Annotated in this window: 419 protein-coding genes, 3 tRNA genes, 32 pseudogenes and 1 riboswitch (2 of these 455 running past the window's edge); of the genes and pseudogenes, 198 read left to right on the top strand and 256 right to left on the bottom strand. The window is 66.8% G+C overall.

The annotated features are described in order from the left end of the window. From PQI07_RS29170 to PQI07_RS29090, 17 genes are all read right to left on the bottom strand, one after another. Nucleotides 1–239 carry the 5' portion of a HypC/HybG/HupF family hydrogenase formation chaperone gene (locus PQI07_RS29170; RefSeq protein ID WP_274928411.1) on the bottom strand. 76 nt of this gene lie to the left of the window's left edge, so only the first 239 of its 315 coding nucleotides appear in the window; it begins with the start codon at nucleotides 237–239; the stop codon falls past the left edge of the window. A gap of 12 nt (nucleotides 240–251) precedes the next feature. After that, nucleotides 252–1715, bottom strand: coding sequence for a sigma-54-dependent transcriptional regulator (locus PQI07_RS29165; protein ID WP_274928410.1), 1464 nt, complete (start codon nucleotides 1713–1715; stop codon nucleotides 252–254). Then, nucleotides 1712–2716: a hydrogenase nickel incorporation protein HypB gene (gene hypB / locus PQI07_RS29160; RefSeq protein ID WP_274928409.1), complete on the bottom strand. Its 1005-nt coding sequence runs from the start codon at nucleotides 2714–2716 to the stop codon at nucleotides 1712–1714. Before hypB ends, PQI07_RS29165 begins: the two co-directional genes overlap by 4 nt. After that, nucleotides 2716–3057, bottom strand: a complete 342-nt coding sequence (hypA, locus tag PQI07_RS29155; RefSeq protein ID WP_274928408.1) for a hydrogenase maturation nickel metallochaperone HypA — start codon at nucleotides 3055–3057, stop codon at nucleotides 2716–2718. Before hypA ends, hypB begins: the two co-directional genes overlap by 1 nt. Beyond that, on the bottom strand, nucleotides 3050–4024 hold the full coding sequence (locus PQI07_RS29150; RefSeq protein WP_274928407.1) for a nickel-dependent hydrogenase large subunit: 975 nt from the start codon (nucleotides 4022–4024) through the stop codon (nucleotides 3050–3052). The genes hypA and PQI07_RS29150 overlap by 8 nt, the downstream gene beginning before the upstream one ends. Then, a complete protein-coding gene (locus PQI07_RS29145) occupies nucleotides 4021–4908 on the bottom strand; it encodes a [NiFe]-hydrogenase assembly chaperone HybE (protein ID WP_274928406.1) in 888 nt (295 codons plus the stop codon). Before PQI07_RS29145 ends, PQI07_RS29150 begins: the two co-directional genes overlap by 4 nt. A 9-nt stretch (nucleotides 4909–4917) precedes the next feature. Continuing rightward, entirely contained in the window at nucleotides 4918–5787 is an 870-nt protein-coding gene (locus tag PQI07_RS29140) for a hydrogenase expression/formation protein (RefSeq protein WP_274928405.1), read from the bottom strand. Between the two features lie 8 nt (nucleotides 5788–5795). Beyond that, entirely contained in the window at nucleotides 5796–6191 is a 396-nt protein-coding gene (locus PQI07_RS29135) for a thioredoxin domain-containing protein (RefSeq protein ID WP_274928404.1), read from the bottom strand. Beyond that, complete coding sequence (locus tag PQI07_RS29130; protein ID WP_274928403.1) at nucleotides 6188–6514, bottom strand: HypC/HybG/HupF family hydrogenase formation chaperone; 327 nt, start codon at nucleotides 6512–6514, stop codon at nucleotides 6188–6190. Before PQI07_RS29130 ends, PQI07_RS29135 begins: the two co-directional genes overlap by 4 nt. Before the next feature lie 9 nt (nucleotides 6515–6523). Continuing rightward, entirely contained in the window at nucleotides 6524–7135 is a 612-nt protein-coding gene (locus PQI07_RS29125) for a HyaD/HybD family hydrogenase maturation endopeptidase (protein ID WP_274928402.1), read from the bottom strand. Between the two features lie 354 nt (nucleotides 7136–7489). After that, nucleotides 7490–8230: a Ni/Fe-hydrogenase, b-type cytochrome subunit gene (gene cybH / locus PQI07_RS29120; protein ID WP_274928401.1), complete on the bottom strand. Its 741-nt coding sequence runs from the start codon at nucleotides 8228–8230 to the stop codon at nucleotides 7490–7492. A gap of 12 nt (nucleotides 8231–8242) precedes the next feature. Further along, a complete protein-coding gene (locus PQI07_RS29115; protein ID WP_274928400.1) occupies nucleotides 8243–10054 on the bottom strand; it encodes a nickel-dependent hydrogenase large subunit in 1812 nt (603 codons plus the stop codon). Beyond that, nucleotides 10051–11166 (bottom strand): hydrogenase small subunit, encoded by a 1116-nt coding sequence (locus PQI07_RS29110; RefSeq protein ID WP_274928399.1) that lies wholly within the window; start codon nucleotides 11164–11166, stop codon nucleotides 10051–10053. Before PQI07_RS29110 ends, PQI07_RS29115 begins: the two co-directional genes overlap by 4 nt. Nucleotides 11167–11337: 171 nt before the next feature. Next, entirely contained in the window at nucleotides 11338–13725 is a 2388-nt protein-coding gene (gene hypF / locus PQI07_RS29105) for a carbamoyltransferase HypF (RefSeq protein WP_274928398.1), read from the bottom strand. Between the two features lie 7 nt (nucleotides 13726–13732). Then, nucleotides 13733–15205 (bottom strand): nickel-dependent hydrogenase large subunit, encoded by a 1473-nt coding sequence (locus PQI07_RS29100; protein WP_274928397.1) that lies wholly within the window; start codon nucleotides 15203–15205, stop codon nucleotides 13733–13735. Beyond that, entirely contained in the window at nucleotides 15202–16239 is a 1038-nt protein-coding gene (locus PQI07_RS29095) for an NADH-quinone oxidoreductase subunit B family protein (RefSeq protein WP_274928396.1), read from the bottom strand. Before PQI07_RS29095 ends, PQI07_RS29100 begins: the two co-directional genes overlap by 4 nt. Nucleotides 16240–16243: 4 nt before the next feature. Continuing rightward, nucleotides 16244–17542: a sensor histidine kinase gene (locus PQI07_RS29090; RefSeq protein WP_274928395.1), complete on the bottom strand. Its 1299-nt coding sequence runs from the start codon at nucleotides 17540–17542 to the stop codon at nucleotides 16244–16246. Between the two features lie 170 nt (nucleotides 17543–17712). Between PQI07_RS29090 and PQI07_RS29085 the strand changes: the two genes are divergently transcribed. Both PQI07_RS29085 and PQI07_RS29080 read left to right on the top strand, forming a co-directional pair. Next, a complete protein-coding gene (locus PQI07_RS29085) occupies nucleotides 17713–18063 on the top strand; it encodes a hypothetical protein (protein WP_274928394.1) in 351 nt (116 codons plus the stop codon). A 64-nt stretch (nucleotides 18064–18127) separates the two neighbouring features. Beyond that, nucleotides 18128–19106 (top strand): annotated as a pseudogene (locus tag PQI07_RS29080) (Tn3 family transposase); the annotation flags it as partial. Between the two features lie 47 nt (nucleotides 19107–19153). On the opposite strand, the gene istB (PQI07_RS29075) reads toward PQI07_RS29080, so the two are convergent. The 5 genes from istB (PQI07_RS29075) to PQI07_RS29055 all read right to left on the bottom strand — a co-directional run bounded on the left by istB (PQI07_RS29075) (nucleotide 19154) and on the right by PQI07_RS29055 (nucleotide 24452). Beyond that, nucleotides 19154–19948, bottom strand: coding sequence for an IS21-like element helper ATPase IstB (istB, locus tag PQI07_RS29075; RefSeq protein ID WP_274928184.1), 795 nt, complete (start codon nucleotides 19946–19948; stop codon nucleotides 19154–19156). Continuing rightward, entirely contained in the window at nucleotides 19938–21467 is a 1530-nt protein-coding gene (gene istA, locus PQI07_RS29070) for an IS21 family transposase (protein ID WP_274928183.1), read from the bottom strand. Before istA (PQI07_RS29070) ends, istB (PQI07_RS29075) begins: the two co-directional genes overlap by 11 nt. Before the next feature lie 97 nt (nucleotides 21468–21564). Beyond that, a complete protein-coding gene (locus PQI07_RS29065; protein WP_274928393.1) occupies nucleotides 21565–22674 on the bottom strand; it encodes an N-6 DNA methylase in 1110 nt (369 codons plus the stop codon). Next, on the bottom strand, nucleotides 22671–23357 hold the full coding sequence (locus PQI07_RS29060) for a DNA adenine methylase (protein WP_274928392.1): 687 nt from the start codon (nucleotides 23355–23357) through the stop codon (nucleotides 22671–22673). The genes PQI07_RS29065 and PQI07_RS29060 overlap by 4 nt, the downstream gene beginning before the upstream one ends. A gap of 150 nt (nucleotides 23358–23507) precedes the next feature. Next, nucleotides 23508–24452, bottom strand: a complete 945-nt coding sequence (locus PQI07_RS29055) for an IS630 family transposase (RefSeq protein WP_274928391.1) — start codon at nucleotides 24450–24452, stop codon at nucleotides 23508–23510. Between the two features lie 533 nt (nucleotides 24453–24985). Here PQI07_RS29055 and PQI07_RS29050 point away from each other — a divergent pair. The 3 genes and pseudogenes from PQI07_RS29050 to PQI07_RS29040 all read left to right on the top strand — a co-directional run bounded on the left by PQI07_RS29050 (nucleotide 24986) and on the right by PQI07_RS29040 (nucleotide 27755). After that, nucleotides 24986–25858: a hypothetical protein gene (locus tag PQI07_RS29050; protein WP_274928390.1), complete on the top strand. Its 873-nt coding sequence runs from the start codon at nucleotides 24986–24988 to the stop codon at nucleotides 25856–25858. Between the two features lie 152 nt (nucleotides 25859–26010). Next, a pseudogene (locus PQI07_RS29045) lies at nucleotides 26011–26640 on the top strand (transposase); the annotation flags it as partial. 185 nt (nucleotides 26641–26825) lie between these two features. Further along, entirely contained in the window at nucleotides 26826–27755 is a 930-nt protein-coding gene (locus PQI07_RS29040) for an IS110 family RNA-guided transposase (RefSeq protein ID WP_274928389.1), read from the top strand. 281 nt (nucleotides 27756–28036) lie between these two features. On the opposite strand, the gene adh is transcribed toward PQI07_RS29040, so the two are convergent. The 8 genes from adh to PQI07_RS29000 all read right to left on the bottom strand — a co-directional run bounded on the left by adh (nucleotide 28037) and on the right by PQI07_RS29000 (nucleotide 36491). Continuing rightward, the gene (gene adh, locus PQI07_RS29035; RefSeq protein WP_274928388.1) at nucleotides 28037–29560 is read right to left on the bottom strand and encodes an aldehyde dehydrogenase; all 1524 of its coding nucleotides are present in this window, start codon (nucleotides 29558–29560) and stop codon (nucleotides 28037–28039) included. Between the two features lie 642 nt (nucleotides 29561–30202). Continuing rightward, nucleotides 30203–30955 carry an SDR family NAD(P)-dependent oxidoreductase gene (locus PQI07_RS29030; protein ID WP_274928387.1) on the bottom strand — a complete coding sequence of 251 codons (753 nt, stop codon included), beginning with the start codon at nucleotides 30953–30955 and terminating at the stop codon, nucleotides 30203–30205. Between the two features lie 123 nt (nucleotides 30956–31078). Continuing rightward, entirely contained in the window at nucleotides 31079–31234 is a 156-nt protein-coding gene (locus PQI07_RS29025) for a hypothetical protein (protein ID WP_274928386.1), read from the bottom strand. Between the two features lie 48 nt (nucleotides 31235–31282). Beyond that, the gene (locus PQI07_RS29020) at nucleotides 31283–31873 is read right to left on the bottom strand and encodes a DUF4142 domain-containing protein (protein WP_274928385.1); all 591 of its coding nucleotides are present in this window, start codon (nucleotides 31871–31873) and stop codon (nucleotides 31283–31285) included. 20 nt (nucleotides 31874–31893) lie between these two features. Then, nucleotides 31894–33804 (bottom strand): nitric oxide reductase activation protein NorD, encoded by a 1911-nt coding sequence (locus PQI07_RS29015; protein WP_274928384.1) that lies wholly within the window; start codon nucleotides 33802–33804, stop codon nucleotides 31894–31896. 3 nt (nucleotides 33805–33807) lie between these two features. Continuing rightward, complete coding sequence (locus PQI07_RS29010; RefSeq protein ID WP_274928383.1) at nucleotides 33808–34620, bottom strand: CbbQ/NirQ/NorQ/GpvN family protein; 813 nt, start codon at nucleotides 34618–34620, stop codon at nucleotides 33808–33810. A gap of 45 nt (nucleotides 34621–34665) precedes the next feature. Beyond that, the gene (locus tag PQI07_RS29005) at nucleotides 34666–36027 is read right to left on the bottom strand and encodes a cbb3-type cytochrome c oxidase subunit I (RefSeq protein WP_274928382.1); all 1362 of its coding nucleotides are present in this window, start codon (nucleotides 36025–36027) and stop codon (nucleotides 34666–34668) included. 11 nt (nucleotides 36028–36038) lie between these two features. After that, nucleotides 36039–36491, bottom strand: coding sequence for a c-type cytochrome (locus PQI07_RS29000; protein WP_274928381.1), 453 nt, complete (start codon nucleotides 36489–36491; stop codon nucleotides 36039–36041). A gap of 254 nt (nucleotides 36492–36745) precedes the next feature. Here PQI07_RS29000 and PQI07_RS28995 point away from each other — a divergent pair, with 254 nt between their 5' ends. Both PQI07_RS28995 and PQI07_RS28990 read left to right on the top strand, forming a co-directional pair. After that, entirely contained in the window at nucleotides 36746–37249 is a 504-nt protein-coding gene (locus PQI07_RS28995) for a cytochrome c oxidase subunit 3 (protein WP_274928380.1), read from the top strand. Beyond that, nucleotides 37246–37518, top strand: coding sequence for a cytochrome C oxidase subunit IV family protein (locus tag PQI07_RS28990; protein ID WP_274928379.1), 273 nt, complete (start codon nucleotides 37246–37248; stop codon nucleotides 37516–37518). The genes PQI07_RS28995 and PQI07_RS28990 overlap by 4 nt, the downstream gene beginning before the upstream one ends. 297 nt (nucleotides 37519–37815) lie before the next feature. Here the strand turns inward: PQI07_RS28990 and PQI07_RS28985 are convergent, their stop codons facing one another. The 3 genes from PQI07_RS28985 to PQI07_RS28975 all read right to left on the bottom strand — a co-directional run bounded on the left by PQI07_RS28985 (nucleotide 37816) and on the right by PQI07_RS28975 (nucleotide 39138). Next, complete coding sequence (locus PQI07_RS28985; RefSeq protein ID WP_274928378.1) at nucleotides 37816–38034, bottom strand: hypothetical protein; 219 nt, start codon at nucleotides 38032–38034, stop codon at nucleotides 37816–37818. Continuing rightward, nucleotides 38004–38297 carry a hypothetical protein gene (locus PQI07_RS28980; protein ID WP_274928377.1) on the bottom strand — a complete coding sequence of 98 codons (294 nt, stop codon included), beginning with the start codon at nucleotides 38295–38297 and terminating at the stop codon, nucleotides 38004–38006. Before PQI07_RS28980 ends, PQI07_RS28985 begins: the two co-directional genes overlap by 31 nt. A gap of 643 nt (nucleotides 38298–38940) precedes the next feature. Further along, the gene (locus PQI07_RS28975; protein ID WP_274928376.1) at nucleotides 38941–39138 is read right to left on the bottom strand and encodes a DUF6522 family protein; all 198 of its coding nucleotides are present in this window, start codon (nucleotides 39136–39138) and stop codon (nucleotides 38941–38943) included. Between the two features lie 77 nt (nucleotides 39139–39215). Here PQI07_RS28975 and PQI07_RS37775 point away from each other — a divergent pair, with 77 nt between their 5' ends. Further along, on the top strand, nucleotides 39216–39560 hold the full coding sequence (locus tag PQI07_RS37775; RefSeq protein ID WP_342462662.1) for a cupin domain-containing protein: 345 nt from the start codon (nucleotides 39216–39218) through the stop codon (nucleotides 39558–39560). Between the two features lie 957 nt (nucleotides 39561–40517). Here the strand turns inward: PQI07_RS37775 and PQI07_RS28970 are convergent. The 7 genes from PQI07_RS28970 to PQI07_RS28940 are packed head-to-tail and all read right to left on the bottom strand — an operon-like array spanning nucleotide 40518 to nucleotide 49491. Then, a complete protein-coding gene (locus PQI07_RS28970) occupies nucleotides 40518–41510 on the bottom strand; it encodes an FAD:protein FMN transferase (protein WP_274928375.1) in 993 nt (330 codons plus the stop codon). Nucleotides 41511–41518: 8 nt separating this feature from the next. Further along, nucleotides 41519–42085 carry a nitrous oxide reductase accessory protein NosL gene (locus PQI07_RS28965; RefSeq protein ID WP_274928374.1) on the bottom strand — a complete coding sequence of 189 codons (567 nt, stop codon included), beginning with the start codon at nucleotides 42083–42085 and terminating at the stop codon, nucleotides 41519–41521. Further along, nucleotides 42082–42912 carry an ABC transporter permease gene (locus PQI07_RS28960; protein ID WP_274928373.1) on the bottom strand — a complete coding sequence of 277 codons (831 nt, stop codon included), beginning with the start codon at nucleotides 42910–42912 and terminating at the stop codon, nucleotides 42082–42084. Before PQI07_RS28960 ends, PQI07_RS28965 begins: the two co-directional genes overlap by 4 nt. Continuing rightward, the gene (locus PQI07_RS28955; protein ID WP_274928372.1) at nucleotides 42909–43817 is read right to left on the bottom strand and encodes an ABC transporter ATP-binding protein; all 909 of its coding nucleotides are present in this window, start codon (nucleotides 43815–43817) and stop codon (nucleotides 42909–42911) included. Before PQI07_RS28955 ends, PQI07_RS28960 begins: the two co-directional genes overlap by 4 nt. After that, complete coding sequence (locus tag PQI07_RS28950; protein WP_446720991.1) at nucleotides 43814–45199, bottom strand: nitrous oxide reductase family maturation protein NosD; 1386 nt, start codon at nucleotides 45197–45199, stop codon at nucleotides 43814–43816. The genes PQI07_RS28955 and PQI07_RS28950 overlap by 4 nt, the downstream gene beginning before the upstream one ends. Before the next feature lie 4 nt (nucleotides 45200–45203). Continuing rightward, nucleotides 45204–47150 carry a TAT-dependent nitrous-oxide reductase gene (gene nosZ / locus PQI07_RS28945; RefSeq protein ID WP_274928371.1) on the bottom strand — a complete coding sequence of 649 codons (1947 nt, stop codon included), beginning with the start codon at nucleotides 47148–47150 and terminating at the stop codon, nucleotides 45204–45206. A gap of 16 nt (nucleotides 47151–47166) precedes the next feature. Further along, nucleotides 47167–49491 (bottom strand): 4Fe-4S binding protein, encoded by a 2325-nt coding sequence (locus tag PQI07_RS28940; protein ID WP_446720990.1) that lies wholly within the window; start codon nucleotides 49489–49491, stop codon nucleotides 47167–47169. 238 nt (nucleotides 49492–49729) lie between these two features. Here PQI07_RS28940 and PQI07_RS28935 point away from each other — a divergent pair, with 238 nt between their 5' ends. Further along, a complete protein-coding gene (locus PQI07_RS28935; RefSeq protein WP_274928370.1) occupies nucleotides 49730–50572 on the top strand; it encodes a ferritin-like domain-containing protein in 843 nt (280 codons plus the stop codon). Between the two features lie 600 nt (nucleotides 50573–51172). Here the strand turns inward: PQI07_RS28935 and PQI07_RS28930 are convergent. Genes PQI07_RS28930 through PQI07_RS28905 form a run of 6 tightly spaced genes read right to left on the bottom strand, consistent with a single transcriptional unit; the run spans nucleotide 51173 to nucleotide 55811 of the window. Then, nucleotides 51173–51658, bottom strand: a complete 486-nt coding sequence (locus tag PQI07_RS28930) for a DUF4142 domain-containing protein (protein ID WP_274928369.1) — start codon at nucleotides 51656–51658, stop codon at nucleotides 51173–51175. A gap of 11 nt (nucleotides 51659–51669) precedes the next feature. Continuing rightward, entirely contained in the window at nucleotides 51670–52284 is a 615-nt protein-coding gene (locus PQI07_RS28925) for a NapC/NirT family cytochrome c (protein ID WP_274928368.1), read from the bottom strand. Nucleotide 52285: 1 nt separating this feature from the next. Continuing rightward, a complete protein-coding gene (locus PQI07_RS28920) occupies nucleotides 52286–52744 on the bottom strand; it encodes a nitrate reductase cytochrome c-type subunit (RefSeq protein WP_274928916.1) in 459 nt (152 codons plus the stop codon). Beyond that, the gene (gene napA / locus PQI07_RS28915) at nucleotides 52744–55260 is read right to left on the bottom strand and encodes a nitrate reductase catalytic subunit NapA (protein WP_274928367.1); all 2517 of its coding nucleotides are present in this window, start codon (nucleotides 55258–55260) and stop codon (nucleotides 52744–52746) included. The genes PQI07_RS28920 and napA overlap by 1 nt, the downstream gene beginning before the upstream one ends. Before the next feature lie 41 nt (nucleotides 55261–55301). After that, nucleotides 55302–55610: a chaperone NapD gene (locus PQI07_RS28910; protein WP_274928366.1), complete on the bottom strand. Its 309-nt coding sequence runs from the start codon at nucleotides 55608–55610 to the stop codon at nucleotides 55302–55304. 9 nt (nucleotides 55611–55619) lie between these two features. Then, nucleotides 55620–55811, bottom strand: coding sequence for a periplasmic nitrate reductase, NapE protein (locus PQI07_RS28905; protein ID WP_446720989.1), 192 nt, complete (start codon nucleotides 55809–55811; stop codon nucleotides 55620–55622). A 478-nt stretch (nucleotides 55812–56289) separates the two neighbouring features. On the opposite strand from PQI07_RS28905, the gene PQI07_RS28900 reads away from it, so the two are divergent. Beyond that, nucleotides 56290–56979 carry a Crp/Fnr family transcriptional regulator gene (locus PQI07_RS28900; protein ID WP_274928365.1) on the top strand — a complete coding sequence of 230 codons (690 nt, stop codon included), beginning with the start codon at nucleotides 56290–56292 and terminating at the stop codon, nucleotides 56977–56979. Nucleotides 56980–57008: 29 nt separating this feature from the next. Here the strand turns inward: PQI07_RS28900 and PQI07_RS28895 are convergent. The 6 genes and pseudogenes from PQI07_RS28895 to PQI07_RS28870 form a co-directional block, all read right to left on the bottom strand. Beyond that, nucleotides 57009–57146 (bottom strand): annotated as a pseudogene (locus PQI07_RS28895) (divalent metal cation transporter); the annotation flags it as partial. Between the two features lie 224 nt (nucleotides 57147–57370). After that, nucleotides 57371–57550, bottom strand: a pseudogene (locus PQI07_RS28890) (c-type cytochrome); the annotation flags it as partial. A gap of 375 nt (nucleotides 57551–57925) precedes the next feature. Continuing rightward, entirely contained in the window at nucleotides 57926–58951 is a 1026-nt protein-coding gene (locus tag PQI07_RS28885; RefSeq protein ID WP_274928364.1) for a histone deacetylase family protein, read from the bottom strand. A 163-nt stretch (nucleotides 58952–59114) separates the two neighbouring features. After that, complete coding sequence (locus tag PQI07_RS28880) at nucleotides 59115–59309, bottom strand: response regulator (RefSeq protein WP_274928363.1); 195 nt, start codon at nucleotides 59307–59309, stop codon at nucleotides 59115–59117. A gap of 632 nt (nucleotides 59310–59941) precedes the next feature. Then, nucleotides 59942–60193, bottom strand: coding sequence for a hypothetical protein (locus PQI07_RS28875; protein WP_274928362.1), 252 nt, complete (start codon nucleotides 60191–60193; stop codon nucleotides 59942–59944). A gap of 172 nt (nucleotides 60194–60365) precedes the next feature. Next, nucleotides 60366–60722 carry a hypothetical protein gene (locus tag PQI07_RS28870; protein ID WP_274928361.1) on the bottom strand — a complete coding sequence of 119 codons (357 nt, stop codon included), beginning with the start codon at nucleotides 60720–60722 and terminating at the stop codon, nucleotides 60366–60368. Nucleotides 60723–61372: 650 nt separating this feature from the next. Here PQI07_RS28870 and ccoS point away from each other — a divergent pair. The 6 genes from ccoS (at nucleotide 61373) to PQI07_RS28840 (ending at nucleotide 65795) form a co-directional block, all read left to right on the top strand. Further along, nucleotides 61373–61543, top strand: coding sequence for a cbb3-type cytochrome oxidase assembly protein CcoS (gene ccoS / locus PQI07_RS37945; protein ID WP_446720988.1), 171 nt, complete (start codon nucleotides 61373–61375; stop codon nucleotides 61541–61543). After that, nucleotides 61512–61736, top strand: coding sequence for a hypothetical protein (locus tag PQI07_RS28860; RefSeq protein ID WP_274928941.1), 225 nt, complete (start codon nucleotides 61512–61514; stop codon nucleotides 61734–61736). Before ccoS ends, PQI07_RS28860 begins: the two co-directional genes overlap by 32 nt. Beyond that, nucleotides 61733–62236 carry a cytochrome c maturation protein CcmE gene (gene ccmE, locus PQI07_RS28855; protein WP_274928360.1) on the top strand — a complete coding sequence of 168 codons (504 nt, stop codon included), beginning with the start codon at nucleotides 61733–61735 and terminating at the stop codon, nucleotides 62234–62236. The genes PQI07_RS28860 and ccmE overlap by 4 nt, the downstream gene beginning before the upstream one ends. 391 nt (nucleotides 62237–62627) lie before the next feature. After that, nucleotides 62628–63980 carry an oxygen-independent coproporphyrinogen III oxidase gene (hemN, locus tag PQI07_RS28850; RefSeq protein WP_274928359.1) on the top strand — a complete coding sequence of 451 codons (1353 nt, stop codon included), beginning with the start codon at nucleotides 62628–62630 and terminating at the stop codon, nucleotides 63978–63980. A 679-nt stretch (nucleotides 63981–64659) separates the two neighbouring features. Then, a complete protein-coding gene (locus tag PQI07_RS28845; RefSeq protein ID WP_274928358.1) occupies nucleotides 64660–65469 on the top strand; it encodes a universal stress protein in 810 nt (269 codons plus the stop codon). Then, on the top strand, nucleotides 65469–65795 hold the full coding sequence (locus PQI07_RS28840) for a c-type cytochrome (protein WP_274928357.1): 327 nt from the start codon (nucleotides 65469–65471) through the stop codon (nucleotides 65793–65795). The genes PQI07_RS28845 and PQI07_RS28840 overlap by 1 nt, the downstream gene beginning before the upstream one ends. A gap of 7 nt (nucleotides 65796–65802) precedes the next feature. Here PQI07_RS28840 and PQI07_RS28835 read toward each other — a convergent pair. The 3 genes and pseudogenes from PQI07_RS28835 to PQI07_RS28825 all read right to left on the bottom strand — a co-directional run bounded on the left by PQI07_RS28835 (nucleotide 65803) and on the right by PQI07_RS28825 (nucleotide 68279). Continuing rightward, nucleotides 65803–66544 (bottom strand): annotated as a pseudogene (locus PQI07_RS28835) (helix-turn-helix domain-containing protein). 371 nt (nucleotides 66545–66915) lie between these two features. Continuing rightward, the gene (gene ppk2, locus PQI07_RS28830) at nucleotides 66916–67962 is read right to left on the bottom strand and encodes a polyphosphate kinase 2 (RefSeq protein ID WP_274928356.1); all 1047 of its coding nucleotides are present in this window, start codon (nucleotides 67960–67962) and stop codon (nucleotides 66916–66918) included. Between the two features lie 71 nt (nucleotides 67963–68033). Further along, nucleotides 68034–68279, bottom strand: a complete 246-nt coding sequence (locus PQI07_RS28825) for an HP1242/YdcH family protein (RefSeq protein ID WP_274928355.1) — start codon at nucleotides 68277–68279, stop codon at nucleotides 68034–68036. A 550-nt stretch (nucleotides 68280–68829) separates the two neighbouring features. Between PQI07_RS28825 and PQI07_RS28820 the strand changes: the two genes are divergently transcribed. Further along, nucleotides 68830–69231, top strand: coding sequence for a heavy-metal resistance (locus PQI07_RS28820; protein WP_274928354.1), 402 nt, complete (start codon nucleotides 68830–68832; stop codon nucleotides 69229–69231). Nucleotides 69232–69439: 208 nt separating this feature from the next. Here PQI07_RS28820 and PQI07_RS28815 read toward each other — a convergent pair. Next, nucleotides 69440–69682 (bottom strand): annotated as a pseudogene (locus tag PQI07_RS28815) (integrase core domain-containing protein); the annotation flags it as partial. A gap of 260 nt (nucleotides 69683–69942) precedes the next feature. Here PQI07_RS28815 and PQI07_RS28810 point away from each other — a divergent pair. Next, nucleotides 69943–71172 (top strand): IS110 family RNA-guided transposase, encoded by a 1230-nt coding sequence (locus tag PQI07_RS28810; RefSeq protein WP_274928353.1) that lies wholly within the window; start codon nucleotides 69943–69945, stop codon nucleotides 71170–71172. A gap of 95 nt (nucleotides 71173–71267) precedes the next feature. Here the strand turns inward: PQI07_RS28810 and PQI07_RS28805 are convergent. The 3 genes and pseudogenes from PQI07_RS28805 to PQI07_RS28795 form a co-directional block, all read right to left on the bottom strand. Further along, nucleotides 71268–72047 (bottom strand): annotated as a pseudogene (locus PQI07_RS28805) (DDE-type integrase/transposase/recombinase); the annotation flags it as partial. A gap of 66 nt (nucleotides 72048–72113) precedes the next feature. Beyond that, nucleotides 72114–72647, bottom strand: a pseudogene (locus PQI07_RS28800) (IS630 family transposase); the annotation flags it as partial. Between the two features lie 168 nt (nucleotides 72648–72815). After that, entirely contained in the window at nucleotides 72816–73850 is a 1035-nt protein-coding gene (locus PQI07_RS28795; protein ID WP_274928306.1) for an IS481 family transposase, read from the bottom strand. Between the two features lie 672 nt (nucleotides 73851–74522). On the opposite strand from PQI07_RS28795, the gene PQI07_RS28790 reads away from it, so the two are divergent. The 3 genes from PQI07_RS28790 (at nucleotide 74523) to PQI07_RS28780 (ending at nucleotide 78481) form a co-directional block, all read left to right on the top strand. Continuing rightward, entirely contained in the window at nucleotides 74523–75899 is a 1377-nt protein-coding gene (locus PQI07_RS28790) for a PepSY-associated TM helix domain-containing protein (RefSeq protein ID WP_274928352.1), read from the top strand. 105 nt (nucleotides 75900–76004) lie between these two features. Continuing rightward, nucleotides 76005–78341, top strand: a complete 2337-nt coding sequence (locus PQI07_RS28785) for a TonB-dependent receptor family protein (protein WP_274928351.1) — start codon at nucleotides 76005–76007, stop codon at nucleotides 78339–78341. Then, nucleotides 78341–78481, top strand: coding sequence for a hypothetical protein (locus PQI07_RS28780; protein WP_274928350.1), 141 nt, complete (start codon nucleotides 78341–78343; stop codon nucleotides 78479–78481). Before PQI07_RS28785 ends, PQI07_RS28780 begins: the two co-directional genes overlap by 1 nt. A gap of 35 nt (nucleotides 78482–78516) precedes the next feature. On the opposite strand, the pseudogene PQI07_RS28775 reads toward PQI07_RS28780, so the two are convergent. Then, nucleotides 78517–79380: pseudogene (locus PQI07_RS28775) on the bottom strand (IS3 family transposase); the annotation flags it as partial. 75 nt (nucleotides 79381–79455) lie between these two features. Here PQI07_RS28775 and PQI07_RS28770 point away from each other — a divergent pair. After that, nucleotides 79456–80499 (top strand): IS110 family RNA-guided transposase, encoded by a 1044-nt coding sequence (locus tag PQI07_RS28770; protein WP_274926645.1) that lies wholly within the window; start codon nucleotides 79456–79458, stop codon nucleotides 80497–80499. A gap of 266 nt (nucleotides 80500–80765) precedes the next feature. Here PQI07_RS28770 and PQI07_RS28765 read toward each other — a convergent pair. After that, nucleotides 80766–81044 (bottom strand): annotated as a pseudogene (locus PQI07_RS28765) (transposase); the annotation flags it as partial. Between the two features lie 136 nt (nucleotides 81045–81180). Here PQI07_RS28765 and PQI07_RS28760 point away from each other — a divergent pair. The 7 genes from PQI07_RS28760 to PQI07_RS28730 all read left to right on the top strand — a co-directional run bounded on the left by PQI07_RS28760 (nucleotide 81181) and on the right by PQI07_RS28730 (nucleotide 86413). Then, nucleotides 81181–81855 (top strand): MarR family winged helix-turn-helix transcriptional regulator, encoded by a 675-nt coding sequence (locus tag PQI07_RS28760; protein ID WP_274928349.1) that lies wholly within the window; start codon nucleotides 81181–81183, stop codon nucleotides 81853–81855. Between the two features lie 15 nt (nucleotides 81856–81870). Then, the gene (locus PQI07_RS28755) at nucleotides 81871–82590 is read left to right on the top strand and encodes a hypothetical protein (RefSeq protein WP_274928348.1); all 720 of its coding nucleotides are present in this window, start codon (nucleotides 81871–81873) and stop codon (nucleotides 82588–82590) included. An 84-nt stretch (nucleotides 82591–82674) separates the two neighbouring features. Further along, on the top strand, nucleotides 82675–83757 hold the full coding sequence (locus PQI07_RS28750; protein WP_274928347.1) for a catalase family peroxidase: 1083 nt from the start codon (nucleotides 82675–82677) through the stop codon (nucleotides 83755–83757). Between the two features lie 77 nt (nucleotides 83758–83834). After that, nucleotides 83835–84380 (top strand): carboxymuconolactone decarboxylase family protein, encoded by a 546-nt coding sequence (locus PQI07_RS28745; RefSeq protein ID WP_274928346.1) that lies wholly within the window; start codon nucleotides 83835–83837, stop codon nucleotides 84378–84380. 60 nt (nucleotides 84381–84440) lie between these two features. Then, nucleotides 84441–85145: a glutamine amidotransferase gene (locus tag PQI07_RS28740; RefSeq protein WP_274928345.1), complete on the top strand. Its 705-nt coding sequence runs from the start codon at nucleotides 84441–84443 to the stop codon at nucleotides 85143–85145. A gap of 15 nt (nucleotides 85146–85160) precedes the next feature. After that, nucleotides 85161–85709 carry a redoxin domain-containing protein gene (locus PQI07_RS28735; protein WP_274928344.1) on the top strand — a complete coding sequence of 183 codons (549 nt, stop codon included), beginning with the start codon at nucleotides 85161–85163 and terminating at the stop codon, nucleotides 85707–85709. Further along, the gene (locus PQI07_RS28730; RefSeq protein WP_274928913.1) at nucleotides 85709–86413 is read left to right on the top strand and encodes an MOSC domain-containing protein; all 705 of its coding nucleotides are present in this window, start codon (nucleotides 85709–85711) and stop codon (nucleotides 86411–86413) included. The genes PQI07_RS28735 and PQI07_RS28730 overlap by 1 nt, the downstream gene beginning before the upstream one ends. Nucleotides 86414–87217: 804 nt before the next feature. On the opposite strand, the gene PQI07_RS28725 is transcribed toward PQI07_RS28730, so the two are convergent. The 4 genes from PQI07_RS28725 to PQI07_RS28710 are packed head-to-tail and all read right to left on the bottom strand — an operon-like array spanning nucleotide 87218 to nucleotide 91447. Continuing rightward, nucleotides 87218–88471, bottom strand: a complete 1254-nt coding sequence (locus PQI07_RS28725) for an IS701 family transposase (protein WP_274928343.1) — start codon at nucleotides 88469–88471, stop codon at nucleotides 87218–87220. 23 nt (nucleotides 88472–88494) lie between these two features. Then, a complete protein-coding gene (locus PQI07_RS37940; RefSeq protein WP_274928342.1) occupies nucleotides 88495–89787 on the bottom strand; it encodes an SLAC1 family transporter in 1293 nt (430 codons plus the stop codon). A gap of 42 nt (nucleotides 89788–89829) precedes the next feature. Continuing rightward, entirely contained in the window at nucleotides 89830–90045 is a 216-nt protein-coding gene (locus PQI07_RS37935) for a hypothetical protein (protein WP_274928341.1), read from the bottom strand. 10 nt (nucleotides 90046–90055) lie between these two features. Continuing rightward, nucleotides 90056–91447, bottom strand: coding sequence for an aminotransferase-like domain-containing protein (locus PQI07_RS28710; RefSeq protein WP_274928340.1), 1392 nt, complete (start codon nucleotides 91445–91447; stop codon nucleotides 90056–90058). A gap of 194 nt (nucleotides 91448–91641) precedes the next feature. On the opposite strand from PQI07_RS28710, the gene PQI07_RS28705 reads away from it, so the two are divergent. Then, entirely contained in the window at nucleotides 91642–92046 is a 405-nt protein-coding gene (locus tag PQI07_RS28705) for a DUF983 domain-containing protein (protein WP_274928339.1), read from the top strand. Between the two features lie 119 nt (nucleotides 92047–92165). Then, nucleotides 92166–92447, top strand: a pseudogene (locus tag PQI07_RS28700) (transposase); the annotation flags it as partial. Between the two features lie 260 nt (nucleotides 92448–92707). On the opposite strand, the gene PQI07_RS28695 reads toward PQI07_RS28700, so the two are convergent. Then, nucleotides 92708–93751: an IS110 family RNA-guided transposase gene (locus PQI07_RS28695; protein ID WP_274926645.1), complete on the bottom strand. Its 1044-nt coding sequence runs from the start codon at nucleotides 93749–93751 to the stop codon at nucleotides 92708–92710. A 54-nt stretch (nucleotides 93752–93805) separates the two neighbouring features. On the opposite strand from PQI07_RS28695, the pseudogene PQI07_RS28690 reads away from it, so the two are divergent. From PQI07_RS28690 to PQI07_RS28680, 3 genes and pseudogenes are all read left to right on the top strand, one after another. Further along, nucleotides 93806–94720, top strand: a pseudogene (locus PQI07_RS28690) (IS3 family transposase); the annotation flags it as partial. 279 nt (nucleotides 94721–94999) lie between these two features. After that, complete coding sequence (locus PQI07_RS28685) at nucleotides 95000–95419, top strand: site-specific integrase (protein ID WP_274928338.1); 420 nt, start codon at nucleotides 95000–95002, stop codon at nucleotides 95417–95419. Nucleotides 95420–95578: 159 nt separating this feature from the next. Further along, nucleotides 95579–96402 (top strand): annotated as a pseudogene (locus tag PQI07_RS28680) (transposase); the annotation flags it as partial. A 213-nt stretch (nucleotides 96403–96615) separates the two neighbouring features. On the opposite strand, the gene PQI07_RS28675 reads toward PQI07_RS28680, so the two are convergent. The 6 genes from PQI07_RS28675 to PQI07_RS28650 form a co-directional block, all read right to left on the bottom strand. Continuing rightward, nucleotides 96616–97506, bottom strand: a complete 891-nt coding sequence (locus tag PQI07_RS28675; protein ID WP_274928337.1) for a hypothetical protein — start codon at nucleotides 97504–97506, stop codon at nucleotides 96616–96618. Continuing rightward, entirely contained in the window at nucleotides 97499–97693 is a 195-nt protein-coding gene (locus PQI07_RS28670) for a hypothetical protein (RefSeq protein WP_274928336.1), read from the bottom strand. The genes PQI07_RS28675 and PQI07_RS28670 overlap by 8 nt, the downstream gene beginning before the upstream one ends. A 430-nt stretch (nucleotides 97694–98123) precedes the next feature. Further along, complete coding sequence (locus tag PQI07_RS28665) at nucleotides 98124–99056, bottom strand: ImmA/IrrE family metallo-endopeptidase (protein WP_274928335.1); 933 nt, start codon at nucleotides 99054–99056, stop codon at nucleotides 98124–98126. Continuing rightward, a complete protein-coding gene (locus tag PQI07_RS28660; RefSeq protein ID WP_274928334.1) occupies nucleotides 99053–99553 on the bottom strand; it encodes a helix-turn-helix domain-containing protein in 501 nt (166 codons plus the stop codon). Before PQI07_RS28660 ends, PQI07_RS28665 begins: the two co-directional genes overlap by 4 nt. Continuing rightward, entirely contained in the window at nucleotides 99550–100182 is a 633-nt protein-coding gene (locus tag PQI07_RS28655) for a GNAT family protein (RefSeq protein WP_274928333.1), read from the bottom strand. Before PQI07_RS28655 ends, PQI07_RS28660 begins: the two co-directional genes overlap by 4 nt. Continuing rightward, the gene (locus PQI07_RS28650; RefSeq protein ID WP_274928332.1) at nucleotides 100179–100391 is read right to left on the bottom strand and encodes a transcriptional regulator; all 213 of its coding nucleotides are present in this window, start codon (nucleotides 100389–100391) and stop codon (nucleotides 100179–100181) included. Before PQI07_RS28650 ends, PQI07_RS28655 begins: the two co-directional genes overlap by 4 nt. A gap of 159 nt (nucleotides 100392–100550) precedes the next feature. Between PQI07_RS28650 and PQI07_RS28645 the strand changes: the two genes are divergently transcribed. From PQI07_RS28645 to PQI07_RS28625, 5 genes are all read left to right on the top strand, one after another. Continuing rightward, nucleotides 100551–101519 carry a CBASS oligonucleotide cyclase gene (locus tag PQI07_RS28645; RefSeq protein ID WP_274928331.1) on the top strand — a complete coding sequence of 323 codons (969 nt, stop codon included), beginning with the start codon at nucleotides 100551–100553 and terminating at the stop codon, nucleotides 101517–101519. 10 nt (nucleotides 101520–101529) lie between these two features. After that, a complete protein-coding gene (locus tag PQI07_RS28640) occupies nucleotides 101530–102048 on the top strand; it encodes an HORMA-1 domain-containing protein (protein ID WP_274928330.1) in 519 nt (172 codons plus the stop codon). Beyond that, entirely contained in the window at nucleotides 102045–102989 is a 945-nt protein-coding gene (locus PQI07_RS28635; RefSeq protein WP_274928329.1) for an AAA family ATPase, read from the top strand. Before PQI07_RS28640 ends, PQI07_RS28635 begins: the two co-directional genes overlap by 4 nt. A 16-nt stretch (nucleotides 102990–103005) precedes the next feature. After that, the gene (locus PQI07_RS28630; protein ID WP_274928328.1) at nucleotides 103006–104535 is read left to right on the top strand and encodes an SAVED domain-containing protein; all 1530 of its coding nucleotides are present in this window, start codon (nucleotides 103006–103008) and stop codon (nucleotides 104533–104535) included. A gap of 212 nt (nucleotides 104536–104747) precedes the next feature. Next, entirely contained in the window at nucleotides 104748–105833 is a 1086-nt protein-coding gene (locus PQI07_RS28625; RefSeq protein WP_274928327.1) for a DUF4238 domain-containing protein, read from the top strand. Nucleotides 105834–105892: 59 nt separating this feature from the next. On the opposite strand, the gene PQI07_RS28620 is transcribed toward PQI07_RS28625, so the two are convergent. Continuing rightward, complete coding sequence (locus tag PQI07_RS28620; protein WP_274928326.1) at nucleotides 105893–107176, bottom strand: type II toxin-antitoxin system HipA family toxin; 1284 nt, start codon at nucleotides 107174–107176, stop codon at nucleotides 105893–105895. Further along, nucleotides 107166–107510 (bottom strand): helix-turn-helix transcriptional regulator, encoded by a 345-nt coding sequence (locus tag PQI07_RS28615; RefSeq protein WP_274928325.1) that lies wholly within the window; start codon nucleotides 107508–107510, stop codon nucleotides 107166–107168. Before PQI07_RS28615 ends, PQI07_RS28620 begins: the two co-directional genes overlap by 11 nt. Before the next feature lie 81 nt (nucleotides 107511–107591). Between PQI07_RS28615 and PQI07_RS28610 the strand changes: the two genes are divergently transcribed. The 3 genes and pseudogenes from PQI07_RS28610 to PQI07_RS28605 all read left to right on the top strand — a co-directional run bounded on the left by PQI07_RS28610 (nucleotide 107592) and on the right by PQI07_RS28605 (nucleotide 109651). Beyond that, complete coding sequence (locus PQI07_RS28610; protein WP_274928324.1) at nucleotides 107592–107714, top strand: hypothetical protein; 123 nt, start codon at nucleotides 107592–107594, stop codon at nucleotides 107712–107714. Between the two features lie 626 nt (nucleotides 107715–108340). After that, nucleotides 108341–108532: pseudogene (locus PQI07_RS37930) on the top strand (DUF6538 domain-containing protein); the annotation flags it as partial. 252 nt (nucleotides 108533–108784) lie between these two features. Next, entirely contained in the window at nucleotides 108785–109651 is an 867-nt protein-coding gene (locus PQI07_RS28605) for a site-specific integrase (protein WP_274928323.1), read from the top strand. Between the two features lie 436 nt (nucleotides 109652–110087). On the opposite strand, the pseudogene PQI07_RS28595 reads toward PQI07_RS28605, so the two are convergent. Both PQI07_RS28595 and PQI07_RS28590 read right to left on the bottom strand, forming a co-directional pair. After that, a pseudogene (locus PQI07_RS28595) lies at nucleotides 110088–110933 on the bottom strand (IS3 family transposase); the annotation flags it as partial. 559 nt (nucleotides 110934–111492) lie between these two features. Continuing rightward, entirely contained in the window at nucleotides 111493–111930 is a 438-nt protein-coding gene (locus PQI07_RS28590; protein ID WP_274928322.1) for a MarR family winged helix-turn-helix transcriptional regulator, read from the bottom strand. An 85-nt stretch (nucleotides 111931–112015) separates the two neighbouring features. Between PQI07_RS28590 and PQI07_RS28585 the strand changes: the two genes are divergently transcribed. The 3 genes and pseudogenes from PQI07_RS28585 to PQI07_RS28575 all read left to right on the top strand — a co-directional run. Continuing rightward, on the top strand, nucleotides 112016–113896 hold the full coding sequence (locus PQI07_RS28585) for a chloride channel protein (protein WP_274928321.1): 1881 nt from the start codon (nucleotides 112016–112018) through the stop codon (nucleotides 113894–113896). A gap of 94 nt (nucleotides 113897–113990) precedes the next feature. Further along, nucleotides 113991–114272 (top strand): hypothetical protein, encoded by a 282-nt coding sequence (locus PQI07_RS28580; RefSeq protein ID WP_274928320.1) that lies wholly within the window; start codon nucleotides 113991–113993, stop codon nucleotides 114270–114272. A gap of 143 nt (nucleotides 114273–114415) precedes the next feature. Then, nucleotides 114416–114760, top strand: a pseudogene (locus tag PQI07_RS28575) (transposase); the annotation flags it as partial. 353 nt (nucleotides 114761–115113) lie between these two features. On the opposite strand, the gene PQI07_RS28570 reads toward PQI07_RS28575, so the two are convergent. Beyond that, complete coding sequence (locus PQI07_RS28570; protein ID WP_274928319.1) at nucleotides 115114–116259, bottom strand: HPP family protein; 1146 nt, start codon at nucleotides 116257–116259, stop codon at nucleotides 115114–115116. Between the two features lie 181 nt (nucleotides 116260–116440). Here PQI07_RS28570 and PQI07_RS28565 point away from each other — a divergent pair, with 181 nt between their 5' ends. Then, nucleotides 116441–116761, top strand: a complete 321-nt coding sequence (locus PQI07_RS28565) for a hypothetical protein (protein WP_274928318.1) — start codon at nucleotides 116441–116443, stop codon at nucleotides 116759–116761. A 489-nt stretch (nucleotides 116762–117250) separates the two neighbouring features. Here PQI07_RS28565 and PQI07_RS28560 read toward each other — a convergent pair whose 3' ends face one another. The 4 genes from PQI07_RS28560 to hmpA are packed head-to-tail and all read right to left on the bottom strand — an operon-like array spanning nucleotide 117251 to nucleotide 120504. After that, the gene (locus PQI07_RS28560) at nucleotides 117251–117970 is read right to left on the bottom strand and encodes a GntR family transcriptional regulator (RefSeq protein ID WP_274928317.1); all 720 of its coding nucleotides are present in this window, start codon (nucleotides 117968–117970) and stop codon (nucleotides 117251–117253) included. 18 nt (nucleotides 117971–117988) lie between these two features. Continuing rightward, nucleotides 117989–118750 (bottom strand): 5-formyltetrahydrofolate cyclo-ligase, encoded by a 762-nt coding sequence (locus PQI07_RS28555; RefSeq protein ID WP_274928316.1) that lies wholly within the window; start codon nucleotides 118748–118750, stop codon nucleotides 117989–117991. A gap of 14 nt (nucleotides 118751–118764) precedes the next feature. Further along, complete coding sequence (locus PQI07_RS28550) at nucleotides 118765–119208, bottom strand: PAS domain-containing protein (protein ID WP_274928315.1); 444 nt, start codon at nucleotides 119206–119208, stop codon at nucleotides 118765–118767. 54 nt (nucleotides 119209–119262) lie between these two features. Beyond that, nucleotides 119263–120504 carry an NO-inducible flavohemoprotein gene (gene hmpA / locus PQI07_RS28545; RefSeq protein ID WP_274928314.1) on the bottom strand — a complete coding sequence of 414 codons (1242 nt, stop codon included), beginning with the start codon at nucleotides 120502–120504 and terminating at the stop codon, nucleotides 119263–119265. A 95-nt stretch (nucleotides 120505–120599) separates the two neighbouring features. On the opposite strand from hmpA, the gene PQI07_RS28540 reads away from it, so the two are divergent. The 4 genes and pseudogenes from PQI07_RS28540 (at nucleotide 120600) to PQI07_RS28525 (ending at nucleotide 123980) form a co-directional block, all read left to right on the top strand. After that, nucleotides 120600–121049, top strand: coding sequence for an Rrf2 family transcriptional regulator (locus PQI07_RS28540; RefSeq protein ID WP_274928313.1), 450 nt, complete (start codon nucleotides 120600–120602; stop codon nucleotides 121047–121049). 297 nt (nucleotides 121050–121346) lie between these two features. Then, nucleotides 121347–122945 (top strand): annotated as a pseudogene (locus PQI07_RS28535) (ISL3 family transposase). 40 nt (nucleotides 122946–122985) lie between these two features. Next, a pseudogene (locus PQI07_RS28530) lies at nucleotides 122986–123502 on the top strand (IS3 family transposase); the annotation flags it as partial. 64 nt (nucleotides 123503–123566) lie between these two features. Continuing rightward, nucleotides 123567–123980 (top strand): TlpA disulfide reductase family protein, encoded by a 414-nt coding sequence (locus tag PQI07_RS28525; protein WP_274928312.1) that lies wholly within the window; start codon nucleotides 123567–123569, stop codon nucleotides 123978–123980. 795 nt (nucleotides 123981–124775) lie between these two features. On the opposite strand, the pseudogene PQI07_RS28520 reads toward PQI07_RS28525, so the two are convergent. Together PQI07_RS28520 and PQI07_RS28515 are read right to left on the bottom strand one after the other, a co-directional pair. Further along, nucleotides 124776–125120: pseudogene (locus PQI07_RS28520) on the bottom strand (IS110 family transposase); the annotation flags it as partial. Nucleotides 125121–125729: 609 nt separating this feature from the next. Further along, the gene (locus tag PQI07_RS28515) at nucleotides 125730–126908 is read right to left on the bottom strand and encodes an NnrS family protein (protein WP_274928311.1); all 1179 of its coding nucleotides are present in this window, start codon (nucleotides 126906–126908) and stop codon (nucleotides 125730–125732) included. A gap of 237 nt (nucleotides 126909–127145) precedes the next feature. Here PQI07_RS28515 and PQI07_RS28510 point away from each other — a divergent pair, with 237 nt between their 5' ends. The 4 genes and pseudogenes from PQI07_RS28510 to PQI07_RS28495 form a co-directional block, all read left to right on the top strand. Beyond that, the gene (locus PQI07_RS28510) at nucleotides 127146–127454 is read left to right on the top strand and encodes a metal-sulfur cluster assembly factor (protein WP_274928310.1); all 309 of its coding nucleotides are present in this window, start codon (nucleotides 127146–127148) and stop codon (nucleotides 127452–127454) included. 44 nt (nucleotides 127455–127498) lie between these two features. Continuing rightward, nucleotides 127499–128590: a DUF8744 domain-containing protein gene (locus PQI07_RS28505; protein WP_274928309.1), complete on the top strand. Its 1092-nt coding sequence runs from the start codon at nucleotides 127499–127501 to the stop codon at nucleotides 128588–128590. Beyond that, complete coding sequence (locus PQI07_RS28500; RefSeq protein ID WP_274928308.1) at nucleotides 128587–128838, top strand: NnrU family protein; 252 nt, start codon at nucleotides 128587–128589, stop codon at nucleotides 128836–128838. The genes PQI07_RS28505 and PQI07_RS28500 overlap by 4 nt, the downstream gene beginning before the upstream one ends. Nucleotides 128839–128843: 5 nt before the next feature. Beyond that, a pseudogene (locus tag PQI07_RS28495) lies at nucleotides 128844–129751 on the top strand (DDE-type integrase/transposase/recombinase); the annotation flags it as partial. Nucleotides 129752–130092: 341 nt separating this feature from the next. Here PQI07_RS28495 and PQI07_RS28490 read toward each other — a convergent pair. Then, nucleotides 130093–130890, bottom strand: coding sequence for an IS3 family transposase (locus PQI07_RS28490; RefSeq protein WP_274928307.1), 798 nt, complete (start codon nucleotides 130888–130890; stop codon nucleotides 130093–130095). Nucleotides 130891–131014: 124 nt separating this feature from the next. Between PQI07_RS28490 and PQI07_RS28485 the strand changes: the two genes are divergently transcribed. After that, a complete protein-coding gene (locus PQI07_RS28485) occupies nucleotides 131015–132049 on the top strand; it encodes an IS481 family transposase (RefSeq protein WP_274928306.1) in 1035 nt (344 codons plus the stop codon). Between the two features lie 380 nt (nucleotides 132050–132429). Here PQI07_RS28485 and rnk (PQI07_RS28480) read toward each other — a convergent pair whose 3' ends face one another. From rnk (PQI07_RS28480) to PQI07_RS28470, 3 genes are read right to left on the bottom strand one after another with little or no spacing between them, the layout of a single operon-like run. Then, nucleotides 132430–132888 (bottom strand): nucleoside diphosphate kinase regulator, encoded by a 459-nt coding sequence (rnk, locus tag PQI07_RS28480; RefSeq protein WP_274928305.1) that lies wholly within the window; start codon nucleotides 132886–132888, stop codon nucleotides 132430–132432. Between the two features lie 52 nt (nucleotides 132889–132940). Then, nucleotides 132941–133363 (bottom strand): nucleoside diphosphate kinase regulator, encoded by a 423-nt coding sequence (gene rnk, locus PQI07_RS28475; protein WP_274928304.1) that lies wholly within the window; start codon nucleotides 133361–133363, stop codon nucleotides 132941–132943. Nucleotides 133364–133378: 15 nt separating this feature from the next. Continuing rightward, nucleotides 133379–133531 carry a hypothetical protein gene (locus tag PQI07_RS28470; RefSeq protein WP_274928303.1) on the bottom strand — a complete coding sequence of 51 codons (153 nt, stop codon included), beginning with the start codon at nucleotides 133529–133531 and terminating at the stop codon, nucleotides 133379–133381. 725 nt (nucleotides 133532–134256) lie between these two features. Here PQI07_RS28470 and PQI07_RS28465 point away from each other — a divergent pair. From PQI07_RS28465 to PQI07_RS28420, 10 genes are all read left to right on the top strand, one after another. Then, nucleotides 134257–134400: an XRE family transcriptional regulator gene (locus PQI07_RS28465; RefSeq protein ID WP_274928302.1), complete on the top strand. Its 144-nt coding sequence runs from the start codon at nucleotides 134257–134259 to the stop codon at nucleotides 134398–134400. A gap of 708 nt (nucleotides 134401–135108) precedes the next feature. Then, a complete protein-coding gene (locus PQI07_RS28460) occupies nucleotides 135109–135309 on the top strand; it encodes a hypothetical protein (RefSeq protein ID WP_274928301.1) in 201 nt (66 codons plus the stop codon). Nucleotides 135310–135348: 39 nt separating this feature from the next. Then, nucleotides 135349–136278, top strand: coding sequence for a universal stress protein (locus PQI07_RS28455; protein WP_274928300.1), 930 nt, complete (start codon nucleotides 135349–135351; stop codon nucleotides 136276–136278). 60 nt (nucleotides 136279–136338) lie between these two features. After that, nucleotides 136339–136938, top strand: a complete 600-nt coding sequence (locus tag PQI07_RS28450) for an HPF/RaiA family ribosome-associated protein (protein ID WP_274928299.1) — start codon at nucleotides 136339–136341, stop codon at nucleotides 136936–136938. A gap of 35 nt (nucleotides 136939–136973) precedes the next feature. After that, a complete protein-coding gene (locus PQI07_RS28445; RefSeq protein ID WP_274928298.1) occupies nucleotides 136974–137132 on the top strand; it encodes a hypothetical protein in 159 nt (52 codons plus the stop codon). A 125-nt stretch (nucleotides 137133–137257) separates the two neighbouring features. After that, nucleotides 137258–138382, top strand: coding sequence for a two-component system sensor histidine kinase NtrB (locus PQI07_RS28440; protein WP_274928297.1), 1125 nt, complete (start codon nucleotides 137258–137260; stop codon nucleotides 138380–138382). A gap of 411 nt (nucleotides 138383–138793) precedes the next feature. Next, the gene (gene ctaD, locus PQI07_RS28435) at nucleotides 138794–140431 is read left to right on the top strand and encodes a cytochrome c oxidase subunit I (protein WP_274928296.1); all 1638 of its coding nucleotides are present in this window, start codon (nucleotides 138794–138796) and stop codon (nucleotides 140429–140431) included. Between the two features lie 152 nt (nucleotides 140432–140583). Continuing rightward, a riboswitch (glycine riboswitch) is annotated at nucleotides 140584–140673 on the top strand. Nucleotides 140674–140997: 324 nt separating this feature from the next. Then, nucleotides 140998–141732, top strand: a complete 735-nt coding sequence (locus PQI07_RS28430; RefSeq protein ID WP_274928295.1) for a L,D-transpeptidase — start codon at nucleotides 140998–141000, stop codon at nucleotides 141730–141732. Between the two features lie 89 nt (nucleotides 141733–141821). Further along, on the top strand, nucleotides 141822–142460 hold the full coding sequence (locus PQI07_RS28425; protein ID WP_274928294.1) for a trimeric intracellular cation channel family protein: 639 nt from the start codon (nucleotides 141822–141824) through the stop codon (nucleotides 142458–142460). Nucleotides 142461–142548: 88 nt separating this feature from the next. Next, nucleotides 142549–143940, top strand: a complete 1392-nt coding sequence (locus tag PQI07_RS28420; RefSeq protein ID WP_274928293.1) for an amidohydrolase — start codon at nucleotides 142549–142551, stop codon at nucleotides 143938–143940. 44 nt (nucleotides 143941–143984) lie between these two features. Here the strand turns inward: PQI07_RS28420 and PQI07_RS28415 are convergent, their stop codons facing one another. Then, a complete protein-coding gene (locus tag PQI07_RS28415; RefSeq protein WP_274928292.1) occupies nucleotides 143985–144878 on the bottom strand; it encodes a VOC family protein in 894 nt (297 codons plus the stop codon). Nucleotides 144879–145277: 399 nt separating this feature from the next. Between PQI07_RS28415 and PQI07_RS28410 the strand changes: the two genes are divergently transcribed. Further along, the gene (locus PQI07_RS28410) at nucleotides 145278–146363 is read left to right on the top strand and encodes a calcium:cation antiporter (RefSeq protein WP_274928291.1); all 1086 of its coding nucleotides are present in this window, start codon (nucleotides 145278–145280) and stop codon (nucleotides 146361–146363) included. Between the two features lie 96 nt (nucleotides 146364–146459). Here PQI07_RS28410 and PQI07_RS28405 read toward each other — a convergent pair whose 3' ends face one another. The 4 genes from PQI07_RS28405 to PQI07_RS28390 form a co-directional block, all read right to left on the bottom strand. Further along, entirely contained in the window at nucleotides 146460–146618 is a 159-nt protein-coding gene (locus PQI07_RS28405; RefSeq protein ID WP_274928290.1) for a hypothetical protein, read from the bottom strand. A gap of 122 nt (nucleotides 146619–146740) precedes the next feature. Then, on the bottom strand, nucleotides 146741–147766 hold the full coding sequence (locus PQI07_RS28400) for a universal stress protein (protein WP_274928289.1): 1026 nt from the start codon (nucleotides 147764–147766) through the stop codon (nucleotides 146741–146743). 322 nt (nucleotides 147767–148088) lie between these two features. Next, the gene (gene hpnE, locus PQI07_RS28395) at nucleotides 148089–149369 is read right to left on the bottom strand and encodes a hydroxysqualene dehydroxylase HpnE (protein ID WP_274928288.1); all 1281 of its coding nucleotides are present in this window, start codon (nucleotides 149367–149369) and stop codon (nucleotides 148089–148091) included. 14 nt (nucleotides 149370–149383) lie between these two features. Continuing rightward, a complete protein-coding gene (locus PQI07_RS28390; protein WP_274928287.1) occupies nucleotides 149384–150820 on the bottom strand; it encodes a homospermidine synthase in 1437 nt (478 codons plus the stop codon). A gap of 1066 nt (nucleotides 150821–151886) precedes the next feature. Here PQI07_RS28390 and PQI07_RS28385 point away from each other — a divergent pair. Further along, nucleotides 151887–152120, top strand: a complete 234-nt coding sequence (locus PQI07_RS28385) for a hypothetical protein (protein WP_274928286.1) — start codon at nucleotides 151887–151889, stop codon at nucleotides 152118–152120. Nucleotides 152121–152605: 485 nt separating this feature from the next. Here the strand turns inward: PQI07_RS28385 and PQI07_RS28380 are convergent. After that, a pseudogene (locus tag PQI07_RS28380) lies at nucleotides 152606–153520 on the bottom strand (IS3 family transposase); the annotation flags it as partial. A 54-nt stretch (nucleotides 153521–153574) separates the two neighbouring features. On the opposite strand from PQI07_RS28380, the gene PQI07_RS28375 reads away from it, so the two are divergent. Then, nucleotides 153575–154618 (top strand): IS110 family RNA-guided transposase, encoded by a 1044-nt coding sequence (locus PQI07_RS28375; protein WP_274926645.1) that lies wholly within the window; start codon nucleotides 153575–153577, stop codon nucleotides 154616–154618. A 260-nt stretch (nucleotides 154619–154878) separates the two neighbouring features. On the opposite strand, the pseudogene PQI07_RS28370 reads toward PQI07_RS28375, so the two are convergent. Together PQI07_RS28370 and PQI07_RS28365 are read right to left on the bottom strand one after the other, a co-directional pair. Continuing rightward, nucleotides 154879–155160: pseudogene (locus tag PQI07_RS28370) on the bottom strand (transposase); the annotation flags it as partial. After that, on the bottom strand, nucleotides 155135–156361 hold the full coding sequence (locus PQI07_RS28365; RefSeq protein WP_274928285.1) for a hypothetical protein: 1227 nt from the start codon (nucleotides 156359–156361) through the stop codon (nucleotides 155135–155137). The gene PQI07_RS28365 and the pseudogene PQI07_RS28370, both read right to left, overlap by 26 nt. Nucleotides 156362–156536: 175 nt before the next feature. Here PQI07_RS28365 and PQI07_RS28360 point away from each other — a divergent pair, with 175 nt between their 5' ends. From PQI07_RS28360 to PQI07_RS28350, 3 genes are all read left to right on the top strand, one after another. Next, on the top strand, nucleotides 156537–156995 hold the full coding sequence (locus PQI07_RS28360) for a hypothetical protein (protein WP_274928284.1): 459 nt from the start codon (nucleotides 156537–156539) through the stop codon (nucleotides 156993–156995). A 30-nt stretch (nucleotides 156996–157025) separates the two neighbouring features. Continuing rightward, nucleotides 157026–157694, top strand: coding sequence for a hypothetical protein (locus PQI07_RS28355; protein WP_274928283.1), 669 nt, complete (start codon nucleotides 157026–157028; stop codon nucleotides 157692–157694). A gap of 93 nt (nucleotides 157695–157787) precedes the next feature. After that, nucleotides 157788–158132 (top strand): hypothetical protein, encoded by a 345-nt coding sequence (locus PQI07_RS28350; protein WP_274928282.1) that lies wholly within the window; start codon nucleotides 157788–157790, stop codon nucleotides 158130–158132. A gap of 121 nt (nucleotides 158133–158253) precedes the next feature. On the opposite strand, the gene PQI07_RS28345 is transcribed toward PQI07_RS28350, so the two are convergent. Beyond that, nucleotides 158254–158330 (bottom strand) — tRNA-Arg (locus PQI07_RS28345). A 292-nt stretch (nucleotides 158331–158622) separates the two neighbouring features. Between PQI07_RS28345 and PQI07_RS28340 the strand changes: the two genes are divergently transcribed. The 8 genes from PQI07_RS28340 to PQI07_RS28305 all read left to right on the top strand — a co-directional run bounded on the left by PQI07_RS28340 (nucleotide 158623) and on the right by PQI07_RS28305 (nucleotide 163716). Beyond that, a complete protein-coding gene (locus PQI07_RS28340) occupies nucleotides 158623–158859 on the top strand; it encodes a hypothetical protein (protein ID WP_274928281.1) in 237 nt (78 codons plus the stop codon). 825 nt (nucleotides 158860–159684) lie between these two features. After that, a tRNA-Pro gene (locus tag PQI07_RS28335) sits at nucleotides 159685–159760 on the top strand. Between the two features lie 107 nt (nucleotides 159761–159867). Further along, nucleotides 159868–159942 (top strand) — tRNA-Cys (locus PQI07_RS28330). Between the two features lie 124 nt (nucleotides 159943–160066). Continuing rightward, on the top strand, nucleotides 160067–160378 hold the full coding sequence (locus PQI07_RS28325) for a hypothetical protein (RefSeq protein ID WP_274928280.1): 312 nt from the start codon (nucleotides 160067–160069) through the stop codon (nucleotides 160376–160378). 10 nt (nucleotides 160379–160388) lie between these two features. Continuing rightward, complete coding sequence (locus PQI07_RS28320; protein ID WP_274928279.1) at nucleotides 160389–160772, top strand: hypothetical protein; 384 nt, start codon at nucleotides 160389–160391, stop codon at nucleotides 160770–160772. 119 nt (nucleotides 160773–160891) lie between these two features. Further along, a complete protein-coding gene (locus PQI07_RS28315; protein WP_274928278.1) occupies nucleotides 160892–161275 on the top strand; it encodes a hypothetical protein in 384 nt (127 codons plus the stop codon). A 343-nt stretch (nucleotides 161276–161618) separates the two neighbouring features. After that, nucleotides 161619–162065, top strand: a complete 447-nt coding sequence (locus PQI07_RS28310; protein ID WP_274928277.1) for a helix-turn-helix domain-containing protein — start codon at nucleotides 161619–161621, stop codon at nucleotides 162063–162065. A 250-nt stretch (nucleotides 162066–162315) separates the two neighbouring features. Continuing rightward, a complete protein-coding gene (locus PQI07_RS28305) occupies nucleotides 162316–163716 on the top strand; it encodes a hypothetical protein (protein ID WP_274928276.1) in 1401 nt (466 codons plus the stop codon). Here PQI07_RS28305 and PQI07_RS28300 read toward each other — a convergent pair. Both PQI07_RS28300 and PQI07_RS28295 read right to left on the bottom strand, forming a co-directional pair. Then, entirely contained in the window at nucleotides 163703–164335 is a 633-nt protein-coding gene (locus tag PQI07_RS28300; RefSeq protein ID WP_274928275.1) for a transglutaminase-like cysteine peptidase, read from the bottom strand. The two genes, PQI07_RS28305 and PQI07_RS28300, sit on opposite strands and share 14 nt — an antisense overlap. A gap of 189 nt (nucleotides 164336–164524) precedes the next feature. Then, nucleotides 164525–165631, bottom strand: coding sequence for an HD-GYP domain-containing protein (locus PQI07_RS28295; protein ID WP_274928274.1), 1107 nt, complete (start codon nucleotides 165629–165631; stop codon nucleotides 164525–164527). A gap of 190 nt (nucleotides 165632–165821) precedes the next feature. On the opposite strand from PQI07_RS28295, the gene PQI07_RS28290 reads away from it, so the two are divergent. The 6 genes from PQI07_RS28290 to PQI07_RS28265 all read left to right on the top strand — a co-directional run bounded on the left by PQI07_RS28290 (nucleotide 165822) and on the right by PQI07_RS28265 (nucleotide 173221). Further along, nucleotides 165822–166511 (top strand): hypothetical protein, encoded by a 690-nt coding sequence (locus PQI07_RS28290; RefSeq protein ID WP_274928273.1) that lies wholly within the window; start codon nucleotides 165822–165824, stop codon nucleotides 166509–166511. 448 nt (nucleotides 166512–166959) lie between these two features. Continuing rightward, a complete protein-coding gene (locus PQI07_RS28285; protein ID WP_274928272.1) occupies nucleotides 166960–167403 on the top strand; it encodes a hypothetical protein in 444 nt (147 codons plus the stop codon). 116 nt (nucleotides 167404–167519) lie between these two features. Continuing rightward, the gene (locus PQI07_RS28280) at nucleotides 167520–170747 is read left to right on the top strand and encodes a PAS domain S-box protein (RefSeq protein ID WP_274928271.1); all 3228 of its coding nucleotides are present in this window, start codon (nucleotides 167520–167522) and stop codon (nucleotides 170745–170747) included. A 39-nt stretch (nucleotides 170748–170786) separates the two neighbouring features. Continuing rightward, nucleotides 170787–171947 (top strand): dimethylmenaquinone methyltransferase, encoded by a 1161-nt coding sequence (locus PQI07_RS28275; protein ID WP_274928270.1) that lies wholly within the window; start codon nucleotides 170787–170789, stop codon nucleotides 171945–171947. A gap of 56 nt (nucleotides 171948–172003) precedes the next feature. Next, complete coding sequence (locus PQI07_RS28270; RefSeq protein ID WP_274928269.1) at nucleotides 172004–172312, top strand: hypothetical protein; 309 nt, start codon at nucleotides 172004–172006, stop codon at nucleotides 172310–172312. A gap of 96 nt (nucleotides 172313–172408) precedes the next feature. After that, nucleotides 172409–173221, top strand: a complete 813-nt coding sequence (locus PQI07_RS28265; RefSeq protein ID WP_274928268.1) for a glycine-rich domain-containing protein — start codon at nucleotides 172409–172411, stop codon at nucleotides 173219–173221. A gap of 18 nt (nucleotides 173222–173239) precedes the next feature. Here the strand turns inward: PQI07_RS28265 and PQI07_RS28260 are convergent, their stop codons facing one another. After that, nucleotides 173240–173491: a hypothetical protein gene (locus tag PQI07_RS28260; protein WP_274928267.1), complete on the bottom strand. Its 252-nt coding sequence runs from the start codon at nucleotides 173489–173491 to the stop codon at nucleotides 173240–173242. 239 nt (nucleotides 173492–173730) lie between these two features. On the opposite strand from PQI07_RS28260, the gene PQI07_RS28255 reads away from it, so the two are divergent. Both PQI07_RS28255 and PQI07_RS28250 read left to right on the top strand, forming a co-directional pair. Then, nucleotides 173731–173913, top strand: a complete 183-nt coding sequence (locus PQI07_RS28255) for a hypothetical protein (RefSeq protein WP_274928266.1) — start codon at nucleotides 173731–173733, stop codon at nucleotides 173911–173913. Nucleotides 173914–174048: 135 nt separating this feature from the next. Next, nucleotides 174049–174291 (top strand): hypothetical protein, encoded by a 243-nt coding sequence (locus PQI07_RS28250; protein WP_274928265.1) that lies wholly within the window; start codon nucleotides 174049–174051, stop codon nucleotides 174289–174291. A gap of 20 nt (nucleotides 174292–174311) precedes the next feature. Here PQI07_RS28250 and PQI07_RS28245 read toward each other — a convergent pair whose 3' ends face one another. After that, nucleotides 174312–175598 carry a Y-family DNA polymerase gene (locus PQI07_RS28245; RefSeq protein WP_274928264.1) on the bottom strand — a complete coding sequence of 429 codons (1287 nt, stop codon included), beginning with the start codon at nucleotides 175596–175598 and terminating at the stop codon, nucleotides 174312–174314. 51 nt (nucleotides 175599–175649) lie between these two features. Next, a complete protein-coding gene (locus tag PQI07_RS28240) occupies nucleotides 175650–176087 on the bottom strand; it encodes a LexA family protein (protein WP_274928263.1) in 438 nt (145 codons plus the stop codon). Nucleotides 176088–176528: 441 nt separating this feature from the next. Between PQI07_RS28240 and PQI07_RS28235 the strand changes: the two genes are divergently transcribed. From PQI07_RS28235 to PQI07_RS28225, 3 genes are all read left to right on the top strand, one after another. Beyond that, nucleotides 176529–177005: a Ros/MucR family transcriptional regulator gene (locus PQI07_RS28235; RefSeq protein WP_274928262.1), complete on the top strand. Its 477-nt coding sequence runs from the start codon at nucleotides 176529–176531 to the stop codon at nucleotides 177003–177005. Between the two features lie 442 nt (nucleotides 177006–177447). Continuing rightward, nucleotides 177448–178152, top strand: coding sequence for an EF-hand domain-containing protein (locus PQI07_RS28230; protein ID WP_274928261.1), 705 nt, complete (start codon nucleotides 177448–177450; stop codon nucleotides 178150–178152). A gap of 46 nt (nucleotides 178153–178198) precedes the next feature. Next, nucleotides 178199–179428 (top strand): type IV secretory system conjugative DNA transfer family protein, encoded by a 1230-nt coding sequence (locus PQI07_RS28225; protein ID WP_274928260.1) that lies wholly within the window; start codon nucleotides 178199–178201, stop codon nucleotides 179426–179428. 93 nt (nucleotides 179429–179521) lie between these two features. On the opposite strand, the gene PQI07_RS28220 is transcribed toward PQI07_RS28225, so the two are convergent. After that, nucleotides 179522–179884 carry a hypothetical protein gene (locus tag PQI07_RS28220; protein ID WP_274928259.1) on the bottom strand — a complete coding sequence of 121 codons (363 nt, stop codon included), beginning with the start codon at nucleotides 179882–179884 and terminating at the stop codon, nucleotides 179522–179524. Nucleotides 179885–180025: 141 nt separating this feature from the next. Beyond that, nucleotides 180026–180991: a restriction endonuclease gene (locus PQI07_RS28215; RefSeq protein ID WP_274928258.1), complete on the bottom strand. Its 966-nt coding sequence runs from the start codon at nucleotides 180989–180991 to the stop codon at nucleotides 180026–180028. A 196-nt stretch (nucleotides 180992–181187) separates the two neighbouring features. Between PQI07_RS28215 and PQI07_RS28210 the strand changes: the two genes are divergently transcribed. Both PQI07_RS28210 and PQI07_RS28205 read left to right on the top strand, forming a co-directional pair. Continuing rightward, nucleotides 181188–181850, top strand: coding sequence for an SOS response-associated peptidase (locus tag PQI07_RS28210; RefSeq protein ID WP_274928257.1), 663 nt, complete (start codon nucleotides 181188–181190; stop codon nucleotides 181848–181850). Between the two features lie 65 nt (nucleotides 181851–181915). Then, entirely contained in the window at nucleotides 181916–182059 is a 144-nt protein-coding gene (locus PQI07_RS28205) for a hypothetical protein (protein ID WP_274928256.1), read from the top strand. A 55-nt stretch (nucleotides 182060–182114) separates the two neighbouring features. On the opposite strand, the gene PQI07_RS28200 is transcribed toward PQI07_RS28205, so the two are convergent. After that, nucleotides 182115–182573: a hypothetical protein gene (locus tag PQI07_RS28200; protein ID WP_274928255.1), complete on the bottom strand. Its 459-nt coding sequence runs from the start codon at nucleotides 182571–182573 to the stop codon at nucleotides 182115–182117. Nucleotides 182574–182813: 240 nt separating this feature from the next. Here PQI07_RS28200 and PQI07_RS28195 point away from each other — a divergent pair, with 240 nt between their 5' ends. From PQI07_RS28195 to PQI07_RS28165, 7 genes are all read left to right on the top strand, one after another. Then, nucleotides 182814–184043 carry a hypothetical protein gene (locus PQI07_RS28195; RefSeq protein ID WP_274928254.1) on the top strand — a complete coding sequence of 410 codons (1230 nt, stop codon included), beginning with the start codon at nucleotides 182814–182816 and terminating at the stop codon, nucleotides 184041–184043. A 165-nt stretch (nucleotides 184044–184208) separates the two neighbouring features. Next, complete coding sequence (locus PQI07_RS28190; protein WP_274928253.1) at nucleotides 184209–185699, top strand: hypothetical protein; 1491 nt, start codon at nucleotides 184209–184211, stop codon at nucleotides 185697–185699. After that, nucleotides 185696–186559: a secretion/conjugation apparatus DotM-related subunit gene (locus PQI07_RS28185; RefSeq protein ID WP_274928252.1), complete on the top strand. Its 864-nt coding sequence runs from the start codon at nucleotides 185696–185698 to the stop codon at nucleotides 186557–186559. Before PQI07_RS28190 ends, PQI07_RS28185 begins: the two co-directional genes overlap by 4 nt. A gap of 83 nt (nucleotides 186560–186642) precedes the next feature. Then, nucleotides 186643–187656: a hypothetical protein gene (locus PQI07_RS28180; RefSeq protein WP_274928251.1), complete on the top strand. Its 1014-nt coding sequence runs from the start codon at nucleotides 186643–186645 to the stop codon at nucleotides 187654–187656. A gap of 192 nt (nucleotides 187657–187848) precedes the next feature. Beyond that, the gene (locus PQI07_RS28175; protein WP_274928250.1) at nucleotides 187849–189297 is read left to right on the top strand and encodes a type IV secretory system conjugative DNA transfer family protein; all 1449 of its coding nucleotides are present in this window, start codon (nucleotides 187849–187851) and stop codon (nucleotides 189295–189297) included. 13 nt (nucleotides 189298–189310) lie between these two features. Then, nucleotides 189311–190198, top strand: a complete 888-nt coding sequence (locus PQI07_RS28170) for a secretion/conjugation apparatus DotM-related subunit (RefSeq protein WP_274928249.1) — start codon at nucleotides 189311–189313, stop codon at nucleotides 190196–190198. Further along, a complete protein-coding gene (locus PQI07_RS28165) occupies nucleotides 190195–191298 on the top strand; it encodes a hypothetical protein (protein WP_274928248.1) in 1104 nt (367 codons plus the stop codon). Before PQI07_RS28170 ends, PQI07_RS28165 begins: the two co-directional genes overlap by 4 nt. A 47-nt stretch (nucleotides 191299–191345) precedes the next feature. On the opposite strand, the gene PQI07_RS28160 is transcribed toward PQI07_RS28165, so the two are convergent. Next, nucleotides 191346–191678 (bottom strand): hypothetical protein, encoded by a 333-nt coding sequence (locus tag PQI07_RS28160; RefSeq protein ID WP_274928247.1) that lies wholly within the window; start codon nucleotides 191676–191678, stop codon nucleotides 191346–191348. Nucleotides 191679–191955: 277 nt separating this feature from the next. On the opposite strand from PQI07_RS28160, the gene PQI07_RS28155 reads away from it, so the two are divergent. Beyond that, a complete protein-coding gene (locus tag PQI07_RS28155) occupies nucleotides 191956–192192 on the top strand; it encodes a hypothetical protein (RefSeq protein ID WP_274928246.1) in 237 nt (78 codons plus the stop codon). A 355-nt stretch (nucleotides 192193–192547) separates the two neighbouring features. Next, on the top strand, nucleotides 192548–192982 hold the full coding sequence (locus tag PQI07_RS28150; protein ID WP_274928245.1) for a Ros/MucR family transcriptional regulator: 435 nt from the start codon (nucleotides 192548–192550) through the stop codon (nucleotides 192980–192982). An 81-nt stretch (nucleotides 192983–193063) separates the two neighbouring features. On the opposite strand, the gene PQI07_RS28145 is transcribed toward PQI07_RS28150, so the two are convergent. From PQI07_RS28145 to PQI07_RS28135, 3 genes are read right to left on the bottom strand one after another with little or no spacing between them, the layout of a single operon-like run. After that, nucleotides 193064–193717 carry a hypothetical protein gene (locus PQI07_RS28145; protein ID WP_274928244.1) on the bottom strand — a complete coding sequence of 218 codons (654 nt, stop codon included), beginning with the start codon at nucleotides 193715–193717 and terminating at the stop codon, nucleotides 193064–193066. Further along, nucleotides 193714–194925, bottom strand: coding sequence for a type II toxin-antitoxin system HipA family toxin (locus tag PQI07_RS28140; protein WP_274928243.1), 1212 nt, complete (start codon nucleotides 194923–194925; stop codon nucleotides 193714–193716). Before PQI07_RS28140 ends, PQI07_RS28145 begins: the two co-directional genes overlap by 4 nt. A 22-nt stretch (nucleotides 194926–194947) precedes the next feature. Beyond that, entirely contained in the window at nucleotides 194948–195268 is a 321-nt protein-coding gene (locus tag PQI07_RS28135; RefSeq protein WP_274928242.1) for a helix-turn-helix transcriptional regulator, read from the bottom strand. A gap of 306 nt (nucleotides 195269–195574) precedes the next feature. Between PQI07_RS28135 and PQI07_RS28130 the strand changes: the two genes are divergently transcribed. Then, the gene (locus PQI07_RS28130) at nucleotides 195575–196828 is read left to right on the top strand and encodes a hypothetical protein (protein WP_274928241.1); all 1254 of its coding nucleotides are present in this window, start codon (nucleotides 195575–195577) and stop codon (nucleotides 196826–196828) included. A gap of 223 nt (nucleotides 196829–197051) precedes the next feature. Beyond that, the gene (locus PQI07_RS28125) at nucleotides 197052–197771 is read left to right on the top strand and encodes a hypothetical protein (RefSeq protein ID WP_274928240.1); all 720 of its coding nucleotides are present in this window, start codon (nucleotides 197052–197054) and stop codon (nucleotides 197769–197771) included. Between the two features lie 42 nt (nucleotides 197772–197813). On the opposite strand, the gene PQI07_RS28120 is transcribed toward PQI07_RS28125, so the two are convergent. Next, nucleotides 197814–198071 carry a hypothetical protein gene (locus tag PQI07_RS28120; RefSeq protein WP_274928239.1) on the bottom strand — a complete coding sequence of 86 codons (258 nt, stop codon included), beginning with the start codon at nucleotides 198069–198071 and terminating at the stop codon, nucleotides 197814–197816. A gap of 240 nt (nucleotides 198072–198311) precedes the next feature. On the opposite strand from PQI07_RS28120, the gene PQI07_RS28115 reads away from it, so the two are divergent. After that, nucleotides 198312–198617 carry a PadR family transcriptional regulator gene (locus PQI07_RS28115; RefSeq protein WP_274928238.1) on the top strand — a complete coding sequence of 102 codons (306 nt, stop codon included), beginning with the start codon at nucleotides 198312–198314 and terminating at the stop codon, nucleotides 198615–198617. Between the two features lie 44 nt (nucleotides 198618–198661). Here the strand turns inward: PQI07_RS28115 and PQI07_RS28110 are convergent, their stop codons facing one another. Then, a complete protein-coding gene (locus PQI07_RS28110) occupies nucleotides 198662–198979 on the bottom strand; it encodes a hypothetical protein (protein ID WP_274928237.1) in 318 nt (105 codons plus the stop codon). 266 nt (nucleotides 198980–199245) lie between these two features. Between PQI07_RS28110 and PQI07_RS28105 the strand changes: the two genes are divergently transcribed. From PQI07_RS28105 to PQI07_RS28095, 3 genes are read left to right on the top strand one after another with little or no spacing between them, the layout of a single operon-like run. Then, nucleotides 199246–199557, top strand: coding sequence for a hypothetical protein (locus PQI07_RS28105; protein WP_274928236.1), 312 nt, complete (start codon nucleotides 199246–199248; stop codon nucleotides 199555–199557). 23 nt (nucleotides 199558–199580) lie between these two features. Then, a complete protein-coding gene (locus PQI07_RS28100; protein ID WP_274928235.1) occupies nucleotides 199581–200399 on the top strand; it encodes a hypothetical protein in 819 nt (272 codons plus the stop codon). A gap of 35 nt (nucleotides 200400–200434) precedes the next feature. Continuing rightward, a complete protein-coding gene (locus PQI07_RS28095) occupies nucleotides 200435–200836 on the top strand; it encodes a hypothetical protein (protein WP_274928234.1) in 402 nt (133 codons plus the stop codon). Nucleotides 200837–200876: 40 nt separating this feature from the next. Here the strand turns inward: PQI07_RS28095 and PQI07_RS28090 are convergent, their stop codons facing one another. After that, nucleotides 200877–201077, bottom strand: coding sequence for a hypothetical protein (locus tag PQI07_RS28090; RefSeq protein ID WP_274928233.1), 201 nt, complete (start codon nucleotides 201075–201077; stop codon nucleotides 200877–200879). 307 nt (nucleotides 201078–201384) lie between these two features. Next, nucleotides 201385–201624 (bottom strand): hypothetical protein, encoded by a 240-nt coding sequence (locus tag PQI07_RS28085; protein WP_274928232.1) that lies wholly within the window; start codon nucleotides 201622–201624, stop codon nucleotides 201385–201387. A gap of 850 nt (nucleotides 201625–202474) precedes the next feature. Here PQI07_RS28085 and PQI07_RS28080 point away from each other — a divergent pair. Further along, nucleotides 202475–206041: a DotA/TraY family protein gene (locus PQI07_RS28080; RefSeq protein WP_274928231.1), complete on the top strand. Its 3567-nt coding sequence runs from the start codon at nucleotides 202475–202477 to the stop codon at nucleotides 206039–206041. A gap of 9 nt (nucleotides 206042–206050) precedes the next feature. On the opposite strand, the gene PQI07_RS28075 is transcribed toward PQI07_RS28080, so the two are convergent. The 3 genes from PQI07_RS28075 to PQI07_RS28065 all read right to left on the bottom strand — a co-directional run bounded on the left by PQI07_RS28075 (nucleotide 206051) and on the right by PQI07_RS28065 (nucleotide 207379). Further along, on the bottom strand, nucleotides 206051–206428 hold the full coding sequence (locus PQI07_RS28075) for a hypothetical protein (protein ID WP_274928230.1): 378 nt from the start codon (nucleotides 206426–206428) through the stop codon (nucleotides 206051–206053). 253 nt (nucleotides 206429–206681) lie between these two features. Then, nucleotides 206682–206978, bottom strand: coding sequence for a hypothetical protein (locus PQI07_RS28070; RefSeq protein WP_274928229.1), 297 nt, complete (start codon nucleotides 206976–206978; stop codon nucleotides 206682–206684). After that, nucleotides 206975–207379 carry a YkgJ family cysteine cluster protein gene (locus tag PQI07_RS28065; protein WP_274928228.1) on the bottom strand — a complete coding sequence of 135 codons (405 nt, stop codon included), beginning with the start codon at nucleotides 207377–207379 and terminating at the stop codon, nucleotides 206975–206977. Before PQI07_RS28065 ends, PQI07_RS28070 begins: the two co-directional genes overlap by 4 nt. A 210-nt stretch (nucleotides 207380–207589) precedes the next feature. Between PQI07_RS28065 and PQI07_RS28060 the strand changes: the two genes are divergently transcribed. Together PQI07_RS28060 and PQI07_RS28055 are read left to right on the top strand one after the other, a co-directional pair. Beyond that, the gene (locus PQI07_RS28060) at nucleotides 207590–209320 is read left to right on the top strand and encodes a hypothetical protein (protein ID WP_274928227.1); all 1731 of its coding nucleotides are present in this window, start codon (nucleotides 207590–207592) and stop codon (nucleotides 209318–209320) included. A 113-nt stretch (nucleotides 209321–209433) separates the two neighbouring features. After that, nucleotides 209434–209703, top strand: coding sequence for a hypothetical protein (locus PQI07_RS28055; protein ID WP_274928226.1), 270 nt, complete (start codon nucleotides 209434–209436; stop codon nucleotides 209701–209703). 103 nt (nucleotides 209704–209806) lie between these two features. Here the strand turns inward: PQI07_RS28055 and PQI07_RS28050 are convergent, their stop codons facing one another. The 4 genes from PQI07_RS28050 to PQI07_RS28035 all read right to left on the bottom strand — a co-directional run bounded on the left by PQI07_RS28050 (nucleotide 209807) and on the right by PQI07_RS28035 (nucleotide 217313). After that, the gene (locus PQI07_RS28050) at nucleotides 209807–210289 is read right to left on the bottom strand and encodes an SMI1/KNR4 family protein (protein WP_274928225.1); all 483 of its coding nucleotides are present in this window, start codon (nucleotides 210287–210289) and stop codon (nucleotides 209807–209809) included. Continuing rightward, nucleotides 210286–211314 carry an HNH endonuclease gene (locus tag PQI07_RS28045; RefSeq protein WP_274928224.1) on the bottom strand — a complete coding sequence of 343 codons (1029 nt, stop codon included), beginning with the start codon at nucleotides 211312–211314 and terminating at the stop codon, nucleotides 210286–210288. Before PQI07_RS28045 ends, PQI07_RS28050 begins: the two co-directional genes overlap by 4 nt. Nucleotides 211315–211514: 200 nt before the next feature. Then, nucleotides 211515–211781 (bottom strand): hypothetical protein, encoded by a 267-nt coding sequence (locus PQI07_RS28040; RefSeq protein WP_274928223.1) that lies wholly within the window; start codon nucleotides 211779–211781, stop codon nucleotides 211515–211517. A 192-nt stretch (nucleotides 211782–211973) separates the two neighbouring features. After that, complete coding sequence (locus PQI07_RS28035) at nucleotides 211974–217313, bottom strand: DEAD/DEAH box helicase family protein (protein WP_274928222.1); 5340 nt, start codon at nucleotides 217311–217313, stop codon at nucleotides 211974–211976. 391 nt (nucleotides 217314–217704) lie between these two features. Here PQI07_RS28035 and PQI07_RS28030 point away from each other — a divergent pair, with 391 nt between their 5' ends. Continuing rightward, on the top strand, nucleotides 217705–219135 hold the full coding sequence (locus PQI07_RS28030) for a nucleotidyltransferase domain-containing protein (protein ID WP_274928221.1): 1431 nt from the start codon (nucleotides 217705–217707) through the stop codon (nucleotides 219133–219135). Nucleotides 219136–219244: 109 nt separating this feature from the next. On the opposite strand, the gene PQI07_RS28025 is transcribed toward PQI07_RS28030, so the two are convergent. From PQI07_RS28025 to PQI07_RS28015, 3 genes are all read right to left on the bottom strand, one after another. Beyond that, nucleotides 219245–219787: a hypothetical protein gene (locus tag PQI07_RS28025; protein ID WP_274928220.1), complete on the bottom strand. Its 543-nt coding sequence runs from the start codon at nucleotides 219785–219787 to the stop codon at nucleotides 219245–219247. Between the two features lie 179 nt (nucleotides 219788–219966). After that, nucleotides 219967–220236 carry a hypothetical protein gene (locus tag PQI07_RS28020; RefSeq protein WP_446720987.1) on the bottom strand — a complete coding sequence of 90 codons (270 nt, stop codon included), beginning with the start codon at nucleotides 220234–220236 and terminating at the stop codon, nucleotides 219967–219969. A gap of 259 nt (nucleotides 220237–220495) precedes the next feature. Beyond that, nucleotides 220496–221677 (bottom strand): winged helix-turn-helix domain-containing protein, encoded by a 1182-nt coding sequence (locus PQI07_RS28015; protein WP_274928219.1) that lies wholly within the window; start codon nucleotides 221675–221677, stop codon nucleotides 220496–220498. A 512-nt stretch (nucleotides 221678–222189) separates the two neighbouring features. Between PQI07_RS28015 and PQI07_RS28010 the strand changes: the two genes are divergently transcribed. Continuing rightward, a complete protein-coding gene (locus PQI07_RS28010; protein WP_274928218.1) occupies nucleotides 222190–222705 on the top strand; it encodes an STM3941 family protein in 516 nt (171 codons plus the stop codon). 43 nt (nucleotides 222706–222748) lie between these two features. Here the strand turns inward: PQI07_RS28010 and ligD are convergent, their stop codons facing one another. Then, the gene (gene ligD / locus PQI07_RS28005; RefSeq protein ID WP_274928217.1) at nucleotides 222749–225253 is read right to left on the bottom strand and encodes a DNA ligase D; all 2505 of its coding nucleotides are present in this window, start codon (nucleotides 225251–225253) and stop codon (nucleotides 222749–222751) included. A 205-nt stretch (nucleotides 225254–225458) separates the two neighbouring features. On the opposite strand from ligD, the gene ku reads away from it, so the two are divergent. Together ku and PQI07_RS27995 are read left to right on the top strand one after the other, a co-directional pair. Then, nucleotides 225459–226352, top strand: a complete 894-nt coding sequence (ku, locus tag PQI07_RS28000) for a non-homologous end joining protein Ku (RefSeq protein ID WP_274928216.1) — start codon at nucleotides 225459–225461, stop codon at nucleotides 226350–226352. Beyond that, on the top strand, nucleotides 226349–226675 hold the full coding sequence (locus PQI07_RS27995; RefSeq protein ID WP_274928215.1) for a protein-tyrosine phosphatase family protein: 327 nt from the start codon (nucleotides 226349–226351) through the stop codon (nucleotides 226673–226675). Before ku ends, PQI07_RS27995 begins: the two co-directional genes overlap by 4 nt. On the opposite strand, the gene PQI07_RS27990 is transcribed toward PQI07_RS27995, so the two are convergent. Beyond that, the gene (locus PQI07_RS27990; protein ID WP_274928214.1) at nucleotides 226647–227039 is read right to left on the bottom strand and encodes a hypothetical protein; all 393 of its coding nucleotides are present in this window, start codon (nucleotides 227037–227039) and stop codon (nucleotides 226647–226649) included. The genes PQI07_RS27995 and PQI07_RS27990 overlap by 29 nt on opposite strands. A 114-nt stretch (nucleotides 227040–227153) precedes the next feature. Next, a complete protein-coding gene (locus tag PQI07_RS27985) occupies nucleotides 227154–227900 on the bottom strand; it encodes a hypothetical protein (RefSeq protein WP_274928213.1) in 747 nt (248 codons plus the stop codon). 286 nt (nucleotides 227901–228186) lie between these two features. Between PQI07_RS27985 and PQI07_RS27980 the strand changes: the two genes are divergently transcribed. The 3 genes from PQI07_RS27980 to PQI07_RS27970 all read left to right on the top strand — a co-directional run bounded on the left by PQI07_RS27980 (nucleotide 228187) and on the right by PQI07_RS27970 (nucleotide 232296). After that, the gene (locus tag PQI07_RS27980; RefSeq protein WP_274928212.1) at nucleotides 228187–229311 is read left to right on the top strand and encodes a hypothetical protein; all 1125 of its coding nucleotides are present in this window, start codon (nucleotides 228187–228189) and stop codon (nucleotides 229309–229311) included. A gap of 271 nt (nucleotides 229312–229582) precedes the next feature. Then, a complete protein-coding gene (locus PQI07_RS27975; RefSeq protein WP_274928211.1) occupies nucleotides 229583–231352 on the top strand; it encodes a hypothetical protein in 1770 nt (589 codons plus the stop codon). A gap of 314 nt (nucleotides 231353–231666) precedes the next feature. After that, nucleotides 231667–232296: a hypothetical protein gene (locus PQI07_RS27970; RefSeq protein ID WP_274928210.1), complete on the top strand. Its 630-nt coding sequence runs from the start codon at nucleotides 231667–231669 to the stop codon at nucleotides 232294–232296. A gap of 64 nt (nucleotides 232297–232360) precedes the next feature. On the opposite strand, the gene PQI07_RS27965 is transcribed toward PQI07_RS27970, so the two are convergent. Further along, nucleotides 232361–232921: an ImmA/IrrE family metallo-endopeptidase gene (locus PQI07_RS27965; RefSeq protein ID WP_274928209.1), complete on the bottom strand. Its 561-nt coding sequence runs from the start codon at nucleotides 232919–232921 to the stop codon at nucleotides 232361–232363. Between the two features lie 42 nt (nucleotides 232922–232963). Further along, complete coding sequence (locus PQI07_RS27960) at nucleotides 232964–233932, bottom strand: hypothetical protein (RefSeq protein ID WP_274928208.1); 969 nt, start codon at nucleotides 233930–233932, stop codon at nucleotides 232964–232966. Nucleotides 233933–234197: 265 nt separating this feature from the next. On the opposite strand from PQI07_RS27960, the gene PQI07_RS27955 reads away from it, so the two are divergent. The 3 genes from PQI07_RS27955 to PQI07_RS27945 all read left to right on the top strand — a co-directional run bounded on the left by PQI07_RS27955 (nucleotide 234198) and on the right by PQI07_RS27945 (nucleotide 237020). Further along, the gene (locus tag PQI07_RS27955) at nucleotides 234198–234767 is read left to right on the top strand and encodes a hypothetical protein (protein ID WP_274928207.1); all 570 of its coding nucleotides are present in this window, start codon (nucleotides 234198–234200) and stop codon (nucleotides 234765–234767) included. Between the two features lie 945 nt (nucleotides 234768–235712). After that, nucleotides 235713–236309, top strand: coding sequence for a hypothetical protein (locus PQI07_RS27950; protein ID WP_274928206.1), 597 nt, complete (start codon nucleotides 235713–235715; stop codon nucleotides 236307–236309). 240 nt (nucleotides 236310–236549) lie between these two features. Then, complete coding sequence (locus PQI07_RS27945) at nucleotides 236550–237020, top strand: hypothetical protein (RefSeq protein WP_274928205.1); 471 nt, start codon at nucleotides 236550–236552, stop codon at nucleotides 237018–237020. Between the two features lie 214 nt (nucleotides 237021–237234). Here the strand turns inward: PQI07_RS27945 and PQI07_RS27940 are convergent, their stop codons facing one another. Beyond that, on the bottom strand, nucleotides 237235–237552 hold the full coding sequence (locus tag PQI07_RS27940) for a hypothetical protein (RefSeq protein WP_274928204.1): 318 nt from the start codon (nucleotides 237550–237552) through the stop codon (nucleotides 237235–237237). A 247-nt stretch (nucleotides 237553–237799) separates the two neighbouring features. Here PQI07_RS27940 and PQI07_RS27935 point away from each other — a divergent pair, with 247 nt between their 5' ends. Further along, nucleotides 237800–238591: a hypothetical protein gene (locus tag PQI07_RS27935; protein ID WP_274928203.1), complete on the top strand. Its 792-nt coding sequence runs from the start codon at nucleotides 237800–237802 to the stop codon at nucleotides 238589–238591. 8 nt (nucleotides 238592–238599) lie between these two features. On the opposite strand, the gene PQI07_RS27930 is transcribed toward PQI07_RS27935, so the two are convergent. From PQI07_RS27930 to PQI07_RS27920, 3 genes are all read right to left on the bottom strand, one after another. After that, a complete protein-coding gene (locus PQI07_RS27930; RefSeq protein WP_342462674.1) occupies nucleotides 238600–238812 on the bottom strand; it encodes a helix-turn-helix domain-containing protein in 213 nt (70 codons plus the stop codon). A gap of 104 nt (nucleotides 238813–238916) precedes the next feature. Next, complete coding sequence (locus tag PQI07_RS27925; protein ID WP_274928201.1) at nucleotides 238917–240263, bottom strand: type II toxin-antitoxin system HipA family toxin; 1347 nt, start codon at nucleotides 240261–240263, stop codon at nucleotides 238917–238919. A gap of 73 nt (nucleotides 240264–240336) precedes the next feature. Beyond that, nucleotides 240337–242397, bottom strand: a complete 2061-nt coding sequence (locus tag PQI07_RS27920; protein ID WP_274928200.1) for a hypothetical protein — start codon at nucleotides 242395–242397, stop codon at nucleotides 240337–240339. Nucleotides 242398–242406: 9 nt separating this feature from the next. Between PQI07_RS27920 and PQI07_RS27915 the strand changes: the two genes are divergently transcribed. Further along, nucleotides 242407–242727 carry a hypothetical protein gene (locus tag PQI07_RS27915; RefSeq protein ID WP_274928199.1) on the top strand — a complete coding sequence of 107 codons (321 nt, stop codon included), beginning with the start codon at nucleotides 242407–242409 and terminating at the stop codon, nucleotides 242725–242727. A 103-nt stretch (nucleotides 242728–242830) separates the two neighbouring features. Continuing rightward, nucleotides 242831–243238: a response regulator gene (locus PQI07_RS27910; RefSeq protein WP_274928198.1), complete on the top strand. Its 408-nt coding sequence runs from the start codon at nucleotides 242831–242833 to the stop codon at nucleotides 243236–243238. A 22-nt stretch (nucleotides 243239–243260) separates the two neighbouring features. Here PQI07_RS27910 and PQI07_RS27905 read toward each other — a convergent pair whose 3' ends face one another. From PQI07_RS27905 to PQI07_RS27890, 4 genes are all read right to left on the bottom strand, one after another. Then, complete coding sequence (locus PQI07_RS27905) at nucleotides 243261–244028, bottom strand: short-chain dehydrogenase/reductase (protein WP_274928197.1); 768 nt, start codon at nucleotides 244026–244028, stop codon at nucleotides 243261–243263. Between the two features lie 87 nt (nucleotides 244029–244115). After that, complete coding sequence (locus tag PQI07_RS27900; RefSeq protein WP_274928196.1) at nucleotides 244116–245666, bottom strand: J domain-containing protein; 1551 nt, start codon at nucleotides 245664–245666, stop codon at nucleotides 244116–244118. Between the two features lie 287 nt (nucleotides 245667–245953). Continuing rightward, a complete protein-coding gene (locus PQI07_RS27895; protein WP_274928195.1) occupies nucleotides 245954–246229 on the bottom strand; it encodes a hypothetical protein in 276 nt (91 codons plus the stop codon). A gap of 98 nt (nucleotides 246230–246327) precedes the next feature. After that, nucleotides 246328–246624, bottom strand: a complete 297-nt coding sequence (locus PQI07_RS27890) for a hypothetical protein (protein WP_274928194.1) — start codon at nucleotides 246622–246624, stop codon at nucleotides 246328–246330. Nucleotides 246625–246905: 281 nt separating this feature from the next. On the opposite strand from PQI07_RS27890, the gene PQI07_RS27885 reads away from it, so the two are divergent. Beyond that, the gene (locus PQI07_RS27885) at nucleotides 246906–248153 is read left to right on the top strand and encodes a hypothetical protein (protein ID WP_274928193.1); all 1248 of its coding nucleotides are present in this window, start codon (nucleotides 246906–246908) and stop codon (nucleotides 248151–248153) included. 15 nt (nucleotides 248154–248168) lie between these two features. Here the strand turns inward: PQI07_RS27885 and PQI07_RS27880 are convergent, their stop codons facing one another. The 5 genes from PQI07_RS27880 to PQI07_RS27860 are packed head-to-tail and all read right to left on the bottom strand — an operon-like array spanning nucleotide 248169 to nucleotide 250638. After that, the gene (locus tag PQI07_RS27880; RefSeq protein WP_274928192.1) at nucleotides 248169–248612 is read right to left on the bottom strand and encodes a hypothetical protein; all 444 of its coding nucleotides are present in this window, start codon (nucleotides 248610–248612) and stop codon (nucleotides 248169–248171) included. Next, entirely contained in the window at nucleotides 248609–249040 is a 432-nt protein-coding gene (locus tag PQI07_RS27875; protein ID WP_274928191.1) for a hypothetical protein, read from the bottom strand. The genes PQI07_RS27880 and PQI07_RS27875 overlap by 4 nt, the downstream gene beginning before the upstream one ends. After that, nucleotides 249024–249524 (bottom strand): RNA 2'-phosphotransferase family protein, encoded by a 501-nt coding sequence (locus tag PQI07_RS27870; protein ID WP_274928190.1) that lies wholly within the window; start codon nucleotides 249522–249524, stop codon nucleotides 249024–249026. The genes PQI07_RS27875 and PQI07_RS27870 overlap by 17 nt, the downstream gene beginning before the upstream one ends. A 10-nt stretch (nucleotides 249525–249534) precedes the next feature. Beyond that, on the bottom strand, nucleotides 249535–249993 hold the full coding sequence (locus PQI07_RS27865) for a YfjT/YkfB family phage-associated protein (protein WP_274928189.1): 459 nt from the start codon (nucleotides 249991–249993) through the stop codon (nucleotides 249535–249537). Between the two features lie 51 nt (nucleotides 249994–250044). Then, on the bottom strand, nucleotides 250045–250638 hold the full coding sequence (locus tag PQI07_RS27860) for a Rieske 2Fe-2S domain-containing protein (protein ID WP_274928188.1): 594 nt from the start codon (nucleotides 250636–250638) through the stop codon (nucleotides 250045–250047). A 195-nt stretch (nucleotides 250639–250833) separates the two neighbouring features. Here PQI07_RS27860 and PQI07_RS27855 point away from each other — a divergent pair, with 195 nt between their 5' ends. Together PQI07_RS27855 and PQI07_RS27850 are read left to right on the top strand one after the other, a co-directional pair. Next, nucleotides 250834–251733, top strand: coding sequence for a hypothetical protein (locus tag PQI07_RS27855; RefSeq protein WP_274928187.1), 900 nt, complete (start codon nucleotides 250834–250836; stop codon nucleotides 251731–251733). 157 nt (nucleotides 251734–251890) lie between these two features. Beyond that, nucleotides 251891–252520 (top strand): annotated as a pseudogene (locus tag PQI07_RS27850) (helicase HerA domain-containing protein); the annotation flags it as partial. A 796-nt stretch (nucleotides 252521–253316) separates the two neighbouring features. Here the strand turns inward: PQI07_RS27850 and PQI07_RS27845 are convergent. Both PQI07_RS27845 and PQI07_RS27840 read right to left on the bottom strand, forming a co-directional pair. Further along, nucleotides 253317–253703, bottom strand: coding sequence for an SPW repeat domain-containing protein (locus PQI07_RS27845; protein ID WP_043378397.1), 387 nt, complete (start codon nucleotides 253701–253703; stop codon nucleotides 253317–253319). Nucleotides 253704–253810: 107 nt separating this feature from the next. Further along, a complete protein-coding gene (locus PQI07_RS27840) occupies nucleotides 253811–254356 on the bottom strand; it encodes a carboxymuconolactone decarboxylase family protein (protein WP_043378394.1) in 546 nt (181 codons plus the stop codon). 96 nt (nucleotides 254357–254452) lie between these two features. Here PQI07_RS27840 and PQI07_RS27835 point away from each other — a divergent pair, with 96 nt between their 5' ends. Beyond that, nucleotides 254453–255271, top strand: a complete 819-nt coding sequence (locus PQI07_RS27835; protein ID WP_043378391.1) for a helix-turn-helix transcriptional regulator — start codon at nucleotides 254453–254455, stop codon at nucleotides 255269–255271. Nucleotides 255272–255476: 205 nt separating this feature from the next. On the opposite strand, the gene PQI07_RS27830 is transcribed toward PQI07_RS27835, so the two are convergent. Both PQI07_RS27830 and PQI07_RS27825 read right to left on the bottom strand, forming a co-directional pair. Beyond that, nucleotides 255477–255962 (bottom strand): GNAT family N-acetyltransferase, encoded by a 486-nt coding sequence (locus PQI07_RS27830; RefSeq protein WP_342462660.1) that lies wholly within the window; start codon nucleotides 255960–255962, stop codon nucleotides 255477–255479. Nucleotides 255963–256630: 668 nt separating this feature from the next. Beyond that, a complete protein-coding gene (locus PQI07_RS27825) occupies nucleotides 256631–257302 on the bottom strand; it encodes a TetR/AcrR family transcriptional regulator (protein WP_081948533.1) in 672 nt (223 codons plus the stop codon). A gap of 135 nt (nucleotides 257303–257437) precedes the next feature. Between PQI07_RS27825 and PQI07_RS37925 the strand changes: the two are divergent. Then, a pseudogene (locus PQI07_RS37925) lies at nucleotides 257438–258268 on the top strand (FAD-dependent oxidoreductase); the annotation flags it as partial. 69 nt (nucleotides 258269–258337) lie between these two features. Here PQI07_RS37925 and PQI07_RS27815 read toward each other — a convergent pair. The 7 genes and pseudogenes from PQI07_RS27815 to PQI07_RS27785 form a co-directional block, all read right to left on the bottom strand. Continuing rightward, nucleotides 258338–259506, bottom strand: a protein-coding gene (locus PQI07_RS27815) for an IS3 family transposase (RefSeq protein ID WP_089231281.1) whose coding sequence is annotated in 2 segments (ribosomal slippage) — nucleotides 258338–259239 and nucleotides 259239–259506 — 1170 coding nt in all. Because the reading frame shifts where the segments join, the coding sequence is not laid out codon by codon here. Beyond that, the gene (locus PQI07_RS27810; protein ID WP_043378379.1) at nucleotides 259475–259828 is read right to left on the bottom strand and encodes an ABC transporter substrate-binding protein; all 354 of its coding nucleotides are present in this window, start codon (nucleotides 259826–259828) and stop codon (nucleotides 259475–259477) included. Before PQI07_RS27810 ends, PQI07_RS27815 begins: the two co-directional genes overlap by 32 nt. Nucleotides 259829–259881: 53 nt before the next feature. Further along, nucleotides 259882–260577: pseudogene (locus PQI07_RS27805) on the bottom strand (glutathione binding-like protein). Further along, on the bottom strand, nucleotides 260574–261296 hold the full coding sequence (locus tag PQI07_RS27800) for a glutathione S-transferase family protein (RefSeq protein WP_051975893.1): 723 nt from the start codon (nucleotides 261294–261296) through the stop codon (nucleotides 260574–260576). Before PQI07_RS27800 ends, PQI07_RS27805 begins: the two are co-directional and overlap by 4 nt. Nucleotides 261297–261318: 22 nt before the next feature. After that, the gene (locus PQI07_RS27795; RefSeq protein WP_043378376.1) at nucleotides 261319–261894 is read right to left on the bottom strand and encodes a carboxymuconolactone decarboxylase family protein; all 576 of its coding nucleotides are present in this window, start codon (nucleotides 261892–261894) and stop codon (nucleotides 261319–261321) included. Between the two features lie 18 nt (nucleotides 261895–261912). Then, a complete protein-coding gene (locus tag PQI07_RS27790) occupies nucleotides 261913–262845 on the bottom strand; it encodes a C-terminal binding protein (protein WP_043378923.1) in 933 nt (310 codons plus the stop codon). A gap of 2 nt (nucleotides 262846–262847) precedes the next feature. Beyond that, on the bottom strand, nucleotides 262848–263714 hold the full coding sequence (locus PQI07_RS27785; RefSeq protein ID WP_043378372.1) for an alpha/beta fold hydrolase: 867 nt from the start codon (nucleotides 263712–263714) through the stop codon (nucleotides 262848–262850). A gap of 306 nt (nucleotides 263715–264020) precedes the next feature. Between PQI07_RS27785 and PQI07_RS27780 the strand changes: the two genes are divergently transcribed. The 4 genes from PQI07_RS27780 (at nucleotide 264021) to PQI07_RS27765 (ending at nucleotide 267343) form a co-directional block, all read left to right on the top strand. Continuing rightward, nucleotides 264021–264932: a LysR family transcriptional regulator gene (locus tag PQI07_RS27780; protein WP_043378370.1), complete on the top strand. Its 912-nt coding sequence runs from the start codon at nucleotides 264021–264023 to the stop codon at nucleotides 264930–264932. 935 nt (nucleotides 264933–265867) lie between these two features. Next, nucleotides 265868–266440: a chlorite dismutase family protein gene (locus tag PQI07_RS27775; protein ID WP_043378364.1), complete on the top strand. Its 573-nt coding sequence runs from the start codon at nucleotides 265868–265870 to the stop codon at nucleotides 266438–266440. Continuing rightward, nucleotides 266427–267089 (top strand): sigma-70 family RNA polymerase sigma factor, encoded by a 663-nt coding sequence (locus PQI07_RS27770; RefSeq protein ID WP_230365905.1) that lies wholly within the window; start codon nucleotides 266427–266429, stop codon nucleotides 267087–267089. Before PQI07_RS27775 ends, PQI07_RS27770 begins: the two co-directional genes overlap by 14 nt. Before the next feature lie 26 nt (nucleotides 267090–267115). Further along, on the top strand, nucleotides 267116–267343 hold the full coding sequence (locus PQI07_RS27765; RefSeq protein WP_043378361.1) for a zf-HC2 domain-containing protein: 228 nt from the start codon (nucleotides 267116–267118) through the stop codon (nucleotides 267341–267343). A 7-nt stretch (nucleotides 267344–267350) separates the two neighbouring features. On the opposite strand, the gene PQI07_RS27760 is transcribed toward PQI07_RS27765, so the two are convergent. Then, nucleotides 267351–267614, bottom strand: coding sequence for a hypothetical protein (locus tag PQI07_RS27760; RefSeq protein ID WP_043378358.1), 264 nt, complete (start codon nucleotides 267612–267614; stop codon nucleotides 267351–267353). 232 nt (nucleotides 267615–267846) lie between these two features. Here PQI07_RS27760 and PQI07_RS27755 point away from each other — a divergent pair, with 232 nt between their 5' ends. Further along, nucleotides 267847–269784, top strand: coding sequence for an amylo-alpha-1,6-glucosidase (locus PQI07_RS27755; RefSeq protein ID WP_051975920.1), 1938 nt, complete (start codon nucleotides 267847–267849; stop codon nucleotides 269782–269784). Between the two features lie 11 nt (nucleotides 269785–269795). After that, nucleotides 269796–272507 carry an MGH1-like glycoside hydrolase domain-containing protein gene (locus PQI07_RS27750; protein ID WP_043378355.1) on the top strand — a complete coding sequence of 904 codons (2712 nt, stop codon included), beginning with the start codon at nucleotides 269796–269798 and terminating at the stop codon, nucleotides 272505–272507. 238 nt (nucleotides 272508–272745) lie between these two features. On the opposite strand, the gene PQI07_RS27745 is transcribed toward PQI07_RS27750, so the two are convergent. The 12 genes from PQI07_RS27745 to PQI07_RS27690 all read right to left on the bottom strand — a co-directional run bounded on the left by PQI07_RS27745 (nucleotide 272746) and on the right by PQI07_RS27690 (nucleotide 284568). After that, the gene (locus tag PQI07_RS27745; protein ID WP_043378352.1) at nucleotides 272746–273987 is read right to left on the bottom strand and encodes a cytochrome P450; all 1242 of its coding nucleotides are present in this window, start codon (nucleotides 273985–273987) and stop codon (nucleotides 272746–272748) included. Then, nucleotides 273980–275305: an NAD(P)/FAD-dependent oxidoreductase gene (locus tag PQI07_RS27740; RefSeq protein ID WP_043378349.1), complete on the bottom strand. Its 1326-nt coding sequence runs from the start codon at nucleotides 275303–275305 to the stop codon at nucleotides 273980–273982. The genes PQI07_RS27745 and PQI07_RS27740 overlap by 8 nt, the downstream gene beginning before the upstream one ends. Next, nucleotides 275302–275517: a ferredoxin gene (locus PQI07_RS27735; RefSeq protein ID WP_043378346.1), complete on the bottom strand. Its 216-nt coding sequence runs from the start codon at nucleotides 275515–275517 to the stop codon at nucleotides 275302–275304. Before PQI07_RS27735 ends, PQI07_RS27740 begins: the two co-directional genes overlap by 4 nt. Nucleotides 275518–275588: 71 nt before the next feature. Next, nucleotides 275589–277244 (bottom strand): patatin-like phospholipase family protein, encoded by a 1656-nt coding sequence (locus PQI07_RS27730; RefSeq protein ID WP_210274612.1) that lies wholly within the window; start codon nucleotides 277242–277244, stop codon nucleotides 275589–275591. A gap of 239 nt (nucleotides 277245–277483) precedes the next feature. Continuing rightward, the gene (locus PQI07_RS27725) at nucleotides 277484–278716 is read right to left on the bottom strand and encodes a pyridoxal phosphate-dependent aminotransferase (protein ID WP_230365906.1); all 1233 of its coding nucleotides are present in this window, start codon (nucleotides 278714–278716) and stop codon (nucleotides 277484–277486) included. Then, nucleotides 278713–279411, bottom strand: coding sequence for a glycosyltransferase family 2 protein (locus PQI07_RS27720; RefSeq protein WP_043378343.1), 699 nt, complete (start codon nucleotides 279409–279411; stop codon nucleotides 278713–278715). The genes PQI07_RS27725 and PQI07_RS27720 overlap by 4 nt, the downstream gene beginning before the upstream one ends. Nucleotides 279412–279414: 3 nt before the next feature. Beyond that, nucleotides 279415–280467, bottom strand: coding sequence for a radical SAM protein (locus PQI07_RS27715; RefSeq protein WP_043378338.1), 1053 nt, complete (start codon nucleotides 280465–280467; stop codon nucleotides 279415–279417). Next, nucleotides 280464–281822 carry an MptA/MptB family glycosyltransferase gene (locus PQI07_RS27710; RefSeq protein WP_043378335.1) on the bottom strand — a complete coding sequence of 453 codons (1359 nt, stop codon included), beginning with the start codon at nucleotides 281820–281822 and terminating at the stop codon, nucleotides 280464–280466. Before PQI07_RS27710 ends, PQI07_RS27715 begins: the two co-directional genes overlap by 4 nt. Then, nucleotides 281819–282562 (bottom strand): TIGR04282 family arsenosugar biosynthesis glycosyltransferase, encoded by a 744-nt coding sequence (locus PQI07_RS27705; protein ID WP_043378332.1) that lies wholly within the window; start codon nucleotides 282560–282562, stop codon nucleotides 281819–281821. The genes PQI07_RS27710 and PQI07_RS27705 overlap by 4 nt, the downstream gene beginning before the upstream one ends. A 19-nt stretch (nucleotides 282563–282581) precedes the next feature. Next, the gene (locus PQI07_RS27700) at nucleotides 282582–283112 is read right to left on the bottom strand and encodes a hypothetical protein (RefSeq protein ID WP_043378331.1); all 531 of its coding nucleotides are present in this window, start codon (nucleotides 283110–283112) and stop codon (nucleotides 282582–282584) included. Continuing rightward, nucleotides 283109–283882, bottom strand: coding sequence for a molybdopterin-dependent oxidoreductase (locus PQI07_RS27695; protein ID WP_043378328.1), 774 nt, complete (start codon nucleotides 283880–283882; stop codon nucleotides 283109–283111). Before PQI07_RS27695 ends, PQI07_RS27700 begins: the two co-directional genes overlap by 4 nt. Further along, entirely contained in the window at nucleotides 283879–284568 is a 690-nt protein-coding gene (locus tag PQI07_RS27690) for a cytochrome b/b6 domain-containing protein (RefSeq protein ID WP_051975891.1), read from the bottom strand. Before PQI07_RS27690 ends, PQI07_RS27695 begins: the two co-directional genes overlap by 4 nt. A gap of 162 nt (nucleotides 284569–284730) precedes the next feature. On the opposite strand from PQI07_RS27690, the gene PQI07_RS27685 reads away from it, so the two are divergent. Then, nucleotides 284731–285717 (top strand): AraC family transcriptional regulator, encoded by a 987-nt coding sequence (locus tag PQI07_RS27685; RefSeq protein WP_043378325.1) that lies wholly within the window; start codon nucleotides 284731–284733, stop codon nucleotides 285715–285717. Nucleotides 285718–286202: 485 nt separating this feature from the next. Then, a complete protein-coding gene (locus tag PQI07_RS27680; RefSeq protein ID WP_043378323.1) occupies nucleotides 286203–287474 on the top strand; it encodes a glycosyltransferase in 1272 nt (423 codons plus the stop codon). An 88-nt stretch (nucleotides 287475–287562) separates the two neighbouring features. Here the strand turns inward: PQI07_RS27680 and tnpA are convergent, their stop codons facing one another. Further along, entirely contained in the window at nucleotides 287563–287970 is a 408-nt protein-coding gene (tnpA, locus tag PQI07_RS27675; RefSeq protein WP_043378321.1) for an IS200/IS605 family transposase, read from the bottom strand. Here tnpA and PQI07_RS27670 point away from each other — a divergent pair. Beyond that, on the top strand, nucleotides 287923–289080 hold the full coding sequence (locus PQI07_RS27670; protein WP_308445284.1) for an RNA-guided endonuclease InsQ/TnpB family protein: 1158 nt from the start codon (nucleotides 287923–287925) through the stop codon (nucleotides 289078–289080). The genes tnpA and PQI07_RS27670 overlap by 48 nt on opposite strands. A 362-nt stretch (nucleotides 289081–289442) precedes the next feature. Further along, complete coding sequence (locus tag PQI07_RS27665) at nucleotides 289443–292454, top strand: sensor domain-containing protein (protein ID WP_143739264.1); 3012 nt, start codon at nucleotides 289443–289445, stop codon at nucleotides 292452–292454. Between the two features lie 66 nt (nucleotides 292455–292520). On the opposite strand, the gene PQI07_RS27660 is transcribed toward PQI07_RS27665, so the two are convergent. Next, a complete protein-coding gene (locus PQI07_RS27660) occupies nucleotides 292521–292853 on the bottom strand; it encodes a hypothetical protein (protein WP_043378319.1) in 333 nt (110 codons plus the stop codon). A gap of 226 nt (nucleotides 292854–293079) precedes the next feature. Here PQI07_RS27660 and PQI07_RS27655 point away from each other — a divergent pair, with 226 nt between their 5' ends. Then, complete coding sequence (locus PQI07_RS27655) at nucleotides 293080–293955, top strand: cytochrome P460 family protein (RefSeq protein WP_051975888.1); 876 nt, start codon at nucleotides 293080–293082, stop codon at nucleotides 293953–293955. Nucleotides 293956–293991: 36 nt separating this feature from the next. Further along, the gene (locus PQI07_RS27650; RefSeq protein ID WP_051975887.1) at nucleotides 293992–294588 is read left to right on the top strand and encodes a cytochrome P460 family protein; all 597 of its coding nucleotides are present in this window, start codon (nucleotides 293992–293994) and stop codon (nucleotides 294586–294588) included. 473 nt (nucleotides 294589–295061) lie between these two features. Here PQI07_RS27650 and PQI07_RS27645 read toward each other — a convergent pair whose 3' ends face one another. The 5 genes from PQI07_RS27645 to PQI07_RS27625 all read right to left on the bottom strand — a co-directional run bounded on the left by PQI07_RS27645 (nucleotide 295062) and on the right by PQI07_RS27625 (nucleotide 297966). Then, nucleotides 295062–295973 carry a helix-turn-helix domain-containing protein gene (locus PQI07_RS27645; RefSeq protein ID WP_139239449.1) on the bottom strand — a complete coding sequence of 304 codons (912 nt, stop codon included), beginning with the start codon at nucleotides 295971–295973 and terminating at the stop codon, nucleotides 295062–295064. After that, on the bottom strand, nucleotides 295970–296110 hold the full coding sequence (locus PQI07_RS27640; RefSeq protein ID WP_158713259.1) for a hypothetical protein: 141 nt from the start codon (nucleotides 296108–296110) through the stop codon (nucleotides 295970–295972). Before PQI07_RS27640 ends, PQI07_RS27645 begins: the two co-directional genes overlap by 4 nt. Nucleotides 296111–296453: 343 nt before the next feature. Beyond that, on the bottom strand, nucleotides 296454–297005 hold the full coding sequence (locus PQI07_RS27635; protein ID WP_043378316.1) for a carboxymuconolactone decarboxylase family protein: 552 nt from the start codon (nucleotides 297003–297005) through the stop codon (nucleotides 296454–296456). A 45-nt stretch (nucleotides 297006–297050) separates the two neighbouring features. Continuing rightward, on the bottom strand, nucleotides 297051–297578 hold the full coding sequence (locus tag PQI07_RS27630) for a YkgB family protein (protein ID WP_043378313.1): 528 nt from the start codon (nucleotides 297576–297578) through the stop codon (nucleotides 297051–297053). 79 nt (nucleotides 297579–297657) lie between these two features. Further along, a complete protein-coding gene (locus PQI07_RS27625; RefSeq protein WP_043378310.1) occupies nucleotides 297658–297966 on the bottom strand; it encodes a hypothetical protein in 309 nt (102 codons plus the stop codon). 168 nt (nucleotides 297967–298134) lie between these two features. On the opposite strand from PQI07_RS27625, the gene PQI07_RS27620 reads away from it, so the two are divergent. Continuing rightward, on the top strand, nucleotides 298135–298650 hold the full coding sequence (locus PQI07_RS27620; RefSeq protein WP_081948528.1) for a MarR family winged helix-turn-helix transcriptional regulator: 516 nt from the start codon (nucleotides 298135–298137) through the stop codon (nucleotides 298648–298650). Here PQI07_RS27620 and PQI07_RS37920 read toward each other — a convergent pair. From PQI07_RS37920 to PQI07_RS27565, 13 genes and pseudogenes are all read right to left on the bottom strand, one after another. Beyond that, a complete protein-coding gene (locus tag PQI07_RS37920; protein WP_179239981.1) occupies nucleotides 298641–299072 on the bottom strand; it encodes a LysR family transcriptional regulator in 432 nt (143 codons plus the stop codon). The two genes, PQI07_RS27620 and PQI07_RS37920, sit on opposite strands and share 10 nt — an antisense overlap. Nucleotides 299073–299100: 28 nt before the next feature. Further along, the gene (locus PQI07_RS27615) at nucleotides 299101–299460 is read right to left on the bottom strand and encodes a hypothetical protein (RefSeq protein ID WP_179696548.1); all 360 of its coding nucleotides are present in this window, start codon (nucleotides 299458–299460) and stop codon (nucleotides 299101–299103) included. Next, entirely contained in the window at nucleotides 299358–299642 is a 285-nt protein-coding gene (locus PQI07_RS37915) for a cyclase family protein (RefSeq protein WP_179239982.1), read from the bottom strand. Before PQI07_RS37915 ends, PQI07_RS27615 begins: the two co-directional genes overlap by 103 nt. 306 nt (nucleotides 299643–299948) lie before the next feature. Continuing rightward, complete coding sequence (locus PQI07_RS27610; RefSeq protein ID WP_059408428.1) at nucleotides 299949–300317, bottom strand: cupin domain-containing protein; 369 nt, start codon at nucleotides 300315–300317, stop codon at nucleotides 299949–299951. A 1070-nt stretch (nucleotides 300318–301387) separates the two neighbouring features. Continuing rightward, nucleotides 301388–302479, bottom strand: a complete 1092-nt coding sequence (locus PQI07_RS27605) for a hypothetical protein (protein WP_139239620.1) — start codon at nucleotides 302477–302479, stop codon at nucleotides 301388–301390. Continuing rightward, nucleotides 302472–303524 (bottom strand): AAA family ATPase, encoded by a 1053-nt coding sequence (locus PQI07_RS27600; protein ID WP_179696867.1) that lies wholly within the window; start codon nucleotides 303522–303524, stop codon nucleotides 302472–302474. Before PQI07_RS27600 ends, PQI07_RS27605 begins: the two co-directional genes overlap by 8 nt. A gap of 1 nt (nucleotide 303525) precedes the next feature. Then, nucleotides 303526–305760, bottom strand: coding sequence for a TnsB C-terminal domain-containing protein (locus PQI07_RS27595; protein ID WP_081948797.1), 2235 nt, complete (start codon nucleotides 305758–305760; stop codon nucleotides 303526–303528). Nucleotides 305761–306030: 270 nt separating this feature from the next. Further along, entirely contained in the window at nucleotides 306031–307230 is a 1200-nt protein-coding gene (locus PQI07_RS27590) for an IS256 family transposase (protein ID WP_274928186.1), read from the bottom strand. 135 nt (nucleotides 307231–307365) lie between these two features. Beyond that, the gene (locus PQI07_RS27585) at nucleotides 307366–308007 is read right to left on the bottom strand and encodes a hypothetical protein (RefSeq protein WP_274928185.1); all 642 of its coding nucleotides are present in this window, start codon (nucleotides 308005–308007) and stop codon (nucleotides 307366–307368) included. A 700-nt stretch (nucleotides 308008–308707) separates the two neighbouring features. After that, a complete protein-coding gene (locus PQI07_RS27580) occupies nucleotides 308708–309286 on the bottom strand; it encodes an ABC transporter C-terminal domain-containing protein (RefSeq protein ID WP_139239580.1) in 579 nt (192 codons plus the stop codon). 1862 nt (nucleotides 309287–311148) lie between these two features. After that, nucleotides 311149–311619, bottom strand: coding sequence for a hypothetical protein (locus PQI07_RS27575; protein ID WP_139239579.1), 471 nt, complete (start codon nucleotides 311617–311619; stop codon nucleotides 311149–311151). 236 nt (nucleotides 311620–311855) lie between these two features. Further along, nucleotides 311856–312955 (bottom strand): IS3-like element ISMex11 family transposase gene (locus PQI07_RS27570; protein WP_089231740.1). Its coding sequence is split into 2 segments (ribosomal slippage): nucleotides 311856–312703 and nucleotides 312703–312955, totalling 1101 coding nucleotides; the frame shifts between segments, so codons are not numbered across the junction. Between the two features lie 78 nt (nucleotides 312956–313033). Then, nucleotides 313034–314076, bottom strand: a pseudogene (locus PQI07_RS27565) (IS3 family transposase); the annotation flags it as partial. 156 nt (nucleotides 314077–314232) lie between these two features. Here PQI07_RS27565 and PQI07_RS27560 point away from each other — a divergent pair. The 4 genes and pseudogenes from PQI07_RS27560 (at nucleotide 314233) to PQI07_RS27545 (ending at nucleotide 318439) form a co-directional block, all read left to right on the top strand. Continuing rightward, nucleotides 314233–314433, top strand: coding sequence for a hypothetical protein (locus PQI07_RS27560; protein WP_059410323.1), 201 nt, complete (start codon nucleotides 314233–314235; stop codon nucleotides 314431–314433). Between the two features lie 318 nt (nucleotides 314434–314751). Beyond that, nucleotides 314752–316165 (top strand): annotated as a pseudogene (locus PQI07_RS27555) (TAXI family TRAP transporter solute-binding subunit). Nucleotides 316166–316335: 170 nt separating this feature from the next. Then, entirely contained in the window at nucleotides 316336–317241 is a 906-nt protein-coding gene (locus PQI07_RS27550) for a tyrosine-type recombinase/integrase (RefSeq protein ID WP_179696864.1), read from the top strand. 4 nt (nucleotides 317242–317245) lie between these two features. Next, complete coding sequence (locus PQI07_RS27545) at nucleotides 317246–318439, top strand: IS91 family transposase (RefSeq protein WP_043388075.1); 1194 nt, start codon at nucleotides 317246–317248, stop codon at nucleotides 318437–318439. A gap of 650 nt (nucleotides 318440–319089) precedes the next feature. Here the strand turns inward: PQI07_RS27545 and PQI07_RS27540 are convergent. Both PQI07_RS27540 and PQI07_RS27535 read right to left on the bottom strand, forming a co-directional pair. Continuing rightward, a complete protein-coding gene (locus tag PQI07_RS27540; RefSeq protein WP_059410299.1) occupies nucleotides 319090–320550 on the bottom strand; it encodes a M48 family metalloprotease in 1461 nt (486 codons plus the stop codon). An 18-nt stretch (nucleotides 320551–320568) separates the two neighbouring features. After that, complete coding sequence (locus PQI07_RS27535; protein ID WP_059410300.1) at nucleotides 320569–321138, bottom strand: LemA family protein; 570 nt, start codon at nucleotides 321136–321138, stop codon at nucleotides 320569–320571. 147 nt (nucleotides 321139–321285) lie between these two features. Between PQI07_RS27535 and PQI07_RS27530 the strand changes: the two genes are divergently transcribed. From PQI07_RS27530 to PQI07_RS27510, 5 genes are all read left to right on the top strand, one after another. After that, nucleotides 321286–321954 (top strand): PspA/IM30 family protein, encoded by a 669-nt coding sequence (locus tag PQI07_RS27530; protein WP_059410301.1) that lies wholly within the window; start codon nucleotides 321286–321288, stop codon nucleotides 321952–321954. Continuing rightward, nucleotides 321954–322223, top strand: coding sequence for a hypothetical protein (locus PQI07_RS27525; protein ID WP_143739342.1), 270 nt, complete (start codon nucleotides 321954–321956; stop codon nucleotides 322221–322223). The genes PQI07_RS27530 and PQI07_RS27525 overlap by 1 nt, the downstream gene beginning before the upstream one ends. Nucleotides 322224–322303: 80 nt before the next feature. Beyond that, nucleotides 322304–322828 carry a hypothetical protein gene (locus PQI07_RS27520; RefSeq protein ID WP_059410302.1) on the top strand — a complete coding sequence of 175 codons (525 nt, stop codon included), beginning with the start codon at nucleotides 322304–322306 and terminating at the stop codon, nucleotides 322826–322828. Between the two features lie 486 nt (nucleotides 322829–323314). Further along, nucleotides 323315–324480, top strand: a protein-coding gene (locus tag PQI07_RS27515) for an IS3 family transposase (protein WP_089231777.1) whose coding sequence is annotated in 2 segments (ribosomal slippage) — nucleotides 323315–323579 and nucleotides 323579–324480 — 1167 coding nt in all. Because the reading frame shifts where the segments join, the coding sequence is not laid out codon by codon here. Nucleotides 324481–324628: 148 nt separating this feature from the next. Beyond that, nucleotides 324629–325135, top strand: coding sequence for a YkgB family protein (locus PQI07_RS27510; protein WP_043388180.1), 507 nt, complete (start codon nucleotides 324629–324631; stop codon nucleotides 325133–325135). A gap of 109 nt (nucleotides 325136–325244) precedes the next feature. Here the strand turns inward: PQI07_RS27510 and PQI07_RS27505 are convergent, their stop codons facing one another. Beyond that, nucleotides 325245–326219: a helix-turn-helix domain-containing protein gene (locus tag PQI07_RS27505; protein ID WP_043388181.1), complete on the bottom strand. Its 975-nt coding sequence runs from the start codon at nucleotides 326217–326219 to the stop codon at nucleotides 325245–325247. A 367-nt stretch (nucleotides 326220–326586) separates the two neighbouring features. Here PQI07_RS27505 and PQI07_RS27500 point away from each other — a divergent pair, with 367 nt between their 5' ends. The 5 genes from PQI07_RS27500 (at nucleotide 326587) to tnpC (ending at nucleotide 332995) form a co-directional block, all read left to right on the top strand. Next, complete coding sequence (locus PQI07_RS27500; protein ID WP_081948857.1) at nucleotides 326587–327174, top strand: cytochrome P460 family protein; 588 nt, start codon at nucleotides 326587–326589, stop codon at nucleotides 327172–327174. A 29-nt stretch (nucleotides 327175–327203) separates the two neighbouring features. Further along, nucleotides 327204–327779: a cytochrome P460 family protein gene (locus tag PQI07_RS27495; protein ID WP_081948859.1), complete on the top strand. Its 576-nt coding sequence runs from the start codon at nucleotides 327204–327206 to the stop codon at nucleotides 327777–327779. A gap of 335 nt (nucleotides 327780–328114) precedes the next feature. After that, nucleotides 328115–328987, top strand: a complete 873-nt coding sequence (locus PQI07_RS27490) for an alpha/beta fold hydrolase (RefSeq protein ID WP_230367017.1) — start codon at nucleotides 328115–328117, stop codon at nucleotides 328985–328987. Between the two features lie 505 nt (nucleotides 328988–329492). After that, entirely contained in the window at nucleotides 329493–330809 is a 1317-nt protein-coding gene (locus PQI07_RS27485) for a glycosyltransferase (protein ID WP_043388184.1), read from the top strand. 905 nt (nucleotides 330810–331714) lie between these two features. Next, on the top strand, nucleotides 331715–332995 hold the full coding sequence (tnpC, locus tag PQI07_RS27480; RefSeq protein ID WP_043387809.1) for an IS66 family transposase: 1281 nt from the start codon (nucleotides 331715–331717) through the stop codon (nucleotides 332993–332995). A 25-nt stretch (nucleotides 332996–333020) separates the two neighbouring features. On the opposite strand, the gene PQI07_RS27475 is transcribed toward tnpC, so the two are convergent. Further along, nucleotides 333021–334280 (bottom strand): GGDEF domain-containing protein, encoded by a 1260-nt coding sequence (locus tag PQI07_RS27475; RefSeq protein ID WP_081948803.1) that lies wholly within the window; start codon nucleotides 334278–334280, stop codon nucleotides 333021–333023. 442 nt (nucleotides 334281–334722) lie between these two features. Here PQI07_RS27475 and PQI07_RS27470 point away from each other — a divergent pair, with 442 nt between their 5' ends. Beyond that, entirely contained in the window at nucleotides 334723–336450 is a 1728-nt protein-coding gene (locus tag PQI07_RS27470; RefSeq protein WP_230366879.1) for a methyl-accepting chemotaxis protein, read from the top strand. Nucleotides 336451–336517: 67 nt separating this feature from the next. Here PQI07_RS27470 and PQI07_RS27465 read toward each other — a convergent pair whose 3' ends face one another. Then, nucleotides 336518–336865, bottom strand: a complete 348-nt coding sequence (locus PQI07_RS27465; RefSeq protein ID WP_051976286.1) for a hypothetical protein — start codon at nucleotides 336863–336865, stop codon at nucleotides 336518–336520. Nucleotides 336866–337597: 732 nt separating this feature from the next. Here PQI07_RS27465 and PQI07_RS27460 point away from each other — a divergent pair. Next, on the top strand, nucleotides 337598–340363 hold the full coding sequence (locus PQI07_RS27460) for a sensor domain-containing protein (protein ID WP_179240068.1): 2766 nt from the start codon (nucleotides 337598–337600) through the stop codon (nucleotides 340361–340363). A gap of 363 nt (nucleotides 340364–340726) precedes the next feature. On the opposite strand, the gene PQI07_RS27455 is transcribed toward PQI07_RS27460, so the two are convergent. Both PQI07_RS27455 and PQI07_RS27450 read right to left on the bottom strand, forming a co-directional pair. Beyond that, nucleotides 340727–341044, bottom strand: coding sequence for a hypothetical protein (locus PQI07_RS27455; protein ID WP_139239583.1), 318 nt, complete (start codon nucleotides 341042–341044; stop codon nucleotides 340727–340729). Between the two features lie 208 nt (nucleotides 341045–341252). Beyond that, nucleotides 341253–341414, bottom strand: a complete 162-nt coding sequence (locus PQI07_RS27450) for a hypothetical protein (protein ID WP_158713310.1) — start codon at nucleotides 341412–341414, stop codon at nucleotides 341253–341255. A gap of 443 nt (nucleotides 341415–341857) precedes the next feature. On the opposite strand from PQI07_RS27450, the gene PQI07_RS27445 reads away from it, so the two are divergent. Both PQI07_RS27445 and PQI07_RS27440 read left to right on the top strand, forming a co-directional pair. Beyond that, complete coding sequence (locus tag PQI07_RS27445) at nucleotides 341858–342130, top strand: hypothetical protein (RefSeq protein WP_139239584.1); 273 nt, start codon at nucleotides 341858–341860, stop codon at nucleotides 342128–342130. A 1378-nt stretch (nucleotides 342131–343508) separates the two neighbouring features. Next, nucleotides 343509–343967 (top strand): Ros/MucR family transcriptional regulator, encoded by a 459-nt coding sequence (locus tag PQI07_RS27440; RefSeq protein ID WP_230366880.1) that lies wholly within the window; start codon nucleotides 343509–343511, stop codon nucleotides 343965–343967. Between the two features lie 444 nt (nucleotides 343968–344411). Here PQI07_RS27440 and PQI07_RS27435 read toward each other — a convergent pair. Further along, nucleotides 344412–344758 (bottom strand): annotated as a pseudogene (locus tag PQI07_RS27435) (IS3 family transposase); the annotation flags it as partial. 183 nt (nucleotides 344759–344941) lie between these two features. Between PQI07_RS27435 and PQI07_RS27430 the strand changes: the two are divergent. After that, on the top strand, nucleotides 344942–345235 hold the full coding sequence (locus PQI07_RS27430; protein WP_043387824.1) for a hypothetical protein: 294 nt from the start codon (nucleotides 344942–344944) through the stop codon (nucleotides 345233–345235). A 327-nt stretch (nucleotides 345236–345562) separates the two neighbouring features. Here PQI07_RS27430 and PQI07_RS27425 read toward each other — a convergent pair whose 3' ends face one another. Then, on the bottom strand, nucleotides 345563–346495 hold the full coding sequence (locus tag PQI07_RS27425; RefSeq protein WP_230366881.1) for a helix-turn-helix transcriptional regulator: 933 nt from the start codon (nucleotides 346493–346495) through the stop codon (nucleotides 345563–345565). 6 nt (nucleotides 346496–346501) lie between these two features. Between PQI07_RS27425 and PQI07_RS27420 the strand changes: the two genes are divergently transcribed. Both PQI07_RS27420 and PQI07_RS27410 read left to right on the top strand, forming a co-directional pair. Then, the gene (locus PQI07_RS27420) at nucleotides 346502–347047 is read left to right on the top strand and encodes a carboxymuconolactone decarboxylase family protein (protein ID WP_043387826.1); all 546 of its coding nucleotides are present in this window, start codon (nucleotides 346502–346504) and stop codon (nucleotides 347045–347047) included. Between the two features lie 465 nt (nucleotides 347048–347512). Then, entirely contained in the window at nucleotides 347513–347653 is a 141-nt protein-coding gene (locus PQI07_RS27410) for a cupin domain-containing protein (protein ID WP_158713311.1), read from the top strand. 759 nt (nucleotides 347654–348412) lie between these two features. Here the strand turns inward: PQI07_RS27410 and PQI07_RS27405 are convergent. Then, a complete protein-coding gene (locus tag PQI07_RS27405; protein ID WP_170867530.1) occupies nucleotides 348413–349483 on the bottom strand; it encodes an IS630 family transposase in 1071 nt (356 codons plus the stop codon). Between the two features lie 68 nt (nucleotides 349484–349551). Between PQI07_RS27405 and PQI07_RS27400 the strand changes: the two are divergent. Beyond that, nucleotides 349552–349871 (top strand): annotated as a pseudogene (locus PQI07_RS27400) (hypothetical protein); the annotation flags it as partial. An 87-nt stretch (nucleotides 349872–349958) separates the two neighbouring features. Here PQI07_RS27400 and PQI07_RS27395 read toward each other — a convergent pair. From PQI07_RS27395 to PQI07_RS27385, 3 genes are all read right to left on the bottom strand, one after another. Further along, nucleotides 349959–350285 (bottom strand): DUF6634 family protein, encoded by a 327-nt coding sequence (locus PQI07_RS27395; protein ID WP_043388257.1) that lies wholly within the window; start codon nucleotides 350283–350285, stop codon nucleotides 349959–349961. Between the two features lie 139 nt (nucleotides 350286–350424). Continuing rightward, a complete protein-coding gene (locus PQI07_RS27390; protein WP_043388259.1) occupies nucleotides 350425–350631 on the bottom strand; it encodes a hypothetical protein in 207 nt (68 codons plus the stop codon). Further along, nucleotides 350631–352781 (bottom strand): AAA family ATPase, encoded by a 2151-nt coding sequence (locus PQI07_RS27385; RefSeq protein ID WP_051976328.1) that lies wholly within the window; start codon nucleotides 352779–352781, stop codon nucleotides 350631–350633. Before PQI07_RS27385 ends, PQI07_RS27390 begins: the two co-directional genes overlap by 1 nt. An 859-nt stretch (nucleotides 352782–353640) precedes the next feature. Here PQI07_RS27385 and PQI07_RS27380 point away from each other — a divergent pair. Next, nucleotides 353641–353970, top strand: a complete 330-nt coding sequence (locus PQI07_RS27380; RefSeq protein ID WP_139239616.1) for a helix-turn-helix domain-containing protein — start codon at nucleotides 353641–353643, stop codon at nucleotides 353968–353970. Between the two features lie 911 nt (nucleotides 353971–354881). On the opposite strand, the gene PQI07_RS27375 is transcribed toward PQI07_RS27380, so the two are convergent. Next, entirely contained in the window at nucleotides 354882–355091 is a 210-nt protein-coding gene (locus PQI07_RS27375) for a hypothetical protein (protein ID WP_043388260.1), read from the bottom strand. Between the two features lie 501 nt (nucleotides 355092–355592). Here PQI07_RS27375 and PQI07_RS27370 point away from each other — a divergent pair. Next, nucleotides 355593–356368: pseudogene (locus PQI07_RS27370) on the top strand (helix-turn-helix domain-containing protein); the annotation flags it as partial. Between the two features lie 70 nt (nucleotides 356369–356438). Here PQI07_RS27370 and istB (PQI07_RS27365) read toward each other — a convergent pair. Continuing rightward, a complete protein-coding gene (gene istB, locus PQI07_RS27365) occupies nucleotides 356439–357233 on the bottom strand; it encodes an IS21-like element helper ATPase IstB (RefSeq protein ID WP_274928184.1) in 795 nt (264 codons plus the stop codon). Then, complete coding sequence (gene istA / locus PQI07_RS27360; protein ID WP_274928183.1) at nucleotides 357223–358752, bottom strand: IS21 family transposase; 1530 nt, start codon at nucleotides 358750–358752, stop codon at nucleotides 357223–357225. Before istA (PQI07_RS27360) ends, istB (PQI07_RS27365) begins: the two co-directional genes overlap by 11 nt. Nucleotides 358753–358919: 167 nt before the next feature. Between istA (PQI07_RS27360) and PQI07_RS27355 the strand changes: the two genes are divergently transcribed. From PQI07_RS27355 to PQI07_RS27330, 6 genes are all read left to right on the top strand, one after another. Then, the gene (locus PQI07_RS27355; protein ID WP_274928182.1) at nucleotides 358920–360065 is read left to right on the top strand and encodes a tyrosine-type recombinase/integrase; all 1146 of its coding nucleotides are present in this window, start codon (nucleotides 358920–358922) and stop codon (nucleotides 360063–360065) included. After that, nucleotides 360011–360817, top strand: a complete 807-nt coding sequence (locus PQI07_RS27350) for a tyrosine-type recombinase/integrase (protein ID WP_081948536.1) — start codon at nucleotides 360011–360013, stop codon at nucleotides 360815–360817. The genes PQI07_RS27355 and PQI07_RS27350 overlap by 55 nt, the downstream gene beginning before the upstream one ends. A gap of 328 nt (nucleotides 360818–361145) precedes the next feature. Continuing rightward, entirely contained in the window at nucleotides 361146–361466 is a 321-nt protein-coding gene (locus PQI07_RS27345; protein ID WP_081948535.1) for a DUF6634 family protein, read from the top strand. Nucleotides 361467–362048: 582 nt separating this feature from the next. Beyond that, nucleotides 362049–362993 (top strand): hypothetical protein, encoded by a 945-nt coding sequence (locus tag PQI07_RS27340; protein WP_274928181.1) that lies wholly within the window; start codon nucleotides 362049–362051, stop codon nucleotides 362991–362993. Nucleotides 362994–363004: 11 nt separating this feature from the next. Then, the gene (locus PQI07_RS27335; RefSeq protein ID WP_274928180.1) at nucleotides 363005–363169 is read left to right on the top strand and encodes a hypothetical protein; all 165 of its coding nucleotides are present in this window, start codon (nucleotides 363005–363007) and stop codon (nucleotides 363167–363169) included. 118 nt (nucleotides 363170–363287) lie between these two features. Then, on the top strand, nucleotides 363288–364493 hold the full coding sequence (locus PQI07_RS27330) for a hypothetical protein (protein WP_274928179.1): 1206 nt from the start codon (nucleotides 363288–363290) through the stop codon (nucleotides 364491–364493). A gap of 4 nt (nucleotides 364494–364497) precedes the next feature. Here PQI07_RS27330 and PQI07_RS27325 read toward each other — a convergent pair whose 3' ends face one another. After that, the gene (locus tag PQI07_RS27325; RefSeq protein WP_274928178.1) at nucleotides 364498–364740 is read right to left on the bottom strand and encodes a hypothetical protein; all 243 of its coding nucleotides are present in this window, start codon (nucleotides 364738–364740) and stop codon (nucleotides 364498–364500) included. Between the two features lie 171 nt (nucleotides 364741–364911). Here PQI07_RS27325 and PQI07_RS27320 point away from each other — a divergent pair, with 171 nt between their 5' ends. Next, nucleotides 364912–365490: a PilZ domain-containing protein gene (locus PQI07_RS27320; protein WP_274928177.1), complete on the top strand. Its 579-nt coding sequence runs from the start codon at nucleotides 364912–364914 to the stop codon at nucleotides 365488–365490. Between the two features lie 57 nt (nucleotides 365491–365547). Next, nucleotides 365548–365913, top strand: a complete 366-nt coding sequence (locus PQI07_RS27315) for an HU family DNA-binding protein (RefSeq protein WP_274928176.1) — start codon at nucleotides 365548–365550, stop codon at nucleotides 365911–365913. A 317-nt stretch (nucleotides 365914–366230) separates the two neighbouring features. On the opposite strand, the pseudogene PQI07_RS27310 reads toward PQI07_RS27315, so the two are convergent. From PQI07_RS27310 to PQI07_RS27290, 5 genes and pseudogenes are all read right to left on the bottom strand, one after another. After that, nucleotides 366231–366698 (bottom strand): annotated as a pseudogene (locus PQI07_RS27310) (RNA 2'-phosphotransferase); the annotation flags it as partial. A 47-nt stretch (nucleotides 366699–366745) separates the two neighbouring features. Continuing rightward, a complete protein-coding gene (locus tag PQI07_RS27305; RefSeq protein ID WP_274928175.1) occupies nucleotides 366746–367300 on the bottom strand; it encodes a hypothetical protein in 555 nt (184 codons plus the stop codon). 20 nt (nucleotides 367301–367320) lie between these two features. Then, complete coding sequence (locus PQI07_RS27300) at nucleotides 367321–367725, bottom strand: hypothetical protein (RefSeq protein WP_274928174.1); 405 nt, start codon at nucleotides 367723–367725, stop codon at nucleotides 367321–367323. A gap of 116 nt (nucleotides 367726–367841) precedes the next feature. Then, nucleotides 367842–368462, bottom strand: coding sequence for an acyl-homoserine-lactone synthase (locus PQI07_RS27295; protein WP_274928173.1), 621 nt, complete (start codon nucleotides 368460–368462; stop codon nucleotides 367842–367844). Between the two features lie 145 nt (nucleotides 368463–368607). Beyond that, nucleotides 368608–369345 carry a helix-turn-helix transcriptional regulator gene (locus PQI07_RS27290; RefSeq protein WP_274928172.1) on the bottom strand — a complete coding sequence of 246 codons (738 nt, stop codon included), beginning with the start codon at nucleotides 369343–369345 and terminating at the stop codon, nucleotides 368608–368610. Between the two features lie 520 nt (nucleotides 369346–369865). Here PQI07_RS27290 and PQI07_RS27285 point away from each other — a divergent pair. Then, nucleotides 369866–371476 (top strand): helix-turn-helix domain-containing protein, encoded by a 1611-nt coding sequence (locus PQI07_RS27285; RefSeq protein ID WP_274928171.1) that lies wholly within the window; start codon nucleotides 369866–369868, stop codon nucleotides 371474–371476. A 100-nt stretch (nucleotides 371477–371576) separates the two neighbouring features. Here the strand turns inward: PQI07_RS27285 and ctrA are convergent, their stop codons facing one another. From ctrA to PQI07_RS27255, 6 genes are all read right to left on the bottom strand, one after another. Further along, a complete protein-coding gene (ctrA, locus tag PQI07_RS27280) occupies nucleotides 371577–372272 on the bottom strand; it encodes a response regulator transcription factor CtrA (protein WP_274928170.1) in 696 nt (231 codons plus the stop codon). Nucleotides 372273–372367: 95 nt separating this feature from the next. Then, complete coding sequence (locus PQI07_RS27275) at nucleotides 372368–374026, bottom strand: hypothetical protein (RefSeq protein ID WP_274928169.1); 1659 nt, start codon at nucleotides 374024–374026, stop codon at nucleotides 372368–372370. A 194-nt stretch (nucleotides 374027–374220) separates the two neighbouring features. Continuing rightward, nucleotides 374221–375903: a hypothetical protein gene (locus PQI07_RS27270; protein ID WP_274928168.1), complete on the bottom strand. Its 1683-nt coding sequence runs from the start codon at nucleotides 375901–375903 to the stop codon at nucleotides 374221–374223. A gap of 99 nt (nucleotides 375904–376002) precedes the next feature. Beyond that, the gene (locus PQI07_RS27265) at nucleotides 376003–376206 is read right to left on the bottom strand and encodes a hypothetical protein (protein ID WP_274928167.1); all 204 of its coding nucleotides are present in this window, start codon (nucleotides 376204–376206) and stop codon (nucleotides 376003–376005) included. Nucleotides 376207–376355: 149 nt separating this feature from the next. Continuing rightward, the gene (locus PQI07_RS27260) at nucleotides 376356–376958 is read right to left on the bottom strand and encodes a hypothetical protein (RefSeq protein WP_274928166.1); all 603 of its coding nucleotides are present in this window, start codon (nucleotides 376956–376958) and stop codon (nucleotides 376356–376358) included. An 82-nt stretch (nucleotides 376959–377040) separates the two neighbouring features. Beyond that, on the bottom strand, nucleotides 377041–378843 hold the full coding sequence (locus PQI07_RS27255) for an acyl-CoA thioesterase (protein ID WP_274928165.1): 1803 nt from the start codon (nucleotides 378841–378843) through the stop codon (nucleotides 377041–377043). Nucleotides 378844–378971: 128 nt separating this feature from the next. Here PQI07_RS27255 and PQI07_RS27250 point away from each other — a divergent pair, with 128 nt between their 5' ends. Next, nucleotides 378972–379430 (top strand): hypothetical protein, encoded by a 459-nt coding sequence (locus tag PQI07_RS27250; protein ID WP_274928164.1) that lies wholly within the window; start codon nucleotides 378972–378974, stop codon nucleotides 379428–379430. A 2-nt stretch (nucleotides 379431–379432) separates the two neighbouring features. On the opposite strand, the gene PQI07_RS27245 is transcribed toward PQI07_RS27250, so the two are convergent. The 7 genes and pseudogenes from PQI07_RS27245 to PQI07_RS27220 all read right to left on the bottom strand — a co-directional run bounded on the left by PQI07_RS27245 (nucleotide 379433) and on the right by PQI07_RS27220 (nucleotide 383578). Next, a complete protein-coding gene (locus PQI07_RS27245) occupies nucleotides 379433–379873 on the bottom strand; it encodes a hypothetical protein (RefSeq protein ID WP_274928163.1) in 441 nt (146 codons plus the stop codon). A gap of 31 nt (nucleotides 379874–379904) precedes the next feature. Continuing rightward, entirely contained in the window at nucleotides 379905–380315 is a 411-nt protein-coding gene (locus tag PQI07_RS27240) for a hypothetical protein (RefSeq protein ID WP_274928162.1), read from the bottom strand. A 182-nt stretch (nucleotides 380316–380497) separates the two neighbouring features. Further along, nucleotides 380498–380869, bottom strand: a pseudogene (locus tag PQI07_RS37910) (dihydrofolate reductase); the annotation flags it as partial. 41 nt (nucleotides 380870–380910) lie between these two features. Then, on the bottom strand, nucleotides 380911–381333 hold the full coding sequence (locus PQI07_RS27235; protein WP_274928161.1) for a hypothetical protein: 423 nt from the start codon (nucleotides 381331–381333) through the stop codon (nucleotides 380911–380913). 83 nt (nucleotides 381334–381416) lie between these two features. Further along, nucleotides 381417–382040, bottom strand: coding sequence for a hypothetical protein (locus tag PQI07_RS27230; RefSeq protein ID WP_274928160.1), 624 nt, complete (start codon nucleotides 382038–382040; stop codon nucleotides 381417–381419). An 11-nt stretch (nucleotides 382041–382051) separates the two neighbouring features. Further along, nucleotides 382052–382327 carry a hypothetical protein gene (locus PQI07_RS27225; RefSeq protein ID WP_274928159.1) on the bottom strand — a complete coding sequence of 92 codons (276 nt, stop codon included), beginning with the start codon at nucleotides 382325–382327 and terminating at the stop codon, nucleotides 382052–382054. 42 nt (nucleotides 382328–382369) lie between these two features. Next, complete coding sequence (locus tag PQI07_RS27220; protein WP_274928158.1) at nucleotides 382370–383578, bottom strand: hypothetical protein; 1209 nt, start codon at nucleotides 383576–383578, stop codon at nucleotides 382370–382372. 136 nt (nucleotides 383579–383714) lie between these two features. On the opposite strand from PQI07_RS27220, the gene PQI07_RS27215 reads away from it, so the two are divergent. The 4 genes from PQI07_RS27215 to PQI07_RS27200 all read left to right on the top strand — a co-directional run bounded on the left by PQI07_RS27215 (nucleotide 383715) and on the right by PQI07_RS27200 (nucleotide 386037). Beyond that, nucleotides 383715–384560 carry a DUF7693 family protein gene (locus tag PQI07_RS27215; protein WP_274928157.1) on the top strand — a complete coding sequence of 282 codons (846 nt, stop codon included), beginning with the start codon at nucleotides 383715–383717 and terminating at the stop codon, nucleotides 384558–384560. After that, nucleotides 384557–385147 (top strand): hypothetical protein, encoded by a 591-nt coding sequence (locus tag PQI07_RS27210; protein ID WP_274928156.1) that lies wholly within the window; start codon nucleotides 384557–384559, stop codon nucleotides 385145–385147. The genes PQI07_RS27215 and PQI07_RS27210 overlap by 4 nt, the downstream gene beginning before the upstream one ends. Before the next feature lie 55 nt (nucleotides 385148–385202). Next, the gene (locus PQI07_RS27205) at nucleotides 385203–385577 is read left to right on the top strand and encodes a DUF4031 domain-containing protein (RefSeq protein ID WP_274928155.1); all 375 of its coding nucleotides are present in this window, start codon (nucleotides 385203–385205) and stop codon (nucleotides 385575–385577) included. Nucleotides 385578–385737: 160 nt separating this feature from the next. Beyond that, nucleotides 385738–386037 (top strand): SWIB/MDM2 domain-containing protein, encoded by a 300-nt coding sequence (locus tag PQI07_RS27200; RefSeq protein WP_274928154.1) that lies wholly within the window; start codon nucleotides 385738–385740, stop codon nucleotides 386035–386037. A gap of 563 nt (nucleotides 386038–386600) precedes the next feature. On the opposite strand, the gene PQI07_RS27195 is transcribed toward PQI07_RS27200, so the two are convergent. Beyond that, entirely contained in the window at nucleotides 386601–386936 is a 336-nt protein-coding gene (locus PQI07_RS27195) for a hypothetical protein (protein ID WP_274928153.1), read from the bottom strand. A gap of 290 nt (nucleotides 386937–387226) precedes the next feature. Between PQI07_RS27195 and PQI07_RS27190 the strand changes: the two genes are divergently transcribed. Genes PQI07_RS27190 through PQI07_RS27180 form a run of 3 tightly spaced genes read left to right on the top strand, consistent with a single transcriptional unit; the run spans nucleotide 387227 to nucleotide 390630 of the window. After that, nucleotides 387227–387646, top strand: coding sequence for a hypothetical protein (locus tag PQI07_RS27190; protein WP_274928152.1), 420 nt, complete (start codon nucleotides 387227–387229; stop codon nucleotides 387644–387646). 3 nt (nucleotides 387647–387649) lie between these two features. Then, nucleotides 387650–389566 (top strand): hypothetical protein, encoded by a 1917-nt coding sequence (locus PQI07_RS27185; protein ID WP_274928151.1) that lies wholly within the window; start codon nucleotides 387650–387652, stop codon nucleotides 389564–389566. Beyond that, nucleotides 389563–390630: a hypothetical protein gene (locus tag PQI07_RS27180; protein WP_274928150.1), complete on the top strand. Its 1068-nt coding sequence runs from the start codon at nucleotides 389563–389565 to the stop codon at nucleotides 390628–390630. The genes PQI07_RS27185 and PQI07_RS27180 overlap by 4 nt, the downstream gene beginning before the upstream one ends. A 10-nt stretch (nucleotides 390631–390640) precedes the next feature. Here the strand turns inward: PQI07_RS27180 and PQI07_RS27175 are convergent, their stop codons facing one another. After that, a complete protein-coding gene (locus PQI07_RS27175; RefSeq protein WP_274928149.1) occupies nucleotides 390641–391609 on the bottom strand; it encodes a hypothetical protein in 969 nt (322 codons plus the stop codon). A 410-nt stretch (nucleotides 391610–392019) separates the two neighbouring features. Between PQI07_RS27175 and PQI07_RS27170 the strand changes: the two genes are divergently transcribed. Together PQI07_RS27170 and PQI07_RS27165 are read left to right on the top strand one after the other, a co-directional pair. Then, nucleotides 392020–392277, top strand: coding sequence for a hypothetical protein (locus PQI07_RS27170; protein ID WP_274928148.1), 258 nt, complete (start codon nucleotides 392020–392022; stop codon nucleotides 392275–392277). A 188-nt stretch (nucleotides 392278–392465) separates the two neighbouring features. After that, nucleotides 392466–393740, top strand: a complete 1275-nt coding sequence (locus tag PQI07_RS27165) for an EF-hand domain-containing protein (protein WP_274928147.1) — start codon at nucleotides 392466–392468, stop codon at nucleotides 393738–393740. Here the strand turns inward: PQI07_RS27165 and PQI07_RS27160 are convergent. Beyond that, complete coding sequence (locus tag PQI07_RS27160) at nucleotides 393734–394699, bottom strand: HD-GYP domain-containing protein (RefSeq protein ID WP_274928146.1); 966 nt, start codon at nucleotides 394697–394699, stop codon at nucleotides 393734–393736. The genes PQI07_RS27165 and PQI07_RS27160 overlap by 7 nt on opposite strands. Nucleotides 394700–394875: 176 nt before the next feature. Between PQI07_RS27160 and PQI07_RS27155 the strand changes: the two genes are divergently transcribed. The 3 genes from PQI07_RS27155 to PQI07_RS27145 all read left to right on the top strand — a co-directional run bounded on the left by PQI07_RS27155 (nucleotide 394876) and on the right by PQI07_RS27145 (nucleotide 397019). Continuing rightward, entirely contained in the window at nucleotides 394876–395292 is a 417-nt protein-coding gene (locus PQI07_RS27155) for a hypothetical protein (protein ID WP_274928145.1), read from the top strand. Nucleotides 395293–395412: 120 nt separating this feature from the next. Then, on the top strand, nucleotides 395413–395895 hold the full coding sequence (locus PQI07_RS27150) for a hypothetical protein (protein WP_274928144.1): 483 nt from the start codon (nucleotides 395413–395415) through the stop codon (nucleotides 395893–395895). 518 nt (nucleotides 395896–396413) lie between these two features. Beyond that, nucleotides 396414–397019, top strand: a complete 606-nt coding sequence (locus PQI07_RS27145; protein ID WP_274928143.1) for a LysE family translocator — start codon at nucleotides 396414–396416, stop codon at nucleotides 397017–397019. 36 nt (nucleotides 397020–397055) lie between these two features. Here the strand turns inward: PQI07_RS27145 and PQI07_RS27140 are convergent, their stop codons facing one another. Then, nucleotides 397056–397271, bottom strand: a complete 216-nt coding sequence (locus PQI07_RS27140; protein ID WP_274928142.1) for a hypothetical protein — start codon at nucleotides 397269–397271, stop codon at nucleotides 397056–397058. An 11-nt stretch (nucleotides 397272–397282) separates the two neighbouring features. Then, entirely contained in the window at nucleotides 397283–397579 is a 297-nt protein-coding gene (locus PQI07_RS27135) for a hypothetical protein (protein ID WP_274928141.1), read from the bottom strand. A 123-nt stretch (nucleotides 397580–397702) separates the two neighbouring features. On the opposite strand from PQI07_RS27135, the gene PQI07_RS27130 reads away from it, so the two are divergent. Continuing rightward, a complete protein-coding gene (locus PQI07_RS27130) occupies nucleotides 397703–398428 on the top strand; it encodes a hypothetical protein (protein ID WP_274928140.1) in 726 nt (241 codons plus the stop codon). A gap of 3 nt (nucleotides 398429–398431) precedes the next feature. Here the strand turns inward: PQI07_RS27130 and PQI07_RS37760 are convergent, their stop codons facing one another. After that, the gene (locus PQI07_RS37760) at nucleotides 398432–398845 is read right to left on the bottom strand and encodes a MucR family transcriptional regulator (RefSeq protein ID WP_342462658.1); all 414 of its coding nucleotides are present in this window, start codon (nucleotides 398843–398845) and stop codon (nucleotides 398432–398434) included. 659 nt (nucleotides 398846–399504) lie between these two features. Next, nucleotides 399505–400269 carry a DNA polymerase III subunit epsilon gene (gene dnaQ / locus PQI07_RS27120; RefSeq protein ID WP_274928138.1) on the bottom strand — a complete coding sequence of 255 codons (765 nt, stop codon included), beginning with the start codon at nucleotides 400267–400269 and terminating at the stop codon, nucleotides 399505–399507. Nucleotides 400270–400338: 69 nt separating this feature from the next. Here dnaQ and PQI07_RS27115 point away from each other — a divergent pair, with 69 nt between their 5' ends. Genes PQI07_RS27115 through PQI07_RS27100 form a run of 4 tightly spaced genes read left to right on the top strand, consistent with a single transcriptional unit; the run spans nucleotide 400339 to nucleotide 402171 of the window. Continuing rightward, on the top strand, nucleotides 400339–400737 hold the full coding sequence (locus PQI07_RS27115) for a hypothetical protein (protein ID WP_274928137.1): 399 nt from the start codon (nucleotides 400339–400341) through the stop codon (nucleotides 400735–400737). Nucleotides 400738–400754: 17 nt separating this feature from the next. Continuing rightward, entirely contained in the window at nucleotides 400755–401456 is a 702-nt protein-coding gene (locus PQI07_RS27110; protein ID WP_274928136.1) for a RusA family crossover junction endodeoxyribonuclease, read from the top strand. Next, entirely contained in the window at nucleotides 401453–401953 is a 501-nt protein-coding gene (locus PQI07_RS27105) for a L,D-transpeptidase (RefSeq protein WP_274928135.1), read from the top strand. Before PQI07_RS27110 ends, PQI07_RS27105 begins: the two co-directional genes overlap by 4 nt. Nucleotides 401954–401979: 26 nt before the next feature. Beyond that, nucleotides 401980–402171, top strand: coding sequence for a hypothetical protein (locus PQI07_RS27100; RefSeq protein WP_274928134.1), 192 nt, complete (start codon nucleotides 401980–401982; stop codon nucleotides 402169–402171). 50 nt (nucleotides 402172–402221) lie between these two features. Here the strand turns inward: PQI07_RS27100 and PQI07_RS27095 are convergent, their stop codons facing one another. Both PQI07_RS27095 and PQI07_RS27090 read right to left on the bottom strand, forming a co-directional pair. Next, a complete protein-coding gene (locus PQI07_RS27095) occupies nucleotides 402222–402890 on the bottom strand; it encodes a hypothetical protein (protein ID WP_274928133.1) in 669 nt (222 codons plus the stop codon). Nucleotides 402891–402960: 70 nt separating this feature from the next. Beyond that, nucleotides 402961–405084: an ATP-dependent helicase gene (locus PQI07_RS27090; protein WP_274928132.1), complete on the bottom strand. Its 2124-nt coding sequence runs from the start codon at nucleotides 405082–405084 to the stop codon at nucleotides 402961–402963. Nucleotides 405085–405251: 167 nt separating this feature from the next. On the opposite strand from PQI07_RS27090, the gene dnaE reads away from it, so the two are divergent. Then, nucleotides 405252–409205, top strand: coding sequence for a DNA polymerase III subunit alpha (dnaE, locus tag PQI07_RS27085; RefSeq protein ID WP_274928131.1), 3954 nt, complete (start codon nucleotides 405252–405254; stop codon nucleotides 409203–409205). Nucleotides 409206–409208: 3 nt separating this feature from the next. Here dnaE and PQI07_RS27080 read toward each other — a convergent pair whose 3' ends face one another. From PQI07_RS27080 to PQI07_RS27055, 6 genes are read right to left on the bottom strand one after another with little or no spacing between them, the layout of a single operon-like run. Then, nucleotides 409209–410657 (bottom strand): hypothetical protein, encoded by a 1449-nt coding sequence (locus PQI07_RS27080; protein ID WP_274928130.1) that lies wholly within the window; start codon nucleotides 410655–410657, stop codon nucleotides 409209–409211. A gap of 9 nt (nucleotides 410658–410666) precedes the next feature. Then, a complete protein-coding gene (locus tag PQI07_RS27075; RefSeq protein WP_274928129.1) occupies nucleotides 410667–411428 on the bottom strand; it encodes an HNH endonuclease in 762 nt (253 codons plus the stop codon). Between the two features lie 15 nt (nucleotides 411429–411443). Beyond that, entirely contained in the window at nucleotides 411444–413306 is a 1863-nt protein-coding gene (locus PQI07_RS27070) for a hypothetical protein (RefSeq protein ID WP_274928128.1), read from the bottom strand. Nucleotides 413307–413322: 16 nt separating this feature from the next. Then, complete coding sequence (locus PQI07_RS27065) at nucleotides 413323–414501, bottom strand: DotG/IcmE/VirB10 family type IV secretion system protein (protein WP_274928127.1); 1179 nt, start codon at nucleotides 414499–414501, stop codon at nucleotides 413323–413325. Nucleotides 414502–414505: 4 nt separating this feature from the next. Continuing rightward, nucleotides 414506–415411: a DotH/IcmK family type IV secretion protein gene (locus tag PQI07_RS27060; RefSeq protein WP_274928126.1), complete on the bottom strand. Its 906-nt coding sequence runs from the start codon at nucleotides 415409–415411 to the stop codon at nucleotides 414506–414508. A 38-nt stretch (nucleotides 415412–415449) separates the two neighbouring features. Continuing rightward, nucleotides 415450–416214, bottom strand: a complete 765-nt coding sequence (locus PQI07_RS27055) for a DotI/IcmL/TraM family protein (RefSeq protein ID WP_274928125.1) — start codon at nucleotides 416212–416214, stop codon at nucleotides 415450–415452. A 129-nt stretch (nucleotides 416215–416343) separates the two neighbouring features. Here PQI07_RS27055 and PQI07_RS27050 point away from each other — a divergent pair, with 129 nt between their 5' ends. Next, on the top strand, nucleotides 416344–416895 hold the full coding sequence (locus PQI07_RS27050) for a hypothetical protein (RefSeq protein ID WP_274928124.1): 552 nt from the start codon (nucleotides 416344–416346) through the stop codon (nucleotides 416893–416895). A gap of 185 nt (nucleotides 416896–417080) precedes the next feature. Further along, the gene (locus tag PQI07_RS27045) at nucleotides 417081–417278 is read left to right on the top strand and encodes a hypothetical protein (protein ID WP_274928123.1); all 198 of its coding nucleotides are present in this window, start codon (nucleotides 417081–417083) and stop codon (nucleotides 417276–417278) included. Nucleotides 417279–417294: 16 nt separating this feature from the next. Here PQI07_RS27045 and PQI07_RS27040 read toward each other — a convergent pair whose 3' ends face one another. From PQI07_RS27040 to PQI07_RS27025, 4 genes are all read right to left on the bottom strand, one after another. After that, entirely contained in the window at nucleotides 417295–419004 is a 1710-nt protein-coding gene (locus PQI07_RS27040) for a hypothetical protein (protein ID WP_274928122.1), read from the bottom strand. Nucleotides 419005–419017: 13 nt separating this feature from the next. Further along, nucleotides 419018–420241, bottom strand: coding sequence for a hypothetical protein (locus PQI07_RS27035; RefSeq protein WP_274928121.1), 1224 nt, complete (start codon nucleotides 420239–420241; stop codon nucleotides 419018–419020). A 102-nt stretch (nucleotides 420242–420343) separates the two neighbouring features. Continuing rightward, nucleotides 420344–423013, bottom strand: coding sequence for a DNA topoisomerase 3 (locus tag PQI07_RS27030; RefSeq protein WP_274928120.1), 2670 nt, complete (start codon nucleotides 423011–423013; stop codon nucleotides 420344–420346). Between the two features lie 60 nt (nucleotides 423014–423073). Then, nucleotides 423074–423922 carry a ParB N-terminal domain-containing protein gene (locus PQI07_RS27025; RefSeq protein WP_274928119.1) on the bottom strand — a complete coding sequence of 283 codons (849 nt, stop codon included), beginning with the start codon at nucleotides 423920–423922 and terminating at the stop codon, nucleotides 423074–423076. A 162-nt stretch (nucleotides 423923–424084) separates the two neighbouring features. Between PQI07_RS27025 and PQI07_RS27020 the strand changes: the two genes are divergently transcribed. Then, on the top strand, nucleotides 424085–424459 hold the full coding sequence (locus tag PQI07_RS27020) for a hypothetical protein (protein ID WP_274928118.1): 375 nt from the start codon (nucleotides 424085–424087) through the stop codon (nucleotides 424457–424459). 221 nt (nucleotides 424460–424680) lie between these two features. Further along, nucleotides 424681–425538 (top strand): hypothetical protein, encoded by an 858-nt coding sequence (locus PQI07_RS27015; RefSeq protein WP_274928117.1) that lies wholly within the window; start codon nucleotides 424681–424683, stop codon nucleotides 425536–425538. On the opposite strand, the gene PQI07_RS27010 is transcribed toward PQI07_RS27015, so the two are convergent. The 16 genes from PQI07_RS27010 to PQI07_RS26935 form a co-directional block, all read right to left on the bottom strand. Then, nucleotides 425516–426559 (bottom strand): hypothetical protein, encoded by a 1044-nt coding sequence (locus PQI07_RS27010; protein ID WP_274928116.1) that lies wholly within the window; start codon nucleotides 426557–426559, stop codon nucleotides 425516–425518. The two genes, PQI07_RS27015 and PQI07_RS27010, sit on opposite strands and share 23 nt — an antisense overlap. A 38-nt stretch (nucleotides 426560–426597) precedes the next feature. Next, nucleotides 426598–430857, bottom strand: coding sequence for a strawberry notch C-terminal domain-containing protein (locus tag PQI07_RS27005; protein ID WP_274928115.1), 4260 nt, complete (start codon nucleotides 430855–430857; stop codon nucleotides 426598–426600). Between the two features lie 101 nt (nucleotides 430858–430958). Further along, nucleotides 430959–432143, bottom strand: a complete 1185-nt coding sequence (locus PQI07_RS27000) for a hypothetical protein (protein ID WP_274928114.1) — start codon at nucleotides 432141–432143, stop codon at nucleotides 430959–430961. 159 nt (nucleotides 432144–432302) lie between these two features. Next, nucleotides 432303–432683, bottom strand: a complete 381-nt coding sequence (locus tag PQI07_RS26995) for a response regulator (protein ID WP_274928113.1) — start codon at nucleotides 432681–432683, stop codon at nucleotides 432303–432305. 48 nt (nucleotides 432684–432731) lie between these two features. Beyond that, nucleotides 432732–434639, bottom strand: a complete 1908-nt coding sequence (gene pilV, locus PQI07_RS26990; protein WP_274928112.1) for a shufflon system plasmid conjugative transfer pilus tip adhesin PilV — start codon at nucleotides 434637–434639, stop codon at nucleotides 432732–432734. Nucleotides 434640–434728: 89 nt separating this feature from the next. Beyond that, nucleotides 434729–435268, bottom strand: coding sequence for a type IV pilus biogenesis protein PilM (gene pilM, locus PQI07_RS26985; RefSeq protein ID WP_274928111.1), 540 nt, complete (start codon nucleotides 435266–435268; stop codon nucleotides 434729–434731). A 13-nt stretch (nucleotides 435269–435281) separates the two neighbouring features. Beyond that, nucleotides 435282–436337 carry an ATPase, T2SS/T4P/T4SS family gene (locus PQI07_RS26980; protein ID WP_274928110.1) on the bottom strand — a complete coding sequence of 352 codons (1056 nt, stop codon included), beginning with the start codon at nucleotides 436335–436337 and terminating at the stop codon, nucleotides 435282–435284. After that, the gene (locus PQI07_RS26975) at nucleotides 436337–437407 is read right to left on the bottom strand and encodes a type II secretion system F family protein (protein ID WP_274928109.1); all 1071 of its coding nucleotides are present in this window, start codon (nucleotides 437405–437407) and stop codon (nucleotides 436337–436339) included. The genes PQI07_RS26980 and PQI07_RS26975 overlap by 1 nt, the downstream gene beginning before the upstream one ends. Continuing rightward, nucleotides 437404–439359 (bottom strand): GspE/PulE family protein, encoded by a 1956-nt coding sequence (locus tag PQI07_RS26970; RefSeq protein ID WP_274928108.1) that lies wholly within the window; start codon nucleotides 439357–439359, stop codon nucleotides 437404–437406. The genes PQI07_RS26975 and PQI07_RS26970 overlap by 4 nt, the downstream gene beginning before the upstream one ends. A gap of 37 nt (nucleotides 439360–439396) precedes the next feature. Further along, the gene (pilP, locus tag PQI07_RS26965; protein WP_274928107.1) at nucleotides 439397–440407 is read right to left on the bottom strand and encodes a type IV pilus biogenesis protein PilP; all 1011 of its coding nucleotides are present in this window, start codon (nucleotides 440405–440407) and stop codon (nucleotides 439397–439399) included. A gap of 3 nt (nucleotides 440408–440410) precedes the next feature. After that, a complete protein-coding gene (gene pilO2, locus PQI07_RS26960; protein WP_274928106.1) occupies nucleotides 440411–441793 on the bottom strand; it encodes a type 4b pilus protein PilO2 in 1383 nt (460 codons plus the stop codon). A 7-nt stretch (nucleotides 441794–441800) separates the two neighbouring features. Beyond that, the gene (locus tag PQI07_RS26955) at nucleotides 441801–443615 is read right to left on the bottom strand and encodes a secretin GspD/PilQ domain-containing protein (RefSeq protein ID WP_274928105.1); all 1815 of its coding nucleotides are present in this window, start codon (nucleotides 443613–443615) and stop codon (nucleotides 441801–441803) included. A gap of 18 nt (nucleotides 443616–443633) precedes the next feature. Continuing rightward, nucleotides 443634–444365: a TcpQ domain-containing protein gene (locus tag PQI07_RS26950; RefSeq protein ID WP_274928104.1), complete on the bottom strand. Its 732-nt coding sequence runs from the start codon at nucleotides 444363–444365 to the stop codon at nucleotides 443634–443636. Beyond that, on the bottom strand, nucleotides 444362–444862 hold the full coding sequence (locus PQI07_RS26945; RefSeq protein WP_274928103.1) for a helix-turn-helix domain-containing protein: 501 nt from the start codon (nucleotides 444860–444862) through the stop codon (nucleotides 444362–444364). The genes PQI07_RS26950 and PQI07_RS26945 overlap by 4 nt, the downstream gene beginning before the upstream one ends. Nucleotides 444863–445068: 206 nt before the next feature. Next, entirely contained in the window at nucleotides 445069–445257 is a 189-nt protein-coding gene (locus PQI07_RS26940) for a hypothetical protein (RefSeq protein WP_274928102.1), read from the bottom strand. 77 nt (nucleotides 445258–445334) lie between these two features. Next, nucleotides 445335–446117, bottom strand: a complete 783-nt coding sequence (locus PQI07_RS26935; protein WP_274928101.1) for a hypothetical protein — start codon at nucleotides 446115–446117, stop codon at nucleotides 445335–445337. Nucleotides 446118–446252: 135 nt separating this feature from the next. Here PQI07_RS26935 and PQI07_RS26930 point away from each other — a divergent pair, with 135 nt between their 5' ends. Further along, nucleotides 446253–446537, top strand: a complete 285-nt coding sequence (locus PQI07_RS26930; RefSeq protein ID WP_274928100.1) for an HU family DNA-binding protein — start codon at nucleotides 446253–446255, stop codon at nucleotides 446535–446537. On the opposite strand, the gene PQI07_RS26925 is transcribed toward PQI07_RS26930, so the two are convergent. Then, entirely contained in the window at nucleotides 446518–446925 is a 408-nt protein-coding gene (locus tag PQI07_RS26925) for a hypothetical protein (RefSeq protein WP_274928099.1), read from the bottom strand. The two genes, PQI07_RS26930 and PQI07_RS26925, sit on opposite strands and share 20 nt — an antisense overlap. Before the next feature lie 14 nt (nucleotides 446926–446939). Further along, a protein-coding gene (locus PQI07_RS26920; RefSeq protein WP_274928098.1) for a hypothetical protein crosses the window boundary here: on the bottom strand, nucleotides 446940–447000 show its 3' end. 389 nt of this gene lie beyond the right edge of the window; only the last 61 of its 450 coding nucleotides appear in the window; the start codon falls outside the window, past its right edge; it ends in the stop codon at nucleotides 446940–446942.

Raw genomic sequence — 447000 nt, 5'->3', positions numbered from 1 at the left:
GCCTCGCCGATCTCGGTGAGGACCTTCAGCGTCGCAGCGGCCTCTTCCTCGTCGATCAGGCTCATGGCGAAGCCGACATGGACCAGAACCCATGCGCCGACGAGCCCATCGAGCCTGCGACCCGGTTCGGCGACGCAGACGACATCGATGGTGCGGCGTACGCCGGAGACGTCGACGCTGGCGAGCATGGCCTCTTCATCGACGATGGCGACGATACGGCCGGGAATACCAAGGCACATGGCGATCTCTCCTCAGTGGCTACGCCCGAAGGCCCCGTCACGGGCGATGCCGTAACGGTCGAGTTTGGCTCGGAGCCCGACGCGGGACAGGCCCAGTTCCTCCGCCGCGCGGCTCTTGTTCCAGCGGCAGCGCACCAGCGTCTCCATCAGGATCAGCGCTTCCATGCGCTCGATGCGGTCCTTGAGCGGCCCGGATTCGCGGATGGCGAGGTCCGCCGGCTCGGTCCGGGCGGCGGAGGCGGCGGCGCCGCGCAGCACGTGCGGCGACAACAGGTCGGCGCCCAGCTGATCGCCGGTCGAAAGCACGAGCATGCGCGTCAGCTCGTTCTGCAATTCGCGCACATTGCCGGGCCAGTCATAGGCCTCGATGCAGGCCAGCGCCTCCTCGGTGAAGCCCTTGACGCGCTTGCCATGCGTGCCGGAGAGGCTGTCGAGAATGCGCGGTGCCAGCACCCGGAGATCGGCGCGGCGCTCGCGCAGCGGCGGCAGGGTCAGCACCATGGCGGCAAGGCGGTAGTAGAGGTCCTCACGGAACCGGCCGGCCTTGACTTCACCGGCGAGGTCGCGGTGGGTGGCGGCGATGACGCGCACGTCGACGCGCTTCGCCTCGTTCGATCCGATCGGCCGGATCTCGCCTTCCTGCAGGAATCGCAACAGCTTGACCTGGAAGGCGGGGGACACGTCGCCGATCTCGTCGAGCAGGATGGTGCCGCCGTCGGCCTGGTCGAGCAGGCCGATCCGGGTGACGTGCGCGCCGGTGAAGGCGCCCTTCTTGTGGCCGAAAAGCTCCGATTCCAGCAGTTCATCGGGGATCGCCCCGCAATTGACGGCAAAAAACGGCCGTTCCGAGCGCAAGCTGGAATAGTGGATCGCCCGGGCGAGCAGTTCCTTGCCGGTGCCGGTCTCGCCCAGCACCAGCACCGGGATCTGGAAGGCGGCAACCTGCGCGGCGCGTCGGCAGACCTCGTTCAACGGGCTGGCCGGGGTGCGCACCAGGGCGTCAAAATGGAAATTGCGCAGCACCCGCTCGTGCTGCTCGGCGAAGCGGGCCTCGGGGGCGGCGAGGCGGAGCTCCAGCGAGAGGCGGTCGTGCTCGCGCAGGAGGTGGTAGAGGCGGGCCGCCGACTGCGCCGCCAGCAGTAGCTGGTCGGGGTGCCAAGGCTTTGTGATGAATTGATAAATTCCCGCCTCGTTGATGGCGCCGATCATGTCCTCCGGGTCGGTGTAGCCGGTGACGATGATACGGACCACGTCGGGCCAGCGCTGGCGTACCTCGGCGAGCAGGTCGACGCCCGAGCGCTCGGGCATGCGCTGGTCGCAGAAAACCACCTGAATCCATTCATTTTCAAGCACTTGTAGGGCCTGCGCGGCGCCGAGCGCGGTGTGCACGTCGAAGTCCTCGCCGAGCACGCGGGCGATCACCTCGACCGAGCGGGGTTCGTCGTCGACCACCAGCAAAGCGGGGCGCGCGGTCATGGCCTGCCGGCTCCGGCTTCGAGGCGCAAGGCATTGGCGCGGCTATCGAATTCGGCGGCGAGACGCTCCAGCTGGCGGCGCCTCGCGTCGTCCAGAAAGGCGAGCCAGGCGGTGAGGCCGCCGGGTCCACGGGACGAGGCATGCAAGATCGGCGCGGCGGGATTGACGCGGGCGATGTTGCGTTCGATCAGGTCGATGTCGACGTCAAGATACGGAAGCAGGTCGACCTTGGTCAGCACGACGAGATCGGCAGACTGGAATATATCGGGGTATTTCAGAGGCTTGTCCTCGCCTTCCGTCACCGACAGCAGGGTCACCCGGATGCCCTCGCCGAGGTCGAACGCGGCCGGGCAGACGAGATTGCCGACATTCTCGATGAACAGGATACCTCCGGGCGGCAAGGGCAACTGGTCGAGGGCGTGGCCGACCATGTGGGCGTCGAGGTGGCAGCCCTTGCCGGTGTTGATCTGCACCGCCGGGGTGCCGGTGGCGCGGATGCGCTCGGCATCGTTCGCCGTCTGCTGGTCGCCCTCGATCACCGCCGCCGGGACGCTCTTCCCAAGTGCCTGCAATGTCTCGACTAACAGCGTCGTCTTGCCGGCACCGGGGCCGGCCAGCAGGTTGATCGCCAGCACGCCGTCGCGGCTGAAGCGGGCCCGGTTGGCGGCGGCATAGGCGTCATTCTTGGCGAGGATGGCCCGCTCGATCTCGACCAGACGCGGCGCACCGGCGACTGTCCTGTCAGTCCGATCAGATGGATGATCAGGATGGTGCGCGTGATCCGACAATACGGCGTTATCCGCGACATCCCGCGGATGAGCGTGGTGGTCATGATCGTGATGCCCGTGGTCATGGCCATGGTGCTCATGATCGCGATGTTCGTGCCCGTGCGCATGCCCGGCATGGGAATGGCCGTGGCCGGAATGCGCGCCGTGGGAATGCACGCCCTCGGCGCCCGATATGGTGACCTCGCCCGGTCCGCAGCCGCATGTCACGCACATCACACCACCTCCAGATCCCTGATTTGCATGCCGGTGCCGCCGTTCGGCTGAAGCCTGCCGCCGCCGCAATCCGGGCAGGGGTCGAGCCGATCGGCCAGCGCCACGGTGGCCGAGCAGTCGAAGCACCAGGCGCTGCCCGGCTCGTCGAGCACGACGAGGTCGGCGCCCTCGGCGAGCGAGCCGGCCATCACCACGTCGAAGCCGAAGCGCAGCGCCTCCACCTCCACCCCGGCGAAGCGGCCGATCGCCAGCCGCACCTTTGTCACCCGGGCAAAGCCATGCGCGCGGGCGGCCTCGCGCAGCGAATCGAGCAGGCTCTCGCACAGCGCCATCTCATGCATGAAGCCGGCCCTCCGGGGCGTCGAGCCGAAGCGTCACCGGCACGCACGGGTTGACGCAAGCGACCACGAGCCGCGCCAGCATCGACGTGTGCGGCCCGATCGGCAAGGCATCGAGCGCCCGTTGCAGCAGCCCGCCGGGGGCGAGGTTCCAGGCGCTCGGCGACAGCACGCGGTAATCGGTGACGATGCCGCCGGCGACGCTGGCGCGGTGGGCGAGCAAGCCCCGCGCGGCGCGGGCAAGACCGATGCCGGGAGCGGCGGGCAGCGTCTCGCCGGGCGCCTCGCGCGGATCAAGGCAGGCGAGAAGATCGATCAGGCGCGCCAGCAGGCGGGCGAACAGGCTGGCGCCCTCGGCCGCCATCAGCTCGCGCAGCAGCGGCACGCGGCGCCAGCCATCGGCCACCGTGGTCTCGCGCGGTTCGGGCGGCGCGCCCTGTTCCAGCGCGGCGGCGATGTCGGCGAGGCCGGGCGCGGGCAGCTCGGCGCGGCCCCAGGCGGGGTCAATGGTCTCGCGGCAATGGGCCAGCAGACGGGCGGTCGGGCTCGGGCCGGCCCGCAGCCAGTGCTCGAGGGTGCGGAGCGTGCCATTGGCAAGATCGATCTCGGTGCCGAGCAGCGCGGTGCGCAGCCCCTCGGCGCCGCCCTGCCCGCCCAGATGCCGCAGCGCGGCGCGGTCGGGCGTGCGGCCGAACAGCGCCGGCCAGTCGGCGAGGATGGCGAGCGCATGCTCGCGAACCCGCTCGCGCCGGGTCCGCGCGGGGTTGTCCATCAGGGGCAGGCCGAGCGCGGCGCGGGCGGCGGCCTCGTGCGCGCCGGCGCAGAGGTTGAACACGCGCGGCAGCAGCCTCGCCGCCTCCCCGGCCGTGCGGCCGACCAGCCATCCGGTGCCGGCGCCGGGCGTGGGCGCGAGGCGCCACGCCGGCCCATGCAGCCCGGTCACCAATGCGATGTCCAGCGCGCCGATCATGATTCGGCTCCGGTGCGGGGATCGTTCGAGGCGAGGCCGGCGCCGAAGATCAGCGCGCGGCGGGAGGGCGCATCGACAACGGGCGAGACCGGAACGGGGACGGCATCGCGTTCGGCGGAAGCGATGGCGGCCGCTTCCCGCGCCGCTTCGGCCTGCACGTCCGCCTCGCGGGCCCGGCGGATCTCGCCGGAGCGGTCGCCCTCCTCGCGGATGGCGGGATCAAACAGCGCGGCCAGCACGGCGCGGGCGGTCTCGCTCGCCTGAAGCATGGAGGTGAAGTCGAACATCGGCGAGAACAGCGAGCAGGCCTTGTAGGGGCCGGTCTCCGGCCGGTTGGCGGCGAGGAACTCGTAAGGGCCGGAGGGGAAGGCGATGATCTCTTTCGCGCCCGGCACCAGCGCCGACCAGTCCTCGTCCGGGCCCGGCACCAGCACCAGGTTCATGAACCACGGGGTGATCATCACGCCGATCACCCGCCCCTCATGAGCGCGGAAACCGATCGCCTTCACCTCCAGCGTCTCGTTGAGCAGCGGCACGCCGCGCATCTGCCCGACATGGATCTCGCGGAACAGCGCCTCGAAGCGCCCGGGCATCGCGGCGGCAAGGGCGGCCAGCCGCTCGTCGCGGACGGGCGGGGCGGGAGCCGGCGCAGGCGGCACCGCAACGTCGTCGATCACCATGAACTGCTCGCGCGGGCCGTCGCATTGCGGGCAGCGCCATTCCTCCGGCAGCGCAACGAAGGGCGTGCCGGGCGGCACCTGCCAGACGTCGCAGCCGCGCGCGGGATCGTAGACGTGCCAGCAGATCTTGCATTCCAGCACGGCCGCCAGCGACAGCCGGCCGGCATCGCCAAGGAAGGAGCCTTCGAAGCGCCGGGTCAGCATGGCGGCCTCCTAGCGCAGCGCTTCGAGGATATCGGCAAGGCGGGCGGCGGAATCGGCGATGTCCTCAGGCGCCGCGCAGGCGATCTCCGGCACCTGCGACACCTCGATCGTGTCGAGGATCAGCGTGTCGGCGGAATTGTAGTAGCGCACCCGCCAGACCGACGGGGTGGCGGTCGCCTCGATGCGGCAATTGCCGTAGCCGCGCGAGAGGATGGTGATGCCGCCGCGCCCCAGGCCCGCGTCGATCATCTCCAGATCCTCCGGCGAATGCGGCAGCAGGCTCATGTTGATGACGTGCGGCAGGCCGCCGGGCCGATGGGTGCGGCTCTTGTGGGCGATCTCGGTGAGGATGGCGGGGGCGTTGACGATGCCGGGTCGCGGACGGGCGGCGTAGTCGGCATCGACCGGCCATTCGCGCGGGAAGGCCCGCATCAGCGCGCCGCGCGGGAAGGCGGCGACCTCGACCCGCTCGCGCACCACCGGCGCCTGGCCGGGCTCGCTCCGCGTGCCGCGCACCCGCCACACGCCGGCGCAGGTCGCCTCCTGGATCTCGATGCGCTCGCCGGGCAGGTCGACCACGATCGACACCTCGCCCTCGCCCAGCGTCTCGTCGAGCAAAGCGCGGTTGGCGGCGTCGAGATGACTGACAGCGACGGTGGTGGCGCCGTTCGGGCGCCATTGCGCGAGGCCGTCGCGGATCGTCTCCAGTACGGCAAGCGCCGGGGCGACGCGGGCGGGGTCGTCGATCTCCGGCAGATGCGCCTCATAGGTGCGCATGCCCGAGGGCATGGGCAGGTAGGCGAGGCCCTCCTCGCCCTCGGCCGGCTGGCTGCCGGGGCCGTAGCCGATGGGCGGGACCGTGGCGTAGGGGATCGACATGGGAGGCCTCAATGCTTCACGGACGGGATCGCGGGGGCTGTGATGAGGGCGGACAGGCGCTCGATGAACTCGTCCCAGTCGCGCATGCGCGACAGCGAGCCGGCGGGCCGGCCGTCGCGCATCACCACGATGGCCGGCAGGGCGATGCCGCCGAGCTCAGTGCGCAGGTGCTTCTCGTAGTCGGGCCCGGCCACCGCGCCGCCGGCGGGCAGGCCGAGCGCGCGTACCAGTTCCGGCAGCACCACGGCGATGTCCGGCGTCTCGAGGTGCCCCTTGCCATGAGCGGGCAGGAACAGCAGGGCGTCGCCGGGCGGCAGGGCGCTCGCATCCGCCGCCTCGAGATAGGCGAAGCCGAGCTGGTCTATGAGCCGGGCGACCAGCGGGTGCAGCGTGTCGGGGGTCATGAAGCGGGCTCCGGGTTCGGCAGCAGGGCGGCGAGGTGGGGCGGCAATGTGGGCTCGCGATCGATCAGGTCGGCGAAGGCGCGGTCGATGTCGGCGGGCGCCCCGTTCATCAGGGCCGCGACGGCGGCCAGCGCCTCCGTGATCTGCGCGGCCGCATCGGCATCGAGCAGGCGGCGGCCGGTGCCGAGGAAGGTCAGCACATGGTCGCCAACGCGGGCGTCGGGCAGCAGCGACAGGTCGATGAGGTGGGTCTCCTCCCCCTGCCGGCACTGGCCGGCGAGGCCGTCGATGCGGGTGATCTCCATGGGGATGCCGAGGCACATGGCGGGCCCCTAGCGCCAATGGACGAGCACGCGCTCGTCACCGATGCGGCAGGCATCCTCGGCGCTGGGACGCCCGCCCTCGTAGGCGGAGCGGACCAGCGCCGGGGCGATGAGGCTCTCCGCGCCCGCCCGGCGGGTCGGGACCACGCCGAATTCACGGTCGAGGATCTCCAGCACCAGCGCGATGGCCGGCTCGATGCGGGCGGCGATGGCCGGGGTCAGTCCGCCGCCGTAATCGTCGAGCAGTTCCGGCTGCACGCCGACCAGGCGCAGCGTCGGCGGGGTTTTGCCGCGCAGCCGCAGCAGGGCGAGCACTTCCTGGAAGCCGGTCTGGTGCAGGCTCACCTTGCGGGCACTGAGGACGGCCGGCACCTCGTCGTCCCTCAGCACGCGCAGCGTCGCCGGCGGCAGGCCGTAGTCGATGGCATCGACGATGACGACGCCGGTCGCCTCCTCCAGATAGGGCAGGAGGTAGAGGCCCTGCGTGCCGCCATCCAGCGCCTGGACGTTGTCGGGCAGTTCGTAATGCTGGTGCAGCGCCTCGACGACGCGGACGCCGAAGCCCTCGTCCGCCCATAGGAGGTTGCCGATGCCGAGCACGAGAATGCGTTCGCCGCCCATCGCGACGTCCTCCACAGCGTTCGTCCCTAGACGTTCATTGACGAGCGGTCTGGTGCCGCTTCTTTCGAAATCTTCTTAATTCAAGCCGCGTGCCAGTTCGGTTTAGTTCCCGATCTATTTGAAAAACAATGATAAAATGACACCCCCCTGAGTCGACCGAAAAGCCGATTGGAAGGATGATGACCATTTCTTTGGCAAATTGAAAACTCACTATCCACTACGAAAAAGGGCGCGGCCGAAGCCGCGCCCTGCTGCCGGCCGCACGTATGTGCGACCATGTCCCCACATGGCAGGACCGCGCCTCGCGGCGACGACCCCTCCGGCAGAACGCGAAGGCGGCCCGGAAGCGCGCCGTCAGTCCGGGTCGTCGTCCTTGAAGGTGCGCACGCCCGAGATCATGGTCGAGACGATGGATTGCCGGGACATGATGTCCTCGCGCACCGCCGCGTAGACGTGCACCATGACGAACAGCAGGATCACCCACATGCCGAGATGGTGAAAGGTATGCACGTTCATGCTGCCGCCCATCAGCGGGATGACCCAGCCGAACAGGTGGTCCTGCCAGCTGCCCGGCCCGGCGCCTTCCGAATAGAGCGCGAAGCCGGTGACGATCATGAACAGGCTGCCGAGCCCGATGGCGAAGAACATGGCGAACTGCGCCAGCGGGTTGTGGCCGACATACTTCTTCGGCCGACGCTCGAGGAACAGGTACCACTTCGCCTCGCCCCACAGCCCGGCCCAGAAGGCGCGCCGCCAGAACGGCAGTATGAAGAGCTGCCTCGCATGGTGGTTGCCGACGAACGCCCAGTAGATGCGGAAGATGAAGCCGACGGCGAAGATGTAGCCGGCGGAGAAGTGCAGGAAGCGGATCGTACCCATCAGGTAATGCGCGCTGGCCTCGCCCGAGAGGGTCGGCAGCGGCGAGCCGATCAGGTAGCCGGTCACCGCGAGCACGGTGATCGACAGCGCGTTGATCCAGTGCCACAGCCGCACCGGCGCCTCATAGACATAGACGGCGGTGACGCGCGCGGCGCGCTCGCCCTCAATGGTGGGAGCGAGGGGCGTTTCGACGGCAGAGGGGTCGATGCTGGTCATGTTCCCCTCCCCTCAGCGCACGGTGACGCGGGCCATCTCCTCGCCGTCCGGCGCGAGGACATGCGTCGAGCAGGCGAGGCACGGATCGAACGAGTGCAGCGTGCGCAGGATCTCCACCGGCTCCTCCGGGCGCTCCATCGGCGTGTTCATGAGCGAGGCCTCGAACGCGCCGATATTGCCTTTCGGATCGCGCGGGCCACCGTTCCAGGTGGTCGGCACCACGCATTGGTAATTGTCGATGCGCCCGTCCTTGATGCGGATCCAGTGGGCGTTGGCGCCGCGCGGGGCTGCCACGGTGCCGACGCCCTTGGCCTCCTTCGGCCAGGTGGCGGGGTCCCATTTCTCGACATTGGCGGTGGAGCTGTCGCCGGCCTTGATGTTGGCGATCAGCCGCTCGAAATCCTCCAGCATCATCTTGGCGCAGTAATGCGCCTCCAGCGCCCGCGCCAAGGTACGGCCGATGGTCGAGGGCAGCGCCTGCTTGGGCGTCAGGTTGGTGCCGGCCAGCGCGTTGAAGCGGCCGACCGAGTCGGTGATCTGGTCCTTCACATAGGTGACGTTGTGGCCCCAGGCGAGGATGTAGCGGGCGAGCGGGCCGACCTCCACAGCATGGCCGCGCCAGCGCGGCGACTTGATCCAGGAATATTTCGCCGCCTCGTCGAGCTCGCGGATATCGGTGCGGGTGCCGACCGTCTTGGGGCCGAGCTCGTATTTCGGCTGGGTGACGCCGTCCCAGGGGTGCAGGCCCTTGGCCTCGTCGCCGTAGCTGTACCAGCTATGGGCGACGAATTCCTGCACCTGCTCGGGATCGCGCGGGTCAATCGGGAGCACCTCGTCCCAGTTGCCGTTCAGGATCACGCCGCCGGGCAGCTGGTCGGTCGATTTCTTGCCATGCACCAGCTCGTAGTCGCCATAGTCCATGACGTTGGTGGCCGAGAGGCCGCCGCCATAGAGCCATTCCTTGTAGAAGGAGGCGATGGCGATGACATCCGGGACATAGACGTTCTTGGAGAACTCGAACGCCTCGATCAGCCGCTGGTGGACGAAGTTCAGCCGCTCCATGTTGAGCGGCGCCCCAGCCGACATGTTGCCTTCCATGTTGATGGCGCAGGGCACGCCGCCGACCATGTAGTTCGGGTGCGGGTTCTTGCCGCCGAAGATGGTGTGGACCTTGACGATCTCCTTCTGGAAATCGAGCGCCTCGAGATAATGCGCCACCGCCATCAGGTCGGCTTCCGGCGAGAGCTTGTAGGCCGGGTTGTCCCAGTAGCCGTTCTTGAAGATGCCGAGCTGGCCGCTCTCGACGAATTTCTTCAGCCGGTTCTGGATGTCGCGGAAATAGCCGGGGCTGGAGACCGGGTGGTCCGGCCCGACCATCTGCTGGAGCTGCGAGGTGGCCTTGGGGTCGGCCTTCAGCGCGTTCACCGGGTTGACCCAGTCGAGCGCGTGCAGGTGGTAGAAGTGCACGACATGGTCGTGCCATTGCAGCACCTTGGCCATGATCTCGCGGATCAGGTGGGCGTTGGTGGGGATCTTGATCTCGAGCGCGTCCTCGACCGCGCGCACCGAGGCCAGCGCGTGGCAGCCGGTGCACACGCCGCAGATGCGCTCGACGAAGGCCCAGGCGTCGCGCGGGTCGCGACCCTTCAGGATCACCTCAAGCCCGCGCCACATGGTGCCGGTGGAGACCGCGTTGCGGATGATGTTGTTGGAATCGACGTTCACCTCGCAGCGCATGTGGCCTTCGATGCGGGTGACCGGATCGACCACGATGCGCTTGCCGGAGGTGTCGAGGGAGAAGCCGTTCGGCGTCTGGATGGTCATTTGGGCTCTCCCGCGTGGCTGGAGCCGTTCGGCCCGATGTCGCCCTTGTGCTGGGCGCGCTTGAGGGCGCTCACCGCCGCGTGTACGGCGACCGCGCCGCCCACCACGCCGGCAGCGCCGACGCCGATCCGGTCGGCATTGGATTCGACGCCGAAGCCGACTCCGTGCAGGTCGGACAGGCGGGCATACCAGGAGCCCTTGTCCCAGAACCCGTCCTCCGAGCAGCCGATGCAGCCATGGCCGGCCTGGATCGGGAAGGAGGTGCCCTCGTTCCAGCGGATGGTCGAGCAGGCGTTGTAGGTGGTCGGGCCCTTGCAGCCCATCTTGTAGAGGCAGTAGCCCTTGCGCGCGCCCTCGTCGTCGAACGCCTCGACGAACTGGCCGGCGTCGAAATGCGGGCGGCGGTAGCACTTGTCGTGGATGCGCTGCGAATAGAACATCTTCGGCCGACCCTGCCGGTCGAGCTCGGGGATGCGGTCGAAGGTCAGCATGTAGGTGATGACGCCGGTCATCACCTCGGCGATCGGCGGGCAACCGGGGACCTTGATGATCGGCTTGTCGGTGATGACCTCGTGCACCGGGGTGGCGCGGGTCGGGTTCGGGCGCGCCGCCTGCACGCAGCCATGCGAGGCGCAGGAGCCCCAGGAGATGATCGCCTTGGCGTCCTTGGCCACCATCCTGAGCTGGTCGACGAAGGGCTTGCCGCCGATGATGCAGAACATGCCGTCTTCGTTCAGCGGCGGGTTGCCCTCGACGGCGAGGATGTAGTTGCCTTTGTACTTCTCCATCACCTCGTGCAGGATGGCCTCGGCCTGGTGGCCGGCGGAGGCCATCAGCGTGTCGTCATAGTCGAGCGAGATCATCGACAGCACGACATCCTTGGCCAGCGGATGGGCCGAGCGGATGAAGCTCTCCGAGCAGCAGGTGCATTCCAGCCCGTGCAACCACAGCACCGGCGTGCGCGGCTTGGTCTCCATCGCGTGGGCGATCTCCGGCACGAATTCCGGCCCCAACCCGAGCGCGGCGGCGGTGAGCGAGCAGTATTTCAGGAACGAGCGGCGGGTGATGCCCTGCCGTCGCATCACCTCGTAGAACGTCTCAAGCCCTTGCATGCGGCATCCCTCCGATTGTGCGGCCGGCCGCGTCGAGGCGGCTGGCCTGGAGGAGGTTCAGCAACCGCCGTGCCAGTGCATAAATCGACGTGATTTCAATATATTGCAGGAATTTACGCGTAATGGCGCCGGAAGCCGGAAATGCGCTTTCCAGCGCAAGCGGAAAGCCGCTTACCCCCCGATCAGCCGCGCCGCCGCCACCACCGCCTGGCCGAAGGCGAGGCCGCCGTCGTTGGCCGGCACCTCGCCGGGGATCAGAAGTTCGAGGCCGTGGCCTTGCAGACGGTTCAGCGTCGCCTCCAGCAACAGCGCGTTCTGGAACACCCCGCCGGACAGGGCGACGGCGCTCGCACCGTGCCGTTCGGCCAGCGACAGGGCGGCGCGCGCGAAGGTCTCCGCCACGCCCTCATGGAAGCGGCGAGCGATCCCGGCGCGCGGGCGGCCGGCGGCAAGATCGGCCAGCGCGGTCCGCCACATCGGGGCGGGGTCGATCTCGATCAGGCCATCGACGGCCGATTGCGCGAAGGTATAGGGCGTCGATTGCGTGTCGGCGCTCATCGCCTCCCCGACCTGCGCGAGACCGGGACGCGATCCCGGCTCTGCGCTTCGCTGCGGCCGGGATGACGGCGAAAGGCCTTCCGCCAGCGCCTGCAGGGCCATCGCCGCCTCGCCCTCGAAATCGAGGCGCCCCGGGGCGAGGCCGAGCAGCGCGGCCATGGCGTCGAACAGCCGGCCGGCGGAGCTGGCCAGCGGGGCGTTGATGCCCTTCGCCATTATCGCCCGCAGCGTCGCCACCGGGCGCCCCTCGAACAGGTGTGCGGGCACCGCCTCCGGGCCGAGCGCCGCATCGAGATGGGCCAGCAGCACGCGCCATGGCTCGCGGCTGGCGGCGTCCCCGCCAGCGAGCGGGATCGGCCTGAGCCGCGCGAGACGGCGGCTGGTGCGGTAATCGCACAGCAGGATCTCGGCGCCCCAGAGGGTGCCGTCCTCGCCGAGGCCGAGGCCGTCCAGCGCGATGCCGACCACCGCGCCCGCCTCCAGCGGCCGGCCATGCTCGGCCATGACGGCGGCGATATGGGCGTGATGGTGCTGCATCGCGACCAGCGGCAGGCCACGTTCCACCCCCAGCGCCGCACCGAACCGGCTCGGCCGGTAATCGGGGTGGGCATCGACGGCGATGGCCGCCGGACGGTGATCGAACAGGGCGGCGTAGTCGGCGACGGCGCGCTCGAACGCATCCTGCGTCGCCGGCTCCTCCAGCTCGCCGAGATGGTGCGAGAGCAGCGCCTTGCGGCCGATGGTGAGGCAGATGGCGCTCTTGAGCTCGCCGCCCAGCGCCAGCACCGGCGGGGCGCCGGCGAAGCCCTCGGGCAGATCGCGCGGCACCGGGGCGAGACCGCGCCCGCGCCGCATCACCCGCACCCGCCCGGCGGCGAGCTGCGCCACGCTGTCGTCGAGCCGCCGGGCGATGGGGCGGTCGTGGAGCAGGAAGCCGTCGACGATGCCTTTGAGCTTTTCGCGGGCGGCCTCATTGTTGGTCACCTGCGGCTCGCCGGAGCGGTTGCCGCTGGTCATCACCAAAGGGCGATCCGCCGCCGCCATGAGGAGGTGGTGAAGCGGGGTGTAGGGCAGCATCGCGCCGAGACGGTTCTGGCGGGGGGCGAGCGAGGGCGCCAGCGAAGGGGCCGGCACGGCGTCGGCGCGCAGGCGCAGCAGGACGATCGGCGCGGCGGGACCTTCCAGCGCAGCGATTTCCGCCTCGCCCGCCACGCATAGCGCCGCGACCATCGCCCGGTCGCGCAGCATCACCGCCAATGGCTTGGCGGGGCGATGTTTTCGCGCCCGCAGTTCGGCGACGGCGGTCTCATCGGTGGCGTCGCAGGCGATGTGGAAGCCGCCCAATCCCTTGATGGCGAGGATGCGCCCGGCCCGCAGCAGCGCTGCGGCCTCGGCGATCGGGTCGCCGTCGACCTCCGCGCCGTCCACCTCCAGCGTCGGGCGCGGCCCGCAGGCGGGGCAGGCGATGGGCTGGGCGTGGAAGCGGCGATCGGCCGGGTTCCCGTATTCCGCGCGGCACGCCTCGCAGAGCGGGAAGCCGCGCATGGTGGTGGTGGCGCGGTCATAGGGCAGGCCCTCGACGATGGAAAAGCGCGGCCCGCAATCGGTGCAATTGGTGAAGGCGTAGCGGTGGCGGCGCGCGGTGGGGTCGGCCGTCTCAACGAGGCAGGTGGGACAGGCGGCGATATCGGCGACGACGCCGACCGAGACGGTGCCGGGCGCGCTGGCGGCGATGGTGAAGCCGTCCCCGGCGAAGGCGGAAATCGCCGCCCGTTCGATGCTGTCGACGCGGGCCAGCGGCGGCGCCTCGGCGCGCAGCGCATGGGTCAGCGCATCGAGCGCCGGCTGGGCGGCGCGCGCGCGGATGACGACGGCGTCGCCCTCATTGCCGACCTCGCCGACAAGCGCCAGCCGCTGCGCCAGCCGCCAGACGAAGGGGCGGAAGCCGACCCCCTGCACGAGGCCGCGCACGATGATCTGTTCGGCCCGTTCCGTTTCCATACCCGGCTCAGTGCACCGTGCAGACCATGCAGGGATCGAACGAGCGGACGATGTGCTGCACCGCCACCGGCGTGGTCTCGCCCTGCCGGATCGGCGCGCCGACGAGGGCCGCCTCCAACGGTCCCGGCACGCCCTGCGCGTCGCGCGGCGAGAAGTTCCAGGTGGTCGGCGCGATGATCTGATAGCCGGCTATGCGGCCGTTTTCCACCCGCAGCCAATGGCCGAGCGCGCCGCGCGCGGCCTCGGTCAGCCCGGCCGCGCGGCCATAGCCGGGCATCACCCCTTGCGCGCACCACGGCTCGCCCGGCCGCATCTGCCGCACCCACAGTTCCATGGCGATCAGCGTGCGCGCGGTCTCGACCAGTCGCGCGACGACGCGGGCGAGCACGCTGCCGCCGCCGCGCGCGACGATGTCTCGGACCAAGGGATGGCCGTCGACCATCTGCCGCGCCAGCGCGCCGGTCTCGAACGGCAGGCCGCCGAGGCGCGGCGCCTTGCACCAGGTGTAGCCGGTCTCGTCGTCGGCATCGGGCAGGGTCGAGCCGTCGAACGGGTGGTGCGGGCGGGTGCGGCCCTCCATCCGGGCGTTGGTGTGGTCCTCGGTGATGGCGGTGGTGTCGACCGCCGCCGACCCCTCGCCGGTGAAGATGCCGCGCGCGTAGAGCGGGGCGCCCGCCCCCGGATAGGCGCCGTAGCTGAGATAACGATCATAGGCGTGGCCGAGACGGTCGAGCTCCAGGTCGGCGGCGATCTCCAGGAACAGGCGGAAATCACCGTCCGGAGCGCTCGCTCGCCAGCGGTCCAGCTCCTCCAGCGAGGCGAGTTCGGCCACCGCCTCCAGCTTCGCGCCATAGAGCCCGTCCTCCAGCGCCCGGCGCACCGCGCTGAGCGTCGCCAGCAGCCGCATCTGGTCGCGCGCGTCGGCCCCGCGCGTCACCCCGCCGGGCTGCAGCGCCAGCGTGTGCGGCCAGCGGCCGGCGAGCAGGCCGAGGACGTGCAGCAGCGTGGTTCGGGTCTCCAGCGCCCGCCGCACCGAGGCGCCGTGCGAGGCCTTGAAGCGCGTCTCGGCGCGCGCGAACCACGGCCGTTCCGCATAGATGGCGCGGGCGAAGTCCGGCATGAAGAAGACGTGGAAATGGGTGAGATGGTCGGCGACGTTCTCGGTGGCGACGATGAGATTGGTGGCGACGCGGCCGTTCTCGGTCGGCCCGATGCCCTGCACGCCGGCCAGCGCGAGCGCGGCGGCGTGCGACTGCGACACCGAGCAGATGCCGCAGATGCGCGGGGCGATCACCAGCGCGTCACGCGGGTCGCGCCCCTCCAGGATGCGCTCGAAGCCGCGGAACAGCGGCGACGATACGAACGCCGCCTCGACCCGCCCGCCCGAGGCCTCCAGCCGCACTTCGAGATCGCCCTCGACCCGGTTGAACGGACCGACCACGAGGCGGGTGGTGCCGTCCGTGGGTGCGTCCTGGCTCATCGCCGCTTGATGTCGCGCACGGTCGGCGGCGTCACCACATGGTCGCTGGTGGCGTTGGCGCGCAGCCGCTCCGGGGTTGCCGCCTTGGCCAGCGAGGAGAGCGCGACGAACCACGCCTTGGGCATGTCGGTGGGCAGGCCGACCGGGATGCCGGCGATCTTCGGCGTCTCGACGAAAGCGTGGCCGGGCTCCTCGAATTCCGGCGCGGTGCAGTTGATGCAGGCATAGCCGCCGCGCGTGCAGGAGCCCTCGCCGTTCCACAGCCGCGTGTTGCAATCGGCGTGTGCCTGCGTGCCGAGGCAGCCGAGGTGCTCCATCATGCAGCCGAGATCGCTCATCTTCTCGGCGCTGGCCTTGTACTCGTAATATTCGTTGCGCGGGCAGCCATGGTGGACGAGGTGGTCGGCGTAGAAGCGCGGGCGGCGGTAGACGTCGAGATCGTCCGCCTTCAGCAGGCCGACCGCCAGCAGCATCAGCGTCTCGGTCACCCAGTTGGGATGGGTCGGGCATCCCGCGACGTTGATCACCGGCATGCCGGAGCGCGAGCGGAAGGCGGCGCCGAGCGCCCCGCCCTCGCGGCGCCCGTCATATTGCAGGCCGCAGGCGTCGGTGGGGTTGATGCCGGCCGCCGTCACCCCGCCATAGGCGGCGCAGGTGCCAACGGCGACAACGTTCTCGGCCACGGCCGCCAGCCGGCGCACCCATTCGATGGTCGGCACGCCGGTGCCGGCGAGGATGTGGAACCGCCCGGTGTTCTTCGGCCCGCGCAGCATGGCGCCCTCGACGCAGAGCGCGTCGAGCCGGATGTCGCCGGCGAGCACCCGCTCGAACAGGGCGAGCGCCTCGGCTCCGGTCTCCTCCGACAAGGTCGGGTGCCAGAGCATGCGGATATTGGCGCTCTCCAGCGTGGTGGCGAGGTCGGGTGCCTCGGCGCAGAGCATCGACATGGTGCAGCCGCCGCAGCCGCCGGACTGGATCCACAGCACATTGAAGCTCGCCGAGATGGCTCGTGCGGATATGGCTGGTGCGGACATGGCTTCAGTCCTTCTGCGCCGCCGGCAGAGTGAGCGTCATGACCGCCCCGCCTTGCGGATGATTGGCAGCGGACAGCGCGCCGCCGTGCTCCTGCACGATGCGGTAGCTGATCGACAGGCCGAGCCCCGTCCCCTTGCCGACCGGCTTGGTGGTGAAGAACGGGTCGAAGATACGCGAACTTATCTCCGGGGCAATGCCCGGTCCGGTGTCGCGGATGATGAGCATGACATCATCCTCGCCGCGCCGGCCCTCGATCTCCAGCCGGCGCGTCGGCTGACACTCGATCGCGTCGACCGCGTTCTGCACCAGGTTCATCAGCACCTGGTGGATATGGCCGGGATGGCCGACGGCATGGAGCCCTTCGGGGACATCGAACCGGGTCTCGATCTCCGGCATCTGCGCCTTCGTCACCCAGTCGAGCGCCGAGCGCACCAGCGCGGCGAGGTCGAAGGTCTCGCGCGCCTCGCGCCGGTCCGCGGAGAAGCGGCGCAGGTCCGCGACGATGTCGCGCACGCGCTCGGCACCCTCCAGCATGCCGTCGAGCGTGCCCTCTATGTTGGCGAGTGTGGTGTCGATCTTGAGTTCCGCTCGCAGCTTCGCCAGCCGGGTGTCGTCGGCGCCGCGATGGACGGCATCGAGATAGGCGGTGAGCCGGCCGCTATAGCGCTTCAGCGTGTGGGCATTGCCATAGACGAACGAGATAGGGTTGTTCAGCTCATGGGCGACGCCGGCGACGAGGCGGCCGAGCGAGGCCATCTTCTCCGAATGCACCAGCTGCTGCTGGGCCTGCTTCAGCCGCTCATGGGCGGCGGCGAGGTCGCTATAGGCCTGGCGCAGTTCGCCGATCGGCCGGCCGACCAGCACGATCCCGACCGAGCGCCCCCGAGAATCGAAGCGCACCGCGCCGTTCACCGAGACCGGCAGCTCGCCGTCGGCGGTCAGGAAGGTGAATTCGCGATCGGTGATGCGCTGGCGTCGCTCCACTGCGGCGAGCACGTCGGCGAAGCTGGTAGGCGAGCTGTCCGCCAGAAGGTCGGCAACCCGACACTCGGTGAGGCTGCGCTGGCGAGGCCCGAAGATGCGCTCGGCGGCGAGATTGACCTGCTCGATGCGCCCGTTGAGGTCGCAGGCGATCAGCACGTCGGTCATCGAGGCCATGACGCCGGCGATGAAGGCCTGCGCCTCTTCCAGCGCCGCGTTCTTCTCCTCGAGCGCGACCTGCTGGGTGACGAGCTCGGCGTAGGTCTCGTCCATCTTCTGGATCACGGCGATCCATGCGCCGTCGGCCTCGGCCGCGATCACGGGATCGCGCCCGGCGGACAAGGGCCGCGCGGCGTGTAGGTCGCCAGGTCTTTCGCCAGTGTGCTGTTCCGACACCTCGAACACCGATGCTTGTGTGAGCGGCACTCACATTACGATGAAGAGGTCAACGCAGGCAACGATGCCGACGATGTTCGCCTGGCGTTGAGCGCGTGACCTTCGTGACCATTTCACGTGAACCCGCCGCCGAGCGGCTGCTGCCGCAGATGAAGTCAGAGCCCGGCGAATTCGTCGCTGGCACCTATGAGCGCGGCTTCACGTTCGCGACCGCTGCGCTTCTGCAGCTCCCAACTCGACCATATATCGTCGCTGACCCGAATGCCGCAGGCCGAGGCGTTGCGGGCCATGGTGCTCGACGCGGCGCGCCCGGGGGTGGCGTCGAACATGGCGAGGCGGGTTTCGCCAACCCGCATCCCCCTTGGCCGCGCGGGGGCATCATCATGGGCGGCATGAACTTTATGCCGCGCAACACGAAATACGGGCACCTGATGGGCGATGTCTAGCCGATGCTTGGGAGGCGGGGTCACACGGGAAGGCTTTTTCTATGCCTGGGAAGCAGAGTGGCGCACGACGTCGTCATCTGATGGCCAATTCTTCCGAGCAAGCGACCGAGCCGTAAAGCGCGGAGATATTAATCTACATTACGGCAGTGAGCCTGGATCGAAGTTCTACTGCCATCTGTCAGATCAGTACGGCTACTTCAGCATCTTGCCCATTAGCCCGACCGAAAGCGAGGCTGCCTATGTGCTCGACGGACTATTCGATCAGGACACAATCCTCGAAATACAGGAGAACTTCACCGACACCGGCGGCGCGAGCGATCACGTCTTTGGGCTATTCGCTCTGATCGGCAAGCGGTTCGCACCACGACTGCGCAATCTCAAAGATCGGAAGTTCCACACGTTCGAGAGAGGCGATGCATACCCGGCACTGTCGAACCACATCGGGGTGCCGATCAACACCACCCTGATCCTCGATCACTGGGATGATCTGCTTCATCTGGCGGCATCGATCACCACCCGTGCCGTTGTGCCCTCTACGATCTTGAAGAAGCTCTCGGCATCACCGAAGTAAAGCCAACTGGCCAAGGCTCTTCGGGAACTCGGCCGCATCGAGCGGTCGCTCTTCATGATCGAATAGTACTCGAACTCGACATTGCGCCGGCGCTGCCAAGCCGCCTCAACAAGGGCGAAGCAGCGCACAAACTCAACGCGCAGTCTTCTTCCATGAGCGTGGCGAACATCGCGACCGGTCGTTCGAAAGTCAGGCATTCCGCGCATCGGGCCTCAATCTTGTCGTCAGCGCGATCGTCCACTGGAACACGGTCTATCTCGACCGCGCGGTCAAAGAGCTCAAACGAGCGGGAAGGAACATTCCAGATCCCCTGTTGAGGCATACCTCGCCGCTGAGTTGGGAGCATATCAACCTGACAGGCATCTACACCTGGGACAGCGAGCAACATCTCCCGGAAGGCTTCAGATCGCTTCGCCGGTTGGGCTATGGCGTGCCGCATAACGTTCCTGTGTTGATTTCCGTCGAGAAGTGACCCTGGATTTCCACTGAGAACTGACCCGGGCTGATGGTGGTGTTGGGTCAGGTGGCGGTCAAGTTTCGCGGCTTCTCCCTGGTCGGTTTAGGTGGCTTTGCCGAGCTGCTCTTGAAGCGGAAGCTGTCGTTGCCGGTCTCGAGGATATGGCAGTGGTGGGTGAGCCGGTCGAGCAGGGCCGTGGTCATCTTGGCATCGCCGAAGACGGTCGCCCATTCGGAGAAGCTGAGATTGGTGGTGATGATCACGCTGGTGCGCTCATAGAGCTTGCTCAGCAGGTGGAACAGCAAGGCGCCGCCCGAGGCGCTGAACGGCAGGTAGCCTAGCTCATCGAGGATGACGAGGTCGGCATGGACGAGGCGGCTGGCGATCTGACCAGCCTTTCCCTGTGCCTTTTCCTGTTCGAGGGCGTTGACGAGCTCGATGGTGGAGAAGAAGCGGACCCGCCTGTGATGATGCTCGACGGCGTGGACGCCGAGAGCCGTGGCGATGTGGGTCTTGCCGGTACCCGGCCCGCCGATCAGGACGACGTTGTGCGCGTCGTCGAGGAACTCGCAGCGATGGAGCTGGCGCACGAGCGCCTCGTTGACCTCGCTGCTGGCGAAGTCGAAGCCGGCGAGGTCGCGATACGCCGGGAAGCGCGCGGCCTTGAGCTGGTAGGCGGTTGAGCGCACCTCCCGCTCGGCAGTCTCGGCCTTCAGGAGCTGTGAGAGGATCGGCATGGCGGCCTCGAAGGCCGGAGATCCCTGTTCGGTGAGTTCGGCTACGGCTTGCGCCATGCCGTGCATCTTGAGGCTGCGCAACATGATGACGAGGGCTCCGCTGGCCGGATCATGACGCATGGCGCGCCTCCCTGGCCCGGCGCAGGGCGTCATAGCGTTCTACATTGGCCTGAGGCTCGGTAGTCAGCGTGAGGGCGGCAGGAGCCGGGATCGTTGGCGTGCTCAGCGGCGTGCCGTCGATCAGTCGGTGCAGCAGGTTGAGGATGTGGGTCTTGGTCGGCACGCTGGCCTGCAAGGCGAGTTCGACGGCCGTGAGCACGACCTGCTCGTCATGCTGGAGGACCAGGGACAGGATCTCCACCATCTCGCGGTCACCGCCCGGCCGCTTGAGCAGGTGCTGCTGCAACGATCGGAACGCCGGCGGCATCTCGGCGAAGGGCGCGCCGTTGCGCAGGGCGCCGGGCTTGCGCTGAACCACGGCCAGATAATGGCGCCAGTCATAGACGGTCCGGCTGTGACGATCATGGGAGCGTGCGAACACCCTTTGATGCTCGCAGATCACCTGTCCCTCGGCGACGACGACGATCCGGTCGGGATAGACCCGCAGGCTCACCGGGCGGTTGGCGAAGGAGGCCGGCACGCTGTAGCGATTGCGCTCGAGATGGACGAGGCAGGTCGGGGAAACACGCTTGGCGTGCTCGACGAAGCCGTCGAACGGCCGCGGCATCGGCATCAGGTGGCGGATCTCCTCAGCCCACACATCGGCGATCGAGCCGGGTTGCGCGCCGTGCTCGATCTGTGTCCATAGCTCCCCGCACCGGGTCTCCAGCCACGCGTTCAAGGCCTCCAGCGAGGGGACGTTCGGCATGGGTTGCCACAGCCGATGACGGGCATCCTGTACGTTCTTCTCGATCTGCCCCTTCTCCCAACCGGAAGCCGGATTGCAGAACTCCGCCTCGAACAGGAAGTGGCTGACCATGGCCGAGAAGCGGATGTTGACCTGGCGCTCCTTGCCCCGGCCGACCTTGTCGACGGCCGTCTTCATGTTGTCGTAGATGCCCCGCCGCGGCACGCCGCCCAGCACCCGGAAGGCGTGGTTGTGGGCGTCGAACAGCATCTCGTGGGTCTGCAGCAGGTAGGCTCGCAGCGTGAAGGCGCGGCTGTAGGACAGCTTCACATGAGCGACCTGCAGCTTGGTGCGCTCGCCGGCGATGATCGCCCAATCCTCCGACCAGTCGAACTGGAACGCCTCTCCGGGCACAAAGGCCAGGGGCACGAAGGTGCCGCGGCCGCTGGTCTGCTGCTCACGCAACCGGGCTGCCTTCCAGTCCCGGGCAAAGGCCGCCACCCGATTGTACGACCCCTCATAGCCCAGCGTCACCAGATCGGCGTGCAGCTGCTTGACGGTGCGCTTGTGCTTGCGCGACTTGCCGCCCTCGACCCGCAGCATCGCCGCGAGCTTATCGGCATAAGGATCGAGCTTGCTCGGCCGGTCCGGGACATGAAACCGGGGCTCGACGCTGTCCGCTCGCAGGTATTTGCGCACAGTGTTCCGTGAGAGGCCGGTGCGGCGGGATATCTCCCGGATCGAGCACCGATCCCGATGATGCCAGCGCCGGATGACGCTCAATAACTCCATGTCGATCACTCCGCTGTCCCCCGCGTGTGCCGCGTGAGACGTGGTGAAAACATGGGTCACTTCTCGATGGAAAAATCCCCGCCTGCCGGGTCAGATCTCAATGGAAATCAACACCCTGGACGAGAAACAGACCCGAGCCGCAGGTTGGGTCGAGGATGCGCGCGCGCCCGTCGAGGCCGTCGAATACCGGATCGAGGGCCATGTGCACGAGTTCGACCGGTGTATAGTGCAGGCTCTGTTGCCGCGACAGGGTTCCGGCCGCCCGCTGAGCAAATTCCTCGTAGACCGAGCTAATGAGTTCGATCGGTATGCTATCGAAGCGGAAATTAAAGAGCCGAAACTGGCCTTTCTGCTTCTTAAGTAGGCTGACATCCCCGACGAAATCCTGCAAGGGTCCGAGATGTTCCGCTCTGATATTCTTGCCAACATTTTCCGGGAATACGTCTCCGTTGAATTTCTCGTGCAGCCATTTGAATAGTTCTTTGGCGCGCGATAGATCTTGATAGATGTACGAGAGATCCGCGGGAAGGCGCTTCGGAAGCAGCGGCTGGGCGATGCCCCGGGCTAGAAGATAGCGCGCGAACAGCGTACAGAGCACGAGTTCTTGGCACAGGTCGCGTTCGTTCTTCTGTGCCGTGATATCTCCCTCGAGATCCGGGCCGGCAAGAACGAGTTGGCGCTCGAGTTCTGCGATCTCGCGCAGGAGCACTTTGTCGACCCGCTGACGCCGGTCGACGTGCTCGGCGAGCGAGGATCGCCAGAATGCGCCGGTATCGAGGGAGATGCGTCCGCATGCCTCATCGAGCTGTCGCATCTGCTCGTCGATCGCGTGGTCGAACGTTCTGACTGGTCCCTTCGCCGCCGTCGGACCGATACCGCGGAAGCTGTCGTAGACGCGCACGTCCGTCGGCGTCACGATCCAGAGCAGAGGGGCGATCCCGAGGTTCCACGCACGTTCGGCCCATTGGTCGAGCGTGTCCTGATCGGGCATCTCCGATCCTGCATCCTTGATCAGCAGCATCGGGCCGTCGACGGTCTCGTAGACGGCGTCGACGACCAGCCCGGCGCGATCGGAGAAGGCGGGTTCCAAGCGCAATGTGTCGGCATCGTAGCCCGTGGCAAGCCCCTTCACGGGCTCCCATGAGGTCTCCGTCTTTCGAAGATAACCGGTACGGGCCAGGACGTCGCGATAGGGGTTCGTGCTCATGGCTCGCGTCCCAGCGCGCGCCGGATGGCGTCGCCGTGCGCGATCGCAAGATGCTCGAAGACGGCTTGGCGCTCGTGGCCGTCCATTCCGTCGATCCGCTTCAAAAGGGTGCTGCGGCGACGGCGAACGGCTTCGCGCTCTCTGAAATCGCGCCCGAGGTAGGTATGATCATGCAAGGCAGCGGGCTCGGGAAAGTTGAGCCACAGGACTTCGGTCCGTGCGCCGACGTGGCTGTCTCCGACGAACTCCAGTCGTCGCCAGCCTTCCAGCATGTCGTCGTACAGCGCCGACGGATAGCCGCTGACCATGACGGCGCAAGGTAGCGTGACGAGAAGCCTGAGCAGCTCGACATGCTGGCCGTCGGTGTAGTCGTGTCGATACACGCGCGCACGCCGCCGCGTCGCGGCGAGGTAAGGTGGGTCGGCGTAGACGAGTTCCTCACCGGTGAAAGCGAACGCGCGCAGGAAGGTACAGGCATCGTCCTGCACCAGTTCGAGGTCCGTGTGCGCCTGCCACGCTGTGATGACGGCGGGATCGACGTCGATGCCGATCGTCCGTCTCGCGGGCCGCTTGGCTCGCAGCACCGCGCCGCCTCCCAGGTGCGTCTCGATGTAGGTCTGGTGAGCGGGCATCTGGGCGATGATCTGCCGATAGCAGCGGCCCTTACCGCCTGGATAGCGCATGACGATGCATCGCTGTTTCTTGCGATGCAGTCAACAGGCTATCTATCGTTTTGCGCTGGCTTGAGCGAGATCGCTGTGACAACTCCGCCTCCTGAAGCAGGCGGCTTCTCAGGACAGCTCCGCAACCCGCCCGCTTAGAGCGGCATCCGATCAGGTTGCGTCGTATCCTGCAGCGGCAAGGTAGGCTCGACATTCAGCTGGCGCGAAGCGGGTTAGGCTGCGCCGTAGGGCATCCCAGAGGTCTGGGATGGTTCGCGCCGCCGCACTGCGCAGCAGCGCCTTCAGCTTCGCAAAGGCCATCTCGATCGGGTTGAAGTCGGGCGAGTAGGCCGGGAGGTAGAGCAGCCGGGCTCCCACCGCCTCGATCCGCTCGCGGACGCCGCTGACCTTGTGAGCCGGTAGGTTGTCCATGACGACCGTGTCGCCGGGCTGGAGCGTCGGAGCGAGCACGTCGGCCACGTAGGTGCGGAAGGCCTGCCCGTTCATGGCACCGTCCAGCAGCCAGGGGGCGGTGATGCCGCTGGTGCGCAGACCCGCCGTGATAGTGGTGGTTTTCCAATGGCCCTGCGGCACGCTCATCCGGCAGCGTTCGCCCCGTGGAGCGCGCCCGTAGCGCCGGGCCATGGCGGTGTTGGCTGCGGTCTCGTCGATGAACACGAGGCCATCCGGGTCGAGGTCGAGTTGGCCCTCGAACCACGCCTCGCGCGCAGCTCTCACGTCCGCCCGGTCCTGCTCGACCGCGTGCCCCGTACTTTTTTCGTGAGATGCCGTGGCGCTTGAAGAAGCGCGAGAGGCTACTCTGGGCCAAGCAGATGCCGTGCTCGGCCAGAGCCGCACGGAGTTCGTGCAGGTAGATGCCGGGCTGCGCCTCGAGAGGGAGACGATCAGGTCGGCCTGCGCCTCGATCTGGTGCGAGCGCAGATCGCCGCCCATCGGCTTGGGCGCGACGTGGCCCTCACGGGCGAAGCGCTCACACCACCGACTGGCGCTCGCTAGGCTGACCCCAAAGCGTTCGGCAGCTTTGTGCCGGGAGGCGCCGGCCGCGACGGCATGGACCACGCGCTGACGCAGATCGACGGACAGAGCTGAGGACATCGGCGCTCTCCTTCGCCGACCAACCCGTCACCTCGCCAGCCGTTTCATCACGCTCGGATGGTGCTCTAGCTTATGATCGACGGCCACAGATCTCGATCGTCCGACAGGGATCCAACCACATGCGCCCGCCCAAGCCACGCGCTGAGATCAACTTGTTCTCGACCTGTAACCGTGATACAGGAACGTTACCGGGAGTAAATCGATGGCCGCACGTGATCGGATCGCAAAATATCGCTCCGTGGGGGGCGGCGCCGAACTGGCTCGGGTCGAGGTACTCGTTCCGGTCGACGCCAGGCAGCACATCCTTGAAGAGGCAGCTAGGCTCCGGGCCGCTCATAGGGGGAAGCGATCTTTGACGCGGGCCGAATTGGATCTGTTCGACGAAGCCCAACGACGGTTCGGCGCCCGGTGCCTTTGGAATTGCACGCCAACCCGTACAGTGGAGGGCATCCGGGCGGTGGCAGCACGCCTCAAGGCGCATGGCGACATGACGGCTTGGCGCTTGGCACTGCGGATTGAGGAGGCAACCGCAGATGCCGCTTGACGAGTTCCAGAAGAGCGTTCTTCAGGTCTTAATGCCCCTCAGGACCCCGCAGAGCGTATTCGCCGGAGGCAGTGTCCTCCAGAGGCATGGACACAGGCTATCCAACGACCAGGACGTGTTTCACGGCCAAGCGATCGATGTCGGTGAGACCGCGGACCGCGATTGTCAGGCGCTTCGCGAAGCTGGCATGAACGTAGATTTCGAAGCGCGCCACGAAGGCCTCGTGGAGGCGCTCGTAAGCCACGAGGAGTTCGGGTTCACGAAGATCCAGTGGGTCGCCTCGGGTGCATGGAATTTTTTCCAGCCCGTTCCGGACCCAATCTTCGGCTACCGTCTCCACATGGCGGATATCTGCATCAACAAGGCCCTCGCGGCTGGAGGTCGCCGTGTTGTGAGGGACTATGTCGACCTCGACCTGATCCACGCCCATGTGATGCCATTGTGGCTTGCGGTGTGGGCCGCGCCCGGAAAGGACGAGTCCTGGACCCCGGTGAAACTGCTGGAGAAGATCGCAGCCACAAATCAGTTCAGGCAGGCGGATCTGGACGAGGAGGTGACGTCCACCGTCGATCTCACGATGGGGGAGATCGGAGCGCGAATCAGGGATGCGATCGAGGAGGCGCGCGAGATCTTCAAGCACTTGCCCGGTCAAACCGCGGGATGCTTGTTCGTCGATACGAATGGCCGCCCCGTAAAGGATATAGCGCGGATCCTAGCCAAAGGTACGGACGTAACGACCATCGAGGTGGCGGCCGGAGGCATATGGCCATCCGGTCCCGATATCGACGCGACTTTAATCGAGAGCCTCATCGAGACGTATGGCTGGGATGGGCAGGCGGACCAGCCAACCCCTAGGGTCTGATGAGGGACCATGACGCGGCCATCGAGCGGGATGGCGCAGTCTCTCCGCTCGCCGCGCTCGGGGATGCATCTGTACGGTCGCGTGCAAGAGGTCGACTGAGGGTGCCGAGTCCCGCGGGACGGTTCCCACAGCAAGGTTCGGATGTCGGTAAGCCGGTCAACATCGTCGTCAAGGCCGCCGCCGAGTTCCGCGACAAGACCACCGCGCCCAACCAGCTCTGGCAGACGGACTTCACCTACCTGAAGGCCGTCGGATGGGGCTGGTACTACCTGTCGACGGTGCTGGATGACTTCTCGCGCTATATCGTGGCGTGGAAGCTTTGCGCAACGATGCAGGTCAGCGACTTCACCGCGACGCTCGACCTGGCGCTGGCGGCCGTCGGGCTCGACCACGTGCCGGTGGCGCACCGGCCACGGCTGCTCACCGACAACGGATCGAGCTATCTCGCCAGCGATTTACCGGACTGGCTTGGCTGCCGGGGCATGACCCATATCGGTGGCGCGCCCCGTCATCCGCAGACCCAGGGCAAGATCGAGCGCTGGCACCAGATGCTCAAGAACCGCATTCTGCTCGAACACGCCTACCTGCCCGGCGAACTGGAGGCGCGTGTGGCCGCCTTCGTCGAGCACTATAGCCATCTCCGGGCTCACGAGAGCCTGGGCAACCTCACTCCCGTTGACGTCTACTTCGGTCGAGGAGAGGCCATCTTGCGTGAACGGTCGCGGATCAAGCGCCAGACCCTTATGGACCGCCGCTTGCGCCATCACGCGCAGGCTGCCTAACCTCTTGTAACTTGATCCCACCCGCGTCGGGTATGCTCCTCGGCGCGGTGGCGGGTGAGAGACCGTTAGCCTCTGGGGCCACCAAGCTCGCAAGTGAGCCAGGGTCCTCGCCCGCCGTTCCATCGAACCCGAACAGTCGCTTGGGCCGCTCGACGCGAAGCCCGCTTGCGCAAGGATGGGATCAGATGGACGCTCCTGTTGTCGGGATCGATGTGGCTCGTGACCGCCTCGATATTCACGTTCATCCCGCGGGAGCAAACTTCGCCGTTGATCGTACGACCGAGGGCGTGGAGCAACTGTGCGAACGCCTCCGGCCCCTGAAGCCGAAGCTCGTCGTCCTAGAGGCGGCCGGCGGCTTGGAAGCCATGGTGGCAAGTTCTCTCACCACCTGGGGGCTGCCAGCCGTGATCGTGAACCCAGCACAGGTCCGTGCTTTCGCTCACGCGTTGGGCCAACGTGCCAAGACCGACCGCATCGACGCCACCGTGATCGCCCGGTTCGCAGCGGCCACCAATCCGCCCGTGCGCGCTCGGGCCGATGCCGAGACTCAGGCGTTGGCTGATCTCGTCACGAGACGCCGTCAGATCGTAGGACTGATCGCGTCTGAGCGGCAGCGAGCGAGCCAAGCTCCATCCTGCATTCGAGACAGCGTCCGGCGCGTCATAGAGGCGTTGGAGCAGGAGCAGGGTGTGGTCGACCGCGCGATTGATGCAGCGGTAGACGGGTCCCTTGCATGGCGCAGGAAGGAGACCCTTCTGACCTCCGTTCCTGGTGTTGGACCGACGATCGCACGAACCCTGATCGCAGATCTGCCCGAGCTTGGAAGCCTCAACGGAAAGCAAGTCGCCGCACTGGTCGGCCTGGCCCCTTGGACGCGGCAATCCGGTCGGTGGCGCGGGAGAAGCTTTATCGCGGGCGGTTGCGCGCCTGTCCGCACGGCGCTGTTCATGGGGGCCCTGGTGGCCAGCCGTCACAACGCCACGCTGAAAACCTTCCGTGACCGGCTCATCGCGGCCGGCAAGCCCAAGCTCGTCGCCCTGATTGCCACCGCTCGAAAGCTGATCACAATCCTCAACGCCATCTTGAGAGACGGAACGCCATGGCAAACCGCTTGACCGACAAGACAGTCGCTCAACCCAGGTGGACCAGAGCCTCCGTTCCTGAGCACCGCAAACCGTCTCAAATCATCTGACGACGGACAATCGGGCTCCGAGGCACTGTGACGACCCGCAGACGATCCAGATAAGGACGCCGGGGAGGCCAACGACGGCTGCGTGTCCGAAGGCGCGTGCCTGGGGTCGAGGTCACTCGCTGCGTGCGTTCGATAAACGCGTGAGAAAGCCCCGGCCGCTAGGCCGGGGCTGAAGTTGCCTCGGGGGTTAACCCGGAAAGAACCTCAGAAGAATCCGAGCTTCTTGGCCGAGTAGCTGACCAGCATGTTCTTGGTCTGCTGGTAGTGGTCGAGCATCATCTTGTGAGTCTCGCGGCCGATGCCGGACTGCTTGTAGCCGCCGAAGGCCGCATGGGCCGGATAGGCGTGGTAGCAGTTCGTCCAGACTCGGCCGGCCTGGATCGCCCGGCCGAAGCGGTAGGCGCGGGTCCCGTCGCGGGTCCACACGCCGGCCCCGAGGCCGTAGAGCGTGTCGTTGGCGATAGAGAGCGCCTCGGCATCGTCCTTGAAGGTCGTGACCGATAGGACCGGCCCGAAGATCTCCTCTTGGAAGATGCGCATCTTGTTGTGGCCGCGGAACACGGTCGGCTTCACGTAGAAGCCCTCGGCGAACTCGCCGTCCTTGACGTTGCGCTCGCCGCCGGTGAGCAGCTGGGCGCCCTCCTGCCGGCCGATGTCGATGTAGGAGAGGATCTTCTCCATCTGCTCGCCCGAGGCCTGGGCGCCGATCATCGTAGCCGGATCCAGCGGCGAACCCTGCGTGATCGCCTCGACGCGCTTCACCGCGCGCTCCATGAATCGGTCGTAGATCGATTCGTGCACGAGCGCGCGGCTCGGGCAGGTGCAGACCTCGCCCTGGTTGAGGGCGAACATCGTGAAGCCCTCAAGGGCCTTGTCGAAGAAGTCGTCGTCCTCGTTCGCGACGTCGGCGAAGAAGATGTTCGGCGACTTTCCGCCGAGCTCCAGCGTCACCGGGATCAGGTTCTGCGACGCGTACTGCATGATGAGGCGGCCGGTGGTCGTCTCACCCGTGAAAGCGATCTTGGCGATCCGCGGCGAGGAGGCGAGCGGCTTGCCGGCCTCGAGGCCGAAGCCGTTGACGATGTTGAGAACGCCCGGCGGCAGCAGGTCGCCGATGATCTCCATCAGCACCAGCACGGAGGCCGGGGTCTGCTCGGCGGGCTTCAGGACCACGCAATTGCCGGCGGCGAGCGCCGGGGCGAGCTTCCACACCGCCATCAGGATCGGGAAGTTCCACGGGATGATCTGGCCGACGACACCGAGCGGCTCGTGGAAATGGTAGGCGACCGTGTCGTGGTCGATCTCGGAGATCGAGCCCTCCTGCGCCCGCACGCAGCCGGCGAAGTAGCGAAAATGGTCGATGGCCAGCGGGATGTCGGCGTTGGTGGTCTCACGGATCGGCTTGCCGTTGTCCCAGGTCTCGGCGAGCGCGATCAGATCGAGGTTCTCCTCCATCCGGTCGGCCATCTTGAGGAGGATGCGGGCGCGCTCGGCCGGCGCGGTCTGGCCCCAGGCTTCCTTGGCCGCATGGGCGGCGTCGAGCGCCTTCTCGACATCCTGCGCGTCGGAGCGGGCGACCTCGCACACCACCTTGCCGGTGATCGGCGAGGTGTTCTCGAAGTAGCGGCCCGCCGCGGGAGCGACCCACTGGCCGCCGATGAAGTTCTCGTAACGGGCCGAGAAGGGCGACTTGACCTTGGCGTCGCTGAGGAATTCCGGCTTGTTCATGGTGTCTCCTCACTGGTTATCGAACGAGTGCTCACGAGGGTACCGAGCGCTTGCGGTCTTGGAAGCGGAAGGTCGCCCGAGGCGCCCCAGGCACGTCGATGCCGCGAGGCAGGCAATGTCCTCTAAACCAACCCGTGCGGCCGCATTTTGATCGGGATCAATCCACGCGGTCCGGCCTTAGGAACCATGCCGCCGCCTTCCCCGGGTCGGCGGGGGATGGGTCCGCGGCGCCTGCAAACTCGCCTTGGTGAGGGTCGGGGGCAGGTCGGGGGCCGCTCCCGACCGGGGCCACGCGGCTCGTCAGCGGCCCTCGGTGTTCAGTGCCTCGGCAGCTTCACAGGCTTAAAGCTCTCGCCGTGCGGGGCACGGACGTTGCAGGGAGGCGGTGGTGAACCGGCCGATCCGCGGTGCGGGGCAAGCCGGGCGGGCGAAGATGGCGCGTCTAAGGGTCGAGGAGCGGTCGGACCGGGCGTCGCCCTGTGACGCGCGCCGCTGAACCGGCACCTTCGAGTGGACAACTTCGGGCGCCGCCCGAGACTTTACGCGGCCTCACACCGCATGACGCCCTCTGCGAAGCCTGTGCCGCCGAGTCCGATCGCTTCAGGGTCAACCCGCCCCGGCAAATGCCGGGACCGAATATCGCTAACCGACGGTATAGCCCCCATCTACGACAAGCTCATGCCCGTAGATGTTCTGGGCTAGATCGGATGCGAGGAACAGCGTCGCGTCCGCGACCGATCCAGGCGCCCCGAAAGCGCCCGGAAACAGCCGCGTGGTGACGCTGGAGGCGACTTGCCCTAGCACATCGTCCGGCAGGCCGACCTTACCCCACAGCGGCGTCGCGATCGGCCCAGGAGCAACAGCGTTCACGGGGATGCCTTGCGGCGCTAATTCGGCGGCGAGCGTTTTGGTTGCCGAGGTTAGGGCTGCTTTGCTCGCGCTGTAAACTGCCAATCCCGGGAAGCCGACCTGCACCAGGAATGTGGTGATAAAGACGATCGACCCGCCCTTACGGATATGAGGAAGGAAGAGGCGCGCCGTCTGCAGAGCACCGACGAAATTGACTGAAAATTGCTCGTGTACCGCCCGCTCGTCGGTCTCGGCAAAGGATACAACCTTAGCGATTCCCGCATTCGGCACGACAACATCGACCGTACCAAAGCGTTTCACGCTGGCTTCGACCAAACGTTCCAAATCGGCCTGTACAGTCACGTCGCCAGCGATCGCGAGCACGCGGCCCGGTGTCCGCTCGACGATCTCCTGAAGGCTCGCGGCCGTCCGCGCGAAGATCGCTACGGCGGCCCCTTCGCTCAGGAAGCGTTCCACGATCGACTTTCCAATCCCGCTGCCGCCACCCGTGACAACGGCGACCTTACCGTCCAGCATCTGGCTCATGGTTCAACCTCAGGGATGTTGGCGCGACGGCTTGCCTCAGAACCGATATGCATCTGAATGCGGACGACCCTACCAAAGCCGATACCCTCGCGCGCAGGTTTGCGTGGCGAACGCGCGCTCTGCTCATTGCGAGAAGAACAGGACGGCGGCGAAAATCGCCGCCAGCGCGACCGCGGCAATGGCCGCGGTCGTTCCAAGTGCCCCGGCGCGATTGAGCGTCAACGCCATCGCGCCGATCAAGGGGACGGTGATCAGCAGCCCAATCTGCGCATCGTTCATCGACTCGCCTCGTGGCCGGCGAAAGGTCACCAATTCCGGCCGACTTTATCAATATTGCGGCGGCTGCTTGATGGTTTCGATGGCGACCCCGCGCGCAGCACCGAGCCGTTTGGCCTGATCGAAATCGCGCTGCAACTGGTTCATCGTCGTTATGGCGAACTTCGACAAATCCGTGCCAGCCGCGTTGGACGCCTGCTGTTGGTAGATCTTCACCAGCGCGAGATGGGTCTGAAGCTGCCAGTTGAGATAACTGCGATCGAACTCTTCGCCGGTAAGCCCGGCGATCCGTTGCAACTCCGTCGTCCACCACTCCCTAGAGGGATGGGGTTGCACGGCGCCCTCGTTCTGCTGCGCCAGCCGGCCGACGGCATTTCGCAACTTTCCATGCTCTGCGCCAATGGCCCGTCCGAAGTCCCTCACGGCAGGATCAGAAGATTTCTCGGCCAACTTTCCCGCCTCAACTTCGGCCTCGCTGAGATTTGTCGCCCGACTGAGGAACTGGCGATCCTCGAGCGGCAATCCCTGCCCCGCCTGCGGCGGGACGCGAGGGCTCGTGTCGGGACGGATGTTGTTTTGGGCAAGCGCCGCAACACTGGTCAGAGACACGGCGAGCAGGGGGATGTGAAGCCACTTGCGCATGATCAGGTCCTAGGCTGGGATCAACTCGTGATCTGGCGGTAGATCGCTGGAAGGGCGGCCGGCATCCGGGAGATGTTCGGGAAAATCGCGTAAGCGCTCCGCCCGAAGATATAGGGGAAGTAGTCGTGAGCGTGCTCGTCGACTGTTACTCCGAAGACCCGGATGCCGGACTCCCGCGCCTCGCGGATGGCCATGCGCGTGTCCTCGATACCGTACCGGCCTTCGTAGTGGTCGATGTCATTCGGCTTGCCGTCGGTCAGGATCAGCAGGAGGCGATGGCGATGCGGGCGCTCGCTCAGCTTCGTCACAACGTGGCGGACAGCCGCGCCGATCCGCGTGTATTGGCCCGGCCTCAGGGCCTGGATGCGGCGGATGGCGCGGGCGTTCAGCGCTTCGTCGAAATCCTTCACGGTCGACACACTAACCCAATGGCGCCGTCGCGACGTGAACGTGAACACTGCATGCTCGTCGCCGCAGGCCGTCAAGCCATGCGTGAGCGCAAGCAACGCGCTCTTTTCAACGTCCAGAACCCTGCGGTCCTGGATCCAGGCGTCGGTCGAGAGCGAGACGTCCATCAGAACGGCGAGCGAGAGATCGCGGGCAGCGGCGCGAGAACTTACGAAGACGCGCTCCGTGCCTGCACCGCCCGCCTGGCGGTCAGCCATGTCCCGTACCAGCGCGGAAAGGTCGAGATCGTCGCCGTCCGGCTCTCCGTGGAAGATCTGCCGCTTCGGCCTGAGGGCCTCGAATTGACGGCGCACCTGACGAATACGGCGCTGCATCTCCGCGTCCGGGAACCAGTCCTCTCCCTCCTCGGAAGCCGAGCTCGCCAGCACGCGGCAATAATTGGGCCGGTACGCCTGCCGCTTCCAATCCCACTCGGGATAGGTCAGTTCGGCATGGATCGGTTCCGGCTCCGTTTCGCTCGGCGCGAGATCGAGATCGAGCTTGAACCGCGTGGCGGCTCGCTTCTTGTTCGAGCCGATTGTCAGCTCCGGCAGGTCCTCGAGCGCCTGTCGCGCCCCCTCCTCGTCGTCGTCGTCCACGCCGCGATTGACGTTGACCATCTCTGAAATGCTGAAGATCGTTTCAAAGCGGTGGAGGAGGAGAGGATCGCTGCGCTCGCTCTGGTCCGATAATCGCCGCGCGGCCTGCCGGCGCCTCGGATCGGCATGGACATACCCGCCGCTTTCCTCCGGCGCATCGGAGAGCCGCGGCCCGCCTCGCCCTCCTAGCACGTCGCCCCAGATCGGCACGGGCAGATAGGTCTGATATCCCCTTGGCGCGACAAAACCGGAAACCGGTCCATCAGCCCGCAGGGCTGCCAGAAGGCCGTCCCAACCATGCGGTGCAGCGGGCCCACCGAGAAGCGACTGAATGGCCGCCTCGAGCACAGCTTCGCGGGCGGGGAGCAACCGGCTCGGCCGCGCCTTCAGAGAGGCTGCGCTCAGACGTGCGTGAAGCGGCTCAAGACCCGGCCAACGAGCGAGCGTCGCGTGCGTGGTAGCGAGAGCCGCTCGAAGACGAAGGATGTCGTTTTCCAGCGGATCGTTCCCGGTGACGGGCGGTCGCGCATGGGCGAACCAAGCCGCAAGCCACTCATATAGAGCCTCGTTCTCGGCGCGTTCTGGGAAGACGTCCAGAGTAGTCGGGAGACGAAGCGTGCTGTCGTCGAGGACCGCCCTGTCGAGCTTCTCGCGGCCGAGGCCCACCCGCTGCTTGAGATTGAGCCGATGCCCGGATTCGAGCGGTGCGCCGGACGCAATCCGGATCGCGCCATCCCCACCGAGCGCGCGGAACATGACCCCGATTCGGCCCCGGACGGCGTCGAGCTGCACCGCTGCATTGGGGTGGCGGCGGTAGGTGGATGCGCCGCCGACCAGCCGATGCCAAAGCTTCCCGACGCTCTCCTCCGGCTCGAATAGCGACATAGGTCAGCCCAACGCGATATCGGCCACGCGCAACAGCCCCTGCTTCACGTCCGGATCGTCAGTGAGCGGTTCGATCAGGGCGGCGAGGACGGCGCTGGCCGGCTTCATGCCTGCCTTGATCAGGCTCGCACAGTAGATAACGAGACGGGTCGAGGCGCCCTCGTCCAGATCCTTCCCCTTGAGATCGCGGAGAGCGTTGGCGAGCCGGATCAGGGCCGCACATCTGTCTTGCGGCAGCCCACTCTCCCGCGCAACGATGGCGGCTTCCACCTCCGGTCGAGGGAAAGTGAAGTCCATCGCCAGAAAGCGCTGCCGCGTGGATGGTTTCAGGCTCTTGAGGACGTTCTGATAGCCCGGATTATAGGAGACGACGAGCATGAACTCAGGTGGGGCGTGAAGAATTTCCCCAGTCCGCTCCAACGGAAGCGTTCGCCGATCATCCGTGACGGGATGCAGCACTACCGTCACGTCCTTGCGCGCCTCGACCACCTCGTCGAGATAACAGATCGCGCCCTCGCGCACCGCTCGGGTTAGGGGCCCGTCGGCCCATACCGTGTCGCCGCCCTTAAGCAGGTAGCGACCGGTCAGGTCGGCGGCGGTCAGGTCGTCGTGACACGAGACGGTGTAGAGCGGGCGGCCGAGCCGCGCCGCCATGTGAGCGACAAATCGGGTCTTTCCGCATCCAGTCGGTCCCTTGATCAGCACAGGCATGCGCTGACGGTAGGCCCGTTCGAACAGTTCACATTCGCCGGCCGTCTCTTGATAGAACGGGATGTCGTCGGCTTCGACGGTCGACAGGATGGAAGATCGCGCCATCGTCTCTGCTCCGGGGGAGCGGGCCCTGCCCGCTCCCTTTTGGGTCTACTCGGCCGGTTGCGGCAGCGGGCGCATGGGCGCGACGAGGCGCTCCGGCTTGTCTTCGCGTGCTGGACCGAAGATCGAGTATAGGTAGAGCAGGGCTGAGATGGCGACGAAGACACCCGTCCCGAGCCTCATCCAGTAGAAGAGGTTCAGCTGCTCCTGCACCTCCATGTAGCTCATTCCCATCACGCGCTGCAGGTGGACCTGTACGACGCCCGCAAAGGTCAGCGTGAAGGTCATGAACGACATGGCCGACGTCATGATCCAGAAGCTCCACATATTGAGCACCTGATTATAAGGTTGCCGGTTGCGCAAATAGGGCATCGCATAGGTGATCATCGCTAAGTTGAGCATTACGTAGGCGCCGAAGAAGGCGAGGTGCCCGTGCGCCGCCGTCACCTGCGTGCCGTGGCTGTAATAGTTGATGAACGACAGCGTGTGCATGAAGCCCCACACACCAGCCCCGAAGAATGCGCCGACCGTGCAGCCTAGAGACCAGAGCATTGCGGCCCTGTTCGGGTGATCGCGCCGACCCTTCCACACCATGGTGAACGCAAAGATGACCATGGCGAAAAAAGGCGCGATCTCAAAGGTCGAGAAGATACTCCCGACCCATTGCCAATATCCGGGCGCGCCGATCCAGTAATAATGGTGCCCAGTGCCGAGGAGGCCTGAAAACAGGGCAAGGCCAACGATGGCATAGAGCCACTTTTCGATGACCTCTCGGTCCACGCCTGTCATTTTGATCATCAGGAACGCGAGTACGGACGCCATTACTAGCTCCCACACGCCTTCGACCCAGAGATGAACAACGTACCACCAGTACATCTTGTCCAGAGACAAGTTGGCTGGGTTGTAGAAGGCGAACAGCCAGAAAATCGCAATGCCCCACAGCCCGAGCAGAAGCACGTTCGTGACCGCGGTCTTGCGACCTTTGGCGACTGTCATTGAGATGTTGTAGAGGAAGATCAGCGCGACGACGACGATGCTGATCTTGATCCAGAGAGGCTGCTCGAGAAACTCGCGGCCCTCGTGCACGCCGAAGGCATAACCGATCACCGCCGCAAGCGCGGCGAACATGAGGAGGCCGAGCTGCACATAAGCCAGCAACGGGCTCTCGATATCCCTCTCGGTCTCTTCGGGAACCAGGTAATAGGCGCAACCGAAGAAGCCCATCAGCAGCCACACGATAAGAGCATTCGTGTGTATCATGCGCAGAATATTAAATGGCAGCGTCTCTGCCAAGAAATTCGGCAGTACGTAGACGGTTCCAGCAAGAATACCTACCGTCAACTGTACCGAGAAAAGGATCATCGCGCCGGCGAAATAGTAATAGGCGACCTTCTGTGTCGCATACTTCATCTCTGATCTCCTCACCCGGCGTCGTTGGGCGGCCAGCCCTGCTTGTTGGTTCGGCTTGCCCACGAGAGGAAGTCGACCAAGTCGTTGAGGTCCTGATCGTTCAGGTGAAAATTCGGCATTTGCCGGCGCCCTGGAACGCCGCTCGGCTGCGACTGCATCCAGGCGATTAGCGCGGCGCGCGCGCCCCCGGCATCCTTTGGCCCGCCGTAGCGGACCCAGACGTTGCCAAGCTCTGGCGCGAAGTAGGCACCCTCGCCGTGAAGCGAGTGGCAATTGATGCAGGAGTTGCGCTCCCAGACGTGCTTACCGCGGGCCACGCTGTCGGTTAGGCCTGCCGCGTCTGTGCTCGTTCGGACAATGTAATAGTGGCTATGCGCGGTCAAGGCGATGAAAGCCACGAAGAAAAATGCCGAACCGCCGTAGAAGATGTTTCGGGCCGCAGCCTTGGTGAAACGCTCGCTCATGACGGACCAACTCCGCTCGAATCAGCCAATCGTGCCCTCCTCGGTTCCTGCCCCTCGCTTCGGGAGAATCGCGGAACATCTCTCCTGCCAGCGCGTGTGGACCGAGTCTTTGCGCTGGAACAAATACCGGCGCGCTATCCGGCTTTATCATTGCGCCCGATAAGACCATGAACGCTCCCCCGCAAAGCGCTCCCGCTCCGTCCTCTCAGGCCGAAGACGATTGGGGACCACTATCCGGATTGCCCGGAAATCCCATGATGTGGATTCTCATTTTGGGAGAGCTTGGCGTCTTCGGTGCCTTTTTTGTCGGCTTCGCCATCGCGCACGCTCTCAACCCGGCGGGCTTCGAAGCGTCACAGGCGCGGGTCGACCGCGTGCTGGGCGGCATCGCCACCATCGTCCTTGTAACCAGCGGCTGGGCGGCCGCTGTTGCGCTGCAACGAAAGCGCTCGGGTCACAGCCCGAAACCGGCTCTAATCGGCGCTATGGTGTTAGGGCTTGCCTTCCTGGGCACCAAGGCCGTCGATTATGCGGACAAGTTCGCGCACGACATCGACATCGATACCAACACTTTTTGGACTCTCTATTTTCTGATGACCGGATTCCACGCGATGCACGTCGTGCTCGGGATCATCATATTGAGCGTCGTCTATTTCAAAGACAGTACGGAAAATCTGGAGACCGGGACAGCATTCTGGCATATGGTGGATCTGATTTGGGTAATTCTTTATCCTCTCGTCTATTTGCTTCGAGCATGAACAGCCCTCTCGCCCGTGCCTGGCTGGTGCTTATTTTTCTCACCGGCATTGCTATGTGGACCGGCGGGCCGAGCGGCGAGGCGCATTTGGGCACGCTTGGCATCGGCGCGATTGTGGTGGCGTCCGGCTTCAAGGCGGTGTCGATCCTGCGCAATTTTCTGGAGCTGGAGCGCGCTTCCGCGGGATGGCGGTTTGCGATCTACGGCTACGTTGCTGTGCTCGGCGGGATCATTTTCGCCGCGTATGCTGTGCTAACCGGCTCAACCTGAGCGGCCGGCATTGGACCGGGCTGATTGAGAGGTTCAGCTGGACCAGAGGGCCAGAGGAGGAGATGAGGAGAGGACAGAGGCCGAGCGCGAAGTCTGGCGAGGGCGACCAGGCCAAAATCACGGATATCTGCGACCTCCAGCTCGCCGGCTCGCATACCTATGGCTTCCTCGCAATCAACCCCTTTAGATTAGACACTTGGCGCGACCTCGTCTGAAGGCCGGCGCGCGCCAAACTGAGTTGCGGCTGCATCGCACAAGCAGTGCAGAATTGTCAGCGAGCCCGACGCCGTGGACCGTTCAGGGCAGCAACACCGCGCCGTGGGTTCCGGCCACCGCGGCGGCTACGGTGAGGAGACCAAGCATCGGCAAGACCCAGTGAGCGGCGTGCAGCAGGGACAGCGCGGACTCGTCTCCAGACAGCGCCTGGTTGAGGACGCAGCCATGCATCAGAAAAGGCTCGATCACGAATAGCAGGGCCGTAAAGATCAGCCGGCGGCCAGCATCACGTGCATCCACCAGAACTCGGGCGAGGCGAAGCAGGTCCAGAGGTCATGTCGCTGAATCATGTAGAGGCCGCTGAGCGCGGCCAGCACGGTCGCAATCCTTGCTTGCCAGACGAACCGGCCCTCGACCGCCTCCAACAATGCGAGCCGCGTCTCCGCCGGCGCCCCTTTGCGTCGCATCAAAGGCAGAAGGACTGTGTTGGCCATGGCTGCGCCCCCGATCCGATTGACCACCGCAGTGACGTGAATGGCCCGTGCAATCGCCGCTTCATCCATGTCCGACAACCCTGCCCGCTGCATGCGCGCTCGCAGGATAATCTTGCAACGCCGCTGCATAGAACTCGTCGAAGAAGCGCGCAGAGTCGCACGGTTTGACCACATGAGGCTATCGCGGGGCGATTACGTCACGGCTCTCCGGCCCGAGTCCCTGTTCCGAATTGCGTTCCAGCATCCGGCACCAGCGAGCGCCCAGCATAGGAATCAATTTCACGCGCTGGCATCAATGCTCTGTTGCCGGCGTAGTCTGCAGGAATTCAACTCTGATCCAGAACTTCCGCTTGCTTATATGGCTGTAAAATAGATAGAAAGTCAAGCTAGCGATGCAGGCGGTTGTGCGTGCAACTCGGGATCGTACGGCAGAGATATCGTGGCGTGAAACCACTTTAATATGTTGAATTAAGCCGGCATATATCACATTGTTTATTGCGTCTATATTCAAGTGATGCGCCACGCCAAGGCTCCTTTACGGGAGCCACTCCAGCAGGGTGCCGGGCGGAATTTCGTCTGACGACTCAATGATCATCCTTGCCTTCCCCTCTGTCCCGGGGTGCTTGGGATGGCCGCCGCAACGGTGCCGGTAGCGGGCGGCCGTCGAAATCAATCACGGATCTTCGGACGATGCTCCCGGCACTATCGACGATCATAGACAAACGTCGGCCGCCGAAAAGAAGGTCAGCCGTTGCCGACCGGCGTCCTCATCGGTCCCGCGCTCATGCCGGATCGTGATCCTGCCTTCGCGCATGCGCGCTTGGACGAGCGCAGGCTCGATCCCGAGCCCCTCGGCGATTATAGTCGCGTCGATCTGGACGGCACCGTCTTCGAACTCGATCGCCGGCATGCCCCGACCATAGCCGGATTGAAGTTGATCGGAACCCCTGTCCGTGGTGGAAGCGGCCTTGCAGTGGAAGGTGACGAATGGCGGTACATCATGCTGGGCCAGGAGAAGTGGTGGACCTGCAGCCCCTCGGAGACAGCCTCCGCGAAAGCCGCACCACAGCGATCGTGAAGTGCGACGCCTTCGAGGCTGTCCGCCTGATCGTTCCGGCGGGTAGGGAGATTCCGCCACATCAGGTTTCCGGAAACATTACGCTTCATTGCCTTGAAGGGCGTGTGTTGCTCGGCCTCGCCGATTGCACGCTCGAACTCTCAGCTGGCCAATGGGTCTATCTGGATGGCGGCGCAACGCATTCTGTGAGGGGCGTTGAGGACTCATCCTTGCTCCTCACGATCCTACTAGAGCGTGTTACGCACCAACGCTAACTCTTTAAGATGCAACGGTTTTTTGCACGGTGATTAGTTGGATTGATGATCGCTTTCAGGCACTTAGGCCCGAGTTCGTAACACGCTCTAGACCGCTGAGCGCCCTTTTTTGGCGGTTCAGGGGCGGCCTGGGCCAGCCGGACGGCTTCAAGGACGGTGACCATCGGCGTCTTTCCAAACACGGCAGGCGCGCCACAGGACTGCCCTGCGGGCACGGCGCGGCGGACGGTGCAATTTTGACGGCCATATTCGATCGCGTATCCTTCATCGTCGTCATCTCCGTTGCGGCTGGCTACACGGCGGCCCTCACTGCAGCCGTAGCAATGCCAGCCCTGTAAGGTGAGGGGCGGCGCCATTGCCGATCACGACTCTGCCGGCTGATCAGACGTTGGTCTGAACCGCGTATCGCAGGGCCTGTGTCGCCCTGCGGGCGGACGCAGAGTACGGGTTAGACAAAGCCGGGCGGTGTTGGTGAGCGGGTGCGCTAGCAAGCGAGGGCTCTGCCACGGCCGAGCAGATCGAGGAATTTGCCGAAGCCGCGCGGCAGGCGATCGACGCCCGCATTCTGCAGCTCCAGGAAGGCGAACGCTTCGACCTTTGGAGCCTCCTGGCGAAGCTATACGCCCGCGGTCTGGCGAAAGAACCACCTGCGGGAGTGTAGGAGCCTGTCTGAGGCACTGCGCGCTTTCTTCGCCCGAAAATGCGGCAGAGCCACCTTCTGCAACGGGTTGAAGCAGAGAATCAGCTCCTAATCGCGTAGCGTGGCCGTAGGCAACCGACAGTGCGCTTCGGGTACTCGCCACCGGCCAAGCTTTGCCAGCCGGTGGTTGGACTTCTGGGCAGTCCGAGGGTGTCTGCGCTCGATGGGATATTCCCAAGACGGTAGCAGGCCTGAACGGCGACAGTGGGCGCGGATCGGTACGGCTAGTTTGGGTCGCACGGCTCTGCGACCCGGCTTCAGACCGCGATTTGGGTCGTGGTGCCGTGTTCACCGATCAGGTGGACGGATTCCGCCCCGTGCGAACGGGCGACGGCAGGCATTGCCTCCGGGCGCATGAAGCTGAACGCCGTCGACAACGCGTCAGCAACGGTTGCGGTACGTGCGAGCACGCTCACGCTCTGATACCGCGCCGCGCAGCCGCCGGTGGCCGGGTCAAAGAGGTGATTGAAGCGGCCGTTTGTGTCGAAGCGGAAACCATAGGCCCCCGAGGTTGCCAGAGCACGGTCGGTGAGCGGCAGCACCGCGGCCGTCTGGCCGGGACGCTGCGGATCCTCGATCCCGACCTGCCACGGATCTCCGTCGGGACGAGTGCCAAGTACGCGTGTCTCGCCCATGTCGACAACGCTCGTGTCCACGCCTGCGCTGCGCAATAGGTCGACGACTTTATCGGTTACGAAGCCCTGCGCGATGCCGTTGAAGGTGATCGCCATGCCACGACGCAAGGCCACCCGGCCCGGGCCGAACAGCAGCTTCTCGTGACCAATCCTCTGCAGAACCTCCCGGCGGGCAGCTTCCGCCGGACCGGCGGGGTCAGCGTCCGGCTTCGAAAAATGCGCTCGATAGAGCACCCAGAGCGGCTGAACCGTTACGTCGAAGGCTCCTCCGGTCGCCTGCGACACGCTCTCGGCTACCCGCAGCAACTCGATGAATTCCGGCGGTGGCGCCTCGACGAAGCCGGAGCGGTTCAATGCAACCAGCATCGAAGTCTCGTCGTAGAGGCTGAACATGGCTTCCAGCCGGCGCACCTCCTGGACCACACGGCCGATCAGCCTTTCCGCCGCAGCGCGGTCCTCATGATGGATCTGCAGCTTGCAGATCGCGCCCAGTGCCTGCCCCCGCCAGGTCGCGAGCGCCGCCTCGGCCTTCGGCGCGCCGCCCAGCGGCAGCACTGCCAGACCGGTGGAAGCGGCGCTGATGCTCAGGAAGCGGCGGCGGGTCACGCGGGTCATGGCATGCCTCATCGAGCGTCGTGTCCAGCCTCGCCGAGAGCGCCGATACGGTCAGCGGCAGCGCCGGGAGGGGCGCCGCCGGCGGCGAGGACTTCCGACGGCGGCACCTCGGCAAAGTTCAGCACCCGCCCCCCCTTCTCGGCAGCGAAACTGTGCGCCTCCTGCCTGTCGGAGAAGGGCACGATTTCCTCAACTCCCATGCCGCCCCGCGCCGAGCTGCCGACGACAAACCAGGCGGAGCGCGCCTCGATCCAATCGTCGGCGCCCGGCTTCGCCCATGACGCGGCCTTACCCATATCTGAAACGTAGATGGCCAGGATGTCCTTCGGCTCATCCGGCAGCATCGTGAAGGCCAGGGCGTCGCGCGCCGAGGAGAACCAGACGGGCTCGATCCGGCTCTTCAGCAAGATCTGTCCTTTGGGACCGGGATGCTCCAGCACGTTCATGCCGCAATAATGGCCCATTGCGTCGGCCGTAAGAGCGAAAGGTTGCGGTGTCTCGGTCCGGATCTGCGGATTGCATCCGGCAGCCAGGAGCGCGGCCACAGCCGCCCAGATCAGGCCAAGCCGCCTCATAATTCCCTCCGGGAGAAGGACAGCGCCGCCGCAGTGAGCGGAAGCGCTGTCCACAGGCACAGGCCCAGAATGAGAACCGATGGGCTCAGGGCGGCGCTCGCCGTCAGGCCGGCCATTCCGGAGAACGAGCTGACAGTTCCGAGCCCCGCCAAGTTCACGAGTCGGTAGATGTCGGTCGGGTTGAGCAACAGCAAAACGTTGAGGAGACCCGCGGAAACTACCCGACCCTGATCGACCACCAGGAGCCCGAGCAGCGCCATGTCGTAGATGAGGACGAGCGTGAGCCAAATCCCAATGGCGATCCCGGCTGCCGTGCCGCGACTGCCCGATAGGGCGCTGACGAGATAGCCTAGCGCCACGAAGACGGCACCGAGCGCGATCGACGAGCCGATCAGGGCGGCGAAGGCGAACCAGCTTGCGGCCTGGATCTCGGCGCCGGTGAGCAGCAGCGCCACCGCGGCGGCGCCGTAGCCGAGCAGCGTGGCGAAAGCCAGGATCGAGAGGTGGCCTAAGAACTTGCCGAGCACTACCTGGGCGCGTCCGATCGGATAGCTAAGCAGCAGCAGCATCGTGCCGCGTTCCATCTCGCCAACGATCGCGTCATGCGCGAGCAAGAGCGCGATCAGCGGCAGCAGGAAGATGGTCAGGCTGGACAGGCTGACGACCACCACGTCGAGTGCGCGCACGCCGACGCTGCCGGTGGGAGCGCTGCCGAGAAACGTCAGCGCTAGGGACAGCCCGGCCATCAGGAGTGTGGTCGCGAGCACCCAGCGGTTGCGCAGGGCTTCCTGCACCTCCTTGCGAGCCATGATCAGCATCGCCCTCATGCTGCAGGCTCCCGATTGCGCAGGAAATGGGCGTAGAGATCGTCGAGCGTCGGCGCGAGCACGTCGATGTCCTCGGGCGGAGCCCCGCCGCAGAGCAGCGCCTGCAGAACCACGATCTTACGCTCGGCCGGCACCTCGAACTCCAGCATTCCGAAGGCGAGGCGGCGCGGGGCCGGCAGGCCCTCCGGCAGAGCCGGGTCCGCTGCCACTCGCGGCCGGATTCGGATGCGCACGGGCAAGCGCGCCAGGCGGCGCAGTTCGTCAAGCGAGCCGCTCGCCACCACGCAGCCGCGATCCATGATGATGACCCGGTCGGCGCGGTCTTCCAGCTCGCTCAGCGCGTGAGAGGAGAGCAGCACCGTCGCGCCGCGGCCGGCGAACTCGCGCACGATGTCGTAGAAGGCAAGCCGAAGAGCCGGGTCGAGGCCGGTCGTCGGCTCGTCAAGGAGCAGCACCTCGGGCTCGCCGATCAGGGCCTGGGCTAGACCCAGGCGCTGCCGCATTCCCTTGGAATAGGTGCCGACGCGACGCTGGGCGGCTTCTCCGAGCCCGACCCGGTCGAGGAGGGCCAAACTGGCCGCCACCCGCTCGCGCTTCAGCCGCGCATAGAAGGCCAAGGTCTCGCGCCCGGTCAGTGCCGCGTTGAACGACACGTTCTCGGGCAGATAGCCAAGCCGCCGTCGCGCCGCGAACTGTCCGGCGGCGGGGTTCTCGCCGAGCACCTTGACGCTTCCGGCGCTGGCGCGGATCAGGCCGAGCATTAGTTTCATAAGGGTCGTCTTGCCGGCGCCGTTATGACCGACGAGCGCCACCGCTCCCGGGGGCAGCGCAAAGCTCACGTCGCGCACCGCCTCGGCGGCGCCGTAGAGCTTCGTCACGCCCATCATTTCAACCGCTGCGGTCATCGGGCCGGTCCCAATCGAGTCGGTTTCGTGGGCGGCGAGATCAAAGGCTTGGTGTCGACGACACCGCCTGGCAGCAGTGCCGGAAACTGCGATTGCGCCCAGCGGATCACCTGGACCGCCGGGGAATTGACCAGAACCTTGGCGGCGGGCGCCGTCCAGAGCACCTTGTCGACGATGTCGTTGGGCCGGTACGCCGTGTCGGCGAGCCCGTCTCCGTCGAGGTCGAAACCCGGATTGTCGCTCCAGTAATTGCCACGCCCGCCGGCCGACCAGTCGAGATAGCGCGTCCCGACATATTTCACCTGGTTGCGATTGGCCACGAAGGCGTTGCCGGACACTTGGTTACCTTCCGAGCCGGCCGTGAAGTGAATGCCGATCTCGCAGCCCTCGAACCAGTTGTCGCGGAACCGGTTCTGGTTGGCGTTGTAGATGAAGACGCATTTCTCCGGGCCGATCCGCGTGCCGCCAACCGATTCGGCCGCGGGCTCCGCCGCCGGAATACCGTGCTCTGGCGCGGAACGCTGGCCGCGGCTCGTCCACCGATCGGCCGGTTGCGGCCCACCCAGCACCATGTTGCCGGTTACCTCGGATCCGTTGGCATAGTTGAAGAGGAAGCCGTCGTCGCGATCGTGATCGGAGATGTTGCCGCGTACCACCAGTCGGTTTGAGAACATGATTGCATAGCCGACTGCATTGCCGGTCGAGACATTGCCGATGATCTGGCTGTCATTGGTATACATATAATGCACGGCGAACCGCAGATCGTGAAAATTGTTGCGGGAGAACACGTTGTGCTTGCTGCTGATGGTGAAGATGCCGTCGCGGCCGAAGCTGATCTCGTTGTCTACGACCTGCGCCCCGGGCGCGTTCCAGACCGACACGCCATTGCCCGCCTCGGCGATCCGTCCGGCCTGAATGCCGATAATCGTGTTGTGGCGCACGAGGGCATCCCCGGCGCCGTGCACGTAGACGCCGAAGAGATTGCCGACGATGCGGTTGCGCTCCACACGCGTCCCCTTCGCCTCCTCGGCGAGGAAGATCCCGGAATCCATCCGCTCCAGGTCCGTCCCGGAGCCGCGAACCTCCAGCCCGCTGAGGGCGACCCCGGGCGACGTCACGGTAATGACGCTGCCGCTGCCGTTGCCTTCCACCACCGCGCCAGGCTCGCCCTCGATTGCCAGCCGTTTTCCGATCACGATCGGGCCCGCGTAACGCCCGCTCTTCATGACGATCGTGTCGCCGTCGTGAGCCGCATCGACGGCCTGCTGCGGTGAGCCGGCCGCAGGCGAAACCGCCCGTCGCTCCGCCCGAGCCGGCAGGACCGTGCCGGCGGCAACCACCGCCGCCAGCATCCACCGGCCCTTGTGCAGCACCTCGCTCATGACGTCAGACGTTCTTGGGCTCCACGAACATCCGTCCTTTCATCTCCATGTGCATCGCGTGGCAGAACCAGGAGCAGTAATACCAGTAAACGCCGGGTCGATCTGCTGTGAAAGTGACCGAGGCGGTCGCCTGCGGCGCGACTTCCATCTGAATGCCGTAGTTCACGATGGAGAAGCCGTGCGTCAGGTCCTCGACCGCATCGATATTGGTGACGTTGACCGTCACCTCGTCGCCTTGCTTGACCGTGAAGGAGTCGAGGCCGAAGGCCGGCGCCGTCGACGTCATGTAGACGCGCACTTTGTTGTCGTCGCGGATGACCTTGTTGTCCTCCTCCAGCTTGATCCCGTCCGCCTGGGCCTGCTTCACCTGATCGGCGAAGAAGGCGTCGGCTCGGTCCCAGATCGAGACCGGGTTGATCTTGGAGCGGTGTACGATGGTGGCGTCATGCGGCTCGGCGAAGCTCGGGCCGTCGTGCACGACCACCATCTTGTCTCCCGAAATGTCGATCAGCTGGTCGTTCTCGGGCTTCAGCGGGCCGACGTTGAGAAAGCGGTCCTTGGAAAACTTGTTGAGCGAAATCAGCCACTTGCCATCAGCTTCCTTGGTCTGGCCCATGGAGGTGTGGTTGTGGCCCGGCTGATACTGGACGTCGAGCTTCTGGATAATCGGATCGATCTTGGCGCCCTTATAGGCCTGCTTGGCCTTCTCGATGTTCCACTTCACCACTTGGCTGTCGATGAACAGGGTCGTATAGGCGTTGCCACTTCCGTCATAGGCCGTGTGCAGCGGGCCGAGACCCAGTTCGGGCTCGGCGACGACCACGTCGCGCGGCTTGATCTTGTCGTCGAACAGGTCGTCGAAGAGGCGGACATCCATCACCGTCACGGTCGGCGACAGTTTTCCGTTCGCGACGACGTGGATACCGTCCGGCGCAGTATTCATGCCATGCGGGCTGTTCGAGACCGGCACGTAACGGGTGAAGGGTGAGCCCTTGCGACCGTCCACCATCGGGACGCCGCCGACCGTCTTCGCCTCGCCATTGCGCACCGCTTCCTCAATGCGCTTGAGATTGAAGATGACGACCCAATCCTGCTCCTTGGCGGTCATCTCCGCCAGCGTGACGCCTTCCTCCGAGTTGTAGCAGGTCGCGAAGGCATACTTACCCTGATAGTCGGCATCTACGTTGTCGAGGTTTCCGTCGACCATCACTTGCCAGGCGACCTGCATCGTGTCGCCGTCTACCGCCGTGAAGATGGCGTGATATTGCTTGTTGTTGTCCAGCACCTTGCCGTCGTTCGGCACCGGCACACGGTCCTCGCCGTTGCAGAAGACATAGCCGGTGCGTGGATACTTCTGTACACGCAGGCCGTGCACGGTGTGCTGGTTGGGCAGCTCTATGATCTTATCACAGCGCATCACGTCGAGGCGGATACGGGCCACACGGGTGTTGGCCTTGTCGTTCACGAAGCAATAGCGCCCGTCATAAGTGCCATCGGTGAAGGAGAGGTGCGGGTGGTGCAGGTCCCCGTTGTGGTAAACGCCGCCGCGGGTCTTCAGGAACTCCCTGGTCTCGGGTAGCAGACCCTCGGTCAGCACCTTGCGGCTCTGGTCCGTCAGTCCCCAGCCGGTGGCACTGTCGCGGTTGAACACCGGCACGCGTATCAGTTCGCGCATCGAAGGCAGGCCGACGATGCGCAGCTCGCCGCTCTGGCCGCTGGAGAAGAAGACGTAATATTCGTCCAACTCGCCGGGCTTTACCTCGGTCTTGTTCGGCCCGCTCGCGACGGCCGGCCGCGCGGCGGGCCGGGTCTGCGCCTCGGCCGACGCGACGAGCCCGCGCGTGGCGGCAGCCCCGCCGAAAGTCCCCGCAGTGCCGGCTGCCGCCACGGCAGCCGTGGTGCCGAGCAGCTGCCTGCGGCTCAGCTTTGAATGATCGGACGTGTCGGACATGCGACGTTCTCCTACGTCAGGTTTGGTCGGCGACAGGTTGGGCCGGTTCGGCGACAGGCTTGCCGTTCACGGTCATGACAGGCTTCGCACCGCTACCGCGCCGCGGCGGGGGCGAGCTGAGCGCTTCGAATTTCTCGCGCTTCAGCCGCACCTGGATCATGTGCGGGCACCGGTGATCGTCATGGTAGAGTTCCTGGCAGTGCATGCAGTAGATGCACTCGTTGACGTTGATGTGCCCCTCGGGATGGATCGACTGGACAGGGCACTCTTTGGCGCAGCGTTGGCAGGGCGAGCCGCATTCCCGCCAGCGCTTGAGCCATTCGAATGTCCGGATCCGCCCCGGAATGGCGAGCGCGGCGCCGAGGGGGCACAGGTACCGGCAGAAGAAACGCTCGACGAAAAGCCCCGCCGCCAATAGTGCGGCCGCGTAGAGCGTGAACGGCCAATCGCGCAGGAATTTCAGGATGATGGCTGTCTTGAACGGCTCCACTTCCGCGAGCGTCTCAGCCATGGCGACCGAGTAGAGCGACATCCCGAACAGGCCGAGGAAGATGACATACTTGATGGGCCAGAGGCGCTCGTGCAGCCCCCACGGAACCTTGATCTGCGGTACTTTCAGCCACTGAGCCAGGTTGTTGGCGAGCTCCTGCAGCGCGCCGAATGGACAGAGCCATCCGCAGAAGGGACCTCGCCCCCAGAACAGCAGGCCCGCGGCGACCGCTGCCCACAGGATGAAAATCAGGGGCGCCGCCAGGAAGAAATCCCAATGGAAGCCCGTCACCAGCGCGTTGGTGAAGGTGAGAACGTTCACCACCGAGAGCTGGGCATTGGCGTACCAGCCCAACCATACCAACGTGAACAGCAGGAAGGCGCGGCGCACCCAGACGTAGATGCGCGGGCGCTTCACCAGGGCATCCTGGAAGAAGAAGATGCCGGTGAGCGTGAGAAGCGCTGCGGCCGTGATGGCGATCGAGACGACCCTCGACCGCCAGATGCGCATCCAGAGTGGCTCGTCCGCCGCCGCGACATTCGCCTCCGCTGCCGCCGGGCTCGGCGCAGCACCCTGTCGCGCGTCGACGGCGGGCGCTTTGGCGGAAGCCGGCTGATCGGCAACGGTGATGGCCCGCTGCTCCCGCCGGATGTAGCTCTCCGGCAGCGTATAGCCGAGGTCGAACGTGAGAAAAGCCTTGTCGCGCGCACCCACGGCCCGCTGCACAAGAAGCCGCAATTGCCATGGCTCGGTCGGGTCGAAGGCAAAGTCGGGCGGGATGGTGAACAGGCCGATCTCCGGCATATCGGGCGCGCCGCCGCCGAGGTCTCCCAAGCGCGTGTGATTGCGGTCGCGGAAGCGGACGCCGCTGCCGTCCTGCAGAAGCTCGATGCGATCGAAGATGCCGCCGCGGACATAGGCCGCGCCCTTGAACGAGTACGTTCCCTCGCCGGCCACGATGATAGCCTGCTGCCCCGGCTTCAACTGCGAGCGCAGGCGGGCGTACCCCGCGTCGCCGAGCAGGGTGCGGCCGATCGTCGGGACCGAGACCAGGGCGACGTAGAGATCGATGAACGTGTCGTCCGGTGCGCCTGGCTCCGGATGCGCAGCCGCGCCTGCATTTCCGGACTTGGAGAAGGCTTCGTTGATCTCGGCGACCGACAGGCGGAGACGTCGGATCGAGCCGTCGCCGAGCAGGGTCTGCCAGTCCTTGCCCTCGCTCTTGTCCATATCGACGGCCTTGCCGACCGTCGCCGCCACGGCAGCGCCCGCCGCACCGCCGAGACGACCACTCCTGATCAACTTGACGGCCGAGCGCACGACGCTGTCGCCGATGACGAGCACCGTCACCGTCGCGCCGCTCACGATATCGACCTGAGGCAGGGGCTCCGTGCCGCTGGCAACCGGACGCATATCCTTGCCGATCAGCGTGTTGACTGCCGTGACGATGCGCTTCTCGGGGATGCCGATCAGAACGATCGGTTCCTTGTGGTCGACCAGCTTCAGGCCCCTTAGCACACCCTGCGGGTCGATGCCGACGAGCATTTGAATGGGCTTGCCGGAATAGCCCGTCGCGTTGGTAAAGTCGGTGTTGAGGTAGACGTAGCCCTTGAGCGTGCTGCCGGCATAGACGGGCGCAATGGGCGGATCGCCCAGAGGGGAGCCGAAGCGGTCCGCCTCGGCGAAAAATTCGCTCGGCTGAGCCTTGGTGAGGTAATCCGCAAGCGGGGCGGACCCGGCGGCGTTGGCCGCCATCGCCGCGCTCCACACATACAGCAATGCCGCCAGAACGAGCGCCGCATGGACGCCCAGCGAGCCGCGGAACGACCTTGTGGAACCGTCCGTGGGCATTATCGCCGTCTCTGCGTGAATCCGAACCTTTGCAGAGACCAACGCCAACGCGACATGGAAATCGGCTCCCCGTTAGATTTCAGCTCCGTCCGATTGCCGCGGGCTGCATGGCTCGATTACCACTTCAGCCCGGTAGGTCTTTGCGCGAGATCAAACTCCTCATCACAACCTGAGCTTATCAGCTCGACCTCGCCCTGCTTTCGGGCCAGACTCATCGGGAACCGGAGGCGAACCGACCATGCCACCCCTCAAAGCGGAGCCTGCCGGCACGATCGAGAACCTCGCCGACTTCTTCGCGCTGGCTCACACGATGGAAACCGAGGCGGCGCGCAGCTATGCAGAATTTGCAGAGTTGATGCGGCGGCAGGATCGTTCCGATCTCGCCGAAGTGTTCGAGCGAATTGCCGGTGAGGAACACGGGCATGCAACGAACGTCTCGCGCTGGTCGCAAGCGAATGGTGGCGGGAAGCCCGAGCTGGAACGGCTACGCTGGCCACCGCCGCCAACCTTCGAGCGCGAGGACGCCGCCGAACTCGCCGGATCGCAGCTCCTCACGCCCTATCGCGTGCTATCGATCGCTGTCCACAACGAGGAGCGCGCCTTCGCCTTCTGGTCCTATGTCGCCGCTCAGACGCGCAACGAGGCTGTGCGCCAGGCCGCTGAATCGATGGCGCGCGAGGAACTGGAGCACGTCACGACCTTCCGGCAGGAGCGGCGCCGTGCTTTTCATATCATGCGGGAGGAGGGGACGGCGCTTGCCACAAAGGCCGACGCTGCCGAGTTGGAGGCGGCGCTGGCCGCACTGTTGCATCAGGGCGGCTTGGCCGCGCCGGCCGAGGTGGTCGCCGAACTCGCTCGGGAAACGGACATGCTCGGAGCCTTGGCTTCGCCCCTGGAGCTCAGCATGACACCGCCCCAATTTCACTCGGCCGGGTCTTTGGCTGAGGCGCTGGCCGAGGGCTACCTACAAGGAGCCGAGAAAAGCGTCGACTATCATAGGGTAGCACGTCTACAGGAGCTCGGGGAACGTGCTATCCTGAGATTGGCGAAGATCCGGGATGTGACCCACCAACTTCGCTGAACATACCTGCCGGCGAGAGAATCGTAGCGCATGCATGGAGGCGCTTGGGCTAGAGAACGCAGTCCTGGTGTGGCGAATTTCTTCGCGATGTCCATATAGCGGCCCCGAACTTGACCTGGACTTGTTAAATCTGCCGGGGTAGTCAAGTTTGATTTGTAGAGATTAGTTTCGGAGCTTCCGACGGTGCCGGCCTTGTCGCCTCGAGGCCACAAGGAGCACGAACGTCGGCTTTCGAGAAGGGCATCGAGCACCGGGAACGACTAGGTTGGGCGCAAAGCTGCCGGCCCAAGGCCGCCGGTCTGCTCTCGGCCTCTGAACCGAAGAGGAGGGCCTTCAGCGCCCGACTTCCCAAAGCCTGAGCGATCTCTTCTGGATCTTCCACACTATTGCTTCAAAGATCCGCTTGTGGGCGAGTAGCTGGCGTGGCTTGGTGCATTTGAAGGGGCGGGGCCATTTTCTTACCCCCACCACGCCGCACACACTGGAGGTACGCCTTCTGCCCTCATCGAACACGGCTGAACCTACGCCTTCGAGCGTGCCTTGCCACGCGTGGGCCAGTTAGCCCGACTAACGCGGCAACCACGGAGCGCGCGACCGTTCTTAGGGCACAACAGCCGAGAGCTCGGTCTTCGCCGCCATTTCCAGATCGCGCAGTCTTCCCAGCGTCGTCGCGACATAGTCGCGGATCGGCTGCGCGTCGGACCGGGTGGCCTCCTCGTAGGCAGCGATCTCACGGCCAAGGGCCTGCGTCTCGACTTCCGCATAGCGTCGCGAAAGCGCTAGGTAGTCCAGCGGCTCGATATTCTCGACGATGCTTCGCAGTTCCAGGTCGAGCGTGTCCCGCACCCTCACCCCGGTCGCTTCTGCCAGCCGGGCCAGGTCCGGCACCTGCGACGCTCGAAAATCGCGGACGCGCTCGGCCAAGGCCTTGATGCCAGGCCGCGGGTCCTTGGCCGCGGTAATGCGCGAGATCTTAGCCTGGAACTGAGCAGACGCATAGGCGGACTCGATGAACCGGCTCGTCGCCTCATCCGCATACAGTCTGGACACGCCCAAGACCCAGAGAGTCAATGCCGCGAAGGCCATGCACCGGCCGGTCATTGCCATCCCGGAACCCCTTCCATGTTAGGCAGCTTGTGAGCGATGCCCTTGTGACAATCGATGCACGTCTTCTGACCTGTGAACAGGTCCTTCTCGTGAGCTGCTGCCGCTCGCGGGTTCTGCTTTGACACGTCCATCGACTGGGCGCTGTGGCAGTTGCGGCATTCCAAAGAATCGTTGGCCTTCATCCGCGCCCATTCGTGTTCCGCCAGGTGGTGGCGCAGGTCCAGGAACTTGTCGCGCGTGTCGATGGAGCCGAAGATGTGCCCCCAGACCTCCTTGGAGGCCTGCATCTTACGCGCGATCTTATCGGTCCATTGATGCGGCACGTGACAGTCGGGGCAGGTCGCACGAACGCCCGAGCGGTTGGCGTAGTGGATTGTGCCCTTAAGCTCCTCGAAGACGTTCGACCTCATCTCGTGGCACGACGTGCAGAATTTCTCTGTGTTCGTGTGCTCCAGGACCGTATTGAAACCTCCCCAGAACAGGACGCCGGCGATGAAGCCGCCGAGCGTCAGGAAGGCCAGCGACAGGGTGACGGGGGGGCGCGTGGCTGTGCGCACCCAGGGGTTCAGCCAGAACCAAGTCCACGCCCTCGCGATAGCCGCCATTTCAGCGCCCCCGAGGCTCGCGCTCGACGAGAGCGTCCATGTCGACGAAGGTGTTCGGGACGAGCGGCTTCGCTCCGGTCTGCGGCACGTGGCAGGCAAGACATGAGTAGCGGCGCGGCGAGACCCCGCCGAGCGTGTTCCCTTCCCGATCTTGGTAGTGCGTGACGCTGATCATCGGCGCCTGCGACTGCTCGGTGAACTTCCGGGCGTGGCAGGTAAGGCACTTGTTCGCGTTCAGATCGAGCGCGTAACCCTCGATGGAGTGCGGGATCAGAGGAGGCTGGTCTGGGTAGTTACGCTTGCGACGAACGTCGTCGGTGACCTGCCGTTGCATCGGCGGAGCCGGCGTTTCTTTGGTGAACGGGTTGGGGCCGGTCAACCGGGGAGCCTCCTGCGCGAACAGGGCTCCTGCGAGGAGGCAGGACGCGCCGGCGCAGGCGGAGAGCACAAGACGACGCATCATTCCGCTCCGCGCTCGGTCACGGCGACGCCGATCACCTTAACGGCGCACTTCTTGAAGTCGGTCTGTTTCGATATCGGGTCCGTCGCGTCCAGGGTGGCCTTGTTGATCAGCTGGCTGGCGTCGAAGAACGGAACGAAAACACGCCCGGGTGGCATCTTGTTGCGTCCCCGTGTCTCGACCCGCGAGCGGATCTCGCCGCGTCGCGATACGATCCGCACCTCCTGCCCGCGGCGGAGGCCGCGCTTCTGCGCATCATCCGGATGCATGAACATCACGGCGCCGGTGAAGGCCCTGTAGAGCTCAGGCACCCGCATCGTCATCGAGCCCGAATGCCAGTGCTCCAGCACGCGCCCCGTAACCAGCCACAGGTCGTATTCTTGGTCAGGCGACTCGGCCGGCGGCTCGTAGGGTGCCGCCATGACGACCGCCCTGCGGTCGGGGTTTCCGTAGAACTGCCAGCCGGTCCCCTTCTCGACGTAGGGGTCGTGTCCCTCGCGATAGCGCCAGCGCGTCTCCTTGCCATCGACGACGGGCCAACGCAGGCCGCGAACCTCGTGGTAGCGATCGAAAGGCGCGAGGTCGTGGCCGTGCCCGCGCCCGAACGAGGCGTACTCCTCGAACAGGCCCTTCTGGACGTAGAAGCCGAACTGCTTCGCTTCGAAATTCTCGTAGCCCGCAGCGATCTCGTCCAAGCCGAAGGCGTCAACGCTGCCGTTGTGCCAGAGCACGTCGAAAAGGGATTTGCCCTTGTACTCCGGATGGGCGGCCAGGATCTCCGGCGCCCAGACCTCGTCGGTGGTGAACCGCTTCGAGAATTCCATCAGTTGCCACAGGTCCGACCGGGCCTCACCGGGCCCGTTGACGAGCTGGCGCCACATGTGGGTTCGGCGCTCGGCGTTGCCGTAGGCACCCTCCTTCTCCACCCACATGGCCGTGGGCAGCACGACGTCCGCGGCCATCGCGGTCACGGTCGGGTAGGGATCCGAGCAGACGATGAAGTTGGCCGGGTTGCGGTACCCCGGATAAGTTTCGGTATTTGTGTTGGGGGCTGTCTGCAGGTTGTTGTTGCACATGATCCAATAAGCGTTGAGCTTACCGTCCTTGAGCATGCGGTCCTGCTGCACGGCATGGTAGCCGATCTCGCCGTTCAACAAGCCGGGAGGCAGCTTCCATATCTCCTCGGCATGCTTGCGGTGTTCGGGGTTGTTGACCTGCATGTCCGCGGGTAGGCGGTGCGAGAAGGTGCCAACCTCGCGAGCCGTCCCGCAGGCCGACGGCTGCCCTGTCAGTGAGAAGGGGCTGTTCCCAGGCTCCGAGATCTTCCCGGTCAACAGATGGATGTTGTAGACGAGCTGGTTCGCCCAGACACCGCGGACGTGCTGGTTGAAGCCCATCGTCCAGAGCGACATCACTTTGGTCTTCGGGTCGGCGTACATCTTTGCGAGCGTCAGCAGCCGCTCTCTCGACACCCCAGTCAGTTCGGCGGTCTTTTCGAGGGTGTACTCTCCTACCATCCGGGCATAGGCATCGAAGTTCGACGGTTGCGAAGCGGCGGCCTCGTCGGCATGCGTGGCGCGCTGCTCCAGCACGTGCTCGGGCCGGAGGCCGTAGCCGATGTTCGTGTTGGCAACCCGGAAGTTGACGTGCCGGTCGACGAAGTCGCGGTTCACGGCGCCGTTCTGGATGATGTAGTTCGCCACGAAGTTCAGGATGGCGAGGTCCGTCCCCGGCTGGAAGATCAGGGATTGGTCCGACAGATCGGTCGTGCGGTGCTCGTATGTTGAGAGCGTCGCGATGCGGACGTGCGGCGCGCTCAGGCGGCGGTCGATGACTCGCGTCCATAGGATCGGGTGCATCTCCGCCATGTTCGAGCCCCACAGCACGAAGGCGTCGGCATGCTCAAAATCGTCGTAGCAGCCCATCGGCTCGTCCATGCCGAAGGTGCGGATGAAGCCGACTGCGGCTGACGCCATGCAGTGGCGGGCATTCGGATCGAGGTTGTTCGATCGAAAACCAGCCCGCATGAGCTTGGTCGCCGCATAGCCCTCGAAGATGGTCCACTGGCCGGAGCCGAACATGCCAACGGCCTTGGGCCCCTTCTCCTGCAGGACGCGCTTCCACTGTCGGGCCATTTCGTCGAAGGCTTGGTCCCAGGAGACTGGCTGCAGCTCGGCGTTCTTGTCGAACTTACCGTCACGCACCCTCATTAGCGGCTGCGTCAGCCGGTCCGCTCCGTACATGATCTTCGAGAGGAAATAGCCCTTCACGCAGTTCAGGCCGCGATTGACCTCAGCCTGCATGTCGCCATGCGTCGCCACCACTCGACCGTCCTTCACCCCAACCATCACGCCGCATCCTGTGCCGCAGAAGCGGCACGGCGCCTTCGACCACTTGAGAGCGATATCGTCGCCGGCCGCGAGGTTCTGCGCCTCGGCTGGGAGGTCGATACAGGCGACTGCAGCAGCCGCCGCTGCGGCTTGGGCCTTGAGCAGGGCTCGGCGAGACACGTCCATGATTGACTCCTGGATACGGGGGCGTCGCCGGCCGGCGCGCCTCAGTCGAAGCGGTGGTAGACGAGCGCGGTGGAAAGGACGCCGGGAAGCTCCCCGATCTCGCCCAGCCGCCGTACGACGTCGTCCTCGGTCGGTGTCTCCAGGGTCGCGACGATCTTCCCGACTGGGCTATCCCCGTGCACGTCTAGGCCCGGTATTGCCCTCAGCGAGGCCAGCACCGCAGCTAGCTGCTCGGGTCGGGCGTGAACCACCAGTCCGCTGACGTGGTGTTCGCCACCTGCCCCGAGACCAGCGGTTGGACGGCCGCCCAGCAGGTTCCGCCGGGACCAAGATGCTTGTTCACGCGCCATCGCTTTCTCCTAGACGGGTCCTGGGGGACCGGTGAACGCGTAGTACATCCAGACGAGGAAGCCCCAGCCGGCTACGACGCCGACCGCGATGAATGGCCAGATCAGGACCGCCAGGAGCAGGAAGGTCAGCAGCTCGCGCAGGCGTGACGGCGGCGTGTGCGCAACCCGCGCCGCCTCCTCTCGGACTTGCAAGTCTCGCACGGGCTGCCCTCAGTTGAGCTCGAAGCGGAAGGGAGCGGGCACAAGCGTGCGGTGCCAAAAGGCGCCTGATACCGGATGGAGGGCGCCTGCGCCGGCATGGCCGTCCGGCAGGGCGCAGATAGCAGGAGGCACCCGGTCGCGCGTTCCCACTCGTTCGTCCTCCCGAAGCGCCGGCGTCGAGGCGCGCCCGCCACCGCTATTTTATGTTGAAAGCGTCGCTGGCTCTTTGCTTCCACGCAAACAAGCTCTCCGGCCGTGCCAAATTCCGCGTGCGCCTAGTCCCCGCAGAGCGTGACGGCGCCGGTGCTCACCCTTGAGGCGGATCAATGCGCGCGCCGGCTGAGCAGTGCACGGAACTCAGGGCTTCCCGAGCCTCGAACACCTTCAGCTTGTCAGGGGGCGACTTCGCCGGCGCTGATCGCTCCGTCGCAGCAGAAGCAGGGTTCGTAACCTGTAGAATGGGATATAGAAGGCGGCGATGAACCAAGCACCGCAAAGGATGAGGGCAGCCACGGGGGTGCTATTCGATGATTTGGGTCGCGAAGCGGCCGATGCCTTGCTGGATGCCGCCACGCACCGACAGATTGCAGAGGGGATGACCCTCTTCCACCAAGGTGATGAGCCCAACCAACTCTTCCAGGTCGTGACCGGTTTGGTGAGGCTGTCGCGAGTCGGCCCGAACGGCGAGCGGACAACACTCCGGTTTATGGGCCCCGGGGAGCTTGTTGGTTGCGTCGCCGTCTTCCAGCGATTCCCCTTTCCTGCGACGGCCGTCGCGCGCAAACCTAGCAGCATCCGGTGCTGGGGCGCGGTGCAGATCCTCGACCTGATACGCCGCTATCCCGCAATCTCATCGAATGCGCTGAAGACGGTCGGAGGCCGCGCTCGGGAGATGATTGAGCGGGTGACAGAATTAAGCACGAAGGGAGTAGAGGCACGGCTCGCCGGCGTTCTCCTAAGTTTGGCTAGCCAGATTGGGCACACCTCTTTGGAGGGCGTTGAGCTCGCGTACCCTATCACGCGGAACGATATGGCTGAGATGACGGGTGTCACCTATTTTACCGTGAGCCGGATCCTCAGTGCTTGGCAGAAGCAGGGAATCGTGCGGCTAGGTCGGGAACGGGTGATCGTCGTCGAGCTGCTCAGGTTGACCCAAATCGCCGGCTGAAGCACTGCAAAGCTGAAAGTGCTTCCACAGGTCGCGACGCCGCTCGGATCATCGTCCGAGGCCCCGGTGATCAGCCCGGAGATGAGGACGCGTAGGAGGCGCGGCTTGGAGGGCCCTATGACAGGGCTCGGGGTTTCGGGACCGTCGTCTCGCAGCGCTTCCTGCATCGTGTCCCCTTGCACCGTTGATCTGCAGCGGCATTTCAACCGGGACAATAACGGGCGTTCACGTCCGGCTGAGCGAGTCTCCAGCGAACCGTTGGATGAGCTCGGCACACGGCTGCCCGTGGCGATGCGCGGCGGCGCGAGAAGCGGCGGGCGGGCCGGGCAAAGGAGGTGCAGCTCAGAATGGGGCCGCGTTCATAGCAGTCAAACGTGCTAACCCGTGAACATCACTGAGTATGGATAGTCGTCGAGGGCTGCGAAGCGTACCACTCCGCTGCTTGGTCGATCTCTTCCGGGGTCAATCTTCGTGCGATGTCGCGCATCTGCTGGCTGATGTCGTTGCGACGCGCGCCTGAGGCAAACGCGTGTAGCTGAGACTTCACGTAGGCCGCAGGCTGCCCCTCCAGCGGAGCGCAGGCCAGCACGCGCTCGCCCCTCGTATCCGGCGGAGGTGCTCGAGATACCCTGTGCGCCTAATCAAAAACCGAGCCCACTAGCGCAGACGCAACAGTAACACCACGGATCAGGTGCAAGGCTACTCTCCAGCTATTTTTGCTCAGCTCTGAAACGTAGCGGAAGAAAGCCCGGTTCTCGAAATTAGGACTTTCCTTTATGCTTCGATGCCGATCAAGAGCGACCTCATACTATCTGACGCAACTAATTAGAGCGCTATGAGAGCGGATAGGCTGAGGGATGAGATGCCGGTTCTGGCGCTTGCCCAGCGCTTGTCGTGTGCGTTAGGTCGGTTCTCGTACGAAAGCGGAGGGCGCTGAAGCTTCGTCTTAAGCGAGAGCGGGTCTGCAACTAGGAATTTGTGGTGCGCAGGCCGCAGCGAGGGGCTCCGGGGAACTGCCAGCTGACTCTTGGATGCGGCAATCGGGCGATTCGAGCAGGGCCGTGACGTGTGCTTCCACCGAGCGTGCCAACCCGATCAGGTCGTAGCCGCCCTCCAGCAGAGAGACGATACGTCCGCCGCACGCTCGATCAGCGAGATCCACGACACGCTCCGTCGCCCACCGGAAATCCGATTCCGTGAGCGCGAGGTTGGTCATCGGGTCGCGCCAATGCGCGTCGAAGCCGGCCGAGATCAAGATGAGATCGGGCCGGAAAGCTGCGATGCGGGGGAGTGCCGTCGTGCGGAGAGCCTCGCGGAATATAGCCCCGTCGGCGCCGGCGGGAAGCGGCATGTTCACGACCGTATCGTACTCGCCACGCTCGGAGGCCGCGCCGGTGCCGGGATAGAACGGCCATTGATGGGTCGAGCAGAAGAGGACGCTCGGATCGCTCCAGAATATCTGCTGAGTTCCATCTCCGTGGTGCGCGTCCCAATCCAGGATCGCGACGCGCTCCGCGCCGTGCACCGCTTGAGCATGGCGAGCCGCGACGGCGATGTTGTTGAAGAAGCAGAAGCCTGCAGCTCGCGCCCGGCCGGCATGGTGTCCGGGCGGCCGCATAGCCGAGAAGGCATTGCGGACTGCCCCCGTGATTACCTCGTCGACGGCCTGCACCGCGGCACCGGCACTGCGCAACACGGCCTCCAATGTGGCGGCCGCGACGTGAGTATCCTCGTCCTCCAGTGCCAGGGTTTCGTTCCTCAGGCCCTCTATCGTGGTCTCCACGTAAGCCTCCTCATGCGCGCGACCCAGCGCGATCTCGGAGGCGACGTGTGCTTGCTCGCGCACGAGGCTGGCGAAGCGTTCCTGTTCCAGGCAGCACTCGACGGCTCTGATACGGTCGGCGCGCTCGGGATGCCAGGGCGGCCCCAGGTGGGCGAGTGCAGCCACGTGCGTGAGGTGCAGGGTCGTCATCCGTAGCCTCCCTCTCGGTTCGCCCCGGTCCGAGCACGCTATTCCTCGGGACGAGAGCAGTCTGCTCGGCAGCCTTCGAGCGGCGCATCGTGACCCCACGACCACCGCTCATCCGAGACCCCAGATGTTTTCTCAAGGGGCTACGGAGATCTTTGAACATCCCTCAGACGTCGGCCGCCAGCGCGTCCTGGATGCTCTCCAGAAGTGAACCGCCCTCGAACGGCTTCTCTACGACGCAGCGAAAACCGGCCGCCTCGGCGCGGTGGTGCAGATCGTCTAAGGGGCGCCCTGTAATTAGGATGGCTGGCAGGCCGATATTGCGTTCCCGCAGCCGGCAGACGAGCTGAAATGCGTCCATGTCGGGCATCCAGTAATCTACGACCAAGCATCCCGGCCGGACAGCGCCGCGTCGCCGAGAAGGTCGGCTGTGCCCTGGTAGAGACGTACATCGAGGCCTTCGAGCTCGAGTGCGAACCTCAAAAAATGTCGGACAGCCTCATCGTCGTCGACGACCAGCAACGGCCTTGTTTGCTTTGCCATGACAGTACCTGATGCCTGATCTCCCCCGCTTAGGCCAGATTCTGAAGCGACGACTTGATGTGCCTCAATTGAGGTGCCGTGTTCCTTGCGCGGCGGGCTGGCTGGCGCGATCCTCGGTATCGCGCCATGACTAAAGCCGTCAGTGCCCGCCAGACGCGCCTGCGCTCACCAGACTGCTCGGGACCCTCACGCCGCGTGACCAGCGCTTGCTCTGCCTCTGCTCTGCCTCTGCTCTGCTGCCGCGGACGTATGAGGGGCATCGAGACTTTCACCCGATTCCGGCAGCCGCGCGGCCCGGCTGCCCTCGCCTCGACTGGAAGGGGACAGGCATGACCCAGCATGCCGTGCACCGTCGCACCGAGAAGCCGTCGACGACGCACGCATCGGTGGCCGGTCGGTGGGGCCCTTACTGGCGTCCGGAGCGCGCTGCGAAGCCAACGGACGACGCGTTCAGATCCTGGGATGCACCGCGCCGTCGCGCTCGAACCGCGCCAAGACGTGGAGGCCGGCCCAGAGTTCGACCACGTCTTCCTCTCCAAACAGCTCAAGGGCCTGGCGGCGTGCCTCATCCTCCGTATCGGCCTGCAAAGGGACCATGTCGACGATGCGGCCGCACTGGGCCACCAGAAAGGCCCTGTAGGTTTCGGTCGCAGCGAGCGGGCGGACCTCGCTTGTTCCGTGATTGGGCTTGACGTCGAACATAGTGGAATTCCTTCGCGTCAGTGGAGCGGAGCCGGATCGGCCGCCCGGCCCCGACGGCGAGCCGTGCCCGGGAGCGGGAAGCCTGTCCCGGCATCCTACAAACGCCACCTGGGGTCTTGATCGAGGTGGCGTCTCGCACTGGCCGTCCGCCGTGACCGGCGTGGCAGCCGTCCTACGGGAGGGCCCCAATGAGGCGCTTGGCGTCGGTGAGGATGTTCTCGCAGGTACGCTGATTGCCTTCTTGGTCCTCCTCCAGCGCCTCACGGATCAGCAGGCGGGCGGCCGTGATATTCTCGCGGGTGGGCTTCAGCTGCGGGTCGCTGGGTGTCTCGGCCAGGGCGCGGGGCAGGGCTTTGACCGAGCCGGTGGTCAGGGTGTGGCCGGGTGCGAGGCCAGCCACGCGCGCCGCGCCCACACTGTCGAGACGACGCAGCAGGGCGCCGCCCTGCTGTCCGCAGGGGGTTGCCTGCACCGGCAGGCCGGAGCAGGCAAACAGGGCGGCGGCGAGGAGGGGAGGTAAGGCACGCATATTCTTGTTTCCCTTAGCAGTCGGGCAGGTAGTGACCGTACCGGACACCGTCTTCTGCGACGCTACGAAGTGCCAAGCTTTGCGCTGGATCAAGGAACGGAAACGCGCCTTGGCGCACTCGGAACCCGTCCGTCCGAGAGCATGGTCCACTTGAACTTGGCGTCACCTATACGCGCGTGGTTTTCGGAGGACGGACGCGGAATGACAGGTATGTCGAACCCGGCGCAGAAGGTCGTAAAGTTCGAGGAGGCATTCGGCGGCAGGGCGCGTGCGATCCCGGGCGTCGCCGGGCTTGTCCCTCTCCTGGCACCGTGGGAGCTTCTCGTGCGCACCGGCGCCGCCACCTTCGAGACCACGACACTTCTTCCGTGGCTGGTGTCGGCGGGGGCGCTCGCGGTCAGCCTCCCGCTTCTTGGCGCTGCTAGGTTTTCATCGGACGGTTACGGTCGACCCGAAATATGGCCTTCTCTCCGAGCGGGCGTGGGGCCCGTTCCGGCTGACACGGACGCATTCGCAAGCGCTGTCGCGGGTGGCGGGGATCGAGGTCGAACCCAAGACTTGGAGCGACGGGCCAGTGGCTTGGTTGGTCGTCGCCCAGTTCGAAGACGGTACGCGCTCCTGGCGTCTCACGCGACGGGCGGCTCGGGAAGATGCCCTGGCGGTGGCGCGGGACGTCGCATCGCGCTCGCACCTGCCCCTGTCACGTTGAGCGGATCTCGATCAGGCGTCCAATTGATATCGCCGCCTTTCTCTGGGCGCTGCGCACCGGGCAGTACGACGACATCGAGGGTGCCGAGTACCGCCCGCTCCACGATGACTGACAGCGCGCCCGCCGCGCTGCGGCTGCACCGCGTCCAGGTCATCCACCGGGCCTGGATCGTGGCGGCGACGACCTTCCGCGCGCTCACGAAAGCGGCGGCCTCCGGCGCGGGCCTGACCCTCTCCGGTGGGCGGAGCCCGGTCTTCCCGGCGACAGACCTGATCGTACGGCCGGGCCGGCAGGCACCGCCATGACGCGCCGCAAGTCCCGCCGCCTCCTCCTGATCGCCGCCTGCGGTACCGTGCTGGCCCTTGCGGCCGGGCTGACCCTGTCGGCGATGAGCGGCTCTATCGTGTTCTTCCGCTCGCCCAACGAGGTCGCCGCACAGGGGATGGCGGCCGGCGCGCGTTTCCGCCTCGGCGGGCTCGTGAAGGAAGGCTCTTTGATCCGCGGTCCCGACCAGCGCGTCATCTTCGCGGTCACCGATACCGCCGCTACGGTCCCAGTGGAGTACAGGGGCCTGCTGCCCGACCTGTTCCGGGAAGGTCAGGGAGTGGTGGCAGAGGGGTCGCTCGACGCGAACGGGACCTTCCGCGCTGATACCGTGCTCGCCAAGCACGACGAAACCTACATGCCCCGCGAGGCCGCGGCCGCCCTCAAGGCGCAGGGGCACTGGCAAGGGGGCCGCGCCCTGCCGCAGGAGGTGCCGGTCCCGGAAGGCCATACGTCAATGCGTCGAGATCCTCGACCGTGATGATGCCGCAGTCCTCGCGCGCCTCGGCGTTCTTGCGCGCCTGCAACCGTGACAGGATATCCTCGCAAACGCCGACCGCGCGGCGAGCAGTCCCGGGGGAGTCATAGCGCCCCGGCCACCACAGGTCGCCCTCGACGATGGCGAACTGACCGTTGTCGATCTGAAGCACTCTCGGCACCTAGCGACCTCTCTCAAACCGAGCAGGCCGCCGCAACAGACTTAGGCGACACCCACAGAGGCCGCCATGCTCTCCGCGACGCGTCAGGGCTATGAGCTGGATCAAAGCGATTCCGCCCTTGAGCCACATCAAGGCACCGTTCCTGTCGGAAGGGCATCTCGGACTAAGGCTCCGGCCCCTGAGGCGGACTGGCGAAATGGGAGCGACATCGGCATGCGGGAGGATCTGAGGGCGTTCTACGGCGAGGAGCGGCTGCCCCGCTACACGAGTTATCCTCCAAGTCCCCACTTCTCCGCCGAGATCGGTGCCGACCGCTACGCGTCGTGGTTGAGGTCCCTGCCCGCCAGCACCACGGCGTCCCTCTACCTGCACGTCCCGTTCTGTCGGTCGATGTGCTGGTACTGCGGCTGCCACACCAGCATCACCCGGCACAACGCACCGATCGCCGACTACATCGACCTCCTCGGACGCGAGATCGGGCTGGTCGCGGCGCGGTTCGAGGACCCGCCTCTGGTGCGCCACGTCCATTTCGGGGGCGGCACCCCCACCGTCATGGCCCCGGAGGCATTCATCCGCCTCGTCGCGGCCCTGCGTGCCTGGTTCCCCTTCGACTCAATCGCCGAGCTTGCCATCGAGATCGATCCGCGAACCCTCGTGCCCGCGATGACCGACGCGCTCGGCCAAGCCGGCGTCACGCGCGCGAGCCTCGGCGTCCAGAGCTTCGATCCCTTGGTCCAAGAGGCGATCCGCCGCCGGCAGGGCCTCGACGTCACCGCTGCGGCGATCGTCGGCCTTAGGGCCGCGGGCGTGCGCGGGATCAATCTCGACTTGATCTACGGGCTGCCGCACCAGACGGTGGAGTCGTGCGTCGACACGGTACGGCAATGTCTGGAGCTGCGTCCCGACCGCTTCGCGGTGTTCGGCTACGCCCACGTGCCCGCCTTCAAGAAGCACCAGCACCACATCGACGAGGCCACCCTGCCGGACGGGCACGCGCGCCGTGCGCAGGCCGAGGCCATCGCCGCGACGCTTGTCGCCGCCGGGTACCGGCGGATCGGCCTCGACCACTACGCTCTGCCGGACGACGCGCTGGAGATCGCACAGGCGGAAGGTCGGCTACGGCGGAACTTCCAGGGCTACACGACGGACCCTTGCGACTCGCTGATCGGATTGGGCGCCTCAGCCATCGGACGGGTTCCGCAGGGCTACGTCCAGAACGCGCCTGCGCTACAGGCCTATGCGGAACGCGTCGGCCGCGGTGACCTTCCCACGGTGAAGGGCTACGCGCTGACGCCGGATGACCGGCTTCGGGCGGATCTGATCGAGCGGGTCATGTGCGATTTCGCCGTCGATGTCGGTGCGGTGTGCCGCGCCCACGGCCGCAACCTGGAAGCCTTTCTCGCGACGCTCGCGCGGCTGCCGGCGCTCGTCATGGACGGGCTCGTCATCCGGGACGGCGAAGCCCTTGTCATTCCGGAGGAGGCCAGGATCTTCGTGCGGAACGTCGCGGCCACCTTCGACGCGCATCTCGGGACCTCCGCCACCGTGCACAGTCGCGCCGCCTGAACGGAGGGGAACACGCGGCGGAGCGGCGGCGGGCGGTTCTCAGGTTCGCCCCGTGCCGCCCTGGCCCACAATCCGGCGTGGTCCCGTATCCGATGGCTGCGGCCTGCGCCTGCAGGAGCATGGCCTTGATGCGATGGTCGCGCACCATCTGCCGGAGGAGCCGCAGGGACGGCCGCGTACAGGTCGGATCTAGGTTGTAGGCTTTCTCGGCGAGTAGGTCCGAGACCGCCGCGTGGGTTTGCGCGCTCCTCAGCAGCTGCGCCCGCACCGATTCTCGGCGAATGGGCGGTATGGAGGTGAACAGGCCCGGATGGAGCGCGGCCGTGCTGGGCACCTATTCGCGCGCCTTGGTAGGAAGCTGGCCCTTGCTCTGGATCAAGGATGTTCCGCCGGACGAGAGGTTGGCCGAGTCGGCGGCGCGGCCGTACCAACCATCGCGGAGCACTCTCGGGCGCATGACCAGCCACGCCGCTCTGGTGCCCCGGTCTGGAGCCCGGGAAGTGGATCATGCGCCGGGCATGCGGGCTCCGGCACCATCGTCCGGGAGGGGCTCCCCGGCCTGGGGACCTGTGACGCTCGGCGTGGGGAGCCAGTTGGTTTTGCGCTGGATCAAGGACGATCCGAGGCGGTCCGGCGAAGCAGCCTCTACGGATCTTCCTTCCCGAGCCGGAGCCGCTCAATGTCCATCGCCAGCATCATGGTCGCCCTCGACACCGGCGAGGCGGCCACCCGCCGCGTCCGTCTCGCAGCGGACCTCGCGTGCCGGTTCGAGGCCACCCTCACCGGCGTCGCCGCCCGCAAGCTGCCGAGCCCAGGTCCCACTGCCGATATCGGCGAGGCGCAGGCCGCCTACGACGCGGAACGGGCCAAGCTGGCCGACGAACTCGCGCTGGCCAGGGACTTATTCCAGGCAGGAGCCGGAACCGACATCCGCACCGGCTGGCGGGCGGGCGAGGCTGGAGCGGAAGCCTTCCTCGTCCGACAGGGCAGGGGCGCCGACCTGATCGTTGTCGGACGCGGCGCCCCGCATGCGGCACACGACGCGATGATGCCCGACCCGGGTGCAGTGCTGATGGAGATGGGGCGTCCGGTGCTGGTCGTGCCGCCGGAGGTCGACCGCCTCAACGCTGCCCGCATCGTCATCGCCTGGAAGGACGTGCCCGAAGCACGTCGCGCGGTCTCTGCCGCACTTCCCTTCATCGGGCGCGCGGACAAGGTGTTCGTTACGGCGGCCAGCGAGGCGCGCTTCGAGGGCGCCGAAGAAGTTTCCGACCTGCTGTGCCGCCACGGCGCGCACGTCACCACAAACCTGCTCGATGCGCCGGCCGGCGAAGTCGCTGACGCGATCCTCCGCTTCGCGCGCCGCGAGGACGCTGACTTGATCGTGATGGGCGGCTACGGTCACTCCCGACTTCAGGAGTGGCTGTTCGGCGGCGTGACCCGGGACATCCTGCGGAGCTCGTCCCTCTGTTGCCTGATGAGCCACTGATGAGCGCGGCATCTACCCTCGCGGCTACGGGGCTCCTGCTGTGCCTCGCGGCGGTCCCGGCCGTCGCCTGGGAGGCGAGGGTCGAGCGCGGTCGAGCCCTGGCGCGTACGGAATGCGCCCGCTGCGACGCCGTCGACCGGACGGGGCCGAGCCCGCTGCGGCAAGCGCCGCCGTTCCGCACCCTGCACGAGCGCTACCCGGTCGAGAACCTCGCGGAGGCGCTGACCGAGTGCATCCGCACGGGACACCCGACCATGCCCGAGTTTCGCTTCGAGCCGGATCAGGCGGAGGGGCTGATCGCCCACCTCAAGGCGCTTGAGCTGTGAGGCGGCGTCAACTAGCCGCCATCTGCTCCAGCCTAAGGAGACCGAGGAGGCGCACGCCGCCAGGCACAAGCAGGATGGCGTGCGCCCGATCGAGGCCCGACAGCATGCGGCTGACCGTCTCGATGGTCAGCCCAAGGTGGTCGGCCATGTCCTGGCGGCCCATCGGCAGCTCCACCGTGACGGAAGAGTGGCCGGTCCGCGCGTAGTCGATCCCGCAGGGTCAGCAGAAAGGCGGCGACCTTCTCCTCGGCCGTGCGGCGCCCGAAGAGGAGCATCTGCTCCTGCGCGAGCGTCAGCTCGTATCCGGCCCGCTCGTGCAGGCTCCTGAGCAGGTGCGGCTTGGCCTCGACCAGGGTGGCGGAGTCGACGCGCCCGAAGCGACAGGTGGTCACCGGTCAGAGCGTCTCGGCCGACACTGAGTAGCGATCCTGCAGGGCGAGTCCGAGGAAGTCGCCCGGCAGGGCGAAGCCCATCACTTGGCGCCGGCCGTCCGGGAGCAGGCGGGTGAGGCGCAAGGCTCCCTCGATGACGTTGAAGACAAAGCCTGTAGGCTCGTCCTGATCGTACAGTGTCTGGCCCTTGTCGAGGGTGAGGTGCTGGCTCAGCGCTTCCAACTCCTCCAATTCGTTTAGTTCCTGCACCGAGCAGACTCTGATCAGGCGCACCTTGCAGTCGGCGCAACCATTCTCTGACCGCCCGTGTCGGCAAGAGTGAGAGATTTTCTCGCACGAGCCCGGATCGCCCAGCATGCCGCCTCGCGTTAGGCTGGGCTTCCCAGGATCATCCCCGTCGTTTCCCGTAGCGGCGAGGATGGGCCACGGGACAAGCTTTGCATTGACTCAGCGCAAGAGCAGCACGCGGCACGAGGACTTAGTCTTTGACATGTCTATTTCGCCCGTATGTCTTGCAGCCGAGGCCGATGGCGCCAACACTGCCGATGATGCGGATTCTCTCGCGAAGCCCTTTGTGCCGAACGGCGCAGCCACCCGCGCGTGGCCGCTTTGATGGCCGCGGCCGAACGCGAGGCCGCGCGCTGAGCGGGTCGGGCAAGGTGAAACGACGAGACGGGTGGTGATTCGCAGGCCTGCCGGAGCCACCGGCAGGCGGTCTCTCACAGCTGTCAGCCGCCGCGCCTCATGTCCGGGTGCACGGCCTGGTCGAGCAGGCCGGCATGCTGACCGAGGACGGCCGTCGTCGAGCCGACGACGAGCGGATCGGGCCCGTGCACGAGGTGCAGGTCGCGGTCCGGATAGGGCGTCGAGGCCAGGAAGAACTGCATCGCGTTCAACCGCGCCCGCCGCTTGTCGTCGGATTTCATCACAGTCCAGGGCGCGTCCGCGGTGTCCGTGTAGAAGAACATCGCCTCCTTGGCCTCAGTGTAGGCGTCCCGCTTGTCGAGGGAGGCCCGGTCGATAGGCGACAGCTTCCAGTGCTTTAGCGGGTCGCGCTCGCGGGCCTTGAAGCGGCGCAGCTGTTCCTCCCGCGTCACCGAGAACCAGAACTTGACGAGGCGGATGCCGGAGCGGACGAGCATGCGTTCAAGCTCGGGGGCCTGCCGCATGAACTCCAGGTACTCGTGCGCGCTGCAGAACCCCATCACGCGTTCGACGCCGGCGCCGTTGTACCAAGAGCGGTCGAAGAACACGATCTCGCCGGCGGCGGGCAGTTGCTGGATGTAGCGCTGAAAGTACCACTGCGTCCGTTCCCGCTCGTCCGGCTTCTCCAAGGCGACAACCCGCGCCCCACGCGGGTTGAGGTGCTCCATGAAGCGCTTGATCGTTCCGCCCTTGCCCGCGGCGTCGCGCCCTTCGAAGAGCACGACGACCTTCTCGCCGGTCTGCTTCACCCAACTCTGCAGCTTCAGGAGCTCGATCTGCAGCGGCAGCACGTGCGTCAGGTAGGCCGTCTCGGACAGGCGCGTCCTGTAAGGGTACTCGCCCGTCTCGAAGGCCCGGCGGATGGCTTCGGGTTCGTGGTGCTCGGCAAAGGTGGTTCGCGCCGAGCCCGGCAGGCCTTCCGCATCGGCACCCGCGTCGCTTGCGCCAGGCACCCGCCGCCCATGCGGCGGCACGGGATCCGCCGCCTGGGACGAGGCCGTATCAGCCTCCGGGATTGCGGACGGGTCGGGCTCGATCAGGGTGGTCCGCTGCGTCGATGCACCCGTCATGTGACCTCGCCATCCACCGTTCGCGTCGAGCACCCTATGCCCTATCGGCAATCGACGACCCGCCTCGTTCCTCAGGCGGCCTCGGCCGCGAGCGCCCGCGCGATCTCGTCCTTGAGGTGCAACCGCTCCAGCCGCGAGGCCCGCTCGGTCTCCTCGGAGACGGACTCTATGCGCTCTTCCATGCGATGCAGGGCGCGGTTCACCACGTGGTAGCGCTCGACCAACTCGGCGAACCGGCCGTCGGCCTGCTTCAGCGCATGGATACGGCCGGCCAGGCCCGGAAACTCCGCGGCGAGATCGTGGGGCACGTGGGACATGCGAAGCTCCTCAGGCTGGGACTAGGCCGGCAAGGGGCTCGCGACGACGGTAGCGGGCGGTTTCCGGTCCGGCGGAAGGCAACTTGGTCAAGGAGGGCGACCCCTACCTTGATCCAGCGCAAGGCGCCGGGGCTACGTTGAGAACCTGATGCTGACCCGGCGAACGCTCGTAAGGGCGCCCCCCTAGTCCTCGAAAGCGACCGCAGGCGGGTTCAGTTACGGCAGGGACCGAGCGGACTTTGATCGGGATCAAGGACCGTCTGGGCCTCTTCCCGTCTAACGAGCGCAGGTCCACCTCGAACCTGACCCAGTGAGATGGTCAGAGAGCGTCGGTCGCACACGTTCGTTCGAGGAGACTTGGCTCGGGTGAAGCCTCTCTCGACGGGAGGACTGGTCCGGGGATGCCGAAAGCGTCGTCCCGGCGATCGCACGCTTGGTCACTGCGGTCGTGAGGTCTGTCGTGATCGCCCGGAGCATGGACTCGGGTTCGCACTCAGTCGCGGAGGGACCCGCAGCAGCGCGGTACCCGGAAGCTGTTCAGGAGGCCACCATGTCCGCACCGACCGTCAAAACCGACCCGTTCGACCCGTTCGGCATCGCCGCCGCGATGCACGCATGGGGTTGCCTGCTCACGGCGGCTCGGGAAATCAGGGACGTCGACAGGGAGATGATGGACACGCTGCTAGAATCCCGTGCGCCCCCTGCCGCGCCCATGAGCCCGGACGCGCCCGCGCGGGTCCGCAGCCTCACGGCGCTGATGCGCGGCCTCCAGCTCGATCCCGAGGCGATCCGGCAGCACGGGCCTGAGGCCATGCGGGAGCTGGAAGCCGCCTGCCTCACCTGCGCGGAGCGCAGCCGCTGCACCCGCGAGCTCCGGGCTGGGACGGCGGCGCGCACCTATTCCGAATTCTGCCCGAATGCCGCGCGCCTCGACGCGCTCCACGCTGCCTGAGCAGTGGCCACCCTGCGGTTCGGAATGCCGCTCGACTGGACCCGCATGACTCAGGGCCTGACGGGCGTTGGGGGGTGCCCGATCACGCCGACCGTCGTCTCACGGAGGCTTCAAGGTCGGGGCGGGGGAACCCCTGCTCGCCGAGATCGAGACGACGTGGTTGCGTGTTGGCTGGCAGCAGTTTTACGAATAGGCGTGACGGAGAAGCCTAGATGTTCGGTCCCGGCATGTGGTGTGACGGATCGAGCCTGAAGCGTTCGGGCTCTTTCGTCCAGGTCTGGCAGATGAACTCGTAGGGCGTGAGGCCGCGCAGAGTCTTGAGCCGGCGGCCGTAGTTGTAGGCATCCACGAACAGCTGCAGGTGCTGCCGGAGCTCGTCATGGCTGGCGTAATGGTAGCGCTTGACCGTGGCGTCCTTGATGGTTCGGTTCATCCGCTCGACTTGACCATTATCCGGTATGTACCCTCGCGGTGCCTTCTCGTCCCGCTGTTCTCCTCAGAGAACGGTATTATGGTGAGCCCATCTGGGACGCGGGGCACCGGGAGCACGAAGGTGCGGGCAGGCCGTCGATAGACAGTGGGCTGAGAGCCCGAACTCGTTACATGGCCGCCCCTTGCGACTTTCCCGGATGCGCTGCGAGCGCGGATCAGTAGGTGTCGTGTTGCCCGCCAGCTCCCGTTTTTGTCGACAAACCAGAATGGGGAGTGGGCATGCGGATCATCGGACTCGATATTCATCGCGCCTTCGCGGAAGCGGTGGCGTGGGACGATGGCAAGTTGAGGCGACTGGGCCGCGTCGACATGCGTCGCGACCTCCTGAGCGCCTTCGCTGAGCAACTCTCGGCGGACGACGTCGTGGTCGTCGAGGCCACTGGTAATGCCGCGGCCGTTGTGGCGGTTCTCGCGCCGCACGTGAAGAAGGTGGCAATCGCCAACCCGATGCAGGTGCGGATGATCGCACATGCCAAGATCAAGACCGACACGATCGACGCTGGTGTGCTGGCGCAGCTCTACGCGAGCGGGTTCCTGCCGGAGGTGTGGGTTCCAGACGAGCCGACCCAGGCGCTGCGCCGGCAGGTCACCCGCCGCAACCAGATCGTCCGGCAGCGATCCCGGCTGAAGAACATCATCCAGTCGATCTTGCACAGCCACTTGATCCCGGCCTGTCCCCACGCTGATCTCTGCGGAGCCAAGGGCCGGGCCTGGCTCGTCGAACAGGTCGTGCCAGAGGACGAGCGGCTCGCGATCGAGCGGCACCTGCGCGAGTTCGACCGGCTTGGCGAGGACTTGAAGGTCATCGAGCGCGATCTCGCCCGCTCAGCTCTGGCCGACGAAGGCGTCAAGCGGCTGATGACGGTCCCCGGCATCGACATGGTGGTGGCGCTCGCGTTGACGGCGGCCATCGGCGAGGTGACCCGCTTCGACGAACCGCAGAAACTTGTCAGCTACCTCGGCCTGAACCCGAGCGTGCGGCAATCAGGACCGGGGCCGGCGCAACACGGCAGGATTACCAAGCAGGGTCGCGGTCATGCCCGCGGTATGTTGGTCGAGGCGGCCTGGGCTGCAGCCCGCGCTCCAGGCCCACTCCGGGCCTTTTTCCTGCGGGTCAGGGCACGACGCGGCCAGCACGTGGCCGCTGTTGCAACCGCCCGCAAACTTGCGGTCGTAATCTGGCACCTTCTGAGCAAAGGCGAGAGCTACGTTTGGGCCCGCCCCTCGCTTCATGCGAAGAAGCTTCGCGATCTTGAGCTGAAGGCCGGCTACAAGGCGGCTCGCGGTCAGAAGGGCGCAGCTCACGCATACAATAGCAAGAGCCACCGCGATGAGGAGCGGCGCTGGGTTGAACAGGCGGAGACTGCCTACGCCCGCTTCGTGACGGGCTGGAACCCGCAAGGGCCGAAGAAGGTGCGCACGGGCGCCGCAACTGAGGTGCGACGATAGAGGCTGCGCGGCAGGGCTCCCACCTCACGCCCTGCTCTTCGCCACGCGGTCGCCCGTGCACCAGCCGAGAATAGCGCAGATCCACGAAGAAAGCTCTTGTCGATTACATCAGTCGTCCACGGGCAGCGCGGCTTGGTCAGGCGATGCTCGATCTTGGTCTGCTCGCAGGCCCAATCGAACGAGTGCCAGCGGTAGATGCGCGGCCGATCCTGGGTCGCCCAGTAGGCAACCGCCTTGGCCTCGGCCTCCTCGTCCACCGGATGATTGTCGGCGAACTGGATGCCATTATCCGTCAGCACCGTGTGGATCGTGTGCGGCACGGCGGCGACCAGATCGTGGAGAAAGGCTGCCGCGATCCGCTGTGTTGCCTTCTCATGCAGTTGAACGAAGGCAAACTTGCTCGTGCGGTCGATGGCCACGAACAGGTGTAGCTTGCCCTGTTCGGTGCTGACTTGCGCGATGTCGATGTGGAAGTAGCCGATTGGGTAGGCCTTGAAGCGCGAGCGCTTGGGCTTGTCGCGGTCAACATCCGGCAGGCGGCTGATGCCGTGACGCTGCAGGCAGCGATGCAGCGACGAGCGGGTCAGATGCGGCAGGCTCGGCTGCAGCGCGTAGAGGCAGTCGTCGAGCGGCAGCAGGGTATGCCGTCGGAAGGCGACGATCACCGCCTCGTCCTCCAGGCTGAGCACGCTGGAGCGGGGCTCCTTTGGCCCCATCCGCGCATCCATGCTGGTCTGGCGTGAGCGCCACTTCTGCACGGTCGTGGCGCTGATGCCGTAGCGCTTGGCAGCGGCCCTTACGCTCTCTTGACGAGCTTGGATTGCCCGACGGACCGTCTCAGTCGTCGTGGCGCTGCCGTGGAGAACCTGTCCCATAACGCGTCCCTCCATGCGGCATCAGTCGTACCACTACACAGCGGGACCAAACACCAGTGCACTGACTCAGACGGATGGTTCAGGGGATTGGCTGACGGCTGCGAGGATATCGGTGGCGGGCTTTGTCCAGACGAAAGGTCTGGCGCGCTGGTTGTGCTCGGCGATGTAGCGTTTGATGGTCGCCTGCAGATCGACGACGCCGGTGAAGGAGCCTCGCCGCAGCCGACGACGGGTTAGCGCTGAGAAGAAGCCCTCGACCGCGTTGAGCCACGAGGCCGAAGTCGGGGTGAAGTGGAACGTCCAGCGCGGGTGCCGGGCGAGCCAGGCGCGCACCTTCGGATGTTTGTGGGTGGCGACGTTGTCGAGGATCGCGTGGATCGCCTTGCCGGACGGGACAGCAACCTCGACGGCGTTGAGGAACCGGATGAACTCACCATTCCGGTGGCGCTGCATGCAGCGGCCGAGCACGGTGCCCGCCAGGACGTCGAGGGCTGCAAACAGCGTCGTGGTGCCGTGACGGATATAGTCGTGGGTCTGGGCGGCGGGATGGCCGGGGGCGAGCGGACGGTCGGGGCGGGTCCGCTCCAGCGCCTGGATCTGATGGGGTGGATGGCCCCCTCTACCGGCATCTAAGCATGTCGCTCAACGTCACGAAGATGAAGCGTGGTCTACAGCTCAAGCACGCTGTAGTGTCACAATATGTAGTAGCTGGTACTCGATCTGACAGGCGATGTCCGGAGGTGGTCGGTCTCGACTGCCTGATGGTGCTCAGGCGGCGATCATCTTCTCCTGGGCCAGCGGGACGGCGTCAAGGAAGGTCCGCATCGGCGTCTTGCCGAAGCACCAGCGGCCCTGATGCGGTCGCTCCTCATTGTAGCTCTGGATCCAGGCATCCAGGTCTGCCTGCAGCTCGGTCAACGAACCGTAGATCTTCTTGCGGAAGGTGACGCGGTAGAACTCGTTCAGCACCGTCTTGTGGAAGCGCTCGACGATGCCGTTCGTCTGCGGGTTCTTGGCCTTGGTCCGGGAATGGTCCACGTCCTCGACCGCGAGGTAGAGCTCATACTCGTGGTGCTCGGGGTTGCCGCAGTACTCGGTACCGCGGTCGGTCAACACCCGGCACAGCTTGACCTCCTGAGCGTCGAAGAATGGCACCACGCGGTCGTTGAGCAGGTCGGCCGCCGTGAGGGCCGTCTTGCGGTCGTAGAGCTTGGCGAACGCCACCTTGGCGTAGGTGTCGATGAAGGTCTGCTGGTAGATCCGCCCAACCCCCTTCATGGTGCCGACGTAGAAGGTGTCCTGCGCGCCGCAGTAGCCGGGGCACTCGCTCTCGAACTCGCCGTGCGTCTCCTTCTCGGCCTTGGCCTTCTCCAGCGCCGCGAGTTGGCCTTCCGTGAGCACCAGCCCCTCCTGCGCGACCTTGGCCTCCAGAGCCTTCAGCCGCTTCTTCATGGTCTCCAGGTCGTGGCGCTGCCAGACGCCGCGCACGCCCGCCGGTGAGATGGAATGCCCGCGCTTGCGGACCTCATTGGCCACGCGGATCTGCCCGTAGGCCGGTTGCTCCAGGGCGAGCTCTACGATCAGCGCCTCGACCTCGGGCGCGGTGCGGTTGGCCAGAAGCGGCTTGCGCCGACTCAACTCCTGCAGGGCGACCTCGCCGCCCGTGTCGTAGAGCTCTCGGAACCGGTAGAAGCTGTCGCGCGAGTAGCCCATCATCTTGCAGGCTTGGCTGACATTGCCGAGCTGCTTGGCCAGCTCTAGCAGGCCCACCTTGCCGCGGATGACCTTCTGTTCCCTCGTCATGGTCAGTGTCCTCGAAAACGCCGAGGCCGGGCGCTGCGCACCCCGACCACTCCGCGCCCGGCCTCGGCTCTCGCTTCAGCTCAATGACACCGGCTGTCAGATCAAGTCCTGACTACCGCACACAATACATCAGCTTCTTTGGCTTCGATCGAGCATCCCGTGGTAGGGCGGCGCCGCCACGCCTCCCGAAATTCGCGACGAAACGGCTGGTAAGAACCCGTTGACGGATTGACCCGGCGTTCCGCCGAACCGTAAGTGGACGAATGCGTGGGTGCCTGCCTCGGAAGGTCCAAGGCCGCGCGATCATTGGGGTGATCGCGCTCTATGCGCTCGTGCTGCAGGCATTCCTGGGCGGTCTCGTCCCTCTGCCGTCAGCTCCGGTCGGCGGAGTCATCTGCGCCGAACATGGCGATACGAGCGCACCCGGCGATCAAGGGACGTCCTGTCACCAACACGCCTGTTGCACGGCGGCGCAGGCCGCGCAGTTGCTTCATCCCCTGCTCTCGACGTCCGCGATGGTAGCTTGGTCCCCTGTCGAGGTGGCTTCCGCCCCGTGGCGCGACATCGGTTCGGCTCAGGCGCGTGCCCCCCCCGACCACTCCGTCAGTCCACGAGGTCCGCCGGCCGCCTGATCGATCCGCTTCCAAGATCGCTCAGACCCGGGCCTCACCCATGTCACAGTCTCTCCATGGCGACGCGACGGCGTTCGCCGCCGTTGCTGTCGCGCGCCCGGCGCAGGACGCCGTCTACCGCGCCGTCTGGCGCTGGCACTTCTACGCCGGCCTGCTCTGCCTGCCCTTCCTGATCCTGCTCTCCGTCACCGGCTCGCTCTACCTCTTCAAGGACGAGATCAACGGCACCCTGTTCGCCTACCGGACGACGGTGACGTCCCAGGCGAGCCGCCCCCTCAGCCCGGACGTCCTGCTCTTCAACGCCACGGAAGCCGTGCCGACCGCGGTGCCGGTGTCGTTGGCCGACCCCGCCGATCCGGCCGCCGCGGCCGTGGTGACGATGGCCGAGGGGCCGCGCAGGACCCTCGTCTACCTGAACCCCTACAACGGCGACGTGCTCGACCGCGTCGACCGCGACGGCGAGTTCATGATGGTCGTGCGACGCCTGCACAGCCTCGCCTATTTCGGCACGGTCGCGAACGGCGTCGTCGAGGTTGTGGCCGGGTTCGCCATTATCCTCGTGATTACCGGCACATATCTCTGGTGGCCGCGCCAGCAGACCGGCGGCGTCGTCAGTGTCCGCGGCACGCCGCGCAAGCGTGTCTGGTGGCGCGATCTCCACGCGGTCACGGGTCTGGTCGCGGGCGCCGGCCTGTTCTTCCTCGCCGCGACCGGTTTGCCCTGGTCGGTCTGGTGGGGCCAGCAGGTCCGCATCCTGTCCAACGAGGCCGGCGTCGGCCAGCCGCGCGCGTTGTGGGCGAACAAGCCCGTTTCGAACGTGCCGATGCAGGAGATGCTCACCACCACCGGGTGGGCGATGGAAGACGCGCCGGTGCCGGTCTCGCAGCCGAGCGCGACCGTTGCCATCGGCCTCGCACGTGCCGTCGAGATTCTCCGTGGTCTCGGGATGCCGCGCGGCTTCGAGATCTCCCTGCCGGTTGGCGAGACCGGCGTCTACGCGGCGGCGGCCTACCCCAAAGACGTGACCGCGCAGCGGATGATCTCCCTCGACCAGTACACCGGCAAGCCGCTCGTCGACGTACGCTTCGGTGACCTCGGCGGGGTGGCCTGGGCCATCCAGTATGGCATCGGCATCCACAAGGGCGAGCACTGGGGTCGTGCCAACCAGCTCGCGATGCTCGCCTTCTGCCTCGCCACCATCCTGCTGTCGGTCACGGCTGCGGTGATGTGGTGGAAGCGGCGGCCCGCCGGTCGCCTCGGCGTCCCGCCCTGGCCGCGCAACCGGCGCGTCGCCGCCACGGTGACGGCGATCGTGCTTGGTCTCGGCGCTCTCTTCCCGCTGACCGGGCTCGCCATCGTCGGCATGATCGTCGTCGACCTCGCCATCCAGGTCCTGCGACCGCGCTTGGCGCCCTGATCCGTCGGGTCTGGGACGAATGCGCCCCGGCCGCGTCCCTTTCCCAATCCCCATTCCCGGTCGCAGCGGTCGCATCCGCTTGCCGCCCCTCGACGAGTGTCCGTCATGCCTGAATGCCGTCTTTGCCATCGAGCCCGCGCGCTCGGCCTGATCCTGGCCGCGAGCCCGCTAGCCATCACAGCCGCACAGGCCCAGCGTGCCGGCCAGGCTGTCGCCCTGGATGAGATCTCCGTTACCTCTGAGGGCAGCGGTGCGCCCGGTGGGGTGCAGGCCACGTCAGCCGGCACTCCCGGACCCGGCCTGCCGCCGGTCTCCGCCCCGACTCCGCTGGACAAGCCCGTCGGCGAGGTCGTCACCAGCGTCGGGCGCGAGGGCGTCATCGACAACCGCGCCGCCACGACCGTGGCGGATATCCTGCGCAACAGCCCGGGCGTCACCGTAAGGCAGGGCAACGGGCCTCGCGACGTCGTTGTCTCGATCCGCGGCAACAACGCCCGCGCCACCGGTGTCTCGCGCAACTTCGTTGTTCTGGAGGACGGCTTTCCCGTCACGCAGGCGGACGGCTCCTCGCGTTTCGACCTCGTCGACCCGAGGGCCTACTCACGCATCGACGTGTTCCGCGGGCCGCAGTCGCCGTTCTTCGGCAACTACGCCACGGGCGGGGCGCTGAACTTCGTCACACGCCGCGGTTCCGAGATCAACGGCGTCGAGTACGGGGTCGATGCAGGCAGCTTCGGCTACCTCAACAACTACGCCACCTTCGGCGGGGTCAGCGGCCCGTTCGAGTACAGCCTGTTCACGAGCGACACGCGGGGCAACGGCTTCCTCAGCCACAACTCGTTCGACACCCAGACCATCAACTTCCTGGGCACCTACGCGCCGACCACCGACGACCGCTTCACCCTGAAGATCATCAACAACGAGGTCGCCACCGACCTGCCGGGACGCGGCTCGCTCAACCAGTTCCGGCTCAACCCCTTCCAGCGGGGCTGCGCCACGGCCGCCGCGGCCGCACCCGGCTGCGTGACCTACAACCTGCTTCTCAACGGCCGGAACGGCGCCACCGTGCCGGTCACCGCCGACGAAGGTGCCTTCTTCCGTGGCGACCGGCGCACCATCGTGGGCGGACGCTGGGAGCACGACTTCGACGCCTTCACGACCTGGCGCACCCAGCTCGTGTTCGACGACCGCCAGATCAACCAGCCCTTCTACACGAGCTCGGGACGCGGTGATTTCCCGGGCTTCAACTTCCTCACCGACTTGACCCGGCGCGGGGACCTGTTCGGCCTTCCGGCGACCGGTTACGTGGCGCTCGCCTACAACACCCTGGACAGCCACAGCCTGACCTACAATCGCGCGCCCTACGGCGGCACGCGGCTCGGCGCGTTGACCGCCGATCTTGAGGCCACCCAGGCCAATCTCGGCGGGCGCGCGCGGATCGAGCTGCAGCTCTCAGAGCAGTGGATCGCGGTAGCCGGAGTCAGTGCCGAGAACACCACGATCAACGGCCGCAACATCACTTACGGCTTCCCGGCCGCCGGCGGCTTCACGACCACCCTGGTCAACCTCGATCGCAGCTTCCTCAACGTCGCGCCCGAGCTCTCGCTAGTCTACCGGCCCAACACCGACTGGCAGTTCCGGAGCCGGGTCGCCACCGGCTACGCCACGCCCTCGGCCTCAAACCTCACCGTCACGTCCGCCGGCGTGCCCGGCAACAACGGGCAACTGCAGACACAGGAGAACCTCGGCTTCGACGTCGGAGCCGACTGGACACCGCTGCCCGGCGTCCGGTTCAGCGTCACGGGCTTCTACGAGTTCTTCCGCAACGAGCTCGTGACGCAATCGCCCGGTGCCGGCCTCCTGAGCTACACCTTCAACGCGCCGGCCTCGGAGCATCGCGGCGTCGAGGTCGGGGCGGACTGGACCTTCGCACCGGGCTGGCGGGCGACCGCCGCCTACACCTTCGACGACCAGATCTACACCAAGTACGTCGAGCAGCTCAGCGCCGGCAGCCTCACCAGGCGGTTCGACCGCGCGGGCAACCACATCCCCGGCGTGCCCGCCAACCAGCTTCTCGCGCGCGTGGGCTACGAGCAGACGACGGGCCCGTTGGCCGGTCTCGGCGCCTATGTCGAGACGGTGTTCCAGGACGACTTCTTCATCGACAACGCCAACCAGCTGAAGGCGCCAGGCTACGCTATCGTGAACCTGAACGTCCACTACACGACGGAGTTGGTCGGCTACGCCAAGCGGCTGAACCTGTTCTTCGAGGCGCGGAACGTCTTCGACAAGACCTACATCGCCTCGGCCCAGAACCTCGCGAACTCGATCAGCGCGACCTCCGGCCTGCAGAACGGCGCGAGCGTCCTGGCCAACACCACCGGCTCGGTCTTCGCGGGTGCGCCCCGCAACTTCGTCGGCGGCATGCGGCTGGCGTTCTGATGCCGCCGAGAAGCGCAGCGCCCGAACCCAAGCAGGTCCCGCGACGGCGTGCCTGCCGCGCGGCCATCGCGGTGGTCGCCCTATACGCCCTCGCGCTTCAGGCGGTGCTCGGCGGCGCGAACCTCACGGTCCTTCCCTGACCTGACCGGTATTTTGGACCGGGCCAGTTGCGAGGCTACTGCATGGCCGCTGCCATGGGTAGCCGGAAGGCCCGATCCGGGTCGCTGACAGGCGCGGGCGGGCGGTAGCCTAACGACGAATGCGGGCGGACGCGGTTGTATGTGTTTCGCCATAGACCGATCACGGCCTGGGCTTCCTTCAGCGAGTAGAAGATCTCCTGACGCAGGCACTCATCACGAAGCTTCCCGTTGAAGCTCTCGCACTACCCGTTCTCCCACGGCGAGCCCGGAGCGATGTACTGGATCTGCGAGCCAGCTTCGACGACTCACTTGCGCAGGGCTTTGGAGATCATCTCCGGGCCATTGTCACAGCGGATGTGCTCCGGGATGCCGTGCAGGCACATCGCGTCGGCCAGCGCCTCGATCACGCCGACGCTGTTGATGCGCCGCGCCACCTTCAGCGCCAGGCAGGCCCGGCTGTGCGCGTCGATCAGCGTCAGGATGCGAAGGCTCCGGCCGTCGTGAGTCTGTCCCTGCACAAAGTCGAAGCTCCAGACGTGATGACGGTGGAGCGGACGCAGCCGCATGCAAGAACCGTCGTTGAGCCAAAGTCGGCTACGCGGCCTGTGTTTCTGCGGGACCTTCAACCCCTCGCGACGCCAGATGCGCTGAACCCGGTCCTTGCCCACCTGCCAGCCGTCTGCCTGCAGCAGCGCGGTGACGCGGCGGTAGCGATAGCGCCCGTACTCGGACGCCAGGGCGATGATGGCCTGGGTCAGCTCATCCTCGTCGGCCAGCACGGTAGGCACGTAGCGTTGCGTGCCGCGGTGCTGACCGACGATCCGGCAGGCATGACGTTCCGAGAGACCGTACTTCTCCCGGATGCCGTCCACTGCCTGCCGGCGTCGCTCGGGGGCTAGATGGGGTATTCGGGGTGCCTCGCGCGGCGGAAGCGGCGGCATGATGGCGCTTCGATCCAATCCCGGAGCCCCACCATGAGCGAGCAGCACCACGTCGGCCTCGATGTCTCCGTGAAGGAGACCGCAATCTGCATCGTCGATCCCCATGGTAAGGTCGTGCACCGGGCCACCGTCGAGAGCCATCCCGAGGTGATCGGCCGGCACCTGATCGACCTCGGCCACAGCTACGCGCGTGTCGGCCTGGAGGCGGGACCGCTCTCACCGTGGCTCTACGCCGGCCTGGTCGAAGCCGGACTGCCGGCGATCTGCGTCGAGACCCGCCACATGCATGCGGCCCTCTCGGCCCGCATCAACAAGACCGACCGCAACGACGCGATGGGCATAGCCCAGATGATGCGGGTCGGCCTGTTCAAGCCGGTCCACGTCAAAACGCCGGCCAGCCAGCAACGCCGCCTGCTCCTGACCTCGCGCAAGCTGCTTCAGCGCAAGGCTTACGACATCGAGAGCGACCTGCGCGGCCAACTGCGCAACTTCGGCCTCAAAGTCGGTGTCGTGGGGGCTGCCGGTTTCGAGCAGCGCGTACGCGACCTCGTGCTCGATCTGCCCTTCGTCGCGGCCGTGGTCCTGCCGCTGCTGGAGGCGCGCTCGGCGCTGCGGACCCAACTGGCCAAGCTGCACAAAATGCTGCTGGACCAGGTCCGCACCGACCCGGTCTGCCGGCGCTTGATGACCGCGCCCGGCGTCGGGCCGGTCGTGGCGTTGACCTACCGTACCTGCGTCGACAACCCAGCCCGCTTCGGACGATCGCAATGCGTCGGGGCGCATTATGGTCTGACGCCGCGGCTCTACCAGTCCGGCGAGACGAAGCGGGTCGGCCGAGTCTCGAAGTGCGGCGACACGATGATGCGCGCCGCACTGTATGAGGCCGCGCTCGTGCTGCTGACTGGCCCTCGGGTTCGATGGTCCTCGCTGAAGGTCTGGGGGCTGGCTGTGGCCAAGCGCAGAGGCATGCAGAAGGCCCTCGTGGCCGTCGCCCGCAAGCTGGCGATCGTGCTGCATCGGATGTGGCGCGACGAGAAGGATTTCCGCTGGTCGACCGAAGCCGCGACGGCGGCCTGAAGCTTACGGATCAGCATCACGTAACACCGAGCTCCTCCGGCGTGGAGGAGGTCCCTGTGGGGACGATGGGAGCGGGTGAGACCGAGGAAACTCGAGCGTCGGTTCTGCCGGGCGCGCGGCTTAGATGGATCCGCCCACTCCCTCTAACCCCATCATGAGGCGGCGCTCGCCGACCTCGGAGAGAAGCAAGAGCTCCACAGGGCCGATCACGCGTCGAACCAGGATGCGCACGAAAGGGCGTTGACCGATGAACCCCGAATAGAGAATAAGTTTCCCGAGGCGACGTCCGCCAACACCTGACCCACCAAGGACAGGTCAGCTACGAGCCGGCGTAGCCGCGCGTTCTCGCGCTCCAGGTCCTTCATCTTCCTGGCCTGGTCGACCTGGAGGCCGCCGTACTCCCTGCGCCAGCGTGAGTCACTCTGCTCGGAGATCTCCGTCTCCTTGCACGCCAGCGCTAAGCTTTTGCCCTGAGCTGTCTGCACCTCGATCTGGCGCAGCTTCAGTACCACCTGCTCCGCGCTCGTCTTCTGACCTCGCCGCATGTCCGACTCCTCTGGTCCTGGCTGATCCTCTCAATCAGCCCGGTCCAAAACCAGCCGGTCAGGTCAATCTGCGCCTGATCCACCCAATCCTATGCAGACGCTTGACTCGGAATATTAGGAGTCCTAACTATTATGCATGGACCATGCGGCCGACCCAGATCCTGTCCTAATTCGCCTGCGCGAAGGCTTCGAGCGCGTCGCGCTAGTGCTGCGCGCCGATCTTTGGGCAGCCGCGGGCGATGCCGGTTTGAACCCGGCTCAGGCGCAGGTGCTGGCGCTGCTCACCGTCCGCCCCGCCGGCCTGCGGGCGAAGGAGATCGCGGCGCACCTCGCCGTCTCGGCAGCGAGCATGGCCGACACGCTCTCCGCTCTCGCGCGCAAGACCCTGCTGACGCGCGTGCCCGATCCTGCCGATGCCCGTGCGGTGATCGTGCGCCTGACGGACGATGGGCGCACCCTCGGGCATGCCCTCGCCACGGCGACCTCGCAGGTGATGTCCGCTCTAGCCCGGCTGTCGCCGGCTGAGCAGGCCGATCTCCTTCTGACCCAGATCAAGCTGATCCGGACCCTGCAACAGGCCGGTGCCATCCCGCTCCAGCGGATGTGCGTCAGCTGCCGCCACTTCAGGCCGAACGCCCATCCGGCCGAGGCACAGCCCCACCATTGCGCCTTCGTGAACGCCGCGATCGGGACCCGAGATCTCCGGCTCGATTGCGGCGAGCATGAAGCGGCCGATCTCGACGTCCAGGCTGCCACCTGGACGTCCTTCACGAACGGATCGCCGCCCCTCCAAGCACCACTCGAGACCTGAGAAGGACACAGCGTCATGAAGAAGATGAAGGCAAGGGGCGTCGGCCTCGTGGCGGCGGCCCTGTGCGCGCTCTCCACCAGCGCCACGGCCGCCCCCATCCAGGCGCGGCCGGATCCGGCCGTCACGGCATCGTTCGACATCGTCGAGACGACAATTGCGACCAAGGGTAACACCGCCGTCTTCACGACCCGCGTCCGGGGCGAGGCGGGGAAGGACAAGCCGAATCCCACCGGCAAGTTCGAGGGCTCGAGCGTCTACGCCTATGTCTGGCCGACGACGCTCGACAGCGGTGCGATCGGCTTCGACAAGGCTCAGGGCATCGTGGCGCTCGCCGTCACCTTCCACCCCGATTTTGACGATGCGGCCAACGGCGCCAAGAACCGGCACGTGTGGCACCCGCACTGGGTGGTGCTCGCAAAGGACGCGGCCTGCGGCGGCGGTCTGAAGGTGGTCGACATCCCGAAGGGCTCGACACCGAAGGTTCCGCCGACCTGGCCCAAAGTGCCGCTCCTGATCGACAGCCCAGACTACAAGACGACCTTCCGAGGTGATGCCGTACAAGTCGAGATCCCGATCTCACTCATCACCGGCATCAAGGGTGCGTCGTTCGACGGCGTGACCTCCGGTCTCAAGGTCAACGGCAACCTGCATGCGCCGCTGCTCTGCGTCAGCGACGTCTTCAAGGTCGCCTCCGGCAACCTTTCGCTGCCGGGCAAGGTGGCCCCTCAGAGGTAGCCTGAAACCAGGAAGCGGTCCGGCGACTGCCATCGCCGAACCGCCGAAGATCCCCCTCCAAGCATCAGAGAAGGAAAAACCACCATGACATATGCCAGCCTTGACGATCCACCCCCATCCGCCGCGGCAGTGTCGCTGCCGTCGGCCGTGATCGGCCGTCTCTCCGGCGCGGTGCCGACGCTGCTCAGGACGGTCACGATCCCGCTCCTCGGCGGGGTTCTGCTCTCGCCTCTCCCGCTGTCGACCGCGGCGACCGCAGCCGATGCGCAGAGCCTGGTGGATGCCCTGAAGACGGTCGCCGGGAAGCCGCCGGGCGTGCGTGCGACCTTCGCCAAGGGGCAATGCGTGCGCGGCACCTACACGCCCTCGGCCGAGGTCGGGCAGGTGACGCGGTCGATCAGCTTCACGCGGCCATGGCCCTTGGTCGGCCGGTTCTCGGTCGGCGGCGGCAATCCCTCCGTGCCGGACACGGTCAAGACCGTGCTGCGCGGCTTCTCGATCAAGATCCTCTCGGAAGGCGGCGAGACGCATCTGCTGTTCGAGAACGCGCCGGTGCACTTCGCCCGGACGCTCGACCAGATGCTCGGCTTCCTGCAGGTCCGCGCTCCGGGCGCCGACGGAAAGCCCAACCCGGAGGCGATCGCGGCCTTCGCGAAGGCCAATCCGGAGACGATGCGCCAGGCGGCGTTCGTCGCGGGTAGGCCCTTACCCGGCAGCTATGCCGGCATCGTCTACTGGGGCGTGCACACGTTCACGGGGGTGAGTTCCGCCGGACGCGCCGTGCCTTTCAAGTTCAAGGTTGTTCCGCAAGCCGGCGAGATCGTTCTGAGCGATGAAGAGGCCAAGGGTAAGCCACCGCAGTTCCTGGTCGCCGAGTTGAGCGAACAGCTGTCAAAGGGCCCAGCGAAGTTCGACGTGATAGCCATGCTCGCTGAGCCTGGCGACGACCTGACGAACGACATTACCCTGCGGTGGAAAAACGAGGACGATCGAAAGGCCACAAAGCTCGGTACGATCGCGGTGACCGCCCTGGAGCCGAACGAGACCTGTGACGAAGGGATCTTCGATCCGGGCCAGCTGACCGACGGCATCGACGCGCCGAAGGACGAGATCTTCGGGGCCCGCCGCACTGCCTACGGCATCTCCTTCGGCCTTCGCGCCCAATAAGCACCCGCGGCCCGGCGACTGCCATCGCCGGACCGCTTCCACATAGCCCTCCAAGCCTTCGAGAAGGATCCCGTGCCATGGCGCGCGTAAACCTCGTCGACAAAGCCTCCACTCCCGCCGCGTCCAAGCCGACGCTGGATCAGGTCCATTCGGCCTTCGGCCACGTGCCCAACATGTTCAGGGCAGTGGCCAACTCGCCCGCCGCGCTGTCCAGCATGTGGGCTTCCTTCGCCGCCCTCAGCAGAGGCAGGATCAGCCCGAAGCTCGGCGAGCAGATCGCCGTGGCTGTCGCCGATCGGAACCGCTGCACCTACTGCCTGGCCGTCCACACCGTGCTCGACCAGAAGGCGGGTGCGACCAGTGCCGAAATGGTCGCGGCGCAGCACGTGCGCTCAGAAGACCCGAGAACAGCCGCCACGTTGGCCTTCGCCGCCAAGTTGGTCGAGAAACGTGCAGCGATCGAGACTGCCGATGTCGAGGCATTGCGTGCGGTCGGGCTCGACGACGAGGCCATCGTCGAGATTCTCGCGCATGTCGCGCTCAACCTGTTCACCAACTACGTGAACGTCGCCTTCGATGTGCCGGTCGACTTCCCGGCCGTGAAGCTCTCCAGCCTGTGCTGAAACCAAGGAGCGGCCGGGCCATTCCGGCCGCTTTTGACCCGTGTGCAAGCGAGACGCGCCATGCAGCCGACCGCCGTCGCCATTCGTCACGTCGCCTTCGAGGACCTCGGTATTATCGAGCCGGTTCTGCACAAGGCCGGCTACACACCTCGGATCTACGACGCGGGCGTCGATGACCTCAGGGCTATCGTGCCTGCGAGCACGGATCTCCTCATCGTGCTCGGAGGCCCAATCGCCGCCTACGAGGATGATCGCTATCCGTTTCTCGTCGACGAACTGAATCTCATCGAAAGGCGGCTCGTGGCGGGCCGGCCGACCCTTGGAGTCTGCCTCGGAGCTCAGTTGATGGCGCGTGCGCTTGGCGCCCGCGTCTACCCAAGCCCGGCCAAGGAGATCGGTTGGGCCCCGCTCGCTCTGACGGAAGTCGGTCGCACCTCGCCGCTCGCTCATCTCGATGGCGTCGCGGTGCTGCACTGGCACGGTGACACCTTCGACCTGCCGACCGGCGCCGGGCTGCTCGCCTCCACGGACATTTGCAGGCACCAAGCTTTTGCGCTTGGGCGCAATGCTCTGGGTCTTCAGATCCACGGCGAAGCCAATGCCGCCGAAATCGAGCGCTGGTTGATCGGCCACGCCTGCGAGATCGCTGCGGCCGGTCTTGATCCCCGCAATCTCAGAGCTGACAGCGCGCGGCATGGCCCACGGCTTCGCGAGCCCGGTGCTCGTTTCTTTGCTGATTGGCTCGCTGCCCTCGACCGCTCCTGAAACCGGAGGAGGCACATGACCGCACTCGCACCCGAGCTGGACACGAGCCGCTGGTTCAACGCTCGCGCGCCGCTCACGCTTGCGGACCTGCGTGGCAAGGTCGTTGTGCTGCACGCGTTCCAGATGCTGTGCCCGGGCTGTGTGACCCACGGCACGCCGCAGGCCGAGAAGCTGCACCGGATGTTCGCGACGAGCGGCGAGGTCGCAGTGATCGGCCTGCACACGGTGTTTGAGCACCACGCCGCCATGACCGAGGTCGCGCTCGAAGCCTTCATCCACGAGTATCGCCTGACCTTGCCGGTCGCAGTCGACTGGCCGGGCGAGGACGACCCGATACCGCGGACGATGAGGCGGTATGGCATGCGTGGAACACCGACCACGATCGTGATCGACCGCAGCGGTCTGGTTCGCGAGCACGCCTTCGGGCAAGTCGACGATCTCGCGCTCGGAGTTCTCGTGGGTTCGCTGCTAGCGGTGCCAACCGCCGCGTCGACACAACGGGAAGAGGCCGCGGGCGGGTGCGACGATGCCGGCTGCCGACTGTCCACGGCGTCCGTCGAGTGATCGCGCAGATTCTCCCCATCGTCCTCGTCGGACCGGTTGCCCCGCTCGGGCCTGACGGTCCGCCGAGCGGCATCGCCAAGCGTCCGGTTGCCGGGCCGTGGCAGATCACGGCGACAGGGATCAAGGGCGATGCGCAGGGCGACCTCCGATTCCACGGTGGTCCCGAGAAGGCGCTCCATCACTATCCCCAGGAGCACTACGCGGCCTGGACTTTTGAGATCGGCGTGCATCCGGTTCTGGGGGCGCCCGGCGCTTTCGGCGAGAACCTCGCCACGACAGGGTGGACGGAACGCGACGTCTGCATCGGAGACATCGCACACTTCGGCTCCGCCATCCTGCAGGTGAGCCAAGGACGTCAACCCTGCTACAAGCTCGACCGTCGCCTCGACCGCTCCGGCATGGCGCTCGCCGTGCAAAGGACGGGGCGGACGGGTTGGTACTGGCGGGTCCTGAAAGAGGGCCTGGCCGAGCCGGGCGACGCCCTCGAACTTGGCGATCGACTGCGGCCCGAGTGGCCGCTGTCGCGCCTGAACCGCCTACTCTACGTCGACACGCGCAATTGGCGCGATCTCGAAATTGCGGCTGCCATACCGGAGCTGGCCGAGAGATGGCGCACGCTTGCTCGCCGACGTCTGGAGACGCGCACGGTCGAGGACTGGTCTCGGCGGCTGACCGGCACAGGGGACACCACCGGCTTGGCTTGACCGTGAGCGTCGCCCCCGATCGCAAAAATGGGCGCATCCCGCACCCGTAGTCGGACCTCGTCCGAAATCTCGAAGGGCGATTGAGACGACGAAAGGAGCGGCACGCTCCACGGGGAGCGGCCGCAACCAGGAGACGTCCAGGCGCAAGCGCAAGACTTCGAGGAAGGACGCACGGGACGAGTCTTCCTGCCGCTCCGCCAGGGCGTCGACCTTCCGGCGCAGGGTCTCCGCGCGCTCCTCCACCGCTTCGGGCCCCAGCGGCAGGGCGGATGCCTGCCGCCGGCCGCGGTCGTCCGCCCGCATCTGGGCCGCGGCCCCGCGGGCAAGCCCCAGTCCCATACCGATCTGGAGAAGGATGAAGCCGTTACGAATGCGCGGCACGAAGGCCGCCGCGTTGGGCGAGACCACGTCCGCGTCGGGCACGAAGGCGTCGCGCACCATCACCGTGTAGGTGCCGGTGCCTTCCAGCGCCACGAATCGCACGTCGACCGCGAGCCCCACACCCTCGGCGCCCGCGGTGAAGAGGGCCATGACCCGGGTGCCATCCTCCAGTGCGAAGAGGGCGACGAACCGGTGACCCGGCGTGATGTTCGAAACCCAGGGCAGGCGCCCGCGCACCCGGTAGCCGCCCGACACCCTGGTGCCGGACAGAGCCAGCGGTTCGATGCCGGACACGGCCTTCATCGCGTTCGACAAGCCGGTCCCGCCTAGCATTACAGTTGCATTCTTGTTCTGAGATGCGCCTGTCGAGCGGCAGCTTGGTGGGCGCGCCGCCAAGCTGACCAGGCGAGCACGAAGGCGGGCTCAATGCGGCGCTGCGCCAGCCGCATCGCCACGCGTCGGATCTCCTGAATGGACCACGGCACCTGCGAGCTTGGCGATGAGCGTCGTTTTTGGGGGCGGCCCGTTGGCCAGCCGGCGCACCCGCGCCAGCATCGCGAAGGCGAGCATCACCAAGCTGACATGCCGGTGCCAGCCGTGCCACGAGCGGCTCTCGTTGTGGGCCAGCCCAAGTTCCGTCTTGGCGGTCTCGAACGCGTCCTCGATCGCCCAGCGCCGGCCTTCCACCATCACCAGCTTCTCGACCGGCGTGCCGGCCGGGCACCAGGTGGTGAAGTACGCGAGCGCCCCGTCCGACAGGCTGCGCCGCACCAGCAGGCCGCGCGTCCACAAGCTCTGGTCGAGCGCGGCGTCGAGCGCGTCGGCCCGGAGTGTGGCCAGCGGCAGATAGGCCCAGTCGAACAGGCGCGCTCCCTTGCTGCCGGCTCCAGCCGAGAGGCGCAGCCAGTTCTGGTCGGGGATGCTCTTAGCGATGTCCGCGGCGGTGCCCGCAACGTCGAGGTTTGCGTCCCAGGACCAGAAGTGATGCTGACCGGTGACGCCGAGCACGTAGCCCTTGTAGGCCCGCCGCAGCGCCAGCTCGATCTCACCCACGCCGTAGATGCTGTCGGCCGCCACCCAGGCAAACGGCACCTCTGCCTGGATGGCCCGCTGGATCATGGCCAGCGCCAGCTGCGGCTTGGTGGCAAAGGTGATCGCCTCGGGCACATGCGCCGCTTGCCTTCGGGCCGGATCCCCGGTCCAGGCCTTGGGTAGGTACAGGCGGCGATCGATGAAGGCGTGGCCTTGATCCGAGACGTAGGCGGCAAACACGCCGATCTGGCAGTTGGTGATCTTGCCGGCCGAGCCCGTGTACTGCCGGCCCACACCGCACGAGGCTTTGCCCTGTTTGAGAAACCCGGTCTCGTCGACCACGAGAACCGCATCGGGTGAGGCGAGCGTCTCGACGACGTCGTCGCGCACCACGTCGCGCAGAGCTTCCGCGTCCCAGTGCGTGCGACCGAGGATGGCCTGCTGACGCCAGGGACCCGGGTCGCCGGCAGCTTCAGCCCGCATCCAGCCGGTCTTGCGCCGCTCGCCTCCGAGCAGGCCGTCCAGAAAGGCGTTGGCGGAAGCGGCGACACTCGGGGCGGCAAACAGCGGGCGGATGCGCTGCTTGGTCTGCCGCAGCGTCGTCGACCAGAGCTCCAGCGTGGATTCGAGCGAGGCTGAGGACATCGCGCTCTCCCATCCGAAACCTCTCAGATAGGAGCGTCACTCTGCAACTGTAATGCTAGCCGAGCCCCGCTCGCCGCCGCGGCAAGTTCATTCGAGACCCTCGGCTCGGCACTACGCGCGAGGCACCAGACCAGCGCATCCTGGCACCAGGTGCAGAAGGCCGTCGAAAGACACGCGGTTGCGACCTCGCTCATGGCATCGACCGCCCGCAGCACTCCCGCGGCGGTTCCGTCTACGTGCCGCTCGAACGCGCCAGCGGAGCCGAGCCTGCGCAGCACCGCCTCCGGATAGGCCCCGGCGTCGATGGTTTTGACCTGCGGCCACACATCCGTCCGGACGATCTCGGCGAGGTTTGCGAGCGTACCGGCTCCGGAGGATGCCGCTGTCGAGTTCATCGTCTCGCTTGGGGCATCGCGGCTCTCGCGACCCAAGGCGGGAGTAAGCAGATCGGTCACAGGGATGTCTCCGCAGGGTTGTCCTTGGTGGGGACGCGGTCTCCGTATTCCGCGAGGCCGGAAGGGCGGTTTTGGGGTCGGGTGGACGGCGGTGGCCATCCTGGCGAAATCAGAGGGGCCGGACAGGCAAGAGCTTTCCGCGCAGCAGGAGGCCCAAGGTCCTGAGCGCGATCCAGCGATGATCAGGTTCGCCGCCGCGAACAGCGGGACCGCGAGCGACGCGCTCGGCCCTTCCAGGCCACGTTCGGTCAGGCGCAATGCGGCGAGCGGCAGGGCCAAGACGCCGAACGTGTACGCCCAGGCCGCCGGCGAGAACGGCTGCTGCCGCAGCCACGGCACCAACCGTACCATGACCAGGGCATGCAGCAGGGCGTAGCCGAACAGGATCTGGGCGAGCCGGTCGGGCGGCCCGTCTGTCACCGCCAGGTAGGCGACGCAGGCCACCGCGGGCGGCGCGAGGTGAAGTCCGAGCGAGGCGCGCAGCGGCACCGGCAGGCTCTGCAGGATCAGCCTATGGATGATGACCGATTCCAGCGTCAGCCATGACAGCAGGCCGGCCCCGAAGAAGAGCAGGCCGAGTTCCTTCATGCCGAACGCGGCGCAGGTGATGGCCGCGACGAAGCCGCCACCGACCGTGGGCATGTGGAGGATCGGCGTCGTCGCCTCGAACGCGCGGTCGCCCATCCAGAGGCCGCCCACGCCCCAGACGGCGAAGAGGGTCGCCCCGACAAGTCCCGCCGATGCCATCGCCCACGCGGCGCCCGGCCAGTGCGGCGCGAGGCCGACGCTGGCGATCATCGTGGCGACGGGAGCCAGGGAGGCGAAGAACGAGGACGTCGGATCGCGCGCCTCGAACAGCACCGTGTCCCGGTCGTTCAGCCACCGGGCGGCGTAGAAGGCCAGTCACGCCGCCCAGACCGCCACGCCGAGGAGGGAGAGCGCCTCGCCGACCCAGGTGGGTGCCAGCCCGAGGCGGGCGGCGGCGCGCCAGCCGTTCCCCAGGCCGCAGAGCCCCAGGACCATGCCGAAGAAGGTCGCCGGGACCCTGGTCCGTCGAAGCCAGGCGAATTCCCGCCGGCGTTTCGCGGAGTCCTTGGGCAGGCCGGATGCGCTCGCCACGTCCGCCATCTCAGACGACCGTGGAGATCGCGCCGGGCGGATGCGTCAGGAGCGTCGCCAGCAGGCTGAGACCGTACCGCAGGGTCTCGGCGTCGGGGGCGGCGCCCAGGGAGACCCGGATGGCCTCCGGAGCGGGTCCGACCGCGAAGGCGTCGCTCAGGATGACCGACAGCCCGAGCTGACGCGCATGCGCCCCGAACTCGCCGCGACGCCACGGTTCGGGTAGCCGGAGCCAGAGGTGGTGCCCGCAGGAATGCGCGCGGACGTCGAGCCCGCGCAAGGCCTCGCGCGCGACCGCCTGACGGAGGCCGTTCTCCTGTCGGATGGCCGCGACGACCGCGTCGAGCTCGCCCTCGGCGATCCACTGCGAGGCGAGCGCGGCCGCGAGCGGCGAGGCCATCATGTTGATGGCCCGCAGCTCGGCGGCGAGCCGCACCGCCTCGTTCGTTCCCGGCACGATGACGTAGGCGATCCGCAGGCCCGGGCTGACGCACTTGGACAGCGTCGCGATGTGCCAGGTGATATCAGCGGCCCGAGCGGCGATGGGAGCCGGAGCGTCGGGCGGCAGCGCGCCGTAGGCATCGTCCTCGATGATGGCGACCCCGTGCGAGCGGGCAACCTCGGCGATGCGTTCACGACGCGCCGTCGTCAGCGTCGCGGTCGTCGGGTTGTCGAGCGTCGGTACCAAGTACAGGGCTCGCGGCCGCTCGGCCTTGCAGCTTTCGAGGAACGCGTCCGGGTCGAGCCCGTCCACGTCACTGGCCACTGGCACGAGGCGAACGCCGCGGCGCTCGGCGGCCATGCGCAGGCCGGGGTAGGTGAGCGACGGGACGCAGAGCGCGTCGCCCGGCTTGAGGATAGCAGTGAGAACCGCGGCGAGCACCACTTGGGCGCCGCCCGCCACGAGGACCCGCTGCACCGGTAACGGACCGAGCCGCTGGCCGAGCCACTGCGCCGCGGCGGCGCGGTCGGCCAGGTTCCCGGCGCTGTCTTGGTACTGCATCCGGTCGAGGAAGCCTGGCGAACCAGCAAGCCGCGACAGGCCTGCCTCCATACGCTCGGCCAGACGCGCCGCGACCGGCTGGGGCGGCATGTTCATGCTGAAGTCGACGCTACCGGACGGGCTGGGCCTGCGCACCTCGGCGACCTTTGGCGCAGGCCCGCGAACGAAGCTGCCCCGGCCCGCGGTGGCATCGATCAAGCCTGTCCTTCGCGCCTCGTTGAAGGCGCGTGTGACCGTGGTGAGGTCGACGTTGAGGTGCTTGGCCAGGGCGCGCTGCGGTGGCAGGCGCACGCCCGGCGGGAGCCGCCCGGCACGGATGTCGTCGGCCAGCACCTTCACGATGGCGAGATACTTCGGCCCTGCGTCGCCGGCGATTGTCGGGTTCCAGGATTCCATCATTGACCCCTGTTCTCACTCGGGTGTATGCACACATCCATCATACAGGCAAGGCGAGACGCGGCTTTGCCTGGTAGGGCGCCTTCAAAGTGGTCAGATGCCACCGCAATTGTATGGATAGTTAAGCCATACATTCGAAGCGCGCAAGGCGTACCTTCATGCCGCCGGGAACGGCGAGCGGTTCAGGAACGTGGACGATGCAAAGGACGACCGATCAATCCCTCATGTCGGTGGGCCTGCGGTGCCGCTGCCCGCGCTGCGGCCAGGGGCATCTGTTCGACGGCTTCATCACCCTGAAGCCGCGCTGCGAGGCTTGCGGCCTCGACTACAGCTTCGCAGACCCGGCGGACGGGCCGGCCTTCTTCATCATGATGACGATGGCTTTCCCGGTCACCGCCTTCGGGATTTGGCTGGAGCTCGCCTACGACCCGCCGCTCTGGGTCCATGCGGTCGTGACGCTGCCGCTACTCCTGCTGGCCTGCGTACCGATCATCCGGCCGATGAAGGGGCTCTTCATCGCCAGCCAGTACATCAACAAGGCCGAGGAGGGCCGCTTCGCGGTCCAGAAGCCCACGGGCGTCGGCCCCGCGCCTAGGGACTGACCGCGCCGCTCAACATCGCGCGGTCCCGGACGGACTTGCGCCGGCGGCATGAACTGGCCTGCCTCCTGAAAAGTGGTCCTCCCTGAGGTATGGCTTCAAGCCATGTGGAGGATATTTTCATGGGACGGAAGAAGCATACGGCTGAAGAGATCGTCGCCAAGCTGCGTCAGGTCGATGTCTTGGTGTCGCAAGGACGCAAGGTTGCTGAAGCAATCCGATCCATCGAGGTGACGGAAGTCACGTACTATCGCTGGCGTTCCGAGTACGGCGGTCTGAAGGGCGATCAGGTCAAGCGGCTGAAGTCCTTGGAGACTGAGAACCAGCGTCTTCGTCGAGCGATCTCCGACCTGACCCTGGAGAAGCTGATCCTGAAAGAGGCCGCCTCGGGAAACTTCTTCTCTATTCGGGGTTCATCGGTCAACGCCCTTTCGTGCGCATCCTGGTTCGACGCGTGATCGGCCCTGTGGAGCTCTTGCTTCTCTCCGAGGTCGGCGAGCGCCGCCTCATGATGGGGTTAGAGGGAGTGGGCGGATCCATCTAAGCCGCGCGCCCGGCAGAACCGACGCTCGAGTTTCCTCGGTCTCACCCGCTCCCATCGTCCCCACAGGGACCTCCTCCACGCCGGAGGAGCTCGGTGTTACGTGATGCTGATCCGTAAGCTTCAGGCCGCCGTCGCGGCTTCGGTCGACCAGCGGAAATCCTTCTCGTCGCGCCACATCCGATGCAGCACGATCGCCAGCTTGCGGGCGACGGCCACGAGGGCCTTCTGCATGCCTCTGCGCTTGGCCACAGCCAGCCCCCAGACCTTCAGCGAGGACCATCGAACCCGAGGGCCAGTCAGCAGCACGAGCGCGGCCTCATACAGTGCGGCGCGCATCATCGTGTCGCCGCACTTCGAGACTCGGCCGACCCGCTTCGTCTCGCCGGACTGGTAGAGCCGCGGCGTCAGACCATAATGCGCCCCGACGCATTGCGATCGTCCGAAGCGGGCTGGGTTGTCGACGCAGGTACGGTAGGTCAACGCCACGACCGGCCCGACGCCGGGCGCGGTCATCAAGCGCCGGCAGACCGGGTCGGTGCGGACCTGGTCCAGCAGCATTTTGTGCAGCTTGGCCAGTTGGGTCCGCAGCGCCGAGCGCGCCTCCAGCAGCGGCAGGACCACGGCCGCGACGAAGGGCAGATCGAGCACGAGGTCGCGTACGCGCTGCTCGAAACCGGCAGCCCCCACGACACCGACTTTGAGGCCGAAGTTGCGCAGTTGGCCGCGCAGGTCGCTCTCGATGTCGTAAGCCTTGCGCTGAAGCAGCTTGCGCGAGGTCAGGAGCAGGCGGCGTTGCTGGCTGGCCGGCGTTTTGACGTGGACCGGCTTGAACAGGCCGACCCGCATCATCTGGGCTATGCCCATCGCGTCGTTGCGGTCGGTCTTGTTGATGCGGGCCGAGAGGGCCGCATGCATGTGGCGGGTCTCGACGCAGATCGCCGGCAGTCCGGCTTCGACCAGGCCGGCGTAGAGCCACGGTGAGAGCGGTCCCGCCTCCAGGCCGACACGCGCGTAGCTGTGGCCGAGGTCGATCAGGTGCCGGCCGATCACCTCGGGATGGCTCTCGACGGTGGCCCGGTGCACGACCTTACCATGGGGATCGACGATGCAGATTGCGGTCTCCTTCACGGAGACATCGAGGCCGACGTGGTGCTGCTCGCTCATGGTGGGGCTCCGGGATTGGATCGAAGCGCCATCATGCCGCCGCTTCCGCCGCGCGAGGCACCCCGAATACCCCATCTGAGCCCGGCTCGCCGCCGGGCTTGTGTCGACTACGTCGTTGCCGAGCATGGCGTCTCGGAACGCTTCGCCTGCCGTGTTCTGGGCCAGCATCGTTCGACACAGCGCAAATGCGCCGTCTTGATCGAGGACGAAGCCGCCCTGACGGCTGCGATCATCGCGTTGGCCCTCCAGTACGGCCGTTACGGCTACCGTCGGATCACGGCCTTGCTCCGGCGCGACGGCTGGACGGTGAACGTGAAGCGGGTCGAACGGATCTGGCGACAGGAAGGCCTTAAGGTCCCCGCTCGCCAACCGAAGCGGGCACGCCTCTGGCTCAACGATGGCTCATGCCGACGACTGCGACCGGAGCGACCGGACCACGTCTGGTCCTACGACTTCGTCGAGCACCGCACGCATAATGGGCGCAAATACCGGATGCTGAACGTCATCGACGAGTTCACGCGCGAGTGTCTGGCAATCCGTGTATCTCGCAAGCTGAAGGCACTCGACGTGATCGATGTTCTCTCGGATCTGTTCAGCCTGCGCGGTGTGCCGGGTCATATCCGCTCGGACAATGGGCCGGAGTTCATCGCTAAAGCCGTTCAGGACTGGATCGCGGCGGTGGGATCGACGACCGCCTACATCGAGCCGGGCAGTCCGTGGGAGAACGGCTATTGCGAGAGCTTCAACGCGAAGCTGCGGGATGAGCTCCTCAACGGCGAGGTGTTCTACACCCTCAAGGAGGCCTGCGTCGTGATCGAGCAATGGCGTAGGCACTACAACAGCATCCGGCCGCACTCGTCGCTCGGCTACCACCCGCCTGCACCGGAGGTCGTCATCTGGCCAACGGAACCGAGCAGATCAGCGCCGCTCGCTCACCCCGCCATCGTCACACGGCCGACGATGCACTAACTTCGAACCTGGGCCACCGAATGGGGGCAGGCCACCCGAATCGAGGAAGTCACACAGCTACGCCTCGTCGACATCAAATGGACTGACTTTCACCCACGCTATCCGATATCCATACCCTACTTCGAATTCACGCCTGGTTCGGGACATATCAAGACGAACCATTACAGGAAGGTGCCGGTTCATCCGGACTTGATTGAGCTAGGATTTCTGCGCTTCATCGAAGCCTGCGCTGGACCATACCTGTTTGTAGATCCAAGCGCCCGACGAAGCCGTGAAGATATGTCCGGTCTGACCGGCGCGCTTGCGAATCGGTTGGGTCGATGGATCAGAACAATGGTGAAAGATCCCGAGGTCAGCCCCAATCATGGCTGGCGGCACCGCTTCATCACACTCGCACGCGAGGCTAAAATCGACCCGGAGTTGCGCAATGCGATCACTGGACATGCTGATAGCTCGGTCGCTGCTCTTTATGGAACCACGAATCTGAACCTCATGCGGGATGCCATGCTATCCATGGTCTCCCACCTCGATTTCGTGCGACACGCCGATCCCGCACTTGTCCGCCGAACGCTCGCCGAAGCTGGTCGCGCATCGCCTTCCGATCGAGTTGTCGGTCCGGAAGCACTTCGCTGGTCCGCGCCTCTGGTCGTGCACAATGCCGCGACGGCGAACGATCTCGAGGCAACCACACCGGACTGATGTGTGCCGGCGGACGTATTCCAGTAGGATCCGTGCCCGAAATCCTGATGGCTATCGGAGAGCGTTGGAACGGGACCCCGGATCGACTTTGGATTGGACGCAGAGTCGCTGGTGCAGGCGGGTTGATGGATCTCGGCTTCGGCGGTCGGGGGTCCTGCCATGCCCTGCAGCCTCCATCTCGGTTCGGTCGCCCGTCCGGCCTTGTCGTCGATTACGTCGAGACGGGTCCGGAGCCGGCCACCACTACTCGTCCGATCGCCGCCTCGGCTTAGTGGCCGCGCTGCAACGGGGTCTCGTCCCGGGTGCACACCTGGACACGAGCACCCCGTCGGATCTGCCGGTCGCCGGCAGGCGCGTCGTTATCACGATCGGCGTCCGCCGGTTTCGGTGTGTCGGACCAGAGTGCGGGACGAAGGTCTCGCCGAGCGACTCGAACCGGATCTCGCCGGCGCCTACGCTCGGCGCGCATGACTATTAGACTGCGTCGTCCATCATATCGGCCACGCCCTCGATGACAGGCTTGCCGCCAGCTTCGCCCGCCGGCCCATGGTGTCGGCGAGCCGGGACACGATGCTGCGGACCGTGCAGCGCCGGGCCTAGACGCCGGCAGAGGCCTTGAACTTCGTCGGCCTCGACGACTCCGGGCGCTCCGCCGCTGGCAATGCCACGGCTCGCTGATCTGCGACCTTGAGCGGCGGCGCGTCGAGACCTTTCTGCCGGATCGCGAGAGCGGCACCGCCGAGACTTGGCTCTCCGCCTATCCCGAAGTCGTTGTCCTCGCCCGTGACCGCGGCGGCTGCTACGGCGAGGCCGTAGCGCAGGCACTGCCGGAGGCGACCCAGGTCGCCGACCGCTGCCACTCCATGGAGAACGCCAGCGCCGCCTTCCTCGACGCCGTGCGCAAATCGATACCTGCCATCGGCATCGCGATGGGCGCCCCTCCCCCGATCGATCCTGGCCAGTTGACCTGCACTGAACGCCTACCGCTCGACGCTGCTTCGGATGCAAAGCTCGATCGACGGCAATCCTATAGTCTTCGGAGCACCTGAAGAGCCCGGTTCGAGGTTGCAGATCAATCGCGTTCGCCCCGGCGCTCGCTCATGGCGGCGACCCTCCAGTGGCCACGATCGTCGAGACCTCGTGCTTTTGGATCGAAGCGCCGTTGCGCTGGATCACGGCCGGGTCGGCCGAGCGACCTACAGTCCCGGCTTGGTTGATCGGGCGCCGACCGGGCAATTGTCCTCGGCGTCGTCCTGCACCGCCGCGAGTTCCCGTCTCGCTTCACGTTCGCTCAAACGCATTGTCCGAGAGTCTGCGCGAGCTGTGACTCGTTCGATCATACTGGTCAGCTGGTGGCTTCGATAGCGGACTTCGATGCGCTCGTCGTCGGCGAAACGGCGCAGTATCGCCAGGAGATCGACCCCGAGTTCCGTTTCGGCCCGGTGGGCCATGGGGTCCGATCGGAGGTAGGCGAACAAATCGGCGAGGCAGAGCTTGGCTTCTCGCCAATCGCCCAGGTCGAGGTTCTCGCCGACGTAGCAGGTGACGACGGCGATCGCGGCGTGAAGCTGTCGCCAGGCGAATGCATCCCGACGGAGCAGCGCGGGATGCAGCATGTTGGCCACACGACTGCGTAGGCACAGCACCGGGTGGAGAACGGCAATCTCGACATGTTTCGGTTCACCGGCAAGATCGGCTTCGACGATCAGGTTTGAAACCCCGGTTTCGAGTTCCTTCGGCTTGACGCCCAGGATTCCGTTCAGGAAGTCGATCGTCAGAATTTTTCCATCGTATTCGGTCACCACTTTGGCGGTGCTAGGCGAGTTCATCGTATCCGCATCGGGACGGAACACTCGCCCACCGATCAGCGCCGCGAAATCCTGCGCAACACGGAAGCTACCGAAATAGTCGATGTCGACACTGGTAAGCGGATCGTCGAACTGCAAAGCGGGTGAGCGGTCGCGATAGTACCAAGCCCACAAGTTGGTGGCCTGACCGCCGACGACGAAGGTCGAGTCGTCCGCCCCTAACCGGGACGCGATTTCTATGACCTCCTCCGCACCAAACCGTTGATCGTCGTCAGGCATCCAAGCGGATGCGGCGGCGGCCGCCCAGACGGGCGCGGGACGGATCGAGAGAGGAGAAGAAGCCGTTGCGATCCCGCACGTCGGCGGCCGCGACGAGGCCCTGCGCGATGCGCAGCAGATCGGCCTGCCGAGAGCGCTCCTTCTCTCGACGGCGCTCGGACACGCTATATGGAGCGACAGGCGGCATGACCGGTTCCGTTCGCGGATGAGCAGGATATTGGCGGGATGTCGGTTGGTGTCAAGTTAACGGGGTCGGATCGCTGGGGGTTGGTGCGAGGTCCGGAACTCCTCCCATCTCTCCCATCCCTCGGCATCATGCAAGGGAGCAGGTGCGAGCCGGAGCTTTCGGAACGAGGGCTATACGGATTTTGCAGGCGGCACAGCAGACCGGGCTCGGCCTTCGATAGCGCGGGCGAAGAGGCTCGCCGTGGCGGCAAGGTTGCGAACCCGGGGTCGTCGATGTCCCTCGCGTACGAGACTGTGCGCAAGGTGCCGCTCCGCGGTGGGCGCGTACGGGATCTTCCGGCCTTCGCGATCCCTCCGGCGATACGCGAGGCTCGAACGTGCCGCCCGCGATCGAACAGTATGATGACTCCGGGCCTGAGGATCGCCGGTCATCAACACCGGAAGGCGACGACCACTTCGTGTCTCCGCAGCCAGACGCCCAGAGTCAACGCTTCGTAACCGTTGTAGAAGGTCTCGAAACGGAACAGATGCGTCTCACCGTTGGCATCCGCCAGCACGATGTCGTTCGAACCCAGCGTTCCGCCCCGCTGGGATCCGCAATACTCGACGACGCGGGCGAACAACGCTGTATGCAGCACATTTCCGAACCGTCGCGCGAATTCAGGCGACCGCACATAGTAGCGACACGGATCCTTCGGATCGAATCCCGGCTTGCGCTTGGACGGATGCGGATGTCCGGTCACCAACGCCGCCATCGGCCGGCCTCGGTGTGCCTGCTCCACGTATCGCCACAGCGTTGAGGTCACGGTGTTTCCGAACGCCACGGCGAGAGCGCGCACCTGCGTCAAGCCGATCTCCATCGCCTCGGCCTCCCCCTCGAAGCGGTCGGCCAGGAAAAGCAGGCGGCCGGCCGCGTAGTTCGCCTCGGCTTCCATCTCTTCGTGACAGCTCGGCGTGAGCGTCTGCTCGGTGTCGCCCCACATCATGCCGGCATGCCAGGGAATGATGTCGTGTCCGATCTCGTGTGCCTCGTTCCATCGATGCTTGAGCTGAGGCACGTCCTGATCGAGTAGGATCCGCTTCTCGTCCGGAAGATAGAGGGCCTTCAGGTTGAGGGAGGAGATCGCGTCCCGCAGGATCGTCGGCCGGGCCAGCACCTGCTTAGCGCCGACCTTCAGGCGCGAAAACATCTCGCGCAGCAATCCGTCGTCCGTCGTGCTGTAGTAGGACCGGTCGAGCTTGAGCAGCTCGCGCACCGAGTGCAATTGCAGCGGCGGTTCGGGATGCCCGAGCCCTCGGATGACCTTGGCGATCTGGCCGTCGATGTCGGCGACCGTCCGCGGGCTCGGCAGACGATTTCTCACGTTGTGCGCTTCGAACCCTTGCCGCTGAGCACGGCCACGAACGAGTCGAGTACGGCACTCTCTTCCGGCGTCAACTTGTGGAGGGCCTCGGATCGAGCGGCGAACCGAACCGCCTCCTCGCGCAGGCCCACGTCGTTGGCGGTCGCGAGCCCCGCGAGTTCCATCAATCGCGGTTGGGATACGTCGAACACCTGTGCAAGCTTGAAGACCGTGCGCGCACCGGGCAGGTGCGTCGAGCCGCTCTCGATCACGAGCAGCTCGCTCGCGTCGATGTCGGCCTGCTCGGCGAGCTTCTCCATCGACAGGCCGCGTCGCCGCCGCATGAGGCGGACGAATTTGCCGAAGGCGATGCGGTTCTCTTCCGCTGTCTCGGTCTGGGCAGCGGTCGGCCGCTCGTTCGGCACGGGGTCGAACGCGAGCAGGCCGGCACCCACGGCCGCGTCGCCCTCGCGGCGAGCCCGGGACATCCACCATTCCTTGCTGCGCACCAGCTTCATCGTCCGTCCTCCTCCGCGAGGAACGCTCGAGCCTGCGTCGGGGTCATTTCGAAGTACCTCAAGCCCTGATAGGCCGCATCGGGTCCGAGATCGCTCATGCCGCATCGCCGCCGATAGAAGTCGTCGGCTTGCGGCAGGGAGTGCAGGCCGATGCGTCCCTTGAAGCCCTCGTCATCGCTGAGCATCGCCGCAGCCGCGACGAGAGCCGTGCCGATGCCGCGGAGGCGCGGGCGCGATCCCAGCTCGGGACGGTTCCAGGGAGCTACCTCCACATAGTCGAGATAGACCAGGGGCTTGCCGGCCTGGCTCTGCTCGCGGGCCACGCCGGTGAGGTTCACCTGCGCCAATCCCTGCGTCTCGCCCTGTGCGACGACGGCGAACCCGCGAAACGCGAGCAGGCCCTGGACCCCGGCCGCCTTGCGTCGCCAGTCCCAATGCCAGCTTTGCGGCCAGGAGGCAGGCGAGACGCCCTTGCGAATTAACTCCTGCAGTACCGCCAACAGGGCCGGCTGCCACTTCGTCTGCCAGTCGGCGAGTTGTGCCTCCTCAATCGCATCGCGCAACTCGGCCTCGACCGCCGCTCCCGTCGCGACCTCCTCGAGATAGATGACCGAACGCGCGACCGTCATAGGAACATGAGCTCCGCCTTCTCCTTCGTCGCCTCGTTCTCGAACAGTAGTTTTTCCCCTCTCTCCACCCGGGCGTCGATCATCTGGTAGAGGCGCAATGCCTGTCTGAGGATGGCAGTCTTCGTGATGTCCTTTCTCGTGGCCAAATCTTCCAGAGCCTGCATCTCAGGATCCGTGAGGTTCAGCGTCATCGTGCGTTTGGCAACCATCCCACCACCTTCCCGTCACGCGTATCTAGAATCGCCTTGTTATCGAGTCAAGGCAAATTAGCTAAAAAATACATATTGGACGGCCATTGAATGGCCGATAGGTGGCTACCATGTGGTTCGAAACCGGACGGACGGCCCGTGACGGCCCGAGAAGGGGACATGATGGCACGCCTGCACGTGGGACACGGCGAAATCCTGGCTTTCGCCCAGGACCGGGTTAATCTGCCCAAGGACAAGGCCGACGAGTACCGGGCGCAGGCGCGAAGGCTTCGCGAGAAGCTCGAGTCGTACCTCGACGGACATCCGGATTTCACGCTCCGGAAGATGCTTCTCTCCGGCAGCCTCGCCAAGGGCACAGCGCTCCGGTCGCTGAACGACATCGACGTCGCGTGCTACATCAGCGGCGCGGTGGCGCCCAAGGACGTGCAGGCGCTGCTGACGTTCCTGGCCGATCGGTTGCGGAAGGCGTTCCCGAATTTCAGCCCCGATCAGGTCCAGCCGCAGACCTATTCGGTCACGGTGTCGTTCCGCGGCAGCGGGCTCGACGTCGACGTGGTGCCGATCCTCTACGATGGCGGCCCGCAGTGGTACGGGAACCTGGTCAGCCAGGACGACGGCACGTTCCTGAAGACGAGCATCCCGCTTCACCTGGAGTTCGCCCGTACCCGCAAACAGGCTCAGGAGAAGCATTTCGCCCAGGTGGTCAGGCTCGCGAAGTTCTGGGCAAGGCGCATGAAGCAGGAACGCGACGGGTTCCGCTTCAAGTCCTTCATGATCGAGATGGTGCTCGCGCGCCTGTGCGACGACGGCGTCGATTTCTCGGATTACCCGGAAGCCTTGCAGAGCTTCTTCACCTACCTCGCGAGCAGCCGGTTCCGCGAGCGTATCGTCTTCGCGGACTACTACGATCCTGCCACGGCAGGCCCATCGAACGATACGGTTCAGATCGTCGATCCCGTGAACGCGAGCAACAACGTGGCGCGGCTCTACACGGCCGCCAACGCCGACGCCATCGTCGACGCCGCGCTCGAGGCCGGCGACGCCATCGACGCGGCGCTTGCGGCTCCGAACAAGCAACTGACCGTCGCCTACTGGCAGAAGGTCTTCGGCCCCTCGTTCCAGGCGTGAGGTGGCGCCCATGTCATCGAGCTACACACTTTCGGCAAGCGAGACGTTCACGCTCGTCCACGCCCGTCACATGGGCGCCAAGGTCGCCACGGACTTGAAGCGCATGCAGCGCTTCTACGGCAGTCCCTCGGACGCGCGCATCACGGAGTTCGAAACCGAGGTCGTCGCGCTCCTCCGTGCCGGATACCTCGATACGGTCACGTACGGTTTCCAGCGCGACGGCAACTGGATCGAGCCGGCGCTGCGCTACACGGCCCGCGACCTGATCGGCTCGAGCGCGACCGACGATGACCCCGGCCGGATCCGTCCAGGCGCGGACGTCTCGGGAGCGAGCTTCCGCAGCTACCTGAGCTACGGGGCGTCGTGGCTCATCCTGACCGCGGCGGAGCGGCAGGCCTTCGAGGCGACGTTGCCCATCGCCCGCAGCGGCGCGCCCGCGCCGGGCGTCGACGGCTATCTCGGCAGCGATCTCACCTACTCGTCGGGGGGACGCGCCCTCGATCGGGCCACCGTAAGGAGCTATCGATGACGAACAAGCCATCCGTCGACGACCTGTTCGAGCGTCGCATCAGCTACCCCGACGTCGAACCGCAGGAACGCCTTGCGCGGCTCGTAGGCCTCGACGGCCACAAGGCGCGGCTCACGAAAATCCTGGGGCTGCTCGTAAATCCGGACGGGCTCCGGACATGGGCCGCTCACCATCATCCCGGCGCCGGGTCGTTGCTCGACACCGTGTTGCGCAGGCCTCCGCTCGTCGTGCTCGCCGGGGACGTAGGCTCAGGCAAGACGGAACTCGCCGAGACCATCGGGGATGCCGTCGCCAGGAGCGAACGCATCGACGTCACGCTTCTCCCGCTCAGCCTGTCCACCAGGGGGCAGGGACGCGTCGGCGAGATGACCCAACTCATCTCCGCGGCCTTCGACCTGACCATCGCCGAGGCGACGCGCCTGAGGTCTGCGGGAGGGCGCGCGCGAGGCGGCGTCATCCTGCTGGTGGACGAGGCCGACGCGTTGGCGCAATCGCGCGAGGCCGCGCAGATGCACCACGAGGACCGTGCCGGTGTGAACGCCTTCATCCGCGGCATCGACCGGCTTGCCAATGCAAGATTGCCCGCCGCGGTGATCATGTGCACGAACCGCCTCAACGCGCTCGATCCGGCCGTTCGTCGCCGGGCGGCGGACATCATGAGCTTCACCCGGCCCGACGAGGAGCAGCGCCGCCACGTGCTTGCCTCGCGGCTCGAGCCCCTCGGCTTCGCCCGTTCGCACATCGACGCGCTCGTCGCCGCGACCGGCGCGAGGCGCGGGGGTCCCGACGTCGGCTTCACCTTCTCGGACCTGACGCAACGTCTCCTGCCCTCGATCGTCCTGGACGCCTATCCGTCGCGCCGGATCGAGGGATCTCGCGCCGTGGAGATCGCGCGGGGCATGACGCCGACGCCGCCGTTTCGCGACGAAGCCGTCGCCTGAGCATCCGGAGACGATCATGACGCAAGCGGTGGCCGTCCGTCGAGACGGGGACACCTTTCAGGCGCGCTCGTTCTGGTCTTGGGCCTCCCGCCTGCTCGACGCGGACAGCCCCATCGTCAAGGTCGGGTTCGAGATCGGTCCGAAGGCGTTCGACGACATATGGGTCGAATATGCCCCCGGCCGGGGTCCCAGAGATCATTACGGAGGCACGATCCGTCGGGAGCACGTCCAGTGCAAATGGCACTCGATGCCGGACAGCTACGGCTACGCCCAGCTCATCGACCCGGAGTTCATCAACGCGAACGCCCGCTCCTTGCTTCAGCGTGCCCGCGAAGCCCAATTGGGTCACGCCGCCGACGGCATCGGCGTTCGTTTCGTGCTTCGAACCAACTGGCGACTCGATCGGTCCGATCCTCTGAGGGAGATGATCGGGACACGTTCGAACGCGATGCGCGTCGAGAGGTTGTTCGGGTCCGCGACCGACGACAGCCGCGCCGGGATGGTGCGCAAGGCCTGGCGCGAACATCTCGACATCGACGACGAGGCGCTGCGCGTCTTTGCCCGCACCTTGGGCTTCGGGCAGGCCACGGACAGCCTCGACGAACTTCGCGACCGGCTCGACGTGGATTTCGGTCTCGTCGGCCTGCGTCGCGTGCCCGCGAACGAGAGCGCCTTCGCGTACGACGATCTGGTCTACCGCTGGATGGCGCAGGGACGTCTCGAGCACGACCGGGGCTCGTTCCGGGAGCTGTGCGGCGACGAAGGACTGCTGGCTCCCGCCAAGCCGCAACCGCAGGTCTTCGGCGTCAAGTCGTTCGAACATGCCATCGACAAGCTCGAAGACCGCTGCGCGCAGGTACTCGACCTCGTGCCCTCGTTTGACGAGCGATACATCCGCAGCGAGGGCGAATGGGCTGCGATACTCTACCCGACATTGCGGTCCTACCTGGTCGGTGTCGCCGCCGGACGACTCCGACTGAGGCTAGCGCTCGACGCGCACGCCAGCTTGGCTTTCGCGGCGGGATCGATCCTGAATGTCAAATCCGGCCGGATCGTCGAACTCGAGCAGAGAACGAACGGGCGCGAGATCTGGTCGAACGACGACCTTGCGCCGGACCCCGGGTGGCCGGGCTGGACGTTCGACCTCGACCCCGTACCGGGCGGCGGGTCCGACCTGGCCGTCGCCGTCGGGTTGACGCACGACGTCGCGCAGGCCGTCGATAGCTATGTCCGGCGGGCGCTGCCCACCGTCGGTCGAGTTCTAGCGTGCCGCCCGACGACCGGCTCGGGCGCGCGTTCCGTCCTGTGTGGACGGCACGCCTCCGACCTGGCCGAGGCCCTCACGGCCCGAATAAGGAGCGAACGTTCGCCCGGAGATGGACCAGTCCACCTGTTCGTCGCCGCTCCCAACGCCTTCACCTTCCTTCTGGGACAGCGCCAGATCGCCATCGGACGTACGTGCTTGTACGAATTCGATTTCGATGACGCGAGGGGTGGCACCTACGTCCCGTCGTTCTTCCTTCCTTTGGGGCAGCGTGCGGTCTAGCGCAGACGAAGCCGCGGTGGCCGGCTCGAACCGTCATGCGAAGGCATCCGAACGCGCTCGTCGCATCGACCCAATGCCGCAAGTCAGGGTCGCCGCACGGCAGATCTCCGCAACGTAGCCCTCGGGGCCAAGCCGAAACACGATAGGCCTCCGATCGACACATACCACAGCCGATGAACCCGGAACTCCGTCGGGTAGGACGATCCTGAAGCATGGCTGAATTCAAGAATCAGCATTACGTCCCGCGATGCTACCTGGAAAACTTCGCGTGGGACGATCGCCGCAAGCGGGTACGCTTGCTGAACATCGATCGTGGCAAGTTCATACGCGATGCTTCGATCAAGACTCAGTGTTCCAGGGACTATTTTTATGGCGATGCGGCCGAAGAAAGGAAATTCGACTACTTCGAGGGCGCCTATGCCGAGGCCGTGAGGGATGTGACATCCGGCACGATTTCGGTTGCGACAGGCGAGAAGTTGCGCGCGCTCTCGGTCCTGCAATACGCGCGGACGGAAGGCGCGGCTCAACAGGCCGCGGCCCAATCCGCCCGCTTCAGGGACGCGGTCGATCCGGAGGGGCGCGAGTTTTCAGAAGACGAGGTCTGGGACGAGAAGACGGCACTCAAGGAATCTCTCGCCACAGCCGGCCACATGCACAAATTCTTCAACGATCTCGACTGGGCGGTCATCGTCAACGAGACGAGGTTCACGTTCGTCACGTCCGACGATCCGGCGATCCTGACCAACCGGTACGCCCGGCAGCGGTTGGGTCTGAGTAAATTCGGGGCGATCAGCTCCGGCCTGACCCTATCGCTGCCGTTGACCCCGCGCCACTGGATCGTCTTCTACGACTCCCAAGTCTACAGAATGTCGGATCGGATCGGGCGGATCGTCAAGGTGCGGGACGCGGCGGACGTGCTGCACCTGAACCAGCTCGCATGCATCAAGGCGGCTCGCAACGTCTATTACGCCGATGTCGACGCCGAAGCCGCCCTGACGACGGCACTGGAGAGCGTCTCGGATCAGCGGACACGGGACCGCTTCCAGCTCGAGTTCTATCGGGAGGACGAGCCTGGATCCGAATGCTACACGAAGATCGCTGCGCCGGACGTGTACGACGGCGCCAGCTATCTGACGAGCATGGCTCCCAATCATCCGGTGCCGCCCAGGTGGTTTTCCAAGCTCAAGATCAGGTTGAACCCGTTCTTCTTCTCCGATGGCGCCTCGACGCGTCATGTCAGAAGACCCGAATGGCTGCACGAGGCGACGAGGGAGCTCTGGCGGACGCGGCGATCCTAGTAGGGCGCTCGGTGTGAAAGGTTATGAGCGGCTCACGCAAGGCTCGACGGGACATCGGTTCATAGCCCCGCCGGCGTCCCGCCCGCAAATCCCTCGAAGGCGTAGTCGTTGAGGAACTGCCGCCGCCACAGGAACGAGCGGTCGACCTCGCTCAGAGCCGCCTCGTCGCAGACGTTCCGCCACTCCCGACGGATGCAATCGACCTGTTCTTCAACGACGTCCCGGGCCTCCCGGTCGCGCAGGTGGAAGCGGGGCGCGGCGGTCCGGCAAGTCTCGAGCAGGCTGCGTCTGTCCGCGCCGACGATAAAGATTGCCTGATTGGTCTCGCGGCCTCCGCGGGCCTGGGGGCAGATGTCGTAGGCCGGTGTCAGTTCGAGCTTCTCGCCGTCCCAGAAGGCGGCATGGTTCCGGGCATGGTCGTCGTTGTTGCCGACAAGGACATTGAAGACCATCCGCGCGAACAACTCGCGCAGGGTCCGGCGCGCGGACGCGAAGCGTGCCCGGACGATGTCCGCAAGATCGGAGTAGCTGGCGTAGTGGGCCTGCATCTCTCCGAGCCCGAAGATGGTCAGAGCGGACACCGCGGAGCGCCGGGTCCAGCCCGCGGGCGTCCACGCCCGGTCGAACCGCTCGACCAGCAGCACGTCCTTCCCGCCGGCCGAGGCGAGTTCCACCGGCGCCGCGTTCAGACCGGCCAACCGGGCGAGGCGCATGGCGACGTACTCGGCCTTCACCACCGCATAGGTGTCGTTCGTGGCTGAGAACTTGGCGATGAACTTGCGCGCGCTCTGCCCTATCAGGGCTTTGGGGCGGGAACCACCGATGGAGCTGCAGTGCAATAGGGCCCTGTCCAGCGCCGGCGGGATAGGCTCACCGCGCTCCACGCGCGCGGCCGCCTCCGAAAGGTCGTCGAGCGTCGCGCCGGTCGGTTCCCGCGAGACGTAGACGCTCGGAGACGCCTGGAAGTCCAGAGATCCGGCCCTGTCCGAGCCTGATGCGAGCATGAACGTGATCTCGTCGAGGTCGAACGCTCCGGCGTCGTCGGCCGCCAACCCGGTCAGGCGGTTGACGATGACCCTCCTTCCCCAGGCGTCCGGAGATCCGTCGCGCAGGCAGCCGGCGATCTCCAGCGGAGCTTCCGGGGCGATCGCGCCCGGTTTCAGCGGCAGCTCCGAGAGGTAGATCGGCCTTCTGTCGGGCCGCGAGAGATAGGATCGGCCGTAGTTGAAGACGAAAAGCTCTCCCTCTCGCGCGATGCGGCCGGCCACGACGGGCTCGACCGCGGCCGGGAGCCAGATCCAGACGAAGACCTCGCGAAACGCCTTGGGGCGTCTAGAAGTCATCCTTCACCTCGCCCCGCGGCTGCCGCACCGATTGCGGCAGCAGAGCCAGCTTGTCGTCGATGCGAGCGATCTGCGGGCCCAACGTCGATCGTCCCGGCGCCTGGGCCACGAACAGATCGACCCCGGCGAGCGTGGCGGCCTCTAACACCAGCCCGATTTCGACCCTAGGATCGCCCTTCTCGATCTGCTGGAGCGTGCTGCGGACGATGCCGACGCGCGAAGCGAGATCTGTCTCGGTCATTCGGCGCTGCTTGCGGGCCAGACGGATCTGCTTGCCGAGAAGCTGCAACGCCTCTTCAGTCAGCCTGGAGTAGGTTCGGACGCGCGCGGGCAATTCGATCTCCTAACGGGCCAGGGTATTTCAGGCTGCCGTGACCGTATGCCAAGCTTCGAAGAGATCAGGAAGTCGATCGCCATGACGATCGTCAAAGCGTTTTACGACCGTTTTGGCGGACACGAAACCGTTTCGGGCATCGTGTCCGACGGATGCTGCAACGCCGTCCGCGCCCGCGACGCCGGGGCGAAGTTAGATCTCTGAAAACCATGGTTCGAATCCGAGGGGCTTTACCAAGCTTCGATTACGACGACCTGGAGCTCTGGCGCGCACCCCAAGCGCGCGCCAGCAACAGGGCTCGACCGGCGGCGGCCGCCAAGATCTCGCGCAACCCGCCCGGCGCCGACGTCCGGCGGCATGGTCGGCCAGGCAGTGCGCACGGCCGACGAGTAGACGCGGCGGAGGCGCATCGCGACCAGGTCGAAACTCGCCCGGGCAGCTGTATGGGACGGAGATGGTCTGCGTGCGCGAGCGAAGCTGTTTGCGCTCCGTTCGCACCCGATTCGTCGGGTGGAGGAAAACGATAACGAACTCGTTCCATCGAGCCGAGGCGCAGCGGATGCCGTCGTCTGGTCCCGCCTTTGCGCCCACCCCGGCTCGACGCCATCGCTTGGGCGCCCATTCCTTCGATGGTCTTGCCGCGGAGCCAATCGGGTGGTACAAAACTCCTCGCACCCGGTCGAAAATATCTTTCTTTTGCTACAGCTTAGGTAAAGTATCTGGAGACTCCCTCCGTCTCCGCCACTTGCCTCTCAAGTGGCTTGAACCAAAAAAGCCTTTTTACCTGAAGCGGTTGCAGAGCGCCGGGTGGTACACATGGGTGGTACACCATGGTTCTCCCGCTGTCCCGACCCTGGCGGCATCCGAAGTCAGGCGTTTACTGGTATCGACGGCGTGTGCCGAAGGACCTACAGCCGCTCCTTCAAAGGATTGAGCTGAAGGAATCTCTCGGAACCAAGGATCCGGTGCTGGCGCGTATTCGGTTCCTTCACAAGGCATGCGAAGTCGAAGGATTGTGGTCGAACCTGAGGAACGGCCATTCCTACGATCAAGTGGCCCAGCCTGCCATTCCTTCAGATCGCGAACGGCGGTCCCAGGGGATCGCAAGTCCCCGGTCGAGCCGACCGGAACTCGGTTCCCCGGCATCGGCTGCAACGACGTCCACCACACACGACGCTTGCGCGGCTACGCCCGTACCCTGGCGCCATTTGCTAGCCGCCTATGCCGCCGAAGCAGATTTGGCACCCGCTACGGTGAAGCGATGGACCGGCGTCATGGCCGAACTCGAAGCCGCCCTCGGTCGCGACGATCTCTCCTCAATTTCTCGAGCAGATCTCATCAATTGGAAGGGGAAGCTGCTCGCTTCCGGCCGATCGTCCAATACGGTCCGCACGCCGTATCTCAGTGCGGTGAAAGCCATCCTGAACTTCGGCGTCGCAGGTGGGTACCTCGATGCCAACGTTGCCATGGGTGTGGCCGTGAAGACACCCCGGCAAGCGCTATCGCGCGACAGGGATTTTACCGACGACGAAGCCCTGGCAATCCTCCACGCCTCGTTGCGGAAGCCGCCCGCGAAGCTTTCGATCGAACATGCCGCCGCTCGGAGATGGATTCCTTGGCTGTGCGCCTATGGCGGTGCCCGCGTGAACGAAATGACGCAGCTGCGCGGTGGCGACGTGCGGGAAATCCACGGACTCTGGGTGGTGCGGATCACGCCCGACGCCGGTTCAGTCAAGACCGGCCGGTGGCGTGACGTTCCCCTGCATCCAGATCTCGTGGCACAGGGCTTTCCGTCGTTCGCGGTTTCGAAAGGTCCGCGCCCGCTATTCTATGATCCATCTCGGGCTCGCGGCGGCTCCCAAGCTCATCCAATCTATAAGAAGGTCGGCGAACGCCTTGCCGCGTGGGTACGTTCGTTAGGCCTGACCGACCTAGGCGTTGATCCCAATCACGGCTGGCGACACCGCTTCAAGACCGTAGGGCGGCGGGCGGGAATCGATCCAGCGGTGCTTGATGCTATCCAAGGCCATGCGCCGCGCACGGAAGGAGAACGGTACGGCCGATATCCTATCGAGGTTCTGTACGACGCGATCCGTCAAATGCCTCCCTACAAGCTCGACACGCGAGATGGATCTGCGTGACTGAACCCTGGAATGATTTCTTCGGATAGGAATTTTTCCGAGAATAATCATCGGGGATTGTCCCGCGAACACTGCTTGTGCCAGTTGATCGGTCGCTCGACCTCGTCGCGCTCTCGTAAACGGCCTTGTCGAACCCGGGCCAAAGGTTGGTCCTTGCGGGTGGGGATGAGCGGTTCGATCCGGCATGGTTTATGGCGGCGCCATGTGGGTGGGCTGGAGTAGCCGCGATCTCCTGATGTCCAAAGGGGGCGTAGGCGCGGCGGCTTCGCCCTTGGCGTGGCATAGCGCTCCTGTTCATCGAAGCGCTCAAGGCAGACTGCTCGTGGCGCTCACCCTCTGGAGTTGACCCCGTTTGTGGTCCACGACCTATGCAAGTTCTCGGGCTGTTTGAGGGTCCCCCGGATCTTGGTCCGGCCGAAAGGTGAGCCTCCGGATCTCATTCGGCGGCCTGCAAGGCCGCCGCCAGGGCGAATTCCTGAGGCGTCAGCCACCCCAGGGCTGTGTGAGGACGGCTCTCGTTGTAGTGCCGCCGCCACGTCTCGATCTTGCTCCTCGCGTCGGCCAACGACAAGAACCAGTTCGCGTTCAGGCACTCGTCGCGCAGCCGGCCGTTGAACGACTCGACCAGCGCGTTGTCGGTCGGCTTGCCAGGCCGCGAGAAGTCCAACGTGACACCATTCTCGTAGGCCCAGCGGTCGAGGGCTTTCGAGACGAACTCAGGCCCGTTATCGACCTGAATCGCGCATGGTGCTCCGCGCAGCAGCGCCAAGCGGCCGACGACGGCCACGACCTGCTCGCCTTTGATGCCCTGGTCGACCTCGATCGCCAGAGCCTCGCTCGTGAACGCATCGACGACCGTCAGGGCCCGCAGCCGGCGGCCGTCGAACAGCGCGTCGGAGACGAAGTCCATCGACCAGCGTTCGTTCGGCTGGAGCGCAGCAGGCTGACGCTCACGGTGTGCCGCACTGACGTGCCGGCGCGGCCGCTTGAGCCGCAGGCTCAGCCCCTCGTCCCGGTAGAGACGGTGGACCCTTTTATGGTTTACTCGCCAACCCTCCCGGCGCAGCAGGATGTAGATCCGGAAGTACCCGTAGCGCACCCGGCTCTTGGCCAGATCGCAGATGGGCACCCGCAGCGGTGCCTGATCGGGTTTGGTCGAGCGGGAGCGGATGCCTGACCGGCCGACGCCGAGTGCGACGCAGCCGCGCCGCTCGCTCACCCCGTGCGCCTCCTGAACCTGGTGCACGAGCTCGCGTCGCCGAGCAGGCGTCAAAGCTTTGCGGCCACACTGCGCTGCACAGACGAATGCTTCAGATTGACCCTCTGCGGACATCCTATGTCGCCGATGGATAGGTCTGCTCTCACGCTGCAAGCTCACCCACTCTTACTCCCGGATGACAACGAGTAACGCGTCCGCCGAAAAATTTGCGGTCCCCTGACGCTTTGCCTTCAGCGTTTTTTCCACAAGCCTTCGGGCAGCTTCGGAGCTGGGTGGTTCCCGTATGCCTCAAGACCCTTCAGCGGCACGCCGGTCCTGAACCGGTTGTACTGACGGCCAATAGCATCGAGCTCGGCTCCGGTCGCTTTCTCGACAAAGGGACGAAGCTCCTCACCGACGACGCGGAGTAATCGCTCTCGAAAGAGGGGATCTGGCTCTGGCTCACTCACTTCAGTGGCCTGTTGCCTTAATGTGCCAGATGAGCAGCTTCACGAACCATCTCCCAATGCTGGTGGACGGCGCCGGTGCCGGCGATTGTTCGACGGATCAACGATGACAGTTGATTGATTACGACGCGGTCGAGTGCACATGAGCCAGAGCGAACCGGGCTCTTCTGCTATTTCTAAGCGGACGTCGCGGATCGGCTGAGTCGTCCGAGGACCTGGATGAGCGCTGGCTCCAGAGTTCGTAATTCCTCCAAGTGGGCTGTAGTGAGCTCTCCCAAAAGGATCTCGGCCTTGGGCGTGAGGACAAGCTCCATCCGCCGCCGGTCGAGCGTGCTACGAGTCTTTATCAATAGCCCGGCTTCGACCATGCGCGACACCAGCTCAGCCGCCGTGTGAGGAGCGACCAGAAGCTGCTCAGCGAGCGTGCCGACGGTCGGCGGCTCCGATTCCATGTAGCCAGCGACCGCGAGCAACGCTTGGTGCTGTTGCGGCGGCAGGCCGGCCGCGAGTGCCGCGGCCTCGCTGAAGACAAGAAAGCGCCGGAGCTGGAAGCGGAAAGCGGCGATGGCCGCATACTGCTCACGCGATAGGCCTTCCTGCATCAGCTGGTTCATCCTCATCCTAGCATCGCCCTGCGAGCCAGCTCTAGACTATATCGTATCACGACGTATATAGGCGGCCACGTCAAGCGGGATCGCCATGCAGCAGGACCTTTCGAAGTCACATGCCACCGGTCACAGGGAAGTCGCCGGCGCCATCCCTCGACGTCCCTTAGGGGACTTCACGACCGACCGACGGGTTCTAGTCCTCCTGGCGATGTCGCTCGTCATAGGCTCGGCCAGCACAGTCGCGGCTTGGTTCCTCATCCAGTTGATTGCCCTGGTTACGAACTTGTCGTGGTTCGGCCGATTCGACGTGACGCCGACCTCCTTGGCGCACGCAGCGCGCACGCCCTGGATGGTCCTCGTACCCGTGGTGGGTGGCCTCATCATCGGGGCGATGGCTCGTTACGGATCGGAGAAAATCCGCGGTCACGGCATTCCCGAGGCCATCGAAGCCATTCTGATCGGTGGCAGCCGTATGTCGGTCAAGGTCGCCGTGCTCAAGCCGATCTCCTCCGCCGTCTCGATCGGTACCGGCGGACCGTTCGGCGCAGAAGGTCCCATCATCATGACGGGCGGAGCGATCGGCTCCTTGTTCGCTCAGTTCTTTCACCTGAGCGCGGCGGAGCGAAAGACACTCCTCGTCGCCGGTGCCGCAGCCGGCATGACGGCGATCTTCGGGACACCCATCGCGGCCGTGCTACTGGCCGTCGAGTTGCTGCTGTTCGAGTGGCGGCCGCGCAGCTTCATCCCAGTAGCGGCAGCAGCTATGACAGCGACATGCTGGCGGCCCCTGTTCTTCGGCACCGGGCCGCTTTTCCCCTTCGCCAACGATCCGGCTTTGCCCTGGTGGGGGCTGCTCGCCTGCGCTGGGGTCGGTGTTCTGGCTGGCCTGCAGTCAGGCCTTCTGACGAAGCTGCTCTATACCCTGGAGGATGCGTTCGAGCGTTTGCCGATCCACTGGATGTGGTGGCCAGCCATCGGTGGTCTCTTCGTCGGCCTCGGTGGCCTCATAGAGCCGCGCGCGCTCGGTGTCGGCTACGACGTCATCGCCGATCTCTTGACTGGGAATCTCGTCGCCAAAGCGGTGTTCGCGATCCTTCTGGTCAAGGCGGCAATCTGGCTAGTAGCCCTTTCGTCCGGCACCTCAGGTGGCGTTTTGGCACCCCTGCTCATCCTCGGCGGCGCCATGGGATGGCTCGTAGGTCTCGGGCTACCTGGTGCGCCAGGGTTCTGGGCCCTCCTTGGCATGGCTGGAATGTTGGGTGGCACCATGCGCGCTCCCCTGACCGGTGCCCTTTTCGCCGTCGAGCTCACTGGGGATGTTCATAGCCTGGCGCCGCTGCTCGCCTCCACGGTAGCGGCCTATGCGGTGACGGTGCTGCTCCTGAAGCGCTCGATCCTGACGGAAAAGATCGCCCGGCGCGGGCAGCACATCACGCGCGAGTACGGCGTAGATCCTTACGAGCTGACGCGCGTCGGCGAGGTCATGGTCCGCGAAGTCGATGTGCTAGACGCGGGACAAACCGTGGATCAGGCTGTCAAAATCATCGAGGTGGGCCGACACCACGCCTATCCGGTTGTCGATGCGGCGCGCCGGCCTGTGGGCATAGTCAGTCGCGGCGATGCCTTGCGCTGGAAGACCGAGGGCCGGCATCCCGGAGAAAGCCTGGAAGAGTGGATCTCGGACGCCGCGCTGGCCGTTGTTCACCCCGATGACGTTGTCGCCCGCGCCCTCGACATCATGATGGCCACTGGTCAAGGGCGCGTTCCCGTAACGGACCCGATAAGCGGCATCCTTGTTGGCCTTCTCACGCGTAAGGACCTGCTACAGGTTCGGGTAACGGTCGTGCAGTCCGAGCGGGAGCGCCGAGCCTACCTCAGCCATCGCACGATCCGAGGTGCGAAAAGGCGGTACGAGAAAGCACACGCTCAATCCGCCACTCGGGCCGGCAACACGGCGTCTGGCTCATCCTAATCCAGACCCAAGGCGGATTACGGACCCGATGACCTGTCGAGATATGGCGGCACAACGAACGTGGCGAGTTGCCGTGCCTTAATTGGAGATCCGAATGCTCTGGATCCGTCGCCTCTTTGACAACCCGGACTGGGCCGACCTCCGGGCCTCATTCGACGAGCAGTTCGCGATGCTCGGGCATCCACGTGACATGATGCTGCTCGCTGCTCCGTTAGGTGATGGACGACATCACCTCCTCATCGGCGTGCCAGAAGCCAGCCTCCTGGCCGCTTATTACGGCTTTGATCCTGTCCTCCGAACTAGTTTGCCGCGCGCACCCATACTCCTTGCGGGGCACCAGGACGTCTTCCAAGCCATGTTCCAGTCCAGTGGTTAAGACCATCGAGCCTGACTCCGGCGGCCGGCTGCGTCGGCCTCGCCATGACGCGCCCGGCCCGGAGCAAGGTAGCCCGTGATGCCCCGCTCCTTCAGCGCGGCGAGGTTCGCCTCGTTGGCAAAGCCGGCATCGCCCGAGACCTAGACGGTGCCATGAACGGGCAGGCCTTCCGCACCTACGTGGCCGACGTGCTCGCTCCACCGCTCCAGCCCGGCGACACGGTCGTCATGGACAACTTGCCGGCCCACAAGGTCAGCGGCGTCCGCGAGCGGATCGAGGCGGTGGGAGCCCGGCTGCTCTACCTCCCGGCCTGCTCGCCCGACTTCAACCTGATCGAGATGGCCTGCGCGAAGCTGAAAGCTCTGCTGCGCAGTGCGGCGGCGCGAACCATCCCACACCTCTGGGACGCTATACGGCGCAGCCTAACCCGCTTCGCGCCAGCTGAATGTCGAGCCTACCTTGCCGCTGCAGGATACGACGCAACCTGATCGGATGCCGCTCTAGGTGTACGGCCCTACGCTCTCCCCTCGGGCTACCTGCGTCGTCCGCTCGTACGCCGGAAACCGACTTACTCCGCCCTCGGCTTACGGAGGTTGTAGACCTGCCATGTCAGCATCATGCTCGACGCCATTAAGGTGGCGTGCAGCAGGTGAAGGAGAAGCGGCGCGTCTTGCATCGGCTCGACCCTGCGGACGTGGCGTTGCCAGGAAAGCGAGACCTCTCGCAACAAGTGGGCCAAAGACAACGGCGGCGCCACGCGTCAACCTCCTTTCTTCGAAGCACGATCGCGCGGTGCGTCCAAAGCCTTCGAGTAGCAGATAAGATCGGGCCGTAGGGGCGCTTACGCAGTCACGGTATCGGAAGGAGCGAACGCTTTAGCCGAAAGCAGGCGCGTCAGAGTCGCAAGCAGGTCGGTCTGAGTGATGATCCCGAGGACGCGCCGATCCTCGTCCACCACGACCACCGCATGGGTGCGGCCGTCAGTCAGCGAGGGCGCCAGCGCGACCACCGGCTCATCCGGTCCGGCCGTTTGTGCACCGGTCATCACCTGCGCGATGCCCACGTCGCCGTGCAGCGTCAGCTCGCGCAGGCCGAGTGTCCCCGCGAGCCGGCCGGCTCCGTCCACCACCGGCAGCGTCCGGATGTTGTGCGCGATGAGGAGCTCTCGCGCCCGCTCGGCGCTATCGTTTAGCCGAACCGTAATCACGTCGTGAGACATGATCTCGCCGCAGGTAAGGTCGCCCTGGGTCCGCACGAGCGCGCGAAGCTCGACCTGCTGGAGGAGCCGGTCGAGGTCGGCGCGGTCGATGTCCAGCGTCTCATGCAACTCGACCAGGGCCGCGTCCACGTCTTCCGGCGTGAAGCCGACTCTGAGCGGCGCGGGCAGGTCCGCCGTTCCATGCGTGTTAACCGGCGCAGCGATCGGGACGTGCGGGTAGTTGCGGCGCGAGATCTTGTGGAACGCGATGCCGAGCGCGACCAGGATGACCGAGTTCACGCAAACCGGGAACAGAGGGAATAGGAAACCTGAGGAGGTGACCGCCGGGCCGCCGATGAGCGCCGTCAAGGCGGCGGCGCCGCCAGGCGGGTGAAGGGAGCGGGTGAGCGACATCGCGGCGATGGCCAGCGAGACGCCGACGCCGATGGCGACGAATGGGTTCGAGATGAAGTGAGCGGCTAGCACACCCATAAAGGCGGAGATCGTGTTGCCGCCGATGATGGACCAGGGCTGAGCGAGCGGGCTCGCGGGCACGGCGAACAGCAACACTGCCGAGGCCCCCATCGGCGCGACGATGAGCGGGACGTCAGGCCCGTGGCCGAAGACCAAGCCGCAGATCAGGCCGGTGAGCGTGATGCCCGCGAGCGCACCGAGGCAAGCAACCAAGCGCTCCCGAAGAGTTGCGCCCGCCAGAATCGGCTTGAACAGCCGAAACCCTGACGATTTTCCGGATTTGTGTTCCGGGCGGACCGAATTCGATGTCCTCACGCGTCCCTCGCTCGCACAGCGCCGCTGAAAGTGCCCGTGGGACAGGCAAATGCACCGGTAGGCGGCACGAGGCGCTGGTATACCAGCTGTCCGTTTACGGCCCCCCGCCAAAATTGCAATGTGCGAAGGCAATCTGCCCGACTACTAGGCGTTCGGGTCTCGGCGGCTGGAACCGAGGGCCATGAAGGAAATCGTCATCACCGCGCTTCTCACAGTCGCTGCGGTGCTCGGCTGCGTTCGTTTCGTGGGGATGTTCCTGGACCGGCGGAACACGAGCACTTGGGAGCAGGTCACCACCACCGTCGGGGTGACGGTCTTCCTGACCGCGTCTGGCCGCATGCTCGAACGCGCTGGGCTCGCGGCCGCCGTGCTGCTGCTGCTCCTGACATGGTTCGTTTATGACGCCGTGCGACGTCACACCTTGTCCCAGTGTACCTTAGCGGCCTGCACATGGCTCAGTCTCGCGTTACTGCTCGCTTATATCGGCTTTGACCGAGGCTGAGGGCATCGCATTTCGATTGAAAACCGATGCAGGAAAGGGGCTGCGAAACACAGGTCCGTGCGTCTGCCTCAGCCTGATTACGACAGCGGTATCGCAAGCTTGCTGCGTGTAAAGCCCCGTCCACAACCGCGAAGTGTAAAACCCCGCCGCTCGATTCATCGCTTCCGGAGCAAATTTTCAAGAAATGCTCCGTATCTGCTGAATGGCATCGATGCAACGCACACTTGAGGCTAAATCCTGAAGCCGATCTTCCACGTTGGCTGCCAGCTAAATCTCCAGCCATGGACTTCCTACGTCGTAGGCGAGCACACCGTGACAGGAACCGCAAGTCGCAATTATGCGCGACAGAGCACCGTATCTGCGGGACCTGGCACGGTCGAGGTTATCTGAGTTTAGACCCTCGATCGTGCTTCGATGGCGATTGAACTTGAATCTATAACATTGCTAAAGTAGTCAAAACAAGCGGGACTACGTCGTTTCCGCCGCAACTTAATTTTCGGGATTTGCGGGTCTGAAACAATCGCCGCAGATCTCGACATCGTGAGCAAACCTGAAGCCCCTTTCCAGAACGAGCCGGCTCGCACGTTCGGCGTCTCGCATCTCAAGCGCCGCAATGATCGACCGGTAGGCGGCCCTCAGATATTCGAAATTGATGCGTTGGCGGAAAATCGCCTCGTGAACACTCCGCAAATGCAGCAGGAAATGGTCAAGCATGGAGAGAAACTCCGAGCATTGAGCGAGCGTGGCGGCATGGCGGCAGAAACGCCAACGAGCCTCGAAATAGCGTTGATATCCGCTTGGAGGATCTGCCTCATAGAAGTCGCTGAAGCTTGTGCGAAACGCGCCGAGCTGCACGTCTGTTGCTTTGGTGCATGCCAACTGAACTGCCATGCTCTCTAGAGCAGCACAGGCGTAGACCATTTCGATGATCTCATGCCTGCTCTTCTTAACGACGAACACACCGTGTCGCGGCCGCCGACGGACGAACCCCTGGTGTTCCAGGATTGTCAGAGCTTCGCGAATGGGCGTGCGGCTGATACCAAGATCCCTTGATAGTTTGCACTCATCAAGCTGCAGCTCGCCAGGATGATCATAGATGCGCAGTTCGGCAATCGCGCACATTAGAGCTTTATAGGCCAAAGCGCGCAGACCTGATTCAGAGCAGACTGGAGCTGAATCGGCTAGGAGACTTTCCAACGCGAGCACCATCCCGACTCCGAAGCAAGATCAAAGTCTAGCCACGTCCGGCCAGAAACCTTCTTCTGTCACAATGATATCCATAGGAACGTCGTGCGCCTGTGGGTAAATCGTCGCGAGCCGCGCAAGCGCAAAGCCGACGCCAATGACCAGCGGCTTCGTTGGCCTGGACGCGATGGTTCGGTCATAAAAGCCGCCACCATACCCTAGGCGGTACCCGGCTAGATCGAAGCCGACGAGCGGCGCTATCAGAACGTCTGGATCGACGGCCTCGCCCTCAGCGGGAACGGGAATGTTCCAGACGCCACGGACCAGGCGTTCCCCAGGCGACCAGGCACGAAACTGTAGAGGGCACCCCTTCTCAACGACGACCGGGAGCGCCAGTCGTGCTCCCTTGCCACGCAGCTCTGTCAGGAAGGGTCTGGCGTCGAACTCGCCCTTGAAGGGCCAGTAGAATCCGATCGATGTGCCTGACGCCAAGGGTAGAGCGACTTCAAGCGCCTGGCTGATGCGCTCGCTCCAGGCGGCGCGGTCCTGGGCAGAGATGCCGGCCCGCCGCTCGATGAGAGCGGCTCGAGTCTCCTTGCGCCACCGCCGCACACGCGGCCAGTCAGATGCGGAGATTTCAGAGAGGCTGGATTCAGATGCCGGCGTCCCCGCCTCCGGGCTGACGAAGTCCGGACCTAGCTCATGCATGAAGCAGGGCGGAGAGCTGTACTCGCCAAACTCAGAAAGTTCGGGAGCCGCAGAATTCGACGACATCTCAGGTGGCTTAGTTGAACGCCCAACCATGATGTGCTCCCTCGCTATGCTGTGCCCGCACGTCCTTCGGTTACTTTGATCAAGCGTTCTCTCAGCACCTTCAGTTCGGTGAAGCGGATCGTGACATCCCGCATCACCGCTACCATGCTGGTCATCGTCCCCTGCTCATCTTTGAGCGGCACGATGGTGAACTCCACCGAGATCTGCCGCCCATCCTTGCAGATGCCCGGAACGGACAGGAGAACGCCCTCGCCATAGCGGCTCTCCCCCGTCGCCATGGTCTTGCGGTAGCCCGCCCAGTGGCGCTTGCGCAGCCGTTCAGGCGTGATGATGTCGAGCGACTGGCCGACGGCTTCGTCGGCCGTGTAGCCGAAGATGCGCTCGGCTCCCGGGTTCCAGATGCGGATGATGCCCTCGCTGTCGGAGGCAATCACCGCATCCGCAGAAGCTGACAGGATGGCGTCGGCCACAGTACGCGCGTAGTCCACGCAGGCGCTCTCCAGTTGAGGCGCTGCTCACCTGAAGGAGCGGCGCTATCGTGTTCAGGCAGCCCGCCGCGGTTCTTCGATCAGCTCATCCGCGGGACCGAAGAACTCGAACCGAATGCGCTCGGCCGGGATGCCCTGACGCTGAAGCCCATTCACAAGCGCGCTGAGGAACGGCTTGGGACCGCAGAGATAGTAGGTCGCCTCCTCATGGGGCGTCTGCGCCACGAGCCAATCCGCGCTGATCAGGCCGGCCGCATCGTAGTGCTCGCCCTGTCGATCATGCGCCCCCGGCTCTGCATAGAAGGTGTGCAACCGGACATTCTCGTTGCCGGCGGTCAGCGCCTTGGCATGATCACGCATCGCGTGGACACGGCCGTTGAGCGCTCCGTGAACGTACCAGGTCGGCCGCTGAGGCGTTGCCGCCGTGATCGTCTCCAGCATGCTGATCATCGGGGTCAGCCCGACGCCGCCGCTTACGAGGACGACGGGGGCGTTCGACGTCTGGTCGAGGAAGAAGTCACCGGCCGGCGGTGCCGCGCGCAGAACTGTCCCATACCTGGCGTGATCGTGCAGCCAGTTCGAGACGATCCCGGCCGGCTCGTCTGCCCGGCCCTCGCGCTTGACGGTGATGCGGTAGGCCCGGTCGTTCGGCGCGCAGGAGATCGAGTAGTTCCGCTTCAACACGCCGTGGCCAGGCAGGTTGAACAGGAAGCCCAGGTACTGCCCCGGCTGATGGCGCAGCACCGGTCCGCCATCGGCGGGGACCAGGACGAAGGAGCGGATCGTCTCGCTCTCCTGGGACACGCTGTCGACCACAAAATCGCGCCAGCCGTTCCAGCCGCCCGGCTTGGCCGCGAGGTCGCGGTAGATCGTGGCCTCCCGGCCGATCAGTAGTTCCGCCAGGAACCAGTACGCCTCGCCCCAGGCCGCGCAGATCTCCGGCGTGGCAGCCTCGCCCAGCACGTCACCGATGGCGCCGAGCAGCGCGTCGGCCACGTAGGGGTAGTGCTCCGGCAGGATGTTCAGTGCGACGTGCTTCTGCGCGATGCGCTCTACTGCCCCCGCTAGGGCGCCGAGGTTATCGATGTTGCGGGCGTAAGCGAGCACGGCCAGGGCTAGGGCCTTCGGCTGCGACCCGGTCTCGCCGTGATGGGACTGGTTGAAGAGGTCGCGAACCTCGGCGTTCTGGAAGAGACGCTCGTACATGCGCTTCGTGATAGTCAGACCATGCGCCTCCAGGGCCGGCACGGTTGCCTTGATGATCGCGACAGTGGCGAGAGAGAGTGGAGTCGGCATCGGCAGCCCTCAAAGGTGCATCATCGCCGCACCTTATGCCGCTCTGGCTTCAAAGATGCAATCCCCATATACCTTCAGTCCACACGGGGTACGCGATGCGTCTGACGCGCTACACGGACTACGCTTTGCGCACGCTGATCTACGTCGGCCTGCGCGAACCCGAGCAGAGTTCAATCGCCGAGATCGCGCGTGCCTACCGCATCTCGGAGAACCACCTGACGAAGGTGGTGCATCAACTCGGCCGTCTCGGGCTGATCCGGACGACTCGTGGCCGTGGCGGTGGGCTGCGGCTTGGGAAGCCGGCTGCCGACATCGTCGTCGGTGCCGTTGTGCGGCAGACCGAGGACGATCTAGCACTGGTAGAGTGCTTCGCGAGCGGGGCCTGCGCGATTACAGCACCATGCCGGTTGAGGCGTGCACTCGGAGAGGCTTTGGGTGCGTTCCTGGCGGTTCTCGACGGCTACACACTAGCGGATCTGCTGGCAGATGAGGCTGGTCCGGAAATCTTGCGTCTTCTGGGTTTACCGACAGAGTTCATCCCATAATGCGAGATCGGGATGTCGGATATGACGGGTCTTCAGCCGCCAACACAGTCCGAATCGTGACGCTGCTTCATCCCTGGCTGCTGATTGAACGCGAAGGCTGAGAACACGAAGCGCCCGATAATCAGGCGTGAGCAGGGGGCGGCCCAGCACCGAAGCCGAGTTCCCCAGTTCAGAACCTAGCGTGCGGCGTCCACAGCAACTGCTCACGTTACGTCTGGACTTGCTTCAGTTTAGTGGCTCTTCGTCGCTTCGTGTGGCTTCCCCGCGCGTTCTCCGGTCGTATGAGAATGACGGAGCTTGGCGATGGCGCGGCTGCACGAGGTTCCCGGCTGCCGGGTACTCTCCATCGAAAACGGGCATGAGGCGGGCGTTGTGATGCGCGTTCGCGGTCGCCGCTGCGCAGGACGATGTCCGGGTTGCGGCACTCCGAGCGCCGCCAGTCACGGCTCCCATCAACGTCACCCCGCCGATCTGCCCTCCCTTGGACGAGCCGTTCGGCTCGACCTCACCGTTCGGCGTCTGCGCTGCCTCAACCCCTCCTGTCCCCGACGCACTTTCTGCCTTCCTGTCTCCTCTGTCCTGGCTCCGTACGCCCGACGAACCTGACGCCTCGCCAAGGCACAGCAGCGCGTCGGCTTAGCTATCAACGCTCGAGCCGGTGCGCGCCTGCTCGCAAATCTCTCCATGCCGGCGAGCCCCTCGACGCTGCTGCGCCTCAGGCACGCTCGTCGTCGACCTCGGCCATCATCGTGCCATCGATCTTCTGCCCGACCGCAACTCGGCGTCGTTCGAGCCTTGGCTACGGTCGCACACCGATTTGGAGATCGTCGCACGGGATCGCTCGACAGGCTACGCGCGTGCGGCTCAGGCCGTCGCCCGCGTGCCCAGCAAGTCGCCGATCGCTGGCACCTCCTGCTGAACGCGCGCCAGATGCTGGAGCGCTGGTTGGTCGGCGCTCATGCCCGCCTGCGCGCTCTTCCCGTCCCCTCCGGCTCGGCGGCTCCGATTCCTGATCTCGCCTTCCCGCGCAGCCGCACGGATCAAGCCGCCGCGCAGGAGGTGCAACGTTGGAGGGCAGTGCGTCATGCAGAGGTGCAGCGCCGCCACGCGGCCGGCGAGTCGATCATGGCGATTGCGCGCGCGATCCCTCTGGCACCGGGAACGGTGCGGCGCTACGCCCCCATGGATAGGGCCCCGGAACGCGGCGAACGGCGGATCGGACCGAGCCGACTCGACCCCTGGCTCGCTTATCTCGAGCGCCGCCGTGCCGAGGGATGCGAGAACGGATTGCAGCTCCTGCGAGAATTGCGCGAACGGGGTTATGCGGGTGGCTCGCGGCAGGTCCACAAATGGCTGCAGAGCCGACGGACGAAGCTCGCGATCACCACGCCGCGACGCTGGCGCGACGCCGTTCCCGTCGTGACGGGCCCCGGCTCGGCCGAACTGTCGGCGCGGCGCGTGCGACTGCCGGGATCGAAGGTCCTCGCCTGGATCATGACGGTGGCGCCGGACCGGCTGAGCCCGACCGACGGCGCGCTTCTCGCGCGCATCGTGCAGGATCCAGACGCGGCCACGCTGCACAGGCTGGTCCAGCGCTTCGTCGCGCTCGTGCGCGAGGCCGGGACGAAGGGGAACGGATCGTCCGCACACGGCAACCGACGTCTGGAGGCCTTCGAGGCCCGGATCGTCGAGGCGAAGACGAGCGGCATCCAAGCCGCGCAGACGTTCGCCAGCGGGCTCGTCGTTGATGTGGCCGCAGTGAGGGCGGCGTTGACAATGCCGTGGAGCAACGCCCAGTCCGAAGGCCAGATCACAAAAATGAAGTTGATCAAGCGGCTGATGTACGGCCGCGCCGGCTTCGACCTCCTGCGCCGACGCGTGCTTCTGGCTCCTTGACCTACACGAAGTGACGAAGAGCCACTTTCGCGGGGCAAGTCCACGGCTGTGGGTGGCGGATTTTACATACGTCGCGACCTGGAGCGGCTTCGTCTATGCGGCCTTCGTGATCGACGTCTTCGCCCATCGGATCGTGGGCTGGCGGGTGTCGCACCAGGCCCGAGCGGACTTCGTGCTCGATGCCTTGGAGCAGGCCTTGCACGAGCGCTGCCCCTTCGCCGGCAGCGGCCTCTTCTGCCACTCGGATCGCGGATCGAAATACGTGGGCATCCGCTACACCGAGCGCCTCGCCGAGGCGGGCATCAAGCCCTCCGTCGGCAGCGTCGGGGACTCATACGATTAATGCTCTGGGCGAGACGGTGATCGGCCTGTTCAAGGCGGAGATCATCCATCGGCGCGGGCCGTGGCGCTCGTTCGCGGCGGTCGAGTACGCCACGCTCGAATGGGTGGCCTGGTTCAATCACCGCCGGCTGCTCGAACCGATCGGCCACATCCCTCCCGCCGAAGCGGAGGCGCGCTATTATGCCCAGGCCGAGGTCCAAGCCTTGGCCGCCTGACCCAAACCAAATGGCGCCCGGGAAAACCGGAGCGGTTCAGTTCTAGAGGTTGTGCCCGGGCTGCGTGGCTCACGGCACGCCGCAGGCCGAGAAGCTGCACAGGATGTTGGCCGGTCACAGCGATGTCGCGGTGATCGGCTTGCACACAGTGTTCGAGCATCATGCCGCCATGACCGAGGCGGCGCTCGAAGCCTTTATCCATGAGTACCGTCTGACCCTGCCCATCGCTGTCGACCGGCGTGGCGAGGATGGGCCGCTACCGCAGACGATGCGGCGGTACGGCATGCGTGGAACGCCGACCACGGTCGTGATCGACCGCGCTGGCGTGGTTCGCGAACGCGCCTTCGGGCAGGTCACAGACCTTGCGCTTGGAGTCCTTGTTGGTTCGCTGGTCGTAACGCCGAACGTGGAGCCGACACAACGGGAGCGGGCAGTGGGCGGGTGCGACGATGCCGGTTGCCCGGGCGCTCTGCCATGATGGCCCCGATCCTCCCCGTGGTCCTGATCCTGCCGATCCCGCTGAGCCGAGGTCTGCTGGAACAGCACGCGGCTCGCCTCCCCACCACGCGTTGGGGTCCGGACGATTATCAGAGCACCGAACATTCTTATCGGCCAGCCCGCCGCGGGTCTTCGCGGATGCGGCGGCTTGCGTGGATTGGCCCAAGACGCATCGTAATGGGGTAACTAGCGCCTTCCCCTATCCAACTGGTCGACCATTGTGACAGCGCCTTTACTGCATGGCATTGATCTACCGCAACTGAACCGAAGCGAGTGCGAAATCGGCAGGACGAGGCGTGCTCCGCAGGGGCGCGAACGATCCGTGCCATTCACGCCGCCCAAAGGGAAGACAGCCTTGCAAGGGGCCTGACCGGCCAACAGGCGCGACCATGGAGTTGGAACGCCGCGCCCGCCAGGCCGCACAGCGCACACTTCTTTCGTTGCAAGCGCTGTAGGGCTTGGCGGCCGCCCGGTCGACGAAGCCCGTCCGAGGCGACCGGATTGCACTTTGATGTCGGGATGGCCGCTTTATGCTTTTAGCTTTCGCAAAGCGGACGAGCCGCTTCCGGTCAGACTACGTCACGCCGGATCACCAGTGTGCGCAGAAGTTGAGGTTCGGCTTGGCGCCCATTTCAGACGCTCCAGGCTTTCCCACCCTTTTCTCAAAAGCAGACACCAGCGGATAGCTTCGCTTTAACTTCGAGCGGTCACCCGCATTTAACTCTTATAACCCATGACTGTACTTGCCTTGCGCTCGCGTTCCGTAATTACCCAGGCGTGTGCGCACGTCGCGGAAGAAGCCGACCTCGGCCAGATGAGCCAGCCCATCGGCATCGTTGGCGTCGGTCTTGTTGGTGGCCATGTCGAGGGCGGCCTTGGCGTGACGAGCATCGATACAGATCGCCGGAAGGCCTTCCGCCGTGAGGGCATGGAAGAACCAGATCGACAAAGGGCCCGTTTCGAACACGATCCGTTGGGCATCGGCCGCATGCTTGCGCAGAACACCGGCAATGACTGCGGGATCGGAAGCGCACTTGCCGCGCCAGACCCGCTTGCCGTCCCGCCGCACACAGATCGCGGTGTCTTTCAAGGACACGTCGAGACCGATATACTCACCCATGGTTGTTCTCCGCTCGATGTATGGGCCCGGCGTCCAGTCGTGAGCCCGCAGCTTCATCCTGCCGGGGAACAACCACCTCTTCCATTGGGGGCCAGCTCACTCCGGCCCTGAGGGGAACGCTCCCGCGATTACCCCATGTGTCAAAACGCAGGCGCGTTGCGAAGCCGTAGAACAAACAGCGACCTGCCCCTCACTGGGTCGAGAGGCAGCACGGCCGCCCCGGGGCGGCAAAGGAGACGGGTGAACGGATGCTCAGCTCCCGAGGTGCACTTGCAGCGCAAGGCCGTAGAAGGCCAGGGCTAGGGCGCCGACCGCGAGCAGGAGGAGAATTACGTGCGACGTGGGCGGCGCAGGGCATCCGACCGCGGCCTTCCCACGATTCGAGACGGCCCCGCCCGGGTCGTCCGAGACCCCAAGTATCCCGTGATTCTCATTCATCGGCAAGCAACTCCTCAAGCGAATGGGAAAACCTCGCGTTCGAGCCGCCCTGGTCGGTCGCGAGCTCGTAAGTGCCGCGTAATTGCCTCGCCGTGGACCGGATGAGCTTCTGGTCCAGATCGGTGCTACCTGCGGCGGACGTGCCCTCGCCGACGTTGTTGTCGGCGGGGTTCAGGCGACCCGGGGACCTGTCAGCACGGTCCAATAGGCGAGACCGAAGCCTAGGAAGGCACCGGCCCAGAGAACGCCGGCCATCGGCATCAGCGCGCCGGACCAGGCCGGGTGGGCAGAGGCGCAGACACGCGCGAGCACGGACATCACCGCGAGTGTATAGACCGCCTGAATGCCAGCCGATGCGGCGAGGGGGCGACCGGTGTGCCCTAGGCTCGCCCGCGACATCACCGCCAGCGTCATCAGGCCGAGCGCGCCACCGGTCCAGGAATGGATGCCGGCTCCCGGCGCAATGATGCCGAATGCGGCAAGCCCAACTAGCGTGAAGCCAAGGGGAATAAAGGCGTAGGCAACGTGCAGGATTAGCACCAGGCGGTCGCTCACGGCGCGGTCCCCCGCCCAGCGAACAAGCCGCGCGACTTGCAGCGCACCCGCGAGGAAGAGCGCAGCACCGGTTCCGGCGCCCTCCGGCACGACGGTCCACGCCGCGAGCGCTACCAGGGATAGCCCTATCGCGACGAGGTCGAACGTCCCCACCGGCGCCGGCATCCGGCCTGGGTTCTCGCGGGACAGCCAGTTGCGGGTGAAGCTCGGGACGATGCGCCCGCCGATCACCATGACGAGAGCCAGGCAGGCGGCGATGCCTATCCGCGTGCCGTACTCCGCGAGCCCGCGTAAGTGCGCCTCCCCATGGAAGACCCCGTTGCCGGCGAGGAGCAAGCCGAGCAGCACGAGGACCTTCAGGTTGCGCCAGTTGCGGCCGGCTACGACCTCGCGCGCCACTGCGGCAATCAGGAGCAGGAGGAAGGCCGAGTCGGCGAGCGCGGCCGGAAACCATCCGATCCAAGCCGAGATCCAGACGGCTGCCCGCCCGAGCGCCCAGGTCAGGACCAAGGCGAGCAGAGGACCGCCCTGCAGCGGCAGCCTCCCCGTCCAGTTCGGCACCGCCGTCAGGAGGAAGCCGGCCACGACCGCCGCGACGTAGCCGTAGAGCATCTCGTGGACGTGCCAGTCTCGCGGCGCGAACGCGGTCGGCAGCGCGACCTTCCCGCCGAAAACGCCCAGCCAGACCGGGACGGCTAGGCCGGCGTAGAGCGCGCCTAGCAGGAAGAACGGTCGGAAGCCGTGGGAAAGGATGGGCGGCCCGCCATAAGGGCGGAGCCGCTGGACCGGAGCCATGGGAGTACCTTTCGAAACGACGCAAGCCGCCCAGGCGTGGCCGCTTCTCATCCGCTATCAGGAGCCGCGGCGGCCGGATTTGAGCCAAATCAAGGCAACGGTTGGCACAAATCACGCCAGTGGATGACGTAGGTTTTATGGAGGGCCGAAGCGGTGTTTTCCTGGTTGAGAGCCCGCGCGACGCGGCACGTTCACGACGAGGAGCGGCAACCGGGTACGTCGCTCGATCCGGATGTCATGGAATGCCTGCTGGCCGTGCTCGATCCGGAGATCGGCGTCAGCGTGGTTCATCTCGGGCTCGTGTACCGGGCCACCCGCACGCCGGAGCGCATCGACGTGGACCTGACGCTCACGACGCGCGCCTGCCCCCTGGGAGAGGCACTGGTCGACGACGTGCAAACCAACCTCAGGCGGCGCTTCAACGATTGCCCGACAGTGCTCGTCCGGCTCGTCTGGACCCCGCTCTGGACTCCGGAGCGGATCACCAAGATCGGCTGGACGCAACTCGGCGGACGGACGGTAGAAATCGGCCGCCGCTGCAGCTGAATTGCCCAACCCTTACCCTCCAACGTTCCGCTTGGGCGCGAGCCATGACTGTTATCCCCCGACTGCTCCTCCTCGCCTGCGCCGGCGCGACACTGGCCGTCGGCCTCTGGGCTGGGCTCTCGCGCCTCGGTTGGGGGCTGCCCCATGGCCCCTCGCTCGCGGCGCTCCACGGCCCATTGCTGATCTCCGGCGTTTTCGGCACCTTGATCGCGCTGGAGCGGGCTGTGGCGCTCGGCCGAGCCTGGGCGTTCCTGGGGCCCGTCGCCGCCGTTGCCGCCACGGTCGCGCTGCTCGCCGGCCTGCCTCCGGAGGCGGCCGGCTGGGGTTACGTCCTCGCGGCCGCCGCGCTTTGCGCCGCCTCCCTGCGGATCCTTCAAATGCAACCGGCGCTCTTCACCGCCTCGCTGGTGTCCGCGGCGGCGGCTTGGCTCTACGGCAACGTGATGTGGGCCCGCGGCGCCGCGATCCCGGACCTCATCGGCTGGTGGCTCGCCTTCCTCGTCCTGACGGTCGCGGGCGAACGCCTGGAACTCAGCCGCTTGGCGGCGCCGCGCCACGGCGCCCTGCCGCTCTACCTCGCCGCCTGCGGCCTCCTCCTCGCCGGCGTCGCTGTCGGCTTGAGCGATTGGGCGGGCGCGGCCCTTGCAGGGGTCGGCCTCCTGGCGCTCACAGGTTGGCTCGTCCGGCACGACATCGCAGTCCGGACGGTGCGCCGGGACGGGCAGACGCGATTCATGGCCGCCTGCATGCTGGCGGGCTATGCCTGGCTCGGCCTCGCCGGCCTGGCACTGCTCGCCCTCCCGCCCTCCGGGACCGTCTTTCGGTACGACATCACCGTCCATGCCATCCTGGTCGGCTTCGTGATGTCCATGGTGTTCGGGCACGCACCCGTCATCCTGCCGGCGGTCGCGCGGGTGCGAGTGCCCTATCGACCCGCCTTGTACGGGCCCCTGCTCCTACTCCACGCCTCGGTCGCGCTCCGAGTGGGTTCGGATCTCGCCGGCTGGCATCCCGGACGGCGCTGGAGTGGCATCCTGACGGCCATGGCGTTGCTGGCGTATCCTCTCTGCGTCGTCGCGTCGAAGTGGGTGGGGCAGCTCGCCCAGCGGGCCACGGCTCGGGAACCGGCCGCGTGACCGAGTTCGCTCTCGCCATGGTGGCCTTCCTCGCCGCCCACTCCGTCCCCGCCACCCCGAGGCTGCGCGCCCATGTGGTCGGACGCCTCGGGCGCCATGCGTACGTCGCGTCCTACTCGACCCTGTCGCTGGTCTTGCTGGCTTGGGTGGTCGCCGCCGCGCGCAGGGCCAATACCGGTTCGCTTTGGCAGCCGGCCCGATGGCAGTGGTTCGTCCCGCAAGTAGTTGTCCGCCGTCAGCGCTCGTGAGACAGCTGGACAAGCTCGGCATCACCCGGGGCGACCTTCTACCGCTGGTACAACGCCGATCGGCACGGTGGCCCCGAGGCCCCGGCCGATCGCCCGTCCCGTCCCAGCCGGGTCTGGAATCGTCTGCCCGCAGAGATCCGCGAGCAGATCGTCGCCCTCGCGCTGGAGCAGCCGGAGCTCAGCCCGCGCGAGTTGGCGGTGCGCTTCACCGACGAGCGGCGCTACTTCGTCTCGGAGGCAACTGTCTACCGCTTGCCCAAAGCTCAGAACCTGATCACCAGCCCGGCCTACATCGTGGTCAAAGCCGCCGACGAGTTCCGCGACAAGACCACCGCGCCCAACCAGCTCTGGCAGACGGACTTCACGTACCTGAAGGTCGTGGGATGGGGCTGGTACTATCTCTCGACGGTGCTCGACGACTTCTCGCGCTATATCGTGGCGTGGAAGCTGTGCACGACGATGCAGGTCAGCGACTGTCACCGCGACGCTCGACCTGGCGCTGGCGGCCGCCGGGCTCGACCACGTGCCGGTGGCGCACCGGCCACGGCTGCTCACCGACAACGGATCGAGCTATCTCGCCAGCGATTTACCGGACTGGCTTGGCTGCCGGGGCATGACCCATATCGGTGGCGCGCCCCGTCATCCGCAGACCCAGGGCAAGATCGAGCGCTGGCACCAGATGCTCAAGAACCGCATCCTGCTCGAACACGCCTACCTGCCCGGCGAGTTGGAGGCGCGGGTCGCTGCCTTCGTCGAGCACTACAATCATCTCCGGGCTCACGAGTGCCTCGACAACCTCCCCCCTGCCGACGTCTACTTCGGCCGCGGCGAGACTATCCTGCGTGAACGGGCGCGGATCAAGCGCCAGACCCTTATGGACCGCCGCTTGCGACATCACGCGCAGGCCGCCTAACCTCTCAACCCAGGTGGACCAGAGCCTCCGTTCCTGAGTGTCCCAAATCGTCTCGAATCACCTGACGACGGACAGCCATCCTGATCACGGCACGCCCCTCGGACGACCTGCTGCAACGGGCCCGCCGGGCAGGCTTCCTGCGGGTGGTAGAGAAGCTTTTCAAGGACGGATCGCTTCTTGCGGGGATCCACGACGCCCTCGCGCGGCCCCGGGCGGGCATACGTAGAATCCCTTAGCGGTGAACCGGAATTTCGCGGTGGCCCCCAGAGGCGTAGCCATGCCTGTCAAACGGCGTTGAACTTTAACCCTGGATTGGAGTGGGCCCCTGACGGTGGGCACGATCAGGCGGCGGTTTTGACCGTCTGCTGGGCTTGTTGCTCCACGAACTGCACGGGGCTCAGATAACCCAGTGCGGAGTGCAGGCGGCGAGTGTTATAGACCTCTTCGATGAAGCGCGGCAGTTCGGCCACCACATCGGCTAAGGTCTCAAACGCCATCGGGTACACTCCTTCGACCTTGAGCGTCTTCATGAAGCTCTCGGCCTTGGCGTTGTCGTAGGGATTGCCGCGCCGGCCCATCGAACCGACGATCCTGTGCTCGGCCAACACCTTCCGATACGCTTCGGCAGCGTATTGACTGCCACGGTCCGTGTGGTGGGTCAGTTCCGGCACCGGCCGACGTCGCTCGATCGCCGCGCGCAGAGCCGCGATGGTCAGGCGGGCGTCGATCGACCGGCCGAGCGCGTAGCCGACCACGCGTCGCGACCACGCATCTAGGATGATCGCGACGTAGACAAAGCCGCCCATCACCGCGACGTAGGTCAGATCCGCGACCCAGAGCTGGTCGGGCCCGTCCGGCACGATGTCCCGGGCCAGGTTCGGGAAGATCGGGCTCTCGTGATCGCTATCGGTGGTCGTGACATAGCGGCGCCGAACGCGTGGCTGCAGATCATGTGCGCGCATGAGGCGGCGGACCTTCTTGTGATTCACCCGCCATCCCTGCTGGCGCAGGGCCGCCTGGACGCGGCGCCAGCCGTAGGCTTCGAACGCGTCGCAGACCGCGGCGATAGCCTCGACGAGGGCGGTGTCGTCGGCAGCCCGCGTCGGAGCGTCGTAGTAGGTGGACCGCGCCAGACCCATCAGCTGCAGTAGTCAGGACTTGATCTGACAGCCGGTGTCATTGAGCTGAAGCGAGAGCCGAGGCCGGGCGCGGAGTGGTCGGGGTGCGCAGCGCCCGGCCTCGGCGTTTTCGAGGACACTGACCATGACGAGGGAACAGAAGGTCATCCGCGGCAAGGTGGGCCTGCTAGAGCTGGCCAAGCAGCTCGGCAATGTCAGCCAAGCCTGCAAGATGATGGGCTACTCGCGCGACAGCTTCTACCGGTTCCGAGAGCTCTACGACACGGGCGGCGAGGTCGCCCTGCAGGAGTTGAGTCGGCGCAAGCCGCTTCTGGCCAACCGCACCGCGCCCGAGGTCGAGGCGCTGATCGTAGAGCTCGCCCTGGAGCAACCGGCCTACGGGCAGATCCGCGTGGCCAATGAGGTCCGCAAGCGCGGGCATTCCATCTCACCGGCGGGCGTGCGCGGCGTCTGGCAGCGCCACGACCTGGAGACCATGAAGAAGCGGCTGAAGGCTCTGGAGGCCAAGGTCGCGCAGGAGGGGCTGGTGCTCACGGAAGGCCAACTCGCGGCGCTGGAGAAGGCCAAGGCCGAGAAGGAGACGCACGGCGAGTTCGAGAGCGAGTGCCCCGGCTACTGCGGCGCGCAGGACACCTTCTACGTCGGCACCATGAAGGGGGTTGGGCGGATCTACCAGCAGACCTTCATCGACACCTACGCCAAGGTGGCGTTCGCCAAGCTCTACGACCGCAAGACGGCCCTCACGGCGGCCGACCTGCTCAACGACCGCGTGGTGCCATTCTTCGACGCTCAGGAGGTCAAGCTGTGCCGGGTGTTGACCGACCGCGGTACCGAGTACTGCGGCAACCCCGAGCACCACGAGTATGAGCTCTACCTCGCGGTCGAGGACGTGGACCATTCCCGGACCAAGGCCAAGAACCCGCAGACGAACGGCATCGTCGAGCGCTTCCACAAGACGGTGCTGAACGAGTTCTACCGCGTCACCTTCCGCAAGAAGATCTACGGTTCGTTGACCGAGCTGCAGGCAGACCTGGATGCCTGGATCCAGAGCTACAATGAGGAGCGACCGCATCAGGGCCGCTGGTGCTTCGGCAAGACGCCGATGCGGACCTTCCTTGACGCCGTCCCGCTGGCCCAGGAGAAGATGATCGCCGCCTGAGCACCATCAGGCAGTCGAGACCGACCACCTCCGGACATCGCCTGTCAGATCGAGTACCAGCTACTACAAAACCTCGTCCCGCTTCGGCATCGGACACTCCCCGCAACTGAGGCGAGGATCTGATGGCCGGCGTAAACACGACGTTCCCGCCGCGGTAGCGATAGCGGATAGCGCGACCCGCTACCGCTAGCCTCGGAGTCGATCTCCCGGCGACCGTAGGGCCGTCCAAGAACCCTACCGTCCCCCTCGACAGACGGCCAAGACGCGTCCGGTCCTGCGCATGCCGTCCGGGGCCGTGGCGCCCTCGCCCTGCCTCACGGCACAGGGCTGCCGGAGGCCACCGGGGTCGGACTCCCCGGTGAATCCGGCCTCGTCACCGACTACGGACGCGCTCGCGGACCACCGTCGCTCGCGCCGAGCCTGCCGTATGGCTGGAACAGCACCCGCAGGACGGTCAGGCCGCGAAGGCCGCCCGACGGGGTACGCCAGCGGATCGACTGCCCCTCCGACAAGCCGACGAGGGCGGCCCCGACCGACGACAGGACCGAGATGGCTTGTCCCTCCGCATCCTCCTCGCCGGGATAGACGAGCGTCATGCGCCCGACCTGGTCCGTGACGTCGTCCCGGTACGATACCTGCGCATGCATGGTCACCACGCGCGGCGGCAGAACCTCTGGCGCGACCACCGCGGCGCGGTCGAGCTCCTCCGCCAGCCAGGCCGCGACGGCAGCCCGCGGGTCCGACGGGCGGGTCGCGGTCACGATCTCCCGCAGCGACCGCAGGTCGGTCGTCGGTATGACGATCGGCGGGCGTTCTTCGAGGCTGGCGGGAACGGGCATGTCGGTCTCGGTACGTGGGGGATGGTCGGGGGATGTCGGATCTCCGCCGGGTTCAGGCGAAGGCCGGCTCGCGCACGTCGAGCACGGTCAGGCGCTTGGCGGCTCCGGTCCGGGTCAGCCAGGCGATGGACTGCCCTCTGCTCAGGCCGAGCAGCGCCGCGCCGACCGGCGTCAGCACCGAGATCCTGCCCTGGCCGATGTCGGCCTCGCCCGGGTAGACGAGCGTCACCGCCTGAACCTTGCCGGTCGTGTCGTCGCGGAACTCGACCTCGCAGCCCATCCGGGCGAACCCGACGGCGGCCTTCCCGGACCGCACGACCTGTGCACGGTCGAGCTCGTCCGCCAGGTAGCCCGCCACCTCCGGCATGCGGTCCATGGCGGCCGATGCCAGCCCGGCCAAGCGCTCGTGGTCCTCCGCCGTCACCTTGATCTTCGGCAAGCTCGTGCCGTCGACACTCTTCCTCTTCGTGTCCATCTCGCCAGTCCTCCGTCAGGCCGCGCTCGGGCCGGGGTCGTCGTCCTCGCCAGCCGAGGCGGGTGGTTGGCTCCGCTGCGGCCGCAATAGGGGGACGACCTTCCGGTCGCCCGCGTCGTCGGTGGTGGTCTCCGGAGCAGGGGACGGCTCGGGCGTGTCGTCGGTCATGGCTGCCTCCTGCGCGAACCGAGGCGACGACGCCGGCGTGCCTGGCGTCGCGTTCGCGCGAACGCGGACCCGGCGGCATCGAACCCCGCCGGCCTGCGTCTGGTGGATCTGGAATGGGTGCCGTCGAGCCTCTCGGCCGACCTTCGGGCGCTTCGCGGAAAGCGGACCCGGCTACCCCGAGCGGGACGGGCGGATACGCGCCGTCGGCTCGGGGCTACTGGCCCGCGATCAGGTTGCCTGCCCGGTGCAGGCCACGATGGAAGGTCGCGCGAAACGGCATGATGGACCGAACATCGGTCCGGCGGGCCCGGTTGTCAAACCCTCGCCGCCGGCCCTCGAACCGGCGCCCCCCGCTTCGAACGTCCGTGGGCCAAGCGTGGCTTGAAAGCGGTCGCCGCAGGCCCACGTTAGGCGCAGCATGTCGAACCGCCTTCAGAGCATCCGCCTCCTGGCGCGCTCGGGCAGCCTGCAAGCAGGCTCGTAGCCCTGGCCTCCGGCCGACCGCTCGCGGGCGGGGCCGAGCCAGGGACATCCTCCGAAAACCCGCTCTTTCGCGCGCCCCGCCCTGAGGGCGCCATCGGGAACGCTCCGTCGGGAAGCCCGGCGGGGCCAATCGACGAGGTGACAGGATGTATGCGGTTCAGGGTATCCCGCCACCTGGCGGGCAAAGCGACATTGAACAGGCATGTCCACGCGCCGACCTGGCCGCCGAGTTGGGGCGATGGATGATGTGTCGCTCCCCCAGCAACGTGGCCCACAGGCTCGGCATCAGCATGGCGCGCGTCCGCGAGTTGCGGGCGGGACGGTTCGACGGCTTCTCCACGGACGCGCTGTCCGCCATGGCGGACCGGGCGGGACTCAGGTCGTAGACCCTTCGCGGCGACCGGGCTTACATTCACCGGGACGGCGCGGACGAACGCCGCGCCTGCCCCTCCGCGAGGCCGAGGCGATGCCCACCCACCTGCCAGGGCGACGGCCCGACGACCGCGACGCCGGAAGGCGAGTGCCGGCACGGGGCCGTGAGATCGCCGCCGGGTTCTTACGCTTGGCCCTCTACCTCGCGATACTGGTGACGGCGCTCGCGGTCCTGGTCTCGCTCATGCGGGGCCAAGGAGGCTGAGCCTTCCGGGCCGACGCCGCCCGCGAACACGCCGCGCCTGGGGCCCGGCTTCGCCTTCCGAATATTCCGGCCGGTTCGGACTGGTCTCACCTTCGCGGCTGACAAAAAAGACCTCGACGGCGGAAGATTGTCTCCGGTTCAATCCCGGCGCCTCCCTCACGGATACCGGCCAGGACTTCAGGCTTGCAGTATCTCTGGAATGGGATATGGTCGTTGGCGCTATGTCTATTTCGGGTCGCCACCTCAACAAGCGCGCAGGCCGCCTCGTCGCAGGCCGCTAGGCCCCCGAGCCGCCGGACGCCACGCGTTCGGCCGCCCCGGGGCGCCGACCCGACTTCCCCTCTTCAGACACCTTCCGGCAACGCCCGTTCGCACGGTGATGGCGAGGCCGATCCGCACGCGGGCGCGCCGGCGGGCGCGCGGCCGCGCGGCCACGCGCTTATTCGGAGACAGACCGATGACACACCCCATCATCCGCAATCCCGGAGGCCCCGTTCCCTTCCTACGTCCAGAGCCGACCGGCGCCGTGAGTCCGCCGCGCCTTCCCGAACCCGCTCACGACGGCGTGCGGCTGCCCCCGGCGGAGGACCGGAAGCCGTGCCCACCGACGCTCAGCCGGGCCGAGCTCCGTCGCATCGTCATCGACATCCTGGGCTGAGGCTTGCCAGGCCCCCGCCTCACCGAGAGGGAAGGTTCAATGCGTATCCTCGTCGCCACGGACTTTTCGGTACGGTCTCACCGGGCGCTGCGACGCGCCGGCCTGCTGGCCGGCCCGCGCCGGGGGAAGCTCATGCCGATGCACGTGGTCGAGGGCCTCGGGACGCGGCAGGTCGCGCAGGACCTCCGCGAGGCCCAGCGCATGATCCTCGAACAGGTCGCGGTCGTGCCGGAGCTGTTCAGGGCGTGGTGCGAGCCCATCGTGATCGGGGGCGACCCCGCCGGCGCCGTCCTCGATGCGGCGAACGCCTGGGAGGTCGACCTCATCGTCGTCGGGGCCTCGTCCGACTCCCCCGAGCGGACTTCCGGGGAGACCCTCAAGACCTTGGTCCGCGCAAGCCCGTGCCCCGTCCTCGTGGTCCGGCAGCCGGTCGAAGGGCCCTACCGCAGAGTCCTGGCGCCCGTCGACCTCTCGGACACCTCTACCCGGGCCTTGCGGCGCGTGGGGTCGCTCGGACTGGCCGACGACGCCTTGGTGACCGTGCTGCACGCGTTCCGGGCGCCGGCCACGACGAAGCTATGGGCGGCGGGTATTTCCCAGGAACACCTCGATGGCTACGTCGAGAGCTGCCGCACGGGGTTCGCCGAGGAGCTCGACGGCGTCCTGGCGCGGGAGGGCCTGGGAAGGCGGGACTGGCGGCGGCGGGTCGAGGAGGGCTGGCCCCGGGACGTGATCCCCCGCATCGCGATGGAGTGCCGGGCCGACCTCGTCGCCGTCGGCACGCACGGGCGCACGGGCCTCGCCAGGGCGCTCCGTGGCAGCGTGGCCGAGGATCTGCTGTCCACGCCCGGGCCGGACGTGCTGGTGGTCCCGCCACCCCGGCGCACGCCCGGACGGCCAACCTGGTTGCGCTCCGGGTCCTCGCGGTCGCCTGACGGCCAACCGGCGCCAGGGATCGCGGTCACCTAGCCTGCGCCCTCCGGCGCAGCCCCACCACACGTCCTGCAAACGAGCGACGCGGAGGCCGGCATGAACACTCGACACATCGATGCACCCATCATCGTGCGAAGCTCCAGCATCGGGCTGGGCGCCGCCTTGCGAGAGCGCGCGCGTGCCGGCGTCGAGCGGGTCGCGGCGAAATACTTCGGCCGCCTGAACGCGGCGACGGTCTACTTCAGCCGCGACGGGCGGGGCTACCGCTGCACGGTCAACATCGACATGGGCGCGTTGAGGATCGTCACGGGTGAATCCCTGGGATTCTGCTGCCACGCCGTCTTCGACGCGGCGATGCGCAAGGCGGCGAAGCAGCTGCGGCGCCTGAAGCGAACGTTGCGGGACGACAAGCTTCCCCGTTCCGACCGGATGTCGCGAGGCGCTCCGGCACGGCGCCGGTCATGGGCACGCCGAGGGCGCCGAGCGGGAACCGCCCCCCAGGGGAATGCCCTCGTCTTGGCGGGCTTCCGCGGCTTCGGCCCCGACGACTGGGAGGAGCCCGAACGGTGGCTGGACGGACCGGCTCCCGGGGCCGCCGTGCCGCGCAACGTCAAGGAGGGCGGTTCCGCCCGCACGGAGCGGCGCATCGCGTTCGCGCCTGAGGTGCCGGCAGGAACGCCGGGGGAGCACCCATGACGAACCGTCAGCCAAGCCCGGGCGGGAGAAGCCCGATGGGCATCCTCGCTGCGCGCGCCGCCGCGCTGGGGCTCATGTTGGTCGTCCTCGGTTCGGCACGCGAATTGGAGCGATGGGGCCTCCTCCCGCTGGCCCTGACGTGCCTCATGGCCGCCGTCGCCGCCACGACGGCGCTCCTGGTGATCCGCCGGTAAGCCGCTCGCCGCCGGGCCCGGGCGGATGGGAGGCCGCAACCTTGTCCGCCATCCCGGCGCGGCCCCGGACGCGCGCCCTTCCGGAAAGCTCCTGCCAGGCCCGGCACGGAAAGGATTAGAGAGACATGCCGCAACCACAGACCGACCCGCGCGACCGCCTCCTCGCTGGCACGCCCGTCGACCAAGCAGTCTACATGCTCGATCTCGACGGGTGGATCATCAGTTGGAACGCCGTGGCGCGGCGCCTGGACGGCCTCGCCGACGACGAGGTCGTCGGCAGCCACTTCTCAAGCCTCTACACCGAGGCGGAGCGGGAGGCTGGAGAGCCGGTGAGGGCCCTCGAACAGGCGGCCCGCGAGGGACGGAGCGAGCGGGAAGGCTGGCGCGTCCGCGGGGGAGGGCGCCGGATCTGGGTGCACGCGCTCGTCAGCCCGATGCGCGACCACGACGGCGCCCTGGTCGGCTTCGTCAAGGTCACCCGCGACATCACCAGGCAGCGGGAGATGCTGCTGCAGGCCCACCGGATGGAGGCCGTCGGTCAACTGACCGCCGGCTTGGTCCACGACTTCAACAACCTGCTTGCCGTCCTGCTGGCGAGCCTGCGCAGGCTGCGCCCGAGCGTAAAGGACGAAGGGAACGCCACGGCCCTTCTGGATACCGCGGTGCAGGTCGCGCAGCGGGGAGCCGCCCTGACCCGGCGCATGCTGGCCTTCGCGCAACGGCGGGAGCAGGCGCCGGAGCCGGTCGATGTCCCGGCGCTGGTCTCCGACCTGCTGCCGATGCTCCGGCAGGCGGCCGGTCCCCTGGCGCGCGTCGAGACCCGGTTCCCGGCGCCGGTCGCGGAGGCGCTCGCCGATCCTTCCCTCCTCGAAATGGCGCTGCTCAACCTGGTGATCAACGCACGGGACGCGATGCCGAACGGTGGGTCGGTCGTCATCTCGGCCTGCGAGGAGGAAGTGCCGGCGCTGGATGCGTCCGGCTCGGCACCGGCCCGATGCGTCTGCCTGACGGTCGCGGACGAGGGGCAGGGAATGGACGAGGCGACGCTCGCGCGCGTCATGGAGCCGCTCTTCACGACGAAGGCCGAGGGGAAGGGCACCGGGCTCGGTCTCCCGATGATCCGCGACTTCGCCGAGCGGTCGGGTGGCTACTTCGACCTCAGGAGCCGCCCGGGAGAAGGCACGTGCGCCGAGATCCGGCTCCCCGTCCGGGCCGCGGAGCGCCCGGGGAAAATGCCGAGGGCCGCCTGAGCCTGCACTGACCCCTCCGGGCTCACGGTATACGATGGGGAACAGCGCCACTTTTGGCAGAAGTACCCATCGCGGCAGGATTTTCACTACGGCATCCAGACCCGCTTGTCCGACCAGCCGTTCTGGCAGCGTCGCCGACCGGTCTCGACCGCGGATTTTGCGGACCCGGGCTCGTCAACCGACTGGAGGGAGGCGGCGCCCGGCGCTCGATCCCCGCGGGAGGTCCGACCTCGAAGCGCAGGCTCACACGCTGGAGGATGTCAACATCGCAGGCCCTCGGTCGCCACGCCAAAGCTTCCGTAAGAAATCGAAATCTTCAAAGCCAAGATCATTGGCGGCTTGCCACATGGATCTCGATCAGAGAAGCTTGTTTTCGGACCTCTTCGGCTTGGCTGAATGAAAGGGTTCACCATGGCGGACGCTCACGTCTCCCACGCGGCCTCCGGCGGCGCCGGTCATGCCCATGCGCCACCATCCTTCTTCGCCCGCTGGTTCATGTCCACGAACCACAAGGACATCGGCACCCTCTACCTGCTCTTCGCCTTCTGCGCGGGCATGATCGGCGCGTTCCTGTCCTTCGCCATGCGGATGGAATTGGAGCAGCCCGGCCTGCAATACTTCTCGAACCCGCAGACCTACAACGTCTTCGTGACGGGCCACGGCCTGATCATGATCTTCTTCACGGTCATGCCGGCCCTGATCGGCGGCTTCGGCAACTGGTTCGTGCCCCTCATGATCGGCGCGCCCGACATGGCGTTCCCGCGCATGAACAACATCTCGTTCTGGCTGACGGTGGCGGCCTTCTGCAGTCTGCTGTGCTCGCTGTTCGTCGAGGGCGCGCCCGGCACCCAGGGCGCGGGCACGGGCTGGACGCTTTACCCGCCGCTGTCGACCGTCGGCCATCCCGGCCCGGCCGTCGACTTCGGCATCTTCTCGATCCACCTCGCGGGCGCGGCCTCGATCCTGGGCGCGATCAACTTCATCACCACCATCCTCAACATGCGCGCCCCGGGCATGACGCTGCACAAGATGCCGCTCTTCGCCTGGGGGCAACTCGTCACCGCCTTCCTGCTGCTGCTGTCACTCCCGGTGCTCGCGGGCGCCATCACGATGCTGCTCACAGACCGCAACTTCGGCACGACGTTCTTCGATCCGGCCGGCGGCGGTGACCCGATCCTGTTCCAGCACCTGTTCTGGTTCTTCGGCCACCCCGAAGTATACGTGATGATCCTACCGGCCTTCGGCATCGTCTCGCACATCATCTCGACGTTCTCGCGCAAGCCGATCTTCGGCTATCTCGCGATGGCCTACGCCATGGTCGCCATCGGCGTCGTCGGCTTCGTGGTGTGGGCCCACCACATGTACACGGTCGGCCTGTCGCTCCAGACGCAGTCCTACTTCGTGTTCGCCACGATGGTGATCGCGGTGCCCACAGGCGTGAAGATCTTCTCGTGGATCGCCACGATGTGGGGCGGCTCCATCCGCTTCACCGCCACCATGCATTGGGCGCTCGGCTTCATCTTCCTGTTCACCGTCGGCGGCGTGACCGGCGTCGTGCTGGCGAACTCGGCGGTCGATAAGTACCTGCACGATACCTACTACGTCGTGGCGCACTTCCACTACGTGCTGTCGCTGGGCGCGGTGTTCATCATCTTCGCGGGCGTCTACTACTGGTTCCCGAAGATGACCGGGCACGTCATCCCGGAATGGGTGGGCAAGCTGCACTTCTGGCTGGCCTTCATCGGGTCGAACGTCCTGTTCTTCCCGATGCACTTCCTCGGCCTCGCCGGCATGCCGCGCCGCTACGCCGATTACCCCGACGCGTACGGACCTTGGCAGCAGGTCGCGACGTACGGCGGCCACGTCTTCGCCTTGGGCCTGTTCGTGTTCATGATCGGCGTGGTGCTGGCCTTCCGCTCGAAGGAGCGGGCCGCGGACAACCCATGGGGCGAAGGTGCGACGACCCTGGAATGGACCCTGTCCTCGCCGCCGCCCTACCACCAATTCGAGACGCTGCCCCGCATCGTCGACGAGCCGCGCGCACGCTGATGGCGGCAATGACCCGGTCACCCAGCGCAGCACCGGAGCCGCGGCCCGCTTCATGGCCCTGCCTCATGCCCAAACGAAGACATTTGATCGCAAGCTAACGAATTTTACGCCGGTCCCACAATTCGGCCGTAAACGAACGGCCAAGTTAGGCCCAGCGACGAGCGGGAGAGAGCCGGTACGAACCGGCCGCCGAAGGAGCAACCGCCCCGGAAACTCTCAGGCACCCGGACCGCTCGTTCGTTCAACACTCTGGAAAGCGGAGCTCGGGCTCCCGCCGATGGTGTAAGTCGAGGCCTCTTCCGAGGCCCAGGCGAAACTCTCAGGCCGATGACAGAGGGGGCTCGCATGCGGGACGCGTGCGGAGCGACCTCGGAGGCCCGCGCGATGACATTCCCATAGCCTGACCTGCCGCGCGCCCATCGGCTCGCGCCGCCCTCACCGCACGGAACCGGCTGGCTCACCGCGTGAGCCTCGACGGCGACGCACGCCTGGCATCGTCCGCGGGGCGTGGTCGATCATGACCGGGGCCGCGCCGCCCATCGAACGCCCAGCCTGGATGCACCACGATGTTGGCTACCCGCCGTTCCCTCCTTCTCGCCGCCGCCGTCCTCGCACCCGCCCGCGCGCAGGCATTCTTCTGGGATACCGAGCCCGAACCGCGGAAGGCACCGGAGCCGGTCGACCCGGCTTCGAACCGCGACGCGTGGTTCATAGGCTCGATCCCGGACCATCCCTTCGACGTCCCCAAGGTCGACCTCGCGCTCGTCCCGCCGGAGTTCCGCAAGCAACTCGTGGATTACGACGGGCCGGAGCGGGCCGGGATCCTCGTCATCGATACCCACGAGCGCTTTCTCTATCTCGTGCGCGAGGGTCGCACCGCGCTCCGGTACGGCATCGGCGTGGGCCGGGCGGGGTTCACCTGGTCCGGCACCGCGGTGATCAAGCGCAAGGCCAAGTGGCCGGGCTGGCGGCCGACGGCGGACATGCTGAAGCGCCGCCCCGACATCCCGCGCTACGTCGAACCCGGCGTCGACAACCCCCTCGGGTGCCGTGCGCTGTACCTCTACCAGGGCGACCGAGACACCCTGTACCGCATCCACGGCACGAACGAGCCCTGGACGGTCGGCGGCACGGACTCCTCCGGCTGCATCCGCCTGCTGAACGAGGACATCTACGACCTGTACGGCCGCGTCCCCCTCGGCACGACCGTGGTCGTGAAGACCTCGCAGCCGGAAGTGATGGTACAGCACGAATGGGGTGACCATCCCCGACCCGACAATCAGGTCCTGCTCGTCAAATGAAGAGCCAAGCTGTTCGAGACCGCGGCAGCGAAAGCCCGAAGCGCACGCGCCAGGATGTGGCTGCGCTTCGCACCACCCGGGGATAGACCATGTTCCAAACGGCAACTGCGACCCTCGACTGGCTCGGCGTGATCGTGTTCACGGTCACCGGCGCACTCGTCGCCTCGCGCAAGGAGATGGATTTCGTCGGGTTCGCCGTACTCGGAACGGTGACGGGCATCGGCGGCGGAACGCTCCGGGACCTGCTACTCGGCTCAGCGGTGTTCTGGGTAGGCGAGCCGGCCTACCTGACGACTTGCCTGCTCGTCTCAGGGGTGGCGTTCTTTGCCGCTCACATCCCTCAGTCCCGCTACAGGTACCTTCTGTGGTTAGATGCATTGGGCTTGGCGCTGTTCGCGGTGGTCGGGGCCGAGAGGGCTTTGCAAACGGGAGCGAGCGCCGAGGTAGCCGTGGCGATGGGCGTGATCACCGCCACCTTCGGGGGCATCATCCGCGACCTCCTCGGAGGTGAGAGCCCGGTCATCCTGAGCCGGGAGGTCTATGCCACGGCTGCCCTGGTTGGGGCTGCCACGTTCACCTCCTTGATCGCCCTCGGAATTCCGCGTGAGATCGCGGTCGGAGTTGGCTTCTCAATCGGCTTGCTCGTGCGCGCCGCATCGCTCCGCTTCGGCTGGGAGCTCCCGCGATATCGCCCCCGGCCCGGCGTCCGCTACGACAATCCGCGGTAAGCCATCGCACCCGGACCGCCTCGAAAGCGTTCAACCTACCGCGCACCAGGACGGTCTCGCCACCTGGGTCGACGAAAGGAGAGCGAGGATGGTGTTCCGAGCACCGCTCAACGGTTTTGCGCTGGTCGCGCGGATGATCCTGTCCGCCGCCGCCTTCTCTGGCCCCGCCCTCGCGCAGGATTCCAGTCGGGAGGACGTGAAGGCCGGTCAGAGCGCGTTACCTGGCCCCTCGGACGACCTGCTGGCGAGGCTGGAGGGCGTCTACAAGGACATCCACGCCAACCCCGAGCTGTCGATGCAGGAGCGCCGCACCGCCGGCATCGCCGCCCGCTGGCTCCGGGACCAGGGCTACGCGGTGACGGAGGGCGTAGGTGGCACGGGCGTCGTCGGGCTGCTGCGCAACGGCGAGGGCCCGACGGTGCTGCTGCGCGCCGACATGGACGCCCTCCCGATGAAGGAGAACACCGGCCTTCCCTATGCCAGCACGAAGAAGGGGACCGATCCCGCATCCGGCCGGGAGACGGCCATCGCGCATTCCTGCGGGCACGACCTGCACGTGACCTGGCTGATGGGTGCGACCCAGGTCCTGGCCGCGAACAAGGACAAGTGGCGCGGCACCGTCTTGGCCGTGTTCCAGCCGGGCGAGGAGATCGGCGAGGGTGCAAAGGCCATGGTCGATGACGGCATGGTGAAGCGCTTCCCGAAGCCGGTCGTCACGCTCGGCCAGCACGTGCTGCCGTTCCCGGCCGGGCAGGTGCGCCTCGCCAGCGGTCCCGTGCTTTCCCAGAGCGACAGCCTCAAGGTGACGCTGTACGGCCGCGGCGGGCACGGCTCCGGTCCGGAATCCACCATCGATCCGGTGGTGATGGCCGCCGCGACGGTTATGCGGCTGCAGACCATCGTCTCGCGCGAGGTCTCCATGAGCGACAGCGCCGTGGTCTCGGTCGGGTCGATGCAGGCCGGCTCCAGCGCCAACATCATCCCGGACCAAGCCGAGCTTCAGCTCAACGTCCGGACCTACGACGATGGGGTGCGGGACAAAGTGCTCTCGTCGATCAAGCGGATAGTCGATGGGGAGGCCTCCATCTCGGGCGCCCCGAAGCCGCCCCTCCTCACGATGCTCGGACGTTTCCCGCTGACAGTGAACGACGCGGACGCGACGGCGAAGGTGACCGAGGCCCTGAAGCAGCGCCTGGGCGCGGACCGGGTGCAGCCTGCCGGCAATGCGGCCGCCAGCGAGGACTTCACGGTTTTTGCCCGAGCCTGGGACGTGCCCTCGGTGTTCTGGTTCGTCGGCGGGACCGATCCGAAGCGCTACGCGGAGGCCGAGAAGGCCGGGACCTTGGACGCTCTTCCCTCAAACCACGCGCCGGAGTTCGCGCCGGTCCTGACGCCGACCCTTCGGACCGGCGTGGAGACGATGCTTGCGGCGGCCGCTCCTTGGCTGGCGCCCCTGGCTTCGGACGCGAAGGCACGCTGACGAGGCCGGAGCCGGAGCGTCTGCCTCGGCTCTTTCCCGGACCTTCAATGCGCTGGCCCGAGCTTCATACGCAGCTGCGTTCCCCACGGATCGCGTACGACCAGCGTGTTCCCGTCCTCGACGAAGGACACGCCCGCATCCCGGCATCGTATCCGCACCGTAGCAAGGGTCCCCCCGTCGGCGAGCAGCTCGACCTCCGCAAGACCCGTCGCCCCGTCCGTACGAACCGCGGCATCACGACTGTTCCAGACGTTGCCGGCGAGCTGGTGGTGGTAGCCGCCTGCTCCCAGGAACAGGGCGCCGGGATAGCGGCACATGACATCGAACCCGAGCAGGCCCGCGTAGAAGCGCTCCGTCGCGTCCAGGTCGCCGACCTGGAGGTGGACATGGCCGACGCAGGAGCCGGGCGGCATTCCAGACCAGGGCCTGTCGGCGGCACGGACGAGCCCGGCATGGTCGAGCCGTTCGTTGCGCATCACGACGGAGCCGTCCTCGGTCCACTGCCATTCCGAGCTCGGGCGGTCGACGTAGATCTCGATGCCGTTGCCCTCCGGGTCGGTGAGGTAGACCGCTTCGCTGACGAGGTGGTCGGCGGCACCCGTGAGCGTGATGCCGCATGCCTCCGCGTGCCGGAGCCATACGCCAAGATCGCCGCGGCTCGGTAGCCGGAACGCCGTGTGGAACAACCCTGCCTCCGTCGACCTCCAATGCCGTGCGGACGGATCGTGCCGCAGCACGAGGAGCACCGTGTCGCCTTCGCCGAGCCGCACCGTGTCGGCCTCCCGGGACACGATCCGGAGCCCGATGATGCCCGAGTAGAAGCGCGTGAGCGAAGCCACATCCCGCGCGACAAGCGCCACCGCACCGATCCGGTAGAGTGCCCTGGCAAGAACCAGATCCGGGACTTCGGTCGCGGGAATCGGTGCTGGATCTCTCATGGTTTGTCTCCGGGAGCGGCAAGCCTCAAGGACATGAAACCGTGGTGCCGAGCCGGCCTCCGGTACGATAACGCGGCCGCCCCGCCGACGAGCCACCTGGCTTCCGGTCGCTTGCGGAAGTCGAGCACGGTCCGAGATAGCGAACCGTGCGGGCAGTTCCCCCAAAAACCTTCACCCTGTCGCCGGGCGGGGGCGTGCCCAACGGTCACCGCCACTCAGGTGAATGGAAAAGGTCCGAACGCAACTTGCTCCTCGCCTGCAGGACCGACCTGGATTGGTCTCGACCCTCGTCGCCGCATAGGTTCGAGACATGCTGGCGTCGGGTGGCGTTACCGCGCAAAAGCCTTTGTCCCGCAATCCGCTACCGGGCGCTTTTGAAGCTTTGAAAGGCAACGAACCATGCAGGTGCCACAAGCCGGGATGCCGTGGTGGAGTTGGACTTGGCCCGCCCTGGCCCTGGTGCTGCTTGGGGCGGCGCTGATGACGGAGCCGCCTGTCCTCCTGCTCGGCGCAGCCGGCGTCGTCCTGGTCGCGACGGTGTTCGCGGCGGTCTTCCACGCGGAGGTCGTCGCTCACCGGGTCGGCGAACCGTTCGGCACCCTCGTGCTGGCGCTCGCGGTCACCGTGATCGAGGTCGCGCTCATCGTCTCGGTGATGCTCGGCGGCGGGAGCGGCAAGACGGAGCTTGCGCGCGACACGGTCTTCGCAGCCGTGATGATCATCTGCAACGGGCTTGTCGGCCTGTGCCTGCTCTCGGGCGGCGTCCGCCACCGCGTGCAAGGCTTCCGGCTCCATGGGGCGCTCGCGGCCCTCGCCGTCCTCGCGGCCCTCGTCACCCTGACCCTGGTCCTGCCGAACTTCGTGAGCACCGCCGGACCGGTCTTCACGGCACCCCAGCTCCTGTTCGCCGCGGCGGCCTCCCTGGTCCTCTACGGCTCCTTCGTCTTCGTGCAGACCGTTCGCCACCGGGACTATTTCCTGCCGGAAAGCGGCACGGGCGGCGAGAAGGAGCATGCCGCGCCACCGTCCGGCAGATTGGCCCTGTCGAGCTTCGGCTTGCTCCTCGTCTGCCTCGTGGCAGTGGTGGGCCTCGCCAAGGTGCTCACGCCCACGCTGGAATGGGGCATCGACGGGCTCGGCATCCCCAAGGCGGTGTCCGGCATCGTCATCGCGATGCTCGTCCTCATGCCCGAGGGAGTTGCGGCCGTCCGTGCGGCCCGCGCCGACCGGCTCCAGACCAGCATGAACCTCGCGCTCGGCTCTGCACTGGCATCCATTGGCCTGACCATCCCCGCGGTCGCCCTGGTCTCCGTGCTCACCGGCCACCCGCTCGCCCTCGGCCTCGGACCGAAGGACCAGGTGCTTCTGGCCCTTACCCTCCTCGTCGCCGTCATCACCCTCGGCACGGGGCGCACGACCGTGCTCCAGGGCATCGTACACCTCGTGATCTTCGCCTCGTTCCTGTTCTTCGCCGTGATGCCTTGAGGAGCCTGCCCGCAGGGTGGGCATGGCTTCCAACGCCATGCCCTCTCACGCCGGGCGGGCCCCCTGCCGAAGTCTCGGTTCGTGCCTTTGGCAAGTTCACCAGCGTGCGAGCACCACGACCACGGTCGCCGCAATGGCGGCGGCGAGGCAGCCCTCAAACACGAGCGACGTGCCGAGCTGCTCCAGCCAGCGTGCCGTGCCCAGCACCAACAGCATGAGCCCGATGGCCATGGCCCGTGCGGCGACGATCTTCATCGAGCCTCTCCCTGGCGGGTCACGCCAACCGCTCACGCCCACGGTCCCGGATCGGCGCCCAAGCTTGTGGTGACAGCGGCGACATCCGCGTCCATCTTGCCCGAAGTCCGTCGTCGCGGACATCAAGGGGCGAAGTGCATGGCGAACGACGCGTCACCTCCACATGCGCGGCCGCGATGGTGCGGCTCCGTATGCCTGGATGCGCCGGTCGCAGACGCCTGCCCGAGCACGAGCCTAGGCGCGGGCTGCCTGGCTTCGGGCCATCCGGCACGCGTCGGCGGCCCGAACCGTCGGCATCCTCCGGGAGTATCCGGGGGGATCACCATCACGTCCGCGCCTCCGGTGGACAGGACATGCTCGGTGACGCTCCCGAGCAGCGCCTTCCTGAACCCCGTGCGGGCATGGGTGCCGATCACGACCAGGTCCGCGGGGAGCCTCCCGGCAAGGCGGGCGATGGCCTCCTGCGCGGAACCCTCCTCCATCCACCGCGACCAACCTCGCCCGGCGAGGCCGACGCTTGCGAGAAGCGCCTCGACATCCTCCGCGGACTTGGAACGGCAACCCTCGACGTAGCTGTCGATCTGGTCGCGCGCGACCGCGAACCCGGACAGCTTGGACTTCCCCGGCGCCTCGAAGGCATGCAGGACGGTGACGTGCGCGCCGTCCACGAGCTTGAGCGAACCCGCGCTCCGCAGCGCCCGTGCCGACGCATCCGAAAGGTCGACGGGGATCAGGATCCTCGCGTAGGGAGAAGCGGCGAAGCGCCGTGCGACGAGGATGGGGCATGGGGCGCTGCGGATCAGGTTCCGGAGGGTCCGCCCCGAATCGCGGGTCGGCGCCCGATGCGAGGCGCCGACCACGATCAGGTCGATATCACGAGCCGCCGCCGCATCCGGGATCTCGGCGGAGGGGCAGCCCCGGACCACGAGCGGCTCGCACGGGATACGGAAGAGTTCCGGCACCACGGCGACCTGTTCGACGGTCATCCGCTGAGCCTCGCGGATATCCTGCGAGGTTTCCTGCGAGTTCGGGCCGACCACGACGTGCATCAGGATGACCTTTCCGCCACTCTGGGCGGCCAGGATGCCTGCGCGCCGCACCGCCCGTTGGGAGCGGGGTGAGAAGTCGGTGGCTACGAGAATGCGCATGGGACCTCCTCCTGAGAGCGGGGACTTCGACGAAAGCCTGGGTGGATCGGCGGCCCGACGTGCACGTCCACGCTCGCGCGAGATCGAGCGAACTCCAGCCGCCGTGTCGGCGGCCGAGAAGCCATCATTGGCTGTCGGGCTGGTCTGTATGGATAATTATCGCCCCCGAGCGTCGAGCGTTTGACGCTCTCCGGTCTGGGGGATTAGCGGCCTGCGACGAGGCGGCCGGCTCTCTTGTTGAGAGGTCGATCCGAAATAAACATAACACCTAACTACATAATCAATTTTCAAATTTATTCAAGTTTTCGTTTAAGCGTTGGGCTCAAGATGTGGTGGCTGCTCTGCCCGTTGCTTCCATCGCGGTACGGGCCGCCTTATCGCCCGACCGAACGGCCCCCTCGATGCAGGCGGGCAAGCCCGTGTCGGTCCAGTCGCCGGCGATGAAGAGATTCCGGAATTCCGTGCGCGTTCGAGGGCGAAGCCGGGCGGCCTCGGGCGTTGCCGCAAAGGTCGCACGCTTCTCGCGGATGACCTGCCAAGGCGGCGGCATCTCGGACAGCGCGGTCATATACCGGCCCGTGACGTAGGACACCTCGGTCCAGATCCGGTGCGCGAGTTCCTGTCTGCTCATGCCGTCTGGTTCCGCTGCGCTGACGGTTACGGAAATCCGGTCCGGATAGGCGAAGATCCAGTCGGAAAGCCCGTTCACCACCCCCGTCAGCGGTGGCATGTCGGCCGGGCATCTCACGCCGAAGTGGACGTTCGCGATCCCCCGATGATCCGTCGGGGCATCCAACCCCGGGACGACGTCGGTCGTCGCCTTTGGAGGCAGTGCAAGGATGACCTGATCCCAAGGCCGCAGCGGCATCGAGCCGGCGCCGAAGACGAGGCCGGCGACGCGGCCCCCTTCATACGCGAGGCGGTACAGACGCGTGTTGAGGCGGACCACTGCCCCACGCTCCTCCAGGAAGCGCAATGCTGGGTGGACGAAGGCCTCCGAGAGGCCGCCCTGCGCTATGACGGGCCGACAGGCTTGCCCCCCTTGGCCAAAGGTTTCCCGAACGACCTGTGCGGCGAGGGTCGCATCCGCTTCGCTCGGGTCGATGTTCAACGCCGCCAGGAGGATGGGGCGCCAGAGCCGTTCGTAGAGCGGCCCCTCGCAAGGAAGGACATCCGATACCTTCGCGCCCGGCGTCGCCGACAGGAGGCGGAGGATCTCTGCGTAATCGGTGGCCTGGGTGCCCGGAACGCGTCGGTCGGGATCGAGGATCCACCACGGCACGCGCCCCTCGTTGAGGCGCAGCGTCCAGCGCTCGCCCGCCGCGAGGTCGATAAAGGGAAACTCCGCGCGCGCCTCCACGGCGACCGCCTCGCGGCCGCCGATGCGATCCAGGAAGGCGAGCGCCGCCCCGTTGCCCGACAGGACAAGGTGGTTGCCGTTGTCGATGGTCATCCCGAGATGCGGGTCGTGATAGGACCTGCAGCGGCCGCCGGCGTGGCCAGCGGCCTCATGCACGGTCACCGTGCGCCCGGCATCCACGAGACGCACGGCCGCGGAGAGCCCCGACAGCCCCGCGCCCACGACGTGAACGGCACTCGTCATCGCGTACGCTCCCGCTACTGTACGAGCACGTTCCGGAACTGCCAGGCATCGCTGGTGTCGATGTCCTCTGGGAACAGGCCCGGGCGGTCGGTGAGCGGCGTCCAGTCCGTGTACACGCCAACGACAGGGCCGAGATACGGCGTCTGGACTTCCAGGCAGCGGCGGAAATCCATCTCGTCGGCCTCCACGATGCCGGCCTGCGGGTTCTCCAGGGCCCAGACCATGCCGGCGAGCACCGCCGAGGTCACCTGCAGGCCGGTGGCGTTCTGGTAGGGGGCGACCCGGCGGGTCTCCTCGATGGAGAGCTGCGAGCCGTACCAGTAGGCGTTCTTCTTGTGGCCGTAGACGAGCACGCCGAGCTCGTCGATCCCGTCGACGATCTCAGTCTCGTCGAGGATATGGTGCCGCTCCTGCACCTTGGCGGCGTTGCCGAACATCTCGTGGAGCGACAGCACCGCGTCGTCGGCCGGATGGTAGGCATAGTGGCAGGTCGGGCGGTAGGCGGCGCGCTCGCCCTCCAGCACCGTGTAGTAGTCGGAGATCGAGACGGCCTCGCTGTGCGTCACGAGGAAGGCGTGTTGCGACCGGGCCGTCGGCGTCCAGGAGCGAACGCGGGTGTCGGCGCCCGGCTGCAGCAGGTAGATCGCGCAACGCGAACCCTTCTCCTGCTCCCGGGCATTGGCGGGCTTCCAGGTCTCGTGCGTGCCCCAGCCCAGCTCGGCTGGCTGGTTGCCTTCGGAGACGAAGCCCTCGACCGACCACGTGTTGACGAAGACGCCGCGCGGCTTCGGGGTCTTGGCGCGCTGCGTGTCCCGCTCGGCGATGTGGACGCCCTTCACGCCCAGATCCTTCATCAGGCCGGCCCACTCGGCCTTGGTCTTGGGCTCGGGCCGCTGCAGGCCGGTATCCTGGGCGATGTTCAGGAGCGCCTGCTTGACGAACCACGAGACCATGCCGGGATTGGCGCCGCAGCAGGAGACCGCGGTCGTGCCACCGGGGCGGGCGGCGCGCGCGTCGAGGATCTCCTGGCGGAGCGCGTAGTTGGTGCGGTCGCCCTGGCTCTTGGACTTGTCGAAATAGAAGCCCGGCCAGGGCTCGGCCACGGTATCGATGTAGAGGGCGCCGAGCTGGCGGCAGAGCTCCATGATCGCCCGCGACGAGGTGTCGACCGACAGGTTCACGCAGAAGCCCTGGCCGCCGCCCTCCGTGAGCAGCGGGGTGAGCACGTCGCGGTAGTTCTCCGGTGTCAGCGCGACCTTCTTGAAGCGCAGGCCGTGCTTCTCGGCCAGCGCCCGATGCGTGTCGACCGGGTCGATCACGGTGAAGCGGGCGCGGTCGTACTCGAAGTGGCGTTCGATCAGCGGAAGGATGCCGCGGCCGATCGAGCCGAAGCCGATCATCACGACGGGACCGGCGATGCGGCCGTGGACGGGCCAGATGGGTTCGGTCATTGCTGATTTCCCTTGTGTTGTGCGCACTGGTGAGGCTTCGACCGCGAACGCGCGGGCATCGGATTGCAAGTCGTGAGGCATCAACGGCGAACGAGGCTGCAGAAAGATCTCAATCGAACGCTCGTGACACCTTCAATTCATCTTCGATGCGCCTCGGGATAGCTTGAATGCCGCTCAAGGCGACATGTCTCGAAAGCCGGCGTGCACGGCGCGAGACCGGAGACCTCCGTCCCCGGGCGAGGCCTGGACGGAGGCCCCCATCATTCCAGGTACGACGACCGCATCCTTCCGGATGACCGGTTCCTGGGTTGCTGGCAGCTATCGTTGGAAGCGACCGGGTCGCGCTCATCCCGCCATCTCACCGCAAGACCGCCCGGCGGGGCGAGGTCGCGCGGGCCCAGGCGCTCCTTGCTCGGAAGCAGCGCCTGGAACGAACGAAGATGCGTCGGAGATCTGCCCCTGGAGCCGGCCCCGCCTCGCGAGGCTGGCCAAGCGCCAGGGCTTAAGTGCCTGCTTGCAGGCTGCCCGCACGCCCCAAGAGGCGAATGCTTTGAAGTAGGCTGGACATGATGCGCCGGAGCATAGGCTAAGCCGTACGGGTGTCAACTAACGCCCGGCACGTCTTTCGGAGTTTCGGAGCTTTAAGGGAAGGCGAAGCGAGGAATGTTGAGCGCCAGGACTTCCGGGATGCTGGGCAGATCATGCGTATCCGGCGGCTCTCCCATCGTGGCCTGCTTCGGGCAGGTAGATCGGTCGCGGGCGAGCGGTCACCTCCGGCCACCTGCGGCCCGAACCCGGCGACATGCCGGAGGGTGCTTGCTTCATCGGCAAGCCCCTCACCGCGGACATGGTCCACGACCATCATCAAGACATCCTCCCGGACGGATGCAAGCCGGCTCCGTTGCGCCACCGGAAACGGGAGGCGAAGGACAGGGGCGCATAGGAGCGGTCGAAATCCTAACGACACGCTTACGGAATCGGCGCCGCTTCCCGCTCGAACCCTAACGCGATCGAGCCCAGCTTACGGTCGCGGTACAACGAGGGCCGCGCGAACCCCAGACACACGATGTTTCCCATCATCCACGTCGCCGCCATCCACGCCGTGGCTCCCGCCCCGGAAGCGGCGCGGTTCATCGTCGGACAGGACCCGGAAGGCCACTGGGTCGCCATCGAGACCCACGGGCGGGCCGGTGGCATCTTCCGCAGCCGGAAGGCCGCCGTCGACTACGCCGAGGACGAGACCGACCACCGGCCCGACGCGGTGCTCCTGTCGGGGGAACGCGTCGAGTTCCGCATCTGAGACCGTGCCCGGCCTACCGGAGCGGCCGGGCCGCGCTTCCCATATCCTTCCCGCAACCGATTCAGGGGGACTCCCGTGTTCACCCGTTCCGTCCGAGCCCGCCACATCCGGAACCTGGGTTCCGGACGCCGCACCGCAGACGCCGTCCGGACCTCGGACCTCGTCCTTGCGGTCGCGGGCGTCGCCACGCTCGGCGGATTCTGCCTCCTGCTAGCCGCCGACCTCCTGAGCGACCTCGCGGGCTCTGAGGGCCTTGGGCGGGGGGTCACGAAGGCCGGGCCTTACATGGGCTAAAGCCAAGTCAGCCTCACCGTGTGAAGGGCCGCTCCCGACCCTGAGCAGCCCCTGCACCCGGGAAGGCGGAATGATCGCTCAGGCGGTAAGGGCGTGACCTGACCGGCTGGCTTTGGACCGGACTGATTGAGAGGATCAGCCAGGACCAGAGGAGTCGTGGCCTGCCCCCATTCGGTGGCCCAGGTTCGAAGTTAGTGCATCGTCGGCCGTGTGACGATGGCGGGGTGAGCGAGCGGCGCTGATCTGCTCGGTTCCGTTGGCCAGATGACGACCTCCGGTGCAGGCGGGTGGTAGCCGAGCGACGAGTGCGGCCGGATGCTGTTGTAGTGCCTACGCCATTGCTCGATCACGACGCAGGCCTCCTTGAGGGTGTAGAACACCTCGCCGTTGAGGAGCTCATCCCGCAGCTTCGCGTTGAAGCTCTCGCAATAGCCGTTCTCCCACGGACTGCCCGGCTCGATGTAGGCGGTCGTCGATCCCACCGCCGCGATCCAGTCCTGAACGGCTTTAGCGATGAACTCCGGCCCATTGTCCGAGCGGATATGACCCGGCACACCGCGCAGGCTGAACAGATCCGAGAGAACATCGATCACGTCGAGTGCCTTCAGCTTGCGAGATACACGGATTGCCAGACACTCGCGCGTGAACTCGTCGATGACGTTCAGCATCCGGTATTTGCGCCCATTATGCGTGCGGTGCTCGACGAAGTCGTAGGACCAGACGTGGTCCGGTCGCTCCGGTCGCAGTCGTCGGCATGAGCCATCGTTGAGCCAGAGGCGTGCCCGCTTCGGTTGGCGAGCGGGGACCTTAAGGCCTTCCTGTCGCCAGATCCGTTCGACCCGCTTCACGTTCACCGTCCAGCCGTCGCGCCGGAGCAAGGCCGTGATCCGACGGTAGCCGTAACGGCCGTACTGGAGGGCCAACGCGATGATCGCAGCCGTCAGGGCGGCTTCGTCCTCGATCAAGACGGCGCATTTGCGCTGTGTCGAACGATGCTGGCCCAGAACACGGCAGGCGAAGCGTTCCGAGACGCCATGCTCGGCAACGACGTAGTCGACACAAGCCCGGCGGCGAGCCGGGCTCAGATGGGGTATTCGGGGTGCCTCGCGCGGCGGAAGCGGCGGCATGATGGCGCTTCGATCCAATCCCGGAGCCCCACCATGAGCGAGCAGCACCACGTCGGCCTCGATGTCTCCGTGAAGGAGACCGCAATCTGCATCGTCGATCCCCATGGTAAGGTCGTGCACCGGGCCACCGTCGAGAGCCATCCCGAGGTGATCGGCCGGCACCTGATCGACCTCGGCCACAGCTACGCGCGTGTCGGCCTGGAGGCGGGACCGCTCTCACCGTGGCTCTACGCCGGCCTGGTCGAAGCCGGACTGCCGGCGATCTGCGTCGAGACCCGCCACATGCATGCGGCCCTCTCGGCCCGCATCAACAAGACCGACCGCAACGACGCGATGGGCATAGCCCAGATGATGCGGGTCGGCCTGTTCAAGCCGGTCCACGTCAAAACGCCGGCCAGCCAGCAACGCCGCCTGCTCCTGACCTCGCGCAAGCTGCTTCAGCGCAAGGCTTACGACATCGAGAGCGACCTGCGCGGCCAACTGCGCAACTTCGGCCTCAAAGTCGGTGTCGTGGGGGCTGCCGGTTTCGAGCAGCGCGTACGCGACCTCGTGCTCGATCTGCCCTTCGTCGCGGCCGTGGTCCTGCCGCTGCTGGAGGCGCGCTCGGCGCTGCGGACCCAACTGGCCAAGCTGCACAAAATGCTGCTGGACCAGGTCCGCACCGACCCGGTCTGCCGGCGCTTGATGACCGCGCCCGGCGTCGGGCCGGTCGTGGCGTTGACCTACCGTACCTGCGTCGACAACCCAGCCCGCTTCGGACGATCGCAATGCGTCGGGGCGCATTATGGTCTGACGCCGCGGCTCTACCAGTCCGGCGAGACGAAGCGGGTCGGCCGAGTCTCGAAGTGCGGCGACACGATGATGCGCGCCGCACTGTATGAGGCCGCGCTCGTGCTGCTGACTGGCCCTCGGGTTCGATGGTCCTCGCTGAAGGTCTGGGGGCTGGCTGTGGCCAAGCGCAGAGGCATGCAGAAGGCCCTCGTGGCCGTCGCCCGCAAGCTGGCGATCGTGCTGCATCGGATGTGGCGCGACGAGAAGGATTTCCGCTGGTCGACCGAAGCCGCGACGGCGGCCTGAAGCTTACGGATCAGCATCACGTAACACCGAGCTCCTCCGGCGTGGAGGAGGTCCCTGTGGGGACGATGGGAGCGGGTGAGACCGAGGAAACTCGAGCGTCGGTTCTGCCGGGCGCGCGGCTTAGATGGATCCGCCCACTCCCTCTAACCCCATCATGAGGCGGCGCTCGCCGACCTCGGAGAGAAGCAAGAGCTCCACAGGGCCGATCACGCGTCGAACCAGGATGCGCACGAAAGGGCGTTGACCGATGAACCCCGAATAGAGAAGAAGTTTCCCGAGGCGGCCTCTTTCAGGATCAGCTTCTCCAGGGTCAGGTCGGAGATCGCTCGACGAAGACGCTGGTTCTCAGTCTCCAAGGACTTCAGCCGCTTGACCTGATCGCCCTTCAGACCGCCGTACTCGGAACGCCAGCGATAGTACGTGACTTCCGTCACCTCGATGGATCGGATTGCTTCAGCAACCTTGCGTCCTTGCGACACCAAGACATCGACCTGACGCAGCTTGGCGACGATCTCTTCAGCCGTATGCTTCTTCCGTCCCATGAAAATATCCTCCACATGGCTTGAAGCCATACCTCAGGGAGGACCACTTTTCAGGAGGCAGGCCAGACAGGGCGCGGAGCAGGCGATGCAGATCCAAGTCACGGAGGAAGACCTCCGCCATCGCCTCCAGACCGGCGGCGCCCGCATCGCATGCGGCCAGGAGCACAGCCTGCACCAGAGTGTCGGCGGTCCGCTCGGGTAGATCCCGGAATTCGGGCATCGCCATCTCGAGCCATGCCGGCACGCCGAACCGCCGAGCCATGGCCGCGACGTGGCGCTGGAGCAGGTCGCAGGCGTGGTCCAACGTCTCGTCCGGCCCATCGCCGGACGTGAACGGCAAACGGGCGGGAGCCTTCGTCCAGTCGGCGGCGAAGGGCGCGAACAGGCAGCCCGCATCGCGGGGCAGGAGGCGTCGGCGGCCCATCTCGCCGTATAGGGCCGCAGCTCCGTCGAACCCGACCAGGTCGGGAACGCCGACCGGGTGCCGGTCGACCGGGAGGTGGCCCGCCAGCCCCACCATGTCGGCCATCTCGACGTCGGCGACGAGCCCCTCCACCGAGCGGACGAATGAGACGGCCCTCTCCCGGACCCACAAGGGAGGCTGCAGCGGTCCGGCGAACAGATCGACCAGCGCTTCCGCCGGATCGTCGTCGATGGTCCTCTCCAGCGCGGCGGCGAGCCTGCCGTCGCGGGGCGAGGCGAGCCTGCGCGCAAGGATCGGCCAGCGCGCCAGAATACGATCGGCGGCGAGGAGGGCCGGATCGCCGGCCTCGAGATCCGGCATGACTGCGGGAACGTCCATCGCCCACGCGGCGAAGACCCCGCGGCCCGCACGGACGCGGAACTGCTCCCAACGCGTGCACCGCATGGAATACGGGAGCACACGCTCCGACCGCAGTGCCTCGACGAAGCCGAGCGCGGCCGCGGCCTCCATCGAGATCCTGATCCCCCTGCGTCCGGGCGGACGAAGGTCCGCATCGACGATCAGCTTGGCGGCCAGGGGACCGACGGATCCGATCTCGGCGAGTGTCGTCCCCTCCAGCTGGACGAGATCGCCCGAGGTGCGCATCGGGCCCTCCGTCGCGAGGGCGGCCACGCACACTCCGCCAGCATCCTCGAAGGCCGCATAGAAGACGAGGCGGCCCTTGAGGTCGGTGTAGAGGCCGGAGGCGTAGCCTTCGATCGGAACTGCGGCGGACATGTTTCCCCTCTCGATCGAAGGAATGAAACATGTGGTCCGCCTTGCGCACAACGCATACGGGCCGATCGCGGACGAATGCCCGGAGGTATTGCATTTCCGCCGCAGAGAAGGGTCGGTCGACGCCTTCCTCCGTGCATGCTGCCAGGATAGATTCGCGGTCTCGAAGGAGTGGATGATGGCCGCGCCGCACGCAACCGCCGACGTTCCGCAGTACGAGGCCGGTCCGATGGACCGCGTCGGCCACCTGCTGATACGCGCCTACAACGGCGACGATCTGGATCCCTTCTTCATCGCCGGGCATCCGGCCATGGCGGAGCGCCCGGACCGTCTCGTCCGGGCCTGCTTCTACTACGCCGTCGTGATGATGCCCAAGGTGACACTGGTCTTCGACAACGACGGGGCAGGCGGCATGTGCACGATGGATCCCCTGGAGATCTCGGCGGTCTGGCGGACGCCCGACATCCTGGACGCCCTGGGTGTCACGTTCGAGTCCCTGGGAGACGGATCCGCCCGGTTCGAGGACCGGCCCCTGCCGCCCCCGCTCGCTCGTCCCAACATCGAATGGGCGGAGGATCCGAAGTGGGCGCAGGACAACCAGGCCGACGAGACGCCGTCGCCGGCGCCGACCGCCTGAGCGCTCGGGAAGGCGAAGGAGATCCCGGGGATGCCCCAATACGATCCCGAAGACCGCATCTGGAACGAGGTGTTGGAGCTGGCCCACTCCTGCCAGGGGGAGGGCAATTCCTTCGCGGCCATCGTCCCGTTCGCCTCCGTCGACCCCTCGCGCCCGCTCTACGTGCTCGTGCACCCGGGTGATGTCGTCCAGACGGAATCGGACGTGCACGGGCACCCGAGCGCGGCGGAGATCCTGAGCTACTCCTCCGATCGCCAGACCGAGATGGGTGACGACGTCGAGCGCCTTCTCGCGGCGGGGTGGGACGTCGCCGTGCTGCACAGGTTCTCCAGCAGCTACGGCTTCGGGACATCCAACACGTCGGACTGGTTCGAAGAGGCCATCGACGAGATCCACGAACGCGGAGCGGTGCTGTTCGGCGACAATCTCGCCGAGGCGGCCGATTGGCTCCTCGGTCCCGCGCAGGCGGCCGCCCGGCCGAGGGTGCTTCTGTCGGGCGCATGGTCGTGCGCGGCCCATGGATGCGTCACGATGGTCGGCACGCTGATGGAGGGTGCCGGCGCGACCGTGCACCTCGCGGCCTCGGCCTGCGTGTCGCCCGACGGCAGCGGCCCCGAATGGCGTCCCGCGGCCGGCGTGCTCTGTTCGGTCGAGGCCGTTGCGGCCAGCCGCGATGTCCTAGCGGGGCCTACTGCCTGACCGCGCAGGCCGGATCGAGGGAGCCGCGTGGCGGCTTGCGACGGATCCACCTATCCTTCCCGACGAATACGAACCGCGACCCCGGGGCGAGACATGCGAAGCGAAGTGATCCACACCAAACGGGGCAGCTTCGAGCTCTCCGTGCCGAACACGAATATCCAAGGCGACGGCTTCTACGTCAGCTACAACAACCACGACGTCGATATCTACGGATCCGATACGACGGCTCTCGTCTTCGGCCAGATGCAGCGGTTCTTCCTCCTCAACGGCGACCACCGTCGGGATTACATGGATCTGATACCGCAGGGCTTCGCGGCCTGCATGGACTACTACAAGAGCAAACCCGATCTCCAGAATTTCCGGAGCCACAGGACGGACGACCCGATCCTCGGACTCGACGAACCGATCGAGGAGCCCGCGCCGTCGTTCCGTCCCTGACGCATTCGCATGCGGGCACGACCGGAGCGTTCGGGCTTCGGACGGGTCTGCGGGTTCGGACGGACGAGCTCGTTCGCGTCGGACCGGTCGTCGTCGCTCTGGCGCTTCCAGAGCCTGCGTCTGGTGCCCCCACCAGGAGTCGAACCTGGGACCTACCGCTTAGGACGCGGCCGCTCTATCCAGCTGAGCCATGGAGGCGTGGCCCATTGCTAGCCCGAGAGGACGGCTATGCCAACGGCAGTCCTTCGGTCATGGCTAACGCAGGCCTACCGCGGTCCGGTGGACGACGGCAGGACGGCATGCCATCCACGAAGGAACGGCGCCGTCCGGGTGCCGGGGAGAATTGCCGATGCCGTCTGCCGCCGAGATCCGGATCGAGGATCACCGTCCGTTCGTCGCCGAGAGAGGCCTGCCGGCCGATCTCCCCGTGCGCAGGCGTTTGCTATCCCTGGCCCTGGCTTCGGTCATCGCTTCCGGGGGCGGTGCACACATGCCGGACGAAGCGGTGTTCCAGGCCATGACGCTCCCCGCGATGATCGACTCCGCGAGCGACCGGTCGCTCGATCGGGCCCAGCGGGAAGACGTCGTACGGTATCTCGAATCCTTGGGATCGCACCGACAGGAAGCGCAGGATCGGAACGAGGCGATTCAGGAATTGCACGACGAGACCTGCCTGGCGTTGAAGCCCTCGCTGATCTGCATGCGCTGGCCCGGCAAGACGTCGTGAACCACCTCGGGAAGGCATACGAAGCGAAGGAACGAAATCATTGACATGAAGCGTCGGAGGGGTGACCTTACATTGGAATCGATACAAGGTACGCCCGATGATCTCCCCTCTCTCGTTTCTGTGTATGGTGGCTGCCCCGATCCTGGCCGGTGCCGCGATCGCGGCTGTGAAGCATTTCGCGACCCCGTCGCAGGACCAGGAACCGCTTCCGGGTGCGATTGAGGTCCGCGGGCGCCCGAGCCTGCGCGTCTGCAGCTGACGTCCGACGATGGGCGGGGCCGACATGGAAGGACCCGCGGGACCGTCCTCGTTGACGACCGATCGAAGGGATGGGATACCTACGCCATGTACATGCGCAACGTCCTGCCGTGCTGCCGACCCACGCGACCGGGGAGATCCCGACCGTGATGTGCTGACGCGCGTCATCAGGATCGATGGACCCCCGGCAGCCCAGCTTCCGGGGGTTTTTCTTTGTCTGCGCACCGTGCGCCGGGCCGGCGGAGCCATGCCTGCAGATGCCGCCTAAGTAGCTGATATGAAAATAGAATTCCTTGTTTTTCCGCTTGACCTCCCGATTTGCTTTCACTAGATCGAAGGACGTCGCGGCAAGTCGATCAGGAGCGAGCCATGAACCCCTGCAGCGCCCCGATCTACTTCGCCTGCCGGCTTGGAGCCGCTCCCGAAATTTGACGTGCTGGAAAGCGTCGAATTCCTTGGAGCCCCGGCCGCCATCGGCATCGGGGCTTCTGCTTGTTCGGGCTCGGGAATTGACGAATCCCCGGCAGGTGCGCCCGTCGAATTCGGCCCGGCGCACCTGCCGGGTTGCGGAGTGAAGCTCGTGTCAGAAGAGCGCCTGCTTCGGGAGCAGGGGGACCGGGGGCGGAGCCCGGCATTCCGACCAGTTGCCCGCCCCGGCGTCGCGGCCTCGCAAAACGAGGAACGACGCCGGGGTGACGAAGGAACGAGGAGAATCCCGCCTGTCCGCTCGACGGAGAGGCGGAAATCCGGAGCGGCGTGGCAGAGTGGTCATGCCCTGGTCTGCAAAACCAGTGTACGTCGGTTCGAGTCCGATCGCCGCTTCCAGCCTTCACACGCTTTGAACGACCCTATCCCGTTCCTACGATGCGAACGTTTTTAGGTTTTGCCTTAGCCTGGATTACGGATTTGCGGGGTATGGTCTCCTTCGTAGCGAAGGATCGACCAGCCTATGGCCGCCGAGCCCAGAACGATCGTAATCCCCAACGTCGAAGTCCCGAAGTCTCTCGTCGATGCCCGCAGCCGACGTCACGGCGATCGGTACATGTGCATCGTCTGTAGCCTCGCGATGCCGAGCCCGAAATTCATGTGCCACGTCATCGACGGAGGTGGCGTGGCTCTGCATCCGGACGACGAAGGCATCTACGTTTCGGACGGCGGCGACATGAATTTCCTGCCGATCGGTGCCGATTGCCTGCGGAAGCATCCGTCGATGAAGCCCTACGCGGTCAAGGTCGGCACCGCCGACTTCTCTTTCGGATGAAGGTGCGAGGATGCCCAGGAATTCATGCGAGATCGACGGACTGACCTTCGTGTGGTCGCCGAGCGCATCCAAGGGACCGGCTTCGCTCGGCGTCTTCTGGCGCCGCGCAGACGCGTCGGGCGAACAGGTGGAGATCGGCAGGCTCTCGAAGTGGAGGCTCGGCGCCGGATGGATCGTGCTGCCCCGCGTCGGCGGACGCGACCGCGCCTGCGAGGCGGGCATGGGCCTTTCCCGGACGCGGGCCGGTGGCGTCAGGAGCCTCCTCAGCCTTGCGAGATCCGAGGCCACGCTGACCCCTTTCGACAAGATCCGGCTCCGGATCCTTCGCGAGGAAGGCGACGCGATCCGCGACCTGAGTGCCGGTCTCGTACCGATCCCGGCGCCGGTGGCATGACGAGTTCGCCCAGCCCGCTTTCCGCAGGATCCGACCACATTCAGACTGGGCCTTCAGGCCATGCACCCGAGCTGCCGCAAGGAGCCGGCGGAGCGGTCGGGCAGCGGGAGGCGCACGACATGCAACGCGGCGAGACCCTCGAGCTACTCACCGACGGCCACACGCTTTGGGTGAACGACGGCGTCTGCATGTGCATCGGGCGGTTCGGCGCGCGCGGCGTCGACATCCATCGCTCGGCTGCCGAGCAGGTGGCGGGGTCTCCCCAGTGCCTCGATTGCATACACGACCTTCCTCCCGTGGAGGCTTGGAATCGGTTCGTCGCGTCGATGGCGAAACACCATGCCGTTCGGATCGGACCCGACTGGAAACCCGCGTTCGTGACGCTCGCGGAAGGCGCGACGACTGCAGGCCGAAGGAAACGCGGTGGGAGGGGCCCCGGCAAGCGGCGCGCGCTCGTCGTGGCGTCGAGGCTCGGCGACAACGAAGAGGGAGTGGTGGCATGAGATCTCGAATGCGCCTGCGGGATCGAATCCGTCTCCGGGAGCTGAGGAGACAGGAGGCTCGTCTCTCGAAGATCGTCCGGCCCCCGGAACATCCGATCGAGCACGAGCTCCGTCTTACCCGTTCGATCGGGGACCTCGAGCGCCTCGCCGGCGTCGGAGCCTCGCGTGATGATCGGGCTGCATTCTGGATGGCGTTCTCGGCGCTGCCGGCGCGGGAGACGCTCGACGCCGGATGCGAGGAACTGCGCCGCCGGATCCGGCTGGCCGCAGGTGCCCCGATGCCGACCGCCGGCTGAGGGTACGGTCGAACCGATTTCGAGCAGGCATACCCGAGGAGGCTGCGTTGGCGGAGCGGAAGAAGATCGAGGTCGGGATCGAGACCCGCGGCTGGGCCCTCGGCATCTGGGCCGACCCGAAGCGCGGGGTCGATCCGGCGACCCTGACGCCTGCGAGGCGCCGGCAGGTCGACGCCATGCTGGAGGCTGGCTGGCTCCGGCGTGATCGCGGGCGGCTGTATCTCGATGAGGCCGGGATCAGGGCGATCGCCGACCTCCTGCCGGCCAAGCACCCGACCCTGACGCCGTCCCAGGTCGAACTGCTCTCCGAGGTGGTCCGTAAGCCGACCGTCAGCGACCTGTCGTTTCCCCCGACCGTGAAGTTGCTGGCCTACGGCCTCGTCGACGCGGTCGAGCAGCGCTTCGGAGGACTGAAGCTCGTTCCGACCGACAGGGCGAAAGCATGGTCGGAAGGCCGGCGGGAACCCCAGCCCGGCGAAGCCCGGGGTATCTAGGAATGTCCGACCCGAAGCCATGGAACCCTCGCCGATCCATGCCCTGGGTGACGAAGGGGATCGGAAGCTGCTCGTTAAGCTTCGCCGCCGTTCCCGGTTGCGGGCGCCGCACCTCGATGACAGAGTGGTGGCGGGCGCTCCACCCGAACCTCTCGCCGGGTTGAATCGGGGCCTGCCATCCGAACGAAACGACAGCATCCGACCTGAAGGTCCGCTGTAATCGGCGAGGTACGGACCGCAGGACATCGCCATGCTCGTCATCGCAGTACCGGCGGAACTCTTCCGCATACGTGCGGCGGTCAAATCCGCCCATCCGCATCTGAAGTCCTCCCATCTCTCCGAAGCCTTCGCGCGCGGCCTTGGGTTCGGCAGCCATGCCGCATTCCTCCAATGGGACCGCACCCGTTCGCGCGGCGAGGAACCCATCCGGGCCTTCGATCCCGTCGCCGCCTCGGCGAGGCTCGAAAAACTCGGATCGGAGCTCTCGGCTGCCGATCTGGCCTCCGGGATCGCGTTCTGCGAAGGAACTGCAGACCTCCCGGGGTTCGCGAAGGAGGTCCTGGATGATGATTCGAGGTTCACCTTCGAACTCGTGACAGCGGCCACCCGCAAGCTTCCCGACGGCAAGGGCGCGAGAGCCGGGCATATCGGCATCCTGATGAACTGGCGCCTCGGCCTGGGGTACGGGATGATGGATTTCGTCGAGCGATACTGCCGCCCCAAGAGCCTCCACCTGCGTCTGGCGGCATGCATCTCGGCCTCCGAAACCCTCGACCCCGCGCTGGCGAGATTCCTGATCGACTGCCTGCAGGTCGCGGACGTCGCGGCGAACGGGGGCGCGGCCTACCCGAAGTGGCGGGACTCGGCCTGCTGGGCTTATTCGAACCGGACCAGATCGTTCGTCTACGCGATGATGCATCGAGGTCCGCTGGGCGACGATCCGTTCGATGGCCCCGTCCGGCCGCTCCCTTCCCCCGAGCGTCGTAGGGTCCCGGGCCTGGCGGATCTCGAGAGTACGATGCGCCCGAGCGACGCCGCAGGGTTCTTCGATGCGGGTCGCCAGGGACCAGAAACGAGAAGCGTGGTGGGCTGTGCAACGATGGCGCTGTGGCGTCACGGGTGCGACGACGTCGAGATCGAGGGCTTTCATAGCGAAGCCGAGACCGACGTCGTCTCGGCGATGTCGGAATGGTTCGGCATCTCCATGACCGCCGGGCCGGCCGGGCGTCGGCCGGATGCGGACTGGCACCCCCTGCACGGCATCGCCAGGACGACCACTCCCGGCCTTCCCGACATCAGCATCGTGACGGAGGAGGAGGCGGCCGTCGCCTTCGAGAAGGCGGGGCGCCAGGATCGCTTCTCGGGGACCAGGAAGATCGAGGGCCCGGACCCTGCCGACGAGCTCGGCGGCACCGATCCCTACGACGATGCCGATTTCGTCTGGGTCTCGGTTCGGGACGGCGGGGACCTGGAACTGCTCGGGCAGATCATCGAGGCAGCCGCCGTGAATATCGAGGTGATGGTGAGCGGTCTCGCCCCCTGGGCCGTGAACCAGCTCGAGGAATTCGCCGCCCGGACCGGGAAACGCTTCGCGATCTCGCCCGCGGCGCGCGAGGCGGCGCCGTTCCGGACGAACCCTAGCGTGCGATAGCCGAAACCCAGGCCGGCGCCGGACCGGTGGATGGAGCCGATCCGTCGAGCTCGACCCACCCGACGCCGTCCTGGCTCTCCCTCTTGAGGTACGTGTAGCCCGTCGCGGCCCATGGCAGCACCGCGTCCCTGCGGTTGTCCAGGACGATGTCGCCCCGATCCGTCGAGATCGTCAGGACCGCGTGGCCGGTGCCGTCCGGCAGGGCGACGGCCGCCATCCGCATCGCGCGTCGGGGCAGTCCCGCCAAGGCCAGCATATGCCTCTTGCGCAGCTGCAGGTCCTCGCAGTCGCCCCTTCCGTCCTCGGCCATATCCCAGACGTCCTCGCGCCCCCAGTGACCGAGATCGTCCAGCGGTGCGATGGCGGCGTTGACGCTCCGGTTGATCCGTTCGATCCGCGACCAGACGCCGGGCGCAAGGACGATGGCGCGAGGCTCCCGCAGGTCGACGCGGCACTCGCGGGCATACTCGGGCTTCGAGCAGAACTCGGTCCATGCCGAGATCGGCCGGACCGCGGCGCCGACGGCCAGGGCGGTACCGAACTCCGGCCTGCGGTCCAGCGCGTGCGACGGGCACGCTGCGGACGTCAGGGCGACGATCGCGAGGATGATAGGCTTCATGGACTTGGGATCCGTCCGGCGAGGATTGCCCGACTTGAGTCCGGATCCGCATGCTTGGCAATGCGGGCCACCGCGGGCGGGAAGCCGCAGGCGCATGCGACCCGTGCGCGTGCCGTTCCTCCATCGCGGCCCGACGAGGTCCGACCGCATCCTTCGAGCGGGCGGACCGGCCACCGGGCGAGGGCGCGGCTAGTGCGGGCCCATCCCGAAGGACGCCGGGCCGGGTCGCGGCGGCTCGGGGGCGAACGTACGGGCGAACATGGCGACGATCGCCCCCTCCAGGTGCCCGGCCGCCGCCTCCCGTTCCAGCTCGGCCAGAGCCGCCGGGATGTCGTAGGACGGGCGGGGCGGACGGGGCGCCACCAGCGCCGCGTAGACGTCGCAGACCGAGACCAGCCGCACGAAATCGCCGATCTCGTCGCCCCTCAGGCCTTCCGGATAGCCGGACCCGTCCAGCCGCTCGTGATGGCTCCTGGCCACGTCCAGCATCGCCGGATCCGAGACTCCTGCGTCCTTCAGCATCTGGTGGCCCAGGCTCGCATGCGTCCGGACGATCGAGACCTCGTAGGGCTCGAGCCTTCCGGCCTTGCGGAGGATCGAGATCGGTATCTTCGCCTTGCCGACGTCGTGGACCAGGGCGGCCCTGGTCAGGCGCAGGCGGTCCGCCGCCGGAAATCCCAATGTCGAGGCGAACGCCGCCGCGAGGCCGGCCACCATCAGGGAGTGCTGGTAGATGCGGTCGTCGTAGGCCCGCACGGCATCGAGCCAGTTGGCGATGCCTCCCTGCTCGATGGCCGCGAGCACCGTCCGCGTTCCGGCCTCGACCACCCGCTGGTCGATCCTGGTGCCGGCATTGGCCGCTTCGAAGATGTTGGCGAGCGCGGCGCAGGCGCCCTGCGCACCCAGGACCGCGGCCCGCATGCGTTCGTCGACGCCGTCGGGCCGGGCCACGGCGAGCTGGAGCAGCCGGCCGGCCACGGCGGGCGGCTCGATGCCGGGGTGGAGGAACATCGTGCCTCCGACCGCCTGGGCCTGCACGCGTCCGCGCCGGTCGTCCGTGCGCATCACGATGAGGATCTGGGTGCCGGGGGGACAATGGGCACGCAGCGTGCGCAGGTAGGCGACGGATCCGGAGACGTCGAGCGACATGTCCACGACCAGGGCGAAGGTCCCGCCCTCGTCGGTGAACTCGTCGCCGGGCCGCAGGACCACGCACCCGAAGTGACGTCCCACCGCCTCCCTGAACCCATCGCTCGCGTCGTCACGGTCCGTGACGACGATCACCTCTGCCGGCATTCGATCCCTCCAATCCCTCGAGGGGTGTCGCGCGTATGTTTTCGTACCGTGATGCTTGAGAACGGATTAACGGCCGCACCGCAAGCCTGCGCCGGTCCTTCGTATCATCCGAACGGAACCGGTGCGCGGTCGACCGAAGGAATCGTTAAAAGGACTTGAAGGAATGAACGGTTCGGACGATCTTGGCCGCATGTCAGCCTTCGACGAACTCTCCCGGCCGCGTGCGCCCGCACGGCTCGGCCTCTCCCTTCTCGGCCTCGCGGTCGTGGCCGGCCTCGTCTCCCTCTCGGGAGGCGTCCCGCGGACCGGTGGCGCCCCAGCGCCAGCGGACGAGGCCGTGCTGATCTACGGCGGGACCTTCTACCGCTTCGAAGCGTCGTACATCGTGAAGGAGACGGGCGAACCCCTCTCCGTCGACGTCGTCGTTCCGTGCCAGAAGACGCTCCTCCGCTACAAGGACCACGGTCGCCTGCGGTCCACCGCCGTCGACGCCGACTCTCCGAACCCCTGGCTGACCACCGCGCACGCCCGGATGGGCAGTCTCGTGGTGACGATTCCGAACCTCTGCGAGGAGAAGGACGGCGTCCGCCTCGGCCGCGGAAAGACCACCCCCGCCGCCGTCTGGTATCCCGGCGCCGACCAGATGGGGGACGCCGCGGCCGCTGCGGACCAGGGCGACTACGCGTCTCCCAAGTCCAAGGTCGAATTCCTCAACGCGGCCGTGGTGCCGGCCGGCTTCTACCAGTACGCGGCCTTCGTACGGCATCGCGCCGACGCGGCGCCGACGGCGGGGGAGGCGACTCCCTTCGGCTATTCGGAGGCCCAGGTCGCGGCCGGGATGCCTGCCAAGCCCATGCGGGTCGAAGCGCACGCCGAATAGGATCGGAGGCGCCCGGAGCCGCCGACGCCTGCCCGGGCGGATCATGAAAGGAGGCCGGCGGATCGACATCGACCTCTTCGCCGATGGCACTGCATGGCGCACGAAAAGAAAAGGCCGCCTCGCGGCGGCCCGAAGTCTAGGGAGGATGCCCTGAGAGAGGGCGTGCGGGGCTCGACGCCGTCGCGACCCGCTCACAAGACATCGCCCGATTTGTTGCACGGTGCAACCGCCGTTCCTTCGATCGGCCTGATCACGACCGCGGTGTGTCAATCCGGCATCATTCCTTCGTCGTGCCAGAGCGGACGGGAACCAGGCGGACAAACGGTGCCTTAACTCTTCCGCGCGGGAGGTGTGGACCCGATCTCTTCGGAACGCCGCCGGAGCTTGCACCTGCGGATGCCCCCTCGCACGGTCGCCGCCTGTCGGGCTGCCCGACGGAGATCCGTCCATGCGTCGTCTCGGTATCATCCTCGCAACGATCTCGCTGTCGTTCGCGGCCCCGGCCGCGGCCCAGACGGTCGATTTCGACCGGGTTGCGGGCGACGCGGCCCGAAAGGCCACCGCGCTCTACCTGCACGAGGGGCTCGCCGGGCTGCGGGACGCCTTCGACGGGTGCATGCGCGATACGGCGCGATCGAAGAAGGCGGCGGCCGCGACGAGCTGCGCGGCGATGGGCTGGACCATGGTGTACCTCGACCTGCTCGCGGTGGACGCGCTGCACATACCTCCGACCATCGACGTGGACGGAACGTCGACCCGCATCTCGGCCGCGATGGTCGCCGCGGGTCTGACGGCCTCCGACGCCCGCCGGCTCCGCCCCTTCGTCGTCCAGTTCGTCGATCTGGGGCTCCAAGCTCGGCCCGAGCCCGCGAGAGCCGGCGGCCGAACTTGAGCCGGACGCCTCCATCCCACATTGGTGCCCCGCCCACCCGGCCGGGTCGGGCGAGTCCGACGGCCCCCGGGAGGGACCCGCGGGACCGCTCCGGCGGACGCGTTTGCGAAAGACCGATGGCGGTTAGAGCGGCTGAAAGCGGCGACGGGACATGCGCGACGGGGGGCTCGGCCGGATGGCTCCGCCGCCAAGCGGCCGGCGTTCCCGGATTCGTCGCCCTCTGCATCTTCGTCTTCGCGGCCTCGTGGTGGGGCATCGTCTCCCATCATGCCGGCCGCGTCGCCTGCATCTGGCTCGCCAACCCCGTCGTTCTGTCGGTTCTGCTGCGTTCGCCGGCATCCCGTTGGCCGCGCTGGATCGGCGCGCTCGTCCTCGGAAACTTCTGCGCCGATCTCACGGCGGGCGACGACCCTGCGCTCGCGGCGGGACTGACGGCCGCGAACACCGTGGAAGTCCTGCTCGGAGCGGGCATTCTGGGCTCCATCTTCGGGACCGGCATCGATCTGACACGGATCCGCGACCTCAGATGGTTCGTGCCCGCCGCGGCATTGTTCGGGCCGGCGGCCTCCGGCCTCGCGGCGGCCGTCATCCTTCACGCCCGCGGGGAAAGCTTCGGGGCGGCATGGCTGACGTGGTTCTCCGCCGACGCCCTGGGCATCCTGACGGTCACGCCCCTGATCTGCATCTGCACGCCGTTGCGGCTGCGGGACGTTCCCCCCGCGACCCGACGCGAGATCGCCGCATGGACCTTCGTCCTCGCCGGCGTCCTCGGGATGGCGTTCAGCCAGAGCACCTACCCGATCCTCTTCCTCCCGGTGTCGATCCTCGTCCACATGGGTCTGCGCACCGGGCCTCTCGGAGCGGTCATCGGGATCGGGGCAACGGCGGTCGCCGCGTACGTCATGACCTTCAACGGGCTCGGGCCGATCGCGCAGGTGAACCCGTCGAACGAGAGCCAGGTGCTCGTCCTGGAGGCGTTCCTCGCCGGGACTGTTCTCGCCGTCCTGCCCGTGGTGGCTGTCCTCGCGGACCGGTCGCGGCTGGAGCGCCGGCTCCAGGAGGCCGAGACCCTGTTCAGGGGCGTCTTCGAGAACTCGCCCGAGATGCTGTTCGTCCACCGCCGCGGCCCGGACGGAAGGCCCGTGATCGAGGCGTGCAATCAGGCCGCGGCCGACCACCTCCACGTCTCCCGCGCCGTCCTGGAAGGCAAGGCCGTCGAGGCGATCCTGGGAGCCGAGGCCTCTCTTCCCGTGCTGGAGGCCGTGGAGGCCGTGTTCGCCGGATCCGGACCGATCCGGCAGCAGGTCACCTACGCGTCTGCCACCCGCGGCCTGGTGCTTGAGAAGATCCATGTCCCACTGCACGACCCGGGATCCGGCGAGGTGGTCCGCGTCGTGGCCAGCATCCGCGACGTCACCCACATCGCCGAGGCGGAAAGTGCCCTGCGGGCCAGCGAGGCCCGCCGACGTCTTCTGGCGGACAATACGAGCGACCTGATCGTCGAGCTCGATCTCGAGGCGAACCGGACCCACATCTCGAGATCGTGCCGGGAGCTTCTCGGATACGAGCCCGAAGAGCTGATCGGCTCCTCGCCGTTGGAGAACGTCCACGCCGACGACCTCCCCTCCATGGTACGCTGCATCGGCGAGCTCAAGGCTGGCAACGACCGCGCGACCTCCACGCACCGGTTGCAGCACAAGGATGGCCGCTGGGTCTGGTGCGAGTCGCATTGGCGTCGCGTGCGGAACGACGCCGGCGAGGACGTCGGCTTCGTGGCGTCCGTCAGGAACGTCGAACAGCGCAAGAGCGCCGAGAAGGAGCTGGTCCAGGCCCGGATGGATGCCGAGCGCGCCAAGCGCGATGCGGAGCGTGCAAGTGCCGCCAAGAGCGAGTTCCTGGCCACCGTGAGCCACGAGATCCGGACGCCCCTGAACGGCATAGCGGGCTACACGGGCCTTCTCCTCAAGGACGCGGACCTGACGCCCACCCAGGCGCGCTACGCCGACCGCATCCGGACCGCCAGCGCCGCCCTCAAGACCGTGGTCGACGACATCCTGGACTTCTCGAAGATCGAGGCGGGACAGATCGCGCTCGATCCCGTCGCCTTCCGGCCGAGGAAGCTGATCGACGACGTGATGTCGATCGTCCGAGGCTCGTCAATAGGCAGGGGCCTCAGGCTTGAGAGCCGCGTGACCCCGGATCTGCCCGAGCTGGTCCTGGGCGACGAGAACCGCCTGCGTCAGGTTCTGCTGAACCTTCTGAACAACGCCGTGAAGTTCACTCCCGCGGGCGAGGTCGTGCTCCACGTGGAGGACAGGGGGCCCGACAGGATGGGGCGCCGCATCCGCTTCCGCGTCCGCGACACGGGCATCGGCATCGCGCCCAATCAGCAGGCGCGACTGTTCCAGCGGTTCTCCCAGATCGACGGAACGATCGCCCGCCGCTACGGCGGCACCGGCCTGGGTCTCGCCATCAGCCAGCAGCTCGTCGGGCTCATGGGCGGCGAGATCAGCGTCGAGAGCCGTCAGGGGCAGGGCTCCGAGTTCTCGTTCGAGATCGCGTTCCAGCCAGCGACCGAGGCGGATGTCGACTACGGCAGCGTGCGCCCGCAGCACGAGGAATGCCGACCGCGCAGGATCCTCGTGGTCGAGGACGTCGAGGTGAACCGCGAGCTGGCGCTGACGGTGCTGCGGGCGGCCGGGCACGCCGTCGAGGCCGCCGTCGACGGCGTCGAGGCGGTCGAGAAGGCCGGGCGGAACGAGTACGACCTGGTCCTGATGGACATCCAGATGCCGGGCATGGACGGCATGGCCGCGACGCGCGGCATCCGCGCTCTGGGCGGCAGCCGGTCCGAGCTTCCGATCGTCGCGATGACGGCCAACGTGCTCCCCGACCAGATCGACGCGATCCGGGCCGCCGGCATGAACGACCACGTCGGAAAGCCGTTCGAGCCGCAGGATCTCGACCGCGTCATCGCCCGGTGGACGGGCCGCGCCGATCGGTCCCGCGAGACGGCCGACGCGATCTCCGAGCCTTCGACGTCGGTCTTCGGCAAGCTCGTGTCCGCCGTGGGTCGCGAAACCTGCATGCGGCTGCTCGACTCCTTCGAGCACGATCTGCGGGAGAGCTTCGTCGAGGAGCAGCCGGACCGCGACGCCCTGGCCAGGGACGCCCACGCTCTGAAGGGTGAGGCCGGGCAGCTGGGGTTCGCCGAACTCGCCGACGCATGCAGGGATCTGGAGGAGGCCTGCCTCGAAGGCCGCGAGCTTGCGGGGCCCATGGCCCGCGCGCGCACCGCCCGGGAACGTGCGCTCGAGGCCATCGACACCTTGCGCGCCGCCTGAAGCCGGGCGATCTCGTACGAAGCAATGACGGGACCGACCTTGACCATCACACAGATCTCTCATCACGACCTCGACGGCTACGGGGCGTGCATCGTGGCCGGCTTCTTCGCCGACGTCGGGCGGATCGTGCACGTGCCGCGATACTCCGATGTCGGCGCCGTTCTGGACCGGGAGGCCGAGCGTCTCGCCCGGGCGCGCGATCCCGAGCTCCTTCTGATCACCGACCTCAGCCTGGAAGGCGACGCGGTCCGGTTCATCAAGGGCTTCGCCGCGGCGAACCGGAAGCGCCCCGAGGAGCGGAGACACCGGCTCGTCGTCCTGGACCACCACGTCTCGTCGATCGAGAACCTGAAAGCGCAGGACCTGAACCCGACACCTTCCGAGGACGGCCGGACCGCCTTGTTCGACCTCGGCGATCCCGGGATCCACGTCGGCATCGACGACGGACGGTGCGCGACGCGGCTCGCGTTCGAGTGCAGGACCCTCTTCTCGGACCGCGAGGTGACGGCCGACCTCGAGCGGCACCTGCGCGCGCTGGTCGATGCCGTCGACGCCTACGATCTCTGGCGGAAGACCGACCCCGCCTTCCGCAACGGCGTCATCCTGAACGAGACCTTCTGGGACAGCGCCGTCGCCTACGTCCCCGCCGGCCATCCCTGGCACGACCGGTTCGTGGGCAACATCCTGATGGCGGTCGCGGCCCGCCTGCAGGCCGGCGTGCCGCCGGCCGACATCGAGCTGATCGTGCCCTCGCTCCGCAAGGCGGTCGTCGACGAACTGCTCCGCGACGAGCCCGGCGACGATCCCGCGCTGACGGTCAGAGCGAGGCTGTCGCTCGCCCTGTCGCGGTCGACGGAGCTCTTCAGGAAGCTGCCGGACGGTACGATGCTGTCGTTCGGTCTGGACGGCGGCGTCTTCCAGGCGGTCTCCGACCACATCATGGAGCGCGGGGACGCGCAGCGGGTGGTCAACGCCGGCCGCGGCGGCGGCATGTCGTTCCGCTCGCGGAACGGAACCGCCCTTGAGGGCGCCCGCAAGTTCAGGGGCGGGGGGCACGCGGATTCCGCCGGCGGGAAGCTGCCGAACGGATCCGCGTTCTCGATGGCGGACGCCGTCTCGCAGGTGGAGCCCGTTCTCTGCCCACCCAAGCCGAAGGAGTCGGACAGCCCCTTCGCCGCGCTGAAGAACTGGAAGGGCTGAAGGCCCGTGCCGTCGAAGCGGCGGCGGGAACGGACGATCAAGACGGAGTCTGGACCATGCGCATCGCGACGTTCCTTCTGACCCTCCTCGTGGCCGGTCCTGCGGCCGCGGGGGCGCTCCCGTTCGAGGGGCGCTGGAGCGGCGGTCCCGCCACCTGCCGTTCGCCCTTCAGGATCACGCCGCGAACGTACGCGGCGCCCGGCACCAAGCCCTCCCCGATCCGTACGGTCGAGCGCAGCCGCGGCTGGTGGCGGGTCGAACTGGAGGATGGGTACAGCGTCACCCTGATGGATGTGAAGCCGCGATCGATGACGTGGCATTCGCCGGCGTCGGGCGACTCGTTCCCGCTGGTCCGCTGCCCCTGAACCGAGCAGACGCGTCAACGCAACCGTTCCTTCGACCGGACGACGAGCCGGCTTCATGTCATCCGATCGTCATGAAGCCGGCTCTAGTCACGATCAATGAAGAACAAGAACGAACATACCGTCCAAACCGAAACTCCCGAAAACCGATACGCGCTCTCGACGCCGGACCTCTGGGCCCGGATCCTACCCTGGCGCGACCGCCTCGCCTCCGACGAGGCCTTCATGTCCAGGATCCGCGTCGCCCTCGCGATCGACAGGGCCGCCGCCTCGGACGCGCTCCTCGAGTACCTGCGCTTCGCATATCTCGCCTGGGTCTCTCCCACGGGAGCGACGCCCTCCAAGGCCGTCGACGAGGTCTGGCACGCGCACCTGCTCTTCACGCGGTCGTACGGGAACTTCTGCCTGGAGACCCGAGGGCACCTCCTCCATCACGAGCCGGGCGAAGGCGCGGTCGACGAGGCGCACTTCCGCGATGCCTACCGAGCCACGCTGGACCTCTACAGGGCCGAGTTCGGAGAACCGCCCGCCCGGTGGTGGCCGCAGCCGGTGTCCGCGCCCGCCCCCGTGGCAGCCGGCAGCTCGGATGCCTCCCCCGGCCTCGTCCTACTGCCGGGCCTCTTCCTCACCGCCATGGCCTGGAAGTTCCTCGGAGCGGAGGTCGGCCTCCTCTCGGCCGGCGTCGTGGTCCTGGTCAGCCTGATCCTGCTCGCTAGCTCGGCCACGCCGGCGAGCCCCTCCCGGAAGCGGGATCGAGGCGGAGGCTCGTGCGACGGCGGAGGCGGCCTCGTCGCGGCGGAGGGCGGCGGAGGTTGCCCCGACGGAGGCGGAGGGGGAGGCGGCGAAGGCGAAGGCTGCGGAGGCGCCTCCTGCGGAAGCGGATGCGGCGGGGGTGGATGCGGTGGGGGCTGAGGCCCTTTTTTTATGCCTTCATGCGGCCAAGCTCTCCTCGAAGTCGTCCGGAACCTCGCCAAACTTCGCGAGAACCTCGATGCTCTCGAGCTCGCCCGTCTCGTCGTCGGCGACCACCTTGAGGGCGGCGGCGCCCGGTTTGCGGCCGGCCACGGCCTCGGCGCGCTTTCTGGCTCCATGATCCGTGGTCGCCGGCTGGCGGTCGCCGGGCACAAGCCGCTTCCGCTTCAATTCGAACGCCTGGACGATGTACGTCGTCTTGTTGGCCATCACCTTCTCCTCGCGGTTCTCGTTGCACGGGCGGTCGACGATACAGCGCCCGCGTCACGCGACTTCTTCGCTCGACGTTTCGATGGGGTGCAGGACGTGCGTTGGCAAGGCGCGCCTCCCGTCGGAGCGACAATTGGTTCCTTCAGAGCGCACCCGACACCCGCCGGCGATCTCTCCGGAGGGGTGTCGCGGTCCACGGCTGCGCTAAGTATCCCGCCGATTTCCTCACGGAGGTGGAAGTGGATCACCGGGACAGCGGCGCGGTCGGCCGGGCCGAGACCAAGGCGGCCCGCGAGGCCGAACGGAGCGAAGCGGCCGCCGCGGTCTGGGCCGACGTCGAACGCGAACGGCGCGCGCGCGACGAGAGAACGGCGCGCCTTCGGGCGCAGCGGCTCGCCAGGGAGGCGGCCAAGGCCGAGTGAGTCCGGTTTCGGGGGAGGCGGAGCCGATCTTGGACGCCTACGCAACTCTTTGGGACGCACTGTCATTCCCCTCCGGCCTGGAAGGCCGTTTCCATGTCTGCGTTCGGTTCCGATCGGAGAGCCGCCGAGGGCGTGATGAAAAAGGTCCGTTTCCCCGCGTGGCTGGAGCGCAGGCGCTACTCGCCCTACACGAAGATGCGGATCGCCACCGGCGGATCGGCTCCGAAGGTGTCGGCGGCCCCCGCCGCCTCCACGTTCCCGGAGCGGTCCGGGAACGTGATCCCGTTCGGTCGTCGCACGCTGACGCCGGCGACGGCGGACTGTCCGGAGGTGTCGCTCCTGGTGCTGCCGCCGAGGAAGGCCAGGATCCCCGACTGAGCGGCTCCGGCCGCGTCGGGTCACGCCCGGACCACCGGCAACTCGTCGAGCCTCGTCGTGTAGCGCGGCGAGCGCATCTCAAACTTCGTCGACCAGGAGCGTTCCTTCTCCAACCCTGCGGAGGCCGGGACCACTGTGCCCCGCCCGAAGCGCCGGTTGCATGCGTCCATGGCTTCCATGAGCGCGCCACCGCGCTCGCGGTCGAAGTCGCCGATCAGCGCGCGCTGGGACGTTCCCAGAGGCAGGAGGTCGGTGGTGATGATGCCGGACTTCGACCATCGGTACCCGTCCCTCCACGCCCGCCGCACGCCGAACGAGGCCGCCTTGACCAGGACGAGGCTGTCGTTCGAGGCCTCCGGCAGCGTGACGACGGTCGACACCGACCGCTGGGGGCGGTCCCGATCGTGTTCCGAGGTGTGGAAGAAGACCGTGAGATGATCGGTCCCCAGGCCGCCGGCGCGCAGCTTCTCCCCGAGCCGCGTGGCGTGGGTCGCGACCGCCTGAAGCATGGTGTCGAGGTCCTCGACGCGGTCCGAGAAGGAACGCGTGACCGCGCATCCCTTGCGCGTCGGCGCCACGGTCTCGAGATCGAGGCAGGCGATGCCGCGCAGCTCGTACACGAGGCGCTCGCCGACGACGGTCAGCCGCTTGCGCACCGAGCGCGGATCCAGATCCCGCACGTCGGCGACGCTGTCGCAACCGATCTCCTCGAGCTTCCTCGCGGTCGCCGGTCCGACGCCCCAGATGTCCTGCAGCGGGATCCGCACCATCCAGGCCGCCCGCTCGTCCTCGTCCGTGAGATCGCAGACGCCGCCGAGTTCCGGGTGCTTCTTCGCGATGTGGTTGGCGAGCTTCGACAGGGTCCTGGTCGGCCCGATGCCGACGCAGGTCGGTATTCCGGTCCAGCGGCGCACGGTCTCCCGCATGTCCCGCGCGAGCTCGGAACGCTCCGACTCCCGCACGTCCGACAGGTCCACGAAGCTCTCGTCGATCGAGTAGATCTCGATGCGGGGCGAGAAGCGCCGGTAGACCTCGTTCACCCGGGCGGACATGTCTCCGTAGAGGGCGTAGTTCGAGGAGTAGACCCGCACGCCCTGGTTCCGGCAGAGCTGGCGGATCTTGAACCAGGGCTCGCCCATGCGGATGCCCAGGTCCTTCGCCTCCTGCGTCCTGGCGATCGCGCATCCGTCGTTGTTCGAGAGGACGATGACCGGCACGCGAGCGAGCCGGGGATCGAAGACACGCTCGCAGGAGCAGTAGAAGCTGTTGCCGTCGCTCAGGGCGAAGGATCGGGGCGCGGCGGTCACGAGGCCGCGCCTCCCGTGGCGGATGCCCCGCGCGGGCGGTCGGACACGGTCCTACCGGACGGCCGAGGCGCGACGGCGCGGGTTGATGGAGCCGGAGACCACGCCCCAGACCTCGACGATGGCGCCGGGCGGGAGATCGAACTCCGGAAACCGCGGATTCGCGAAGGACAGGCGCACGCGCTGGTGCCTTCGCGACCAGACCTTGAAGCTGCGTTCCCCGTCGATGTCGACGACCACCACGTCCCCGTCGGCGGGCTCGATGGACCGGTCAACGACCGCAATATCCCCGTCGAAGAGGCGCGCCAGCACCATGGAGTCGCCGGCCACGCGCACCAGAAACGTGGACGGACGGTTGGGTATCAGAAGGCGCTGGAGATCGATCTCCTGCTCGATGAAGTCGTCCGCAGGGGAGGGGAATCCAGCCTTCACCGCCCTGGCCAGGATCGGCAGCGGAACCTGAAGACCGGTTGGACGGGCGACTTGCAGCATGGGGCCTCCGATCGGCGCTTCGGGAACGAAACAAGAACATGGAGGAGGTCGTTCGGGCAAGCCGGATTCGGCGACGTTGCGACTGCATCGAAAAAGGAGTGTCGCGACCGATGGTTAGAGGCGTCGGGCGCTTGTGGATGGCTGTGGACGACGCCGTAGCCCGGAGTGCGGCTTCAAGCCCCGCCCGTGGCGGGATCGCGCGACGCGCGACTTCGAAGTGGATGAATTCCGGAATGGCCTGGAGGGCCCTCCTCGAACTAGCTTGACCGTATTCGTGGCGGGCGCGACCGCCGAATCTGCTTGGTTAAGGATGCATGGCCGGGTTGTGATCGAAGGAACCAGACTTTACTTCGCGGCCAACATATGTTGAGACCGCATCGGCGGCGCGATCTGCCCATCAGGAATTAGGCGGGCGCCTGACTATCGAAAGTGTATTCAGACATGATCAATCAGAACTCGGAATCGTCGCGCTTCATCGAGACGGCCGCCAATCTTGTCGCGGCGTACGTCTCCAACAACTCGGTTCCCTCGACCGAACTGCCCGCCTTGATCGCCTCCATCCACAACGCAGTCGCCGGTCTCGGCACCGGGTCGGTCTCCGCCGCGGCGGTTGAGGAGGTGGCCAAGCCGACCGCAGGCGCCATCCGCAAGTCGATCTCGGACGATGGCATCGTCAGCTTCATCGACGGCAAGTCGTACAAGACCCTCAAGCGCCATCTCACCAGCCACGGCGTCACCCCGCAGCAGTACCGCGAACGGTACGGTCTGCCGCAGGACTACCCGATGGTCGCTCCGAGCTACGCGGCGAAGCGCTCCGAGCTCGCGAAGGCGATCGGATTGGGTCAGGTGGGTGCCAGGCAGACCCAGGCGGAGGCGACCGTCGAGAAGAAGACCGCTCCGCGCAAGAAGGCCGCCTGACCTTCGGATCGGAACGGAAACGAACGGGAGGAGGCCCGTGGACGGAAGCACCGTCCGCGGGCCTTCTCCCGTTCGACGACCCGACCGCGACCGGACCATGGATGTCCGGCTTCCCGCCGGTCCGGAATGGCGGCCGGCTGCAGGCCCGCGCGCCTACTCGGGAGCCGAGCGTGTCCGACGACGCGTATCGGCCGATTTCCTGCCGAAGTCCCCGAGCATCGTTGCGCCGGTGCGTGTCCGGCAGCCGAACATCGCTGCCGATCGCGCACCGCTCCCGCAAGGGTTCGAAGTCTCGAGCTGATACGGCGATCATGCCGGGCAGATCGGTCGTTGGCGCGTCCAGCGGCTCGCCGCCGGCCCGCCCGAAGCTTCTCGAAGGATCCGCCCCCGAATTGCGTCTGCGAAGGAATGAACCTAAGCTCGAAGGAACGGGAGATACGAAATGCGCGCTCTCTTCATCGGTTCCTTCCTGGGTCTCGTCGCGGCGCCGGCTCTGGCCGCCGCAATGCCTGAGCCGCAGCCGCTGACTTCGACGGTCTCGGCGATCTTCGTGATGGCGGATGCGAACCACGACGGCGTGGTAGACCGGTCCGAACTCGAGACCGCGCTCGCCTCCTTCAAGGAGCAGGTCCGCCCCGGCTTCGAGCACGACTGGTCGGTCATGATACGCGTCGCGGGGGCGGATCCGCAGGCGGGCGGCATCGATTTCCCGGCGGCGGCTCGGGGCACGCTCGCCCTGTACGACCGCGCCGACGTCGACCACGACGACGTCGTCACCCCGCAGGAGATGCAGGCGCTGCTCGCGACGATGCCGGTAGACGAGCGCGAGGCGGCCGCGGAATTCATGTCCACCACGGATGCGAACTTCGACGGCACCGTGGACGCGTCGGAACTCGCGTCGCTGCGGACGGACGTCGAGACCTATCTGGCCGCCCAGGCGCGCGATCCCGACGCGGTTCCGGAAGGCGGCTCGGTGTCGAAGGCCGAGACCCTCCAGACCTTCCTCGATCGCGCGGATGCCGTCCGCGACGATGCCATGGCCCGGTTCGACCGCATTGCCGGCACCGGAACGTCGGTCAAGCTCGCGGTGCTTGAGAACGACGTCGGCCGCGTGGCCGAGGCGCTACCCCCTGCAGGCGAGCGCTGACGCGACCGACGCTCCCTCCGTTGGCAACTGGAGCCCGAGAGAACCGATGGATCGACGCAGGATCGCCGAGGAGTTCAGGGCCGCGGGCCATCCGCTCGGTGTCAACGAGAAGTTCGAGGTCCTGCACCTCACGCACGACGACATGGCGCGCCCCGTCCTCGCGATAGGCGACACCGCTTCGGGCAAGACCGAGCTGCTGCTCGCGCTCGTCGGAAGCGCCCTGGCCGCGGGATCGGGCGTGGTGATCGTGGACGGAAAGGGCGATCTCCAGCTGGGACGCCGGCTGGCGTCCATGACCATGTCGTTGGGTCGCCGTTCCGATCTACGTGTCGTCGACCTCCTGTCGCCGCGGGGCGGCCGGACGTCGGAACGCTCCGCCTTCGATCCCCTGGCCTCCGGCTCCGCCGAAGATCTGTCCGGAATGCTCGTAGAGCTCGCCTTCGAGGGGGCGGGAAGCGACATGGACCGCTGGAAGGATCGATCCCGCTCCCTTCTTCTGCCGCTGATGCAGGCGCTCGTGTGGAGACGCGATCGGCAGGGCGCTTCCCTCGACATGAACCGCGTCCGCGAGGCCATGGACTGGGACGAGCTCGAAACGCTCTCGATCGCCTCCGACCTGCCCGAGGCGATCCGCGCGGGACTGCGCGCCTACATCGAGTCGACCCCCTTCTACGTGAAGGGGGAGAAGGTGGGGCAGCGCACGCTGGAGCAGCACTTCTATGCGACGATGTCTTTGGGACGAGTTCTGATCCAGGTCGAGGGCGACCCCGTCGCAGCCACCGAGGTGCCGAGCCCCGAGGAGTTCGGACGGTGTCTCTCCGACCGCTTGATCACCGTCGTGCTTCTGCCCTCCTTCGCGAAGGATCCGGCCCGCGCTCTCGAATGTTCGGACGCCCTCATGTTCTCGCTGGAGGCGGCGCTGCACGCGGCCATCTCCGAGGCCCCGGGGGCGGACGGATCGGACCCGTTCGGCGAAGGGGGTGAGTTCGACGACGTGCGGAGCCTGCAGCCACCCGGGCCGCCCGCACACCTCCTGGTGCTGGACGACGCCGCCGACTACGCGATCGCAGGGATCGGCGATCTGGCCGGCTGGGCCGGCAAGCTGGGCATCTCGCTCGTCTTCGGCATCACCGACAAGACTGATCTCGCACGGTGGAGCGGGCGCGGCCTTTCCGCGAAGGCGATCCTGGCGCACTGTCCGACGCAACTGTCGCTCGTCGACGGCACGCTCGAGGTGGTTCGCGGGGGAACTCTCAGCCGAACGATGCCGATCTGAAGGCGTCCCGCGTCGACGGGGCACGGCGTGGCGGCCCGATGGGCCGCCTGCGGGAGATCGTCGGCGTCCCGGTGGCGACCGCCCGGACGCCGGTCAGCGCCTGCAGCGCCGGTAGGTGTCCGCCGGCTGGTTGTTGATCCGCACCGCAAGCGTCTCGCCGTGCAGCGTCGCGACCACGACCGAGGGCACGTCCTTGCTTCCGGAGCTGCAGCCGCCCCGCCACGTAACCTTGTCGCCATCCCGGACCACGCTCCTGAAGCTGCAGCTCATCTCGTCCGCAACCATGCTCATTGCCGAAATCTTCATTGCGCCGGCGAAAGGGAGGCAATTGGCCGGATCCGGAGCCCATTCGCCGACGATCGACCGACCTGCAGCCATGGCCGGCGAAGCGACGGCGAGGATACCGACGGAGACGAGGATGCGACCGAGGAAGTTCTTGGCGGTGGCGGAAGGCATGACGGCTCCGTGAATATCTAAGGCCAAGCTACCGCACGTCTGCTGACGGTCCCCGCAGAAGATCGCTAAAATGCATTGCATCGGGCACGGATGCCGACCGGTTCGGCCGCGGGGCTCGGACGGATCCACCCCGATCCGGCTTCAGACCCGGTTGGCCACCCAATCGCCCAGGCCGAGACGGACGACGAGATGGGCGATGCGGGATCCGTCCCACACCTGGATGGGCTCGTCCGTCGGCGGAACGATCTCCCCCTTCGGTGAATGGACCGCGAAGATCATCCGCGCATAGCGGTCTCGTCTGTCCAGGAACCGGCCGACGTAGTCGTCGAGCACCCCTTGGTCCGCACGGCTCTTCACCTGGACGAACGCGATCTCGTCCAACGCGGGATTCTCCACCTCGACGTCGACGCCTTCGGTCGAGCCTCCGAGCTTCTCCAGTCGCGACCAGCCGGTCCTCGACAGGACGAGATCCACCAGCAGCTCGAAATCCTTCGGCATGAGGCGCGCGACGAGCGTCGCGATCGCCGTCTCGTAGGCGCCGCGGGCCTGGGCCGCCGCCATCACGGCAGGGTCCTCTGCGTCGGTCAGGATCCGGAGGATCTCCTTCCAGCCCCCGGGCGTGCAGGCCGTCCCCTGGAAGCCGCTCGTGGCGCCGACGATGCCCGGCAGCTCCGACAGGGCGAGACGGCGGCCCTGCAGGGATCGATCGCTCCAGGGTCGGTCGCAGTCGAGCCAGAAGTGGCCGAGCTCGAGGCTCTCGCCCTCGGGATTGACGGTGATCCCGTCCCGGACCGTGCACCACCACAGGCATCCGTCCTCGTAGGCGACCCAGACGTGCCGGTCCGGACCCTCGAGCACGCTGCGGATTGCCCTGAAGTCCTGGGTCGCGCCCTGCTTCGGACCGTAGTGATCCCGGACCGCCTTCTCGATCGCGACGAGGTCGGTCTCCGCCAGGGCCTCGGCCGGTATCTGCGTCCAGCCGAAGTGGATCTGTCCGCGCTCTCTCGCCGCCTTCCACCATCGGCCGCCGGCGCCGAGCTTCACGTACCTGACGGATCGCGGGATCCGGTCGCCGGCATCCGGCATCGTCGGCGCAACGCCGTTCATCGGACTCACCCGGCACCCGCCGTCCCGAAGATCGGGACCGCAAGGTCGAGGATCGCTGCCGCGCGGCGGGTCGAGTGCATCGAGTTCCGGGATCGTCGTCGAGGATCGGCGAAGCTTGTAGCTTCCGGCGGGCGCCGTCCAGCCGCGAGGCGGCCGATGCCGACGACTTCCACGGCCCGGGCCCTATGTCGGGGCGATGTGCAACCTGTACAGCCTCGTCACACCCCAGGCGACGATCCGCGAGCGCATGGAGGTCGAACGCGACGGGACCGGCAACCTGCCGCCGCTGCCCGGCATCTTTCCCGACCAGATGGCGCCGGTCGTCCGGCTGCAGGACGGCGCCAGGGAGCTCGCGATGATGCGCTGGGGCTTCCCGTCGCCGGCGAGCGCCGGGCCGCAGCATCCGGTCACCAACGTCCGGAACGTGAAGTCGAGCTACTGGCGTCCATGGCTGAAGACCGGGCACCGGTGCCTCGTTCCCGTCTCGTCGTTCAGCGAATACGCCGACACCAAGCCCCGGAAGACGCCGATCTGGTTCGCTCTCTCGGACGAGCGGCCGCTGTTCGCATTCGCCGGCATCTGGCGCCCCTGGAAGGGCGTGCGCGGACCGAAGCGCGAGGATCCGGTCGAGGAGGAGCACCTGCTCTACAGCTTCCTGACCACCGAACCGAACGGTGTCGTCGGTCCAGTCCATCCGAAGGCCATGCCGGTCCTCCTGACGAAGCCCGAGGAGTGGCGCACATGGCTCGAGGCTCCGGTGGAGGAGGCGCTGCGGCTCCAGCGCCCGCTTCCGGACGACGAGATGAAGGTGGTGGCGACCGGCCCGCGGAGGGACGGGCCCGACGCCAGGGAAACTTGACCGCGGCATGGACCGAAACCGGGGTTCGATCGGTTGGTCCCGCTCATCCACGGAGGAACGACTTCATGCCGATCATCGCCGCGACCTTCATCGCCGCCGGCGGCGCCCTGGCGTCCCTCGATCTCCGGAAGGCCTGGGCCGACTACGCGGCGGGCGGCGCCATGATCGCCGGCCTCGCCGCGATCGGCGCGGCTCTGCCGGTCTGCTGAGGAACTACCGTCCGGCCGCGCATCCGCGGCCGGATCCGCCGATTGGCCGCAGGCCTCAATCGAGGACGATGCCGAGATCCGGGAAGGGGCCAGCGAACGGGTTCAGCGTGTTGCTGCGGTGGGGCGTTCCAAGATCGATCGGGTTCGCCATGAAGGACATGACGAGAATGTCCTCCTTCTTCGCCGCCAGACCGGGATCGTCGCCGAAGAGCAGGCGGAATCCTTGCCGCTCCGCAGCTTCAAGAACGTCGCTCAGGCAGATGTCGTAGACCTTCCCACCGTTGGGAGCGGCAGAATTCTCTTCGTTCACGGACATTGCATATGATCCTGTTGCGCTGAAGGTTCGTGCGATGGCCGCCATCTTCAACTCGATGCGGCGCAGCTGGTCGAAGCCGCAGATGCGGATGATGGCGGAGCGCCTGGACAAGCCTTCGACCGTCATCAGATCGAGCACCTGTCCTATTGCACCGGCATCGTCGTAGCCGCTGCCTCTCGGACGTCCCCGCTTCCGCATCACGATCTCCTCGACCTCCCCAACATCGCCTGCACACCTCCCGGCGTCTGCGAAAGAAATTTCTTCCAGCCGACCATCCGACTCCTTCGATCAAACGCCGTCGATCGCCATCGACGTAGACCAGATCGATCGCTTCGCGCGCCCGGCCGCACCGAAGGAGCGAATGCCCCAGAAGGCATCGCGGACGCTTTCCGAAGCTTACGTTCCATGCGACGTTCAACCCGCAAAAGCGAGGCTTCCATGTTTCAAAGCGATACCTTCCAGGCGATCGAAGCCAGGGAATATCCGGTCGGCACCGATAGGACCGGCCGGACCTTCTCCCTTCTCGAGCAGGAGATCCGTTCGGGACTCCTGGTGCTGGGCGGCAACGACACGCCTCGATCGCAGGTGCTGCTCGGCTTGGCGGCGAACATGATGAAGGAGGGGGCCGGCCTCATCTACATCGACTGCAGTCGCCACGGAAGACTGGCGGAGCGCATCGAAGGCCTGGCGACGAGGATGGGGCGAGGGAGCGACTTCAGGGTCCTGAACTTCATGAGCGGTGGACGAGTGGTACGGTCGGAGACGTGGAATCCCTTCGCGAGCGGCTCGTCGCAGAAGCTTGTCGAGCTTTGCATGGAGCTCATGGACGATCGCGGCCCGGATGGTGACCGCTGGAGAGAGCGCGCGGTTGCGATGCTGAGTGGAGTCGGCGCCGCCCTCGTCTGGAAACGGGACCATGAGGATCTCGCCCTCGACATCGGCGTCATCCGCGACAACATTGGATTGGATGCGATCGAAGCGCTGTCCCGCGACGAGATCCTGCCTCCGTCCATCAAAGGTAGTTTGCGAAACTACCTGTCTCTGATCCCAGGATACGATCCTTCCAAGGCGGACCAGTGCCAACACACGAAGGAACAGCACGGTTATCTGCAGATGCTTCTCGGCTGGGCCATGCACGGCCTGTGCGACTACTGGGGTTATGTATTCGCGGCCGGGACCTCGTCGCTCGACATGGTGGACGTCATCGCGAACAATCGCATCCTCGTCGTCGAAGCCCCGGACATGCGCCTCCTTCCCTTGGACGGCCCGCCTCTGGCGAAGATCGTGCTCTCGTCGGTCAAGTACGAGATCTCGGAATTGCTCCGATCCGGACGGGTCCGATCAGGGAATGACGCCGCAAACGGTATGTCGCTTGAGTTGCCGACCGGCGAACGCCGGCCGTTGACGCCCATCATCCTCGACGACGTCGGCCAATACCTCGTCCCCGGACTCGACGTGTTGGCGTCCAGGGCCGGAAAACTCGGCTTCAGTCTCGTGTTCGCGGATCGCGACCGTCTTTCGATGATGCATTCGAACGAGAAGATCGGAGCGGCGGTGCTGGTCGAGAGGAGCACCGCGCTCGAGCTGCATGCCGGCGGAGCGGACGACCTCGTGCTCGTCAGGCACGATCAGCGGCAGCCGCTGAAGGCGATCCTGCCCCGGTTCTGATCGCCGCGGCTGCGGGTTGTGGTCCTGATGCTTGGCTGTGGCGGAATGGAGGTCCCACTGTCCCTTCCGCCATGCCGAGAAATCGGGCCGGGACCAGGACCTGGAAGTGGCGCTTTCCACCGCGCCGAAGGAATGGAATGGTTCCCTGGCTGGTAGGAGTAAGCTATGGGCACATGGAGCCAAACGACGAATCTCGCCTCCCGAACGGTGACGTCGATCGCGGAGTCCAGGCTGCAGACGGCCACCGTACTTGCAGCCTTGGCGCTTCCAGCATTGGTGTCGCCGTTCTCGGCCGCCGCGAGCGGCCTCGCCGCATCCCTTCTGCTTCTCGCGAGGCATAGAACCAGGGCCGATCCTTTCGCCGACGAATTCATTCAAAGGGATGTAGAGCGGCGCGAGGGCGTCTACGCCCTCGGCTACGAGGACGACGGTGCTCCGCTCAAAATGAGCCCTGGAGAAATGCGGCACCACGTGCTGGTTTCGCAAAAGGCATGCCTCGGGCGGCACGAATATCTCCTCGCACTGGCCGAGGAGATGATCGCGAATGGTACCGGTCTCATCTACGTTTCGCCGGTGTTCGACGTCGGACTCCCAGCCCGGATCCATGCGACAGCCGCCTCCTTAGGTCGCGAAGACGACGTCATATTCGTGACCGCAGGTTGGCAAAAGCGTCCCGGACGGGAGAACGCTTTCGACTATTTCGAAGCGGCGAAGGGAAGCGAGATCGCGAAGACGGTTCTCGATCTGATCGACTGGCATGCCGAAGTCGGCGATCAATGGAAGACGAAGATTACGGAGTTGGCCACCGTCGTAGTCGAAGCTCGGGTCTGGCTGCGTGACCTGGCCGGCGAGCCCTTCGATGTCGACGTCCTTCGAGAGGCGCTGTCGTTCGACAGCATCATCGCTCTTGCGCGAGAAAGCCTCGGCGATCAGCTCCCCGAGGCGATCAAAGATCGTCTACATCAGTATCTAAACGCGATACCGGGATACAATTCCGAGCGGGGCAGGATGCAGTCGAGGGACGTGCTGGAACACCACGGATACATTCAGATGTGGGTTGCAAAGTCGCTTCATTATCTTTCCGATTCCGGAATCATGAATGCTTCTACGTCGCGGATCGACCTTGGTGAGGTCCTCGCGAACCGGAGGATCCTCGTCGTCATGCTGGACCGCGGTAGCCACAACCCTCATGCCGTGAAGGCAGTCGGATCGGCGTTTCTTTCCATGCTTCGTCACAGGTTGTCCGCATCCGTTCGGGAGGTCATCTCTCCGCCCGATGTCGCCCTACCGAAGGGCGGGCCGACGTTCCCGATCATCTTGGATGGTATCGAGGCCTACGTCTCGGGGGACATGCGGAGGCTCGCACTCGACGCTTCCGTGCTCGGTTGCTCGATCATCTACGGTAGCGACGATCGATCGGTAAGCGGAGTCGCCGATCCCGCCGTCCGCGCCGATATCGCTTCGGGTGCGACCACTGTCATCCAACCCCTCGACCACATGCGGTTGCGCCTTTCGGTCGGCGAGACGACGCGAGACCTCAAGCCGATCCATTCGCGGCCGAAGGATCGGGCGGCCCTCGGGCGCTTGGTGATAGCGCCGACCGAGCTCGTATCATTGGGGGATACGCGGCCTACAGATCGGAGCAATGCGCAATGAAGATCGATCTCCGTTCGACGGCCGTCGGCATGGTGTGCGGTGCTGCGCTGCTGGCCTTCGCAGTCCCGCTCGGCTCCTTCATGGCCGACCACGTCTCGGCCCTCTGCGCAGCGACGGCTGCGTCTCTCCTCTCCGGTTCGGCTTGGCTTGCATTCAGGACCCGGTCCTCGACCGTCCGAACGGTCGGGTTTGACCTGTACGACCCGCCGATGCCGCCGTCCGAGTGGCTGCTCTTGTCGGGAGTTAAGGGTGACGACCCTTTGGCATCGCCCCTCATCGAGATAGGTCTGGAAGGGCAATTGAAGACCACGGGTCTCGGCGATCCTCGTGTCGAAGCACTCCTTCTCTGCCTTCTGGCCATGGCGCCCCCAGACGGATCCATCCTCGCATCCGCCGGCAGCGGCTCCGAAATCCCGCGCCGTTCGAACATGCTGGGCCGACTTGCCGAAGACATGACGGACACTGATTCCAAATCCGCTGCGATCCGGTTCATGGAGGAGCATCGCCTGCGCGACGACGTCCGCCTGAAGGAGGTCCGGGACACACTGTTGGAACTCCACGGGATGACCGTCACGGTGATGCTGGCTGCCTTGGAGGCGGCACGAAGCAAGCGAGCCTCGTGTGCACCGTCCGAGTTTCTGTGGCTCAAGAAGGTGGATCGGCGCCTTTGGTACGCGATGTCCAATCTCGGCCGCGCGTCCTTCCACGTCGAAGGCATCGCGGCGATCGCCCACTTCCGCGAAGAGAAGATCCGTGGCCGGTCTGAGAAGCCGCTGATCGGTGCTGCCATCGCTGCGCTGACGGACCCGATCATCGATCGGCAGCGAAGCGACTCGGAAACGGTCCCGGCAGCGGCATGATCGCGAGCTGCGAGCATTGCGGTTCCGCCAGGATCGTCCGGAAGGGCCGATCCTGGCGCACCTTCGACCGGCTACGAGACGGCGTGATCGTGCCATACGAAGGTGCCGTATCCCGCGTCCTCTGCCGCGGGTGCGGCCGCAATGGAACCCTGTACGATCAGGGCGATCTCGCGGCCGACCGGGAGGTCCGGGATCATATCGTGGAACGCGTCTTCGCGCTCGGTCGGAACGCCGCCGCGGTCGAGACTGGGGTTCCCCGCACCACGGTCCAGAGGCACGTCGAGGCTTGGTGCGCGGCTCGCGATGCCGACGTCCTCGACGTGGCTCCCGACTTCCTGCTGCTAGAGCCCGTCCGCATCCGCGGCGAAGATTGCATCCTGGCGATCGACGTCGACCGCGAGACGCTGGTCGAGATCCTGCCTGCCGGCGAGGCTCTTCAGGCGTGGCTCGGCGCTCCGGGGCGCCTGCCGGCGCTTCGCGTGTGCGCCCGCGTCGACCCCGCGACCATCTCGACGGTGCAGGCCTCGCTGCCCGCGACGAAGGTCATGGTGGCACCCGCCGTGGCCGCGCGTGCGCTCCGGATGGAGGCGGACCTCTGTCTTCGCGCGCTGCGTCGAAGGCCGGCCGCCAAGGGTTGCAACGCGATGCCGACCCCGAACGAGTTCTCGCGGTCCCTGGCGCCCGACGCCGGCATCGAGCCGGGGTGGCCTACGGCGGTCACGGCGTTGCGGGCCGCGGTTCGAGCCGTCCTGGACCTCATAGCCGCGAGGTCACGCTCCGAGGGCGAGCGGCGATTGCCCGAGGCCGAGCTGGCGGCCAGTAGCTGCGAGCGCATTCTGCGATGGCTGCGGGTCTGGCTCGATCCCGTTCTGGAGGGGCTCGACCACGCATTCGTCGATAGGACGGCGATGCTTGCCGCCGGCATCCGGCGCGCCATCGTGCGGAGAAGGCCGGCTCTCGGGCTGACCGATGTCAGGGCCTTGACCCTGCTTCGCGACTTCGTCCGCAGGACCATGCCGCCGCGACCGGGAATGCCTCCGCGCACGGTTCCCGTCGGACGACCTCTGGAAGGTCTGGAGCAGGCCCTGGTCGCCTAGCGATCGCCCCGGAAGCCGCGCCGAAACCCGGGTGAAGGCCCTCCGTCATCGTAGGCAAAGCGCTCTCCGTGCCGACCAGGGCGGCACGCGCCGGCGATGTCGACGGAATGGGCAGATCGCCCGTGGATCCTACGGCTGGTTTCATTCCATCATAAGGAATGGAATTGTCTCCTTCGTACAAGGAGACGGATCATGGGCACCTGGGTCGAAACGAAGGAACACGCGCGGAGGGCTCTGCTCTCGCTCACCAACTCGCGCCAGCAGACGGCGACGGCGGTCGCCGCCCTGTCGCTGCCGGCGCTGCTCTCGCCGGCGGTGGCGGTCGCGTGCGCGGCCGCAGCGGGCGCGCTGCTGGTCTCCCGGCATCGGGCGACGCGCCAGCCCTTCCAGGCCGTCGCACGCAAGGGGGCTCCCCGGCTGGAGGGGGCCTACCCGATCGGCACCCTGGAGGACGGAACGCCGGTCCGGTTGACGCCGCAGCAGGCGAGGTCCGGCATAGTCGTCCACGGCGACACCGGCAGCGGGAAGACCGAGGCCATGCTCGGGATCGTCGAAGGGATGATCGCCAAGGGATCGGGCCTGATCTGGGTGGACGGGATCGAAGACGTCTCCATCCACGCGAAGGTCGCCCAGATGGCAGCAGCGCTCGGTCGAGAGGACGACGTGCTCCTCGTCATGCCCGCGGGGGACGACGGGACGCCCAGGGCGCATTGCTTCAATCCCTTCGAGACCGGGACGTCCCAGCAGCTGACGATTCTGGTCGGCGACCTGCTGAAGGATTCGGACGACGACTCCGCCTGGAGAGGACGCAGCATCGCGATGACGGCTCCGATCCTCGAGGCGCTCGTCTGGCGCCGCGACGCCGGCATCGCCTCGCTCGATATCGACGTGATCCTCTCCGCTCTGATCCTGAAGAACGTGGTCGCGCTGGCCGAGGACCCGGATCTGCCGGAGGCCATCAGGGAGAAGCTCCGGAACTACCTCCGCTCGCTGCCCGGGTATCAGCCCGAACGGGGCGCGAAGCAGGCACAGGCCGTCGTCGACCAGCATGTCTTCCTCGAGACGCAGGTCTCGCCCGTTCTCCGCCAGCTCACCCGATCCGGGCTGACGACGTCTTCGGCCCGATACGTGGATCTGGCCGACGTGCTGCTCAACGACCGGATCCTGGTCGTCATGCTCCCCTCCGTACGCCGCGACGAGCACGAGGCCGCGATGTTCGGGCGCGCCGCGGTCGCGATGCTGAAGATGGCGGTCACCGCGTTGCCGCCGCCGACCCGGACGTCCAGGCCGTTCCCGATCGTTCTGGACGAGCTCCGCCACTACGCCTCCACCGCTGCCGAGACGATCGCGGTGCAGGCGCCGTCCCTCGGGCTCGCCATGATCTACGGAGCCGGAGACGAGCACCCTCGCGTGCGGCAGGGCGACGTGGCCGAACGCCTGATCGCGAGCGCATGCGTGAAGCTCCGCATGAGCCCTGACGGGAGCGGCCGGATGAAGGCGGCGATCGGGGGCGAGCACCGCGACATCGTCGCGATCTACCCGCGGACGCTGGGGACGGACGCCTACGACCGCATGCGGTCCGCCGGGGGGCTGCCCCAGCCGGCCGATCTCGCCCCTCTGACGGCGCACGCGGCCGAGTGATCCCGGGAGACGCATGATGAAGATCGATCTTCTTCCGACCGGCGCCGCAGCCGTCTGCGGAGGCTGCGCCGTCGCCTTCGGACAACCCGTGCTGGCGTTCATGGCCACGAACGTGGAACTGGCCTGCGGCGTCGCCGCCGCGGCCATTCTGACGGGGGCCGCCTGGGCCGGGATGCCCCGGCGCCGTCGACCGGACCCCCTGCCGGACCTCGGCACCTTCTCTCCCCCCTTGTCGTGCCGAGACTGGCTCGAAGCGAACGGAGTCCGTAGCGGGGAGGATCCGGGTCTAGCCGCTACCCTGATCCGGGCCGCGCTGGAGCGGCAGCTGATGGCGTCGACCCTGCGGGAGACGCGCGTCGAGGTGCTGTTCCTGAGCCTCCTGAAGACGGCCTCGCAAGCCGGCGGGTCGACAATCCTGCAGGAACTCGCGGAGGCGACCGCGGAAGCCGATCCGGATGCCGGCATGGCACGCCTCGTCGAGCGATACGGTCTACGCTCGGACCCCCTCGTGATCGCCCTCCGGGACAGGATCGCGGCCGACCACGGGACTGCGGCCACCATGATCCTGGCGGCTCTGGACCAGGCACGACGCGCCGGTCCGTGCCCGCCCTCGGCCATGACTTGGCTCAAGCGGGTGGATCGGGGCCTCTGGTACGCGGTGTCGAACCTCGGGCGGCGCGCGCATCTGGTGGAGGGCATCGCTGCGATCGCGCACTACGGCGTCGAGCTGTCCGAGGGAAGGCGTTCGTCGGACCCCAAGGTCGACGCAGCGACCCGGGCGCTGGTCGAGCACTGCTTCGATCTTCCTCCGGCGATCGACGTTCCAGGACCGGTTGGGGTCGAACGCTTCGACCAGCCGCTCGTGATCGACGTCCCCGAACCGGTCCGGCTCCCGGCATGACGGCCGCCTGCGGGAACTGCGGGTCGGGGCGCCTCGTCCGCAAGGGCGCGTTCAATCCGACCTTCCACCGGATCCGGGACGGCGTCGCGGTACCCTACGAGGCTTCGGCCGCGCGTGTGCTCTGCCGCGCGTGCGGCCGGAACGGATCCGTCTACGACGAGGCCGATCTCGCGGCAGAACGGACCCTGCGCGCCCATGTCGTCGACCGCGTCTTCCTCCTCGGCCAGAGCGGGGCCGCGGCCGAGACCGGCATTCCCAGGTCGACGGTGCAGCGGCACGTCGAGGCGTGGTCCGCGCTTCGCGAACCCGAGGTGCTCGACGCGGCGCCGGACTTCCTGCTGCTCGAGCCCGTCCGCGTCCGCGGAGCCGATTGCGTCCTCGCGGTCGACGTGGATCGCGGGACCCTCGTGGAGATGCTTGCGGCCGGAGATCCGGTCCGCGCCTGGCTCGGCGACCCGGGCCGGCCCCCGGCGCTGCAGGTCTGCACGCCGCTCGACCCGGCGCTGATAGCCCTGGTGGGCTCGGCGCTGCCCGCCGCCAGGATCATGGTCTCGCCAGCCGCGGCCGCCCGCGGTCTCCGTACCGAGGCCGATATCGCCTTCCGCTCCCTCCGCCGGCATGCGACGTCGAGAGGCTGCAACGGCGTGCCGACAGCCTACGAGTTCTCACGGTCCCTGGCCGCCGGCGGCACGCCCGCACCCGGCTGGCCACAGGCGGCGGTCGCGCTGCGCGCCGCGGCCAGGGCGGTCCTCGATCTCCTTGCACTTCCTTCGAGGGCGGACGGCGAACGGCGGTGGGCCGAGACCGAGCTCGCCGCCGGCGGATGCGACAGGATCCTCCGCTGGCTTCGGGTCTGGAGGGCGCCCATCCTGGAGGGCCTAGACCACGCGTTCGTGGACGGGACCGTCGGACTGGTCGCCGGCGTCCGCCGGGCGATCGCGCGCCGAAGGCCGGTCCTGGGCCTCGCGGACCTCCGGGCGCTCGCGCTGCTGCGCGACTTCGTGCGCAGTACTGTCCCGACGCCACCCGGCTACGCACCGCGCGCGGTATCGGAGGGGCGGCCGCTCGCGGGACTGAAGGAGCTGCTGGGCTCGGCCTGACCGGTCCGTGGGGCAGGTTGCCCCACGGACCGGTCTCGAGCGACGTGTCAGGCGGCCGCGGGCTTCCGCTCGCGCGGGAAGCCGTCGGTGATCGGCACCGTCTTCGGAGCCTCGATCGTCAACCGGACCCAGCTGTGCGTGCTGTCGGGGTCGATGGTGACGTGCACGCCCGCGAACAGCTCGCGACGTTCGCCGAGGGGTATGCAGCCGCCCCGGAAGAAGTGCTCGCCATGCGGCGAAGGGCGATCGGGATCGCGGAAGGCGATCACCGCGCCCCTGCCGTCCTCGTCCGAGTAGATGTGTTCGACGCGCAGCCAAGCATCGCCGATCGAGACGGGCTTGTGGCAACGGGTCGTGTGGATCTTGCGTCCGATGGTCATCGGTTTCGCTCCATAGAATGCGGGAAGGATTCCATGGGGCTTCGCGGCCCGTCCTGGGCCAAGCGGATCCACATCTGGCGGATCGGCGCGCCACGTCAAGGGGTCGGGCGGCCCGACCGGGATCGGGATGCTCCGGACCGAGCCGTCCACAGGATATGGCGCGACCTTTCCAGTGGATTGACGGCTTCCGGGGCTTCCGACCGGTTCCGGTAGGATTTCGTTAGGAGACGAGGGCGAAAGCCGGCCCCCTCGCCGGCGGACCGTCGGCGGCGAGCGTATGGAGGTTGCCATTCCCGCTTCCGATATCACCATCCTCGAACAGGCGGTCGAGATCTCGGAGCTCCGCCTGCAACTCGCCGAGGCGCAGGACCAGTGCATCGAGATGGCGGTCGACGCCGGCCATCTTCACGCCGAGATCAGGAGGCTGCGCCGCGATCTGGCAGCGGCGGAGGGGCGCCGCACCGGCGCATCCGGACGGACGAGGCACCGGCGCCTCGGCGTGGCGGCCGCATAGGCTCCGCCGGATCGTTGCCGCTCCCGACCACCCGGATCCAGTCTTCGCTTGGCATTATGTGCGGCGCGCGGCCCCGAACGGGTATCGGTTCGGCGGATTACTGACGGGCAGCGACGGAACAATGCCCACGCCCTCGCCATTCCTTCATTGGAGGACGGCGCACGGCCGTTCGTGGGTTGCGCAAGGAATGGAAACGGCGCACAATTCGTTGGTGGCTGCGCGGCGAAGGAACGACCGGCAGCCGACGGGGCGTACCGCCCCCGGCGGCCCGCTACAGCGCGGCCGCCCCGTGCGCAACAGGCTCGTCGCCACGACGCGTCGGCCTTTCGCAATACGAACCGGCAAGGGTCGACCAATGAACTCGTCCACATCGCAGTCCACGGATCTCGCCTCTCTCGCGACCCGCATCGTCGGCGCGTACGTCTCGAACAATCCGCTCCCCGCGGCCGGCCTACCCGATCTGATCGGGTCGGTGCACGCGGCACTGGCCTCCCTCGGCACCGGCGCACCCGCTGCCGCCGCCCAGGTCTCCGAGATGCAGTCGCCTGCCGCGATCCGGAAGTCGGTGACGCCGGATCACATCGTCAGCTTCATCGACGGCGGCCGCTACAAGACGCTGAAGCGGCACCTGACGGCCCACGGCCTGGATCCGCGCAGCTACCGCGAGCGCTTCGGCCTGCCGGAGGACTATCCGATGGTGGCCCCGAACTACGCCCGGCGCCGCTCGGATCTGGCCAAGTCGATCGGTCTGGGCCGCCCCGGCGCCATGGCCGACCGTCTGGCCGCCTGAGACACACGGCACTCGGAGCGTCGCCGCGTTCCGGGGGTCGTGACCATGCCCCCAGCGCATCCGAAGGGGCGCTTAGGCCGATCACGGCCGAAGAATGCGGGGAGCTCCCGGCTGGGGCAGAGGTTCCCCCAGGATGGTGGCCGCGATCGCAGCACCTTCGTCGTCCGGCAGCCGGCGTCCCCGACGCCAGTACTCGATCGCCCGATAGGGCTTCTTCGGCCGGATCGAGATCGTGGCCCCCTTCCGCACGCTCTGCCCGATCGCCATGACGGCGACGAACAGGGCCGGCCGTTCGGGGACGACGGTCGGGTCCATGGCGACCGCCAGCCCCGACCGCCTCACGAGGCCGCGGTCGTCGATGCGCTTGGCGTAGCTCGGCGCCGCAAGGTACGGACAGATCTGCAACGCGTACCCGATGCAGGCCCGGTGACCCGGCGGATCACCGAAGGCGCCGCGCTCGTGGAGGGCCGAGAGTGGACCGCCCACGAACCATCGCCCGCGCGTCAACCGCCCCCAGCAGATCGGGCACCGGTCCTCCTCCAGCGCCCGAAGGCTCATCCCGGCGTCGTTGATCGTGAAGTGCGGCGTGCCACCGGCGTCCCTGAAGACGATCGCGGGGATGGGATACCCGCGGCGGTCGCGAGGAAGGTCCCGCATCTCGTCCGGCACCGGCACGCACTCGAGGCGACGACGGAATTCGGTCTCGGCATCCATGTCGGCGGCCAACTCCTTCACGGCTTGAACCCGATCTCCTTGGGAAACGCATCCTTCAGGTACCGGCGATCCGCCGCCGACACCTCCCGCAGGTCCATGAATTCGCCTAGCCGACCGGCCGCCTGCACGATGCGGTCCCGGATCTCCGCAGCCGCGGCCGGGTCCAGCCGGAAGGCCGCATGCGACCGGAACGCCGCGTCGACGTCCCAAGCCGGCGAGATCCCCGGCGCCGGGGCCGGAACGTGCCGCGCCTTGTCGGGATGCGGCACGAGGTCGAACACGGGTGCGGGCGTCCAGCCGTCGCCCCTGTCGATGAAGGCGTGGTTCCTCAGGTGGTCGTCGGTGTTGTGCAGATACGCGTTCAGCAGCAGGCGACCGAAGATCTCCGCCGGCGCTCCCGTCGCGCCGATCGCCCGGCCGACCGCGGCGATGTCCGTGTAGGTGCGCTCGGTGCCGTAGGCGGTCGAAGGCTGCTTCAGCAGGGTCGCCGCGCTCAGATACCGGAACGGCCGGCCCTCGACGCCCTCCTCGCGATCGAACCGCTCGACGAACAGCGCGGCCCGACGGCCGGCGACGACGATCTTCCGCCGGGGAACCGCGAAGCCGGCCGCCTCCGCCACGTCGAGACAGGCGGCTTCGACCCGCGGGTCGTCGAACCTGTCCATGGAGGTCGGGAACTTGGCGATCCACTGGCGGCCCTCGTCGCGGATACGGGCCTTGGGCCGGGCCCCGCCCACGTCGCTGTTCCGCAGCAGCAGCTTGAAGTGGTGCCCCTCGGCATCGCCGGCCTCCACGGCGGCTGCGGCATCCATCAGGGCCCCGAGGTCGTCGGTCTCCTTCGGCAACCCCACCAGCGGAGGCTCCGACGGCACCCAGGTCTCGGGCCCGCTGTCCGGCGTCGGGCCGAAGGCGAGATCGCCCGTCCGATCCCGGCCTCCGAGGGCGAGGTACTCCGGCATCGACAGGACGCTGCCGGGGAACGCCCTGCTCAGGATCTCCTTGCCCCACCCGTCCGGACCCGCATCGTGAAAGGCGAGGGGCACCTCCTCCGGGGCGGCCGCGTACGACCTGGCGACGAGCGGCAGGCCGACCGGATCGATAGCCTTGGCCCCAGCGGCTTGCAGATAGGATCTGGCGTACTGGAAACGGCCGAGTCGGATTTTGCCGGCCCCCTCGAAGGTCAGCTCGCCCACGGGCGCGTAGTCCTCTCCCTGCCAGCGGTAGACCACCAACCGATCGAGCCTGCCCGTCCTAGAAGTCCGCCACACCGGCCCTGCTCCCCGCGCGCTTCCTGCCCGAACCCATCTCCATGCCTTCGCCGACGGGATCGGTTGCCAGAAGATCGCCGATGCGTTCGGAGTACCCGAAGACGGTCAGCGCCTTGATGGCTACTGCGAGGGTAACCCCTGGACGCCCCTTCTCGAGGTTGATGACGGAAGGACGTTGGACGCCCATGCGTTCGGCAAGCTCGACCTGCGTGAGGTTCCGGCGCAGCCGCGCGAGGCGGACGCGCTCACCGAGCAGGCGGAGGCTGTCCAGTTCGTCGGTGGTCAGGATGGCGGTTGTGTTCATGCTGCTAGGACATACTTTGACCCGTCCAATGTACGCTCTAACCGCACATATGCCAACCGCCATCCAAAGGGTCCCATCCCTGCCGGCGGGATGTCCATGGTAATAGGCACCCCTCGAGTACACGCGTGCGTCTCGAAAGGTATCGACGGCGAAAGCGATCACCCCGAGTTTCGCGGCGAAGGATCGGCAGGCGACGGATGGGCAGGTGCGTCGAGCAGTTTTCCCCGATTGCCGCCCCTTGTTCGCTTGTCTTCGAGAACGGGGGTGCTAGCTTCGACTCCGGTCCTGTGGCGGACCAGCCCCCACGTGCACGACGCGCCGTCAGCCATATCGCGCAAGGTCTACCGACCAAGACGATCACCCTCCAGGGGCGAGTGGGGCTTCCCTGACCCGGGGATTGTCATGCGCATCTATTTCCATTCCTCCGTTCGCCCGACGCGGATCGCCAAGTCCATCCATAGGCACCTTGGAGACCGAGGCTTCGATCCGGCATACGGAAGGGTCCGCGAAGCCTGCGCCGCGATGTTCGGCTACCGATCCTGGAACGACCTCCTCGGTCAGATCGGACGGGCTACGCCGTCGCCCTCGGATCAGGATGCCGGATCTGCAGTAGCGATGGAGCGAGCCGCGATCTTCTCGCGGCGCCTATCGGAGGCCCTGGGCATCCCATTGGAGGCGGCCTTGGAGATAGTATCGAGCGTCGGCCCCACCTCGAAACGATCACCCGAACCCGCCCTGGATGTCGAAGTCCGCAACTACGCTTTCCCATTGCTTACGGACGACAGAGAGCTTTCCTTCCCGATCACCGACAGGCAGTCCCTCAACCATTTTCTGGTCTATGGGCCAAAGTCGGCCGCGCGCAGCAGCCTTCTTCTCGACATAGCCGAAGCGCGGGTCCGACGCGGATCGGGGCTGCTGCACGTGTCCTCGCGGAACGACGGAATGGACGCTCTGATCCAGGAGCGCACACGCAACTGGTCGGGCTTGGGGCAGATCGCGGCGACCACCTACTCGGGCGGCGGCGACGCAACCGACTGCTGGATGCTCGACAGGGTCTTCGACGAGCGTTGGATCACGTTCGTCCGGCTGCCCGATCCAGCCCTGGATCCCGACTCAGCGAAGGCGGCGGAGGTCCAGTTCTGCATGGACCTGATGAAAATGTGCCAGCGGGTCGGCTTGGAGAGCATCCTCGGTCACTGGAGGAGAGAGTACAACGGCGGCAATCGCATCTTCACCCACGCGCCGACGCCGATCGTCTTCGACGATGCCAGCCGGTACCTCGACGGGCTGAAGGGGATCCAGGCTGCGATGCTGAAGTGCCTGGGCTTCAGCATCATCCATGGTCTGGAGAGCGATGCGATGTTCGGAGCGCGCGCTCCGGAAAAAGCAGCCCCGATCCTGGCGAACGCGATGACGAAGGTCGTGATGGGCGACGAGATCGAGGTCACCTGCGGAGGCGCGCGGATGCCACGCCTCGGTCCGGACTTCTTCCAGGCCACGGCTTCGGTCAGGGACCGGCTGAGCCAGCCTCAAGCGAAGGCGCTTGCCGTCGCAGGCTGATCCCCATCGTCGGCCGCCGGTATCCATGGAGCATCGCCGGCCGAGCACGAACAGGACCGGATCACAGCCCCGACGGCATGCCGCCGGGGCTGCTGCGAGCCGAGCCCGGGCTCACGGAACACGGGGACTGAACGGTTCGGCGATATCGCCAGGCCCTGGACCGGATGGTAGGTCTCGGAACCAGGACACGTCCGTGCCCGCCGCGCCGACGACGAAGACCCCCATGACGAAGCGCCTCGTTTCCAGCCTGCTGATTCCGGCCGTAGGCCTATGCGCGTCGGCGCTGGCGCCCTCCGAAGGCATGGCCGCCGGCGAGATCTACATGCGGCTCGTCCAGGAGACGAACAAGGCGCAGTGCGGCACCGGCAAGCTCGTCGAGTACCTCCACACCGGCGGGAACGTGCACGGCTTCTTCTCCAGCTACGTGCTCGCCTGCCTACGCACCGAGACGACCGCGGAGTGGGTGCTGATCTCGGGCACCTTCTGCGACGACCCTTCGGACCGCGACCGCCACGAATGCAACGGACAGAGGGCCGCGCGCACGCCCAGCTTCATCAAGGATCCGGACTTCTGGCAGGCCAAGCCGATCGGTGGCCGGGTGAAGCTCGGCTACAATCTGATCAAGTACGGGTTCGGAACCGACTGCCGGGCGGTGACCCAGAACTACAAGGTCTCGTACCTCGGCGACTACGGCGACAAGCAGACGGCCTGGGTCTGCGACACGCTCGATCTGGAGGACGGCACCTACGCCGACTACCAGCAGATCCCGGATCCGAAGAAGTTCCGCCTCTACAACCTGACCACCACGGGCAAGGCGACCCTGGCGACGTCGTTCCCCACGCCACCGTTCCCGAAGAAGGATGGCGAGGACGAGTACGCCCCGGCCCTGAACTTCATCGTCGACCGCAACACCTACACGTTCGACGTCCGGCAGCGGCAGTGACCTGGGCCGGCGCACATCGCGCCGGCGTCGTTCCCCGCGGCCTCAGGCCGCCATCGGCAGTTCGTCCTCGACGATCGCGTCTCCGAGCAGCCGGCGGCCGTTCGCCTCGATCCAGTTCGGCGCCAGAATGTCGCCGGCCGCCGTGATGATCCACGGCTTCGCGGTCCCGGCCTCGAGGGCCTCCACCGCGATGAGGAGAGCCGTGCGCAGATCCGGCTGCTCGCGGCACTCCGCCGTCTTCACGCGGACCGCCGTCGGCCAGAGCGTGAGATCGGCGGGCTCGTTCATTTCCTTGGTCATGGTCTCGTTTTCGTCGCTCCGCCTTGCGGGCTCCGAAGCTCCTTGTCGCGTGAGAGTGAACCTACCGTGACAGGGCCACGTCGCGGCGCATCGGGCAACCCTCGGAAAGGTTTCATTCCTTCGAGAACGTCTCATCATGTGCGCGCGAACACCTTCCGCGGAGTTCTGCGCGGCGGGTGGCCAATCGACAGGCGGCTTGAGGGTCGTTAAGGAACTGCGTCCGCTTGGAAGGTTGACGGGATGACTGCTCGCGAACCGCGCTTGTCCGGTCCGACGCTCAAGGTGCTGCACCTCTACGTCGTGGATCCGCACAGGTTGCTGTCCGGGGTGGAGATCACGAAGGCCTCCGCCATCGTGGCAGGCACCCTCTACCCGCTTCTCGCGAGGCTCCAGGCGGCCGGCTGGCTCGAGAGCGAGTGGGAGGAGGCCGATCCGAAAGAGGTCGGGCGACCCCTTCGCCGGTTCCACCGGATGACCGAGCTCGGCCGATCGCGTGCACTGGCGGCGCTGTCGGAACTGCAGATCCCGGGCGCAGTCGCAGCGTAGCCGCGGTCTCTCGCCTTAGCCGTGTCGGGGACCCGTAGTCCGCCTCAGGTCGCGTCCTCGAACGTCATCGCCACCTGCCCGTTCGCCCGCCACATCACCCGACAGGAACGTTCGGTCCTCCGGACCGCCAGGACGACGGTTTCGGGCACCGCGAACGGATCGGACACCTCCACGACAGCGCCTTTGGCAGTGATGGATGCCAAGCGCCCGGCGAGCGGATCGCCGTCGGGGTACCGGAGTTCGCACGCCTTGCTGATGTAGGATAAGTTCTGCACGGGACCGTGTCCGACGAAGCCGAGAGCGCAAACGCTACCGCGTTGTGGCCACGCTTCAACCGGCGCCTGTTCCATTGCTTCGGACATGGTTGAGGCATCCTTTCGCAACCGGGCGCGGGGCCGACGGCGATGCCGCCTTCCAGGAACGGACGACTTCCGCGCCTGCTGCGGCTGCCGCTCGCGGATGTCCGACGGATCCGGCGATCGCCCGGGAGAAACCGGATCGCGCCCCTCGCATCTGAGCCTTGCGATGGCCTGTGTATCCGGCCTGCAACAGGTGCTGCAAATGGGTATCCACATACTTGCACAGGTTTAGAAAGCGTTAATACTGGCCTCAACAGGGAGGGGTGCCGATGAACACCATGTTCGTGCGCATCAACGAGATGTGGCGCCGGTTCTTCGACCTTCCACCAAGTCAAGAAATGATCGATCTAAATCTCCAGGAGCTGATGGAGGCGGACAGGCAGAACAACGGCCGTCCCGGAGAGCACGACATTGCAGAGCGTTCCGCCCAGAAATACTGCTGCACCCTGTTCAGGGACGTCGACGATCCCAACAGGCAGGGAGACAAGGGAGTCACTGTCACCAGTCAGGCGATGTGCGACGCCATGGTGAAGAAGAGCCGCGCAAAGGGAAGTCGACCTCTCGTGAAGGGCGCCTGCTGAGCCCGGAGGACGGATCGATGGCCATGTCGCGAGCCGCCGCGGCGGTGCTCTGCCTGCTTCTGCCCGGATGCATGTACGTGCCCGCCCCCTACGACGTGCCCTACGCCCGGGACGGGACGACGCCGCTGGTCGACACCATCGTCACGGAGATCAGCTGCGAGCTCCTGGATATGGTCCGCGACGACCGGGACGAGGCGCACACCTACCTGCGGCGGGGTACGCTCCTCAGGTACGACTACCACGCGGCGATGTATCTGACGATCGACTCGACGGCCAGCGGCGGGTTCGCGCCCGTATTCAACTTCCCGCACCCTTGGTTCTCCTTCACGGTCGCGCCGAACTACAAGCACTCCCGCGAGAACCAGATCGGGTACAATCTGCTGTTCTCGTTCGTCGATCTCTACGATCGCTGGCGGGCCGATCCCGGAAGGTTCCAGTGCCCGGCCGTCCCGAACACGGATCTCGCCGGAAACCTCGGGCTGCAGGACGCCGTGTCTTCCGCGCTCAATCTCGAGCCGCTGGCCTACACCGACAAGCCCTCGGCGACCGGCGGGATCTTCAACGGCTTCGTCACCTTCACGGCGACCAAGAGCATCGACCGGATCGGTCCCACCTGGACGATCACGCACTTCAATGGCCCGGGTCCGCTGCTCTCCGGATCGATCGCGACCACCAACAAGCTCGCATTCGGGTTCGCCGGCGGCCCCGAAGCCAACAAGGGTCGAGCAAGAGCCGCCGCGAACAGGATCGCCGCTTCGAGGAGCGCTGGCCTGTCGCTCGGCCAAGCTCTTGCGAACGATGCCAACACTCAGCTGACCGCCATCCGGAACCTGCTTCGATGACCACGTCCGATCCGACCGAGGAAGGAGGAAATGCCATGGGCGCACGCGAGAACATCGCGGCCGCGACCCTGGGCCTGCTGGTCGGCTGCATGCTCGGCTTCTCCTCTCAGTCCGAGATCGCAGGCGCGGTGGCCGGCGTCCTGACCCTGGCGACGGGCCTCATCGGCGTCGCCCAGCCCTCGTTCCTCGGTCCGTCACCCTCGGGAGATCGGAACACGCGCATGATCTGGTTCGGGGGCACGGCAACGGCGGCCTTCCTGCTGACCTATGCCCTTGCCGTGCAGCACGTTCTGGAGCCGTCCGTCGCGTCTCGGCTAAAGGAGCTGACCGACGCCGGCTACGAGGAGCCCGTCGCGAAGGCCATGATCGCTCGGCACTTCTACGAGGTGGACGTGGACGGATGGCAGAAGTTGACCGCCAAGCCCGAGGGCAGGTGAGGCGGATCGACGAGATCGGCTTACGGCGACCGAGGGCGGCCTATCGACAGCTCGGCGCCGGTCTCGGCGCCGAGGGCGCGCCGGTCCAGACGATCTCGCCCGAAAGGGTGCTGAGGACAGCGCTCTCGACCTTCTGGTCCGGGGCCGCCGGACGGTCGTTCATGGCGGCCGCGATGGCGGCATCGAGATTGGCGGCCTCGATCGTGCGGCTGTCGTAGGCCGTTCCGCCTCCGCCATCCATCGACTTCAGAATCCGCCGTAGTCGGTACGACCCCATCGTATGCAGCACCAAAGCCTGCCCGCAACCATCACTCGGCGGAGTGATATCGCGTCTTCCTCGGGAAGGCGTGTCATTTTTTTGATCAGGGGGGTTCCGTATCGCGAACACCACCCGCTCCGTGCACGCGAAAGGGTCCTGAACAGCCGGGAATTTAGCTTATATCAGCTTTATTCATGCATGAGACGCATATCTCGATTTCGATATATCGAAATCGAGATATGCGACCGAACTCTCCTGCTTGCCGGTCAAATCGCGTTCGTCGTCAGTGTCAGCTCTCGACGGTTGGCGTGGCTCCTGATGCGGCCGCAACGCCCGTCCAGAGGATCTCGCCCGCTGGCGTGCTGAGGACCACGGTCTCGACCGTCCTGCCTCCCTGGATCGCGGCATCGGCACCGGCCTCGCGGATCGCCGCCTCGAGATCGGGGGCTTCGATCGTGCGGCTGTCGAAGGATACCGTGCCCGTCGCGCCCGTCGACCGCAGAACCCTGCGGAGTCTATAGGATCTCATCGAACTCAACTAAGCCGCCGGCACCCCCGTGCCGGCGTCGTGATACCGGGCCCAGGTATCGCCGGCTTGCCCAGATTTTGATACGGGGGGTTCCAGGGATGGAACACGAGCGAGGCCTGGGGCGTGCCTGGACTGGAACGCGCAAGGCCGCTCAAGTGCCATCCAACTGGGTACAGCGTCGGCGTCCGGAGCGCTCGGCGTTGACGGCAGGAGCGCGGTCTGATTGCTTCCTGAGATGCCGACGAACGCGATTGAACACGGCGAACACCTCGGCTCCCCGCGCAGGCGGGGATGCTCCGTGCGTGACCTGGATCGGGGCACCCTCCCAAGGCCGGTCCCCGCGCAGGCGGGGATGTTCCGAGGGCTCCCGCGGAGACGCGCTTGCCGCCGAACCGGTCCCCGCGCAGGCGGGGATGCTCCGTCTTGGGCGAGCGGTGGTCCCAGGTTTGGTCACCGGTCCCCGCGCAGGCGGGGATGCTCCGCCGCCGAAGATCGGCATCAGGAAACCGTGGCCCTGGTCCCCGCGTAGGCGGGGATGCTCCTAGATCGTCAGCCGCGCTCTCGACAATCCAGGTACGTTCCCTGCCCAGGTAGGGATGACCCCGGCTTCGTCAGCGCTGGATTTCGACAATACGGATATCCCCCAGAAGTGGGGACTTTCCAACCAAAACTTGTATCGGACCTGATGAATCAAGGCCACCCTCGATCAGGGGCCGCGAATGGGCAGACTGTCTTCACACTACCGAAAATCCGCAGCGGCCCTCCCTTTGCGCCTTGCCCGCATCCGTGCCATCGTCACCCGTTCCTTAACGAAGGAACGAGCGCGCCCGTTCGCGGGCCGGAGAGTGCGATGGCCGATCAACGGAACCGCAAAGCAGACGACCTTGCCGATGTCGGCCGCGATACGCTTGTCGACGACCTCGTCGGTCGTGACCAGTGGAAGCGTTCGAAGCTGGGCTACCTGACCGGCGCGGGCCCGATCCGGCAGTCGATGGCGACAATCGGCCGGACGGTTTCGGACGCGGGCTCGTCGTGGCGCACTCTTACGCAAGCTGTCTTTCGCCGCGGAAGCGACGTTCGGGGCGTCGATGTCGACGATCCTGCTGAGCGTTTTCGCGCGTCCATGTTCGTGCACGGAAAGAGCGAAGCGGATATCGCCGCGCTCCAGCGTCGGAGCCACAACGCGTTCTACCTCTACGCCGTGCTTACCGTCGTCGCGTTTCTCGCTGGCGCAATCGGCCACCGTTTCATTCCTTCGCCAATCCCAATCCCGTTCTGGATTGGCCTCGTCTTTCGGTTCGCGGCCGTCCCTATGATTTGCGGATTCGCGTTCCGCTGGGGGTACACAAACTACATTGTCCGCAACCGGAGCTACCTGTCCGCCGCCGATTATCTGCGAAGCGGCGACTGGTTCCCGCAACTGCCGACAGCCCCAAGCAAGCGGTCGCCCGCAAGATCGATCGCGAAATTTGGTCTTACGACTGCGATCGCTCTCGCCGGACTTTCTACGATGTCGGGTGACGCGTTCGCAACTACACCTTCCTCAAGCGACGGCCTTCAGAAGGCTTTCGATATATTCAAGCTGCCCGGGTCCGACGACCTGTTCATGAACTTGCTTTCGTTGGTGCTCCCGAACGTCGGGCCGGTTCCTGGTCTGACTGGACAGATGGCAGCGGGATCGCCCGCCCATAACAGTCTTAGCCTAGGTCTGATGATTTTCTCGGGCATTCTTCTAATGGTGGCCTGCACGACAATCGCATGGCACACGATCACCGGCACGGTGATGTCTGCGCAAACCGGAAAGGTGCTCGGCGAGCGCTGGTCCCAAGTCTGGTCGCCGGCGCGCGTCGTCGTCGGCCTCGGGTTTCTGATGCCGATCTCCGGGGGGTTCTGCGGCGCTCAGATCCTGGTGCTCTACCTCGTCGCCTGGGGGTGTTCGGCGGCGAACATGATCTGGGTGCCGTACGTGCAGGGAATCACGAACGGCGCCGCCATCACCGCAGAGGCAACGAGTGTCGCCGACAAGGCCAACTTCATCTCGAACCTGCCCGGCTCGTACGATGCGGTGCGCCAGATCGCCGAACGCGAGCTCTGCTACGAGACTGCGAAAACCGTCTTCCAGAGGTCCGGCATCAGCTTGGCCTGGAACGGGCTTCCAGAGAACCTCACTTGGCAGACGTTGACGGCCGGCGATCGCATCGCCGTTGCGGGCGATCTCGTCATGTCGCTGTTGAACCCGAACTACTGGCAGCTCGGCGACAACAGCGCTGCGCGGTTCGCCACCCAGAAGACCAAGAAACTCGACTACGGCATCTGCGGTACGATCACCGTCAGCTCCATCAACGACGAGCTGAGCAACGCCACCGTGAACAATTCCGACAACGTCGGCATGGAGGCGGCTGTCGCAGCCGAATACGACAAGGGCCGATTTGCTGCGATCGCCAAGGCGCAAGGCATTCTCCGTCCGATCATGCAGGCGGCGGCGAAGACGTATTTCCCCGCTGCAGGTGGCCAGGGTGGCCAGCAGGGAGCGTTCTATTTCCACGAAGGCAGCGGCATCCAGAACATTCCGGACCAGATCAAAGCTGCCGTCCAGGCCTACAATGGGGAGATGCTGAAGGCTGCGCAGAATGCGCTCACCAAGGCCGCGCCTTCTCAGGGCGGCAACAGCGCAAACAGCAACCTGTCCCAGGTCACGAATGGTCTCGGGTGGGCCAGCGCCGGTCTCTACTACTCGACCTTGGCGCGCATCCAGGGCGTCGTCTACGCGCGTGCGACCTACCCACCGTCCTTCTCGCCGAGCATAATGGGTCCAAACGAGATCTCACCCGACAATCAGCAGCTGCAAAAGGCACTGTATTCGAACAGCGAGACGCAGCCGGGCACCCTGGCCGATTTCCGGACCTGGTGGATCAAAAACAATCGCTCGTTCCTTCTGGACAACGAGCGGGCCGAGAATGCCGCCATGGCCGGTACGTCGACCCTGCGGACCTCGCTCCTCGGCGACCTGTCCGACGGTGCATCGTGGTGGTTGATCGATAAACTCCTTGAGGGGTTCAAGATTAATCCGTTCAACGCGATGTTGAGCCTTGTCGAACTCGGGCAGTCGATCCTGTCGTGGATCACGGCGCTCGGCGCCACCATAGGCGTGCTGTCGTTCGCTTCCCTCACGCCCGCCGGCGTCGTAGGTGGTGCGATCCTGGGCGGTGCCGGCAAGGGCGGCGTCATCGGAAGCTTCTTCCTGACGATCGGGGTGATGATCCTGTCTTCGCTTTTCGTGGCCGGCATCACGCTCGCCTACGTGCTTCCGATGATCCCTTACTTGATTGTCACATTCTTTGTGATGTCCATGCTGATACTGGTGGCGGAGGCGATGGTCGCGGCTCCGTTGTGGGCCTTCTTCCACGTCCGGATGGAGGGGCAAGAGTTCGTCGAGCAGCATCAGCGGCCCGGCTACATGATTTCCTTCAATCTTCTGTTGCGTCCGTCCCTAATGATCCTCGGCCTGATCATGTCGTACCTCGTCCACGGAGCGATGGCTTGGTTCGTGTGGCAGACCTTCAAGATCGCGGCAAAGTCGGCGACGGCCGGGTTCTCGGTTGGCCCGGTGGGTGCAGTCGTGTTTCTTACGATGTACGCGTATTTGAACTACATGATCGCCGTCAGATGCTTCAACTTGGCGACCCAGGTACCTGATCGCGTGGCTCGCTGGTTCGGCGGTCAAGGCGAGAATACGGATGAGGAGCGTCAGGTCCAGCAGGCCACCGGTGCGATCTCGCGCAACGTCTCGGGGCAGGCAAGCAAGCTTATCGACGGCGGCACGATCGGCGGCGCCCTCGGCATCGGGCGAGGCCGCGGCGGCCCTGGCGGCGGCGGGGGTGGCGGGCAGCCGCAGATCGGCAAGCAGGCCAACTTGGGTGGCGACCTCATGCGCTCGCGTGAGGCCGCTTCCCCAGGGAGCGGCGGCAACGGCAGCTATGGTGGCTACGGCGATGACAGTGGTGCCGGTGCCGGCGGCCCTAGTGGCGGCGGTGGCGGTGGCGGTGGCAGCGGTGGCGGCGGCAGTGGGGGCGCCGGCGGGTCCGATCAGCCCAGAACAGCCCTAGGGCAGCGTCTCTCAAGCGCTGCTGCAGATGCAGGAAGGGCTGTCGGTGCCGCTCGTCGATGGAGCAACCGAGACCCGGGTGGTCAGAGCTCGAGTGGTGGGGCTTCAAGCGCGACCAGCAGCGGCCAGCCGTCTACGGCGCCGATCCCCCGCAGCGGCAGTTCGAACGGCTCGGGGGCGGGTCGTAGCCAAAGCGGCGCGAGCTCGCAGGAGAGAGAGCGTGCCCGGCGACAGAACGCGGATCCGGAGATAGTGCAGGCATCGGTTGATGCCCGCAATCGAGCACGCAATACGAGACCGGAGACTGAGTGAATTCCGGGCTTACGGGGCGTAACCACCCTTGAGGCCCGGAAGGCCGAGTTCTTCAGCGTGGGTGTCGTAAGCCCGTTCATAGACAAGAGTGGCGAGGCTTTTAGCCTTGCCGCTCTTGAACTGCTTACCAGACGGTGCGAGGGCCGGGGTATCCGGATCCTGACGACGTACTTCCTGAATATAGGCACGAAGGCCTACGGATTCGCAGCGCTCGGATGCCAGTTGCATCTGAGTATCAAGGAGCTGCTTCGAAAGCTGGTCGATCACGGCCTGATACCGGGCGATGTCGGCATCGTGCTGAGCCTCTTCCTCGCGCATCCGCCGGCCGAGGCCGATGGCGGCGCCGATCATAATGCCGCGGTTTTCGCCAAGGTCGCCGTCGAGCATGGTCTACTCCGCCGAATGCCGTCTCTCCCGTAGAGTTATGGCCAAGCAGAGAGCACCCGTCAACGAAATGCGCTTCCGCTCCTTCGTTGTGGGTTAAATTCGAGTAAATGCGGGCACGACAATTCGCTTCGACTGCGGCGATGCCGGTCGAGGATCTGAAGCCTGCATGAACGACGGCGCTTCCGCCGACCGAATTGCGGCCCCGTGCGCACGAAATGCGCGGACGACCCTCGGGGGAGGGGGGCGCCAGGGGCTATCGTTCGCCGAGGCTGGGCGCGGGCATGGTCTGCTGCAGCTGCACGAGATGGATCTGGCCGGCCCCGGTCAGGCGGAGCTCGGTTGCGGGGGAGGGGGCGTCGGGCACGGGTCCGGTCACGGCGAAGCCGTGGGCCAGGATGCCGCCGGCGGCCTTGTCGGAGACCAGGGGGCCGCCGGCGGGCACGCCCACGCCCCAGCCGCTCCCGGACGGATGTCGGGGGAGGGCGCCTCGCGAAGCGAGCACGCGCAGGGCATCGATGCCGGCGACGGAGATGCGGATGCGCCGGCTCACGACCCCGCCCTCAAGGCGATCGCGGTGTTGTCGGCCTGCGAAGGAATGGAGTCTATGCGGGCGTAGTGCGCGCCCGCGTTCCGGCGCGCGTCGCGGCAGAAGTCGGAGCCGGGCTGGAAGTCGGCGCACACGGCCGGCCGGCGGTCGTAGATCCCGCAGGAGACTGCGATGCCGGGCTGTCCCTTGAGGGCGCCGCAGCGACCGTCGTCGTCGGATTTCATGCAGCGGACGCCGTCGTCGGCCTCGTAGCTGGCGAACCCGACCATGCGGCGCACGGATCTGGTCCGATGCCGGGGTACGCGGACGTCGGCGGGATAGACGGCGACGGGCCCGGCCGCGACGCAGCAGGCGCCGCAGGTTTGGCAGTCGAACGGTCCATCGATCGAAAACGCGGGCGTCACGTCCGCCTCCTTCAGCGACGGCAGCGAAGGTACGGGAACGGGACGGGAACGCAAAGCGGGAAGGAGCGGCGCCTCGGGCAATGACTAACGGATCGTTGCAGGGCGGTGTGGCCACGTGCCCGACAAAAACCGGTGCGCAGGTTTTTTCGTCGTTTTCCTTTGTCCCGATCGGCGCAAGGCTGGCTCACCTACACCGCCGGGACATCGGGAATGGCAAAAGCGCGCATCGGCCGGCCTTTGGGGTCCGGTCTCAACGACGAACCCACACTGCGGCTCGTCGACGATCTCCTGCATTCGGATCCCACGCTGTCGCTACGGGCGGCGATCGTGCAATCCGAGGTCGTGGATGAGGCCTCCATCCGTAGATTGCAGCGGAAGTACCGCCAACGCGAGAGGGAGCGCTCGGGCGATGTGGCGGCATTGCTCGCGAAACCATTCGAGATCGGCGAGATCGCAATCGGCGAGGACGGCTGGGTACAGGTCGAGATCCCATGCGCAGACGGCGACGTCTTCCGGGTGACGCACATGAGCCGGTACCAATCGCCGGCGCTGCATATATCGTCGGGCAAGAACCCTCTCAACGTCTGCTGGAGCCCGCAGAGACACCCGTTGGCGGTAGCCATCCGTTCCTTGCCCGCCAAATACGATTGGGACGATCCCACGTATCGGGCCTGTTGCAATCGGGTTGGGCTCGATCCGGACCACGAACGTCCGCAGCACATCTACGCCACCAGAGTCGCGGGTTGCGACGCGCTCGCCGAGCTCGCCAACAAGGATCGTATCGCGAGGGGCGATACCGCTTTGGAAGGCTTGGAGCGCCCCGAACTTGGAGCAGAGAATCGCGATCCGCTCTGGGATGTCGTGGACGATGGCTATGCGTTCCTGGAGTACGCGCCAGGGAGTTTCTGTGCTGAGAGTCTGGCTCGACTTTATCTGAAACATGCCGACAGACTGGAGCCCGCTTCGATCCAGGCTGCGAAGGATGCATTGCACGCCTTCTGTTCCGGCGACTGGTGGGGGACTTCCGAACGCCGAACCGTTGCCTTCATCGCTTCACCCACCGGCCCCAATCGCGAGTACGGGCCGGTATGGTTCGACGAGCCGGATGTAGGTCTCGACCGACACGGCCCCAATCTCGCTCCAGCGCCGGCGCGGAACAATCTTATCGAAAGGCATATCCTTCGATCCGTCGAACGCAATTCAACGACACTCGTCCTCTCTGAGGAGGAACTGAAGAACTACGAGGCCGGGGGAGATCGAGCCCACTGGGACCGGTACAACCGCATCAAGGCTTCGCGTCTGAAGGTTCTCTGGAATGCGCTGAGGGCACCCGACCTCTCGATGACCGCCGCCATCGCCGAGGAGACGATCCGGGTATCGTATGCCGGTTATCTGGCCCGGTGCCACGGCATTGCCCTCGACCCCCTGTCGAAATTGTCGTTCGAGAGCCGTGCGCCGATCCAGCCCTCGAAGCCGCGACGCATCCTGCAGAACATCAAAGGCAACCTTCGCTTCGTCTGGAACGCTCTGGCTCCCGCACCGTCGCCGGCTGGTACGGAATACTCCTATGCGAACGGCTGCCGCGTGTTCCTCGGCAAGGGCAGCTGCCTTCTGATCGACGACTACGACCGGGTTCGCATCATATCGGAGGAACACCCCTTCAACTATAAGGGCCGGAACGTGCAGTTGAATATCGATCTGCGGCCATGGGGAGCGCTCGGGTTCATCCCGGACATAGGTGCCCGATCATTCGAGATGATCGACCCCGAGACGGGCGAGCCCTTGGAGCCCGATCTCGCCTTGCCGATCCTTCGGAGCGCGGTCGAGGCATGCCTGCAAAGGTCCATCATCCAGAGATTCGAGACGTTCGTCGGCAGGCTCGTGGTCCGGCTCCTGCTGGCGGTGGTCGTCGTCCTGGCCTACCTACTGTTGGCGGGATAGCGGCCGAGGCCGCACCTGCTCCCTCAAGACGGACCGCGGTCCCCGCCTCGTACCGCTTGAGGGGGTCAGGCGCGCCGGCGCGGGCGCATGTCTACGGAGAGTTGGACCGAGCGATGGACCTGACGGACTTTCGGATTGGGGGCGAGTTCACGACCGCGGAGGGCCGTCGCCGCTGGCGCTGCACGGATGTGGGGACGCGTACCGTGGCCGCGATCCGGATAGACGAGGTCGAGATGGCGACGCTTGTGCCAGGGAACCCCGTGGCGACCCGCATCGTGCTTGGCCCCGAAGCCGAGGCGGCGGGCTACTTCGTCGGGCCGCCCTACAAGGTGGCCGAGCATGTGTTCGACGAGGACGACCGGGAGGGGTGCGAGCCGGTCTGAGGATCCGCCTCCCCTACCGCTTCTTCGGGTACGCCAGGAGGATCGCGGTCCGCACCGCGTGCCGCTTCAGGTTCTCGGACGCGTCGGCCCGGGCGACCTACATTCAGGCCTCGGGTGCCGGCAGTTCGTCCTCGTCTCCGGCGACGAAACCCGCGACGAGGTCGTCGAAGCTGTGCGCGACTTCAAGGCAGCCCGACGTCGACATGTGTTCGAAGAGAAAGAGCACGACCGGGTGCTCCTCCTTGCCGGGCTGGTACTCGAAGGCGAAGTGCCATCCGTTCCCGGCCTCGGAGAAGACAATGAAGCCGGGATAGGCCTCACGGTAGCGACGATTGATCTCCGCGATCGGCGAAACGCCGTCCTCTCTGGGTACGAAGCTGAAGAGCTCGCCCAGTCCGAGGACGTCCCGGCCCCCTGGGGCGCTCGGGCGAGGGAACGCGACGCCGTCCGGGAATGGTATCGCTCCGTTGTGCTGTCTCGCGACTTCCTTGAACGAGGGCGGCAGCTGCACACCGAACTCGGCTTCGAAAGCCTCGATATGGTGCGAGGGTATTTCCTCGCCGTACCGCCATTCGACATTGGTCATGGAATTTTTCTCTTGAGCATGCGGCAGATGTGCATATTCCACCCGCCAATGTGGCCAACTTTGCTATGAATTTCGGTAGGAACGAGCTGCATGCGCGTGAAGTCTTGATGGTGATGCCACGTATATCCTGGGATCTTGCCGGCACCGTCCTTGATGGCAGCCAACTGCTTGTCTGAGAACTTGAATTTATATCCTATTTCACCTTTGGTGTAATACTCCAGCAGCTTCTCCGACCAGTTCCCCGTATAGCCGGCTTCGGCATTTATGATGCTCCTCAATTCCCTCGTCGCCATCGCCAGCTGCGCCTTGGAGTCAACGCTTGCGAACCTTACCCGATCGACGATCCGCAGATCGACGACGGAGACACCGTCGAAGATCGGAAACCCTCTGACGTCGAAGGGGATGCCGTGGATGACGAGACCGCTCGGGTTCGATATCGCCTTGGCGACATTGTAGTGGCTCGGGTTCGGGATCGTATCGGGCGATATCTGAACGCTCCCGTCCGGAAGCTGGAAGCGCTGCATGATCGCCTCCTTGATGGAGTGCGGGTCATAGAGCCCGTCGTTCCCACCACGATCGTCCAAGCCCTCGCATTCATCCTGCGGATCCTTGGGCTCCTTGTCCGGTGGAGGCGTGGCCGCCTCGACGAACTCCTTGATCTTCGCCTCGAGTTGCCCGACCTCAAGCCCGATCGCCGATACGATCGCTACTGCGCGTGGGAAGAGGGAGGGATCCTCCAGGATCCTCTTCGTCAACGATATGTAGACGGCTCGCGGCCCGAGGATGGTATGAGCAGCCAACAGCCGCGTCAGGCCACTGATCGCCATCGAACCCAGCTGAGCGCTTCGGAGCGCTATCGCCGTCTCGACGGCAGCGGTACCGGCGACGAGAGCCCAGTCGGCCGCGGCGGCACCCACCGCCATTTTGACGATCTTCCGACCGAACAAGGCTTGCGAAGGGGTCCCAGTCGAGCTGACGAACAAAAGAGCGGCGAGAAAGATCGCCACGAATTTCTTGATAGGCACAAACGCCCCCTCGAAGGAACGCGGACGCTATCAGCTAGGTGTATTGTCCAGCTTGTTCATGAGCGGACAATTTTATCGATCGGCCGCATCATCAGGGCGAATGGATCCGCCGCATGTCGTGGATCGGCGCGGACTTTCAAAGGCTCGAACTGAGCGATGGCTTGGCTGTCCGCGACGCCTACGCATGCGGCAGCTGGTAGCTACCGCTTCTTCGGGTACGCCAGGAGGATCGCCGTCCGCACCGCATGCCGCTTCAGGTTCTCGGACGCGTCGGCTCGGGCGACCTCGGCCTTGGCCCAGGGATGCCCTTCTACCGTCGCCGCGAGGTCGAGCTGGTAGGCGTCGCCGAGCGGGTGCAGGCCCGTCTTCGGATCGGCCATGTAGGCGCCGACCGCATTCGCGACGTCGTCGTCGACGATCGCCTTCGCCTTGTAGAGTTCGCCGACGCTCTGATGCTTGTCTGCCATCGGGGGACGGTATCAGGTTGGCGACCTTCGGCAATGGCGGCGTACGGAACCACGGTCCGGAGGTGGCGGTCGCTGCCGATCAGGCCGCGCAACCGGGGCCAGTACTGAAACAGTGGAGTGGCCTGCTCCAGGGCTCCAACGACCCGTCTGCATGCGACGTCGGCATACAGGATGCCGACGTCCATCAGCTTGCTATCCGCATCGGCGGGCATAGCGCCGCGCGATTTCCTCTTCATCCGGCACAGGGGGTGGCTCGCCATCGTCCGGCGCCGTGACCGAAGCGGCCTGAAACCACGAGGCCATCGCATCGACATCCTCGCGATGCACCCTCATGATCACGCCCGAGCCGTACAGGTCGACCCTGAGGCGGATGCCCGGGGGTACCGTGTGGGGGTTCGCTACGACCGTCGACGCGAGCTCGGCCCAGATGCCCTCGAAGGAGCATCTGACCTCGTCCGCCAGGACGGCAAGGACTGCTCCGCGCGGCCGCCAATCCGCAGCCACCTCTTCGGCCGACGCCGGCGGCGAAACACCAAGATGCCGGCGAAGCAGCGGCAGATCCTCGACATGGATGCAGGCCACCTCGTGTGCCCCGTGCCGTAGGATCGCGAGCCTCGGCATCCCGCCCGACAGCTCACAGGAGCTTCCGGTGATCGCGGCGTTTCGGAATGCCTGCCACAAGGGATTGATCAACGGCTGGTTCTGGACGTTCGTCCTATGCTGCTCGCAGAATTCGCCCTCAGTAAGCCAGTCGGCAGTCTTGGCGCCGGTTCCGTGTCTGACGATCCCGATCTCCCGGGCGAGGATCGGCAGGTCCTCGCGACGGATGCAGTAGGGCGTACGAGACCCGGCGATGACCTTCTGGAAGCCGACCCGAGCGGCTCCGAGAACGGTCGGTCGCCCTGCCTCCCTGTCCGCTATGAGGCCGTTCCACGCCTGCTCGAACCGCCGGTTCGACATGGCCATGCCGACCATCGATGCGGCCTTCAGCTTGTCGACCCAATCCTCCGTCTTGTCCTCCGTCACGAACCCGAGAACCGAGATGACCGTCGGAAGATCGTCGCGATGTAGACACGGAACGCGGCGGGCCCCGACCCGCAACGTATGGGCGCGGAGCGGCCTGCCTGCGAGTTGGACCGGCCTATCTGCATCGAGACCGGCGACCAGATCCTCCCAGAACGCGCTGAAGACCGGGTTCTGGCGGGCGTTGACCCGGCAGACCGCTGCGGCACCCACGCGATCGAGCCACTCGTCGGCCTTTTCGTCCGTCTTTGCGGACCTGTACCCCGCCAGAGCCGCGGCCGCAGGAATGTCCTCGGTATGGAAATACGTCGCGCCGATCTTGCCGCGTTCCACCCGTACGCAGCGGATCGGCACGCCTTCGATCTCGGCCGGGCGGTCCTCCCCGGTCAGCCGGAGCGTCGCGGCATGAAGGACGGCCGCCCGCCGGAAGATGTCGTCGACATGTTTGTTGTAGGTGATCCCGAGGGTCCTGAACGCCTCCTCGCGAGAGACGAAACGCGAGTAATCCTCCGCCGTGGGAAGGTTCTGGCCGGTCAGGCGCGAGAGATCCGTCCAGGATTCCCTATGGACGTAGACGTTGGTCACGTTCCCGGCCCGTCGGAGACCCAGCCGTAGGGATGCCGGAACCGGTTCCACCGGCTCGGCATCGCCGAAGCTCTCTCCCAGAAGGATCGGGATGCGGACGATCCGGACGTCGGCCGCGTCCGCGATCGGGAGCGCCTCCACCTCCGCGCGCAGACCATCGAGCAGAGCGCGCGCATGATCGACATGCGTCGCGCCCGTAAACGATCCCAGCGCCCTCCAATCGGTCCCGCTCTCCGCCGGCGGGGCGAGATGGGGCGCCAGTTCCGAAAGAGACGAGCGGGCGATCGCGTATCGTATGGTGCCGCGAGCCGCGATCCGGCGGAGAGGGATCGAGACGCCGTTCCAGACTGTCTCGGCCAAGTGTCCCGGGGGAACTTCGCCTATCTCATCCTGGCGGGTCGTCACGGCTTCGGCCAGAGATCGGACTTGAGCGCCGTGCCGCAGAGCTCCGAGGCCCGCGACCGCTTCGTCGAAGGCGATCCAGTCGGCGGACCAATCCTCATCGGATTGCCGAGGCTCCGGAGGCGGCGCGGGTCTCAGGCTGTCGAGAAGCCGCGGGTAGTCGCTCTCCGCGAGTGCCCATCCGGACCTCTTGCCGGCGGTGAAGCGGGACATCCGATAGCCGGGATCCGCATCGGATTGTTCCGAGGCAAGACGATCCCACACGGCCTTGAACCGGTCGATGCCGAAGACGCCGAATTCGGCCTGCAGCATGGCGTGGACGTCCTGAGGGTCCAGGTAGCCCGGTTGGGGCCCGAGAAGGCCGGCTCGCCTCGCGAACGCACGCAGGCTGGCGCGTTCGATCACGATCTCGCCGAGGGGACTCGTCGCCCGGGCGGTCACTCCGTCCAGGTCGGCTCCAGCCGCGAAGTCGCGTTCAAACGCCTCCCAGGCGTTCCGGAACCGCTCCGAGCCCGGCTTCATCATCATCGCGCGGGCGGTGGCCGTCCTGCCGAGGTCGTCCTCGCCGGCGGGCATGAGGCCGGCACCCACGCGACGGCCGAGATGCTCCCCCAGCCAGATCAGATCGCCCTCTTCCAGGCAGTAGGCGTTGTCCCTGCCGCATCGCATTAGACGCATGTCGAGACGATGGTCGCCTACGGCTGCCATGCCGTTGGCGGCCAGTTGGTCCGTCAGGTCCGTCCAGAGCTGCGTGAGCTTCGCATTCGTCGGAGCCATCCCCAGAAAGCGGGCGGCCATGGCCTGGGTGTACCAACCTTCGAGCCGATCCATGGCGCCGATCCGGTCGACCGGAATCCGAGCCGCAGGGTCGGCCGCGGCCGCCCGGAAGGCCTCGAGGTCGTCCTCGTGCAGGCACACGGTGACGCGGTTGTATGAGCGCATCAACCTGAAGCGGAACCGCCCCTCGGGCACTTCCCGCAGCCCGTCGACCTCCTGAGCTTCGGTCAGCCTCTCCCAGAGGTCGCCCAGCGGAGCTTCCCGCCGGTAGGTCGTCCGCAGCCTGCTGAACGCCCTTTCCCGGTTGAGCCAGGCTTCCGTTCTGTCCGGCAGGTTCTCCTCGGCCTTCCACCGGTCTCCCCGTCGTGGAGTCGCCGCCACGTCGACCGCGCGGGCAAAGGCGGCGACGCCCTCTTCGCCGACGACATGGAGGAGAAGGCGGCCTCGGGCATAGCGCAGTCGGACCGGCACGTCGGTTCCGTCGATGCGGGTCGGCTCTCCGGCCTCCACCTGGCTGCGCAGGCGCTCGAAAGCGGTACGCAGGACCGGGTTCTTGAGGTGGACGCCCAGGCGAGTGGCCACATCCCGTACGGAGAAGTCGTCGTCCTCCTTGCGGCCGTGACGGATTCCGAGCAGTTCGGCGAGAGCGGGAACGTCGTCCCGATGATAGGCCACGCTGCTGCCGCCCTCGGCAGCGAGCCGTCGCATGCGGACGAAGATGCCGTCGATACCGACGCCGGCCGCCTTGGGATCGAACCGTTCCTCGATCTGGAACGCCGCGAGCGTGCGCTTCAGCAGTTCGTTGGACTCGACCCAGGCCGCGCCGATCCCGTCGACGACCTCGCTCCGGGAGATCCACTCCGCGGAGGCTGGAGCGCCGCGCATCGGCGCCCCCGCGATCCGGAGAAGATCGTCGACGCAGTCGGCGGCATAGCAGATCGTCGGCTTGGCACCGGACCGCAGCAAAGCCATCCGCAGCTGCACCGGAGCGGACCTGCGGTCGCCGGCTTGGTAGGCGCGGACGACGGGATCGCTGTCCAACGTCATCGCGAGCCGCTTCTCCAGGAACTCGCGTTCCAGGTCGTCGAAGAAGGCCTCGCATCCGATCAAAGCCACGTTCGGTATGAGCTCCGAACGCGACAGCCAGTCGTCCGTCTTCTCCTCCAGAGCCCGGCCGAGCGCGCGCTTGCGCAGAAGGTAGCGGATGGCCGCGAGCGCGGAGGATGTCTGGTATCCGTCGTCCTCCCACCGATGCGCCGATTCGTCCGACGCGTCGGGGACGTCGAGTCCATCCGCACCGGACCTTGCCGAACCGGAGAAGGAGACGCCTTCCCTTCCGGCGGATGGGCGTTCAGGCCACGCTGCCGACGATGAGGTGGCCTCCTCGTCCGCGCCGGGCGCCTCCGTTGCCGGAGCGAAGACGTCGTCCCTGTACGCGGACACGTCGACCGCTTCGACACGGACGGGGGTGCCGGCGACGGCGTAGGCACGACTGACCTCGTTCGCGGCTTCGAAATACCAGCGAGGCGTCCCGTCCATGGCCCCGTCGATCTCGAGATAGGTGTCGAGGACGAAGGCCGTCTGGCGCACGTCGCCCACGGGCATCGTTCTGTCGATGCGCTGCGCGCGGCCGGCCTGCTGGATCACCTTCACCATCGACTCGGTCGGAGCGTTGATGACGAGACCGATCTTGGCCAGATCGAACCCTTCGACGAGCAGCTGCGCGTTGGCGATGCCCGTCACCGTGCCGCGTTCGATCGCCTCTACGACGGCATGGATCCGCTCCGGTCCGTCGTCGCCCGTCAGGACCTCCATGCGCTTGCCGAGCGCGGCGAACCGGGTGTTGTACTCACGGGCGAACAGCGCCGCGTGCGCCCGGTCGGATCCGTAGAACACGGTGACCTTGTCGAGCGGGCGGATGCCGGTCTCGGCATCGACATGCCGCTCGAGAAAGGTCAGCGTCTCGTCCGCATGCGCCTTCCGCCTGACGAGGATCCGCTCCCCGGAGTCCTCCGGCAGGGCTCCTTCGATGCGGACCGCAAGCACGTAGTTCACGACGGGAGCGAGGATGCCTTCGTCGCGCAGACGTTGTGGATCGGCCGTGTAGACGAGGTTGTTCCTGCCCATCAGCCCGTTGAGGCTCCGATCCTCGTCGAAGGCCGGGGTCGCGGAGAAGGCGATGACGATGGTGCTTGGAAAAAGGTCTTCGAACACCTCCCTCCGCAGCTCGGAGAGGCCACGATGGGCCTCGTCGAGCACGATGAGATCGACGTCCTTGGCGCGCAGGTCTCCCGACGCGACCCGACGCATGAACAACGCGTAGGTCATGACGGTCGTCGGCCGGGCGCCGTGACGGTAGGCGACGCCGTCCCTGTCGATCACGGTCCGCGACGCGAGATGGCCGATGTCGACGTCGGGGTGTCGGGTGCGGAACTCCATCAGCACCTGGGCTGCGAGCGGAAGGCTGGGCACCAGCGTCAGGATCCGCGGCGCCGGGGTCGCCTGGCCCTTCCGGCCGGCGACCGCGTTGACCACTGCCCCGAAGATCGAGGTCTTTCCGCCACCGGTCGGTATGACGACGGATGCGCGCGGATCCGATGCCGGGTTCGAGAGGTGCCGTCCGATGGCGACGATGGCTTCCCTCTGATGCCGCCAGAAACGATGCCCCTCCAGGTCGCCCGACAGGCCGGAAAAGGCGTGCCCGATCGCAGCCCGCAGCCTTCCGAGGGTCCACTCGTCGCTCATCGATCCCAGCTCTCGCGTAAACGTAGGACGGCTGAGGGCCGCCATCTCGAAGTTGCGCCGATCGACGAGCCACGCCTTCGAAGCGCGGTGCCGGGGTCCATTGGCTGCCGCCGTTCCTTGCCGAAGGAGTGGCAGCCGACCTGCCGGTACCTTAGGTCGTTCCGATGCGAAGGGACAGTTGCTCAATCACCAACGCCTCGTTCTATTGCGTCGAGGTGTCCGAAAGGTTGACCGGACGCGGATCACTCGCCGTTCACAACGCGATGAGCACCGCGGCCCCGGGGGAGGACGGCGATGACAGGTACGTCTTTCATCCGCGCCTGCTAAGCTCGCGAACTACGTGTCGTGGCATGGCCTGCGGCTGTCCGCCCTCGAACCGGATCGTGTCGCCATGAGCGTCATGCTGCCCAAGGAAGCCGACCTGCTCGGCGTTCCGCTCCTCAAGGTGCGGAACCTGCTCCAGGCGTGGCACCAGAGCGGCCGTTTCAGGAACATCGGACAGATCAGCCGCAAGCGCGGCATCGAACTGCCCCGTGCCACGACGGCCGTCCTCGTCGAGGAACTTCGCGACCGCGGGTTCATCGGAGATGTGGCCGGCGACTTCGTCATCCCCGTGGTGGACGGCCTCACCGCCAAGGGCAGGGCGCTCGGTTCGGCCAAGGCGACCGCCCGGACGCAGAAGGAGAAGGCCCTTCGGGTCTTCGACGGCCTGCTCGAGGCGGCCGAACGCATCAATGCGAGAGGCGATCTGCCATTCCGCGTGCGCGAGATATGGCTCTTCGGGAGCATGGTCGATCCCGACAGGGCCGACGTGGGCGACATCGACTTCTGCCTGGAGTTCGATAGGCCGCCGGCATTCGACGATTGGGACGAAGCCATGGAGCGCTACCGGGCGCTGGCGCGAGAGTTGGACGCTCCGTATTCCGCCGACGCCTACACCTGGGTGAAGGAGCGGATGCTCTACGGGGCGCGCCGTCATCAGCTGCTCGCGCCGAACGATGTCGATCACCTCGTCCGGATGGGGAACCCGTGCAGGCTGGCGTTCGACGACCGCAGGGGAGGGCGCGTCGACGACGCGGTGCTCGCGCGACACCCCGGATCTTCCGGTCGCGATCCGAGCATGCCCGAACCCAGCCGGATGCCGGACATGGCCGCACCGAGCGGGAGCTTCGGTCCGGTCCATATCGAACTGCTGATTCCAATGGACCTGGACACGAAGGGGTTCGCCGACAGCTTCCCAAGCTGGACGAACTCCTGGCCGGCGGTCCGTGCCAACCATCGCTATTTTGGCCGACCACCGGAAATCGTGTCGGACCCGGCTTCCGAAGACGTGAAGTTCCTGCCGGAAGACATCGACCCCTCGAGATGCGACGGACGGGCCGCCTTCGCCATGGTCGTCCTGCCCCCGAACTCCTTGAGGGACGACGACGGCAGCGCCGCTCCCCGATGTGCTCTCGTTGTCGGCCGGTCCATCGATGTCGGGCAGGATGGGTTCGTCTACAGACTGAACATCGAGCAGTTTTCGGATGGAGGCAGAGAGCCGACAGAGGACATGCTGATCATGGCACGCTGGGTCCTGAATGCGTGCATGCAGGCCGACATCGAACGGATCGCCCTTCGGTCGCGGGAAGCCGAGGTCCGATTCGACCTGAAGGTTGAGCTCGATGCCGTCGCGTCCGTGCCGGCCACGACGAGCCTGCTGATCGATCTCGACGACGACGTCCTCGAGCTGGTGCGAACGGTGTCGGCGCGGCTCGGCATCGATCCAGCCGACGTCGAGCCGGACCTGGACGTGGCGGCCGCGCCGGCGGCCCCGGCATAGGCGGTGCGAGGCCATTACCGCGTTTTACCCGCGATCCGGTAATTTACCGACGGACTGGTAAAACGCGGTAATCCGTCCACCCCGACAGCGGTGGGTCGACGGTCCCGGTTCAGGTCTCCTCCCAGCCGTCCCTAGGGCATGCCCCCGCATCCCGGGCCGCATCGAGCGCGAACTGCGCGATCGTCCCATTGGGAAGGCGTCCGCAGCGGACGACGACGAACAGCGCGGCGACGGGTCCGAGGTAGCGTTTGCGGACGCCGGCATGGGAGAGGATGTCGTCAAGGGTCTCGATGACGGGTGGGCGGCACTCGTTCGCGCCTTCGAGCATGACCGCCAGCACTCGACGATAGTTCGCGAGCAGCTCCTCCGCGGTGGTACCGACCGGAAGAGGCGGAAGCCCGCTTCCCGGATCCTCGCCGCCACGGCACCGGGCGATCGCGTGGCGCGCCAGCGAGACCATCTCCGGTGCGGGTTCGTCCGGGTGGGTCGAGATCAGGGCGAGGGCGGTCTGGCTGTGCACCAGCGTGCGCCGGAACGCGAGATCCCGCATCATGTCCCGCAGGTCCCGCGGCATTCCGGGGACGCGATCGTTCATGCCTTCGAGTATGGCGGCGGTCCGCGCCTCGTGCGCGAGCAGCATGGGGAAGGTCACGTCTGTCGTGCCTCGCGGACGGGACCGCCGAACGGACGGCTCCACGCATCAGATGGTCGATCCCGTTGTGGTTCGCCATCTCCCGGATCGCTGCAGGACGGCAACCCCTCATCGGGGCGACGCTGCCCGCGCCGGCCTTGAGTGCGGTACCCTGCGCACGACAGGGTACCGCTCGAGCGTCAGTAGCCCACGTAGCCGCCGGCACCCTGGCTAGGGCGCACCGTGCCGCTGGTGTTCATGGGCGCGGCCTGCTGCCGCTGGGCCTGACGGTTAGCCAGGGCGCGGCCGGCGGCGCACCCGCCGACGGCGCCGAGAATGCCGTGCCCGGCGTAGTGGCCGGCGATCCCGCCGACGATGGCACCCTTGATGCAACCCTTCGCCTCGGCCGCCTGACTGGCTGCCACGAGGGAACCGGCCGCCACGACGGCCATAGCGACACGCTTCATCATGATGACTATTTCCTTTGCGGCACCCCCGCCGCATCCAGGATGTAAGAGTCCGCTGGCCTGCCGAAAGAGGTGTCGTCACAAAATTTAGTTGTCTTCAGGTTCTTGAAGTTCCTGCGCCGACCCCATTGGTCGATTCGGAATTTCCAATGATCGGCTGCCTCCCCGATGAATGCTTGTTGAACAGCTGGTGCGATATCGGAACATTCCAGCTGAGTGGCTCGCTGGAAATCGGCGTCGAACATCGCGCTGAGGATTCGGTTCAGGACGGGGAAGCTGTCCTTGTCGGATCGGCCGGCGATCGGATCGAGACGTCGGACAGACCGAGCCATCCGGCCATCGAGTCCAGTTCCGCGAGCAGGCGCTCCATCGTGTCCGCCGGCGCACCCGGCTCGAGGTGCGCGCGCAGGACGACCAGCGCGCCGACCTTGCGGTCCGCCTTCAGGTCGACGCGGGCGACGAGCGCGCCGTCCATGAGGAACGGCAGCACGTAGTAGCCATGCTCGCGCTTGTGGGCGGGCGTGTAGATCTCCAGTCGGTACCGGAAGCCGAAGAGCCGCTCCGTCCGCGGCCGGTGCCAGACGACCGGATCGAACGGCGACAGGAGGGCCGCGCCGGAATGCCGGCGTCCGGGCCGGGCGTCCTTGTGCAGGTAGGCCTGCTGCTGCCACCCGCGGACGCGCACCGGGACGAGAACGCCTTCCTCGACGAGCTGATCGATGGGCAGGCGCGCGTCTGCCGGCGAGAGCCGGTAGTAGTCCCGGAGGTCGTTCGCCGTCGCGATGCCGAGCGCCTGCGCGGATCGCGCGACGAGCTCCCGCCGGGCGTCTACTGGGTCCGGGGTGGGCCGGGCGAGGACGGCCCGGGGCAGCACGCGCTCGGGCAGGTCGTACACGCGCTCGAAGCTGCCCCGTCGATGCGTCGACGCGACCAGGCCCGCCCAGAAGAGCCATTCGAGCGCGTGCTTGGCTTCGCTCCAGACCCACATTCCCTTCGTCGCCTTCGGTCCCGAGATCTCGGAGGCCGCCAACGGACCTTCCCGTTCGATGCGGGCGAGCAGGGCGTCGGCTTCCGCGCGCCGCTCGCCGGCGAACGGCTCGAGCCGGTCCCAGACGCCGCGGCCTTCGCGCGCTTGGTCCATACGCCAGCGCAGCAGGGGGTGGAGATCGATCGGTAGAAGGGATGCCTCGTGGCCCCAGTACTCGAAGAAGCATTTCGAACTGGCGGCTGCCAAAGCGTCGAGCGTGCCGCGGTCGTAGGTGCCCAGCCGCGAGAACAGCGGCATGTAGTGGGCCCGCACGAGCACGTTGACGCTGTCGATTTGGAGCAGGCCGAGCCGGCCGATCTCGCGCCGTATCTGCGCGACGCCGGGTACTGCCGACCGGGACCTGGCAGCGAAACCTTGGGCAGCCAGCGCGATGCGACGCCCCTCAGGGTTCGACAACTCGAGCGTCAGGGGCGTTCTCCCGGATCTGGGCCCCTATAGGTCCCGACGCCTCTGCACGCCATCCTGGCGGGCCGTCACGGAGTATACGAACGCGCCGAGCGCCGCGACGGCGGCCGGAGTTGCGAACAGCAGCCACGTCGGATCGTCCGGGCTCATGGATGTCCTTGGACCGCACGTGAGGCGCCCCCGTGTGAGATAGGGCGGTGCTAAGACGGACGCCACCGACATCGGGCTACAAGCTCGATCCGACGGCAGGCGACGTCCTCGGCCGCTTCGGCGTTCAGGCGGTCCATGTTGCGAAGCTGACAGTTGTCGGGAAAAGCGATTTCGGACGCCTCCTGGAGGCCCTCGCGGACAAGGGACCGCCGGCGGCTTTCGGTTCAACCAGGCCGATGATCCTTCGGATGACGAAGGAAGCGCCTTGGCGGTCGCCGACCCTTCGGGCGACACTCGCGTGGCCGATGCATGGGACATCGGGATGACGCGGATCGCATTCCGGAGATCTCCAATTGGGCGCCGTAGAGATCCATCGCTCTCCCTGGCGGGCCGTCGGCATCCTTCTGGCCGCCGCCGGCTTCACGACCGTCTGCGCCTGGATGATCTACGCTCACCCCGGGACGGGGCGCAGGGCCGTGACGCCCGGCAGCTTCGCCGAGTTCGCGGCATATGTCGGGGTTGCGTTCTTCGGGCTCTGTACGGTGCTGATGGTCCCGAAGCTGTTCCAGCGCGGGCCGGTGGTGTCGGTCGGGCCACGGGGGATCTTCGATCGCAGGCTCTCGAGCGACTGGATCCCATGGGAGGCGATCCGCGGCGTCACGCCCGTGCAGATCCAACGGCAGCGCATGTTGGTGCTCGAAGTCGATCCCACGGCCGACGCAGGCCTACCGTGGACGAAGCGGGCACGCCGTATGGCCCGCCTGAACCGAGCTTTCGGACCTCACGGCTACTGGATGGCCGCGGCCGACCTCCGCGGCGGCTTTCCGGCATTGGTCGAGGCGATCTCCGGCAGCCGGCGGGCCGTGTAGCCCGATACCTAGCGAGCAACCGCCGATCGCCGGATCCGACCCGCTAGGTCCGCCGACGGGATCGAGGCCTGGGAACCTCCAGCGGACGCGCCGCGCGCTCGAAGCCGGCCCAGGGATCACGTTTCAGCGCAGCGAGCCGACCCGTCACGCTGGCGAAGCCGAAGCGCGCGCCGGACCCGAGCGACGGTAGTTCGTCCCAGTCGACGGGGACGGATACGGGCGCCCCGGGCCGGGCCCGCGTCGAGAAGGCAGCGACGGCGGTGGCGCCCCGCTGGTTGCGCAGGTAGTCCACGTAGATGCGACCATCCCTGGCCTTCTTCGACACGGTCGCGACGAAGCTGTCGGGAGCGTCCTTCGCCATCTCGGATGCGACGCGCTGCGCGAAGGCCTTCGCCTCGTTCCAGCCGGCCTTCGGTTCGATGGGCACGACCACGTGCAGCCCCTTGCCGCCGGTCGTCTTCACGAAGCTGGAAAGGCCCGAGGCGGACATCCGCTCGCGCACCGCCAGCGCGCCGGCGACGAGATCGCTCCATCCGATGCCTTCGCCGGGATCCAGGTCGAAGACCAGGCGGTCCGGACGATCCGGATCCGAGGCCGTCGCACCCCAGGGATGGATTTCAAGGACGCTCGCCTGGACCAGGGAGCGGAGACCGTCCCGGTCCTCGATCACGACCGCCTTCTCCCCGTCCACGAGCCGGATGTACCGCTCGTCGAGCCCAGCCCAGGCGTGCTTCTGGTAGAAACAGGACCCGAGACCGTCCGGACACCGGAGGAGCGACAGCGGCCGGTCGACGACGTGCGGCAGGATACGGTCGGCGACCTCCGCGTAGTACTCGGCGAGACCCTCCTTCGTCAGGCCGACGTCCGGCCAGAGCACGCGATCCGGATGCGTCAGCGTCACGGTTTCCGCCAGCGGCTTCCGCTTCCGCGGCTTCGGGGCCGCGGCCGCCTTCTCCCGCACGACCTCGTCCGGCCGCACGTCGCTCCGGAGGGTCTTGAACGACGCATGCCGCAGCTGGTCGTCGGCCGTCCAACCGCGGAACGTCACCTCGCAGACGAGCCGGGGCTCTACCCAGCGGGCGTTGCGTCGCGCCAGCGGCGGCAGCTCGGCCGCGAAGGGCGGCGACGGGATGCGTAGCGGCTCCAGTTCGGTCCAGAGATCCCGCGCGACCGCGTCCCGGAAGCCGGTGCCCACCCGCCCGACGTGGACGAGGGTACCGTTCTCGTACGTCCCGAGGATCAACGACCCCACGGATCGCGCCGCCGTCGTAGAGGGCATGTACCCCGCGACGACGAACTCCTCCGACCGGGTGCATTTGATCTTGCGCCAGTGGTCCGTCCGGCCGGACCGGTAGGGCGCGTCCGCGCGCTTGGCTACGACGCCTTCAAGACCAAGCCTGCAGGCATGGCGCGCCATGGCCGCGCCGTCGGCGGCGAGATGCTCGCTGAAACGGACTGGACCTCCCGGCGGGGCGTCGTCGAGACTCTGCAGCAGCAGATCCTTGCGCTCGGTCAGGGGAAGTGCCCGGATGTCTCTGCCGTCCAGGTAGAGCAGATCGAAGGCGTAGAAGACCGCAGATCCCGTATCACCGGCGGCGAGCGCATGCTGCAGGGCTGAGAAGCTGGATACCCCGCTCTCCGTCTCGACCACGATCTCGCCGTCGATCAGGGCCGAGGGTAGCTTCATGGCCTTCAGGGCCTGGGCCGTGGGTTCGAACTTCGCCGTCCAGTCGAGGCCGGAGCGCGTCAACAGCTTCACCGAGCCGCCGTCGATGCGGGCCTGCATGCGGTAGCCGTCGTGCTTGATCTCGTACAGCCACCCGTCGCCGGAAGGCACGTCGTCGACGAGGCTCGCGAGCGCGGGCTCGACGAAGGGCGGCAGGATCGCCTTGCGGGCACCCTTGGACCGGCTCGTGGGCGGCTTCGTCTTCCGCCCGGCGGCCACCTCGGCGCGGGCCGCATGATCGGCTCTGACGACCCCGCCGGCCGAGAGCTCCCGATTGGTCCGACCCGAAAGGACCGAGGCCTCGTGCTCGACGAGGATATCGCCGTCGCGACGGGCGTGCCCGTCGTCGGCCTTCATGAGAAGCCAGGGTTGCTTCTTCTCGCCGCCGCGGCCCTTCATCCGCACGAGGTGCCAACGGCCTGCGAGTCTTTCGCCGTGAAGGGCGAACTCGAGGTGTCCCTTCTCCAGCCCGGCGGCTGGATCGCCGACGGGCTCCCATGAGCCGGTGTCCCAGACGATCATGGTCCCGCCGCCGTACTGGCCCTTCGGGATCGCGCCTTCCCAGCCCAGGTAGTCGACCGGGTGATCCTCCGTCCTGACGGCGAGCCGCTTCTCGGCAGGCGACAGGCTCGGTCCACGCGTGACCGCCCAGCTCTTGAGGACGCCGTCCATCTCGAGACGCAGGTCGTAGTGAAGGCGACGGGCGTCGTGCTTCTGGACGACGAACCTCGCCTTGGGCGCCTTCCGGCCGCGCTTCCCCTTGGGCTCGGGCGAGGCCTCGAAATCCCGCTTGTCCCGATACGGTTTGAGAAGCTCGGTCATCGCTTCGTGGAAACGGGATCGGCTGGACCGAGTTCCTGGGCGGGGCCAAGTCGCGGTGCGAAATACAATAATGGGCAGGTTATCCACAGGCTGGTCTGTGGAGGAACGAGTCGAGATGGATTTCGTTGAATCGCCAAGCTCCCGATCGGCGCTCTGCGGACGCATCTTCGGGTGGTGAATACTTGGATTGACTCAGGAGACGGACGTGGCAGCCCGCGCCAACTGGAAAGGTCATCTTCGACTTTCACTCGTTTCCTGCGCGGTCGGACTGTATCCGGCAATCAGTTCGTCCAGAGAGCTGAAGTGTCATACGATCAACCGCGAGACCGGAAACCGTCTCAAGCAGCTGATGGTCGACTCCGTGACCGGCGAAACCGTCGAGCGCGACGATCAGGTCAAGGGTTGCGAGGTCGCCAAGGACGACCTCGTGCCGATCGAGGACGACGAGCTCAGCGAAATCGCCCTGGAGAGCACGCACACGATCAACATCGAGGCCTTCTGCCGGCGAGACGAGGTCGACGAGCGCTACCTGGACAAGCCCTACTACCTCGCCGCCGAGGACAAGGTCTCCCGCGAGGCGTTCGCCGTCATCCGGGATGCGATGAAGAAGAAGGGCATGGCCGGTCTCGGGCGGATCGTCATCTACAAGCGCGAGCGCGTGGTTCTGCTCGAGCCCTACGGCAAGGGCCTGCTCGCGACGCTGCTTCGGTACCAGGACGAGATCCGGTCGCCGACCGCCTACTTCGAGGACATGCCGGACGGCGATCCGACGGCGGAGATGCGGTCGCTCGCCGAGGAATTGATCGCACGCTCGACGCGGAAGTTCGATCCGTCGAAGTTCGAGGATCGCTACGAGGAGGCGCTGATCGCCCTGGTCAAGGGCAAGGCGCCGAAGCCCGCGAAGGGCAAGGGCAAGGCGAAGGCCGGCACGTCGAGTTCCGGCAATGTCGTGAACCTCATGGAGGCTCTGAGGCGGAGCATCGACTCGGAGAAGGGCGGCACGCCGGACAAGTCGAACGGGAAGAAGCAGCCGAAACGCGCGCCGGCGAAGCGACCTGCGAGTGGTACCTCATCCGGCAGGACCCGGAAGGCGGCATGACGAACGCGCGGCCGCGCCGACCCATGGCCCTGGTCCTGTCGCGGCGCGAAGACCGGCGACTGCACGCCTGCCTCTCCCTCAAGGATCTGGGCTACGACACGCTCGGCTTCTCGCTGGTCGAGGACGCGGAGGCGTGGCTGGAGGAGGACACGCCCGTGGTCGCCGTCGTCGACTGCGCGGGCGGACGCGGTCCGGACGGCGTGATCGCGACGCTTCGGGAACGGGGCGTTCCTCTGATGCCGACGGGTCGTCCTTGGACATCGGGATCGGAGGCGTTCGCGGAACCGTCACCGTCTAGTTCACGGCGCAGCGCTTCAGGGTGAACGGCTCGCCGGCCTTGGAGCCCCGCGCGATGGACGCGATCATGGTGTCGCCCGCGACCGAGAGGTTCCACCTCGCCTTCCTGGCCGACGGACCGCCGCCGCAGACCTCGTCCAGCTTCCAGCCGAAGCTTCCCGACTGCTCCGCGCGTGCGATCCTGCAGCTGCCTTCGAAGTGGCGGCGCGCATCCTTGCCGAAGATGTACTCGCCGGGCTGAAGGTGTCCCTCGGCGAGGGGCTGTCCGCATCCCTGCGCGTCCTCCGTCCATCCGCCCAGGTAGGAGGGTGGGGAGGACGGCCCGGAGAGGGCGGGCCAAGCCATGAGGCAGGCGGCCATGATCGAGGACGTCGCGTAGATGAACCGCATGCCGACAGTCTCAGCCTACCGCCTCCGGACGAATGCATCCGTCGTCCGGGGCATACGGCATCGGCGACTTCGGATGAAGACGCGAGCGTGACGGATCCAATCGTTCCGGGGCCGCTATGGCCGAGGCGATGTCCTGCCCTCCAGCAGGCAAATCGCCTCTTCGGGCATGGGAAAAGCGCCCGCCGGCAGAACCTCGCCGGCGAGGCGGACCTCCGCGAGGACCGCGTCGACGCCTCTGCGCCCCACGAGATCGGCCAGGGCTGCCGCGTGGTCGCCGGGCACCTCGTAGGCGTAGGTCGCGGGATCGGACACTATGCCCGGCAGCAGGCCGGCACGCGCGATCTCAATCACGTCCGCCCGCACGTCTCCGACCTTCAGTCCCGCGGCCTTCGCCCATGCCTGCAGGGCGCGGTCGAACATGCCCGGATCCTTCCGCGACGGCACGCGCATGACGAACTGAGGCAGCTGCACGTCGATGCCGTCGAGGTGGGCATGCCGCCATACGCGGAGCGCCTGCAGGTCGCGCATCAGTCGAATCCAGACGGGTTCGCCGTCGACCGCAGGCGCGGCGCCGAGCTCGGCGGCCTTGGCCGAGAAGGCGGCGTCCCGGGCTCCCGGGAGGCCGTCGCGCGTCTCCCGGAGCGAGGCCACGCTCCACTCGAGGGAGTCGACGACCTTGACGATCTCGCCATCGAGGTTTTCGCGGAGATGCTCGGGGGTGTCGTAGAAGCGGTTGTAGTCCTTCTCGCTCGCCTTCCAGAGTTCCCGATGGATGGCCTCGGCCTCCAAGGCGTGGACGAGCGCGTCCTTCCAGGGGCCGGGCTCCGCGCGGTCGGCGAGTTCCTGCATGGAGAAGGGCATGGTCGGCAGCCTCGAGCGGTTTTCCGGTCATGAGGCTAGGAGGAGCCTGCGCAAGGCTCAATGCAGGACGACTCCTTCAACCCCATGACCGCCGTGGCGGTCATGGGCCGGCTTCGCGACCGCCGCTGCGGTCATTCCGCTCCGCTGTCGTCGAGTAGGTGACGATGGGCCATGGGCGACGTCGTCCACAAGCTCCGGTCGACAACGGGCGAGCGTTCCTTCAGGCCGGTCCCGGAGCGCCGACCGCGTCCGTCGATGCGGGGCGTCTCCCGATAGCGAGGGGATCATGGTTCGAACCCTTGAGGCCGCACCAGAATTCGAGAACACCGCGTTGGACGACCTGTCGCGCGAGCAGCAGAACCGGCTGATCGCGGCGGGCGCGGCATACCTCGCCGTCGGCGAGGACCTCGATGCGCTGCCCCCCGAGATATCGACGATGCTGGGCGTGACCGCCCGGTCCCGACAGGCCGAGGCGGCGCCCCGCCGAATCCGGAAGCGCCTGTACGCGATGCTGCGGCACATCGACGAACCGCCGGTCCGTCGGATGGCGGTCTTTCTCGGCTGGTACGCGTTGCGGCATCAGAGTCTGCCGGGACCCGACGATCTCTTCGCGCCGGTCGCCGCCAGCGGAACCCGACCGAACCTGGGCATCGCGTTCGAAGCTCTCCTGGGCGCCTTGAAGCCGGGGACGTCGACCATCGCCGTGCACGATCCGAAGAAGGGCGGTCGGGTGACGCTGAAGCCGTCCGGCGACGGCGAGTACTTCTCCGTCACGCCGGCCGCGGGCGGCCGCGCCGGCCGCCGCAGGACATGGTCGGTGTTCCAGGACATCCTCAGCGGCAGCTTTCCGCTGCACGATCCCGAAGGCCGCCACCTCGTTCGTTCCGACGGGATCGGTTCGCTGCATGCGCCAAGCTCTGCGGAGCCGGCATGGCGGGTCGGTGCCGGACCGGCAGCCGGAATGTCGGCCGATGGGATCCTCGACGTGCTGAAGCGATACGCCGGGTGGGCCGCCGGAGACGGCGACCATCTCCCCGCGGTGCTCGCCGTCTCGGCCGAAGGATGGCTCCACGCATCGTCCCTCACCGACGTGCCGGAAGACAACGACGCCGGGAAGCTGCACGGGTGTCTCGACGGGGCTCACGCGGTGCGCCCGGTGTTCGTGTGCCTGCTCGACTGCACCGGCCGCGGATCCGGATCCGCGTGGCCTCTGATCGCCTACGCTTCGGCCGGCGCCAGCGGGGTCCTGGACATGGGGGCCGTCGGGCCGGCCCGCAGGGTCGACGACATCCGCTCCATCATGCCGTGGCTCCGCCAGGAGGGATGGGAACACGGCGGTCGGGAAAGCGTGGCCATCTCGGTCGCGCGGGCGGAGGCCTTCGCAAAAGCGGCGAAGGGGCTGGTGCAGTAGGCGGGCCCGGCGGCCGGATCCGGCTTTGCCGGTTTCGGCCGCCGCATATTCGGACCATCGCGATGACCTGGGCGAACGAGGGTGCGGCCCTCGACGCGACGGATGCCGACCAGCCCGTATGTTACGAGGCAGCCCCTTCCGGGTCATTGCTTCCTGCCCCTTTCAGGTCGGGAGAAGCCGTGCGACGAAAATCCGGTCGCGCGATTGTTGTCGTTCCCAGATCGAAGGAACGGCGCCAGTCTGGGCTGCCAACCCACACGGATCTCACATCATGACGACCCCACGCGCCGGCCGGCCGATCGGCTCCGGTCTCGACGACGAGGCCGCCCTCGACGCCATAGAAGCGCTCCTGGCCGACTTGCCCGGACTGTCGAAGCGCTCCGCGATCGTGCAGATCGCCGGCGACGAAGGAGCCGACATTCGGCGGCTCCAGCGCAAGCTCGGCCATCGGGCCGAGGCGCGCGCCGGCGACGCCCGTCGTCTTCTCGCCCAGCCCTTCGAGCACGGCGAGGTCCGCCGCGGCCGGCTCTGGTTCTGGACCGTCGAGGTGCCGACATCCGATCCCAGGCCCCTCGTCGTCGGAATGGCCGTCGCGTTCGGCATGCCGGTCCTCGAGATTCTGCTGGCGGAGACCGAGTTCCCGGTTCCGCCCGAGGAGCGCCCCGACCATCCGGTCTTCCTGGCGATCCGGAAGCTGCCCCGGGGGTACGACTGGGACGATCCCTCGTACAGGCTCTGTTGCGAAAGGCTCGGCGTCGATCCGGATCGAGGCCGGCCCCCGCATTTCGACACCCAGGCCGCGGCCGCGGCGGCGGTGTTCAAGCGAAAGGTCAGGGCTGAAGGCGAGACCTACCACCAGCTTCTCGAGGACGGCATGGCGTTCGAAACGACCGAGCGCGGGACCTACAATCCCCAGCGTCTGTCCGCCCTCCACAAGCGATGCGCCGGTTCCTCCGATCCGGCGGAGCGACACGCGGCGGAGGAGGCCCTGCAGGCGTTCGGCGCCGTCGATTGGACCAGAGCGTCCGCCTTCACCGATCTGCTGTGGCTCTCCGGCCCCTGGGGGTTCGACCACCGCGCTAGCGTCCACCTGTTCGGGACGGAGAGGGACGGGGTTTCGAGCTGGTCCGACAAGCCAGAGTTCATAGCGCCAATACCCGAGGACGATCTCGTCGCGCGCCGAGCTGCACTCGCAGTGGAACGGAACTGCATGGCCATCGTCCTCTCCGAAGAGGAAATGGCCGACTACATTGCCGGGGGCGATCGGCTCCACTGGTTCACGGTCAGGAACTGGTACACTTCGCCATGGGGCCGGCTGCGTGCCATCGCGACGGCTCCAGATCTGGGCATGACCCGACGTCTCGTGGACGCCATGGTGAGGAGCGCCTGCGAGGGGTACGTGTCCCGAAGGAACGGGGATTCCCTCCGGCCGGACACTCTTCTCTCCTGCGAGCGCCGGGACCCCATAGCTCCGTCCAAGCGGCTCCCCTTGTTCCGCAACGTCGCCCGGCGGATCGCCGGCGAGTGGCGCGACGCCCGGGCCCGCCGTCGAGGGGCACGAGGGAACTGCTGGCCTGCCGTCGCCGACGGACGCCTACATCTTCCCTGGGGCGTGTGCCTCATCGGACGGGATCGCGGTCGCATCATCGTCCGCCCGGGCGCGCACCCGCTCCGATACGATGGACGCTCCGTCCGGCTGGCGGTGGACCTGATCGAAGGCTTCGGCAGGCACATCCCCGATGTGGCGGCGTCCTCCTTCGAGCTGATCGACCTGGATACGGGCAAGGCCATCGACCTCGAGGACATGATCGGTATCCTCGACCTCGTGTCGTCCGCAGGCGCTCTTCTGCCGAGGACGGAGACCGCGGCGGTACCGACGAGGCATCGGCTCGGCTGGGCCGCGGCGGGGTTCGCGGCCTGCCTGATGCTGCTCGCATCGTTGAACGTTTCCGACAACGGCGCCTCGCGGGCCCAGGCGACGACGATGCCGACGGACCTGCCGCCCCTGCAATCGGGACCCGTCGCTCCGCCCCTCGACTGATCGCCATGCCGGTTGCGGAGAACGCTTGCGAAGCCGGCATCCGTACCGCGGGTGCCGGCGGTTTTGCCGGTCCGGACATCTGAATGCCGGCATCGTCTTCAACGGGTTGTCCTTGGATCGTCGTCCCGTTCTGCCGATCTCGTTGCCGGTCGTCCGAAGCCGATGCCGCAGGCCCTGCGGAGCGAATTCCTTAAGCAGGCGTCGGGTAAAGCCCGTGGATCCAGGCTAGGCGCGCCCGCGGCGACCTGATGCGTGCTCCTTCTTCGGATACGCTGCGATCGCCTGCACCCGGGCTGTTCGAGCTTCCGTAAGCCATGAAGAGACCGTTCGTCGCCCTGCTCGCGTTGCTGAGCGTCCATCCCGCGCTTGCGGCCGGACCGGCATCGTACGAGGGCAGGTGGACGTCCGACCTGTCCTGGTGCCGCAACAGCGCCGACACCACGGACGAGGTTCCGCGGACCTACGGTCGCCGCATGGTGACGTCGTACGCGTCGGATTGCTCGGTCGATCGCGTCGTAGGATCGGGCCCGTTCGAGATCTCCATGACCTGCAGGGGCGAAGGCCAGACCTGGAAGAGCCGCGAGAGACTGGAGGTCGCGGCCGACCGCATGAGGGTCAGCGATCTCGACCGCGGCGGCATATCGAACCTCCGCCGCTGTCCGGAGAGGCAGGCGGCCGCGGTCGCAGCTCCCTCGGCCCGGGAGGACTTCGCCGGCGAGTGGGCCTACTCGCAGGCGCAGTGCCGGACCAGCAGAATCCATATCGACGGCAAGTCGATGGGTCCGTGCTGGTTCACGAAGAAGGAGCCCAACAGGACCGGTACCGCGGTCACCATGGTGTGCAACTCGAAGTTCCGCACCCTGGACTGGAGCGTCGAAGCCGGCGGCCGTACGATGGTCGAGACCGAGGGTGCCGACAGCCGGATGCTGTACCGCTGCCGGTGATCGGGTTGCCGGACGGGCGGACACGCCTCGCTTCGGTGATGTCCGCCGCCTCGTCTCCGGAACGTTAGGCTGCCGCGAGGTACCGCTTGAGCGCGTGCCTTCGGGCCTGGACCAGTCTCCGCGTCACGCCGAAACGACTGGCGACCGCGTCGTCGTCCAGACCTTGGTCGAAGGCGGCCACAGTTTCCGCCTGGGGCATCAGGAAGCCGATCATGAAGGCGGTCGCCTCGCCGCGGGCGACGCCTTGGCATTCGGTCCGCGAGAAGCGGGGCACGCCCATGGCGACGACGTCGCCGTATCTCGACCGCGCGGCCGGGTAGTGCAGGAACAGGTGTCCGACCGCTTCGGCCAACACCTCGTTGAGGGCCGCGACGTCGAGGGCCGGCGAATGCGCATGCTCGGCGTACAGCCCCGGGCCGGGCTTCACCAGGACGCAGTCGCCCGTCCGGCCGAAGACGGAGGGGACTTCGATGTAGCCGCCGCCGAACTTCTCGAACACAGGCAGCACGGGTCGGCCCCGGACGTGCGCGAGTTCGTCGGCCATGCGCATGCCAAGTCGGCTGGCGAAGGCGAAGTCGACGCCGAGCGGCGTCGCGTCCTGCACGTTGCGGAGGCTGTTCATCATGAGGAGCTGTCCGTCGTCGGCCGATAGCGCGGGTCGACGAGGCTACGGCCGCGGCGCGGACGAGGTCGCTTCCTGCCGGAACGCCGCGAGCCCGGCCGGCAGGTGAGGGGCCTCGTACGTCTCCGCCTCGCCCGCCAGATAGGCCGTGAAGTCCGCGGGGATCTCCCGGGCCGGGGGCGAGGGATAGTCCGCAGCCTCGAACGTGAGCTCGCCTTCGTCCGCCTGGAAAACGTGTCCCCAGTCCCGTCGGAGCGCCTCCGCGACGTCGTCGAAGCGCGTCACGACGCTCCAACGGTAGCCCTCGCGCGTGTGGCCGCCGGCCGGCGAGCCGACGGCGGCCTTCGTGTGGAGCCATACCGAGGGACTGTCGCGCCAGCTGCTGCCGTTCGCCGGGCCGGTGTAGGCGCGCCCGCCATTCCGTTCCTCGACCGCGAAGCTTCCGCTCCAGCGCTGCAGGAATTCGGCCTCCAGACCGGGGTGGTCGAAGGAGACCCGCATGTGGTCGGAGCCCAGATCGTCCGCATCCAGGAACCGGAAGCCCGCATGCTCGCGGCACCAGACGCTGAACGACTCCTTGGCGGTCAGGGCCGGGAGCACGCCACGGGCCACCGCAAGGCGCTCGAGCGCGTGATGCTCCGGCGGGCGGTAGGAGAAGACGTTTCCGTGCGCGCGGAAGAAGGCGATGCGGTCCCGGTCGCGTTCGACGTAGACGGCGACGTCGAGGTGGTGGCCGTGGTTGGTCCAGTGTTCCGTCCAGCCCCATGGGCCGGTCGCGTTCTCCGCCAGCCATGTATGCACGCGGTCGAAGATCTCGGCCGACGCCTCGCGGGACACGCTCATCCCGTAGGTCGAGAACTGCGGCTCGAACCCGGTTACGGGCCCGTCGAAGGCCCGCGCGATCGCTTCGATCTCGTCCGCCCGGATCTCCCGTGCGCCGTAGACGGGGGAGTGGAGGCGGACCTCGTTCCAGTCGGTCTCGTTGCCGCGGGTGAAGTCGATGACACGGGGCATTCGGTGGACACCTTCTCGATTGTCCCAGAAGAGCACGGGGAGGCGAAAAGGTCACGGGACCCGGATCGACCGCGAGATGTCGTAGACCGTTCCTTCCGGTCCCAGCGGCGCGTCTCGCGATCGCGCTCCGTGCCTTCCCGAGCCCACCCCTGGAAGCCAACATGCGGTTTTGATAGCATCGACCGAAGGTAGTCCCGCCGCTCTCCTGCGGGAAGGAACGAAAGGTCGGCGGATGACTGGATCGCATTCGAGGCGACTGGGGAGGGTGCTGCTCGCCGGAGCCATGTTGTGCGCGGGCGGCGTCGCCCATGCCGGACCCTCGGGCTTCAATATCGGCCTGCACGCCTCGGACTGTCTGGTTCCTGGCGTGATCGCTTGGTACAGCGGCAACGCTTTGGCCGGAGGGATGGGGTACAACGCGTGCCCGAACCCGACCCCTCTTCCGACGACCCCCGCGCCTGCACCGGCACCGGCACCGGTCGTCACGGCCCCGACGCCGGCCGCCGAGGAGCCGCCGCCGGTCGAGGCGGAAGCCTCGCCGAGCCCCGAGCCCTCCTCGCCGGTGGCCGACGTGACGCCGACACCGGTCTACGTCCCGCCGCCGCCGCCCCAGCGGATCCCCGTGGCGGTGCCGACCTATACGCCTTGGATCGCGACGACCGGCCCGGGTTCGACTTCGGTGGGCGGCGGCAACGGCACCGCCAACTACATGAATTCGTACAATGCGCTTGCGCCCACAGCCCGCGCCGCCACGAACAGGGCCGACTGGTGCAGGCGCGATGGCCGTTCGCAGGGCGCCACCACCGCGTGCATCAACTCGGTCGGCGGCCGGTAAAGGGGCCTGCGAACCGGAATGCATCGAACCGCCATGTCGCGAGTCTGCGAGGGCCGGACGACGACCGTTCCTTCGTGTCCCGCGCGGGGGAGGGAATGTGGCGCCCCGGGGGTCGAGCCCGCACCTGGAAGCGACGATCCCGTTTTGCTACGCTTGGCCTGAAGTGCGCCGACGTCGTACTGCCGCGTTGCGGTGGAAAGGAATGGAAGGTCTTCGGATGACGAGACTCCACGCGAGACATTCGACGTTGGCGCTCCTTGCCGGTGCCGCGATCTGCTTGGGCAATGGCGCCCATGCTGCAGGGCCCTCGATCGGTTTGAGAGCCTCGGACTGCGAGATCCCCGGCATCATCGGGTGGTACCAAGGCAATGCGATATCGAACGGAATGCCGTTCAATTGGTGCCCGCATCCCATTCCTCTACCCGCACCCGCCACCTCGCCACCCCCGCCGGCAGCGGCTGCAACTCCTGCGCCGCCCGCTACGGAAGACGCGCAGCCGGTTGCGGAAGACGCGTCGCCGAGCCCGGAGCCCTCTTCACCGGTGGTGGTCGTCGCACCCCCGCCCCCACCGCAACGCATCCCGGGGGCCGTTCCAACGTATGCGCCCTGGACCGCGACCGCCGGTCCAGGTTCGAATGCGGTCGGCAACGGCAACGGAACCGGCGGATACAGCAATCCGTACAACACCCTTGCTCCCAGCGCCCGCGCCGTCGTGAATAAGGCCGACTGGTGCAATCGCAACGGACGTTCCCGCGACGTCGCCAATGCCTGCAACAATCACGTCGAAAGCAGGTAACGATCGGCGCCGATCCATCGGCGCATTCGGTCTCTGCGTGGAGGCCGGTGTCGGGGCGTCCCCTTGCAACGGCCGGATGATATCGATGCCTTCGATCGATTCAGATCGGCGATGGTGCTGAAGGAACAATCTGCAATGAGAGGCCTATCATGACTACGCTACGCCTACTCCGCTCAGGGGCGTCCCTTCTGGCCGTCGGCGCCGCATGCCTGAGCCAGTCGGACATCGCCACGGCGCAGGTCGTCTTCAACAACCGCGGGATCAACGCCTGCGCCAACCCGGCCGTCAAGGACTACATGGTCGGCGACGGGATCAGTCAGGGCATCACGTTCAGGCCGTGCCCGAACTACGTGCCTCCGGTCGTGGCCACGCCGACGCCGGCGCCGGCACCGATCGACACCCCCGCTGCGGCTCCGGCCCCAGCTCCGGACGCTGCACCGGTCGACACGTCGGAGCAGGCACCGAGCGACACGCCCGCCCCGACGCCGGTCTACGTGCCGCCTCCCCCGCCGCCGCCGCCGCAACGCATTCCCGTCGCGGTCCCGACGTACACGCCCTGGACCGCGACCACCGGCGCGGGCGGGAACGCGGTCGGAAGCGGCAACGGGTCGGCCAGCTACGACAACGGCTACAACAACGTCGCTCCGAGAATGCGCGCGGCGGTGGGCGCGAGCGACTGGTGCCACCGTGGCGGCCGCTCAAGCAGCGCCACGGATGCCTGCCTGAAGGCTGTCGGAACCCGGTGAACGATCCCGGCTCCGGCTTCGGCCGGCCCGGGTCTTACGGGCGCTACGGTAATGAACGGCCAGGGGCGGGCGAGAACCGGCCCCGGCCGTTCGATCGAGGCGGCGTCCTTCGCCGTTCGTTCACCTCGAAGGGAAATGGCCGGGCGGCGACGGCCTCGGGGCTGTGCAGAGCGATCAGCGGACGATTGCCGCCGTGGGGCCGAGGGCTATCGTGCCGGTGCCCCGCCGGAATCCGCACCCATGCCGATCTCTACCCTGCAGTTGATCGTCCCCGCCCTCGTCGCGACGGCCCTGCTCGCTTCCTCGGCTTCCGCCCAGACGCTTCCCGCGCCGGTCCGGAAGGCGATCGGCGAGGCGACCGCGAACTGCCGACCTCAGAAGGTCACGCTCGACAAGGGATTCGTGACCACCAGGGACGTGAACGGCGACGGCATTCCCGACTACGTCGTGAACTACGAGGCCTTCCGCTGCGGCGAGAGCTTCACCTTCTACTGCGGCTCCGCCGGCTGCCTGACCCAGGTCTTCGCCTCGACCGGCGGGACCTTCGTGAAGGTGCTCGACGAGAACGTGGAAAAGATCGCATTCGAGACGGTCGGGGGACGGCCGGCGATCCTGCTCGGACTGCACGGCTCGGCCTGCGGCAGGCCGGGCGTGGAGCCGTGCGGCACGACCCTCGTCTGGAACGGCACGAGGTTCAGGGCGACGCGCTGAGATGCCGGCCCCGCCGCCCGATCCGATCACGGGCTGGCGGGTCGGGTCGATCATCTCACGGCAGGCCGGTACGCGACTTGGCCTGCATCCAGGATGGACCTGCCGCCTTTCCGTCGCGTGAAGCGAGGTCCTGGGCGCTGTTCGGATCCGGGACGGAGGGGTCGCCGGGTTCATCCGCCCGGCTTGCGAGCACGCTCGTAGACGCTCGCGCACCTCAGTCCCGGCGTCGCCCCAGACCCGGTATGAGGCGCCGCAACGCGCCGCCGACGGTGCCTGCGCCGCTTTCGTCCGGATTGTCTTCGTCGCCTGTCGGCTCCGGTTCGTCCTCCGCTACGGCGTTCTTCTGAAGGTCGGCGTCGACGGCTTTGAGGACCTGCATCATCATCGGTGGCCATGGGACGCCGCGCTCCTCCATGAGGACGGCGGCGTCGACCAGAGCCCGCACGTGATCGGCCGGCATCTCCCCCCGCATGATCTGCGCGTCCAGGAGGCGGTCCGCGAGGGTCCCCGCCATATGGACGACTTCGGACATCCGATCGGATTCCGGGGACGCTTCCGACATGACCTCCTCCAGTTTCGTATGGGCGCAGTATTCGGATCAGATCGCGTTTGTTTTTTCCATCCGCAATGCGAAGTGAACTGTGGATCGGGTGGGTCCGCCCGAGATCTGGACGGCGACCATTCCCGCCGCCTATCCGCGGACATCCCGCTCGGCCGAGCCTCCCTTGTCCCTTGCGTCGGCAACGGCTCCACTTCCGCATCCGGGGCGAGGACCGAACATGTCGGCACGGCACGCGATCGAATGGAAGGAGACGGCGCTTCTGCACAGCGTCGTCGAGCGGACCCATGACGCGATCGGCGCGCCGCTGCACGAGAGCCATCCCATGCGCCGTGCGCTGGAGCGCCGCTTCGCCATGGCCCGCGGAACGGTGAACGGCAGACCGTTCCTCGCGCAGGTCGTCGACGACCCGACGGCCTCGGTGAAGAACTACTGGGTCCGTGGGCATCTCACGAGCGACAACGAGGAGCTCGCGGTCAAGCGTGCCTTGTCGGCCGTGACGGACGGGGGCGTTCAGGTCGGAGCCGACCGTGCGGAGGTCGCCGCTGCCGAGTGGGCCCTCTACCGTCGCATGGTCGAGGACGCCCAGACTTGGCTGCGTGTCGACTCCGGTCTGAACGCCGCGGTCAGGCGACTGGGAGCCAAATGGGACGGCGGGATCGTGTCCTGGTTCGTGATGACCGGAGTCGACCTGGCCCCCTTCGAGGAACTCGGCTGCACGGCACGAGCCCGTCCGGAATGGCGCCGGCTGGAAGGCGGCGACCGGATCGCTCGAGGCCAAGCGGTGCAGCTGGGCGCGCGCCGTCTGACCGACGGCCTGCACATCGACGTCGGTACCGCCGACGCGGAGACGCTACGGCACATCCGCGAGGACCTCGGCATCCGCCTCATGGAATCGCTCGACGAGTACTGGGCCTGGAAGGTGACGCGGGACATCAACGCCGAGCCTGCGGCGGACGAGTTTCCGGAATGGGAGCCGGTCCCGGAGCCGGCGGCCGCCCCCGCTCCCTGATCGCCGGATCAGGCGTCCCGAACGTCGGATTGGTCGCCATCCGTGGCGACAGCCGGTCCGCGCCCGACGAAGCCCACCTGAAAGCCGTAGGCCCTGCCGATACGCTCGAGCGTCTCCATGGTCGGGTTGGCCTCCCCCCGCTCGATCTCGGCCCACTGTCGGACCGTCATCTTCAACATCCGGGCGAACCCCGCCTGTGTCAGTCCGATCGCCGTCCTCATGTCCTTGAAGCCCTCGGGCAGGCGGAGCTGACCGGCGGCGGCTCTCTCGGAGAGCGCGTGGCGTCTCTCCCGGATCTTCTCCCTTGGCGGGCGCTTTCGTGCCATCACGGACAACCGAGCACGGGTTTCGGACGCTCGAGGGCGGCGATGCCATCGGCGACCTCCCTGCTCTGACGGACGATGGCAATCTCGATCACCTTGGCCGGGACGCCGTGTTCCGCTGCCAGTTCGGGGAGCCTCCGGAAGAGATCGAGCTTCGACAGCAGCAGGTCCTCGATCGGACCCGCGTCGAGCCGGCCGGCGGCCGCTGCGCAGACGATCCTCCAGTCCGGATCATGATCGCTGCCTACGGAGCGCATGCATGCCCACTTCGTGGGACGTCCGCGATCCGCCGGGGCCAGGCGCATCGGGGCGAAGTCGAAGAGAGGCGATAGTCTGATCCCGCCGGTGCCGCCTTTGCTCAGGGCGGTGTTCCGTCCGTGGTTGTCGGGATTGCCCATCGCGAGATTCAGCGCGTCGCGAAGCACGTACTCGGCGACGTCGGATTCCGGATCGCTCGAAACGCCGCGAAGCATCTCGAGGTAGGTCTCGTGGGCCTCCGTGTGCCCGAACGCGGCGATGCCGATCGCAGATACCACGCTCTCCTGTCCGAGGCGGACGACGCCCTCCGGTCCGACGGACCTGTCGAAGCGGGGAACGACCAGAGAAGCGTGTCCGTAGATCGGCACCGCGTGCACGCGGATGCCGAAAGCGGCTGCGATGCCGACGTAGGCGGCCTCCGCCTCGAGGATCAGCCTGTCGCTCTCCTCGTTGCTCCGAAGCAGCTTGACCAGAACATGATCGACGGCTTCGTCGTCCGGTACGACGGGATCCGGATACCAGAGTCCATCCCTGGCCTTGGTCATGGTGATCTTCGGCCATTCACCTTGGTGGCCGGACGAACCCGACGCCACCAGGGCATACATGTCCGCCACCTCCTGGAAGCGCTCCGACCGGTGGAGCATCTCGTCCATCCCGACGCCCGGCACGGTAGTCCATTCGTTCAGCCGATCGCGCTCGGCCTCGTAGGCTTCCTTGATCCGCAGGTTGCCGAAGGGTGCGCTTGCCGCCCGCAGGAGCAGCGGCAGCTCGGAGGCGGCCGCATTCGCGTCGATGCCCATCGTCTCCGAAAGCCGCCGGCGAGCATGCCCTTGCGGCATGAGATCGAGCAGGTAGGGCGGCCACGTCCGATGGTTGCGGATCTCGAGGTCGATCGGAGCCAGAACCGAGATCGCCCGCTCGTCCCGGATCGCGATGTCGTCGGCGATGCTCTCGGCACCGTGGTCGAGGAAGTAGGCGTCGTCGTACGCCACCGTCGTCGCCCCACCGACACCCCGTGAGGGCTCCTTGATCTCGACGACCGCCGCATCGTGCCATGCTCCGGTGTGATGAAGCTGAAGCGTCAGATCCATTCGACCCATCCCGATGGGCAGTATCAGACCGACTTGGGTAGTTTGCAACCCACTACAATGGGTACTGCCCCGATCAGCGTCGCCGGTTCGGCTTGACCGGCAGGGTCGCCTGCAGGCATCGCCGGACGAGGCCGGGGGCCGTGCAGAAATCCAGCGGAGACTTCCCGTCGAGCGCGGGATGGCGGCATTTCAGGTACACATCGAGCTGCGCGGCGGGGACGATCCTGGCCGCCTCCCTGCGCAGAGCCGTTCGCGCCTCCTCGGCTTCGACGGCAGCGCGCCCTTCGAGGGCGCGCAACCGCGCCATCTCCCGCGCCGCGTCGACGGCGGCCATCAGGCCGGACTCCCCGGATCGGGCGGCCGCGGAGGGAGAGGTCCCACGCAGCGAGGGGTTCCCGATCGCAGCCCAGGACGCGACGTCAGACCCGAGATGCTCGCCGGCCCGCGACATGAGCCGTTCCACCCGGGCGTCCGCTTCGGCCTCCACGCGTGCGTCCGCCTCGCGCCGCCGCTGCTCGGCCCTGCTCCGTTCCAGCTCCGCCTTGCGCGCCGCCACGCCGTCCAGAGGCAGGCCGAGCCGTTCGTCGGGAAGCGACTGGCCGTACCTGACGTCCCTGGCGATCCGATCCAGCCGATCCTTCAGCCGCCCGTAGTCGACGTCGCCGAAATCGAGCGCCTGTCGCATCGTATGGTCGAAGCCCGGCAACGGAGCGTCGAGCCACCGCTCAAAGGAGAAGCCGTCCGCTTCTTCCGGCGGCATTCCGGAGAGGATCCCGGATACGATCCTCCCGATCTCCTCCCTGCGCCGTGCCGGAAGAAGCCTGCGCCGGAGCGCCTCGTCCGCCTTCGCGATCGCGACCCCACGCAACTGCCACACGCCGTCCTTCATGGGCGAGAGGATGCCGAGGAGAGTCAGAGCCGAGGCCCAGGCGCGGATCGCCTCCAACGGGGTGCCGAAGCGGTCGTCGGCGGCCTTCGCAGCCGCGACTTCGGTGTCGGCGAGGCGCGCGAAGCGCGGTCGAAGAAGGCCCAGCCGCGCAAGGCGGCCCAGGCCTCGCCCCGCTCCGAAGGTCCACGTCCCCTGCAGACGATGCGCCTCGAAGATGCCGGTCAGCAGGATTGCCTGCCAGTCCCCGGCCGCGACCGTGAAGCATCCCTGTCCGCGGACCTCCAGACCGACGGCCGGACCGAAGCCGTCCCGTCCGATCGTCGCGAACGCCGGATCGGACGGCTTCATCGCGCGGACCTCGCCGGCGGCCAGCTCGTAGGCCGCCGCCAGATCGCGCCCCCGGCGGGCGAGCGCGTCCGCGCGTGCCTGACGTCGCCGTCCGAGCTCCGCCCTGCCTTCGGCCAGCAGCGGGTTGTGGAGCCAAACCCTCGGCGCGGATCCGAGGATGGCGGCCTCGAGCTCGGCCCGGCCGGCATCGCGCGGGACCTTCGACAGGTCGATCTCGACAGCCGCGACGTCGAGATCGCGGATCCGCTCGATCTTGGCGGGCTCGCAGGTGTGGGTGACGGCGAACTCGACGAGCAGGTCGCGATCCCCGCGCCTGACGATCACGTCCGGAACGATGTCGCCGAGCCGACGCTCGAGGATCGCCGCGTCGAAGGCGTGCACGCCGCCTCCGTAGCGGATCCACCGGTCGCCGTCCTCCTCCAGCGCCAGCGCCGGCAGGGCCAGATGAAGGCGACGTCCGAGGATCTCCTTGGCGAACTTGTGCAGAGCCGTCTCGGGCCCGGTGCGACAGGGACTGCCGTCGGCCGAGCCGGCGTGCGCGAAGTGGTGGTCGTTCACGCGTCCCTTGCGGGCGACGAGAGGGGCCGCGCAACCGGGACAGACGCAGAGGCAGGCGCGGCCGGACGGGACCTCCGAGATGTGGACGATCGAGCCGTCGTCGCGTTCGCCCAGGACGAGGCTTTCAGCACCGTCGCGGCAGGCGAAGCCGGACAGCGGCGCCGGGGCGGCCTCGGGTCTGGTCGGCATCTCGTCCACTGCTCGATGGTCGCCCGGCGGCCCGGCAGAAGGCAAGTCCCGTGGACCGTCGGCGGCCGCGGTGGAATCCGCATGCCGGTTTCGGTGATCGCTAGAATTGTCCGCTTCCCGTTCACCCGCTTCCAAGCGGGTGGATGGCATCCGTAATCCATGCCTTTCAGCCTCTCCGGTCGCCGCACCTTCGGCGTCGCCTGCGCATTCCTTGGACTCGTCGCGATGATGACGTCGCAGCGGCCGAACCTCCCCGAGATCGGCATCGGACTCGGTGCCCTCGCGATCTTCTGCCTGACGTGGTTCCTCGGCGGGGGCGCTTCGGCGCAGCCCGTTCCTTCGACCGTGCCGAAGGCGGCCGACGATCGGGCGCCTACGCTGGACGAGGTCGTCGCGGAGGCTCGCCGCATTCGGACCGGTGGTTCCGGCGCCCGGAACCATCCCGCCCTCGATACGGCCGTCCGGCGGGCTGCCGTCTAGACGCGCGCCGAAGGAACCGCAAGTGCGGCGACGAGCCCTCCGGATATGCACCGAAATGTCGCCGGCGCCGGGAGCGATCCCACTCCGGGCGACTTGACGTTCCATGTCCTCGTCGACCTCAAACACCCCGTACGCACTGGTCGTCGACGACGACGCCCACGTGAGGATGCTCGCGTGCGACATCCTTGAGGACGCCGGCTTCCGCACCCTGGACGCCGCGACCGGCGACGACGCCATGGGGGTCCTGCGGGAGCACGGCGACGAGATCGTCCTGTTGTTCAGCGACGTCGAGATGCCGGGCAGCCTCGACGGCTTCGCTCTGGCTCGCGAGACGGCGCGGCTGTGGCCCGGGATCTCGCTCGTGGTGGCTTCCGGTCGGCGCTCTCCCGAGCCCGGCGAGATGCCGGAGCATGCCCGGTTTCTGTCGAAGCCGTTCAGCGCGCAGATGGTCTACGACCACCTCAAGGAGATCCTGCCGGACGGGCGCAAGCCGGAGCCGCTCCGGTCCTGACGCCGGGGGAGGGCGCCCGCGATCAGAACGGCGGCCTGGAGGGGTCGTCGATCGTCAGCACGACTCCCGACGTGTAGCCGGACCGCGGTGAGGCGAGGAACGCCACCGCAGCTGCGATCTCCTCCGGATGGGCTGCGCGGCCGAACGCGTTGTCCCTGAACGCCTCCTGCCAGCGCTCCGCATCGCCCGTCGTCCGCTCGGCCTTGGCGCGCAACAGCATCTCGATCCGGTCCGTCGCGACCGGACCGGGATTGATCCCGACCACCCGCACGCCGTCGCGCGGCGAGCGGGCCCCCAAGGCGCGCGTGAACGCCATCAACGCGGCGTTGCCGGTGCTGCCGGCGATGTAGTTGGGCTCCGGGCGCTCGCCGGCGGATCCGATGACGTTGACGACGACCCCGCCGCGCTCCTTCAGCCGCGGATACAGGGCCCGGGTCAGGTCGATGTAGCCGAAGACCTTGAGATCCCAGGCGGACCGCCATGTGCCCGCCTCGACGGAGAGGAGGTTGCCCGGCGGGATGGCGCCGGCGTTGTTCACCAGGATGTCGATCGGGCCTGCTTCGGCCGCCACCTTCGCGAGATCCTCGGGCCGAGAGAGGTCCGCCGGGATCGTGCGCACGTCGACGCCGTGCGCCGCCTGGGCCCGGGCTGCCGCTTCGAGGGCGACCGCGTCGCGGGCGACCAGCACGAGATCGCAGCCTTCCTCCGCGAGCATCGAGGCGGAGGCGAGGCCTATGCCCTTCGAGCCGCCGGTGACCAGGGCGCGTTTGCCTCTGAGATGCAGGTCCATGCCGACGTGTCCCGATCCGCGGAGATGCGGGGACCTATATGGCGCCGGCCGGCCATGCTGGAACCGTGGTCCTGCGATCCCGCCGTGTCAGCGGATCCAGGGAACGGTCGGTGGCTTCACGTGCGGGATCGTGTCGAAGGGGATCGGCGGGGGTGCCGGTGCGGGACGCGAGGCGGCGACCGATGCGGGATGCGAGGCGGAGGCGGTCGCCGGGTTCGGAGAGTTGCCCACGAGCAGGTATGCGCAGGCCGCGTAGACCGCCAGGGATCCGGCAGCCGCGAAGATCGGGGTCCGTCCCTGGCTCGGCAGCCGCTCTGCGTCCGTCTCCAGCACGGTCCGCACCGCCGATCGTCCGGCGAGGCCTGCCAGGAGCCAAGTGATCCCGAGCGAGGCCGCCAGGAACAGTCCGCCGACAAGAGCTGCGCCGGCGGCCGCGTCCGGCTGGTGCTGGTTCGGATTGAAGCTCGCCAGCAGCGTTCGGACCTGACCCGATGCCAGCGCCACCAGGGCACCCACGGTCAACGCGACGGCCGCATAGCTCCAGACGCTTTTGATCGTCGATCTCGCGATCGCGTCCCTCTTGGACTCCAGGGTCCGGCGAACCCCTTCGATGAAGGACACGGATACAGCGTTCTCGAAGGAGGCCGCCAGGACTTCGTCCGGGCGGTTTCGATGAAGCACCACGCTGCGGATGGCGTCCAGCACCCGGACGTTCCGGGACAGCGAGAAGGCCTCGGCGGCCTTCGCGTTCTCGAGGATGTAGGACCCCTGGTTCATCAGATCGTCGAGGAAGTAGGGCAACCGCCACATGCGGTCGGTGCGGCCGACGTATCGCGCCTGATAATCCTTCCCCTTGATCCGGAACTTCTGACCGAGGACCGGCACCTTCACATCCCAGCCGATGCCGACGCCTCCGGCATGACGGGACACGTGAGGCGGCGATACGAAGCCGGCTTCCGCAAGCCAGGCATGACCGGACTTGGTCAGGGCCTTCGTCCAACTCTCGTCCTGGCCCGCGGGAGTGTGGACCTCGTAGACGACGTCGGCGTGGATGTGGCCGGTATGTATGGTGGTGAAGATCCCCGTCTGGCCGCATGGATGGCAGGCGACCGTCGTGCCGCCTCCGCAACCGTAGCAATTGATCTTGCCGCTGCTGAGACAGGTGCCGCATCTGGAGTAGGAGGTTCCGCTATGGACCCTTCCCGAGCCGCCACAGACGTTGCACGTGATCTTGCCCCAGACGCAGCTCATGCATCGTACCCGCCTGTTGCCGGCGCAGGAGTCGCAGACCTCCTCCGACGCGTATTCGAGGGGCACCGCGCCCAGGGGGATCTTCTGGCCCGCCGCGAACCCCTTGGCGGGCGACGCGGTGAACATGGCCACGAGGGTTTCGACGTGCGCTGGCTTCCCGGCGAAGTTGTCGAAGCCGCGGCGGGCAACGGCCTTCAGATCGGCAGGGTGGACATACTCGATGTTGCCGCGAGCCCTCCCGGCGAAACGCCGCCATTGCGACTCCCAACCGACGCTCGCCTTCGCGGCGATCCAGATGCCCTGCATGTGCTGGGTTTGGGTCAGCGTCTCGAGATCGTCCGCGGAGGCGCAGTTCCCGTCGAGAGCCGCCTTCAGTCTCTTCGTCACGCGAGCATGGGAAGCTGCGAAGTCGAACAGCTGGTCGACCGAGCTGCCGGACGCGGGGAGTTTGGGTGCGGGTGAGGCCGACATGGACTGCCCTGTGGAGCTGACCCTTCCACAGTAAGGACCGACCCTTGATATTTAATGGCCAAGCTTTGCTTCGAAGCCGCACGTCCGGGAAACCGGCTATTCACCTTGAACGACCGGTTCCGGGGTCTGAACGGGCGGCGAGCTCCACCGCGGAAGCTTCATCTCCGTCCGTGGAGGCTCCTGCTGGCGACGCTGCACGAGGATCAGGACTTCGGACCACCCGTCCGCGGCTTCTTCGCCGAGAAGGCCTGGGCCAGCATGAGGATGCTCTTCCGACAGTGGGCATCCGGAATGGAGGAGAAGGCCAGGACCAGCTGTGCGATCTCGAACTCCGAGGGCTTGGTGAGAGGGCGCTCGTCCGCGGGGGCGAGCATGACCGCGGGGTCGATACCGAGAGCTTCCGCGATCTTCGCGACGAACTTCTCCGGCCCGCCGTCTGCCGGTATGCGGCTCATCGCTTCGGTGGGTTTGCTGTTCATGCCTTCGATTTTCCGGTCATGTCGATCATGTCCCGCGTCCGGCTACGCCGGCGGTCGGGACCGCGTTTCGGGAGCCGACGCGCCGTCGGCCGTTCGCTTCAGTGCGCGTCGACGGACGCGGCTGTGGCAGGCCGTCCCATCGGAGCACGCCCGCGTGGGCGGCGTGCAGACCTTTGGCGGTTGATTGAGGCGAGACGGGCCTCGCAGTCGATGCGGAAGGCGTGCGCGTCGGCGATGATCGCCGCCATCGAGGCGCGGGCCTCGGCGACGACGGCCGCGATCGCGGCCACGTCGGTCCCTCGCGGCCACGCGCCCGCCGCCCCGCCCCTTTCGAGGGCGGCCATGCGTCGGGAAACCTCGCCCGCCTCGAAGTCCACGCCGTCCGAAATCGCCAAGCCTCCTGCATCCGGGCCCGACATAGGCATCTTCGGGCGTTTCCGAAACAGGCCGCGCCATCCCGGTCACGTGATGGTCCAGCGGAAGCGCCATGCGGCACATGCGCGTCCGATGCCGTGCATCGCGGTGCCGTCGGATCCACCGTCGTCTTCGAAGGAACGAAGAGGAGAGTCGATCCGATGCGTTCGCGCGTCGCCACGGGCCTTGAGGTGCCGATAGGGCGGCACATGTATCTCGGCATGGTCCCAACTCACCCGGAGCCCGAACGACGGAGCGGCACGTGAGCGGCCTGCTCCATCGGCTGTTTCGGTACCGCGCCACCGAGAAGCGGACGCCGCTTGAGGATTTCCTGACGGAGGTGCTCGCCGACTTCATCGCGCGCGCTCCACCCCCGGAAGCCGAGGCGTTCGTCCTCGACTGCTTCGTGCCCGAGGCTCTCCGGGACGCCTTCCGCAGCATCGTGGCCGGTCGGTCGATTGAGGCTGCAACCCAGGTGCGCCTGCCGGACGGTCGGCGTCTGGACCTCCTGCTGCAGGTCGGGGGCACGCCCCTGATCGTCGTCGAGAACAAGACCTGGGCCGCATTCCAGATGCATGCGCGGCGCGTGCCGGAACGCGGCGGGGACCAAGGCGCGGGCGAGGCCGCCGAGCTCCCGGAGGCCGCGCCCGTCGTGGCCGACCCGCCCGCGGATGCGGAGGAGGGCGATCCGCCGGCGGTCGAGTACGAGCATCAGCTGATCACCTACGGGCGCTGGCTGGCGTCCGCGCCTAAGCCCGAAGGCTGGCCGGGCGTCCTCGTGGTCCTGACGCACGCGGCCCAGGCCCCGGAGGATTTCGTCGCAGGCGACGGGGCACGATACGGCGTCGCGCCTCAACTGATCCGCTGGCGGGAACTACACGCCCGCCTCAGACGGCGGGTGGGCGCGGGAGCTGCGGATCCGCAGGTCCCCGCATGGATGTTCGTCGGACGCGAGCTGTGCACCTTCCTGGAGACCCACGCGATGGATTCGTCGGACCTGACCCCCGTGGAGATCGCTTCGGTCAACGTGGCCCTGGGCCCGCTGCGCAAGTTGACCGCAGTCTTCGCCGAAGTCGCCGCCGACCTGCAGCAGCGCTACCCGGACGCGTTCTCCGCACGGGACCGCGACAGCGCCATCGATCAGGACAACGGCCGAGCCTGGGGCTGGACCTACTTCAAGGGCGGGAAGTTCTACGTCGCCTACGGGGTCTACTTCTCGCCCCTCTCGGGGGAGTTCGCGACGACCGAGCCGCCGCTGCCCGACCACGAGCACGCCTTCGTGGCGCTGGGCGCCGAGGAACGGGCTATCGATCCGGGTCCAGAGGGTCTTCCGGCGGGATGGGTGCGGATCGGCGACGGCTGGCTTCTGGTCAGGCCCTTCCCGCTGTCCGACCGTCGCACCGGGGAGCGGTTTCCGCAGTACCTCTGCAGGCTCGTCCAGGACGCCTGGCCTGAGATGCTCGGCATCAAGGACGGCCGGGAGGCCGCCACCGCTCCGCCGGATACCTGAGGCCGGCCGCCGGCTTCAGAGTGCCGGAAAGGTCGAAGGAAAGGTCGAAGGGAGACTGCGCGTGCCCTCCTCGTACGGGAAGCGGGCCCGCTGCAGGGGGTCGGCCCCCGTGAAGATCATCCGGGTCCGGAAGGCGACCGGGCTGGCTCCGAGGAGGTATCCGCGCATGGCCTCGTCGTCGGGAACGAACATCGGGCGATCGAGATGGCGGCCCGGACCGCGGACCCACGGCGGTATCGGCAGCCCCCAGCGCCGCGCGAGATGCTCGCCGACCCCGCCGAGGAACGCGTCGATGCGGACGTCGCCGACGAAGTCCGGCTCGTCGGCGATGGAGAGGGCCTGTGAGGCGGGATCGTCGCTCAAGGCGTAGAAGGCGTCCAGGAATCCGCGCAGATGGAGATCCCAATCCGGTCCGACCCTGGTCAGGGCGGCGACCTCCTGCAGGGTCCGCGGCCTCATGGAGCGGAACCCTGGGCGATCCGGCGCATCGCCTCGAGATAGGCCGGCGGCGCCACGAGCACCCGAAGACCCGGGCACGACGTCGGCGGATAGGTGCCGGCAGCTTCGAACAGCGCGACAGGATCCCGCGGTGCCGACGTCAGGCCGACCGCGTCGTCCAGCCAGCGTTCGGCGAGACCGAGCTGCGCTCCCGCCTCCGCCGATGCGGGCCCGAGGACCTCCTTGAACGGTGCCTCCCGGACGACCACCCCCGTGGAACCGTCGACCGGCCCCCATTCGAAGAGCAGGATCGTCGCGGCGCCGTCGCCGGCGGCGATCTCGACGAACAGGCCCCGCTCCGCGAGCGCGCGGCCGAGCAGATCGAAGCACGCCGGCAGCGGGACGCGCCCGGCCGACGCCGCCCCGACCGGCTCAGAGATCGTAGGCATGGGCCGCGGTGGTTCCCGGAGCTGGCCAGCGGATGCCCGTAACGATGACGCTCCGCGATACGGGGATCGACCCGGTGTAGCCCACCGAACCCGCGAGGCGGAGCATCGCGGTCCATGTCCAGGGCGCGTTCTCCCACGCCTCGTCGCCGACCATCGCCAGGGCGAACAGGCCGCGCCCCGACGAAGGCCGAAGCTCCACGAACTTGTCGTCCAGGACGAAGCGCGCGACGTCGAAGCGGCTGGTCGGCAGCCGGAAGAGCACCGGATCGGCATCCTCCGCGTCCGCCATCTCGACCGCGTGGTGGACGCCGATGCCCCGCTCGTCCGTGTAGCAGCCCATCTGGACCTCGCCCGTGAGGTGGCAGGGGGCCAGACCATCCCTGAGGATCTGGTCCAGCCACCTCGTGGACGTGCCATGGTAGAGCACCGGCGGGAGCGGAATGCCGGTCCTGCCCGGTAGGGCCGGGACCCGACCTCGGCTCATTCCACGCACCTCAGTTGCAGCCGTCGAGGGCATCGTTCAGGGCCTTGGCCGCGTTCTTCGTCGGGAAGGCGTACTTCGCGCCCTGGACCGCCACCGAGAAGGTCGGCTTCTTCGACGTGACGAGCTTGCCGACGAGACCGAACAGCTGCTCCCTGTCCGTCTTCGCGTCCCCGGTGGAATTCCCGTCCTTCATCGCGAACACGAAGGTCTCGCCCCCGGCGTCGACCGACATCCGATAGGAGGGCGGAAGCTTCTGGCCGTCCTTCTCGAAGGTCACGTAGCACTCGGGGCCGCCGCCCTCTCCACCCGAGCCGCTGGCGTTGACGACCCGCAGGGTCGCGCCGTCCCGGTTCGTGACGCTGTACTCGTAGGTGCCGGCGCTGCCGGCGGAGTTCCATGCGCCCTCGGCCGCCTGCGCGGCGGAGGCCGCGAGGCATAGGGCGAGTGCGGAGGCGATCGTCTTCATCATGTTCCTCTCCGATGGTGCCGGGCGCCGGTCGACCGGCACGCGACGCTTTCCTCAGGCGCTCCGGGAAGCGGCCGCGTCGGTTCCTCCGACGACGGTGCCCGTGCAGGTGTCGATCTCCAGGCCGTGGAGCGGGCAGACCACCCGTCCCCGGGCGTCCGGCTCGAGCGAGCCGAGGACGAAGCCCTTGTGGGGGCACACCAGCGCGCCGGCGGCGTTCCGCCCGCACTTCCGTCCCGCGTAGGCTTCGGACAGCCTGCGAAGGCCGCGCTGCCCCCGGGCCTCGAAGATCGGATAGTCGTGCCCGCTCCGGCGGCAGGTCAGCCGCCTGTCGACCGGATCCGGATGAGGCTGCTCCTTGCCGCCCATGCCGATGGTTGCGAGAGGCGCGGAGGCGACGATGCCTTCGATGGCCCGGCCGTGCGAGAGACGCTCGATCCGGCGGATCTGGGCATCCGACAGGAACCGCAGATCGACGTGGTAGTGCTCCTGATGGAAGCCGATGTGCTCCGCGTCCGTGTGCTTCGGACCCATCACGGGCCATGCCTCGACCCTGCCGTACCACGGATACAGGACGGTCGTGACGAGGTAGCGCGAACCGACGGTCGGCGGCTGGTCCAGTTCGGCGACGTGCTGGATCTTCGGCATCGGCATCCCTGCGGAAGGAACGGACCCTGCACCGGAGCGGACGATCCCGCAAGGAACGGTCCGAGACGTGGTTGACGTACGCTTGGTGCGTTAACGACATCCGATGTCGGATCTCAGTAAGAACCTCCGCCGTCTTGCCTCGAAGCGGCCCCTCGTCGAAGCTGCCGCGATCGAACGAATACGCGGAGAACGTCCATGAGGTCGCTCGTCGGCGCCGTCGTCCTGCTCGCCGCCGCCGGGACGGCGCAGGCGCGCGACTGCTCCGGAATCCAGGATCCTGCCAAGCGACTGCAGTGCTACGACGCCGGGGCCGGTCGCGGGCGCGCGCCGAACGCCGGCGGACGACCGTACGAGGGAGCCTGGGCCGCCAACGCGGCGGACTGCGGCAGCGCCGAGGCCGACGGCAACTTCCGCATCCAGGGTCGACACTACACCGGATGGGAGCAGCAGTGCGACATCGACAAGGCGGTGCCGCAGGGCGACGCCTGGACTCTGACGATGTCGTGCGGCGGCGAGGGCGAGACCTGGAAGCAGACCAGAACGTACGCCCCCCAGCCGGGGGACAGGCTTTCGGTCCGGGACAAGGGCCGTTCCGTCGGCACCTACGTCCGCTGCGACGGGCAGGCGACGGCGCCGGCGGCGACGCAGCCGACCGCAACCGGCGTCGGCACGATACCGGCCGGGCCCCTCTCCGAATGGGCCTACGATGCGGACAGGAAGCTGATCTGGTCCTGCGACGACTTCGACGAGGGCAAGGCGAAGGCATGCCTCGCGTTCGCCTGCGACTACAAATCCCCGACCATGACCTTCTTCACGCGTGGAGCCGCGGCCGCGGCCGACGCCGTCCTCGCGCCCGGCCGGTCGGTGGCGATGCCGGTCACGGGCACGCAGGAGGAGAAGTCGTTCTCGCGTCTGTTCAAGATGGGGGCCCGGACGAGGGTTCTCGAGGGCAACGACGAGCTCAAGGAGTACTTCAACGGGATGAAGCTGCAGCCGATCGCGGTCGCGGCGGGACGGGACCGGTGGTGGTTCGCCACGGCGTCCGGCCGGTCCGAGAAGCCGCTGGCCGACTTCCGGGCCGAGTGCCTGTATTGACGCGGCCGGCCCGCGGGGGCGCCAGCACCCGCGGGCATCGCTCGTAAACCAGCCTACGACGAGGGATGTGGACAACCTCGGCAAAAGCGGTTCTCATCGAAGGAATGGACGACCCGCATCGGATGCCGGTCGTGACGCGCCGTCATCGGAAGGCCGCATGAAGATCGAGATCGAGCTGGGCGACGTCGTCCTCAAGGGGGCGGGCGGACAGCCGGCGATCATGGACATCGAGGAGCTGCTCGCGACGCGCCTTCTCGTCCAGGGCAACTCCGGCTCCGGCAAGTCGCACCTGATCCGGCGCATCCTCGAGCAGAGCGCCGGCAAGGTTCAGCAGGTCATCATCGATCCGGAAGGGGACTTCGTCTCCCTCTCCGACCGGTTCGGCCACATCGTCGTCGACGCCCGTCGGAGCGACGTCGAGCTCGAGACCATCGCCCTGCGGATCCGGCAGGCCCGAGTGTCCGCGGTGGTGAACCTGGAGCATCTCGAAGTCGACGGTCAGATGCGGGCCGCCGGCATCTTCCTGAACGCCCTCTTCGATGCGGACCGAGAGTTCTGGCATCCGGCCCTGGTGGTGGTGGACGAGGCGCAGCTGTTCGCTCCGACCGAGAAGGGCGAGTTCTCCGAGGAGGCGCGGCGGATCTCGCTCGGCGCCATGACGAACCTCATGTGCCGCGGCAGAAAGCGCGGGCTCGCCGGAATAATCGCGACCCAGAGACTAGCAAAGGTCGCGAAGAACGTAGCGGCCGAAGCGTCTAATTTTTTGATGGGAAGAACCTCGCTCGACTCCGGCGCCGCACATCGCGGCCCCGCCTGGAGCGGCGGTCGAAGTGCGGCCTCCGCTCCTTCCGGTTCCTTCCGGTGCCCTCCCGTGCCACGGTATCGATTGCCTGGCAATGGATTGCCCTGTTCCTTTTGGCCGTCCAGACCTGATGGAACGGTGCACCAAACCCGCCGGCCTCGGCCCGATGCACGATCGCGCAATAGTCTCGGTCGATCGTTCCTTTGTGACGGCCGCGAAGTCTGCCTCCGAACGTACTACCTCAGATTGCGGAGCGCCCGAATGAGGGCGCGAGGTCGGAAGCGGATCGAGTGCCGGAAGTTCGGCATTTAGCTTCGCGTTCGGCGTACCGTCGTCCGATGAAGTTCTCGTGGAAGGGACATGGTGGCTTCCGAGTAAGGTCGCTCTCCGGCGCGGCTACCGGCCGGAAATCAATGCTTGGTATCCGTAGCGAGGGGCTGCTTCCGACCAGGCTTTCGGATGGTCTGATTGCCGGCAATCTGATTGGCGCCGGGACGACCGAGAATGGCCGAAAGCCGCTGATCCGCTTTGCCGTAAGTACGCCGGAGAAGCGGGCAGTCGGGCGCCTGCACCCGCTTGCACGATCGACAGCGGATCCCCGCGGTATGTGCAGCACAAAGACAACGCACCGACGCGCCTCGATGAGCCGCGCGTCCATGGTGGTCGTCATGTCCGGCTCCTCTCCGCCTGCGCATCGGCCTAACCCACCGGAGGATGATCCAGGCGAATGAAATGGCGGCCGAGCCTGCGTCCAGCCGCCTCAGGACTGGTCATCCGGAGCTCAAGCGTCGGCGAGAACCGGAGCGCGGTCCTCGGTCTCGGGCGCGTTCAGGACGAACGTCACCAGCAGCACCGCCGCGCCATTCGCCCAGTAGTAGATCGCGTCGAGGCCCTCGAAGCCAAGCACGAACGGCGCGACGATGAAGGTGGCGCCGACCAAGCGATCGACCGCCACATGCAGCCAGTAGGGCAGCACGCGGATGACGCCGGTCTTGTGGTCAGTGAGGAAGGTCAGCGCGAAAGCGGCGACGCCAGTCGCGACCGACAGCCACAGCGCCAGCGGGTTGGTCTTGCCCAGTCCCAGCAGGAACGGGGTGATTATCAGGCTCAGCGCCACCGGATAGTCGAGGTAAGCGTGGACGGTCTTGGTGACGAAACGGAAGTTCATGACACTCTCCTGTTGGCTTTGCGAACGCTCGTCATGGCGAGGCCGCAGTTGATGGACGTCGAGGGAGTCGGACGCGGCGGCTAGTAAGACGCCGCGTCCGCCGTGGGTCAGGCCGCCAGCGCGACGTCGACCTTGGGGAAGTCGATGTCGGTCAGCGCGACGTTGTTGGTGAAGTTGGTGAGGACATTGATCGCCACATTGGCGATCACCTCGACGAGCCGGCCATCGTCGAGGCCGGCCGAACGGGCGGCGGCGATGTCGGCGTCGCTCACGTGGCCCTTCGCCTCCGCCACGCGCTGGGCGAAGGCGGCGACCGCGTTGTCGAGCGCGTCCTGCGCCTTGCCGTGGCGGGCGGCATGGACGCCTTCGGGCGTCAGGCCCGCGCCCTTGCCCATCAGCGTGTGGGCGGACAGGCAGTAGTGGCAGCCGTTGGCCTGTGCGACGGCAAGCGCGATGATCTCGCGCTGCTTGGCCGTCAGCGCGCCCTTGGCGAGCGCGTCGGAGAAGCCGAGATAGCCGTTCAGCACGGCGGGCGACTGCGCGAAGGTGGTGAACAGGTTCGGCACCATGCCGATCTTGGCCTTCACGGCCGAGAGCGTCGCCTGGACTTCGGCGGCGGCATGGGCGGTGTCGATGGGAGCGATACGGGGCATCGGCGAGATCCTCGTCTTGGTTTGTGCGGCTTGCACGCCCGCTCTATGCCGAACGACGCGGTAGCGTAGGTCCCGAGAACGTTGCCGATCGTCCCGATGGATCACCTCGCCGCCCTCTTCGCCCACGCCACGCCCACCGCGCGGACCTTCTTCACGGGCAACCTATGCCAGGCGGTAGAATTCGCCGAAGGCGGCCATCTGCACTTCCTCAACGCCGGCACGCTGACGCTCGCGCAACGTGGCGAGCCCGACCTTATGCTCTCAGAGCCGACGCTGCTGTTCTTCCCGCGCAGCCGCACCCACCGCTTTCTCGTCGACCCCGAGCGTGGCGCCGACCTTGCCTGCGCTGCCGTCGACCTCGGCGGCGAAGCGGGTAGCCCGATCGGCGAGGGGCTGCCGGCGTTCGTGGTGCTGCCGCTCGCCAGCCATCCCGCGCTCGGGCCGACCTGCGACCTGATCGTCGACGAGGCCTTCGCGGAGGGCGACGGCCGGCAGACGGCGCTCGACCGGCTGTTCGATTACCTGCTGATACTGATCGTGCGGCACGTGGTGAGGAGCGGTCTCGTCGACGGCGGCGTCCTCGCGGGGCTCGCCGACACCCGGCTGGCGCGTGCGCTCACCGCGCTGCACGAGGCGCCGGGCAAGCCTTGGTCGCTCGAGAACCTCGCCGAGGTGGCCGGCATGTCGCGCACCCGTTTCGCGGAGCGCTTCCGCGTCGTTGTCGGCCGGACACCGATCGACTATCTCACGCTCTGGCGGATGACAGTGGCGCGCCAGCGCCTCGCCAAGGGCAAGTCTGTCAAGAGCGTGGCCGCGGAGGTCGGCTACGACAGCCCCGCTGCGTTTTCGCGGGTGTTCTCCCGCATCGTCGGGCACTCACCGCGCGAACAACAGGACAGCGCATCTCCTGAGTAAGCCTGCTTTGATGCATCCGCCCTCCGGGAGCGGTCGGGCGGAAATCCACCCGTCCAAGGCGTTCAGCTACCCCTTGACGTCAGCAGGAGCTGGCCGATTCGGTCCGCCCGCTTCGGAGAAGGGCCGCCGGAACAGCGAACGCTCCGCTTCCGACCCAAGTCAGGCGAACACGCCGCCGCCCATTGAGCGCCGTTGCGTCTGAGGGTCAGCCCGCCCGCGTGATCGGCCGGGCGAAACGTTGCTCCAGCACCTCTACCCCCCATTGCTGTCCGGGCCGCTCCTCTACAAGCCGGAAGCCGTGCGACTCGTACAGGTGACGGGCGGCATGTAGGCCCTGGAACGTCCAAAGGTGGACGGCGTCGAAGGCCCGCAGCTCGCAGAAGCCCACAGCGGCGGTCAACAGCCTTCTGCCGACGCCGCCACCGCGCAATCCGTCATCGACGATGAACCAGCGCAGATGCGCGATGCCCGCGCCGATGTCCTCGCCGTCGATGGCCACCGTGCCGACGATCTGCCCCCGGCGAACCGCGAGCCAGAGGCCGTTGCAGGGATGATCGAGTCGATCTGCGAAATCGGCCAGACCTGCGGCGATGCGTGCCTCGAACGCGCGTCCGAACCCCGCAATCCTCGCGTAGTGCTGGGCGTGCATCTCCGTGCAGCGCGCGAGAGCACCGCTCTGGTAGCCGGCCACGAGGGTCACTTCGGGCGGATGCGTCGAGACCTCGGGCGCCCCATCCGTCTGTCGCAGATCGTGCGTCATCGTTCAGCTTAGTCCCCCGGGCGGTGCGCCGACATCATGTTATCCAACCCTCGCCATTCCTGGTCTGGAGTCCTCCGCGACCCGACCGATCCGCCTGTCATGGGTGAAGGCATCCGATGAACGAACAACCGCGCCGGCGCTTCTCGGCGGTCTCCCGAGCCTGCGGGCTGGATCGTCCAATAACGCCGTGCTCTTGGCTGTGGCCCAACCAGGCGATCACGGCTTGAGCCGCCGGGCGCCGGCAGATCGATCGAGATTGCGGCGCAAGAAGCGGGATGCGCGACCCCGTGGACGCGGTGCAGACCGGATGGCCTTCCGCGACTGAACCGTCCCGCCAAGTCCACTTCCGTGAACCGCAGCATGACCGCGTCCGAGCAGACGATTCTGCTCGCCCTATCCGTACGTTGGGGCGGATCGTTCTTCCTCACGCGCGTCGCGCTCTCGGTGCTGCCGCCGACGACCCGCTCCGCCCGAGGCGGGAACCTCCGGCCGAGCCGTTGCGGAGAACGGCGGCTGCGCCTTTCTCGTATGCCATCGTGAACCCCGATCGTTGCTGTGGCTGCATTCTCCGGGACCTGGTCGCGCAATGCCGGTGCTGCTCAGCCGCGCGTCCTGGCCTGCTCGCCGAATCGGGGCGATGCCGTCATCCGGGGGAAGGCGCGCTCGACGATGTCACCCACGCGGTCGGGCGCGCAGATCGGTCCGAGCACCTCACGATAGAGCGGATCGGAGATCACCGTGGCCGACCCGACCAGGGTCGCCACGAACTGGAACATCAGGAGGTCGAGGTCCACCTCGACCATCCATCCTGCGGCCTGCGCCTGCCGCAAAGTTGCCCTCTGCTTCTCGGCGAACCGCATCATCTTGGCCTTAAGGCCCGGGCTCGCGCATCGGACGACCTCCGGGTTCCGGACCGCGTTGTAGTGTGCGGGGTGTTCGTTGGCCCATTGCAGATAGGCGCTGGCGAGCGAGCGAAGCTGTTCGACCGGATCACCGCCCGATGCGGCCATCGCCGACTCAGTCGCCGCGATCAGCCTGTCCACGCCGTCCTCCGCCAGCGCGGCGAGGAGGTCCGTCCGGGTCTGGAAGTGTCTGCCGGGTGCAGCGTGCGAGACGCCGAGGTCGCGGGCGAGCGCCCGCAGACTCAGCGCCTCGATTCCCTCCGCACCTATCACCTCGGCCGCCCGTTCGAGCAGCGCATCGCGCAGGTTACCGTGATGGTAACGCCGCGCGCCGGATGGGCAGCAGGATTCGCGATCCAATGTTGACACAGCCTACAAAGGCTCCCAGTTGTGTGTTGTCGCTGACAACATAGCGGGTCGCGGCGCCGTGGCAATGATCCGAGGAGATCATCGTGTCGTCCCTTCCTCAAAGCACCGAAGTCCTTATCTGCGGCGCCGGCCCCGTTGGCCTCACGCTCGCTCTCGGCCTCGCGAAGAGGGGGCGTCAGGAGCATCGTCGTCGATCAGAAGCGGGAGCTGGACACTCACTCCCGCGCAATCGCGCTGTTTCCACGGACGCTGGAAATCTTTCGGTCGCTCGGCGTGGTCGAGGATTTGATCGTCAGCGGCGAGCAGTCGTCCCACCTCCGGCTGCGCCGCGCGTCAGACCGCAAGACCCTCATCGACTTCGACTTCGGAACCTACGACCCGATCACGCAGTGTAACTACTTGCTCGCCATCCCTCAGAACCGCACGGAGCGCGTCCTCTTCGAGCACGCCCAGCGCAACGACAGGATCGAGCTGCGTATGGGATGCTCGTTCGTTCGATTCGAGGACGATGAGGCCGGCGGGTGCGTGCATGTTCGTCTTCGCGAAGGGGAAGGCGTCGAGAGCGTCGTCGAGGCGCGATTCCTCGTGGGGGCGGACGGTTCCCACAGCAGCGTTCGGCAGCAGCTCGGCTGGGAGTTGCAGGGTAAGACCTACGCGACTCGAGCCGTCCTTGCCGATGTCGAGGTGAGCGAGGAGGCGGACACCGCGGACGGGTGGCTCGCCGAGCCCGATCGCCCGTCGCTCCTTATGTCGATCCGGTATGCGCCGCGGATATGGCGCTTGATCGAGCAGGGCATTCCCGACACGCTGACGGACGCCGAGCTCGCCGATCACGCGCGAGAGCTGACAGAGGTTCTGTTCGGCGAGGGGGCCTGGCGGAAGACGGTGTGGACCTCGGCCTACCGCAAGCACGAGCGCGTGGCGCCTCATTTCCGGAGCGGGCGCGTGCTGCTGGCGGGGGACGCCGCGCACCTCAACAGCCCGGCCGGCGGGCAAGGTCTGAACACGGGCATCCGCGATTGGACTTGCTTCAGTTTAGTGGAGAGCGGTGTGGTGGGCGATGCCCCTTTCGAATTGGGTGGGGCTGGTGAAGCCGAGCGCCGAGTGACGGCGTCGGGGATTGTAGAAGCCATCGATGTAACGGGCCAGCGCGTCGATGGCCTCGGCTCGCGTCTGGAAGGCGGTGCGCCAGACCAGTTCGCTCTTCAGCGTCTTGAAGAACGTCTCGACCATCGCGTTGTCAAAGCAATTCCCCTTGCCAGACATCGAAATCACGATGCCATGTCCTCGTAGTTCCGCCTGATACTCATTCGCACAGTACTGACTGCCGCGGTCGGAATGATGCAGCAAACCTGGTCCGGGCTGCCGGACGACGAGGGCACGTCGCAGCGCAGTCAGCGCGAGCTCCTTGTGAAGACGGTCGCCCACCGCCCAGCCCACGACCCGTCGAGAGTACAGGTCGAGGACCACCGCCAGGTACAGCCAGCCCTCCCGCGTCCAGATGTAGGAGATGTCGCTCCCCCACTTCCGATCCGGCCCAGCCGCCGTGAAGTCCTGGTCGAGGTGGTTGGGCGCGATCGGGAAGGCGTGGCCGCTGTCCGTCGTGCGTCGGAAGCGGCGCGGCTGGCGGGCCTTGAGCCCGTTCTCCCGCATCAGCCGGGCCACGCGTCGCCGGCCTGCCGCCAAGCCCTGCTCGCGCAACTCATGCGTCATGCGCGGGCTGCCATACGTCTCGTGCGAGAGCGTGAAGGCGGAGCGAACATGGGCAAGCAGCACGAGGTCCTCGCGCTGCCGTGCCGAAGCCGGACGATTCTTCCAGGCAAAGTAGCCGCTCGGACTGACGTCGAGGACCTTGCACAGGCGCGCGACCGGGAAGTCCTTCTTCGCCGCGTCGACGAGGCGGAACCTCATCGACTTCCCTCTTTGGCGAAAAAAGCCGTGGCCCGCTTCAGGATCTCCCGCTCCTGGCGCAGCACCTCGTTCTCGCGGCGCAGGCGCTTGAGCTCGGCGGCCATGTCCTCCTGCCGTTCCGCCGGCGGGTGGTCCATCTCCCGCTCACGTCGGCCGTCGATCCAGTTGCGCAGCGTCGAGAGCCCGACGCCTAGATCGGCGGCGACTTCCCGGCGGGACCGCCCGCTCGTCTGCGCCAGTCGCACCGCCTCGGCACGAAACTCAGGGGTAAAGGTTTGCTTCCGGTCTGACATCGGAACCCTCCTCCTTCAGGAAAAGAGCTCTCCACTTTTGCGAGGCAAGTCCAATGTCGGGCTTGTTCTGGTGGTCGGCGCCGACGATCCGGATGGCGACCCCGGGCAACAGCGCCGCCGCCTCCTCCGCGGTCATGCGGGCGGCCAGCTCCGAGCCCGCGCCCGACTTGTCCGCGTAGACGCTCGATCGGTCGCCGAGCACACCGATCTTGACGACGCCGTCGGAGAAGGCCTCCGCGGCCGGAGCACCGGTCGGGACGAGGGCCGCCGCGAGCGCGCGGAACGCGGCGGCGCGGCCGCGCGCGCCGAACCGTCCGGTCATGGTCGTCCTCCCCGTGTCGTGACGCTCGGGCTTCGGAAGCGTGGTCGCGGCGCTCAGCCGCCGCGGCGTCCCTGGCCGAACAGGATGGCCTTCGACTCCTCGGTGACGGTCGGAGTCGAGTTGACGGCCTTACCGGCCGCGTAGGCGCGCTGCACGGAGGGGCGCACCGCCAGGGCATCGAGCCAACGGCGGACGTTCGGGTACTCCTCGATCCGCTGACCCTGCCGTTCCCACAGCAGGCATCACGGGTAGGCCGCCATGTCGGCGATGCCGTATGCGTCGCCTACGATGAAGGGGCGATCGGCCAATCGCTCGTCGAGGACCCCGTAGAGGCGCGACGTCTCCTTGACGTAGCGTTCTATCGCATAGGGAATGCGCTCGGGCGCGTAGTGGCTGAAATGGTGATTCTGGCCGAGCATGGGGCCGAGCCCGCCCATCTGCCACATCAGCCATTCCAGCGTGGTCTTGCGGCTGCGCCGGTCGTCGGGCATCAGGCCGCCGAGCTTCTCGGCGAGGTAGATCAGGATCGCGCCGGACTCGAAGACCGGAACGGGCTCGCCGCCGTCGGCCGGCGCGTGATCGACGATGGCCGGCATGCGGCCGTTCGGGGAGATGCGCAGAAAGTCGGGTTCGAACTGCCGGCCCTCGCTGATGTTGACCGGCACGATCCGGTAGGCCGCTCCAGCCTCCTCCAGCGCCAGCAGGATCTTGTAGCCGTTCGGGGTCGTCCAGAAATGCACGTCGATCATGGCGGAGAATCCGATCCTTCGTTGGAGAGGTGGGCGCGAGCCGCCCTCGCAGCCAGGCCGTCGAAGAGGGCGAGCGACCGGTCGCGCCAGGCCGCGACCGGGTCGTCCGCCGCCAGGAGTCCGCGCGGCGACGAGCATCGAGCCCACTGGAACGCGGCGAATACGATGTAGTCGGCAAAGTTCGGGCGCTCGCCCCCCAGGAAGGGTTGCGACCGGATGGTCGCGCGGAGCGGCTCGAGGGAGGCCCGGAAGGCGGGCAGGGCCTGATCGGCGCCCGCCGCGACCGCCTCGAGCGTCGCCCCGAACCGCGCCTCCCGCGTGCGCCTGAAGTATTCTTGGTCGCGCTCGTGCAGGATGGTCCAGACGTCCAGCACGATCTGGCGCCCGATCCCGGGAATCACGACCCCGTCGCACCAGTTCCTGACGAACACGATCCCGGCTCGGGCCTCGCGCGGACCCAGCAGGGACGGCCGGTCGGGATACTTGGCGTCGAGATGACAGGCGATCGACCAGGAATCGACGATCACCGCGCCTTCGTCCACTAGGACGGGAACGCGATCCTGGCCCGAGAAGGCGATGGTCGCCTTGTCGGTGAAGCGCCACGGCACCGTGTCAGCCGAGAGGCCCTTGTGCGCAAGCGCCAGACGCACGCGCCAGACGAACGGACTGAACCGGACGCGCTCGTCGGCCGCCGCGAGATCGTAGAGCTTCAGCGCCATCGGACCCGTTCCACCGCGCCATTCAGGCCGCGTCGGCCTGCTGGACGGGTTCGGGCTTGCTCCACGCGTAGGCCTCGAACGCCGCGTCGAGGGGCGTGGCCGCGACGTGATCGATGTCGTTGCCGAGCACCTCGTACCCGATGGCGACGATCGCCTCGATCAGGTTCTCCCGCGTGTAGCCCGCCGCTTCGAAGCGATCGAGCTCGGCCTGCCCGACTTGGCCGCGAGTCCGGGTCATGGCGGCGGCGAAGCTGCGCAGCGTCTCGAGCTTCGGGTCGGCCAGCGGGTCGCCGTGGCGCAGCGCGGACAGGATTGCCCCGGGAATCCTCTCGCGCGTGGCGATCGGCGAGTGCACCGCCATGCAGTGATGGCACTCGTTCTCGTAGTCGATCGCCCGCAGGACGATCTGGCGTTCGAGCACGGACAGGGTGCGCCTGGCAAAGGTCGCGCCGGTCTGCCGATAGATTTCGTACATAACCGGCGACTCGGCCATGATCCCGTGCAGGTTCGGCAGGAAGCCGTAGCGCTCGAGCGAGTCGGCCGCGATCGGCTTCGACCGCTCGGGCGCGGTCCCGGGGGTGTGGATGGTCAGGTCCATGACGGTGCCTTCCTGCGATCAGTGGACGGGATTGAGGGCTGGCTCGCCGCGCAGCGCCGGGGCCACCTCCTCGGCGGTGCGCCTCTGGAGATCGACCAGCGATTCCTCCGAGTAGAAGGCGAGGTGCGGCGTCACGATGAGGTTGGGAACGGTCCCGATCCAAGTCTCCGCCGTCGGCGGCTCGGTCTCGAGGACATCAAGCGCGGCGCCGCCTAATCGCCCCGATGCCAGCGCCGCGCACACTGCGGGAAGGTCGACGAGGCCGCCGCGGGAGGTGTTGACGAGGAGGGCCCCGGGCTTCAGCCGCGCCAAGCTCTCGGCGTTGACGACGTGGTGCGTCTCGGCCTCCAGCGGCACGTGGAGCGAGAGGATGTCGGCCGCCTCCCAGGCCTCGTCGCGTTCGACGCGGCGGGCCCCCAGCCCCGCGATCGGGTCCTGAGGGACGAACGGGTCGCACACGAGGATGTCCAGGCCCAGGGCGCGCGCGATGCGCCCGAACCCGAGCAGGACGAGCGTGCGTCCGCGGAGGCGGTGGAGAGGCGCGACGGCGGCCACGTTCCACACGCCCGCGCGGGTCTGGTCGATCCCGCGGACCAGCCCGCGGGCGAGCGCCAGCATCAGCGCCAGGGTGTGATCGGCGACTTCTTCGATGCAGTAGTCCGGGACATTGGTCACCCGGATGCCCTTGTCCCGCGTCGTGGGCAGCGGGATCGTGTCCACGCCGATGCCGTAGCGCGCGATGATCGCGCAGCGCTCCAGTTGCTGGACGAGGGTCGGCGGAAGCCTCGCGTAGCAGTTCAGCAGAGCGTCGGCATCGCGGCAGACCTCCAGCAGAGCTTGCGGGTCCGTGGACGGCGCGACGACCAGATCGGCCAAGCCGTCGAGGATTGCGCGTTCGGGCTCCAGGTTCGGGAATACGTGGTCGGTGACGACGACCTTCCGCCTTGTCATGGTCAGCCCCGCCACGGCTCGAGAATGGCAAGGAGTTCCGCGTTGACGCGGTCGGGCCGCTCCTCTGGAGGCAGGTGCCCGCATTGCGGAATGGCGACGCCGCGCACGTCTCCGGCCATGCCCTGCCACACGGCCAGGACGTCGAAGGTCCGGCCCACGAGGTCGAAGTCGGCGCCCCAGATCGCGAGGGTCGGGCACGCGATCAGCCGGTCGGCGTCGGCCTCGTCCTGCGCGAGGTCGACCGGTCCTGCCCGGTAGTCCGCGAAGGCGCCGCGGAAGGCGCCGGGCCGAGAATAGGCGCGGACGTACTCCGCCACCGCCTCCTCGCCGATCGCACCCGGCGCGTAGGACCAGCTATCGAAGAAGTGCCGCAGGAACATCTCCTCGCGCCCTGCGACCAGCGCCTCCGGAAGATGCGGCACCTGCTGGAAGTAGAAGAACCAATAGAGCTTGGCGAGCCGCGCGTCCGTGGCCTGGAAGACCACGCGCGTCGGTATGTTGTCGATCACGACGAGGCGGTCGATGGCCTCCGGGTAGTCCTTGGCGAACCGTGTCGCGACACGGGCGCCGCGGTCGTGACCGACGAGGGCGGCACGCCCGATGCCGCAATGCGCCATCAGGGCCCGGACGTCTCCCGCCATCGACCGCTTGTCGTATCCCGTATCGGGCTTGTCGGTCGCGCCATAGCCGCGCAGATCCGGAGCGATGATTCGATACCGCTCGGCCAGGACGGGCCACTGATGGCGCCGCGCGAAATGCGTCTCCGGATAGCCGTGCAGAAGCAGCACGGCCGGGCCCGCACCCGCGTCGAGGTAGTGCATCCGGATGCCGTTGACCTGGGCCGTATGGTGCCGTGCATCCGGAGTCATGAGGGTCTCCCCTTTGCAACCAGCGTGCGGACAACCGGGAGTCGTGAGAAGAGGTGACGCGGGAATAGGATCTATACGCGACCTGTATGAGTACGTGCTGGAAGATCCTGGGCGCTCGTGGCGACGGGGACCGTGGCGACGGGGACCGTGGCGGCGCGAGCGAGCGGCGCGTGCCGAAGGATGCGTCGGTCTCGCGGGCGTCGTCGCCCGCCGGAATCCACCGCCTCGATCGGCAGTCATCGGTGACCGGTCCGCCGCGGTCGGCTACGGGGTGTCGGAGCTCCGGACGATACGGGGACGGTATGGATGAACGACCTGATCACGGCCATGCGGACCTACGTGCGGGTCGTGGAGGCCGGCAGCTTCACCGCCGTGGCGGCCGAGCTCTGTACCACCCAGCCGACGATCAGCCGGCAAGTGGCTTCGCTGGAACAGCATCTCGGCACGCGGCTCATCACCCGCACGACCCGCGCGCTCGCCGTGACGGAGGACGGTCGCGTCTTCTACGAACACGCCCTGCGGTCGCTCGAGACGCTGGCCGAGGCCGAAGCCGCGGTCGGCAGGCGCAAGGGCCGGCCGTCCGGAACGCTGCGACTCACCGTGCCGGTCGTGTTCGGGCGTCTGCACGTCGTGCCGCGCCTTGCGCTGTTCGCGGAGCGCTACCCGGACATCCGCGTCGATCTCATCATGAACGACGCCTTCTCCGACCTGGTCGAGGAGGCGATCGACCTCGCGATCCGGGTCGGCGAGATCACCGATCCGGGCCTCGTCGCGAAACGGATCGGGATCACGCGGCGCGTCACGGTCGCCGCCCCGGCCTATCTCGCGAAATGCGGCGAACCCACGTGCCCGGGCGACCTCGCCGCCCATGACTGCATCGTCTACACGCGTCTCGTCGCCGGCCACCGCTGGTCGTTCACGAGCCCGGATGGACCCGTCTCAGTCGACGTCGCGGGTCGTTTCCGGGTCAACAATTCGGAAGGGGTGCGCGAGGGCGTCATCGCGGGCCTCGGCATCGGCGTCGTGCCGATCTGGGCGTTCCGCGACGAGATCGAGACGGGACGGGTGAAGATCATCCTCCCCGCTCACCGGCCGATGCCGTTGCCGATGCAGGCCGTCTACCCGTCGCGCCGGTTCGTTCCGCTCAAGGTGCGGGCAGCCATCGACTACCTGAGAAGAGAATTTCTGCAGGACGCACGGATCTCTGGCGCCGGTTGAGAGCGTTCGAAGGGCTTGGCCTTACCTCGGCTCGAAGGGAAAGTTTCCGCAACTGGTCGATCATCGGTCGTTTGAATGAGCGACGAGAGTCGGGATGTCGTACAAGTGCCCGACTCGCGGATCCACGCGTTTGCGGCGGTCCTCGTCGTGTGCACGGTCGGGGACCATGCCGATGGCCGATTCGCGAGGACGTATCCGCGGAAGGCCGATGAGCGGGTCGTCGACCGATCTTTCGACGCCGGCGTCTTCGCGAACCTTCCACCGTCGATCCTACGGAACGGGACCAGGATCGCGGTGGTCGAAGTCTGCGTCGACGGGCGGAGCGAGCGCGCGGACCTTAGCCGATCCGATAAGCCATGACCTGATGCGCTCCCTTCATGGGCGCGTACGGCCCGGTGCGTCCCATCCGGCGTTGCACCGGGTGACGAGCCCACGAGTTTCTTGGCTATCCGGATTGCGGTGTGGAATGCATCAGGTGCTCCTATCGGTCTCCCGGCTGTTTCACCCCCTCAAGCAGCCCACTCGGCCGGGTGACAAGTCCCGGTCGAGGGCGCAGTCCCAGACGACGCGCCGCGTACACTGCCCGCCTCGCCGCAGGCAAGGGCCCGATCATCGCCGCTGCGGATCGGCACGAAACACAGGATCTGGCCCACCCGATAGAAATGGTGCCTCGACAAATGAAACCTTCTCCGACCTATCCTTCTCGCCACGTTCTTGCCGACACGAACGCGGCGTTTGATATTCGTCGGAGATGGAACACACCTTTGCTCAACGTGGAGGGTTTGCATCAGCGGCCCTATGAAGCGTCAACTGCACGAGATCTCACGGTCTCCGAAAATCCTCGTCCTTCAGGGCGGGGAAGATGTTGACTGCCTTCGACTGTGTAACGCGGCGAGCCTTGCAAGCGAAGCGGCCTTTACCGAGAGGATGGCGGAATGATCGACCTGATCGAGTTCGCGGGTGGCGATGCAGGCCCTTGGCGGGTGACGCGCGCGGAGTCGCCGCTTGGGGAGCGTCTGCCCAGCGCAACCCGCCTTTCCGTCAGCCTTCCGATCGGCAACATGGGACAGCGGACCGGTCCTTCGACCGGCACGATCTGGCGCTTGCGCGGGGTGGTGAGCAATCTGCGCTATACAACCAGCAACGAGGCGCAGCGGCTACGCGCCGTGCAGCCACCTCTCGATCGACCTTCGGCGACGCGGGCCGCCCTGATCCCGATCAGGAAGTCGGCGCGCTGGTGGGAGCTGGCTCAGGACGAGCGCCGGGCGATCTTCGAGGAAACCTCGCACCACACGAGCATCGGCCTCGGCTACCTGCCGGCGATCGCACGGCGACTCCACCACAGTCGTGACCTCGGCGAGCCGTTCGATTTCCTGACGTGGTTCGAGTTCCCGCCGGAGCACGAGGTAGCCTTCGAGGCGCTCGTCGCAGCGCTACGCGCTACCCGCGAGTGGACCTTCGTCGAGCGCGAGGTCGACATCAGGTTGACCCGTGATGCGCCAGGCTGATCCGGTGATGACGGCCGATCTGGAACCGAGCGACGACCTGCTGCTTCCGCGGCTTCGGCTCGGCGAGGAGGCCGCTTTCCGGATCCTCGTGCGGCGCTATCACGTGCGGCTCGTGGCGATCGCCCGTGGCGCACACCTGACGCGGGAGGCGGCGGAGGAGGCGGTGCAGGAGGCCTGGATCGCGGTGATGCGCAACATCGCGGGATTCGAGGCGCGCTCGTCGCTGCGCACGTGGCTGACCGGGATCGTCCTGAACATCGCGCGCAAGGCCTCGGTCTCCGCCAGGCGCACCGCGACCTTCGCGGAACTCACGCCACGGCATGACGAGGACGAGGGATCCGGTTTCGACGCCGATGCCTTCCTCGCCGACGGCCACTGGCGTGAGGCGCCCTGGCACTGGAGCGAGATCGACTTGGAGCGCGGGCTCGCGGGGCGGCAGGTCTGGCAAGCGGTCGAGGCGGCCATCGCCGCTCTGCCGCCGGACGAGGCCGCCGTGATCCGGCATCGCGACATCGAGGGTTTCGGCCCGCGCGAGACGGAGGAGTTGCTCGGCCTCGGCGAGGCGCGTCAGCGCGTGCTGCTCGATCGAGCGAGGCTGAAGATCCGACGGGTGTTCGAGGCGTTGACCCGCGACGCGGCGCGAGCGTGACGAGCGGAACGGGCGAGGATGATCGGATGCGGTGTCGAGAGGCGGCGGAGCAGGCAGGCGCGTTCGTGGACGCGGAGGTGTCCGGACGCGTTCGATGGCGCATCCGGCTTCATCTCGCGACCTGCAGGAATTGCCGGCGTTTCGTGCGGCAGATCGCGCTCACGCGCGACGCTCTCGGCCGGCTCCCGCCTCCGCCCCTCGACGCCGCCCGCGAGGACGAACTCGTGGCGGCCCTGCGGGAGGCATCGCGGTGAGCGCCGGTCAGCAACCGGTACAGATCGAGGTCGCGATCAGGTTGTGCAGAGCGCGACTCTTCCGGTCGAGCGCCGCGGTGGTCCCACTGCGCCCGTCGAGGGCCGAGCCCCCCGGCTTCGTCGTACCGTTCGACGTCACTTGGCGGAACAGCGCCTGTGGCATCGTCGATGCCGAGCCGACCGCGGCCGGCAAATGGTCGACCGGCGCGGCACTGACCGGGAACGCAGCGAAGGTGATGAGAGCGATGGCGGCGAAAGCGGGGCGGGTCATGATCTTTGTCCCTACGTGGTTTGGAGCGGGAAGCGTTCAGACGAAGGCGACGACCATCAGGCTGAAGAAGGCCGCGATCGCGCCGACGATCGGAGGAAGGGCGCGGGCTGGATCGAACATCGAGGTTCTCCGCGGCGCGTCGATCGCGCCATGATCCTGAGTGCCTGCAGGAGGCCGGATCCGCGTGCGGCTGCGCACGCCGGATGCCGCGCGGACGGAGCGGGACACCGGGATGCCTGACGCGATACCCCTGCCGGGCGAGGCGTTCGAGTGGCTGGAGGCCGACGGGCTCGGCGGTTTCGCCTCGGGCACCGTTTCGGGCGTCCGGACACGCCGCTACCACGCGCTCCTGCTCACGGCGGCGAATCCGCCGACCGGGCGGACGGTGCTCGTCAACGGCATCGAGGCCTGGATCGAGACCGCGGCCGGACACACCGATCTCAGCGCCCAGCGCTACCTGCCGGACGTGATCCATCCGCGCGGTTTTGAGCGAATTACGAGCTTCACTCACGAGCCCTGGCCGTCATGGACATTCGGCCTGCCGGATGGCACCGAGATCACCCAGGAGATCTTGGTTGATCCCGATGCCTGCGACACGCTGCTGCGATGGCGGCGGATCTCAGGCGCTGGTCCTTGCACGCTCGTCGTCGTCCCGCTGCTCTCGGGACGGGACTATCACAGCCTGCAAACCGCAAATCCCGCTTTCGACTTCAAGCCACAAATCGGCGGCGCGGAGACCGGAACCTGCGTCACGTGGCATCCCTATCCGGATCGACCGGCGATCTCCGCCCTGACCACGGGCACCTATCGACATGAACCGGACTGGTATCGCCAGTTCCTCTACGCGGCGGAGCGGGCGCGGGGACTCGACTGCGTCGAGGATCTCGCCGCGCCCGGCAGCTTTCGCTTCGATCTCGCGGGGCCCGAGCCCGGGCTGATGCTGCTACGCGCTGGCGAGAGCGGGCCGGTCCGCGTCCGAGCCTTGGCTGACCGGATGATCGCCGCGGCGCGCGCGACGCGGGCCGGTCCGGATCTTCGCCGAAGTGCCCTGAGCTACCGGGTTGATCGAGGACGGGGCAGTACCCTGGTGGCAGGCTTCCCCTGGTTTACGGATTGGGGGCGTGACACCTTCATCGCGCTGCGCGGCCTGCTGCTGGCGACCGGCGAACTCGACACCGCGGAGAGCATCCTCAGAGCCTGGGCGGGCGTCGTCAGCGAGGGCATGATGCCCAACCGTTTCCCGGATTCCGGCGAGGTACCGGAATACAATTCCGTCGACGCCTCGCTCTGGTACGTGGTCAGCGTGTACGACTTCTTGGCAGCCTGCAGGCTGGTTGGGCGCTCCGTCCAGTCCGAGCCAGCTCTGCGTACAGCCTGCCTCGCGATCCTCGATGGCTACGCTGCCGGTACCCGTTTCGGCATCCGGGCCGATGCGGATGGTCTGATCGCGGCCGGTCAGCCCGGATGGCAACTCACGTGGATGGACGCCAAGGTCGGCGATTGGGTGGTCACGCCCCGTATCGGCAAGCCGGTCGAGATCCAGGCCCTCTGGATCAACGCCCTCCACATCGCGGCGACGCTGTGGGAGCCGCGCTTCTCCGAGGCCGAGACCGCGGCGCGAGCGAGCTTCGCGCAGAAATTTCCAAACCCGGTGGGTGGCTTATTCGACGTCGTCGATGTCGACCACGTCCCCGGCACGCACGATGCGGCGGTGCGTCCGAACCAGATCTTCTGCGTCGGCGGTCTCCCGTTTCCGCTCCTGACTGGGGAGCTCGCCAAATCCGTCGTCGATGCGGTCGAGCACAGGCTTCTGACGCCGCTCGGCCTGCGCACCCTGTCGCCGGACGATCCCGCCTATGCCGGTCATTACGGGGGCGACGCGCGGACGCGAGACGGTGCGTACCACCAGGGCACGGTCTGGCCCTGGCTGCTCGGTCCCTTCGTCGACGCGTGGCTCTCGGTCCGCGGCCGCAGCGAGGCGGCCCTGACGGAGGGGCGGGCTCGCTTTCTGCCGCCGCTGGAGCAGCACCTCGGCGAGGCCGGCCTCGGTCATGTCAGCGAAGTCGCCGACGGCGATGCGCCCTATCGACCCGGCGGCTGCCCGTTCCAGGCCTGGTCGCTTGGCGAATATATCCGCCTGCGCCGGATGCTCGGCCTCAAAGCGTTCTGAGGGAGACCGCAATGCCTGAGGGCCCGAACGCATCCCACCTGTTCGAGACCGAGGAAGGACGCCGTCTTCGGGCCTGTGCCGCGGACGGGTGGCACCGCTGGGGACCGTATCTCGCCGAGCGGCAATGGGGGACGGTCCGCGAGGATTACAGCCGGGACGGCACCGCCTGGGACTACCTGCCCCATGATCACGCGCGCTCGCGGGCCTACCGCTGGGGCGAGGACGGCATCGCCGGGTTCAGCGACGACAAGCAGCTCTGGTGTCTCGCGCTGGCCCTCTGGAACGGGCGGGACCCAATCCTCAAGGAGCGGATGTTCGGCTTGACCAACGAGGAGGGCAACCACGGCGAAGACATGAAGGAACTCTACTGGCTCCTCGACGGCACGCCGACGCACTCGTACATGCGGATGCTCTACAGGTACCCGCACGCGGCGTTTCCCTACGCCGAGCTCGTGGCCGAGAACCGACGGCGCAAGGGCCGCGACATGCCCGAGTACGAGCTCGCCGACACCGGTGTACTGGCGGAGAACCGCTGCTTCGACGTCACGGTCGAGTACGCCAAGGCCGCCCCCGACGACGTGCTGATGCGGGTCTCGGTCGTCAATCGCGGGCCGGAAGCGGCCGAAATCCACGTCCTGCCCCATCTGTGGTCGCGCAACACGTGGTCGTGGCGCGAGGATCCGAAGCGGCCGCTCCTCCGGCTCGTCGAGGGGCCAAGCGTCGAGGCGACCCGCGCCGCGGGTCCCTGTCGGCTGTTCAGGGCCCTACAGCCGGCCGAGTTCCTGTTCTGCGAGAACGAGACCAACACTGCTCGCCTGTTCGGCGTGAGCGGATCGTACCACCCCAAGGACGCGATCAACGACGATGTGGTGGCGGGAACCCGCACGCGGGTGAACCCGCTCCACGAGGGCACCAAGTGCGCGGCGCTGAGCCGCCACACGCTGATGGCCGGCGAGACGATCGTCTTGCGCTACCGGTTGTCCCCGGCCGACGCGCCGGGTCTCGACGACGCGGGTTTCGAGGCGGTGTTCGCGCGTCGGGTCGCGGAGGCCGACGCCTTCTACGCCGCCCTTCAACGCGACATGACGGACCCCGACGCACGCCTCGTCCAGCGCCAGGCCCTGGCCGGCATGCTCTGGTCGAAGCAATTCTACCACTTCGACGTGCGCCGCTGGCTGATGGGCGATCCGACGCAGCCGGAGCCCCCAGCGGAGCGGCGACACGGACGCGACAGCGAGTGGGCGCACCTCAACAACGCCGACATCGTCTCGATGCCCGACACCTGGGAATACCCCTGGTACGCGGCCTGGGACCTCGCCTTCCACTGCGTGACCTTCGCGCTGATTGACCCAGAATTCGCCAAGGGCCAACTCGTGCTGCTGACGCGCGAGTGGTACATGCACCCCAACGGCCAGCTGCCGGCCTACGAGTGGGCCTTCGGCGACGTGAACCCGCCGGTTCATGCCTGGGCGGCGTTGCGCGTCTACCAGATGGACGCCGCGCTCACCGGGCGACCCGACCGGACATTCCTGGAGCGGGTGTTCCACAAGCTGATGCTGAACTTCACCTGGTGGGTGAACCGGAAGGACGCGGACGGGCGCAACGTCTTCCAGGGCGGCTTCCTCGGACTGGATAACATCGGCATCTTCGACCGCTCGGCGCCGCTGCCCACCGGCGGCACCATCGACCAGGCCGACGGCACCGCCTGGATGGCGATGTACACGCTCAACCTGATGCGGATCGCCCTTGAACTGGCCGCCGAGGACCCGGTCTACGAGGACATCGCGACCAAGTTCTTCGAGCACTTCCTCTACATTGCCGAGGCGATGACCGACATCGGCGGCAGCGGGGTCGGCCTCTGGGATGAGGCGGATGAATTCTTCTACGACGTGCTGAACCTGCCCGACGGCAAGATGCTGCCGTTGCGCGTCCGCTCGCTGGTCGGGTTGATCCCGCTTTGCGCCGTCGAGGTGCTCGACATTTCCTTGCGCGACCGATTCCCCGGCTTCGCGCGCCGGGCCGAGTGGATGCTGCGTAACCGTCCCGACCTCGCCGCCTTGGTCTCGCACTGGAGCCAAGGCGAGGGTGAGGGACCGCCGCCCGGCCCGGGCGGCGACCGGATGCTGCTCTCGCTGCTGCGCCGGCACCGCATGAAGGCGCTTCTGGCGCGGATGCTCGACGAGACCGAGCTCTTCTCCGACCACGGTATTCGCTCTCTGTCGAAGGCGCATGCCGAGCACCCGTTCGTTCTCGATTGGAGCGGTGCCCGCTACTCCGTCGACTACGAACCAGCGGAATCGACGACCGCCACGTTCGGGGGCAACTCGAATTGGCGCGGTCCGGTCTGGATGCCGATTAACATCCTCCTCATCGAGGCGCTCGACCGCTTCGGGACGTTCTATGGCGACGACACCCGCTTCGAGTGCCCGACCGGCTCCGGCCGTTATCTCAGCCTGCCCGAGATCGCCGACGAGTTGAGCGAGCGCCTCTGCAGGCTATTCCTGCGCGGGCCAGATGGACGCCGGCCGGTGCTCGCCTCCTATGGCGCTCTCGCCGACGATCCGCATGTGTGCGACTGCATCCCGTTTCACGAGTACTTCCACGGCGATACCGGCGCAGGGCTCGGCGCGATGCATCAGACGGGCTGGACAGGCCTCGTAGCACTGCTCCTGAGGCCCGGGCGCCTCACCGCACTGCCGATCACCCGCGCCATCCCGTCCTGACGATCGGGCCCCCCGGCTCCGGTGTCTTATCCTGCGGGGGAGACACCGCGTCGCTGAAGTCGTCCATCGCCGGCTGGTTCGGCGCGCAGATGAAGGAGGACCGCTCCCGGCTCCTCGATCCAGACGTAACGACGAGCAGCATCCAGACCGACGCAAGTCCAGAGCTGACGTACCCCGCTCCGCAAGACGACCGCGCTTGGCTCTCGCCATCGTCTCATAACCGTTCGCGCCTGTAGGATCACGCGATCCCCGCTATGGCGATGCCGAGGTGCTGTGGACCGCGGAGGGAAGCGCCCGGTCGGTAAGGCGGCGGGTCGTCCAGGAGCCTCGGTGCGATGAGGCGCCGGCAGAGCGTGACAAGGGCGATCTCGGCCTCGATCCGCGCGAGGGGCGCGCCCACGCAGTAATGGAGGCCACCGCCGAACCCGAAATGCTGGTTGTCCGTCCGGTCCGGATCGAACCGGTCCGGTTGCTCGAACCGCGCCGGGTCGCGGTTTCCGGCCGCAAAGAGCAGCACCACCGACGATCCCGGCGGGATCGTCGTTCCCGCCACCGCGATGGCGCCGAGCGCCTTGCGGGTGCGGAAATGGACGGGGGGCTCGTAGCGCAGCATCTCCTCGATCACGCGGGGTGCCCGCTCGGGGTCGGCCTTCAGCTTTCGCAGCTCCTCCGGATGCCTGAGCAGTGTGAGCATGCTGTTGGTGATGAGATTCACCGTCGTCTCGTGACCCGCGACGAGGAGCAGGATCGCCGTCGAGATCAGGTCTATGTCGCCCATGGCCGCGCTGCCCCGGCCACCGTGGGCGGCGAGCCCGCTGAGCATGTCGTCGGCCGGATGGCGGCGCTTCTCGCGGATCAGCCGACGCATGTAGTCGGAGATCGCGTCGAAGGTTGCGGCGATCTCCCGCCGCCCCGCCTCGTCGTGGCGCACGTCGGGCTCCAGGGCCGTCGCGAGGCGGATCGCCCAGACGTGGAATTGCGCCTCATCGGCCTCGGGCACGCCGAGCAGCTCGCAGATGACGGCCACCGGCAGCGGATAGGACAGGTCCTCCACCAAGCAGACAGTGTCGCGGCCGTGGCACTTGTCGATCAGGGCATCCACGAGCTTCGCAACCTTGGCGTGAGATTCCCGCACCCGGGCGATCGTGAACTCCTTCATCACGAAACCGCGCAGGGTGTCGTGGTCGGGCGGATCGCGGAAGATCAGCGGGCGATGGCCGTTGACCACCCGATTCCGGATCGGGTTGAGGATCCAGTCCTTCAGAGGGTTGCCCGTTCTGGGTCGCCGCGAGGGCGGCAGGTCTTCCGAGCTCAGCCGGGGATCGAAAATCAGGCTCTTCAGCGCGGCATGGGTGCTGACGACGTAGCTGCCGTCCGCCTGCCGGGACACGGGCGTCTCGCGCAAGCGCGCGTAGAGGGGATAGGGGTTCGCCCTGTTTCTCGGATCGAGAACCTGCGCGAACAGCGTCTCGTCAGGCATGGGCCGTCTCCAGAGCCGTAACCGATCGGCCGGAGGATCGCCGCGGGCTGGGAAAGCCGGGCTCCAGGGTCTCGATCCGCGGCTGGTCGGTGGCGCCGAGGATCGGCGGGAAGGCCGCCCCGTCAGCCACGGCCTCGGCATAGGCGGGAAGCCAGCGTGCCTGATCGAAGGAGAGGGCCGCGACGGTTCGCCCGGCCCGGCCATAGACGGCGAGGAACCGGTGCGAGGCCCGCGATCCCTGGACGATCGCGAGCGCCTCCGCCCCCTCGGTCAGGCCGGCGAGCTTGATGTTGAGACCGAACTGGCTCGACCAGAAGGAAGGCACGTGCTGGTATTCGACCTGGCCCGTGGGCGGAGCAAGCATGTTCGCCGCCGCGTGCCGGGCCTGGTCCACCGCGTTGCCCCAATGCTCGACGGTCACCAAGCGGCCGCCGGTGAGTGGGTTCGGCCAGCGCGCGACATCGCCGGCCGCGTAGATGGCGGGATCGGGCTCCCCCGTCGTGGTCAGGGCGCGGCAGGCCGCGTCGCAGGTCAGGCCTCCCGGGTCGGCGACGAGGGCGGCCGCGGCGAGCCAACCCGTGTCGCGCGTCGCGCCGAGGGCGACGATGACGAGATCCGTCGCGATGTCCGCGCCACCCGCCAAGTGGGCGCGGCGGACTTGTCCATCCTCGCCGGAGAAGGCCACCACCTTGACGTTCGGGCGGAGGTCCACTCCGGAAGCCCGCATCCGCCCGGCGAGTGTGGCCCCGATCACCGTCCCGAGGAGGCGGGCGAGCGGCGTCGGGTTGGGATCGACGAGCGTCACCGCCAGGCCGAGATCGCGGCAGCAGGAGGCGGCCTCGCAGCCGATCAGGCCGGCGCCGACGATGAGGACGCGGCTCGGCCGCAGCGCCAGCGCGCTCCGCAGGGAGCGGGCATCCTCCAGGGTCCGGATCGTGAAGATCCCGGCGAGATCGGCGCCTTCTCCGGGCCATGGCCGCGCCCTGGCGCCGGTGGCGATCAGGAGCGTCTCGTAGGGAAGCGTCGCGCCGTCGGCGAGGCGCACCACCCGGCGGTCCCGGTCCAGGGCGACGGCCGGCAGGCCGAGCCGCCACTGCGCGCGCAGACGGGTGAGTTGCGGAAGTGCGGTCGCGTCGGGGTGAAGCTCGCCCGCCAGGACGTGCTTGGACAGAGGCGGCCGGTCGTAGGGCCGGTGCGGCTCGTCCCCGACCAGGGTCAGAGGGCCGTCATAGCCGCCGTCCCGCAACGCCTCCGCGCCCCGCAGGCCGGCGAGGGAGGCGCCTACCACGACGATGCCCGGTCGCTGCCCGTCCGTCACGGCTCGTCACCCTCGGCGAGTCCGGCGGGCTCGATCGCGATGGCCCGGACGGGGCAGGCCTGCTGCGCCCGCTCGACCTGCGACCTCTTCGCCTCGGGCGGCGCCGGATCGTAGAACAGGATCTCGTGACCGCGCACCTCGAAATGCTCAGGGGCGGCGTAGCAGCACTGCGCGTAGCTCTGGCAGCGGTTGAGATCGACCACGACACGCATTCAGGGGCTCCGAAGAGATGTGCGGATGACCGGTCGGTCGGGATCTGCGCCTGCCCGAACATCGGAGCGGCTCATGTCCAGGCTCCCAGGCGGCCCGACTCCAGCGCTTCCCGGGCGCAGCGATAGCCGAGTTCGGCCGTCGTCTCGAAGCTCGACCACGCCCGCAGATCGACCCCGGCCAAGGAGGGCTTGAGCAGGACCGCAGCCCGGGTGACGGCCGCCATGGTCTGGGCGTCGCTCGACACCATCGCGGAGCGCAGGAGCAGGTGCGCGATGCCGGGGAGCTGGTCCGAGATGCCGAGGAGGCGCCGGAACGCCTGCGCGCTCCGGCCCTGCCGCGGCATGACCTGGAAGGCGGCGTCGCTGCCGACATCCACGGCGAGAACCGGCCCGCGGTCGAGATCGGCCATCACGTCGGCAGGCAGGTTGTTCATCATGCCGCCGTCCACGAGGATGCCGTCCGCACTCGCCACCGGGGGCAGCAGGCCGGGAATGGCGATGCTGGCGCGGATCGCCCGGTCGAGGGGGCCCGCCCAGTGGACCATTGCGGTGCCGGTCGTGAGGTTCGAGGACACGCAGAAGAACGGGCGCCAGAGATCCTCGACGCGGGCATCGCCGAACCGCTCGGCCAACCCCGCATCCACCTTGGCCCCGCGCGTCAGGGCGTGGAACGGCAGGGTGTAGTCGTCGAGGGGGTTGCGTCCGACGAAGGAAGCCACCGTGTGGGTCTCGATCGCGTCGAGGCTCCAGTCAAGGGCGACGCTGGCGGCCAGGATCGAGCCCATGCTGGTGCCGCCGACGAGATCGATGTCGAGCCCGGCCTCGCCGAGCGCCCGCAGAACGCCGAGATGGGCGAGGCCGCGGGCGCCGCCGCCGCCGAGGACGAGGGCGCGGGCATGGCCGGACGCGATCCGGGCAAGCCGGGCGAAGTCGCCACCGTGGTTCTCGCGAACCTGGAGCCGCAGGGAGAAGGGCAGCGCGGCGACGTCGGGATGCAGAGGGCGCGGCAGGCGCGCCTCGGCGGGCTGCGCCACGGCGAGGTCCATGCGGATCCAGTCGGAGCGGATCGAAGCGAGATAGTCCGCGGCGCCGGGCCGTGGCGGCGCGCCTGGCTCGGCCAGCAACAGGACGTGGTCGGCGTGGCGCAGGCAGAGCCGGCACCAGGGGCAGTCGATCTGGTGGGCGACGAAGACCGTGCGGTCGTGCGTTTGCTCGTAGCGGTGGAACCACGCCTCGTCGGCCTCGGGGGGCCATTCGGAGAGGCAGCCGGTCCGCCCCGGCAGCGCGGCATCGAGGGCCTGCGCCAGCCGCTCGCCGAAGGCCGTCGCCTTGAGGCCCTCGGTCACCGCCAGGACGGCGAAGCTCCGCGGCGCATGGCTCAGGGTCACGCCCGTATGGGCGGTGCGCAGCCGCGCGGCCAGGATCCGGGCGAAATAGAGCAGCGTCCCGGGATGGGCGGCGATCAGATCCTCGAACGACGCGCGGGAGAGCCGCAGGAGGTGCGTATCGCGCAGGGCCGTTGCCGTGACCGAGCGCGGCTCGCCGGTGAGCAGGGCGAGTTCGCCCACGGTATCCGGAGGGGCGAGTCGGATGAGGCGGCGCACGCTGCCGTCGCGCGGGTCGCGGATCGAGAGGCCGACCGCGCCGCTCACGAGCGTGTAGAGGGCGTCGGCCTCGTCCCCCTCCTCGAACAGCGTCCGCCCTCCGGCGACGGCGACGGAGGTCATCCGCGCCCGGATCGCGACGTCGGCGTCTCCGTCGAGGGGGGCAAGAAACGGAATCTCCGTGCGCCCCGAAGCCCGGGCGGCAGGGACGGGCGCCACGTCGCAGGCGCCGAGGCGTTCGGCCTCCGTGGGTGGTGCGGATAGGCCGCCGAGCCCGGTGAGCCTCGGGGAAGCGGCTGGGGCCGCGCCCGGAGGAACGGAACCGGGGTGCTCGATGCTCCGGTCGCGTCCGATCTCGGCACTCATCGGCCGGCGCGCCGCTGCAGATGATCCCCGAGGATCCCGAGCGCCGCGCCGCTGCCGACGCGACCGAGGCCGAGGCGCAGGCGGTCCGTGGGGACCGGCGCCAGCGCCGAGTGCCACAACGCGGAGGGCAGCACGAGGACGCCGTCCTCGGACGCGAGAGCCTTCGAGAACTCGGTCGCACCCTCTCGCCCACGGAAGCGGGGGCAGGCGAAGGCGAGATTCGTCGGTTCTTCCGGATCGAACAGGTTCGGGTAGCGATCGAGCAGAGCACGCAGACGGTGGTGGTTGCGCCGCCCGATCGCGCGGGCGCGGCCGGTCAGGCGCTGCTCGGCCCGCAGCGCGACCTGCGCCAGGATCTCGCTCGGTCCGGCGAGGCAGCTCGACAGCAGGCTCTTGACCGCGAGGACGCGGTCGAGCGCCCCGCGGTCGCGACAGGCGGCCCAGCCGACGCGCAGGCCCGGAAGCCCGAAGCCCTTCGACAACCCGTTGATGGAGATCCCGCGCTCGTACACGTCGACGACGGGTGGGACGGCTCGGCCCGGGTCGAGGTCCGTCTGGCGATAGACCTCGTCGTTGACGAGCCAGAGCCCGTGTCGGCGACAGAGGTCGACCAGCCTCTCCAGAGTCGTTCGATCCAGCGACGCGCCGGTCGGGCTGTTGGGAAAATTCATCAGCACCAGCCGCGTGTTCGGCCGGATGGCGGCGACCAGCCCGTCGAGATCGAGGGTCCAGGCCGGTTCCGGTCGGAGGGCGACGCCATCGGCCGCGCACAGCCGCGACACGACGAGCTCCGAGGGTTGGTAGATCGGCACCACCACCACCGCGTGATCGGCCGGACCGAGCAGCGCACTCAGCACGCAGGCCACTGCTTCCTGCGCCCCTGCGCTGACCAGCACGTCGTCGGCAGCGAGCCGGCGGTAGCAGCCGGCGATCGTGGCGCGCAGCCAGGAGGCGCCGCGCGGGTCGGCGTAGCCGAGGTCGGCCCTCCGCCAGCGCCGACGATCCTCCGGGCCGGCAAGGCGCAGCAAGGCGGCGAGCGACAGCGGCTCCGAGTCCGAGGCGGCGAGGTCGTGATGCGCGCAGGCCGACCAGCGATCCAGGTACGCCGCCAGCGCGAACGACCCTGCGGGCGCGATCCCGTGGTCCGTATCGGGGCCGGGCGCCTCCGTCCGGGCGCCGGCCCAAAGGCCCGGTGCAGCGTCGTCCTTGAGCGCCATCGCCGGCCTCACGCGCGCCGCTCCGAGCCGGCGGCGACGCGCAGGTAGGTCGCGCCGATCCGAGCGGCGGCCCGCATCGTCCCACCGAGCGAACCCGCGACCTTCGAGGATCCGCCCAACCGGCGCCGGTAGGGCATAGGCACCTCGCGGATGCGCAGGCCGGCTCGCGCGGCCTGCATCTGCATCTCGATGTTCCAGCCGTAGGTCGGCTCGCGCAGGGCGAGGGCCCGCAGCACGGCGCGGTCGATGGCGCGGTAGGCGCACATGTCGGTGTATCGGACGCCGTAGCGTAGGCCGATGCCGAGGCCGGCGAGCCGGCCGGCGAGCACTTGGTGCCAGAGCATCGATCCGGGCTCGCGGCTGCCCAGCGTGCGCGAGGCGAGGACGAGGTCGTGGCGGCCGGCGAGCACCGGCCCGGCGATCCGGTCGATCAGGTCGCCGCGATCCGCGCCGTCGCCGTCGAGATAGACGATCACGCGCGAGGCCGGATCGGCCGCGGCCGCCCCGAGCGCGCAGGCCCGGCCGTAGCCGCGTCCGGCCTCGATCACCCGGGCGCCCGCGGCCCGGGCGACGTCCTGCGTCCCGTCGGTCGAGCCGCTGTCGGCGACGACGACGTCCGCCGCGTAGGCCGGCGGGATCTCGCGGATCACCGCGCCGATCGCTTCGGCCTCGTTCAGGGTCGGGATGACGATGCTGACCGGATGCATCGCTCAGAGACTCCAGCGCAGGCCGCAGTTCCGGCACGGGGCGGGCGGCACGTCGGAGAGGAGCGACGTCCGGAAGTCGCGATAGGCCGCGCCGTTCCAGATCTCCCGGAGCGTGGCCTGCGTGGCGTCGCCCAGCGTGTAGTTGGAATAGCCGCGCACCGAGAACGGCGCGATGCAGCAGGGCAGCGCCCGACCGTGGGCGGTGACGTACATCAGGGACCAGGGTCGCCGACAGGTGGCCCAGGCGCGGTCCTCCTGACGCTTCAGGCTGATTCCGGGCTCGGTCGCGCCCGAGGCGTCGAGCGTCACCCCTAGCGAACGGCCGATGGCCTCGGCCTCGGCGATGGCGGCGGCCTCCGCCGCCTGGGTGCTCTCGAACAGCGACAGGTCGGCGCGGGCCATACCGTACCCGGCCTCGTCGAAGACGAGGCGCTGCAGGTGCACCTCGGTCACGCCCATCTCGGCGGCGAGCCGCACGAAGGTCGGGAGCTGGTCCACGGTCTCCTTGAGGCCCGTGAGCCAGAGCGAGACCCGGGGGGTCGCGGCGCCGGTCGCCTTCTGGAACGCGACGAACTTGCCGACGTCGCGCACGATGCGGTCGAAGAAGTCCTTGCCCCGCACCCGGCGGTACGAGGCCCGGTCGGCGGCATCGAGGGAGACGCGCAGCTCGTCGAGCCCGGTATCGATCAGCTCCTGAAAGCGCCTCGGCTGCATCAGGGTGCCGTTGGTGTTGAACAGGACGTAGGTGCCGCGGTCCTTGAGGTAGCGGACCATCCGCGGCAGGTCCTTCACCAGCATCGGCTCGCCGACCCCGTGGAGCACGACCCGGGCGACGTCCGGAACCTGGTCGACGATCCGGCTGAACAGCGCCCAGCTCATGTCGGCCGGGGGCTCCAGGGTCTCGAAGGTGCGCGGGCAGGTCTCGCACAGCAGGTTGCAGCGGTTCGTGACCTCCAGATAGAGGCAGACCGGCGGCGCCAAGGCCTCGGAGGCGCGGTCGGGGCCGACCGCCTCGAAGTAGCGGCGCGGGTCCTTCACTGCGGCTGAGGCCGTCATGGTGCGGTTCCTTCCGGGAGAGCGGAGAGGGGTGCGGTGCAGGCCTGCCGCAGGGAGCGGGCGGCTAGGAAGAGGGCCGGGACGAAGACCAGCGACGGCCACAGGAAGCGGTCGTCGAACGGGTCGATCAGGAACAGGATCGGCGCCGAGCCGAGCCAGATCAGGGCCGGGGCCGGCGCGACCACCGCGGGCAGCGCCAGCCAGGGATAGTACCAAGCGTAGTGTGGGCTCGCCGCGCAGGTGGTGAGGGCTGCGAGGAGCCCGGCATCGCGGCACAGCGCGACCGCGTCGGGCGCGGTCTGCCGGTTCGGGCCGAAGGCGATCCGGAGCGCGAGGGCGGCGAGCGTCAGTCCGGCGCAGACCAGGTAGGTCCGCAGCAGGCTCGGGGGGCTGAGCCCGAGATGCCCGAGACCGGCGAGCAGCCAGTAGCCCACGCCGGTGTCGTAGCCCTCCTCGGCCCCGTAGCCGCCGGCGAAACCGAACACGTTCGGGCCGGCAGCGAGGTAGGGCAGGTACAGGACGGCGATCACGGCCACCCCGGCGAGCATAGGCCGCCACAGCCGGCCTCCACGGACGAAGGCGGGCGCGACCGCGACAGGCAGAACCTTCACCAGCGTCGCCGCGCCCAGGAGCGCGCCCGCGAGCCCGTACCGACGACGGGTGCGGGCCAGCAACGCGATGCCGAGGAGGCCGATCGCCACGGCATCGACGTGCCCGTCGCGCGCGAAGGACCACAGGGCCAGCGGATTCCAGGCGTAGATCAGGATGCGGGCCGAAGGCAAGCCGGCGCCGCGCAGAACCGCGAGCATGGCCAGCATGCCCAGGGCCTCGAAACCCAACATCGCCAGCTTCATCCCGGTGACGCTGTGCGATACCTGCCCGACGGCGGCGAAGACCAGCTGCGCCGCGGGCGGGTAAATCGTACGAGCGTAGTCCTTGCGGTTGATCAGCGGGTAGACCGCCGGGTCGCGCAGCCGCTCGAGGGCGGGGTCGGCCGGGATGTAGCGGTAGGGGTTGATTCCGGCGGCCTGGACCTGCCCGTCCCAGACGTAGCGGTAGATGTCGGTCGACAGGAACGGCAGCGCCGGCAGCAAAGCGGCCCGCAGCAGCACGGCGATGCCGAGGATCGTCCATAGGGCCGCGCGCGGCAGCCGCTCCCGCAACACGAGGCGCACGGCGAGGAGGTAGACCGCGAGGCCGACCGCGACCACGCCGATGAAGGCGTTGGATTGGGGCGCCGCGCCGACGGTGTCGGCGCCCGGCACCTGGATCGCCAGCGCGCCGACAGTGACGGCCAGAAGCAGGAGGCCGAGGGCCGCGAGCCGATGAGCGGGGCTGGCGAGAAGCCGGATCATGCCGGCACCAACTCCGACGCGCGCGCGAGCCGCGCCAGGACCGAGCGCGTCGCCGGGGCCGCGTAGCCGGTCCTGTCGGCGGCGAGCCGCGCGAGCGAGGCCGCGTCGTCGACGTCGTACCAGGGCTCCAGCTCGACGAGATCGAGGCCGATCTCGCGCGCCCGGGCGCGGGTCGCTTCGGCGACGGTGTCGGTGCTCCAGGCGATGTCGGCGAACAGGCGGGCATGGGCCTGCTTGAGGCCGAGGATGTAGTAGCCGCCGTCGTCGCAGGCGCCGAACACGCCCCGCTCGCCCGGTTCGAGCAGGATCCGGGCCGCCTGGATCAGGAGCCGCGTCGGCAGGGTCGGGATGTCGGAGCTCAGCACGCAGGCCGCCGCGTGACCGTGCGCCAGCATGCCCTGGACGGCCTGCAGCAGGCAACGGCCGAAGCCCTCGACCTGCGCCGCGGTTGTGACGCTTCCATCCGCCAGGACGAGGTCGGTTCCCCGCGCAAGATGGGGGATCACCAGAGCCTCCGCGCCCGGCGGCGCGAAAGCCGCGTAGGCGGCAATCGGCGCGGCGCGGGCCGCCTCTTGGATGTTGGCGGTCGTGTCGCGCAGGAAGGCGGCGCTCAGAGCCGCTGCGTCGTCGAGGGTCAGCGGCGGGCACAGCCGCGTCTTGGAGCGCCCGCTTCGCGGCGCTTTCGCCATCACCCCGATCGCGCAGGTGGGGGCCGGTCCGGAGGTCGGTCCTCGTGCCATGTAGAAGGCTCCCGCGTGGTCAATGGAAGGGGCGGACGATCCCGAGGCGGATCGTCTCGTCCGGCGGTATCTCGGTGGCGGAACCGGGCGTGAAGGTCGGCAGCGCGCGCAGGCGCTCGGGCGTCAGGCCCATGAGGGCGACGTGCTCGCCCAGGAGCGCCACCGCCTCCACCGGCACGGCCACGAGCCGGGACCCGAATCCGCTCCAGGCGACCGCTCGCAGGCCTAGCCAGCCCAGCCCCAACGCACCGTCGAGGCGCACGGCCATCTCGCCCGCGCCGTCGCCGCGGCGCACGAGCCCCGTGACGCGGCCGAGGACGGACTGGGACTCCTCCGGCCGGAGCAGGAGGCGGCCGGCGAGGTCGCCGACGCGCACCGGCTGCGGAAACCGGTCCGCCGCGCGACCCGCCATCTCGGGCGCGGTCATGCCGGGCTTCGGCATGTGGTCGGGGGCCGGGGAGGGGCCCGGCGTCTGCGCCTGCGCCGATGCGGAGAGCGCCAGCGTGAGCAGGCAGGTGCCGACGGCGCACCGGATCGCGCGGACGCTCATAGGCCTGCGAACCAGCCGAAGCCGCGGCTCTCCCAGTATCCGCCGGGGTAGGTGTTGGTGACTTCGATGACCGTGATCCACTTCGGATTCTTGTAGCCGAGCTTGACCGCCATGCGCAGGCGCAGCGGGTATCCATACGGGTCAGGCAATTCTTCGCGGGCGTATCTGGTCGCGAGCAGTGTCTGGGGGTGCAGCGCGGTCGCCATGTCGATGCTGCTCGGGTAGTCGTCCGCCGTCTTGAAGGCGACGTACTTGGCGGTGAGGTCGGCGCCGACGCGCTCCAGGAACGCCCGGAGCGGTACGCCCGACCACTGCCCGATGTAGTCCCAGCCCTCGACGCAGACGTGGCGAATGATGATCTCGCGCTCGGGCAGCTCCGCGATCCGGCGGCGCGTCCAGGGCCGCTTGTCGGAGATCAACCCGGCGAGTTCCAGCCGCCACGCGTCGCCGTCGATCGGCTTGACGTCCTCGACGTCGTAGTAGGCGTTGAAGCGCGGCGGCTTCAGCACCTGGGACCCCGGATACTCGGGCGCGAGCTTTCGGGGATCGAAAAGGGCGGCCTGGACGCCGTCGTTGAAGTCGGACATGGCACGGAGCGCCCGCCCGACCGCGCTCGTGTCCGTCACGTCGCAGCCGGTCAACATCGTGAGCGCGCCGAGCGACAGGCCGCCCCGCAGGAGGCCGCGACGCTCGATCCTCCGGACCAAAGCGCGGTGGTCGTCGAGGATGCCGGGATCCGGCACCTTGAGGGGGCGGAACGGCGACCTCATCGCGTCGCCTCCCGCGCCGTGGCAGGGAGGGCCGGGCGGCGTACGGGGCCGCCGGTCAGCATCGCCCACAGCGTTCGCGGCACGAGCAGGGACAGCACGACGTGAACGACGAGGAAGCCGACCAGCACCGCCATGCCGGCGAAGTGGACGAGGCGCGCGCCCTGGAACCCGCCGAGCAGCGCGACGAGCCCGGAGAACTGGACCGGCTTCCAGATGGCCAGGCCGCTGACGACCTGGCCGATGCCGGCCAGGATGGCGACGATGTAGAGGATCTTCTGGACGGCGTTGTAGGTCGTGAGGTCCTCGTGCGCGAGCTTGAGCCGCAACGTGTCGCGGACGGTCTGCACGATTTCGCGCGGACGGATCGGCAGGAGGCGCTCGCGCAGGCGCCCGGTCGCGACGCCGTAGACGAGATAGGCGGCGCCGTTGGCGACCAGCACCCACATGGCGGCGAAGTGCCAGAGCAGGCTCTCGGCCGCCCAGGATCCGATCCGGGCCGACTTGGGGAAATAGATGCCGTGGATGATGACGGAATCGTCGTAGATGCCCCAGCCGGACCCGATCAGCACCACCATCGCCGCGGCGTTCGTCCAGTGCATGACCCGTACCGGCCAGGGATGCAGCCGGCGAGGCACAGCTGTGGACTGCGTCGGCGCAGTTCCAGGGTTGCCTCTCAACACGGACATGAACCGTGATCGCGTGGAAGGACGTCGAGCATCCCAGCGTGGCTTATGCTGCGTGCGTGCTTCACGGGTGTGGTTTGTTGTATCATGCTACAACTCCTAATTCATTTCGTCTTCCGGCACGATATCGTTTAAATCCGTTGCGCTTTGATTCGGTCGGCACACATGTCAGATCATGTATTAGTCAAATTACTATCGACTTTGACGGTGAGGGTTCATGCCTTCGCATTCTGCGAGATTCAATCGGGGTGGCGATTGCGGAAGCAGGGCATCGCTGACGCCCTGCTCGTCCATTATGTCTTGTCAGGCACCGGGACTATCGTCGTCGGCGACCAGGAGCCCGTGGCCTTCGGGCCGAACAGCATGGTGATTCCGCCGCGCGGCGTTCCTCACTCCCTCGGTTTCGCCGGGGCCATGCACACGGTTACAGCTCGAGATGCGCTCAGGGTGCTTCCCGACGGCCTCGTCGCGCTGACGGCCGGCGACGGCAGTCGCGACATCCTCGTGGCTTGCGGCGCGATCTCGGCCAGTTACGCCGGCGCGCTCGGCCTCTTCGACCGCCTGCAGGGCGCATTGATCGAGGACCTGTCGGGCAACGACCGACTGCGGCACGCCTTCGCCTTCATGATCGAGGAGTTGGTCCAGCCCGGACTCGGCACGCAGGAGGTGACGAGCGCGCTGATGAGGCAGTGCCTCGCCATTCTGCTGCGGGTTCACCTGAAGGAGCGGGGTACCAGTTCGCCAATCTTCGCGGCGCTGCGGGATCCGCGGCTCATGCGCGCCGTCGCGGCGGTCCTCGACGCACCCGGCGCCTCCCACACGGTCGATAGTCTCGCTGCACTCTGCGGGATGAGCCGGTCCGCGTTCGCCGAGCGGTTCTCCGCCATCTTCGGCGAGGGGCCCATCGAGTACCTGCACCGGGTCCGCCTGCGCCTCGCGGCACAGTTGCTGACGACGTCGCCCATGCCCGTGAAGGTCATCGCCGCAAGTGTGGGCTACACCAGTCGAAGCTACTTCTCGCATGCCTTCAAGGCGGCCTACGGCGTCGATCCGAGCGCATACCGCGGTCGATGCGCGGACGCGGCCAAGGCCATCGAACCCGGATCCAACGCGACCTTCGACTCCGCACAGGATGTCACGGGCGAAGATTGAGCGCGCGCTGGCCTGGAGAACCGGCAGCCCATGCGACGACGACATCGAGCCTACCATCTTCGCGATTTCCCGCTCGATTTTGCGGATCGAAGGCAGGCATGGAAGCGGACTGGCGTGCGTTATCGTCCAAAACAGGTGCTGCGCCGCATATCCCGTGTCGACAATTTCAGATCGGTCGCAGTCCTATGGCGAGCGGCACCGTTGCGACGTGCGCGGCGGCCGCACGTGCATGAGGCGCCACATTCGAGGTGATCGCCTGACATGCGATGGAACAAGGCTTGTTTCACGTGCCGTCCGACCAGCGACGGACGCGGTGCGGCTTCCTGGTTCCCCCGCAGGAGCGAGTTCGCATCACCTTGGCCGAACTTCGCAACGCCGATTGCGAAGGCGCCAGCCGATACTTGCGGAACCGCTGGTAACGGACCGAGCGACACACGCGAAATAAATGTGACTAACCCTGATCGAGGATTGCGCCGGATGTCGGCATGAAAGTTTTGATTGCAGCCAGCCCCCTTACGGGCCACGTCAACCCCCTGTTGGCTGTGGGACGACTGCTGGCCAGGCGCGGCGACACCGTCTTGGTGGTGACCGATCCTTCGTTTCGGCAGAAGGTCGAATCTTCGGGTTTGCGCCTCACAGCTTACGAAGACAGGGGTGCGGCGACCTATCTGGAGCCGCACCTGCCGCCTGGACCGGTGCGGTGGACGCACGAATTCGAGCACCGCTTCATCGAACCGATGGCGACGCAAGCCGCGGTTCTGCGCGAGACGATCCGGACGGAGGCTCCGGATGTGATCGTGGCAGGCAGCCTGTTTCTTGGGATCTTGCCGCTTCTTCTCGATGCGACGACGTGCCGGCCTCCGATCATCGTACTCAACATCAGCTTTCTGTTCCTCGACCGTCCCGACGATGCGCCGGTCGGCATGGGGCTGCTCCCGGCCCGGGACGACATCGAGCGTGCTCGCTACGCCGCATTGAAGGTGGGTCTCGATGCCTCATTCGTCCGACCGGTTCGCGCCCTCACCGACGCCCGCCTGGCCCGGCTCGGCGCGCGACCTTTGCCAGCCTCGTTGACCCAATCGCTCGCGATACTGCCCGACGCATTCCTGCAGCCGAGCGTCCGCGAGTTCGAGTACGATTTCGGTACGTTTCCTCCAGGACTGCGTTTTGTCGGGCTGCTGCCGACCACGCCGATGGCGGTCGCGGTACCGGAATGGTGGCCGGATCTGGAGAGCGGCAAGAGCATCATCCTAGTGACACAAGGCACGCTCGCAAACGCTGATTTCAGCGAACTACTTGAGCCGACGCTCCAGGCGCTTGAGGGGCGCGACGATCTTCTCATCGTTGCAACAACTGGCGGGAGATCCGTAGAGGAGATACACTGTGAAATACCGGCTAATGGCCGGGTCGCCACCTTTCTGCCTTTCGACGTGCTTCTCCCCAAAATCGATCTCCTGGTAACCAACGGGGGCTACGGAAGCGTCTCACAAGCTCTCGCCGCTGGCGTTCCGATTGTCTCCGCCGGCTTGACCGAGGACAAGGCCGAGGTCGGAGCCCGGATCGAGTGGTCGGGCGTCGGCTTGAATCTTGCGACGAACCGCCCGACCGTGGACGCCTTGCGTTGGGCCGTCGAGAGGGTGCTCACGGAGCAGCGGTTTCGCGAACGTGCTCGTGTGATGGCACGGGCCTTCGCCGATCTGGACCCAGGGCGCGAGATCCTAGCTGCCATCGACGCTCTCACCCACGTGTCGGGGTAGAGTTTCGACTTTCGCTCTTAGCGGAACGCGCGCCAATCCCTCTTCTTTCAGGGAGAGGTTGTAGGCGCGCTCGCGGCGACAGCCGCGATCAGCGACCTTGGTTCTCGATGTACTGCTTCAGGATCGAGAGCGGGGCGCCGCCCACCGACCCGGCGAAGTAGCTCGGTGTCCACAGCACGCCTCGGCTCTTCCTGACAGACCAGAACGAGGCGATCTCGGGGAACTCCTTCTTCAGCAGGCGGCTCGACACTCCCTTCAAGCTGTTGACCAGTTCCGAGAGCCGAACCTTCGGCGGATAGAACACCAGCAGGTGAACGTGGTCCCGCTCGCCGTTGAACTCGCGCAACTCGACCTCGAAGTCCGCACACACGCTGGCGAAGATCGCTTGGAGCCGGTCGAGGTGCGCACGGGTCAGCACCTTGCCCCGCCGCTTCGTCGTGAACACTAGGTGGGCGTGCAGGGTGAAGACGACGTGCCGCCCGGTGCGAAGCTCCATAGACCAAACCGTCTCGATGCCCTATGTCAAGGGCGTGACCACCCTTACAGACCAAACGGTTCTGAAGACCTTCAGCTTCCGCGTCAAGGACGCGACGAGCGGCTGATCGCGCTCGGCGATGCGGTCAATACGGTCTGGAACTACTTTAACGAGATCAGCATGCGCTCGGCACAGCGTGGTCCGATCTGGGCGGCCAAGAAGCAGCTTCGCGTTCTGACCAAGGGCAGTGGCAAGCTGCTCGGCCTTCCGTCGCAGGTCGTGCAAGAGATGATCAACCAGTACGTCATAAAACGGAAGGCTGCGCGCCGTCCGAAGCTTCGCTGGCGTGCGAGCCGTGGGCCCAGGCGGGCGCTCGGGTGGGTGCCGTTCACGAACCAAGACATCGCCCTCGACGGAACAACCGTGCTCCTGCGTGGCCAGCGCTTCCGCCTGTGGCTGCACCGCGCCGTCGAGGGGCGGATCAAGTCGGGCAACTTCAGCCAAGACGCGCGCGGCCGTTGGTACTGCAACCTCGTGTGCGAGGTGCCCCGTTCGCAGGGGCGCGGGCGCGATGACATCGGCGTCGATCTCGGGCTCAAGTCCGTCGCCAAGTGCTCGGACGGCACAGGACTTGAGCAGGCGCAGTTCTATCGCTGCCTCGAACCCAAGCTCGCCGAAGCGCAGCGCAAGAGGCGCAAGCGGCAGGTCAAATCGATTCACGCCAAGATCGCCAATCGGCGGAAGGATGTGCTTCACAAATTCTCTCGGGCGCTCGTGGATCGCGCCCGCAAGATCACGGTCGGCGACGTGTCGGCCTCGGCTATGACGAAGACCCGGATGGCGAAGAGCGTGCTCGACGCCGGATGGTCTACGCTACGCGGCATGCTCCGGTACAAATGCGATCACGCAGGGGTCGCCTACGCCGAGGTGAACGAAGCCAACACGACACGGACCTGTTCGTTCTGTGGGCGCCTCAGTGGACCCACGGGGCTGGCCGGTCTCAGCATCAGGCGGTGGACGTGCGGCGAGTGCGGATCAGAACATGAGCGCGACCAGAATGCCGCGCGGAATATCGCTCGTCTCGGATGTGAGACGCCGTGCCCGTCCGGGCATGGAAGCCCCGGCTTTTAAGTCGGGGAGACATCACGAAGGTGCATCATGACAGCGCGATGACGCCTTCACATAACGTCATGCAGGTGATCGAGAGCCCGTTCGATTCCTCGCACCGGTCGAAAAGCGCCGTCGGTTGGATCTGCAGCCCCGAATGTGGCGTGCACGATCGATGCACCTTCCACGCCTGACGTCGACGAACGGAAATCGGGACGGCCGCGCTGTCCCGATCCGGGCGGGCGAGCGGGAAAGAGCTTTCGGACGCTGTGAAGGCCGGGCAAGGACTGCACGGCTATCCAGAGTGTAAATCATCAAGATTCATGTTCCGCGTTCCGGTTTCAAACGTCGAATGTCTGTAACAGACCCGTGTTCAGGAGCTCCAGGTGCGGATTTTCGCACGCACGCATGACTTGAGAGATATCGCTAGCCGGCTTATCGCTGCGGTTTTTGTCACCGATCCAATCGGTTATTCAGAAATATTTAGCGAATTCGGCCAACGGTCATTCGCCCGCATCCGCCAGAACGCTCTTCGCGCCATGTCGCCTCAGACCAAGCAACGACCGCCTGGACTCGCGGGCAGTGCTGCCCACATCCTGAGCCAACGTTGGCATGCCGCTCGGAAGCCGGGTATGGCGTTGCCGCCTTACGAAGAGATCGCTCTCGGCTCGCTCGGTCGTTTCGCCGATGGCACGGTGCTGGTGCGCCTCGACGGGCCAGATCTCGTCCACCTGCAAACGGCATCAGCCGTCGCTACATGGCTCGAAGGGACGCCCCGTCATGCCGCCGGACACCAGCGGAGCGACTGCGCGCGGCTCTTGGATCAAATCGTGCGACGCGCCCTCCGGACCGGCCAGCCAGAGCGGCAGGTTGCAAGCCGCGTCGAGAACGGCATCGTCGAGGTTCACGAGATCCTCGCGTTGCCCCTGCACACGCACTGGGGCTTCCCGGTCGCCCTCGTCCACGTCAGCGAACCCCAGACCCGATCCAGTCTCATCGAACAAGTCTACCAGTCGACCCGGGAAGGGGTTCTCGCCCTCGCGCCCGTGCGCGACGCGGACGGACAGCTGTGTGATCTGCAGATCGTCACCCTGAACGCCGGCGCCGCGCAGCTGATGCGCCGGTCGTTGGACAGCCTGTTGTGGCAGCATCTTTCCGAAGTCTACATGGGTCATCACGCGCAGGAGATCACAGCTCGCCTGTTCCGTGTCGTCGAGAACGGCGGAAGCGACAATTTCGAGCTGGAATTCATCGGGGACGATGCGGAATCCTACCTCAAGATCGCCGTAGCCCCACTCGGCGACCTGCTCGTAGTCACCCTCGTCGACATCACGGAGCTGCGCACCCGCGAAGCCTCCTTCCGGATGTTGTTCGAGGCCAACCCGGTTCCGATGTGGGTCTTGGACGCCGGATCCTTGCGCTTCCTCGACGTCAACACCGCCGCCGTCGAGCACTACGGCTACAGCCGCGACCGCTTCCTGGCGATGACAGCCCACGACATCCGACCGGAGGCGGACCGTGCCGAACTGCAGATCGTCTTCGCGAACCGGACGAAGCCCTACGATGGCGAGCGGATCTGGCGTCATTGCAAGGCGGATGGATCGGTGATCCAGATCCTGCCTTACGTGCGTCCGCTCATGCTGCGGGGCCGGCCGGCCGTGCTCGCTGCGAGCATCGACGTCACCGAGCGCCAGCTCGCCGAGGCGGAACTGCGCCGCACGCGCAGCTTCCTCGACACGGTGATCGAGAACATCCCCGCGATGCTCTACGTGCAGGATGCGGTTGATCACCGCCTCCTGCTCGTCAACCGTGCCTGCGAGGCCCTGCTCGGCGTGCCGCGCGACGAACTGATCGGAGGGCCGTCGCATGCTCTGTTTCAGCACACGACGGCCCGGGCCGTGCTGGATCAGGACGCGGCGCTGTTTCGCGCCAGCGGTCGGGACGCGATCGTCGAGGAGCGTCAATTCGAGACGCGCGGCAACGGTACGCGCCTCCTGCACGTCAAGAAGCTCGCCGTGAGCGACGAGGAAGGGCGACCGCAGTACCTGCTCGGGATCGCCGAGGACGTGACGGAGCGCCGCGCCGTTGAGGCGCGGATCGCTCACATGGCACACCACGACCCGCTCACCGACCTGCCGAACCGTGCCTGCTTCCGCGAACGTCTGAGCGACGCGCTCGAGCGACAGCATCGTCATGCCGAGCCGGCGGCCGTGCTCTGCCTCGATCTCGACGGGTTCAAGGCAGTCAACGACACGCTGGGACACGCAGCCGGCGACGCGCTGCTGCGCGCGGTGGCGGATCGCCTCCGGCACTGCGTGCGCGAGGAGGACTTGGTCGCCCGCTTCGGCGGTGACGAGTTCGCCATCCTGCAGGCGAGCGCGCCGTCGCCTGAAGCTGCGGGCCAGCTCGCCGCGCGCCTGGTCGAGTGCTTGGCGCAGCCGTTCTCCATCATCGGTCAGAAGGTGGTGATCGGAGCGAGCCTCGGTATCGCGATGCTGCCGGGCGACGGGACCACGCCGGACCTTCTGCTCAACAACGCCGACCTCGCGCTGTATCAGGCCAAAGCGGAGCGACGCGGCACGTTCCGGTTCTTCGAGCCGGAGATGAACGCCCGCATCCAGGCGCGTCGTACGCTGGAGCGCGAGCTGCGCGAGGCGCTGAACACCGGCGCCTTGGAGCTGTTCTACCAGCCGCTCCTGAACCTGCGGGAGAACCGCATCAACGCCTGCGAGGCGCTGCTGCGCTGGCGCCATCCCGAGCGTGGCTTCGTCTCGCCGGCCGAGTTCATCCCGATCGCCGAGGAGACCGGCCTGATCGCGCCGATCGGCGAATGGGTCCTGCGCGAAGCGTGCCGGGAGGCGGCAACCTGGCCGGGCGAGATCAAGGTCGCGGTCAATCTCTCGCCCGTGCAGTTCCGTCAGCAGAGCCTCGTCCCGGCCGTCGTGTCGGCCCTGGCGAACGCCGGGCTCGATCCCAGCCGACTGGAGCTGGAGATCACGGAGTCGGTGCTGCTCGCCGACAGCGACGCCAACCTGGCGGTCCTACACCGGCTGCGCAACCTCGGCGTGCGCATCGCCATGGACGATTTCGGGACGGGCTACTCCTCCTTGAGCTATCTCCGGACGTTTCCCTTCGACAAGATCAAGATCGATCAGTCCTTTGTGCGCGAGCTCGGTGTCAACCGCCACTGCGCGGCGATCGTGCGGGCGGTGGCCGGACTCGGTGCCGATCTGGGCATCACGACAGTGGCCGAAGGTGTCGAGACCGCGGCGCAGCGCGATCACCTGCAGCATGAGGGTTGCGACGAGATGCAGGGCTACCTGTTCAGCCGTCCGCTGCCGGTCGCCGATCTGCGGCAGCTGATCGCGGCGACTGAACAGGCCGCGCGAGCCGCCTGACGATCGCGCGCGCAACCCGGTTCGGACGAGGGCCGCATATGAACCTGCAGCCTCGTCGCACGTCGCTCAGGCTGTGCGCACGCGTTCAGGAAAGGCTGGTATCGCGCTCCGCGGGATGTGAGAGCCCTGATTCGCTGCCCGGCGTCCGCTCGCACCGCGCCCGCTCGGACCCCCGTTGGAGGCGGCCGCCGCTCGCATCGTCCCGATGCGCCCGGCGATGGTCTGCTCGGCCGCACTCGCGATGGCACGGGCGATCTCCTGGCCGACCTGATCCTGGTCGTCGGCGGCAGCGGCGACGGCGCGCGCCGTGCCACTCGACTGCGCGATCGTCGCCGCGATACCGCCGACCGCGTCCGTTGTGCTTTGCGCTGCGGCATGGATCGCGTCGACCTGACCCATGCTCCGGATCGTGAACGTCGCCTCTTTTTCGTGAACGCAATCGCGCGTCGGCGCGGGCACCCTTACGCGTCGCCTGCGAACCGGGCGTGATCTTGCAGAGGGCTGGTCGTGTGCCTCATATCTCGGGCTGGCCCGGCAACCGGCCAGGAACACGCGCGCGTGCCGAACCGTCGAGCTTCGCCCTGACGCGCCGTTCGGGCCATGCCGCAATCCGGAGGATCCGAAAATGTTCTTCATGTCTCGTCATCGCTGGACGCTGCTTCGGACGGCCGGGGCTGTCGCCCTGATGGTCGGCTGTGGCGGGATCCAGAGCTCCGAGGCGCAGACCACGCCGCCGCCCGCGGCCGGTACGGCGCGGTCGGGGCAAGTACCGCCGCCCCAGCCGAGCGGCGAACCGCAGCCCCGACAGACCCAGTCGCAGGAGCGCACCCCGGAGCAGCTTAGGCAGACGCCACCCCCGCAGCAAAGCGGCGCAGCCCGGCAGAACCAGCCGCAGGAGCGGGCTGCGGCCGCGGCCGAATCCGGTCGTCCGCCGGCCCAGCCGTACACGGTCGACGGCAGGCGGACCCCGTACGTCGCCGAGTACCTGCCGGACGGCCGGCTGGTGCGCCCGATCGGCTGGCGCGAGTGGCCGTTCATCGGCACGCCGCTGACGCCGAACCGGCTCAACCTACCGGAGGCGCCATTCCCGGAGTTTCACATCGTCTATGTCGAGCCGACTGCTTGGGAGCACTTCAAACGGACGGGAGAGTTCCGCGAAGGTACTGTGATCGTCAAGGAGCTCGTGCGCCAGCAGATCAACAGCACGACGGACCCGGCAAACGGCGCGATCACGGAATCGAGCGGCAAAGGCTATTTCATGGCAGAGTATGCCGGTCTCGAGGCGGCTGTGAAGGACTCGCGTCGCTTCGCGAACGAACCGGGTCAATGGGCCTACTTCTCCTTCGGTCACGTGCCCGAGGCACAATACGCCTCGGCGACCGAGGTAAAGGCCGTCGAGACCTGCAATGCCTGCCATGCTGCAAACGCCGGCCGGGATTTCGTATTCATTCAGCACTACCCGGTGCTGCGTGGCTTGCTGGAGCGCGTCGGCAAGAACTAGGGGCCCAAGCGCTCGGCGTTGTCAGTGGAGGATCATATGTTCCGTCGCCGTCTTCCCTCGGCTACTCTTCTTCTAACCTGCGGAGCGACGCTCGCCGCGGCGACAGGCTTGCTCGCCCAACAGGTACGGTCCGCGAACGTTGCAGAAACCCCGAGGGCGTCGGTTGGGCTGGTCGACGTCGCCGGCACCATGCGTCTACCTCTCGACTATCGAGCGGCTTACCAGTTCCTCGGCACCTGGGCTGTCGCCTCCGATACCGTGCCAGGCTCGAAGGAGATGCATACGGTCTACGTCTCTCCGGGCGCGATCGACGAGTATCGAGCCAACGGCCGGTTCAAAAATGGCACCGTCTTGGTGAAGGAGGTGTTCAACGCCGAGAGCGAGGACATGACCACCGGCCGGGTGAGTCGGGCCGCCGGTCTAGCCGGTTGGTTCATGATGGTGAAAGACGATCGCGGCAGCTACCCGGGCAATCCGCTTTGGGGTGACGGGTGGGGCTGGGCATGGTTCGACAAAGGGAGCCCGGACAAGACCAAGACGCTCGACTATCGCCAGGAATGTCTGGGCTGCCACACCCCGGCGCAAGCCACCGACTGGCTGTACGTCAAAGGTTACCCAGTCCTTGCCCGCTGAGGCCACGCTGCTGCTCGATCAAGCTGGATGGCACATCACGACGAAGCTCGCGGTTGTTGTCATCATCCTAGCGCCATTGCCCTCGACCTCTGCTGCGACGCCTGCAACGGGCTCGTCGACTGATCCCCGCGCATCACCTCCATCAGCCTGAGCGAATGGGCCAGGCGCTCTGTTCACTAAGAGGTCCGAACAACCTGCCGCCGCGTGATCTCGTAAGTTTCATCTTTCTTATTTATTGGCAGGGGGCATTTATTGTCTTCGATTGATAAAACAAAAAATATCTAGTTAATGTATATCATAATTACAATATCGATATATCACGGGACAAAAGTAATTATTTAATGTATCAAATTAACTAAAGCAATATGCAATACTCGTTGCTGGAATTTATCCAGACGTGCATGCAAAGTCCTCTCCGAAAAAATTGAGAATCCTGCTGCAGCCGTCGCTTCGGTGTGGAGTGTCAGAAAAATTCACGAGAGCCGCTCCCGTCGATATGCACTCGGCGTACAACCAATCTGCTTGCGAAACCTGGTCGCGAAGTGCTGCGAGGAGTGGAATCCGCACGCAAAGGCGACCTCGGTGATCGAGCGGCGCGGATCGAGCAGCATTTCGCACGCGCGTTCGATACGACGGCGCATGAGCCAACGGTGGGGAGGCAAACCCGTTGCCTTGGCAACAAGAGTCGTGAGCTTGCGTGGAGATAGCTGCGCCGCGCGAGCCACGTCCACCAGCCTGATATCGTCGGCCCAACGCGATTCCATGTACTCGATCGCCCTTCCGACGGCGGGATCGAAACGGCTACGGCGCGGACCGAGGGATTCCCAACGGACTGCGCCGTTCATGGACGAGTGCTGCCGAAGAAGATGGACCGCAACCTCCAGTCCCAACGTATCGATGCGAAGACGCGATAAAGGTCGAGCCATGCGCATTTCAGCCAGCATCTCGACTTCAAGGCGACGAAGTTGCCAGTCAGGAACGGCTCTGGGGTCAATCGATCCTGTTGGCGCAGCAGACGAAACTGAATCCCCGGACTCGACTATATCGCCAAGCGACGGTTCAGGTACGTAGATATTCAGGGTGCGAAATCCGCCGATCGGAAGCCGCGGGTGTTCATCTAGACACACCAAGTAAATGCTACTTAGTGATTTTTGAGTATGAAATTGATAATTATCGTCTTGCAAAATGTCGCAGTCGAATGTGCAGAACCGAAGTGTCAAGTCATGGTGCTCGCGGTTCGGCTCGGCCCAAGGCTTCCAAGCCTCATCGTCGTTGCGCGTCTGGAACGCCACGGATTCGGTGTACTCTGCTCGTCCCTTCGGCCGCTTGACTGGTTGGCTATCCCGGCCTTGTGCCAAAAGGGCGATGATCGCCGGCGTGTTCACGAGCAGTCCCCCCTCCGATCCGGGCGCCCATAGTTCAGCGCACGCGGCACGAAGCCGAGCGCCTGTTCGACGTCGGCGAGCACCACCTTCGAAGCTCCGGAGCAGAGGTCGGTAGTATGGACGGTGAACTGGATCATAACGGGGTCTTCCGGCGATCTTGGGCGGGGGCGTGGATCGCCCGGAACGGCCGCTAGTGCACAGACGCCAACGAACGCACCACGTGCCTGTCCGTTAACTTGCTGCTATCGATGCGAAAACGGCGCTGCCTTGTGTACGCTTTGTCGGCGTCAGAGCACTAGCTGGACCTCGTCATACGATCGGAGAACGCAGCGCGTCGGGCTGGAGCGCTCTCCGCCGAAATGAATGACGGTCCGGTTAAAGAGAGTGCGTCGAAACGGAGCTCATGCGCCCCACGGCGGTGATCCGCACTCCCACGACGGAGCCAGAGCCCATGTGCCGAGGCTCCGGCTCCGCTCGACGTCAGCCCGCGATGCGCGTGGCAGGCCCGATATGCGGGAAGTCGACCTCGGTCTTGAACACCTCGTTGACGTAGTTGGTCAGCACGTTGACCGCGACATGAAGCACGATCTCGACGATCTGCGCGTCCGTGTAACCGACCCTGCGCAAAGCCGCGAGGTCGTCCTCAGCGACATCGGCGCGGGTGACCGCGATCTTGCGGGCGAAGTTGACCGCCACATCCGCGCGGGCGTCGGTCGAGCGGCCTGTGCGGTTGGCCGCGATCTCCGCCTCATCCAGCTTGCGGTGCTTGGCGAGCGCCGTGTGGGCGGCGTTGCAGTAGTCGCAGCCGTTGACGTTCGCAATGGCCAGCGCGATGCGCTCGCGCGTCGCGGGATCGAGCGTACCCCGTGCGAGAGCACCGGAGAAGGCCAGCACGCCTTCCAGGCCGGCCGAGCTCTGCGCGAGGACCTTGTGAAGGTTCGGTACGACACCGAGCTGCGTTCTCACACCCTCAAGCAGATCTTTGACGCTACCGGTCGCCGTGACCGGGTCGATGGAAGCGATGCGTTGCATGGTGGGTCTCCTCATTAATGGTCGGTATCCGAGGCCGGCGACAAATCAGTCGCGACGGTGACGGATCGCCTTGAGCGAGTCGGCGGCAATCCAAAGCGAAATGGCGAGCAGGCCGACATCCTTGAGGAGGAACTGACCGATCGACACCGAGATGGCGGGGAAGCCGAGCTCCGGCGCGGCGACACCGGGCGTCGACGCCATAAAGCTCAGGGTCGTGACGAAGAGGCCGGCCGACAGGAGACCGCCGAGCGCGGAGAGCTTGGGGTTGACGAGCCGCGCGGCGACGAGGGCGCCGATGCTGAGTTCGAGCACGCCGAGGAAAGCCGAGAAGCCACGCACGCTGAAGATGCTGTAGAACCAGCTCAACAGCGGGCTGTTGCCGACCAGCGGAACCAGTCCTTCCGCTTCATAGGCTGTAAACTTCATTCCCCCGAACCAAGCGTAGATGACGGCGAGCGAACCGTAGAGCGCCGCTCGGGTCAGGTGATCCCCGTACCGCTCGATCGCAGTCAAAGCCGGACCGACTTCGACAAAGGCGCCGCTTCGGCCGGAAACAAGAGAGTGATTGGACATGGGAATCGAGCTTTCTATTGCGAAGTTGTGCCGGCGGAGACGAGATGCACCTTCGCCGTCCAGGAGAGGGTACGACGCATCACCGCGCCGGAACTTCAAAGCGGGCGCCCCGGACGTCGATGGCTCGCGTCGGGTTCCGAGCCGTCGATGCCGTGGTCGCAGGCTGTCCGGAAGAGGCGGTGTAGGCGGTGGTCCGACCGTTGCTGCGCAACGGGGCAGGGCCCGCGCCGTTCGGGGCGGCGGGCGTGATCTCCCGGGGGTCGATCTCCGGCGCGACGAATTCGTGGCCCCAGGCGGTGAAGGTGCGGCTCTGCTGGGCCGCGGCCGGCAGCGTGGTGGCGGTCAAGGCAAACGCGACCGTGAACGCTGACATCGTGCGCATGAACATCTTGGATCTCCGTCGAGCCTGAGCGGGTCTCTGCCGCGATTGATTCGAGGCGGCGAATGGCGCCGCTCGTTGAACAAGTTTTATATAAAACCATTTTCGTCCGCGGCACGTGCGCCGGCGCACATGATGTGATATCAAACTTCTTGGAGGTCCGGCTCGGCGGCTCGCATGAGCGCTCGCTCGATCTATATCCTAGAACCAGCTTCCGTTTGGAACCACGACGTGCCCTCGTCCTTCAAGCTGACCCCCGTCGCGGCTGCAGCCATCGAGCAGGCATGCATCTGCGTCGCCGTCCAGCGCGCCGCCCGCGTGATCGGGCGCGAGTTCGACGCGGCGTTCCGAGCCGTCGGTCTTTCGAACTGGCAGTTCACACTTCTCACCGTGCTCGCCTGTGCTGACGGACCGACGATGCGTGAATTGGCCGATGAGCTTGCCCTCGATAAAAGCACGCTCACGGCCAACATCAAGCTGCTCGAGCGGCGTGGGTTGATCACGATCGAACCCGATCCGGACGATCGGCGTGCCCGGCGCGTTCACCTAACAGAGGTGGGCCGTGCCCGTCTCGACGAAACCGTTCCACTGTGGGAGCACATGCAGGCGGAGTGTTTGGCTCGTCTCGGCGAGGCAAATGCGGGCTCGCTTCGCCGAGCATTGGCGAAGTTGGCGGACCGTGATCAAGTCTGAACCCAAGTAGGCCGTCCGTATGGTCGTTGTCGATACTTGCATGAGTCGGGCTGTACGCGTCGAGAAGCTGACACGCTTGTCCCGCGGCGATGGCTGCGACCAGCTCCCCGAAGCGATCCCATTCGATCTATGTCGAGGGCGAGTGCGGAACGAACCGTGTGTTCGGAATCGACGATGATGGACCGTGCAGCACTCCGCAGCCGATGCCCGGCGATCGTCGGCTCTACGCCACGAGCCGACCCATCGAACAGCGAAACCGGCAGCGTGTCCTCGAGCGCACGAATTCGACGGCTCACTACGGACGCCGGCGATCCGAGTACCTCGGCGGCGCACCGAATGCTTCCAAGCTCGTTGACCTGAAGCGCGATATGCAACGATACGAGATCAATCGGGGTGGCTTCAAGCCGGCCTCCCGATCGCACGGTGCTTCCAGCCCGACGAGCCAAAGCGTCATCCGATCCGAGCGGGGCTCAGCCCCACGTCCTCCGCGGACCGGCCGGCTCGATTTGGCAGGTCGCTATCGCCGGCGGCCGGCATTAGGGCGAAAATCCGTGCGGGAAAGCCCGCGCTCTGCTTCATCTTTGGCCAACTCGCGACCGGCAGACAGCCGCACATGTGCACCTGATCGAGATTGACCGTCAGCTCGACCTGCCGGCGGGGCAATCCGAGAGCGTAGGCTTCCAAGAACACGGCGCCTCCGCTGACGATCACGTCCGGGTCGGTATCGGTGGTGTCATACCCGGAAGCGGTGATGTCTCGTTCCTCATGCACGTAGGCAGGAACGTCGCGGCTCCAGCCGGGAAGTGGCACATGCCGGCCACATGCCGGTTCAGCATGCCCTCCTGGCTGGGCCAGCGACGCGACCAGTCGGTCCGCGGCGCGACGAAGGCGCCCGCCGGCATGGGTCCGTTGTGTCCTTCCCAGGCTCGGACATCCTCAAGCCTCGCACGGTAATCCGGATCGGTTACCGTGTGCTCGCCGATGATCGACACGACGAGCGGAAAGACCAGCTCTGCACCGCTATCCGATGCAGGAAGCGGGGGACCCGCACGAACTGAGCTGGCGGGTCGACATGCGCGCCCCACTGGCCCTGCAATCGCCACTCCTCGGCAAGGAAGCCGTGTTTCTTGCTGCCCACGCCGGGATCTTGGTGGTAGATCACCGTCCGCTGCGCCGGGGCGAAGCTCGAGCGGTGGAGAATGTCCACGTCGAAGGCATGCGCCAGGTCCCCCAGCGCGCCGCACGCAGTTGCGGCAGCAGCGCCCAGAGATCCTCGACCGAATGCGGGTCGTGCCCCATCAGGCGACCCGGCCGAGCTCGCGAATGGTGTGCTCATTCTCGACGTTGCCGGTGTTCAGCGTGGTGTTCGGCTCCAACAGCACGACATGGCACTCGTCGGTGAGCGCCTCCGGCAAGTGCTCGGTCCCGTGAGGGACGATGATGAACTCGCCCGGATCGAGATCAAGCGCCGGCCGGTCGCGGAAGCTCATTCGCAACCGACCCTCGACGACGAGGAAGAGTTCGTCCTCCTGGTCGTGCTGGTGCCAGTGAAAGGAACCCCTAAACTTGGCGAGCTTGACCTGAAAGTCGCCCAGGTCGCCGGCGATCTTGGGGCTCCAGTGGTCCGAGAACGTGCTGAACGCCTTCGCGAGGTTGACCTTGTCCATGATGTCGCTCCTTGCTGTGGAGGGCTCTTGTTGCAGCCCCACGCGGCCGCGAGCGCAGCCCGGATGGCCTCGAACTGGTCGGCGAGCGCGGACGATTGGGCCTGGAAGACGCCATCCAACACTGCCGTGCCGACCGTGAACGCGACGGCCCCCGCGCATAGGGCCTCTATCACCCGCTCGGGCCGATCGATCAAGCCCGCGACGACCACCGGTTCGGCACGGTGTCGAGGCCGCGTTGCCCGCCTTGCGCAGCAGGCTCTAGGACGTGAACGCCGAGGACGCTCCGTGCACCTTGTCGCGCAGCATCGGAGCGGCGAGCGCGTCACGAGGTGGCATCGCCCCCCCTTCAAGCCTCGACCCGGATCGCGGCGGGTCCGGCCTCGAACCGGCCGACGATGGCGGCCTGTGCGAAGCCCGTGTCGGGCTCGGAATAAATTGGCACCGAAATAATCTGAGCTCTCAAGCGATCTCACCGCCGACGACACTCTTATTCTGTCACCGAATGCCGGCGAATTGACACCAAAAAGCAGTTCGAACAAATATTCTGACACTGGATCGACCGCACGATAGCTCCTCATTGACAGGGTGAAAGCCAGCTTTATTGAACCGACCGATAGACACCGAGCGCAGAACGGTTAAACAGCTGTAGCTACGCACGCTCTAGCCAGATTTCGGACATATGGATTCGGCGCGGCGAGCCTGTTCACATCACGACTCCGCACCTGATGTTGCAGCAGTTGAGAGACTGATTTCGAGGGAGTGGGACATGGAAAGGGCATCACCCGCGCAGCCGCCCCGCCGTAGCACTCGCGCGGAACCCTCAAATCAAAATACGAGCAAGCTTAATATTTTCGACGACGCATCCGGCCGTCCACAATGCAACATGATCTCTCAACTTGCGCGGGAAGATCTGTTTTTCAAGGCATTGTACCACCCAGGAGTGAGACTCCTGCTGGAATTCATCTCGGATGATTACAAGACGATGCGCGACATCGAACGAGAGATATTAGGAAAAGACGAAGCCGAGTCCTGCCTCAGGAGAGTCGCAGAACTCGAAATTGTTGAAAAAATCAAGACTGAAATGGGCCCGGCATATCGATTACGCCCACGGGCAATGATTCCGGTTCACGATTGGCTGGGACGCCTCTCAGGAAACTCTGGTATTTAAAGGAAATTGATCGCCAAGATTCCGAAGAAAAATCAGGCCTGACCCTGCGAACAACCATGTAGTTTTTCTCGTCAATTCCCATAATTCTAAAGATACGCCTCTCCATCGATCGCTTAAGCTTTCCGGAAGGGAGCAATTTTACTCGACAACGTACTTCCATGAACGCCGCAAACCAGCCCAATTTAATGCTACATTCTTCATGAGACCGGACTATATCTGCGATTATGCCATCGAGACAAGAGGGATATTCGAGCGCAAGCTCAAGGCCGCGGAAAGTTGCAAATGCCCCATGTGGCAAGATACGGCCTGCGACAATGAAGGATAGACTGGCGAGAACCGAGAAGAAGGCGAGTTGCTCGCGGGCAGTTGAATGCGCAATTATGGCCGGCAACTGCGTGAGGGCGTTCGCGTCGCGACGCAGCACGCCGACCATTAGCTTGGCCAACTCCTGTTTCCTCTCTGAGGCGTACCGGGGCGCGACCATACGCAAATCGATAGCGCAGTTTTGACACAGATAGACACTCTCGATTCCTACCCAAGAAAGCGACTTCTGACATGTAGGACAGATTTGAACAAAACATTCCCCAGTGTCCGGATCGCATGGAAGGCAGGCGACTTGCCAGTGCGCCCTGATCCAGGGAATACCATCCGATTTGAGCATGCCGGGTGCCACTCGCCGCCGATGTGGCTCGATGACGTCCAAGCCAGCGTCCTGACCGAAAAGCTCAAAGCCGTTCTTACCTTCGGCAAATGCATCATTTGCAAGCTTTTGCAGCTCGAGACCCGCAAGGTCCGCAAACGTCTCGAGTTGGTATCTGCGAAGCGGGACAGAAGCTAAGCTATTCGCGTCTACCTGCAGGCCAAAACGCAGAAGCATCTCGACCGATATACGTTTTATCCGAGCGTAGCGCACGACTACACTTCTTAGGTCCTCCCCAGGTTGTGCTTGTACGGTTCGACGCAGCCGCGCCGCTGAAGGAGGCACGTCACTCATCGTAAAGCGTCCTTCCTTTGCGTCGCTTCCTATCGTCCAAATTGATGCGCATTGCGTCCTCGACCGACAGCGGAATATTGGGAAGTTGGAAATCTTTGACCCAAGGATTTACGCCATTCATTGTAGGATCGTCGCCATGAAGTAGATCGAAAGCTTGATTTAAATGCTTGATAGACAACGTCGAAGGCATCGTTCCCTCAGCGCAATCGGCGAATGCCAAATCAGTCGCAGCGCGAGTGAGCAGGGTGAGCCGCCCAAGACGGCCGCGCGTTGCAAAAAATGTCGACTGTAACCAATCCTTCGTCGACAATCCCGGCTTCTGCAAGAACGGTAGCTTGTCTTCAAATTTTTTAATTACACTAGCGAACGCAATTTGTTCTTTCCGCGCACGGAACGGCAGCGGCTTTAAGAGTACTCTTGGACCCGCACGTTCCTTAACTGCCTCATGTCGCGAGAACAATTCCTCTAGGAGCGGAGAACCGGTGATTGCGATCGGAAACGTTGCTGCATTCTGCATGGTTATGAGCATACTTCTGGCTGCATCGACTGCCGCAGAAGATCCACTTCTGAACAAATTCTGGTACTCGTCGAGCGCGACAAGCGTGACGTTGTTGTCATTGGAAATATCTATAGCGCGCTGAATCGCGTCACGCTCACGTAGGGGCGGCTCATACCTGCGGCCCCGTGCGCTCACACGCAAATCCTCGAAGAGGCGCAACCATCGGGTCGCAACACCTAGCGGTGTTTCCCCGGCAGAAAGCTCGAGGTAAACGATCAAATGGCCGTTGCCTTCGATGAGCCGCTGAAGCCCCTTTCCGACCTGTGTGCCAGTAAGTTCTTCGATGTGACGTTTTAGAATTTCGCTTTTGCCGCAACGTGAATATCCGCGTATATATCCTACGGATCCTTCCCTGCGCCGATTCGGAGCGAACGTGAGGTGCTGGAGAGCCTGTGCGGCGATCTTGATCGCATCATGCCGTATAAAGATCCTGTCTATGTAATCCAGCCGCTTCTTGTGCGGAAGCTCGTGAGGGAATATTGCCACCTCAATCCTCCTCACCGAGGAGATCGCTCATATCTATTTCATCGGCAGGCATGTCATCGTAGATATCGACGATGTCCTCATCATCCGTATTTATTGCATTTATATTTTCTTCGCAGACCGCCTGGCTTTTATCTTGCGCCGCCAATTGGCCGAACAGATCAAGCGCAGTGCCGTCACGAACCAGACGCGTCAAAGCATGTTTACATACGCCGTCGACCATCACGCCGGTAAATCGTGCAGCGGTAACTGCACCGCGAGATGAACCAAGCTTCGAGGCTTTGTCGGTTTTGATGCCCATGCATCCAATCGACCGGCGGAACAGCGCCGAAAATCCATCCTCATAGTCGATCTTCGATTGCGGATTCTTTTTCTTCTGGCGAAGAAGCGCCTGTACAACTTCGTCCTGCCAAACAGTCCTGCCGTGTGCTGCCGCTGCGGTACAGGGAACAGCAATCTCTGAGGGAGTATCAGTATTAGGAACGGACACGAATATAACGCCGACGTCTCGTAGTGAAATTCTGCCAATCAGCGGAGTCATAGAGTTTTTGCGAACTCCGAAATTACCCGACGTACGGCGGATGCTCTGAAGCTCCGGGGATTGATAATGCTTGTTGCGCCACTGTATCCCCTCCCGGCCAGCGTTCACCTTTACCTCAATGGAGGCAAGAACGTCTACGCGAGCTTGTTCATCAGGAGTCAGAAGCCTAGGCTTATAGTTTCGCAGACCTCGCAGCCAGCGTTGCTCCGGGGTTTCCCAATCAAGACCTCTTTGGGGTCTGCGAGCGTAAACAGTGATAAAATATTCGTGCAGAAGCGCAACGAAATCATCTAGTTCAATAGCCGCCTCCTTCGCGGGGTTTGCAGCACCCCTGTCACGAGGGCTTGATCCGGTTCTTCCTTTAAGCCAAGAGACGAAATCATTCTCGAGCGTTCCAAAAAATCGTTCAATGTATGGTTTATCGTCTGGAAATCTGGGTCGCGCCAGCTCGAAGCCAATTCCAACTCTGCGGAGAGATCTCGCCATCTGTCTGCCGACGTACTCCCGTGCGCGATCGAACCGGACCTTGGTAGGCTTGCCATGTGCGAGCAGTGAGCCGCTGATATGCGGGAAGCGTTGAGCCACGTAGGTCTTTTCCTGAACGCCATGAGCAATGCACATCAAAGAAGGCAGCAGACCAGTACCTTCGAAAGACGGGTAGAATCCAACGGGATAGCCCGAGTAAACGTCTATCGCTAAAGTTATGTCCAATCTGCCTAACGCCGATTTTGACAACATTTGCCCGAGTTCTGTGCTTCCTAAAATGGGGATGAGGTCGATCGAGTGATGGTCAAGCTCCCAATGCTGATTGATACGTGTTGGCCGGACGAGTTTTCCGACGGCACCGAATTCCAAGTCCGCCGCATGTTTACCCTTTGTAGCTGCAAGCCGTATCCATCCGTCGTAACGATTGAACTCTGAAGTCACAGTTGTTGTTCTTACTGGCGGTATTTGGAGACTCTCCTCCAAATTTATTTCTTTAATTTTGGTGTTTACTTGACCGCGGATAATACCTGGCCGCAAGGCATGAGGTAGAGTGTCGGCTTGTTCACGAATGATCGTGGCAATAAGGTCCAGCACACGTTGGGATATTTTACGGTTGTATGGACGTTGGTAGTTGCCGTGGACGTTCGCCATCGGAGAGCCCTTCTTAAGCTCCGATCTCTGCAACCAACGCAAAATGCTGCGGGCCGATCGCATGGCCGGTGGATGAACGTCCTTTGGTAGAGCAGCATCTACGATTTCGCGAACAATCAATGCATTCGTTTCGTTTCGCGCGAACCTCTCACCTCGTTCTTCGGCGTCTCGGATCCTGCGCGCAAACTCTTCGACATATAAATCCTTCAATCCTGCAACTTCTCGCGCTTTTTTAGGAAGCGCCTCAAATTTCTCGTCATGCCTATACGACTCAGGCTCTGCATTTAGTCCGGCGATGTTTTTTCTACCAGGCCTTTTTATTTCGCCGAGCGCAATTTTGTGAATATATTCGGTCGGCAGCAGCTCAATCAGCCGAGGAGGGCCGGTTTCGGATTTGAAAATAAGTGGCGCACACCCTTCATCTTTATGAAGGAAACTAAACGGCCTTCCTTCGTAGATAATGAAAGCCCCGACCTCAAGATCGTCAGGTACAATATGATCTATGGTGACCGGCTCGATTGAGTCTTCGCTGCTCAGGTCCGCTTCCATGACGTCCGTCATACCTCGTCCCTCCGTCTGCCGGTGAGGAAGACAAGGCTCTCGTCTCTAGGGATTTCGTGGAGATCGATCCCGAGGAGGCCCTCACTTACACGCGCCAGAACCGTCCCCCGCGGGTCCTCTGCTTCACGCAGAACAGCGGACGCGGCATCCAGCGTCGTGGCGTTTTCGGCTGCGATAATATGTTCCCGGAGGCGGCGCCAATCGGTCGTGTCCCTGGGCGTGGTGTAGGTCGGTGAGGACCACCACGATCACCGGCTTGGGCCGGGAGGGTCAAGCTGCCAGTGTCGGCAGGCTGACGAGGGGATCATCGCCGATCGGGGCGATGCTTTCCAGGGTGAGGTAGCGGGCGCGCTGGACGGCCCATTCGTCATTCTGCTCCATCAGGATCGCGCCGACGAGGCGGGTGATGGCGGCCTCGTTGGGGAAGATGCCGACGACCTCGGTCCGGCGCTTGATCTCGCCGTTGAGTCGTTCGAGGGGGTTCGTGGAGTGGAGCTTGACCCGGTGGGCGGCCGGGAAGCCCATGTAGGCCAGCACGTCGGGCTCGGCGGCGTCCATCAGGGCGGCGAGCTTGGGCACTTTAGGCCGGAGTTGATCGGCCACCCGTCGCCACTGCGCCTTCGCCGCCTCCGCGTCGTCCTGCGCAAACGCCGTGGCGATGAAGGCCGAGACGACGCGCCGGCCGCTGCGGCCAGCGTGGGCCAGCACGTTCCTCATGAAGTGGACGCGGCAGCGCTGCCAGGTCGCGTTCATGACCTTGGCCACCGAGGCCTTGATGCCCTCGTGTGCGTCCGAGATGACGAGCTTGACCCCGCGCAGGCCGCGCCGGGCGAGCTTGCGCAGGAAGTCCGTCCAGAACGTCTCGGCCTCCGACGGGCCGACATCCATGCCAAGCACTTCCCTGCGGCCGTCGGTGTTCACGCCGACCGCCACGATTACCGCCACCGAGACGATCCGCCCGTCGTGGCGCACCTTCACGTAGGTCGCGTCGATCCAGAGATACGGCCACTCGCCCTCGATGGGGCGGTCGAGGAAGGCGCCGACGCGCTCGTCGATCTCCTGGCACAGGCGGCTGACCTGGCTCTTCGACACGCCGGTCCCACCCATGGCCTGGACGAGATCGTCCACGGAGCGGGTCGAGATCCCTTGGATGTAGGCCTCCTGAATCACCGCGGTGAGCGCCTTCTCGGCCATGCGGCGCGGCTCCAGGAAGCCGGGGAAGTACGAGCCCTTGCGCAGCTTCGGGATGCGCAGTTCGACCGTGCCGGCCCGGGTCTGCCAATCCCGGTCACGGTAGCCGTTGCGCTGGACTAGCCGCTCGGCGCTCTTCTCGCCGTGGGCAGCCCCGGTCAGGCCTCCCACCTCCAGCTCCATCAGCCGTTCGGCGGCAAAGCCGATCATCTCGCGCAGCAGGTCGGCGTCGGCGCTCTTTTCCATCAGCCCGCGCAGGGCCATCATCGCGTCGGTCATCGGGGGTCTCTCGGTTCGGGGTTGGCACTCGCAACCCGACCCTACCCGGCAACCGCCGATGACCACCCCACGAGGAAGCCCGCCCGCTATAGCGCTGTGGAAGGCGCGCGGACGGGCTCCCTCACTACCGGCGAGCTACACCACTGCCTGGGACACGACCCGCCAATCCCCCTCACTAATCGGACGTCCGCCATGTGAGACCAGTTCGTCCACTACCTCCGGTGCAGCCATGTTGGCGATATGAAGGTCTAAGACCAATTTCCATTGTAGGCCGCAGCGTGTGTAGGCTTGCCGCACGGCACGGAGGCGAGCGCGCACAAGTGCGGCTTTCTCCCATTTCCGGATGCCCGACTCGTCGTAGCGGTCGGCCGGTTTCGGTGGCCACAGATCACAAGCACGCTTATTCTCAAGTCGGAACCTTGTTCCACCTAAAATGCTTAGAAAGTCCGGAGTGTACTCGAAGGAATTGCCTTCGGTACCCGTAACGCGGATGGTTTCAGGCTGGGCGTAGAATGCGTCAACGGCGGAGTGAACGTCCATCAGCATGCTGCAACGCTCTTCGGTCACAGACTCGAAGACGGTGTGGTTCATCATCTTCCACGAGTAGAACCCGCCAACTTTCCTTGAGCCACCTTGAGTGATGATCCGCCGTACGGGTTCGCCAGTTGGATATCTGAATACCTCTACGCCCGGACCAAGGCTTTCCCAGACTTTTTCGGGTCCAGATTTATGCAGTATTCTTTTGTCAGCGCTCCTAAATACACGAGGTTGAAACATGACATCTCCTCCGATAAACTAAACCTCTCCTTCTGCGATCGGCAGTTCAGTCGCTTGGCCCGATAAATATGCTTATTTCTACAGGGAAAATTTTTCGTCTACTGCTGCCAATCCACACTCAGCCGCGCGCCATCTGCTCGCCGTGCTGTGCCTGCTGCCGTTATTGCCCGCGCCCCGGAACGGCTTGAGGAACGGCTACGGACCAACACGACGCGAGCTCGATGCATGAGGGAGTCGATGACACCTCTTGGCGGGGGCCGGTCCGGCACCCACTTCGCCGCGCTCGATATCCAAGGTTGGGAGCCGGATGGACGGGCCTTCCAACCTGCTGAGCTGTTTGCCCGCGGAACACAGGGGCGCGTGCTGAAAGCCGTCGACCGCCCAGTACCGACCGATCCCACAGGGGAGAGGCTTGCCTTTGACGTCAAAAATGCCAAAGTCTCAGCGCTCGGCCCGTGCCTCTGCTTGCTACAGCGGCATGGTACCTGCAGAGTGTCGGTCGAAGTCCCTGCTTGCCACAGGGGCTTCGAAACAGACGAATCGAAAGTGTCTGGAGGTGCGAAGCTGGTTGCTAGCCTGAGATTCGCACCTGGAAGGCGCGGCCCAAAAGGCCGCGCCTTCGCTTTGCGCTATTGCGCACCACCTTTCCGGCGGCCTCCCAGCTGTAAGCCGGTGAATTCATGCTTCCTCCGCTGCACAGTCATGCTGGCACGATTGCCAAACCTGGCGACTCGGAGTCAGTTGGCGCTCCTTTGATGGACCACCTCTGATCTACCCGACTAAATGACACGAGCTGAGACCGATGGAGAGCCGTCTTGCACTTCGCAAGCACGGATATCGAGACGGTCCCATCTTCAGCGAATCGAGAATTGATCTCCGCAGATGTGACGCTTGAAGGATACGCTGCTTCGATCATCTCGACGACCAGAAGCACGGCTTTTTGACGCGCTGGACACAGTTGGCGCGTCAATTCAGCCAGCTTGTCTCTATCAACCAACCGCTTCTTGTCAGTGGGTGCAGTCGTAGTATTTTTTCCCTTTATCGGCCGACTTCGCTGCTCAGAAGGACCACCTCGCATGTCGCCATTGATGGGTATGAGAGGTAAATGCCCTTGTCGCTCCTGATGTGGAACGGCCGCGGTCTCGAAAAATTCCATGGCTTCGAGCGTTCTCATACGCAGTACTGCGACTGCTCGCTTAGAAGCGATCTGCTGAACCTGCTGCTCCATGGCAGCGATTTCAGCCTCAAGCTGCTCAATCTCTCGACGTCGTTTCGACATCTGGGTTCGCTCCCTCAGGCGGAGACGAAGAGCAATCCTCGGCATTTTGTAGAGCATTGGACAGCGGTGGCAAGTGGCTTGGATGGACATGGACGATTGATCTCCGCTGCCCTCCAAAAGCTCCGGACACATTCGGATCGGCCCCGCTCCGGAACAATCAGCTGATTATCCGTACTCAAGGACGCGAGCTAGGACTTCAAAGCTGTCTTGGGTCCACAGTCCGATCTTGGATTCAAGGAACGTCGGACGGTTGTGCTTGGTGCGATTGGCTTCTCGATATCGAGAGTGACCAAGCCCTGGCATACAAGAGCAAGGATTGCATCGACTGGGTCGACTCGTGACGTCGAGATGCATGCGAGCAACTCCGCCAACTTGAGGCCATTCGGCGCAGCATCTAGCTTTCCTAAAATTCTCACTCTGTCTCCGATAGATACGATGCTCTTTCGAGTGGCCCATATTGCTCTTGCATTACTCGCTCTTGGCTCCCGCAGAATCGTCGATCTGCTGATTCTTATCTGGTCTTTCGCTTGGTTTGAGTCAGTGCTGTTGGTGTGGTCCCGAACGAGGGAAACACGCATCTGCCCGCCCAAAATGGTAACGATCAAGTTCAGCACTTCGTGGGGGAGCGGCTCGGACTCGGCTTCGAATGCTATCACAGACGGATCAAGGGATAGTTGGACAAGGGCATCACGGTGCCAGCGCTGATTATATCTGATCGGCCGCATGTTTTTTATCGATACAAAACTGTGACGACTCGCTTTCCGTCCAAATTCGTTCCTTAGTTCAGCTGGGGAGATTGGGTCCATCTTGATTGCCTCCATGCCTGCTCAGCTCGCACCGGCAACGCACGGATCGGCGAGACATTAACTCATCGCGGCGGCAATCATCGCGAGCCAGCTGCCATCATTAACATCCGACATCCGGCGGCATTGCCTCCGATCGGCCCCGAAATACCAGCATGGATACAGTATAGACAAAATGGCGCACCACCAAATGAACGCTTCTGGCGGATCTGTGAATCATGGGGATGCCCGTCACCGGTTGTTACTGTAACCGCTTGAGCCGTCTGATGTAATGAGCGACTTGTCCACGCTGCTCGGGATCGGTGCTATCGGAGGCGCAACGGGCAAATCGGAGTGGGAGCCCGCAGAATTTTTCGCTGCGCCTTCTCGGCCATCTTCTGGCGGATCCAGACCGAAGCAAGCGGCGCGCTGTGGGAGTCGAGCCTGGACCTTGGCGATGGACCGCCCAGCTCTCCATCTATTGAGCCCGCGCTTGCGTTTGGAAGCGGCTCCTCAGCCTCTCAGGAGTACGGCTCGCAAGGCGGCGCGGTTTCTCTCGACGGAACCAGCGGGCTCGCTCCGGAGAATGGGGCCAGTGGTTGCGAAATGACGGAGTTTGCAGCTGAAACCGAGACGATCGTTAGGCTCATGGCCGATCACTTGGTGGGTGTGCCACCACGGTGCGCGTGATCGCTGATGGCAAGGCCTCGCGACAGCCTTGATTGTGCCGGCGCAGGGTATGAGTGGCCGCTTGCGTTCCCGCTGCTCGATCAGCTTCCGGGCATGCTTAGGTAGGCTGTCGGCAATCGCGACCATGACAGCTACTTCTTCCGCGAGCACGTCTGGAGCAAGGACGCTCGGCCCGCGATCCCGCCGCCGAGGAATGAGTCTCCCGCCGCTTGCCCGAAATGACGCCTCAACGGCTGCAACCGGGTTGAGCAACTCTCAGCTCAACTGAAGGACCGACGTGCGGCGGCCAGCCGCTGGGGGAAGACGGCTACCAGCTTGGACGGTGCGTCCGTCTTCCCGTTGACCTCGAGACGTCGCGGGCGTTCGCGTGCGATCGACGACTGCGAGATGCTAACTTTCACCAGTAGTACTTCTGCTCATCTTGACATATTGGTGCTCTAACCAGCGGCGCATACTCGCAATCAATTCGGATTTTCGGCCACTTATAGCTGCGCGCGCAAGCATGTCGTCGAACACGATATCAAAAGCGTCCTTTCCCGCACCTCCTTCCGGCGAAATGGGTGCGCCGATATGCAACTCGAGAGTCAGCAAGAGGTCGACGAGATAGGCGATTTCGGGCGGTGGCCCTTCGCTGACCCATCGGCTCACGCTGCGAGTTGAACTGCCGACCTCCTCCGCGAATGCTGCATCCGTTCGCCCTAGCTCACGGAGGCGCGAACGGAATTCCGCGCCGGTCATATTCGTCAGATGACTCTTGGAACGCCCGACCACGCAGGTTCCTTCGATCGCAGGTGCATCGCAGCCACCTGCGAAGGTGCCTCGCTTGGAGCATAACATCATTCCTTCGTGGATGTTTGTCACTCCGCGTCGGCACTTGTGCGGGCTCGCTCGGGAGCTGGTGCAACGGCTCGCCTCCGCGCTCAGCTGGTATGAGGCTACGTGTGGGGCAAAGCCCGAGTGGGCGCAGCCAGCCAACTGGCGGATCAGTCGCGCGAGCTGACGTCCCCCCATCGCTTTGGTCCGGCGTGAGTGCGAGTTTTCCGGTTTTGTGAGGGTCCCCCGGATTTTGGTCCGGCCGAAAGGTGAGCCTCCGGATCTCATTCGGCGGCCTGCAGGGCCGCCGCCAGGGCGAATTCCTGGGGTGTCAGCCACCCCAGGGCGGTGTGAGGACGGCTCTCGTTGTACTGCCGCCGCCACGTCTCGATCTTGCTCCTGGCGTCGGCCAACGACAAGAACCAGTTCGCGTTCAGGCACTCGTCGCGCAGGCGGCCGTTGAACGACTCGACCAGCGCGTTGTCGGTCGGCTTGCCAGGGCGCGAGAAGTCCAACGTGACGCCGTTCTCGTAGGCCCAGCGGTCGAGTGCTTTCGAGACGAACTCAGGCCCATTATCGACCTGGATCGCGCACGGTGCTCCGCGCAGCATTGCCAAGCGGGCGACGACCGCCACGACCTGCTCGCCCTTGTTGCCTTGGTCGACCTCAATCGCCAGGGCCTCGCGCGTGAACGCATCGACGACCGTCAGAGCTCGCAGCCGGCGGCCATCGAACAGCGCGTCGGAGACGAAGTCCATCGACCAGCGTTCGTTCGGCCGGAGCGCGGCCGGCTGACGCTCACGGTGTGCCGCACTGACGTGCCGGCGGGGCCGCTTGAGCCGCAGGCTAAGGCCCTCATCCCTGTAGAGGCGGTGGACCCTTTTGTGATTCACCCGCCAACCTTCCCGGCGCAGCAGGATGTAGATCCTGAAGTAGCCGTAGCGCACCCGGCTCTTGGCCAGATCGCAGATGCGCATCCGCAGTGGTGCCTGATCGGGCTTGGTCGAGCGGTAGCGGACGCCCGACCGGCCGACGCCGAGCGCGGCGCAGCCGCGCCGCTCGCTCACCCCGTGCGCCTCCTGAACCTGGTGCACGAGTTCGCGTCGCCGAGCAGGCGTCAGAGCTTTTTTGCGAGCACGTCCTGCAAGATGTGCTTGTCGAGGCTCAGATCGGCCACGAGTTGCTTGAGCTTGCGGTTCTCGTCCTCAAGCTGCTTCAGCCGCCTCAGCTCGCCTGTGCCCAAGCCGCCGTAGAGCTTCTTCCAGCGGTAAAACGTCTGCTCGGAGATGCCCATCCGACGCAGCACCTCCGCGACCGGTGTCCCGGTCTCGGCCTGCTTCAGCGCGAAGGCGATCTGCTCCTCGGTGAACCTGCTCTTCTTCACGGCTCTGCTCCTCCCCTCAGGGTCTCACAAAACCGGAAAACTCGCACTCACGCCGGACCAAAGCGATGGGGGGACGTCATCGGCTCGTGTCTGGAACGCGGTGCGCCAGACCAACTCGCTCTTCAGCGTCTTGAAGAACGTCTCGACCATCGCGTTGTCGAAGCAATTTCCCTTGCCAGACATCGAAATCACGATGCCATGTCCTCGTAGTTCTGCCTGATACTCGTTTGAACAGTACTGACTGTCGCGGTCGGAATGATGGAGCAGATCTGATCCAGGCTGCCGGACGACGAGGGCTCGTCGCAGCGCGGTCAGCGCGAGTTCCTTGTGGAGACGGTCGCTCGCCGCCCAGCCCACGACCCGCCGAGAGTACAAGTCGAGGACCACCGCCAGGTACAGCCAACCCTCCCGCGTCCAGATGTAGGAGATATCGCTTCCCCACTTCCGATCCGGCCCGGCCGCCATGAAGTCCTGGTCGAGGTGGTTGGGCGCGATCGGGAAGGCGTGGCCGCTGTCCGTCGTGCGCCGGAAGCGGCGCGGCTGGCGAGCCTTGAGCCCGTTCTCCCGCATCAGCCGGGCCACGCGCCTTCTGCCTGCCGCCAAACCCTGCTCACGCAACTCGTGGGTCATGCGCGGGCTGCCGTACGTCTCGTGCGAGAGCGTGAACGCGGATCGGACGTGGGCAAGCAGCACGAGGTCCTCGCGCTGCCGCGTCGAGGCCGGACGACTCTTCCAGGCAAAGTAGCCGCTCGGACTGACATCGAGAACCTTGCACAGGCGCGCGACAGGGAAGTCCTTCTTCGCCGCGTCGATGAGGCGGAACCTCATCGACTTCCCTCCTTGGCGAAAAAAGCCGTGGCCCGCTTCAGGATCTCCCGCTCCTGGCGCAGCACCTCGTTCTCGCGCCGCAGACGCTTGAGCTCGGCGGCCATGTCCTCCTGCCGATCGGCCGGTGGGTTGTCCATCTCCCGCTCGCGTCGACCGTCGATCCAGTTGCGCAGCGTCGAGAGCCCGACACCGAGATCGGCGGCGACCTCGCGGCGGGACCGCCCGCTCGTCTGGGCCAATCGCACCGCCTCAGCACGAAACTCAGGGGTAAAGGTCTGCTTCCGGTCTGCCATCGGACCCCTCCTCCTTCAGGAAAAGAGCTCTCCACTTTCTCGAGGCAAGTCCAGATACCCTCATGTGTGCCTGTAGTCCGCCGCTACGATGGAGCGGGGCTCGGCCTCGCGAGCGCCATCTAGCCAGCCTATGCAGGGCGCCCAGCAGGAGGATCTATGGGTTACATCATCGCTGGCGCCAACCTCGCCAACACCGAGAAGCCGAGCGTCGTCCATCAGGCCGAGACAGCCACCGAGGCGCTTCAAAGAGTCCAGGAGCTCGAGGGAGACGGCTACCACGTGCGCACATCCACCGCTGAGGGCGAGGACCTATCGATAGCCACCCTGGCAGCCAGCATCGTGCTTGATGAGGCTTGATGAGGCACGCGAAAAAGCCCGCGCCGGCGAGCCGGGGGGTCCGAGAGAGGGAAAGCGCTTCCAAGCGTCCTCGATAGCGCTGAACCGGATCGCCGCTGAGTACCTTTTTTGGACATCCTGAAACGCGAAAACGGTGCCCCAGCCGAACGTCGACGGCGAGATTACCGGCTGAGCGGGCAGCCCCCCACATGCTCGCACGCGTCCAAGCAGGAGCGGCCGATTGCTCGGCGGCCTACTCCTCGCCCACTCGAAAACAGGCATCACGTCGCCCACCTGGGCAACACTATCTGGCAGGGCCGCGGCGGGCGAGGAGCGTGCGTGCGTAAGTTGGCATTTCCGGTTGGCCGGGAAGCATGGCTTCTTCTCGGTCTGGCGTTCCTTGTCGTCCTCGGGATCGCCGCCGCGCTCCACCTGATGCGGCCTACGGCGCTGACCATCGCGGTCGCCCCGAAAGGCGGCCCCGAGCCGGCCCTGTTACGGGCCTACGCCGACGAACTCGCCCGCAGGAAGCTCGGCATCCGGCTGACGGTGTCGGCTTTCGACGGGGTGCGCGAGAGTGCAGAGGCGCTCAAGACCGAAGGCCGACCTCGCGGTAGTCCGTCCGGACGTCTCGATGCCGGGGAACGGCCTTACCCTAGCCGTCTTGCGAAGGCTGGCGGCGTTCGTTGTCGCCCCCGCGCAATCCGGTATCAAGGATTTCCCGGATTTGGCGGCCAGGCGACTAGGCGTGCTGTCGAACAGGACCGCCGATAGGGCGCTGGTCGGCACCTTGGTCGCCCATTACGAAATGGAGCTTCTGACCGGCGCTCCAGGCGGCCCCCTACCGCAGAAGGCTGTCGCCCTCGTGCCGGTAGAGGAGACCGATGTGGCGGCCGCGCTTGGGGACGGCCGTATCGACGCGATGGTGCTGTTGACGACGCCTACGTCCTCGGCCGCGCGGCGGGTTGTCGGGCTGGTTCGAGAGGCGAGCGCCGATGGCGAGGTCGCACTGTTCGGCGTACCCGACACCGCCGCGGTGCTGGCGCGCTGGCCGCGCGTGCAGCCGGTCACAGTGCCGGCCGCCCTGTTCGGCGGCCATCCGCGCCTTCCGGCGGAGGACGTGGCGACAGTCGGCTCGTCTTACCGCCTGATGGCGCGGGCCGACCTGTCGCGCAGCCTCGCCGCGGAGGTGACGCAGCACCTGTTCGAGATGCGCGCGGCCCTAGCCGAGACCGTCCCGGCAGCGGAAGACGTCAGCCATCCGGATTATGAGGATACGGCGGACGCTACCAGCGCCCGCTTGCCCATCCACCCAGGCGCCATCGACTACTACGAACGCGAGCAGGAGACCTTCATCGAGCGCTACGAGAGCTGGATCTACCTCGTGGCCATCCTGGGTGGCGGCCTGGGCTCGACGGCGGCCTGGGTGAGGCAGCGCCTCGGGCGCATCCGCCGGGAGAGGATCGAAGTGGCCACCGCGCGGCTGCTGGAGCTCCGGTCCGACGCACGCCGCGAGACCGACCCCGAGCGCCTGGAGAACATGGCCGGTGAGGTGGAAGACCTCGCGGGCAGCATAGCGCGCCACGCACTAAACAGGCCAACCGAGGCGCGGACGCTAGGCGCCGCCACGCTGGCCATCGACGCGGCCCGCTCGACGATCCGGCGCGCTATCGTTCGTGAGGGATACCCCTCGCTAAATGACCAAGCCTCACCCCTCGACGTCTGCTTCCAGGATACAAGCAAGAATGGCTGAATGACCGGGATGGTCGCGAAGCAGACGGCCGGAGTTGGCCGAAGAACGAACCCGCTGCGCGGGAGGGTGCGTGTGGTGAGGGCGCGGTAGGGTCGGGACCGTCGCGCATCGTTTGAGGCCCGTCGGAGGCGGGTCGAGCATCGAGGCTCCTTCATCCGAGGAGCCCCACGATGCACGATCTTCTCCCCGCCAGCGCGGTCAGCCCCCTGCGCCAGCGCCTGATCGACGACATGAGCCTGCGCCGGTTCTCGCACGAGACCCAGCGCAACTACATCCGCGACGTCGGCCGCCTCGCCACCTTCCTCGGGCGCCGGCCCGACACGGCCACCGCGCAGGACCTGCGCCGCTTCCAGGTCGAGCAGCGCGAGGCCGGCGTGCCGGTGCCGACCCTCAACGCCATCGTCTCGGCATTGCGCTTCTTCTTCACCCACACCCTCGACCGGCCCGACCTCGCGCGCCAGCTCGTCCGGCTCGCCTATCCGCGCACGCTGCCGGTGGTGCTCAGCCGCGACGAGGTCACCCGGCTGCTCGACGCCACCACCTGCCTCAAGCATCAGGCTGCTCTGTCGGTGGCCTATGGCGCCGGCCTGCGCGTGGCCGAGGTCGCAGCGCTCAAAGTCATCGACATCGACAGCGCGCGCATGCTCATCCGGGTCGAGCGCGGCAAGGGCGGACGATACCGCAACGCGCTGCTCCCGGCGGACCTGCTCACCCTGCTGCGCCAGTGGTGGAAGGTCGGACGCCAGCAGGGCGTCATGCAGCGTGACGGCTGGCTGTTCCCGGGCCAGCATCCGATGAAGCCGATCAGCACCCGCCACCTCCACCGCATCGTGGTCGAGGCGGCCCGGGCGGCCGATATCGCCAAGCGGGTCGGCCCGCACACCCTGCGCCACAGCTTCGCCACCCACCTCTTGGAGGACGGCATCGACATCCGGGTGATCCAGGTCTTGCTCGGGCACGCCAAGCTGGAGAACACGGCGTTCTACACCAAGGTCGCCACCCGCACGGTACGCACCGTGACCAGTCCGCTGGACAAGCTGGGTCTGTTCAAGACGGGAGAGATCGCGCCCGGCTGAGACGGTGCGCGCCGCGATCGAGGTCGCCGACGTCTTCCGCGCTGCTGGGCCGGCCTACCGGGCGGCCCAGGCCGGCCACCTGAGCCTGCGGCAGCTCAAGGTCATGGCGGCGATCGAGCACTGCCGCACCGCCGCGCTCGGCGGCCACGTCGAGGGCTGCGGCGACTGCGGCCACCGGCGGATCGCCTACAACTCCTGCCGCAACCGGCACTGCCCCAAATGCCAAGGGGCGGCGGCCCGCACATGGCTGGCCGAGCGCGAGGCCGACCTGCTGCCGGTGGGCTACTTCCACGTCGTGTTCACCCTGCCGACGCAGGTCGCCGACATCGCCCTCCAGAACAAGGCCGCCGTCTACGACCTGCTGTTCCGCGCGGCGTCGGAGACGATGCTGACCATCGCTGCCGATCCCAGGCACCTCGGCGCCCGCATCGGCCTGACCGCCGTGCTGCACACCTGGGGCTCGGCGCTGACGCATCATCCCCACGTCCACATGATCGTGCCCGGCGGCGGCCTCTCGCCTGATGGTGCACGGTGGGTGTCGTCGCGGCCGGCCTTCCTCCTGCCGGTGCGGGTGCTGGGCAAGCTGTTCCGCCGCCTGTTCCTGGTCGGGCTGAGCGCGCTGCACGCGGCCGGACGGCTCGTCTTCTTTGGCGGCCTAGCGCCCCTGGCCGAGCGCCGCGCCTTCCTGCGCCATCTGTCCCCGGCCCGGACGAAGCGCTGGGTCGTCTACGCCAAAGCCCCGTTCGCCGGTCCCGCGGCGGTGCTGGCCTACCTGTCGCGCTACACCCACCGTGTGGCGATCTCGAACAGCCGGCTGATGAGCTTCGATGAGGCCGGCGTCACCTTCCGCATCAAGGACTACCGTCGCGACGGGCCTGAGCGCTACGGCACCCTGACGCTGGGCCCGCACGAGTTTATCCGGCGCTTCCTGCTGCACGTCCTACCCAAGGGCTTCCACCGCATCCGCCACTACGGTCTGCTCGCCAGCGCCGGCCGCCGGGCCAACCTCACCCGTATCCGAGCGCTGCTCGCCGTCCCGCCGCCGGTCATCCCGCCCGAGCCCACGGCGCCGCCCGACTGGCGCTCACCCTGCCGGTGCTGCGGCGGCCGCATGACGGTCGTCGAGACCTTCGGCCGCTTCCTGCAACCGCGCGGTCCGCCGACCGCGTCCGCCCTGACCGGGATGAGAGCACCGTGACCCGGCACGTCGTCAGCCACCATCATGCCGCCGGCCTTCGAGCCGCGGCCGGAGGAGCGTTGCGCCCCGACCGCCTCGACCCGCACTTCCGGCCGCCCGATCCAGACCGAGACCCGCCGGCCATCGCTCCGACCACCCCGTGCTGGCCGTCGGCCTGTCCCGGCGGATCACCCCGCCATCTCCGCCGAGCCCCTCGCCGGCCATCGCGCTCGCCCGCGCCATCAGGCCGGATCGCTCAATCCCCATAGCCGACTGCCTCGGTCTCCGCGGGTTCGTTCCTCGGAGACTTTCGTACGCCTGCCGGCGCCCGAAACTCTTCACGAAAGCCGACTGGCTGATTTCGGCACCGCGAGGCGCTAAACCGGACATCGCAGCATTCTTGCTACAGGCGTCTGTGACGCGCGTTTTGCCGACGTTTGAATAGCCGACACGGTTCTCCGACGCGGTTGCAATCGTTTTGGTCGACCGAGCATGCGTGGTCAGTGATCGTCGGGAAAACGTTCGTTTTTTGTACATAACGGTCGAAACAGCTGAATGACCGCTCCGGGTGGTTTCCTGCCTGTCCGCTTACGAGGACCGACGCAACCAAACCGGACCTGCAAACAGATCGTGCTGTTTGGCTGGTCGTGCGCTCGACCGTGCTGGATGAGTTAACGACCAACTTCTTTGTTCCGAATGATCTTAGTCGATGCAAAGGTGCCATCCGGTGCGTCGGCCATCATAGTCAACATCGCGCCAAACGGCCCAGCATGCTCGCTTTGTACGGAGAGGAACGCGCTCAACTCTTTCGGATCGCACTTTCGAGCCAGATGTGGAACGTTAGCCATTGAGGCGATCGCCCCAATATTGCAGGCCATACCCTTGGCTGCAGCCGCGAGGAACACGTTGAAGGGCTGCGGATCGAAGATCTCGATCAATACGGCTGGGCGGTCGAGGCGCTTGGCGTTGCAACACAGGATTGCTGCCACCGCCAAGATGACGCCGTAGCTCATGTTGCGGGTCAGGCCGAGCCAATTCCTTGTGTCGTCGGTGGCAACGCGACGGAGGGCGCTCATCGCTCGGAACGCCTCGCGCCGGCCGGGGCTGACAAATGCGTCGCACAGATGGTCGGCCGGTCGGCGCAGTGCATCCGGGCGCGTGTCGCGCCGCGCAGGTGCAATGAGTGCCATCGACCCGGTCATCGCGATGATCGCATTCACGCGCTCATCCATCCTCGGGTGTGTCGCCAGTCCGCCCTCGGCCGCGCCGTCGATCATCATCGCGTCTTGACCGGACGGAAGCCCAGCAATCGCGCTGTGGCCGTGCACCTTCCGCAAGGCCGAGATGAGGGCGGCCGGGTTTTGCGTAGCCTCCACGGCGACTGCGTCGGCGATAAACTCCCGGGATGAGGAGATCAGAAGCCGAACGAGCCGGCCCGCCTTCAGCGCCGACTGGGCGACGAAGCTGACGATCAGCACGAACACGAGGATCGGCGGAAACCACAACGTCAGGATCGGGAGACCCACGAGTTCCTTAAGCGGAGTGGTTTCCTTCATCCGCGGCGTAATCAACAGATCGAGCAGGCGCAGGCACACGTTGGCGGCCGCCATCAGGCGGATGTCGCCATTGCGGATGTGCGCGAGTTCGTGCGCGACCACTCCCGCCAGTTCGTCGTCGTCGAGACCATCGATGAGCCCACGGGTCACCACGACGACCGCGTCCTTGCGTCGGATGCCGCAGGCGAACGCATTCAGCGCACTTGAACGGATCACGCCGACATAAGGTACCGGCAATCCCATACTGAGCGCCAGCGGTTCGACGATGCGGCACAGGCGCGGCTCGTCCTGCTCGTCGACGAACGTGAACGCCATGACCCTGCGCACTGCGTGAACGTGCCAGAGCAGTAGCGCAACGAACAGGATGATGCCGGCGAGCGTCACCAGAACCAGGTAGCGGCTCGCGTAGCCGACCCAGGTGAAGACCGGCGCATGCTCTGGATCGAGGGCGGCAAGCGGCAAGTAGAGCGCTAGTACGGCTCCAACATGGAAAGCGGCGAGAAAGCCGGCGAACAGGACCAGCGAACGCCGGTCATTCGCGGCGATCCAGCCGAACAGGCCGTTGACGCGCAGCATATGGATCTCGCAGGCAAGTCAGAACTTGAAGGCGACAGGTTCGTCGATGAGGACGCGCTCGATGCCAAGGTCGAATGGCTTGCGCAGCTGCATCTTCCAGAGCCGCGCGATGAGGCTGCCGGGGAACTGACGCAGCGTCGCCCCATACTCGCCGACAGAGAGGTTGTAGAAGCGGCGCGACGCCGTGATGCGGTTCTCGGCGGCGACAAACTCGTCGCGCAGCGCCGTGAAGTGGCTCGATGCCTTCAACTCGGGATAGCGCTCGGCCGCCCCGATCAGGGCATTGATGGTCTGTGTTAGGTTCTTCTCAGCCTCAAGGCGTGCCTCGGGCTGGATCGCCGCGAGGGCGGCGGTGCGGGCCTGGATGACGCTGAGCAGGACATCGTGCTCGTGCTTGGCATAGCCTCTGACCGTCTCGACCAGCCCGGGGATCAGGTTCTGCCGGTGCTTGAGGTGCGCATCGATGTCGGCGAAAGCCGTCTCGCAACGCTGATCAAGCGCCACGAGCCGGTTCCGTGTCGCTACGACGATGTAGAACGGAGCGGCGGCCAGCGCGATGGCCAGCAGGACGAGACTGGTATCAATCATAAGGGCAAGCCTCTCCCCAACACACGTGCCAGGATAGAGGCGCCGGGTATAGAAACTGTTTATCTCACCGATAATTACTGTTCGGTATTAATTTAAATTCAATGGGCGACAGGCGATCCTGCTTCATGGATGCTGTTGAGGTGAGCCATGTCTGAATCCATCTTTTCACGGATATCGCGGATTTTATCGGCCTCTGTCGAGGACGCGATCGACAGGCTGGAAGCCGCAGGTGGCCCGGCTGTGATGCGCGAAGCCGTCCGTGAAGCGGAGCGGGCCATCGATCAGGCGAAGGCGGAACTCGAAAGCATCACGGTGCGTCGGCTGCAGGCAGCGCGCCAGCAACAGCTGCTCGCGAAACGCATCGAGGATCTGGGTGGTAAAGCCGCCTTCGCCGTCGATGAGGGCCGAGAGGATCTCGCCGAGGCGGCCCTGTCCCGGCAGATCGACTTTGAGACCCAAGCCAGGGCGCTCGATGATGTGCAGGCGCAGGTTCGGGTTGAGGAGGCAGAACTGGAGGCCGGCCTCGCGGCACTGGTGGCGCGCAAGGGGCAGATGGAGGAAGCGCTTGCCGCCTTCGAGGTCTCCAAAGGCGAGGCGGGGAATGGCTCCGGTTCCATGCGTCGTGAACACACGCCCGGTCAGCGGCTCGACGTTGCGGAGAAGGCGTTCGAGCGCGCCATGAAGGGTGTGGGCGGCGTCGGCTTCACACCGGCTGAAGCAGGGACGATCCACCGGGTTGCGGAGATCGACGCATTGCAGAAGAGCGCGGCCGTCGCCCAGCGGCTGGCTGCGCTCAAGGCAGGGCGGGCAGCCTGATGATCCGCAAGCCGACCGAAGTCTGGGGACGCGAGAGCGCAGTCGTCACCGGGGCACGATCCGCGGCCGTCGCCGGTGCTGCGGCGGCCAGAGCTGGCACGTACTATATGCGCGGCCTGATCTGCTGGAGTTTTGCCCTGCTTTGGGGCTTCGCGGCGCTAGCCGGCGGCCTCCTCGCTGGCAGCCTGCCGACGTTGCTCGGCGTCGGCGCCATGGCAGCCTTCATGGCTTGGTCCGGCAAACGGTTGTTCGCTAAAGCGCGGGGCTAACGTCCCGTCCTCGCTGAAATGTTTAAGTCCCGCTTACGCACCACAGCTGCACGCATCGCACAGCTATCGGAGGCAGACAGATGGTTCGGACCCTCCTGTTCCTTGCCGCCCTAACGTTCACGCTCGTAGGTCCTCTGGTGTACGCAGGACCACAGCTCGCGAGCGATCTGCAAGTCGGCGGACGCTGGGTACTGGTCGACGACCTGGCGATCAAGGAGTCGAAATGCACGCGCTGGTACTATCTCGTGTCGACGTGCCACATCGAGTACGTTGCTCGACGTGATCCAAGCCGCGTCGGCGGGACGCTCAACTATCTCGTGTTTGGCAGTTGGTCCGGTGAACGTGCACGCCTGCTGCGCGCGACCATGGATCCTAGTCGGATCGGGACCACGCTCGGGATAGAGCACATGCAGCAGCGGATCATCTCGTTTGGCGCTTTTGTGTTGATGCTGACCGCCTTCCTGCTGACGATCATCCGATCCGGCTTTTCAATCTCGCGGACAAGCAAGCCTCCTGTAGCCGACCTGAAGGTTGAGGAGCCTGCGCTGGCCACTGGCGTCCGAGCCTTTGGCCGAAGGCAGGACGGACGTGCCAAGCTAACGTGATTGCAAGCCCCTGCGACAAGCTGAGGAGAGCAGGCTCGGGTGAAGCCTCTTGGGTCCGAACCGTAGATCCGACGGTTTGAAGGTGGAGTCAGCCACGACTCGTCGTGCTGAAGTGGGTCGCTATAGGGATCCTACTGGTTGGTCGGCCCATAAAATTGCAGAGCGTAAGGCCTGAGTCGATCTAACATTGACGCACCACGAAGGATGCTCCCGCCACCTGATCGCTCGAAATCTGCTATTCTGCATTCGAGCAATCGCAGTCATCCGCGGCCATAGATTCCGAAGTCCGCTTTTAGCCGGATGAAGCACGAGCCTGGGTGACCGGTTTGGGTCGGCAGCGGATCCTTAAGGGCCGATCCGCACGTCCCCGAAGGTCTCACGGACGCGATCCAGAATGCCCACGTCTTCCGTCTCGACCTCACACTGATCCGCCCCCAATGAAGTGGTCCGCCCTTTGGTATGGCTTTGAGCCTGGAGGACGGATCGATGTCGAGGAAGCGACCCAAGCCTGAGGAGATCGTCGCCAAGCTGCGGCAGGCGGACGTGCTGGTCGGGCAAGGCCAGAGCGTGGCGGAGGCGATCCGCGCGATCGGCGTGAGTGAGGTGACCTACTACCGCTGGCGGCGTGAGTACGGCGGCCTGAAGTCGGATCAGGTCCGGCGGATGAAGGATCTGGAGACGGAGAACCAGCGGCTCAGAAAAGCCATCGCCGATCTCACCCTGGACAAGCTGATCCTGCAGGAAGCCGCCCGGGGAAACTGACCAGCCCCGCGCGCCGACGCGCCTGCATCGAGCATGTCCGGACCGTGCTGAAGGTCTCCGAGCGTCGGGCCTGCAAGGCACTCGGGCAGCATCGCTCGACACAGCGCAAGGCGCCGCGGGGCAAAGATGACGAGGCGGCGCTCGTCGCCGAGCTGATCGAATTTGCCCGTAGCTACGGGCGCTACGGCTATCGGAAGGTCGCCGCCCTACTGCGGGCGGACGGCTGGCTGGTCAACGACAAGCGGGTCGAGCGCCTATGGCGGCAGGAGGGGCTGAAGGTCCCGGCCCGCCAGCCCAAGCGCGCACGGCTGTGGGACGGGGATGGTTCCTGTATCCGGCTGCGCCCGGAGCACCGCAATCACGTCTGGTCCTACGACTTCGTCGAGACGCGCACCCACGACGGGCGCAAGTTCCGGATGCTCAACGTCCTCGACGAGTTCAGCCGCGAGTGCCTGGCCATCCGAGTGGATCGCAAGCTCAAGGCGGCCGACGTGATCGATGTGCTGTCCGACCTGTTCATCCTGCGCGGCGTGCCGGCGCACATTCGGTCAGACAATGGTCCGGAGTTCATCGCCAAGTCGGTGCAGTCCTGGATTGCGGCCGTTGGCGCAAGGACGGCCTACATCACCCCTGGTTCGCCGTGGGAGAACGGATATGTCGAGAGCTTCAACGCACAGATACGCAACGAGCTGCTGAATGGCGAGATTTTTTACACGCTCAAGGAGGCGCAGATCATGATCGAGGGCTGGCGACGGCACTACAATACGGTTCGGCCGCATGGCGCATTGGGCTACCGGCCGCCAGCGCCAGAGGTGTTCGTGCCAGCTATAGCCGCTAGGCCGGCTGCACCGGCCAAGCTCGCCGTGGTCCAGCGACCAACCCTGCACTAACTTTGACCTTGGACCACCTCGTGGGGGCCGATCAGCCTAGTCACTCCATCACCCCTCCACCTGTCGAACAGGTCCGACCGACGACAGCAATCGCGCGCTGCGTTCCCGCACACCTGTCTCGTGCAACATGACCCGAAAGGATTTCGCCATGACTACCACCACTCCGCATCAGTCCTGGTTCGTGACCGCCGAAGGCCCCGCCGGATTGAGATCCAGTCTCTCGCCGCTGCGCTGGTCGCTGGTCGTCATCTTTCTCTGGTTCGGCTTCATGAAGTTCACGGCCTATGAGGCTGGCGGGATTGCCCCGTTCGTGGCGAATAGCCCCATCATGGGCTGGTTGCACGACGTCTTCGGCATTCAGGGAACAAGCCGTGTGATCGGCATCTTGGAGCTGTCGACCGCGATCGCGCTCGCAGTCGGCGCCTTCGTTCCAGTGGTTTCGGCCCTGGGTGCCGCGATGTCGATCACGACGTACCTGATAACACTGACGTTCTTTGTGACCACCCCCGGCGTGGCCGAGCACACCGCCGGTGGATTTCCCGCAATCTCCGCGATGCCCGGACAGTTCCTCCTCAAGGATCTCGTCCTGCTGGCGGCGTCGATAACGCTGCTGCTGGCATCCGTGCGACGGCCCGACGGTCGGCCGCGCGGCTGACGTCACGATCTCGATCCACCTTACGATCGTCGGATCGGTGAAACGACAGACGATAGGGGGCAGCCTCGCTACGGTTGCCCCCGCACAGATCTACTGTCCAACCCCGATCTTATGGATCGGGGTTGTAAACTTCGCCTTCTTGTATCGCCTTTCGATTTCGATACTCGCTCGGATCGATCAGGTACGTCTTCTTGAAGGCTCTCGAGAAGCTGCTGCGGTTCCGATACCCGACAGCTTGAGCGATCTGATCGATCGGCAGTACGTTCGTGGACAGAAGTGCCGCCGCGTGTCGTATGCGCAGCTGCCTGAGCGTCGACATCGGCGAAGTGCCGAAGGCCTTGGTGAAGCGAGCCAGGAAGGCGGATCTGCTCAGACCGGCGACATGGGCGAGGGACGATACGGTATGGTCCGCCGCTGGTCGCGCGGCCATTTCGGAGAAGGCCCGCGAGATCTGCGGATCGCTGAGCAACGAGAACCGCTCCGCCCAAACTTGCTGCGAGACGAGCGATCTCCGGAATATCGCAATGAGAACAAGCTTGAGCAGGCCTGCGGCCATTGCTCCGGTGCCGACCTCCTGTGCGGCGAGCTCGTCGACCGCCTCACGAAATTTGTGGTCGATTTGATCGATTTCGTCGAAGTATTCGACGATGGGCACCCGAAGCGTGTCGAAGACGTCGATCGATGTGCCATACAGCGCCCGAAAGTAACCGCAGACGAGGACGAGGTGGGCCGCACTCGGGCCGGCTGTGAAGCGTCGGACCGATCCGGGCGCCGAACTCAGAGGCCCCCGGTTGACGGTTCGCATGGGTAATGCGCCGGGGGTTTCGAGGGCGAACGCCGTGTGCCTCGGAAGAATGACGAGGGTGTGCGGCCGAAGATCGATGGGCGCACTCCTGCTCGTGATGAGCGTGCCTCGACCGGCTATGTTGTAATGGATGCTCGGTGCATCGGTGCCGGCCAACTCGAGGCGCCAGCCGGATGCGACGAGGCACTCCACCAACTTGACGAAGCTCACTTCAAGTACGTCGATGGCCGCATCGACGGTGTGTCGTGAAATCGTAGCTGGCACAATAGGAACTTTCAATTCTCCGTACCTAGATCAGGTGCAGCTCGTGTGCGTGAACACAGGTCCGTGTCAAGCAATCGATGGTCAATTCGTCGCCCCGTTCACAGGACAGGTGGGATGTGCGGTCCTATCGACATCCGAAGCAACCTCGGCGGCTTCGCCGTGGCTACAGGAAACCTCGTGATGTGCGATCAGGGCGCGCCCATGTGGGATGCTCGCGGTCCGCCATCAACCCTCGTCGCAACGGTGACGACAGAGGTGCGAGACGTTCTGCAACCAATTCCGGACCTTCGGCACGCTCCATTTCGGTAGGCTCGCAGATGGGCGCTCAATCGCACGCTACGTTGCGGCGCCTCAAGGCGGTTGAGAGAGGGGATGACGTTCGATGTCCAGGTTTGCATTCCTCCGGGTTGCTGCTGCATCGGTGGCGGTGTCAGGATTAATGTCGAATCCGAGCCCATCGATTGCGCAACAATCGAGCTGCTACAAAGCGGAGTACACGTCGGATGGGGAGCTGGTCCTTCCGAAGCACTTCGAGCGATGGATCTATGTCGGCTCGCCTCTTACACCGAATGCACTCAATAACGGGCACGCCGGCTTCCCAGAGTATCACAACGTCTACATCGAGCCGTGCTCCTACGATGAATATAAGAGGACCGGAAGTTTTCCGGAGGGCACCATCCTCTTCAAGGAACTTCAGTTGACTCTACCTAAAGAAGAGGCCGACGGGTCGCGCGTCGAGCCATCTGGGCGTGGCTTTTTTCCGGGCAAGCTCAACGGAGCCGACGTGACGGTCAAAGACACAGCGCGGTATACCTCGACCGGCGGATGGGGTTACTTCAACTTCAATCACCACGAGCCGAAAGCGGCAACTGCAACGGTGCGCCCGAAAAGCGAATGCGCCTACTGCCACATGGCCTCAGCAAAGAAAGATGAAGTCTGGACACAGTTCTATCCGCGATTGGACGATTAGTTAGATCGTATACTGTGTGGAGATACGATATGTATCGTCGCTATCTGCTCCATGTCTCTGGCGCATTGACGCTGCTGGCCACGTCGGCGGGATTGCTGAGTCAGCCTTCCGCTCAGCCGATAGACCAAAAGAAGCCGCAGCTTGTGGATGAATCCGGCAATATCCGCGTGCCGAGCGACTACCGGGAACGCTACCGGTTCCTCGGTTCCTGGGCGGTCGCATCGGAGAATGGCCGGGGTTCGAAGGAGATGCACGTGGTCTACGCATCACCCGGTGCTGCGCAGACCTATCGCAACGAGGGTTCGTTTCCAGACGGCGCTACCCTGGTCAAAGAAGTTTATGAAACCAGCACCGGTGAATTTACGACCGGGACGGTAAGTCGTGCGGATCATCTCAAAGGTTGGTTCGTCATGGTGCGCGACGCCGGAAATACTCACCAAGACAACCCACTTTGGGGCGAAGGTTGGGGCTGGTCGTGGTTCGATGCGGGTCAGCCCGACAAAGCCACGACAGTCAGCTATCGAGACGAATGTTTAGGGTGTCACGTTCCTGCTCGATCGACGAACTGGATCTATGTCGACGGATACCCATCATTGAGAAAATGATGCGCGGCAGCTTCCGGAGTGACAGGCAGGGTTTACAGAGACCCGGTTTGGCTCGGTGAACCTTGAAGCGGCGTGTGGTGCCTGCGGCCGCTCCGCCGAGCCTTGTGGTTGGCTCGATCGGACAGGCACGCGGGCATCGAGCGGTTCCAGCCAGGACTTCGCACGCCCGCTCCGAAAGGCTGCGTGCGTCATGACGGATATCGCTCGACGCACAGCATCCGCGGCTGAGAAGCCACCCGTACTCGAGAGGTACAACGATGTTCAGAGCGCTTGCACCCCTTCTCGCGACAACGGCGCTGATTGCTTCTCCAACTGCGTCGGCCGAGACGGCCTCAATGACATCCGTCGACACAACCTATCGTACGGTTGCGGTCGACGGCGTTACAATCTTCTATCGAGAAGCCGGCCCGAAGGACGCTCCGACAATCCTTCTGCTTCACGGCTTTCCATCATCTTCGGCCATGTTCGAGACGCTGATCCCTCGTCTCGCAGACCGCTTCCATCTGGTGGCACCCGATTATCCGGGCTTCGGCCTGAGCGAGGCGCCACCGCCGGAGCGATATGCCTACACGTTCGACCATGTCGCCGGCACGATCGACCAGTTTGCGGAAAAGATCGGCCTGAACCGGTACAGCCTCTTCCTTCAGGATTATGGCGGCCCCATAGGCATGAGGCTGGCTCTTGCACATCCCGAACGTGTGCAGGCGCTGATCATCCAGAATGCTGTCTCTCATGAGGATGGGCTTGGACCGCTCTGGGCAACCCGTCGGGCATTCTGGCACGACCGCGCCTCCCATGAGGACGCGGTGATCGATAGCTTCCTCTCCCTGGAGACGACGAAGCAGCGTCATCTCGGAACCAGCCCGCATCCAAAGCGATACGACCCGCATCTGTGGCTCGACGAGTTCGCCCATCTGTCCCGGCCAGGTCAACGACAGATCCAGTCCGATCTGTTTTATGACTATCGTACCAACGTCGCCTCCTATCCGATGTGGCAGACTTGGCTCCGGCAGAAGCGGCCTCCAACCCTCGTCGTCTGGGGGCGATACGATCCGTCCTTCGCGATCGGCGGTGCCGAAGCCTACAGGAAAGACCTTCCGGACGCAGAAATCCACATTCTCGATGCGGGACACTTCGCGCTTGATGAGCGCGTCGACGAGATTGCAGCGTTAGTCCGAAACTTCATGGCCAAGCAAAACCTCGATTGAAATGGCGAGGCTTGACTGCAAGGCCGTCATCGCAGTTTCGATTTGATAATGAGCATTGCGCGAGCGACTCTCTTTTCGTGATTCCCAGGTCTTGCGTCTGTTTGCATTGCGCGAGAGAATTACCCAGAAGGTGGGTGGCCTTATCGATGTCTGTTGCGGACACTCGCAGTTCTGTCACTCCGTCGATCTGTCGTCTCCGCTGCCGGTCGCAGTGATATGTACTCTATTCGATGTGTCCGAAGCAGACGAGTCGCAGCTTCCACGTAGCCGATGAGGTATCCATAAAGCCTGTATCTCGATGAGGCTTCCATCTGAGACTAGCTGGTCACGCACCTGAGCCGAAACACCAGCGCGTTCGGGATCGTTCAGTCCAAAATAGCAGCAATCGACGTGCACGCTGCGGTCGCGTATTCCTTGCGAGCTGCGGTCGATATATTCGGAACAGCTACACTTCGTTCGCGACGCCGAGTGAGTGTTCTCAATTCCAAAGCTACGGAGTTTCAAGATGAAAGTCCTGATCGCGGCCTCGGCTTTGACAGGGCATGTCAATCCGCTGCTGGCCATCGGAAACCTCCTGCGCGCCCGCGGCGACGACGTGCTGTTCACAACGGCCGAGACGTTTCGGACCCGGATCGAGGCAGCAGGTCTGCGTTTCGTCCCGTGCAATGATGGTGGAGCCGCCGCCTACCTCGACGTCAGCCTGCCGCCGGGACCGGAACGCTGGCGGCATGAATTCGAGCGGCGCTTCATCGACGGCATGCCTGGCCAAGCAGCCGGCTTGCGGAGGCTGATCGCAGATCATCGGCCTGATATCGTGATCGCCGGCAGCCTTTTCCTTGGCGTGCTGCCCTTGCTCCTCGACAGGCAACCCCGGCCGCCGATCGCCGTCCTGAACGTCAGCTTCCTCTTCCTCGATCGGCCTGATCACGCGCCGGTGGGGGCCGGCCTGCCGCCGGCAGGAGACGAAGCCGAGCGGATGCGCTACTCCGCCTTGAAGGCGGGGACGGATGCCGCCTTCGTCAATCCCGTGCGCGCCCACACGGACGGCCTGCTCGCCGGACTCGGGCTTCCGCCCCTGCCGGCTTCCCTGCCTCACTCGATCGTCGTGCTGCCGGATCTCTTCCTCCAGCCGACGGTCCCCGCCTTCGAGTACGACTTCGGTGCGCTCCCGTCCGGCCTACGCTTCGTCGGCCTCTTGCCCAACCCGCACGCCGACATACCGGTGCCGACTTGGTGGCCCGAGCTCGACGCGTGGCGCGAGGAGGGCGGCCACGTCGTGCTGGTCACGCAGGGCACACTCGCCAATGCGGACTTCGGGGCTCTGGTCGAGCCGACACTGACCGCGCTCGCCGACCGGGACGACCTGCTCGTTGTCGCGACCACTGGCGGGCGGCCCTTGGACGTCTTGCGGGGACCGCTTCCCGCCAATGCCCGGGTCGCGAGCTTCCTGCCGTTCGACCTGCTGCTGCCGAAGGTAGACTTACTTGTGACCAACGGCGGCTATGGCAGTGTCTCGCAGGCGCTGGCCGTGGGCGTGCCGATCGTCTCGGCGGGGCGGACGGAGGACAAAGCCGAGGTCGGCGCGCGCATCGGCTGGTCGGGGGTTGGTATCGACCTCACGACGGACGCGCCTACCGTTGAGACCTTGCGCACGGCCGCCCTACGCGTGTTGAACGAACCGAGCTTCCGGGTCCGGGCCGGCGAGGTAGCCGAGGCGTTCGGAAGCCTTGACAGCGGCGACGAGATCCTCGCGGCGCTCGATGCCCTCGTCAAGGGTGGCGCTCTCGTGCCAGCATCGCCGAAACGGGTTCTTTGCAGATGAGACCTGCATGACCGGGCAATCGGCGTGTCCAGCAGGGCAAAGTCCACGCTCACTGCATCTGTAAGCCGTGTCTTATACCTTCTTGGCGCTGCACTACCAGGCGATCTGGCTGCGGGCCTAAGGCAAACTGCAGTCCGAAGTTGCGGCGCTGGGGGATCGCCGCAGCCGCTACGGGACGACGGCACGGCTGCTGATGCCTGAGCTTCTGGACCGCCTGAGTACGCGCTCGGAAACGCTGCCGCTCATCCGCTATGACTTCTTCCAAGAGCTGAGCGACCTGCGGCGCACGGTGAAGGCCGTGCGCCTGTCGCGGCGGATCAGCCGGACCACTCCTTCAGTAACGTGGTCGAGGTGGAGATGTATCCCGGCCCCAGCGGACCTTCCGGTAGCGACCATGTCTGTTTCAAAGCCCCGCCCGCTCTCAAGCAGACCGCCCGCTTTCCACCCTACCCGGTTGTAGGCCCCGCCCTCACCGGCAGCCTGGAAGAAGGCCTTCCCAGAGCGCACATCGGATCCCAAGGGCCACGGAGGCACTGCGCCGCTCCATATCGTGCCCTTATGCGAATGGGCCGCCGCCGCAGCCTTCACGGTGAGCGTCCGCTATGGAGGCGCGTCGGCGGCTCGTTAGATGGCCGGAATGGGCGCAAAGCTGAACGACCGGTTCTGCGTGCGCTGGCGCTCTCACGTGACGTAGTCTAACTGAAAGCGACTGAGCCGCATTTGTTGTTTAGTCCAGAGAAGTGGACCTTCGTTGCGGCTCGTCCAATCGTCTCAAAATGCTCTTTCCGCGGACTTGTAATTACCCACGGGGTGGATCGGTCGGCGGCGGAACGCCCGCGGCTGCGCCGCTTGCCGGGACGAGCTTGCCTCTTGCGCGGGTCGGATTTCGCTGATTCCCTGGCGGGATGGGCCGCAGCGAACTGGAACGGCTGAGCCGCGAGGAGCTGATCGAGCTGGTGCTGCGGCTGCAGCGGCCAGAGAAGACCTCGCGCACCTCATCCAAGCCGCCCGCGACGGATCGCAAGGAGCAGCGGGAGCATTCTAAGCCCGGCGGCGCCAAGCCCGGTCACGAGGGTCACAGCCGGGTGCTGAGCGATGATCCCGATACGATCGTCCAGCATCGTCCCGAGGCGTGCGCGTGCTGCGGCGCCAGCCTGCACGCCGCACTTCCGGCAGAGATCGTCAGCGTCTCTGAGCAAATCGAGCTGCCTGAGGTGGCGCCGATTGTGACGCAGCACCAGCGCCTTGCCGTTTGTTGTCCGAGCTGCGGGACGCGCGTGATCGCGCCACCGCCCGAAGCGGCGCGCGGCACGCCCTTCGGTCCGCGGCTGCATGCGGTGGCGACGTACCTCAAGACCTTTCAGGCGCTCTCGTACGAACGGCTGCAGGCGGCGCTCTCCGATCTGTTCGGCCTCACCCTCAGCCAGGGCGGGCTGATGAACCTGCTCCGGCGCGCGCAGGACCGCTTCCGTGCCGGTCGCGACGCGGCCATCGCGACCCTGCGCAAGGCTGAGGTCGTCGCCTGCGACGAGACTGGCGTGCGCATCGAGGGCTCGAACGCTTACCACTGGCTGTTCCACTCGGCGCAAGCCGTGGTGCACACCGCCTCCCCGACGCGCGGCGCTGTCGTGGTGCGCGAGATGATGGACGGGCACCGACCGGCGGTGTGGATCTCCGACCGCTACACCGCCCAACAGGGCCACGCGGATGAGCACCAGACCTGCCTGGCGCATCTGGCCCGCGATGTCGCCTATGGCGTCGAGGCCAGCGACGATCCCGTGCCCTGGCGCCTGCAACTCTGGTTGCAGCGCGTGTTCGCCCTGGCCGAGCGCGTCACCGACTTGGCTGCCGCGACGCTCTCGGCCAAGCGCCGCAGCCTGGATCGGCAACTGGGTGCCATCCTCGCCACGTCGAGCCGCTGTGATCTGAGCCGCGACCTGCAGGCCAAGATCAGCCGCGCCCGCGATCAGCTCCTGGTCTTCCTCGCCTATCCCGGAAAGGTCGAGCCGACCAACAACGGCTCCGAGCGGCTGCTGCGTCCGGCTGTCGTGCAGCGGAAGGTCACCAACGGCTACCGGGCCATGTGGGCGGCCGAGGGCGAGGCCGCCATTCGCACCGTCGTCGACACCGCGCGCCTCACAGGCAGCAGTCCCTTCGGCGCCATCCTCAAAACCATCGGCGCCTGAGCCCAGCCATCACAGGCCTGGGTAATTACGCGGACTTTGAGCCTGGCCTGTACGGACTGCGTTCCCGCGCAGTAAAAGCAGGCACGCAGTCTCGTCTCGCTATCAGCGCACAATCCGGGATGCGCCCTTGGCCATCAGCGGACTGCCCGGCTGGCATCTTGGCCATGGCCACTTGGTCCCTCCCCCCATTCTTGGCGGTGTAGAGTGCCATATCGGCGCAGTGCATCAGAATCTCGTATCCGCCCACACCGCACGCTTGTGCGATCCCGATGCTGACACTGACTCGCAGCTCAGGGAACTCGGCGACGAAAAGTTGCGCAAAGGTTCGGCGGAGTTCCTCGGCCCGGGCAAGGGCCTCCTCGGGGGAGGCATCCGGCAAAAGGCAGGCGAATTCCTCGCCGCCGAGGCGCCCCAGCAGCGCGTCCTGCGGCAGCAGGGAGGTGGCCATGGCGCAGAAGCTCACCAGCACCGCATCGCCGACCGCGTGGCCATAGCTGTCATTGACGGCCTTGAACCGGTCGAGATCAATAAGCAATAGTACACTATCTCGATGCTCAGCCAGTATAGACTCGGCGGCTTTCGCGAAGGCGCGTCGATTGTGTACGCCCGTAAGCGCATCGGTAGAGGCGGCGATGCGCTGCTCGCGCTCGGCCCGCTCCTTCACAAGCGCCAAGAAGGTGAAGGCCGAGGCGATCGAGAACAGCATGGTCACGAAGCACAGGATCGCCACCCAGGGTGTGGCGATCGGGTTGGATCCGAGTTGTGGTGCCGTCAGGGTCGGCGGGATCCGGACGAAGTAGACTGCACCATGAAGGCCTAGCACAGTGAAAGCCGGAACTCGGGAGGCGAGCCGCTCCGCGCGGCCGCGCCAGATCTCCACGGCGGCCGAACTGCAGTAGAGTGTCGCCACGGCCGAACCATATAGGATCCGCAGCGTAACTGACGCGTAGAAGGCCGGAACCAGGCAGAGGACACACCAGAATATCGCGCCGACGAACGCAACGCCTAGGCGGATCGAACGACCCTCGAAGGAGCGGACGCCGCTCCAGATCAATCCATAAGCGGCCTGAACGAGCACGTTGGCCAGCCCGATGGAAAGCAGGTCAGGGACTTGGTCGCGTAGAGCGATGCCGACGGAACCGATGGCGCCAATGAGATGTGCCGCTCCCCAGAGGCTCAGAGAGCGGGATCCCTGCGACTCACGCCCCGCTACCAGAAGTAACGTGCCAACCAGGAAAGTTGTCGCAGAGCTGGCGATCAGCAAGGTGGCCGGATCAAGGTACATGGAAGTCGCCAACACTTAGTCTGAACAGGTGCGCGTCTATGCACTTCATTTCACTTCCGAGCCGATGAGATCGCTGACGCTCCGCTTCAACTATCAGTATAGCATGTCTTGATTGTGGCAGTAGACCGGCTCGCTCCGAAGCGCTGCATCGCGGAGGTGGACGTTTGCCGCTGCTCAGCCGACCGCCTCGCTGATCCATAATGAGTCTGGGCAGTATGTTTCCGCCTGATCTGGTTTGGATGGCCTGCGCGCCAAGTGCAAATCCGAAGCAGCCCTATGCGATTGAAGGATATTGCTCGGTACCTTGAGTATGATGGCTCTTAATATTGACTTTAATATTCATTCTTTGCAATCGCTGTTTGGCAATCATAACGATATGGGCGTTTTAATTCATAATGTGTCGAGGCGATTTTGCCAGCTATCCTTAAGGGTAGCGCAACGGATGCCGGTGCAGGGACCGGCGCATCAACTCGGTATTTGGCAGTTCCTGATGCGTATCTCCCTGGCCCATAAACTCGTGGCCGTGATCAGCCTGCTCGGCCTCGTCGCCGCCGGCATCTCCGGCTTTGCCCTCCGCCAAGCCGATCAGGAGCAGCAGCGCGCAGCAGCGACCGAAGCGGCCTGGAACGCCGGCCTGCAGGCGCGGACCTTGGCCCAGGCCATCGAGCACGCAGTGGTGCAGGCCACCGCGGTCTACACCGCCGAAGACACCCAGGAGGCCAAAGCCCGGCTCGCCGGGCTCCAGAGCGCCCTCACCGATGTGGAACAGGCGCGCGGTCCCTTTCTCACTGCCATGGACGCGCAACTCTCGCCCGAGCGCAAGCGCAAGCTCGACCTCGCAGTGAAGGAGTTCATCGCCTATCAGACCGAAACAGCCGAAATGGGCCTGACCCTCTCGCCCAAGGCCGCCCTGATCCAGGCCACCGACGAAGCCACGGTGAAGAACCGTGAGCGCATGGTCGCTGAGATCAGCAATCTCGGACGCGAGATGCTGGCCCACCTCGACGCGCAGCGCGCAGCTGTCGCGGAGGAGCGCCATCGGGCCACACTGACCCTTCTGGTCGCGCCGGCCGTCGCTCTGCTTCTGGGTCTCGGTGTCGCCTTCTGGGTTCTCGCAACCCAGATCCAACGACCTCTGCACCGGCTCAAGGCCGCCATGCAGGCGCTCGCTGCCGAGAAGCTCGACGACCAAGTCCCCTTCACGCGTCGCGCCGACGAGATTGGCGAGATGGCGCGCGCGATCGAGGCCTTTCAGGTCGCGCTGATCGAGAAGCGGGATCTCGACGCTGGCGCGGAGAAGCGAGCGGCTCAGGACGCAGTCCGAGCCCAGGTCCTGGCCGAGGCCACGCACGCCTTTGAGCTCGAGACCAAGCGAGCCGTAGCGAGCTTGGCGTGCTCGGCTCAGGCGATGCAGGCCACGGCCGATGCCCTGTCCGGCACCGCCGGGGACACGACGGCGCAGGCTACGCGCGTGGCGGTCGCATCGAGCCAGTCGGTCGAGGTGGTCAACAGCATCGCCGGTGCCGCGGAACAGCTGTCGAGCTCAGCCCGGGCCATCGAGGAGCAGGTACGGCACACGAGCGAGATCGCGGCCGCGGCCCTGGACGATGCGCGCGGCCTGGAGACGACCGTGGTGAGCCTGTCGCAGGCCGCCGGCGAGATCGGAGCCGTGGTGACGCTGATCCGCAGCGTGGCCGCGCAGACCAACCTGCTGGCCCTCAACGCGACCATCGAGGCGGCGCGCGCCGGCGCTGCGGGCCGCGGCTTCGCGGTGGTGGCGGCTGAAGTGAAGGAACTCGCGACGCAGACCGCATCCGCGACGGACCGCATCACCAGCCAGGTCGCGGCGATCCAAGCCGCCGCCGACGGGACGGTCGATGCGATCGGCTCGATCGGTGGCACCATCGCGGAAATGAGCAAGACGGCCTCCGACGTGGCCGCGGCCGCTGAACAGCAGGGACACGCCAGCCAGGAGATCGCCCGCGCTATCGCGGGTGCTGCGGCCGAAGCCCGGACCGTATCCAACAGCATCGGCGGTGTGCAAGAGGCGGCCGCCTCGAACGCGGCACAAGCTGATCAGGTCCGAAGTGGCGCCTCGCAGGTCAACACAGGCACCGCCAGCCTGCAGGCTGCTATCGACACCTTCCTCGACCGGGTTCATGCGGCGTGAGGCGGGTCACGCGCATTCTCGGCAGACCAGGCGCCCCAAGCGAGCCTGAGCACGTCGCGCCGATGATCTAACCCGCGCGTCGTATGAACGCTGCGTATCGCGCTCCAACCTCAGGGTTTGCGGGCCTGCCAGCCTTGTCGGGGGCCAGTTTCTTCGCCTTGCGCTTGCCGACCTTCAGCGCCGCGTCCGCATCCTCGTCGCCGGCCCGCTCGGACAAGGCAAAGTTGTGCAGGTCCGGCAGCGCATCCTGCCCCACAGGAGAGGTCTCAGTCATAGCGTAAAAGGCGGCTCGAACGATCTCCTTCTTGTTCGCCTCAGGGTACCGTTCCCGTATGGCGGCGCGCAAAGCCTTCGGCTTCATCCCCGGCGTCGCGATGCTGCGCAGCGTCGCCGCGATCTCCTCGATGGAGGCCATGCCTTCCTCCTCTCTCAACGAACGCGTCACCTGCCTCTTAACACATGTGACGTTTCGATGACACGGACACACGCCCGGCTTCTTACCTGCGGTGGCTTGTTCACGCCGGCGTGAAGTCATAGCAGATCGACACGTTCCTTCCCGAGACCGGAACGCACTCAGGGCGCTCCTCTCAAAGGAGAGCGCCCGTTTTTGCCTCGCCGTATCGAGACCTCCGCGCGAGCGGCGAACCGTACGGTCCTCGCCGCTCACTGTTCCCGAAGCTGGTCGGCACGCTGGCAAGCATCGACACTTTCTCCAGTTTGCCAACTAGTCGCGAGATTGAGGACTGGATCATAGCCCGGAGACGGCCCCCAACAGCGCGCTGGCTCAAAACCGGTTGACGGCATGCCACTCACTCGCAAATTTCTGACGGCTCCTTCTATTGCATATCTCATCCTCTCATTGCTTCAGCGCTGGCAGGTAAATCGGTCTTATACCCGAACCGGCCTCGGCAGGTGTGTCGGAATTGAGTAAGTATTGATCTCTTCCGATCGCCATTGAAGCGCCGCATCTCACGGCGGCTTCCCGATTTTAATCCAATCTCAACCGCCGCGTTGCATTGGTGATCTTATCTGTCTGTGCGATCTCCCCGGCGACATGTCGATCCAGGCTCAACATCGCCCATCCGACGCGTCGGGCAGCGCAGCTCACATCCTAAGCGAGCGTTGGTCTGCTGCTCGAAAGCCGGGTATGGCGCTGCCTCGCTACGAGGACGTTGCCCTTGGCACGCTCGGACGGTTCGCCGATAGCACCGCCATCGTGCGTCTCGATGGCGATGAACTCTCCATCGTGCGCATCGCACCACACGTCGCAGTTTGGCTGCATGGGGCGGCCGATGGTCAGTCCCCGCGGGAGCGCAGCGACTGCACACGGGTCCTGCGCCAAGTCGTGCACCGGGCCCTGCAAACCGGCCGGCCCGCGCAGGAGGCGGCCAGCCGCGTCGAGAACGGCGTCGTCGAAGTACATCAGATCCTGGTGTTGCCCCTGGAAACGCACTGGGGCTTTCCCGTCGCGCTCGTCCATGTCGGCGAACCCGAGAGCCGATCCAGCCTCGTCGAACAGGTCTATCACTCGACTACCGAGGGGATCCTCGCGTTGATCCCCGTGCGTGATGTCGATGGTGCCCTGCAGGATCTCCAGATCGTCGCTTTGAATGCCGGCGCTGCCACGTTGATGCGCCAGCCGGCCAGCGCCCTGTTGTGGCAGCACCTCTCAGCGATCCGGCTCGGAAGCCGGGCGGAGGATATCGTCACCCGCCTGCACGCTGTCGTCGAGACTGGCGGCCGTATCGATTTCGAGCTGGATTATGTCGTCGATCAGAGGGAGTTGTTCCTCAAAGTCGCGGCCTCAACCTTGGGCGACCTGCTCGTGATCACGCTGGTCGACATCACGGAGTTGCGCACCCGCGAGGCGTCATTCCGGATGATGTTCGAGGCCAATCCGTTGCCGATGTGGGTCTGTGACGCTGCCTCGTTGCGGTTCCTCGACGTCAACGCCGCCGCGGTCGAGCATTACGGCTACAGCCGCGAGCGCTTCCTCACGATGACGGCTCTCGACATCCGGCCCGAGGCGGACCACGCCGCGGTCCAGGCGGTCCTGACGAACCGCGTGAGCCCCTACGACGGCGAGCAGATCTGGCGTCATATCAAGGCGGATGGATCCTCGATCGAGATCCTGCCGTACATACGTTCGCTGATCCTCAGGGGGCAGCCGGCCGTGCTGGTGGCTTCCATCGACGTCACCCAGCGCCGACTCGCCGAAGCGGAGCTGCGAAAAACGCGCAGTTTTCTCGACACAGTCGTCGAGAACATTCCCGCGATGGTGTACGTGCAAGACGCAGTCGCACACCGTCTCCTCCTGCTGAATCGGTCCGGAGAGGAACTGCTCGGCGTGCCGCGGACGGAGCTGATCGGCGAAACCGCCCATGAGCTGTTTCTGGCTGCCGAGAAAGGGCCTGCCGCTTCTCGCGAAGAGCGCGTTCTCCTAACGTCTGATGGCGGCGCTCTCGTCGAAGAGCGCGAGATCAACACACCCGCCAACGGAAAACGCCTCCTCCACATCAAGCAGCTGTCCGTCGCGGATGAGGCGGGACGGCCGCAATACCTGCTCGGGATCGCCGAGGACGTCACTGAGCGGCGCGCCGTCGAAGCGCGGATCGCCCACATGGCGCACCACGACCCGCTGACCGACCTGCCGAACCGAGCCTATTTCCGCGAGCGCCTGTGCGCCGTCCTGGAGCGACAGCAGCGCCGTCCGGACCAGTCCGCGGTGCTTTGCCTTGATCTCAACGGCTTCAAGGGGATCAACGATACGCTCGGGCACGCGGCCGGCGACGCGGTGCTGCGGGTGGTCGCCGAGCGCCTCAGGGCCTGCGTGCGCGCGGAGGACATGGTCGCCCGCCTGGGCGGCGACGAGTTCGCGATCCTGCAGGAGAGCGCGTCATCGCCCGAGGCGGCGGGCCACCTCGCGGCGCGCCTCGTCGAGCACCTGGCCCGACCGTTCACCGTCCTCGGGCAGGAGGTGGTGATCGGCGCCAGTCTGGGCATCGCCGTTCTGCCGGGCGACGGAACCACCCCCGATCTCCTGCTCAACAACGCCGATCTCGCGCTGTACCAGGCCAAGGCGGAGCGACGCGGCACGTTCCGGTTCTTCGAGGCGGGGATGAACGCGCGGGTCCAGGCGCGCCGTGCGTTGGAGCGCGCGCTGCGGGAAGCGCTGAACACGGGTGCCTTGGAGCTGTACTACCAGCCGCTCATGAACCTGCGAGAGAACCGCATCATCGCCTGCGAGGCGCTGCTGCGCTGGCGTCATCCCGAACGCGGCTTCATCTCGCCGGCCGAGTTCATCCCGATCGCCGAGGAGACGGGTCTGATCGCACCGATCGGCGAGTGGGTCCTGCGCGAAGCGTGCCGGGAAGCGTCCACCTGGCCGGGCGAGATCAAGGTCGCGGTCAACCTCTCGCCGCTGCAGTTCCGGCAGCCGGGCCTCGTCCCCGCCGTCGTGTCGGCGCTGGCGAATGCGGGGCTCGATCCGAAGCGCTTGGAGCTGGAGATCACCGAGTCGGTGCTGCTCGTCGACAGCGACGCCAACCTGGCGGTCCTTCACCGTTTGCGCGACCTCGGTGTGCGCATCGCCATGGATGATTTCGGCACCGGGTACTCGTCGTTGAGCTACCTGCGGGCGTTCCCATTCGACAAGATCAAGATCGACCAGTCCTTCGTGCGCGAGCTCGGCGCTAACCGTCACTGCGCGGCGATCGTGCGGGCGGTAGCCGGTCTCGGCGCCGCTCTCGGGATCACAACGGTGGCCGAAGGTGTCGAGACCGCCGAGCAGCGCGATCATCTCCAGCAGGAAGGCTGCGACGAGATGCAAGGCTACCTGTTCAGCCGCCCGCTGCCGGTCGCCGATCTCGCGCGATTGCTCGCCCAGCCTGAGGAAACCGCGCAGGCGGCTTGACGCACTCTGATGCGCGGCAACAGCTGTGCAGTCGGGGTGTGGACGGGACGACTGTCTGGTCCCGCCAACAAGGACTTAGCGCGACCGTGCCGCTCGAGTGCCGCTCGTTTTCTTTTCTGATCAGCCATGGTCTTGCTTTGAGCCCCACGGCGGCTTCAACGCCGACCGCTAAGCGCGCGGCATTCGGTCTACGGTAGCTTTCGTCGTCGAACATCCTGCGCGTGTCGAACGCTTCACCATCACGAGCAGAGGCCCTCGCGGAGCTGCGGGATGTAACGGTCCGCCGCTCTCCGCAGAAGGGCAGAGCTGGTGAAGAGTGGTTGACCCCGATCAAGCGGGTTATTTAGCTCCAGCCTGGTATATTCAACTGAGGCGCTCGACTGTCGCATCGCGAGAGCCTGCCCTCTTGCCGTCGACGTGTGGCGTGTCTCCCGACGCAATGCGTCGCTTGGTCAAGCAGGCGCCAATCTCCTGCGCAGCTTCAGCATAAAGTTTGGCGCGCTGTCCTAACATATTCCGCGTACTGATAGTCCGATTGCTGCTCATCTTCGCGCGCGCCTTATCAGATTTGGATTGCAGCTTGTTGATCAGCTTCTCGTATGCTCCTTCAATCTTGGTGGAAATCTCATCGGCTTCCCGAGCCAAGCGATCTAATTTCTGCGCCATGAGGTTCGCCTCCATCTTCCATACTGGAATCCGATCACCCTCTACGCGCGGCGGCCTTGATGCAGGTCAACGCATCCAGTGCGTCGAACGTTGAATTGCTCAGCGACCGCAGACCGGAATCAGCGACATCATCACGGCCGCGCCGAATGAGCACGCCTCGGAGCGCACCTTCGCGAAGCGGTCCGGAGCCTGACAACGAAGGGTCTCGATCATGGCCATGAACTCACATCCCGCTCACGAGCATCACATGCTTGCGGCGACGCACCATGCCGCGGCGGCTCATCATCACCACGAAGCCGCTCATCACCATGCTCACGGCAACGCGGAAGAGGCGAAGCGCCACTCCACCAGCGCGCACGAGCATGCCGAACACGCGCATCGCCATACGGCCAACGCGCACAAGCATTCCAGCAAATGATTAGAGAGGCAGGACGCGACTTTCGAACGGCGCCCTGCCCAAGGCCGCGCGGACAGATCGTCGGTCGCCCCCGATGCGATCAGCGGCCCGGCTCTATACTGCCCTGAACCGGGCCGCTTACGAACTTTTTCGCAACAAGGGATCGTAGGATCTACTCGGTATGAGCCTCAACCTGCTGCGGGGTGTGATCGTCGCCCGTTGGCTTTGGGCGGTACGATCCTATTGGTGAGACGTTGCGACAAGAAGCTGGCGGTCGGATATCTTGCCCTTAGCCGCGGCGCGATGGCACGAAATGCTGGCTGCGACGGCAGCAACAACGCATGCACGCAGATGCTGGGTGGTGAACATAGGATCTCCTTGAGCGTCACCTCAGCACTCGGTGTCGAACAGCCGCCGCAGAATGGCCGAGCATGAGCAACGTCGTCTCCTTTCCAAACGACCGAAGCCGCAGCGGTTATGGCAGACAAGCGATCGTCGTGACCGTTACCGATCACGACAGGTCGATGCTCACGACCATTGCGATCTTCGCGCCGTCCAAACCGGTGTGCTTACTCGTACCGATCGAGCCCGTGCGGCGGATGCGCGCCATCGCCGCGCTACGCTACGCGCTTACCAGGCTCGAAACGCCCAAAACCGACCCTGAACTCGATCCTGAGCTCGGATCCGACGGGACACTGCTCTGACGCAGCGGCGACTGGACGAAATAACTCTGACCTGACGACAGCGCGTGTCAACCATCCACTTTGAACCGAAGATGCTTTGTCATCCGCTAGTTCTTCATGAGCTTCGGCTGCGGCCGTCAAATGCTCGTGCGTACGACCCCGCGATTCGACGAAGTGTGGTTCACACGGGTTCGGCTGCCTCGCGGCCCCGGCCCCCGTTCGGCCCAAACCTCATTTGGTACGGCGGAACGGCCACCAAGAACGGGGCTGATTGATCGCTTGGCACTGGCTAGCCGAGGTTTTGGCCGGCGGCCGCCGCAGGTTCTAAGCGCGGGATGCGACCACGCGAGGGCCGCCGCTGCCGTCCGTGACGCGGCGCACCGGGAAGTAGGCGGCCTTTCTCGACGCGTTCGGCTATGTCCGGGCGGTCGCGCTTGCGGCGAGCAGCGAAGTCGCCGGCTGAAGTGCCGCCGCAGTTCCGGGCTCTAACCGTAATATTATTACAGCTAGTGGCGCGCCGGCCCAACGTAGCCGTTGATTCAGATCAAAACGCAACTGAGCGCGGGGTGCATCTTGCCTTTCCTAAGCAGGGAGCAGGCTCATGCTGCTTACGAGGTGCCCAGCATGCCGACAACGGCTCCGATCCTCTGCGAGGATATGTGAGAAGTGCGGCGTCCTGACGGGCGTCACGCGCCGCAGTAGCCACGATCCGCCCATTCACGACTGGGTCGGCGTCGGCGTTATAATCCTCATCGCGGGCATATACTTGATCGCACTTCACGCCGTGGTCTATGAGGCGGCGCGCCCGCGACAGCTGCTGCCAGCGCTTACCGCCGAGTGATTACCCTTCTGATCGACGCTCCGGTCAGAAAGAAAACCCGGTCGATCGGGGGAGATCGCCGGGCGGAGTTCCAAGGTTCACATGCTGAGACGGTTCCCAGCGCGGTTGAGCTAGCCTCGATCGCGCGCGATGGCAATCGACTGTCTGCTTACAGCGTGACACTTCCGACAGGATCGTCTCGTGCGGGGGAAAGGTCGTTTCACGGCGGCGCCACATGAAATAGCTACGCTACAACGGTGAGGATTGCGAGTGCGATTGGCGCCGCCAGAACGATGCTCGTATTCCAGCGTGGTCATGTTCGCACGGCAACGATGAGCGAACATTCATCGATTTCAGTGACATCCCTCAATATTCTTAACGCAGTGACATCATAGATGGCAGCGCAACGCCCTGAGGTTGCGCAGAGGAGCTACCTCTTAGCCGAATGCTGACCGAAGTTGCAGATCATTATGCCGGTGAGATGGCAGGTCGATTGCGTGCAACTGAATGTATAGACTTGCTTTTGCGCCTTTCCTATTCCATCCCGCAAAAATCGAGGGGTACACAGGAACGAACGCCGTGAGCGAAGAAGCACAGCAAGCTGGTCTCAACCTCACCGGTCTGGCCGCCGACATCGTCTCAGCCTATGTCTCGAACAACCCTGTGCCGCCTACCGAGCTGCCGGCTCTGATTGCACAGGTGCATTCGGCAGTCGCCAACCTGGGTACAGCCACCGCAGTAGGAGCTGCAGCTTCAGACGCTGAGGTCGCGAAGCCGACGCCCGCCCAGATCCGCAAGTCGATCCGGGATGATGGGATCGTGAGCTTCATCGACGGCAAGGTCTACAAGACGCTCAAGCGCCACCTCACCGCTCATGGGTTTGATCCCCGCGCTTATCGCGAGCGTTACGGCCTCCCGGCCGATTATCCGATGGTCGCGCCGAGCTACGCCGCACAGCGTTCAGTTCTCGCGAGGGCTAGCGGGCTCGGGTCGCATGGTGGACTTGTCAATCAGCGCAAGGCACGGAAGAGCGCCTGATCGGCAGTCAAGCGTGGCGCGCGAGATTGTTCGCGCCTTATTGGCCCTGGAAGGGCAGCACTTGCGCAATCATGCTGGCGACTTCAGGGCATACCGGTCGGCCGAAGGTATCAGCACAGCTTAGCCGAATGATGCGAGCGCCAGAAGTCTCAATCGGAGCACTCTCGATCGGATTTTTAGTTCGACGCTTGGCAGCTCCGATCCAGCGCACCACCCAGTGTTCTCGCCCGCGGCGTAAGGCCGGCGGTTGCTCGCATTTGGACCCGCGCCGGGTCGAGTGGCAGCCATCGCGCTTGATTAGAGACATGGGCGAAGCTCTCCCATGGAGTCTCGGATGCTATCCGTAGCTTCACTGTAAGCTGTGCTGTCTTCTTCGATAGGCCTTGATCTATATCAACCCCTGCGCGGGCTGTGAGCCGGGGCTGGCCGAGGTCGTAGCTAGGTGCGGCGATCGTCGATGAAGGCGATCATGGCCGGAACCGGCAGTCGAGCTCCGCCTGGGTAAAATACGCGCCTGCCTTCCTCAGGATCTCATTGGCTTGCTGCAGTTCGCGCTTCTCTCGCTCGAGCGCCTTAATCCGCTCGCGCTCGTCCGTCGTCGGCCTGCCCCGTACGCCCCGGTCACGTTCGTCCTGTCTCACCCAGTTGAGCAGTGTCTAACCCGAGCAGCCAATCTTGGCGGCGGTCGAGCGGATCGCGCCGTACGGCGAGGCGTGCTCGCCCTGGTGCCCCAGTACCATCCGCACCGCATGCTCGCGGACGTCGGAGGAAAATGGTGGAGTATGCTTCATAATGGCTCCGGTCTCTCAAGAGTGGGAGCTTCCGAAAATCCCGGCGCGGTTCACGATGATGCAATCGGCGGTCGGCCTACCGTGAGCGCTGTGCCGCTCTGGTGCGCGGACGCACCCGCGGAGGGTAACCGGGAGCGAGGCCTGTGCGAGTTCCGAGCAATCGCGAATGCAAGGAGGTCTCCCATGACCAAGCCTACCGCCGCTATCGCCGCTACGCTCCTCCTCACCCTCGGCCTGCAGGGCAACGCCGTGGCCCGTGGGCGCCTCGCCATATCCGCGCCATCGGAGCCGGCCGTGCAGACCGGGGTGATACCGCCTCCCGCCGCCGGCCCGCTGTTCCGGCAGATCATCCGTTCGGGTGTCACGAAGCCGGCCGGTGCCGCCCTCGATGCACGCCTTGGCACCAAGCCCTCCCTCGACGCCGAGAGCCGCAGGCTCAATCACCTGATCCGCACGGCCGTCTGCACCGGCTGCTGAACCACCTACAGCCTCGCTGGAGGTCAACGATGATCCGCGCGCTCCCCGTTCCCGCCTATGCAGGTCCCTCGCTCATCCCCATCGGGCCCGCGGTTCCTCCCTTTGAGTGGGTGCTCCCTGCGGCGGCGTTCGTGCTGCTCTGCGTGTGGAACCGATCAAGCGCAGCCTCGATGACGCGGCAACTCAGCCCGGACGTGCTCCCGATCTGATCATATGGGCCGGGCTTGCGCGCCGACAGGCTCACCGAGGCGTTCGTGAGCGACCTGTTAATTCGGTCAGATGCGGGGCTGTCGAAGGGGCAACAGGCTCCGATGTTCGCGCCAGCGTTCACGCATCGTCTGAGTGTTCGCCCTTCGACCTGAAGGCACGCGGGCTCTCGCCCGTCACCCGTGCGAACACGCGGCTGAACGCGGCGGCGCTATCGTAGCCAGCCTCGGCGGCGACGCGCTTGACCGGCCGCCCCTTGGCGAGGCTGCCTCGCGCGATCATCATGCGCCAGCGCGTGAGGTACTCGATCGGTGTCTGACCGACGACCTCCTTGAACGCCGCGGCGAAGCGCGTGCGCGACATGCCGACGACCTCGGCGAGGTCGTCCAGCGTCCACGCCTTGCGCGGCCGATCATGAATCGCGGTCAAGGCGCGCGAGAGGCGGGGGTCGGCCAGCCCCGCGAGCACGCCGCCCTGGATCAGGCCCCGGGTCATCACGTCGCGCACGACGACGATCAGCAGGTAGGCGAACAAGCTGTCGAGCGCGGCTTGGCGACCATCTCCCTCGCCGAACGCCTCAGCAATCAGGAGCGCGCAGGTCGGCACCAGCACCGGGTGGCGGCTCAGCGGCATGACGATCAATTCGGGGAGGCCATGCGCGATGGGATTGCCGAACCTGCCGCCGAGGTCGACAGTGGCGCAGGCCAGATCCGCCCCGCGTTCGGCATCAGCCACGAACCGGTGCGGGCGCCCACGGGGTAGGAAGAGGAGCGTCGGCTCGTCGATGACGAGATCGTCCTGCCCCGCCAGCACAAGCCGCAGCGCACCGGCCTGCATCAAATGAAGGTGGCCTGCATCGCCAAAATCCTCGGTCTGGCAGAGGTTGCCCGTGAAGAAGGTCCGCGCCGTGGGGGCGGCGTGAGCGAACAGCGCCGCGAAATGGTCCATCTCGACCTCGCCAATGGGACGATCGGCAATGATCCTGACACCTTCGATGCTGCGTAGTCGCTCATAGAGCTGTGGTGCAACCCGCACGGACGTAGTGAAGGACATCTTCCAATGCCCCGCATCACCCCCATCGACCCCGCCCATGCCGATCCCGCCGTCCAGTCGACGCTCTCGGCTGTAAAGGGCAAGATCGGCATGGTGCCGAACCTCTTCACGATATTCGCGCGGTCGCCCGCCGCGCTGAACGGCTACCTGGCCTTCTCCGACGCGTTGACCCACGGTGCCCTGACCGCCAAGCAGCGCGAAATCATCGCGCTGACTGTCGGGCAGGCAAACGGCTGTCATTACTGCCTCTCGGCCCACACCTTGATGGGCAAGGGCGCGGGCCTGACGCCCGAGGACATCCTGGCCGCGCGCCACGGAAAGGCGCAGGACCCGGTCGACAACGCGGTCGCTGCTCTCGCCCGTCGCGTAGTCGAGGCGCGCGGCCAAGTCAGCGATGCCGATCTCGCGAGCGCCCGCTCGGCCGGCCTCGACGACGCCCGCATCGTCGAGGTGATCGCCGGCGTCGCGCTGAACGTGCTCACCAACTTCACCAACAACGTGGCTCAGACCGACATCGACTTCCCGAAAATCGAAGTCGCGCTCTCGGCCTAACGCCCACCGAAGGGGCGCGATGCGCAAGGATCGCGCCCCTTCGGTAAGGCCGCGCCAAGCACGGCGAATTGCGCCAGCAAGCCGGCGCCGATCCCCGACAGCGCGGCCGGTCCGACCATCAGCGCGACACCCAGGCTTCTGCGAGCGGCAGGCCTTCGACGCCGTCCACCTGTGGACATTCCAGGGCCCTCACGCCGCCCGTCACCTATACGAGTCGCACGGCTTCCGGCTTGTAGAGGAGCGGCCCGGACGGCAATGGGAGGCCGAGGTGCTGGAGCAACGTTTCGCGCGGCCGATCACGCGGGCGGATTGATCCTCGGACACAACGGCGCTCGATGGGCGGCGCCGTGTTCGCTTGGTTGCACGGGCTGCGTAGAGGGATGGGCGGAAAGGGGGCGTGCCAGGTCCGTGAAGGGCTGTCGGATTGTCTTACCCTGATCTCCGGGTTTGGGATCGAGGAACAACATGGCCGAGGAGATCAGTATCGGGCCGCTGACGGTGCAGTTCCTATGCTCCAAGTACGCGATGAACGGTCGCCTCGATTTGTTCGAGATGACCGCTCCGCCACACGGCCACATGCCCGTCGCTCACTATCGCCGCGCCTGAGACGGAACCGTCTACAGCCTGACCGTCACCGTCAATGCCGCGAGGCGAGCCGCATGCGCTCCGTCCGAGCTAGACCCTGTTCATGCTACGCAGCACCGCGCACAGTTTTGAAAACCGCAACGGCGCGGTGGCGACCTGCCTGTCGACCCTGATGCCGGGCGTGCTTGGGCAGGGATATTTCCGGGCGCTAGCCGCGCTGGTCGCCGAGGGGCCGCTTACGGGACGTTGTAATGGCCGACTGAATGGCCGGGTTGGGCGCAATCCCGAATGTCTGGTTTCGGGCGTTAGGCCAATACCGGCTGATGGCGCATGTAGTAAGCAATTCCGGCTCCACACAATCGCATGACGTCGTGGCCATCTGTTCGGGCCGAGACCGCGCTCAGGGGGGGCTCGGCGAGCCGTCCCAAGCGAAGACGCCGCCGGTGTCGCTGAGCACAGGTCATCCAGCACGCGCAGGAGATGCGCTGCGCTCTCCTCGGGTGACAGAGGCCGATGGCCGTCGACTCCGGCCGGAAGGGCCGCGACAAGCCGGACGTGACCATGCCTGGATGCATGCCGACTACAATCGCCTTCGGTCGGCTGCTTGCGACCTTGATCGCGAGCGTTCGCAGGATCTGAATCAGCGCCGACTTCGAGGTCCGGTAGGGGTACCAGCCGCCCTGTCGGTTGTCGCCGATCGATCCGACCCGCGCCGACAGGGGCGCGAAAACGCATCGCTCCCGCCGCGCCAGCAAGGGCACGAATGTCTAGTGCACTGACTCAGACGGATGGTTCAGGGGATCGGCCGACGGCTTCGAGGATATCGGTGGCGGGCTTTGTCCAGACGAAGGGTCTGGCGCGCTGGTTGTGCTCGGCGATGTAGCGTTTGATCGCCGCCTGCAGATCGACGACGCCGGTGAAGGAGCCTCGCCGCAGCCGACGACGGGTCAGCGCTGAGAAGAAGCCCTCGACCGCGTTGAGCCACGAGGCCGAAGTCGGGGTGAAGTGGAACGTCCAGCGCGGGTGCCGGGCGAGCCAGGCGCGCACCTTCGGATGTTTGTGGGTAGCGACGTTGTCGAGGATCGCGTGGATCGCCTTGCCGGACGGGACAGCAGATTCGACGGCGTTGAGGAACCGGATGAACTCACCGTTCCGGTGGCGCTGCATGCAGCGGCCGAGCACGGTGCCCGCCAGGACGTCGAGGGCCGCAAAGAGCGTCGTGGTGCCGTGACGGGTATAGTCGTGGGTCTGGGCGGCAGGATGGCCGGGGGCAGGCGGACGGTCGGGGCGCGTCCGCTCCAGCGCCTGGATCTGGCTCTTCTCGTCGATGGACAGCACCACCGCGTGGGCGGGTGGGGCCATGTAGAGGCCGACGACATCTTCGACCTTGGCGGCGAAAGCGGGGTCGCGCGAGCGCTTGAACGTGCGCAGCCGATGCGGCTGGAGGCGGTGAGCCTCCCAGATCCGCTGCACGGCACGCAACGAGATCCCGACCGCGCGGGCCACGGCCCGGCCGGTCCAGTGGGTGACCTCGCCCGGCGGCTCCGAGCAGGTCAGCGCCAGTACCTCGGCCACCGTCTCGGTTGAATGGGGCGGCGTGCCGGGCGGGCGCGTCTTGTCGCGCAGCAGACCTTCGACGCCAGCCTCGGCGTAGCGCCGCTGCCAGCGCCACACGGCCGGGCGGCTGACGCCCGCCCGCCGGGCGACGTCCTGGACACAAAAGCGCTCGGCCGAGAGCAGGACGATGCGGGCACGCTGGGTATGTTTGAGCGGGCGGGAGCGGTCGCTGGCGATCGCAACCAGTCGTGCCGCATCGCTCGCATCGAGAAGCACACAGACCGTCTGAGCCATGGCCCAGACTCGCACGTCTCATCGGACGCGTGAATCCTCTGTCCGCGTCACTGCACTAGCGACGGACACGGCTGGATCAGGTTGACACGATCTGGCTAAGCCATCTCCACGCCGACTATGCCGGCGGTCTCCTGACGCCGAGCCGCCGCGCACGTTTCGCCAACGCCGAACTCGTGCTTCAGGACGGGGCGACATCGTCCACTCGCGGCTGCTGCAGATGCCGCATCCGGACTGGACGGTGATCTGGGACACCGACCCGGCGCAGGCAATCGCGACGCGGCGGAAGATCCTCGACCGTGCGGCGACGGAGGGTTTGAGCGTTACCGGCATTCGCCTCGCCGCTCGCGATAGTATCGAGCGGGCGGACGCCGACCACGCGCTGCGTTAGAATCCCTTGGTCCTCGATTCGACGCGCTCGCTAAAGCCGAACCGGTATCCGCTCCGACGGAGAGCGCCTCGGGAATCCCGGAGGGGATTAGTCCCCATCGGACGATGGCGATTCCAGCCGATAGAACCTCGACAGGGTGCGGGCGTAGCCTCTTTCGGGATCGTAGGTCAGGAGCTCGCTCGTCCAGATCTCGCCGTCCCTGAGCAGCGGATGGCCGAGGACGATTCCGACGAGATGGGGGACGGGGTACGCGATCACCCGCCACTCCCACAGTCTCGGCGCATCGCGCAGTTCATCCTGACCCGGGTGCCGGCCGCGGGCGATGCGATCGAGGTCGTCGGCGATGGCACGGTACTTCCGCGCGATCTCCGCGAGATGGGGAAAGGGGCCGGGCCCTTGGTTCAGGACAGACATGGACATGCTCCGCCGCCCCGGCGCGCGATGTGGCCGGTTCGAGTGTGAGATTCGGGGTTGGCTTGTGGTGGATGACAGTCGGAGGCGTGGTCGGGCGGGGCGGGGGAACGAACGTCCTCGCCGCGACACGCCTCCGATCTTAGACTCGCAGGTCTTTCAAGGCGTCGCGGCTGGATTGGGTGTGACGCTTCAGAGCCTCGAACGCAGTGCGTCGTCTAAGGATCTCGGCCAAGCCTTCGATGACAGCCTCACGGTCGCCGTCGAGGATCGCGCAGAGGCCTTCGATGGCCTCGGCCAGCGGCTGCAGGTCGCCGATCTCGAATGCCTCAGGAGGAAGCGCGAACATCAGGCCGCCCCCATGTCGAGTGCCGGTACCGGCGTTCCGGCCGAGCTCGCAGGCGCCGAGTGATCCAGCATGATCCGGTCGATGTCTTGAGCGGAGAGGTAGCCGACCTCGGCAAGTTCCGAGGCGATCGCCCGCAGCGCCGTCGTTTGCGTTTCCAGGACAGCACGGGCCCGCGCGTAAGCCCTCCGCAGCCGATCGGAAGCGGTCTCGACGAGCCCGCCTACGAGGAAGATATGCCGTTCGGCCGGGTCGACGTAGTAGGGTCCGAGCTTGCCGAGCCCGAACTGCAGGTCGATGCCGTGGGCGAGCGCCGTTGACTGGGCGAGATCCGATCCCGGGCCGAAGCCGCTGCCGATCGAGACGCCACCGAGTTCGATCTCTTCGGCCACGCGTCCGGCGAGCATCGTCGCGAGGGTCGCCTCGAGCTGCGGCAGCGTCGAAGCACCGTCGACTGGGTACTCGAACTGGGCCTGGCCACCACCGTCGTGGAGCGACAGGTCTACGAGCGCTCCGCAGCCGAGCGACCGGCCGACGATCGCGTGACCCGCCTCGTGGATGGCGGAGCGTCGTCGCGCGTCTGGGGACATCGCGAGCCGCCCCTGACGGATCTCTGCCAGGATGTCGTCGAGGCCGATCTGGCGCCCGGCACGGCGCGCCGCCCCCCTGGCTCGACGCACGAACGCCTCAACATCGGCTCCGGTCTTGCCGCGCGCGGCGAGCGCGAGCGGCATCAAAGAATCTCCGGCCAGCGCCTCGGCGCCGAGATGATGCCGGAAGATCTTCAATAAGCTCGTGGTGTTCGGCCGCTCGATCGCGATCTCGCGATCGAGGCGCCCCGCCCGCTTCACGGCTGGATCGATGTTCTGCGGGTGGTTCGTGGCAGCGACGACGACCACGCCCGGGCGCTCTTCGACGCCGGCGAGCAATTCGAGGAACAGGTTCACCACCTGGGTCCAGTACTGGACGTGCTCGCCGCGGATCTGTGCGCGGTCGGAGATGCCGTCGAGCTCGTCGATGAACAGAATGCAAGGCGCCTGGGTCCGGGCTTGGGCGAACACTCTGCGGATCGCCTGCAGGGTACCGGAGAGGTAATCCGATGCGTTCCACTCCGCGACCGAGGTCGCCACCAGCGGAACCCGAGCGGACTTCGCCAGGGCGCGGGCGAAGCTGGTCTTGCCGACGCCCGGCGGGCCCGACAGCAGCAAACCCCGATTGTCGATCTCGGCCCAGGCGAGGCGACCGAGACGATAGGCTTGCAGGTCAGCAGCAACTGCCAGGCCCCAATCCTTGGCTGCACCATACCCGTCAAGTTCCTCGAGTGTCGGACCCGTTTGAAGGTAGTGGGCTTTGGCTGCGATTACCCGGGCGATTGCATCGATACAGGCATCGGGTGAGGCAGCACCCCGGAATGCGATCGGCAAATCGGCGATGTCGAGGGTGCGAACCAGCTCGGGATCAATCTGCCGTGCTGGGCTTTCCCCGGTGACCGCTTCGATGATGAGGTCGAGCGTGCTCTGATCCAAGCCGGGGAGCGCGATGCGATGCTCGGCAGCGCGCAGGAAATCGCGCGGCAGTTGGCGGATCGGATCGGGTGCGCATCCAACGATGGGAACCCGCGCATGGAGCGCCGAGGCCACCATGAGGTTGCCAGTATCGGGTCTGTGCTCCTTTTGCGAGCCGTCGCGGACGAGCAGGCCGGCCTGCGTCGGTTTCAGAGCGACCGCTCTGTTGCCGCTCAGATCCATCACCCGGACGCCGGGTCGGAAGGCGCATTTTTCAAGGACGTCCCGCACCGGTTCGACGAGATCCGGCATGTGCGTGGTGATGACAACGACCGGGGCTTCGCGCCGCAGACGACGAACGAGGCCGTCCTCGGCCTCGATGGCACGAGCGACCAGCACGGCCACCGCGGCGAGGTCTGCCGGGATGGGCACGTGCTCGGCCTTTTTCTCGCCCTCGGTCTGGGCGAGGATGAGTTCGACCGGATCGTCGCTACTGTCGTCACAATCGGGATCCGAGCTGAATTCGCGTTTGAACTTAGTGTTCTTGCGCTCTTCCTGTGCCAGGGTTCGAAGGAACGCACGGGCAAGCGCATCAGACGGCTTAGCGTCTGGATGCTGGTCGTTCAGCTTCGTTAAGGTCGGCAACATGACGAAATCTCCCGCGGCCGGGCAGCGGCGCCGGCCGTCAGCGTGATGGCTGGATTGGTTGCAGCGACGCGGCTGGCTCGATGGGATCGGAGCGCTCGGCGGGCGTCGGCATCAGGAGATCGCCTCAAACCAGGCGACGAACGTTTATAGAACAAAAAATGAACAAAAACAGCGCCGACCGGCACATATCCACAAGGGAGGCATCGCTTAAGGAGCGACAAATATGGTGTCGTTACGTCCCATTCGTACAAACGTCAGGCTCTTCGGGGACCTGAAAGAATGGCGTCGGAGACCAATACGGTGGCAACGCGTGGTGGGTGCGTGCCGAACTCAGAAGCACGTAGTCGCATGCTGCGGGCAGGTGACCTGCCACGAGCGCATCCCTCCGCGTTACGGAATGGCCCGGTCAGTGTGAGCGGTTTGTCGCGCACCTCAAGTAGTGGCGCCGGATTTCACCAAGCGCGCCATAGATTGGACCCGAGATTTCGGGCAGAGCAAGACCAATATTCCCAGCTGAGCAGCGACTTTGGCAATCTGTCTGAAACGGATAATTTTCCCTACACACCAAGAAGAGTTGTGACACGCGCCGAAATAGGCGGGTCAAGCTGTCTGGCATCTGCTGCACTTACGCTTCCATTTGGGCATCGCGCAAAACGTGTTCGCGGCATCGCTGGTAGGACCGATCGCACACCGGGCACCAGCGGCAGTTTGGAGGCCGTCTGGCTTGGAGGGAGTTCGAAATCAACTGCCAGCGCGATATAGTGGAAGGAACACTCATGCCTCGGTGGGCTCGCGGCAACGGCGCCGGTGCCGCACGGCTGATGCATCTGCTGCGGCTTGCCTCCTCGCGCGAGATCGAATGACAGGGGAAGAGTTTAAGGCTCGCCTACGTCTGCTGCGCCGGACCCAGACCGGTTTCGCGGCTGAGTTGGGCGTGGCGCTCCGTACGGTTCACTACTGGGCGCATCGTGGCCCCCCCTCGGAGGTCAGCTACCTTCTGGACATGTTGACCAGCTTGGAACTCCCATTTGGCCCTGACGCAGCTGCCTCTGATGGCTACATCTCTTCAGCATTATTTACGGACAAGGTCGTGAAGGTCATTAATCGACTAAGCAAGGAGTCGGAAAAATTAGGCCGCGGAACTGAATTCGAGCAGGCAATCACAATTTGGATCAAAGAAAACAGCTAAAGGAAGAACGCATTAAAAGGAATCCTATTAGCTGGCTAAATATTATATGAATGCACATCTTCATTAAAAGATTCACAATAAAAATCTGTTCGGTCCAAGTTTTGCTCGAGATACCCGCAATACCACCGAAAAGATATCATATTGCGCCTGCAAATATTGCCTCTATCATGCGGCAAGCCTCGTTGAGACGAATGGAAACGACTTCCCCGAGCGCGGTTTGGATTGCGCGGTTTGATAGAGGGATATTCCAAACGGCTGACGACTGCAGAGTACCGGATTGCGCTTCCAGCGATCTTGTCGCACACCCGATGCTGCATTCGAGGGTCAATGACATGTCATCAGCATATTTGTCAGACCGACCATACATTAAAACGACAAAAAATACCGGTCAGATGCCGGGATTTCGATCCTTCAAAACATCAGCGCCGATCTTATATCCTGCGCGGTGGCACCACGATCTCTTGATACAACTAACTCTTAATCCATACGTGACGGGAATAAGTCCTTGCAGCACCAAATGGCCTAACGGCGGCTTAAATCTCTTCATAGATTGCGGCGGAGAGATTTTTCAATTGACTGCCATGCGCGATGAAGATTTCAACCAGCTTCAATTCTTAGACAGTCATCTATTTGTGAAACGGTCCGTCGTTTTATCCGAACCGTCACTGTCTAACGCTAGAGCCATCTGGTCAACCAGGCGAACACCAATTTCGCCCAGTAACAGGCTGCGCGTTCTCGAGCGGCTGGCTGCACACCCCAGTGGATTGCCCATATCCCAACTAACGAATTGTATCCAGAATTCCTCAGCCGATCCGATCGATACTATCCTGGCGCTTGTATGCCTTGGGCTTTCGATTTTGGACTTGGGATTGATGCTATGCCCTGACACAATAATCCGTCTGAACAGCCTTTCAGATCGCGATGGCAACCGGCGGCCGCAAAATAGCTTCGAGCATATCGGCGGTCTTCTCGCCAAAGTTAAAGCGGACCAGGCGCCCGTGCTGGACGACGGCCGTTAAGGGAAAGCCCAGGCTGAAGTTCGGCGCCCGAGTGATTCGCGTCGCGCCAGAAAACTGCACCCGAAGTGCCGGTTCAAGCGTCCTCTGTACGAGGCGAATCACCCCCGAAACCGAACAATTTTATCGGCCGAAAAATCGGTCCCCTGTACCCGCGCACTCGACACTCACGCGACATCCTAACAGATGTCGAAGGAATGCTCACGGGTGCACTCAGCCCACTGACGAAACCACATCTGAAGGAATGAAACACGAAATTTGATGTTTTGATCCTTCGGTACAAAGGAATAATGTTCGACCAGCTCGAAAATCCGTTCCTTATGGTCGACTCGACATATTTATTTTTGTGAAACCGTTGACTTCGACACACTTATGTGGCAGCCGACCAAGATGACGATGGTCTGCCGAGTGCGCTATAGCTGCAGACGCAAGCAATAAGCTGTTGCGTTTCTCGTTCCTTTGTATGAACGATTAAGCGAATCGGATTGGGGCCAAGGTCGCGGTCTTTACCAAGACGTCGACTGTCCGCCGTCAGCACCCCTGAGACAGATTGAGGCTCTTCACGAACAGAGGATGGCTGGTTCATCGTAGCCCCCAGGAGCGAAGATGAAACAGACATCCGGGCCGGCGCGGAAGCCGGCAGAAGCCGTGATCAAGGACATCCGCCGGGCCACACGTCGGCAGTTCTCGTCCGAGGAGAAGATCCGCATCGTGCTGGAGGGCCTGCGCGGTGAGGACAGCATCGCCGAGCTGTGCCGGCGCGAGGGCATCGCGTCCTCAATGTACTACGGCTGGTCCAAGGAGTTTCTGGAAGCTGGCAAGAAGCGGCTGGCTGGCGACACAGCCCGAGCCGCGACCGCCGATGAGGTCAAGGAACTGCGCCGGGAGGCCGGGGCGCTGAAGGAGGTCGTGGCCGATCTCGTCCTGGAGAACCGCCTGCTCAAAAAAAGTATGACCGGGGCTGGGGGCGACGAGGCATGAGGTACCCGGCCTCTGAGAAGCTGGAGATCATCCGGCTGGTCGAGCAATCCCATCTGCCGGTGTGCGCCACCCTGGAGAAGCTCGGCATCACCCGGGCGACGTTCTACCGCTGGTACGACGCTTTTCAGCGCGGCGGCCCCGAGGCATTGGCGGATCGCCCGTCCCGACCCAGCCGGGTCTGGAACCGGTTGCCCGCCGAGGTTCGCGATCAGATCGTCGCCCTCGCGCTGGAGGCGCCGGAGCTCAGCCCCCGCGAGTTGGCGGTGCGCTTCACTGACGAGCGGCGCTACTTCGTCTCGGAGGCCACCGTCTACCGCCTGCTCAAGGCCCAGGACCTGATCACCAGCCCGGCCTACATCGTCGTCAAAGCCGCCGATGAGTTCCGCGACAAGACCACCGCGTGTTGATTTCCGTCGAGAAGTGACCCTGGATTTCCACTGAGAACTGACCCGGGCTGATGGTGGTGTTGGGTCAGGTGGCGGTCAAGTTTCGCGGCTTCTCCCTGGTCGGTTTAGGTGGCTTTGCCGAGCTGCTCTTGAAGCGGAAGCTGTCGTTGCCGGTCTCGAGGATATGGCAGTGGTGGGTGAGCCGGTCGAGCAGGGCCGTGGTCATCTTGGCATCGCCGAAGACGGTCGCCCATTCGGAGAAGCTGAGATTGGTGGTGATGATCACGCTGGTGCGCTCATAGAGCTTGCTCAGCAGGTGGAACAGCAAGGCGCCGCCCGAGGCGCTGAACGGCAGGTAGCCTAGCTCATCGAGGATGACGAGGTCGGCATGGACGAGGCGGCTGGCGATCTGACCAGCCTTTCCCTGTGCCTTTTCCTGTTCGAGGGCGTTGACGAGCTCGATGGTGGAGAAGAAGCGGACCCGCCTGTGATGATGCTCGACGGCGTGGACGCCGAGAGCCGTGGCGATGTGGGTCTTGCCGGTACCCGGCCCGCCGATCAGGACGACGTTGTGCGCGTCGTCGAGGAACTCGCAGCGATGGAGCTGGCGCACGAGCGCCTCGTTGACCTCGCTGCTGGCGAAGTCGAAGCCGGCGAGGTCGCGATACGCCGGGAAGCGCGCGGCCTTGAGCTGGTAGGCGGTTGAGCGCACCTCCCGCTCGGCAGTCTCGGCCTTCAGGAGCTGTGAGAGGATCGGCATGGCGGCCTCGAAGGCCGGAGATCCCTGTTCGGTGAGTTCGGCTACGGCTTGCGCCATGCCGTGCATCTTGAGGCTGCGCAACATGATGACGAGGGCTCCGCTGGCCGGATCATGACGCATGGCGCGCCTCCCTGGCCCGGCGCAGGGCGTCATAGCGTTCTACATTGGCCTGAGGCTCGGTAGTCAGCGTGAGGGCGGCAGGAGCCGGGATCGTTGGCGTGCTCAGCGGCGTGCCGTCGATCAGTCGGTGCAGCAGGTTGAGGATGTGGGTCTTGGTCGGCACGCTGGCCTGCAAGGCGAGTTCGACGGCCGTGAGCACGACCTGCTCGTCATGCTGGAGGACCAGGGACAGGATCTCCACCATCTCGCGGTCACCGCCCGGCCGCTTGAGCAGGTGCTGCTGCAACGATCGGAACGCCGGCGGCATCTCGGCGAAGGGCGCGCCGTTGCGCAGGGCGCCGGGCTTGCGCTGAACCACGGCCAGATAATGGCGCCAGTCATAGACGGTCCGGCTGTGACGATCATGGGAGCGTGCGAACACCCTTTGATGCTCGCAGATCACCTGTCCCTCGGCGACGACGACGATCCGGTCGGGATAGACCCGCAGGCTCACCGGGCGGTTGGCGAAGGAGGCCGGCACGCTGTAGCGATTGCGCTCGAGATGGACGAGGCAGGTCGGGGAAACACGCTTGGCGTGCTCGACGAAGCCGTCGAACGGCCGCGGCATCGGCATCAGGTGGCGGATCTCCTCAGCCCACACATCGGCGATCGAGCCGGGTTGCGCGCCGTGCTCGATCTGTGTCCATAGCTCCCCGCACCGGGTCTCCAGCCACGCGTTCAAGGCCTCCAGCGAGGGGACGTTCGGCATGGGTTGCCACAGCCGATGACGGGCATCCTGTACGTTCTTCTCGATCTGCCCCTTCTCCCAACCGGAAGCCGGATTGCAGAACTCCGCCTCGAACAGGAAGTGGCTGACCATGGCCGAGAAGCGGATGTTGACCTGGCGCTCCTTGCCCCGGCCGACCTTGTCGACGGCCGTCTTCATGTTGTCGTAGATGCCCCGCCGCGGCACGCCGCCCAGCACCCGGAAGGCGTGGTTGTGGGCGTCGAACAGCATCTCGTGGGTCTGCAGCAGGTAGGCTCGCAGCGTGAAGGCGCGGCTGTAGGACAGCTTCACATGAGCGACCTGCAGCTTGGTGCGCTCGCCGGCGATGATCGCCCAATCCTCCGACCAGTCGAACTGGAACGCCTCTCCGGGCACAAAGGCCAGGGGCACGAAGGTGCCGCGGCCGCTGGTCTGCTGCTCACGCAACCGGGCTGCCTTCCAGTCCCGGGCAAAGGCCGCCACCCGATTGTACGACCCCTCATAGCCCAGCGTCACCAGATCGGCGTGCAGCTGCTTGACGGTGCGCTTGTGCTTGCGCGACTTGCCGCCCTCGACCCGCAGCATCGCCGCGAGCTTATCGGCATAAGGATCGAGCTTGCTCGGCCGGTCCGGGACATGAAACCGGGGCTCGACGCTGTCCGCTCGCAGGTATTTGCGCACAGTGTTCCGTGAGAGGCCGGTGCGGCGGGATATCTCCCGGATCGAGCACCGATCCCGATGATGCCAGCGCCGGATGACGCTCAATAACTCCATGTCGATCACTCCGCTGTCCCCCGCGTGTGCCGCGTGAGACGTGGTGAAAACATGGGTCACTTCTCGATGGAAAAATCCCCGCCTGCCGGGTCAGATCTCAATGGAAATCAACAGCGGCGGCGCCATCCAATGCGGATGAGATTCCCCTCGACGACATCCTCGACCACATGGAGGCGTCCAACCCTGAAAAGGCGGGCGCGACGGATGCAGAGATCCGCAATCGCACGAACCTCCTGTTCTGCATTTCCGAACTTCGAAAATACTGGAGCGGAAAGTACCTGTCCGATGTCACGGCGCAATCCAGTGTTGAATACCGCAACATCAGAACGGGTGTGCGCTGGAAGAATCAGACGAAGGAGTCCGATTCTTCCAAGATCCGCGTAACCGGAACACAGTCGGCTCGCAGAGAGCTCGAGGTTTTGAACTCGGCGATCCAGCGCTATGCGCGCGAGAAGAACCTAACCGCGATCAGACAGGCCGAGCTTCCGCCGAAAGCTCAGCCTAGGGACGAGTGGTTGACCTACGACGAGGTCGCCCGCCTCCTCCTAGCGTGCCGTGGGCGTCGTTGGGATCCCGAGGCGGACGACTGGATTCGCGACGCTCGCGGCCGTCTCGTCATCAAGGATCCCTACACACGGCGCCGACGTGCCGGGATCGCCCGTTTCATATTGCTGGCAGCTTGGACCGGAACACGGCACGACTCGGTGCTCCGATTGCGCTGGAAGAAAAACGACTCGGCCGGATACGTTTCAGGCGATCTGAGGACATTGTTTCGCAGAGGTGATCGCGAGGCCGATACCTCGAAAAGCCGCAATCCTTGCAGAATCCCAACATCGCTTCAGGCACATATACGTCGTTGGCAGGAGAACGACGACAAGCGCGATCTTCTGAACATCGTCCATCAGCAAAATGGTACAGGTTACAATGCGTACATTCAAATAACCTTCAAGCAGATCGTCAAAGACGCCGGACTGGACCCCGAGCGCATCACCCCTCATACTCTCCGGCACACTTGCGCGCACTGGATGAAAAACGAGGGGGTGCCGATCTGGGTTGCGGCGGACTACCTCTCGATGACGGTGGAAACTCTCGAGAACGTCTACGGTTCGCATACGCTCGACTCCCACGAGTTGGTCGTGGACGCATTCGCTCATCGAAAGCGGCAGGTGTCGCCGGACCGCCGGAGCAATGCATCCGCAGCTCCCGTCACATTACGGGTGCCGAGCGACCCCGGCAGATCCAATGGTCGTGGTGACAGATGGACGCGCGATTGGCGCATGTCCAAGCGACCGAACCGGCGACGTACGCCATGATCCCGTCGTTCGCGGCTCTGCCGTTCGACAGGGCGACCGCTCTGGCGCTGATCGATCCTGTCGTCCATGCACGACCGGACGTTCCTCCCTCAGCGCAACGCTGTCTTGCGGCTGCTCTGGCCGTCTCCATAGGAACAGGGGCAGGACCGGACGAGCTATGCGCCGTCCACCCTCACGATCTCGGGACAGAAGCCGGCATCGCGACGATCGTGGTCGGTGCGCGCCGCTCGATCCACGGCCGGGACGCCGCCAGAACGGTTCCGCTGCTCAAGCCCGTCCGGAACGTTCTGGAAGCGTACATGCGCGACCGCCGGAAATATGCGACCGGCGGGAACGGCCTGTTCATGTTGTCGGCGAAGCAACCACTTGGCGCGGCCGATCTCAGGACTGCGATCGCGCGCTGCGCTCGGGACAGGTCGCTCGGAAAGGGTGCGCAGATCCGGTCGGCGCGGCTCACCTTCGCCGCGGCACTCATGCGGGCCCAGGCGACCGAGGATCTCGTCGCCTACCTGACTGCGCGCGGCGGACGGGCCCGACGCTCGAGAGAGGAGTTCTATCTGCGGCAGAGGTCGCCGCACTTCGTACTGCGCCTGCTCAATCGGCATCACGTCTTCGGCGCCCGTTACGACGAAGTCGCAGGTTCGGCGGCGGCTCGGTCGGTCGGCGAAGCTCCGGTATCTCGGTCCGGGGACGATCCGGATTCCGTTCCGGCTCCCGGGCTGTCGACCTGGAAGGTCGGGACTCAACGATGAAAGGCGATCTCCGGCGAGGCGGTCGGTTTCGAAGCCGCCCGGAAGTCCGTGTCGCCGAAGGCGATCGGCAGTCGCACGCCGGGATCCGGCGCTGGCTTCGGACGGGACCGCTCGGTGACGTCGTTCGAGCCGCGATCAAAGGAATCGCGCCCGTGCGAGTTTCGGGCGCGCGCGGGAGGATCGGGGCCCAGTTGCCGCACGATCCGTCCCGACGACGGCCGACGATGGCCGATGTCGCATCGCCGCGTTCGGAGGCGCGATCCTGCCGACCTCGATGCGCTCTGTCGCCCCCCATCCGACCACGGTGTCGGAACGAAGGACATCGATCATGTCGGTCCTGCACAAGGGTCCTGGCCCTTTTCCCGAACTCGCCCGCATCGCTGCCCGCCATCGTCGGTTGGCGGAGGATCTCGAACGCATCGCCGGCGGCCACCATCCCGGTGCCGACGATTTGAGGGATGCGCCACTCCTGATGGAATGGAGGCTTCGCTTGGCTCCCGCGCCACACCTCGTCGGCATCGTGCTCGGTCATCCTGTCATACCGGACGGAGAACTCTGCAGAACCAGCGAACTGTTCACGCTCGAACCGGACTTGGGTTACGCGCGCACGAGGTCGAGGTTCTACAGGCTGGGAGAAAGGGCCAACTGAACTCCGCTAGGCGGCGCGACGATCGTGGCTGCAGGTCGCTCCTGGCCGGTTCTCCTGCCGGCCTTGCCGGCGGCTTCCGGAAGCCGGCTGTTTGCATCTCGGGTCGGACGCCTGGGGATCCCGATTCCCTTCTCCGTGCGGGCCCACGTCGCCTGCGAACGCGTGGGCAGCCCAGCGTGGTCGGCTCGGCCGAGACCGTTGCCGATCGGAAGCCGGACGGCGCCGCGCCCGGCACCCGCCGCCGAATCGCGAATTGCGCGAACGAGGCTCCGGGCACGACGTCCGACGCGAAGTGGCGATTGCTGCCGCATAGAATGGCCGGCGCTTCATGAGGCTTCGATGGTTCCGTCGCGGATGAGATACGGGGAGGCGGCGCACGCTCAGGTTGGGCGCCCCGTCCGATCGGGCCGCATGGGGCTTAAGTGCCGTCGCCCGTCCGCCCGGCCGCGCCACTCCTTCGGATCGCGCGGCCGGACGTCGATCGGACGCGGGCCGAGGTTGCCGGCCCGCGTACGCACGAACGGGGCATCCAATTGCCAAAACCATTGCCAAAACCCATTTTTCGGCTCGGTTCCGCTCTGCGTGATCGCGATCTACCTCATGGGGCCAACCTTCCTGGATATCGATATGGCCAGGGCCGGCGATCTGCTTGGGCTGGAGCGCAAGGCCACCGAGATGTTCCGGGATCTCGGTCGCGGAAACTTCATGGCGCTGGGTCCAGCACTATACCGGCGTCCGACGCAGGTCAACGTAGGCTCGGTCGAGACGCGCGCCCTGGGGACCACGCCCGCACTCACCCCGCCGCCGGTCGAGGTGTCGGTCGAGGAGCGCTCGGCCATCCTGGCGCCCGTCCCGGTGGCGGCGCCCAGGCCGGTCGCGGAGAGGCGGGCCGCCGTCCCGCCGCCGCCCACCGTGAACGACATGCTCGGAAGGATCGCGGAGCGCCGCGCGGCCGACGACGCGGACGAGCCCGCGGCACCCGCCATGCCCGCCGAGGAGCGCGAGAAGGCTCTGCGCGAGATCGTCCAGGAGATCGCCTCCAATCCGGAGAACGCCTTCGCCGACGAGCTCAAGCTGTTCAACGAGTTCGCCTACGTCTGCCGGTTCAGGCGGATCCCCGGGACGGCGAACCGGGACGAGTTCAAGCGGCTCCTGGCGCCCGTGAAGGCCGGCGCCGCCGGGATGGACGCCACCGACGAGCGCTGGCAGCAGGCTCTCGAGGCCGCGGAGGATGTCGCGGTCGAGGACCGGACGCTGTTCCTGCTGCTGGCCAAGGCGGCCATGAACAGGCTTCCCTGCCCGCCGGACGCGACCATCGCGCGGATCTCTGGCACGCGCTCCGCCGGCCGGGCGCGGGGCCTGATCTCGTTCCTGGAGCGCAAGGGGCACATCGTGACCAGGGCGGGCTTCCGGAACCTCAGGATCGTCGCCATCCCCGCGCTCGGATGGGAGACCGCCGCGGGCGATCCGTCCGCGCAGGACGTGCTGCCGGACGAAGACGGGCGGCAGCTGGAAGCGGCCGAATAGGAGGCGAAGCGATGCGGTCCCAGATCGAAGAGGCGAAGGCACGGCTCCAGGGCGACGGCGGACTCGCCGTCCGCGACATCGGCATCTTTCCCGGCAGCGACCAGGACGCGACGCCGGAGGCGATCGCCGGCCAGATCCTGCGGGTCCTCGATCAACTGGAGAGGGGCGACTACTAGGTCGTCGAAACCTTCGACGATTGATAACCGAACCCGACGAAATCCCGCGCGAAGGGATGCCACGAGACCGGATACGGGGCACAACCCTGTGAAGCTCCGTCGAAGAGGTCCAGGCGCCATGCCGCGCATCGCCATCGCTCCGTACGTCGTCGTGGTCGCCGGCCTCGCGACCCTTCCGGCCGCCCACGCCAAACCCGACCAGGGGCCCGCGCCGTTCTCGACGATCGGAGTGATCCGCTACGGGATGAACGACTCCTCAATCGGAAAGCTCATGTTCCTGTCGAGCGGACAGCCGGCCGACAGGATCCTCTCCGTCTGCAAGGACGGCGATCTCTGCGAGGTCTCGGGCACGACCCGGGGGGAGGAGATCGCGAAGGTCGCCAAGGCCGTGCGCGTCGGCAGGTTCGGCGATCCGGCCGCGCCGCTCAGATGGGTCTACTCCCACTACAGGGACGACAAGGGCTCGTTCTGGCTGGAGGACGACGATCTGGAGGCCCTGTTCACGCCCAGGATGGCGGCACTCGTCGTCAAGACCAGGCGTGCGGCGGAGATCCTGGAGGAGGAGACCGCGGAGCCCTCCTGGATCGGATCCCAGGACTGGCTCATCCGCGATCTGAAGATCGATGCGCAGGACCAGGGGCCGGGCCGGGCGGTCGGGACCATGACGTACCGCAACATGATCGAGCAGAATCCCAAGCCTCACACGACCCGCTTCGACATGGTGCTGACCGACGCCGGCTGGCGGATCGACGAGGTACGGACCCAGCCGGACCCCGGCGAGAAGCCTCCGAGACCGCTCAAGACGGGTTCGGAGGTGATGAAGCAGCAGATCGCCGAGGGCGAGCAGGCGAAGCGCGACAAGGCGGCCAAGGCGAACGCTTCCGGCAGCCTATGCAGTTTCGGGGAAGGGGCCATCTTCACCTGCAGCGCGAAGGGCAAGCAGTTCTCGATCTGCACCTCGGGGCAGACCCACGAGCTCCCGCACCAGTGGATCGAGTACAGGGCCGGGACGCCGGACAAGCTCGAGCTCGTCCACCGCAGCACCAAGGTCGGCGGTTTCGGCAGCTTCTACGGGGCCTACGAACTCTACCCCAAGGGGGAGGTGTCCTACGTCAGGTTCTCGCGCGACGGCTACGACTACACGGCCTTCAGCGACGAGAACTCCCGCCCCCAGAGGACGGGCGTGCTGGTCAGGAAGGACGGCCGGAGCGTGGCGCGGATCATGTGTTCCGGCGGCCAGGACGACGCGATGCCGAAGGATGCCGCGAAGATGCCGTCCAACATGATCCTGGCGGTGCCCTTCGACGCCGACCAGATCGAGTAGGCGCTCACATCCAGTTCGGCAGGATGCGCCAGACGACGACGAACCAGAGCGCGCCGCCGACCGGCAGTCCCGCCAGGAGGATGGCGGCAGGCTCGTGGGCCCATCTGCGCAGCGGCGACGGTCCATGCAGGCCTGCCGCCTTGGCGCCCTGGCAGTGGACGATCCAGAACATGGCCCCGATCACGTAGGCGATGGCGGCCGCGGCTGCGAGCACGAGTTCGGTGAGCGGCATGGTCCCCCGGGGCACTTCGTCCGATCCGTCGTCTCGGACGGGAACGTGGCCGCGATGTGGCCGTCGTCCGGGGGCGTTTCGAAGGAACGACGCGATCACAGGGCGACATTCCCTCAATTCGAACGATCCAGGCAATCAGGAAGGAACGATTGGAGCTGCATCGTTGCCATCTGGAACGAGGTGAGCATGAACCCATCGAACGGACGGGCCGATCCGAAGGTGCAGCCGGTCGCCATACCAGCCTATTGCAGGGTCGTCGGCCAGGAGGGCTTCTACGCCGTGACGGCGGACCTGTCGGTCCACGGCGTGCGTCTGCGCGCCGCACGCATCCCGCGGCGTGGCGAAACCATGGAATGCCGGATCCGCCACGTCGAACCCTTCGAAGGGACCGTGATCCGGACCTCGGACGCCGACTTCGTGCTGAAGGTCGGGGGACGCTCTCCCGGGGCGGTCGCGCGGCAACTGCTCGGCGCAGCCCGTACACAGCTCGGAACCGACGAACCGGTCCGGCAGCACCGTCGGATCGTGCCGACCGAGCGCGCGGTCGGCATCTCGTTCCAGGAGGGCGGGACCGTGCCGGGCGAGATCGTCGACATCTCGGCGTCCGGGGTCGCCGTGCGGATAGTCCGGCGCCCGGTGATCGGGTCGGTCGTGGTCCTCGGAGCGACGCCCGTCCAGGTGGTGCGCCATTTCGATGGGGGCTTCGGTGCGGCCTTCCTGCGGCCCTTCGATCCAGGCGAGGTGCACGTCGATCTGGTCCTCTGAACGAAGGACGACACGGTTCGTCCTTTACAAGCCGCGGCCGCCACGGGAATGAAAGGCATGATCCGGTCCGAACTCGTGCTCCGCGTCGCAAGCCGCCATCCCGGGATGACGCGCGCGGCCGTCGAAGCCGCCGTCGACGCCCTGCTCGGCAGGATCGCCGAGGCCCTTGCGGAGGGCGACCGCGTGGAGATCCGCGACTTCGGATCCTTCTCGACGCGCCGGCGCGCGCCCCGGACGGCGTTCAATCCGCGCTCGGGCCACTTGATCGATGTCGAGGAACGGACTGCCGTCGCGTTCCGGCCCGGCAGATGGATGCGCACGCTCGTGATGGAGGGAGGCGCCATCGGTTCGCATCCCGAGCGGGACCCCGGGCCTCCGCCCAACCTCCGCCGGGGTTGGACCAGCGCACGATCCGACGGGTAGCTGGTCGGCCGCTCAGGCCTGGGTCGCCTGACGCCTCGCGGAACGCGCCATCGCGATCAGATCGGCCGCCGACAGGCCCTGCCGTGTCGCGACCGGTTCCTTCGGGGCCGGACTCGCCACGGATGCACGGGCGGAGGCGTCGACCGACCTGAAGGTCGAAACCGACGAAGGTATGGTCTTCTTCCGCAGATGCATGGGCCCCGGCTCTCGTTGTGGCCAAGCTTGTAGCGGAGGCCGCACAGTCTGCCCATTCTTGAAGTCTCCGGACCGGGCGCTAGCGCGCCGGGGCACGGAGCCGGTTCGGCACCCGGGTGGACGGCGGCGAGGGCCAAAGCCGAAGGCGGCACCGCAGCGGTCGGCCAGACGCCGTTGTCGGCGAGGAGGAAGAGCGCTCCGGACCGGTGCAGGGTCCCTGCCGCCACTCCAGCACGATCGGCCTTCCGTGTCGTGCGCCCACACGTATCGCGGTCGGCACGTTTAGTGAGAGATGGACATGGTTCCGCGAGACGGGCTTCAGCCCCTCCCGGAAGATCGTGTCCAGCGTGGCGGTGGCGGTCCCGTGGAACAGGGTCTCCGGCGGCTCGACCGCCTGGAGGCCGAGATCGACTGCGATGCTGTGGCCCTGGGCCGCCCGGATGCGCCGCCCGTCGTCCGAAACCAAGCCGTGCCGAGAGAGCCCTCAGGAGATCCCTCGTCGCCACCCAACCGCCCGGACCCAGGGACAGGCCGATGCGCCCGGGGTCGTGCCGCAGGACGAGCGTCAGGAATTTGGAAGCGCGGCTCATGGTCCGACGATGATCCCGAGCCGCGTCCCGTGCAAGGCGAGGCCGCCCTAGCCGCTTCGGGCCGAACGCGCCAGTTCCCGCCCGAGCTCGATCAGGATCACGTCCAGCATCGTGACGAGATGGGTCGATCCGGAGCGGCCGCCGATACGTCGGCGTATGTCCAGGCAGTCCTCGACCACGCCCTCGAGGGACGCGTCTCCGGAGGCTCCGAGCGGATCGTCCTCGTCCGCCTCCAGGAGCACCCCGGTCCCCGCGACGCCTCCCTCGCCCGGAGTCGCGTGGAACCGGCCGCGCTCGACGATCCTGCGTTCGACGCCGTCGACGACGACCGCGTAGGTCACGCTGTGTCTGCGGCCGGGCCTCGCTTGGAAGAGCGCGTTCGCCAGTCTCGCCCGGTCCCGCAGCCGGAGCATCGACGCGTAGTCGGCGGCCTGCATGGATGCGCCGGAACCGCCGCCCTCGCCGAGCAGGGCCCTGGCGGCGTCCGCGTCGAGGATCACCCTGCCGTCCGCGGTCCTCTCCCAGGTTCCGAGAATGCCCGCGGCCGCATGCGCGCCCGCCGGCGCCGCCGGGGGCGACCCGTCGGCGGAGATGCCTGTCATGTCGTCCATCGCTTCGGGTTTCATGGTGCAGGAGAACCGGGAAGGGAGCCGTCGACCGGCGCCGACAGGCGCTCCCAGTCGGAGCCGGACTTGTCGGAGGCGAGGAAGAGGCCGCCGAACCGGGTCACCACCGACCGCACGACTTCGCGGGCGGCGCCGTAGTCGCCGAGCCTGAGGTAGGTCCCCGGTCCGTCCGCCACGTCGCCGAATTCCGCCCGGCCGGCCTCCTCTCCGAGGCAGTGCATGCCTCTGAGCGCATCGGTCTCCGGCTCGCGGAAGACGATCAGCGACCGTTCGGGATCGCCGCTGCGCCGGATCCGGACGGGGCCGGCGCCGATGGCGACGAGCGCCTCCGCGATCCGGTCCGGCTCGACCGCGCCGTCGAGGATGCCGAGCGTGGATTCGCTCAGGTAATGGCGGACCATGACCCAATCGTCCGGCGGCGCGTGGATGGGAAAAGGGCTTGGGGCATGTCGTGGACCCGGGCAATTCCGGCTCCCCGACCGCGGCGGGATAGCCTGCGATCGGCGGAAGCGGCGGTTCAGGCCGCCTGACGAAGATGACCGGGGTGGATGGCGGCTCCGCGCAGGCCGGCGTGGCTGCGGACGCTCTCGAGGCTCTCGCTCGAGATCGGAACCTGGACGGCGATCGTCGGCTGGCCCTCGATCTCCTGCGGGACGCCCAACGGTCTCGTCCTGAATCCCACGATGTGGACCCGCGGCAGCCACCAGGTCTCGGCGACGGCCGTCACGCTGGTGATGCCCTCCTCCAGGCAGTAGTGCTGCATCGCCGCCAGCAGGCGGCAGTCGGTCCGTCCGGAACGCCGCTCGCGAACGACGAAGTACCGGGTCCATTCGAACACGTCCGGGCCGGTCGGCAGGCCGCGACGGACGTGCACCAGATGCGGGAAGACCTCGGTGAGCATGTGCGGCCGGGTCGTCGGGTACAGGCGCTGACCGCCCACCAGCTTGCTGCCGTCCACCGCCAGGAGGTAGATGGCGTGCTCGTTGTCGTAGGCGTCGACGTCGCGACCGTCCGGCCGCTCCAGCTCCTTCCAGCCCCGCTCGCCGACGAACACGTCGTGGCGGACCTTGTGGTGCTGCTCGAGGAGATCCGCGTAGCGTGCGCGGTTCGCGCTCGTGATCACGTGGATGTCGGTCATTCCGGTCGGCTCCGCTCCGAATTCGAAGCCGAACCTACCGGTCGCGGGCGTGCCGCCGTTATTGTAGTTTCCTACACGTTTCGAGAGCGCCGGTGTGGAATTCGAGCCACACTTCCTTGGCGGGTGTTTAGGGAAACGGCCGAACTCAGACCCTGATGAATCTCGACTGCATGGCGCGGACGACCGCCTGGGTCTTGTTGGCGGCGCCGAGCTTGTGCGTCGCGTTGACCGTATGGGCGACCGCGGTGCGCTCCGCGATCTTCAGGATCTCGGCGGTGTCGCGGGCGGACTTGCCCAGCGCGGCCCAGGTCAGGACCTCCTGCTCGCGTCTCGTCAGCGGATTGGTCGCGTTCCCGAGGGGCTTCCGGGCCAACTGGCGCGCGCGCTCGAAGGCATACATCGCCACCATGTGCATGGCGGGCTTCGTGCGGCCGGAGAGGTCCGGTGCCCGTCCGCTCATGGAGAAGCACGCCTCGTAGCCGTCGGGCCCGTGGATGGGTACGCTGAAGCCCCGGTTCATGCCGAAGTCCCGCGCCCGCTTCATGACCTCGTCGGCCGCGGCGTCCTGTTCCGGATCGTAGGGGGCCTCGCCCCATTCGAAGGGTGTCGTCGTCGCCCTGCAGTTACGGAACACGGGGTCGCTGGCCATGTAGTTGCGGCCGGCGTAGTGCTCGTACCAGCCGTCCGGCAGCCGGTGGAGCACCATGAGCCGGTCGAGGCGGTCGTCGGGGTTGGGAAGGCCCGCGATGACGTAGTTCTCGAAGCCGAACTCGGCCAGTATGCCCTGAACCGCGCCGGCGACCTGGTTCTGGTCGGTGCAATCGTCCAGGCTTTCGACGAAGTCGAGGGCCCTGGCCGCGCAGTCGTCCACGATCCCGCTCAATTCGCTCTCGTCCGCCGGTCCGGGGAACGGCCGATGGACGGCGTCCGGGTTCCCGTCCGCCTCGGCCGCGTTCGCCCGCTGGTTGTAGCAATGTAGGTCGACGCATCTACCTAGACCGTTCCGGTCGACGCGTCATCCCCTCGGGCGAGGTCGTGCCCAATACCACCGGCAGTTCGGCATCCGGATGACCGAAACCGGTCCGAATCCCGGCCGGCGGCAACCGATCCGCGGCCGGTTCGGACGCCCATGCCGCCGGAGGTGGGCGATCCGGATGGAGCGGTGGCCGGCCGGGCCCGGATGCCGGCGTGCCGCAGGCCGCCTCGCCATGAAGGAATGAACGTGCCGGTCGGCGGCCGGAGAACGGTACGGCGGTCGGGGCGGGATGGACCAGGCCGGCGATATCGTCCAGGTAACCGTACGCGCACATTCCTTCGAAGCTTCGACGTGAAGGAGCGTTCGAACCCTGGCAGTACCGCCAATCCGCCGGCTATGGTCGACGCGCCTCGACCACGGGTGTCCCATGACGACTTCGTCCCTTCTCCAGACCCTCTCCGCCACGCGCGCCGCCCTCGGCGTGCGTCCCGATCAGATCGCGGCGGCGGCGTCCGTCCCGGTCCTAGAGGTCGGCCGCATGGAGCGGGGCGACGAGGACGTTCGCCTGGATATCGTGCTCGGCTACGCCGCCGCGCTCGGATGCGCGATCACGCTCCGTCGGGAGGAGGCCGGCATCGAAGGTGCCGCCCCGAGCACACCCGACGCCGCCCAGCTGGCCGGCGATCTCCAGCGGCTGCGCGCCGAGTTCGGCGCCTGCCGGGAAGGACTCGATCTGACCCCGAGCGCTCTGGCCCGATACGCCAACCTCACCGTGAAGACGGTCTTCGCGCTGGAGCGCGGTCCTCAGATCCCGAAGCTCTCGACCGCGCTCGCGCATGCTGGTCGGTTCGGTCTCTCGCTTCGTCTCTGCGCGCGCGACGGCCGCACGCCGCCGGCGACGGTCCGTGGTCTCGTCGCCGACGATCTGGCCGCGATCTACGAGCGCATCGGATCCGCCACGAAGTCGACGTCGTCCCATCATCTCAAGGCCCCGGGCTCGGAGATGGAGGCCGAAGTGGCGCGCGTGCTCGTCGAGGCCTACGAGGTCCTGGACCTGCCCCGCCGCGCGTTCGCCCGATCCGCGGGTCTGAACTGGAAGACGATCTTTCCGGAAGGCGTACCGAGCTTCACGGGGCGGTTCGGCACGACCACGTCCGTGGCGGCGCGTCTCGGCCACCGCATCCTGGCGGTACCGGCCGATCTACCGGTCGCGAGGATCGCCGCGGCCCATGCGAGCTCGCCCGTCGAGAAGCCCGACCTTACCGACTTCCAGGCTCTGGATCTCGCCCGGGCGTTCGCACGCCGCCGGAAGGAACTGGGCCATACCTTCGCCGAGATCAACCGGCGCGGCGGTGCGACCGTGCAGACCGTGCGCGGCTTCGAGACCAATCCGGTCGGCGCCACGCTCGCGCAGCTGTGCCGGCATGCCCGGGCGATCGGTCTCGCCATCGTCGCCGTGCCGGAGGGCGCCGTCGGGGAGATCCTCGCCGCAATCGGATCCCCGGTCGAAGGTCCGTCGCAGCCCCGGCCTCCGGCCAACGGCGCGGGTCGCCATTTCAACCCGGAGGTGGACGCGCGCAAGCGCACGATCATGGTCGAGCTGTGCAAGGCGGTGTCGTCGTGCGGCCGCGGGTCCGTACGCGACGGCGCCGCGCTCCTCGGGGTGCCCCGGCGGGACATCGAAGAGCTTGCGGACGGCCGCCGCTACCGTGCGAAGGCCGTCGAATTCGCAGCTCTTCTCCGCTCGACCGGAACCGTCCTCTGCTTCGAGGACGAGGCCGGCGGCTTCACGGCCAGGTTCGGCTCGGCGGAGACGCCCGAAGACGAGATCGCGACCTTCTTCGGGAGGGCGGCCGTGCATCGGCAGGGTTCCGGACTGGTCCCCGACGTTGCGGGCGCCCGGATCGGCATCAGCGGATCGCGGTTCCAGGAGATGGAACGCGGCGATCCGAGGATCCTGACGACCTCGCTGATCCTCTATGCGGAGGCCCTGGGGCTTGCGTGGCGGGTCGAAAGGGCGGCAGGCCGATCCGCGTAGGCGTCGTACAGACGCTGAGGCCTGCCAGCCTCCGGTGCCAAGCCAAGCGCATGAACGCGCTGCCGGATCTCGTTTAGGCGCAGATCCGGCTGATTCCGGTTCAGGCCACCTTCGCTTCGGGGATCGGGTCGCGGAGAAGATACCCGCGGCCCCAGATCGTCTCGATGTAGTTCCGCCCACCCGAAGCGTTCGCGAGCTTCTTGCGGAGCTTGCAGATGAAGACGTCGATGATCTTCAATTCCGGCTCGTCCATTCCTCCGTAGAGGTGGCTGAGGAACATCTCCTTCGTGATGGTCGCGCCTTTGCGCAGCGCCAGGAGCTCCAGCATCTGGTACTCCTTGCCGGTCAGATGCACCCGGTGGCCGTCCACCTCCACCTGCTTCTGGTCCAGGTTGACGAGCAGATCGCCGATGGCCACCACCGACTCCGCGTGGCCGGCGGACCTCCGCACGAGGGCGTGGATCCGGGCGACGAGCTCGTCCTTGTGGAAGGGCTTCGTGACGTAGTCGTCGGCTCCCGAGACGAGGCCCTTCACCTTGTCGTCGATGCTGGCGAGACCGGACAGGATGAGGATCGGCGTCGTGATCTTCGAAATCCGGATCGACCTCAGGACCTCGTAGCCCGACATGTCGGGCAGGTTCAGGTCCAGGAGGATGACGTCGTAGTCGTAGAGCTTGGCGAGCTCGACGCCCTCCTCGCCGGTGTCGACGAGGTCGCTGACCACCGATTCCGTCTTCAGCATCAGTTCGATGCTGCGCGCGACGTTCTCGTCGTCCTCGATCAGCAAGGCACGCATTCGTACGCTCCGACGGTCCGACCCGGAGCGGAGACCGCCCGGGCCCCGGATTGCCGGACCGTAAAGGAGGCCGGTTAATGCGGCCTTGCCGCCGACTAGCGGCCGACGAGACGTGTCCGGCCGCCGCGTCGGGGCGGCGCCAGGAACGGGAGCGGCTTGGCGCGCGCGATCGCCGGCGCGGGCTGGACGGCGAGCGAAGGGCGGGGCGGGGCGTCGCTCCTGGCGGCCGCGACGACCGCCGCCCGGCGCGCGGCGACGAATTCCTCGATCTGGCGCACGGCGTGCCGCGGCAGATCGATGTCGTTCGCCGAAAGGCCCGGGAAGATCCTGGCGAGCCGCTCCGACGTTGCCGCCAACGATGGGGATACGGTGCAGCGTATGTCGAGATGCGACCCGGAATGCGCCTCCACCAGCAGAGGAAGATCGTGGAGCGTGGCCTCCTCGACGGATCTCAGAAGCATGTTCTCGACGCCGTAGGGTGTCTCGCCCGCACCCATGCCGACCGCGGTCATCTCGACCTCGTAGACGAAGCGCCCGCGGCCTGCCACGAGCCGGCGTCGGACGAGGACGATGCCCACCGGGACAAGTAGCCGGGGGTCCGTTCCGCGGGCCACGACGTGCGCGGTGTCCGAAGCTAGATCGCCAGCCTGCAGCGAGACGCCGTTCGACAGGTCCCGGCGGCCGCAGCGGAAGAGCATGTCGGCTGCGGCATCCTCCTCGGTGGTGATGCGGTGCCACTCGACCACGGGGGCAGCGGGGCGGTCGGGATCGGTCAACCCTCTCCACTCCGGCTCGCCCGCGGCGCCGATGGCGTCCTCGGGGGGCAGGGGCCAGAAGAGGTCCGGAGACGACGGCACCCGGGCGAAGGGGCTCGCCGGCAGATCCGTCTCCGCCAGAAGATCCCGACCGAACGCGTCGAGACCGCGGCCCGACAGGACGGTCGCCTGGAGGATGCAGCGCGCGACGTCGTCTAGCATGCCAGAGACGAGGGCGGCCCTGGGCCTGTGCCCGAGCCCGCCCAGCATGGATGCGGCAGCCGTGAGGGCTCCGACGTCCGAGCCGGCGTCCAGGAGCTTGTCGCGGAAGGCGACGAGAGGCTCCTCGCCGAGGCGAGCCGCATCGACCTTGAAGGCCTGCAGCGAGAGAAGCACGGCGGCGAAGGCGGGCCATCCGGGATGGCGGGGGCGCCTGAACAGCTCCCCGACGATCCGGCGGAGCTCGGGCAGCGCGTCGGTCACGGCGGCGACCTGCGCCGGGCTCCCGACGGCGGCGATGCTGGAACGCGCCGTCTCGACGGTGCCGTCCGCCAGCAGGTCCGGTGCTAGAAAGGCCTCGTCCGCGAGCGCGCGGCCGATCTCGGCGAAGGCGGGATCGCGGGTCAGCGCGGCCACGTCCCCGATACGGCTCGAGAGGACGTCCATCCAGCCGGCCGCGAGATCGACGACGATCCTGGTCGACGCCTCGGAGGGGACCGGCCTCGACCCGAGGAGGGTCTCGATCCTGATGGCGACCGCCATCGACTTCGAGGGATCGCCGGGGCGGGCGTAGCAGCGGGCCACGGCCGCCGCCGCGGCCGACGGGTTCCAGGGTCCGCGGGCACTCTCCCAGTCGTCCCGGCCGAACCCCGCGGAGAACACCTCTCCGATCCTGGATCTCATCGGGGCGGTGCCGAAGAGTTCCGTGGCCGCCTCGCGCAGGGCGGCCTCGGCGGCGCTGCGGTCGAGGACAGTCGATCCGTTCGACGACGTCTGCAAGCTTTTGTCCGTTCGCGGCGAGGCACGGGAAACGAGGGGGCGGCGGCCCGCGCCGACTTCCCGAGACGCGCGAGCGGGTCTCTCCTGGGAAGACCTATGCGCGAACCACCGACCCCGTGTCGTCACAAGGTGTTGAGGTGCCCGGTGCAAGTCAAGCGTCCGGAACCTCCTCGACCGCGACGGATCCCGGGATTCTATCGCCCCCCCGCCGCGCGCACGACCGCAGCGACGAGCGCAAAGTGGGGGAGGCCGGCCAGGGCGTGCTTGACCGGATAGATGGCGGCCTCCGCGCGGATCGGTCCGGACACGGCCGCGAAGGGCAGAAAGGGAAGGCTGCGGGCGGCGTCGGCGTCGGCCGTGGCGACGAACTCCGAACCCGTGAGCCGGGTCGTCGCCGGCGCGATCGCCACGAGAGCCGCGAGGACGACGCAGATCCCGAGGACGATCCTGACGTGCCGACCGCGCCGCGACCGGCCGGCGTTGCCCGGGCGGCCGAGCGACCGGAGGATCAGGGCGTAGTTCGAGAACTTGAAGGTGTGGACGAGGATCCCGAGCAGCGAGAGCACGAGGGCGACGGGCGGCACGAGGCTCGCGCGGAAGACGTCGCGGCCGAGCTGCCCGTCGGCCCGACCGTCGGCGAAGGTCGCCGGGTCGCCCAGGTAGGAGGCTGAGAGCCGGCGCTGGACAGCGTCGACGGCCGGGCGGTAGACGCCCTTCTCGAAGGCGGCTCCCTCGGCATCGACCGGGATCGCGGCACCGCCCTCCGCCATGCCCAGGAGCGACTTGATCCTGGCCTGGACGGGAGCCTGGGCCGCGAACCGCTCGAAGGAATCGATGTCGCGCGGGAGAACGCCATCGGCACCGAGCGCATTCCGCACCCTGGCGTCGAAGGCGGCCTCGGCGGGCTTGCCGGCGTCGCCGAGGACCGCGCGCCGGAAGTCGCGCTCGGAGCGGGGGTCCTGGTCGTCCGACATCCGCAGTCCCTGCGTCGCGAGCTTCGCGCGGAGATTGCGGACGTCGGCGGGCGAGAAGCTCATCGGGGGATTGCTGACCTTCAACATGAAGTCGTGCCAGCTCTTCCACCTGCGGTCGGCCTCCTGGCCCAGGCTGCCGAGGGCGTCGGCGCGGGCCTTCACGCCGTCGCGGTAGCCGTCGAAGGCCTTGTGCAGCTCCGCCAGGGCGGGCTCGAAGTCCTTGCGCCGGAATTCCTCCGGGCCGCCCATCCGCTCCTCGACGTTCCGGCGCAGGAGCGCCTGGAAGCTGGGGGCGAGCGAGGCCAGCGCCCGCGGCTCGGCGATGCCCACCAGCGGCGCGGCCGCGGCGAAGGCCTTCCACTCCGGACGCGACAAGACGCCGGGTTCGACCGGCAGGCCCGCGATCCTCGGCTTCGCCGAGAACAGTTCGGTCCGCAGGAGCTGCGCGTTGGCGGCCCGCTGCCGGGCGGCCGGCGAGGACGAGGCGACGAAGGCCTCGACGCCGTACCAGACCGCTTGGTGGACGACCGGCACGACGAGCACGGCGGCCACCACCAGCGACAGCACGGTGCGGCGCATGTCGGCCACGCCCTCGACGTAGCGGTCGAACAGGGTGCCCCAGACGACGATCAGAACGGCCAGGGCGGTGAAGATGCGCCCGGTCCATTCGAGGCGTTCGATCTCGGCCGAGGTGGCGGACGAACCCACCACGTCGAGGACCAGGGATCCGAACGGCACCTCGAACAGCAGATACAGGCCGGTGGCCGCGAGCATCGCCAGGGCCGCGGTCCGCCGGCGGCCGTCGCGGGCGTCGAGCCGGACCGCGGGGCGGACGACCCTTCCCGGCTTCGTCCAAGTGCCCTCGGTCAGGGAGCCGGAGGCGGTCTGCAGTCGTGCGAACATCGTGGAAGGGGTTCCGGCAGCGGGCGCATCCGGTATCGCCCCGCAACCCCTGAAATCGCGTGCCGAAGATCCCGACAATTGTACGGATCGCGTCCTTCCCTAGAAGGGCTGTGGACGGCCGGCTTCCCGCGCCTTCGGGATCCCGTCGTCGTTGGCGGCCTCCCCGATCCGGAACGCGCCGCCCTGTGACACGAGGCTCCTCACGAGCCGGGGCCGATCCGGAGCGCGGCGGGACCGGACGACCGGTGCGGCCGCCTGCCTGGACAGCGTCGCGACGACGAGGGCGGCGACACGGAAGAGCACGGATCGCATCTCCGGCGGGCGGGAGGTCACGGCTGCGTTCCGGTGGGTCGCCGCAGACCGTCGGGAAGGAACGGCGGCGCTCTCGGACGCCGGAACCGAGCCTAGCCCGAGACCGTCGCGGGTGCGAGCGCGAATGTGCCGCGTCCCGGTCAGACGGACCCGACGAGGGCCCGGAAGTCGACGGCGCGGCGCACCGAGGCGACCTCGACGTCCCAGACCGCGGCGGCCCTCTCGATGGAGCCTTCGGCGTCGACGGATGCCGCCAGGGCCCGGACGGGGACGAACGACTTCGCCTCAAGCACGCGGCCGGCGCAGATGCGCGGATCGACCAGGATCCCGCCTTCGCGCCCGCGCGGCCACCATCGGACCGGTGCGCCCGTCTCGTCGTGGTCCATGCTCCCGAAACCCGCCGGCCGAACGAAGCTCCGGGTCGCCGGGCGATCGGGCAGGACCGCGTCGACGAGATCCTCGCCCTCCTCGAGGAAGCGCACGGTGGCGAGAGGATGGTCGTCCTCGAAGACGTCGCGTGCCGCCCGCACGACGGTGTGGAGCTCGGCCGGCTTGAGCCGCTGCGCCGTCAGGGCCGAGGCGACCGCACCCTCCAGGAGGCCGCGGAAGCCCAGCAGGAGCGCGCTCGTCGAAGGCAGCACGTCCAGGCTGCAGGGGCCTTCGGGATCGTTCATCCACGCGCGCAGCCGCGCCCTGGTGATGCCGACGAGCGGGGCCGCCGTCGCGATCGGATACGTCGCCATGTCCTTCGTGGTCCTCGAAAGGTCGTGCTCGAAGGTATGACGGGGCCGGGGTCGCGGCGGAAGGGCCGCCGGTCCTTCGTCCTCAGGCAGCTTCGGCTTCTGGTAAACCGGTCGCGGCGGCCGGCTGGTCGCCCAGGACGTAGGGCCCGAAGTTACCCACGATGTCGCCCGGCATGTCGATCAGCCGGTAGTCCTCGGCGTCCACGAACATGAGCTGCTGGCTGCCCTTGCCCAGCACGCCGCCCGACGAGCGGCGGATCTCGTGTTCCAGGGTCACGAACTTCCGGTTCCAGCGCCGCACGCCTAACCGGACTTCGATGGGTTCGAACTCCTTCGCCTCGCCCCGGAAGTCGTGCGCAATGGATTTCGTGAGGATGAGGAAGCGCGTCGTGGCGAGATCGAAGTCGGGCATGACCGCGTTGAAGAACAACTCCCGTGCCTTGCCGACGAAACGCATATAGTTGGCGAAATATACGTTCCCGACGCTGTTGGTGTCGTCGTAGGTCGGCGTGATCCTCACGACGAACCACTTGCCCTCGAAGCCGTGCGCGGCGCCATGGTCGTTGACGGGCCGGAGCACGACCGGTTCCGCCGGAACTGGCATGCCGCCGGTGCCCGCATCGATCTTCGCCGGGCGGAGATCCCTGCCGGGCTTGAGGACGTGCGCGAGCGATCGAGCGGCGGCGAGGAGCGGCACGAGCACGGAGACCGCCAGGATGGCGGGATCGTCGGCCGCATGCCCAGCCACGAACAGCGCCATCGCGCAGATCCCCAGCATGAACGCCAGAGGGGCATCGTGAAGGACGGGGGCTCCGAGGGCGCCGGCGACGAGATTGGCCGCGGGTGCCGCGAAGAAGGTGGCGAACGGCATCATCAGGTAGAGGAAGGGGAGGTCGAAGCGGAAGGCGGCGAATGCGAGGCCGCAGGCGATCGATCCGACCCAGAGGGGCGACGTTGCGTAGCCCGGAGGCACCAGGGCGAGAAGCGCGCTCGTGGAGCGGCCCATGGTCTCCTTCAGGGTCGACCGCACGGCGACGTAGAAGCTGTCCAGCGTCGTCGCCATGGCGAGCGTCGACCAGACGAGGAACGCGACGGACGCGAGGCCGCGGCCTCCGTCGAGGCGCACCGTGGCGGCTGCGAGCGAGCCGCCCGCGAACGGAAGGCCGTCGGATGCGGCCGCGGTGACGACGGGGCCGGCGGCCACCGCCAGAACCGCGTTGATGCACAGCAGCCCGAGGAAGAGGAGGGATCCGAATCCGTAGGCCAGAAGGGTCGACCCGCCGGACCGGCGGATCGCCACCGCCCGCTGCCATTGCTGCACGTCGAGCCAAGGCCCGAGAAGGAAGCCGACGAGGGACGGCACAACGAGACCGAGGAAGCGCGAATCCAGGGCCGCGGAGACGGGAGGCGCCTCGCCCCCGGGCAGCGCCGTGAGCGCCGCTGCTGCGGCGGCCGCGCCGCCGGCCAGAAGCACCGCGTGAAGCTTCTTCAGGCCGGGGAGACCGACCGCATGACCGATCGCGCTTGAGGCGATCAGGAGGATCGCCGCGCCGCCGGCGCTGCCGGCTCCGAACATCGGCACCAGCACGTAGCGGCCGAAGCCGTAGAGGGTGATCGCGACTGCGACGATCTGATAGGCGACGAGCGCGACGCCGGCGCGGTCCTGGGCGATCCGGAAGAGCTTGGCTGGATCGGTGCCGGCGCGCCCGCACAGCGCTCCGAACAGGAACAGCCCAGTCGCATTGGTCGCCGCGAAGGCCGCGAATGCACCCCACCCGTAGGTGAGGACCACATGCATCGAGAAGCAGAAGCCCAGCCCCCAGAACCACGACATCGCGACCGTCGGAGCCCAGGATGCCGAGCGGAGGAATGCTGCACCGGCCATGTCGTTCGTTCCCGATCCTTCGTCGGCGGCTCGTCGAAGGAACGATACGTCGGATTTTAAGGATAGGGAACGCGTGGCGCCTTGCGTCCGCGTCCTGCATGCTTCGGGCGACGGAAGAGGGATGGACCATGGGCGACACGCGAACGATGCGCCTTCTGGCGCTGGCGACCACCGCGCTCCGGGACCTGTCGATGGACTGGCCGGCGAGCCAGATCGCGGCCGCGGACGGCGCAGGCGGTCTGGATGCTCTCCTGGTGCAGGTCGTCGCGCATCTGCGCGGCATGGGCATCGACGACGAGAACGGATGGGACACGGCCGCGACGCGTTCGATCCCCGTCGCGGAAGGCGGGGAGGTCGGCGTGGGCCCCGACGAGGACATGCTCGCGACCGCAGCGACGGCGCTTCGCGACCTGGAGATGGGCTATCGACACTCCGACATCGTCGGACTGGACGGGCTGAACGGTCTCGACACCCTCCTGCGCGGCCTCGCGACACGCCTGCGCGGTCGCGGGATCGACGACGAGGGGGGCTGGGACTGCCCGTCGACGGAAGGGATACCCGTCGCTTCGACGTCGCCCAGCCCCTGACGTCAGGGAGCCGGCTGCGACGGCGCGACCGGCTCGCCGCGGTGCTCGTGGTTCAGGATCTCGAATCCGATCTCCAGGGGGCCGGGCGACGCGTTGGAACCGAGGACGATCTCGTAGAGCGCCTCGCCGAAGTTTTCAGGCTCGAACTGCTCGTCCCAAGCCTTGGCGTAGGCGGACCTGACAGCAATCAGGAATCCGGCCTCGTCGAAGATCTCGGCCTCGAGATCCAGCACGAAACGGCCCAAGCCGAGGTCCCGCACGGCGCGCGTCCTGATCTCGTAGCCGTCGTCCAGCGGCGCGCGCGGCGGATTGATCAGGATTTCCTCCACGATCCTGCACGGAGCGGCGTTGAGTTCGAGGTCCGGATTGAGCGTGCGGGCGAAGGCCGCCATCACCTCGGGATCCACGGCGCTGATTTCGACCGTGAAGTTAGCGGTACTCATGGGATGTCCTGTCAACGTTGGCATCGCGGGATCAGGCGGCTTCCAGCGCCGGCACTTCGGAATAGCGGAAGGGCAGTGGACCTGCGCCGTCCCGGCCGGCCGCGAGGACGGTCTCGCGAAGCTGGCCCAGGAGGTCGGCCACGTGGATGCCCTGAAGGTGCAGTGCGGTCGGAATCTCCGATCCGCCGACTGTGCCTTGCAGGTGTCGTCCGTCGTGGTCGAGGTCGCAGACGAAGACCCTGTTGGTCCGGTCGAAGATCGAGAAGGATGCGACCGCTCCCTCCATTGTCATCCGCATGAAGTCGCCGTCGTCGAAGCGGGCGCCGTAGGAGATGCCGCCACTCCGGAACGCAACCGGGTCCGGCAGCAGCTGGATGTCGCGCGACGCCAGCGCCGCGATCGCGGTGGGGAAAGATGCGTGGAGAAGCAGAGCCTTCGACATGTTCGAACCCGGGCGCGCAGGAATGGATCGGAAGATTTCGTTCCTTCGATGATGCTTTCGTTCGGCGCCAGAGGAAAGACCCTATCGGCCCATGCGCACGAGATCGACCAAGGCGAACGAATCGTCGTTGCCCACGCCGGCGGACGTTGCCGGGGGACTGTCTCGACGGAGGCGTTCCGATCGAACGACGGCATGAGCGGGTCGCCGGCGGGTCGGGCGTCGACTTCGGCCGGCTGGATCGTCCGAGCCGCCGGAAGAGCGAGTTCGTAGGTCGTGGGCCCGCCGAGGACGAAGGTGCCGTCGCGGCACGCGGCCAGAGCGGCATTCCAGGTCCGGACGCGCTCGACGCCGGCGGCGAACCCGGCGTTCCGGGACTGGGGATCGAGCCGTCGCTCCGTCAGGGGGCGCCCGATGGATTCGAAGATCCGGCGCGCGTCGGATGCGTCGACCCCGAGGCTACGCGCGGGGCCGTCTCGGATCGGTGGTGAGGCGCCAGGACAGACCGGTGCGGAGGTGCGCGACGCCGCTCCGCGACACCGCCGCGACGACCGCAAACGGTCCCCGCGCGGTCCCGACGACGGCCCCTCCGTCCACCTCAGGCCGCCGCGTCGAGCCCCTCGACGCCAGGACCGAATACGAACGGATGGCGACCGGCGGTCACGGCGGCGACGCGCAGGGACGACAGGAGATCGACGAGACGTGTTCCGTCGACGGCGACGCTCTCGGGAAGCCGACCGATACGTCTGCTCGCGACGGTCGCGGACACGATTCCGCCGGCCATCTCGATCTCGGTTCCCCAGGGGCCGCCGGGCGGGTTGAAGTCGACGACGGTCGGGCCTTGCGGATCGAGCGCAGCTGACAGGCGCACGATCCCGGCCCGGTCAAGCATGACCTCGAAGCACACGAAGCCGGGGCCGTCGTCCATCATGCCTTCGCGGTCCGGAACGAAGCGGATGTCGCCCCGGGCGATCCGACGGAGGTTGTCGGCAAGGATCGAAGGAATGACTTCGTCGGTCATCGCATGCTCCCAATGGATGGCGCCCTCGACGCCGCTCCTTCGAGGATGGCCCGGTTCGGATCGGCCGGCAAGCCGGCCGCGGCTCAGAACCTGGGACCCGTGGCCGGCGTCCCATGGTCCACGAGCCGGCGCCACTCCCGCTCGTCCATCTCCATGCCGGCCTTTCCGTTGGACACAGCGTAGGCGACCTCGTCGAGGATCGTCTCCTTCGTCGCATCGGCCAGGGTGTCCCAGCGTGCGATGGCGAGATCGACCGCGGTCTGCACGACGTGGGTGGACCGGCCGACCGCGTAACGGACGTTGCCCAGCACGAGGGCGTCGCTCTGCGTCGCATCCGGCTGGGCGTCCCGCTCGAACACCGACCGGGCGATGTCGCGGACGATCTGGGCGCGCTCCGGCGTGTCGGCGGTGTCGAGGCCGGCGAGCAGGTTCCTCTGTTCCTGCGTCAGGGTTTCGGCGAGACGGCGGGCCGCGTTGAGGACGATCTCGTAGTCCAGACCGTCCGCGGGCGTCATGCGTACGGGAGGACGCTTAGCAAGGATGCCGAGCATGTCCGGCTCATCCACCAGCTTGTTGCCGTCGTCGAACACCTCGGCGTGCGCCGACCCTTCGGCGACCTGGTCGAGGGCGATGTGAACGGCTTGCTCGACTGAGGTGGCGATCGTCGAGGACGTGAAGACGATGTGGTACTGCTTTTCCTGTTCCATGGGCGCCTCCTTCAGGCGGACGGAGCGCGGGGAGCGTCGAAGGCCGCGACGACCGCTTCGCGGACCGCTTGGATGTCGCGTGCGGCCTGGTCGAGCGACTTCAGGACGTGCTCGACCTCGTCGCCCGAATGATCGGCCAACTCCTTCCAGAGGAAATCGAAGAGCGTGTCGCCGGTGCTCCCTTCGCGGACGGCGTCCTCAACCTGCCGTTCGTCGGTAGGATCGAAGTTGAGCATATCCTGGTTCGGATAGGCTGCGAGCAGCAGCTTCTGGAATTCGTTGGCCATCGTCGTTCGTTCCTTGCTTCTCTTTCCGGATCGGTGCCGGCATCAGGCTGCGGGAGCCCGGACTTCGATCCGCTCCGGAGGAGCGGAGGCGAAGGCGATTTGACGCTCGACCGCGATCTCGATGCGGCTCTCGGCGGCGTACTCGTCCCGGATCGCCTCCAGCGCCGTGCGATGGAGGTCGCACTGCTCCTGGACGAAGGCGATCACGGCGGCCTTGACGATCGTCGCCGCCTGCGAGGCGTCGGTCGGAAGCCGCCGTCGGACGAGCGCATCCTCGAAGGCCGCGAACGGCATCTGCGGCAGCGCCACCTCGACCACCGAGACCGGCTCCCAGGATCGCATCCGTTCGGGCCGGATGTCGATCATCCAGTCGGCGCAGGCGCGGCGCAGGTCGGTCGGCAGGGTGGGGATGTTCTCGACGATCCAGTGGCGGAGCTTCTCGGCCGTCGCCCGGCGGAGCGTCGGCTCGTACCGGCCACATACGCTGGCGGCCACGAGCCCGACCACGTCGACCCGCGCCACGAAGATGCGGGGCTCGCCAAGGCGTCTCTCGCGGGCGGCCTGATCGGCCGCAGGCATGTCGAGGTAGCGGCGCCCCTCCCGAGTCCGCACCACGTAGCGCGCCCGGGCATCGTCGGCCGGCAGATCCCGTCCGAGCGCCCCGACGACACCCGCGCCGATCGTGCCCGCATCGGCCCAGTCGATGTCGAGATGATCCAGTCCCCGGTCCGCCAATCTGGCGAGAAACCGCTCCCTGGAGGCTCGTGCAGGTTCGGACGTAGGGTCCGGGTAGCTGGCGGAGTCGACCCGATGCTCGGCGTACAGACCGAGCGCCTCCCTCAGATCCCTGAGCACGGGTCGCAGGCGCCGAGCCTCGTCGCCGGGCGTCAGCGAGGCGTCCGCGGCGGCCAGCACATCGTCGAGGAGGGCGTGGAGCACCTCCTTCATGGCGCGCGAGGTGGGCACGCCCGCAGGCGGCAGCCAGTCGAGACGTTCGACCGCGACGCGCACCCGTGGCCAGACCCGCCCCACGTCCTTCGTGATGGCGACGACATCCGTCAGGACGGCGACACGTCGCTTCAGGCCTCCCGGCGGCGGCGCCGGCCGCTCGGGAGGGGCCGCGGGGCCGACCGTGGCTTCGGCCTCTACCGCGACGCCGCCGGCGGAAGCATCGGCAGGCGCGTCGACGGGTGCGCCGGGAGATGCGATCCAGTCCGTCCAGGCGTCGAGAAGACCCGAGATCTTCCGCATGAAACGCATCGGTGTGTCCATGCGGACAAGGTCTCGTCGGACTACGAAAATGTCCAACGCGCACGATCTTGGGGCTGGCGTTCCTTCGTGGCAGACTCTGGACAGGACATCGGCCGAGGCACCCGGGAGCGGTGAGGTGGAGGACGGATACGGCCCGGCGGGCCCGGCGCTCGCGCTGCTCTACAGGCGGCTCGATGCCGAGTGGCGGCGCAGGCGCATAACCGCTGAGGCATTCAGGCTCGGCACCACCCGCTGGCGCGATCTCGCCTCCACGGCCGCCGATGCCGTCCGCGACGGCCGCACCGTCGATCTGCACGCCGAGATCGAGGGCGTGATGCCGCTCGTGCTCGCCCTGCCGCGACCCGCTGCCGCGGCGCTGCCGCCGCTCCCGTCCGACCGGGTGGCGGTTGCCGAGGTGCTCGACCTGCTCCGGCGCGTTCTTGCCGGACGGTCCGACGCCCGGATGGTCGCCCCGCCGCTCGTGTGGTCGGACGTCTGGCACGAGACCGGCGACCTGCGGATCGACGGCTGGACGGTCCGGTTCTCCGCACGCGAAGGCGGCATCTCCTACACGGTGGAGGCCGTCTCGCCGGACGGACGACGATCCGACCAGGAGACGTTCGAAGCGCGCGAGGGAGATCCGTTCGCGCTTCTCTCGGACGAGGAGCAGGAACTTCTCGATGCGATGTTCGCCCGGATGGAAGCCGATCCCGACGCCACCCGGGAGGCCATACTCTCCACCGTCTCCGACTCCGGGAGCGATCGGCGACAGGCGCGCGAACGCGTGGCGGCATGGCTGACGCTCAAGGGCGCGGCCGCGACCGACGCGACCGGCTCGCCGTTGCGGCTCGAAGAACGTGCCCGCCGGCTCGCGGCCGAGGAACGGGGCCGCCTGTCTGCGGCCGATCTCGAACTGCTTTGGGAAATCGAGGACATCCTGGCCGAAGCGGCTCGGAAAGCCGTCCCGGGGGCGATCTCGTGATCTTCCGGGCGTTCGACCACGAAGTGGTGTTCACCGACGTCGAGGCCTCAAGCCTCGACAAGGGATCGTTCCCCGTCGAGATCGGATGGTGCCTCGACGACGACGTGGGACCCGACAGCTTCCTGATATCCCCGTCGGGGGAATGGGACACCGAATTCGGATGGTCGCTCATCTCGCAGGCCGTGCACGGTCTTCGGCTGAACGCGCTCTACCGCGACGGCATCGACGTGCACGAGGCCGTCCAGCGGATGGAGGTCGTGTTCGCGGGTCGTGTCGTGGTGTCGGACAACGCGGCCTTCGACGACCACTGGATCGGCATGGTCTACGAGGCCGCCCGGCATCCGCGCTCCTGGACCGTCACGCCGCTCGACGACGTGTACAGGCTGGCGGCGGCGGCAGGGCACGTCGATGCGGCCACCTTCGTCCGGGCGATCCAGGCGGTCGAGGCCATCCATCCCCACCCGCATCGAGCCGCTCCCGACGCCTTCCGCATGGCGAGGAAGGTCCGGGCTCTGGCGGACGTCGTCTACCGCACCCGGCTGCTGGGACCCGACCGTTCCGCCGGCGGAACGGAACCGACGGCTTGAACATGGCGTCGATCGCCGCGACCCTCGTCGACCTCTCCCGACCTGCGGACCCGAGATGACCGTCTACGTCGACGAAGCGATCCATCCCTGGCGCGGCCGGCTATGGGCGCATCTGTTCTCCACCGATCTCGACGAGCTGCACGCGTTCGCGGGACGCCTCGGCTTGCACCGGGGCTGGTTCCAAAGCCCGCCCAAGGCCTCCTGGCCGCACTACGACGTGATCGAGGGCAGGCGTTTCCAGGCGCTCCGTCTGGGCGCGGTGGCGGCCGACCGCTGCACGACGCTTGAGGTCGCCTGGAGCCTGCAGGGGGCGCTCACGCCGGACCGGATCGCGCGTCTGGCCGCCCGTCGTGCCGCCCTCGCGGTCCAAGGGCCGCCCGCCGAACGGCCGGTCGAGGTCGCCGGGCAGATGGCGCTTCCCGGCTTTTGAGAGGGCGAGGCGCCGTTTCGGGCGGTTTTACCCTGGAAACCGGTCACGAACCGGCCGGAGCGTTGCGTCCGGGGTTGCCCGAGTCCGGGTCGATGCTATCTCGGAGACCCCGTTCGAAGGTACGGGACGCGAAGACCGCAACCGAAGCAGGAACGAAGCAATGGCGAAATCACCCGCTGCAGCCAAGGCCGAAGCCCCGAAGACCGCGGCCGCCAAGCCGAATGCCCTCCAGCAGCCGCTGAAGCCCTCCGCCGAACTCGGCGCCATCGTCGGGACCAGCCCGCTGCCGCGCGGCGAGGTGGTGAGCAAGGTTTGGGACTACATCAAGAAGAACAACCTGCAGAACCCCGAAAACAAGCGCGAAATCCTCGCCGACGACAAGCTCAAGAAGGTGTTCGGCAAGGACAAGTGCACGATGTTCGAGATGAACAAGCATCTTGCAGCCCACCTGAAGGGCTGAAGCACGGTGCCTCGGCGGACTCGACCTCTGGTCGGGTCCGCGATCTGATCGAAAGTTTTGACGGACAGGCGGCGTCGAGGCTACCTTATCCAAGAACCTGCTGGACAATCCCTGCCGCCGTATGCGTCCGCACAGTTGTTCCACCCTTGAACCACGCCCATCGGGAGGATGAGCACGCCGTGCGGCGGCGAGGCCATCCGGTTGGGGCAGAGCAGCGCCCTGATATGCCCTGCGTTCGGGCCGCTCTGGACGTACTGATTGCAGGTGCCGCTCGCCCCCTGCGACCCCGTCGTCATCCAACTGATCGGACCGTCGTTCACGCTCGCCGGGGGTGCGGGCGGATCGCAGTCCTCCGCGCCTGCGGGGATCGACGAACCCGGGAAGAGTGCCAGGACCAGCATCGCCGGTCCGAGCCGCCGCGATCGCAGATGTGGGCGGATCATTCTCGGCCCCTCCTACTCCAAACCGTGTCGCCGCGATCGAGCGGGCGGAGGCGCAGCGCAGATCCACGTCGTCGGCCGGAGCGATGCTCGTACGGCCGACGCGCCTTGCGATGCCGTCCGCTACTGACCGCCGCCCTGCGAGTATTCGTTGATCGGGCCGCCCCTGTTCTCGCACGGCGGATAGGCGTCGGCGTCGAGCGGCACGAACATGCGGTCTCCGTCGAAGGACAGGGCGACCTTCCGCCAAGTGAAGCTCATGGTGCCGCCGCTGCCCTGCATCTCGGATCCCTCGCCCGCCGGACCCTGGAAGTTCTGCTGGGCGTACCATTTGAACTGGCAGTCATCGATCGGCGGGAGGCAGCTCATGTCGGCGGCGGAGGCCGTCGTCGCCTGGGCGATCAGGCCCACGGCCATCGCCAGAGCCGCGCAGGTGGCCAAGGAACGCTGGTGCCGCATCTTCCGTACTCCGGTTGCCGGGCCTCAGGCGCGGCGACCGGCGATGGCCCATTTCGGATGGGCCACGTCGGACGCGTACGCAGGGGACGTCATGCGACCTGAAGCGTAGCAGAACGCTTTTGCCCTTCAAGGGCGGGGTCTGGAAGGAATGGAGGCGTCGTCGCGCCTATCATCGGGCATGAGGCCGGGCAGGGCGACGAAGGAACCGTGCAGCCATTCGTCAACCAGGGTGAGAGCCCGATGTTGACGGCATGGTCCTCCGGTCCGATGCTGCGTTCGAGAGGACCATCATGAGCACGCAGCCGCAGACCAGAAGCGACGAGCAGAACCGCGCCCTCCTGGCGAGGCTCCGGCCGGAACACGACAACCTCAAGCGCGCCCAGATCAGGGCCGAGACCGAAGCCGAGCGCGCCGCGGCCGAGCAGGAGCGCATCGAGGCTGAAGTCCTGGCGAGATACGGCACCGTCGACGTGGACGAACTGCAGGCCCGCATCGAGGCGGGCTGGCAGCGCAATTCCGAATCCGTCGATGCCTACCAGTCCAATCTGGAGCGCGTCCGTCAGGCGGCGGCGCGGATAGATGCCGAGGACCGCGCGATCGAGGCCATCCTCAAGCAGCCGAACGTCCGCATCGCCGATCTCGGGCGCCTCCTCGACGAGCGCATCGGCGCCGTCGCTGCCGTGGTCGACGAATTCGCCGGAGCCGCCTGAGCCATGTACGCCTCGTCGGATCCGGGCGGTCTCGCGGAACTGCTGAGAAGCTGCTCGCGCCTGTGCGCACGGCGCGACGAGCTCATGCGCCAGGAGGCCGAGACCGTCCGCGACGTCGGCCTCGCCAAGGGGCGGCAGCAGCTGCGTCCAGCCATCGAGTCGTTCGTGGAGCAGCTGCAGGCCGATGCGCACAGGCGCAACGTGGGCAGCTACGAGACCCTGCTGTCGCTGATCGCGAAGGAGGTGATCCCCACGGCGGGGGCGATCGGCCTCGATCTCTCGGTCAAGCGATCCCTGCCCGCGCTCGACATCTTCGTGCGGAAGGCCGGGGGCGGCCGCTCCGACATCTTCGAGGACCAGGGCGGCGCCCTGACGAACGCGGTCTCGACCGGATTGCGCCTGATCGCGTCGGTCAAGTCGGGACGCCGCAAGCTGGTGGTCCTCGACGAGACCGACTGTTGGATCAAGCCGGACCGGGTGCGCAGCTACCTGAAGGTCGTCCACGAGACCTCGTCCGAGCTCGCCCTGCAGACGATCCTGATCTCCCACCACGACCCGGCCTACCTGCCGGAGGGCGTGAGGCTCTCGCGCGTGGAGGGCATACCGGAATCCGAGGAGGGCGTCCGGATCGAGAACGATCCCCGCCGACATGCGTGGCAGGACGACGAGCCCGGCATGCGGTTCATCCGCATGCGCAACGTGCAGTCCCACGCCGAGGCCGTCCTCCATCTCTGCCCGGGCGTCACCGCGGTCTGCGGCGACAACAACCTCGGCAAGAGCATCGTGAACCGTGCGCTGCGCGCCGCCTTCCACGGAGAGGGCAGGGAGGGTCTGGTGCGGGACCGCGGCGGAGCCCAGGAGGCGGTCGTCGAGATCGGCCTGGAGCGCGGTCGCACCCTCCGCTACGTGCGACGCCTCAAGGGAAACCCGATCCAGTCCTGGACGCTGCTGGAAGCCGACGGGTCCGTGCACGACGGATGCGACGGCGGCGGTCGCGACGTGCCCGCCTGGGTCGCCGAGAAGATCGGCATCGCCGACGACGACCATCACTTCCAGCGCCAGAAGCTTCCGACCTTCCTCTTGGACCGCAGCCCGGCCGAGCGTGCCTCCGTGCTCTCGATCGGCCGCGAGAGCGAACTGATCCGGGTCATGCAGGATCTGCACAAGGGGGACGTGACGGAGGATTCCCGAACGGTGCGCGAGGGCGAGAAGTCCATCGCGGCGCTTCGGGAACGGATCGCCCGCCTCTCGGGCGTGGACGACATGGCCGGCGAGGCGGAGCGGTTGCGCGCCGCCTCCGAGGCGCTCCGCGCGGACGCCGAGGGGCTGCGCTCGGCCGAGAACGATCTCGCGGCGCTGATCGCCGCCCGGGCCCGCGCGACCGCTCGGCGTTCGGCCCTGGACGTCCTGGCACGCACGCCGGACGCTTCCGTACCCGAAGCGATCGCCGCCGACATGGACGAGATCGCCGCCTGCGGGCGTCACGCGGCGGCCCTGGCCGGGATGAGGGCGCGCGGCGAGGTCGCCCGGGCGCGCGTGCAGCTTCTCGCCAAGCTTCCGGCGGAGGCGCCCCAGATGGAGGATGGCGGCGAGTGTGAAGCCCTCGTCCGTTCGATGCTGACGGCGAGGGTGCGCGCCTACGTGGCCTCGGTCGGCTCCTGGGTTCGGAGCGGCATTCCCGAGCCGGCCGAGATCGCCGGGGATGCGGAAGTCGAGGCCGACGTGGCACGTCTCGTCCAGGCCCGCGCAGCCGCGGCGGCCGGCAAGGCCGCCATGGAGGACGTGCGCACCCGCCTCGAGGCGAACGCGCAGGCCTGCTCCAAGGCCATCGAAGCCCTTGGCGGTCTGTGCCCGACCTGCGGCAACGGTCTGGGGGACGCCTCGCACTTCCTGGCGCACGAGGTCGAGGCCGCAGCATGACGTTGCCCGCATCCGAGCTCGGACCCGGATTCCTCCTGCCGTTGGTCGTCGATGCGCAGGGCCTGCTGTTCATCGGCGATCCGCACCTGGGATCGATCAAGCCGGGGCGCCGGCGCGACGTCGACTTCGGGGCCACGGTCCTCGACGCGATCTCGCAGGCCATCGCGCTGGCGAACGGTCGACGTCTCGTTCCCGTATTCCCGGGCGACATCTTCGATCGGCCCTACGAGGAGGACGAACGCCTGAAGACGCGGCTCACGCGGATCCTGGCGGGCTGCTGGACGCGGCCGATCGTCAACACGGGCAACCACGACAAGGCGAACGATCTCCTCGAGGACTGCGACAGCCTCGCCCTGCTGGCCGCGGGCGGCACCATCACGGTGGTGCGCATCGGCGGCCCCGTCGGGATCTTCCGGATCGGCGAACTGACGGTGGGTCTGGGCGCGACGCCCTACGGCCAAGTGATCCCCCGCGACGTCTCCGGCCTGTTCGATGGCGTCGACACGGTCGTCTGGGTCACGCATCACGACCTGGCGCTGGAAGGGAGCTACCCGGGCGCACTCGACCCCCACCCGATCGAAGGCTGCGCGATCGTGGTGAACGGCCACATGCACCTTCGCAAGCCGCTGGTGACCTGCGGCGCGACGGTCTGGTTCAATCCCGGGAACATCACCCAGACGGCGGTCGACGCCCTCGACCACGTCCCGTCCGTCTTCGAGCTCACCTCCGACTGCGAGATCGTCGCCCACCGGCTCGACCTGCCGACCGGCACCGACGCCTTCGATCTGACGGGCCTCCAGGTCGCCCCCGTGAAGGCAGGCGTCGCGCCGGGCGAGGCGCCGCGGAGCATCCTGGTCGAGCCGCAGACGCCGAGCGCCTTCGTCGAGCTCCTCAAGTCGCAGGACGCTCTCGACCTGGGGCGTTCGGGCGACGGCTCGCTGCTGCGCGAGGCCATCGACGCACGGTTCGAGGCCGATGCGACGCCGCCCGACGTCCGGGCGGCGATACTCGCCCTCTGGGCGAGGGCGTCGGAGCAGATCGGCGACGGGGCGGCCAGACGCTAGCGGCTGCCGCTCAGGGGCGGGGAGCCGAAGCGTCCTGCATCCGGGCGGCGCGTTCGTCCGCGGCGGCGGCCCGCTCCTCCAGACCGTCGACGATCGAGACCATGATCGCGTCGCTGCGGGCCGCGGCGGCCGAAGCCATGTCGGCCTTGGCCAAGGTCGTGCATGCCCATGCGGCGAAGGCCGACCGGATCTGCTCCGGGTAGGTCCGGTGCACGAGCGCGAGAATGTCGTCGGCGGCCTGCTGGGCGAGATCGTGCTTCGGACTCACGGCGTCCCAGCCGCCCGCCGACCGGCGAGCGGAGAGCGAAAACTCCAGCGGACCGTTCGACCCGCGCCCGACGAGCAGCACGCTTGGAACGGCATCGATGCGCACCACCGGACCGGTCTCGATGTGGACCGTCACCGGCCCGTAGGCGGTCTCCAGCACGCCGGCGAAGCCGAACGCCGCATGCCGCGGCTCCAGGCGGGCCGCCTCGGCCGGATCGAGCATGCGCGCGGCGAGATGCCTGACGTGGCTGCGCGCCCGCTCGTGATCCAACGCCAGTTCCGGTCTCGGGCGCAGGGCGTGCCGCTCCCGCATCTCGGCGGCCTCCCTACGTAGCTGGGTGGCCCCGAGGTCCAGCACATCGCGATCGTTCTCGGCCAGGACGTCCAAGGCCCGATCCACGATGCCCCGCAGCACGGGATGGTCGGCGACCTCGGGCTGCCGCGTGCCTGCCGCTCCGGATCCGGCAAGCCACCAGTCGTGCCTGCCTTCGAACAGCTGCGGCTGCCACGCGCCGTCCACCTCCGGCCGCTCCAGGTCGAGGAGGTGCATGCCCTCGAGTTCGCGTCGCGCCGGCTGCGGAGCCGGGACGTGGAACAGGAGCGTGGCCTCGGTCGGCGATCGGACCATGAGCCACGGCGCATCGCCGCGGTCCGCCGGAACCGCGAAATGGCCTTCGAACCAGGGACCTTCCAACGACCGCCTTCTCGACATGACGCTCTCCTCGTTGCTTCAGGAGTACCGCTGCGGCCCGAAAGGCGCCACCCGTAGGTTCCGGCGTGCCTCGTTCCTTGGAGAAGGGCATGCGCATCGATGCTCCGGGGCGGCAGGCCTCCGGATCGTGGAAGCGCCGCCTCCGCCCGGACCGTGCGGGCCCCATGGTCAGCCATTGAAGGCGAATGTCGTTCTGCTACCCTTCCCGGTGCAGGCCGCTCCTTCCACTGCGGCCCGGTACGCGTCGTTCCTATCGATCGCCGACGTTGCACGACGGAGCCGGGGTGCCGATCATCCGGCGCGACGCCGTCTTCCGATGGCACCGCCGCTTGGGACCGGTGCGACGCCGCGTGCCGCCGCGATGCGAAAGAAATCGGTCTGAAGGGCGGGAGATTGCGATGAAGCGGATCATGCGACAGTGCCGAGCCACCCCTTTGCTGCTCGGTCTCCTCGGAGTTCTCGCCACTGTCCCGGCAATGGCGGACGACTGCGATCCGCCGCCCCAGCCGTCGGGGTGCGTCTCCTACTACGGAAGCGTCGAGAACCGGTACATCCCCTGCCTCTATACGGACCAGAACGCCTGGGACAAATACGTCGCCGGAGGCGGTGTAGTGAACCCCAAGAGCTACTACCCTGGCCAGATCATCATGGGGCCCTGGCAGCGGTAGGGGCGTCGGCGTCCCGGTGGCCATCCGACGGACGCAGATACGAAGCGACTAGACGTCATTGAGGTCGATGCGTTGCCTGCGTCCGCACCTTCGAAGGTACGGGCGCCGAACGGACCTGCCCGGTCGTTCCTTCTTGACGGTGGTCCGTTTCCGCCCGAACCTCGTCGGGTTCAAGGAACGGATCCGTCATGGCGCGCCACCTATTCTCCATCGCCGGCTTGGCGGCGATCCTCTCGGTCGGTCCGGCGATGGCCGAGACGCCTGGCGGAGAGGCCCCGGCCCAATCCCCCCACGTCGCGGGATCCTCAACGACCCCGGCGCCGAAGCCGCGTCGACCACCCGCGCCGAAGCGCGCGCCGGTGCCGGGCGAAGCGGCAGCCGCCCACCAGGCCGCCGTAGTCCCTGCGGCGGCCCAGAGCCGACCCGGTCCTCAAGGCTCCCCGTCCGGGATCCTGGCCGCCCTCGGTCCGGATCTCGGTTCGTCGGTCGGCATACCGAAGACGATCTTCGTCCAGCGCTTCGTCGCCGAGAGCCTCAACCGCTTCGATCGAGAGAATCGCCAGTCCCTCACCCTCGAGCAACTCAACCAGAACGTCTCCGCCAGGGAGAAGACCGTCCGGGAGGGAGCTCTGCGCTGGTGGGTGGAATCCGATCGGACCCGTTCCGGTCGGGTCGGTCTCGACGACGCGAAGGCTGCGGCCGTCGACCAGTTCCGCAAGCTTACCGGACTACTTCCCGACCAGACCGAGACGAGGCAGCAGTCCAGCATCCGCGAGGGCTTCGAGCGCGGATCGGCGCAGCAGCTCGCCCGCTACGACGTCGACGGCGACGGCTTCGTCACGAAGGCGGAGGTCGAGCGCCGGATCGGCGAGGAGATCGAGAGGATCGAGCGTTCGGCCCGTATCGCTCGCGTGCTGGTCGAGGACGGCACGCACGGCCGCAGGGGCTTCCTGGACAAGGAGAAGGCCACGCTGCTGCTGTCGGGGGCGTTCGAGGCCCTCGACGCCAACCACGACGGCATGCTCGGCCAGGACGAGATCCCGGGCGGTCGGAGGAAGCCGGAGACGGCGAGCGCGGAAGCCGCCGCGAAGCCGTCGAAGATCGTCCCGCCGGCGAAGAAGGTCGAGGATCCCCGCGCTCCCGCGAAGGTCGCGGCACCGGCGGTCCGCGTCCTGCCGAAGGCCCCGGCCGCGGTGACGCCGGGAGCGACGCCCAAGTCCGCCACGCCGGCACCGATCGCGGAATCCCGGCCTGCGGTCGCGGCCGGCGAGCAGGCCGCCCCGGGCAAACCCGTCGCCAAGGTGCGTCCGCCGATCCGCCCCAAGCCCGTCCCCCGCACGCCGGCTGCGGCTCCCGCCCATGAAGCGGGTCTCTTCGCGCAACCTCTTCCCACCGTGCGCGACTACCCGGTCCGGCGCGCCGCGCAGCCGCGCCCCGCCGAAGCCTCGGCTCAACCTCAGTAGGCGGCCCGCATTCCGGGAGCGTCCTCGTCGGGCTCATCCCGGGGTGCCGTGATGGCGGCGCGGACCGCGTCGCGAGGCATGTCGCTGAGGATGGTGCCGTTCGCCTGGACGACGGCTAGAAGGTCGCTCCTGGCGCCGTCCGCCTCGACCCGGTAGAGGAGCCTTGCCCCGCTCCCCTTCAGGACCAGTCCCTCGGGAAGCTCCCCCGGAGCGTAGTCGAGCATGGGGTCCGAGCCTGCGAACTCGCGCAACGCACGGATCCTCTCGATCCGTGCGCCGCGGTCCGCGAAGTCCAGGTTCGCCGAATGGCCGTCGGCGAGCTCGGGGTCGTTCTCCAGCCTCAGCCGCACGAACACGCGCAGATATCCGGGATCGAAGGAACGGCGACCGAAGCCGGGCGACGGCACGTCGGCGATCATCGTGGTCAGGGCATCCTCCGGCCGCATGGGATCCTTGTAGGGCCGCTTCGCGGTCAGGGCCTCGTAGACGTCGGCGATCTGCACGACGCGGGCACCCACTGGAATCTCCTCGCCCTTGAGCCCGTTGTAGCCGAACCCGTCGTAGCGCTCGTGGTGGTACTTCGCGATCTCCGCGAACAGCGGAGGAGCGCCGTCGACCGAGAGCAGGGCGTAGCCGTAGGCGGCATGGAGCTTCATCTCGGCGGCCTCCGCCGGTGTCAGGCGACCCGGCTTGTAGAGGATGGCGTCGTCGACCGACAGCTTGCCGATGTCGTGAAGCCTCGCTGCCTCGTGGATGTCGTAGGCGGTCTCGTGATCGAACCGGAGAGCCGAAGCGAGATCCCAAGCGTAGAGCGCCACCGCATAGGCGTGCTCGGCCACCTCGGGGCGCCGGGCGGCCTCCTGACGGGAATAGTACGCGTGACGGTGCAGCCATCCGGGTAGCTGGGCGGCCGCGTCGATGAGCGCCTGAACTCCCGGATGGCGGATCTCGGTCGTCACGTGCATTCCTTTCCGATTTCCCGGAATGAAGGAGCAGGACGGCGAAAGTCGCAAGTCTCGGATCCATCGGGCACCTTTGCAGCGTCCCGGTTCGAAGGTCCGGGCCGAGGCGAGCGTTCCGCGAAACATTCTGCTACGCTCCCGAGCGGTCGTCCGCGCTATCTGAGGATGGGACCATGAAGCTGCTCAATCTGATGGCCGCAGCCATCGTCGTCGGAGGCGGCCTCGTCGCGTCCGCTCCTTCCTTCGCCCTCTGTTCGGTTCCGGGAACTCCGACGGCCGGCGGCGATCCGACCCCGGGCGATCCGGAGACGGGCCAGCCGGGCACGCCCGTGGCCGAGACGCCGCCCCCGCCTCCGCCCCCGCCGCACCGCATTCCCGTGGCCGTGCCGACGTACGCACCCTGGACCGCGACCCAGGGCCCGGGCTCGAACGAGGTCGGCAGCAGCAACGGGTCCAACAGCTACAACAACCCGTACAACACGCTCGCGCCGAGCGCCCGCGCCGCGGTGGGCGAGGCCGACTGGTGCCGCCGCAACGGACGCTCCCAGGGCAACACGGACGCGTGCCTGAAGGCCGTCGGGGGCCGGTGAACGTCCCGTCCACCCTGGCGGCGCACGGCAGGCTGCCGCCAGGGTCGGAGACGGCCCGGGCACTTGTCGCCGGGCTCTGCTAACCTCCGAGGCGCCATCCCGCGCGTAAGGAATGGATCCATGATCGGATTGAAAGGAAGATCGTTCGCGATCGCCGTGCTCGGCGGTCTGCTGGCCGTCACGCAGGCGAGCGCCCAGCTCGTGCCGACACCGGGTGCGGACGGCGTGGTCCACAAGTCCAGGCACGCCAACCCGCCGGAGTGCCTCACCCCCACCGCGGCGGCCCCGGCTCCGACCCCGACCGCCAGTGCCGAGCCGAGCCCGGAACCGACCCCGATCGCCACCCCGATGCCGACGCCCGCGCCGGCCCCGGTGCCGAACCGCATCGCCGTCGCCGTGCCGACCTACTCGCCATGGACCGCCAGCATCGGACCCGCCTCGAACGCGGTCGAGAACGGCACCATGTCCGGCGGCATCGGAGCGCGCGGAGCCCTCGTGGCGGTCAGCGCCCGGGCCGGAGCGGATGGCAGCTCCTATTGCCGTCGCGACGGGCGCTCCAAGGCGATGATCGACGCCTGCCTGAAGAACTTCTCCAACCGTTGACCCGAAGGCGGTCCGTCGCGAGGCCCGGCACGCTTGTGCCGGGCCTTTCTCTTGCGGAACGGAACGACGGCACGCCGTTCCTCGGGACCGGATCCGATTCCGATACGCGCCGGCGCGTCATCGACGATGCGCACCCGAGGAACGCCCCCGGAAACGTGAACCTTGTTCCTTCGAGCGGCCCCTTCGCGGGTGGTTGGGCACGAGCATTCCTTTCCGGGATCTGCTAAGCTCCCGCGTACGTTCCTTCCAGGTGTCCCAGGCCATGAATCCGTTCATGGAGCGGAGCAGCCGCGTTGCTCCGCTCGTCGTCGCGGCGGCTGCCCGGTCGTTTCGTGCCATGTGACGAGCCGATTCCGCTAGCCGGGTCGGCGGTCCGTCGCGCCTTCCAAACCTAGACCGAACCCAACCGAAGCCGATCGGTCGATCCTGCTCGCCCTGCATGGCGGGAGGGATCCTCCGCGCGGACACGGGCGCGCCTCGAGCGGCGCCGCTCGATCGACACTCTTTGGAGACGAACCTTGCCCGGCATCCTTCTCGACTCGGCCGTGTCCTTCGGCCTGAGCTACTTCGTTGCGGCCGCGTCCCCGGGGCCCAACTTCGTCGTCGTGAGCCGGGCGGGTCTCTCCGCCTCGCGCATCGCGGCCTTCAAGACGACCGCCGGCGTCGTCCTCGGCGCTTCCGTCCTGACCGTCGTTGCTGCGACGTGCGCACATTGGCTGCCCAGGGACGGGGTCGTCATCGCGGTCACCGAGTTGATCTTCGCGACGCTGCTGCTGCGGTGGTCGTTCCACTCGCTCGCGCGCACCTTGAGCGACACCCCGGCATCGGCGGATCCGGCCGACGATCAGCGCCATCTCCGGAAGGGCTTCCTGACGGCCGCGTCCAATCCGTTCACCGCCATGTTCCTGGCGACCGCGGTCGACGGGAACCTCAGCACGATCGACGCGGTCGGCATCGTCTTCGTCGTCGCGACGCTCTGGTTCGGCCTGATCGGCGTCGTGTGCCGGCAGCCGGTGATGCACGTCGCCTACGCGCGGTTCCGGCGGCAGATCGAGGCGATGTTCGGCGTCGTGTTCCTGGTCATGGCGGCCAAGACGCTGCTGCGCCTGACCGGAATGGCGTAGCCCCCCATCGCGAAGCCGCGCCGGCCGGTCGTCGCTTCAGGCGGCCGGCCGCTCCGGCAGGCCCGCGAGCCGCCGCTCCCGGCCGATCTCGTCGAGGAGATTGCCGAGGCGCTCGACCTCGTCGATGGCGCCTTCGGCGACGGCCTGGTCGTGGGCGACCACGATCTCCCCGATCTCGGCAGCCGACATGGCCGTCAGGCGTGCCGCCCGGTCCCGGCGATCCACGACGGGCAATTGCACGACGTCCCCCATCTGCTCCCTCCTCATATGCGCATCAGATCCGGCGCGACAAAGAAGACGACTGCCGCTCCGCCGGCGGTCACCGCGTCGCACGCGAACTGCAGACCCTGGTCGTTCCGTATATCGCGGCCCCGCCCGATGCCGACCAGAAACACGATCCCGAAGAGCATCGCGGCCTGAAGGTCCGCCACCGCGAAATCGGCTCCCGCGAGGCCGAGGCCGACCGCACGTCCGACGCAGGCCGCGAACGCGGAGGTCGCCGCCGACGCGGCACTCTCCGACACCATGCGCTTCGCGAAGGCTTCCATGCGCTCCAGCACTCCAGCGGCTCCCATACCCATCCTGCATCGCCCGAATGAAGGAATAGTTGCGCGGACGCCGTCATGTTGACGGATCATTCCTTCGATGCGCAATTGAAACAACAGCGAAGGAGCGCAGACGCCATGTCACAGCCGAAGTACCACGGTTCGGTAGCATCCAAGAAGGGTAGCCTCGTCTTCTCGTCGGCCGGCCAGAGCGGCGAGCTCTCCGGGCCGCGGATGATCGCCGTTGCCGAGGCGCTCGAAGGCCTCCTCGACCTGGGCGGCCGGGAGATCCACTGGTACGCATGCGAGGATTTCCGCAAGCTCGGCCCTTCGGACGGACGCGTCGCGCTGCTGAATCCCCGGATGGCCGACCTGCCTCAGGACGCGGTGCATCTCGCCTTGAACGTGGACCGCAAGGCCTTGAAGGCGTCGTTCGACGCCCTGGTGTGCGCCGTCGAGATCGCCGGACGCTTCGTCGCTTTCGCCACCGGTCTCGGCGATGCCGTCCAGCGGGCCGCCCTGGCCTGGGTCCCCGCCTCCGCGGCCATCGCGACGTCGCACCCCGAGCTCGCGACCAGGACCATCGCCCGCGGATCCGCGAAGGGTCAGAAGGGCGACGTGCCCTTCGCCCATGCCTACACGGCTACCGCCCTGCAGCAGGAGTTCTCGCTGACGGCGATCGTCGCCGGCATGGCCCTTTCTCCGGACAAGGGCATGAAGCGCATCGTGGCGGATTTCGAAGCGATGCGTCTGACGTTCGAAGCCGCCCCGCTGACGCTGCCGACCTCCCCGGAGCGTCTCGCCGCCCGCGTCCGCGAGGCTGCGGCCGGCCTCGCGGCGGCACCCGTCGATCTGGCGGCCTGACGTCTAGGCCGGGTCCCCGTCGAAGCGTGCATCGCGCTCAACGGGGCCACCCGACAACCGCCGCAGAGTGACGGGATCGACCTCCGAAATCCGGCCCCGGGCGCGGATCAGGCGCGGCGCCATCATCGGATATTCCTTCGGAAGGCCGAAGCGACGGCGATAGGCATCCGGATCCTCGCCGCGCGCGCTCACGATGAAGCGCCCCAGATCGCGGTGGGGTTTGCCGCCGTCCAGATCGATCACCGCATCGGGCGTCACGCTGAGATCCGGCTCGACCGCCGGTCGATCCTCCTCTGGCAGCTTGGGCAGCGGTTTCGGGACGCTGATCGCCGCGGGCGCGCGGACCTTGACGCTCGGAGGGGCTTCGTCTTCCGCGATCCTCCTGGCGTGCCGTACGGGGGGCTCGATCCGGGCCACCGGCGCCTCGGGAGCTGCCGGGGACTGCGGGGGAGCGGCCTCCCTTCGCTCGTAGGCCGACGAAACCACCTCCGCACGGGCTTCGGGCGAGGCCAGAACGGCGCCGGGAGGGAGAGGTATGGGGAGGGCGACGCCCGCTTCCTGGGGCTCCGCGAGGGCCAGAAGAGTGCCGTGGATCTCCACGATGAGCGTCCGGAGCATCTCCGGAGGAACATCGGACCGCGAAACGTGCGCGCGCACGAGGTCGGCAGTCAGGTCGATGATGTCGACGTAGGGCGCCGCTGGGCCTGCTTCGTGCATTAATCCGTCACCTGCTGTCCCGGAGGCGTACCGCTCCCGGGCCGATCGTCTGTCGTGGTTGGACCAGCTGCCTGAGGCGCCGGTCTCTATCTTCTGTCACCGTCCGGCCTTAGGCCGCGATTGTTTGGCCGATGTATAGCGCCGTCTCGGCCATCGCCGAGTCCCCATTCAACCCTTGGACGACGCAAAAGTGGCAGCTATCCGCGGCCGCGCAATGTACGATGTGGGTTTATCCGCCTTTTTGCATACGAACGAAACAGGAACTTTGCTTTGATCGGGACGCATTCCCATCCGGATGATTCGATCGTGACCGTTAACGAAAGGTTATGCGGCAAGCCGCCGCACTTTTGCAAGATATACTACGTACGGGGTGCCGGTGCGGCAGGGGGTGCAAGCGAGGTCCAGATGGCCTTCTGCACCTGTCCCTGTACGAACGACGCATGCCGATCGAGCTCTTCGTGGCTCGGTTCGAGTCGAAGCATCGAGGCGGAGGCCTCGAGGGAATGGGCTCTGGCGGGTCGACGCTCCTCCGCAACCGCCTGCGGGATCTCCGCGACCGGCGCGGCGGCGGCGGCCGGGCCGAAGCCGTGCGCGAGTCCGCCCGTGCCCGTCATCCTGAGCCAGACGTCGGCGAGCAGCTCGCTGTCGAGCAGGGCGCCGTGCTTCGTACGATGGGAGCGGTCGATCCCGTAGCGCGTGCAGAGCGCGTCGAGACCGGCCTTCGAGCCGGCCGGCAGGATCTGACGCGCCTCCTTGAGGGAGTCGACCACCCGGGAGCGGTCGATCTTCGGGAGGGACAGCCTTCCGAACTCCTCGTCGAAGAAGCTCATGTCGAACGGGGCGTTGTGGAAGATCAGCGGGCTGTCGCCGATGAACTCCATCATGTCCGGCACGATGGCCGCGAACACCGGCGCGCCGACCAGCATCTCGTCGGTGATGCCGTGGATCGCCGTCGCATCCGGGGGGATGGCCCGCTCCGGCTGGACGTAGGTGTGGAAGTGCCGTCCCGTCCGGAATCCGTTCACGATCTCGACGAGGCCGACCTCGATGACGCGGTCCCCGTTCTTCGGCTCGGTCCCGGTGGTCTCCGTGTCTCCGACGACGATGCGCGGGCTGTAGATCATGGTTGGAGGTTCCCTTCGGAAGGAACGGTGTTAGGGTCGGTCCCCGACACGGTCAACGAAGGAATGAGCATGCGGTTTACGATTCTCGCGGCCGCGGTCGTCTGGGCCGGGACGTGCGGAGCCTCGTATCTCATGTCTCCGGCATCCGGTGCGCCGACCGCAGGCGTCGCCGCCCTCGTCGACGGCATCCTGACGGGACGCCGCGACGACGGTGCAGGCTGCCGGCCGCTCCTCGTCGACCTCGCCGCTGCGCAGATCAGGCGCGACGGGGCCTACGAGCAGCTCTCGCGTCCTCTGCACATGCGGCGGGTGCGCGAAGGCCTCGAGGCCTACCTCCGAGCGGACTGTCCGCTGGGCCCCGCGCTCGCCGTGCGCGCCGCGGCACACGACGAGGCGGCGGCCTGGAGGGCCGGGGTCGGCCTGCCCGCGATCGGCCTTGATCCTTTCCCGCGACGCGCCCAACCTTGAAGGAACGGAGCGGACCGATGGGTGCGAGAATTTCGGAGGCCGACGCCCGTCGTCTCGGCATTCCTTGCGCGGCGGGGCCGGCCGCCGTGTCGCGCCACCCCGCCCGGGGCAGGGGAGCGGCCGTCCACATGCCGCCGCCGGGCGTGCCGCGGATACCGAGCAAGAAGGGGCGGCTGCCGAACTCCGCCGTCCACTTCGACGACGTCGTCTTCGCCCTGTCGCTTGAGCCCAGGCCCAAGGCGCGCGCGCGGACCTTCATGCCGCCGGCGGAGCTTGCGCGGGCCTTCGAGGCGGCGCGGGGCGACAAGGGTCGCTTCCTCTCGATCGTGAGGGGAGGGGACGCCGACACCCGGATACGCCACCAGTCCATCACCCCGAAGGAGACGGCCCGCTTCGAGCAGGCCGTGAAGATGGCGGGCCTTGCCGCCATGAAGGGACGGGAGGCCATCGGCGCCCAGATGGCGGTGGACGCCGTGCTGGCGTTCGAGGGCGACGCGGGGCTCTGGCCGACGGACAACACCGACGGCGACCTCGACAACCTCGTGAAGGCGCTCCTCGACGCCCTCAACGGCGCCGTCTACCGGGACGACCGTCTCGTCGTCCAACTGAACCTCGCCAAGGTCTGCCTACCGCGGCCTGCGATAGCCATCCGCGTCAAGCCGGCAGACCCGTCCCTCGGCGGCCTGCTCGATCTGCTGCTCCGGAGCGATCCCCGATGAAGATCCGCGTCGCCGCCCTGATCCTGTCCGCGTTCATGCACGCGCCCGCATTCGCGGCCGAGCCCGTCGCCTACGACGGCGGGGAGGACCCCGGGACCATCGTGATCGACACCCGTGCCCGCAATCTCCTTCTGGTGACGGCGCCGGGAGAGGCGCTCTCCTACGACGTCGCCGTCGGCAGGCCGAGCGAGCAGTGGACCGGCGTCGTCTACGTGGGTCGCAAGAGCGAGTGGCCGAGCTGGTCGCCGACGTCGTCGATGCGCAGACGGGATCCCAAGCTGCCGGCGACGATGCCCGGAGGCCCGGGCAATCCGCTGGGAGCCAGGGCGCTCTACCTGTTCGCGGATGGGGGCGACACGTCCTACCGGATCCACGGCACCAACACGCCGAAGTCGATCGGCCGCGAGGCGAGCTCGGGGTGCATCCGGATGCGCAACGAGGACGTCGAGGATCTCTTCGACCGCGTCGACAAGGGCGCCCTGGTCGTCGTCCGATAGAAGGCGGCGACGGCCGGACCGACCGCATGGACGAAGACGACATGTCCCCGATGCCGCGACGCCACCATGTCGCCGAGAATCTCGGAGAAGGCTCGGAAGGCCGCGAGCCCATGCATCCGGGCGGCCCGTCGGATTCTTCGCTGCTGCGGATCGTAGGCGGCTTCTTCGCGTGTGCGATGGTCCTGGCCGGGCTGATCCGCCTCCTCCACGCCGCCTGATCCGATCCGGGATCGCCGGACCGGATCGCTCCGTGAGGCCTGCCTCGGGATCAGGCCCTGGGGCCGGCGGGTCCGGCGTCTTCGGCGGGGGCGATGGCCACCGCGGCCCGTGCCGCATTCTCCTCGAGCCTTTCGGCCGATGCGCGCAGGCTTTCGGTGATGCGCGCCGCGCTCTCGACGACCAGCGGCCTGACCGCAGCCGACATCTGATCGATCTGGGACAGGGCGTTGTCCATGAGCGACAGCGGGGGCGTATGGCCGGCGCAGACGTAGGCGGCGGCGAGGTCGTGCGAGAGGTTCATGCCTCCGCCCGTCATGGCGATGCCGACGTACTTCTCGCCGGCCAGTTCGTAGCTGACGAGGCAGGTGGCGCCGCCGTGGCTGGCGATGAGCTGCGCGGCCTTCTCCATGCTCGTGCCGTAGGCCGGCTCGCACGGCCAGAGGAAGTTCATCGCCGGCTCGTTGCCGTCCCTCCATTCGAAGTAGGCGTCGGACTGCTCGAACTCCTCGATCGCGGCGTTCAGCCCATCCTCGGTCGAAAGGTCGTGGCCGCCGTCGAAGCCGTACTCGCGGAGCACGTCGGCATCGGGACGGGGGTGCACGACCACGCCGTCCTCGTTCTCGCTCCGGATCTGGTCCCAGTCGACCGTCAGTGCGGAGGCGTCGCGATAGCGTAGCCCCAGGCGGGATGCGTCGGGCGGGAGTTGATGTTCGGACATGGCCTCGTTCCTCGGGTGTCTTGGGAGACGTTAGGACAGACCCTCGCAAGGCGCACGGGACGGCTTCCGGTCAACGCCGGCCGCGGGGAGAGGCCATCCTGGAGCCGCGGGAAGCCTTCGTCGGGCGTAGGTCGCCGTTCGAGGCCGCGGTCAGCTCCAGATCCGCCTCCGCCAGCAGGGCCGACGGGCCGGCCCCCAGGAAAGCTCCGAAGCCGATCCGGTTCGTGGCGTAGGAGACGTGCACTCCGTGGCGGGCTCGGGTGAGGCCCACGTGGGCCAGACGGCGCTCCTCGTCCACCCCGCCGCCGATCGGCCCGTTCCAGGGGTCGCCGGCCCGACCCCGCACGCCCTCCTCGACGGCGCGGGGATTCGGGAAGACCCCCTGCTCCCAGCACGGCAGGAACACCTCGTCGAACTCCAGCCCCTTGGCCGCGTGGATGGTGGAGATCCGCACGCGCGCTCCGTCGCGCAGACCCTCGAACTCCAGGTCCGACATCAAGGCCAGCGTCTCCAGGAAATCGGTCAGATCCTCCGCCTCCCGGGCGACCCTGCGCAGCATCGCTACGGTCGCGCGGCGCTCCTTACGATCGCCCTCCGCGCGGTCCAGGTGCTCCTCGTAGCCCGTCCGGCCTACCGCGATCGCGACGAGCTCGTCGGGCTTGGTGCCCGCGGCCCTCGCGTAGAGCAAGCCCAGACCCTCGCCGAGGATCTCGAGACCCTCGCGGGCGCGCTCGTCGAGGTGCCCCGCATCGGCCACGGCCACGCAGGCCTCGTGGAACGTGCGTCCCGAAGCGGCGACATGGGCGACGATCGATTCCACGGCCGCCTGGCCCAGGCCCCGCGCAGGCTTGTTGGCGATGCGCCGGAAGGCGAGATCGTCCCGCGGAGAGGTTGCGAGCCTCAGGAAGGCGACCACGTCCTTGGCCTCCTCGCGATCGAGGGCATTCCGGCCCCCGACCACGCTGAAGGGAACCTTGGCCCGGACGAACGCCTCCTCGTACGGCTTCAGCACCCAGGCGCTGCGGACGAGCACGGCGATCCGGGACGGGTCGGTGCCGGCCTGGACGAGCTGCTTCGCCGCCTTGGCGACGCCGTGGGCCTCCGCGACCTCGGAATCGTAGGCCGTCACCGCCGGCGGCCGGCCGTTGCGGCCCGAGACCAGGGTGCCGCGCGCCGCGGCGCGGTTCCACCGGACGACCTCGTTGGCAGGCCGCAGGATCTCGTCCGTGCAGCGCCGGTTGCGGGTCAGCACGTGCACCGTGGCCCCAGGCCCGGCGATGGCCTTCATGGCTCCCGGGAACGCCCCCTGGAAGGCCATGATGTTCTGGTTCTCGTCGCCGACGGCGAAGACGCTCTCGGCCTCGGCCGCCAGCGCCCGGGCGAAGCGCACCTGGACCGCGTTGGCGTCCTGAGCCTCGTCCACGAGGAGGTGCGAGACCGAACCGGCCTCGACGCGGGCGGCGCGCGGGTCTTCCTCCAGCAGCACGAGGGCCTTGAGGACGAGATCGCCGAAGTCGGCCATGTTGCGGGCCTCGAGGGCGCGCTGGTAGGCCATGTAGGTGGACGCGAACGCCTCCTCGCGGGCATCGCGGCGCCCGCGCCGCGGATCGGCCACCATGGCCGCCGTCAGGCCCCAGGACTTCCATCGCGCGATCGCCCGGGTCGCCTCGCGGGCGAAGGCCGCGGTCTCGCGCTTCCGGTCCCCTTCCGCCTCGCCGGCGAGGCGCTCCCAGTCCTCGTCCGAGAGCGCGGGGTCGCGGTCCGGGAGGGGGACGGCGCGGACGAGGCGCTGCTCCTCCACGATGCGCTGGACCAGTTCGGCCGCCTCGTCCTGAGGCAGCACGACGAACGAGCGGTCCTGGAAGCCGGCGGCCACGGCGTGGCGGCGCAGGATGCGGGCTCCGAGGGAGTGGAACGTCCCGAGCCTGAGCGATCCCGAGGCGTCGCCGATCGCCGCCGCGGCGCGGTCGCGGATCTCGCGCGCCGCCTTGTTCGTGAAGGTCGTGCCCACGATGGTCGTGGGATCCACCCTCAGATCGCGCACGAGATGGCCGATCCGGGCCGTCAGGGTGCGGGTCTTGCCCGTCCCGGCGCCGGCGACCACGACGTGACCGCCCGCGACGGCCGAAGCCGCGGCGCGCTGATCCGGATCCAGGTCGTCGAGCGGCGAACGAAGGAACGAAATGAGATCCACCGGAACTCCTCGGCTGGCGGCGCTATTTTCTTGACGGGTGCCTGCCCGCCAGTCAAGTTTCATTCCTTCGTTTGCACACGGTGCGGACCTGCCGGCGGCGGGGTGAGGTGGCGTCTTGCGCCGATCTTCCCTTCCATCGGCGAAGCAACCGGGAACGCCCGCGGATCATGACCGACAGACCGTTCGTACACCTGAACGTCTTCAGCGACTTCTCCTTCGCGCACAGCACCCGCGGCGTCAGCGGCGTGAAGGAGCTGGTCGCGCGTGCGGCCGCGCTCGGCCAGCCGGCCCTGGCGCTGACCGACGACATGAACATGTACGGCGTATACAAGTTCTCGGCCGCCGCCGCCGACAAGGGCGTCCAGCCTATCGTCGGGACCAAGATCTGGTTGCGTGCGGGAGGCACCAACGTCTTCGGCACGATGCAGCTGCTGGCCGCCTCGGAGACGGGCTACCGCAACATCTGCAGACTGCTTAAGCTCGCCCTGTTCCCGGATGCGGAGGGCAAGCTCAACGAGCACAAGGGCCGTTCGTTCGTGCCGCTTGGGCCGCTGATCTCGGCCGAGTACTCCGAGGACGTGGTGTGCCTGTCCGGCGGCCGGGACGGCTTCCTGTCGAAGGTATGGGATGCCGCGCACCAGAACGCTCCCGGCGCGGCCGACTGGCTCGCCTGGGTGGAGGATCCGGGCGGTCTGCCGGCGATCTTCGGCGACCGGTTCATGTTCGAGATCTGCCGGAACGGCGACGAGACCGAGAAGGACTTCGAGCGGGAGGCTTGGCTCCTCGACACCGCGGCTCGGCTGTCGCGCCCGGCTGTGGCGACGACCCAGGTGCTCTACGCCGGCGAGGAGCGTCACGACACGCTGGAGATCCTCGCGGCCGTCGCCCGCAAGGAGACCGGCATGGTGCAGGTCGGGACCGGCACGCTCCAGCCGCGGATCCGCAGCCGCTACCACATGCGCAGCGACGCCGAGATGCGGGATCTGTTCGCCGACCTCCCGGTCGCCTACGACAACACGCTGGAGGTCGCACGCTGCACCGCCTTCAAGGTGTCCAAGCGCAAGCCCCGCCTGCCGAGCTTCACGGACGGATCCGGGCGCAGCGAGCGCGACGAGCTCGTCCACCAGTCCCGGACCGGCCTGGAGGAGCGCTTCCTCGAGCTCGGCACGGCCGAGGACGCCAAGGGCGAATACCGCGAGCGGTTGGAATACGAGCTCGGCGTCATCGGACGTATGGGCTTCGACGGGTACTTCCTGATCGTCTCGGACTTCATCAAGTGGGCGTTGGCGCACGACGTCCCGGTCGGCCCCGGCCGCGGCTCCGGCGCCGGATCGCTCGTTGCCTACGCGCTCCGGATCACGAACCTCGACCCGCTCCGCTTCGGCCTCCTCTTCGAGCGGTTCCTCAACCCGGACCGCGTGTCGATGCCCGACTTCGACATCGACTTCTGCATCCAGGGTCGCGCCTCGGTCGTGCAGTACGTGCGCGAGCGGTACGGCAGCGACCTCGTCAGCCAGATCGCATCGTTCGGCGAGATCAAGTCCAAGACCGCGATCAAGGACGCCGGCCGCGTCCTGACGCACGAGCGTGACGGCGGCTACGGTTATTCCGAGACCGACGGCATGACCAAGCTCGTGCCGGTCGTCCAGGGCAACCCGATCCCGCTCCGGAAGGCCTATTCGGAATCGCCGGATTTCCGGGCATTCGTCGATGCCAACGTGAAGTCGCGCACGCTCTTCGACAACGCCCAGAAGATCGAGGGCCTGTACCGGCAGCGCGGCGTGCACGCGGCCGGCATCATCATCGGCGACATGCCGCTGGAGGACCTGCTCCCGGTCGCGTGGAACGCGACCGACCGGATGCCCATCGCCCAGTTCGACCTCAAGGGAGCCGAGGACGTCGGCCTCGTGAAGTTCGACTTCCTCGGGCTGGAGACGCTGTCGGTCCTGAAGCTCGCCGTGTCCTACGCCAAGGAGTTCCGAGGCGTCGACATCGACTTCGCCAAGGTCCCGCTCGACGACGCCGGCGTCTACGAGATCTTCGCGCGCGGCATGACCAACGCGATCTTCCAGTTCGAGAGCGGCGGCATGAAGCGGGCGCTCCGCGACATGAAGCCGACCTGCATCGAGGACCTGATCGCCGCCAACGCCCTCTATCGGCCGGGCCCGATGGAGATGATTCCGCTCTACAACGACTGCAAGAACGGCCGGCAGGAGCCGGACTTCCCGGAACCGCGGGACAAGACGAAGCCGATCCTGGCCGAGACCCACGGCATCATGGTCTACCAGGAGCAGGTCATGGCCGTCGCCCGGGCCGTGGCGGGCTACACGCTCGGCCAGGCGGATCTGCTGCGCCGGGCGATGGGCAAGAAGATCAAGGCCGAGATGGACGCCCAGAAGGCCGGCTTCGTCGAGGGCGCGCGCAAGCTCGGCACCTCGGCCCGGACCGCCGAGGAGCTGTTCGACAAGATCGCCAAGTTCGCCGAGTACGGCTTCAACAAGAGCCACTCGGCCGCCTACGCGGTGATCGCCTACCAGACCGGCTGGCTGAAGAAGCACTTCCCGCACGAGTTCTACTCGGCCGTGCTCTCCTTCGAATCGGCGGGCAACAACGTCGACAAGATGTCCCTGGTCAAGGAGGACCTCGACGCCTTCGGGATCCCGCTGCTGCCGCCGGACGTGAACCGGTCCGTCGGCCGCTTCACGCCGGAGCGGTCCGACGCCGTCGGCGGCGTGCGCTTCGGCCTGCTCGGCATCAAGGGCATGTCCGGCGGCATCGACCAGATGGTGGCCGAGCGCGAGGCCAACGGTCCGTTCCGTTCGGTCGCCGATTTCGGGCGACGCACCGCGGGGCTGTTCAACAGGACCCAGATCGAGAACCTCGCGGCGGTCGGCGCCTTCTCGGGCCTCGCGATCGTGGCCGGCGGCCCGCCCGAGACCAACCGCGCCAAGGCGGCCGCGGCCGCGCAGTTCTTCGCGAGCGGCGCCAAGCGCGACGCCAAGGCGAGCAACCAGTTCGGGCTCTTCGCCGCCGAGGAGGCCGCCCGGGAGGAGCTGCCGGCCGACATGCACGGCCTCCTCGAGTGGCCGGACATTCCGGACCGCGAGTACCGCGCGGTCGGCTTCTACTTCGATCAGCACCCCCTGAAGATGCTCAAGCCCCGCATGGCGAAGGCGGATGCCGAGAGCGATGACATGCGCGTGGGGACGCGGGGTCAGATCTACGAGATCATGACGGCCCGACGCGAGAGCGAGACGCCCGTCGCGGTCGTCGCCATGATCGAGGGCGTGCACAAGAAGACGACGGACCGGGGGCCCCGGCTCGACGTCGAGGCCTCGGACATGGCCGGCAACTACCGGTTCTTCGTCTACCCGAACCGCCGCAACCAGACGAAGTCGCTCGACGAGATGCACGCGATCCTCGACGCGGCGCGGGCCTCGCGCCAGCCGGCGGTCGTCCACGGCCGCATGGTCTGGCAGCCCGACGACCCGAGGCTGCACGTCGACGACGTCATGCCGGCGAAGGACTACCTCGCGGCGTTCCAGACCGACGTCCGCATCGACCTGGATCCGCGCCGGATCCGGCTCGGCCTCGCCGAGATGGGCGAGCTCAGGCAGCTCCAGCAGACGGCCGCCGAAGCCCGCGCGCGTCTGGAGCGGGCGGAGCCGGGCTCGTCGGAGGAGGCGATCAGGCGCAGGGACGTCGAGGATGCCGAGGCGGCCGTCGACGTCAGGCGCAGGGCGCTCCTGGAGGTGGCGGAGGCCGCGCGCTTCGATCAGGTCCTGGGCATGATCGAGGCCATGCGTCTCCCGCCCCATTCGAAGGAGGGCGTACGCATCGACGTGTTCTGGACCCAGAACGGCCTCAAGCAGAAGCTGCCCTTCGACGGCCGGTTCGGGCTCACGAGCTCCCGACAGAAGGACATCGAGGCCGTCGACATCGTGGACCGGATCCGCGAGTACCTGCGCGACGAGGTGAAGACCGAACCGGCTCCGGGAACCGCCCGGCCGCGTCAGAACGGCGTTCTCGCTGCTCCTGTCGTCGCCGCCGCCCGACCGCGGCCGCGCACGCCAACCGCTCCGCCGCCGCGCGTCGGGTTCGCGGCGCCGATGATGCGGTGACGCTCAGGCCGGGACGAAACGGTCCCGGTACCGCTTGATGATCTTGACGCGCTCCGACTTGTCCATCGTGATCAGGCGGTCCATGTCCCATAGGAACGCGATGTCCTTGCGGAGCAGACTGGCCACGTAGAGGGACATCTTCTTGTCGCCGCCCCAGGCCGTGGCGATGTCGGCGTCGTTGAACTGGAAGTTCTCCGGCACGTCCGAGATCTGGGGCACGAGGCCGAGGGTGATCGCGTCGCGGATGAAGGCGTCGCGCTGATCGTCGAAGAGTGCGCAGCGGACCCAGCCGATGCCGTAGGAGACCGGCGGGTAGCCGAACTCCAGCAGGCGGGTCGCGAGCGAGAACATGATGTGCTTGTCCTCGCCGCGGACGAAAACGCCCTGCCACGAGGTGTGGGGCCGCTCGTCGCCCGGTCGGATCTGGTTGTTGCGTCCCTTCTCCTCCGGGAGCGTGGCCGCCCGCCACAACGCCTCCGCGACGATGCCTGCCGACCAGGAGAAGTCCGTGAACTTGTCGCGGACGAAGTTGATGACGCCGTCCGAGCACTCGTCGATGGTGCTGGTCTTGCTGTATCCCGAGCCGACGTAGGCGCCCCGGACGGTGAGATCCGCGAACTTCGACAGGACCGCGAATTCGTTCTGCGGGATCCAGCTGCGCTGGCGCCGCTCGTTGCGGTCGGTCGAGTTGCCGAACCCGTAGACCGGCGAGACCCGCTCGTCCATGCGGGTCATGGCGATGTCGGCGAATACCGGGTTCTCGCTCGCGAGGACCCAGTCGTGGCCGGTCGTGCCGGAGCGGCGGATCGCCACCTTGTCCATGTACTCGAACGGGCCCTGGGGGCGGGCCTGCTCCAGGAGCTTCCACGCGTGGGTGACCCGCGGCAGCCTGAGCGTGACGCGCTTGGTGTCCCGTTGCGGGCGCACCATCGTGTTGGTGAACTCCTCGTACGCGACGCCCCGCTTCAGCGCCTGCGCGGCCTCCATGCGCGGATACTCCGCCTCCGGCAGCAACGCCCGCAGGTCGTCGCGCAGCGTCTTGCCCTTGAAGGCCTCGTCGACGGTCAGCCGGGGCTTGTTCTCGCGCAGCAGCCCGAAGGTGATGTTCATCACCCGGTAGAACAGCATGCACAGGATCCGCCCCGCGACCTCCGGCGCCTCGTACTTGAGGTCGCGGCCCCACTCGCGCAGCGCCTCCCCGGGGCCTACCGGCAGGTACTTGTCGTGGCGCAGGTGGGACGCCTTCCACATGTCGGTCTTCGTGAAGAGGACCTCGTAGGGGAGGTTGGTCCACCAGAGGACGTCGGTCGCGAGATCGAACGGGCCGGAGATCCGGTCGTAGGTCGTCGTCGCACCGTCCTCGGTGACGATCGAGTAGCCGTTGCCGGGATCGTCCTTGGAGTCGTCGAACAGGACGACGCCGAAACGCCTGTTGCTGCCTTCCAGGGCCACGCGATGCTCCTAGGCCTGCGGCAGAAACGGCAGCGCGCCGAGATACAGCTTCAAGGTGCCCATCCAGGTCCTCGGCTGCCGGGCTCCGAACGGGCCCCCGGTCGAGAGCCAGAAGTCGACGATCTCGACCATTCTGTCCTCCCCCGAATTGCCCTTCCTCACGCCCGTGGGCAGCAGGCGGATCCCGTGGAGCCGCTCGTGCCGCTGCGCGTAGAGGTCGTCCGGCATCAGCATCATGATGTTGGCGAGGTCGGAGGGGTTGCGGACGCCTCCGAGCAGCTCCTCCGCCTTGGCGCGCCGGTCGTCGAGACGCTTGAGGATGGCCGTCGCCGCGTCCCTGTATTCGCGAACCGCGTCCTGGTCCGCCCGGGGACGGGCCGCATCGGAGCTGCCGAGATCGGCGGCCCTGCGCGCCACCTGACAGGCGCGGACGAGGCAGTTGAGATCCGCCTGCTCCATCTCGGGGAGGAAGATCAGGACGCCTTCGTTCTTGTGCCCGGCCAGACCGATGTGGAAGCACATGTGGCAGTACATGCAGGCGACCGCGAGGTTCTCGGGCCGATTGTCGTGATGATCGTCGTTCCTATGGTGGATCTCCTGCCACTTCTGCGATTGGAAACCGCAGTACTGGCAGGTGTACTTCTGGACGTCGAGGACGCGCTGCCGACCCGTCTGGAAGACGTGATCGGCCTCGTGGCTGTCGGGATCGTGCATGCGCCAGCCCTGCGTCTTGCAGGACAGGACGATCGGCAGAAGCTGCTTGGACGACATGGGCGTCTCCCGCCTTCACTGCTGGACGATGACGCCCTTGCCGACGACCACGACCCAGTCGTTGCCGTAGCGCCGGATGGCCTTGACCTCGCCGACGCCGGGGATGTTCTGCCCCACGCCGACCTCGACAACTCCGCCGCGCCCCTCGACCGAGGCGATGCCGCGGCTGACGCCCTTCAGGTTGAACCCCTGGACGACCTTCGGCTTCAGCGGGGGAACGCCGTCGTCGGCGGATGCCTCCTGCCGGTAGACCGGACGCGGCTCCGACCGTCGGATGGAGCGTGGCTGACGCTCCGTGTGGCGCGGCTTGGCCTCGGCCTCCTCGACCGGGGCCGGCTTGGCCGGCTGGACGCGACGGGCGTCCCCCGACCGGCGCTCGAGGTCGCCGATGCGGGTGCGCATGTCGTCCATGTCGGAGCGCGTGGACCGGGCGACCTCGTCCTGCCGCGACCGGATGGCCGAGAGGTCGGCGGCGATCGAGGCCAGTCTCGCCTCGACGTCCGCGTTCGCCGGCGTGCGGGTGTTGAGGCCGCCTCCGAGCTTCTGACCGTCGCGCACGGCATCGACGGCCGGGGCCGGCGCGATGCCCGGCCCGGAGGTGTTCGGCAGATGCGGCTGCATCTGGGTCTGGGCCGGCAGGTACGGCTGGCCGGACGGGAGGGCTGCGGCCGACGGAAGGCCCTGCGTGGGCTGTACGGCCGGTGGTAGCAGGCTCGCCTGCGCCTGGGGCTGTCCCTGCGGCTGCCACTGGCCGGCACCGGACGCCTGCGCTGCACCCTGAGCCGGGACGGACGGCAGTCCGACTTGGCGGGGCTGGGGCACCTGGGTCTGCGCGAGGCCGCCGGGCAGTTGGCTGCCGGGCTGCACGGTGACGGCCTGCTGGCCGGGTAGGGAGGGCAGGGTGCCGGCCGCACCGGGAAGGGTCGGGCGCTGCTGGGCACCCGCCGCCGGCGGGAACGAAGGCAGCGAGGCGTTGGGCTGCTTCGGGACGATGGGCCCGGCCATCTGGATGGGCGCGACGTCGCCGGATCCGAGCATCGGGGAGACGAAGCCCCAGCCCACGTATCCGGCCCCGCCGATCGCGGCGGCCGCGGCGGCCGGCAGCGCGAACCGCTTCAGGCGGTCGATGATCGACGGGCCCGCTTCGCCGTCCTCGGCCTCCGCGTCGTCCTCCTCGCCCGGCTCGTCGTCGAGCGTCAGGCTCCGATCGGCGTCGGCCTCGTCGAGTTCCTCGTCCGGATCGTCGATGTCCTGGCGGTACATGCTCCCCTTCGGCGGCTCTGGCTGATCGTCCTCGTCGCCGAAGCTGCCGACCACGTCCTCGAAGCCCTGCTCCTCGCCCCGATAGCTGCCCTTCGGGGGATGCTCCGGCTTCGGTTCGTTGCGGAAGCCGAGCGACGCCTCGCCGCCGCGGTCGCCGAGCGACGCGACGCCCCGTGCGGTCTCGAAGCCGGAGAACTCGGCCGCCGGATCGCCTTCCGGTTCCGCATCCTCGCCGAAGCCGGCCGCGCGCGCCGGCGCAGATCCGCCGCCGGTCATGGAGGTCCAGTCGCCGGGATCGGGATCCTGCATGCGCGTGGCGGACGGCCGGGCGTCCGGCCGGTGCGACGGCGCGTCGAAGCCGCCGGAGCCGCCGAACGGTTCGGGGTCCGGCAGTTCCGGCAGATCCGGGAGGTCGGCCTCCATCGGAACGGCGTCGCGCCGATGGGCGGCCGCGCGCACGGAGGCCGGGGCGGCGGAGGGGGCATGCGCGGCCTGCCGCGGCGGTGCCGCGAACATCTCGCTGGGATCGTCCCCGAAGTCTCCGATGCCGAGACCGAAGTCCGCGACGTCGAGATCGTCGGGCGTGTGGGCGGAGCCCTTCCTGTCCTGGGTCATGGCCGGATCTCCGAAATCACAGGAACAGGATGCCGACGGGCGTGCCCGCACGGACCTTCACGGTCGTCGGCCGGTTGCCGAAGACCTGGTTGAGGGTGGCGCCGACCTGTCCGGAGGCCGCGCCGCCGGCGACGAGAAGCTGCTCCTTCGTGCTGAGCCGCGGCGTCGAGTACGTCGTGCCGTACAGGTCGCGGGTCACGGTGGTGCCGCTCTGGGCGATCGCCTGCCCGAAGCCCTGGAGGAAGGCCGCGCTGAAGCCGAACGCGACCTTCTCGAACAGCCGCCGGTCGACGTCCGTGGCCATCGCGGTCCCGAGCTTTTCCGTGTCGACCGCGACCGCCTTGAGCTGGACGACGCGGGCCGGCTTGCGGGCCTGCCGGTCCTCGGGGACGGTCATGCGCTCGAACTCGAGGACCAGCGCCTCCTGCGCCACGCGGAACGTGCCGATCAGCCGGGCGCCCGCGAGCGGACCCTGCAGGATCTGGACGAGCACCGGTCCCGGCGCGTCGGAGTTCGCCTCGCCGATGGTCTCCGCGTAGAGGATCGTGCCCGGCAGCGGGAGCGACGGGTCGAGCGCGGGCTGCCCCGGACCGGAGGCGCCGGCGACGGTCTGCAGCTGCCGGTCCCGCTCGCTCTCGCCCACCACCTCCTTGTGCTCGTAGAGGTAGGTGACCAGGGCGTTCCCCGGCTTCTCGTCGGCGATCGACCGCATCTGCTGCGCCATCGCCTCGACCAGAGGGTTGCGCTCCTGGATGCTCTGCTGGATCGGCGCCCGTGGCGGGTTGGTGTTGACCACCGGCGGCCGCGACACGAGCAGCGGATCGACGGGCGGCCCCGGCTCCGACGGCGCGTTCGGGATGTGCTGGACCGGGATGATCGGCGGCCCGCCCTGCGCGGGCCCGACGATCACGGTCGGCTGGGCGCTGCCGCCATCCTCCTTCGCGCGGTTGATGCGCTGTTCGTTCGCCGTGTTCAGCTCCGTGGCGTACGCCTGCGAGACGGGGTTGCCGCCCTGGAAGCTCTTCACCGTCGGCACGGCGCCGATCTGCGAACTCGCCGGCTGCTCGTGGCCGCCGGAGAAGACCATCATGGCGACCACGGCGGCCACGGCCACGCCCGAGAACAGGAGGAACTTCCGCCCGCCCTTGCTGAACACGCCGGTCTTGAGATTCGAAACGAAACCGCCCTCGGCCATCGGATCACCTCGAGATCTTGACGACGGCCATCTGCCCGTCGCGGGAGACGATCAGGACGGGAGCGTCCACGATCTGGTAGACGTTGACGCCGGAGACGTGGGACGACTTCGCCTTGTAGATCGGCGACAGCAGCTGGGTCGGCGTGCGCACGTAGAGCAGGCCTTCCATCCACCACGCCTCCACGTCGCTGCTGGAAGTCCGCATCTTCTCCGCCGCGCGGGGCGGCGTGCCGTCGAGGAACGCGATCAAGGCCGCGTCGCTGGTCGGCGCCAGCGCGGCCCCGCCGACCGCGTCGACCGCCGCGTTCGGCCCCCTCAGCCGGACCCGCACGTCGGCGCGGTAGTCCACCTGCGCGTCGCCCGTCCGCAGCGTGAACGCGACCGGGACCGGGTTGTTGACCAGGGTCACGATCATGTTGGACTCGAACTGCTGCTGCAGCGGCGAGATCACCACGATGTTCGTGTCGCCGGGCTTGCCGGCGGACTCGGCCTTGGCCGCGAGGTTGTTGCCGACCGTGACCGCCAGGACCGGCCAGGGACGGCCCGTGATGTCCGAGAAGGTCAGCGAGGTCGCCTTGCCGGCCTGGACGCGCAGGACCGGCGAACTCTCGCCGGGCTTGAGCGCCACGTCGATGGAGCGGTTGATCGGCATGCTCGGCGTGACCGGGAGGCTCTGCGCCTTGCGCTGCTCCTCCATGATCGTGCGGAACTTCCGGATCTGCTCCGGCGTCATCGGCCGCACCGCCTGCAGCGCCTGCTCGAGGGCCTCGTCCGAGACCGAGACCGGCTTGCCCGTGCCCGCGGGAACGCCGCCGGCCGGGACCGACAGCGCGTCGAGCCCGCTCTGTTGGGCGGAGGCCGCCATCGGCTGGAGCAGGAGGGCGGCGAGGATCAGGGATCGGATGCGCATGGATCCTACCGCGGGTTGGGGCCGGCTCGTCATGGAGGTCACCGCGCCACGATGGACTGGATGCCGAGGCCGCGAGGATTCTCGCTCTCGGGTCGGCGGATGATCGTGGCCTCGACCAGGAAGCTGCTGCTCGCCCGGCCGGAGGCGGACTCGTAGGTCACGATCATGGGTATCTCGATGCGCCATGCGTACTTGCCTTCGATCAGGCCCTGCTGGACCACGACCGGCGCGGCGGTGGGCACGGCGGTTGAGACGAACTTGTTGTTGATGATCGCGTCGAGGACGCCGCGGCTGCGGAGCGCCTCCTGGAATCCCTTCCACCCCGGCTCCGTGAAGTTGAACCGGGCGTCCTGCAGCTGAGGCTGGATGTTGCCGAAGCTCAGCGTGAAGGCGGAGCTGATCGCCCCGGTCGCCCAGGCCAGCATCTCGTTCTGGCTCTGGATCGGCTTCTCCAAAGGAACGAGCTCGCGCAGGCCGCCGAGCGGATCCTTCGCGAAGTAGCGCTCCTGGACCGGACGGACGGCGAGGTAGACGTTCGCGATCGTGAGGACGATGATCGCCCCGAGCATGATGTAGAGGACGCGGAGCAGGAAGATGAACCGCTCGCGGTTGTACGCGCTGCGGGAGAACTCGGTCGCGACCGCCTCGTCCTGGTGATGGAGGACCCCGACCGTCAGAGCCGCGCCGCCGCGCGAGCGCAGCTGCGCCGCGACCTGGGCGGGATCCTCCTCACGCGTGGCGGAACGGGCCGGCGGCGGCCGCCGCTGGCTCCCCGTTCCTTTGACGCGCGCAGCGTCGGCCATCGACCCGATCCTTCGGTTTCAGGATGAAGGAATGTCCACCGCATTCCCCGCCAGGGACGCTTTTTCCTTGACGCAGCATCATTTGGTCCGAAGAGTTGGGTGTCGTCAACACGGTTCCGTTCCTTCGTTATGCTGCAATCCCAGACCGAGCGACGAACCTGGACAGCCGAGAATCGCGAGATCCTCGTCCGCTGGTGGATGTGGGAGCCGAGCGTGGTCGTGATCGCGCTCCTGCTCGGCCGCTCGACGTCGGCCGTCCAGACGATGGCGTCCCGGATCGGCCTGCCGAAGCGCGACATCGAGCCGGAGACCCATCGGCGGCGCTGGACCGAGCAGGAGATCGCCGAGTACGACCTGGAGAAGGAGCGTCTCAGGCGTGCGGACGGGCGCACCCCGCTCGTCGATCTCTCGAAGGCGTTGCGCAAAAGCCTCGACACGGTGGCCATCCAGTTCCTTCAGGACGTGGGGACCGCCGAGAACTTCCTGCGGAGCGCGTGGCTGCCGGAGCCCCCTCCGCTCGACGAGCGTCGTCAGGAGCGCCGGCTGGATTGCGCCGCGCCGGTCGACAAGCGGAAGCTGCCGGCGATGCGGAAGTGCCTGTCCTGCGAGCGGGGCTTCTGGTCGGAGGGCGCGCACATTCGCCGCTGTCCGAACTGCAAGGCCGAAGACGAGGGCTGGTAGGCGTCAGGCGGGCGCCTGGTAGGCGTCGGCCCGCCTTGCCCGGTGGCCCGGCATCGGGCATGAACCCGCCCGCCCGGGCTGCGGCGGATGCATCACAATCCGACGGAACGACCCCGCGCGAAGGAACGCGCCACCCGGGCCGGCCGTTCTCATTGCGGTTGCATCGATGGCTCGGAGGAGATGCGATGACCGGGTCGGAACAGAAGATGCCGAACCGCGCCAAGGTGGATCAGCGCCCCAAGCTGGGAATCGTGGCGTCCCGACGCATCGGGTCCGCTCTGCGCGACCGCTACGAGGCCACGCAGGGCCCCGTTCCTTCGAAGCTGCACGAGCTCCTGGAGAAGCTCGACGCGGCCACCGCGGACGACTCCGCGGCAGCCTGAGGACCAGCCCCCGATCCTACAGTCCCGGCGGCCGGACGGCGACCGGCCGCGGAGCCAGCCGACCGCCCTCGCCGGTGCCGGACAGCGCCGGCCGCGGCGGGGGAGCCGACGTGCCCGCAGAACCGGGCGGTGCCACGGCCGGACGGGGCGGAACGGCCGGAGCGGGTCGCACGGTCGGCATCGGGATCGGCGGACGGGGCGGGACGCCACCCACGGGTAGACGCGACGCCTCGCGCTCCTCGACGACCGGGGGAGCCGCCGCCTCGGCCAGAGCCGCCGCCGCGGCGGGATCCAGGCCGCCTGTGCGCATCGCTCCGGCTACCGCCGGGTCGTGTTCCCGCGGATCGTAGTGGATGCGGTCGTCCATCGTCCGATCGAGGTCGGCTTCGGCCTCCTCCGACGGACCTTCCCATTCGGGACCGTCGTAGGTGGGCGTCTCGTCATCCCCGCCAGCCGGATCGCCAGCGGTTTCGTCCGCTTCGTCCGACCCGACATCGCGGGCATGGACCTGCGGGCCCGCATCGGCCATGGCCGGGCGCGAGGGCAGGGCGGACTCGAACGGATCGAGGATGTCGTCCGCATCGACGGCGTCCTGATGCGCATTCGGCGCACCCGGGAACTCGATGATCTGACCGGAGGCCGGAACCGGCTGGGCCTGATCGAATGCGGGCATGCCGCTCCTGCCGTCGCCCGCCGGGGCGGCCTGCCCGACCGATGCGGAGGGACGGATCTCGGGCGCCACGACGGTCGGCACAGGGGTGGACGGGTTTTCGGCCTCCCCGCGCGACGACGTCGGCTCGGGATGCTGGGGCGTCGGCGTCGCCGGCGACGTGATCTCGGATGCCTGGACGGCTGCGGCGGCCAGGACTGGAGCCGGGGATGCCACGGGTGCCTGGGTCGGGTTCCCGGACGAAGCCGCGGCAGGTTCCAGGGCTGGTGCGAGGTCCACCCGATCGGTCGCCGTCGGAGAGGTCTCGTCCGCGACGGCGTCGGCCGGCTCCCGTTCCTCGACCTCTTCCTGAGGCTGTTCCCGATCCTGAACCTCGGCCTGTTCCTGCTCCGGGGCGGACTTCGGCCGGGGCGGGTTCGCTTCGAAGCGCAGGAAGGTCTCCTCGAACAGCTTGCGGCGCCAGTGGACCTTGCCGCGGTCGGCCTTGTAGGGGCTGGCATCCAGCGTGGAGCCGTCGATGACGGCCAGGACGGCCTCGCCCATGATCAGGTTGGCTTCGGGCCGCTTGATCATGTCGAACGAGACGCCGCAGTAGTCCTCCGGCAACTCGACGTCGTAGGCCGACAGGCGCGCCGCCACGGCCGCGGCCGCGGAAGGCGCCTCGCCTTCGGTCGACTGGGGCCCGGAGGCATCCGGCTGAGGTACGCCTGCGGGTTGCCGGGCGGCCTCGGCGGAACCTGCAGAAAGCGCACCGGACGACGGAGGTGCGACGAGGGCCGCCGTGCCGAGGCGGAGCTCGTGGTGCTCGGCCAGGAACGCCTCGACGGCGGACTGGTCGAAGAGGTCCGGACCTCCATCGAACGGGCTGCCCACCACCTTGAGGACGACGTCCGCGAACTCGCTGCCGACCACCGAGACGGCGATCTCGTGCGCGGAGGAGTCGAGGGCCGCCTCGACCTCGCGCAGACGGGCGATCTCGTGGCGAACGCGCACGGCCGCGGCGAGACGGATCTCCACGGGCTCCAGCGCCTTCAGATTGCTCTTGTGTTCCGTCATGGAGGGCATCGCCTCAGATCAGCGTGGACAGGAAGAGGGCGAGGTCGGACGGCACGCCCGTCGACGAGTAGAGGTTGCCGTCCCGACCGACGAAGCCGAAGAACGGCGTCTGCTGGATCGAGAAGCGCTTGATGAAGTCGGCGTTGCCCTGCAGCACGCGCGTCGTCATGTTCCACTTCTCGCTGTTCGGCTCGGGGGCGGGGCCGGTCTGGATGCCGTCGACGGAGCCGCGACCGGCGATCCATTCCTGGCCGGGCAGATCGGACGAGAGGATCGCACGCGCGGGGGCGTCGCTGCCGGGCAGGCCTGCGATCATGATCACGCGGAGCTGGAGCTTCCCGCCCAGCACCATCGGTTTCAGATCGTCCCAGGCCTTGTGGCAGAAGCGGCAGTTGGGGTCGGCGACCATGTAGAGCGCCGGCGCCTTCTCGTCCCCGACGCGGAACCACGCGAGATCCTCGACCGAACGCTCGAACTCGGCCTTGTCCAGGCCGCTCAGATAGCGGACCGGCCCCTGCTTGATGGCGGAGGCGACCGGAGCCACGGGCTGGACGGACGGCGCGGCCTGGGGAGCGGCCTGCTGGGCCGCCTGCGCGAGCGCGGCGGGAAGCGCGGGGGTGCCGGGCTTGATTTCGGAGCGGTGTTCCGGAGCCGGCTTGTCGGCGGCCTTCGCCTCCGCAGGCTTCTCGGCCGGGGACTTGTCGGCGATCGGCTTGTCTGCGGCCGGTGCGGCCGCGTCCCTGCCGGCTGGTTTGGCACCCGATGAAGGAATGACCTCGCTGCCCTGGCGGAGCTGGCGCTTCATGTCCTCGCTCGGCTCGTGGGACGACTTCAGCGCCTCCTCGTACTTCTGCTGGGCCTCGCGGAAGCGCTGCTGCATCTCGCCGACCTGGACGCCGGTCACGTTCATGCCGTCGCGCTTGAACAGGAGGCCGGCCACGACGTGGTCGCCGTCGGGTGCCACGTAGAAGACCTGCTGCTTCCCGTTGGCGCTCTCGCCCAGGTACGCCTTCAGCCCGCCCTCGTCGCCGAGGTAGGTCAGCTTGACGCCCTGCGTCTGGAGCCAGGACAGGACGGGAGCCATCTCGGCCGCCCGGGCGGCGATCGGGTTCTTCGGCGCAACCGGGGTCTTCGGAGCGGCAGGATTGATCGGCTCGTCGAGAAAGCTCTGGGCCGACGCCGGGCCGCCGAGCAGGAGCACGACCGCCGCCGACAGGACGGCGCCAGGAATGCGCATCTGATTCGTTCCTTCGTTCCGGTATCGGAAATGGGTCACGGGGCGCGATCATTGCCGCGGCCCACGCACCTGTCAACGAATTTGAGCCGTATGGTTCCTTCGTTACGGTGATTTGCCGAAGGAACGCTTACCGGCCGTGGGCCTGCCTGCGCGGGGACGCGTGCCCGGCGCGGGCTTCGCTCCGGCTCGACCTCCGCTCCGGCCGCCGCCGTCGTCCGGGAAGATGCGGTTGTCGCAGTTGTCGGTGGCGCCCTGCTTCCAGTTCGAGCAGGACAGGAACGGCTTGCCGCTGGTCTTGGCCGTCCGGCGCATCATGCGGCCCTTGTTGCAGACGCCGCAGGTCTCGCCCTCGCCCTTGATCTTGGGCCCCGACGCCTTGCCCTTGTCGTCCAGCCACTCGAAATGCCGGCAGCTGTTCGGGTCGTTCCTGTCCATCGCGGAGCACATCAGGAAGGGACGCCCCTTGTTGGGCGTGTCCGCGGTGACCGTCCCCCTGCGCAGCATCGCCTTTCCGCACGACGGGCAGGGCGTGGCGTCCTTCCATTCGAAGTGCTGGCAGCCCTCCGGCTTCTCGCGGTCGACCTCCGAGCAGATCAGGAACGGCCTGCCCTTGTTGGGACCGTCCTTGCGGACGATGCCGCCATTGAGCGTGCCCTTGCCGCATCCCGGGCAGGTCCCGCCCTCGCCCTCGAGCGGCGCGCGCTCCTTGAAGCCTTCGGGATTGGTGCGGTACCGGCAGTTGTCCGCCCGGTCCTTGACCCAGTTGTCGCATCGGAGGAAGCGGCGGCCCGTGTACTCGTCCTTGAAGGGCCACGCCTGGGTGATCAGCTTGCCGATCCGGCATTGCGGGCATTCCGCGCCGTGACCCTCCAGCGGCTCGATCGAGAATCCCTTCACCTTGATGGCGCCGGCCGCGATGGCCGTCTGGACCCGCTTGCGCACGAACTGCGTCTGTCGGTCCATGAACTGGGCCAGCGTGAACTCCCCCGCCTTCACCCGCTCCAGGAAGCTCTCCCACATCGCCGTGGTGTCCGGCGCGACGAGATCCGAAGGCAGCAGGTCGACGAGCTGCCGGCCGGCATCGGTCGAGACGAGGAGCTTGCGCTTTCCCTTCTGCTTGCGTTCCAGGTACTTGGACCGGATCAGCTTCTCGATGATCGACGCGCGCGTGGCCTCGGTGCCGATGCCGTCGTGCTCGCGCAGACGCGCGCGGACCTCCTGATCCAGAACGTAGAGGTGGATCTTCGCCATCGCCTCGACGAGCGTGCCGTCGTCGAAATGGGCCGGCGGCTTCGTCCGTTTCGGGTCGACCGAGCCCGTCTTCGCGACGACCGGGTCCGATTTCCTCATCGAGGGCAGGGTGCCCTCGGCCTCCTCCTCCTCGTCGGCCTCCTCGGCGCCGAACACCGTCTTCCAGCCCTGATCCACGACCCGGGTGCCGTTCGCTCTGAAGCGCTCGCCCTCGCACAGGACCGTCGCCGTGCTAGCCACGTAGCGGTAGTCCGCGTGGAACTGGGCCACGAAGGTGCGGGCGATCAGCAGGAAGACCTTGCGCTCGACCTCGCCCATCGCGGCCATCCTGGCCGCGCTCGCCTCCGAGGTCGGGATGATGCCGTGGTGGTCCGTGACCTTCTTGTCGTCGAAGGCCGGCGACTTCAGCTTCGGATTGGCCTTGCCGGCGGACTCGGAGAGCTCGCGCACGCCCGACAGGTTGCGCAGGATGCCCGCAGCCTCGTCGCTGTGGACCGAGTTCGGCAGGTGCTGGCTGTCCGAACGGGGGTAGGTGATGGCCTTGTGCTTCTCGTAGAGCTCCTGCGCCACGTCCAGCGTCTGCTGGGCGGTCAGTCCGAACTTCTGCGAGCACGCCTTCTGCAGGGTCGACAGCGCGAACGGCAGGGGCGGGGAGGTCGATTTCGGCGTCTCGGCGTAGTGGTCGATCGTGCCGGTCTTGCCCGCGATCTTCTCGACGAGCGCCGTCGCCACGGACTTGTCGAGGAGGCGGCCCTCGGGGTCGAGACCCGGCGTCTCCGGCGGAAACTGCCACGCGGCCTTGAAGGTCCCGTTCTCGTGGGCGAACAGGATCGACGGCGCGAAATGGTCGACGGCCTTGAAGTTCTCGATCTGGCGGTCGCGGTCGACGACGAGCTTGAGCGTCGGCGTCTGCACCCGGCCGACCGAGACGCGGAAGCCGCGCGCACCGCTCGCCTGGATCATCAGACCGAACACGCGCGACATGTTCATGCCGAGCAGCCAGTCGGCGCGCTGACGGGCGACCGCCGCCTCGTAGAGGCTCTTCTTCTGGGCGTTCGGGAAGGCGCCCGCCACCGCCGTCGCGACATCCTTCTCGACGAAGGAACTCACCCAGACGCGCGACACCTTGGGCGAGAAGGGGTCGACGCCGTTCTCCAGGAGGATCTCGTCGACGATGAGCTGCCCCTCGCGTTCGGCGTCGCCGACGTTCACGAAGTGGTCGAACCTGCGGATCCTCTCCTTGAGGACGGCGATCTGGTCGGCGATGTCGCCGTTCGGGATCAGCTTCCACTTGTCCGGAAGCATCGGGAGCACGTCGAGGCTCCACTTGTTCCAGGTCGAGGAGTAGTCGCCCGGCTCCGCCGTGTCGTAGGCATGGCCGATGGTCCAGGTGACGCAGTCGCCGCCGACGTCGATGTAGCCGCGGCCGGGGCTCGGCCGGGCGCCCGAGAGGGATGCGAGCGCCGTGGCGATTGCCCGTCCGAGGGCCGGCTTCTCGGCTATGAACAGCCGTTGGGGCAACGTTTCGTTCCTTCGTGCCGGGGCGCGTGCCCCGGACTGTCGGCCGCGGAAGGAACCGCGTCAAGCCGCCTGCCGGATCCTCGCAGTCGACGAGGCGGCCCGCTGGTAGATCATCGCCAGCGCGCGCCAGGTCGGGATGCGGCTCTGCTTGGCGTCCCGGCGCGCCCGCTCGTCGATGTCCGGACCGAGGCGCTCGACGATCCGCGCGAGCGCGTCCGCGTCGACGTCGCCCGTCGAGTGCGGCGAATAGAGGACGTGGGCGCAGGCCTTGATCGCGTCGGCGGACACCGGCGCGCAGCCGCCCTTGACCAGGGTCTCGAGGACGACGCGGGCCTTCGGCGGGTTGAGCTCGACGACGAGGTTCTGCACGGCGCGCACGGACACGATGTCGCCGACCTCGTAGGCGCCGTTGCGGGCCGGAGCGCGAAGGATGCGCGCTCCGGCCTTCTGGACCGTCCTGGCCGTCAGGAGCGCGTTCTGGTCGCCGGCGGCCAGCGACGCGTGGAAGATCTGCATGGGGGTGACGGCGATCCGGTCGCGGTTGTGCCCGATGAAGGCGGCCGCGCGCGACTCCCGATCCTCGGCCTCCACCACCATCACGGGAATCCGGTCGACCCTGGGGTGGGACGCGGCGCTGATGGCGGTGTGCTGACCGTCGATGACGTGCAGGCTGCCGTCGGCCGCCCGGGTCACCACCGGCGGCTTGAAGCGACGCCAGTCGAAGGCGCGCAGGATCCGCCGGATCAGGGCGAACGACCGCTCGGAAAGGCCCCGCTGATAGTTCTCGTCGACGTAGAGGTCGCGTGGGTCGACGAGCTCGAAGACCGGCATCGGCGTCTCGGCGTAGCCGCACTCGGACGCGTCGAACGGGAGCGGCACGATGCGGCGCATGACGGTGATCACGGACATGGTGCGCTCCGTTGCTGGGTCCGGTTTCATTCCTTCGTTAACCATGGTCCGAAGGATCGAAAGCCGCAAAAGCGGGTTGCGTTACGATCCATCGCGGCGTGCCGACGTGGCCCCGCTGCAACGGTCCCACGGGTCCGTCGCTCGACCCCTCCGGAGATGCCCGTGATCCGACCGACAGCCGCCGTCCTCGTCGCCGTCCTGCTGACGGGAGGCGCACAGGCCGGGCCCCGCGCCGACTTCGAGGGGATCTGGGCGCAGACGCGGGCGGAGTGCGAGGACGACGAAGGGCCGAACTCGCGCACGCTGATCGACATGTCGAGCAAGGAGGGGCCGCTGTTCGACCGCTACGAGCACCACTGCCGGATCGTCTCGGTCGAGGGCGGCGGGACCTCGAAGCGGCTGACGCTGTCGTGCCACGAGTTCTGGGAGGAGTTCAGGAAGCGGACCTCTCCCACGCGCGAGAGCGCACGGATCGAGCAGAAGGGCGCCCAGTCGCTGCGGATCGACGGCAAGGCCTACGTCCGGTGTCTCCGCTAGGCGACCGGGAGCGACGCTTCGGGGACCGCCGGATGGGCGCATCGGCGGTCCGCGCTTCGGGATCTCGGTCAGGAAACCGATCGGGGAGCACCGCCGTTGACGCCTGCGCCCCTTCATAGGAACGGCTCCCGATCATCCACGATGCGTACCGGCATCGGGACGTGGCCGAGCCGAGGAACGTCGCCGCGCGGTGCGTGGAACAGCAGGAGATGTCGCCCGCAATGACGATCGGAGCGGTCGCCAAACTGAGAGGAGTCGTCGTTGCCGTGGCGGACGGTCGGCTCGCGCGGGAGGGGCACGTGAGCCTGGATACCGCGGCAAAGATCGGCCTCATACGCCCGGAGTACAGGTATCCGGTTTCCTCGATGGGTACCGTTGACCGGGGGCAGACCTACCATCTCTACGGCTGGTGCCTGTTGTATGCCGGAACCTATGCGCTCGCATCCGAGATCCGGGACGCCTTCCGCTCCGCGGTCACGGGTCTTCTCGTCGACAGGGTGCCGGGCGGCGATGTCGATTTCGTGGAGGAATGGTCCGGGGACCACAAAGGCAACGACGAGTTCCACATCGGCCCGACCGAACTGCCGAAGATCACCGCACGGATCGTGCTCGACGAGCTCAGGCGCGCCTACCAGGCCAAAGGCGACGAGTGGATGGTGAACCGCATCGAGCTTCCGGACGTCGAGTTCATTCTCTTCGGTACCGATGGGGAGACCGGAGCCTACGAGGCCTACGTCGTCTCCCTGGACGTGGCGCGCACCTCGCACGGCCACCCTTTGGCGGTGAAGGTGGAGCGGGTGGACGACATGAGCGTCGCCGCGATCGGTTCGCCTACCGAAGCCGCGAAGATCCTCGGCGATGCTACGCTGGCCGCAGCGGTGAGGGACAGCGTGCCTCCGCCATCACCGCCCGGTAGCCTCGATGCGGTCCTGGACGCAGGGGAACCCAGCCGTCACAGGAAGGTGGCGACGCGCATGGTGGAGCTGGCGCGGCAAGCCTCCGACCCGGAGGTCGGGGGACAACTTCTGCTCGCGATCGGAACGTCCTCGCATGACATCAGGGTCGTGCAGGTCGACTGAACACGTCCTCGGGCGGTCGTACGGCCATGGGCTCGCCGAGCTCGATGCCGATGCGCGCGTCCTCGTAGACGCCCCATCGGCCGAACGCCTTCGCGGCGCGACCTTCCTCATGCTCCAGCGCGAGCGAACGCGCGGCCCTGAACACGCGGGTCAGGCCGTCCGTGCCCAGGGCGTCCACGATCGCCCCCGCGTTCGCGCAGTCGTGCCAGAGATGCACGTGCTCCGGGACGAGATCCGCGACGTGCTGGCTCAGGAAGATGCGCATGTCGTCCGCGAGGAAGACCGCGGCTCTCCGCGCCGAGTCGTCCGGCACGGCGCGATCCGGCGCGGCGATCACGCGTCCGCCGATGCCCGGATCTCCGCCCATGCGGCGCGCCATCTCCAGCGCATCTTCCAGCCGATCGATCCCGAACGCGCGCACCGGGTAAACCTCCGCCCTGGACGGGCGGGTCAGGGCGACCGACTCCCCTCCGTCCGAGACCACCCAGGATGGATAGGACATCCGGTAGGCGAGCCCCCTCGCGGTCAGCACGGTCCTGCTCGCGACCGCCGCGCGAAGCTCGGCCATCCGAGCGGGCACGGCCGACATGTCGTAGATCGTGTCGAGGTAGGGGTCGCCGACGCGGCCGGACGCGTTGGCGGCCCACGAATTGATCTTCGCCCCGGTGACGCCGTGGCGGGGCGCATGGGGCATCAGGCGCCTGTCCTCCGTGAAGCCCTCCAACGCATCGAGTTCGCGCGCGAGACCGTCGAACGGCTTCTGCCACCGGTCGAGGCCGTGGCGCAGGACGTACAGGCCCCCGTCCAGCCGCAGGTAGTCCAGCCTGCTCCTGCCGTCGAAGTCGTCCACCTGGAAGGAGCCGGCGTCCTCGACGACGCCATCCTCGTCGTAGGGTATGCCGACCGTCGCCCGCAGCTTGATGCGCAAGGCCTTCTCGGTCGCCCGGCTGACGACGTCGAAGGTGGCCGCAACCTCCCTGCTTACGAGAGGCAGATCCGACAGGGCGGTCGAACGGGACATGCGGACGGCCTCGTGCTGGATCATGCCGTTGCGGCCCATCAGGCCATCGCGGCCATGGGCCGCCGCTCGGGGACCGGCGCGGCGTCGTTCGCCGCCGCCTCGAGCGCGATCTTCCTGTAGCGGCCGGCGAAGTGCATCCGGCCGGCGACGGCCAGCACCGCTGTCAGGCACGGCTCGGCCAGATCCAGCGGGATCCGATACTCCCGGTAGTTGCTCTCGTCGCGGGGAGCCACGCCCTCGACCGCCCGCTCGAACTCGCCGGACGTCAGATAGGGCTTGGCGGCCTTCTTGTTGCGGCCCCAGGGCAGCTGCACGACGAGCGAGCGGCCCTCGAGCATCATGGAGGCGGCGAGCGACTTGTCGGAGCCGGCGGTCGAATCCAGGCGCCCGCCGGTGCGCAGGACCGCCAGCGCCACCTCCGGCAGGGACGTGAATCCCGGAAGGTTCTGCAGGCGGCTCTGCTTGCTCTTGGGGATGAGGACGCCCTTGCGCCTGACCCCGTCCTCGCCGACGTAGGCCACCGCGCTGCCGAAGGTCCCCTCCGCGCTCTCGGCCGCCATGCGGACGGCCGCGACGAGGTTTCCGTCGAGGACCTTGCGCTCCATCTTCACGCGCCCGCCGGGGATCGCGTCGAAGTTGGGCCAGCCGTGGTCGAGCGGCCGTCCCTTCATCGGCTCGTTCAGATTGTAGTTCTGCTCGCGCACGAGCGTGGCGATTGAGATCTCGCGGGGCTTCTCGTCGCCCGGCAGGACGTACCGGACCATCCAGCGGCCCGGCAGGTGCATCTCGTCCGCGGAGGGGCGCCTCACGTCGACGACGACCCCGGTCATCTGCCGTCCGTCCTCGTCGGGGGCCGACAGCGACAGGCCGGGCCGGACGTAGGCCAGGATCTCCCTGAACCGGCGGCCTCGCGCGTCCGCGATCTTCACGGAATTCGGACCGGACGCGTTGAGCGCCTGCTCGACGCTCGCGAAGCGCCTGGGCAGCGCATCAGCGAGCAGGCTCTCCCGCAGGGCCTTCAGGTGCAGGACGTCGTCCTCGAACAGGCCGTAGGTCCGCGACGCGCGCGCGTGCGCCTCGAGGCGCCTGTTGGCCTCGTACACGGCCTCCGCGACGTCCGTCCGCCGGAGGGGCTTCGTCTGGCGCAGGGTCTCGATCGTCGTGAGGAACACGGGGCGCCCGAACACGTCCCCGTCCCGGTCGTCCGCACCCGCGAACGTCTCCCGTTCGACGACGCGCCATCTCCCGTCGAGCTCGCGCGATCCGTGGGGGTGCCGACCGACGGCCTCCATCTCCCGGACGCGGTCGCCGTAGAGGTCGAGCATCTCGGCGAAGAGCGCATCCTGCTCCTCCGAGGAGAGCAGGACCAGCCGCTGCAGGATCTTGTTGACGAAGTAGAGCTCCGCATCCGCGGCCTCGGGATCGACCTTCATGGCGATGCACATGCGCTCGGCGAGCGACGGCCGCTCCTCGAGAAGGGCCCGGGCGATCTCGTTCCCGATCGTGTCGAGGATGTCCGGGACGTCCATCGAGGTCGCGTTGTCGGCGCTGCCGGACACGTTGGCAGAGAGGTCGGCGACCTTCTTGTTCTGCATCGCCAGCGGACGGGCCTGCATCGGGAGGCCGGTGGAGAGCGTTGCGAAGCCCGGCTCGTTGACCTGTCCGCGCCGGTTGACCCGGCCCCAGAACTGGACCCGCTCGACGACGTTCGCCGGGATCTGGTGCTCGATCATCAGCCGCTGCCGGCGGTCCGCCACCTTCTCGCTGGCGTGAAGCGAGAGGCCGGTCGATCCGGCCCGCGTCACCACCAGGCCGTCGATCCGGCCGCCGTTGAAACCCGCGATGACGGTGTTGCGGTCGCGCGGCGGCATGGGCACGTAGCTGCCGCGCTCGACCTTCATGCCGCGCGCCGAGATCTCGTCCATGACCCAGGGGGCCGGGATCTCGCCCTGCTCGTGGAGATAGCGGCCGGCGGCCTCGACGCGGTTTCGGACCTCGTCGATCGGCGAGAACGGAAGCTCGGGAAAGGACTCGATCCTGTCCAGGAGGCTGGTGCGCAGGGTCTGCACGTCGTCGTGCTCGGCCGGCACGCGTTCGGGATCGGTCTTGTCGCGCTTGACGATCAGGTGGGACATCCGGTCGACCATGAGGCGCAGCGCGTCGCGGAAGTCCGGCGCCCTCTCACCCTCCTCGGCCGGGCCGTCGTCGCCGTCGACCAGAGGCTCGTCCGCTTCGGCCACGTCCGGATCGGCCGCCTCCGCCGCCTCCGCGAGCTGGCGCATCAGGGCCTCCATCGTGGTCTCGATGACCACGACGGGCTTCACGTCGCTCCTCAGCGCCTCGACGCAGGTCTCGACGCAGAAGTCCACCTCCAGCGCCGTCTGGAACTGGCGCATGATCCCGGACAGGCAGGCTCCGAAGTTGATCGTGTACCACTTCTCCTTCACCGCCTTGCGCTCGGCGGCGTTGGCCGCCTGGGCCACGACGTCCTCGTTCCGCTCGTTCTGCTGGTCGGCGAGAGCGTCGACGATGCGGGACAGGCGCGCGAGGTCGGCCAGGATCGGGGACAGGGCGTCCGCGTAGCTGCGGTTGCGGTCGATACGGGCGAGGTCGTCGCGGACCTCGATGCGGATGTTGGAGAGGTCGTGCTCGCGCCGGATGAGCACGCCCTCCTCGGCCAGCGCCTGCGAGAGCGCCTCCGCGAAGGCGTGGCCGCCGGCCTTGTAGAGATGGACGAGATCCGCGTCCCGCAGGGACGGGGGCAGCACGGGCAGGTAGGTCGCGAGGTTCTCGGCCCCGCGGGCGAACGTGGCGGAGGAGTAGGTCGACGAGTTCGACGTATCGAGGATGCGTCCCACGCCGGCCGCGGTCGCCGAGTCGCCGGCCGCGTTGTGGCATTCGTCGACGATCGCGTGCCCCTCCTCGACGCATGCGGCGAGGAAGTCGACCTTCGGCCCTGGCCGGTTCAGCTGGCTGTAGGTCGCCAGGAACAGGCTGTAGCCCTCCGGAGGCACGCCGGCCGCGATGACCTTCTTCAGCTCGGACGCCTTCAGCGCGGCGTGGAGGACCTCGCTGTCGGGCGACGCCGTGTCGACGATCCGCGATCCCGTGTTGAGGATGAACGGGCGGCCCACGAGATCGTCGCTGCCGATGTCCCGCAGATCCCGCCAGATGTCGCTGAAGAGGTTCTCCTTCTCGGTGAAGAAGACGACGCGTCGACCGGACAGGATGGAGGCCCGGATGATGGCCGCCATGACGCGGCCTTTGCCGAGGCCCGTCTGATCGGCGACGATGAGGCCCCGCTTGCGGTCGGCGGCATGGAGGGCCAGCGCCACGGCGTCGACCTGCTCCGGGGAAAGCACCTCGGCCATCCTGGCGACGGACCAGCCGAGCCGGTCCGCCGTGAAGGCGTCGATGTCGCCGACCTCGTCGACGACCCGGCCCAGGGCCTTCGCCGTGGGAACGGCGAGGTTCGCCGGAATCATGGCGATCGGCGTCCCGACGCGGCTGGCCGGTCGGTATTTGGCCTGGAACCGGTTCGGGCGCTCGGGATCGCCCAGGGCGGCATCGGCGAGGCTCTCGGCATCCTCCGCGAGCGCGAGCGCCGGGCGGAGGGTCGTCGCGACCTTGACGGAGGTATCCACGGCCCCCGGCTTGTCGAACCGGGGTATCGACGCGACGGGACGGGCCGGGGCACCCGTGGGCGCGGCGGCGGGGGGCAGCGGAGCCGACGGTACCGGTCGGACCTGGGCGGCCGACTGCGGCCGAGACGGCGGAGGCGCCACCGCGGGAGGCCGGGGCGGAATGGAGCGGGGCGTCGCCGGAACGGGATCCGGATAGGCCGTCCGGACCGCGGGGCCGGGAACCGCCGGCGGACGGCTCGGAACCGCCGACGGCGCGATCCGGAGCGGGCGGTGTCCCACCTGCGGTACCGGGCTCGGCTTCGGCTCGGCGGCGCGCGCAGGCTCCGGTGTGCGTTCGGGGGCCGGCGCGGCCGCGGTGAAGGGCGAGCGCTCGGCGTGGAAGAAGATCACCTCGTCGGCGGTGCGCATCGCCAGTGCGCTGGGGAAGATCTGACGCAGACGATCCAGGTCGACGAGATCGCCCGGCCGTGCATAGACCTCCTTGTCCCGGACGATCCTGACGAAGCCCATGCCGGCGAGACGCGCCGCCTGCACGGGCGAGAGCGCGTTCCTGCAGCTGAGGACGGCCGCGCGCGCGCCTTCGGGCTCGCGGAAGAGGGCGATCCGGAGCTGCGCGCCGTATGCGGCGAGGTTGGGCCACGGGCGGTGGGTCATGGCACCACAATGACGCGGACCCACGAAAGAATGAAGGGGCGGCTTTCGCCACCCCTTCGGTTCGTTCCTTCAGTGCGGGGCCCATTCGGGCCCCGGACGGATCAGCGCGGAGCCGGTCCCGAGGACGGCTCGTCCGCCGCCGGCGCGGGGGCGTTGTTGCGCGGCGTGATCTTACGGCCGATCTCCTCCGCGCGTGCGTGGAAGAAGTCGGCGACCTCCGGCGGGAGGTTCGGGGTCGGGATCTCCGCCGGCGCGTACATCGGCGTGTCGTAGCGCTGCATCGGCAGGGTCAGGGTCGAGAAGAAGGAGCCGTCGCCGCCCTCCGTCTTCGGGTCCTGCCAGCGGATGTGGGTGTGGCCGCGGCCGATGTAGTGGTTGAAGTACTCCGTGTCCGGGACGGGGAGCTTGAAGAAGCGGGAATCGTCCTTGCCGCTCTGGGATTCGCTCGGAAGCGAGTCCTTGCCGGTCCGGATGCGCGCGGTCGGGACGATCTCGATGAGGGGGCGCTTCACCGGATCGTTCGGATCCATCAGGGCGGCCAGGAACTTCTTGGCGCCGTCGCTCTCCATGAAGCGCGCGACGGCCTCCTGCGCGGTCGCGGTCCGGTAGACGCCGCCTTCCTCGACACGCGGCACGGTGAACCGCGTCGCCTGGAACGCCTCGTCCTTGAAGTTGTCGAGGTCGATGCCGCGGAGCAGGAACCCGGGCTCGCCGCCGAGATTGGCGCCGGGCGTCTCGAGGTGCGGTCCGACCATCGCGAGCAGGGTCTCGGCGTCGACGCGGGGCAGCACGACGGCGTTGTTGACGTCGTACATGTAGCGGGCCTGATTGACCCGGCCGGTGTTGTTGTTCTTCCGCTCGCTGTCGACCGAGAAGTACTGGCCGACCAGCAGCTGGTCGATGTTGGTCTCCGGCTGCCGCACCTTCATGGTGAGCCAGTTCATGACGACGACGCCGCTCTTGCGGTCGACGTAGGCGCCTTCGGCGATGCCCTGGCCGCCGCGGATGCCCTCGCTGGCCACCGAGGTCGGGGGCAGCTTCGGCTTCGAGGAGCCGTATGCCATGCCGTGGATGGTCTCGCCCTTCGGGGGCAGGCTGCGCATCTTGAAGGTGAGCTCGGTTCCTTCGGGATGGCCGAACGCCTCGGTCAGCAGGATGCCCTGGAAGGTGTCGTCGACGGACGGACGGTTCCTGTCCTTGACGTCGTAGCTCAGGACCTCGAAGGCCGCGTTCTGGCTCGGGGGCAGGGGACCGCCGCCGCCTGCGCTCTTGTTGCTGAATGCCATCGTACCGTTCCTTCCGATCAGGGGCCTTATGGGACACCCACGTGCCATCTTGCCCGAGCCGAACGGAGTCGTCGGCACGGTGCAGGAGCGGCCACGGATCCTGATCGATCCGTTGCTTCCGAGCCTGCACGAACAAAGAAGCGGAGACCTATGAAAAAGTCAAAATGCGGAGGTCCGCCCGGTCGCGGGAAGGCGCGACTCCATCGCGGCCCGCACCGACGCGATCACCTGATGGGACCGATAGGGCTTCGGAAGGATCGTCACGTCGCCGACGCTCCCGCCGGCCGTGCAGCCGGACACCATGACGCGGGCCATCTGCGGTCGGAGCTTCGCCGCCTCGGCGAGCAGGCCCATTCCATCGACCCGGCCGGGCATGTCCCAGTCGGTGACCAGCACGTCGAGGTGTTCCGGCCCGGCGAGCTTCGCCAGACCCTGGTCACCGTCCGCCGCCTCGACGACGTCGAAGCCGGCCTCCTCCAGGATGTCGCGGGCGATCGATCTCACGTCGGGATCGTCCTCCACGACCAGCGCTGTCGGCATCGGCGTCTCCGGTTGTCCGTACGGACGGGCATGCCGCCCGTCCCTTCGTCAATGCGGCAGACCGTACTCGGCGCCGCCGTACTTCGAGTCGTCGAAGTTGAAGTGGCAGAAGGTCTGGGCGAGCACCGTGCGCGGAACCGGCTGTCCCGCGCCGTTGACTCCGCTCGGCGTGCCGCCGATGCCGACGTACCACGCGTCGCCCCCGAAGGTCACGGTGGCGGTCGAGGCGAGGTTGAGCGTACCGAGGGTCACGTCGGTCACGACGACCTGATCGACCGAGCCGTGCACGTCGACGCCCATGCAGCCGTACTGGTCGCAGGCCGTGCCGGATGCCGAGACGCCGGGCTGGCCGTAGCTCTTGCCGAGGTACTGCTGGAGGTTCTGGCTGTAGGAGTCGTCCATCTTGGACAGGAAGATCTGCGCGTCGCCGGTCCCGCAGCCCGGAACGTACCCGCCGCTGGCCGGATCCTTGTAGGAGGGCAGGGGGACCCGGCCGCCGCCGCCGATCGTCGCGAGCGCACCGTTCACGTAGGACTGCACGCCTCCGTTCGACGACACGATGTAGAGGCCGCGGGCGACGTAGCGGGGCAGGAGCTCGCCCAGTCGGATGGCGTTGCCGCCGGTCCCGGCCTTGCTCCGGACCTCGGCGTCGTAGGAGGCGGACAGGTTCTTCAGGTAGGCCGCGCGCTGGGCGGGATCCGTGATCGAGCTCGCCGCGCTCGCGACCTGGGCCGAGTTCGGGTTGGGCGTCGAGATGGTCTTCCCGATGACCGAGCCGTAGACCAGCGTGTCGGCGTTCAGGAATTCCGGATTGAGGGTGCTCAGGGTGGTGGTCGCTGCCGGCGACACGGAATAGTTCACCCCGTTCTCCGACGCGAACATGTCCGAGTAGACGACGCCCGCCGCGCGGATGTCGCGGCCGATGTCGAGGTCGCGGCCGATCGAGCCGTCCTTGCTGACGACGGCGCTGCCGTTCGCGACCGTCAGGTCGCCCTGGTTCACCTTCAGGCTCGTCTGGCCCGCGAGGCCGTTGCCGTTCACGGTCATGGCCTGCTGGACGGCGGCGTTCCGGCCCACCGTCAGGTCGTTACCCAGCCCGACGTCGTGGTTCACGTAGAGATCGTCCTGGACGGTGACCTTGCCGTTCTGGCCCGAGACCACGGACACGTTGTTGATGTTGTTGCCGCTCATGTCGATGCTGGCGTGCATCTTGTTGGCCTCGGGCATGCCGGGGACCTGGAAGCGGTAGAGGAAGTCCGCCAGGATCGAGTTGCCGTCGAACCCGAGCGTGGACGCGACGTGGCCGGTCGCCGGAGCCGTGGCGCCCGCGGCCGCATAGTTGGACACCGGCGCGCGCCAGCCGCCGTAGGAACCGATGATCGTGCCCTGCGCGACGTTGGCCGCGTTGTAGGCGGCCTGGGCGACGGGGATGTAGCCGCCCTCCGCACCCACGAGCGTGGCGACGCGCGGCAGCGACCGGTCCGAGATCATGTTGCCGCCGAAGGTGTTGACCAGAACCTCCAGGCGCTCGGGCGATCCGGGCGTCGCGGCCGCGCGCTTGATCACCTGCACGGCGTGCTGCTGGTTGTAGGGGTTCCGGTTCTGGAAGTTGCTGCCGAGGAACCCCGCGGTCTGGAGATCCTGCAGGCCCGCCGGCGAGGGCTCGCCGGCCACGATGCCGATCGAGACGGGCGTGTCCAATGGAGCCACCGCCACGATCTGCGGGTAGTTCGCGCGGATGTAGGCCGCCGCGGCGTCGGAGACCTCCTTGAGGCGCACCGCGGTCGCCTTGTCCTTGGTCGCGAGCTGGCTCTCCGCCGCCATGTTGGCGAAGCCCACGCCGGCGACGGCGACGATGCCGAGCGCGCCGGCGACCTCCAGCAGCGTCAGACCGCGCTTGCGGTTGCGGATCCGCTTCAGGATGCCTTTCGGCGGACGGAAGGAACGGACGGACATGCTGGACCTCGCGTCGGTGGTGCCGCTGGGGCTGCGCCTTCGATCGAGCATCTACCGGATCCCGGCGAAAGTCCCGATCCTTCTTCGGTTCAGGGTGCGGCGGCAGGTGCCGCCGCATCGAGCTTGGTCGCGACGATCGGCACGCCGTCCGGCAGATCGGTGCCGCCGACCGCGGGCGGGACGGCGAGCGACATCTGCTCCAGAGCGCTCGACGGATCCTTCCGGAACACGCTCCTGAGGACCTGGCCCGCATCCCTGTTGTACCGGCCGGCGTTGACCGCACCGCTCAGTCGGGTGGCCAGCGCGTCGGCGATGCGCCCCTGCTCGATGGGCGAGCCGATGCCCGCGTAGTAGGTCACGTAGAGGCCCGTGCCGTCGTAGGCGCTCCGTATGGTGGTTCCGTAGATCGGCGCCTCGCGCATGTGCCACGGCATGGCGAGGCCGGGTGCCACCGGTCCGGCCGGGCAGACGGTGTCCTGGCAGAAGGCGAGCACCTGCTGATGGTACGAGGCCATCTGGGTCGCGATGGCGTCGGCGCGCGCCAGATCGTTCGCCGCCGCCGCGTCGCCGCGCCAGTCGATGATCGCGATCATCGACGCCATGAACATGAGGACGTAGAGGATGTACACGTCCGTTCCTTCGTCAGCGCCGCCGCTCGTCCGAGGACAGGAGAGGCGAGCGACCCTGCTCGATCAGGATCTTCTGCGCCTCCAGCTCCTGCTTGAGCGACGAGATGTTGCCCTCGCGGATCTTCGTCCGGATGGCCGGATCGTCGCCGACGAACAGGAACTCCCCCCTCAGCATCATGCCGTGCTCGGGGTGGCGCTCGAGCTTCTGATGCACCACCGCCGACAGGCTATCAGAAAGAATGTTCTGCACCAGATCCTTGCTCTCAAGCACCGAGGCGTACTTGATCAGCGCCTGGATCGCGCCGATCGGCGACTTCGCGTGGATCGTCGTGATGACGAGGTGGCCGGAGACCGCGAGCCGGATCGCCTCGTAGGCAGCCTGGGAGTCGCGCACCTCGCCGATCAGGAGGTAGTTCGGCGACCACCGAAGCGCGTCCTTGATGTAGGGGCCGAAGACGCCGTCCTCGACCGTGATCTGATAGCAGCGCCCGTTCGCGCCCATCTTGCCTTCGAGGCCGAGTTCCGGCGGGTCCTCGACGGTCACGCCGACGCCGCCCGAGAAGGTGACGAAGGCCTGCAGCAGCGAACTCGCCGTCGTGGTCTTCCCCGAGCCCGTGGCGCCGGCCAGCAGGATCAGACCTTCCTTCTTCCGTGAGCTGGCGTATCCCGCGAAGGTGTGGACGACCACCTTCGGGAGGCCGAGCGTGCTGAAGCCCGGCACCGGCGAAGGAACGCGGCGCAGCACATAGGTCGTGTTGTCCTGGTGCTTCATGCGCGCGCAGCGGTAGCGGACGCCGTCGTGCTCGAGGGCGAAGTGCTTGTGCTTCTGCCCGCGCGCGAACACGAGCGGCATGACGTCGTTGAGGTCCTCCACGACGCCGCGCGGGATCTGCGCGAGGACGCCGGAGGCGCCGGTCACGTTCTTTAGGAAGGCGGTGCCGTCCTCGGTGATGTAGAGGTCGGTGAACTCGAGCTGCGCCAGACGATAGCCGTCCTGCTCGGCCTGGCGGGCAGCGGCGTAGACTTCCTGAGGCGGCGTGCGGGTTGCAGGCACGGTTCCTTCGGACATCACTGCACTCCGCTCTGGATCTGCGAAAGGACGCTCTGCAGGCCCGCCCCGAGCCACCCGATCGTGAAGGCCATCGAGACGAGTGCGAAGTACTGGAAGATCTTCATCTGACCCTGCACCCGATCGACGCTGACGTCGATCCACTTCTCGCCCATCTTCTGCATGCGCCCCTCGAAGCCCGCGAGGCCCGCGAACGCGCGCAGATCGAGCACCGCCTCGCCGTCCGGGAAGTCGTGCCCCGCCTGGTAGAGGGCGTCGCCGAGGTTCCGGCCGTTGTTCATCAGCTGCAGCGTCCGGGTGAGGCGTTCCCGGTACCAGGGATTGGCGTCCCGAAGGAGCGCCCGGAGCGTGTCGGTGAAGGTGACGTTGGCCTTCGTCATCGCCGACACCGTCAGCATGAAGCCCACGCCCACCGCCATCCGGTACAGGGAGTAGGGCGGGATCTTGTCGGCGTAGACCCGGATGCGCCCGGTCCAGCGCGGCATCGACCAGATGCTCACGATCACGGCGGCGAAGAAGGCGACGATGATCGGCATGAGCCACACGTCGACGAAGTCGGACAGGCCGGCCATCGACGCGCCGGCACCCTGCCACTTCGCGCGCGGGTAGACCTCGTCGAACGCGGGCACGACCATGACGCCGAAGATCACGAGGAAGCCGACGACCGCCATCATGAGGACGAGCGGGTAGGCGACGCCGCCCCAGATCGCCTTCTTGATCTTGCCCATTCCTTCCTGGATCTTGAGGGCGTTGCGGAGCGCCTCCTCGACCTTGCCGGCCTCCTCGCCCGCCTTGATCACCATCCGGTCGGAATCCGGGATCCAGCCCTGCATCGCGTCGCCGAGCTTCACGCCGTCGCGCACGCGCACCCGCCACGTGTCCAGCGCGATCGCTGCAACGCGCTTGGGCTTCTTCCCGTCGTACGAGGCGTGCTGCCAGCAGATGTCGAGCGCCTCCGTGAGCTTGATGTTGTTGTGCAGGAGGTCGATCAGCTTCTCGTACAGCCGGACGCGCTGGGCGCTGCCGAACTGGATCCGGACGAAGCGTTCGTTGAGATCGTCCAGGGTCATTGCTTCCGCTCCGAAGAGATGAGGTGGGCGAGGTCGGCGACGCGCTTCCGGTCGAAGTGGAAGAACGGACCCACGCGCGCGATTTCGGACGGATCGACCTGCCCCCGGAGCATCTTGACGATGGAGTGCTCGAGCATGGTGACGCCCTTCAGCTCCTGCTTCCAGTAGCGAATGGCGTCGATCTTCCGGTGCGCCCGGATGTGGATCATGAAGTCTTCGTCCGGACGGAGCGTCTCCGCGACGACCGTACGTCCGAGGTAGCCCGGCGACTTGCGCCGGCAGTGGTCGCAGCCGTCGGGATTGGCCACATGGACGTCCCCGAGGCCGTCCGCGGAATCGCAGATCATCCGCAGTTCGTCGCGGATGTCCTGATGGATGCGGTTCCAGGATCGGGCGAGCGGGACGCGGCAATGGGGGCAGAGCTGGCGCACGAGGCGCTGGGCGATCAGGCCCGTGAACAACGAGGGATCCGAGATCTTGTACTCCTCCAGGCCCTTGTCCCGGAGGCGGTCGAGGATCGACGCGGCGTCGTTCGTGTGGAGCGAGCACCAGACCTGGTGGCCGGTCATGCTGGCTTCGCACGCGAGCTTGGCGGATGCCGAGTCGCGCACCTCGCCGATCATGATCACGTCGGGGTCCGAGCGCAGGGCGGCCGAGATCGCCTTCCGGAACGCCTCCGCGCGCTCCGCGTCGGTGTCGGCGTTCATGACCGCGAGCTGGATGGCCCCCTCGATGATGTACTCGGGCGGGTCCTCGATCGTGATGATCTTTATCTCGCCCTTCTTCTCCCGGTAGAGGGTGCGCAGCGCACGCTGCAGGGTCGTCGACTTGCCAGACCCGGTCGGCCCCGAGATGACGATGATGCCGGTCGACATCTGGCGCAGGAGCCGGATGTCGCGGATCTGGAAGTCCTCGTATCCGAGTTCGTCGACGTCCCGGTCCGATCCGTCCTGCTCGGCGTAGAGCAGACGGGTGACCATGTGCCGGCCCATTCCGGCGATCGGGTTGAACTGCAGACGGAGCGACTGCACCTCCAGCGGCAGCGACATGCCGTGCTTGACGTCGCTGACCTGCGCGCCCTGGAAGTCCGTCAGACGGTAGTTGACGTCGCTGACCCCCGCCATGGCGAAGGCGGCCGAGGCGAGCTGGTGCGCGTACTGCGGCGTGAGCTGGGCGATCTCCTGGATCACGCCCTGGACGCGCAGGCGCACGGTCGCCTGATCGCGGTTGACGATCATGTCGATGTCCGAGGCGCGGATCATGGCCGCCCTCTTCACGAGATCGACGAACGCCCGCTGCATCTTGAGCTGATCGTCGCTGCCCACGACCAAGTCGCGCGAGCGCCGGTCGTGGAAGTCGTAGACCTTGCGGATGACGTCCAGGTCGACGAGCCAGACGTGCTCGATGCTGACGCCCAGACGGGCGATCAGGGCGCGCACCGCCATGACGTGCTGGTTGATCGGATCGGTCTTGGGGACGAGCAGATAGCCGTTCTCCAGGACGGCGCAGTGGCTGCGCTGCTCCTCGGTCGTCCTGATGACGCTGCCCTCGGCCGTAAGCACCGCGCCCACGTAGGACAGGATCTGCTGGACGACCCTTTGGTCGGCGGCCACCCCGTTCGGGATCGTCACCTTGCGGCCCGGTTCGATGAACCGCTGGGCGTCCAGCACCGCCGGTCGGCGCGCGACGGACCCGAACTGCTCCAGCTCCGTCGCCGAGGGGGCGGGAAGCAGGGAGCCGGCCGGAGTGGCGGACGGCTTCTCCTGCCGCCCCGTCGGCCGTTCGTCCGTGCGCTCCCGTGCCGCCTGCCTCTGGGCCGGCTTCGGGGTCGGCGCTCCGCGGCGCGGACGCGACTGGGCCTGCCCTGCCGCCGGACGCGGAGCGCGCGGCTTCGCCGTCTCGGGCTTCGAGCCGAGACCGATCATCGACATGATCTGGTCTACTATCGCCATTGTGGCCCTCGCTCAGGTGGAGACGTCGGCGAAGGCCTCAGCGCGAGCCCAGACCGCCCATGGGAAGCGGCGAAGCGCCGATCGGCATCTGCACGGTCCGGCCGAAGGGTCCGTTCGCGCCGGGCGCGCCGCCGACCGCCGACACGGGCTGGATCCGCGGAACCTCGGTGCCGAAGGCGAGCGGGATGCGCCTGCCGTCCTTCGAGACCGTCACGCCGGCGTCGGAGATCGAGACCACCTTCATCCCGCCGGGGAGGCTGCTGCCCGGCCGGACGGTGAACTGCCCGACGTAGGGGACCAGCACGACGGCCCGAAGGGATCCGCCGCTGCCGTGGACGGACGCGACCAGCGGCTTGGGAGCGTTCTCCTCCTCCAGCTTCTTCTGGGCGAGCGCCTGCTGCACGGCCTCCTCGATCTTGTGCTTGGTATCCTCCTCGCTCGGAGCCGGCCCCGCCTTGGCACCGCCGCCGCCGCCCATGTCGTCGAGCTGTTTCATGATGTCGCCCAGAGCCTTCGCCTCCTGGAGCATCATGAGCGTGTCGCGGATGCGCAGCTGCCGCTGCTGCATCTGCTGGAGCTGGCTGCCGGAGACGATCGGAGCCGCGTTGTCGAGCTGACCCAGGCGCTCCTCCGCCCTGACCCGGAGGGCCTCGAGCTTCTGCTGGATCTGGCCGGCCGGGGCCTCGCCGTCGCCGAGACCCGCCGGGCCCGGCTGGAGCGCCGGGCCGGTCGGAAGCGGGGAGGGCGCGCCCTGCGGGTGGACGCCGAACTGCGGCGCCTGCGCCGGCGCGACCCCGGGCTGCGGCGGAACCACCGCCACGGGCACGATCCCCGGCTGACCGTAGGGCCCGTGCTGAGCGGTGCCGGCGCCCGGGAGAGTACTGGGGAGACCGGCCGGCTGCCCGGACGCGACCGCATCGGTCGCCTGGGGCAGGCCGATCGAGGGGGAGGACGCGCCGCCCACCGGCGGCAGCTGGATCTGCTGGCTCTGGGCGTAGGCGGATGCCGACGACAGGAGCACGGCGGCGATGACGGCGAGGGTGCGCATGGCCTAGGACCTCTTCTGCATGTTGTTGGGGGCCGCGGGGCCGGGCCGGCGTTTCACGCCGCCTTCGGGGACGGGCTTGGCCTCGTGGAACGAGCCTTCGACGATCCACTGGCCGGCCATGTTGTTGGCGGCGTACTCGTAGGTGACCTTGTGCATGGTCATTCCCGGCACCTTGTCGAGGATGAAGATGAACTCGCGCGGATCGAGCTGACTGCGGAACGAGAACTTCGAGCTGATGTAGAAGTCGGTCTGGCCGGCCGGCGAGACGTCGAGCTTCGTCATCGTCTCCTCGAACTGGGATGCGAGATAGCTCTGGACCTTGGCGATGCGCTCCGTCTTCAGATCGGCCAGCATCCGCCGCAGCGGCTTGCCCGGCCAGAAGGCCACGGCCTTGTCCGCCGAGGGACGGGAGATCTGAGGCTGGAAGTCCGTGGTCTTGATGCTCGCTCCGATCCAGTTGGCCGAGGAGAGGACGCCCTCGCGGTCCATGAGCGCCTGGACCTGGATGCCCGCGGCGGAGGGCTGGCAGGATATGGCGGTCGGCTTCCAGCCCGCGACCGCGAACGGGTACCGGCCGATCTCGTCGATGCACGAGCGGATGAAGTCCGCGGCGTATGCCTGGCCGTCCCAGGGCGGAGGCGGCGGTGGTTCGGCCACCTTGCCCGGGAGCTTCTGGACCGCGGCCGAGCGCAGCCTCGCGAGCTCGGCCTGATACTCTTGGTCCTTGAGGTAGCTCCAGTAGTACAGACCCCCGCCGACGATGGCGGCGCCGATCAGAAGGATGCCCAGCAGCTTGACGGTCGCGCCGGCGCGCCGGACGTCCACGAGCTTGGGTCCGACCTTCTTACCGAGCAGCGTGTCGAGGGGAACCTCCCGGGTCTCCGCGAACCGGAACTCGTCGGGCGCGAAGGCGTCGTTCCACCCGGCGGCGTTGCCGTAGATGTTGTTGAACGCGTCCATCGCATCGCGCTTGTCCGCGATGAACTTGTCGCAGGTCGCCAGGATGCCGCCGTCGCGGATGGCCACGAAGTAGTAGCCGCCCTTGACGGGAAAGACGCCGATGAGGTTGTCGCGGCCTTCGCCGAGCGTGGCGGCGAGGGACGGCATGCCGGCCTTCTGCCCCGCCGCCCGCCAGCCCACCGCGTACTGATGGGTGCCTTCGGACCGGACGAGGTAGAAGTCGCCCTCGACGCTGTTCTGCGCCATGGCCTTGGCTTCGGCCACGGCCTTGGACGTGTTGTCGACGTTCTGCCAGAGCAGACCGACCGCCCATTCGCGCCCTGCGGCGGTGACGGTGCCGACGTCGACGGATCCCGGGGCGTCCGGAACCGCATCGACGCCGAAGCCGGAATCGCGCTTCGGCTTCCTGTTCGCAGCGGGGGCCATGGCTACCTCACCGCAGAGCGTTGGCCTGCTGCGTCGCCTTGCCGACGTCGAGCAGGGTGGGGGTGATCAGGATCACGACGACCTCGCGCCGGTTCGACGCGCTGCGGCCACCCGAGAGCAGCCAGTTCCGCGGGTCGCCCACGCCGGTCTTGTTGCTCGAATTGCGGGCGGTCTCGAAGCCGGCGAGCACGAGGGTCGACCGGTTCGGCACGAGGGACTGCTGCACGAAGTTGCGCTGGTTGACGTTAGGCAGCTGCACGGTGCTGCCGTTCGACGTGAAGGTGTCGAATCCGTTGTCGCTACCGACGAGCTCGGAGATGTTCATGCCGTACTGGAGCAGGACGTTTCCGTCCTGCTGGATCCGGGGAAGCATCTGGAGGTTGAAGCCCGTCGAGACCGTGTCCGTCTGGATGGTCGTGGAAGCGGCTCCCTGGGAGATGCCGACACCCTGGGTGTTGGTCACGCTCTTCACGAAGTTGCGCTTGTTGACGACCTGCAGCGGCACCGGCGACCCGTTGACGGTCGTCAGGGACGCGGACGTGACGACGGACACGTCGCCACGCTGCGAGAGCGCGTCGATGGCGCCCTGGCTGGACGCGAACGGGCTCGTCGGATCCAGGATCGCGTAGCCGAGCGACGGGGTCTGGCTGTTGAGGTTCCCGATCGTGCTCGCACGCGGGTCGGCCGCGTTGAAGCCCGCCGACCTCCGTCCGAGCGCGAAGGCTCCCTTCGAGCTGCCGGTGAACAGTGCGGCGACGTTGTTGTCGAAGCTGTCGCTGTCCGAGAGGGCGACGTTGAGGACCTGGATGGACAGGGCGACCTGCCCGCTCATCCGCTTCGTCATCATGTTCGCGTAGTCCTGGACCCGCTGGACCACGTTCGGCGACGCGGTCACCGTGATGGTCCCGGTCGCAGGGGAGATCTCGAAGCGGCCGTAGGGCCCGACGATGGAGCTCATCGTCTCCTTGATCTCCTTCCAGAGATCCACGGCGGACTTGATCGTGGCCGTCTGGTCGAGCTTGCCCTGCGTGGCCTGACCGCCGGCGCCGCCGCCGCCGGTCGAAGAGTTGCCGTTGCCGCTGGTCAGGTTGAACTCGAGCTCCTGGGCGCCCGGCAGTGCGGGCAGCTCGAAGCTGCGGGTGATGAGCCTGGAGAAGACGATCCGGCCGTTGCGGTGCTGCCACGACTGGTTGAAGTGGGTCGAGACGATATCGAGGAACTCGGACAGGCGGCCGGTGTAGTCGACGCGCATCTCGCTCGGCACCGCTTCGGAGAAGCGGATCAGCGCGCCCGCTCCACCCAGAGGCGCGCCCGGGCTGCCCGGGCCGGACAGCGCGGCGAGCGCCGGCGCGAGATCGGCCTGGTTGTAGGCTGCGCCGACGAGGCCGGGGGCCGGTCCGCCTGCGCCGCCCTGTGCGACGGCGGGGCCCGCGGCGCCGGCGGCCGCCGCGCCCGGACCGGTCGCCTCCTCGGGCGCGACCACGAACGGGATCCTCGTGGCTTCCGTCAGCGCCGCCGCGATCTGGGCGAGCCGCATCGGGGCGGCCCGCTTCAGGGTGATGCCGTTCGCCGACTCGAAGCGGCTGGGGAGCGGGTCGCCGTAGTCCATGGCGGCGACCTTCGCTCCGACGTATGCGGTCTCCCGCACCCGCAGCTGCGAGCTGTCGGCGGCCGGCATCGGCCGGTCCGCCTGACGCTTCAGATCGTCGGCGCGGCTCGAGTTCAGGAGGATGTCGTGGTCCGCCTTGCGGGAGGCGTCGCAGCCTCCGAGGGCGGTAGTGGCCGCCAGGGCGATGGCGACGAAGGAACGGGCGCGGGACATGGCGAAGGGCTCCGGATGCTATTCGGCGACGGCGGACCCGTCGTTCGACACGACGAGGACCCGGTTGCCATTGAAGAAGGTGACGTTCAGGCGCGGCTGCACCTCGCCGACGGAGCGGATGAGCTCGCCGGACGCCTGCACGAAGTCGCCCGCGAACGCGGCACCGGCCTGAAGCCGGTATTCGTACTGGGACTTCCAGACGACGCTCCAGCCGGCGCGCGCGCCCCAGGTCTCCAGGATGCCCCGCAGGCTGACGTCCTTCTCCGCACGCCAAGCCGCCGGCGCGGCGACGGGAGCCGGAGCGGCGCCGTAGGGCTTCCAGCCCGCACCGGCCGGCGGCCCGCCCGGGCCGGGAACGGGGGCCGGGCCGGGGCCGCGGTACGGCACGAACACGATGCCGCCCTGCCCGGCGGCCGCGACCTGCTGCACCGCGCGGGCCGGCTCGATCGGCGGGTTCGGATCGCCCTGCCGGGTGATGCGGACGCCGCGGCCCGCGTAGGTCACGACGTAGCCGCGGCTGGTCGCGACGGCGTCGAGCACGCGATGCCAATCGTCGCCGCCCTCCCAGGTGACGCGCTCCCGGACGTCGACGCCGTTGCCGAAGCTGATCTTGGCGCCCGCCGGGGCGATCTGCCTCACCGCCAGCGAGAAGGGAATGTCCCGCCCGAAGCCGTCCACGTTCTGGGCGGCCGCCGGATGGGCTGCGGACAACGCGAGTGCGGCCGCGACGAGAAGGAGTGGATGTCTCATGGCTGGTCCGCCTCGATGGAAGGATCGTTCGCGGTCGGCACAGCCGACCCGGTGGTCTGCGCATCCCGGCCGGCGGAGGTCGGCGCTTCGGAGTCGCGGCGCTTCATGCGCCATTCGAACCCGAGACACGCGAGCATCAGCCAGTCGGGGAAATGCCCTCTGTTGATCCAGTTGTGGATGGCCTGCTTGGTCAGCCGGAAGACCTCGGCCACCTCGTCGTCCGTGCGGAGGTTGCAGCGCGTCTTCCAGCTTTCGAAGGCGGCGACGGACATGCGAGGGATCTGCGGGACGGGCCCGAGTTTGGCCTCGACGATGGCGTCGTAGCCTTCGCAGGCGAGGGTGACCCAGTACTTGACCTCGCCCTGGTCCTTTCGCCAATTCCGCACGGTCTGCGGGGACACCCCGATCACGACGGAGATCTGGCCGGGCATGGAGAGGCCGCGGCGGCCGCACCATTCGAAGAAGTCGTCCCGGGTCATCTTTTCCGAGGGCGTCATTCCGCTTGTTTCCGGCTGGGTGAACCTCGACCTGTGCTTGTCCAGCCTCGGACGCCCCGCCCCAATGAAGGAGCGGACGCGGTCCGAAGTCGCGTTGAAGGAATGAATGCAGCCCTACCGCGGCCGACTATGTGTCGGACCCGGAAGGGCGTCAACAATTTGTTGGCGATGCTTCCGTTCCTTCGTGGAAGCGTATCCCGGACGCGTCAGTCCGTGCCGTTCGGCTGCCTCGGCGGCTGCGGCAGACGCTCGGGATTGAAGACCACGCGGTCGCGATCCGGGCGGAACACCTCCGCCAGGCCGGCCTCGATCCTGCGTCGCGTCTCGGCCCAGCGCTGCTCGGGCGGAACGGTCTCCCAGAATCCCAACTCGCGTCTGGAACGCGCGACTTCCATCTCGAGGAACCTCGCCCCGTGGCTCGGGTGGTGATCGCGGATGGTAGTCTCGGCCGACGAAAAAGGCCCGCGTCGCTCTAGCGGACCGCGGCCGGACCGAAGACGGCCTCGTCGTAGCCGCGGAGCAGCCGGCGGAACCGGCCCCGGGCACGCTCGCCAGCGGCGGTGTCGCTCTTGAGTTCGGAACGGCTCGCGACCCCGCAGTAGCGCCTCACCACCTCGGACGCGAGATCGTATCCCGAGAGGATGTCGAGACCGAACCGGAGATCGGGTTCGTCGAGTAGGCTCTGCAGGTTGGTGCGCAGCCACGCCGTGAACCGCGCGTCCCTGCAGACGATCTGAGCCTGCTGCGTCGCGTTCAGCGTGTGGAAGGGTCTCCGGCGCGGCATGAACCTGGGATCGAGGACCCGCTCGTCGTCGGCGATCGCCCAGACGGCGAGCGTCAGAATCAGACCGTCCTTCGACCCCGCATGGAGGCCGTCGAAAGGGTGGGATCCGCGCGTTCCGTCCGGGCCCTTGTCGATGAGCACGCGCACCATCATGCCCAGCGCGCAGTCGTCGGCCCAGCGCATCAGCATGGCCTCGCCGTCGTAGACGGGCCTCGGCGCCGCTCCGGTCTCCCCGGCCTTGGCCTGGACCACCGCTACGCGCAGGCGCTGACCGCCCGGCCCCCAGGCCATCCCCTTGAACGGATGGACGCCCAGATCGTGCACATCCTTCAGCGAGAAGGTCACGGTCATCCCGCTCTTCGCCGTGTGTCCCCAGGTCACGAGCAGCGCCTCGCCGGCGTAGACGGGCGGGGCCGGTGCGACCAGATCCTCTGCGTCGAGGTTGGAAGGAACGGGAGTGTGGGCGTTCATGGCGGGGGAGCCTGCATCGGATGCGTCCTGGTCGCAAGTCCGACCGTGCCGCCGCCGCCTCGTTCCTTCGTTTACGGTTGACGACCTGCGAAGCCCGCCGGATTGTTCCGAAGTCGATCACACAGGCGCGCGACCATGACGCTGGCCCAACTCGAGGCACTTCTGGCGGAACGTCTCGGCATGGGGACCAGTGATACGGCCCGGGTGCTGCGCGGGGCGCTGTCGCTCGTAGCCGAAGGGCTCGCCGCCGGCGAGTCCGTCAAGCTCGCCGGGTTCGGCACGTTCGAGGTCCGCGAGCGGGCACCCCGGCGACGCAAGGACCCGCGCAACGGTCGGGACATCGACGTGCCGGCGCGCCGGCACGTCGTCTTCAGGCCCGCGCGGCGCGTCGGCGAGGCCGTCAACCGGTCGGCGGAGTGATGGTCGAGAGTTCCGGGCGATGGGCGCAGTAGCTGCCCAGCACCGGGTCGTCCGAGTAGGCTTCGGAGAAGGCTTCGTAGACGTCGGGCCTGTTGCGCACCACAAGCCTGATGAAGTCGCCCGATAGGATGCGTCCGCGGACGCCCCCGCCGCTCTCGCACGACTTGGCGAGAACCCGCGTTGCGCCCTCGTCCCCGCGCCGCGAAACGAAGTGGTCCATGAGGACGTGTCCGACCGCCATACCGGAGAAGCCGTCGCGCGCCAGCTTCGCGAAGCAATCTGCGTCGAACAGCGGATCCTCAATCAGTGCGCTCGCGTCCAGGACGGCGCAGGCGCTGCCGTCGGCGGTCGAGAACGAGGCCGGTACGACCGGAAGTCGGGCGTTCATCGCTAGTCCTCCGGTCAGGCGGCGGTCATGGGATAGGACTGGACGTCCGCACCCGGGGCGCGCAGGGCGTCGACC

The organism is Methylobacterium sp. 092160098-2, from assembly GCF_028920805.1.
Lineage (GTDB): Bacteria > Pseudomonadota > Alphaproteobacteria > Rhizobiales > Beijerinckiaceae > Methylobacterium > Methylobacterium fujisawaense.
This window is presented reverse-complemented; position numbering and strand designations above follow the sequence as displayed.

What these genes read in the sequence shown, in the direction of transcription:
- PQI07_RS28590 (WP_274928322.1), bottom strand. Translation starts at nt 111,930, where the DNA reads ATGAACCAGCTGATGCAGGAAGGCCTATCGCGTGAGCAGTATGCGGCC.
- PQI07_RS29060 (WP_274928392.1), bottom strand. Translation starts at nt 23,357, where the DNA reads ATGCGCTATCCAGGCGGTAAGGGCCGCTGCTATCGGCAGATCATCGCC.
- PQI07_RS28790 (WP_274928352.1), top strand. Translation starts at nt 74,523, where the DNA reads ATGTCACAGTCTCTCCATGGCGACGCGACGGCGTTCGCCGCCGTTGCT.
- PQI07_RS28095 (WP_274928234.1), top strand. Translation starts at nt 200,435, where the DNA reads ATGGGCGCACGCGAGAACATCGCGGCCGCGACCCTGGGCCTGCTGGTC.
- PQI07_RS28465 (WP_274928302.1), top strand. Translation starts at nt 134,257, where the DNA reads ATGATGTGTCGCTCCCCCAGCAACGTGGCCCACAGGCTCGGCATCAGC.
- PQI07_RS28510 (WP_274928310.1), top strand. Translation starts at nt 127,146, where the DNA reads ATGGAATGCCTGCTGGCCGTGCTCGATCCGGAGATCGGCGTCAGCGTG.
- PQI07_RS28605 (WP_274928323.1), top strand. Translation starts at nt 108,785, where the DNA reads ATGGCCGAACTCGAAGCCGCCCTCGGTCGCGACGATCTCTCCTCAATT.
- PQI07_RS27410 (WP_158713311.1), top strand. Translation starts at nt 347,513, where the DNA reads ATGGCCGAGGAGATCAGTATCGGGCCGCTGACGGTGCAGTTCCTATGC.
- PQI07_RS27810 (WP_043378379.1), bottom strand. Translation starts at nt 259,828, where the DNA reads ATGACCGGACGGTTCGGCGCGCGCGGCCGCGCCGCCGCGTTCCGCGCG.
- PQI07_RS29020 (WP_274928385.1), bottom strand. Translation starts at nt 31,873, where the DNA reads ATGCGCAAGTGGCTTCACATCCCCCTGCTCGCCGTGTCTCTGACCAGT.
- PQI07_RS27235 (WP_274928161.1), bottom strand. Translation starts at nt 381,333, where the DNA reads ATGACCGACGAAGTCATTCCTTCGATCCTTGCCGACAACCTCCGTCGG.
- PQI07_RS27925 (WP_274928201.1), bottom strand. Translation starts at nt 240,263, where the DNA reads ATGGATCTGACGCTTCAGCTTCATCACACCGGAGCATGGCACGATGCG.
- PQI07_RS27225 (WP_274928159.1), bottom strand. Translation starts at nt 382,327, where the DNA reads ATGGCCAACGAATTCCAGAAGCTGCTGCTCGCAGCCTATCCGAACCAG.
- PQI07_RS28490 (WP_274928307.1), bottom strand. Translation starts at nt 130,890, where the DNA reads ATGGGTCTGGCGCGGTCCACCTACTACGACGCTCCGACGCGGGCTGCC.
- PQI07_RS28825 (WP_274928355.1), bottom strand. Translation starts at nt 68,279, where the DNA reads ATGTCCCACGTGCCCCACGATCTCGCCGCGGAGTTTCCGGGCCTGGCC.
- PQI07_RS27405 (WP_170867530.1), bottom strand. Translation starts at nt 349,483, where the DNA reads ATGGCTCAGACGGTCTGTGTGCTTCTCGATGCGAGCGATGCGGCACGA.
- PQI07_RS29095 (WP_274928396.1), bottom strand. Translation starts at nt 16,239, where the DNA reads ATGTCCGCACCAGCCATATCCGCACGAGCCATCTCGGCGAGCTTCAAT.
- PQI07_RS26975 (WP_274928109.1), bottom strand. Translation starts at nt 437,407, where the DNA reads ATGACCCTGGACGATCTCAACGAACGCTTCGTCCGGATCCAGTTCGGC.
- PQI07_RS28170 (WP_274928249.1), top strand. Translation starts at nt 189,311, where the DNA reads ATGATGAAGATCGATCTTCTTCCGACCGGCGCCGCAGCCGTCTGCGGA.
- PQI07_RS27045 (WP_274928123.1), top strand. Translation starts at nt 417,081, where the DNA reads ATGACCGGGTCGGAACAGAAGATGCCGAACCGCGCCAAGGTGGATCAG.
- PQI07_RS27950 (WP_274928206.1), top strand. Translation starts at nt 235,713, where the DNA reads ATGACTACGCTACGCCTACTCCGCTCAGGGGCGTCCCTTCTGGCCGTC.
- dnaE (WP_274928131.1), top strand. Translation starts at nt 405,252, where the DNA reads ATGACCGACAGACCGTTCGTACACCTGAACGTCTTCAGCGACTTCTCC.
- pilV (WP_274928112.1), bottom strand. Translation starts at nt 434,639, where the DNA reads ATGTCCGTCCGTTCCTTCCGTCCGCCGAAAGGCATCCTGAAGCGGATC.
- PQI07_RS27055 (WP_274928125.1), bottom strand. Translation starts at nt 416,214, where the DNA reads ATGGCCGACGCTGCGCGCGTCAAAGGAACGGGGAGCCAGCGGCGGCCG.
- PQI07_RS28325 (WP_274928280.1), top strand. Translation starts at nt 160,067, where the DNA reads ATGGCCGCCGAGCCCAGAACGATCGTAATCCCCAACGTCGAAGTCCCG.
- ccmE (WP_274928360.1), top strand. Translation starts at nt 61,733, where the DNA reads ATGACGCGCCGCAAGTCCCGCCGCCTCCTCCTGATCGCCGCCTGCGGT.
- istB (WP_274928184.1), bottom strand. Translation starts at nt 19,948, where the DNA reads ATGCGTCATGATCCGGCCAGCGGAGCCCTCGTCATCATGTTGCGCAGC.
- PQI07_RS26955 (WP_274928105.1), bottom strand. Translation starts at nt 443,615, where the DNA reads ATGTCCCGCGCCCGTTCCTTCGTCGCCATCGCCCTGGCGGCCACTACC.
- PQI07_RS28165 (WP_274928248.1), top strand. Translation starts at nt 190,195, where the DNA reads ATGACGGCCGCCTGCGGGAACTGCGGGTCGGGGCGCCTCGTCCGCAAG.
- PQI07_RS27520 (WP_059410302.1), top strand. Translation starts at nt 322,304, where the DNA reads ATGGTTCGGACCCTCCTGTTCCTTGCCGCCCTAACGTTCACGCTCGTA.
- PQI07_RS27560 (WP_059410323.1), top strand. Translation starts at nt 314,233, where the DNA reads ATGGGTTACATCATCGCTGGCGCCAACCTCGCCAACACCGAGAAGCCG.
- PQI07_RS27485 (WP_043388184.1), top strand. Translation starts at nt 329,493, where the DNA reads ATGAAAGTCCTGATCGCGGCCTCGGCTTTGACAGGGCATGTCAATCCG.
- PQI07_RS28960 (WP_274928373.1), bottom strand. Translation starts at nt 42,912, where the DNA reads ATGAGGGCGATGCTGATCATGGCTCGCAAGGAGGTGCAGGAAGCCCTG.
- PQI07_RS27685 (WP_043378325.1), top strand. Translation starts at nt 284,731, where the DNA reads ATGTCAGATCATGTATTAGTCAAATTACTATCGACTTTGACGGTGAGG.
- PQI07_RS27205 (WP_274928155.1), top strand. Translation starts at nt 385,203, where the DNA reads ATGACCGTCTACGTCGACGAAGCGATCCATCCCTGGCGCGGCCGGCTA.
- PQI07_RS28280 (WP_274928271.1), top strand. Translation starts at nt 167,520, where the DNA reads ATGGCGGTTAGAGCGGCTGAAAGCGGCGACGGGACATGCGCGACGGGG.
- PQI07_RS28440 (WP_274928297.1), top strand. Translation starts at nt 137,258, where the DNA reads ATGCCGCAACCACAGACCGACCCGCGCGACCGCCTCCTCGCTGGCACG.
- PQI07_RS28795 (WP_274928306.1), bottom strand. Translation starts at nt 73,850, where the DNA reads ATGACGAGGGAACAGAAGGTCATCCGCGGCAAGGTGGGCCTGCTAGAG.
- PQI07_RS27270 (WP_274928168.1), bottom strand. Translation starts at nt 375,903, where the DNA reads ATGTTCGCACGACTGCAGACCGCCTCCGGCTCCCTGACCGAGGGCACT.
- PQI07_RS28360 (WP_274928284.1), top strand. Translation starts at nt 156,537, where the DNA reads ATGGCCGCGCCGCACGCAACCGCCGACGTTCCGCAGTACGAGGCCGGT.
- PQI07_RS28230 (WP_274928261.1), top strand. Translation starts at nt 177,448, where the DNA reads ATGCGCGCTCTCTTCATCGGTTCCTTCCTGGGTCTCGTCGCGGCGCCG.
- ctaD (WP_274928296.1), top strand. Translation starts at nt 138,794, where the DNA reads ATGGCGGACGCTCACGTCTCCCACGCGGCCTCCGGCGGCGCCGGTCAT.
- PQI07_RS27945 (WP_274928205.1), top strand. Translation starts at nt 236,550, where the DNA reads ATGCCGATCTCTACCCTGCAGTTGATCGTCCCCGCCCTCGTCGCGACG.
- PQI07_RS27775 (WP_043378364.1), top strand. Translation starts at nt 265,868, where the DNA reads ATGATCGACCTGATCGAGTTCGCGGGTGGCGATGCAGGCCCTTGGCGG.
- PQI07_RS28740 (WP_274928345.1), top strand. Translation starts at nt 84,441, where the DNA reads ATGCAGCCGACCGCCGTCGCCATTCGTCACGTCGCCTTCGAGGACCTC.
- PQI07_RS28405 (WP_274928290.1), bottom strand. Translation starts at nt 146,618, where the DNA reads ATGAAGATCGTCGCCGCACGGGCCATGGCCATCGGGCTCATGCTGTTG.
- PQI07_RS27420 (WP_043387826.1), top strand. Translation starts at nt 346,502, where the DNA reads ATGCCCCGCATCACCCCCATCGACCCCGCCCATGCCGATCCCGCCGTC.
- PQI07_RS27345 (WP_081948535.1), top strand. Translation starts at nt 361,146, where the DNA reads ATGTCGGTCCTGCACAAGGGTCCTGGCCCTTTTCCCGAACTCGCCCGC.
- PQI07_RS28540 (WP_274928313.1), top strand. Translation starts at nt 120,600, where the DNA reads ATGCGTCTGACGCGCTACACGGACTACGCTTTGCGCACGCTGATCTAC.
- PQI07_RS27005 (WP_274928115.1), bottom strand. Translation starts at nt 430,857, where the DNA reads ATGACCCACCGCCCGTGGCCCAACCTCGCCGCATACGGCGCGCAGCTC.
- PQI07_RS27100 (WP_274928134.1), top strand. Translation starts at nt 401,980, where the DNA reads ATGGACGAAGACGACATGTCCCCGATGCCGCGACGCCACCATGTCGCC.
- PQI07_RS29100 (WP_274928397.1), bottom strand. Translation starts at nt 15,205, where the DNA reads ATGAGCCAGGACGCACCCACGGACGGCACCACCCGCCTCGTGGTCGGT.
- PQI07_RS27750 (WP_043378355.1), top strand. Translation starts at nt 269,796, where the DNA reads ATGCCTGAGGGCCCGAACGCATCCCACCTGTTCGAGACCGAGGAAGGA.
- PQI07_RS28430 (WP_274928295.1), top strand. Translation starts at nt 140,998, where the DNA reads ATGTTGGCTACCCGCCGTTCCCTCCTTCTCGCCGCCGCCGTCCTCGCA.
- PQI07_RS28085 (WP_274928232.1), bottom strand. Translation starts at nt 201,624, where the DNA reads ATGAGATCCTATAGACTCCGCAGGGTTCTGCGGTCGACGGGCGCGACG.
- PQI07_RS27525 (WP_143739342.1), top strand. Translation starts at nt 321,954, where the DNA reads ATGATCCGCAAGCCGACCGAAGTCTGGGGACGCGAGAGCGCAGTCGTC.
- PQI07_RS27620 (WP_081948528.1), top strand. Translation starts at nt 298,135, where the DNA reads ATGAGCGCTCGCTCGATCTATATCCTAGAACCAGCTTCCGTTTGGAAC.
- PQI07_RS28925 (WP_274928368.1), bottom strand. Translation starts at nt 52,284, where the DNA reads ATGGCGGCTATCGCGAGGGCGTGGACTTGGTTCTGGCTGAACCCCTGG.
- PQI07_RS26950 (WP_274928104.1), bottom strand. Translation starts at nt 444,365, where the DNA reads ATGAGACATCCACTCCTTCTCGTCGCGGCCGCACTCGCGTTGTCCGCA.
- PQI07_RS27585 (WP_274928185.1), bottom strand. Translation starts at nt 308,007, where the DNA reads ATGTTTCAACCTCGTGTATTTAGGAGCGCTGACAAAAGAATACTGCAT.
- PQI07_RS27930 (WP_342462674.1), bottom strand. Translation starts at nt 238,812, where the DNA reads ATGAGGACGGCGATCGGACTGACACAGGCGGGGTTCGCCCGGATGTTG.
- PQI07_RS28135 (WP_274928242.1), bottom strand. Translation starts at nt 195,268, where the DNA reads ATGAACACAACCGCCATCCTGACCACCGACGAACTGGACAGCCTCCGC.
- PQI07_RS28910 (WP_274928366.1), bottom strand. Translation starts at nt 55,610, where the DNA reads ATGGCGCGTGAACAAGCATCTTGGTCCCGGCGGAACCTGCTGGGCGGC.
- nosZ (WP_274928371.1), bottom strand. Translation starts at nt 47,150, where the DNA reads ATGTCCGACACGTCCGATCATTCAAAGCTGAGCCGCAGGCAGCTGCTC.
- PQI07_RS28075 (WP_274928230.1), bottom strand. Translation starts at nt 206,428, where the DNA reads ATGCTCGACGGCGACCTTGGCGAAAACCGCGGCATTATGATCGGCGCC.
- PQI07_RS29150 (WP_274928407.1), bottom strand. Translation starts at nt 4,024, where the DNA reads ATGATCGGCGCGCTGGACATCGCATTGGTGACCGGGCTGCATGGGCCG.
- PQI07_RS27800 (WP_051975893.1), bottom strand. Translation starts at nt 261,296, where the DNA reads ATGGCGCTGAAGCTCTACGATCTCGCGGCGGCCGACGAGCGCGTCCGG.
- PQI07_RS29110 (WP_274928399.1), bottom strand. Translation starts at nt 11,166, where the DNA reads ATGCAAGGGCTTGAGACGTTCTACGAGGTGATGCGACGGCAGGGCATC.
- PQI07_RS28980 (WP_274928377.1), bottom strand. Translation starts at nt 38,297, where the DNA reads ATGGATGAAGCGGCGATTGCACGGGCCATTCACGTCACTGCGGTGGTC.
- PQI07_RS28685 (WP_274928338.1), top strand. Translation starts at nt 95,000, where the DNA reads ATGTCCGGTCTGACCGGCGCGCTTGCGAATCGGTTGGGTCGATGGATC.
- PQI07_RS27625 (WP_043378310.1), bottom strand. Translation starts at nt 297,966, where the DNA reads ATGTTCATGCGCACGATGTCAGCGTTCACGGTCGCGTTTGCCTTGACC.
- PQI07_RS28060 (WP_274928227.1), top strand. Translation starts at nt 207,590, where the DNA reads ATGGCAAAAGCGCGCATCGGCCGGCCTTTGGGGTCCGGTCTCAACGAC.
- PQI07_RS28215 (WP_274928258.1), bottom strand. Translation starts at nt 180,991, where the DNA reads ATGAACGGCGTTGCGCCGACGATGCCGGATGCCGGCGACCGGATCCCG.
- PQI07_RS28975 (WP_274928376.1), bottom strand. Translation starts at nt 39,138, where the DNA reads ATGCCGGCGATCGAGTTCGAAGACGGTGCCGTCCAGATCGACGCGACT.
- PQI07_RS27000 (WP_274928114.1), bottom strand. Translation starts at nt 432,143, where the DNA reads ATGGCATTCAGCAACAAGAGCGCAGGCGGCGGCGGTCCCCTGCCCCCG.
- PQI07_RS27490 (WP_230367017.1), top strand. Translation starts at nt 328,115, where the DNA reads ATGACATCCGTCGACACAACCTATCGTACGGTTGCGGTCGACGGCGTT.
- PQI07_RS28995 (WP_274928380.1), top strand. Translation starts at nt 36,746, where the DNA reads ATGATGTGGATTCTCATTTTGGGAGAGCTTGGCGTCTTCGGTGCCTTT.
- PQI07_RS27335 (WP_274928180.1), top strand. Translation starts at nt 363,005, where the DNA reads ATGCGGTCCCAGATCGAAGAGGCGAAGGCACGGCTCCAGGGCGACGGC.
- PQI07_RS28125 (WP_274928240.1), top strand. Translation starts at nt 197,052, where the DNA reads ATGACGAAGCGCCTCGTTTCCAGCCTGCTGATTCCGGCCGTAGGCCTA.
- PQI07_RS26980 (WP_274928110.1), bottom strand. Translation starts at nt 436,337, where the DNA reads ATGTCCGAAGGAACCGTGCCTGCAACCCGCACGCCGCCTCAGGAAGTC.
- PQI07_RS27765 (WP_043378361.1), top strand. Translation starts at nt 267,116, where the DNA reads ATGCGGTGTCGAGAGGCGGCGGAGCAGGCAGGCGCGTTCGTGGACGCG.
- PQI07_RS27865 (WP_274928189.1), bottom strand. Translation starts at nt 249,993, where the DNA reads ATGATGAAGACGATCGCCTCCGCACTCGCCCTATGCCTCGCGGCCTCC.
- PQI07_RS28485 (WP_274928306.1), top strand. Translation starts at nt 131,015, where the DNA reads ATGACGAGGGAACAGAAGGTCATCCGCGGCAAGGTGGGCCTGCTAGAG.
- PQI07_RS27680 (WP_043378323.1), top strand. Translation starts at nt 286,203, where the DNA reads ATGAAAGTTTTGATTGCAGCCAGCCCCCTTACGGGCCACGTCAACCCC.
- PQI07_RS27760 (WP_043378358.1), bottom strand. Translation starts at nt 267,614, where the DNA reads ATGACCCGCCCCGCTTTCGCCGCCATCGCTCTCATCACCTTCGCTGCG.
- istB (WP_274928184.1), bottom strand. Translation starts at nt 357,233, where the DNA reads ATGCGTCATGATCCGGCCAGCGGAGCCCTCGTCATCATGTTGCGCAGC.
- PQI07_RS28290 (WP_274928273.1), top strand. Translation starts at nt 165,822, where the DNA reads ATGTCAGCCTTCGACGAACTCTCCCGGCCGCGTGCGCCCGCACGGCTC.
- PQI07_RS27990 (WP_274928214.1), bottom strand. Translation starts at nt 227,039, where the DNA reads ATGCGGTTCATCTACGCGACGTCCTCGATCATGGCCGCCTGCCTCATG.
- napA (WP_274928367.1), bottom strand. Translation starts at nt 55,260, where the DNA reads ATGGACGTGTCTCGCCGAGCCCTGCTCAAGGCCCAAGCCGCAGCGGCG.
- PQI07_RS28990 (WP_274928379.1), top strand. Translation starts at nt 37,246, where the DNA reads ATGAACAGCCCTCTCGCCCGTGCCTGGCTGGTGCTTATTTTTCTCACC.
- PQI07_RS27860 (WP_274928188.1), bottom strand. Translation starts at nt 250,638, where the DNA reads ATGCCGAAGATCCAGCACGTCGCCGAACTGGACCAGCCGCCGACCGTC.
- PQI07_RS28320 (WP_274928279.1), top strand. Translation starts at nt 160,389, where the DNA reads ATGCCCAGGAATTCATGCGAGATCGACGGACTGACCTTCGTGTGGTCG.
- PQI07_RS28705 (WP_274928339.1), top strand. Translation starts at nt 91,642, where the DNA reads ATGCAAAGGACGACCGATCAATCCCTCATGTCGGTGGGCCTGCGGTGC.
- PQI07_RS27170 (WP_274928148.1), top strand. Translation starts at nt 392,020, where the DNA reads ATGCGACAGTGCCGAGCCACCCCTTTGCTGCTCGGTCTCCTCGGAGTT.
- PQI07_RS28810 (WP_274928353.1), top strand. Translation starts at nt 69,943, where the DNA reads ATGCGGATCATCGGACTCGATATTCATCGCGCCTTCGCGGAAGCGGTG.
- PQI07_RS28050 (WP_274928225.1), bottom strand. Translation starts at nt 210,289, where the DNA reads ATGACCAATGTCGAATGGCGGTACGGCGAGGAAATACCCTCGCACCAT.
- PQI07_RS27250 (WP_274928164.1), top strand. Translation starts at nt 378,972, where the DNA reads ATGGGCGACACGCGAACGATGCGCCTTCTGGCGCTGGCGACCACCGCG.
- istA (WP_274928183.1), bottom strand. Translation starts at nt 358,752, where the DNA reads ATGGAGTTATTGAGCGTCATCCGGCGCTGGCATCATCGGGATCGGTGC.
- PQI07_RS27495 (WP_081948859.1), top strand. Translation starts at nt 327,204, where the DNA reads ATGTATCGTCGCTATCTGCTCCATGTCTCTGGCGCATTGACGCTGCTG.
- PQI07_RS26930 (WP_274928100.1), top strand. Translation starts at nt 446,253, where the DNA reads ATGACGCTGGCCCAACTCGAGGCACTTCTGGCGGAACGTCTCGGCATG.
- PQI07_RS27390 (WP_043388259.1), bottom strand. Translation starts at nt 350,631, where the DNA reads ATGTTCGCGCTTCCTCCTGAGGCATTCGAGATCGGCGACCTGCAGCCG.
- PQI07_RS28425 (WP_274928294.1), top strand. Translation starts at nt 141,822, where the DNA reads ATGTTCCAAACGGCAACTGCGACCCTCGACTGGCTCGGCGTGATCGTG.
- PQI07_RS28660 (WP_274928334.1), bottom strand. Translation starts at nt 99,553, where the DNA reads ATGAAGCTGGTGCGCAGCAAGGAATGGTGGATGTCCCGGGCTCGCCGC.
- PQI07_RS27010 (WP_274928116.1), bottom strand. Translation starts at nt 426,559, where the DNA reads ATGTCCCGTTCGACCGCCCTGTCGGATCTGCCTCTCGTAAGCAGGGAG.
- dnaQ (WP_274928138.1), bottom strand. Translation starts at nt 400,269, where the DNA reads ATGATCTACAGCCCGCGCATCGTCGTCGGAGACACGGAGACCACCGGG.
- PQI07_RS27115 (WP_274928137.1), top strand. Translation starts at nt 400,339, where the DNA reads ATGCGGTTTACGATTCTCGCGGCCGCGGTCGTCTGGGCCGGGACGTGC.
- PQI07_RS27920 (WP_274928200.1), bottom strand. Translation starts at nt 242,397, where the DNA reads ATGCCATCCACCCGCTTGGAAGCGGGTGAACGGGAAGCGGACAATTCT.
- PQI07_RS27190 (WP_274928152.1), top strand. Translation starts at nt 387,227, where the DNA reads ATGAGCACGCAGCCGCAGACCAGAAGCGACGAGCAGAACCGCGCCCTC.
- PQI07_RS28270 (WP_274928269.1), top strand. Translation starts at nt 172,004, where the DNA reads ATGCGCATCGCGACGTTCCTTCTGACCCTCCTCGTGGCCGGTCCTGCG.
- PQI07_RS28260 (WP_274928267.1), bottom strand. Translation starts at nt 173,491, where the DNA reads ATGGCCAACAAGACGACGTACATCGTCCAGGCGTTCGAATTGAAGCGG.
- PQI07_RS27395 (WP_043388257.1), bottom strand. Translation starts at nt 350,285, where the DNA reads ATGTCTGTCCTGAACCAAGGGCCCGGCCCCTTTCCCCATCTCGCGGAG.
- PQI07_RS27200 (WP_274928154.1), top strand. Translation starts at nt 385,738, where the DNA reads ATGGCGAAATCACCCGCTGCAGCCAAGGCCGAAGCCCCGAAGACCGCG.
- PQI07_RS28210 (WP_274928257.1), top strand. Translation starts at nt 181,188, where the DNA reads ATGTGCAACCTGTACAGCCTCGTCACACCCCAGGCGACGATCCGCGAG.
- PQI07_RS28750 (WP_274928347.1), top strand. Translation starts at nt 82,675, where the DNA reads ATGACATATGCCAGCCTTGACGATCCACCCCCATCCGCCGCGGCAGTG.
- PQI07_RS27230 (WP_274928160.1), bottom strand. Translation starts at nt 382,040, where the DNA reads ATGGAACAGGAAAAGCAGTACCACATCGTCTTCACGTCCTCGACGATC.
- PQI07_RS28470 (WP_274928303.1), bottom strand. Translation starts at nt 133,531, where the DNA reads ATGACCGACGACACGCCCGAGCCGTCCCCTGCTCCGGAGACCACCACC.
- PQI07_RS27475 (WP_081948803.1), bottom strand. Translation starts at nt 334,280, where the DNA reads ATGTACCTTGATCCGGCCACCTTGCTGATCGCCAGCTCTGCGACAACT.
- PQI07_RS27835 (WP_043378391.1), top strand. Translation starts at nt 254,453, where the DNA reads ATGGATCACCTCGCCGCCCTCTTCGCCCACGCCACGCCCACCGCGCGG.
- PQI07_RS27430 (WP_043387824.1), top strand. Translation starts at nt 344,942, where the DNA reads ATGACCAAGCCTACCGCCGCTATCGCCGCTACGCTCCTCCTCACCCTC.
- hmpA (WP_274928314.1), bottom strand. Translation starts at nt 120,504, where the DNA reads ATGCCGACTCCACTCTCTCTCGCCACTGTCGCGATCATCAAGGCAACC.
- PQI07_RS27155 (WP_274928145.1), top strand. Translation starts at nt 394,876, where the DNA reads ATGAAGCTGCTCAATCTGATGGCCGCAGCCATCGTCGTCGGAGGCGGC.
- PQI07_RS26935 (WP_274928101.1), bottom strand. Translation starts at nt 446,117, where the DNA reads ATGAACGCCCACACTCCCGTTCCTTCCAACCTCGACGCAGAGGATCTG.
- PQI07_RS27905 (WP_274928197.1), bottom strand. Translation starts at nt 244,028, where the DNA reads ATGGACCTGCATCTCAGAGGCAAACGCGCCCTGGTCACCGGCGGCTCG.
- PQI07_RS26970 (WP_274928108.1), bottom strand. Translation starts at nt 439,359, where the DNA reads ATGGCGATAGTAGACCAGATCATGTCGATGATCGGTCTCGGCTCGAAG.
- PQI07_RS27035 (WP_274928121.1), bottom strand. Translation starts at nt 420,241, where the DNA reads ATGCGCATTCCTGGCGCCGTCCTGTCGGCGGCGGTCGTGCTCCTGCTC.
- PQI07_RS27130 (WP_274928140.1), top strand. Translation starts at nt 397,703, where the DNA reads ATGTCACAGCCGAAGTACCACGGTTCGGTAGCATCCAAGAAGGGTAGC.
- tnpC (WP_043387809.1), top strand. Translation starts at nt 331,715, where the DNA reads ATGGGCCGCAGCGAACTGGAACGGCTGAGCCGCGAGGAGCTGATCGAG.
- PQI07_RS27500 (WP_081948857.1), top strand. Translation starts at nt 326,587, where the DNA reads ATGTCCAGGTTTGCATTCCTCCGGGTTGCTGCTGCATCGGTGGCGGTG.
- PQI07_RS28295 (WP_274928274.1), bottom strand. Translation starts at nt 165,631, where the DNA reads ATGCCGGCAGAGGTGATCGTCGTCACGGACCGTGACGACGCGAGCGAT.
- PQI07_RS27870 (WP_274928190.1), bottom strand. Translation starts at nt 249,524, where the DNA reads ATGAGCCGAGGTCGGGTCCCGGCCCTACCGGGCAGGACCGGCATTCCG.
- PQI07_RS27610 (WP_059408428.1), bottom strand. Translation starts at nt 300,317, where the DNA reads ATGGACAAGGTCAACCTCGCGAAGGCGTTCAGCACGTTCTCGGACCAC.
- PQI07_RS27705 (WP_043378332.1), bottom strand. Translation starts at nt 282,562, where the DNA reads ATGGCACGAGGACCGACCTCCGGACCGGCCCCCACCTGCGCGATCGGG.
- hypF (WP_274928398.1), bottom strand. Translation starts at nt 13,725, where the DNA reads ATGGAAACGGAACGGGCCGAACAGATCATCGTGCGCGGCCTCGTGCAG.
- PQI07_RS28515 (WP_274928311.1), bottom strand. Translation starts at nt 126,908, where the DNA reads ATGGCTCCGGTCCAGCGGCTCCGCCCTTATGGCGGGCCGCCCATCCTT.
- ligD (WP_274928217.1), bottom strand. Translation starts at nt 225,253, where the DNA reads ATGACCGAGCTTCTCAAACCGTATCGGGACAAGCGGGATTTCGAGGCC.
- PQI07_RS28340 (WP_274928281.1), top strand. Translation starts at nt 158,623, where the DNA reads ATGCCGGACGAAGCGGTGTTCCAGGCCATGACGCTCCCCGCGATGATC.
- PQI07_RS27650 (WP_051975887.1), top strand. Translation starts at nt 293,992, where the DNA reads ATGTTCCGTCGCCGTCTTCCCTCGGCTACTCTTCTTCTAACCTGCGGA.
- PQI07_RS27770 (WP_230365905.1), top strand. Translation starts at nt 266,427, where the DNA reads ATGCGCCAGGCTGATCCGGTGATGACGGCCGATCTGGAACCGAGCGAC.
- PQI07_RS28200 (WP_274928255.1), bottom strand. Translation starts at nt 182,573, where the DNA reads ATGCGGAAGCGGGGACGTCCGAGAGGCAGCGGCTACGACGATGCCGGT.
- PQI07_RS27105 (WP_274928135.1), top strand. Translation starts at nt 401,453, where the DNA reads ATGAAGATCCGCGTCGCCGCCCTGATCCTGTCCGCGTTCATGCACGCG.
- PQI07_RS27580 (WP_139239580.1), bottom strand. Translation starts at nt 309,286, where the DNA reads ATGTCGAAACGACGTCGAGAGATTGAGCAGCTTGAGGCTGAAATCGCT.
- PQI07_RS27165 (WP_274928147.1), top strand. Translation starts at nt 392,466, where the DNA reads ATGGCGCGCCACCTATTCTCCATCGCCGGCTTGGCGGCGATCCTCTCG.
- PQI07_RS27640 (WP_158713259.1), bottom strand. Translation starts at nt 296,110, where the DNA reads ATGATCCAGTTCACCGTCCATACTACCGACCTCTGCTCCGGAGCTTCG.
- PQI07_RS29130 (WP_274928403.1), bottom strand. Translation starts at nt 6,514, where the DNA reads ATGTGCCTCGGCATCCCCATGGAGATCACCCGCATCGACGGCCTCGCC.
- PQI07_RS29025 (WP_274928386.1), bottom strand. Translation starts at nt 31,234, where the DNA reads ATGAACGATGCGCAGATTGGGCTGCTGATCACCGTCCCCTTGATCGGC.
- PQI07_RS27350 (WP_081948536.1), top strand. Translation starts at nt 360,011, where the DNA reads ATGGACGCGCGATTGGCGCATGTCCAAGCGACCGAACCGGCGACGTAC.
- PQI07_RS26945 (WP_274928103.1), bottom strand. Translation starts at nt 444,862, where the DNA reads ATGACGCCCTCGGAAAAGATGACCCGGGACGACTTCTTCGAATGGTGC.
- PQI07_RS28410 (WP_274928291.1), top strand. Translation starts at nt 145,278, where the DNA reads ATGCAGGTGCCACAAGCCGGGATGCCGTGGTGGAGTTGGACTTGGCCC.
- PQI07_RS28385 (WP_274928286.1), top strand. Translation starts at nt 151,887, where the DNA reads ATGTTTCCCATCATCCACGTCGCCGCCATCCACGCCGTGGCTCCCGCC.
- PQI07_RS27735 (WP_043378346.1), bottom strand. Translation starts at nt 275,517, where the DNA reads ATGCGTGTCGTGGTCGATCTCAACCGCTGCCAGAGCTACGCGCAGTGC.
- PQI07_RS27980 (WP_274928212.1), top strand. Translation starts at nt 228,187, where the DNA reads ATGGTTCGAACCCTTGAGGCCGCACCAGAATTCGAGAACACCGCGTTG.
- PQI07_RS28875 (WP_274928362.1), bottom strand. Translation starts at nt 60,193, where the DNA reads ATGTTCGACGTCAAGCCCAATCACGGAACAAGCGAGGTCCGCCCGCTC.
- PQI07_RS27140 (WP_274928142.1), bottom strand. Translation starts at nt 397,271, where the DNA reads ATGGGGGACGTCGTGCAATTGCCCGTCGTGGATCGCCGGGACCGGGCG.
- PQI07_RS28030 (WP_274928221.1), top strand. Translation starts at nt 217,705, where the DNA reads ATGAGCGTCATGCTGCCCAAGGAAGCCGACCTGCTCGGCGTTCCGCTC.
- pilP (WP_274928107.1), bottom strand. Translation starts at nt 440,407, where the DNA reads ATGCGCACCCTCGCCGTCATCGCCGCCGTGCTCCTGTCGTCGGCATCC.
- PQI07_RS27180 (WP_274928150.1), top strand. Translation starts at nt 389,563, where the DNA reads ATGACGTTGCCCGCATCCGAGCTCGGACCCGGATTCCTCCTGCCGTTG.
- PQI07_RS27605 (WP_139239620.1), bottom strand. Translation starts at nt 302,479, where the DNA reads ATGAGTGACGTGCCTCCTTCAGCGGCGCGGCTGCGTCGAACCGTACAA.
- PQI07_RS27175 (WP_274928149.1), bottom strand. Translation starts at nt 391,609, where the DNA reads ATGTCGAGAAGGCGGTCGTTGGAAGGTCCCTGGTTCGAAGGCCATTTC.
- PQI07_RS27595 (WP_081948797.1), bottom strand. Translation starts at nt 305,760, where the DNA reads ATGACGGACGTCATGGAAGCGGACCTGAGCAGCGAAGACTCAATCGAG.
- PQI07_RS27755 (WP_051975920.1), top strand. Translation starts at nt 267,847, where the DNA reads ATGCCTGACGCGATACCCCTGCCGGGCGAGGCGTTCGAGTGGCTGGAG.
- PQI07_RS29145 (WP_274928406.1), bottom strand. Translation starts at nt 4,908, where the DNA reads ATGCTGACCCGGCGCTTCGAAGGCTCCTTCCTTGGCGATGCCGGCCGG.
- PQI07_RS27040 (WP_274928122.1), bottom strand. Translation starts at nt 419,004, where the DNA reads ATGACGGAACACAAGAGCAATCTGAAGGCGCTGGAGCCCGTGGAGATC.
- PQI07_RS28350 (WP_274928282.1), top strand. Translation starts at nt 157,788, where the DNA reads ATGCGAAGCGAAGTGATCCACACCAAACGGGGCAGCTTCGAGCTCTCC.
- PQI07_RS27975 (WP_274928211.1), top strand. Translation starts at nt 229,583, where the DNA reads ATGACGACCCCACGCGCCGGCCGGCCGATCGGCTCCGGTCTCGACGAC.
- PQI07_RS28195 (WP_274928254.1), top strand. Translation starts at nt 182,814, where the DNA reads ATGTTTCAAAGCGATACCTTCCAGGCGATCGAAGCCAGGGAATATCCG.
- PQI07_RS27590 (WP_274928186.1), bottom strand. Translation starts at nt 307,230, where the DNA reads ATGACCGACGCGATGATGGCCCTGCGCGGGCTGATGGAAAAGAGCGCC.
- PQI07_RS27550 (WP_179696864.1), top strand. Translation starts at nt 316,336, where the DNA reads ATGCACGATCTTCTCCCCGCCAGCGCGGTCAGCCCCCTGCGCCAGCGC.
- PQI07_RS27065 (WP_274928127.1), bottom strand. Translation starts at nt 414,501, where the DNA reads ATGGCCGAGGGCGGTTTCGTTTCGAATCTCAAGACCGGCGTGTTCAGC.
- PQI07_RS27700 (WP_043378331.1), bottom strand. Translation starts at nt 283,112, where the DNA reads ATGAGCGTCCGCGCGATCCGGTGCGCCGTCGGCACCTGCCTGCTCACG.
- PQI07_RS27895 (WP_274928195.1), bottom strand. Translation starts at nt 246,229, where the DNA reads ATGAACAGCAAACCCACCGAAGCGATGAGCCGCATACCGGCAGACGGC.
- PQI07_RS27785 (WP_043378372.1), bottom strand. Translation starts at nt 263,714, where the DNA reads ATGACTCCGGATGCACGGCACCATACGGCCCAGGTCAACGGCATCCGG.
- PQI07_RS27150 (WP_274928144.1), top strand. Translation starts at nt 395,413, where the DNA reads ATGATCGGATTGAAAGGAAGATCGTTCGCGATCGCCGTGCTCGGCGGT.
- PQI07_RS29040 (WP_274928389.1), top strand. Translation starts at nt 26,826, where the DNA reads ATGGACGCTCCTGTTGTCGGGATCGATGTGGCTCGTGACCGCCTCGAT.
- PQI07_RS28205 (WP_274928256.1), top strand. Translation starts at nt 181,916, where the DNA reads ATGCCGATCATCGCCGCGACCTTCATCGCCGCCGGCGGCGCCCTGGCG.
- PQI07_RS28695 (WP_274926645.1), bottom strand. Translation starts at nt 93,751, where the DNA reads ATGAGCGAGCAGCACCACGTCGGCCTCGATGTCTCCGTGAAGGAGACC.
- PQI07_RS27095 (WP_274928133.1), bottom strand. Translation starts at nt 402,890, where the DNA reads ATGTCCGAACATCAACTCCCGCCCGACGCATCCCGCCTGGGGCTACGC.
- PQI07_RS27745 (WP_043378352.1), bottom strand. Translation starts at nt 273,987, where the DNA reads ATGCCTGACGAGACGCTGTTCGCGCAGGTTCTCGATCCGAGAAACAGG.
- PQI07_RS29135 (WP_274928404.1), bottom strand. Translation starts at nt 6,191, where the DNA reads ATGACCCCCGACACGCTGCACCCGCTGGTCGCCCGGCTCATAGACCAG.
- PQI07_RS28390 (WP_274928287.1), bottom strand. Translation starts at nt 150,820, where the DNA reads ATGACCGAACCCATCTGGCCCGTCCACGGCCGCATCGCCGGTCCCGTC.
- hypA (WP_274928408.1), bottom strand. Translation starts at nt 3,057, where the DNA reads ATGCATGAGATGGCGCTGTGCGAGAGCCTGCTCGATTCGCTGCGCGAG.
- PQI07_RS28445 (WP_274928298.1), top strand. Translation starts at nt 136,974, where the DNA reads ATGGGCATCCTCGCTGCGCGCGCCGCCGCGCTGGGGCTCATGTTGGTC.
- PQI07_RS28555 (WP_274928316.1), bottom strand. Translation starts at nt 118,750, where the DNA reads ATGGTTGGGCGTTCAACTAAGCCACCTGAGATGTCGTCGAATTCTGCG.
- PQI07_RS27355 (WP_274928182.1), top strand. Translation starts at nt 358,920, where the DNA reads ATGGAGGCGTCCAACCCTGAAAAGGCGGGCGCGACGGATGCAGAGATC.
- PQI07_RS29165 (WP_274928410.1), bottom strand. Translation starts at nt 1,715, where the DNA reads ATGACCGCGCGCCCCGCTTTGCTGGTGGTCGACGACGAACCCCGCTCG.
- PQI07_RS27240 (WP_274928162.1), bottom strand. Translation starts at nt 380,315, where the DNA reads ATGTCGAAGGCTCTGCTTCTCCACGCATCTTTCCCCACCGCGATCGCG.
- PQI07_RS28635 (WP_274928329.1), top strand. Translation starts at nt 102,045, where the DNA reads ATGACGAACAAGCCATCCGTCGACGACCTGTTCGAGCGTCGCATCAGC.
- PQI07_RS28645 (WP_274928331.1), top strand. Translation starts at nt 100,551, where the DNA reads ATGATGGCACGCCTGCACGTGGGACACGGCGAAATCCTGGCTTTCGCC.
- PQI07_RS28185 (WP_274928252.1), top strand. Translation starts at nt 185,696, where the DNA reads ATGAAGATCGATCTCCGTTCGACGGCCGTCGGCATGGTGTGCGGTGCT.
- PQI07_RS28235 (WP_274928262.1), top strand. Translation starts at nt 176,529, where the DNA reads ATGATCAATCAGAACTCGGAATCGTCGCGCTTCATCGAGACGGCCGCC.
- PQI07_RS28710 (WP_274928340.1), bottom strand. Translation starts at nt 91,447, where the DNA reads ATGATGGAATCCTGGAACCCGACAATCGCCGGCGACGCAGGGCCGAAG.
- PQI07_RS27845 (WP_043378397.1), bottom strand. Translation starts at nt 253,703, where the DNA reads ATGAACTTCCGTTTCGTCACCAAGACCGTCCACGCTTACCTCGACTAT.
- PQI07_RS27790 (WP_043378923.1), bottom strand. Translation starts at nt 262,845, where the DNA reads ATGACAAGGCGGAAGGTCGTCGTCACCGACCACGTATTCCCGAACCTG.
- PQI07_RS28160 (WP_274928247.1), bottom strand. Translation starts at nt 191,678, where the DNA reads ATGACCATCGGACGCAAGATCCACACGACCCGTTGCCACAAGCCCGTC.
- PQI07_RS27970 (WP_274928210.1), top strand. Translation starts at nt 231,667, where the DNA reads ATGAAGAGACCGTTCGTCGCCCTGCTCGCGTTGCTGAGCGTCCATCCC.
- PQI07_RS28580 (WP_274928320.1), top strand. Translation starts at nt 113,991, where the DNA reads ATGCTCTGGATCCGTCGCCTCTTTGACAACCCGGACTGGGCCGACCTC.
- PQI07_RS27935 (WP_274928203.1), top strand. Translation starts at nt 237,800, where the DNA reads ATGTCGGCACGGCACGCGATCGAATGGAAGGAGACGGCGCTTCTGCAC.
- PQI07_RS27465 (WP_051976286.1), bottom strand. Translation starts at nt 336,865, where the DNA reads ATGGCCTCCATCGAGGAGATCGCGGCGACGCTGCGCAGCATCGCGACG.
- PQI07_RS29015 (WP_274928384.1), bottom strand. Translation starts at nt 33,804, where the DNA reads ATGTCGCTATTCGAGCCGGAGGAGAGCGTCGGGAAGCTTTGGCATCGG.
- PQI07_RS28760 (WP_274928349.1), top strand. Translation starts at nt 81,181, where the DNA reads ATGGACCATGCGGCCGACCCAGATCCTGTCCTAATTCGCCTGCGCGAA.
- PQI07_RS27075 (WP_274928129.1), bottom strand. Translation starts at nt 411,428, where the DNA reads ATGTCGTCCAAGCAGCTTCTGCCGATCGTCCTGTCCTGCAAGACGCAG.
- PQI07_RS28090 (WP_274928233.1), bottom strand. Translation starts at nt 201,077, where the DNA reads ATGGATGGCGGAGGCGGAACGGCCTACGACAGCCGCACGATCGAGGCC.
- PQI07_RS27940 (WP_274928204.1), bottom strand. Translation starts at nt 237,552, where the DNA reads ATGTCCGAAGTCGTCCATATGGCGGGGACCCTCGCGGACCGCCTCCTG.
- ccoS (WP_446720988.1), top strand. Translation starts at nt 61,373, where the DNA reads ATGCCCTGGCGGTGGCGCGGGACGTCGCATCGCGCTCGCACCTGCCCC.
- hpnE (WP_274928288.1), bottom strand. Translation starts at nt 149,369, where the DNA reads ATGACGAGTGCCGTTCACGTCGTGGGCGCGGGGCTGTCGGGGCTCTCC.
- PQI07_RS28400 (WP_274928289.1), bottom strand. Translation starts at nt 147,766, where the DNA reads ATGCGCATTCTCGTAGCCACCGACTTCTCACCCCGCTCCCAACGGGCG.
- PQI07_RS28585 (WP_274928321.1), top strand. Translation starts at nt 112,016, where the DNA reads ATGCAGCAGGACCTTTCGAAGTCACATGCCACCGGTCACAGGGAAGTC.
- PQI07_RS27425 (WP_230366881.1), bottom strand. Translation starts at nt 346,495, where the DNA reads ATGTCCTTCACTACGTCCGTGCGGGTTGCACCACAGCTCTATGAGCGA.
- PQI07_RS27965 (WP_274928209.1), bottom strand. Translation starts at nt 232,921, where the DNA reads ATGATGAACAGCCTCCGCAACGTGCAGGACGCGACGCCGCTCGGCGTC.
- PQI07_RS27110 (WP_274928136.1), top strand. Translation starts at nt 400,755, where the DNA reads ATGGGTGCGAGAATTTCGGAGGCCGACGCCCGTCGTCTCGGCATTCCT.
- PQI07_RS27655 (WP_051975888.1), top strand. Translation starts at nt 293,080, where the DNA reads ATGTTCTTCATGTCTCGTCATCGCTGGACGCTGCTTCGGACGGCCGGG.
- PQI07_RS28920 (WP_274928916.1), bottom strand. Translation starts at nt 52,744, where the DNA reads ATGCGTCGTCTTGTGCTCTCCGCCTGCGCCGGCGCGTCCTGCCTCCTC.
- PQI07_RS27720 (WP_043378343.1), bottom strand. Translation starts at nt 279,411, where the DNA reads ATGCATCCGGTCAGCATCGTCATCCCGACCCTGAACGAGGCCGAAGCG.
- PQI07_RS27695 (WP_043378328.1), bottom strand. Translation starts at nt 283,882, where the DNA reads ATGAGGTCGCCGTTCCGCCCCCTCAAGGTGCCGGATCCCGGCATCCTC.
- PQI07_RS28785 (WP_274928351.1), top strand. Translation starts at nt 76,005, where the DNA reads ATGCCTGAATGCCGTCTTTGCCATCGAGCCCGCGCGCTCGGCCTGATC.
- PQI07_RS27255 (WP_274928165.1), bottom strand. Translation starts at nt 378,843, where the DNA reads ATGGCCGGTGCAGCATTCCTCCGCTCGGCATCCTGGGCTCCGACGGTC.
- PQI07_RS27470 (WP_230366879.1), top strand. Translation starts at nt 334,723, where the DNA reads ATGCCGGTGCAGGGACCGGCGCATCAACTCGGTATTTGGCAGTTCCTG.
- PQI07_RS27260 (WP_274928166.1), bottom strand. Translation starts at nt 376,958, where the DNA reads ATGGCGACGTATCCGATCGCGACGGCGGCCCCGCTCGTCGGCATCACC.
- PQI07_RS28930 (WP_274928369.1), bottom strand. Translation starts at nt 51,658, where the DNA reads ATGGCCTTCGCGGCATTGACTCTCTGGGTCTTGGGCGTGTCCAGACTG.
- PQI07_RS28900 (WP_274928365.1), top strand. Translation starts at nt 56,290, where the DNA reads ATGAACCAAGCACCGCAAAGGATGAGGGCAGCCACGGGGGTGCTATTC.
- PQI07_RS27730 (WP_210274612.1), bottom strand. Translation starts at nt 277,244, where the DNA reads ATGACCTCCGTCGCCGTCGCCGGAGGGCGGACGCTGTTCGAGGAGGGG.
- PQI07_RS28745 (WP_274928346.1), top strand. Translation starts at nt 83,835, where the DNA reads ATGGCGCGCGTAAACCTCGTCGACAAAGCCTCCACTCCCGCCGCGTCC.
- PQI07_RS27315 (WP_274928176.1), top strand. Translation starts at nt 365,548, where the DNA reads ATGATCCGGTCCGAACTCGTGCTCCGCGTCGCAAGCCGCCATCCCGGG.
- PQI07_RS28565 (WP_274928318.1), top strand. Translation starts at nt 116,441, where the DNA reads ATGAAGGAAATCGTCATCACCGCGCTTCTCACAGTCGCTGCGGTGCTC.
- PQI07_RS27445 (WP_139239584.1), top strand. Translation starts at nt 341,858, where the DNA reads ATGAGCAACGTCGTCTCCTTTCCAAACGACCGAAGCCGCAGCGGTTAT.
- PQI07_RS26940 (WP_274928102.1), bottom strand. Translation starts at nt 445,257, where the DNA reads ATGGAAGTCGCGCGTTCCAGACGCGAGTTGGGATTCTGGGAGACCGTT.
- PQI07_RS27060 (WP_274928126.1), bottom strand. Translation starts at nt 415,411, where the DNA reads ATGCGCATCCGATCCCTGATCCTCGCCGCCCTCCTGCTCCAGCCGATG.
- PQI07_RS27795 (WP_043378376.1), bottom strand. Translation starts at nt 261,894, where the DNA reads ATGGACCTGACCATCCACACCCCCGGGACCGCGCCCGAGCGGTCGAAG.
- PQI07_RS27220 (WP_274928158.1), bottom strand. Translation starts at nt 383,578, where the DNA reads ATGCGGAAGATCTCGGGTCTTCTCGACGCCTGGACGGACTGGATCGCA.
- PQI07_RS28630 (WP_274928328.1), top strand. Translation starts at nt 103,006, where the DNA reads ATGACGCAAGCGGTGGCCGTCCGTCGAGACGGGGACACCTTTCAGGCG.
- PQI07_RS28120 (WP_274928239.1), bottom strand. Translation starts at nt 198,071, where the DNA reads ATGACCAAGGAAATGAACGAGCCCGCCGATCTCACGCTCTGGCCGACG.
- PQI07_RS27245 (WP_274928163.1), bottom strand. Translation starts at nt 379,873, where the DNA reads ATGAGTACCGCTAACTTCACGGTCGAAATCAGCGCCGTGGATCCCGAG.
- PQI07_RS28845 (WP_274928358.1), top strand. Translation starts at nt 64,660, where the DNA reads ATGTCCATCGCCAGCATCATGGTCGCCCTCGACACCGGCGAGGCGGCC.
- PQI07_RS27840 (WP_043378394.1), bottom strand. Translation starts at nt 254,356, where the DNA reads ATGCCCCGTATCGCTCCCATCGACACCGCCCATGCCGCCGCCGAAGTC.
- PQI07_RS28620 (WP_274928326.1), bottom strand. Translation starts at nt 107,176, where the DNA reads ATGACTTCTAGACGCCCCAAGGCGTTTCGCGAGGTCTTCGTCTGGATC.
- PQI07_RS28415 (WP_274928292.1), bottom strand. Translation starts at nt 144,878, where the DNA reads ATGAGAGATCCAGCACCGATTCCCGCGACCGAAGTCCCGGATCTGGTT.
- PQI07_RS29030 (WP_274928387.1), bottom strand. Translation starts at nt 30,955, where the DNA reads ATGAGCCAGATGCTGGACGGTAAGGTCGCCGTTGTCACGGGTGGCGGC.
- PQI07_RS27450 (WP_158713310.1), bottom strand. Translation starts at nt 341,414, where the DNA reads ATGGCGATGCGCGTGTTCGGCATGCTCGTGCGCGCTGGTGGAGTGGCG.
- PQI07_RS27025 (WP_274928119.1), bottom strand. Translation starts at nt 423,922, where the DNA reads ATGTCCGTGATCACCGTCATGCGCCGCATCGTGCCGCTCCCGTTCGAC.
- PQI07_RS27715 (WP_043378338.1), bottom strand. Translation starts at nt 280,467, where the DNA reads ATGACGGCCTCAGCCGCAGTGAAGGACCCGCGCCGCTACTTCGAGGCG.
- PQI07_RS27305 (WP_274928175.1), bottom strand. Translation starts at nt 367,300, where the DNA reads ATGACAGGCATCTCCGCCGACGGGTCGCCCCCGGCGGCGCCGGCGGGC.
- PQI07_RS26995 (WP_274928113.1), bottom strand. Translation starts at nt 432,683, where the DNA reads ATGCCGACAGCGCTGGTCGTGGAGGACGATCCCGACGTGAGATCGATC.
- pilO2 (WP_274928106.1), bottom strand. Translation starts at nt 441,793, where the DNA reads ATGGCCCCCGCTGCGAACAGGAAGCCGAAGCGCGATTCCGGCTTCGGC.
- PQI07_RS28950 (WP_446720991.1), bottom strand. Translation starts at nt 45,199, where the DNA reads ATGAGCGAGGTGCTGCACAAGGGCCGGTGGATGCTGGCGGCGGTGGTT.
- PQI07_RS26925 (WP_274928099.1), bottom strand. Translation starts at nt 446,925, where the DNA reads ATGAACGCCCGACTTCCGGTCGTACCGGCCTCGTTCTCGACCGCCGAC.
- PQI07_RS28955 (WP_274928372.1), bottom strand. Translation starts at nt 43,817, where the DNA reads ATGACCGCAGCGGTTGAAATGATGGGCGTGACGAAGCTCTACGGCGCC.
- PQI07_RS27855 (WP_274928187.1), top strand. Translation starts at nt 250,834, where the DNA reads ATGAGGTCGCTCGTCGGCGCCGTCGTCCTGCTCGCCGCCGCCGGGACG.
- PQI07_RS28315 (WP_274928278.1), top strand. Translation starts at nt 160,892, where the DNA reads ATGCAACGCGGCGAGACCCTCGAGCTACTCACCGACGGCCACACGCTT.
- PQI07_RS27050 (WP_274928124.1), top strand. Translation starts at nt 416,344, where the DNA reads ATGCTGCAATCCCAGACCGAGCGACGAACCTGGACAGCCGAGAATCGC.
- PQI07_RS28100 (WP_274928235.1), top strand. Translation starts at nt 199,581, where the DNA reads ATGTCGCGAGCCGCCGCGGCGGTGCTCTGCCTGCTTCTGCCCGGATGC.
- PQI07_RS28650 (WP_274928332.1), bottom strand. Translation starts at nt 100,391, where the DNA reads ATGGTTGCCAAACGCACGATGACGCTGAACCTCACGGATCCTGAGATG.
- PQI07_RS27330 (WP_274928179.1), top strand. Translation starts at nt 363,288, where the DNA reads ATGCCGCGCATCGCCATCGCTCCGTACGTCGTCGTGGTCGCCGGCCTC.
- PQI07_RS28970 (WP_274928375.1), bottom strand. Translation starts at nt 41,510, where the DNA reads ATGACCCGCGTGACCCGCCGCCGCTTCCTGAGCATCAGCGCCGCTTCC.
- PQI07_RS28840 (WP_274928357.1), top strand. Translation starts at nt 65,469, where the DNA reads ATGAGCGCGGCATCTACCCTCGCGGCTACGGGGCTCCTGCTGTGCCTC.
- PQI07_RS28640 (WP_274928330.1), top strand. Translation starts at nt 101,530, where the DNA reads ATGTCATCGAGCTACACACTTTCGGCAAGCGAGACGTTCACGCTCGTC.
- PQI07_RS27320 (WP_274928177.1), top strand. Translation starts at nt 364,912, where the DNA reads ATGAACCCATCGAACGGACGGGCCGATCCGAAGGTGCAGCCGGTCGCC.
- PQI07_RS28040 (WP_274928223.1), bottom strand. Translation starts at nt 211,781, where the DNA reads ATGGCAGACAAGCATCAGAGCGTCGGCGAACTCTACAAGGCGAAGGCG.
- PQI07_RS28175 (WP_274928250.1), top strand. Translation starts at nt 187,849, where the DNA reads ATGGGCACCTGGGTCGAAACGAAGGAACACGCGCGGAGGGCTCTGCTC.
- PQI07_RS28625 (WP_274928327.1), top strand. Translation starts at nt 104,748, where the DNA reads ATGGCTGAATTCAAGAATCAGCATTACGTCCCGCGATGCTACCTGGAA.
- PQI07_RS27985 (WP_274928213.1), bottom strand. Translation starts at nt 227,900, where the DNA reads ATGCCCTTCTCCATGCAGGAACTCGCCGACCGCGCGGAGCCCGGCCCC.
- PQI07_RS28300 (WP_274928275.1), bottom strand. Translation starts at nt 164,335, where the DNA reads ATGAAGCCTATCATCCTCGCGATCGTCGCCCTGACGTCCGCAGCGTGC.
- PQI07_RS28870 (WP_274928361.1), bottom strand. Translation starts at nt 60,722, where the DNA reads ATGCGTGCCTTACCTCCCCTCCTCGCCGCCGCCCTGTTTGCCTGCTCC.
- hemN (WP_274928359.1), top strand. Translation starts at nt 62,628, where the DNA reads ATGCGGGAGGATCTGAGGGCGTTCTACGGCGAGGAGCGGCTGCCCCGC.
- rnk (WP_274928304.1), bottom strand. Translation starts at nt 133,363, where the DNA reads ATGGACACGAAGAGGAAGAGTGTCGACGGCACGAGCTTGCCGAAGATC.
- PQI07_RS27185 (WP_274928151.1), top strand. Translation starts at nt 387,650, where the DNA reads ATGTACGCCTCGTCGGATCCGGGCGGTCTCGCGGAACTGCTGAGAAGC.
- PQI07_RS28755 (WP_274928348.1), top strand. Translation starts at nt 81,871, where the DNA reads ATGAAGAAGATGAAGGCAAGGGGCGTCGGCCTCGTGGCGGCGGCCCTG.
- PQI07_RS27875 (WP_274928191.1), bottom strand. Translation starts at nt 249,040, where the DNA reads ATGCCTACGATCTCTGAGCCGGTCGGGGCGGCGTCGGCCGGGCGCGTC.
- PQI07_RS28505 (WP_274928309.1), top strand. Translation starts at nt 127,499, where the DNA reads ATGACTGTTATCCCCCGACTGCTCCTCCTCGCCTGCGCCGGCGCGACA.
- PQI07_RS28935 (WP_274928370.1), top strand. Translation starts at nt 49,730, where the DNA reads ATGCCACCCCTCAAAGCGGAGCCTGCCGGCACGATCGAGAACCTCGCC.
- PQI07_RS27960 (WP_274928208.1), bottom strand. Translation starts at nt 233,932, where the DNA reads ATGCCCCGTGTCATCGACTTCACCCGCGGCAACGAGACCGACTGGAAC.
- PQI07_RS29115 (WP_274928400.1), bottom strand. Translation starts at nt 10,054, where the DNA reads ATGACCATCCAGACGCCGAACGGCTTCTCCCTCGACACCTCCGGCAAG.
- PQI07_RS29140 (WP_274928405.1), bottom strand. Translation starts at nt 5,787, where the DNA reads ATGTCGATCCCCTACGCCACGGTCCCGCCCATCGGCTACGGCCCCGGC.
- PQI07_RS27460 (WP_179240068.1), top strand. Translation starts at nt 337,598, where the DNA reads ATGGCGCTGCCTCGCTACGAGGACGTTGCCCTTGGCACGCTCGGACGG.
- PQI07_RS27660 (WP_043378319.1), bottom strand. Translation starts at nt 292,853, where the DNA reads ATGGGTCAGGTCGACGCGATCCATGCCGCAGCGCAAAGCACAACGGAC.
- PQI07_RS27880 (WP_274928192.1), bottom strand. Translation starts at nt 248,612, where the DNA reads ATGAGGCCGCGGACCCTGCAGGAGGTCGCCGCCCTGACCAGGGTCGGA.
- PQI07_RS28885 (WP_274928364.1), bottom strand. Translation starts at nt 58,951, where the DNA reads ATGACGACCCTGCACCTCACGCACGTGGCTGCACTCGCCCACCTGGGG.
- PQI07_RS27295 (WP_274928173.1), bottom strand. Translation starts at nt 368,462, where the DNA reads ATGACCGACATCCACGTGATCACGAGCGCGAACCGCGCACGCTACGCG.
- PQI07_RS27380 (WP_139239616.1), top strand. Translation starts at nt 353,641, where the DNA reads ATGACAGGGGAAGAGTTTAAGGCTCGCCTACGTCTGCTGCGCCGGACC.
- PQI07_RS28940 (WP_446720990.1), bottom strand. Translation starts at nt 49,491, where the DNA reads ATGCCCACGGACGGTTCCACAAGGTCGTTCCGCGGCTCGCTGGGCGTC.
- PQI07_RS28365 (WP_274928285.1), bottom strand. Translation starts at nt 156,361, where the DNA reads ATGTCCGCCGCAGTTCCGATCGAAGGCTACGCCTCCGGCCTCTACACC.
- PQI07_RS28240 (WP_274928263.1), bottom strand. Translation starts at nt 176,087, where the DNA reads ATGCTGCAAGTCGCCCGTCCAACCGGTCTTCAGGTTCCGCTGCCGATC.
- PQI07_RS27195 (WP_274928153.1), bottom strand. Translation starts at nt 386,936, where the DNA reads ATGCGGCACCAGCGTTCCTTGGCCACCTGCGCGGCTCTGGCGATGGCC.
- PQI07_RS28820 (WP_274928354.1), top strand. Translation starts at nt 68,830, where the DNA reads ATGTCCGCACCGACCGTCAAAACCGACCCGTTCGACCCGTTCGGCATC.
- PQI07_RS27285 (WP_274928171.1), top strand. Translation starts at nt 369,866, where the DNA reads ATGACGACTTCGTCCCTTCTCCAGACCCTCTCCGCCACGCGCGCCGCC.
- PQI07_RS27070 (WP_274928128.1), bottom strand. Translation starts at nt 413,306, where the DNA reads ATGACCCAGGACAGGAAGGGCTCCGCCCACACGCCCGACGATCTCGAC.
- PQI07_RS27780 (WP_043378370.1), top strand. Translation starts at nt 264,021, where the DNA reads ATGAACGACCTGATCACGGCCATGCGGACCTACGTGCGGGTCGTGGAG.
- PQI07_RS27710 (WP_043378335.1), bottom strand. Translation starts at nt 281,822, where the DNA reads ATGATCCGGCTTCTCGCCAGCCCCGCTCATCGGCTCGCGGCCCTCGGC.
- PQI07_RS37775 (WP_342462662.1), top strand. Translation starts at nt 39,216, where the DNA reads ATGGCGGTACATCATGCTGGGCCAGGAGAAGTGGTGGACCTGCAGCCC.
- rnk (WP_274928305.1), bottom strand. Translation starts at nt 132,888, where the DNA reads ATGCCCGTTCCCGCCAGCCTCGAAGAACGCCCGCCGATCGTCATACCG.
- PQI07_RS28190 (WP_274928253.1), top strand. Translation starts at nt 184,209, where the DNA reads ATGGGCACATGGAGCCAAACGACGAATCTCGCCTCCCGAACGGTGACG.
- PQI07_RS28035 (WP_274928222.1), bottom strand. Translation starts at nt 217,313, where the DNA reads ATGAGCGACGAGTGGACCCTCGGAAGGCTGCGGGCTGCGATCGGGCAC.
- adh (WP_274928388.1), bottom strand. Translation starts at nt 29,560, where the DNA reads ATGAACAAGCCGGAATTCCTCAGCGACGCCAAGGTCAAGTCGCCCTTC.
- PQI07_RS28155 (WP_274928246.1), top strand. Translation starts at nt 191,956, where the DNA reads ATGGAGGTTGCCATTCCCGCTTCCGATATCACCATCCTCGAACAGGCG.
- PQI07_RS28880 (WP_274928363.1), bottom strand. Translation starts at nt 59,309, where the DNA reads ATGGACGCATTTCAGCTCGTCTGCCGGCTGCGGGAACGCAATATCGGC.
- PQI07_RS28670 (WP_274928336.1), bottom strand. Translation starts at nt 97,693, where the DNA reads ATGCCGCCTGTCGCTCCATATAGCGTGTCCGAGCGCCGTCGAGAGAAG.
- hypB (WP_274928409.1), bottom strand. Translation starts at nt 2,716, where the DNA reads ATGTGCGTGACATGCGGCTGCGGACCGGGCGAGGTCACCATATCGGGC.
- PQI07_RS27540 (WP_059410299.1), bottom strand. Translation starts at nt 320,550, where the DNA reads ATGCTGCGCGTCAACGGCCTGTTCGGCTGGATCGCCGCGAATGACCGG.
- PQI07_RS27630 (WP_043378313.1), bottom strand. Translation starts at nt 297,578, where the DNA reads ATGTCCAATCACTCTCTTGTTTCCGGCCGAAGCGGCGCCTTTGTCGAA.
- PQI07_RS27530 (WP_059410301.1), top strand. Translation starts at nt 321,286, where the DNA reads ATGTCTGAATCCATCTTTTCACGGATATCGCGGATTTTATCGGCCTCT.
- PQI07_RS28115 (WP_274928238.1), top strand. Translation starts at nt 198,312, where the DNA reads ATGACTGCTCGCGAACCGCGCTTGTCCGGTCCGACGCTCAAGGTGCTG.
- PQI07_RS28305 (WP_274928276.1), top strand. Translation starts at nt 162,316, where the DNA reads ATGCTCGTCATCGCAGTACCGGCGGAACTCTTCCGCATACGTGCGGCG.
- PQI07_RS27300 (WP_274928174.1), bottom strand. Translation starts at nt 367,725, where the DNA reads ATGGTCCGCCATTACCTGAGCGAATCCACGCTCGGCATCCTCGACGGC.
- PQI07_RS28020 (WP_446720987.1), bottom strand. Translation starts at nt 220,236, where the DNA reads ATGATGAAGCGTGTCGCTATGGCCGTCGTGGCGGCCGGTTCCCTCGTG.
- PQI07_RS28655 (WP_274928333.1), bottom strand. Translation starts at nt 100,182, where the DNA reads ATGACGGTCGCGCGTTCGGTCATCTATCTCGAGGAGGTCGCGACGGGA.
- PQI07_RS28105 (WP_274928236.1), top strand. Translation starts at nt 199,246, where the DNA reads ATGAACACCATGTTCGTGCGCATCAACGAGATGTGGCGCCGGTTCTTC.
- PQI07_RS29010 (WP_274928383.1), bottom strand. Translation starts at nt 34,620, where the DNA reads ATGGCGCGATCTTCCATCCTGTCGACCGTCGAAGCCGACGACATCCCG.
- PQI07_RS28265 (WP_274928268.1), top strand. Translation starts at nt 172,409, where the DNA reads ATGAAGAACAAGAACGAACATACCGTCCAAACCGAAACTCCCGAAAAC.
- PQI07_RS29050 (WP_274928390.1), top strand. Translation starts at nt 24,986, where the DNA reads ATGCCGCTTGACGAGTTCCAGAAGAGCGTTCTTCAGGTCTTAATGCCC.
- PQI07_RS27690 (WP_051975891.1), bottom strand. Translation starts at nt 284,568, where the DNA reads ATGTCCGTGTTGAGAGGCAACCCTGGAACTGCGCCGACGCAGTCCACA.
- PQI07_RS28250 (WP_274928265.1), top strand. Translation starts at nt 174,049, where the DNA reads ATGAAAAAGGTCCGTTTCCCCGCGTGGCTGGAGCGCAGGCGCTACTCG.
- PQI07_RS28150 (WP_274928245.1), top strand. Translation starts at nt 192,548, where the DNA reads ATGAACTCGTCCACATCGCAGTCCACGGATCTCGCCTCTCTCGCGACC.
- PQI07_RS28455 (WP_274928300.1), top strand. Translation starts at nt 135,349, where the DNA reads ATGCGTATCCTCGTCGCCACGGACTTTTCGGTACGGTCTCACCGGGCG.
- PQI07_RS28055 (WP_274928226.1), top strand. Translation starts at nt 209,434, where the DNA reads ATGGACCTGACGGACTTTCGGATTGGGGGCGAGTTCACGACCGCGGAG.
- PQI07_RS28285 (WP_274928272.1), top strand. Translation starts at nt 166,960, where the DNA reads ATGCGTCGTCTCGGTATCATCCTCGCAACGATCTCGCTGTCGTTCGCG.
- PQI07_RS29005 (WP_274928382.1), bottom strand. Translation starts at nt 36,027, where the DNA reads ATGAAGTATGCGACACAGAAGGTCGCCTATTACTATTTCGCCGGCGCG.
- PQI07_RS28770 (WP_274926645.1), top strand. Translation starts at nt 79,456, where the DNA reads ATGAGCGAGCAGCACCACGTCGGCCTCGATGTCTCCGTGAAGGAGACC.
- PQI07_RS29055 (WP_274928391.1), bottom strand. Translation starts at nt 24,452, where the DNA reads ATGTCCTCAGCTCTGTCCGTCGATCTGCGTCAGCGCGTGGTCCATGCC.
- PQI07_RS28780 (WP_274928350.1), top strand. Translation starts at nt 78,341, where the DNA reads ATGCCGCCGAGAAGCGCAGCGCCCGAACCCAAGCAGGTCCCGCGACGG.
- PQI07_RS27915 (WP_274928199.1), top strand. Translation starts at nt 242,407, where the DNA reads ATGCCTTTCAGCCTCTCCGGTCGCCGCACCTTCGGCGTCGCCTGCGCA.
- PQI07_RS29065 (WP_274928393.1), bottom strand. Translation starts at nt 22,674, where the DNA reads ATGAGCACGAACCCCTATCGCGACGTCCTGGCCCGTACCGGTTATCTT.
- tnpA (WP_043378321.1), bottom strand. Translation starts at nt 287,970, where the DNA reads ATGGAGCTTCGCACCGGGCGGCACGTCGTCTTCACCCTGCACGCCCAC.
- PQI07_RS27635 (WP_043378316.1), bottom strand. Translation starts at nt 297,005, where the DNA reads ATGCAACGCATCGCTTCCATCGACCCGGTCACGGCGACCGGTAGCGTC.
- PQI07_RS28375 (WP_274926645.1), top strand. Translation starts at nt 153,575, where the DNA reads ATGAGCGAGCAGCACCACGTCGGCCTCGATGTCTCCGTGAAGGAGACC.
- PQI07_RS28220 (WP_274928259.1), bottom strand. Translation starts at nt 179,884, where the DNA reads ATGCCTTCCGCCACCGCCAAGAACTTCCTCGGTCGCATCCTCGTCTCC.
- PQI07_RS27995 (WP_274928215.1), top strand. Translation starts at nt 226,349, where the DNA reads ATGACGAACGCGCGGCCGCGCCGACCCATGGCCCTGGTCCTGTCGCGG.
- PQI07_RS29000 (WP_274928381.1), bottom strand. Translation starts at nt 36,491, where the DNA reads ATGAGCGAGCGTTTCACCAAGGCTGCGGCCCGAAACATCTTCTACGGC.
- PQI07_RS27910 (WP_274928198.1), top strand. Translation starts at nt 242,831, where the DNA reads ATGTCCTCGTCGACCTCAAACACCCCGTACGCACTGGTCGTCGACGAC.
- istA (WP_274928183.1), bottom strand. Translation starts at nt 21,467, where the DNA reads ATGGAGTTATTGAGCGTCATCCGGCGCTGGCATCATCGGGATCGGTGC.
- PQI07_RS27015 (WP_274928117.1), top strand. Translation starts at nt 424,681, where the DNA reads ATGACGATCGGAGCGGTCGCCAAACTGAGAGGAGTCGTCGTTGCCGTG.
- PQI07_RS28110 (WP_274928237.1), bottom strand. Translation starts at nt 198,979, where the DNA reads ATGTCCGAAGCAATGGAACAGGCGCCGGTTGAAGCGTGGCCACAACGC.
- PQI07_RS28460 (WP_274928301.1), top strand. Translation starts at nt 135,109, where the DNA reads ATGACACACCCCATCATCCGCAATCCCGGAGGCCCCGTTCCCTTCCTA.
- PQI07_RS28080 (WP_274928231.1), top strand. Translation starts at nt 202,475, where the DNA reads ATGGCCGATCAACGGAACCGCAAAGCAGACGACCTTGCCGATGTCGGC.
- PQI07_RS27455 (WP_139239583.1), bottom strand. Translation starts at nt 341,044, where the DNA reads ATGGAGGCGAACCTCATGGCGCAGAAATTAGATCGCTTGGCTCGGGAA.
- PQI07_RS28965 (WP_274928374.1), bottom strand. Translation starts at nt 42,085, where the DNA reads ATGAGGCGGCTTGGCCTGATCTGGGCGGCTGTGGCCGCGCTCCTGGCT.
- PQI07_RS28420 (WP_274928293.1), top strand. Translation starts at nt 142,549, where the DNA reads ATGGTGTTCCGAGCACCGCTCAACGGTTTTGCGCTGGTCGCGCGGATG.
- PQI07_RS28735 (WP_274928344.1), top strand. Translation starts at nt 85,161, where the DNA reads ATGACCGCACTCGCACCCGAGCTGGACACGAGCCGCTGGTTCAACGCT.
- cybH (WP_274928401.1), bottom strand. Translation starts at nt 8,230, where the DNA reads ATGACCAGCATCGACCCCTCTGCCGTCGAAACGCCCCTCGCTCCCACC.
- PQI07_RS28225 (WP_274928260.1), top strand. Translation starts at nt 178,199, where the DNA reads ATGGATCGACGCAGGATCGCCGAGGAGTTCAGGGCCGCGGGCCATCCG.
- PQI07_RS28355 (WP_274928283.1), top strand. Translation starts at nt 157,026, where the DNA reads ATGCCCCAATACGATCCCGAAGACCGCATCTGGAACGAGGTGTTGGAG.
- PQI07_RS27535 (WP_059410300.1), bottom strand. Translation starts at nt 321,138, where the DNA reads ATGATTGATACCAGTCTCGTCCTGCTGGCCATCGCGCTGGCCGCCGCT.
- PQI07_RS28725 (WP_274928343.1), bottom strand. Translation starts at nt 88,471, where the DNA reads ATGTCCTCAGCCTCGCTCGAATCCACGCTGGAGCTCTGGTCGACGACG.
- PQI07_RS27385 (WP_051976328.1), bottom strand. Translation starts at nt 352,781, where the DNA reads ATGTTGCCGACCTTAACGAAGCTGAACGACCAGCATCCAGACGCTAAG.
- PQI07_RS28610 (WP_274928324.1), top strand. Translation starts at nt 107,592, where the DNA reads ATGACGATCGTCAAAGCGTTTTACGACCGTTTTGGCGGACACGAAACC.
- PQI07_RS28560 (WP_274928317.1), bottom strand. Translation starts at nt 117,970, where the DNA reads ATGGTGCTCGCGTTGGAAAGTCTCCTAGCCGATTCAGCTCCAGTCTGC.
- PQI07_RS27510 (WP_043388180.1), top strand. Translation starts at nt 324,629, where the DNA reads ATGACTACCACCACTCCGCATCAGTCCTGGTTCGTGACCGCCGAAGGC.
- PQI07_RS29125 (WP_274928402.1), bottom strand. Translation starts at nt 7,135, where the DNA reads ATGGGCGGCGAACGCATTCTCGTGCTCGGCATCGGCAACCTCCTATGG.
- PQI07_RS28450 (WP_274928299.1), top strand. Translation starts at nt 136,339, where the DNA reads ATGAACACTCGACACATCGATGCACCCATCATCGTGCGAAGCTCCAGC.
- ppk2 (WP_274928356.1), bottom strand. Translation starts at nt 67,962, where the DNA reads ATGACGGGTGCATCGACGCAGCGGACCACCCTGATCGAGCCCGACCCG.
- PQI07_RS28675 (WP_274928337.1), bottom strand. Translation starts at nt 97,506, where the DNA reads ATGCCTGACGACGATCAACGGTTTGGTGCGGAGGAGGTCATAGAAATC.
- ctrA (WP_274928170.1), bottom strand. Translation starts at nt 372,272, where the DNA reads ATGCGTGCCTTGCTGATCGAGGACGACGAGAACGTCGCGCGCAGCATC.